The organism is Kosakonia sp. CFBP8986 (genome assembly GCF_034044935.1).
GTDB classification, from domain to species: Bacteria; Pseudomonadota; Gammaproteobacteria; order Enterobacterales; family Enterobacteriaceae; genus Kosakonia; species Kosakonia cowanii.
Genome location: NZ_JAXCXB010000002.1, coordinates 173,015 through 505,481 on the forward strand (window position 1 = coordinate 173,015; position 332,467 = coordinate 505,481).

Annotated in this window: 299 protein-coding genes, 8 tRNA genes, 1 other RNA gene, 2 pseudogenes and 2 riboswitches (1 of these 312 only partly in view); of the genes and pseudogenes, 183 read left to right on the plus strand and 127 right to left on the minus strand. The window is 56.8% G+C overall.

Features of this window, described 5'->3' with window-relative positions:
- Positions 1–107: the 3' portion of a DUF3820 family protein gene (locus SOM48_RS04475; protein WP_023478979.1), read on the plus strand. Its footprint begins 109 nt before the window's first position; only the last 107 of its 216 coding nucleotides appear in the window; its start codon lies beyond the left edge, outside the window; it ends in the stop codon at positions 105–107.
- On the opposite strand, the gene SOM48_RS04480 is transcribed toward SOM48_RS04475, so the two are convergent.
- The gene (locus SOM48_RS04480) at positions 104–1,093 is read right to left on the minus strand and encodes a bile acid:sodium symporter family protein (RefSeq protein ID WP_128482404.1); all 990 of its coding nucleotides are present in this window, start codon (positions 1,091–1,093) and stop codon (positions 104–106) included. The genes SOM48_RS04475 and SOM48_RS04480 overlap by 4 nt on opposite strands.
- A gap of 89 nt (positions 1,094–1,182) precedes the next feature.
- Here SOM48_RS04480 and SOM48_RS04485 point away from each other — a divergent pair, with 89 nt between their 5' ends.
- The gene (locus SOM48_RS04485; protein WP_288877421.1) at positions 1,183–2,112 is read left to right on the plus strand and encodes a LysR family transcriptional regulator; all 930 of its coding nucleotides are present in this window, start codon (positions 1,183–1,185) and stop codon (positions 2,110–2,112) included.
- Here SOM48_RS04485 and SOM48_RS04490 read toward each other — a convergent pair.
- The 6 genes from SOM48_RS04490 to SOM48_RS04515 all read right to left on the minus strand — a co-directional run bounded on the left by SOM48_RS04490 (position 2,103) and on the right by SOM48_RS04515 (position 3,341).
- Positions 2,103–2,462 (minus strand): FlxA-like family protein, encoded by a 360-nt coding sequence (locus SOM48_RS04490; RefSeq protein WP_054804575.1) that lies wholly within the window; start codon positions 2,460–2,462, stop codon positions 2,103–2,105. The genes SOM48_RS04485 and SOM48_RS04490 overlap by 10 nt on opposite strands.
- A 260-nt stretch (positions 2,463–2,722) precedes the next feature.
- Positions 2,723–2,858, minus strand: a non-coding RNA gene (locus SOM48_RS04495) — RtT sRNA.
- A 94-nt stretch (positions 2,859–2,952) separates the two neighbouring features.
- Positions 2,953–3,028: transfer RNA gene (locus tag SOM48_RS04500), tRNA-Lys, on the minus strand.
- A 4-nt stretch (positions 3,029–3,032) separates the two neighbouring features.
- Positions 3,033–3,108, minus strand: a tRNA-Val gene (locus SOM48_RS04505).
- A 40-nt stretch (positions 3,109–3,148) separates the two neighbouring features.
- Positions 3,149–3,224, minus strand: a tRNA-Val gene (locus SOM48_RS04510).
- Positions 3,225–3,265: 41 nt separating this feature from the next.
- Positions 3,266–3,341 (minus strand) — tRNA-Val (locus SOM48_RS04515).
- Positions 3,342–3,597: 256 nt separating this feature from the next.
- Here SOM48_RS04515 and gltX point away from each other — a divergent pair.
- Positions 3,598–5,013, plus strand: coding sequence for a glutamate--tRNA ligase (gene gltX / locus SOM48_RS04520; RefSeq protein ID WP_023479709.1), 1,416 nt, complete (start codon positions 3,598–3,600; stop codon positions 5,011–5,013).
- A 64-nt stretch (positions 5,014–5,077) separates the two neighbouring features.
- Here the strand turns inward: gltX and SOM48_RS04525 are convergent, their stop codons facing one another.
- The 4 genes from SOM48_RS04525 to SOM48_RS04540 all read right to left on the minus strand — a co-directional run bounded on the left by SOM48_RS04525 (position 5,078) and on the right by SOM48_RS04540 (position 9,448).
- Positions 5,078–5,677, minus strand: a complete 600-nt coding sequence (locus SOM48_RS04525) for a nitroreductase family protein (protein WP_076770240.1) — start codon at positions 5,675–5,677, stop codon at positions 5,078–5,080.
- A 208-nt stretch (positions 5,678–5,885) separates the two neighbouring features.
- Positions 5,886–6,128: a DUF1158 family protein gene (locus SOM48_RS04530; RefSeq protein WP_023479876.1), complete on the minus strand. Its 243-nt coding sequence runs from the start codon at positions 6,126–6,128 to the stop codon at positions 5,886–5,888.
- A gap of 73 nt (positions 6,129–6,201) precedes the next feature.
- Positions 6,202–8,109: a methyl-accepting chemotaxis protein gene (locus SOM48_RS04535; protein WP_054804574.1), complete on the minus strand. Its 1,908-nt coding sequence runs from the start codon at positions 8,107–8,109 to the stop codon at positions 6,202–6,204.
- A 220-nt stretch (positions 8,110–8,329) separates the two neighbouring features.
- On the minus strand, positions 8,330–9,448 hold the full coding sequence (locus SOM48_RS04540) for a YbdK family carboxylate-amine ligase (protein ID WP_139567698.1): 1,119 nt from the start codon (positions 9,446–9,448) through the stop codon (positions 8,330–8,332).
- Between the two features lie 518 nt (positions 9,449–9,966).
- Between SOM48_RS04540 and SOM48_RS04545 the strand changes: the two genes are divergently transcribed.
- From SOM48_RS04545 to pheP, 4 genes are all read left to right on the plus strand, one after another.
- Entirely contained in the window at positions 9,967–12,165 is a 2,199-nt protein-coding gene (locus tag SOM48_RS04545) for a TonB-dependent receptor (protein WP_414672787.1), read from the plus strand.
- A 131-nt stretch (positions 12,166–12,296) separates the two neighbouring features.
- Positions 12,297–12,557: a DUF2534 family protein gene (locus SOM48_RS04550; RefSeq protein ID WP_023479829.1), complete on the plus strand. Its 261-nt coding sequence runs from the start codon at positions 12,297–12,299 to the stop codon at positions 12,555–12,557.
- A gap of 299 nt (positions 12,558–12,856) precedes the next feature.
- On the plus strand, positions 12,857–14,797 hold the full coding sequence (locus tag SOM48_RS04555) for a methyl-accepting chemotaxis protein (protein ID WP_320511511.1): 1,941 nt from the start codon (positions 12,857–12,859) through the stop codon (positions 14,795–14,797).
- A gap of 114 nt (positions 14,798–14,911) precedes the next feature.
- Complete coding sequence (gene pheP / locus SOM48_RS04560; protein ID WP_094421445.1) at positions 14,912–16,309, plus strand: phenylalanine transporter; 1,398 nt, start codon at positions 14,912–14,914, stop codon at positions 16,307–16,309.
- 54 nt (positions 16,310–16,363) lie between these two features.
- On the opposite strand, the gene SOM48_RS04565 is transcribed toward pheP, so the two are convergent.
- Positions 16,364–17,788: an MFS transporter gene (locus tag SOM48_RS04565; RefSeq protein ID WP_312203671.1), complete on the minus strand. Its 1,425-nt coding sequence runs from the start codon at positions 17,786–17,788 to the stop codon at positions 16,364–16,366.
- A 107-nt stretch (positions 17,789–17,895) separates the two neighbouring features.
- Between SOM48_RS04565 and SOM48_RS04570 the strand changes: the two genes are divergently transcribed.
- Complete coding sequence (locus SOM48_RS04570; RefSeq protein WP_076770238.1) at positions 17,896–18,768, plus strand: helix-turn-helix transcriptional regulator; 873 nt, start codon at positions 17,896–17,898, stop codon at positions 18,766–18,768.
- Here the strand turns inward: SOM48_RS04570 and SOM48_RS04575 are convergent.
- Positions 18,765–19,130 (minus strand): MmcQ/YjbR family DNA-binding protein, encoded by a 366-nt coding sequence (locus SOM48_RS04575; RefSeq protein WP_054803859.1) that lies wholly within the window; start codon positions 19,128–19,130, stop codon positions 18,765–18,767. The genes SOM48_RS04570 and SOM48_RS04575 overlap by 4 nt on opposite strands.
- Positions 19,120–19,710 carry a TetR/AcrR family transcriptional regulator gene (locus SOM48_RS04580; protein WP_139965165.1) on the minus strand — a complete coding sequence of 197 codons (591 nt, stop codon included), beginning with the start codon at positions 19,708–19,710 and terminating at the stop codon, positions 19,120–19,122. Before SOM48_RS04580 ends, SOM48_RS04575 begins: the two co-directional genes overlap by 11 nt.
- Before the next feature lie 193 nt (positions 19,711–19,903).
- Between SOM48_RS04580 and SOM48_RS04585 the strand changes: the two genes are divergently transcribed.
- Together SOM48_RS04585 and SOM48_RS04590 are read left to right on the plus strand one after the other, a co-directional pair.
- Positions 19,904–21,004: an MBL fold metallo-hydrolase gene (locus SOM48_RS04585; protein ID WP_320511512.1), complete on the plus strand. Its 1,101-nt coding sequence runs from the start codon at positions 19,904–19,906 to the stop codon at positions 21,002–21,004.
- Between the two features lie 37 nt (positions 21,005–21,041).
- Positions 21,042–21,383, plus strand: coding sequence for a RamA family antibiotic efflux transcriptional regulator (locus SOM48_RS04590; RefSeq protein ID WP_054803857.1), 342 nt, complete (start codon positions 21,042–21,044; stop codon positions 21,381–21,383).
- A 28-nt stretch (positions 21,384–21,411) separates the two neighbouring features.
- Here the strand turns inward: SOM48_RS04590 and SOM48_RS04595 are convergent, their stop codons facing one another.
- Both SOM48_RS04595 and SOM48_RS04600 read right to left on the minus strand, forming a co-directional pair.
- Complete coding sequence (locus SOM48_RS04595; RefSeq protein ID WP_034812904.1) at positions 21,412–21,804, minus strand: YfeC-like transcriptional regulator; 393 nt, start codon at positions 21,802–21,804, stop codon at positions 21,412–21,414.
- Position 21,805: 1 nt separating this feature from the next.
- Positions 21,806–22,165, minus strand: coding sequence for a YfeC-like transcriptional regulator (locus tag SOM48_RS04600; RefSeq protein WP_054803856.1), 360 nt, complete (start codon positions 22,163–22,165; stop codon positions 21,806–21,808).
- Between the two features lie 220 nt (positions 22,166–22,385).
- Between SOM48_RS04600 and SOM48_RS04605 the strand changes: the two genes are divergently transcribed.
- The 3 genes from SOM48_RS04605 to SOM48_RS04615 all read left to right on the plus strand — a co-directional run bounded on the left by SOM48_RS04605 (position 22,386) and on the right by SOM48_RS04615 (position 24,927).
- A tRNA-Ala gene (locus SOM48_RS04605) sits at positions 22,386–22,461 on the plus strand.
- A 41-nt stretch (positions 22,462–22,502) separates the two neighbouring features.
- Positions 22,503–22,578 (plus strand) — tRNA-Ala (locus tag SOM48_RS04610).
- Between the two features lie 177 nt (positions 22,579–22,755).
- Positions 22,756–24,927 carry an EAL domain-containing protein gene (locus SOM48_RS04615; RefSeq protein WP_320511513.1) on the plus strand — a complete coding sequence of 724 codons (2,172 nt, stop codon included), beginning with the start codon at positions 22,756–22,758 and terminating at the stop codon, positions 24,925–24,927.
- Positions 24,928–24,970: 43 nt separating this feature from the next.
- On the opposite strand, the gene SOM48_RS04620 is transcribed toward SOM48_RS04615, so the two are convergent.
- A complete protein-coding gene (locus SOM48_RS04620) occupies positions 24,971–26,158 on the minus strand; it encodes a NupC/NupG family nucleoside CNT transporter (protein WP_023479798.1) in 1,188 nt (395 codons plus the stop codon).
- A gap of 353 nt (positions 26,159–26,511) precedes the next feature.
- Here SOM48_RS04620 and SOM48_RS04625 point away from each other — a divergent pair, with 353 nt between their 5' ends.
- Entirely contained in the window at positions 26,512–27,759 is a 1,248-nt protein-coding gene (locus tag SOM48_RS04625; RefSeq protein ID WP_320511514.1) for an Nramp family divalent metal transporter, read from the plus strand.
- A gap of 459 nt (positions 27,760–28,218) precedes the next feature.
- Here SOM48_RS04625 and SOM48_RS04630 read toward each other — a convergent pair whose 3' ends face one another.
- Both SOM48_RS04630 and mgrA read right to left on the minus strand, forming a co-directional pair.
- The gene (locus SOM48_RS04630; protein WP_023479767.1) at positions 28,219–28,566 is read right to left on the minus strand and encodes a DUF2502 domain-containing protein; all 348 of its coding nucleotides are present in this window, start codon (positions 28,564–28,566) and stop codon (positions 28,219–28,221) included.
- 124 nt (positions 28,567–28,690) lie between these two features.
- A complete protein-coding gene (gene mgrA / locus SOM48_RS04635; RefSeq protein WP_320511515.1) occupies positions 28,691–29,689 on the minus strand; it encodes an L-glyceraldehyde 3-phosphate reductase in 999 nt (332 codons plus the stop codon).
- A gap of 267 nt (positions 29,690–29,956) precedes the next feature.
- Between mgrA and glk the strand changes: the two genes are divergently transcribed.
- Positions 29,957–30,922: a glucokinase gene (glk, locus tag SOM48_RS04640; protein WP_023479899.1), complete on the plus strand. Its 966-nt coding sequence runs from the start codon at positions 29,957–29,959 to the stop codon at positions 30,920–30,922.
- On the opposite strand, the gene SOM48_RS04645 is transcribed toward glk, so the two are convergent.
- Both SOM48_RS04645 and SOM48_RS04650 read right to left on the minus strand, forming a co-directional pair.
- A complete protein-coding gene (locus SOM48_RS04645; RefSeq protein ID WP_023479711.1) occupies positions 30,919–31,647 on the minus strand; it encodes a LytR/AlgR family response regulator transcription factor in 729 nt (242 codons plus the stop codon). The genes glk and SOM48_RS04645 overlap by 4 nt on opposite strands.
- Positions 31,644–33,344: a sensor histidine kinase gene (locus SOM48_RS04650; RefSeq protein WP_128482417.1), complete on the minus strand. Its 1,701-nt coding sequence runs from the start codon at positions 33,342–33,344 to the stop codon at positions 31,644–31,646. The genes SOM48_RS04645 and SOM48_RS04650 overlap by 4 nt, the downstream gene beginning before the upstream one ends.
- A 386-nt stretch (positions 33,345–33,730) precedes the next feature.
- Between SOM48_RS04650 and alaC the strand changes: the two genes are divergently transcribed.
- Positions 33,731–34,972 (plus strand): alanine transaminase, encoded by a 1,242-nt coding sequence (gene alaC / locus SOM48_RS04655; RefSeq protein ID WP_128482418.1) that lies wholly within the window; start codon positions 33,731–33,733, stop codon positions 34,970–34,972.
- Positions 34,973–35,033: 61 nt separating this feature from the next.
- Here alaC and ypdK read toward each other — a convergent pair whose 3' ends face one another.
- Positions 35,034–35,105: a membrane protein YpdK gene (gene ypdK, locus SOM48_RS04660; RefSeq protein ID WP_099458783.1), complete on the minus strand. Its 72-nt coding sequence runs from the start codon at positions 35,103–35,105 to the stop codon at positions 35,034–35,036.
- Between the two features lie 462 nt (positions 35,106–35,567).
- Here ypdK and hutI point away from each other — a divergent pair, with 462 nt between their 5' ends.
- The 11 genes from hutI to SOM48_RS04715 all read left to right on the plus strand — a co-directional run bounded on the left by hutI (position 35,568) and on the right by SOM48_RS04715 (position 48,222).
- A complete protein-coding gene (hutI, locus tag SOM48_RS04665; protein WP_320511516.1) occupies positions 35,568–36,794 on the plus strand; it encodes an imidazolonepropionase in 1,227 nt (408 codons plus the stop codon).
- Positions 36,791–37,747, plus strand: a complete 957-nt coding sequence (hutG, locus tag SOM48_RS04670; RefSeq protein WP_320511517.1) for a formimidoylglutamase — start codon at positions 36,791–36,793, stop codon at positions 37,745–37,747. The genes hutI and hutG overlap by 4 nt, the downstream gene beginning before the upstream one ends.
- Positions 37,748–37,787: 40 nt before the next feature.
- Entirely contained in the window at positions 37,788–38,525 is a 738-nt protein-coding gene (locus SOM48_RS04675; protein WP_054803852.1) for a histidine utilization repressor, read from the plus strand.
- 139 nt (positions 38,526–38,664) lie between these two features.
- Positions 38,665–40,350: a urocanate hydratase gene (gene hutU, locus SOM48_RS04680; RefSeq protein ID WP_320511518.1), complete on the plus strand. Its 1,686-nt coding sequence runs from the start codon at positions 38,665–38,667 to the stop codon at positions 40,348–40,350.
- A complete protein-coding gene (gene hutH, locus SOM48_RS04685; protein ID WP_320511519.1) occupies positions 40,347–41,882 on the plus strand; it encodes a histidine ammonia-lyase in 1,536 nt (511 codons plus the stop codon). The genes hutU and hutH overlap by 4 nt, the downstream gene beginning before the upstream one ends.
- Positions 41,883–42,059: 177 nt before the next feature.
- Positions 42,060–42,605, plus strand: a complete 546-nt coding sequence (locus SOM48_RS04690; protein ID WP_225975656.1) for a type IV secretion protein Rhs — start codon at positions 42,060–42,062, stop codon at positions 42,603–42,605.
- A 3-nt stretch (positions 42,606–42,608) separates the two neighbouring features.
- Complete coding sequence (locus SOM48_RS04695; protein WP_341850043.1) at positions 42,609–42,965, plus strand: putative T6SS immunity periplasmic lipoprotein; 357 nt, start codon at positions 42,609–42,611, stop codon at positions 42,963–42,965.
- Positions 42,966–43,060: 95 nt separating this feature from the next.
- Entirely contained in the window at positions 43,061–43,693 is a 633-nt protein-coding gene (locus SOM48_RS04700; RefSeq protein WP_320511521.1) for an ECs1377 family protein, read from the plus strand.
- Between the two features lie 191 nt (positions 43,694–43,884).
- Positions 43,885–47,100 (plus strand): molybdopterin cofactor-binding domain-containing protein, encoded by a 3,216-nt coding sequence (locus tag SOM48_RS04705; protein WP_320511522.1) that lies wholly within the window; start codon positions 43,885–43,887, stop codon positions 47,098–47,100.
- 11 nt (positions 47,101–47,111) lie between these two features.
- Positions 47,112–47,576, plus strand: coding sequence for a (2Fe-2S)-binding protein (locus SOM48_RS04710; protein WP_128482425.1), 465 nt, complete (start codon positions 47,112–47,114; stop codon positions 47,574–47,576).
- 13 nt (positions 47,577–47,589) lie between these two features.
- On the plus strand, positions 47,590–48,222 hold the full coding sequence (locus SOM48_RS04715; RefSeq protein ID WP_320511523.1) for an NTP transferase domain-containing protein: 633 nt from the start codon (positions 47,590–47,592) through the stop codon (positions 48,220–48,222).
- 6 nt (positions 48,223–48,228) lie between these two features.
- Here SOM48_RS04715 and SOM48_RS04720 read toward each other — a convergent pair whose 3' ends face one another.
- Positions 48,229–49,104, minus strand: a complete 876-nt coding sequence (locus SOM48_RS04720) for a LysR family transcriptional regulator (RefSeq protein WP_320511524.1) — start codon at positions 49,102–49,104, stop codon at positions 48,229–48,231.
- Between the two features lie 115 nt (positions 49,105–49,219).
- On the opposite strand from SOM48_RS04720, the gene SOM48_RS04725 reads away from it, so the two are divergent.
- Positions 49,220–50,449 carry an alpha/beta fold hydrolase gene (locus SOM48_RS04725; RefSeq protein WP_320511525.1) on the plus strand — a complete coding sequence of 410 codons (1,230 nt, stop codon included), beginning with the start codon at positions 49,220–49,222 and terminating at the stop codon, positions 50,447–50,449.
- A 54-nt stretch (positions 50,450–50,503) separates the two neighbouring features.
- Here SOM48_RS04725 and SOM48_RS04730 read toward each other — a convergent pair whose 3' ends face one another.
- Positions 50,504–51,442 carry an omptin family outer membrane protease gene (locus SOM48_RS04730; protein ID WP_320511526.1) on the minus strand — a complete coding sequence of 313 codons (939 nt, stop codon included), beginning with the start codon at positions 51,440–51,442 and terminating at the stop codon, positions 50,504–50,506.
- Between the two features lie 268 nt (positions 51,443–51,710).
- Positions 51,711–52,964: a mechanosensitive ion channel family protein gene (locus tag SOM48_RS04735; RefSeq protein ID WP_076770229.1), complete on the minus strand. Its 1,254-nt coding sequence runs from the start codon at positions 52,962–52,964 to the stop codon at positions 51,711–51,713.
- Between the two features lie 214 nt (positions 52,965–53,178).
- Between SOM48_RS04735 and SOM48_RS04745 the strand changes: the two genes are divergently transcribed.
- Positions 53,179–54,192 (plus strand): zinc-dependent alcohol dehydrogenase family protein, encoded by a 1,014-nt coding sequence (locus tag SOM48_RS04745; RefSeq protein WP_289743568.1) that lies wholly within the window; start codon positions 53,179–53,181, stop codon positions 54,190–54,192.
- Between the two features lie 63 nt (positions 54,193–54,255).
- Here the strand turns inward: SOM48_RS04745 and SOM48_RS04750 are convergent, their stop codons facing one another.
- The 3 genes from SOM48_RS04750 to SOM48_RS04760 form a co-directional block, all read right to left on the minus strand.
- Positions 54,256–55,158, minus strand: coding sequence for a pyridoxal-phosphate dependent enzyme (locus SOM48_RS04750; RefSeq protein ID WP_139567679.1), 903 nt, complete (start codon positions 55,156–55,158; stop codon positions 54,256–54,258).
- Positions 55,159–55,244: 86 nt separating this feature from the next.
- A complete protein-coding gene (locus SOM48_RS04755) occupies positions 55,245–55,655 on the minus strand; it encodes a VOC family protein (protein WP_320511527.1) in 411 nt (136 codons plus the stop codon).
- Between the two features lie 44 nt (positions 55,656–55,699).
- Positions 55,700–56,188, minus strand: coding sequence for a DinB family protein (locus tag SOM48_RS04760; RefSeq protein WP_054803843.1), 489 nt, complete (start codon positions 56,186–56,188; stop codon positions 55,700–55,702).
- A gap of 517 nt (positions 56,189–56,705) precedes the next feature.
- On the opposite strand from SOM48_RS04760, the gene SOM48_RS04765 reads away from it, so the two are divergent.
- Complete coding sequence (locus SOM48_RS04765) at positions 56,706–56,921, plus strand: hypothetical protein (RefSeq protein ID WP_054803842.1); 216 nt, start codon at positions 56,706–56,708, stop codon at positions 56,919–56,921.
- 39 nt (positions 56,922–56,960) lie between these two features.
- Here the strand turns inward: SOM48_RS04765 and SOM48_RS04770 are convergent, their stop codons facing one another.
- Positions 56,961–57,836 (minus strand): LysR family transcriptional regulator, encoded by an 876-nt coding sequence (locus SOM48_RS04770; RefSeq protein WP_320511528.1) that lies wholly within the window; start codon positions 57,834–57,836, stop codon positions 56,961–56,963.
- Positions 57,837–57,944: 108 nt separating this feature from the next.
- On the opposite strand from SOM48_RS04770, the gene SOM48_RS04775 reads away from it, so the two are divergent.
- Positions 57,945–58,811 carry an SDR family oxidoreductase gene (locus SOM48_RS04775; protein WP_312201371.1) on the plus strand — a complete coding sequence of 289 codons (867 nt, stop codon included), beginning with the start codon at positions 57,945–57,947 and terminating at the stop codon, positions 58,809–58,811.
- Between the two features lie 45 nt (positions 58,812–58,856).
- On the opposite strand, the gene SOM48_RS04780 is transcribed toward SOM48_RS04775, so the two are convergent.
- Entirely contained in the window at positions 58,857–59,168 is a 312-nt protein-coding gene (locus tag SOM48_RS04780) for an EthD family reductase (protein ID WP_054803840.1), read from the minus strand.
- A gap of 115 nt (positions 59,169–59,283) precedes the next feature.
- Here SOM48_RS04780 and SOM48_RS04785 point away from each other — a divergent pair, with 115 nt between their 5' ends.
- Both SOM48_RS04785 and SOM48_RS04790 read left to right on the plus strand, forming a co-directional pair.
- Positions 59,284–59,727 carry an acetyltransferase gene (locus SOM48_RS04785; RefSeq protein ID WP_289743570.1) on the plus strand — a complete coding sequence of 148 codons (444 nt, stop codon included), beginning with the start codon at positions 59,284–59,286 and terminating at the stop codon, positions 59,725–59,727.
- Positions 59,728–59,880: 153 nt separating this feature from the next.
- Positions 59,881–60,654 carry a COG4705 family protein gene (locus tag SOM48_RS04790; RefSeq protein ID WP_139567674.1) on the plus strand — a complete coding sequence of 258 codons (774 nt, stop codon included), beginning with the start codon at positions 59,881–59,883 and terminating at the stop codon, positions 60,652–60,654.
- 59 nt (positions 60,655–60,713) lie between these two features.
- Here the strand turns inward: SOM48_RS04790 and SOM48_RS04795 are convergent, their stop codons facing one another.
- On the minus strand, positions 60,714–61,505 hold the full coding sequence (locus tag SOM48_RS04795) for an alpha/beta hydrolase (RefSeq protein ID WP_320511529.1): 792 nt from the start codon (positions 61,503–61,505) through the stop codon (positions 60,714–60,716).
- A gap of 318 nt (positions 61,506–61,823) precedes the next feature.
- Here SOM48_RS04795 and SOM48_RS04800 point away from each other — a divergent pair, with 318 nt between their 5' ends.
- Complete coding sequence (locus SOM48_RS04800; RefSeq protein WP_320511530.1) at positions 61,824–62,060, plus strand: hypothetical protein; 237 nt, start codon at positions 61,824–61,826, stop codon at positions 62,058–62,060.
- A gap of 16 nt (positions 62,061–62,076) precedes the next feature.
- On the opposite strand, the gene SOM48_RS04805 is transcribed toward SOM48_RS04800, so the two are convergent.
- Positions 62,077–62,481, minus strand: coding sequence for a helix-turn-helix domain-containing protein (locus SOM48_RS04805; protein ID WP_320511664.1), 405 nt, complete (start codon positions 62,479–62,481; stop codon positions 62,077–62,079).
- 72 nt (positions 62,482–62,553) lie between these two features.
- Between SOM48_RS04805 and SOM48_RS04810 the strand changes: the two genes are divergently transcribed.
- The gene (locus tag SOM48_RS04810) at positions 62,554–63,039 is read left to right on the plus strand and encodes a DUF2938 domain-containing protein (RefSeq protein WP_320511531.1); all 486 of its coding nucleotides are present in this window, start codon (positions 62,554–62,556) and stop codon (positions 63,037–63,039) included.
- A gap of 18 nt (positions 63,040–63,057) precedes the next feature.
- Here the strand turns inward: SOM48_RS04810 and SOM48_RS04815 are convergent, their stop codons facing one another.
- Both SOM48_RS04815 and hprR read right to left on the minus strand, forming a co-directional pair.
- Entirely contained in the window at positions 63,058–64,413 is a 1,356-nt protein-coding gene (locus SOM48_RS04815) for a heavy metal sensor histidine kinase (RefSeq protein ID WP_320511532.1), read from the minus strand.
- Entirely contained in the window at positions 64,406–65,086 is a 681-nt protein-coding gene (gene hprR, locus SOM48_RS04820) for a response regulator transcription factor HprR (protein WP_289743232.1), read from the minus strand. The genes SOM48_RS04815 and hprR overlap by 8 nt, the downstream gene beginning before the upstream one ends.
- A gap of 135 nt (positions 65,087–65,221) precedes the next feature.
- Between hprR and uraH the strand changes: the two genes are divergently transcribed.
- Positions 65,222–65,632 carry a hydroxyisourate hydrolase gene (gene uraH, locus SOM48_RS04825; protein WP_094421381.1) on the plus strand — a complete coding sequence of 137 codons (411 nt, stop codon included), beginning with the start codon at positions 65,222–65,224 and terminating at the stop codon, positions 65,630–65,632.
- A gap of 6 nt (positions 65,633–65,638) precedes the next feature.
- The gene (locus tag SOM48_RS04830; RefSeq protein WP_289743235.1) at positions 65,639–66,130 is read left to right on the plus strand and encodes a GlcG/HbpS family heme-binding protein; all 492 of its coding nucleotides are present in this window, start codon (positions 65,639–65,641) and stop codon (positions 66,128–66,130) included.
- A gap of 141 nt (positions 66,131–66,271) precedes the next feature.
- Here SOM48_RS04830 and SOM48_RS04835 read toward each other — a convergent pair whose 3' ends face one another.
- Positions 66,272–67,474, minus strand: coding sequence for a sugar efflux transporter (locus tag SOM48_RS04835; protein ID WP_320511533.1), 1,203 nt, complete (start codon positions 67,472–67,474; stop codon positions 66,272–66,274).
- Positions 67,475–67,705: 231 nt separating this feature from the next.
- Positions 67,706–68,089 (minus strand): winged helix-turn-helix transcriptional regulator, encoded by a 384-nt coding sequence (locus tag SOM48_RS04840; RefSeq protein ID WP_054803828.1) that lies wholly within the window; start codon positions 68,087–68,089, stop codon positions 67,706–67,708.
- 99 nt (positions 68,090–68,188) lie between these two features.
- Here SOM48_RS04840 and SOM48_RS04845 point away from each other — a divergent pair, with 99 nt between their 5' ends.
- Both SOM48_RS04845 and SOM48_RS04850 read left to right on the plus strand, forming a co-directional pair.
- The gene (locus SOM48_RS04845) at positions 68,189–68,917 is read left to right on the plus strand and encodes an SDR family NAD(P)-dependent oxidoreductase (protein ID WP_320511534.1); all 729 of its coding nucleotides are present in this window, start codon (positions 68,189–68,191) and stop codon (positions 68,915–68,917) included.
- Between the two features lie 255 nt (positions 68,918–69,172).
- Positions 69,173–69,412, plus strand: coding sequence for a biofilm development regulator YmgB/AriR family protein (locus SOM48_RS04850; RefSeq protein ID WP_076770223.1), 240 nt, complete (start codon positions 69,173–69,175; stop codon positions 69,410–69,412).
- 56 nt (positions 69,413–69,468) lie between these two features.
- Here the strand turns inward: SOM48_RS04850 and SOM48_RS04855 are convergent, their stop codons facing one another.
- Positions 69,469–70,371, minus strand: a complete 903-nt coding sequence (locus SOM48_RS04855) for a LysR family transcriptional regulator (protein ID WP_320511535.1) — start codon at positions 70,369–70,371, stop codon at positions 69,469–69,471.
- Positions 70,372–70,460: 89 nt separating this feature from the next.
- Between SOM48_RS04855 and SOM48_RS04860 the strand changes: the two genes are divergently transcribed.
- Complete coding sequence (locus SOM48_RS04860) at positions 70,461–71,477, plus strand: NADP-dependent oxidoreductase (RefSeq protein WP_320511536.1); 1,017 nt, start codon at positions 70,461–70,463, stop codon at positions 71,475–71,477.
- 114 nt (positions 71,478–71,591) lie between these two features.
- Positions 71,592–72,053 carry a GNAT family N-acetyltransferase gene (locus SOM48_RS04865; protein ID WP_124967700.1) on the plus strand — a complete coding sequence of 154 codons (462 nt, stop codon included), beginning with the start codon at positions 71,592–71,594 and terminating at the stop codon, positions 72,051–72,053.
- Positions 72,054–72,150: 97 nt separating this feature from the next.
- On the opposite strand, the gene SOM48_RS04870 is transcribed toward SOM48_RS04865, so the two are convergent.
- The 4 genes from SOM48_RS04870 to SOM48_RS04885 all read right to left on the minus strand — a co-directional run bounded on the left by SOM48_RS04870 (position 72,151) and on the right by SOM48_RS04885 (position 76,595).
- The gene (locus SOM48_RS04870; protein WP_312479531.1) at positions 72,151–74,391 is read right to left on the minus strand and encodes a hypothetical protein; all 2,241 of its coding nucleotides are present in this window, start codon (positions 74,389–74,391) and stop codon (positions 72,151–72,153) included.
- A gap of 498 nt (positions 74,392–74,889) precedes the next feature.
- Entirely contained in the window at positions 74,890–75,717 is an 828-nt protein-coding gene (locus SOM48_RS04875) for an MBL fold metallo-hydrolase (RefSeq protein ID WP_320511537.1), read from the minus strand.
- Positions 75,718–75,730: 13 nt separating this feature from the next.
- On the minus strand, positions 75,731–76,057 hold the full coding sequence (locus SOM48_RS04880) for a hypothetical protein (RefSeq protein ID WP_128482449.1): 327 nt from the start codon (positions 76,055–76,057) through the stop codon (positions 75,731–75,733).
- 4 nt (positions 76,058–76,061) lie between these two features.
- Entirely contained in the window at positions 76,062–76,595 is a 534-nt protein-coding gene (locus SOM48_RS04885) for a sugar ABC transporter (RefSeq protein WP_320511538.1), read from the minus strand.
- A gap of 153 nt (positions 76,596–76,748) precedes the next feature.
- On the opposite strand from SOM48_RS04885, the gene SOM48_RS04890 reads away from it, so the two are divergent.
- Positions 76,749–77,648, plus strand: a complete 900-nt coding sequence (locus tag SOM48_RS04890) for a LysR substrate-binding domain-containing protein (RefSeq protein ID WP_320511539.1) — start codon at positions 76,749–76,751, stop codon at positions 77,646–77,648.
- Positions 77,649–77,744: 96 nt separating this feature from the next.
- Positions 77,745–78,194 (plus strand): hypothetical protein, encoded by a 450-nt coding sequence (locus SOM48_RS04895; RefSeq protein WP_320511540.1) that lies wholly within the window; start codon positions 77,745–77,747, stop codon positions 78,192–78,194.
- A 63-nt stretch (positions 78,195–78,257) separates the two neighbouring features.
- On the opposite strand, the gene SOM48_RS04900 is transcribed toward SOM48_RS04895, so the two are convergent.
- Together SOM48_RS04900 and SOM48_RS04905 are read right to left on the minus strand one after the other, a co-directional pair.
- The gene (locus SOM48_RS04900) at positions 78,258–78,701 is read right to left on the minus strand and encodes an SRPBCC family protein (protein WP_320511541.1); all 444 of its coding nucleotides are present in this window, start codon (positions 78,699–78,701) and stop codon (positions 78,258–78,260) included.
- Positions 78,702–78,863: 162 nt separating this feature from the next.
- Complete coding sequence (locus tag SOM48_RS04905) at positions 78,864–79,340, minus strand: GNAT family N-acetyltransferase (RefSeq protein WP_320511542.1); 477 nt, start codon at positions 79,338–79,340, stop codon at positions 78,864–78,866.
- Positions 79,341–79,432: 92 nt separating this feature from the next.
- Here SOM48_RS04905 and SOM48_RS04910 point away from each other — a divergent pair, with 92 nt between their 5' ends.
- Positions 79,433–80,365 carry a LysR family transcriptional regulator gene (locus SOM48_RS04910; RefSeq protein WP_320511543.1) on the plus strand — a complete coding sequence of 311 codons (933 nt, stop codon included), beginning with the start codon at positions 79,433–79,435 and terminating at the stop codon, positions 80,363–80,365.
- 88 nt (positions 80,366–80,453) lie between these two features.
- Here SOM48_RS04910 and SOM48_RS04915 read toward each other — a convergent pair whose 3' ends face one another.
- From SOM48_RS04915 to SOM48_RS04925, 3 genes are all read right to left on the minus strand, one after another.
- Positions 80,454–82,385, minus strand: a complete 1,932-nt coding sequence (locus SOM48_RS04915; RefSeq protein ID WP_320511544.1) for a methyl-accepting chemotaxis protein — start codon at positions 82,383–82,385, stop codon at positions 80,454–80,456.
- A gap of 561 nt (positions 82,386–82,946) precedes the next feature.
- Positions 82,947–83,357 (minus strand): ASCH domain-containing protein, encoded by a 411-nt coding sequence (locus SOM48_RS04920; RefSeq protein ID WP_320511665.1) that lies wholly within the window; start codon positions 83,355–83,357, stop codon positions 82,947–82,949.
- Between the two features lie 148 nt (positions 83,358–83,505).
- Positions 83,506–84,519 carry a magnesium transporter gene (locus tag SOM48_RS04925; RefSeq protein ID WP_241658801.1) on the minus strand — a complete coding sequence of 338 codons (1,014 nt, stop codon included), beginning with the start codon at positions 84,517–84,519 and terminating at the stop codon, positions 83,506–83,508.
- A gap of 55 nt (positions 84,520–84,574) precedes the next feature.
- Positions 84,575–84,753: riboswitch (M-box (ykoK) riboswitch) on the minus strand.
- A 426-nt stretch (positions 84,754–85,179) separates the two neighbouring features.
- On the opposite strand from SOM48_RS04925, the gene cspE reads away from it, so the two are divergent.
- A complete protein-coding gene (gene cspE, locus SOM48_RS04930) occupies positions 85,180–85,392 on the plus strand; it encodes a transcription antiterminator/RNA stability regulator CspE (protein WP_042716246.1) in 213 nt (70 codons plus the stop codon).
- A gap of 125 nt (positions 85,393–85,517) precedes the next feature.
- Here cspE and yajD read toward each other — a convergent pair whose 3' ends face one another.
- The 3 genes from yajD to SOM48_RS04945 form a co-directional block, all read right to left on the minus strand.
- Positions 85,518–85,865, minus strand: coding sequence for an HNH nuclease YajD (gene yajD, locus SOM48_RS04935; protein WP_023479696.1), 348 nt, complete (start codon positions 85,863–85,865; stop codon positions 85,518–85,520).
- A 165-nt stretch (positions 85,866–86,030) separates the two neighbouring features.
- A complete protein-coding gene (locus SOM48_RS04940; RefSeq protein ID WP_289743262.1) occupies positions 86,031–87,209 on the minus strand; it encodes an alpha/beta hydrolase-fold protein in 1,179 nt (392 codons plus the stop codon).
- A 115-nt stretch (positions 87,210–87,324) separates the two neighbouring features.
- Positions 87,325–87,687 (minus strand): VOC family protein, encoded by a 363-nt coding sequence (locus tag SOM48_RS04945; protein ID WP_128482457.1) that lies wholly within the window; start codon positions 87,685–87,687, stop codon positions 87,325–87,327.
- Positions 87,688–87,747: 60 nt separating this feature from the next.
- On the opposite strand from SOM48_RS04945, the gene SOM48_RS04950 reads away from it, so the two are divergent.
- Positions 87,748–88,494, plus strand: a complete 747-nt coding sequence (locus SOM48_RS04950) for a helix-turn-helix transcriptional regulator (protein WP_312479499.1) — start codon at positions 87,748–87,750, stop codon at positions 88,492–88,494.
- Here the strand turns inward: SOM48_RS04950 and SOM48_RS04955 are convergent.
- Positions 88,451–89,188 (minus strand): type 1 glutamine amidotransferase, encoded by a 738-nt coding sequence (locus SOM48_RS04955; RefSeq protein ID WP_320511545.1) that lies wholly within the window; start codon positions 89,186–89,188, stop codon positions 88,451–88,453. The two genes, SOM48_RS04950 and SOM48_RS04955, sit on opposite strands and share 44 nt — an antisense overlap.
- A gap of 69 nt (positions 89,189–89,257) precedes the next feature.
- Here SOM48_RS04955 and SOM48_RS04960 point away from each other — a divergent pair, with 69 nt between their 5' ends.
- Positions 89,258–90,031 carry an AraC family transcriptional regulator gene (locus SOM48_RS04960; protein ID WP_128482459.1) on the plus strand — a complete coding sequence of 258 codons (774 nt, stop codon included), beginning with the start codon at positions 89,258–89,260 and terminating at the stop codon, positions 90,029–90,031.
- 18 nt (positions 90,032–90,049) lie between these two features.
- Here the strand turns inward: SOM48_RS04960 and SOM48_RS04965 are convergent, their stop codons facing one another.
- Complete coding sequence (locus tag SOM48_RS04965) at positions 90,050–90,844, minus strand: helix-turn-helix transcriptional regulator (protein WP_128482460.1); 795 nt, start codon at positions 90,842–90,844, stop codon at positions 90,050–90,052.
- A 103-nt stretch (positions 90,845–90,947) separates the two neighbouring features.
- On the opposite strand from SOM48_RS04965, the gene SOM48_RS04970 reads away from it, so the two are divergent.
- Complete coding sequence (locus SOM48_RS04970) at positions 90,948–92,399, plus strand: MFS transporter (RefSeq protein ID WP_320511546.1); 1,452 nt, start codon at positions 90,948–90,950, stop codon at positions 92,397–92,399.
- Positions 92,400–92,422: 23 nt separating this feature from the next.
- On the opposite strand, the gene SOM48_RS04975 is transcribed toward SOM48_RS04970, so the two are convergent.
- The 3 genes from SOM48_RS04975 to ygfK all read right to left on the minus strand — a co-directional run bounded on the left by SOM48_RS04975 (position 92,423) and on the right by ygfK (position 98,397).
- Positions 92,423–93,868: a nucleobase:cation symporter-2 family protein gene (locus tag SOM48_RS04975; protein ID WP_320511547.1), complete on the minus strand. Its 1,446-nt coding sequence runs from the start codon at positions 93,866–93,868 to the stop codon at positions 92,423–92,425.
- Between the two features lie 93 nt (positions 93,869–93,961).
- On the minus strand, positions 93,962–95,296 hold the full coding sequence (gene ssnA, locus SOM48_RS04980; protein WP_320511548.1) for a putative aminohydrolase SsnA: 1,335 nt from the start codon (positions 95,294–95,296) through the stop codon (positions 93,962–93,964).
- Complete coding sequence (gene ygfK / locus SOM48_RS04985; RefSeq protein WP_320511549.1) at positions 95,293–98,397, minus strand: putative selenate reductase subunit YgfK; 3,105 nt, start codon at positions 98,395–98,397, stop codon at positions 95,293–95,295. The genes ssnA and ygfK overlap by 4 nt, the downstream gene beginning before the upstream one ends.
- Before the next feature lie 422 nt (positions 98,398–98,819).
- Between ygfK and SOM48_RS04990 the strand changes: the two are divergent.
- Positions 98,820–99,596 (plus strand): annotated as a pseudogene (locus SOM48_RS04990) (XdhC family protein); the annotation flags it as partial.
- Between the two features lie 75 nt (positions 99,597–99,671).
- Here SOM48_RS04990 and arcC read toward each other — a convergent pair.
- The 5 genes from arcC to ygeW form a co-directional block, all read right to left on the minus strand.
- Entirely contained in the window at positions 99,672–100,604 is a 933-nt protein-coding gene (gene arcC / locus SOM48_RS04995) for a carbamate kinase (protein WP_320511550.1), read from the minus strand.
- Positions 100,601–102,022, minus strand: a complete 1,422-nt coding sequence (gene hydA, locus SOM48_RS05000; RefSeq protein ID WP_139568786.1) for a dihydropyrimidinase — start codon at positions 102,020–102,022, stop codon at positions 100,601–100,603. Before hydA ends, arcC begins: the two co-directional genes overlap by 4 nt.
- 51 nt (positions 102,023–102,073) lie before the next feature.
- A complete protein-coding gene (locus SOM48_RS05005) occupies positions 102,074–103,285 on the minus strand; it encodes a YgeY family selenium metabolism-linked hydrolase (protein WP_054804309.1) in 1,212 nt (403 codons plus the stop codon).
- 61 nt (positions 103,286–103,346) lie between these two features.
- Complete coding sequence (gene dpaL, locus SOM48_RS05010; protein WP_312479485.1) at positions 103,347–104,546, minus strand: diaminopropionate ammonia-lyase; 1,200 nt, start codon at positions 104,544–104,546, stop codon at positions 103,347–103,349.
- Between the two features lie 58 nt (positions 104,547–104,604).
- Entirely contained in the window at positions 104,605–105,792 is a 1,188-nt protein-coding gene (ygeW, locus tag SOM48_RS05015; RefSeq protein WP_312201453.1) for a knotted carbamoyltransferase YgeW, read from the minus strand.
- A 480-nt stretch (positions 105,793–106,272) separates the two neighbouring features.
- On the opposite strand from ygeW, the gene SOM48_RS05020 reads away from it, so the two are divergent.
- Complete coding sequence (locus SOM48_RS05020) at positions 106,273–108,048, plus strand: sigma-54-dependent Fis family transcriptional regulator (protein WP_320511551.1); 1,776 nt, start codon at positions 106,273–106,275, stop codon at positions 108,046–108,048.
- A gap of 34 nt (positions 108,049–108,082) precedes the next feature.
- Here SOM48_RS05020 and SOM48_RS05025 read toward each other — a convergent pair.
- The 6 genes from SOM48_RS05025 to SOM48_RS05050 all read right to left on the minus strand — a co-directional run bounded on the left by SOM48_RS05025 (position 108,083) and on the right by SOM48_RS05050 (position 113,396).
- A tRNA-Arg gene (locus SOM48_RS05025) sits at positions 108,083–108,154 on the minus strand.
- A gap of 136 nt (positions 108,155–108,290) precedes the next feature.
- The gene (locus SOM48_RS05030; protein ID WP_320511552.1) at positions 108,291–109,349 is read right to left on the minus strand and encodes an acyltransferase family protein; all 1,059 of its coding nucleotides are present in this window, start codon (positions 109,347–109,349) and stop codon (positions 108,291–108,293) included.
- Positions 109,350–109,493: 144 nt separating this feature from the next.
- Positions 109,494–111,032, minus strand: a complete 1,539-nt coding sequence (locus SOM48_RS05035; RefSeq protein WP_320511553.1) for a DUF6056 family protein — start codon at positions 111,030–111,032, stop codon at positions 109,494–109,496.
- 5 nt (positions 111,033–111,037) lie between these two features.
- A complete protein-coding gene (locus tag SOM48_RS05040; protein ID WP_313276195.1) occupies positions 111,038–111,970 on the minus strand; it encodes a glycosyltransferase family 2 protein in 933 nt (310 codons plus the stop codon).
- The gene (locus tag SOM48_RS05045) at positions 111,967–112,329 is read right to left on the minus strand and encodes a GtrA family protein (RefSeq protein ID WP_076770205.1); all 363 of its coding nucleotides are present in this window, start codon (positions 112,327–112,329) and stop codon (positions 111,967–111,969) included. The genes SOM48_RS05040 and SOM48_RS05045 overlap by 4 nt, the downstream gene beginning before the upstream one ends.
- A gap of 137 nt (positions 112,330–112,466) precedes the next feature.
- Positions 112,467–113,396 (minus strand): formate/nitrite transporter family protein, encoded by a 930-nt coding sequence (locus tag SOM48_RS05050; RefSeq protein WP_139568557.1) that lies wholly within the window; start codon positions 113,394–113,396, stop codon positions 112,467–112,469.
- Positions 113,397–113,669: 273 nt separating this feature from the next.
- Between SOM48_RS05050 and mlaA the strand changes: the two genes are divergently transcribed.
- Entirely contained in the window at positions 113,670–114,422 is a 753-nt protein-coding gene (gene mlaA, locus SOM48_RS05055) for a phospholipid-binding lipoprotein MlaA (protein WP_076770204.1), read from the plus strand.
- Positions 114,423–114,477: 55 nt separating this feature from the next.
- Here mlaA and fadL read toward each other — a convergent pair whose 3' ends face one another.
- Positions 114,478–115,800, minus strand: coding sequence for a long-chain fatty acid transporter FadL (gene fadL, locus SOM48_RS05060; protein WP_076770203.1), 1,323 nt, complete (start codon positions 115,798–115,800; stop codon positions 114,478–114,480).
- A 377-nt stretch (positions 115,801–116,177) separates the two neighbouring features.
- Here fadL and SOM48_RS05065 point away from each other — a divergent pair, with 377 nt between their 5' ends.
- The 4 genes from SOM48_RS05065 to sixA all read left to right on the plus strand — a co-directional run bounded on the left by SOM48_RS05065 (position 116,178) and on the right by sixA (position 120,776).
- Complete coding sequence (locus SOM48_RS05065) at positions 116,178–116,462, plus strand: YfcZ/YiiS family protein (protein WP_320511554.1); 285 nt, start codon at positions 116,178–116,180, stop codon at positions 116,460–116,462.
- Between the two features lie 164 nt (positions 116,463–116,626).
- Complete coding sequence (fadI, locus tag SOM48_RS05070) at positions 116,627–117,937, plus strand: acetyl-CoA C-acyltransferase FadI (RefSeq protein ID WP_076770202.1); 1,311 nt, start codon at positions 116,627–116,629, stop codon at positions 117,935–117,937.
- A complete protein-coding gene (fadJ, locus tag SOM48_RS05075) occupies positions 117,934–120,081 on the plus strand; it encodes a fatty acid oxidation complex subunit alpha FadJ (RefSeq protein WP_320511666.1) in 2,148 nt (715 codons plus the stop codon). The genes fadI and fadJ overlap by 4 nt, the downstream gene beginning before the upstream one ends.
- 209 nt (positions 120,082–120,290) lie before the next feature.
- Complete coding sequence (sixA, locus tag SOM48_RS05080; protein WP_054804315.1) at positions 120,291–120,776, plus strand: phosphohistidine phosphatase SixA; 486 nt, start codon at positions 120,291–120,293, stop codon at positions 120,774–120,776.
- 56 nt (positions 120,777–120,832) lie between these two features.
- On the opposite strand, the gene smrB is transcribed toward sixA, so the two are convergent.
- Positions 120,833–121,384 (minus strand): endonuclease SmrB, encoded by a 552-nt coding sequence (gene smrB, locus SOM48_RS05085; protein WP_023479810.1) that lies wholly within the window; start codon positions 121,382–121,384, stop codon positions 120,833–120,835.
- Between the two features lie 165 nt (positions 121,385–121,549).
- Here smrB and prmB point away from each other — a divergent pair, with 165 nt between their 5' ends.
- From prmB to SOM48_RS05115, 6 genes are read left to right on the plus strand one after another with little or no spacing between them, the layout of a single operon-like run.
- Complete coding sequence (prmB, locus tag SOM48_RS05090; protein WP_054804316.1) at positions 121,550–122,482, plus strand: 50S ribosomal protein L3 N(5)-glutamine methyltransferase; 933 nt, start codon at positions 121,550–121,552, stop codon at positions 122,480–122,482.
- A 36-nt stretch (positions 122,483–122,518) separates the two neighbouring features.
- Positions 122,519–123,604, plus strand: coding sequence for a chorismate synthase (aroC, locus tag SOM48_RS05095; RefSeq protein WP_076770200.1), 1,086 nt, complete (start codon positions 122,519–122,521; stop codon positions 123,602–123,604).
- Between the two features lie 3 nt (positions 123,605–123,607).
- A complete protein-coding gene (gene mepA, locus SOM48_RS05100; RefSeq protein ID WP_320511555.1) occupies positions 123,608–124,432 on the plus strand; it encodes a penicillin-insensitive murein endopeptidase in 825 nt (274 codons plus the stop codon).
- The gene (locus SOM48_RS05105) at positions 124,432–125,244 is read left to right on the plus strand and encodes a sulfite exporter TauE/SafE family protein (RefSeq protein ID WP_023479690.1); all 813 of its coding nucleotides are present in this window, start codon (positions 124,432–124,434) and stop codon (positions 125,242–125,244) included. Before mepA ends, SOM48_RS05105 begins: the two co-directional genes overlap by 1 nt.
- On the plus strand, positions 125,241–125,780 hold the full coding sequence (locus SOM48_RS05110) for an elongation factor P hydroxylase (RefSeq protein WP_320511556.1): 540 nt from the start codon (positions 125,241–125,243) through the stop codon (positions 125,778–125,780). The genes SOM48_RS05105 and SOM48_RS05110 overlap by 4 nt, the downstream gene beginning before the upstream one ends.
- A 27-nt stretch (positions 125,781–125,807) precedes the next feature.
- Entirely contained in the window at positions 125,808–126,086 is a 279-nt protein-coding gene (locus SOM48_RS05115; RefSeq protein ID WP_023479659.1) for a YfcL family protein, read from the plus strand.
- A gap of 316 nt (positions 126,087–126,402) precedes the next feature.
- Here the strand turns inward: SOM48_RS05115 and mnmC are convergent, their stop codons facing one another.
- Positions 126,403–128,403, minus strand: coding sequence for a bifunctional tRNA (5-methylaminomethyl-2-thiouridine)(34)-methyltransferase MnmC2/FAD-dependent 5-carboxymethylaminomethyl-2-thiouridine(34) oxidoreductase MnmC1 (gene mnmC, locus SOM48_RS05120; protein WP_320511557.1), 2,001 nt, complete (start codon positions 128,401–128,403; stop codon positions 126,403–126,405).
- Between the two features lie 155 nt (positions 128,404–128,558).
- Here mnmC and fabB point away from each other — a divergent pair, with 155 nt between their 5' ends.
- The 3 genes from fabB (at position 128,559) to SOM48_RS05135 (ending at position 132,754) form a co-directional block, all read left to right on the plus strand.
- Positions 128,559–129,773, plus strand: a complete 1,215-nt coding sequence (gene fabB / locus SOM48_RS05125; RefSeq protein WP_094421284.1) for a beta-ketoacyl-ACP synthase I — start codon at positions 128,559–128,561, stop codon at positions 129,771–129,773.
- 254 nt (positions 129,774–130,027) lie between these two features.
- Entirely contained in the window at positions 130,028–131,212 is a 1,185-nt protein-coding gene (locus SOM48_RS05130; RefSeq protein WP_320511558.1) for an MFS transporter, read from the plus strand.
- Between the two features lie 108 nt (positions 131,213–131,320).
- Positions 131,321–132,754, plus strand: coding sequence for a 6-phospho-beta-glucosidase (locus SOM48_RS05135; RefSeq protein WP_076770197.1), 1,434 nt, complete (start codon positions 131,321–131,323; stop codon positions 132,752–132,754).
- A 95-nt stretch (positions 132,755–132,849) separates the two neighbouring features.
- Here SOM48_RS05135 and flk read toward each other — a convergent pair whose 3' ends face one another.
- On the minus strand, positions 132,850–133,857 hold the full coding sequence (gene flk / locus SOM48_RS05140) for a flagella biosynthesis regulator Flk (protein ID WP_042718481.1): 1,008 nt from the start codon (positions 133,855–133,857) through the stop codon (positions 132,850–132,852).
- A gap of 113 nt (positions 133,858–133,970) precedes the next feature.
- On the opposite strand from flk, the gene pdxB reads away from it, so the two are divergent.
- The 15 genes from pdxB (at position 133,971) to hisP (ending at position 148,213) form a co-directional block, all read left to right on the plus strand.
- The gene (pdxB, locus tag SOM48_RS05145) at positions 133,971–135,107 is read left to right on the plus strand and encodes a 4-phosphoerythronate dehydrogenase PdxB (protein WP_312201484.1); all 1,137 of its coding nucleotides are present in this window, start codon (positions 133,971–133,973) and stop codon (positions 135,105–135,107) included.
- Between the two features lie 56 nt (positions 135,108–135,163).
- On the plus strand, positions 135,164–136,177 hold the full coding sequence (locus SOM48_RS05150) for an aspartate-semialdehyde dehydrogenase (protein WP_263754283.1): 1,014 nt from the start codon (positions 135,164–135,166) through the stop codon (positions 136,175–136,177).
- On the plus strand, positions 136,177–136,989 hold the full coding sequence (truA, locus tag SOM48_RS05155; protein WP_320511559.1) for a tRNA pseudouridine(38-40) synthase TruA: 813 nt from the start codon (positions 136,177–136,179) through the stop codon (positions 136,987–136,989). Before SOM48_RS05150 ends, truA begins: the two co-directional genes overlap by 1 nt.
- Before the next feature lie 25 nt (positions 136,990–137,014).
- Positions 137,015–137,674, plus strand: a complete 660-nt coding sequence (locus tag SOM48_RS05160; protein WP_054803330.1) for a DedA family protein — start codon at positions 137,015–137,017, stop codon at positions 137,672–137,674.
- Positions 137,675–137,777: 103 nt separating this feature from the next.
- The gene (gene accD, locus SOM48_RS05165; RefSeq protein WP_023479916.1) at positions 137,778–138,692 is read left to right on the plus strand and encodes an acetyl-CoA carboxylase, carboxyltransferase subunit beta; all 915 of its coding nucleotides are present in this window, start codon (positions 137,778–137,780) and stop codon (positions 138,690–138,692) included.
- Positions 138,693–138,884: 192 nt separating this feature from the next.
- Complete coding sequence (folC, locus tag SOM48_RS05170) at positions 138,885–140,153, plus strand: bifunctional tetrahydrofolate synthase/dihydrofolate synthase (RefSeq protein ID WP_320511560.1); 1,269 nt, start codon at positions 138,885–138,887, stop codon at positions 140,151–140,153.
- Entirely contained in the window at positions 140,143–140,832 is a 690-nt protein-coding gene (dedD, locus tag SOM48_RS05175) for a cell division protein DedD (protein WP_320511561.1), read from the plus strand. Before folC ends, dedD begins: the two co-directional genes overlap by 11 nt.
- Positions 140,833–141,051: 219 nt before the next feature.
- Positions 141,052–141,540, plus strand: coding sequence for a colicin V production protein (gene cvpA / locus SOM48_RS05180; RefSeq protein ID WP_042716765.1), 489 nt, complete (start codon positions 141,052–141,054; stop codon positions 141,538–141,540).
- 116 nt (positions 141,541–141,656) lie between these two features.
- Positions 141,657–143,174, plus strand: a complete 1,518-nt coding sequence (purF, locus tag SOM48_RS05185) for an amidophosphoribosyltransferase (RefSeq protein WP_320511562.1) — start codon at positions 141,657–141,659, stop codon at positions 143,172–143,174.
- Between the two features lie 94 nt (positions 143,175–143,268).
- Positions 143,269–143,850: a UbiX family flavin prenyltransferase gene (locus SOM48_RS05190; protein ID WP_023479639.1), complete on the plus strand. Its 582-nt coding sequence runs from the start codon at positions 143,269–143,271 to the stop codon at positions 143,848–143,850.
- 268 nt (positions 143,851–144,118) lie between these two features.
- Positions 144,119–144,901, plus strand: a complete 783-nt coding sequence (gene argT / locus SOM48_RS05195) for a lysine/arginine/ornithine ABC transporter substrate-binding protein ArgT (protein ID WP_128482489.1) — start codon at positions 144,119–144,121, stop codon at positions 144,899–144,901.
- Between the two features lie 265 nt (positions 144,902–145,166).
- Positions 145,167–145,949 carry a histidine ABC transporter substrate-binding protein HisJ gene (gene hisJ, locus SOM48_RS05200; protein ID WP_320511667.1) on the plus strand — a complete coding sequence of 261 codons (783 nt, stop codon included), beginning with the start codon at positions 145,167–145,169 and terminating at the stop codon, positions 145,947–145,949.
- Between the two features lie 83 nt (positions 145,950–146,032).
- Positions 146,033–146,719 carry a histidine ABC transporter permease HisQ gene (locus SOM48_RS05205; protein WP_023479875.1) on the plus strand — a complete coding sequence of 229 codons (687 nt, stop codon included), beginning with the start codon at positions 146,033–146,035 and terminating at the stop codon, positions 146,717–146,719.
- Positions 146,716–147,432: an ABC transporter permease gene (locus tag SOM48_RS05210; RefSeq protein ID WP_023479676.1), complete on the plus strand. Its 717-nt coding sequence runs from the start codon at positions 146,716–146,718 to the stop codon at positions 147,430–147,432. The genes SOM48_RS05205 and SOM48_RS05210 overlap by 4 nt, the downstream gene beginning before the upstream one ends.
- A 7-nt stretch (positions 147,433–147,439) precedes the next feature.
- A complete protein-coding gene (gene hisP, locus SOM48_RS05215; RefSeq protein ID WP_042712051.1) occupies positions 147,440–148,213 on the plus strand; it encodes a histidine ABC transporter ATP-binding protein HisP in 774 nt (257 codons plus the stop codon).
- 111 nt (positions 148,214–148,324) lie between these two features.
- On the opposite strand, the gene SOM48_RS05220 is transcribed toward hisP, so the two are convergent.
- The 5 genes from SOM48_RS05220 to yfcG all read right to left on the minus strand — a co-directional run bounded on the left by SOM48_RS05220 (position 148,325) and on the right by yfcG (position 151,662).
- A complete protein-coding gene (locus SOM48_RS05220) occupies positions 148,325–148,927 on the minus strand; it encodes a hypothetical protein (RefSeq protein WP_320511563.1) in 603 nt (200 codons plus the stop codon).
- Complete coding sequence (locus SOM48_RS05225) at positions 148,893–149,390, minus strand: GNAT family N-acetyltransferase (RefSeq protein ID WP_312479462.1); 498 nt, start codon at positions 149,388–149,390, stop codon at positions 148,893–148,895. The genes SOM48_RS05220 and SOM48_RS05225 overlap by 35 nt, the downstream gene beginning before the upstream one ends.
- 68 nt (positions 149,391–149,458) lie before the next feature.
- Positions 149,459–150,031 (minus strand): hypothetical protein, encoded by a 573-nt coding sequence (locus SOM48_RS05230; protein ID WP_128482491.1) that lies wholly within the window; start codon positions 150,029–150,031, stop codon positions 149,459–149,461.
- A 65-nt stretch (positions 150,032–150,096) separates the two neighbouring features.
- Complete coding sequence (locus tag SOM48_RS05235; protein ID WP_289743317.1) at positions 150,097–150,993, minus strand: TIGR01777 family oxidoreductase; 897 nt, start codon at positions 150,991–150,993, stop codon at positions 150,097–150,099.
- Positions 150,994–151,032: 39 nt separating this feature from the next.
- Positions 151,033–151,662 (minus strand): GSH-dependent disulfide bond oxidoreductase, encoded by a 630-nt coding sequence (gene yfcG, locus SOM48_RS05240; RefSeq protein ID WP_054803338.1) that lies wholly within the window; start codon positions 151,660–151,662, stop codon positions 151,033–151,035.
- 134 nt (positions 151,663–151,796) lie between these two features.
- Here yfcG and yfcF point away from each other — a divergent pair, with 134 nt between their 5' ends.
- Genes yfcF through yfcD form a run of 3 tightly spaced genes read left to right on the plus strand, consistent with a single transcriptional unit; the run spans position 151,797 to position 153,650 of the window.
- Entirely contained in the window at positions 151,797–152,441 is a 645-nt protein-coding gene (gene yfcF, locus SOM48_RS05245; RefSeq protein ID WP_320511564.1) for a glutathione transferase, read from the plus strand.
- A gap of 51 nt (positions 152,442–152,492) precedes the next feature.
- A complete protein-coding gene (gene yfcE, locus SOM48_RS05250; protein WP_320511565.1) occupies positions 152,493–153,047 on the plus strand; it encodes a phosphodiesterase in 555 nt (184 codons plus the stop codon).
- A gap of 54 nt (positions 153,048–153,101) precedes the next feature.
- The gene (gene yfcD / locus SOM48_RS05255; protein ID WP_023479717.1) at positions 153,102–153,650 is read left to right on the plus strand and encodes an NUDIX hydrolase YfcD; all 549 of its coding nucleotides are present in this window, start codon (positions 153,102–153,104) and stop codon (positions 153,648–153,650) included.
- A gap of 217 nt (positions 153,651–153,867) precedes the next feature.
- Here yfcD and pta read toward each other — a convergent pair whose 3' ends face one another.
- Positions 153,868–156,009: a phosphate acetyltransferase gene (gene pta, locus SOM48_RS05260; RefSeq protein WP_023479804.1), complete on the minus strand. Its 2,142-nt coding sequence runs from the start codon at positions 156,007–156,009 to the stop codon at positions 153,868–153,870.
- Positions 156,010–156,091: 82 nt separating this feature from the next.
- Entirely contained in the window at positions 156,092–157,294 is a 1,203-nt protein-coding gene (gene ackA / locus SOM48_RS05265) for an acetate kinase (protein WP_023479643.1), read from the minus strand.
- Between the two features lie 336 nt (positions 157,295–157,630).
- Here ackA and yfbV point away from each other — a divergent pair, with 336 nt between their 5' ends.
- From yfbV to SOM48_RS05285, 4 genes are all read left to right on the plus strand, one after another.
- A complete protein-coding gene (yfbV, locus tag SOM48_RS05270; RefSeq protein WP_023479712.1) occupies positions 157,631–158,086 on the plus strand; it encodes a terminus macrodomain insulation protein YfbV in 456 nt (151 codons plus the stop codon).
- Positions 158,087–158,241: 155 nt separating this feature from the next.
- Positions 158,242–158,736: a YfbU family protein gene (locus SOM48_RS05275; RefSeq protein ID WP_054803341.1), complete on the plus strand. Its 495-nt coding sequence runs from the start codon at positions 158,242–158,244 to the stop codon at positions 158,734–158,736.
- Positions 158,737–158,746: 10 nt separating this feature from the next.
- Positions 158,747–159,406, plus strand: a complete 660-nt coding sequence (locus SOM48_RS05280; RefSeq protein ID WP_076770192.1) for a sugar phosphatase — start codon at positions 158,747–158,749, stop codon at positions 159,404–159,406.
- Between the two features lie 76 nt (positions 159,407–159,482).
- Positions 159,483–161,315, plus strand: a complete 1,833-nt coding sequence (locus SOM48_RS05285) for an SLC13 family permease (protein ID WP_139965236.1) — start codon at positions 159,483–159,485, stop codon at positions 161,313–161,315.
- Between the two features lie 19 nt (positions 161,316–161,334).
- Here SOM48_RS05285 and yfbR read toward each other — a convergent pair whose 3' ends face one another.
- Together yfbR and SOM48_RS05295 are read right to left on the minus strand one after the other, a co-directional pair.
- Positions 161,335–161,934, minus strand: a complete 600-nt coding sequence (gene yfbR, locus SOM48_RS05290) for a 5'-deoxynucleotidase (protein WP_023479739.1) — start codon at positions 161,932–161,934, stop codon at positions 161,335–161,337.
- A gap of 79 nt (positions 161,935–162,013) precedes the next feature.
- The gene (locus tag SOM48_RS05295; RefSeq protein WP_054803343.1) at positions 162,014–163,228 is read right to left on the minus strand and encodes a pyridoxal phosphate-dependent aminotransferase; all 1,215 of its coding nucleotides are present in this window, start codon (positions 163,226–163,228) and stop codon (positions 162,014–162,016) included.
- Positions 163,229–164,169: 941 nt separating this feature from the next.
- On the opposite strand from SOM48_RS05295, the gene lrhA reads away from it, so the two are divergent.
- From lrhA to nuoN, 14 genes are all read left to right on the plus strand, one after another.
- On the plus strand, positions 164,170–165,105 hold the full coding sequence (gene lrhA / locus SOM48_RS05300) for a transcriptional regulator LrhA (protein WP_094421246.1): 936 nt from the start codon (positions 164,170–164,172) through the stop codon (positions 165,103–165,105).
- Between the two features lie 630 nt (positions 165,106–165,735).
- Entirely contained in the window at positions 165,736–166,179 is a 444-nt protein-coding gene (gene nuoA, locus SOM48_RS05305; RefSeq protein WP_034812950.1) for an NADH-quinone oxidoreductase subunit NuoA, read from the plus strand.
- A gap of 15 nt (positions 166,180–166,194) precedes the next feature.
- Positions 166,195–166,869, plus strand: coding sequence for an NADH-quinone oxidoreductase subunit NuoB (gene nuoB, locus SOM48_RS05310; RefSeq protein ID WP_023479723.1), 675 nt, complete (start codon positions 166,195–166,197; stop codon positions 166,867–166,869).
- A 90-nt stretch (positions 166,870–166,959) separates the two neighbouring features.
- Positions 166,960–168,762 (plus strand): NADH-quinone oxidoreductase subunit C/D, encoded by a 1,803-nt coding sequence (gene nuoC / locus SOM48_RS05315; protein ID WP_152526125.1) that lies wholly within the window; start codon positions 166,960–166,962, stop codon positions 168,760–168,762.
- Positions 168,763–168,764: 2 nt separating this feature from the next.
- The gene (gene nuoE, locus SOM48_RS05320; RefSeq protein WP_320511566.1) at positions 168,765–169,265 is read left to right on the plus strand and encodes an NADH-quinone oxidoreductase subunit NuoE; all 501 of its coding nucleotides are present in this window, start codon (positions 168,765–168,767) and stop codon (positions 169,263–169,265) included.
- Positions 169,265–170,602, plus strand: a complete 1,338-nt coding sequence (gene nuoF, locus SOM48_RS05325; RefSeq protein WP_023479635.1) for an NADH-quinone oxidoreductase subunit NuoF — start codon at positions 169,265–169,267, stop codon at positions 170,600–170,602. The genes nuoE and nuoF overlap by 1 nt, the downstream gene beginning before the upstream one ends.
- 89 nt (positions 170,603–170,691) lie before the next feature.
- Positions 170,692–173,418 (plus strand): NADH-quinone oxidoreductase subunit NuoG, encoded by a 2,727-nt coding sequence (nuoG, locus tag SOM48_RS05330; protein WP_139965238.1) that lies wholly within the window; start codon positions 170,692–170,694, stop codon positions 173,416–173,418.
- On the plus strand, positions 173,415–174,392 hold the full coding sequence (gene nuoH, locus SOM48_RS05335; protein WP_094421240.1) for an NADH-quinone oxidoreductase subunit NuoH: 978 nt from the start codon (positions 173,415–173,417) through the stop codon (positions 174,390–174,392). Before nuoG ends, nuoH begins: the two co-directional genes overlap by 4 nt.
- Positions 174,393–174,409: 17 nt before the next feature.
- Positions 174,410–174,952 carry an NADH-quinone oxidoreductase subunit NuoI gene (gene nuoI / locus SOM48_RS05340; RefSeq protein WP_023479728.1) on the plus strand — a complete coding sequence of 181 codons (543 nt, stop codon included), beginning with the start codon at positions 174,410–174,412 and terminating at the stop codon, positions 174,950–174,952.
- 11 nt (positions 174,953–174,963) lie between these two features.
- A complete protein-coding gene (gene nuoJ, locus SOM48_RS05345) occupies positions 174,964–175,518 on the plus strand; it encodes an NADH-quinone oxidoreductase subunit J (protein WP_023479675.1) in 555 nt (184 codons plus the stop codon).
- Positions 175,515–175,817, plus strand: a complete 303-nt coding sequence (gene nuoK, locus SOM48_RS05350; RefSeq protein ID WP_023479838.1) for an NADH-quinone oxidoreductase subunit NuoK — start codon at positions 175,515–175,517, stop codon at positions 175,815–175,817. Before nuoJ ends, nuoK begins: the two co-directional genes overlap by 4 nt.
- The gene (nuoL, locus tag SOM48_RS05355) at positions 175,814–177,655 is read left to right on the plus strand and encodes an NADH-quinone oxidoreductase subunit L (protein ID WP_023479646.1); all 1,842 of its coding nucleotides are present in this window, start codon (positions 175,814–175,816) and stop codon (positions 177,653–177,655) included. The genes nuoK and nuoL overlap by 4 nt, the downstream gene beginning before the upstream one ends.
- A gap of 162 nt (positions 177,656–177,817) precedes the next feature.
- The gene (gene nuoM, locus SOM48_RS05360; RefSeq protein ID WP_054803347.1) at positions 177,818–179,344 is read left to right on the plus strand and encodes an NADH-quinone oxidoreductase subunit M; all 1,527 of its coding nucleotides are present in this window, start codon (positions 177,818–177,820) and stop codon (positions 179,342–179,344) included.
- Between the two features lie 6 nt (positions 179,345–179,350).
- On the plus strand, positions 179,351–180,808 hold the full coding sequence (nuoN, locus tag SOM48_RS05365) for an NADH-quinone oxidoreductase subunit NuoN (RefSeq protein WP_023479817.1): 1,458 nt from the start codon (positions 179,351–179,353) through the stop codon (positions 180,806–180,808).
- Positions 180,809–181,464: 656 nt separating this feature from the next.
- Here nuoN and SOM48_RS05370 read toward each other — a convergent pair.
- Complete coding sequence (locus SOM48_RS05370; RefSeq protein WP_023479862.1) at positions 181,465–182,490, minus strand: chemotaxis protein; 1,026 nt, start codon at positions 182,488–182,490, stop codon at positions 181,465–181,467.
- Positions 182,491–182,568: 78 nt separating this feature from the next.
- Positions 182,569–183,486 (minus strand): ribonuclease Z, encoded by a 918-nt coding sequence (rnz, locus tag SOM48_RS05375; protein WP_320511568.1) that lies wholly within the window; start codon positions 183,484–183,486, stop codon positions 182,569–182,571.
- Between the two features lie 62 nt (positions 183,487–183,548).
- Here rnz and SOM48_RS05380 point away from each other — a divergent pair, with 62 nt between their 5' ends.
- The 11 genes from SOM48_RS05380 to SOM48_RS05430 all read left to right on the plus strand — a co-directional run bounded on the left by SOM48_RS05380 (position 183,549) and on the right by SOM48_RS05430 (position 193,741).
- Positions 183,549–184,010 carry a GNAT family N-acetyltransferase gene (locus SOM48_RS05380; protein ID WP_139567651.1) on the plus strand — a complete coding sequence of 154 codons (462 nt, stop codon included), beginning with the start codon at positions 183,549–183,551 and terminating at the stop codon, positions 184,008–184,010.
- A gap of 53 nt (positions 184,011–184,063) precedes the next feature.
- Positions 184,064–184,366, plus strand: a complete 303-nt coding sequence (gene elaB / locus SOM48_RS05385; RefSeq protein WP_023479917.1) for a stress response protein ElaB — start codon at positions 184,064–184,066, stop codon at positions 184,364–184,366.
- A gap of 101 nt (positions 184,367–184,467) precedes the next feature.
- Entirely contained in the window at positions 184,468–185,763 is a 1,296-nt protein-coding gene (gene menF, locus SOM48_RS05390) for an isochorismate synthase MenF (protein ID WP_320511569.1), read from the plus strand.
- Positions 185,764–185,834: 71 nt separating this feature from the next.
- Positions 185,835–187,505: a 2-succinyl-5-enolpyruvyl-6-hydroxy-3-cyclohexene-1-carboxylic-acid synthase gene (gene menD, locus SOM48_RS05395; protein ID WP_320511570.1), complete on the plus strand. Its 1,671-nt coding sequence runs from the start codon at positions 185,835–185,837 to the stop codon at positions 187,503–187,505.
- Positions 187,502–188,278, plus strand: coding sequence for a 2-succinyl-6-hydroxy-2,4-cyclohexadiene-1-carboxylate synthase (gene menH, locus SOM48_RS05400; RefSeq protein WP_320511571.1), 777 nt, complete (start codon positions 187,502–187,504; stop codon positions 188,276–188,278). The genes menD and menH overlap by 4 nt, the downstream gene beginning before the upstream one ends.
- On the plus strand, positions 188,275–189,132 hold the full coding sequence (gene menB / locus SOM48_RS05405; RefSeq protein ID WP_054803352.1) for a 1,4-dihydroxy-2-naphthoyl-CoA synthase: 858 nt from the start codon (positions 188,275–188,277) through the stop codon (positions 189,130–189,132). Before menH ends, menB begins: the two co-directional genes overlap by 4 nt.
- A complete protein-coding gene (menC, locus tag SOM48_RS05410) occupies positions 189,132–190,097 on the plus strand; it encodes an o-succinylbenzoate synthase (RefSeq protein ID WP_320511572.1) in 966 nt (321 codons plus the stop codon). Before menB ends, menC begins: the two co-directional genes overlap by 1 nt.
- Positions 190,094–191,458 carry an o-succinylbenzoate--CoA ligase gene (gene menE, locus SOM48_RS05415; protein WP_320511573.1) on the plus strand — a complete coding sequence of 455 codons (1,365 nt, stop codon included), beginning with the start codon at positions 190,094–190,096 and terminating at the stop codon, positions 191,456–191,458. Before menC ends, menE begins: the two co-directional genes overlap by 4 nt.
- A 120-nt stretch (positions 191,459–191,578) precedes the next feature.
- Positions 191,579–191,764 (plus strand): RpnC/YadD family protein, encoded by a 186-nt coding sequence (locus tag SOM48_RS05420; RefSeq protein WP_054803354.1) that lies wholly within the window; start codon positions 191,579–191,581, stop codon positions 191,762–191,764.
- Positions 191,765–191,909: 145 nt separating this feature from the next.
- Positions 191,910–192,452, plus strand: a complete 543-nt coding sequence (locus SOM48_RS05425; RefSeq protein WP_076770186.1) for a YfaZ family outer membrane protein — start codon at positions 191,910–191,912, stop codon at positions 192,450–192,452.
- An 89-nt stretch (positions 192,453–192,541) separates the two neighbouring features.
- Positions 192,542–193,741 carry a nicotinamide mononucleotide deamidase-related protein YfaY gene (locus tag SOM48_RS05430; RefSeq protein ID WP_313278263.1) on the plus strand — a complete coding sequence of 400 codons (1,200 nt, stop codon included), beginning with the start codon at positions 192,542–192,544 and terminating at the stop codon, positions 193,739–193,741.
- Positions 193,742–193,763: 22 nt separating this feature from the next.
- On the opposite strand, the gene glpC is transcribed toward SOM48_RS05430, so the two are convergent.
- From glpC to glpA, 3 genes are read right to left on the minus strand one after another with little or no spacing between them, the layout of a single operon-like run.
- Positions 193,764–194,954 carry an anaerobic glycerol-3-phosphate dehydrogenase subunit GlpC gene (glpC, locus tag SOM48_RS05435; protein ID WP_320511574.1) on the minus strand — a complete coding sequence of 397 codons (1,191 nt, stop codon included), beginning with the start codon at positions 194,952–194,954 and terminating at the stop codon, positions 193,764–193,766.
- On the minus strand, positions 194,954–196,198 hold the full coding sequence (gene glpB, locus SOM48_RS05440; RefSeq protein WP_320511668.1) for a glycerol-3-phosphate dehydrogenase subunit GlpB: 1,245 nt from the start codon (positions 196,196–196,198) through the stop codon (positions 194,954–194,956). Before glpB ends, glpC begins: the two co-directional genes overlap by 1 nt.
- Positions 196,188–197,810 carry an anaerobic glycerol-3-phosphate dehydrogenase subunit A gene (glpA, locus tag SOM48_RS05445; RefSeq protein ID WP_320511575.1) on the minus strand — a complete coding sequence of 541 codons (1,623 nt, stop codon included), beginning with the start codon at positions 197,808–197,810 and terminating at the stop codon, positions 196,188–196,190. The genes glpB and glpA overlap by 11 nt, the downstream gene beginning before the upstream one ends.
- Positions 197,811–198,087: 277 nt before the next feature.
- Here glpA and glpT point away from each other — a divergent pair, with 277 nt between their 5' ends.
- Both glpT and glpQ read left to right on the plus strand, forming a co-directional pair.
- Positions 198,088–199,440: a glycerol-3-phosphate transporter gene (gene glpT, locus SOM48_RS05450; RefSeq protein WP_023479895.1), complete on the plus strand. Its 1,353-nt coding sequence runs from the start codon at positions 198,088–198,090 to the stop codon at positions 199,438–199,440.
- An 11-nt stretch (positions 199,441–199,451) separates the two neighbouring features.
- Positions 199,452–200,516 carry a glycerophosphodiester phosphodiesterase gene (gene glpQ, locus SOM48_RS05455; protein ID WP_139567659.1) on the plus strand — a complete coding sequence of 355 codons (1,065 nt, stop codon included), beginning with the start codon at positions 199,452–199,454 and terminating at the stop codon, positions 200,514–200,516.
- Positions 200,517–200,775: 259 nt separating this feature from the next.
- Here glpQ and yfaE read toward each other — a convergent pair whose 3' ends face one another.
- The 4 genes from yfaE to ubiG all read right to left on the minus strand — a co-directional run bounded on the left by yfaE (position 200,776) and on the right by ubiG (position 205,569).
- Entirely contained in the window at positions 200,776–201,030 is a 255-nt protein-coding gene (yfaE, locus tag SOM48_RS05460) for a class I ribonucleotide reductase maintenance protein YfaE (RefSeq protein WP_042713436.1), read from the minus strand.
- The gene (gene nrdB, locus SOM48_RS05465) at positions 201,030–202,160 is read right to left on the minus strand and encodes a class Ia ribonucleoside-diphosphate reductase subunit beta (protein WP_023479667.1); all 1,131 of its coding nucleotides are present in this window, start codon (positions 202,158–202,160) and stop codon (positions 201,030–201,032) included. The genes yfaE and nrdB overlap by 1 nt, the downstream gene beginning before the upstream one ends.
- Positions 202,161–202,211: 51 nt before the next feature.
- Complete coding sequence (gene nrdA, locus SOM48_RS05470; RefSeq protein ID WP_054803357.1) at positions 202,212–204,497, minus strand: class 1a ribonucleoside-diphosphate reductase subunit alpha; 2,286 nt, start codon at positions 204,495–204,497, stop codon at positions 202,212–202,214.
- A 343-nt stretch (positions 204,498–204,840) separates the two neighbouring features.
- Positions 204,841–205,569, minus strand: coding sequence for a bifunctional 2-polyprenyl-6-hydroxyphenol methylase/3-demethylubiquinol 3-O-methyltransferase UbiG (ubiG, locus tag SOM48_RS05475; protein ID WP_076770182.1), 729 nt, complete (start codon positions 205,567–205,569; stop codon positions 204,841–204,843).
- 158 nt (positions 205,570–205,727) lie between these two features.
- Here ubiG and gyrA point away from each other — a divergent pair, with 158 nt between their 5' ends.
- Positions 205,728–208,367 carry a DNA topoisomerase (ATP-hydrolyzing) subunit A gene (gyrA, locus tag SOM48_RS05480; RefSeq protein ID WP_054803358.1) on the plus strand — a complete coding sequence of 880 codons (2,640 nt, stop codon included), beginning with the start codon at positions 205,728–205,730 and terminating at the stop codon, positions 208,365–208,367.
- 114 nt (positions 208,368–208,481) lie between these two features.
- Positions 208,482–211,328: a two-component system sensor histidine kinase RcsC gene (gene rcsC / locus SOM48_RS05485; RefSeq protein ID WP_076770181.1), complete on the plus strand. Its 2,847-nt coding sequence runs from the start codon at positions 208,482–208,484 to the stop codon at positions 211,326–211,328.
- Positions 211,329–211,371: 43 nt separating this feature from the next.
- On the opposite strand, the gene rcsB is transcribed toward rcsC, so the two are convergent.
- Positions 211,372–212,022, minus strand: a complete 651-nt coding sequence (gene rcsB / locus SOM48_RS05490; protein WP_007371125.1) for a response regulator transcription factor RcsB — start codon at positions 212,020–212,022, stop codon at positions 211,372–211,374.
- 16 nt (positions 212,023–212,038) lie between these two features.
- Positions 212,039–214,705: a phosphotransferase RcsD gene (gene rcsD / locus SOM48_RS05495; protein ID WP_320511576.1), complete on the minus strand. Its 2,667-nt coding sequence runs from the start codon at positions 214,703–214,705 to the stop codon at positions 212,039–212,041.
- Between the two features lie 838 nt (positions 214,706–215,543).
- Here rcsD and SOM48_RS05500 point away from each other — a divergent pair.
- The 6 genes from SOM48_RS05500 to mgtE all read left to right on the plus strand — a co-directional run bounded on the left by SOM48_RS05500 (position 215,544) and on the right by mgtE (position 222,906).
- Positions 215,544–216,683, plus strand: a complete 1,140-nt coding sequence (locus tag SOM48_RS05500) for a porin OmpC (protein WP_076770180.1) — start codon at positions 215,544–215,546, stop codon at positions 216,681–216,683.
- A 106-nt stretch (positions 216,684–216,789) separates the two neighbouring features.
- The gene (gene apbE / locus SOM48_RS05505) at positions 216,790–217,827 is read left to right on the plus strand and encodes an FAD:protein FMN transferase ApbE (RefSeq protein ID WP_320511577.1); all 1,038 of its coding nucleotides are present in this window, start codon (positions 216,790–216,792) and stop codon (positions 217,825–217,827) included.
- A gap of 72 nt (positions 217,828–217,899) precedes the next feature.
- Positions 217,900–218,961 carry a bifunctional DNA-binding transcriptional regulator/O6-methylguanine-DNA methyltransferase Ada gene (ada, locus tag SOM48_RS05510; protein ID WP_320511578.1) on the plus strand — a complete coding sequence of 354 codons (1,062 nt, stop codon included), beginning with the start codon at positions 217,900–217,902 and terminating at the stop codon, positions 218,959–218,961.
- Positions 218,961–219,617 (plus strand): DNA oxidative demethylase AlkB, encoded by a 657-nt coding sequence (gene alkB, locus SOM48_RS05515; RefSeq protein WP_320511579.1) that lies wholly within the window; start codon positions 218,961–218,963, stop codon positions 219,615–219,617. Before ada ends, alkB begins: the two co-directional genes overlap by 1 nt.
- 67 nt (positions 219,618–219,684) lie before the next feature.
- Positions 219,685–221,328 carry a multidrug ABC transporter permease/ATP-binding protein gene (locus tag SOM48_RS05520; RefSeq protein WP_320511580.1) on the plus strand — a complete coding sequence of 548 codons (1,644 nt, stop codon included), beginning with the start codon at positions 219,685–219,687 and terminating at the stop codon, positions 221,326–221,328.
- Positions 221,329–221,469: 141 nt separating this feature from the next.
- Complete coding sequence (gene mgtE / locus SOM48_RS05525) at positions 221,470–222,906, plus strand: magnesium transporter (RefSeq protein WP_023479683.1); 1,437 nt, start codon at positions 221,470–221,472, stop codon at positions 222,904–222,906.
- On the opposite strand, the gene SOM48_RS05530 is transcribed toward mgtE, so the two are convergent.
- The gene (locus SOM48_RS05530; protein ID WP_320511581.1) at positions 222,869–224,104 is read right to left on the minus strand and encodes a SulP family inorganic anion transporter; all 1,236 of its coding nucleotides are present in this window, start codon (positions 224,102–224,104) and stop codon (positions 222,869–222,871) included. The genes mgtE and SOM48_RS05530 overlap by 38 nt on opposite strands.
- 276 nt (positions 224,105–224,380) lie before the next feature.
- On the opposite strand from SOM48_RS05530, the gene mqo reads away from it, so the two are divergent.
- Positions 224,381–226,036: a malate dehydrogenase (quinone) gene (gene mqo, locus SOM48_RS05535; protein WP_076770176.1), complete on the plus strand. Its 1,656-nt coding sequence runs from the start codon at positions 224,381–224,383 to the stop codon at positions 226,034–226,036.
- A 39-nt stretch (positions 226,037–226,075) separates the two neighbouring features.
- Here the strand turns inward: mqo and SOM48_RS05540 are convergent, their stop codons facing one another.
- The 4 genes from SOM48_RS05540 to SOM48_RS05555 all read right to left on the minus strand — a co-directional run bounded on the left by SOM48_RS05540 (position 226,076) and on the right by SOM48_RS05555 (position 229,072).
- Complete coding sequence (locus tag SOM48_RS05540) at positions 226,076–226,732, minus strand: epoxyqueuosine reductase QueH (protein WP_094421191.1); 657 nt, start codon at positions 226,730–226,732, stop codon at positions 226,076–226,078.
- Between the two features lie 180 nt (positions 226,733–226,912).
- Positions 226,913–226,989: transfer RNA gene (locus tag SOM48_RS05545), tRNA-Pro, on the minus strand.
- A 76-nt stretch (positions 226,990–227,065) separates the two neighbouring features.
- A complete protein-coding gene (gene yejM / locus SOM48_RS05550) occupies positions 227,066–228,826 on the minus strand; it encodes an LPS biosynthesis-modulating metalloenzyme YejM (RefSeq protein ID WP_313161777.1) in 1,761 nt (586 codons plus the stop codon).
- Between the two features lie 18 nt (positions 228,827–228,844).
- Positions 228,845–229,072 carry a YejL family protein gene (locus SOM48_RS05555; protein WP_023479697.1) on the minus strand — a complete coding sequence of 76 codons (228 nt, stop codon included), beginning with the start codon at positions 229,070–229,072 and terminating at the stop codon, positions 228,845–228,847.
- A 133-nt stretch (positions 229,073–229,205) separates the two neighbouring features.
- On the opposite strand from SOM48_RS05555, the gene yejK reads away from it, so the two are divergent.
- Complete coding sequence (gene yejK, locus SOM48_RS05560; RefSeq protein ID WP_076770174.1) at positions 229,206–230,213, plus strand: nucleoid-associated protein YejK; 1,008 nt, start codon at positions 229,206–229,208, stop codon at positions 230,211–230,213.
- 51 nt (positions 230,214–230,264) lie between these two features.
- On the opposite strand, the gene rplY is transcribed toward yejK, so the two are convergent.
- On the minus strand, positions 230,265–230,549 hold the full coding sequence (gene rplY, locus SOM48_RS05565; protein WP_054803364.1) for a 50S ribosomal protein L25: 285 nt from the start codon (positions 230,547–230,549) through the stop codon (positions 230,265–230,267).
- Positions 230,550–230,673: 124 nt separating this feature from the next.
- Positions 230,674–232,434: a DNA repair helicase RadD gene (gene radD, locus SOM48_RS05570; RefSeq protein WP_312479612.1), complete on the minus strand. Its 1,761-nt coding sequence runs from the start codon at positions 232,432–232,434 to the stop codon at positions 230,674–230,676.
- Between the two features lie 147 nt (positions 232,435–232,581).
- On the opposite strand from radD, the gene rsuA reads away from it, so the two are divergent.
- The 3 genes from rsuA to SOM48_RS05585 all read left to right on the plus strand — a co-directional run bounded on the left by rsuA (position 232,582) and on the right by SOM48_RS05585 (position 235,183).
- A complete protein-coding gene (rsuA, locus tag SOM48_RS05575; protein WP_094421092.1) occupies positions 232,582–233,289 on the plus strand; it encodes a 16S rRNA pseudouridine(516) synthase RsuA in 708 nt (235 codons plus the stop codon).
- An 18-nt stretch (positions 233,290–233,307) separates the two neighbouring features.
- Positions 233,308–234,501, plus strand: coding sequence for a Bcr/CflA family multidrug efflux MFS transporter (locus SOM48_RS05580; protein WP_320511582.1), 1,194 nt, complete (start codon positions 233,308–233,310; stop codon positions 234,499–234,501).
- A gap of 337 nt (positions 234,502–234,838) precedes the next feature.
- Complete coding sequence (locus tag SOM48_RS05585) at positions 234,839–235,183, plus strand: YejG family protein (protein ID WP_023479706.1); 345 nt, start codon at positions 234,839–234,841, stop codon at positions 235,181–235,183.
- Positions 235,184–235,186: 3 nt separating this feature from the next.
- Here SOM48_RS05585 and yejF read toward each other — a convergent pair whose 3' ends face one another.
- The 9 genes from yejF to SOM48_RS05630 form a co-directional block, all read right to left on the minus strand.
- Positions 235,187–236,776, minus strand: coding sequence for a microcin C ABC transporter ATP-binding protein YejF (gene yejF, locus SOM48_RS05590; RefSeq protein ID WP_128482568.1), 1,590 nt, complete (start codon positions 236,774–236,776; stop codon positions 235,187–235,189).
- Positions 236,777–237,802 carry a microcin C ABC transporter permease gene (locus SOM48_RS05595; RefSeq protein ID WP_054803368.1) on the minus strand — a complete coding sequence of 342 codons (1,026 nt, stop codon included), beginning with the start codon at positions 237,800–237,802 and terminating at the stop codon, positions 236,777–236,779. It lies immediately after the preceding gene.
- On the minus strand, positions 237,802–238,902 hold the full coding sequence (yejB, locus tag SOM48_RS05600) for a microcin C ABC transporter permease YejB (protein WP_023479694.1): 1,101 nt from the start codon (positions 238,900–238,902) through the stop codon (positions 237,802–237,804). The genes SOM48_RS05595 and yejB overlap by 1 nt, the downstream gene beginning before the upstream one ends.
- Before the next feature lie 9 nt (positions 238,903–238,911).
- Entirely contained in the window at positions 238,912–240,720 is a 1,809-nt protein-coding gene (locus tag SOM48_RS05605) for an extracellular solute-binding protein (protein ID WP_320511584.1), read from the minus strand.
- A 92-nt stretch (positions 240,721–240,812) separates the two neighbouring features.
- A complete protein-coding gene (locus tag SOM48_RS05610) occupies positions 240,813–242,369 on the minus strand; it encodes a cyclic di-GMP phosphodiesterase (RefSeq protein WP_076770170.1) in 1,557 nt (518 codons plus the stop codon).
- Positions 242,370–242,538: 169 nt separating this feature from the next.
- Positions 242,539–243,102, minus strand: a complete 564-nt coding sequence (gene mepS, locus SOM48_RS05615) for a bifunctional murein DD-endopeptidase/murein LD-carboxypeptidase (RefSeq protein WP_023479708.1) — start codon at positions 243,100–243,102, stop codon at positions 242,539–242,541.
- 422 nt (positions 243,103–243,524) lie between these two features.
- Complete coding sequence (locus SOM48_RS05620) at positions 243,525–244,226, minus strand: phosphatase PAP2 family protein (protein ID WP_076770169.1); 702 nt, start codon at positions 244,224–244,226, stop codon at positions 243,525–243,527.
- Between the two features lie 43 nt (positions 244,227–244,269).
- The gene (locus tag SOM48_RS05625) at positions 244,270–245,247 is read right to left on the minus strand and encodes a CobW family GTP-binding protein (RefSeq protein ID WP_139965257.1); all 978 of its coding nucleotides are present in this window, start codon (positions 245,245–245,247) and stop codon (positions 244,270–244,272) included.
- A 114-nt stretch (positions 245,248–245,361) separates the two neighbouring features.
- Positions 245,362–246,828: a mannitol dehydrogenase family protein gene (locus tag SOM48_RS05630; RefSeq protein WP_320511585.1), complete on the minus strand. Its 1,467-nt coding sequence runs from the start codon at positions 246,826–246,828 to the stop codon at positions 245,362–245,364.
- A gap of 205 nt (positions 246,829–247,033) precedes the next feature.
- Between SOM48_RS05630 and uxuA the strand changes: the two genes are divergently transcribed.
- A complete protein-coding gene (gene uxuA / locus SOM48_RS05635; protein WP_054803370.1) occupies positions 247,034–248,224 on the plus strand; it encodes a mannonate dehydratase in 1,191 nt (396 codons plus the stop codon).
- 69 nt (positions 248,225–248,293) lie between these two features.
- Here uxuA and yeiP read toward each other — a convergent pair whose 3' ends face one another.
- The gene (gene yeiP / locus SOM48_RS05640) at positions 248,294–248,866 is read right to left on the minus strand and encodes an elongation factor P-like protein YeiP (protein WP_023479652.1); all 573 of its coding nucleotides are present in this window, start codon (positions 248,864–248,866) and stop codon (positions 248,294–248,296) included.
- Between the two features lie 167 nt (positions 248,867–249,033).
- Here yeiP and SOM48_RS05645 point away from each other — a divergent pair, with 167 nt between their 5' ends.
- The 4 genes from SOM48_RS05645 (at position 249,034) to fruA (ending at position 253,328) form a co-directional block, all read left to right on the plus strand.
- On the plus strand, positions 249,034–249,288 hold the full coding sequence (locus SOM48_RS05645; RefSeq protein WP_054803372.1) for a YkgJ family cysteine cluster protein: 255 nt from the start codon (positions 249,034–249,036) through the stop codon (positions 249,286–249,288).
- A 259-nt stretch (positions 249,289–249,547) separates the two neighbouring features.
- Positions 249,548–250,678 (plus strand): fused PTS fructose transporter subunit IIA/HPr protein, encoded by a 1,131-nt coding sequence (gene fruB, locus SOM48_RS05650; RefSeq protein WP_320511587.1) that lies wholly within the window; start codon positions 249,548–249,550, stop codon positions 250,676–250,678.
- Positions 250,679–251,617, plus strand: a complete 939-nt coding sequence (gene fruK, locus SOM48_RS05655; RefSeq protein ID WP_023479738.1) for a 1-phosphofructokinase — start codon at positions 250,679–250,681, stop codon at positions 251,615–251,617. It abuts the gene before it with no gap.
- Between the two features lie 16 nt (positions 251,618–251,633).
- Positions 251,634–253,328, plus strand: coding sequence for a PTS fructose transporter subunit IIBC (gene fruA / locus SOM48_RS05660; RefSeq protein WP_320511588.1), 1,695 nt, complete (start codon positions 251,634–251,636; stop codon positions 253,326–253,328).
- A gap of 539 nt (positions 253,329–253,867) precedes the next feature.
- Here fruA and nfo read toward each other — a convergent pair.
- Both nfo and SOM48_RS05670 read right to left on the minus strand, forming a co-directional pair.
- Positions 253,868–254,728, minus strand: a complete 861-nt coding sequence (nfo, locus tag SOM48_RS05665; RefSeq protein ID WP_313278193.1) for a deoxyribonuclease IV — start codon at positions 254,726–254,728, stop codon at positions 253,868–253,870.
- 72 nt (positions 254,729–254,800) lie between these two features.
- Positions 254,801–255,850, minus strand: coding sequence for a YeiH family putative sulfate export transporter (locus tag SOM48_RS05670; protein ID WP_320511589.1), 1,050 nt, complete (start codon positions 255,848–255,850; stop codon positions 254,801–254,803).
- 102 nt (positions 255,851–255,952) lie between these two features.
- Here SOM48_RS05670 and yieE point away from each other — a divergent pair, with 102 nt between their 5' ends.
- The 7 genes from yieE to cirA all read left to right on the plus strand — a co-directional run bounded on the left by yieE (position 255,953) and on the right by cirA (position 263,678).
- Positions 255,953–256,819 carry a DNA-binding transcriptional regulator YeiE gene (yieE, locus tag SOM48_RS05675; RefSeq protein WP_042712342.1) on the plus strand — a complete coding sequence of 289 codons (867 nt, stop codon included), beginning with the start codon at positions 255,953–255,955 and terminating at the stop codon, positions 256,817–256,819.
- Positions 256,820–256,973: 154 nt separating this feature from the next.
- A complete protein-coding gene (locus SOM48_RS05680) occupies positions 256,974–257,759 on the plus strand; it encodes a transporter substrate-binding domain-containing protein (protein WP_320511590.1) in 786 nt (261 codons plus the stop codon).
- Positions 257,760–257,762: 3 nt separating this feature from the next.
- Positions 257,763–258,428: an amino acid ABC transporter permease gene (locus SOM48_RS05685; protein WP_054804184.1), complete on the plus strand. Its 666-nt coding sequence runs from the start codon at positions 257,763–257,765 to the stop codon at positions 258,426–258,428.
- On the plus strand, positions 258,428–259,084 hold the full coding sequence (locus SOM48_RS05690; protein WP_320511591.1) for an amino acid ABC transporter permease: 657 nt from the start codon (positions 258,428–258,430) through the stop codon (positions 259,082–259,084). The genes SOM48_RS05685 and SOM48_RS05690 overlap by 1 nt, the downstream gene beginning before the upstream one ends.
- Positions 259,065–259,802 (plus strand): amino acid ABC transporter ATP-binding protein, encoded by a 738-nt coding sequence (locus SOM48_RS05695; protein WP_023479833.1) that lies wholly within the window; start codon positions 259,065–259,067, stop codon positions 259,800–259,802. Before SOM48_RS05690 ends, SOM48_RS05695 begins: the two co-directional genes overlap by 20 nt.
- A 156-nt stretch (positions 259,803–259,958) precedes the next feature.
- Complete coding sequence (locus SOM48_RS05700) at positions 259,959–261,428, plus strand: amino acid permease (protein WP_023479655.1); 1,470 nt, start codon at positions 259,959–259,961, stop codon at positions 261,426–261,428.
- 267 nt (positions 261,429–261,695) lie between these two features.
- Positions 261,696–263,678 carry a catecholate siderophore receptor CirA gene (gene cirA, locus SOM48_RS05705; protein ID WP_320511592.1) on the plus strand — a complete coding sequence of 661 codons (1,983 nt, stop codon included), beginning with the start codon at positions 261,696–261,698 and terminating at the stop codon, positions 263,676–263,678.
- A 35-nt stretch (positions 263,679–263,713) separates the two neighbouring features.
- Here cirA and fghA read toward each other — a convergent pair whose 3' ends face one another.
- Entirely contained in the window at positions 263,714–264,550 is an 837-nt protein-coding gene (gene fghA, locus SOM48_RS05710) for an S-formylglutathione hydrolase (RefSeq protein WP_054804182.1), read from the minus strand.
- Between the two features lie 149 nt (positions 264,551–264,699).
- Between fghA and SOM48_RS05715 the strand changes: the two are divergent.
- The 9 genes and pseudogenes from SOM48_RS05715 to SOM48_RS05755 all read left to right on the plus strand — a co-directional run bounded on the left by SOM48_RS05715 (position 264,700) and on the right by SOM48_RS05755 (position 273,916).
- A pseudogene (locus SOM48_RS05715) lies at positions 264,700–265,849 on the plus strand (YbfB/YjiJ family MFS transporter).
- Between the two features lie 103 nt (positions 265,850–265,952).
- Entirely contained in the window at positions 265,953–266,618 is a 666-nt protein-coding gene (gene folE, locus SOM48_RS05720; protein WP_023479844.1) for a GTP cyclohydrolase I FolE, read from the plus strand.
- A 17-nt stretch (positions 266,619–266,635) separates the two neighbouring features.
- Positions 266,636–267,796 carry a DUF418 domain-containing protein YeiB gene (gene yeiB / locus SOM48_RS05725; RefSeq protein WP_320511593.1) on the plus strand — a complete coding sequence of 387 codons (1,161 nt, stop codon included), beginning with the start codon at positions 266,636–266,638 and terminating at the stop codon, positions 267,794–267,796.
- 155 nt (positions 267,797–267,951) lie between these two features.
- Positions 267,952–268,977, plus strand: coding sequence for an HTH-type transcriptional regulator GalS (gene galS, locus SOM48_RS05730; RefSeq protein ID WP_054804180.1), 1,026 nt, complete (start codon positions 267,952–267,954; stop codon positions 268,975–268,977).
- A 295-nt stretch (positions 268,978–269,272) separates the two neighbouring features.
- Positions 269,273–270,271, plus strand: a complete 999-nt coding sequence (gene mglB / locus SOM48_RS05735) for a galactose/glucose ABC transporter substrate-binding protein MglB (RefSeq protein ID WP_023479914.1) — start codon at positions 269,273–269,275, stop codon at positions 270,269–270,271.
- An 84-nt stretch (positions 270,272–270,355) separates the two neighbouring features.
- Entirely contained in the window at positions 270,356–271,876 is a 1,521-nt protein-coding gene (mglA, locus tag SOM48_RS05740; RefSeq protein WP_320511594.1) for a galactose/methyl galactoside ABC transporter ATP-binding protein MglA, read from the plus strand.
- Positions 271,877–271,891: 15 nt separating this feature from the next.
- Entirely contained in the window at positions 271,892–272,902 is a 1,011-nt protein-coding gene (mglC, locus tag SOM48_RS05745; protein ID WP_023479719.1) for a galactose/methyl galactoside ABC transporter permease MglC, read from the plus strand.
- A gap of 140 nt (positions 272,903–273,042) precedes the next feature.
- Positions 273,043–273,279, plus strand: a complete 237-nt coding sequence (locus SOM48_RS05750; protein ID WP_023479777.1) for a bssS family protein — start codon at positions 273,043–273,045, stop codon at positions 273,277–273,279.
- 265 nt (positions 273,280–273,544) lie between these two features.
- Positions 273,545–273,916: a hypothetical protein gene (locus SOM48_RS05755; protein WP_232374396.1), complete on the plus strand. Its 372-nt coding sequence runs from the start codon at positions 273,545–273,547 to the stop codon at positions 273,914–273,916.
- A 9-nt stretch (positions 273,917–273,925) separates the two neighbouring features.
- Here SOM48_RS05755 and sanA read toward each other — a convergent pair whose 3' ends face one another.
- The 4 genes from sanA to SOM48_RS05775 all read right to left on the minus strand — a co-directional run bounded on the left by sanA (position 273,926) and on the right by SOM48_RS05775 (position 276,864).
- Positions 273,926–274,639: an outer membrane permeability protein SanA gene (sanA, locus tag SOM48_RS05760; RefSeq protein WP_320511595.1), complete on the minus strand. Its 714-nt coding sequence runs from the start codon at positions 274,637–274,639 to the stop codon at positions 273,926–273,928.
- A gap of 123 nt (positions 274,640–274,762) precedes the next feature.
- The gene (gene cdd, locus SOM48_RS05765) at positions 274,763–275,644 is read right to left on the minus strand and encodes a cytidine deaminase (RefSeq protein WP_320511596.1); all 882 of its coding nucleotides are present in this window, start codon (positions 275,642–275,644) and stop codon (positions 274,763–274,765) included.
- A 129-nt stretch (positions 275,645–275,773) separates the two neighbouring features.
- Positions 275,774–276,469 carry a CidB/LrgB family autolysis modulator gene (locus SOM48_RS05770; RefSeq protein ID WP_076770160.1) on the minus strand — a complete coding sequence of 232 codons (696 nt, stop codon included), beginning with the start codon at positions 276,467–276,469 and terminating at the stop codon, positions 275,774–275,776.
- Positions 276,466–276,864: a CidA/LrgA family protein gene (locus SOM48_RS05775; protein ID WP_288879473.1), complete on the minus strand. Its 399-nt coding sequence runs from the start codon at positions 276,862–276,864 to the stop codon at positions 276,466–276,468. Before SOM48_RS05775 ends, SOM48_RS05770 begins: the two co-directional genes overlap by 4 nt.
- Before the next feature lie 231 nt (positions 276,865–277,095).
- On the opposite strand from SOM48_RS05775, the gene dusC reads away from it, so the two are divergent.
- The 6 genes from dusC to SOM48_RS05805 all read left to right on the plus strand — a co-directional run bounded on the left by dusC (position 277,096) and on the right by SOM48_RS05805 (position 284,848).
- On the plus strand, positions 277,096–278,034 hold the full coding sequence (gene dusC, locus SOM48_RS05780; RefSeq protein ID WP_054804178.1) for a tRNA dihydrouridine(16) synthase DusC: 939 nt from the start codon (positions 277,096–277,098) through the stop codon (positions 278,032–278,034).
- A gap of 328 nt (positions 278,035–278,362) precedes the next feature.
- Positions 278,363–279,691, plus strand: coding sequence for an OprD family outer membrane porin (locus SOM48_RS05785; protein ID WP_312479376.1), 1,329 nt, complete (start codon positions 278,363–278,365; stop codon positions 279,689–279,691).
- 11 nt (positions 279,692–279,702) lie between these two features.
- Positions 279,703–280,575, plus strand: a complete 873-nt coding sequence (gene surE / locus SOM48_RS05790; RefSeq protein ID WP_320511597.1) for a 5'/3'-nucleotidase SurE — start codon at positions 279,703–279,705, stop codon at positions 280,573–280,575.
- A 56-nt stretch (positions 280,576–280,631) separates the two neighbouring features.
- Positions 280,632–281,465 carry a transcriptional antiterminator BglG gene (gene bglG, locus SOM48_RS05795; protein ID WP_076770346.1) on the plus strand — a complete coding sequence of 278 codons (834 nt, stop codon included), beginning with the start codon at positions 280,632–280,634 and terminating at the stop codon, positions 281,463–281,465.
- A 116-nt stretch (positions 281,466–281,581) separates the two neighbouring features.
- Positions 281,582–283,441 (plus strand): PTS beta-glucoside transporter subunit IIABC, encoded by a 1,860-nt coding sequence (bglF, locus tag SOM48_RS05800; RefSeq protein WP_076770159.1) that lies wholly within the window; start codon positions 281,582–281,584, stop codon positions 283,439–283,441.
- A 15-nt stretch (positions 283,442–283,456) separates the two neighbouring features.
- A complete protein-coding gene (locus SOM48_RS05805; RefSeq protein WP_076770158.1) occupies positions 283,457–284,848 on the plus strand; it encodes a glycoside hydrolase family 1 protein in 1,392 nt (463 codons plus the stop codon).
- Between the two features lie 16 nt (positions 284,849–284,864).
- On the opposite strand, the gene SOM48_RS05810 is transcribed toward SOM48_RS05805, so the two are convergent.
- A complete protein-coding gene (locus SOM48_RS05810) occupies positions 284,865–285,779 on the minus strand; it encodes a LysR family transcriptional regulator (protein WP_054804175.1) in 915 nt (304 codons plus the stop codon).
- A gap of 72 nt (positions 285,780–285,851) precedes the next feature.
- On the opposite strand from SOM48_RS05810, the gene SOM48_RS05815 reads away from it, so the two are divergent.
- The gene (locus tag SOM48_RS05815; protein ID WP_139965272.1) at positions 285,852–286,808 is read left to right on the plus strand and encodes an MBL fold metallo-hydrolase; all 957 of its coding nucleotides are present in this window, start codon (positions 285,852–285,854) and stop codon (positions 286,806–286,808) included.
- 318 nt (positions 286,809–287,126) lie between these two features.
- Here SOM48_RS05815 and yohP read toward each other — a convergent pair whose 3' ends face one another.
- Complete coding sequence (yohP, locus tag SOM48_RS05820) at positions 287,127–287,210, minus strand: small membrane protein YohP (RefSeq protein ID WP_071789508.1); 84 nt, start codon at positions 287,208–287,210, stop codon at positions 287,127–287,129.
- Positions 287,211–287,319: 109 nt separating this feature from the next.
- Here yohP and SOM48_RS05825 point away from each other — a divergent pair, with 109 nt between their 5' ends.
- On the plus strand, positions 287,320–288,093 hold the full coding sequence (locus SOM48_RS05825; RefSeq protein WP_139965273.1) for an SDR family oxidoreductase: 774 nt from the start codon (positions 287,320–287,322) through the stop codon (positions 288,091–288,093).
- Here the strand turns inward: SOM48_RS05825 and SOM48_RS05830 are convergent.
- Complete coding sequence (locus SOM48_RS05830) at positions 288,090–288,674, minus strand: DedA family protein (RefSeq protein WP_034813043.1); 585 nt, start codon at positions 288,672–288,674, stop codon at positions 288,090–288,092. The two genes, SOM48_RS05825 and SOM48_RS05830, sit on opposite strands and share 4 nt — an antisense overlap.
- A gap of 158 nt (positions 288,675–288,832) precedes the next feature.
- On the opposite strand from SOM48_RS05830, the gene SOM48_RS05835 reads away from it, so the two are divergent.
- Positions 288,833–289,420 (plus strand): Yip1 family protein, encoded by a 588-nt coding sequence (locus SOM48_RS05835; protein ID WP_023479716.1) that lies wholly within the window; start codon positions 288,833–288,835, stop codon positions 289,418–289,420.
- Positions 289,421–289,592: 172 nt separating this feature from the next.
- Positions 289,593–290,543 (plus strand): D-alanyl-D-alanine endopeptidase, encoded by a 951-nt coding sequence (gene pbpG, locus SOM48_RS05840; protein ID WP_054804173.1) that lies wholly within the window; start codon positions 289,593–289,595, stop codon positions 290,541–290,543.
- On the opposite strand, the gene SOM48_RS05845 is transcribed toward pbpG, so the two are convergent.
- Together SOM48_RS05845 and dld are read right to left on the minus strand one after the other, a co-directional pair.
- Positions 290,544–291,098, minus strand: coding sequence for a GNAT family N-acetyltransferase (locus SOM48_RS05845; RefSeq protein WP_054804172.1), 555 nt, complete (start codon positions 291,096–291,098; stop codon positions 290,544–290,546).
- Positions 291,099–291,197: 99 nt separating this feature from the next.
- Positions 291,198–292,958, minus strand: a complete 1,761-nt coding sequence (dld, locus tag SOM48_RS05850; RefSeq protein ID WP_128482590.1) for a D-lactate dehydrogenase — start codon at positions 292,956–292,958, stop codon at positions 291,198–291,200.
- Positions 292,959–293,177: 219 nt separating this feature from the next.
- Between dld and bglX the strand changes: the two genes are divergently transcribed.
- The 5 genes from bglX to SOM48_RS05875 all read left to right on the plus strand — a co-directional run bounded on the left by bglX (position 293,178) and on the right by SOM48_RS05875 (position 299,355).
- Complete coding sequence (gene bglX / locus SOM48_RS05855; protein WP_076770155.1) at positions 293,178–295,475, plus strand: beta-glucosidase BglX; 2,298 nt, start codon at positions 293,178–293,180, stop codon at positions 295,473–295,475.
- Between the two features lie 140 nt (positions 295,476–295,615).
- Positions 295,616–296,533, plus strand: a complete 918-nt coding sequence (gene osmF, locus SOM48_RS05860) for a glycine betaine ABC transporter substrate-binding protein OsmF (RefSeq protein ID WP_320511598.1) — start codon at positions 295,616–295,618, stop codon at positions 296,531–296,533.
- Between the two features lie 6 nt (positions 296,534–296,539).
- Positions 296,540–297,694, plus strand: a complete 1,155-nt coding sequence (locus SOM48_RS05865) for an ABC transporter permease (RefSeq protein WP_320511669.1) — start codon at positions 296,540–296,542, stop codon at positions 297,692–297,694.
- Complete coding sequence (locus SOM48_RS05870; RefSeq protein ID WP_320511599.1) at positions 297,687–298,634, plus strand: ABC transporter ATP-binding protein; 948 nt, start codon at positions 297,687–297,689, stop codon at positions 298,632–298,634. Before SOM48_RS05865 ends, SOM48_RS05870 begins: the two co-directional genes overlap by 8 nt.
- Entirely contained in the window at positions 298,618–299,355 is a 738-nt protein-coding gene (locus tag SOM48_RS05875; protein WP_128482593.1) for an ABC transporter permease, read from the plus strand. The genes SOM48_RS05870 and SOM48_RS05875 overlap by 17 nt, the downstream gene beginning before the upstream one ends.
- On the opposite strand, the gene SOM48_RS05880 is transcribed toward SOM48_RS05875, so the two are convergent.
- Positions 299,330–299,443: a protein YohO gene (locus SOM48_RS05880; RefSeq protein WP_023479821.1), complete on the minus strand. Its 114-nt coding sequence runs from the start codon at positions 299,441–299,443 to the stop codon at positions 299,330–299,332. The genes SOM48_RS05875 and SOM48_RS05880 overlap by 26 nt on opposite strands.
- 60 nt (positions 299,444–299,503) lie before the next feature.
- Positions 299,504–300,238, minus strand: a complete 735-nt coding sequence (locus SOM48_RS05885; protein ID WP_313353962.1) for a MerR family transcriptional regulator — start codon at positions 300,236–300,238, stop codon at positions 299,504–299,506.
- Positions 300,239–300,457: 219 nt separating this feature from the next.
- On the opposite strand from SOM48_RS05885, the gene SOM48_RS05890 reads away from it, so the two are divergent.
- Genes SOM48_RS05890 through SOM48_RS05900 form a run of 3 tightly spaced genes read left to right on the plus strand, consistent with a single transcriptional unit; the run spans position 300,458 to position 303,382 of the window.
- Positions 300,458–302,146 (plus strand): sensor histidine kinase, encoded by a 1,689-nt coding sequence (locus SOM48_RS05890; protein WP_042715944.1) that lies wholly within the window; start codon positions 300,458–300,460, stop codon positions 302,144–302,146.
- Entirely contained in the window at positions 302,140–302,859 is a 720-nt protein-coding gene (btsR, locus tag SOM48_RS05895; protein ID WP_128482595.1) for a two-component system response regulator BtsR, read from the plus strand. Before SOM48_RS05890 ends, btsR begins: the two co-directional genes overlap by 7 nt.
- Before the next feature lie 52 nt (positions 302,860–302,911).
- Positions 302,912–303,382 (plus strand): YehS family protein, encoded by a 471-nt coding sequence (locus SOM48_RS05900; RefSeq protein ID WP_023479843.1) that lies wholly within the window; start codon positions 302,912–302,914, stop codon positions 303,380–303,382.
- 92 nt (positions 303,383–303,474) lie between these two features.
- Here the strand turns inward: SOM48_RS05900 and SOM48_RS05905 are convergent, their stop codons facing one another.
- Together SOM48_RS05905 and metG are read right to left on the minus strand one after the other, a co-directional pair.
- A complete protein-coding gene (locus SOM48_RS05905) occupies positions 303,475–303,930 on the minus strand; it encodes a YehR family lipoprotein (protein ID WP_023479721.1) in 456 nt (151 codons plus the stop codon).
- 90 nt (positions 303,931–304,020) lie between these two features.
- Positions 304,021–306,051 carry a methionine--tRNA ligase gene (gene metG / locus SOM48_RS05910; RefSeq protein WP_076770344.1) on the minus strand — a complete coding sequence of 677 codons (2,031 nt, stop codon included), beginning with the start codon at positions 306,049–306,051 and terminating at the stop codon, positions 304,021–304,023.
- A 165-nt stretch (positions 306,052–306,216) separates the two neighbouring features.
- Here metG and apbC point away from each other — a divergent pair, with 165 nt between their 5' ends.
- Positions 306,217–307,326 carry an iron-sulfur cluster carrier protein ApbC gene (gene apbC, locus SOM48_RS05915; protein WP_139568217.1) on the plus strand — a complete coding sequence of 370 codons (1,110 nt, stop codon included), beginning with the start codon at positions 306,217–306,219 and terminating at the stop codon, positions 307,324–307,326.
- 704 nt (positions 307,327–308,030) lie between these two features.
- Here apbC and SOM48_RS05920 read toward each other — a convergent pair.
- The 4 genes from SOM48_RS05920 to SOM48_RS05935 form a co-directional block, all read right to left on the minus strand.
- Positions 308,031–308,456 carry a GNAT family N-acetyltransferase gene (locus SOM48_RS05920; RefSeq protein ID WP_139568216.1) on the minus strand — a complete coding sequence of 142 codons (426 nt, stop codon included), beginning with the start codon at positions 308,454–308,456 and terminating at the stop codon, positions 308,031–308,033.
- A gap of 12 nt (positions 308,457–308,468) precedes the next feature.
- Positions 308,469–308,804: an RcnB family protein gene (locus SOM48_RS05925; RefSeq protein ID WP_054804416.1), complete on the minus strand. Its 336-nt coding sequence runs from the start codon at positions 308,802–308,804 to the stop codon at positions 308,469–308,471.
- Between the two features lie 196 nt (positions 308,805–309,000).
- On the minus strand, positions 309,001–310,014 hold the full coding sequence (locus SOM48_RS05930; protein ID WP_320511600.1) for a zinc-binding alcohol dehydrogenase family protein: 1,014 nt from the start codon (positions 310,012–310,014) through the stop codon (positions 309,001–309,003).
- A 149-nt stretch (positions 310,015–310,163) separates the two neighbouring features.
- A complete protein-coding gene (locus tag SOM48_RS05935) occupies positions 310,164–311,276 on the minus strand; it encodes an ABC transporter ATP-binding protein (protein ID WP_034812046.1) in 1,113 nt (370 codons plus the stop codon).
- A 342-nt stretch (positions 311,277–311,618) separates the two neighbouring features.
- Here SOM48_RS05935 and SOM48_RS05940 point away from each other — a divergent pair, with 342 nt between their 5' ends.
- From SOM48_RS05940 to SOM48_RS05965, 6 genes are all read left to right on the plus strand, one after another.
- Complete coding sequence (locus SOM48_RS05940) at positions 311,619–312,854, plus strand: extracellular solute-binding protein (RefSeq protein WP_076770150.1); 1,236 nt, start codon at positions 311,619–311,621, stop codon at positions 312,852–312,854.
- Between the two features lie 57 nt (positions 312,855–312,911).
- On the plus strand, positions 312,912–314,219 hold the full coding sequence (locus tag SOM48_RS05945; protein ID WP_289743493.1) for a carbohydrate ABC transporter permease: 1,308 nt from the start codon (positions 312,912–312,914) through the stop codon (positions 314,217–314,219).
- 9 nt (positions 314,220–314,228) lie between these two features.
- Positions 314,229–315,080, plus strand: coding sequence for a sugar ABC transporter permease (locus SOM48_RS05950; RefSeq protein ID WP_042716650.1), 852 nt, complete (start codon positions 314,229–314,231; stop codon positions 315,078–315,080).
- A 4-nt stretch (positions 315,081–315,084) separates the two neighbouring features.
- The gene (locus tag SOM48_RS05955) at positions 315,085–316,272 is read left to right on the plus strand and encodes a glycoside hydrolase family 53 protein (protein WP_313161800.1); all 1,188 of its coding nucleotides are present in this window, start codon (positions 315,085–315,087) and stop codon (positions 316,270–316,272) included.
- A gap of 30 nt (positions 316,273–316,302) precedes the next feature.
- Positions 316,303–318,360, plus strand: coding sequence for a beta-galactosidase (locus SOM48_RS05960; RefSeq protein WP_320511601.1), 2,058 nt, complete (start codon positions 316,303–316,305; stop codon positions 318,358–318,360).
- Positions 318,361–318,425: 65 nt separating this feature from the next.
- Positions 318,426–318,737, plus strand: a complete 312-nt coding sequence (locus tag SOM48_RS05965; protein ID WP_139568212.1) for a PTS sugar transporter subunit IIB — start codon at positions 318,426–318,428, stop codon at positions 318,735–318,737.
- 142 nt (positions 318,738–318,879) lie between these two features.
- On the opposite strand, the gene SOM48_RS05970 is transcribed toward SOM48_RS05965, so the two are convergent.
- Complete coding sequence (locus tag SOM48_RS05970; protein ID WP_076770147.1) at positions 318,880–320,145, minus strand: maltoporin; 1,266 nt, start codon at positions 320,143–320,145, stop codon at positions 318,880–318,882.
- Between the two features lie 268 nt (positions 320,146–320,413).
- On the opposite strand from SOM48_RS05970, the gene SOM48_RS05975 reads away from it, so the two are divergent.
- The 11 genes from SOM48_RS05975 (at position 320,414) to SOM48_RS06025 (ending at position 332,211) form a co-directional block, all read left to right on the plus strand.
- The gene (locus SOM48_RS05975) at positions 320,414–321,487 is read left to right on the plus strand and encodes a LacI family DNA-binding transcriptional regulator (protein ID WP_023478571.1); all 1,074 of its coding nucleotides are present in this window, start codon (positions 320,414–320,416) and stop codon (positions 321,485–321,487) included.
- A 103-nt stretch (positions 321,488–321,590) separates the two neighbouring features.
- Positions 321,591–322,550, plus strand: a complete 960-nt coding sequence (locus tag SOM48_RS05980) for an Rpn family recombination-promoting nuclease/putative transposase (protein WP_320511670.1) — start codon at positions 321,591–321,593, stop codon at positions 322,548–322,550.
- A gap of 76 nt (positions 322,551–322,626) precedes the next feature.
- Positions 322,627–322,723, plus strand: a riboswitch (TPP riboswitch).
- A gap of 35 nt (positions 322,724–322,758) precedes the next feature.
- Positions 322,759–323,541, plus strand: a complete 783-nt coding sequence (gene thiM, locus SOM48_RS05985) for a hydroxyethylthiazole kinase (RefSeq protein WP_320511603.1) — start codon at positions 322,759–322,761, stop codon at positions 323,539–323,541.
- Positions 323,541–324,341 carry a bifunctional hydroxymethylpyrimidine kinase/phosphomethylpyrimidine kinase gene (gene thiD, locus SOM48_RS05990; protein WP_313276855.1) on the plus strand — a complete coding sequence of 267 codons (801 nt, stop codon included), beginning with the start codon at positions 323,541–323,543 and terminating at the stop codon, positions 324,339–324,341. Before thiM ends, thiD begins: the two co-directional genes overlap by 1 nt.
- Before the next feature lie 153 nt (positions 324,342–324,494).
- Positions 324,495–325,547, plus strand: coding sequence for a class I fructose-bisphosphate aldolase (gene fbaB, locus SOM48_RS05995; RefSeq protein WP_023478565.1), 1,053 nt, complete (start codon positions 324,495–324,497; stop codon positions 325,545–325,547).
- Between the two features lie 228 nt (positions 325,548–325,775).
- Positions 325,776–326,930, plus strand: a complete 1,155-nt coding sequence (locus SOM48_RS06000; protein WP_270221679.1) for a mandelate racemase family protein — start codon at positions 325,776–325,778, stop codon at positions 326,928–326,930.
- Positions 326,931–327,027: 97 nt separating this feature from the next.
- Positions 327,028–328,656, plus strand: coding sequence for an ABC transporter substrate-binding protein (locus SOM48_RS06005; protein ID WP_313161804.1), 1,629 nt, complete (start codon positions 327,028–327,030; stop codon positions 328,654–328,656).
- Positions 328,653–329,690: an ABC transporter permease gene (locus tag SOM48_RS06010; protein ID WP_023478569.1), complete on the plus strand. Its 1,038-nt coding sequence runs from the start codon at positions 328,653–328,655 to the stop codon at positions 329,688–329,690. The genes SOM48_RS06005 and SOM48_RS06010 overlap by 4 nt, the downstream gene beginning before the upstream one ends.
- Complete coding sequence (locus SOM48_RS06015) at positions 329,687–330,592, plus strand: ABC transporter permease (protein WP_023478552.1); 906 nt, start codon at positions 329,687–329,689, stop codon at positions 330,590–330,592. Before SOM48_RS06010 ends, SOM48_RS06015 begins: the two co-directional genes overlap by 4 nt.
- Positions 330,564–331,427, plus strand: a complete 864-nt coding sequence (locus tag SOM48_RS06020; RefSeq protein WP_023478564.1) for an ABC transporter ATP-binding protein — start codon at positions 330,564–330,566, stop codon at positions 331,425–331,427. The genes SOM48_RS06015 and SOM48_RS06020 overlap by 29 nt, the downstream gene beginning before the upstream one ends.
- Before the next feature lie 10 nt (positions 331,428–331,437).
- Positions 331,438–332,211: an ABC transporter ATP-binding protein gene (locus SOM48_RS06025; protein ID WP_320511604.1), complete on the plus strand. Its 774-nt coding sequence runs from the start codon at positions 331,438–331,440 to the stop codon at positions 332,209–332,211.
- The last annotated feature ends 256 nt before the right edge of the window (positions 332,212–332,467 follow it).

Below are 332,467 nucleotides of genomic sequence, written 5' to 3' on the forward strand. Positions count from 1 at the left end.
GTAAGGATCAATTTCCCGCCGGGCGGCTTGGTGAGTTAATGCAAATCACCTTAGTGATTAAAACCGAGGGGCTGAGCCATCTGGTTCAGCCCCTCAAGCGGCCTTAAGCTTTCGCCGCTTCCTGCGCGGCGTGCTGCTCCGCCTTACGTTTGTAACGGCGGGCCAGCACGGCGCACACCATCAGCTGGATCTGGTGGAAAATCATCAGCGGCAGCACCATCATGCCGATCACCGACGTCGGGAAGAGAATATTGGCCATCGGTATGCCGTTGGCGAGGCTCTTTTTCGAACCGCAGAAGACAATCGTAATCTCATCCGCTTTATTGAAGCCGCATTTGCGCGCCACCAGAATATTTATCGCAATCACAATCGCCAGCAGGACGATGCTCGCCGCCACGATAAACATCAGCGAGCCGAGGCCCACTTTGTGCCAGATGCCGTTCACCACCGCTTCACTAAAGGCGGAGTAAACCACCAGCAGAATCGAGGTCTGGTCGGTTTTGGAGATCCACTTTTTATGTTTGGTGACGAATCCCGCCGTCCACGGGCGTGACAGGTGACCGAGCACAAACGGCAGCAGCAGTTGCAGCATGATTTTGCCAACCTGCTCAAGGCTACCCTGCGCGCCATGGAGGTTCATCAGCAGGCCGACTAACAGCGGCGACAGGAAGATCCCCAGCAGGCTGGAGGCCGACGCCGAGCAGACCGCTGCCGCGACGTTACCGCCCGCCAGAGAGGTAAAGGCGATGGCCGACTGCACCGTGGCGGGCAGAATGCAGAGATAGAGGAAGCCGGTATAAAGCTCCTGGCTGATATTGACCGGCGACCACCAGACAAACAGCACGCCGAGCGCCGGGAAAAGCACGAAGGTGCTACACATCACCCACAGGTGTAAACGCCAGTGGCTGCCGCCAGCAATAATCGCCTCACGGGAAAGCTTCGCGCCATGCATAAAAAAGAGCAGCGCAATCGCGGCGGTGGTCAGCCATTCGAAAAAGGGGACAAAACTGCCACGCGCCGGGAAGAAAGAGGCCAGCAGAACGACGCACACCAGCGTCAGGGTAAAGGGATCAAGGATACGAAAAAGTTTCATGTGCACTCCTGAAAGTCGATGGCGCTATTGTGCTTTGTCTGCTTTGAGAAATAAAATTGATTTATTGCATCCATTCATGAATTTATCAGATGAATTATTCACTCCGTCAATTACGTGTCTTTGTCACCGTCGCGCAGGCGAAGAGTTTCAGCCGTGCCGGGGAGATGATCGGCCTCAGCCAGTCGGCGGTCAGCCACAGCGTAAAAGAGCTGGAGCGTCAGACCGGCGTCAAGCTGCTGGATCGCACTACCCGGGAAGTGGTGCTGACCGAAGCGGGCCAGCAGCTGGCCGGGCGGCTGGAACGGCTATTAGATGAGCTTAGCAGCACGCTGCGCGAAGCGGGGAGGGTAGGGCAGCAGTTAACCGGAACGGTGCGCGTCGCTGCCAGCCAGACTATCTCCGCGCATCTCATTCCGCACTGTATCGCCAGCAGCAACAAGCGCTACCCGGAGATCGATTTTGTGCTGCATGACCGCCCGCAGCAGTGGGTGCTGGAGAGTATTCGCCAGGGTGAAGTCGATTTTGGCATTGTGATCGATCCCGGCCCGGCAAGCGATCTGGAGATCGAGGAGATCCTCGCCGAGCCCTTTTTCCTGCTGTGCCGCAACGATCACTCCTGGGCGCCGCTTGATGCCGTGCCGTGGTCGGCGCTGGATGGTGCCCGGCTGGTGGTGCAGGATTACGCCTCCGGCAGCCGTCCACTGATCGATGCCGCGCTCCATCACTTTGCGGTGCGGGCGAAAATCGTGCAGGAGATTGGTCATCCGGCGACGCTTTTTCCGATGGTGGAAGCGGGGATTGGCATCAGCATTCTGCCCGCGCTGGCATTGCCACTCCCGCAGGGTAGTCAACTGATGGTGAAACGGCTGGTGCCGGATATGCAGCGCAAAATTATGCTGGTACGGCGCAAAAACCGATCGCTTTCCGGCGCGGCGCAGGCGTTATGGGATGTGGTGCGAGAAGAGGCCCGGTGTTTAAACCGGGCCCGGGAGAACGATCCGCTCTTTACTCAGATGTAGATATCAACCTGATGATCGACTGAAGGGTTATTCACGCCTTCAATTTTGCCCTGCGTCGGGGTGTTCGGATGGTTTTGCGTCTGCTTCTGCTCAGCTTCTTCAGCCTGCTTGCGCATTAACTGTTGTAGCTGTGCCTGCAGCAGCTGGATCTGTTGCTGAATCTGCTCTTGCTGTTTCTTTTTCTCTTCAGTCGTCCCTTCGCCATTAGGGATATCTTTTAACTGCTGGGTAAGTTTGGCGATCTGCTGCGTCACGCGGCTGATTTGAGATGCGGTGTCGCTACCGGCGGAAGATGAACCGCTGGTGCCGCCGCCCTGAACAGAGGGGGTTGCTGCCGAAATGGTAGTCATTGAAAACTCCTTTTTTGCCTTAAAAGAGTGTTATCGGCCCAATTGTGGCGGACTTAAATAAGAAGCGTGTGAGGATGTGTCAGTCGAAAGCGCTTACCCGGCAAACTGCCTGCTGGCGCTGCGCTTAGCAGGCCTACGAAAACCGGGTGCGGAGAGATATTGTAGGCCGGATAAGGCGCAGCCGCCATCCGGCAAGAAGAGGGCACAAATCTTTCAAATCGCAGATAGCAAAAAAGCGCCGCAAGCGCCATTTTTTACATTGGTGGGTCGTGCAGGATGACTCGCTTCGCTCGCCCTTCGGGCCGTCGCCGCAAGCGGCTCCGTTGTCTCACTACGTTCGACCCGAACCTGCCGCAGGTATATTCGTCTCATCCTGAGACTCACCCTACGGGCCAACGCTTCGCGTTGTTCAAAATTGTTCCCTACAATTTTGTCGAATCTTTGAAACCGGCAGATAGCAAAAAAGCGCCTTTAGGGCGCTTTTTTACATTGGTGGGTCGTGCAGGATTCGAACCTGCGACCAATTGATTAAAAGTCAACTGCTCTACCAACTGAGCTAACGACCCGAAGTGGTGGGTGATGACGGGATCGAACCGCCGACCCCCTCCTTGTAAGGGAGGTGCTCTCCCAGCTGAGCTAATCACCCACTTCGGTACTTCAATGATAAGAATTCGCTGGCGAGAAAGTGGTGGGTGATGACGGGATCGAACCGCCGACCCCCTCCTTGTAAGGGAGGTGCTCTCCCAGCTGAGCTAATCACCCACTTCTCATTCTTATCTACACTGCGGGAACCACAAAATTTGTGGTGGGTGATGACGGGATCGAACCGCCGACCCCCTCCTTGTAAGGGAGGTGCTCTCCCAGCTGAGCTAATCACCCCCGCTGTGTGGAGTCGCATTATAGGGAGAGTTGAAAATGAGTCAACGCATTTTCTAAAGAAATTGTTCGTTCGTCGTAAAATTAGACAAACCGCTGATGAATCGATCGCGAGCGCATGATTTATAAACAAAATAGCCCGTTTGCTGCGCCATTTCGGTAACAACATTGAGGAATCAGCCCACAGTGATAGAATATCGCCCACTTTTCTATTAGGTATTGCCGACGGTCGGCATCGCTATCAACGTAAGGCCAATTCATGAAAATCAAAACTCGCTTCGCGCCAAGCCCCACCGGCTATTTGCACGTTGGCGGCGCGCGCACTGCTCTCTACTCCTGGCTGTTTGCCCGCAATCAAGGCGGTGAGTTTGTGCTGCGCATCGAAGACACCGATCTCGAGCGTTCCACTCCGGAAGCAATCGAAGCCATTATGGATGGCATGAACTGGCTGAGCCTCGAGTGGGATGAAGGCCCGTACTTCCAGACCAAACGCTTCGACCGCTATAACGCGGTGATTGATGAAATGCTGGAAGCGGGCACCGCCTATAAATGCTACTGCTCCAAAGAGCGCCTCGAGCAGCTGCGCGAAACGCAGATGGCAAACAACGAAAAACCGCGTTACGACGGCCGCTGCCGCCATGACCATACTCACCATGCTGCTGATGAGCCGTGCGTGGTGCGTTTTGCCAACCCGCAGGATGGATCGGTAATTTTTGACGATCAGATCCGCGGTCCGATCGAGTTCAGCAACATGGAACTCGACGATCTGATTATTCGCCGTACCGATGGCTCCCCGACCTACAACTTCTGCGTTGTTGTCGATGACTGGGATATGGAGATCACCCACGTCATCCGCGGTGAAGACCACATCAACAACACCCCGCGCCAGATCAACATCCTGAAAGCGCTGAACGCGCCGGTGCCGGTTTACGCGCACGTTTCAATGATCAACGGCGACGACGGTAAAAAACTCTCCAAGCGCCATGGCGCAGTGAGCGTGATGCAGTATCGCGATGATGGTTACCTGCCGGAAGCGCTGCTTAACTACCTGGTGCGTCTGGGCTGGTCCAGCGGCGATCAGGAGATCTTTAGCCGCGAAGAGATGATCAAACTCTTCTCGCTGGGCGCGGTAAGCAAATCCGCCAGTGCGTTTAATACTGACAAACTGCTGTGGCTGAACCATCACTACATCAACACCCTGGCGCCGGAGTATGTTGCTACCCATCTGCAGTGGCACATTGAGCAGGAAAATATTGATACCCGCACCGGTCCGCAGCTGGCGGAGCTGGTCACGCTGCTGGGCGAGCGCTGCAAAACGCTGAAAGAGATGGCGGCAAGCTGCCGTTACTTCTATGAAGAGTTTGCGGAATTCGACGCTGATGCGGCGAAAAAGCACCTGCGTCCGGTTGCGCGTCAGCCGCTGGAAGTGGTCCGCGACAAACTCGCCGCCATTACCGACTGGAGTGCTGAAAACGTCCATCATGCCATTCAGGCCACCGCCGATGAGCTGGAAGTGGGCATGGGTAAAGTTGGCATGCCGCTGCGCGTAGCAGTAACCGGTGCCGGTCAGTCGCCGGGTCTGGATGTTACCGTTCACGCGATTGGTAAGACCCGTAGCATTGAGCGCATCAATAAAGCGCTGGGCTTTATCGCTGAGCGTGAAAGCCAGCAGTAAGCCAAAAAAAAGCCGCCTGAAAAGGCGGCTTTTTTAATTGTTCAGACATACGCCAGTGCGCAGCTTAACGCGCAACCACAAAGCGTTTATCGTCATCCATATACGTTTTTTCGCCTGCCGGAGCCATAATTGAACCGAAGTTCATATGAGCGCGCAGTTTCCAGCTCGCCGGAATATTCCAGGTGCGCTGCACATCTTCATCCACCAGCGGGTTGTAGTGCTGCAGGTTAGCGCCAATACCTTTCTCTGCCAGCGCAACCCAGACAGCATACTGGGCGATACCGGTACTGTGTTCAGACCACACCGGGAAGTTATCGGCATACGCGGCGAACTGCTCCTGTAAGCGGGTCACCACTTCCTGATCTTCAAAGAACAGCACCGAACCTGCTGCTGCCGCAAAACCATCTAATTTTTGCGAAGTACCGTGGAAATTCTCTTCCGGCACGATTTTCTTCAGCTGCGCGCGAGTCAGTTCCCAGAACTGCTCATGCTCTTTACCCAGCAGGATCAGCGCACGTGAACTTTGCGAGTTGAACGCCGACGGTGCCTGGCGAATCGCTTCTTTAATAAGGTCAATCACCTCATCTTCTGCCAACGGCAGGTTTTTGCCGAGAGCATAGATCGTTCTACGTTGTGTAGCTAAAGCGAGAAAATTATCTGACATGATTCCTCCTGAAGTTATCTGCACCTCCGCTGTGCTGTCATCAGCAAACGGCGGAAAAAGCGCCCGAAGCAAATTTATAACCGGTTGATCATTCATTGCATCAATATGCTGCCTCGAAAAAGCATAGGCCTGGGATGCAATAAAGAAAAGTCCAACAATTTGCCGTTAACATTCAAAAAATTAGAATGAGCCAGAGAGCCACGCGGCGTTACACCGCCAGCCAGCGCCGCCAGATAAAGCGTAAAACATAGAATTCGATGGTGCCGAGCAGCAAAAACCAGAGGCAGTAGAGCAGGGTATAAAACTGGTTTAAATCCAGCAGATGGAAGGTTTGCATCAGCGTTTGCGCCAGCTGCATGCCCAGCTGTGGCGCAGGTAGCAGCAGCACAGAGACAAAAGAGAGCAGCAGGATGCCCGCAAGCGTGACCATCGTTTCGAGGGGATGTTTCATAAGCGTTAATCATTGATGAAAAAACGCATTGTCGGGGAAAGCTGGCCTGAGCGCAACGTTCCCCGACCTTCACTCAGGCGACCACGAAGCGGCCGACCAGCTCTGACATGGTTTCAGACTGTTGATCCAGCAGCTGGCTGGCGCTGGCCGCACTCGCCACCAGACCGGCGTTTTGCTGCGTGACTTGCTCTAGCTGGTTGAGCGCTTCATGCACCTGCGAGACGCCGAGCGACTGTTCATTAGCCGCGTGGGCAATATCGCTGACAAACGACAGCATCTGGCCGGTATTCTCGCGAGCCGCATGCAGCGCGCGATCCGATGCCTGCGCCAACGCCACGCCTTGCTGGATCTGATCCATATTTTTACTCACCAGTTCGCGGATCTGCTGTGCCTCGTTGGCGCAGCGCTGTGACAGGTTACGCACCTCTGATGCCACCACCGCAAAGCCTTTGCCCAGCTCACCGGCGCGTGCCGCTTCCACCGCGGCATTCAGCGCCAGCAGGTTGGTCTGAAACGAGATCTCATCAATCGAGCTGACAATGTTGGAGATCTGTTCGCTGGAGTACCGGATAGCCGACATGCTGTTGCTGGTTTCACCCGCCACGCGGCTCGCTTCCTGTACCTGTTTCTCCATCTCCTGCGTCAGTCGTTTTGCTTCATTAGCATTGTCTGCCGTCATGTTTACCGCAGTCGCAATCTGCTCCATGCTGGCGGCAGTCTCGACCAGCGAGGCCGCCTGTTGATCGGTGCGGGAAGCCAGATCCTGGTTGCCGCTGGCGATCTCAGAGCTGGCGCCGCGCAGCACGCCTGCGCCATGTTTGATCTCGCTGACGATATGCTGAATATTCTCGATCGCCTGGTTATAGGCGCGGTTAAGCAGAGAGAGCTCGTCGCTGCCCGGCACATCCAGGCGCTGAGTGAGATCGCCATCCATCCCTTCAATAGTTGCCAGTGAGTGCTGCAACTGGCGGTGAATGCTGCTGGCGACCAGCACGGCAAAGAAGAGGGCGATAACCAGTGCAATCACGCTTATCACCGCGAACAGCGTCACTTCGCGCCAGGCTTCATCGGCCAGTTTCTGCGCGGTCATAAGCAGGTGATTAGACGCGGCATTTTCAACGGCTTTTAGCGTGTTAATGCGCGCGGTCTGGGCGTTAAACCAGTCGGCGGGGGCGACGCCAAAGCCACCGGTTGCGGCATGATCGATAGCGGTCTGGCGTAAAGAGAGGGCTTTAAGGGCTTCTGGAGAGTTAAGCTGCGCGTTCATTTTCGCATTCACCTCTGCGGAGCTAAACGCGTGGGTTGCCGCCAGCCATGAGGCCTGTTTACCCACCACTTCATTAAGCTGGCGGAATTGCGCCTCGGTAAAGCGGTCGGCGGAGAAGACGTTCGACAGCAGCGCACGCTCAATACCGCTCTGCTCTTTGGCATTCAGCACGCTGTAGTAGGCCGCCAGCTGGTTAACAATCTCGCCGTTATCCGTTAACTGGCTAATACCACCGACCACATTCAGCAGGTCATTAATGATGGTGCTGTACCACACCAGCGAATCGGATCCATTGACGCTTAATGCGCGCACCTGGTCGCGAAAACCATTAATACCCTGCTGATGCTGGCGAAATTGCGCCAGCGCCTGGCGAATATCGCTATTCGCGTCCTGTTCCGGGAATTGGTCGAGCAGCTCGGTTAATTGCGTCAGCGCTTTTGTCGAGACGGGATATTGCGTGGATAACTCATTATTGAATTGCTGGCCTTTACTGCCGATATAACCTGCACTTAAACCGCGCTCTTTTTGCAATTCATGAATAACGCTCCCGGCCTCTTTCGCCAGCGAGGTTAGTGAAATGATGGTATGCATCTGCTGGCCGGTCTCAACGCGTGACATGATACCGCTGGCGGCAAGCCAGATAAGCGCAAACAACAGAGGCAGCAGAGCTAATAGCAGTTTTGACTTCATCGAGATACGGTAAATCCACTTCATAAATAGGCCTCTTGTTCGCGTGTATATATTTGTTATCGGAGTGATTACGCGCGGCCTTTATTTTAATGCAGGGGTTGTTGATATTTATCAATTCTCAGGAAATATCGCTACTCCATAAGTATTACTTATTTAAGAAATATCTCTGTTAATCAATGAGAAAAGAGTTTGCCGCAGGTGAAATATCCCCACGGCAAAGAAATAACCCTAACTAATCTATGGATTATCCGGCGGCCCAAATTTCAGTGTGCTTTTTCATCAGGCCAATTAACGATCCGCCATCGGCAATAAATTCCCGCATCAACTGCGCTTCGCTTTTGCCGCGTTTAACGCTGACGGCAATTTCATCCAGCGCGCTGCTGGCATTAAGTTTGTCGGCCCACGGCGCGATCTTTTCCAGCAGATGCGATACATCATCCGCAATGGTGCGCTGTTCGCCGGTATGCACATCGGTTATCACCCCCTTCAGGCCAAAGCGGCAGGCCTGAAAACGGTTGAATTTATACAGCAGGTAGTCCCGCTCCTGGAATTTAAACGGACGCTCAGCCAGCAGCCAGTGCGACAGCGCCTGAATAAACCCCGCCAGGCTGACAGCGTGGGAAATAGTCAGCGGCGTATCCATTACCCGGACTTCGACGGTACCGAAACCGGGGCTCGGGCGAATATCCCAGTGCAGATCCTTAATGCTCTCAATCATCGAGGTATAGCTTAAGCGGCGAAACAGCCCTTCAAACTCCTGCCAGTTCGCCACCCACGGCATCGGGCCGTTATCCGGGAAGGAGGAGAAAATATTGAGGCGCGAGGAGGCAAACTGCGTATCGGTGCCCTGAATATAGGGCGAGCTGGCGCTCAGGGCGATAAAGTGCGGAACAAAGCGCGACAGGCCGTGCAGCAGATAGATCGCATCATCGCCATTGGTGCAGCCGACATGAACATGCTGACCAAACACCGTTGCTTGCTGCATCAGATAGCCGAACATCTCCAGCGTGCGGGCATAGCGCTCATCCGCGCAGATCTGTTGGCGCTGCCACTTCTGAAACGGGTGGGTGCCGCCGCCACAAATCTGCACGTGGTGCTCGCCTGCGGCCTGCAAAATGGCGTGGTGCATCGCCGAAAATTGATGCGCGACCTGGCGGATATCGCGACAGACGCCGGTGGCGATCTCCAGCATGCTTTCGGTGATGTCGTGCTTAACCTCACCGGCGCTGACGCGGTGCTGAAGGGTGTCGATCAGCCGGGATGAGTCCTGGCTTAAGTCATAGCCCGGTGGGTTAACCACCTGCAGCTCCAGCTCAACGCCGAGGGTAAAGGGCTCAGAGACATGAAAATCGGGCAAAGGCATAACCATTCCTTACGCAAATGTTTGTTTGAGTATGGAAGGGAATCGCTAATTATGCCCGGCGCAGCGGGAGGGAAGAGGGGCGAAAAAGAAGCAAAAAAAAGCCCGCACAAACGGCGGGCAAAAAATACTGGAAGCAATGTGAGCAATGTCGTACCGAATACCTGAGTTAGACACTCAACTATTCGGTAATGCGAAAGATAATCTTTATCATCTTCATGGTCAACCCTCTATTTTGTATGAGATTGCACTCTCTGTTATCAACGCGATCGATGCAGGTGAATAGAGTCAATTATGCTTGCCTCATTAAGGTTAATGAGTATAGTTCTCATTCTCTTTGGTGTTTGATGGCGTTGCCGCGGCGCAGTATGCCATCACAACCGGGATATCACCCGCCCGCGCACACACTCAATCAACGCGAAAAGGCAGGCGGGGAGAGGCAATGGCGACCAGCTTTCTGGCTGATGCCCTTAACCATCCGGCCTGAATGCGGGCCTTTTTCTCCACTTCGATATGAGTCGATGATGAATAACAGCAAACATACCTGGTCACCTTTGCGCAAGAGCTTGCTTGCGCTCGCGATTGGCGCGGCGACGCATGCCGTACAGGCAGCAACACCCGCCAGCGGAACGAAAGAGGAGACGCTGATTGTCCAGTCCACCAGTGGCAGCGATTTTAAACCCGGCGGCGACGCGCTGGTGCCGGCCTATCTTGATGGCCAGGTGGCCTACGGTGGGCGGCTTGGCATGCTGGGCGAACAGAAGGCGATGGATGTGCCGTTTAACGTGATCGGCTTTACCTCGAAGCTGGTGCAGGATCAGCAGGCGAAGACTATCGCCGATGTGGTGCGCAATGATGCCGGGGTGCAGGTCAGCCAGGGCTACGGCAATATGGCGGAAACCTACCGCATTCGTGGTTTTAAACTTGATGGCGACGATATGCTGATGGGCGGCCTGGCGGGCATTGTGCCGCGTCAGGTGGTCGATACGCAGATGCTCGATCGCATCGAGATCTTTAAAGGGGCGAATGCGTTAATGAACGGCGCGGCCACCTCTGGCGTCGGCGGCATGATTAATCTTGAGCCGAAACACGCTGAAGATACCCCGCTGACGCGCCTCGGCGTCGATTACTCCTCGAGCTCGCAGCTCGGCGGCTCGCTGGATGTCGGGCGGCGTTATGGCGATAACAACCAGGTCGGGGTGCGCGTTAACCTGCTGCACCGCGAGGGCGAAACCACGGTTGAAGATGATAAGCGCCGCACCACCGCTGCCTCCATTGGCCTCGATTATCGCGGTGAGCGCCTGCGCAGCTCCCTTGATGTTGGCTACCAGAAGAAGACCTTCCACGGCGGTTCGATGGGGGTCAATATCAGCAACATCGATTTCGTGCCCGCCGTGCCGGGTAACAGCAAAAACACCAGCCAGAAGTGGGCGTGGAGCGATATCGAAAACGAGTTTGGCCTCGCCCGCGCCGAGTATGATGTCACTGATATCTGGACGGCCTACGCCGCTTTTGGCGGCCAGCACTCTCATGAGCAAGGCGTCTATGGCGGGCCGAAAGTGATTAACGCTGCGGGCGATGCGACGATTGGCCGCCTCGACACGAATCGCATCAGCGATAGCTGGAGCGGCATGGTGGGCCTGCGCGGCAACTTCGATACCGGCCCGGTTTCGCACAAAGTCAACGTCGGTTACTCCGCCAGCATCAAGCAGGACAAAGTCGCCTGGCGCATGTCGTCGAAGAATCCGCTGGTCAATATCTACAACAACAGCGCGGTGCCGATGCCGGATTACAGCCTGACCGGCGGCAACTACAGCGATCCGTTAACCACCGGGCGCAACCGCACCCAGGGCTGGCTGCTGAGCGATACGCTGGGCGTACTTGACGATACGCTGCTGTTCACCGCAGGCGCGCGGTATCAGAAAGTGTGGGTTCACAGTTACAACAATGCCACCGGTGACGAGAACCGCAACGCGCGCTTTATTGAAGATCGCTGGATGCCGACCTACGGCGTGGTCTACAAACCGTGGGAAGTCGTTTCGCTCTATGCCAACCACACCGAAGCACTGCAACCGGGCAGCACCGCGCCAGAAGGGGCGGCGAACCAGTATCAAACCACCGGCATTGCCCACTCGAAGCAGAATGAAGTGGGGGTGAAAACGGACTTTGGCCGCATCGGCGGTACGCTGTCGCTGTTTGAAATTAAGAAACCGTCGGCGATCCAGAACAGCAGCACCAATATCTATGAACTGAGCGGCGAGCAGCGCAACCGCGGCGTTGAGCTGAGTGTATTTGGCGAGCCGACGCTCGGCCTGCGCCTGAACGGCAGCGCAACCTGGATCGATGCCGAGATGACCAAAACCCAGGATGGCATCAATCAGGGCAATAAACCGGTTGGCGTGGCGAGCTTCTACTCGGTGCTGGGCGCGGAGTATGACATCGCTGCGGTTGAGGGGCTGACGGCAACGGCGCGAGTCAATCACACCGGATCCCAGTACGCCAATGCGGCGAACAGCAAGAAGCTGGACAGTTACACCACCCTCGATCTCGGTGCGCGTTACCGCATGCGGTTGAATGCCGATCGCAACGAGATGGTATGGCGCGTCGGGCTGGATAACGTCACCAACAAGAGCTACTGGGCAAGCGTTGAAGATAACGGCACCTATATCTATCAGGGCGGCGGCCGTGAGCTGAAAGTGTCAATGAGCTACGATTTTTAACTTCAAATGGCAGCAGGCCGGAGCGCGCTCAGCTTATCCGGCATGCTGCCTTTTATTTGCTCAATCACAACATTTAAACAGCAGATCGGTTACACTCGCGGCACAGAAAATCCACATAAAAGGAGAGTGAGATGCTGGAAAAACTACGAACCCGCGACGGGAAAAAATTTCTCTGCGCGGTGCTGGTTGTCTTCCTGATTGCCGTAAGCGTGGTGTCAAAAGTGACCTTCGAAGGCGTTGAGGATCAATACAATCTGCCGATGTCCTCCTGGACCACCTCGATGTTTATCATGCAGGGCGCATGGGTGGCGATTTACAGCCTGATGTTCACCATCATCGGCTCGCTGCCGTTTGGCTTCTACTTCCTTGGCCCGAAAGACGATCGCGGCTGACCCTCTCGCCCCGGTTTCTCCGCCGGGGCAGTTTCCGTTATCACATTATGTAAATAAAGTTATTACCCCTCACCCAGTCGAAAACTCTGTTTTAAGTATCAGTGCCCGATAAGTTAACCACCGCTACATTAAGCGCCGCGCTAGCCTGCTGCCTTGCTGGCTGAAAGGGCGTGTTTCCCTCTCCCGTCTGCCCATTTTTAACAATTAAAGATCAAAAAATAATCGCCGATAGCATTGCTACAGGGAGTGCATGCTGCAAGGAACATTGATGACAGAAGGCTGACTCCAGGAGAGCCGTAATGGCCAGACAATTCGTGAATAAAAAAATGAGCACCCGCGCGCAAATGCTGCTGACGGGCGCCATCACCATCACCCTCGGTTTTGTGGTCACTATCGGGGTACTGAGCTGGCAGTCCAGCAATCAGCAAAAAGCCCTCGCCGAACAATATCTGCAAAAAATCGCCCGCAGTGAGGCGCTCAATATTCAGCAACAGCTTAACTATGCGCGCGATGTGGCGCATAACCTCGGCCACAGCCTGGCCGCGCTGCCGCAGGCCGGGATCACCGATCGTAACGTGGCGAATAAGTTAATTGAGTACGCGGTACGCGATAACCCGGACTACCTCTCCGTTTCGGTGATTTTTGAAGAGAACGCCTTCGATGGCCGCGACGCAGAGTTCGCCGGTAAACCGGATCAGGCTCCCAAAGGGCGCTACGCGGTGTTTGCCGATCGCGATCCCGCCGGGAAATACGCTATGCATCCGCTGCTCTCGATCTTGACGCCGGGGCAGGGCGACTACTACCTCGTGCCGCAACGCACGCAAAAAGATACGCTGATCGAACCCTACAGCTATGCCTATAACGGCGTCCCGACGCTGTTAACCTCGGTTGCCGCGCCAATCATTAATGACGGCAAACTCAACGCGGTGGTCACTTCCGATATTTCGCTGGCTTCACTGCAGCAGAAAGTGAATCAGATCAAACCGTGGGAAGGCGGCGGCTATGCAATGCTGCTCTCCACCTCGGGAAAAGTGATCTCCTACCCGGATAAGACACTGACCAGTAAACCCTACCCTGGTAATACCGAAGGCTTTACCACCAGTGTGGTGGAGCAGGATGATCCGATCCTGGGCGAGAAAGCGCTGGTGACCTGGCAGCCCATCACGATCGGTAACAGCACCGATAACTGGTATCTGGGCATCGTTGCGCCGGTGAGCCAGGTGATGGCTGCCGCTAACCGCCAGCTGCTCAACGCCGTGATCCTTGGCATTATCAGCATCCTGCTGGTCAGCGCGCTGCTGGGCGTGCTCTTTAGCCGTAAAGTGTTGAAGCCGATTGGCGGTGAGCCGCTGGAGGGGGCGAGCATTGCGCTGGCGGTCGCCGAAGGCAAACTCGATAACGTTATTGCGGTAAAAGCGGGCGATCGCAGTAGCCTCTTCTATGCGCTGCACACCATGCAGGAACAGCTGCGCCAGATGGTGGGGCAGATCCAGGAGGCGAGCAGTTCTGTGCGCCAGGGTGCTGGCGAGATTGTCAGCGGTAACATCAACCTCTCGTCTCGTACCGAGCAGCAGGCCGCCGCGCTGGAGCAGACCGCCGCCAGTATGGAGCAGTTTAGCGCCACGGTTAAACACAACGCCGACAATGCGCACCATGCTACCGCGTTGACCGCCAATGCCACGCAGATTGCCAGCCGCGGCGAAGCGCTGGTGGGCCAGGTGGTTCAAACAATGTCGCAGATTGACGATAGTGCGAAGAAGATCGGCGATATCACCGCCATTATCAACAGCATTGCCTTCCAGACCAATATTCTGGCGCTGAACGCCGCGGTGGAAGCGGCACGTGCCGGCGAGCAGGGGCGTGGCTTTGCCGTGGTTGCCTCGGAAGTGCGTAATCTGGCTAGCCGCAGCGCCGATGCGGTGAAAGAGATTGGCGCGCTGATTGAAGAGTCCGGCAAGCGGGTGGAAACCGGGGTGCAACTGGTGAACGATGCCGGTAAAACCATGCAGGAGATGACCCAGGCGGTGAACTCGGTGCAGTCCATCATCAATGAGATTGTCAGCGCCTCCGATGAGCAAGCCAAAGGCATCGGCCAGGTGACCATTGCGGTCAACGAAATGGATGGCGTGACGCAGCAGAACGCCTCGCTGGTGCAGGAGATGGCTGCCGCCGCAACGTCGCTGGAAGATCAGGCAGAGCAGCTGGCGCAGAGCGTACAGCAGTTCCGTCTGCAGGCCTGACTGGAGCGGGGAGTCGGTTAGTACAGGCTCCCCGTTGCCGGTACCATTTCTTGCCAGCCCCTGGCGGAGATGTTAAAAGGTGCCCCTTTAAATGAAACCACAAAGGGGAAGGACGTGAAAAACGCGTCACAGGTCGTGGGGAACATGACCGGGACCGCGTCGGAGGCAGCGCCGACGCTACAACGGGGATTAAAGAACCGTCATATTCAGCTTATTGCCCTTGGCGGCGCAATTGGCACCGGGCTGTTTCTCGGCATCGGTCCGGCAATTCAGATGGCCGGGCCTGCGGTGTTACTCGGCTACGCTATCGCCGGCATTATCGCCTTTTTGATTATGCGCCAGCTCGGTGAAATGGTGGTTGAAGAGCCGGTTTCCGGATCGTTTTCCCACTTCGCCTTTAAGTATTGGGGGCCGTTTGCGGGCTTCCTCTCCGGCTGGAACTACTGGGCGATGTTTGTGCTGGTCGGCATGGCGGAACTGACCGCCGCCGGGATCTATATGCAGTACTGGTTCCCCGATATTCCGACCTGGGTCTGGGCCGCCACCTTCTTCGTTATCATCAACGCCGTTAACCTCGTCAATGTGCGCCTGTATGGCGAAACCGAGTTCTGGTTTGCGCTGATCAAAGTGCTGGCAATTATCGGCATGATTGGCTTTGGCATCTGGATGCTGTTCACCGGCCACGGCGGCGAACGCGCCAGCATCAATAACCTCTGGCAGTACAACGGCTTTTTCGCCACCGGCTGGCATGGGCTGGTACTGTCGCTGGCAGTGATTATGTTCTCGTTCGGTGGCCTTGAGCTGATTGGTATCACCGCCGCGGAAGCGAGCGAGCCGCACACCACTATTCCAAAAGCCGTTAACCAGGTGGTTTACCGCATTTTGCTCTTCTACATCGGTTCGCTGGTGGTGCTGCTGGCGCTCTATCCGTGGATTGATGTGCAGGCCAACAGCAGCCCGTTTGTGATGATCTTCCATGAACTCGACAGCAATCTGGTCGCTTCGGCACTCAACTTCGTCATTCTGGTAGCTTCACTGTCGGTCTATAACAGCGGCGTTTACTCCAACAGCCGTATGCTGTTTGGCCTGTCGGTGCAGGGCAATGCGCCTGCGTTTTTAACACGCGTCAGCCGTCGCGGCGTACCGGTCAACTCGCTGATCCTCTCCGGCGCGATTACCTCGCTGGTGGTGCTGGTGAACTATCTGCTGCCGCAGAAAGCCTTTGCTATGCTGATGGCATTAGTGGTCGCCACTCTGCTGCTGAACTGGATCATGATCTCGCTGGCGCACCTGAAGTTCCGCGCCGCGATGCGCCGCAAAGGGCGCGATCCGCAGTTCAAAGCGCTGCTCTTCCCGGCGGGCAACTACCTCTGCATCGGTTTTATGCTGTTTATTCTCGGCCTGATGTACTCCATCGACGATATGCGCCTGTCGGCCATTTTGCTGCCGGTGTGGATTGTGTTCCTGTTTGCCGCCTTCAAACTGCTGCGGCGGACACCGAAGCGCGCATAAGCCTCAGTATCAGAAGAGAAAACGCCAGCCTCCATGCTGGCGTTTTTATTTGCCTCAGGCAGTGGTTGTGCAGCGGGGCGCTAACTGCCGACGGGCAAAGAGTGCCGCTGCGACAAGCGCCAGCATCATCACCACTTCTGTTGCCAGAAAACCGCTCAGCGCCGCGCTGTAGTCGCCGTGCGACTGGCCGACAAGGTGGAGAAAAATGCCGCCGAGCAGCGCAGGCCCCAGACCGAGCGCCGACTGTTGCAGCGTGCTGAGCAGTGCGCTGCCTGCGCCTGCGTCCTGGGCGGTGATGTCACGCATGCCGATACGGTAGAAGCTGTTAACGATCAGCGCCTGGCCGTAGCCAATCAACAGGGTTGCCGGGGCGAGTGCCAGCACGCCGACCACGCGGCCTGAGAGGTGCAGAGTAACCATCAGTGTCAGCAAACCGGCAATCTGAATGGTAAGCCCGGTCAACAAAATGGTGCGCATACTGTAGCGGCTAATCAGCTTCGGCGCATACCAGGCAGCGATAAAATAGGCGACGCCGAGGGCGATAAAACTGTTCCCGGACTGGTAAGGGGTCATACCCATTCCGGCCTGCAAGGTGAGCGCCATGCAGAACATAAACCCTGCCCAGGCGCTGAAAAAGAGCAGCGCAATCAGCAAACCAAAGCGGATACTCGGCAGCTTAAGCAGGCGTGGCGGCACCAGCGGCGTGATGCCGCGCTTCTCCTGCCGCACCGCGCTGCTGCGCATCCACAGCGCCAGCGGGAAGAGGGCCAGCAACGCCGCTTTGCTCTGCCACGGCCAGTGCATCTCCGGGCCTAATGCCAGCGGGAAAAGCAGGCAGCAGAGGATCAGCGCCAGCGCAGTCGTGCCCTGCCAGTCAATACGTGTGCGTTGTTCACTGCGGGTTTCCGGCACGTAGCGGCGGCTCAGCAGTAGCACCAGCAGGCAAATGGGCACATTGATAAAGAAGGCGTTGCGCCAGCCGAGCCCGGCGATATCTGCCGACACCAGCCAGCCGCCGCCCATCTGCCCGATGATAAACGCCACGCCGCCCACCCCGCCGTAGAGGCTGATGGCGCGGGCATGCGCAGTGCCTTTCAGTGTGACATGCAAAGTGGCGAGGATCTGCGGCACAATCAGCGCCGCGCCCATCCCCTGTAGCGTGCGCGCCGCCAGCAGGGCAGAGACCGAGTTCGCCAGCCCGCACAGCAGCGAGGCGATGCCGAACAGCGCAACGCCCCATAAAAAGATGCGGCGGCGGCCGAGGTTATCCCCCAGTTTGCTGCCCATCGCCAGACAGACGGCAAATGCCACGCCGTAGAGCGCGACAATCAGCGCCAGTTGGGTGGCTGAGGTGTGTAACGAGAGGGTGATGGAATCGAGTGCCACATTGGTGATTGAGGTGTCAATCAGCGGCAGCATCTGCCCGGTTAACAGCAAAAACAGGCCCGCCCGGCCCGGAGAAACAGCAGACGTATTCATGGTGACTCCATTGCGTCATTCATCAGATGGACGTAGCATCGCCGAATGATAAAACGGGTACCAGTTCTTGCCTATACGGGTACTGGCACTACCATGCTGGAGGGTTTATGACGTTGATGGTGGATAAACAGCCGCAGCTGGCGCTGCTTGAAGAGAGCCGCAAACAGCTGGGCGCGTTTCTGCGCGCGCGGCGCGAAAGCCTCGACCCGCAGCGCCTCGGCCTGCCGCGCAGCAGCCGGCGGCGCACGCCGGGCCTCAGGCGCGAAGAGGTGGCGCTGCTAGCCGATGTCGGTGTCACCTGGTACACCTGGCTGGAGCAGGGCCGCGAGGTGAACCCCTCTGCTAATGTTTTGCAGGCGATTGCCTCCGCATTGCAGTGCACGCCAACCGAGACGCGGCATCTCTTTCTGCTGGCTGGGCTAGCGCCGACCGAAGCGCTCAACTCCCCGCAGTGCGAAGGCATCAGCGACAGCACGCGCCGCCTGCTGGACAGCCTGCTGCCGAATCCTGCCAGTATTCAGAAACCCAATTTCGATATTGTCGCGTGGAATGCAGGTTTTGAGCGCCTGATGGGCATCAAGTTTGACGAAATCTCGGAAGATGACCGCAACTGCATCTATCTCTACTTAACCCATCCGCAGTGGCGCAGCCGCTTAGGGCTGGATGATCAGGTGCTTTCGACCTTCGTTGCCTATTTCCGGGCGGCCATGGCCGCGCATCGCGGTGATGCGATATGGGAAGCGAAGCTGGCGCGCTTTTGCGCGGCGTCGGCGGAGTTTGAAACGCTGTGGCGCAAGCACTATGAAGTGAGCGGCGTGGAGAATAAGGTCAAGGTCTTTGCGCACCCGCAACTCGGCACGATTACCCTGCAGCAGATGTACTGGTACTCCGCGCCGCGCAACGGATCGCGGTTACTGGTCTATATGCCGGTGGATGAGCAGGGCGAGCAGGCGCTGCAATGGCTGGCGCAGAACGCTTAAGGGCGCAGGCGCTTCTGATCTTTTCGCGGCAGGGTGTCGACCACGCGATCCCAGGAGTGCTGGATCAGTGATTCGAGCAGCGGGAGGTCAATCTCATCGCCTGCGTAGACCGAAATCCAGTGCTTCTTATTCATGTGATAGCCCGGTTCAATGCTGGGGTAGATCTGCTGGTTAAGCAGGGCAGTCTGCGGCTCCGATTTCATCGTTACCATCGGCCTGCCGTGGGCGGTGGTGGTCATCATAAAGATCTTGCCGCACACTTTGAAGACGTCATGTTCCGGGCCAAACGGCCAGCAGTGCTCGGTAAAGGGGAGCGACAGCGCGTAGCGATGAGCGCTCTCCTGCAAGGTTTTACTCTCCATCTTTTTCCTCATTCGCCAGCGCGCGCCACATCGCCTCAAAGCCGAGGCGCTTCAGCTCTTTGGTCCGCGAGGGATCGCGTCCCGCAAAGTTGATGGTTGTTTCCGCCATCGCCAGGAAAATGGCATCGCCAAAGGCGGCGTACTCATCCGAGAGGAAAACGGGGCGCACCGAGCGGTGGCACAGCTCATGCAGCTCCGGGAAGATATCGGCCACCTGCTGCTTGGTTTCGGCGGTCAGCTTTTCGCTGATGGCGATCTGGCGCACCGCATGGTGGCCGTTGGGGTGGAGAATACCCCAGTCGATATAGCTGTCCCAGATGGAGTGGGTGTGCACCTTCGAATCGCTGCTGGAGCGGTCGAGATTCGCCAGCATGGTGCCGCAAAGATCGGTTTTCAGATGCAGATAGAGCGCGTTCAACAGATCGTCTTTGGTGGCGAAGTAGCGAAACAGTGTCCCCTCCGCGACGCCTGCATTACGGGCGATAAGCGCGGTTGAGGCGGCAATCCCCGACTGGGCAATCGCCTTGGTTGCTGCTTTCAGTAATGCCAGTTTCTTATCTTCACTCTTCGGACGAGCCACGCCGCTTTTCTCCGCTTTTTACAAAAACCACGATTGAAACATGCCCTTTGAGAGGCTGCAACGTCGAATATCAAACAACGAAAAATCGTCTTGACGATTTAATGTTCGTTTCTATAATGAGTGCTTACTCACTCATAATCAAGTTCAATGAGTATCGTCTCAACGGATGGGATCGATTTAGCCGGGTCAGGATATGAAACGTCTCACTATCAGCGTGGTTGTCGTTATGCTCGTTGCGTCTGCTGCAAGCTTACCTTTTGTTCTGAATGCCGGTTTTGGCCAGCCACCGCAGGGTGAGGCGCTCAGCGCCGTGGAAAAATCGCCCCATTATCGCGATGGCGCATTTCACAATACATTGCCGACGCCGGGCTTTACCGGTGAGCAAAATAAGCTGGCATTGTGGTGGGATTTTCTCTTCGGTAAACGCGAAAACGCGCGCCCGCAGCAGCCGTTGCCGATGGTGGCAACCGATCTCGCGGCGCTGCCTCTACAGGAGGATACGCTGGTCTGGATGGGGCACTCCTCGTGGTATATGCAGCTGGCGGGCAAACGTATCCTGATCGACCCGGTGCTGAGCGACTACGCTGCGCCGTTCTCCTTTCTCAACAAAGCGTTTGCTGGTAACGGCGTCTGGACCGCAGAGAGTATGCCGGAGATCGATCTGCTGATTATCTCCCACGACCATTATGACCACCTCGATCACGCCACCATCAAGGCGCTGATGCCGAAGATCAAACGCGTTGTTACGCCACTCGGCGTCGGCTCCCATCTGCGTTACTGGGGGATGGACGCGGCGAAGATTGAGGAGGCGGACTGGCAGCAGAGCGTGCAGGTCAGCGATACGCTTAGCGTCAATATTCTGCCCGCGCGTCACTTCTCCGGCCGTGGGCTGAAGCGCAACCAGACGCTGTGGGCCAGCTTTCTGTTTGTCACGCCTGAACGCAAAGTCTACTACAGCGGCGACAGCGGTTATGGCCCGCACTTTAAGGCCATCGGCGACAGGTTTGGCCCCATCGATATTGCCATTATGGAGAATGGGCAGTACGACGAGGCGTGGAAACATATTCATATGATGCCGGAGCAGAGCGCGCAGGCGGCGCAGGATCTGCAGGCACGCGCAGTGCTGCCGGGCCATGCCGGGCGTTTTGTGTTGGCAAAACACAGCTGGGACGATCCGTACAAACGTTTAGCGGCTGCCAGCCGCGATAAAGAGTTTCGCTTACTGACACCGAAGCTGGGCGAGGTGGTGTTTGCGGCCGATACGGCGCAAACATTCAGCGCCTGGTGGGAATAAACCATTTAATTAATCGAAGTGCAGGGGGGATCGCAGCATGACTATTTCCGCTCAGGTTATCGACACTATCGTCGAGTGGATCGACGACAATCTTCATCAACCCTTGCGTATTGATGAGATTGCCGCGCACGCAGGCTACTCCAAGTGGCATCTGCAACGGCTCTTTTTGCAGTACAAAGGGGAGAGCCTCGGGCGCTATATCCGCGAGCGCAAACTCGCGCGCGCCGCGCAGGATTTACGCAACACCGATCAGAAGGTTTACGACATCTGCCTGAAATATGGCTTCGATTCGCAGCAAACTTTCACGCGGATCTTTACCCGCACCTTCAACCTGCCGCCGGGAGCCTACCGGCGTGAAAACCATCAGCACACCCATTAACAGTACAAACCGGCATCTGGCCGGTTTTTTACTCTTGTACCGTCTGCTTAATGCCTAAGCGGCTGCAAAAGGTGCTCAGCCCTTCCCGCGCCAGCAGCACTTCAAGCTGGTGCAGTTCGTCAGCGGTAAGCATCTGCAAGGAGTTGATGATATTTTGCATGGTGCCTGGCGCGGTGAGATAGGGCGTCGGCGGTTCGGCGAGCGAGCTGTTAAAACCGCTGTGGCGCATGGCGGGCAGCTCCATCACCAGGCTCAGCACTTTATCCGTGATCAATACGTAGCGGGCGCGGCCCCCTTTTACGCCGGGGAGACTCTCGGTTTTCCACTTGTGACGTTTGATCCAGCGGTTGATGGTCTGTCGTGTGACGCCGAGGCGGTTGGCTAACTCAGCGGTGGTCATTTTGCTTGGTAATGTGTTCATCTTATTTCTGGTCGCGGATCCCTAAACGTTGCAACAGGCCGGTGATGCCGTCGCGTAAAAGCATTGAAGAGAGCAGAGTGCGCTCGGCGTCGGTCATCTCTTTTGCCAGCCTGAGCAGAAGTGCTTCCAGCGAAGCGTCGCTGCTGGAGTTGTCGGTAGAAGGGGAGAGTTCATTGCGCTGCGCGCTGCGGATAAAGGCGCGAACCTGTTCATTAACGTGAACCAGGCGGGCTTTTCCTCCCTGAACGCCAGGTTTTGGCGAGGTGATCCACCCCTCTTTACGCACCCATTTATTGATGGTTTGCCGGCTGTACCCGGTAAGCGTAGCAAGCTCTTCCGGCGTCATTCGTTCCTTGAGCATATAATTTCCCGGTGAGTAGTAAGGGTAATTAGTGGTTTATGTTATAGCACCATTTTAGAAGAAAATGTGACAGGTTTAACTGCTGGCTGCGAGGCGCTTCGCAAGGGGATTCAATTGCATGCTTTTTCAGCGGTTGATAAAGGGGCGGTGATTTTGCCGTTGACACCTGACAAGGGAATTCATATCATGCCGCCCGTCAACACGACACGCTTTACGCGATGGGGCTATAGCTCAGCTGGGAGAGCGCTTGCATGGCATGCAAGAGGTCAGCGGTTCGATCCCGCTTAGCTCCACCAAATTCCGAACCCAACGGAACTGGTGCGTAAAGTAACATTGTGGGGCTATAGCTCAGCTGGGAGAGCGCTTGCATGGCATGCAAGAGGTCAGCGGTTCGATCCCGCTTAGCTCCACCAAAATTTGAACCCTCGCGTTTACGCGGGGGTTTTTTGTTTCGGGTTTTCTCTACGCTGTTGCCTGATAAAGATGCATCTCTGCCATTTTCTCGCCCATTTCCCTTGCTTGCTTCACCCTTTCAATAAACCTATTATTCATGGTAATTATTTTTTAACCACCAGAGCCGACATTATTTTATGAAATCCGGTTACGTGAAGCCGTTTCTGCTGGCGTTAATGATGTGCCTGGTGGCCATTCCCGTAGCCCGTTATATTTCGCCGAAAACGGTCGTTGATGGCGGCAATATTTATCTCGCCTGGTTACCTTTAAGCGTTACGCTGGCGCTGCTGCTGTTATTTGGTCGACACGCCATTGCGCCTCTCATTGTCGGCTCCGCCATCATTAATGAGATTGCCTTTCATCTGCCTTTCGGCGAAGCGGCAGTGCTGCTCTTCTGCCAGCTGTTTATTCTCTTTATGGTGTGCGGCATTGTCCGCTGGCAGCTTGGTTCGCGCTGGCGTTACGGTATTCCCAATAAAAATATGGGGGTACGCATTTTATGGCTGGGATTTATTGCGCCCGTCGGGATAAAAATAGCGATGTATCTTGCCGGGGAGTGGCTTAATTATCCGGTCTATCTCTCCAATTATTTCGGCAGCGGTTCGTTAATATTCTCAATAATCGATATTCAGAGTTTGATGTGTTCGGCGTTGATTTTCACCATGATTGTTTATTATCCGATGCGCATGATCCTCAATCCGCGCTTCGCAAAAGTGTGGTGGCGTCGTAGCGTTATTCCCTGTTTTAGCAAAAGAAAACGTTTATTTAGCCTGGGCTGGCTGGCGACATTAATCACCGTTGTGGCGCTTCTATGCGCGCCCTATAAATCAGATCTGATTGCCGGTTATCTGGTACCGGTTATCTTTATTATTTTCAACTTTGGCTGTAGCCGCCTGCCGGGCACGTTTCTGACGCTGAGCTGGTCCATATCGGCTTTCCTGTTACTGGCCTATAACAACAACTTTTTTCATGGCGTACGTGCGGATTACTCGCTGGCGTTTGTCATGTCAGTGTTGATCTGTTTCACCGTCTGCCTGCTCTATAACATCCGCGTTTTCAACCGCAGCCTGTGGCTAAAGCGGCGCTGGCAGGCGCAAGCGATGAGCGATCCCCTCACCGGGTTGCCCAATTTGCGTGCGCTGGAAAGAGAAATGGAGCGCCAGCCGGGCAGCATCGTCTGCTGCCTGCATATGAAAAATCTCGATTTCCTCAGCCGCCACTTTGGCATGATGATGCGCGTGCATGTGAAGCGCAGCGTCACCCGCACGCTGCAACCCTGGCTGCGTGAAGGAGAGCATTTTTTTCAGCTGCCCGGCAGTGAATTACTCCTGCTACTCAATGGGCCAGAAACCCTGGCGCGCCTGCACTCGATGCTGGATCGCCTTAACAGCCAGCGCATATGCTGGAATAAGAACCCGCTGGAGATTGAATTCGGTGCCTCGTGGGGCGAACTGCAGGGCAACCGGGAGGCGTTGCAGCAGACGCTCGGCCAACTGAGCTGGCTGTCAGAGCAGACGGACAGCGAAAATCGCGTGCTGGCGCTCACTAACAGCCTGGCGGAAGTGAATACCCAGACCACTGAGCGCGTGCTGCAACTGGAGAGGGTGAAACGGGCGCTGGAGGAGGGCGGCATTACGCTCTATGCCCAGCCCATCGTCGATGCCAGTGGCGAGGGCTATCACGAGATCCTCTCAAGGCTGGTCAGCGATGGCCATATCATCACGCCCGACCAGTTTATTCCGGTGATTGCCCAGTTCGATCTCGGTTCGCGCTTCGATATGCAGGTCGTCGAAACGCTGCTGAAATGGATGCAGGCGCATCCGCAGCCCGCTGCAAAGGCGCGTTTCTCCCTCAATCTGATGCCGCTGACCCTGATGCAGCAATCCTTCGCTACGCAGTTTCTTGCACTGTTTGCGCGCTACGGTATCGCCGCGCAGGCGGTGATTATCGAAATTACCGAGGAGCAGGCCTTCTCTCACTCGGAAGTGAGCATCCGTAATATCACGCGCTTACGCGAGGCGGGGTTTAAGATCGCTATTGATGACTTCGGCACCGGCTACGCCAACTTCGAACGTTTAAAGCGCATCAAGGCGGATATCATCAAAATCGACGGCTGTTTTGTGCGCGATATCCTCAATGATCCGCAGGATGCGATGATCGTGAAAGCGATATGCGATCTGGCAAAGGCCAAAGGTCTGACGGTGGTGGCCGAGTATGTGGAGAGCGAGGCGCAGCGCGAGCTGCTGCTGAATGCGGGCGTTGATTACCTGCAGGGCTATCTGCTCGGCAAGCCGCAGCCGCTGGCATAAAAAAACCGGGGCAGGCCCCGGTTTTTGTTAAAGCATGTTCGAATCAGATAACCAGCGCCGCGATCGCCGCAGAGAGCACGCTCACCAGCGTCGAACCGTAAACCAGCTTCAGACCAAAGCGGGAAACCACGTTGCCCTGCTCTTCGTTCAGTCCTTTGATCGCGCCTGCGATAATGCCGATAGAGGAGAAGTTAGCAAAGGAGACCAGGAAGACCGAGAGGATACCTTCCGAACGCGGAGAGAGGGTGGAGGCAATTTTCTGCAGATCCATCATCGCCACGAATTCGTTGGAGACCAGTTTGGTCGCCATGATACTCGCCACCTGCAACGCTTCATGAGCCGGGACGCCCAGCACCCAGGCAACCGGGTAGAAGATGTACCCCAGAATGCCCTGGAAGGAGATGCCCAGCACGGCAGCGAAGAGGGCGTTCAGGCCGGAAATCAGCGCGATAAAGCCAATCAGCATCGCCGCAACGATAATCGCCACTTTGAAACCTGCCAGAATGTATTCACCCAGCATCTCAAAGAAGCTCTGACCTTCGTGCAGTTTCGCCATCTGCAGGTTCTCTTCGCTCTCATCCACGCGGTACGGGTTGAGCAGCGAGAGCACGATAAAGGTACTGAACATGTTCAGCACCAGCGCCGCGACGACATATTTCGGCTGCAGCATGGTCATGTAGGCACCCACAATTGACATCGAAACTGTCGACATTGCGGTCGCAGCCATGGTGTACATGCGGTTGCGTGACATTTTGCCGAGGATATCTTTATAAGCAATAAAGTTCTCAGATTGACCCAGAATCAGGGAGCTGACCGCGTTAAACGATTCCAGTTTACCCATGCCGTTCACTTTCGACAGCACCGTACCGATGGCGCGAATCACAATCGGCAGGACGCGAATGTGCTGCAGAATACCAATCAGCGCAGAGATAAAGACGATCGGGCAGAGCACTTTCAGGAAGAAGAAGGCCAGGCCTTCGTCATTCATTTTGCCGAAGACGAAGTTGGTGCCTTCGTTGGCAAAGCCGAGCAGTTTTTCAAACATCTCGGAGAAGCCTTTTACGAAGCCGAGGCCAACATCAGAGTTGAGGAAGAACCAGGCCAGCACAACTTCAATCACCAGCAGTTGAATAACAAAGCGGATGCGGATCTTTTTGCGATCGCTGCTCACGAGCAAGGCAAGCAGCGCCACAACAGCAAGCGCCAGGACAAAGTGCAGAACGCGGGACATATTTGCTCCAAATATGAGACGGGTAGGAATTTCGTGCACATTCTATGTAACAAGACAAAAGAAAACGAGATCAAAGGCACACTATATTAATGTCCTGTGACCAGACTCAAAATTAGTGATCAAACATACAATTCAGGTATGTTAATAAAGGCCGTGAAAAGTTGCGTCACGCTGCTAGACTCATAACATAACGCTGCGGTAAATGTTGTCGCCGCCGTCACCATCCTTGGCATTCAACCCTTCTATTGTTTCAGGCTATCAGAGAAATCAAGTAAACCCATCTTAATGATCTTGATAATCATTCTCATTTTGGTAGCATCAAACATAGCAAAGGCTATATTTAGGGGCAATAAATGAGCAGTAGTCGCGTGGAGAGTACTAACGGAAGAGCAGCGCGCAAACTCAGGTTTGCGTTGATGGGACCTGCATTTATTGCGGCTATTGGTTACATCGATCCGGGTAACTTTGCCACCAATATTCAGGCGGGCGCGACCTTCGGCTACCAGCTTTTATGGGTGGTGGTGTGGGCGAACCTGATGGCGATGCTCATTCAGCTGCTTTCTGCCAAGCTCGGTATTGCGACCGGAAAAAACCTCGCGGAGCAGATCCGCGATCACTATCCGCGCCCGCTGGTCTGGTTTTACTGGGTGCAGGCGGAAATTATCGCCATGGCGACGGATCTCGCGGAGTTTATCGGTGCGGCGATTGGCTTCAAACTGATCCTCGGCGTGTCGCTGATGCAGGGCGCGGTGCTGACCGGGATCGCCACCTTCCTGATCCTGATGCTGCAAAAGCGCGGGCAGAAACCGCTGGAAAAAGTGATTGGCGGCCTGCTGCTGTTTGTCGCGGCGGCCTATATTGTCGAACTGATTTTTTCCCAGCCGAAGCTGGCGGCGCTGGCGAAAGGGATTGTTATTCCTACGCTTTCAGGCACTGATGCGGTGTTCCTTGCCGCCGGGGTACTGGGTGCGACCATTATGCCGCACGTCATCTATCTGCACTCCTCCTTAACGCAGAACCTGCATGATGGGACGCGCCGTGAGCGTTATTCCGCCACCAAATGGGATGTCGGGCTGGCAATGACCATTGCCGGGTTTGTTAACCTGGCGATGATGGCGACAGCAGCTGCGGCGTTTCACTTTAATGGACACACCGGGGTGGCCGATCTGGACCAGGCCTATTTAACGCTGGAGCCACTGTTAAGCCATGCCGCGGCGACTATTTTCGGCCTCAGTCTGGTGGCTGCGGGTCTCTCTTCGACCGTTGTCGGTACACTGGCCGGGCAGGTGGTGATGCAGGGGTTTGTCCGGTTCCATATTCCGCTGTGGGTACGCCGTACCATCACCATGATGCCGTCGTTTATTGTGATCTGGCTGGGGCTGGATCCGACGCGAATTCTGGTGATGAGCCAAGTGCTGCTGAGCTTTGGGATCGCGCTGGCGCTGGTGCCGCTGCTGATGTTTACCAGTAATGCAAAACTGATGGGCGAACTGGTGAATACCGCGCTGGTAAGACGCACTGGCTGGGTGATTGTCGCGCTGGTGGTGTGCCTGAATGGCTGGCTGCTGGTGGGAACGCTTGCCGAGTTGATGGGTAAATAACGCCCGGTGGCGATGGGTGTATCGGGTTTTCGTATCTTTTCTGCGGCTTGAATGCCCGATGGCGCTGCGCTTATCGGGCCTACGGTTTCTGCTACGGCGTGACGGTTTGATGCTGAATGCCCGATGGCGCTGCGCTTATCGGGCCTACGAATCTTGTGCGGTGTGACGGTTTGATGCTATATGCCCGATGGCGCTGCGCTTATCGGGCCTACGAGTCTTGTGCGATTTGAAGGTTCGGTGCTGAATGCCCGATGGCGCTGTGCTTATCGGGCCTACGAATCTTGTGCGGTTTGAAGGTTCGGTGTTGAATGCCCGATGGCGCTGCGCTTATCGGGCCTACAAAAATTTACCGGCGCACAAAAACTTTTCGGGGGCTTGATCGCGTAGGCCGGATAAGGCGTTAGCCGCCATCCGGCACTGTACGTTTCATCGGGTAATCAAACTACCTGCGAAACACAATTAATGGTGGTGTCCATGCCCGTGACCGCGACCCGGTCCACGGCGATCGTCACGATCGTTCCAGCCTTCGCGGTAGCCGCGCTCATAGGCGTCACGCTTGTCCCAACCACGTTTATCCCAGCCACGATGCCAGCCGCGGTCATGTTTATGCCAGCGGTGATCGCGCCACTCATAATTATTGTTCCAGTAATTGCGGTCGCGCCAGCGGCCACCGTCCCAGTAGTTACCATAATTATCGCGATCGCCGATCTGCAATTTAACCGACGGCAACAGGGTGATTTCTCCAGCATTGGCGGCCAGCGGCGCAAAAGCCAGTAATACTGCTGCCAGAATCAGTGACCTGAACATACTCTTCTCCTTCACGATCGGGCCGGGGAGGCCTGTGGCGGCAATATTACGGGGCGCGCAAACCCCGTATTAGTGGCGGAACTCCTAAATCACCGTTAATAGCACGTTTTGCTAAATTACTTGCTTACTGCGTGCCGGCGAGAATGGCATCAATCTCCTCGCACTCCTGTGCGCTAAACGTCCGGTTCGCCAGCATCCCCACCGCATCGTCTAGCTGGCTGGTCTTACTGGCACCAATCAGCACCGACGTCACTTTCCCGCCGCGCAGCACCCACGCCAGCGCCATCTGCGACAGCTTCTGCCCGCGTCGCTCGGCCACGGCATTTAGCGCCCGCACCGTCGCCAGCTTCTCTTCGGTGAGTTGATCCGGGTTGAGGAAGCGGCTGCCGCTCGCCGCGCGCGAATCCGCCGGGATCCCTTGCAGATAGCGGTCAGTCAACTGCCCACCTGCCAGCGGCGAAAATGCGATACTGCCAACCCCTTTCTCCTGCAACAGATCCAGCAGCTCGCTCTCGACCCAGCGTTCAAACAGCGAGTATTTCGGCTGATGGATCAGGCACGGCGTGCCGAGATCGTTAAGGATCTCGATTGCCTCCCGCGCCTGCGCCGCCGGGTAGTTCGACAGCCCGACATAGAGCGCCTTGCCCTGGCGCACCAGGTGATCGAGTGCGCGCATCGTCTCTTTCAGCGGCGTCTCAGGATCCGGGCGGTGATGATAGAAAATATCGACATACTCAATGCCCATGCGCCGCAGGCTCTGATCGAGGCTGGCAACCAGATATTTGCGCGATCCCCAGTCGCCATAAGGGCCTTCCCACATGGTGTAACCGGCTTTGCTGGAGATAATCAGCTCATCACGATAGGGGCGGAAATCCTCCTGCATGATGCGCCCAAAGTTGCTCTCGGCCGAGCCGGGCGGTGGCCCGTAGTTGTTCGCCAGATCGAAATGGGTGATACCGAGATCAAAGGCGTGGCGCAGCAGCTGTCGGCTGGTCTCAAGCAGCGTTGCATCGCCAAAGTTGTGCCACAGCCCGAGCGACACCAAAGGCAATTTAAGCCCGCTCTCGCCGCAGCGCTTATAGGCCATTTTTTCATAACGTGCGGGGTCCGCCAGGTAAACCATGCAAATACTCCTGATAAAAGGGGAAGCGATAAATTCCAGGCACGAAAGCGCGCCATGTTGCGCACTATTTCAGCGCACAAACGCACTCCAGGTATCTCCTTGTACCGTACTGCGGCAATAAGGCAGTAATCAGTCTGAAAGCTTAGGGCTAATCTGTGATGTAGATCGATAATAAAGGGGCACTCGTGATATGGTCGTTGTCGTTACAGCGCCTTGAATTTACAGTGTGCCAAAGATTTATTCTGACTTTAGCGGAGCCGTAGAAGAATGAAAAAATATGCTTTAGTGGGAGACGTGGGCGGCACCAACGCGCGCTTAGCGTTGTGTGATGTCGAGACCGGCGACATTTCCCGGGCGAAGACCTATTCAGGTCTTGATTACCCAAGCCTGGAAGCGGTCGTTCGCGTTTACCTCGAAGAGCACGAGGTGAGTGTGGAAGATGGCTGTATCGCCATCGCTTGCCCCATCACCGGCGACTGGGTGGCGATGACCAACCACACCTGGGCCTTCTCCATTGACGAAATGAGGCAAAACCTCGGCTTCGCGCATCTGGAGATCATCAACGATTTCACCGCCGTTTCGATGGCCATCCCGATGCTGAAAGCGGAACACCTGATTCAGTTTGGCGGCAATGCGCCGGTTGAAGGCAAACCGATTGCCGTTTATGGCGCTGGCACCGGTCTTGGCGTCGCGCATCTGGTGCATGTGGATAAGCGCTGGGTGAGCCTGCCGGGCGAAGGCGGCCACGTCGATTTCGCGCCGAACAGCGAAGAGGAGGGGATTATCCTTGAGGAGCTGCGGGCTGAAATTGGCCATGTCTCCGCCGAGCGCGTGCTCTCCGGCCCCGGGCTTATCAACCTCTACCGCGCGATTGTGAAATCAGACGGTCGCCTGCCGGAAAACCTGCAACCAAAAGATATTACCGAGCGTGCATTGTCGGACAGCTGCACCGACTGTCGCCGCGCGCTGTCGCTGTTTTGCGTGATTATGGGCCGTTTTGGCGGCAACCTGGCGCTCAATCTCGGTACGTTTGGCGGCGTTTACATCGCGGGCGGTATCGTGCCGCGCTTCCTTGATTTCTTCACCGCGTCCGGTTTTCGCGGCGGCTTCGAAGATAAAGGGCGCTTCAAAGCCTATGTGCAGGATATTCCGGTCTACCTGATTGTTCACGATAATCCAGGCCTGCTGGGCTCTGGCGCACATCTGCGCCAGACGCTGGGTTATGTCCTCTAAAGATTCATCAGTTGCCTGAATTCTTTTACCTTGCTGCGGCTGACGGGCACCTGAAAATCCAGGTCCCGCAGCCGCAGAATATAGGTGTTGTTAAACCAGGGTTCGATCTCGCGGATCTTGTCCAGATTAACGCAGTATGAGCGGTGGCAGCGGAAGAAGTGCGCCGTCGGCAGCTTGCTGCAAAACTCGGTAATATTCATCGGCATCACGTACGATTCCCGCTTGGTATAGACAAACGTCATCTTCTCGTGCGCTTCTGCGTAATAGATATCGTGAATACTGGTAACAATAATTCGCTCATCTTTCACCAGGTTAATGGTGGCGTTTTCCCGCGATTGCGGGCTGCTCGCGGTACCAGCCTGCTGCTGCCAGGCGCTCTCCAGCTTCTGCAACATATTGACGATGCGTGACTCCTGATAGGGTTTCAGGATGTAGTCGAACGCTTCAAGTTCAAACGCCTCCACCGCATGCTCTTTCCACGCGGTGATAAAGACAATAAAGGGCTTATGGGCGAACTGGCTGATATTCTGCGCCAGCAATACGCCATCCAGCGACGGGATGTTGATATCGAGAAAAATGGCGTCCACGCGGTTGTGCTGTAAGTACTTCAGCACGTCGAGACCATCATCGAACGTGCCGACAATCTCCATCTGGCTGTGCTCGCGAATAAGCCAGCTTAGCTCCTGCTGCGCCAGGAATTCATCTTCTACAATGATGACTTTCATCTTCTCTCCGGTGAGGGCAACAGCGTCGCGCGCGACGTCTGGCGGGGCACATAAAAGGCGATTTCGGTGCCCGGCGTCAGGCGGCGAATATGCAGCCCTTCGCCATACAGTAGTTTCACCCGCTGATGAACATTCAGCAGACCAATTTTATTCCCCGGCATTTCGTCTGCTTCGACGCGGGCGATCATTTCAGGGGCAATGCCGTTGCCGGTATCGCGCACCGCAATGCGCACCCGGTTGCCGCACTCTTCCACGCTAATGGTGACCACGCCTTTGCCTTTACAGGGCTGAATACCGTGGACAATCGCATTCTCTACCAGCGGCTGGATCAGCAGGCTCGGGATCACGCAGCTCACCTCTTCATCGATATCATAGATAACCGTCAGCTTATCGCCGAAGCGCGCCTGCTCAATGGCGATATAGTCTTTGATTTGGTAAAGCTCTTTTTTAATGTCGATCTGCTCATCATCTTTTAATTCAATGTTATAGCGCAGGTAGCGCGACAGATTGTAAATCAGCTGGCGCGCGGTATCGGGATTGAGGCGAATGGATGAGGAGATGGCATTCAGGGCGTTAAAGAGAAAGTGGGGGTTAATTTTACTTTGCAGTGCGCGCAGCTCCGCTTTATTGGCCATCTCGCGCAGCTGTTCGGCGCGGGAGACTTCTAACTGCGTTGAGATAATCTGCGATAAGCCGACCGCCATATCCTGCAACGCGGAGGTAATCTGATGCGCGTGGCAGTAGTAGATTTTTAGCGTGCCGGTGACGATGCCCTGTTCGCGCAGCGGGATCACCAGCATCGAGTGGATTTCCGGCGTGCGGTGCGCTTCATCATTGTTTTTAATGATAATTTCACCGGTGGTAATCGCCTGCTGGGTGGTCGGGCTAATAATATCATCGTTGTCGAGGTAGTTATTTTCGCCCACCCCGACATACGCCAGCACGTGATCAACGTTGGTGATCGCCACCGCATCGGCGTCAATATCGCGGCGAATGATGTCGCACACCTGGCGCAGCGACTCGCTGTTCACATTGCGAAATAGCGGCAGCGTTTTATTGGCAATATCGAGCGCCAGCCGCGCCTGCCGCCCGGCAATCGCCTCTTTTTCCCCCTCGACGCTCTGCACCAGCAGCACAATAAAGCCGATACAGACCGTGCCGAAGATCATCGGCGCGCCGATTTTCGCCACAATATCCAGCCCCAGCGCGGTAGAAGGCGCCCAGATCACCACCAGCAGCATGGTCAGGCTTTCGCAAATCATCCCGCCGATAATCCCGGCGCGCCAGTGCTGGGCTTTGGGAAACTTTCGGTTAATCAGCCCCGACATCACGCCCGCGATAATACTGGTGATAAAACAGGGCACGGCGGTCACGCCGCCGATATCAATCAGGTAGCGGTGCGTACCGGCGATAATGCCGGTAATAATGCCGACCCACGGGCCAAACAGGATGCCGCCGGACATCACGGCAATAATGCGCACGTTGACCAGCGATCCCTCTACCGGTACGCCGGACCAGGTGCTGAACAGCGCAAACAGAGAGAAGATCGCCGTTACGCCGAGCAGCTCCTTCGGTGAGTGAGCCGTTTTATGCAGCAGCTCGCGAAACAGGCGGATGCGGATCAGAAAGAAGAGGCAGATCAGCATCAACGCCGCGCGGTCAAAAACCGCCAGCAACATGTCGAATATTTCGTGCACGGGGGACTCATGTGATAGAGGTCAAAGGGCTATGATAAAAAACCCGGCGGCAGATCACCAGTTAACCATTGATTAGATGAATGGGGAAAAACCATTTTTTAAAAAGGGGATTAAAAGATATCCGACGCAGGGCTGGAGATACCTTAACCCGGCTGCATATAAGGTAATTTTCTTTTTATCATATTGTTAATAAAAAGCTGCTCTCATCCGCTTAAGCGGCAATCACTTTTCGGTGGCTCAAATTACGTTTCCTCTTTTGCGCTCCCGCACTATTTTTTCGTTTCCCTCTCGACAGGTGGAATTTAATCAGGCTATGTTCTGAACAGGCTGCACATGCAGCGACGTCGCTCGGACGGTCCGGGCGCTAACGTAACTTCGAGGAATCTATGGCTGACTCCAGTCCTGAACGCCGTTTCACGCGTATCGATCGTCTTCCCCCCTATGTGTTTAATATTACTGCTGAACTGAAAATGGCTGCGCGACGCCGCGGCGAGGACATTATCGATTTCAGTATGGGCAACCCGGATGGTGCCACCCCGCCGCATATTGTGGAAAAACTCTGCACCGTGGCGCAGCGCCCCGATACGCACGGGTACTCCACCTCGCGCGGTATTCCGCGTCTGCGCCGGGCAATTTCACGCTGGTATCAGGATCGTTACCAGGTGGACATTGACCCGGAAACGGAGGCGATTGTCACCATCGGTTCGAAAGAGGGGCTGGCGCACCTGATGCTGGCAACGCTGGATCACGGCGATACCGTGCTGGTGCCGAACCCGAGCTATCCGATCCATATCTACGGCGCGGTGATCGCCGGTGCGCAGGTGCGATCGGTGCCGTTGGTGGAAGGGGTCGACTTCTTTAACGAGCTGGAGCGGGCGATCCGCGAAAGTTACCCGAAGCCGAAAATGATGATTTTAGGCTTCCCGTCGAACCCGACCGCGCAGTGCGTGGAGCTGGAGTTCTTCGAGAAAGTGGTGGCGCTGGCGAAGCGTTACGATGTGCTGGTGGTGCACGATTTGGCCTACGCCGATATCGTCTTTGATGGCTGGAAAGCACCGTCCATTATGCAGGTGCCCGGCGCGCGCGATGTGGCCGTTGAGTTCTTCACCCTGTCGAAAAGTTACAATATGGCGGGCTGGCGCATTGGCTTTATGGTCGGCAACCCGACGCTGGTCAACGCGCTGGCGCGTATCAAAAGCTACCACGATTACGGCACCTTCACACCGCTGCAGGTTGCGGCAATTGCCGCGCTGGAAGGGGATCAGCAGTGCGTGCACGATATCGCCGCGCAGTATAAGCGCCGCCGCGATGTGCTGGTCAAAGGGCTGCATGAAGCGGGCTGGATGGTCGAGATGCCGAAAGCATCAATGTACGTCTGGGCAAAAATCCCGGAGCAGTATGCGGCGATGGGCTCGCTGGAGTTTGCGAAAAAGCTGCTGAAGGAGGCGAAAGTGTGCGTCTCGCCCGGCGTCGGCTTTGGTGATTATGGCGATACCCATGTGCGCTTTGCGCTCATTGAGAACCGCGATCGTATCCGCCAGGCGGTGCGCGGCATCAAAGCGATGTTCCGCGCCGATGGGCTGCTTCCCGTGACGCCAAAAGGGGCGGCGGAAGAGACCCAGCCATAACAATCAGCCATAAAAAAAGGAGCCGCATGGCTCCTTATTTTTTTCTGCGCTATGGCTCAGGCTAGATCATCAGGGCGAATGTACCGGCCCACACGATAACCATCACCGATATGCCCATAAAGAAATATTTCACGTTCATCGCTCCGCACACAAAGTATGCATTAATGATCTGTCAGGACTGAGTATAGAGAGGTGAAACTACGCCAAAACGAAAATGAGAATTTTCTCCCTTTCGGCCACAGCGCCATCTCAGAATTTCGGGTGAATTCATCACCAAACGGGGGCTAATGTACGCTTAATTTTTTGCCCTTACAAGAGCCTTTTTTCTATTTAATTTTAGCAACTTACACAGTGTCGGGCTTTGGCGACACAATACTTTCACTGCTAAATAAATTGCCCTTTAGCGACGATTTTTTTGCGCTGCTGAAACGGTTCATTTGCGGTTGAAATATAAGGCGAATTTTATGTGGTACGTCACAGTTTGCTGCTTGCAGCCATGTTATTGGCGGCACTGCCCGCAGCAAACGCGCCGCAGAGTTGACAAGCGAATCATTATGCAAATAAATGTCTATACAACACATGACAAGAGAACCATATGATTGAGCTGACCTCTGACGATCGTCTGTGGCGTAACGCAACGCTTGCGACCATGGATCCCACGCGAGCAGAACCCTATGGCCTGCTTGAGCACCATGCCATCGTGGTGCGCAACGGGCAGATCCGGGCAATCGTGCCGGAGAGTGAACTGCCCGCGCATGTGCCGCAGAGCACCGATCTGCAGGGCCGTCTGGTGACGCCCGGTTTAATCGACTGTCATACCCACCTTGTTTTTGCCGGTAACCGCGCCCAGGAGTGGGAGCAGCGGTTAAACGGTGTTTCGTATCAGCAGATTAGCGCCGAAGGCGGTGGGATCAGCTCAACCGTGCGGGCGACCCGGGAAAGCCACGAAGACGAACTGCTGAATCTCGCGCAGTCGCGGCTTGAACGGCTGATGCGCGAAGGCGTCAGCACGATTGAGATCAAATCGGGTTACGGGCTGGATGTCGCCAGCGAAGAGAAGATGCTGCGCGTCGCCGGTAAGCTTGCGCAAAACAACGCGGTGGAAGTGAGCCGCACGCTGCTCGCCGCGCACGCCGCGCCGCCGGAGTATAAAACGGACCCGCAGGCCTACATTGATCTGGTCTGCAACACCATTTTGCCTACCCTTGCGGACAAAGGTCTGTTTGAAGCGGTAGATGCGTTTTGTGAAAACGTCGGTTTTACTCCGTCGCAAACCGAGCAGGTGTTTCGCGCCGCGCAGGCGCTCGGCATTCCGGTGAAAGGCCATGTTGAGCAGCTCTCCTCGTTGGGCGGCGCGGAGCTGGTCAGCCGCTTTAAGGGCTTATCCGCCGATCATATTGAGTACCTGAGCGAATCGGGCGTGATGGCGATGCGCGCCAGCGGCACCGTTGCCGTTCTGCTGCCCGGTGCCTTCTATTTTCTTAATGAAACGCAAAAACCGCCGGTCGCCCTGCTGCGCCAGCAGGGGGTGCCGATGGCGGTAGCAACGGATTTCAACCCTGGCACCAGCCCGTTTGCCAGCCTGCATCTGGCGATGAATATGGCCTGCGTGAAGTTTGGCCTGACGCCGGAAGAGGCCTGGGCGGGTGTCACGCGTCATGCCGCGCAGGCGCTTGGTCGTAAGCAAACCCATGGTCAGTTGGCCGCCGGGTTTGTCGCCGATTTTGTCGTCTGGGACGCTAATCATCCGGTGGAGATGATCTACGAGCCGGGACGTAATCCGCTTTATCAACGCATTTTCCGTGGCGAGGTCACTGCATGAATCTATGGAAGCCGGTAGCGCCTGCGTGCTGGCAGGGCAGGGATGACAGCGGCGAAGCGGCAAATGCCCTGCGCCTGTTTCAGACCGTCACTCAGGCGGCGACATTTGCGCCCGAGCAGCACAGCGGCAAGACGGCGCTGCTCGGCTTTGCCTGTGATGAGGGGGTGAAGCGCAATCAGGGGCGCGCGGGGGCCGCGAAGGGGCCGTTTGCCCTGCGTACAGCACTGGCTAATATGGCCAGCCACGCCGGGCATCAACATCTTGTTGATTTGGGTAATATTGTCGCCCGGCCGGAGGCGCTGGAGCAGGCGCAGCAGGCGCTGCATGATGCGGTGCTCGCCTGCCAGCAGGCGCAGATGCGCACGCTGGTGTTTGGCGGCGGGCATGAAACGGCCTTTGGCCACGGCTCGGCAATCCTTGATGCTTTCCCCCATGAGCAGGTTGCGATTATCAATCTCGATGCGCACCTCGATTTACGCCACGCGGCGCGCGCCAGCTCCGGCACGCCGTTTCGCCAGCTGGCCCAGCAGTGCGACACTCAGCAGCGCGGCTTTCACTACACCTGTTTCGGTGCAAGCCTGGCTGCCAATACCCAGGCGCTGTGGGATGAAGCGACGCACCGCAACGTGACGGTAGTTGAGGATCTGGCGCTGTTAAACGCCTTTGAAACTGAAGCGCTACCGGAAATTAAACGCATCATTGAGCAGCACGACAGGATCTATCTGACCATCGATCTCGACGTGCTGCCCGCCTGGGAGATGCCCGCCGTCTCTGCGCCAGCGGCGCTGGGTGTGCCGATGCACCTGCTGCTGCGCATTATCGAACCGCTGTGTCGCAGCGGCAAAGTGCAGGCGGTGGATTTAGTGGAGTTTAATCCAACGTTTGATCACGCAGGGCAGGGCGCGAAAGCCGCTGCCCGGCTGGCCTGGCAAATCCTGCACTGGTGGCAGTGATATACTCACCTGACAAATAACAATAAGGAATTGCCGCGCTATGTATTCCCCCCGCCCCCGGGTGGCCCCGGCCACCGCGCCCGTGCCCTTTTACGAGAAGGTCAAGCAGGCTATCAGCGAGAAGATCGCCGCCGGTATCTGGCGTCCGCACGATCGCATCCCCTCTGAAGCGGAGCTGGTGGCGCAGTTTGGTTTTAGCCGCATGACCATTAACCGCGCGGTGCGCGCGCTGACCGATGAGGGGTTACTGGTACGCTTGCAAGGCGTCGGCACCTTTGTTGCCGAGCCGAAAGGGCAATCGGCGCTGTTCGAAGTGCGCAGCATTGCCGATGAGATTGCCGACCGTCATCATCAGCACCGCTGTGAAGTGCTGCTGCTGGAGGCGCGCGCCGCCGACGCAACCCAGGCCGCAGCGTTAAACGTGGCGGAAGGGACACGCATTTTTCACTCGCGCATGGTGCATTTTGAGAATGGCACCCCGGTGCAGATTGAGGAGCGCTGGGTCAATGCCGACGTGGTGCCGGAGTATCTGCAACAGGATTACACGCAGACTACCGCTCATGCTTATCTGTCGCTAATTGCACCGCTCACTGAAGGGGAGCACATTGTGGAAGCCGTGCATGCCTCGGCTGAAGAGTGCCGCTTGTTGCAGATCCAGGAGCACGATCCCTGCCTGTTGATCCGCCGCCGTACCTGGTCGACATCGCAGATTGTCTCCCACGCCAGCCTGCTTTACCCCGGCTCCCGCTACCGTTTACAGGGCCATTTCGGCTCCTGAGCGCTGTCAGCAGCAAAAGCGTGATTGTTAGCGCACTATCAGAAAAATGTATCTTAAGTGTTAAATCCTGCCTTGCGCGCAATTGTATAGACAAGTATATGTGTTTACATACTCATCGCGTGATTTCAGGAGAACAACGATGTCGCATACCCCCTCTCGCCCGCAGGCGATCCGCGCCCCGCGAGGCACGGCGCTGACGGCCAAAAACTGGCTGACCGAAGCGCCGCTGCGCATGTTAATGAACAACCTCGACCCGGAGGTGGCGGAAAACCCGCAGGCGCTGGTGGTGTATGGCGGTATCGGACGCGCGGCGCGTAACTGGGAGTGCTATGACGCCATCGTTCAGGCGCTGACGAATCTGGAAAACGATGAAACGCTGCTGGTGCAGTCCGGCAAGCCGGTCGGCGTGTTTAAAACCCATGAAAATGCACCGCGCGTACTGATTGCCAACTCTAACCTCGTGCCGCACTGGGCCACCTGGGAACACTTTAACGAGCTGGATGCGAAAGGGCTGGCGATGTATGGCCAGATGACTGCCGGAAGCTGGATCTATATCGGCAGCCAGGGGATCATCCAGGGCACCTATGAAACCTTTGTTGAAGCCGGGCGTCAGCACTACGGCGGTGATTTAACCGGGCGCTGGGTGTTAACCGCCGGGCTGGGCGGCATGGGCGGCGCACAGCCGCTGGCGGCGACGCTGGCCGGTGCCTGTTCGCTGGTGATTGAGTGCCAGCAGAGCCGCATCGATTTCCGCCTGCGCACCCGCTATATCGACGAGCAGGCCAGCTCCCTCGACGACGCGCTGGCGAGAATCAAACGCTACACCGCTGAGGGCAGGGCAGTTTCCGTGGCGCTCTGCGCCAACGCCGCCGAAGTGTTGCCCCAACTGGTGCAGCGCGGCGTGCGCCCGGACATGGTCACCGATCAAACCAGTGCCCACGACCCGCTACATGGCTACCTGCCAAAGGGCTGGACATGGGAAGAGTATCAACACAAAGCCGAATCCGATCCGCAACAGACCGTGCAGGCAGCAAAAGAGAGCATGGCGGAGCACGTCAACGCGATGCTGGCGTTTCAGAAGATGGGCGTGCCGACTTTTGATTACGGCAACAACATTCGTCAGATGGCGAAAGAGATGGGCGTCACCAACGCCTTTGATTTCCCCGGTTTTGTCCCGGCGTATATTCGCCCACTCTTCTGCCGCGGCATTGGCCCGTTCCGCTGGGTGGCGCTCTCCGGCGATGCAGAAGATATCTACAAAACCGATGCCAAAGTGAAAGCGATGATTGACGATCCGCACCTGCACCGCTGGCTTGATATGGCGCGCGAGCGCATCAGCTTCCAGGGCTTACCGGCGCGCATCTGCTGGGTGGGGCTGGAGTGGCGACAAAAACTGGGGCTGGCGTTTAACGAAATGGTGCGCAGCGGCGAAGTTTCAGCGCCGATTGTGATTGGCCGTGACCACCTCGACTCCGGCTCGGTTGCCAGCCCGAACCGCGAAACGGAAGCGATGCGCGACGGCTCCGATGCCGTCTCCGACTGGCCGCTGCTCAACGCGCTGCTTAACACCGCCAGCGGAGCCACCTGGGTTTCGCTGCACCACGGTGGCGGCGTCGGCATGGGCTTTTCACAGCATGCGGGGATGGTGATTGTCTGCGACGGCAGCGATGAAGCGGCGGCGCGGATTGCCCGCGTACTGCATAACGATCCGGCCACCGGCGTAATGCGCCACGCCGATGCCGGGTATGAGAGCGCCATTGAGTGCGCGGTTGAACAGGGGCTTAACTTACCGATGGTGGCCGCCACCCAGGGGAAACGTTCATGAACATCACGCTACACCTTATTCCCGGCCAGTTGACGCTGGCGCAGCTTCGCGACGCCTGGCGTCAGCCGTTACACGTCACTCTGGATGAAAGCGCTTTTGCTGATATTGCGCAAAGCGTCGCCTGCGTAAACGCCATTATGGCTGAGGGTCGCACGGCCTACGGTATCAACACCGGCTTTGGCCTGCTGGCGCAGACGCGTATCGCCACCCAAGACCTGGAAAACCTGCAACGCTCACTGGTGCTCTCCCATGCCGCGGGCGTTGGCGAGCCGCTGGATGAGGCGATGGTGCGCCTGATAATGCTGTTGAAAATCAACAGCCTCGCGCGCGGCTTCTCCGGCATCCGTTTGCGGGTGATCCAACTGCTTATAGATATGCTCAACGCTGGTGTTTATCCGTGGATCCCGGCGAAAGGCTCCGTGGGTGCCTCCGGCGATCTCGCGCCGCTGGCGCATCTCTCCCTGACGCTGCTTGGCGAAGGTAAAGCGCGCTTTCACGGCGAGTGGCTGCCCTCCAGCGAGGCGCTTAACCGCGCCGGTCTGGTGCCGCTGAAGCTGGCGGCAAAAGAGGGGCTGGCTCTGCTGAACGGTACGCAAACCTCCACCGCTTTTGCGCTGCGCGGGCTGTTTGAAGCTGAAGATCTCTTCGCTTCGGCGGTAGTATGTGGGGCGCTGACCACCGAAGCGGCGCTCGGCTCCCGTCGGCCTTTTGATGCGCGTATTCACGACGTGCGCGGTCAGCGCGGGCAGATTGACGCCGCCGCGCTCTACCGCCATCTGCTTACCGATGACAGCGCGATTGCGCAGTCCCATCACAACTGCAACAAGGTGCAGGATCCCTACTCATTACGCTGCCAGCCGCAGGTGATGGGCGCCTGTTTAACGCAACTGCGCTTTGCCGCCGAAGTGCTGTTAACCGAAGCAAACGCCGTTTCCGACAATCCGCTGGTCTTCGCTGCACAGAATGACGTTATCTCCGGCGGCAACTTCCATGCCGAGCCGGTAGCGATGGCGGCCGATAACCTCGCGCTGGCGATTGCCGAAATTGGCGCGCTGGCGGAGCGGCGTATCGCGCTGCTGATGGACAGCCATATGTCGCAGTTGCCCCCCTTCCTGGTGAAAAACGGCGGCGTCAACTCCGGGTTTATGATTGCCCAGGTGACGGCGGCGGCGCTGGCAAGCGAAAACAAAGCGCTGGCGCACCCGCACAGCGTCGACAGCCTGCCGACCTCCGCCAATCAGGAGGATCACGTCTCGATGGCACCCGCCGCCGGTCGCCGCCTGTGGGAGATGGCAGCCAATACCCGCGGCGTGATTGCCGTCGAGTGGCTGGCCGCCTGCCAGGGGCTGGATCTGCGCGAAGGTTTAACCACCAGCTCGCTGCTGGAGCAGGCCCGCAGCCTGCTGCGCGAGCAGGTCACGCACTATGCGCAGGACCGCTTCTTCGCCCCCGATATCGAGGCCGCGATGACGCTGCTCAGCGCAGGACATCTGCGGCAACTGCTGCCAGAAATACTTTCACCTGCAAACTAAACACCCAGCCCGGCACCTACGCCGGGCTTTTTATTGCATTGCTTAAGAGAGCTAATTTGAAGTGTGAGTGGAGGCTGGTTTTCTGATAAATAGGATTTTTTTTAATATTCACCGCTAGAGTGAAAACTCATCGCCCTTTAATGTGTCGGGTCAGTATTGTTAAAGGAGAACAGACGGATGCAAAGGAATGCGGGATACAAAGAGGGCACGTTACGGCTGATGACGTTGGGTGAAATTGCAATGGCGCGACGGATCTTTGGCGACAGCATCGTTTATAGCCGTGTATGGGTTCATTGCGACAGTTATTTCCCTTTTGGATTGCAGACACCTGGTACAGCAATGGCACCAAATGGCGAACTCTGGTTTCGTAAAGAGGACTATCACGCAGACTTCTCACGTGCAGATGTTTCGGTGGAAGACAAACACATTTTTATTCATGAGCTGGGGCATGTGTGGCAACACCAGCATGGACAATGGGTAAGAGTGCGGGGCCTGGTGAGCAAATTTGCGAATTACTATTATCAGCTCGATAGGGAAAAATTGACGGATTACCCTCTGGAACAGCAAGCATCCATTATCGCTGATTATTGGCTTCTTCTGGTGTATGGGTTAAATAAATGGATATCTTTTCTTTCTTCGGATAGCCAGGGTAAATACAGCGGGAAGGATCCTATAAGTGAAATTCCGCGCTTATATCGCAAAATTGTTACCGGGCGGGAATAAATGATGAATAAAACGCTGTTGTTAATCTCTCTATTTCTTCTCGCCGGTTGCCCGGGGCCAGGCGATCGTATGATTGAGAAAATACCGGCTGAGGTAACGACAAAAGAGAATCATGTCTGTATTACCTATGCGGTGAAGCCGGGCGATCGCATCACCTCCCTGCAAATTGGCAGTGAAAGCGGGGAGACATGGTATGAGGTGTTTAATGACAAGCCGGTGCTGCCGCGCAGCGGCGAATGTCTGCCGACCTGGAATTATCCTTTCGCTAAGAGTAAAACCTATACCCTCTTTTATGGCCTGAGCAATGACAGCCAGCCCTATAAACAGCTTATCCAGGCATCATTCACCTTCGCGCCATGACGGCTATCACGGCGCGGCGATAGCGGCTTCCGGTTATGTCACGGAGTTGGTAAATTGAGCCACGGAGAGTGACTTCATACAGAAGGGAAGGCCGGGTGAGTGGGAAAATTGATTATCAGATTGAGAAATATAGCTTTGCCGATGTCGCCGGTACGCCGCGTCTGGCGCAGCAGTGGCGTGATGTGCTGGATGAGTGCCGCCAGCTTAATGCCGGAGCCGAAGAGCGGCTGCGCATTGCGCTGCTCAATGTTGATTATGTCACCAGCTTTGAGCTTCCCTTCCGTTTACTCTTGACCCGCGCGCCGCAGCTGATTGCCGCGCTGCGCGACGAATTCAGTCTGGCGCAGAAAAATATCGTGTTTAATGGCAAGCGTTTTGGCTGCGTCTACAGCCTGAAAACTGATTTAAAAGACATTCCCGATACCTTCCAGTACCGTCTTGCGACGCGTATCCGGCGCATCGATCCGACCGGTACGACGGCCGCGCCCTACCAGCAGATCGCCAAAGAGATAAAAGCCCCGCGCGAGCGGCTGAAACAGGCGCTGGAGTCTGGTTTGCAGGTCACCGCGCTGGATGGGCTGTTCTGGTTTGGGCTACAACGCATAGCCGCAGATGTGCAGCGGCTGCGCAAAAGCGGGATGGCGATCGCCACCGCTGAAACCGAGGTGTTCGACGATCTTACCGGCACCACGCGGCTGATGCCGATTTACCGCCGCGCCGAAAAATAGCCGCCGTCGGCGGTAAATTTATCAAAGTGATACTCCTTTTCCCGGCTTGATAAGGGCCGGGCGCGCATCTGCCTGCTTTTTATCCGTTATTGCCGCTTTTCGCCCTGTTTCGTCTGTTTTTTACCCAAATTGAAAGTGGCATAGCCATTGCTTATAGCAATCATCCTTTTGCTAGTGGAGAGCGCATAACAATGGAGACGGTGCTGGTTGGCAGTGAAGTAGCCCGCGTAGACGGGCTGGCCAAAGTCAGGGGAACAGCGATTTATGGCGACGATATCCGGCTGAAAAACATGCTTTACGGCGTCTGTCGCTATGTCGATATCGCTGCGGGACGCGTTGATTCAGTCGATCTCAGTGAAGCGGAAAAAGTGCCTGGCGTGGTGCGTATCGCCACCTGGAAGGATATCCCCGGCCAGCGCAAGCTGGGGGTGATCATCCCCGATTACCCGCCGATTATCGACAATGAGGTGGCCTATCGCGGCGACGTGATTGCCGTTGTGGCCGCGGAGAGCTATCAGGCCGCCTGCCTGGCGGTAGACAAAATTAAGCTCACCTATTCGCCCTGCGAGCCGATCACCTCCCCGGAGGAGGCCCTGAAACCAGGCGCGCGGCTGATCCACAGTGCGCTTGAGAGCAATGTGATCAACCGCCATCACACGGTAAAAGGGGATATTGAGGCCGGGTTTGCCGCCTCGACGAAGATCATTGAGCGCGATTATGAGGTGGGGTTCCAGGAGCACGCCTATATCGAGCCGGAGTCGATCACCGCGTGGCTGGATGATGACCAGCAGATTATGACTCTGGCGGGATCGATTCAGAATGCGCACCGTATTCGCGGCATTGTCGCCAAATACCTCGATCTGCCGCAGAGCAAGGTGAATGTAAAACGCTCGGTGCTCGGCGGCTCGTTTGGCGGCAAAGATGACATTATTGATAACCTCGCCTGCCGCGCGGCGCTGCTGGTGCAGCTGACGGGACGTCCGGTCAAGATGACCTATAACCGCGAACAGTCGATGCGCGAGAGCTATAAGCGCCACCCCTATAAATTGCATTATCGCATTGGTCTTGATGATGATGCCCGCATTCAGGCGATGCAGATCAATATCATCGCAGACGGCGGCAGCTACGCCGGGCAGACTATGTTCGTCACCTGGCGCAGCTCGGTGCAGGCGGCGGGCCCCTATAACATTCCCAACGTGCGCGTCGATATCACCGGCGTCTACACCAACAATAACTACACTTCGGCTTATCGCGGTTACGGCGCGCCTCAAATCATCTTCGCCAATGAATCCCTGATGGATGAAGTGGCAGAGATAATGGGGCTCTCGCCGGTGGAGCTGCGGCTGCGCAATATTCTGCGCCAGGGCGATACCAGCATGGCAGGTCAGCGGATGTGCGATCACACCGTCTCGGCGCAGGAGGTGCTGGAAACATCAGTGCTGAAAGCCGAGTTCGAGGCGCGGCGGGCGCACTATCAGCAGCTGAATGCCGAGGGCGGCCCGGTGCGTTACGGCATCGGCCTGGCGCTAAGCCACCGCGGCTGCTCGCTCGGTGCGGAGGGGCTGGATGCGTCATCTGCGCTGATGCAGGTTAATGCCGACGGCAGTATCAATATCTCCACTTCGGTCTCGGAGAACGGGCAGGGGTTGCAGACCACCATGTCGCTGCTGGCGGCGGAAGCCTTCGGTATACCGCTTGCGCACGTCACCTTTAGCGAACCGGCGACGGCGATGATTGCCGATGGCGGCTCTACCGTCGCCTCGCGCGGCACGTTGATGGGCGGGCAGGCGATCCTCAGCGCCGCCAATACCATTAAAAATCGGATGGCCGCCGCTATCCTGGCAACCCTGCACGCCGGTGAGATAGCGGATCTGGTATGGCGCGACGGGCACGTCTTCAACCGCCATCAGCCGCAACGCCGTCTCACGTTTCAGCAGGTGGTCGATATGACCCGCGCCACCGGCGCGAACTTATCCGCCTACGGCTGGCATGTGGCCCCGCCCATTCACTGGGATGAGGAGAAGGGGAGCGGCAGCCCCTATTTCACCTGGGTCTACGGTTGCCAGATTGCCGATGTGGCGGTCGATCTGCGCACCGGCAAAGTGACGGTCAACAGCGTGGTTGCGACCCACGATGTCGGCAAGGTGATCAACCCGGTCGGCTTTAATGGCCAGGTTTACGGCGGCGTGCTGCAAGGGATGATTGGCTACGGCATGCTGGAGGATTTCAATACCGAACAGGGGGTGGTGAAGTCGGAGAATTTCGACACCTACCTGCTGCCGACCATCAAAGATATGCCGCCAATTATCATCAACGCCATCGAAAATGCCGATAAAGCGGGGCCGATGGGAGGAAAAGTGATCGGCGAGCCGGTGCTTGAACTTGGTGCTGCGGCGCTCAATAACGCGGTCAGTTTCGCCATCGGCCGCTTTAACCGCACGCTACCGCTGACCCTTGAGCAGGTCAGGCTCGGTTATAACCTGAAAAAACCGGCACGCCAGAGCGAGCGGCTGTTCGATTGCGGCCCTAAAAAAGAGGTGCACCGGCTTAATACGGTGTCGCTGAAAGTGGCGCACACCTTAAAAGAAGCGTTAACCCTGATGGCAGAAAACGCAGCGCAGCCAATTGCCGGCGGCACGGATGTGCTGGTACAGGCGCGCCTGCGCTGTGACGCGGTGCCGCTAGTCAATATTGCCGGGCTGGCTGAACTGAAAGAGATCTTCGATCTCGACGGCGGGCTGTCGATTGGTGCCGGGGTCTGCTTCAGCGATTTGATTAAACATCCGCTGGTACAGCAGCGTTACCCGCTGCTGATTACCGCCTGCAAAACCATCGGCTCGTTACAGCTTCGCAACCGCGCCACGCTCGGTGGCAATGTGGTCAATGCCGCGCCCTGCGCCGACTCCCTGCCGCCGCTGATTATCTATGACGCGCAGGTGGAGCTGCGCAGCCTGCGTGGTACCCGCCGTCTGCCGGTGAGCGAGTTTGTCACTGATGGCTATCGCACCGGCATCGCTGCCGATGAGCTGGTCACGCGCTTTATTCTGCCGGTGCCGATGACCCAGCCGCTGGTGGAGTGCTACCTGCAACTGGGGCGGCGCAATGCGCTCAACATCACGCGGCAAAGCCTGAGCGGACAATTTCATGTCGATAGCCGAGGCACCATCCGCATCTGTCGGCTGGTCGACGGCGCGCTGATGCGAAAACCGCAGCGGCTAAGCCCGGTAGAAGAGGCACTGGTCGGCCAGCCGCTGAACGCAGCCTCGATTGATAAAGCGGCGCAGGTGTTAAAAGGGCTGGTGGATGAGGCCATTGGCGGGCGCTGGTCTGCGCCGTACAAAATCCCGGTATTTGTCGATATGTTCCGCCTGATGATGCAGGACGTAATAACCGAGCAGAGCAACTAAGGAGCGCGAAGATGCACCCAATCGAACTGAAAGTGAATGGCATCCGTATTCGCCGCGACGTGGACGATAACCTGCGGCTTATCGATCTGCTGCGCGACGACTTACGCCTGACCGGCACCAAAGAGGGGTGTTCCGTGGGCGAGTGCGGTGCCTGTACCGTAATGCTTGATGGCAAGGCGGTCTGCTCATGCCTGCTGCTCGCCGCCCAGTGTCACGGTGCGGAGGTGACCACTATCGAAGCCCTGCATCACGACCCGGTGGGCAAACGTCTGCAAAATGCGTTTGTGCGCCACGGCGGCGTTCAGTGCGGCTTCTGCACGCCAGGGGTGTTAATGAGCACTAAAGCCCTGCTGGAACTGAACCCCGCGCCGGATGATGACGCACTGAAAGAGGCGCTGGAGGGGAATTTGTGCCGCTGTACCGGCTATCAGCCGATCATCACCTCCATCAAAGCAGTGCTGAAAGGCGAGGCGTGAAAAGGGGCGAGTAATGAGTGAAAAGGCGTTGATTGAGTGCGTCATGCTGGCGGCCGGGTTATCCAGCCGGATGGGCGACTGGAAAATGATGCTGCCCTGGGGGGCGGGCACGCTGCTCGACAGTGCGCTTCGCAGCGCCTTCTCGCTCTGCGACCGGGTGATCCTGGTTACCGGGCATCGTGGCGATGAGCTGGCGCGCTACTATCGCGGGCAGCCCGCTATTACGCTTGTCCACAACCCTGATTACGCTTCAGGGATGTTCTCATCAGTAAAGTGTGGTGCGGCAGCGGTCACCTCGCGACGTTTTTTTCTGGCGCTGGGCGATATGCCGGAGGTATCGCCCGCGGTTTACAGCGCGTTATGGCAGCATGCGGATCATGACCACTGCCTGGTGCCAGGTTATGAGCAGGGCTGCGGCCATCCGGTGCTGCTCCCGGCGCAGGCGCTTGCGCTTATCAGCAACGCGCCCGCCAACAGCAGCTTAAAGACGATTGTTCGCCAGATCGGCACCTGCACGGTTGCTGTCGATGAGCCGGGGATCCATTGCGATATCGACACGCCAGCGCAGTATCGCCAGCGAACCGAGCTTAACCGCTTGCTTGATACACTGACGCGGCGGCGCATAAACCCGCATGGCGGCAGGTAATGTTCGTCAGGCCATGTTTGCCCGATTGAGGATCGTCATTAAAAACTCCGCCACCGCTTTGATGCGTGCCGAGGCGATAAGATCGGCATGAGTCACCAGCCAGAGATCTTCGCTCAGCACTTGGCCGGGTGGGATCACTTCGATTAATTCCGGCTGCTGCGCGGCGATAAAGCAGGGCAGCACCGCCAGCCCAAGCCCGGCGTTGACGGCAGAGAGCTGGGTCATCAGGCTGGTGGTGGCAAGCGCAGAGGTTTTATCTTCAACCTGTTCATCAAACCAACGGGCCGCGGGAAGATGGCTGAACGAACTGTCCCAGGTAATAAAGCGCCGCCCGCTCAAGGGGGCATCTTCTGGCGCAGGGTGAGCGCGCAGATAGCGCTCTGCTGCGTAGACCGCCGAGGCCATCACCCCGGCTTTGCGGATCTTCAGCGTGTTTTGCTCGGGGCGCACCAGGCGCAGCGCGATATCGGCATCGTTTCGTACCACCGAGACGGTGTTGACCCCGGTAATCAGCTCGAGGCGGATCGCCGGGTAATCGGCCTGGAACTGCGGCAGAGCCGGGATAATCAGGTGGTTGGCCAGCGTCTCTGCCGTCGCCAGGCGCACGGTTCCCGCCGCTTCGCCATCGCCTCCGGCAAAGGCGTGCTCCAGCGCGCCGATTCGGCTCTCCACCTCTTCGGCATAACTCAGCAGCGCCTGCCCGGCATCGGTAAGAAAGTAGCCGGTCTGATGATGCAGAAACAGGCTGGTCCGCAGGCTGCTTTCCAGCGCGTTAATTCTGCGCGATACCGTCGACTGGCTCACTTTTAACGTGGCTGCCGTTTTTGTCAGGCTGCTGGTGCGCGCAACGGCCAAAAAGAAGCGTAAATCGTTCCAGTCCATCGTCTATGTTTTCTGTTTATGCAAAATGATTCGACTATTTTATCCGTAGTTTTCAAAATATGGAAAAAATAGACTTCTGTTACGGCATTACTATTCGAAAAACAGGAGTGAGCAGATGGAAGTCACAGCGAATCAGACCCCCACCAGTGCGGTCGTGGAAACCTATCTGGCAGCTTTTGCTGCGGGCAGAGTCGATGAGATTGTCAGCCTGCTGGCCGACGATGTGGTGTGGCATATCGACGGCGAACCAGGCGTCTCGACAGTTGGATTGTTGCAGGGGCCTGAGCAGGTTCGGCGCTGGTTGATAGCCTTCCCGCAGAATTTCAGGCCACGGGAATTTGTGATTAATGAGATTATCGCGCAGCACGATAGCGTGCTGGTACTGGGGCGTTTTCGCCATACGGTGGTCAGCACGCAGCACACCGTCGGCAGCGATATGATCATTCACTTTACGGTCACCAACGGTAAGATTCGCCGGTATCAAATCTTTGAAGATTCGGCGCTGCTGGCAAGGGCTTTTGACGCGGATGATGAGTGGTCGCTGCAGCAGGTACGCATCAATGGCACGCTCTACCGTTACCGCGATATCGGCGAAGGGCCAGTGCTGCTTTTTGCCCACGGGCTTTTCGCCAGCCATCACATTTTCGCCGCACAGGTTCAGGCCCTGAGCCACGCTTATCGCTGCATCGTTGTTGATATGCCGGGACACGGCCTGAGCGGTTACGATGCCACCGGCTGGACGCTTGACGATCTGAGCCGCGAGCTGGCGCTGATGATTGATGAACTGGCGCTCGGCAAGGTCACAATCGTTGGGCAGAGCCAGGGCGCGATGGTGGCGCTGCGGCTGGCGGCGAATTATCCGAAGCTGCTGGCAGGCCTTGTGCTGATTGGCACTAGCGCGCGTGCGGAATTGCCTGAACGGCTGGAGATGTGGCGCAGGCAGCGCGAAACCCTGCTGAAGGGTTCCGATGAGGCGCGGGAGGCGCTTTTTACCACCCTTCAGTCCTATGTAAACAGTGAAGAATGGCTGCAAAACCACCCCCATGAGGCCGCCGAAGAGCGCGCCATGATGCATGCTCACAACCGCGAAGGCTTAGCGCTGGCGCTGGATGCCGCCGTGTTTGACCGGGGCGATATCACCCACCTGTTGCCGATAATCACCGCGCCGACGCTGGTTATCGTCGGGGAAGAGGACAGGGCAACCCCGGTTGAATTAAGTAAGGAGATCGCCGCGCTTCTGCCCGATGCTCAACTGCTCACGCTGGCAAAAACCGGCCACCATCCGCCAACGGAAGCCGCCGATGCGGTGACGGCGGCGATTGCCGGGTTTATTGCAGCTAAATAGCGGAGATAAAAAAGCCCCGTCAGGGGCTTAATATGCGGTGGTCATATCGCGGGTTTAGAAGCGATATTGCAGACCGGCGGTGATGGTGTAGTTTTTGTTGGCAATACCCGCAGCATCGCCACCGATGAATTCCGATCCGCCGTTGGTAGTGTCAATAACCTGCGTCCCGCCTTTGCCCTCTTTATATTTGCTGTAAGTGAACTCCGCAAACACTTTCGCATGTGGCGTGACGTAGTAACCGGCATCAAGTGACGCGCCGTAATAGCGTGAGTTACTGGTTTTATCTCGGAAGGTGAGGTCGCGCATATAGTGCTCATCGTTATCATGGGCGCGCACCCAGTCGCTGAATTTCAGCAGCGCATTGAATTCGAAATTATCAATACGGTACTGGCCCGCCAGCCCAACATAGGGCATGGTGAAGCGCTGGCTGTAACCAATCCCGCGTTCGCCTGCCGGGAAGTTACCCACTGAGGCTCCATTATTATAATCGTAAGCGCCGCCGAGCGCCGTCCAGCTGAAGCGCGTCTCCTGATAGCCTGCCACCACGCCCGCTTTATAATTCGCGTCCTGGAAAATCCAGCCTTTCAGGTTGAGATCGAACTCATTGGCGTAATTGACATCCGAATCAGGATGGGTGGAGTGATGGGTCCAGCCTGACTGGCTTTCACTCAGCCAGTCGTAATCATCCATATGGCCTGCCCCGGAGGCGAGTGACGTCCAGCCGCGGGCGTTAAGGGTTAAAAAGGAGTAGGGGTTCCAGGAGAGATCGCCTTTCACAATGGCGACATTCTTTATCTTCCAGTTAAGCTGGCTGATTTTTCTCCCTGTTGTTTCGTCATAGACTAGCTCATTCGATTTACCGCTCAGCATCCCGGCAGAGGCGGAGGCGGAAAAGCTTTCGGGAGAAAAATCGGGGATTAACTGCTCTGAGTCTGCGTACGCGGTGCCGGAAATAGCGCTTATCATCATCACTACAATACGAGTTTTTTTCATTTTTCTTTGCTCATATCACAACGGTAATAATGATTCTTGCTACGGGTATAAACTTCTGCAATGAAGTGGGGTTTTTCTTTTTTATTTTTTGATAAAGATCCTAAGTCTGAGATATATCTTTTTTTGTTCTTCTTTTTTTGGTTTATCAATTACCGATATGCGTAGTGCCTCGGGAAAATATATTTTCCCGTCGTAACGTGGCGATGTTTATCTGAGGTAAGGCGCGGGAGGGGGATCCGACCCGCACTACTGTAAGCCTTTAAGCCTGTTACCCTTCCCCTGGCGGCGCGCTTTTCTCTATCGCGTGCTGCTGCGATAAACGCCAGAAATCATGGCCTGCGGGATATTGATATAAGCGCAGGGAGAATTGTCCTGCTACCGCAGTGATATATTCAAATATCGCCGATTGCGTATTCTCATAATCTGCCCACAGGGTCGACGAGGTGAAGCAGTAAATTTCCAGCGGAATACCGGCCGGTGACGGTTTTAGTGTCCTGACGACAATGTACATCTCTTTGACAATATCCTGCCGCTCGGCGAGATAAGCCATTAAGTAGTGGCGGAAAAGCGTCAAATTCGTCAGGCCATTATCAATAAACCAGCTGTCCGCCACGCCCATCGGATCGCGGCCATCAAGCAGTTTTGACAGCGGTTCACTCACGCCGCGTATTGCCAGCATGGGAGCCAGCATCTCCTGCGAGAGAAAGGTCACCGAGTGCTGATCGATATTGGTGCTGCGCATAATGCGGCGCGCGCCGGAGGAGAACATCGCCTGCCAGTTGGTATAGGTTTCGGTAAGAAAGTTTTTCGTCGGAATACGGGAGATGGTGTTATCCCAGTTCCGGATAGTAATGGTGTGCAGCGCGATATCGGTCACTTCACCGCTGAGGTTTTTATCGGGCATCTCAATCCAGTCCCCGAGTTGCAGGACATCATTTGAGGAGACCTGCACGTTGGCGACCAGCGAAAGCAGCGTGTGTTGAAACACTAACATCAGCACTGCCGCCACGGCACCGAGGCTGGAGATAATAATCGCCGGTGATTTGTTCGACATCACCGCGAGGATCATGATCGCGGCAATAACGTGAATTAAGATTTTACCTATCTGGATATAGCCCTTAATCGAGTGATTTTTACGCTTGGTCTTGCGCAAATAAGAGCTATTAACGATATCCAGCATCTCGTTAAAAAAGACCGACAGGAAAATAAAGAACAAAATACCGCACATGGTATTTATTGCCGTTACCAGCGAGGCTGGCATATTTTCCATAAACTGCAGCAGGTAATAGACCGTAAGAACTGGCACGAAATTGGATAATTTTTCAGCGATACGGCGATCTTTTTCCAGCGGCACATCTTTTTTATGGCTGGCAAAGAAGACTTTACGAACGACCTTAATCAGCAGGAATTTGCACATCAGATGCGCAAACATGCCAGAGACGATCAGCAGAATAATATTTAAAACAATGGCCAGCGCCGGCCTGCCTTCGATAAACGTCAATAAAGAATTCAAATACGCCATTACTTATCGCCTGAACGAGTATGCCATCTGTATAAGCCCTGGCTGGCGGGCATATATACAAAAATTTAACCAATTAGCATCATGGCATAACAAGGGGATATAAGTCCACGCCGGGGGCGGTGTGTGCCCGGTCACAAAAACGCTCGCCTTTAACAAAGTGATCCTATGATTTAGGCTGGTTAACGCAAATTTACGCTGTAACAGGAGAAGCATGATGAAAGCAGTCACACTTAACGCGCCGGGCGGCCTGGAAAACATTACCGTCTCAGATATCGCCGATCCGGGCAGACCCGGCAAGGGTGAAATTCGGGTTGCGATTAAAGCCAGCTCGCTGAACTTTCATGATTTGATTGTTGCCAGCGGCCAGTTCCCGACTGAGGATGGCCGTATTCTGCTGTCCGATGGCGCGGGCGTGGTCGAAGAGGTAGGCGAGGGCGTTGAGGAGTTTGCCGTCGGCGATAGCGTGGTTTCTACCTTTTTTCCCATCTGGCTGGCAGGTAAGCCAGGCCCCGAGGTGAGCGGCTTTGCTCATACCCCCGGTGACGGCATTGACGGCATGGCGAGCGAGTACGTTGTGCGTTCGCAAAATGCCTTTACCCATGCGCCGCAGGGATGGAGCCACAAAGAGGCCGCGACCATCACTACCTCAGCACTGACCGCCTGGCGGGCGCTGGTGGTGGATGGCAACCTGAAAGCGGGCGAGACGGTGCTGGTTCAGGGCACTGGCGGCGTCTCCATCGCGGCGCTGCAAATTGCGAAAGCGATGGGCGCGAAAGTTATCGCCACCTCCTCTTCCGATAAGAAGCTCGACGTTGTGCGCGAGCTGGGCGCGGATGAGACCATCAACTACAAAACCACGCCCGAATGGGGGGATAAAGTGCTTGAACTGACCCAGGGGTTCGGCGTCGATCACGTGGTGGAAGTGGGCGGTCCGGCTACCCTGAAAGAGTCGCTGAAAGCCGTTAAAGTCGGCGGGCATATCGCGCAGATTGGTATCTTGTCCGGCGATGAGGCCAGCGTATCGGTGCTTTCATTGCTGGCGAAACAGGTGCAGATCAAAGGGGTGATTGTGGCAAGCCGCCAGGATCAGATCGATTTTGTGAAAGCGCTGGAAGTGATGAAGCAAAAGCCGGTTATCGATCGCACCTTCAGCTATGAGGCGCTGAGCGAAGCCTTTGCACACCTGCAAAGCGGTTCCCACCTGGGGAAAATCTGCGTCGAGTGGTAGCAGGCACGGCGGTAGGGGCGTGCGCCCTTACCGCCACGTTTTCACGCGCTGTGGCGCTTTTCTTCAGCCGAGCAGGCTTTCCAGCGTCACCGATGCTCCGCCGCAGACAATCACCAGCACATTATCGCTGGGGGCAAAGCGAAGTTTGTTGTCATAGAGCAGCGAGAGCGACACGCCGCAGGCAGGCTCGGTCAGCACGCGATGATCGTCCAGCAACAGGCGGCAGGCGCGCACGGCCTCAGCGTCAGAAACAACCTGGCTTCTCACCTCAAAACGGCTGGCAACGTTAAACGCATTTTCACACACCTGGCTTGCGGCAAGGGTCGTTGCGATGCCGCTCACCTTCTCCAGACGCACCAGCTTACCGGCATTAACCGAGGCGTTAAGCGACGCGGTGCCCTCGGTTTCAACGGCATAGATCGGAATATGGCTCAACTGATGTTTTTCCAGCCCCTGAGCGATGCCTGAGAGCAGGCTGCCGCCGCCGACCGAGAGGACCACGGCATCCGGGATCACGCCTGCGGCAATCACCTCATCTACCAGCGTGCTGATGCCCGCCCACAGCAACGGGTTATCAAAGGGGTGAATATAAATGACCTCATCGGTGGCTAAAGAGAGGGCATAGTCGTTCGCCTCGCTCCAGACGTTGCCGTGCACCACAAGGGTGGCCCCTTCCTGCTCAATCAGCTCTCTCGCCCGTAGGGAGGTGGTTTCAGGCACTACGACGGTGACCGGCAGGCCGAGTTTGCGACAGCTGTGCGCCACCGCGATGCCCGCATTTCCGCCCGAGGAACTGATAAAGCCTTTTGCGCCCTGTTCTGCATAATAGCGGCAGGCATGGGCCGCGCTGCGAAGTTTGAACGAACCGGTGGGCTGGGCAGACTCCATTTTCAGCCACACATTGCATCCGCTGCGCTGGCTCAGCGGCAGTGAGTGCAGCAGTGGGGTCTGAATACTGATTTCCATGACATCGAATCCTTATGCATAAGCCCATACGAGAAAGGCCGTTCTGGAAAGGTTTTTAAGCCTGACCAGTAATAACACAAGAACTATCAGGCTGGGTTATCTATTTCCGGGTGCCACGGATGGCATACGCAGGCCAGTTTGTGCCCCTGCGGATCCCGCAGATAGGCAACATAGAAATCTGGCCCATAGGCTTCTCGGAGACCAGGCGCGCCCTCATCGCTGCCGCCATTTTCCAGCCCTGCGGCATGAAATTGCCTTACCTGCTCTGCGCTGCGTGCCCGGAAGGAGAACATCGTCCCGTTACCCGGCGTGGCCCTTTTTTTATCGAACGGCGGGCAGATGCAAAAACTGAACCCCTGGTCTGGCGGCTCGCCCCACATCGCCCAGGTTTCACTCCACGCAGGAGTGCGCGGCACGCCCAGCACTGCGAAAATCGCATCATAGAAACGCGTCATCGACGGTAAATCGTCGGTGCCTATGGTTGTGTACATCAGCATGGTTTGGCTCCTGGCTTCCTTTCTATAAAAAAGGGATGAAACCGTCAGTGATTATGGTCCCGCAGAAAAACCGTCAGCACATCCTTCGGCGCGACGCCGCCGCACTCTGAAATCATCCAGCCGACCGCGCCGCGGTGATAGGTACCATGAAACAACACATGGTTAAGCATATCGATGGCGCGCATCTCGCCGTGACCACCGTCGACAAAACGGAAGGTGATGACTTTTTCAAGATCGCTCGAAATGAGGGCGTCAACATGCTGGATATACCACGCGGCGCAGTCGGCCATCTTCACTTCAAGCTCTTCCAGGGTAGGCGTTTCCGGGGTATTTAGCGCAGTGTAGCCATGCTGCTGACCGGTGAGATTGGCTCTGAAAATCATGTCGACGACATAAATATGGTTCATCAGCCTTATCATCAGGTGGCGCTTTTGCGGGTGCGCCGATTCGTCGATCGCCTTGATGGCTTTCAGGGTTTCGCCATCCATCCAGCGCTTAAATTTCACCAGGCTAACCAGTGTGTCCTTATCCATCTTCTGCTCCACATGTGACTGAAGCGATATCATACCTCGCGGGGACTGTTTAGCTGAGTAGATCCTTAAGCAAAAACCAGGGGGGTGGCATCGGCATATTTCAGCGAGCGGCGCTGGTTAACATGTCGAAAAAGGCCGGGGCGTTAAGGTTTTTCTAAGCTTTCTTCGTCACACTGGGGGTATAAAGCGCACATGGTTTCGGTGCCATTGTCGGATTATAGTCGGCAGGAGATGATGTCCCCTGCCACTTTTTTAACTTTTTATTCGCCAGAAAGATTATTTCGTCACTCCTTTTTTATTTTCCATTGTCATAAAACCTTCAGCTGTATCAATATCTAACATCTTCTTTAAAACCGAAAAAATATTTAACTCACCTTCAGACAATCCTCATTAAATAGTGATGATTTTGCAGGTAAATTACTTTATAAATATATGGGACAACATCGCAGACCTTGCTCACGTAACTGCTCGGGCAGCGAGTAATTACGGGTGTGGCATCTACGCGGGAGGGAAGTGAATGGATATCATAAGTTCAGAACGTGTAAGTGAAGTCTATATGGTTATCGGGCACGCGGTATCCTCGTTAATTTCAGCGGGAAAACGCGTTGAAAAAGAGGGGATTCTCGAGCAGTTGCAAAAGGGAAAAGCGCAGGCGGTGGATGGGATGAACGACGTGTATGAATCCGCTATTCGCCTCGTTGCCAGCGAGGGCGTTGCCGTCAGCGAGCAGTGATTGGCACCGATGCAACTGTTATTACGCTTCCCGCTCGCCTCAGGTTGAGAACCAGCCAGCGGGATAGTATTCGCAGATAAACTCCACAAAGGCTTTCACTTTCGGGCTCTGCAGCCGACGCGATGTGTGCAGCACCCACAGCTCGGTAAGCGTTTCGGCCTCTCCCCAACTTATCAATTCACCTCTCGCAAGATAAGTGCTGACGATCGACTTCGGCACCATCGCCGCACCGGCTCCGGCCAGCACCGCATCGCGGACGGTCAGCAGTGAGGAGAGGCGCATTACCGGCTGCGGAGTAAAGCGGTGCTGCCCGTTCTCAACGATCCAGTCACTCCCTTCAATATGCGTTGACATCACTACGGCCGGGATCGTCGGCACGCTTTGCCTATCCGCAACGGGCAGGCTGATAGCAGGCGCGGCGACCAGCACCAGCTTGTCCCTGGCGAAGCATCGGCCAACCAGCGAGCTGTTTGCCTGCGGGTTTATGCGGATCGCCACATCAAACTGCTCCTCCACTAAATCGCTCATGCGGTTTTCCGAGACAACCTCAATATGGATATGCGGATAGCGCTGGCGAAATTCCGCCATCAGCCGCCCCAGCGCCAGCTGCGAAAAGAGCAGCGGGGCAGCAACGCGCAGCCATCCTGCTGGCGCGGCATTATCTTCCCGCGCCGATTCAACCGCTTCATCAATTTCACGGATGGCGCCCAGCGTGCGCGCCAATAGACGTTCGCCCGCCTCGGTGATTTTCAGCTTCTGGCCGCCGCGCTCCACCAGCCGCACGCCCAGCACCTCTTCGAGATCGGTCAGCCTGCGCGAAAGGGTGGCTTTAGGTTTACCGCTTGCGCGGCTGGCGGCGCCAATCCCGCCCGCTGCCGCGATAAGGTGAAACTCTTTTAAGGCGTTGATATCCATTAGCTGTCTCATTTTTGGAACAGAGTGTGCAAATAATAGCCTCTTCCGGGCAAAAATGGATCGGGATAGTCTCTGGTTACACCCACCAGACAGTACGGAGTAAACATCATGACTATTCTTGTTACCGGAGCGACCGGCCGTGTTGGCCGCCACGTTGTTGACCAGCTGCTTCGCCGCGGCGCTGATGTCCGCATATTGACCCGCGATCCCGTAAAAGCCGGTTTTGCTGACAATGTGGAGGTTGTTAAGGGCGATCTGCTGGATATCGATGCCCTGCGCGCCGCTTTTAGCGGCATCAGAACCCTGTTTTTACTCAATGCGGTTGCCGCCGATGAATTTACCCAGACGCTGATTACGCTCAATATCGCCCGGGAAGCTGGCGTCGAGCGCGTGGTTTATCTCTCGGTTTTTGGCGCGGATGCCGCCGTCAATGTGCCGCATTTCGCGGTTAAATACGGTGCCGAGCGCATGCTGACCGCGATGAACTTCAGCGCCACCATTCTGCGCCCCACTTACTTTATCGATAATGAGGCGATGATTAAGGAGGTGGTCGTTAACCACGGCGTTTACCCGATGCCGATTGGCAGCCGCGGGCTGGCGATGGTGGATACGCGTGATATCGCCGAGGTGGCGGCTATTGAGCTGCTTCGGCGCGACCAGGCGAGCGAGAAGCTACCCGTCGAGACCATTAATCTCGTTGGCCCCGATATGCTGACCGGTAATGATGCGGCGGCAATCTGGCGCGATGTGCTTGGGCGCGAGGTGATGTATGGCGGAGACAGCCCGGATGCCTTTGAGGCTGGCATGGCAGAATTTATGCCGAAATGGATGGCCTATGAAATGCGCCTGATGGCCGAGCGCTACGTCAGCCACGGCATGATCCCAAATGAGGGCGACCGGGAGCGGCTGGTGGCACTGCTTGGCCGCCCGCTGCACACCTACCGCGACTTTGTGGCGGCACTTGCCGCACAGTAAAAATGAGACGGCCGGTGGCTGCGCACCGGCCTTATTATTTCGCGCTTAAAGCGCAACGGCGCGCAACATGCTCGGCGTCAGATCGGTAAAGTGCGGCACATCGCCCGTCACTTCTGGCGCTTCTGGCGAGTTAAACGCCGCTTTCATCGCCTCCTCATCGCGGAAAACGCACTCGGCGATGGCGACGGTTCCCGTCTGCTCAACGGCCGGGAAGAGGGCGGCGGCGCTGAGCAGGCCATAGGGCTGGAACGCTTTGATCACCAGCGGAATATGACTGTTGACGTAGTAGTCCCGGTCAAAACGGCTCTGCGGATCGCCGTAATAGGTGACGTATAGCGTGAAGGTTGAAGTGCTCATTGTGTGACCTCTTTGATAACTGGTTTCCATTCGTTTAAGCCGCTGAAAGTGTAGCTGGCATTCGAGGCTGCTAATATGCATTCCGCGCTGTTAAGCCATTACAGAGAGGAAGATCATGATAACGATTGAAGCGGGCAGACCCGCTCACTACCCGACATTACTGGACATCTGGGAGTCATCGGTGCGTGCCAGCCACGATTTCTTACCGGAGGGGGATATTGAGGCGCTGCGCCCGCTGTTAGAAAATTGCTATTTCCCTGCCGTCACGCTGTCGATTGCCCGGCTGGTTGAAGATGGCTCCATCGTCGGCTTTGTTGGCGTCAGTGACAACAGGATTGAGATGCTGTTTGTCGATGCCGCCCAGCGCGGAAAAGGCACCGGCAAAGTGCTCCTGCAACACGCCATCGCCCAGGGTGCGGATGAGCTGGACGTCAATGAACAGAATCCGCAAGCGGTGGGCTTTTATCAACAGCAGGGTTTTGAGGTTGTCGGCCGCTCTGAGCATGATGGCCAGGGGCGGCCCTATCCGCTTTTGCATATGAAACTGCAGAAAACATGATGCTGCTCATTTTAATAGTTATGCCAGGTAGCGTGCCCCGGCTGTCGCGCAAAATTTCTGCAATTTATCGGTGTTACTTAATCCTCGCTTAAGAATACTCCGATAATGTAAGCGCTACGCTAGCCCATCCCGGGCTATTCCGGAGCCTCTCCTATGCAAAATAAGTTCGCAGAAGTCTCTACCGCCAGCAAAGTCCCCGCAGTGACGATGGCGTTCTGGTTAACCAAGATTGCTGCGACAACGCTGGGTGAGACCGGTGGTGATGCAGTGACCATGTCGATGAATCTGGGTTACCTCACCGGGACGCTGATTTTCGCCATCATCTTTTTAATCGCCGTGGTGGTGCAGATTGAGCGCCACAGTTTTAATAAGTGGATCTACTGGTTTACGGTGGTTGCCACCACCACCGTTGGCACTACGCTTGCGGACTTTGCCGATCGCTCACTTGGGATAGGTTATCTGGGCGGCACGCTGCTGCTGAGTTCGCTGCTGATGCTTTCACTGCTTATCTGGCGCCTGACCTGCGGCACCATCGCTGTCAGTTCGGTGAACAACGGCGTCACGGAGAGCTTTTACTGGGTCACCATTATGTTTTCACAGACTCTCGGCACCGCGTTGGGTGACTGGACCGCAGACAGCGAAGGGCTGGGCTATGATGGCGGCATCCTGCTGTTTGTCGGCGCACTGGCGATTATCTGGGCCGCCAGCCGCTTTACCTCGCTGTCGCGCACTGCACTCTTCTGGGCGGCGTTTATTCTGACTCGCCCATTGGGTGCGGTAGTCGGTGATTTCCTCGATAAACCTGTCGCCGCTGGCGGGCTTGCGCTGAGCCGCTATAGCGCCTCACTGACGCTGGCGTTGATTATTGTGGCGTTTCTCTGGCTACTGCCGCAGCGCCCGGCAATGAAAACCGCAGTGACGAATTAATAGAGTGCAGCGACAAAGGGGAGCAGGCCTGCTGTGGCTGCTCCCCCTCGCTACAGAGGTTATGCCCGCCCGGATGCTTGAGGATTGCGGACATAGTTGAGGATCGCACTGAGCGTGGCACTCTCGGGATGATTCACTTCACTCAGATGATCGCCTTTACCGGCGAAAAGCGGTATGGCATAGCGCGTGGCTAACGCCGCCATTGTGGCGTAATAGGGGTCATCAGCACCTGCCCAAAACCGCAGGGGAACAGGGCAGGGGAAAAACCCCTCCGCGTCCTGAGCATGTTTTCTCAGTTCATTGAAAAAATGCTCAGCCCCTTTTTCATCCTCAGAGGTGAGTGAGGCGGTGAGTTCCGGCGCGACTTGCCGGGCATAAGCGATAAACATCTCAAACGTCAGCTTGCCAACAGGCGTTTCAGGCAGGCCAGCTTCACAATCCCATCCTCCCAACACCACAGAGTGCAGGCGATCTGCGTGAGCATTTATCAGCTCCATTGCCAGCCAGGCACCGGCAGAGTAGCCGATGATATGCGCTTTTTCATACCCCAGTTCATCCATCAGATTGACGATGGCTAACGCCTGGCGCTGTTGGGTGTAGGCAGCCTGATTATCAGGTTTATCGCTTGCCCCGTGGCCGGGCAGATCCGGACACACCACCTGAAAATGAGGACTCAACGCAGAGATGAAGCCGTTATCCACCCAGCATCTGCTATCCATCAACAGACCATGAAGCATGATGACTAACGGACCTTCTCCCTGCGTGCGGTAAAAGAGGCGCGGCGTTGCTGATGTATATGGCATAGCGATTCCTGTAATGTGCGCGTGTATATTCATAAAGACTAACGCCATGTTCTAACATGGATAATCTTTTGAAAGGCAACAACAGGTGCGCAACCCCTAATATTGGCGAGGCCGTTGATCTGCAAACAGGGAGTAATGATGGCAAGGCGACGTGAGCTTAAAGGCATTGCTAACGCGCTCAATTCGAGCTTTGTGAGCCGCAATAATGATTTTCATGGCTACTGGTCTCTGGGGCTGCTAAAGCACTTTGCGCTCAGAGATGGGGGGACGTCTGTAGATCTTTCGTTTCCCTTACCTCAGCCTGAGGCTAGCGATAAGCTGATACATTTTCTGGTGCGCCATTACACGAATATGCTGACAAATTTGTTGAACAGACAGCGTATCCCGCATGAGTGGGTAAGCAACGTTAGCATCATTCTCGACTTCAGGCCGCAGATTAAAGACGCGGCGTTAATTGAAGGCGCCGCCTCCGTTGAGCCTTTTGCCTGCCGCTGCCAGATTACTGACGATCGCGGTCGCCACTACGCGTCAACCTTCTATGGCCGCTGCTGGATGCACTCGGCGAAGAAGGAGAGCCGCTCGACCCGCTATCATGATGAGTAATGCATTTGCGTTGACGTTATTTGCGCGCGATCAGCCGCAGCCCTCTGCCCACCAGTTTTTTGAACGACGCACACTCCGTATGCTCCGGCGCCGGGCAGCGGGCGGCATGCTTCAGCCCTTCGCTGAATAACTGCAGTTTGCAAATCGTCTCGTCAATTGCCTTCGCGCGCTGCTGAAGCTGCTCGCGGTTGATAGCGACCTTACCCTGCGGGTTTAACATTGCCGCCATCTCATCGAGCGAGAAGCCTGCCGCCTGGCCGAGCGCTATCAGCTGCAATTTACTCAGCACGCTTTGCGGATACTGCCTTCGCAGCCCGTTGCGGCCAATCGGTTTGATTAAGCCCCTCTTTTCGTAAAACCGCAGCGCGGAGGGCTTTATGCCGGAAAGCGCCGCCACTTCCCCAATATCCAGCTCTTTCACCGTTGACTTAAACCTCACTTCACGTTGCACACTCGCCGACACCTTAGCATCTCTTTATCAGGGGAAGGAAAATTGGATAGCGCTCTTGTGCTTCACATCATCGTCACTGGCATTGGCGCAACGCTGCTGATGGATGGCTGGTCAATGTGTCAGAAAAAGCTGCTCCGTGTGCCGCCGCTTAACTATGGGCTGGTGGGGCGCTGGTTGTTGTGGCTCGCGCGGGGAAAGAGGTGGCATAACACCATCCTCTCCACGCCTTCCATTAAAGGGGAAAGTTTTACCGGATGGGCATTCCATTACCTCACCGGCATGCTGTTTGCGGCGATCCCATTTTTGCTCCAGGGTTCGTCATGGCTGCGCGAGCCGCTTCTGCTGACGGGTGTGCTGACAGGCGTGCTTACGCTGCCTGCGCCCTGGCTGATTATGCAGCCAGCGCTGGGTTTTGGCATTGCGGCCTCGCGCACGCCCAGGCCGTGGTGGGCGCGGGTATTCAGCCTGCTGACGCATCTGGCCTATGGCCTCGGGCTGTATGGCGCGGCGCTGCTTTACACCTTTTAATGCTATTTGCGCGACGTGTCAGGTGGGCAAACGCAGGGCGAAAATGTTCTTGCCCTGCGCGTGGCGATAATAGGCGCTGCCGCCGTGTAGCGCGGCGATGGCGCTCACCAGCGATAACCCCAGCCCGCTGCCGGCGGTGTGACGGACATTATCTCCCCGCCAGAAGCGCTCGAAGGCTTTATCCGGCTCGGCAAGCGGCTCCCCGTCGTTCGCCACTTCAATTTCAACCGAGTCACCACCCTGAATTGTGCTGACGGCAATGGTGCCGTTTCCCGCCGCATAGCGAATGGCGTTGGTCAGCAGGTTGGTTATCGCCCGCTGAAACAACATTTTATCGGCGGTGAGGCTGCCCTGCGCATTCAGCTCGATCGCCATTTCACGCTCTTCCGCCAGCGGTTCGAGAAAATCGATCACCATCTCCAGCGCCTCACTGAGCGAGAAGGTTTCCTGATTGAGCCTGATATTGTGATGCGTGGCGCGCGCAAGGAAGAGGATGTTTTCCGTCAGCCGTGACAGCGCTTCCAGCTCCTCAATATTCCCTTCAAGCAGCGCCTGGTACTCGGCAACGGAACGCTGATGGCCCAGCGCCACCTGATTCTGGCCTAACATAACGTTGATCGGGGTGCGGATCTCATGGGCCAGATCGTCGGCAAACTGGGTGAGGCGGATAAAGTCTGTCGACAGGCTCTGACGCATGGCGTTGAGCGCCTTGCCAAGGGGGAGCAACTCCTGCGGGATCGCCTGCAACAGCACCGGCTGATTTAACCGGTCACTGGCGGTCTCGGCCACAATCTGGCTTAAGCGGCCAATGGCCCGCAGCCCACGGCGAATCAGCAATGGGCTAAGGGCGGCGCAGAGCAGAATGGCCGCCAGTGACACCATAATGCTTTGCTGGCGGTAGCGCTCAAGCATCATTGCCCGCTCACGCGCTACACGGGCAAGCGTGACGGTGACCGGCCCGTGCGGTGAGTTGGCCTGCAGGCTGAGCGCCGAGGCATCCATATCATCCGTGCTGCGCCAGCGGTGCAGCTGCTGCGCGCTGGGCGGGGTGTTAACCGGGGTTGGTGCGATATCCGGCAACGCGACGCCGGTATGGTTAATAGTGACGTTTTGCGCCTGCTGCGGGCGGATGCTGAGAATATCCTGGCGAATATCGACCATCCGGTTGAAGTAGAGCGGGAGCGACTCCGGCTGAGCGCCATCTTCCAGCAGCTGGCGCAGTTGCGCGGCGCGGTTGATCAGCGTCTGGTCGTCGCGCCACACCAGCTCACTGCGCAGGGCGTTATAGAGGATCAGGCTGATGCCGCCGCAGGCCAGCGCCATGATCAGCGTAAAAATCGCCGTCAACCTGAGGGTCAGGGAGGGGCTATACATCGCCTGGCTCCTGCACGGAGAGGCAGTAACCCATGCCCCGGACGGTGGTGATCAGCTTTTGCGCAAACGGGTCATCGACTTTGCGGCGCAGGCGGCGAATGGCGACATCAACAATGTTGGTTTCGCTGTCGAAATTGACACCCCAAATCTCACTTGCCAGCAGCGTGCGCGGCAGGATCTCGCCGTGCCGGCTGGCGAGCAGCCACAGCAGCATAAACTCTTTGCGTGTCAGCGCGATGGAAGTGCCATCTCGTGTCACCTGAAAACGCGCCGAATCCATCACCAGATCGGCGACGCGCAGCGTAGTGCTGTGCGGCTGGTGTTGACGAAGCTGATTCTTGACGCGCGCCAGCAGTTCCGCAAAGGAGAAGGGTTTGACCAGGTAATCGTTCGCACCCAGCTCCAGCCCTTTGACCCGATCCTCTACCGAGTCGCGGGCGGTAAGGCAGATCACCGGCATCTGGCTTGCGGTACGCAGGGTTTTCAGCACCTGCCAGCCATCCATGCCCGGCAGCATAATATCGAGGATCATCAGGCTATACGGGTGCGCCAGCGCCAGATGCAGGCCATCGCGCCCGTCCGCTGCGTAATCGACGATATAGCCCGCCTCTTCAAGCCCTTTGCGCACCCAGGCGCTGGCTTTCAGGTTGTCTTCAATCAGTAACAGTTTCACCGGCGCAGTGTGCCACGAAATTTTGAGCCGCCCCAGCCTTTCAGCGCCAGATGACAATATGGTCATCTTTCTGACAGGCAATTGCGGCAAGCGTGGAGGTATAAAAGCCGGGTCATCAACACAGGAGAATCCAACATGAAAAAGTCTATCGCTGCGTTAACCCTGGCTGCACTGCTTGCCGCGCCCGCTCTCACCTTCGCGGCCGATAAAAACCCGCTGAGCGTCCATGTGCTGAATCAGCAAACCGGGCTGCCGGCCGCCAATGTTACGGTGACGCTTGAGCAGAAGCAGGGGGATAACTGGACGGTGCTCAACACCGCCAGCACCAATCAGGACGGGCGCATCAGTGCTCTGTGGCCGGAAAAGCCGTTTGCTGCGGGCGACTATCGGGTGATCTTCAAAACCGGTAAATATTTTGCTGACCAGAAACAGCAGAGCTTCTTCCCGGAAATTCCGGTGGAGTTTCATATTGATAATACAACGTCCACCTATCACGTTCCGCTGCTGCTGAGCCAGTATGGCTACTCCACCTACCGCGGGAGCTAAGGGCAGATGAAACGTCTTATGCTCGCGCTGCTGCTGGCAGCAGGACCCGCGACGACGCTGGCTGCGACGCCCGCCACCGTTTATGAGATGACGCAGGCGCTCGCTACGCAGCTGGCAACCGAAGCGTTATCGGTTTGTCATGACATGCATCGTCAGGGCGTGGTGGCGGTGGTCGATCGTGGCGGTAATCTGGTGACGCTGGTGCGCGATGACAACATCGGGCCGCACAATACGCAGGCCGCCTGGCGCAAAGCGTTTACGGCGCTGTCGACCAAAACGCCGACCCGGCAGTTTGCGAAGCAAGCGCAGGCTTCGCCTGAGACCGCCAACCTCAATACGGTGCATGAGTTATTGCTGCTCGGCGGTGGCGTGCCGGTGAAATATCACGGTCAGTGGATCGGTGCTATCGGCATGGCGGGCACCGGCGGCGCGGAGTCCGACGAGCGTTGTGGGATGGAAGCGATCAATAAGGTTGTTGGTCAAAACGAGCAGAAGTAAGCACGATCGCAACGGGGAAGCGGCTTTTCCCCGTTTTTAGCCCCTATCGCCTTGTATGGTTGGTGTTTGTCCTTATGGCAGGGACGGCGGATAAATCCGGGGGCAGGACAATTGCTGCCTATTTTTATGAGAGCTGTCAGCCTATTGGTGAACTCTTTTTGTAGAGTGATTTCTGTTTATACAAAGCATTAGCAAAGCAGCACAACACACTGATAACAGTGGAACAAGCAGAGTCATTTTAAACCCTGCCAGTTCCGCCATCAGACCGGCAATCCCATTGCCAGCCATCATGCCTGTGCGCATGGCATTGGAGTGAAATGCTGATGCGAAACCGCTACGTTCTGGCAACGCTTCCTGAATAACAGAAATGCCCAGGCCGACAAAAATACCAAAGAATAATCCGTTAAAAAGTTGCAACACAACCAGTTCGGTCATATTAGTGGCCAGCTGAAGCAGGCTGTAATAGACGGCTGCAAAGAGAAATCCGACCATAATCAGTGGCTCTTTCCCGGTTTTCTCTGCCAGATGAGCAGCGGCAAGCATAACGGGAATTTCCATTATCGCGGTTGCGCCAAGCAGAAAGCCCGGAAACGAAGCGGGTAAATTAAGCTCGTGTACCAGGTACAGCGGCATAATGGTCAGGTACATGTTATTGGATAAATTTGCCAGCATCATTACTGCGCCCAGTGCCCAAATCATACCCGTGACAGGGGCTTTACTGGCTTGAGTTTTTTCTACTCTGCCTGTAGCGACACTGTTTTTATCCTTCGAAAGCAGCACCTGGCTGGCAAGTAAGGTGATGGCCGCAAGCAGGGCTGAGGCCAAAAAATTAAAGGTGAAGCCAAATCGGTCGGCGAAGACAAATGCCAGAGCCGGTCCGGCAATCCACACAATTGACACGCCCGAACGCATTTGCGTATTGAGCCGCGTAGCGTTAAGCCCTGCTGTCAGTGAATGCTTTCGGATCATCGACAGGAGTAAGGGGATAGACGCATTGCCTGGCCCCATCAAGAAAATACCGATGACCAGAGCCTCGATGGGTTGGCGGCAGAAACTGAAGGCTAAACCCGCCAGAAAAAGCGACGCAACAGAAATCATGAAAAGTTGCCGGACGGGATGTCCCTTATCTGCAAGCGATCCCATCAACTGGCTGAAAAATAATCCTGAGAGGGCAAACCCCAGGCTGTAGAAGGTGATAAAAATCGGGCTGGCATGTAATCCGTTTATCAAAAAAAGACTCATGACAGGCAAAATGAAGGCATATGAAATGGCGGTCATTACGTTTATAAGGAACAGCCGCCCAGTAATTCCGGAAAAAAAAGCCATAAAGAACAACATCTCCATGTAGGTTAATCTTATTTTTTAACATGGAAATGTCTTAAGAGAGCGCACTATTTCACTTCATATGAGATGTACTGGTTTTTGGGTTGTTAGAGCTTCGTCAGAAGATTTGTGTCCCGCTCCTTAGATATTCTGACTGAAGATCCGCTCTGCGCTCAAAGTGGATCTTCTTTGATTTGTCATCTGCTTTACTTCCCTTCCTTAAATCCTGCACCCGTTGTTTGTGCGGGAAATTTACACCTCTTCTTCCGTGGCACGCCGCGCGTCGTAAAGCTCTTGTGCCTGCTCAATCGCCACACCGTATTGCCTCGCCCAACTCACCAGTGCCACAAACGGGTCCTGTAGGGAGCGGCCCAGCGGCGTGATGGAGTATTCGACCGCCACCGGTGATGAGGCGATGACGCGGCGGTTAACCAGCCCGTTACGCTCAAGGCGGCGCAGCGCCTCTGTCAGGGCTTTATGGGTGATGGGATCGAGCCGGCGTTTAATGGCGTTAAAGCGCGAGGGTTCGCTGCACAAAACGGTCAGGATCAACACCGACCATTTGTTGGCAACCTGTTCAAGGATCGGGCGTGTGCTGTTGATTTCAGCCAGCAGGGCAGGGATATCGGTCGACATAAGGTTACCTTCTCTATATCTGGTGTATATCAGGTGCGTAATTGACGGTAAATATACGAAATGTATCATCAGGCGTCCATCCCACGTTCTGGAGTAGCCATGTTGAAACTTGAAGGTAAGACCGCCCTGGTGACCGGCGGTAACAGCGGTATTGGCCTTGCGATTGCTCAGCGATTTGCACAAGAGGGTGCCCATGTTTTCATCACCGGTCGACGCGAAGCGCAGCTGGCAGAAGCGGTAACGCGTATTGGCGGTAACGTTGAGGCGGTTGCGGGTGATATCACCAATACGCACGATCGTTCTCGCCTGTTTGACACCATTCATGCCAAAGCCGGAGGCCTCGACATCCTTGTCTATTCGTCAGGCGTTTCCGAACCGGCGAGTCTTGAGGAGAGCACGGAAGAGCATATCGACCGCGCTTTTGGCCTGAACGTGCGCGCGATGGTGCTCACGGTGCAGCAGGCCGTCACGCAGATGGGTGAGGGCGGCACTGTCGTGCTGCTCGGCTCGATTGCCGGCAGCATGGCGGTTTCCGGTTACGGCACTTATGCAGCCAGTAAAGCCGCGGTGCGATCCTATGCGCGAACCTGGACCAGCGAGCTGGCTCCGCGCGGCATCCGGGTCAACACCCTCAGCCCTGGGCCCACGGATACACCGATGTTCAGCCAGGCGAGTGATGACGTCAGGCAGACGCTGAGCGCGCAAATTCCGGCGAAGCGGCTGGGACATCCCGATGAAGTGGCGGCTGCGGCACTGTTCCTCGCCTCGCACGAAAGCAGTTATGTCAGCGGCGCCGAACTGGTGATTGATGGCGGCATGTCTGCATAAGCGGCGTTTTTAATATTACCCGGCGCTGGCAGTAGCGGCGGCCGGGTGCGTGCTTTACGCGTGTAACGAAAGAAAGGCGCCTCATAACAACTCATTGCGTGGTGAATTATTTCAGAAGTGACATTGCAGTTCTGAATGAGTGGCACTATAGTAGCAACTTGTACAAGTTTGCATGGGTAAGTTGTACAACTTACCTCGCTACCAGGCTGCCGGCCCAACCATGCGTAATCCGGGCCCATTTAATGAGTGATAAAAATGAATAATCCGACCGCAACACTCCCGCAGACCCTTCAGTCAGTTTTTTCGGTCTTTGAGGCGGAAAAAGAGATCATTGATGAAGTGACACGCGAGCTTCAGGCCGTGAAAGCGACGGTGGCGAATAAAGACATCATGCTGGCGCTGATCGCCCGCGTAGAGACTGAAACGGATGTGATCCGTAAAGATGTCCTGCGTAACGCCCTTGAACTGGTGGTGCTACGCACGCTGGACGTTTAATGTTTTACCCGCGCCTCTGCTCTGCCAGAGGCGCGGATGCTTCTCAAAAAACTGAGTTATAACTGCGCAAATAGCAGATCCAGAAAAGCACGCACGGCGGGATTCGCACGGCGGCTCTCGGGCCACAGCACCGTGAGGTTGTACTTTTCAACGGCAAAATCTGCCAGCACAGGGACAAGCGCACCGCGTTCAACCCATGACGCCGCCATAAAGCTTGCTGCCATTCCAATCCCTGCGCCTGCCGCTACGGTGGTCAGCACACCTTCGCTAGCATCAACGACGATTGCGGCGGGGAGCACTAACTCGATCTCCCGATCCCCTACGTTGAACGGCCAGCGAAACAGCTGCCCGCTGCTTTTATAACGCAGATTTACCGTCTCATGATCCACCAGTTCATCGGGATGCTGCGGCATGCCGTACTTGTCCAGGTAGTCAGGCGAGGCGTAACAACAGAGACGATAGGGCGAGAGGCGGCGCGACAACAACCGCGAATCGGGCAGATCGCCAATGCGCAGTGCGACATCAATTCCCTCATCTATTACATTTACCCGTTCGTCGCCAAGGCGCAGATCGATGCGTACCTCGGGCTGACGCTGGCGAAACTGCGCCAGCAGGGGCGCGAGCATATAGAGCCCGACCGGCAGCGAGGCGGCAACCCGCACGGTGCCGCTGGGTTCAGCGCGGGCTCTCTTCGCCGCCTGCTCAATCTCTTGTGCATCCTGTAACAGCCGCAGTACCCGCTCATGCAGATCGCGCCCTTCCGGCGTCAGTGCCAGCGAGCGCGTGGTGCGCGTGAAAAGCACCAGCCCGAGCTGCTGCTCCAGCCGCTGAATACTTTTACTGACTGCCGAAGGCGAAACCGACAGTGCCCGCGCGGCTGCGGTGTAGCTGCCAAGGGATCCGGCGCGCGCGAAAGCAATCAGCCCCGTCAGGCTTTCAAAACCGATTTGTTCTTTCATGACATAAGTAAAGCGAAAGGCAGGCCCATTATCAACCTGAAGTCGCTGTCATATTCTGCTGCTACTGAATACCAGGCAGAGGAAATAAGATGAGTGCAATGATGAAAGCCGTGCGACTGCACGCATTTGGCGGGCCGGAAATGTTGCGTTATGAAGAGGCACCCCGTCCAGTGCCGGGTGCTGGTGAGGTGCTGGTGCGGGTGCAGGCGGCGAGCATTAACCCGTCCGATCTCTATCTGCGCGATGGCTACCGCACGTTACCGCCGCAATGGCAGCCTGACTCCGTTTTCCCGCTTATTCCCGGAACCGATATCGCCGGTGTGGTGGAGGCTATTGGTGAGGGTGAGCAGGGTTTTCGCGCGGGCGATGAGGTTTTTTCCATGGTGAGATTTCCGCAGGATGTGATGAAAGGCAGCGGAGCCTATGCCGAGTACATCGCGGTGCCTGCCGACGAACTGGCGTTGATGCCGCAGGGCATTGATTATTTGCAGGCCGCCGCAGCCCCGATGTCACTGCTGACGGCCTGGCAGTTCCTGATCGATCCCGGTCATCATGAGCCTAACCCTTTCCAGCCTTTTCCACATATTCCTGTTTCGCTTAAGGGCAAAACGGTTCTGGTTAACGGCGCTGGCGGCGGCGTTGGGCACTTTGCTGTACAACTTGCCCGCTGGCGGGGCGCGCGGGTGATTGCCGTCGCTTCCGGTAAACATGAAGCGCTGCTGCGAGAACTGGGGGCGAGCGAGTTTATTGATTACACCCGGCACGCCGCAGAAACGGTCGCGCAGCCGGTTGATCTGGTGATGGATGCCGTGGGTGGTGTAAATATGGAGCGCTTTCTGCCGCTTATCAAACCCGGTGGAGCACTCTACCTGGTCAATCCGCTCGGCTTTGCCGGGCAACAAGAGGCTGCGCGCCGGGGGATCACGGTCTCTTCGACCCAGGTTCGCTCCAGCGGTCAGCAGCTTCAGCAAGCAGGCCAACTGCTGGCAAGCGGTGAAGTGCGCGTCGTGACGGACAGTATTTATCCTCTTCGTGACGCCGCCGCCGCGCACCAACGCGCTTCACAGGGCGGTATTCAGGGCAAGATCGTGCTTCGCATCAACTGAGGGGATTCACATTGCCTGGCGCTTTTATGCTGACAGCGTTCGCCGGGCGCTTTATTGTGAACGCCGATAACTCAGGGCGGCGATGCGCATCCCGCTTTAATAAAAGGAACACCGATGATTACATTGCGCCCCATGCGTGAGGATGAATACCCGGCTTATCTGGACTATTTCATTGCGGACTATGCGCAAGAGATTGCCGCAAACTATCGCCTTTCTGAGGCAGAGGCGCAGGCCAGAGCCACCCAGGAGATCGCTGACGATCTCCCGGAAGGTGTTAATACGCCGGGCCACGTTCTGCTCTGCCTGCTGGCGGAGGGCGAGAAGCATGTCGGCTATCTCTGGTATAAACCCGATGCTTCGATGCAAACCGTTTTTATTTATGATTTTCATATCTTCGACGCCTGCCAGGGGCAGGGCCTTGGCAAAGGTGCACTGCGGGCTTTTGAGGATGAGATGCGGGCGAAAGGCGTTGAGCAGATACGCCTTCGCGTGGCGGGTGATAACGCGCGGGCGCGCCATGTTTATGAAGCCATCGGCTTTGGCGTAACCGGCATCAATATGAGTAAGAATTTATAAGGCGAGCAGGAGCCGGTGAGTTAGCCGAAGGCAAAGAAAATCCACGCAAGTGCGTGGATTTTTAGAGAGTAGCTTTTCTTCTATTTAGTCAGGCGCATCAGGCCTTTACGGTGACTATTGACGTTTTAGTTGTCACCTGGTTGGTCGTCACGGAGGAGTCCGCCTTAGCCACTTGCCCTTTGATCACGCAGCGATACTGCCCCGCATCGCCCGAGGCGACGGCATCTTTAGTGTATGTCGCCTTGTTAGCACCGGAGATAGTGCTCCAGCTGGTGCCGTTGGTGGATTTCTGCCACTGATAACTGGCGGCATCATTGGCTTCCACGGTCAGGTTCAGCGTAGCGCCTGTGGCAACAGAAACGGTTGCCGCCGGCTGGGTCTTAATCTGCGGCGTAAAGGCGTAGTAAGGCATCGCATACTCAACGCCGTTGATATTTACCCGCATCCACTGATACGGCCTGGATTGCTCAACCGGTACGCTGGATGAGTCCTGCGCACGGGTGCTGATTGCCGCGACATCACTTTGCGCACCGAAGCCCGCTTTACCGTTGTGCATCGACGCGCGGGGTTCGGCGTCCACGCCGTTCGGTGCTTCAGCCTGCACCTGACCATCCGGCTTAAAGAGGGCCCATTCCCCTTTCTCCTGGCTGGTTTCACCGGTGCCGCGAACGTGCACCGCATACTCCCCAATGGTTGCCGGAAGTTTGATCCACAAGCCCGGCAGCAGCTTGTTGGAATCCTGAGCAATATACTTCACCTCGGTAATGCCCGGCGCACCTTCCATCCAGTAGGTTATGGCCGGAACGTCCGCAGCACCGCGCGCAACGTGAATATGCAGCGTTCCCGCAGAGCGATCGTTATTTACCGGCATCGGACCGCTTCCGCCCAGGCTGTAGTAAGTGCTGCGGCAATCGACTTCAATCTTCCAGTGGGTGCCCGTTTGCGGCATCTGGAACGAACCGATATTCAGCCACAGTTTTTTGCTGTCGATGGTGCCGCGCAGTATGCCGCTCAACCACTTAGCGCGTAGCGGATTGTCCAGATAAGTAATGTTATTTTGAAACAGCGACATGCCCATTTCATAGCCGGAAACCATCGCGGTGATCGCACTGCCGTCCGGGTTTTTCGGGTAGCTGAACCACTTATCGCTGCCAGGCGCGGTGGTGCGGTCATAATTGACGCCGGTCGGGTTTGACCATTGCGACATCACCACGCGTGAGTTAAAGAACACGGCGTCATAAGTGGATGACTCAATGCTCAGCGCCTCAATTAGCCACTGGCCGTTGTTGATATCCATCGGCACCGCGCTGTGCTCAATCCAGCCGTTGCGGATCAGACCCTGGCCGTGACGCGGGATCCAGATTGCCGGGGCATAGCAGTACTGGAAGTTGAATTCAGAAAGCTCAATCGCCGTAGAGTGATCCCAGGAGCCTACTTTGCGGTTACTCCAGCCCACTTTGATCACCGGCCCCGCCACCTTGCTGCAGTAGATCTGGGTAAATTTACTGTCGAGGCTGTCGAGATAGTAAATCGTCGCCTCGCCGGTATTGCTGGCCTTGAAGTAGGAGACATTAGCAAAGGTGCCGCCCACGCATTCGTTGGTCAGAAACGGCTGCTTGTTGGAGGCAGTATCGTTGAACACCCCAAGCGTAGCGCCAATCAGCAGGTTACTCTTTTTATCCTGCTCGACGGTTTGCTGCCCCTCCCACTCAATGCCATAAATGGAGAAATAACGGTGGTTCAGCGCCAGCACGGCTGAATTCGATTTATCGGAGACAATGCGGGTCGCAATCTGTTTGCCGAAACTGGTGGTCACACCGCGCAGGACAAAGTCGCCCGCGGCAAAGTAACCGCTTGGGTTATAACGCAATTCAGCGTCGTCGGCAGCGATCTTTTTGCCGTAACGGCGCATGTCGAGCGGCTTAATCAGATAGGTACCTGCACCGAAACGGACGCCAACTTTGCTGGAAAGATTGTTGGTTGCGCCACGCGCAAAGGTACCGTTCATAAATTCGTACATCGCTTTGACGGCAGGGGCACAGTCAACGGTGCCGCCCGGTACAGCACCGAAATCGTGAACGGTGAGTGCGTCAATATCCGTATCGCGTCGCCAGTGGTATGCCCCACCGTTGCTGGCGATAAAACCGCCATCGTCACTGCCCGCCACCAGGTTCCCGATAAACCATCCTTCGCCATAATTGATGGAGCGATCGGAGGCTGCCCGCGCATTCCATGAGGTCAGAAAAACACGTTCACCCTCGGTTGCAGGTTTACGTGCACGCAGTGCTGCAAAAGAGGCGACTTCCGTAATGGCGGTGCTGTTTTCATTAGTAGCCATGATATGTGATCTCCTTTAAGTGGTGCTTTATACTGTATTTATATACAGTGTTTTTACTGTACGCCGACACCTCAGGCTTTTCAATAGCGATTTTTACTTTTAAATCAGTTGCATTTTCGTAGTAGTTCGTACTAAGGAAATCGCGCTCCGCTCTTCAAAACATAAGAAAAATTAATCAATTTTTTGTTAAGGGAAAGAGGTAAACGAAGCGGGTGTTAACGCTGGAGAGAGGCAGAAACGCGCCAACGGAACCGTGCGCGCGACATAAAAACCGGCAATGTAAGCTCGCCGAAGTGACATTGATTTTGTCACTGAAAGAGCGGGCATTCATAAGGCTGTCTCGTGATAGCTTTTTGCGAAAAGGTCGAGACAGGGAGTGATAAAAAAGAGAATGGGTAGCGAATTTTTATCCCTCGTTAGCTTCAGAGGGTGAGGAAGGAGAAGATAAATGCCTGGCGCAGCGGCATAACGTCCCTGTCCGCCAGCCAGGCTATTCACTCATTTTTCAGCGTAATCAATACGGTATCTACTCCCATCCCGAAGAATGCGGGCAAATCCTGCCTGATTTAAATGCATGCCTGCAATGAGCAGTTTTTCGCTGGCCGCTTGTTCCATTATTTTTTTCCGGGTCTCCTCGGCCTGCGCGGGATCGACGTCGAAGAGAATAGAAACAGCCGGTTGTGCTGATTGAATATGTGGGTAATGGACAATATCGCCCCATATTAATAAGCGTTCACTCCCGGAATCGATGCGAAAACCGCTATGCCCGGGGGTATGGCCTGGTAGCCATACTGGAAGAATGTCCTCAGCTATCTTTTCGCCATTGAAAAAACGGACATTCGGGGCATAGGCATCTAAGGTTTGCCGCGCCAGCAAAAAATTACGCTGCCCGCGCTCATTCGCTATTTCGCGCTTTTTATCATCCCGCCAGTGCTGCGCTTCGAGAGGGTGCAGAATAATTTCAGCGCGTTTGAAAACCGGCTCTTTTTCAGCATTGAGCAGGCCGCCAATATGATCCGGATGGCAGTGCGTTAATAAAACGCTATCGACCTCGTCAGGGCGGACACCCGCTGCGGCAAGATTGGCGGTGAGCTGCCCCGGCGCGCCTGCGCCAGCGTCGACCAGAATAACCCGACCCCGTCCGCGAATAAGGTAACTGTTTATATGAATATCGCCGGGCTTATCGATGCCGGCACCGCACTGAATAGCCTCCGCATCAGCGGTTTCAATACCTGATAACAGTTCCAGACTGGCTGACATTGTGCCGTCACTCAGCGCGGTTATCTGGAAATCGCCAATCTGGCGGAACGGAAAAGGGTGGCTCATCACGACCTCGGGGTCAGTTGCGGGCAAAAAGGTGTTCTGCTTGCGATCCAAAGCAGCGAATACGGGCCGTCAGACCAGAGGCCTGTTGCGTGGCAAGATCCACTTCACGCATAAACTTCTCCATCATTTCGGGGGTTCGCAATGGAGTGAGACGGAAAAATAGCTCGGCATAGACCGGTTGCCCGCAGCCCGGCTTTACATTGATAAATATGATATGCACGTTTTTACGTTCTGCGCCGAGGATGTCACAGCAGAGCGCGTTGCATCTGTCGGTTAACGCATCAAGGTTTTGAAACTTGTCAGCGTGGTTTTCAGAAAGATAAAAAGTCAGATTAGGCATGACGTTATGGCGTTCCTTTTTCAGTGCTCTGCAACTGCGGTGTAAGAGCCTCGTAGAGCCAGACACCGGGCATGTCCGTAAAGGGCGAAGCAACTTCAGCAGGCAAAACATAGGCAACGCGCCGAGCCGGGGTTTTATCCAGCGCCACCGCAGCCATTTCCAGGCCTCGATACCCCAGTTCTGATTCTAAAAAGCCGATTGGCGTTGCGCTCAATAGCAAAATTTCATTGCAAGCGAGGGCTGGCGCAGGGCCTTTACCGGTATAGAGGTTACGGTGCCAGTCAGTAATGCAGGCCTGCCAACGGGAAAAATTACCGCCTCCTTTTAAACGATACTCCTCACTGCTGAGCACATCCGCATCATCGACAGTGTGAATGGCAAGATAAGCCGGGCAGCCAGATTGGAGAGCACGAAAGCGTTGAGAGGTAGTAAAGCCAGTAACAGATATTAATGCGGGTAGCTTTTGCTGGCTGTAAAACGCATTCCATTCAGCCTCGCTTTCAGCATCGGTATACGAGCACTCCACGGTATAGAACATCAGCCCATCTCCACATGAGTCATAAACGCAAGCAAACAGATTTGCTCAATGATTTTTCATCATGCTACAAGCTGGTTTAGCCGCTTAAAATCGATAATATGTCATGCATCAGTGACATTTAGTCATTGAAGGTGAGAGCAAGGAGCCTCTTCTATGCGCAGAAAAATACCCAGCAGTGCATCGCTGCAGGCTTTTGATGCCGCGGCACGGCACGGAAATTTTGCCCGGGCGGCAGAGGAGCTATCGTTAACGGAAGGGGCGATTAGCCGTCAGATTGCGCGCCTTGAAGCGCTACTGAACTGTAAACTCTTTGACCGCGTGGGAAGCCGGGTAAAGCTTAATCCGCTTGGCGCGCGCTACGCACATCACGTGCGTGAAACCCTCGATCGGCTGGAAAGAGATACGCAATACATAATGGGCATGCCGCAAGGCAGTAAAAGCCTGGATATCGCTGTCCTGCCGACCTTTTCCAGCCGCTGGCTGATTCCCCGCCTGAACAGCTTTAACGCGTTGTTTCCGGATATCACTTTAAATATCGCCGCCAGAACGGATCCTTTTATTTTGCCCGGCAGCGGTTTTGACGCCGTTATTCATTTTGAACATTCCGCGTGGGCAGGCATGCGGATGCAGTTTCTGTTTCAGGAAAATCTGCTGCCGGTTTGCCATCCTGCACTCTTGACTCATGATGACGTCAATCAGCAGTTAAACGCTCTTCCGCGCATTCACCGCCGACAGAATCCCGATGCATGGCATCGCTATGCGCAAGAGAGCGGAATAGACCTCGATAACCCGGCGCAGGGCGCACGCTACGATCTGCATGAAATGGCCATCGCGGCCGTGATGGCGGGGCAGGGCGTCGCGTTGGTTCCGCGTATGTATATCGAGAATGAGTTGCGCTGCGGCACGCTTGTTTCACCGTGGCCTGCATCAGAAAGCCTGAGCAAAAGATTTTGTTTAGTAAAACCGACGGAGACGGGAATCAATGAAGCCGCGCTGGAGAGTTTTGAAGGCTGGTTGCTGGCGGAAATGAATAGGCTCGGCAGCAGCGATTGAGAGTGAACTGTGGCGTTACGTTTGTTGTTTTATTGGTATTAAATGCACTTTATATGTTCTGAGAAGGTTTGTACCACCGAAGACCTGGAGAAGTATATGCAGCAAATTTTTGCTTTTTTTATGTTAATTGTTACCGTCGCTCTGTTTTGGAGGCTAATGAGATCCTTCTATAAATCATTACGTCATCCGAAAAAAATCATTACGGAGAGCAACGGGCTAAAGAAAGTTTCCACGCCACCGTCATTGTTCGGTTTATTCGCATCTCGCACGCTCTATTACTACGATGATGAGTTTTTTTATCAGATTAAGGAAACGGTGAAGCTTAAAGTTCCGCTTGCAAAAATAGTACGGGTGAAGCCGGGCTACATGAGGGTCAATAACAGACGAAACTGGGTGGTGACATGGCAGAGCGATGGCGCGGAAAAACAGGTCAGTTTTTATCACAACATTACCCTCTTCAACCATAATTTCGCTGATTTTTTACGCGCGGTTAAAGAAGCGAATCCGCAGGCAGAAGTGAAAGAAATCTCCTCTTCTTCTCTCTGAATAAATATCCGCTTTCTCTGTTCCTGGCGGGCATTACGCCCGCTTTGCTTGAGGCCCGACAGATTATTGCTTTGCAATGTTTGGTTCGGTTTCAGCCAGGTATTTCGCCAGCCCTGCCATTACCTCCGGGAAGTCGGCGCTAATTCCTTCGCCGAAAGCCTGCGCGTCCGGGCCTTCTGTGCTGATGGCATAGACAACCCGGCTCTGGTCGCTGCTTAAGGGTTCAATTCGGTGTTCCACAACGACGCGGGTTTGATCCACCCAGGTCTCATCAATAAAGTATTTTCCGTCGCAGACATCCACGAGCTGGCTGCGGATGCTGTCACCGTCCGGCAGTTCCATCGTGAACCAGCTTCCTGTTACAAATGGCCCCTCGGCGTGAATGGCTTTCACGCCAGCATTCCATCGTTTCCAGTTCGCTGTGTCGATAAATGCCTGCCATATCGCTTCAGGGCTGCAGTTGATGGTGAGCGTATAGGCGTGATGCCAGACGTTATCTGTGCGCATATTTTTCTCGTTAGATTCAGGAAATGAATAGTACCCGCTATACCTATAATCCAGCGCCGCTCACCAGGTCAAACCACCTGTCGCTGTTTGTTGCTGTTACGACAAAAATCACCGTAGCGGAGTGAGGCTTTATGCCCGTCACGCTGCTGCGGTGTGCGCCATTTATTCAGCAAACTTCAGCAGCGCATCGCCATCAAGGCGGTAGCGTACCCATTCAGATTGCGGCAGCGCGCCAATGCTCAGGTAAAAATCAATGGCCGGCTGGTTCCAGTCGAGCACGCTCCACTCAAGGCGGCCGCAGCGGCGCTGCACGGCATATTGCGCAATCTGCTTCAGCATCGCTCTGCCCGCACCCTGGCCGCGATAATCCGGGGAGATATAGAGATCTTCCATATAGATACCGTTGCGGCCAAGCCAGGTGGAGTAGCTGGTGAAGAAGACGGCATAACCGACGGTTTTACCCGCGATTTCACAGATTAACGCTTCGGTATTGCTGCCCGCGCCAAAAAGCGTCTGGCGGATCTCATCGGGGGTAGTGACCACCTCTTGCGGCGCTTTTTCATACACGGCCAGTTCATAAATCATATCGTAAATAGCGGATGCGTCTTCCGGGCAGGCCGGGCGAATAGTGAGGCTCATCGGTTTTCCTGTTCGTTCAGTCAAGAGGTGAGATTGCTGGCGCTAAGCATAAGGGGTATTGTCTGAAGAATTAAGTGCAATGAAATCACACAATGATGAATATTATGCATCCGGCGCTGCGGCGTCTTGATCTCAATCTGCTGCCGGTTTTTGATGCTGTATACCGTTACCGCTCGGTGCGCCTTGCGGCGGATGAACTGGCGATGAGCACCTCGGCGCTGAGCCATGCGCTCTCACGGCTGCGCACCGCGCTCAACGATCCGCTCTTTTACCGGGAAGGGCACCGCATGTGCCCCAGCGTCTATGCCACCCAGCTCGCGCCTTCGATCGCCTCGGCACTGAAATTCCTTAACCAAGAGCTGACGCCGCAGCCGGAGTTCTCACCCGCTACCACGACGGAGCGTTTGCAGATCGCCATCACCGATTTCACCGCTTTTTGCATCTTCCCCGCGCTGATGGAGAAACTGCAATACGACGCGCCCGGTCTCGGTTTTGATCTGGTTTACTTGCCGCACAGCCCGGCGCTCACTGAATTACTGGCCGGCGAGATCGATCTGGCGCTGGGCTTCAGCACGCCGGATGAAGCTCGCCATCCGGAACTGGATGAGATCGACTGGTTCAGGGATGAGTATGTCGTTATCAGCAACAAGAGCCGCTCCGCGCTGACGCTTGAGGATTATCTTGCTGCGCGGCATCTGGTGGTGACGCCGTGGAATGAGAAGCGGGGGGTGATTGATTTACAGCTTGAGCAGATGGGGTACAGGCGGCAGATAGCAATCAAAACGCCGTCGATGCTGAGCGCGCCATTTATCGTCGCCCAGAGCGACTTGCTGATGGCGATCCCGCGTTTTGCCGCCGAGAAAGTGATGCCCGCCGTGGATATCACGCTCTTTGCCCTACCTTTCGACATCGCGCCGTTTGAAGTGAAGATTTACTCCCATAAACGCAGCGGCAAGCGAGGCGCGACAAGCTGGTTGCAGGCGATGCTGCAAACGCTGGCGCAGGAGATAAAAAGCGGGCGGTGAAACAGGGGAGAGGAGAGGACGCCGCCTGGCGATGCGGGCGGCGTCGGAGTCGATTGCCCAGAACGGGTTCATTCTGAGCAGCAGCGGGTTACTGCGTTTTGAAGACGGCAACCAGCTGGCGCAGGCGCGCCGCGCGCTCGGCGAGATCGTCTGCCGAAGAGGCTGACTGCTGAACCAGCCCGGCGTTTTGCTGGGTCACCTGATCCATCTGGCTGACCGCGATATTAATCTGCGATACCCCGGAGCTCTGCTCGGCAGAAGAGGCGGAGACTTCGTTGATCAGCATTGAGGTCTGCTCGATTGCGCTGACGCTCTGCTTCACTTTGTCACCGGCGTTTTCCGCCATCTTAATGCCCGACTGCGCGTCGCTCACCGAGTTTTCAATCAGCTCTTTGATCTCTTTCGCTGCCACAGCCGAACGCTGCGCCAGGGCTCTCACCTCAGAGGCGACAACGGCAAATCCTTTACCGTGCTCGCCCGCACGGGCCGCTTCAACTGCGGCGTTCAGCGCCAGGATATTGGTCTGGAAGGCGATGCCATCAATCACCGCGATGATCTCTTCAATCTGACCGGCGCTGTTGCTGATCTTGTGCATCGAGGCCAGCACAGACTCCATCGCTTCACCGCCGAGCAGCGCGGCACTGGTTGCCGAGCCTGCCATCGACGCGGCATGGCGGGTATTGTCCGCATTCTGCTGAATAATTGAGGCGAGTTGCTCCATACTGGCGGCAGTCTGCGCCAGCGAAGCGGCCTGCTCCTCGGTGCGCGAGGAGAGATCGCTGTTGCCGCTGGCGATCTCTTCAGAGGAGGTCGCAATGGTCACGGCGTTGTTTTTAATATCATTCACCAGCGATGAGAGGTGTTCGCTCATCTTCATCAGGGACTGCAACAGCGCGCTCATCTCATTACTGCCGGTGACGGCAATACGGGAGGTGAGATCGCCAGTTGCCACTTCCTGCGCGATGCGCGCCGCTTCATTAACCGGGCCGGTAATCGAGCGAATGATAAATACCGTCAGGGTAATACCCAGCAGTGCGCTGAAGATCAGCACCGCCAGCAGGGTGATCTGTGCGCTACGCTGCGCCGAAATCTGTTTAGTTAACTGCTGCGAGAGCTCATCGCTCATGCCGTTACCCAGCACGGTGAAGTTGTTAATGGCTTCGGTAAAGATCGCCACATACTCCGTTGGTGCCATCGGCGGGCGCGAGTGGGTGATAAAGATCTCTCGGGCCGTAGAGAGCGCCTGCGTTGCGCCCTGAACAGCACCTTCCGTTTTACGACCAAACAGATTGCGGATCTCTTCGTTGCCGCCCAGGTATTTCTTCATACCGACGTCAAACAGCTGCAGCGCTTTTTCGCCGTTGCCGATCTGAAACTCCATGCGGGCATTGTCGGTCTCGCTGATGCCATCTTTCTTCGCCAGCAGGGAGGTGCCGCTGGCGCGGATTTGGCCCAGGGTCTCGGTCAGCTCAGGCAGGTGAAAGAGCGCCGCCGTAATCAGTTGCGAGGTATCTAAATCAGGATCCAGCGACAGGCCATAAAAATCCAGCACGTCGATATTAAAGTCCAGCAGGCTGCGGATAAGCGCAGCATGGGAGACCAGGCTTTCTGGCGCGGTCAGGCTGCGGCTGTCGATCTGGTTTTGCAGCGCCTGCCACTGCTGATTGACCTTATCGAGCTGCTGTAGAGGGTGTGCCTCCGGGCTTTCAGCGACGATATCTTTTCTGATCTCATCAGCCAGCACATTGATCTGGTCACGCAGCGCAATACGCGGCGGATAAGCAGGGTTCCCTTGCGTAACTGCAATAGCGGACTCGGCGCGGTGGCGCTGGATCAGGTTAAGCAGCTTTAACAGCTTTTTCTCAACCGGAATCGCCTTCAATTCAACCTGTTTGGCCTGCACTTTCTGGCTGCTTTCATTTACAAATAAAGCAGTCGGCAGTGCAAAGAGGAGAAGCGAAATGATACCCAGCACCATAAACTTCGTGGAGAGGTTAATTTTATTTAATAGGCTTTTCATTTTTACCCTGGTGATTGTAATGTTTTAAATAGCATCAATAAAATGGTTAATGCGCTCATGATAAAAATTACCCCCCTGTATTCAGGAGGTTTTAATTTAAAGAAAGCTGGCGACAAAGGAATTATAGATACGCATGGTGAATTGTCCATGAAGTAAATTGTTTAAATTTTCTAATTAAAAATAATGCTTAATTTAATTTATAATCAATGGCTTACGCGTGTGTAATGCTGGGGTTTTGCTGAAAGCATTCACTTGGCTTAACGGTTTGTTTTTATTTTATAAAAAGCATAAAGTTTTAATTTTTAGCGCCGATAACCACCCCTTTAATTTATTTTTTGTGGATTTGATAATTGAATAATAAGTCGGGTGGTGATTATATTTATGATAATGAGTCGCAATTAAAAAATAAGCTTACGCAAAGTAATGCTATTTAATAATAGTTACTAAATTAATTTCTATATTAGCCACAATGAATTATTGGCTCATTATTAATGTGGTTATAGGGTGTAGAGCAGGTTTTATAGAAGTAACTTAATTAAACGCCGCATGATGCGGCATTATTTAAACTCGCTCAACGACTTCAAACTCTTCTGCCACCAGCTCCATCTCTTCAGAGAAGATCCCGGCTGCGCTGAAAAAGCGCTGATGCTCTTTACGCCAGTATTCGAGGCTTAAGTCGCCTTCACCCTCTTTACGGGCAAACGCGTCGGTGACATCACAAAAGCGCGTCAGGCGCAGCGAGATGATGCGGATCACGCACACCGGCTCATCCCGGCCGTTAAGAATAATATTGTAACTGCCCAGTTTGGGCGCGGGATCTTCTGCCTGCCAGCAAGCGAATGAACCGCAGGAGGCGGTTTTGATGCCGCTGGCGACTAACGTTGCCAGTTCATCAGCCAGCGCCGGGCTGTCGCCGATCTGCCACGCCTGCGCGCCGGGGTACTTTGCTTTTAATTGTTCGAGCGTGCTCATCATAAAACCTTTTTTAACAGTCTGTTAACGGTTGACGATAGCACGTCTTGATGCGCAATGAATGCGCCGAAAATTGGGGGGAGGGGGCAGGGAAAGCGCCGACGGATTAAGCCAGCGCGTTCAGGAAAGAGAGAAGAGTGAAGTTATTTCAGCTCAGCCCAAGAAAATATTGCGCAATTTTGAAGTAGATAATCAGGCCGGTGCCGTCTATCAGCGTGGCAATAAACGGCGCGGAGACCACCGCCGGATCGATACCGACGCGTTTAATCACCATCGGGATCACGGAGGAGACTACCGCGCTCCAGAGCGTAATGCAGAGCAGCGTCAGGCTGACAATTAAGGTGATCTCCGGGCCGATGCCCATCATCCATGCGCGCAGGCACCCGGCAGCGGCAAGGGTGACGGCAATCATCAGCGCGGTAGTCATCTCTTTACGGATCACCCGGCCCATGTCGGCCATCCTCACTTCGCCCAGCGCCATCGCACGCACCAGCGTAGAGGTGATTTGCGTTCCGCTATTCCCCCCCGTACCGATCAGCAGCGGAATGAAGAACGCCAGCGCAATCGCCGATTCCAGCGCCTCTTCAAAGTGCTGGATCACGCTGCTGGTATAGGCTTCTGCGACAAACAGCAGTAACAGCCAGAGCGCGCGTTTTTTCCATAATCCGACCGGGCTTATCTCCAGATACGACTTTTCCAGCGGCAAGGTTGCGCCCTGGCGCTGGGCATCCTCCGTCGCTTCATCGGCAAGCAGGTGGGCAATCTCTTTCTCTGCCAGACAACCGACCAGCCTGCCGTGCTCGGTGACCGGAATCAGCGTCATTCCCCGGCTTTCGATCAGCCGGGCGGTTTCATGGCGCGTATCATCAGGCGCGGCGTGAACCAGATCGCTGGTCATTAAAGAGGTAATGGGCTTCGCGACATTCTCCTCCTGCAACAACGCTCTGATGGGCAGAGCGCCGCGCAGCATCGCACCGCATACGATAAAGACGTATGTCGGAAAAAAGTCATCGCTAATCTGTTGCAGAAATGTCGAGCGACCCTCTTCAACGGTCAGATCGTCAGAGAGTGCAATAAAGTCGGCAGACATATAGTGGGCAAGCTTATCGCCAGCCTGATGCGCCTCTGGATAGTGTGCGCCGTGAGTATAAATATGTGACATACAACGTTCCCTATAGAAAACTGCTTACAGGGCGAACAAAACAGGAAGATATAGAAGAAGATCCCTACGTCCCGGTTTTAGCACTGAGCAACGTATCCGCGATAAACACGCCGGAAGTTACCTTGGCAACACCTTGATTCGATGGATGCCTGTATTTCCCTGTGTGGTCTCTCTCGACACCATCAGGGCGGTAACTTGTTTTTGCTCAGGAGCCTCGCCATAACAAGATCGAACTGCGGGCGGGAGTATACCCCTATATTTAAGGGGGGATAATGTGAACGTGCAGATGATTGAGGGAGCGTTTAAGTTCGCAAAAACGTTCCTGAATGAGACGATAAATACAAAAAGTTTGCCGTTTGGCTTAAGCGGCTGAAGCCGCGCCACTCAAGCCTTCCGGCTTCTACAGGCAGCCGTCCAGGTGTGTAAGCGGTTAAAATAATTAAACTTAAACGTTGCCAAAAGAAATTTGCTGTGTCTTAATAGCGCCATCGGTTTGGAAGACAGACCTTATGAAAGCAGTTTTAGTAAAGCAGTCCTCAGTTCAAGAGTTATCCAAAGATACCCTTCTTCGTGAGCCTCCTCCTAAGTGCCAAATAAGATACTCTCTAATTACAGGCCATTATCGCCGCGCTAAGTGGCTCATCTATTAAGGAATTATCTATGTCTAATAAAATGACTGGTTTAGTAAAATGGTTCAACTCTGATAAAGGTTTTGGCTTTATCACTCCGGACGACGGCAGCAAAGATGTATTCGTACACTTCTCTGCAATCCAGAGCGACAACTACAAAACCCTGGATGAAGGTCAGAAAGTTTCCTTCACCATCGAAAACGGCGCTAAAGGCCCTGCAGCTGGCAACGTTACTGCCCTGTAAGCCGCGCTGATTATCAGCAAGCCTTACAACCGCGATGACGGCGATAGCCTGAGCAGTAAGCGCAACTGATAATGAAAAAAAACCCGCCACGAGCGGGTTTTTTATTGCCTGAATTTCACGCAACCTTACTTCTTCTTGCCCAGCATCGACTTTAAATCCGCAAACGGGTTGTAGGTCGCCGCGCCCACATCTTTTTGCGCATCCTCTCCCGCAATCACGTTAGTACCGTACTGATCCGCTTCGGTGTATTTCGAGTGCTCATGATCGTGGCAAAACAGACACAACAGCTCCCAGTTGCTGCCATCTTCCGGGTTATTGGTGTGATCGTGATCGATATGATGAACCGTCAATTCACGCAGGTTTGAGTAAACAAACTCCCGCGAGCAGCGCCCGCATACCCACGGATAGATTTTAAGTGCTTTTTCACGATAGCCGCTTTCCAGCCGCGCGTAGTTTTTAGGGATTAAAGCCATTACCGACATTACCTGTTTTTTAGAAGAGGGTATTTGTTGACGCAGGCTAGCCTGCCTGGCCTGCGAGTTCAACCTATTCTCTTCCCCGGCGCGCGATAGCAAAAATCTCAGGCAAGCAGCAGGGGCAGATTAGCGCCTTCCCGGGGGATGAGAAGGCGCTTGCCGTTACTTAAACACTTTCTGCACAAACTCGGCGTAGGCCGGGCGCCAGACATCCATCTCATGATTGAGGCCCGGGTACATTTTGTAGTCGAAATGGACGCCCTTGCTCTCCAGCTCCGTTTTCAGACCGGCGATATCCTTGCCGGTAACGGAGTCTTTTTCGCCAACCACCACGGTGAAGTTATGCAACTGCTTATTCACCGCCTGGGCATTATCGAGCTGGCGGGTAATTCCGCTATCCGGCACCGTTGCGGTGGTCACGCCGCTGAAGGTCGCCAGCCAGCCAAAGTGCTCAAGATGGTGCATACCGGAGTAGAGCGCCTGGAATCCGCCCTGCGATAAGCCCGCCAGCGCGCGCCCGTCGGCATCTTTGCGCACGTTAAAGCGGCTATCAATCAGCGGAATAATGTCCTGCATCAGTTCACGGTCAGCGGCCTGCGCATTCAGCGGATAGAACTCCTTACGCCGCTCTTTCGGCGGGAAGTTCTCCGGGATCGCCTCAGTAATATCCGTCTCCGTATCCGGCACCACCACCAGCATCGGTTTGATTTTTCCCTCCGCCAGCAGGTTATCCATGATTTGCGGCAGGCGGCCCTGGTCAATCGCCGACAGGCCGGTATCGCCAAAGCCATGATAGAAGTAGAGCACCGGCAGCGGCTCGCCTTTGCCGTCATAACCCGGCGGTGTCCAGACATACATCCGGCGCTCGGCGCCCAGCGCTTTCGCGTGGTAGGTAACCGTGCGCAGATCGCCATGCGCCACCGCGCGATCGTCAAGAATCGAGCCCGGCACCAGAATCAAACTGGTGTTCACCTGGCGCTGCGGTTTCTGAAAACGGCTGCCGGTATCGACCGAGCGGAAACCATCTACGTCGAAGTAATACTCATAGAGGTTGGGTGTCAGCACCTCGCTTTTCCACGACCAGACGCCGCGCTCATCTTTATCCATATCATGCGAGACGTAGCTGTCCGGGCTGGAGCCGGTTACCACCGAGACGCGCTTTGCGCCCGGAGCAAAAAGGCGAAAGGTGACGCTCTTATCGGCGTTGAGTTGCGTAATGTAGTGACTGACCGGCACCGATTGATCTGGCGTGACCGGAAGCGGCGCAGCCAACGCGGGTAGCGTCGAGGCGCCGAGCAGGGCGGAAATAGCGAGTGTCAGGCAGGCGAGGTTTCGTTGCATTGTTGATCCTTTTTATCGTTATAAGGCGCGTTCACCGGGCATCAAGCACTAAGCCCGGCGAACATCCGGTAAGGGATAAAAACAATACCATCTCCCGGGGCTGCGAACAGCCCGCTTAATCCGGAATGCAAACCCGGATGCGGTGACCGTCGGGATCGCGGGCGACAAAGGTCCGGCCGAAAACCGCCTGCGCGGGCGGCTGCTCCATCTCAACGCCCAGCGCCAGCCACTGCTGATAAAGCGCATCAACTGCCGCGCTATCCTGCACCATAAAACTCATCTCCATGCGGTTACCTTCGCCACCGGAGAGAAAATCCGCGGCGCGGGTGGACCATAATCCGAGGTTAAGCCCGTTGGCAAATGAGAACGCCGCCCAGGTGGGCAGCACCACATCGGGTGCTTGCTGAAACAGCGTCTGGTAAAAATCGCTGCTGCGTTGTGGGTCGGAAACATACAGGATGAATAAATTCGGTATCATTGGGCACTTCTCTCCTCAAGGTAATGGGGAGATGACTATCGCAGGGAGGAGTGACAAAACATGTCAGCATCAGGACCAGCGCGTGCCGCAAGATTGCTCGCGCTTTTGCAAATCCTTGCCCGCCACCGCTATCCGGTGAGCGGCGCAAGCCTGGCGGAGGAGCTGTCCATCAGCCTGCGCACGCTCTATCGCGATATCGCCTCGCTGCGCGCGCAGGGCGCGGATATTCAGGGCGAAGCAGGCACCGGTTATGTGCTTGCTCCGGGCTATCTTCTGCCGCCAATGATGTTTACCCCGGAGCAACTGGATGCGCTGGCGCTCGGCCTGCGCTGGGTGGCGACCTATGGCGATGCGGAGATTGGCAAGGCGGCCAACGAGGTGGCGGGCAAAGTGATGCAGAGCATCCCGCCGCCGATGCAATCGCTGTTTGAACACGCCACGCTGCTGGTAGGCAGGGCAGAAACGGCGGTGGAAAGCGAGCACGTTGCCGGGCTGCGCGCCGCCATCCGTCGACAGTTGAAAGTGAGCATTCGCTATACCGACCGCCAGGGAAACACCAGCGAGCGCGTGATCTGGCCTTTCGCCCTCGGCTACTTATCCCGCGATCTGTTGCTCGCCGCATGGTGCGAAACCCGCGGCGATTTTCGCCACTTTGCCGTGGCGCAGATTGAGAGCTTGCAGCAGCTTGCGTGCGCCGCTCCCCATTCGCGCCAGCGCCTGCTGCGTATGTGGCGCGAGGCAGGTCGCGATACGCTTGATGAGATCAGTGGCGCAGCGCCTGCGTTGCGTCTTGATAGTACGCCGTAAGCTTATCGAGAAACTGGCACAGAATATCGTTCATCTCGCGGTAATCATGGGCGCGCAGCGCTTCAGCCGTTTCGACAAAACGGAACTGCGCGGCGCGGCTCAGATCCGCTTCGGAGTGAGCGATAAGCTGCTCGACCACCTCTGGCGTTAACTCCATATGGCACTGGAAGCCGAACACGCGATCGCTGTAGGCGACAATCTGTCGCGGGCATCCTTCACTGAAGGCGAGCACCTGCGCGTCTGCCGTCAGGCCCGGCATATCGTTATGCCAGTGCCCGACCGCCAGCGTTTCAGGGAAATGGGCAAACAGCGGGTGATTTTTGCCGGCCGCGGTCAGCGTAATGGGGAATTTACCGATCTCCTTCTCGGGGCTGTGTGCGAAAGCAGCGCCCAGCGCCTCGCCAATTAATTGTGACCCCAGGCAGATGCCGATCACCGCTTTTCCGCCCGCGATCGCCGCAGCAATAAGCGCCTGCTCGGCGCGGGCATCAAAATGGGGACACTCTGCCTGCGTGGTATGCGGATCCTGAGGGCCGCCCATAATAATGAGCAGGTCAAAGCCGTCAGCCGTGGCCGGAAGCGCATCGCCCGCATAGACGCGGGAGTGGCTAACCTGGTAACCGCGCTGCTGCGCCCAGCTTTCATAGGCACCGGGCGCTTCAAAACTTTCATGAACGATAAAATGAACCCGCATTGATGTTTGCTCCAGATTGCGATGGGGTGATATAACCCGGCAATCATAAATGCAGGTTTTGAATCTCAAATGCCAAACAGCATAGATAAAGCGCCAAGACATGATGACGCCATTGGCTGGTCAAACCTTGCCAGAGGCTATCAGCGTGGAGAGATCGATCCGCCCCATTACCATCTGGAAGGGCAACTGCTGTTTGCCACCCGTGGCGTGTTGCTGGTAGAGACCGGCGAGCGCCGCTGGGTGATCCCGCCGCAGCGCGCGTTATGGCTGCCACCGTTACAGGAGCATAGCTATACGCTGCTCTCGCAGACCGACCTGCGCACCCTCTACTTCAGCCGCTCGCTGATCGCCGAATGCAGCAACTTCACCAAGAGCGAACTGGTGCATGTGATTGGCGCGACGCCACTGGTGAAAGAGCTGATTGCGGGGCTGTTCAGCCATGAGTACAAAGCGCCAAGCCAGCGGAGAATGGCGCTGCTGTTGCTGGAAATCCTCAGCGAAACAGAACACCTTGCCGCCGAACTTCCCCTGCCGCAGGACGAACGCCTCGCCCGCGCCGCCAATGAATTACTGATCGGTCAGCGCTGGGACGCGTCGCTGAGCGATCTGGCCCACATTGCAGCGATGTCGGAACGCACCTTTTCGCGCCAGTTTATCCGCGATACCGGTTTTAGCTTCAGAAGCTGGAAGCAGCGGGCACGCATCTGCGCCTCGCTGGATCTGCTCTCTAACGGCATTCCGGTGAAGCAGGTCGCTTACCAGCTCGGCTTTTCCTGTCCCGCCGCTTTCACCGCGGCCTTCCGGGCGATTCTTGGCGCAACGCCGCACGAGTTTTTGCCCTGACCTGCTTCCCGTTATTCGCTACCCGGCTTCTTGCTGTTGTTGGGCATAAACCACCAGCCGCAGGTGGCGATCTTCGTCGATAATCAGCGTGGTGTGCTCGAATGGCACGGAATGCTGATCAATCCACAAATGGCGCAGCCCGTTGCACGGAGCATGTACATCATGCTGCCGCCACCAGCCGCTGAACTCTGGCGACACGCGCTCCAGTTCATCTACCAGTTCGACAATATCGGTGCTCTGGCTGGCGCGGGCGAAGTCGCGGCGAAAGCTCGACAGCATCAGCGGAGCCTGCTCATGCCAGGCGACAAAACGCTCCTGCAGCAGCGGATCGGTGAACAGCAGCCAGAGCAGGTTACGCCGCTCGGGCGCGTGGCGACTGAAGCCGAAAAGCGCGTCTGCCGGGGCGTTAAAGCCCAGCACATCCCAGCGCAGGTTGAGCACAAAGGCGGGGTGGGGGAGATCGTGCATCAGGCGGCGCACCAGCGGCGGCAGTACGCACCAGGTTTTGCCCGGTTCGGCCGGTGGGCGCGCGTGGGTGAGCATAAAGAGATGACGGCGCTCGGCCGCATCGAGTTTCAGCACCCGCGCGAGGTTGTCGAGAAACTGCGCCGAGACGCCAATATCGCGCCCCTGTTCAAGCCAGGTGTACCAGGTTAAACCGACCCCGGCCAGCGCTGCCACCTCTTCGCGCCGCAGCCCCGGCGTGCGGCGTCGGTTGCCGCTCGGCAGGCCGACATCGGCGGGCGACAGGCGCTGGCGGTGCGCACGTAAAAAGGCCGCCAGATCGGGGCGGGTTCGTTCCAGAGTTCGCATCTCGGCTCTCGTTGCTAAAAGTAATAGTATAAATGGTTAAATTGTAACGGCTTAATGAAGCAGGGAGAATCGTCGCACACTCCGCTGATAATGGAAATGCGTTATGAAATCCTCATCTTGTGCTGCGATCCCCTGTGATCGCACTCCCGCCGCTGCGCCGCCGTGGGCTGGCTTAGCCGTGCTGCTGCTGGCAGGCTTTGTCACCATTTTCGATCTCTTTGTGGTGAACGTCGCCATCCCGAGTATGCAGAGCGGGCTGGGTGCCAGCTTTGCGCAAATCAGCTTTATCGTCGCAGGGTACGAGCTTGCCTTTGGCGTATTGCTGATCACCGGCGGGCGGCTTGGCGATCGCTTTGGTCGCCGTCGCCTCTTTGTCTTAGGTATGGCGGGCTTTACCCTCGCCTCGGCACTCTGTGGCCTGGCACCAGGCAGCGAGACGCTGATTGCCGCCCGCGTGTTGCAGGGGCTCGCAGCGGCGCTGCTCTTTCCGCAGGTCTACGCCTCGATTCGCGTTAACTTTGACGGTAACGACCGACGCCACGCGTTTGGCCTGCTCGGCATGACGCTGGGGCTGGCGGCGATTGCCGGGCAAGTGTTGGGCGGCGGGCTGATTCACGCCGATCTCTTTGGCCTGGGCTGGCGCACTATTTTTCTGATTAACATCCCGGTTGGCGTGATTGCCATCGTTGCGGCTCGCGCTATTCCCGAATCTTTCGCGCCGCAAAAACCGCTGCTCGATGGGCGCGGCGTGCTGCTAATTAGCACCGCGCTCGCACTGTTACTGGTGCCGTTGATCGAGGGGCCAACCCAGGGCTGGCCCGCGTGGACGCTCTGCTCACTGGGCGCGGCAGCGGCGATGTTAGTACTCTTTTATCGCCAGCAGGAGCAGCGTCGGATTGCAGGCTTATGGCCGCTGGTGGATATGCGCCTGCTGGCGCAACGCCATGTCGCGCTCGGCGTAATGCTGGTGTTGCTGGTCTACTCCACCTCCAGCTCCTTCTTTCTCTGCTTTGCCCTGCTGGTGCAAAACGGGTTTGGGCTGGACCCGTTACAGGCGGGGCTGATTTTTGCACCCTGTAGCGTCGGTTTTGTGCTGGCATCACTCGCCGCACCGAGGCTGGTGGCGCGCTGGGGGATCCGGGCGATTATCGGCGGGGCGCTGATCTACGCGCTGTTTATTGCCGCGCTGATTGCCCAGGTGGCGATGGCGGGGGCGCAGCTGAACCCCGTTACCCTGATCCCGGTGCTGGTGATTGTCGGCGCCGGGCAGGGGGCGATCATGACGCCGCTGCTCAATCTGGTGCTCGGCTACGTTGACGAAGCGCAATCCGGCATGGCGTCCGGCATCATCTCCACCGTCCAGCAAGTCGGTGCCGCGCTGGGCGTGGCGGTAGTGGCGATGCTGTTCAATGCCGCCCTGAGCGATGCCGGGTCAGTTGCGCAGGCGGGGCAGTACGCATCGGCGTTTGTCGCGGGCATGCTCTGTAATCTGGCCGTCTCGGTGGCGATCTGCCTGCTGTTACTGGCGCTGGGCACGCAGCGGCGGGCAGTGTAGGGCAGCCCGCCGGGGCGAGTGCATCACGCTTTCTCCTGCCGCTCTTTTTGCACTTTGCGCAGCAGCAGCCACATTCTCACCGTGCGCACCGCCACATTGCGCGCGGCGGCGCTGGGCGGCAGCGGATCGGGGGAGGGGGCGTTGTGGGAGAATTTAAACGGCGCGCTGCCGTTGAGGGTCAGGTTGGCGACAATCGCCGTCAGCGTGCCGATGGTGATGCCGCTGTGCATAAACAGCTGCACCGTTGGCGGAAACTGGGTAAACAGCGTCGGCACCAGCACCGGCATCATCCCCAGCCCGAGCGTCAGCGCCACCACCATACCGTTATTGTTGTTGCGATAATCGACTTGCCCGAGGGTGCGAATGCCCGAGACGGCAACCATGCCGAACATCACAATCCCCGCGCCGCCCAGCACCGGTTTGGGGATTAACACCACCAGCGCCGCCAGTTTGGCAAACAGCCCCATCAACATCAAAATCACGCCCGACATGGCAACCACAAAGCGGCTGCGCACGCCGGTGAGGCCGATAAGCCCGACGTTTTGCGCAAAGGCGGCATAGGGGAAGAGGTTAAACAGCCCGCAGATCATGGTTGCCAGCCCACAGGTGTTAAGGCCGTTACGCAGCATCCGCGCATCGACGTTTTTACCGACAATATCGCCGGTCGCCATCATCGACGACATGGTTTCCACCATCACCACCACCATTACCATCGACAGCAGGGCGACGGGCAGCAGGTGAAACTCCGGTTTCGCAAACGGCAACGCCTGCGGCAGATGCAGCCAGGGCGTCGCCTGCACCAGCTGAAAATCGAGCGGTTTAAACACGCTCCACAGTAGCGTGCCGACCACCAGTCCAATCAGCACCGAGGTGTTTTTAATCACCCCGGAGGCGAAGGTGTAGATATTGAGGATCACCACCAGTGTCACGGCGGCCATCAGGAGCGAAATCAGGTCGCCAAAGCCGTGCATATCGCTTGCGCCGCCGCCGACCCAGCCACCGGCGACGGGGAGAATCGACAGGCCGATAAGCGTGACGATACTGCCCATCACCACTCTGGGGAAAAAGCGGATCAGCTTACTGATCCACGGCGCGCAGCAGAGGATAAAGATCCCCGAGATAATCACCGCCCCGGAGATGCCGCCGAGGCCATACTCCTTACCAATCAGCACCATCGGGATCAGCGCGGCGAAGGTGCAGCCCTGGATCAACGGCAGCCGACAGCCAAGCCACTGCGTCACCCCCAGCGACTGCATCAGCGTTGCGCCGCCGCAAATAAACAGATCGGCGCTGATAAGCAAAATAATCTGTTCCGCAGGCAGCCCGACCGCGTTGCCCACCACTAGCGGCACCGCCACCGCACCGGCATACATCACCAACACATGTTGCAGGCCATAAAAGAACATCTGCGTAACGGGCAGAACCTCATCAACGGACGCGGCCGAAGCCGCCATAGCACTCTCTTTCATGAGTTCTCTCTCCTGTGCGGATCGGGCAAACCACTCAACCCTACCGTGTAGCGCCTGCCCGCCCGGCTTGCACCAACGGGCGGGCAGGCGGGGTCAGTTCAGGGCATCCATCCTTGCCCACAGCCGTTTCGCCACCGCCTGCGCCTCGGCAAACAGCGACGCGCAGTCGAGGGTAAAGCGGCGATCCTGGTAAATCATCCTGCCGTTCACCATCACGCTGTGCACGCTGTTGGAACTGAGGCCAAACGCCAGATGCCCGGCGACATTCGCATCAACCAGCGGTGTCGGCGGCAGATAATCGCAGATGGTCAAATCCGCTTTATACCCCGCCTCGATACGGCCAAAGCGGGCGTTAAAGTTGCGGTTCAGCACCTCGTTGCCGTTATGAAGCGCGCGGGCAAAGCTGTCGGGCCACAGCGCGCCGCCCGCATCGCGGTGCTTGAAGAAGGCGAACTTTAGCTCTTCAAACATATCGGAGCCGATGCCGTCAGTGCCGAGCGCAAAATGGCGAAACTGCGCCAGCCGGTGGTTATAGCCGACGTGGTTATTCATGTTTGAACGGGCGTTATGGATCAGAAAACCGTCGTGGGCATTGAGCAGCGAGATATCGATGTCGGAGAGATAGAGCCCGTGGGCGACAAGGGTTTTGTCATCAAGCAGGTCATACGCTGCCAGCCGCTCCAGCGGATCTTTTCCGTAGTGGTGATGGCTATGGGCGACATCATAGCGATCCTCGGCGACATGAATATGCAGCCCGCGCCCGGTCGCTTTTCGCGCCTCACTGAGCATCACCAGCCCTTCGTGCGGCACGGTGAAGGGCGCATGCGCGCCAATACAGGCCTCGACCAGATAAGGTTCCTGCTCTTTTTGCCGCGCGGCGTCGATCTCCTTAGCAAAGCGGATATTCTCCTCCACGCCTTTACACACCTCGCGCAGCCCCCCGTTACGGTCGGTGGTCTCAAAGCAGGTCATACCGCGCAGCCCGACGGTAAGAAAAGCGCGGCGCAGCTGGCTGAGCGAACCAGCGATATACCCCGGCGAAGCGTGATGATCGATAACCGTAGTGCAGCCGCTGCGCACCGCTTCCAGCGCGCAGATAAGCGCGCTGTAGTAGAGCGACTCGGCATCGATGGCGCGGTCGAGCCGCCACCAGAGGTTTTTCAGCGTCGAGATAAAATCGGGGCTGGGGGCGATTTTCGCCTGAATCCCGCGCGATAAACCGGAGTAGAAGTGGTTATGGGCGCAGACCAGGCCGGGCATCACCAGTCGACCCTGCATCTCAATCACCTTCGCGCCCATATAGCGCTGCTCCAGCCCGCTGTCGACCGCGAGAATCAGGTCATCTTTAATTGCGATATCGACCTGCTGCCACACTTTCGCCGGGAAGAGCTGCGCGGCGGTGGCATTTTTCAGGATGGTGAGACTCATTGTTCTACCTCGCTAAGCAGATAGTGATAGTGCTCATGGATGTGGCCGATAATGCGGCACATCGCCTCCAGCTGCGGCGGCACATGGCCGAAACGGCCATCCGCATCGATATCCAGCAGCCACCGCTGGTTATGCTGGCGGATATAGACGCGCTGGTTATCGATGAAAAAGCCGGGATTGTGGCTAGTGAGGAAATCCTCTTCGAGGCTGAAGAGGGTCACTTTGTCCTGATAGGGCTTGCCCTGCCACGGGCAGAACTGCGCGCAGTTGCCGCACTCGTTGCACCAGGCATCCAGATGCAGGGTCTGGAAACGGTTGTTGAAGCCGGGGATCGGCAGCGAGATATTCGCCCGGTTCGGGCAGACATCGACGCATTTACTGCAAATGTAGTTGCAGGCCAGGCAACGGCTCGCCTCCTGGGCGACAAAGCTCTCCCGATCCGCCTTATCCGCCTGCGCCAGGGCGATGTCGCCTTTGCGCTGGTAAATCTCCGCCGGATCGACATTGCTCCAGTATTTGCTCTGTTGATGGCTGGCGAGACTTTCGCGTGCGAGGATCGCCTCCGCTGCCTGCCGGGCATTGCCGATGGCAGCGACAATCGACGCCGGGCCATTTTGCACATCGCCAATTAAAAAGACGTTGGCGAGGCGCGTTTCACCCTCGGCATTGACCGCCACGCGGCCCTTTTCATCAACGGGCAGGCCGAATGCCGCCAGCGCCGCGTTATCCTGCTGCTCGCCGATGGCGGTAATGACACTATCGACCTGCATGGTGCGCGTTTTGTCGGTGGCCAGCGGCTGGCGTCGCCCTGCGGCATCGGCCTCGCCGAGCTGCATTACGCGCAGGGTCAACGTGCCGTCTGGCGCAAACTGCTCCGGGTTGCTCAGCCACGCAAACTCCACCCCTGCACGGCGCGCCTCTTCATACTCTTCGCGCCAGGCGGGCATCTCTTTGCGCGAGCGACGGTAAACCACGGTGGCACGCTCAACGCCCGGTATGCGCAGCGCCGCGCGGGCGCAATCCATCGCCGTGTTGCCCGCGCCGATAATCGCCACATGTTTACCGGGCTGCAAAGGCTCGCCGCGATGAAAGGCGCGCAAAAACGCCAGCGAGGCGTGAATATTCGGGTTATCGCCGCCCAGCGCCACCGCGTGGCTTTTATCCGCGCCGGTCGCCACCAGCACATAGTGAAAACCCTGCTTTTGTAACTGCCCGATGGTCAGGTGCGGATCGCAGCCATAGACGATCTTCACGCCGTGCTGCACCACGAAATCAATATCGTGCTCAATCAGCTCCGCCGGAATACGAAATGGCGGAATGATATTTTTCACCACGCCACCGGCGCTGGCTTCGCGCTCAAACAGCGTCACCGGATGCCCGGCACGGGCGAGAAAGTAGCCTGCCGCCAGCCCGGCAGGCCCGGCACCGATCACCGCTACCGGATGGCGCGAGCCGGAGCCTGCCGGTTTATGCCAGCGGCGTTGGTACGCTTCCCACCCCTTTTCCAGCGCGACCTTCTTCAGCTCACGAATATTCACCGCGCTCTCATAATCCAGCCGCGTGCAGTTGTACTGACACTGGTGATCGCAGATATGCCCCGTCATCGCCGGGAGCGCATTGCGCTGGTAAATCAACGCCAGCGCATCGGCGTAGCGGCCCTCGCCAAGCAGGCGAATATACTCCGGGATATCCTGTTTGATGGCGCAGGCGTTAACGCATGGCGCAACATAGCAGTCGGTGGCGGGCAGCGGGCTGGCGACCTCGATGCGATCGTCCGGCTTCCACCCTTTCTGCGTGTACTCCATGGTGATGGCGCGTTCGGCCAACGCATCGAGCCGCGCGACATCAATAGCGGTCATCTCCCAGCCCTGCGCCTGCTCCAGCTCGCGCAGGCAGGCGGTGAGGCGCAGATAGCCGCCCGGTTTCAGCAGATCCGTTGCCAGCGTGATCGGGCGAATGCCGGTCTCGAAGATATCGCGGATGGTGAGCTGGCTGGCACCGCCGGAGTAGGAGATCGGCAGCTTGCCATCAAAGGCGCGAGAGAGCCGGGCGGCAACATTAATGGCGAGCGGGAAGAGGGCGCGCCCGGACATATACATCTCGCCGCCCGGTAACACGCCGCGGGTATTGACTGTGCCGAGGGTGTTGGTCAGCTTGACGCCGAAGCCGCGCTGCTGTTCGACCGCCAGCGCCATCAGCCGCGTCAGCATCGCCACCGCCGGGGCAAACTGTAAGTCGTGGGCGAAGGACTCTTCATTAAGCACAATCTCCTCAAAGCCGCAGCGGTCGAGGATCTCGCGTACGCGCCCGTAGCCCAGCAGGGTCGGGTTGAGTTTGACGAAGGTGTTGAGCCGCTTCTCCACCAGCATATAGCGGCAGATGGCTTCAATCTCATCCGGCGGGCAGCCATGCATGGTGGAGAGCGTGACACCCTGCACCAGCGTGGCGGGAATGCGCTCCGAGAGCGATTGCAGCCTGGCCGAACGGGCATGATTTGGCAGGCGGGCGAGAAAGTCGGCGTTATTCAGGCAGTGATGCAGGGTGGTGCGATAGAGGTGAAATTTTGGCTCCGCCGAGGCATCCATCATGCGGGCGATAAAGGTCTGCATCGGCGGCTGCTTGATCCCCTCAAGGTTGTAGCCGACGCTCATATTGAAAATAAACGATTTCTCTTCTGTTCTCGGCGTCTGCGGGAACACCGCATCAAGCAAATGCAGCACAAACCAGGCTTTCAGGTACTCATCCCAGGCCTTTGCCAGGGTGAACTCCGTCGACCACTCGGTATTAAACCCGGCATCTGCGGCATCAATACAGGGCTTTTCAATCTCAAGGCGATCGAGGATCTGCACGGTTTTTAATTCGATAAAACGCCCGCCGGTCAGCCAGGCGGTAATAATATTTTGCGCCAGCTGTGTATGCGGTCCGGCGGCGGGGCCAAGCGGGGTAGCGCAGGTTTCGCCAAATACCGTGATGGGCCGCGAACGATCGGCTGAATAGAATTGCTGTTCAGGAATGCCAAATATTGACCGCTGGCTCTGATACTCCGCAAAAATACGCGTCAGCAGCGCCTCAAACGGCACGGGGCGCATAATATCTCCCATAACCCTCTCCTCTGGCTTATTCAGATAAACGACATTGCCGCACTATTTTTCATCGCAGCGGCGAGGGGAGAGAAAGCAACAATCACACCACTCCTGGTTTAAGTGGTTGAAAGAGCATGAAAGTGTGAGGTGTATCTAAAGTCCTGGCGGTTGGGTTTATTTCGAGGGTGAGTATCAGGCAATCCTCAGGTCAGCGTGATTTTTATTTTCTCAAAAAGCGCAGAGAAACTATCAGAGTGATAATTTCTCGCCCGCCGCTGCGTATTAGCGTGGTTATTACTGATTAATCTTCAGGCAAATATTAGGTTCGTTTACGACGCGGCTCACGCTTTAAAAAATAAAACGGCAGACGAGTATAAATATTGCATTACTCAAAGGTGAAAAAGCGTGCCACGCGCGGACTAAATAACCTTGAGGATGTTATGACGATTTTTGCAGAAGCAGCAAAACTTGAAGAGCAGAACCGGCCTTTCGCCCTGGCGCAGATTATTGACAGCCGTGGCTCAGCCCCCCGGCACACTGCGCAGATGTTGATTCGCGATGACGGCACGATCATCGGCACCATCGGCGGCGGCGTGATTGAGCACCACGTTATTAACGAGGCGCTGGAGGCGCTGCGGGAGAAAACCGCCCGCGTCTTTCATGGCCGTATGGCGCGCAGCGGGCAAAATGCGGTCGGCTCGGACTGCGGCGGCGCAATGACGGTCCATATCAGCGTGCATGGCCTGCGCCCCCGGCTGGTGCTGGTTGGCGCAGGCCACGTTAACCGCGCAATGGCGCACGCTGCGGTGCCGCTCGGGTTTGATATCGCCGTTGGCGACACCTATCTTCAGAGCCTTACCTCTGATGCTTTTCTCCCTTCCATTCGGCTGGTGTATGGGCAAACCTTCGTCGAGGTGATCGACAACCTCGCAATTCAGCCGCAGGACTACGTGCTGATCGCCACCCATAACCAGGATCGCGAGGCGCTGGAGCTGCTGATTGACCAGCCGGTGGCGTGGCTCGGGCTGCTGTCGAGCCGGCGTAAAGTGCAATCCTTTCTGCGCCAGCTGCGCGATACGGGCGTCAGCGACAGCGTGCTTGCCCGCCTGCGCGCGCCGGTGGGGTATGACATCGGTGCCGAGACGCCGCAGGAGATTGCCATCAGCGTGTTGGCGGAGATCCTGCAGGTGAAAAACCGCGCGGCGGGCGGGCTGCTCGGCCTCAATACGCCCGCGCAGCAACAGAGTGAAACGCCCATTGCGGTGAGCTGATCGGGCACGCCCGGCCGCCGGTTACTGGCTAATCAGCGTGCCGGTTTTCCCCTCAATGCCTGCTTTCGCCTGGCGTAGCTCGGTGATCAGCGCCTGGCGGCCAGGCCGCGAGCGGGCAAAGGCGACGGCGGCCTCCACCTTCGGCAGCATTGACCCCGCGGCGAAGTGGCCTTCGGCGATAAAACGCTCCGCATCCCTGACGGAGAGCGTATCGAGCAACTGCTGGTTGGCCTTGCCGAAGTGCAGCGCCACTTTCTCCACGGCGGTGAGAATGATCAACATATCGGCATCGATCATGGCGGCGAGGGTGGCGCTGGCCCAGTCTTTATCGATCACCGCGCTGACGCCGCGCAGATGCTGCCCCTCACGTACCACCGGAATACCGCCGCCGCCGCAGGTGATCACCACCTGACCCGCGGCCATCAGCGCTTTTACCGTCTCTTTTTCAATGATATCGACCGGTTTTGGCGAGGCGACAATCCGCCGGTAACCGCGCCCGGCATCCTCCTTCATGGTGTAACCCTGGCGGATAAGCGCCTGCGCTTCAGCTTCGGAAAAGAAGGAGCCAATCGGTTTGTCCGGCTGGCTAAAGGCGGCATCGCCCGCCGCCACTTCCACCTGGGTTATCACCGTGGCGACGGGAATATCGAGGTTACGGGCGAGCAGGGCTTCGCGCAGGGTGTTTTGCAGATCGTAGCCAATATAGCCCTGGCTCAGGGCGACGCAGACCGACATCGGCAGCATCGGCGTGTGTGCCTCGGTTCTGGCGGCGGCCTCGAAGGCGAGAGTGATCATGCCCACCTGCGGGCCGTTACCGTGGGTGATCACCACCTGGTGCCCCTGTGCGACCAGTTCCGCTATTGTTTGTGCAGTCTGCTGTAGCGCCTGCATCTGCCCGGCGAGATCGCACCCGAGCGCATTTCCGCCGAGGGCGAGAACAATCTTTTTCTTCATAGCACACTCTCTTGTAGCAACGGTTCCGCTGACGGCAGCGTAAGCGGCTGAAAGGGTTGGCGGCGTAAAAAGCGGCCCTGGCCAGCAACGCCGGTGAATACGCCGTTATCGAAGATCACCCGCCCGCGCGACAGGGTCTGGCGGATCGCCCCCTGACAGATAAACCCCTCCCACGGCGAGTAGTCCGCATTGTCATGCAGCCGGTCGTGGCGAATGGTGGTGGTGCGCTGCGGATCGATAATCACCACATCGCCATCCGCGCCGGGAGCCAATAGCCCTTTTTGCGGCCACATGCCGAACAATTTCGCCGGGTTGGCGCTGGTGAGCGCCACAAAGCGCTCGGGCGAAATACGCCCGGTCATCACCCCATAGGAGAAGAGCAGCAGCAGGCGGTTTTCCACCCCCGGCAGCCCGTTCGGGCAGCGGCTGAAATCGCCGCCGGAGAGGGTCTGGCGCTGAGTCAGCGAAAAAGCGCAGTGATCGGTAGCAACGGTATCAATCGTGCCATCGGCAATGCCGCTCCACAGCGCATCATTGTGGCGGGCGTTACGTAGCGGCGGGCTGAGCAGATACTTCAGCGCGTCCTGGCGTTCGTAGCAGCGCTCGTCGAGCAGCAGATACTGCGGGCAGGTCTCTACCCACACCGGCTGCTGTTGCGCGCGGGCCAGACGCAGGTACTCCAGCCCCAGCTGATTGGAGAGGTGCACGATATAGAGCGGCGCGTCGCCGGCAAGCCGCGCGAGATTAATCACTCTGGCGATCGCCTCCGCTTCGCACTCCGGCGGGCGGCTCAGGGCGTGGTAGCGCGGCGCGGTTTTCCCGGCATTAAGAAACGCCGCGCGGCGCTGGGCGATGGCGGCATCGTTCTCCGGGTGGACGGTGGTCAGCGCGCCTGCCAGATGCAGATGGCGCATCGCCTGCAAAATCTCATCATCGTTCAGCTTGTACTGATAAGTGAGATAGAGCTTGAAACTGCTGATGCCGCTCTCCACCATCATCGGGATCTCATCCAGAATGCCGTGATTCACATGCTGGATCACGCCGTGAAAGCTGTAGTCGATCACTGCTTTATAGGCGGCATAGTTATGGTAAACCCCGAGCTGGTGGCGCAGATGGCAGCCGGGCGGGCCAAAGCCCATATGATCGACCACCGTGGTAGTGCCGCCGCAGGCCGCCGCGCGGGTGCCGGTAAAGAAGTCGTCGCAGCTGCGGGCAAGCCCGGTATCAATATTGAAATGGGTGTGAACATCGATGCCGCCGGGCATCACATAACAGCCCGTGGCATCAATCACCTTGCAGGAGGCATCGGCCTCAATCGTGCTGGCAATTTGCTTAACCCGCCCGGCATCGATCAGCAGATCCGCGCAGGCTCTCTTGTCAGCATTGACGATAAGGCCATTTTTAATCAGTACGCGCATAGAGACTCCAGAACGCCCGCCGCGAAATCAAGCGGGCGTGACATCGACAAACTACGCCGTCGCCAGCCAGCTCAGCGGGATCGCGGCATACATCGCCGCGCAGGTGACCAGATGCGACTTCCAGGTCTTCTCATTCGGCGCATGGGCTTCCGGCTCTTTACCGGGGCCAAAACCGATAACCGGAATGCCGTGCCGCCCCATAATTGAGACGCCGTTGGTGGAGAAGGTCCACTTATCGACCACCGGCGCGCTGCCGAACAACCCCTCATAGGCATTGTAGAGCGCGCGCACCGTGAAGTGATCCTCCTCCACTTTCCACGTCGGGAAGTAGCACTCGGTAGGATAGATAAGCCCGGTCCACGACGGGCGGTCATAGCTGTACATCGACACTACCGCTTCGGCCTTTTTCACCGCCGGTAGCGCGCGGATCTCCTCCAGCGCGCCTTCCCAGCTTTCGCCCCAGGTGAGGCGGCGATCGATAGAGATGGCGCAGCTATCCGCCACCGCGCAGCGGCTTGGCGAGGTAAAGAAGATCTCGGAGACGGTGAGCGTGCCTTTGCCGAGAAAATCGTCATGTCCCAGACGTTGCGACAGCTTCTCCAGTTCGTTGAGAATCGGAGCCATTTTGAAGATGGCGTTATCACCGCGCTCCGGCGCGGAGCCATGACAGCTGACGCCATGCACATCGACGCGGATCTCCATGCGCCCGCGATGACCGCGATAGATCTGGCAATCGGTCGGTTCAGTGCTGACGACAAACTCCGGGCGAATGCCGGACTGCTCGATAATGTACTGCCAGCAAAGCCCGTCACAATCCTCCTCCTGCACGGTGCCGGTCACCAGCAGGGTGTACTCATCCTCAAGACCAAGATCTTTAATGATCTTCCCGGCGTAGACCATCGAGGCCATGCCGCCCTCCTGATCGGAGGCGCCGCGCCCGCCGATCAGCTCATCGGTTTCAATCCCGTGATAGGGATCAAAGCCCCAGTTTTTGATATTGCCGACGCCGACCGTATCAATATGCGCATCCATGGCGAGCAGCCGCGGGCCGTGGCCGATATAGCCGAGCACGTTGCCCATCGGGTCGATCTCCACTTTGTCGAAGCCAACGCGCTCCATCTCCTCTTTGATGCGGTGAACGACGCGCTTCTCATCACAGCTTTCGCTGGGGATGGCGATCATATCGCGCAGGAAGCGTGTCATCTCCGCTTCGTAGAGGTGTGCTTTTTCAACAATCTGTTTAAACGGGATAGCTTTAGCCATCGCTCTCTTCTCCTGTTATGACGCTTGCCGCCTGGCGGGAGCGGCGCTGACGCCGGGGAAATTATTCAGCCGCCGGATGCTTGCCTGCCCACACCACCTCGCGGTAGTGCTGCGCATCGGTATCGCCTTCGGTGCTGATCAGCAGCACCACCGAGTCGCGATTAAGCTGTAAGCTTTTTCTCAGCGACTCGCCCTGTGGGTGCAGCGGGATAGCGGCGAGCAGGCCCGCGCCAACGGCGCCGGATTCGCCGGAGATGATGCGCGGATCGTCGCCCAGCGGATGGCCAAGCACGCGCATGCCCAGCGCGGCGACGGCATCTTCACAGGCGATAAACTGGCTGGCGCAGTTGCGCAGGATCGTCCAGCCGAGCGGGTTGGGTTCGCCGCAGGCGAGGCCCGCCATGATGGTCTCCATCTCGCCGCTTACCTTGACGATCTCCCCCTTCACGGCGGAGCGGTAGAGGCAGTCGGCATGCTCCGGCTCAATAATCACGCTGTGCAGATGCCGGGCGTCGAAGATGTCGGCGAGGTAGTTCAGCACGCTGGCTGCCATTGCGCCGACGCCCGCTTGCAGGAAAACGTGAGTGGGGTGGGGTGAGCCCATCGTGGCCATCTGTTCGATCGCTTCATCAATCAGTGTGGCGTAGCCCTGCATAATCCAGGTGGGAACTTTGGTGTAGCCAGGCCACGCGGTATCCTGCACCACCTCCCAGCCATTTTTTTGCGCCCGTTGCAGGGTAAAGCGCACGGTATCGTCGTAATTCATATCGGTGACGATGCACTCGGCTCCGAGCCGCAGAATGGCATCGACCCGCGCCTGCGCAGAGCCTTTCGGCATATAGATAACGGCGTTCTGCCCAAGCTGCTGCGCCGCCCAGGCGACGCCGCGCCCGTGGTTACCATCGGTGCAGGTGGCGAAGGTGAGCTTCTCTTTGCTGCTTGCTTTGAAGTGCTCAAACGAGAAGGCGTTGATATCAAGATGATATTTCTCGCACAACAGCTGCGCGATGGCGTAAACGCCGCCGAGCATTTTGAAGGCGTTAAGGCCGAAGCGCTGCGACTCATCTTTCACCAGAATCGTATCGACACCGACGCACGCCGCCAGCGCGTTCAGAGCATAGAGCGGGGTGGGCTGATAGCCCGCCAGTTTTTGATGAAACTGGCGCGCCTGCTGCGCCTGCTGGCGAGTGAAGCGCGGCGAGGCTTCGCCGGTAAAGAAGTGGTTTTCTGCAATATTGATACGCAATGGAAGTGCGGACATGTTCTAACCTTCTCCATAATGTCAGAAACAGTAAGTGGCCGACCGGGCTGCCGGACGGTTACAAAATGCGTTTTTGCGCGTCGGTAAACAGCTGTTCCAGCAGCTGGCCCGGCTCGGCATATTTGCGACAGAGGATCATCGAGGCGATGATGTAGGGCTTCCAGCTCGCCTCTTTGTAGGTGGCAATGCGGTATTTTTCGAACACCTCAGCCGCGACTTCGCCTTCGTCGCAGGAGACGCCGCTGATATCCGCCGGCAGGCAGTGCATATAGAGCGCTTCGCCGTTGCGGGTGGTCGCCATCAGCGCCTCGGTACACTCCCACTCTTTATGGCGGGCGTTCTGCGCCAGGCAGTGCTGCTCCAGCGCTTTCAGCCCCTGATGATCGCTGGCGCGCAGCAGGTCCGTGCGCTGCTCCATTACGGTGTAGGGCGCCCAGGATTTCGGGTAGACGATATCGGCATCCTTAAACGCTTCTGCCATATCATTGACCTGGCGGAAGCTGCCGCCCGAAGCTGCGGCATTGCTTTTTGCCACTTCAATCACATCCGGGATCAGGTCGTACCCTTCGGGGTGCGCGAGGGTAACATCCATTCCAAAACGCGTCATCAGGCCGATGATCCCCTGCGGCACCGAGAGGGGTTTGCCATAGCTTGGCGAGTAGGCCCAGGTCATGGCGATTTTTTTGCCCTTCAATGCCTCCAGTGAGCCGAAGTGTTCGCGCAGCCAGGCGAGATCCGCCATCGACTGGGTCGGGTGGTCAATGTCGCACTGTAAGTTAATCAGCGCCGGACGCTGCGGCAGCACGCCCTGTTTATGGCCGTCATCCAGCGCTTCGCCCACTTCCCGCATATAGGCATTACCGGCACCGAGATACATGTCGTCACGAATGCCGATGGCGTCCGCGCAGAAGGCGATCATATTGGCGGTTTCGCGCACCGTTTCGCCGTGGGCAATCTGCGATTTTCCCTCATCAAGATCCTGCTGCGCGAGGCCGAGCAGATTCAGCGCCGAGGCATAGGAGAAGCGGGTGCGGGTGGAGTTATCGCGGAACACCGAAATGCCCAGCCCGCTGTTGAACACGCGGGTGGCAATATTCTCTGCACGCAGCGCCTTCAGTGCCGCGGCGACATCAAGCACCTGCTTCAGCTCATCCGGTGACTGCTCCCACGTCAGCAGAAAATCTTTCTCATGCAGATGCGAGTGAAGGGTGCGGATCTCCTTGATTAATTCATTAACAGTTTTCATTTTGCAATCCTGATTAAGAATGACGGGCTTACGCATGGCGGTGCGGTTGCAGGGGGAGTGAGACGCGCGACGGCCAGCGTGTAGTGGCACCCTAACAATAAGTGTGCCACTTCCCGCAGGCTGTGCTGGATGGCGGGTAAAGAGCCGGGATTATGCGAGCCATATCACGGATTTTTGCAAGATTGCGCAGAAAAGAAGCAATACGCTGAGGCGTGTGAACAGACGATGCGGTGGCAAGGTAAAGGCGAAAAGGGACGTGCGGGAAAAATAGCCGGGAAATAACCGCTAAATTGATAAACTGCGCCGCGCAATTATCATATTGATAGCGAAATGTGATAGCTATTACATATTTACCATTCGTCACAAAGCGGTTGGGTGTGGTTATTCCGTAATACGCGAAGGGGAGTGTTATCCTGCAACGACGGAAAGCAGAGCGGAAAGATGCTGTTAAAAGTTTGTGAGCAATAAATAAGGACGATTATGATTCCATCCACCACGCCCTCCATTTTGATGCAGATTCAACCTAAGATACAAAAATTCGCCGGAATGCTGGCGAGCGTTCTGCAACTGGAAGTGGAAATTGTTGATAATTCATTATGCAGGGTCGCCGGAACGGGAATTTTTGATACGCAAATTGGGCGTAAATTAAATACAAGTTCACAACTATTGCGCCACATTGTTGAGACAAAAAAGGAGAAAGTGGTTACCCACTCCCGCTTCGATCCCTTCTGTAATGGCTGCCACAGCAAAGCGAACTGCAAAGAGAAAGCCTTTATCGGCACCCCGGTTATCTATCATGGGCAGTGTGTTGGGGTGATTAGCCTGGTGGCATTAACCCATGAGCAGCAAGTTCGCATCAACGATAATATTCAGGCCTTCTCAGATTATGTTCGCCACGTCTCCTCGATATTTGTTTCACGTTTTCTTCAGGATCTCTCCAGCAACGATAATATTCAGAAAGTCTTTTTGACCATGATTGAATTTATGGATCAGGGCGTGCTGGTGGTCGGCCACGATCATAAAATTAAATTCGCTAACCCTTCGGCACTGAAAATTATCGGTGCGTCAGCGGGAAATATGATCGGCAAGAGTATACATTTTCGTCCTCTGAGCTTTGAGGACCATTTCCGCCACGGTCATATGCTGCACGTCGTTTCATTCGATGATAAGAAAGAGCTTATTATCGGTCAGCTGCATGCGGTTCAGGATCAGTGGTTATTTTTAATGGCCTTTCACCAGTCCCACTCATCAGCAGAATTAAGCGCTGCCCACGAGGAGCCCTTAATTGAGAGCCTGATCGGAGAGTGCCGCCCGATGCGGCAATTGAAAAAGCTGATTCACCGCGTCGCGCCCGTCCCCTCAAGCGTGATGATTGTTGGCGAGAGCGGTACTGGAAAAGAGGTGGTCGCCAGAGCGATCCATAAATTGAGCGACCGCAGCGTCAAACCGTTTGTCGCCATCAACTGCGCGGCGATCCCCGAGCATCTGCTGGAGAGCGAGCTGTTCGGCTACGTTAAAGGCGCGTTTACCGGCGCATCGGCTAATGGCAAAACGGGTCTTATTCAGGCGGCAAATCATGGCACCCTGTTTCTCGATGAGATTGGCGATATGCCATTAACCCTGCAGGTGAAGCTGCTGCGCGCTATTGAGTCGCGGGAAGTGCAGCCAGTGGGCGCCTGCCACCCGGTGCCGGTAGATATTCGTATTATCTCCGCGACCAATCAAAACCTCGCACAGGTTATCGCCGAGGGTAAATTCCGCGAAGATCTCTACTATCGCCTGAATGTGATCCCGCTGCGCTTACCGCCGCTGCGCGAGCGCCAGCAGGATATTGAACTGCTGATCCACTACTTTCTTCATCTGCATACGCACCGGCTGGATCTGGTCTATCCCGGCGTTGCGCCGGAGGTGGTGGCCTTTCTGCAACGCTATCGCTGGCCGGGCAATATCCGTGAGCTGAGCAATCTGATGGAGTATCTGGTCAACGTCGTCCCCTCCGGGGAGGTTATCGATATCTCGCTTTTGCCGCCCAATCTGTTGAGCAGCGACAACGTCAGTGTATCGCGCGAGCGCGTCAACTCCTCGGCTGCCGCAGGGCGGGCAGAGAGCGTCACGGCGCTGGAGGAGATGGAGCGGCAGATGATCTGTGACGCGCTTTCGCGCTACGGAAATAAAAAGCAGGCAGCCGATGTGCTGGGGATTGGTATCGCTACGCTTTATCGCAAAATTAAAAAGTATGCGCTGGAAGGAGTGTGAATAAAGGGGGATGGTCGGGGGCAGAATATCAGTATGTCCCCTGCAGGAATCGAACCTGCAACTAGCCCTTAGGAGGGGCTCGTTATATCCATTTAACTAAGGGGACGCAGAGCGGGGCCGTGAATTGGCGTGCGTATGCTACCGTAACTGTTTGCTGCGCTTCAAGGTTTTTGTTCTTTTGTTTTAGCGTGGGGCGATATGGTGTAGGGGAAGGATGCCATCCTGAGATGGCATCCTTCTGTTCAGGCTTTTTTTAATAAGTACTTTCTGAACAGCGAGCTGAGCTTTTTCTCTAACAAATAGTGAGAGATGATGGCAAAGATAAATGAGAGGATCACCGCGAGCACAAACAGCATCAAACCGCCCCAGGCAGATTGATTATGGTGCAGCGCTTTGCTGAGCAGTGATTTCGCACGGTAATGCACAAGGTAAAGAGAGAAAGAGATTTTCCCGGTATAGAGCACCGGCTTCGGTGCCCAAAAAGCGTACTGCGCTTCGTGATTGGTCAGGGAAAATACCAGTGCAAAAGCGGCGAGAATATAACCGAGGCCGCCAATCTTGCTGTAATGGGTTAACAGAATAAAGAGAAACAGCGCGAAGCTAAGCACGATTAAGGCAATGCTGACGCCTTTGCCGTAGGTGATCTTTTTATTCACTACCAGCCAGCCGATAAAGGTGCCGACAAGAAATTCGAGCATCAAACTATTGGTGAGGGTGGCGAGATAGCCCGGATAGTTATAGTGGTTTGAGGGTGAAATCGCCACGTTGTGCAGCCAGGCAGGGATGGCGACCGCCAGAGCCACAATCACAAACAGCACACTGTTTTTACGCGTTTTGAACAACATGCAGAGGGTGAACAGCGTGTAGAAAATAAATTCGTAATTGAGCGTCCAGCCAACAAACAGTTTAGCCACGCCAAACCAGGGCGCGATTTGCGTCGTGTCTAACGGAATAAACAGCAGTGAAGTGGCGGTTTGCATCCACGACTCAACGCTACTGCCAGCCACCAACAGCGTAATAGCGAAATAGGGTGGGAAGACACGGCAAAAACGCTTAATGAAAAAGATCTTTGCAGAAGCTAAACCGCCGTTATCGTCGCGGGTAATGTAGTAAATAATAAACCCGCTAATGACGAAAAAGAGATCGACACCGATATCACCGTTGAGAAAAAGTCGATCGCCCCAGCCTTGAAATGACTGATTAATAAAGCTTTTAAAATGAAAGCACATCACTATTACCGCAGCGAAGGCCCTCAATGCCTGTATTGAATAGAAATTTCTATCAGTCATCACATCATCCATATTTTATGAGTTTTTACTGCCACGTGTTTTTTATTGTGATGTCGCTAACACGCATTTTAAGAGTTATTAAGTCAATCTAAAACCAGGCTAAATGCCCGAAGAGAAGCAAACCTCCCCACCATTACCGCGTAGGGAGGCTAAAAATTACAATGAGACCTTTTCTACATGACCGTCAGGAATATGGCTGTAATACCAGTGCTCGCCATTGATTTCCGTTGATTTCAGTTTCTCTGCCGCGAGCGTACGGTGCGTGTGACCCACTTCAACGGTGACCGGCTGAGTAATTGGCTGCGGGCTGATGATAATTAAATCGCCCTGCGCGTTGCTGTAGGCGGTGATGTTGTCCGCAACCCGGATAACCTCGCCATTGGCGATAGCGGAGTAATCAAAGTCCACCGTTTCGCGGTAAACATTATCAACACCAAAATATTCGCCATAGACTTCAGGATCGTGGAACAGGCCAAACTGACCGCCGCTGTTCTGCATTTTAATAAAGTGGTAATCAGGAATGGTGATCTCTCTGTTTCCCTGCGCGGACTCTTTTTCGATAATGCTCATCCGCACTTGCTCTTGCAGCGCAATACGCGTGTAGCTTTTATGCATCAACGTCCATGACCAGGCAAAAGTGCCTGCGCACAGCAGTGTGACAATTGCCGTGCAGATAACGGCTTTTCTGACACCGCTCATTAAAATGCCGTAGGCGATAAAAGCGATGGTCAACAGGAAAAACATAAAGGTGCCGTTGACGACCCGGTCCGGATAGGAGGGCGAGGCGAACATAATCAGCACCGTGCCGGCGCCAAAAATCGCCGTCAGGATAGCGGGCAGCACCGTGCGGCGGGTAATTTTCGCTTTCACCTCTTTATTAAAGAGAATAACCAGCACCAACAGCAGCAGCACAACGTAGCTAATCCAGATTAGCGCCAGATGGTTGTGTACTCGTTCGGTTAAGTGAATGGTAATACGCTCCAGCAGCGGTTTGCCATACCAGTAGGTTTTACTGGCCGCACGCACAAAATTACCCGGCGAGAAGATCAGCGTACAGGAGCCCGCCAGCGCTGAAAGGGCATAGATAATTTTGTTTTTGGCCACCGATTTCGCTGTGACCATTTCATAAATAATGGCGACCAGCGCGAGAAGCACGACAAAAGGTGACACGCTCTCATTCGAGCAGCCCGCCATAAAAGCGAGCACCATCAGTAATGGATTAATGGTTTTAATATTATCGACGGTGATGCGGTAGAGATAAAAAATCCATGCGGCGACAAAAAGGTTTGTCCAGAGATAGTTGGCCGCACCGACCAACCAGAAGGTGGTCTGCCCTAAGTTGGGGTTGGCTATCCAGTAAGTGCAGAAGACCAGCGGCAGCAAAATATTATCGCTTTTTTGCCAGCGCAGGGTTTTGCCCGGCGTTTTGGCAATGAAATAACAGAAGGCCAAAGCTGCAAACGCGGTTGAAAAAGCGTAGACAAATTGCGACCGGGTAAAGAGGATCAGCGAGCTGGCATAATCTGCCACGATCCTGCCGCTCCAGGTCATGTAGTGGTGGTAATGGCTGGCAGGGGAGATACCCAACAGATAGTAGCGGTAATCGTCTGAGTGAATCGGCGTTAGCCACTCAATGGCGAACAGGCTCGCAAAAGCGAGCGCAATAAGCAGAGCTTTATAAGATTTCTCTAACATAGTAATTAACGTTCCAGGTTTCTTTTTCTGTTCTTAATAAGATAACGCGGTCTCTTTTTCACTTCGGTATAAACGCGTCCCATATATTCGCCAAGAATACCGATGCCGATAAGCTGAATACCGCCTAAAAAGAGGATCGCCGTCATCAAAGAGGGATAACCGGGTACCGGATTTCCCCATAACAACTTATCGAGCACCATCCAGATGGCGTAGAAAAAGGAGAGCAACGAGACGCTAAGACCGATATAGGTCCAGATACGCAGCGGGAAGGTGGAGAAACTGGTGATGCCATCAAGCGCAAGATTCCACAGCTTCCAGCCATTGAATTTTGACTTACCTGCCACGCGGTCAGCGCGAATATACTCAACAATATCGGTGTTACCGCCAACCCAAGAAAGGATGCCTTTCATAAACAGATTACGTTCGGAAAGCAGTTTGATATTTTCAACGACCTCCCGCGACATCAGGCGAAAATCACCGACGTTCTCTTCTATCTGCGGATAGCTGATTTTATTGTGCAGCTTATAAAACCACTCTGCTGATTTGCGCTTCATGCGGCCATCGGTTGAGCGATCGCTACGCTTCGCCAGCACCATATCGGCACCCGCCTGCCATTTAGTAATCAGATGGGGAATGACCTCAACTGGATCCTGCAAATCGACATCTATCGGGATAATGGCCTCTCCCGTTGCGTGCTCAAGCCCGGCAAATAACGCCGGCTCTTTGCCGAAATTACGCGTAAAAGATAACGGCACGACCAGCGGATCGGAGAGCGCGAGGGTATTAATAATGGTTTCAGTGGCATCTTTACTGCCATCATTAATAAAAACCAGTTCGACGGTATAGGGCTTTAACGCGTCAAAGCCCCGTACCGTTTTATAAAAGATGGGTATCGCCTCTTCTTCATTAAAGACGGGCACCACCAAAGAGATTTTCATTTTGCATCCCTGAAAACAATTAACTTTGACCAGGCGAAGCCGCATACCAGGCTGATAGCGGAAAAGAGAATCAGCGTCACGATGGGCGGCATGCCGGATTTGTCGGCAAGCCAGCCGACTGCCACGCTTAGCATGCCCATAAATCCGACATACATCAGGTAACGCCCGGTAGTGGTTGATGATTTGAAGGTGAATTTCGCATTAGCGAAAAAGCTGAAACTGACCGCAACAATAAAGCCGGCAAGATTCGCCAGCGCCTGGCGCGTGGAGAAACCATAAACGCACAGACAAAAAATAAGCCAGTGCAGCGCGGTATTTAATAAACCAATAGAGGCGTAGGTAGAAAATCGTTTAAACATAATTCTGAGCAATGAGTCGCTGATGCCGCGAGTGTAGCAGACAACCCCTGGAAGGTCATTAGAGGGTGCCAGTCCGCGATAATCAGCGCTCACTGCTCAATGTGATATATCACCGTAATTTATCAGTCGCTGACAAATTACGCCTCACCACGCGCCTGTTTCTCCTCTTTCGCTTTGGCTTTCGCCTCCGCTTTGCGGGCGGTGCTCATATCATTGCGGATCTGCGCATGGCTGAGCAGGGCGAAAATAAAGGTGCCGCCGCAAATATTCCCGGCGAGCGTCGGCAGGGCGAAGGGCCACAGGAATTCGCTCCAGTGCAGCGTACCGTTAAATACCAGGTAGAAGATCTCTACGGCACCGACCACGATATGGGTGGTGTCGCCGAGTGCTATCAGCCAGGTCATTAAAATAATCACCACCAGTTTTGACGCACCCGCTGCCGGGAACATCCAGACCATGGTGGCGATGATCCAGCCGGAGATAATCGCGTTGGAGAACATCTCCAGCGGCGTGTTTTTCATCACGTCCATGCCGATTTTGACAAAGGCGTCGCGGGTTGGCTCATCGAAGATCGGCATATACTCAAAGGCGAATGCGGCAACGGCGGTACCGACCAGGTTACCCAGCAGCACCACGCCCCATAGCCGCCCGAGCAGGCCCATATTTTTCCAGCTTGGGTTTTGCATTACTGGCAGAACGGCGGTGACGGTGTTCTCCGTAAAGAGCTGCTGACGCGCCATAATGACGATAATAAAGCCGAAGGTGTAACCGAGGTTCTCCAGCAAAAAACCGCCGGGAATGCCCTCCAGCTGGACATGAAAAATGCCCTTTGCCAGTAACGATGCGCCCATCGATAAGCCTGCGGCAATCGCTGACCAGAAGAGCGCCATTGCGTCGCGCTCCATCTCTTTTTCGCCATCCTGACGAATATGTTCATGGATCGCCATCGCCCGCGAGGGCAGATGCTCCTCATCAACCTCTATCTCCTCGCCGCGCTGCTTCTCTTCGCTTTCGACTTTCATATCATCGCTGTGCTGGTCGATCTTCTCTTCTTCTATTTTGTCCACGAAGGCCTCACTTCATTAATTTTTGTGCGTTAAGCGTAGCGGCTTTCTCCCTGTATTCAGGGCGGTATCCTCCGAAATTATAGTGAAGAGCAAAAAAGGCGATAGATTGCCTGGAAACAATGTATAAGATTATTAACACGCTGCACCGGCAACTGCGGCTATGCTGAAGTGAATCACACAGTCCACGACATAGACATCATAAGACGCGCTGTTACAATGCGTTGCATTTGATGAATGGCCTCGAAGAAGGCCGTATTCTGCAGGGAGAGAATGATGAAATACCGCCTGTCGGCGCTTGCGCTGGCCACCACTGTGCTGGTCGGCTGCGCCAGCTCGAACGAGACGCAAGGGCGCTCGGACCCGTTAGAAGGGTTTAACCGCACCATGTATAACTTCAACTTCAATGTGCTGGATCCCTATGTTGTCAGACCGGTTGCCGTTGCCTGGCGTGATTATGTGCCGCAGCCGGCGCGTAACGGGTTGAGCAACTTCACCAGTAACCTTGAAGAGCCGGCAGTGATGGCGAACTACTTCCTGCAGGGTAATCCTTATCAGGGGATGGTTCACTTCACCCGCTTCTTCCTTAATACCGTATTGGGGATGGGCGGTTTAATGGATGTGGCCGGAATGTCCAACCCGAAACTGCAGCGCGAAGAGCCGCACCGTTTTGGTAGCACGCTGGGCCACTACGGCATGGGTTACGGCCCGTATATGCAACTGCCGTTCTATGGCAGCTTCACCCTGCGTGAAGATGGCGGCGATATGGCGGATACGCTCTATCCGGTGCTCTCCTGGCTCACCTGGCCGCTCTCCGTCGGTAAATGGACGGTTGAAGGCATCGAATCGCGCGCCCAGCTGCTCGACTCCGACGGCCTGCTGCGCCAGTCCTCCGATCCCTATATCCTTGTGCGTGAAGCCTACTTCCAGCGCCATGACTTTATCGCCAACGGCGGTAAGCTGAAGCCGCAGGAGAACCCGAACGCACAGGCGATTGAGGGTGATTTAAAAGATATCGACTCGGAATAAAAGCCAATAAAAAAGGTGAGCCAGAAGCTCACCTTTTTTTATCGCTACGCGCTTATCAGAAGGCGTAGTTAAAGTTGGCACCGTACAGCCAGGCGCGACCTTCAGATTTGAAAGTGTACGGCCCTTCGGTGAACTTCACTTTCTGACCGTGCATATAGGAGACGCCGACATCCACTGATGCATCTTTATTAAATGCATAGGTTGCACCGGTGCTCAGCCACAGGCGATCCTGGTCCGGAATAGAGATAGAGCGTTTGTCAGCCGGAACCGGGCTGTCATCAAAGGCGATACCGCCGCGGAAGGTCCAGTTATCATCCATGTAATAGGTGGTACCGAGTGCGATACGGTAGGCGTCTTTAAAGCCCTCTTCTTTATAGAAGAGCTGCTGACCCTGGTTACCCGTCGCTTTCAGCTGCTGGAACTGGCTCCAGCTGGTGTAAGCGAGGCTGTAGTGGATTGCCCACTGCGGATCGACACGGTTATAACCCGATACTTCCCACATTTCCGGCAGGTTAAGCGTCAGTGAACCTGGAATCGTCGCGCCGCCTGTAGCAAAAGGCAGGCCGTTCAGACCGAGCGCGGGTGCCAGCGTATTCACTGCTGTCGGCAGGCTGCTCTTATAGTCGCCATCGAAATCAACTTTCACTTCCGAGCGATAAGTCAGACCCCAACGGTTATTTTTATCCAGCTCATACAGAATGCCGGCGTTCCAGCCAAAGCCCCACTCGTTGCCTTTCAGATGCGCAATCTGGGTATCTGGCGGAATCAGCCCGCTAAGGCCAAATGCACCGCCCGTCGCGGCGTCAACCTGCTGCGGCAGATCGCCCGCGTAGCGTTCAATTTTCGCGCGCGCATAGACAGCGTCGAAACCGAGGCCGAAGCTCCAGTTGTTATCAAGACGGTATGCGCCGCTGAGGTTCAGGTTCAGGGTTTCAAGGTCGGTTTTACCGCCCATTGAGCCAGCCGTGTAGTTGTTGTTGAACTCTGTCGCCAGACCGTAGTTGGAGGTGACGGATGCGCCCCAGCCAAACTGATCGTTAATCGGCGCAACAAAGTGCAGATTCGGCACCCATGCTGTCGGTGCAATATTATCCTGACTGGCGTTGTTGCCAATCGCAGAGCGTCCGGTTACATCTACGCCAGGATCGACAAACACCGCGCCGCCGGAGAAGGTCGGGCGATCAAACATAGTGATCAGTGCCGGGTTACGGCTGGCGTTGCCCGCATCATCAGCAATCGCGCCTTCACCAGAGTAAGCGCGACCGAGGCCGGAGGCGGAGAATTCGTTGAGTTGAAAGCCTGCGGACCAGGCCTGGGTAGAAACGAGTGCCACTGCGACTGCCAGAGCAGACTTGGTAAAACGGGTTTTCTGGCTCATGACCATAACCTCATTCGAAGCGAGTTATTTTTATACAAACTTTCTTACGCCTTGTTAAAGAAGCGCGAAGTGTAGGGTCTGAGCTACCGCAGAGAAATCAGACCAGTGGCGAGAGTATAGGTCTGACCAGAACTAATGTTGCAAGTATGTAATCAAGATTTTTCAATTGTGATCTCCGAAACGGGATCTGCGTGGCAAATTTGGCCGTAGCACGGATCCCCGTTTTCGGTAGTTTTTGTTTTAGATCATTTTTAATTGTGATTTCGGTCACTTAAGGCCGTTCCGGCGATTAACGACTGGAGCGACCCTGCGCGGCGGCGTAAAATATGTGCAATCTTGACCTGGCACCCAGGGTGCGAATTTAGAGGAAATCTTCTATGAGTAAATGCAGTGCTGATGAAACCCCGGTTTGCTGCTGTATGGATGTCGGAACCATTATGGATAACTCCGACTGCACCGCCTCTTACAGCCGCGTATTCGCTAACCGCGCCAACGCCGAAGAGACGCTGGCGGCACTGACCGCCAAAGCACGTAGCGTCGAGTCTGAACCGTGTGAAATCACTCCGACTTTCACCGAAGTGGCAGACGGCGTTAAACTTGATATCGATTTTGTTTTCGCCTGCGAAGCGGAAACCCTCATTTTCCAGCTCGGTCTGCGCTAAACCCCGCGCTCAACGCTCCCCCCTGCGGGAGCGTTTTTTTATCCGTTTATCTGTGCCTTAGCTCGCATTTTTTCCTCCCTGTCATTGGCTAAATGTAAAAGATTGGTTAAGACTGTTATCAGGTCAGACCACTTTATTGATTCCGTTGTTAACAGGGGAGTGTTATGAGTCAGGCGTTACCGCTTGTCACCCGTCAGGGCGACCGCATTGCCATTGTCTGCGGGTTACGAACCCCATTTGTCCGTCAGGCGACCGCCTTTCACGGCGTGCCGGCGATCGATCTCGGCAAAATGGTGGTGGGGGAGATGCTGGCGCGCAACGAAATTCCCCCCGAAGTGATTGAACAACTGGTCTTCGGTCAGGTGGTGCAGATGCCGGAAGCGCCGAATATCGCGCGTGAAATCGTGCTCGGCACCGGCATGAGTGTGCACACCGACGCCTATAGCGTCAGCCGCGCCTGCGCGACCAGTTTCCAGGCGGTGGCGAACGTAACGGAAAGCCTGCTGGCTGGCACCATCCGCGCGGGTATCGCCGGAGGGGCAGACTCCTCTTCTGTACTGCCTATTGGCGTCAGTAAAAAACTGGCGCGCGTGCTGGTGGATGCTAACAAAGCGCGCACCGTCGGGCAGAAACTCAAACTCTTCTCGCGCCTGCGTCTGCGCGATCTGCTGCCCGTCCCGCCTGCGGTTGCCGAGTATTCGACCGGCCTGCGCATGGGCGATACCGCCGAACAGATGGCGAAAACCTACGCCATTAGCCGTCAGGAGCAGGATGCGCTGGCGCACCGCTCTCACCAGTTCGCCGCTCAGGCCTGGGCCGAGGGCAAACTGGCTGAGGAGGTGATGACCGCCTACGCGCCACCGTTCCGCGATCCCATCGGGCAGGACAATAACGTGCGCGGCAACTCCAGCCTCGCCGATTACGCCAAACTGCGCCCGGCCTTTGACCGTAAACATGGCACCGTCACCGCAGCCAACAGCACGCCGCTTACCGATGGCGCAGCGGCGGTGATTTTAATGACCGAATCACGCGCCAGAGAGCTGGGCCTTGTGCCGCTGGGCTATCTGCGCAGCTACGCCTTTACGGCAATTGGCGTGCAGAAAGATATGCTGCTCGGCCCGGCCTGGGCGACGCCGCTGGCGCTGGATCGCGCCGGGTTAACCCTGGCCGATCTCACTCTGTTTGATATGCATGAAGCCTTTGCCGCCCAGACCTTAACCAACCTGAAACTGATGGCCAGTGATCGTTTCGCCCGCGAGGTGCTGGGGCGCTCGCAGGCCACCGGCGAGGTGGATGAGAGCAAATTTAACGTGCTTGGCGGCTCGATTGCCTATGGTCACCCCTTTGCCGCCACCGGCGCGCGGATGATCACGCAAACCCTGCATGAGCTGCGGCGTCGCGGCGGCGGTTTCGGTCTGGTCACCGCCTGCGCGGCGGGAGGATTAGGCGCGGCAATGGTTCTGGAGGCGGAATAATGACGGTTTCTGCATTTACCCTTAATGTGCGCCCCGACAATGTCGCGGTCGTTACCATCGATGTACCCAATGAAAAGATGAACACCCTGAAAGCGGAGTTCGGCGCACAGGTGCGCACCATCTTAAAAGCGATCCGTGATAACCGGGCTCTGCGCGGCGTGGTGTTTATTTCGGCGAAGGCGGACAACTTTATTGCTGGTGCCGATATCAATATGATTGGCCGCTGCCAGAGCGCGAAAGAGGCGGAAGAGCTGGCCCTGCAGGGGCAGAAGATCATGGCGGAGATCCATGCTCTTTCGATTCCGGTTGTTGCCGCCATCCACGGTGCCTGTCTTGGCGGCGGGCTGGAGCTGGCGCTGGCCTGTCATCGCCGCGTCTGCTCGGACGATGGCAAAACCATTCTTGGCCTGCCGGAAGTGCAGCTCGGCTTGCTGCCCGGCTCCGGCGGCACCCAGCGTTTGCCGCGGCTTGTCGGTGTCAGCATTGCGCTTGAGATGATCCTGACCGGCAAACAGCTTCGTGCGCGTCAGGCGCTGAAAGAGGGGCTGGTGGATGATGTGGTGCCGCACGATATTCTGCTGGAAACCGCAGTTGAACTGGCGCAGCAGGAGCGCCCGCTCAGCCGCCGTTTATCGGTACGCGAACGCATTTTCGCCGGGCCGCTTGGCCGCACGCTGCTGTTTAAGATGGCGGCGAAGCGCACCGAACAGAAAACCCACGGTAACTATCCTGCCGCACCACGCATTTTGTCGGTGATTGAGACCGGCCTGGCGCAGGGGCGCAGCAGCGGTTATGAGGCGGAAGCGCGCGCCTTTGGTCAGCTGGCGATGACGCCGCAGTCGCAGGCGCTGCGTAACATCTTCTTTGCCTCGACCGACATCAAAAAAGATCCCGGTAGCACCGTTGCCGCCGCGCCGCTGCACACCGTCGGCATTCTCGGCGGCGGGCTGATGGGCGGCGGCATCGCTTATGTTACTGCCAGCAAGGGCGGGTTGCCGGTTCGCATTAAAGATATTAATGCGAAAGGCATTAACCACGCGCTGAAGTACAGCTGGCAGGAGTTGGATAAAAAGGTGCGTCGCCGCTTTATCAAACCCGGCGAGCGCGACAGCCAGATGGCGAAGATCTCCGGCTCGCTTGATTACCGCGGCTTTGCGCATCGTGATGTGGTGATCGAAGCGGTATTTGAAGATCTCTCCCTCAAACAGAAGATGGTGAGTGAAGTGGAGGCGCACTGCGCGCCGCATACCATTTTTGCTTCTAATACCTCATCGCTGCCCATTGCGGATATTGCCGAAAACGCGGCGCGTCCGGGAAAGGTGATCGGATTACATTTTTTCAGCCCGGTGGAGAAGATGCCGCTGGTGGAAGTGATCCCGCACGCCGGTACCGATGAGCAGACTATCGCTACTACCGTCAAGCTGGCGAAGAAGCAGGGCAAAACGCCGATTGTGGTGGCCGATAAAGCGGGCTTTTACGTTAACCGCATTCTGGCACCCTATATCAGTGAAGCGATGCGCATGCTGAGTGAAGGCGAGCCGATTGAAGCCATCGACCGGGCGCTGGTGAAGTTTGGTTTCCCTGTCGGCCCCATCCAGTTACTTGATGAAGTGGGCATCGATACCGGCACGAAGATCATTCCGGTGCTTGAGGCCGCTTATGGCGAGCGTTTTAGCGCGCCTGCAACGCTTGTCTCCGCGATTTTGAATGACGATCGCAAAGGGAGAAAAAATGGTCGTGGTTTCTATCTTTACCCGACAAAAGGGCGTAAAAGCAAAAAACAGCCCGACCCCTCGATCTACCGTTTAATCGGCGTGTCGGCAAAAGGGCAGTCGTCGGCGCAGCAGATTGCCGAGCGCTGCGTCCTGCTGATGCTTAACGAAGCGGCGCGCTGTTTTGATGAACAGGTGATCCGTAGCGCGCGCGATGGCGATATCGGTGCCGTTTTCGGCATTGGCTTCCCACCTTTTTTAGGGGGGCCTTTCCACTATATGGATACGCTGGGCGCGGCAAGCGTCGTGGCGTCGCTGCAGCAGATGGAGGCGCGTTATGGGGCACGATTTGCACCGTGTGAAGCCCTGTTACGCATGGCTCAGGAGGGGAAACGCTTCTGGCCGACAGCGGAAAGTGAGCCTGTAAATTAAGGTCGAAAAAAGTAAATGTGTTATACCTCATGGCCTTTGCGGTTATTTCATAAACAGTGATTGACTATACTTGCGCCATTGAGGTAAAAAACAGCGTTTCATTCAACGAATGAATCAGGCAAAATGCCCGGCCATCCCGTTTTTTTGCCAGCGTGATCTCTTTTCACCGGCAAAAGCGCGATGCTTCTGGTTAACAAAAGCGGTGCAATATGCAAGTTTTTATCATGCGTCACGGCGATGCTGCCCTCGATGCAGCCAGTGACTCCGTTCGTCCGCTTACCCCTTGCGGCTGCGACGAATCGCGTCAAATGGCAACGTGGTTGAAAGGCCAAAAAGTGGATATCGATCGTGTTCTGGTTAGCCCGTTTTTACGCGCTGAGCAGACGCTGGAGAAGGTAGGGGAGTGCATGAACCTGCCTGACAACGTGGATGTCCTGCCGGAGTTGACACCCTGTGGCGATGTCGGCCTGGTAAGCGCTTATCTGCAGGCGCTGGCCAATGAAGGCACCGAAACGGCGCTGGTGATCTCGCACCTGCCGCTGGTAGGCTACCTGGTCGCCGAGCTCTGTCCCGGTGAAACGCCGCCCATGTTTACCACCTCGGCTATCGCCAGCGTTACGCTGGATAAAGAGGGCAAAGGGGTGTTCAACTGGCAAATGAGTCCCTGCAACCTGAAGATGCCGAAAGCCATCTGATTCATCGGACCGATGCAAAAAAAGAGCCGCACAGTGCGGCTCTTCTCATTTCTGCCTCACGGCAACTCCGGCGGCTGCCACTCTTCGACTTCAATCAGCACCAGCACTGCCGCATCGCCGCCGTACTCTTTTGGCGCCTGGTGAAACGCCATCACGTGCGGATGTTGTGCCAGCCAGAGCGGCGTTTGCTGCTTAAGAATGTGTTTGCCGTGGCCGTGCATCACGCAGGCGCAAAAGACATGCTCGCGCCGACAGGCGGCAATTAGCGCGCCAAGCTCCTGTTTGGCCTGCATCTGCGTTAAACCGTGCAGGTCGAGAAACAGCTCCGGGGAGTAATCGCCGCGGCGCAGTTTTTTCAACTCAAAGTGGCTGACATCGCTGCGAACATATTTCACCGGGCCATCGGTGTTGAGCAGCGGCTGAAACTCGTCGGAAAAGTAGTGGCTGTTATCCGCCTGCTCCTGCAACAGGCGCTTGACCGGCACTTCGGCGATCTTCTTGCGCGCCGGGCGATGAACAACGGTGTCCTGCTTCATCTGGCGCGTCCCGGTCATCAGCTGCCGGAACAGGGCCTGCTCCTCCTCGCTAAGCGATGGTTTCTTTTTCATTTGCGCATCCTGTTTTTTCTTTGCGCCAGTGTACCCGACTGCAGGCGGCTGCGGTGCAGCAAAATGCATTTTTACGCCGCGCAGATGCGCGTGGATGCTGATTTATCCCCATCTTCATGGCAAACTAGCCGCCGAATTTATTGCGAGCATGCCCTGGGGGATAGTATGGATAAAATTTTCGTCGACGAAGCAGTGAACGAGCTGCACACCATTCAGGACATGTTGCGCTGGTCGGTCAGCCGATTTAGCGCCGCCAACATCTGGTACGGCCACGGCACCGACAACCCCTGGGATGAAGCGGTGCAGCTGGTGCTGCCAACTCTCTATTTACCGCTGGATATTCCCGAAGAGATGCGTAACGCGCGCCTCACTTCCAGCGAGCGCCACCGCATCGTTGAGCGTGTGATCCGCCGCGTTAACGAGCGCATTCCGGTGGCCTATCTCACCAATAAAGCCTGGTTCTGCGGTCACGAATTTTACGTGGATGAGCGCGTGCTGGTGCCGCGTTCGCCGATTGGCGAGCTGATTAACAACCACTTCGCCGGGCTTATCGACCAGCAACCGCAGCACATTCTTGATATGTGCACCGGCAGCGGCTGTATCGCTATCGCCTGCGCGTACGCCTTCCCGGAAGCGGAAGTGGACGCGGTGGATATCTCTGCCGATGCGCTGGCGGTAACGGAACACAATATTGAAGAGCATGGCCTTATTCACCATGTCACGCCAATCCGCTCCGATCTTTTCCGCGATTTGCCGAAAGTGCAGTACGACCTGATTGTCACCAACCCGCCGTACGTTGATGAAGAGGATATGTCCGACCTGCCGTCGGAATACCGTCATGAACCGGAGCTGGGTCTTGCCTCCGGCAGCGATGGTCTGAAATTGACGCGCCGCATTCTCGCCTGCGCTCCGCAGTACCTCTCTGATAACGGCATCCTGATTTGTGAAGTCGGCAACAGCATGGTACATCTGATGGACCAGTACCCCGATGTGCCGTTCACCTGGCTGGAGTTCGACAACGGCGGGGACGGTGTCTTTATGCTGACCAAAGCGCAACTGATTGCGGCACAAGAACATTTCAGCATCTACAAAGACTGATCAACGCGCAAACACACAACGAATAACGGAGCCGTGATGGCAGGAAACACGATTGGACAACTCTTTCGCGTCACCACTTTCGGTGAATCGCACGGGCTGGCGCTGGGCTGTATTGTTGATGGCGTGCCGCCGGGCATTCCGCTGACGGAAGCGGATTTACAACACGATCTCGATCGCCGCCGTCCTGGCACCTCGCGCTACACCACCCAGCGCCGCGAGCCGGACCAGGTCAAAATCCTCTCCGGCGTGTTTGAGGGCGTGACTACCGGCACCAGCATCGGCCTGCTGATTGAAAATACCGATCAGCGCTCGCAGGACTACGGTGCGATCAAAGATCTCTTCCGTCCCGGTCATGCGGATTACACCTACGAACAGAAATATGGCGTGCGCGACTATCGCGGCGGCGGTCGCTCCTCCGCCCGTGAAACGGCGATGCGCGTCGCGGCTGGCGCCATTGCGAAAAAATACCTCGCACAGAAATTCGGCATCGTCATTCGCGGCTGTTTAAGCCAGATGGGCGACATTCCGCTGGAGATCAAAGCGTGGGATCAGGTTGAGCTTAACCCCTTCTTCTGTCCGGATCCGGACAAGATCGAGGCGTTGGACGAGCTGATGCGCGGCCTGAAGAAAGAGGGCGACTCTATCGGCGCGAAAGTGACAGTGGTTGCTGACAACGTTCCACCAGGCCTTGGTGAGCCGGTATTTGACCGTCTGGATGCCGATATTGCCCACGCCATGATGAGCATCAATGCGGTGAAAGGCGTTGAGATTGGCGACGGCTTTGAAGTGGTGAAACTGCGTGGCAGCCAGAACCGCGATGAACTGACCCGCGACGGCTTCCAGAGCAACCATGCTGGCGGCATTCTCGGCGGTATCAGCAGCGGTCAGCAGATCGTTGCCAATATCGCGCTCAAGCCCACCTCCAGCATCACCGTGCCGGGTAAAACCGTGACGCGTTCTGGCGATGAGGTAGAGATGATCACCAAAGGGCGTCACGATCCCTGCGTTGGCATTCGCGCGGTGCCGATCGCCGAAGCGATGCTGGCGATCGTCTTAATGGATCACTTCCTGCGTCAGCGCGGTCAAAACGCTGATGTCACTCCTTCACTTCCACGCTGGTAACCGATGAAAAACACGGCAATCGCGCTGTTTGCGCTGCTGCTGAGCGCCGCCGCTACGGCGGCGACACCGTGGCAAAAACTGACCCATCCGGTGCCCGGCAGCCCGCAGTCGATTGGCGCATTCTCGAATGGCTGCATCGTCGGCGCGCAGGAGCTGCCGCTGCAATCTGACACTTATCAGGTGATGCGCACCGATCAGCGCCGCTATTTTGGTCACCCGGATCTGGTGCTGTTTATTCAGCGCCTTAGCACCCAGGTGCATAACCTGGGTCTTGGCACCGTGCTGGTGGGCGATATGGGCATGCCGGCGGGCGGGCGCTTTAACAGCGGTCACGCCAGCCATCAGTCGGGGCTGGATGTGGATATCTTCCTGCAACTGCCGACTACGCGCTGGAGCGCGGCGCAGCTGCTAAAACCGCAGGCGCTGGATCTGGTCTCACAGGATGGAAAAAGCGTGGTGCAATCGCTGTGGAAGCCGGAAATCAGCAGCCTGATTAAGCTTGCCGCGCAGGATGACGAGGTGACGCGTATTTTCGTTAACCCGGCGATCAAACAGCAGCTCTGCCTCGATGCCGGCACGGATCGCGACTGGCTGCGCAAGGTGCGTCCGTGGTTCCAGCATCGCGCGCATATGCACGTGCGCCTGCGCTGCCCGGCCGACAGCCTTGAGTGTGTCGATCAGCCAGCGCCGCCGCCGGGCGACGGCTGCGGCGCGGAGCTGCAGAGCTGGTTTGAACCGGCGAAACCGGGCAGCAGCACGCCTGAGAAAAAGACGCCGCCACCGTTGCCGCCTTCCTGTCAGGCTCTACTGGATGAACACGCCCTCTGATGGAACTCTTTGATTCGCTGTTTATGATGACACCGCTGATGCTGGCGGTGCTCTTTTTGGTCGCGCTGCTGGCGGGCTTTATTGATGCGCTGGCGGGCGGCGGCGGGCTGTTAACCGTTCCGGCGCTATTGGCCGCCGGAATGACGCCTGCGCAGGCGCTGGCGACCAACAAATTGCAGGCCTGCGGTGGATCCCTCTCCTCCTCGCTCTACTTTATTCGCCGCAAAGTGGTCAATATCGCCGATCAGAAGCTCAATATTTTGATGACCTTTATCGGCTCTACCAGCGGTGCGCTGCTGGTGCAGTATGTGAAATCAGACGTGCTGCGCCAGATCCTGCCAATATTAGTTATTTGTATCGGTCTCTACTTTTTATTGATGCCGAAGCTTGGCGAAGAGGATCGGCAGCGTCGTCTGTATGGTCTGCCATTTGCGCTGGTAGCCGGCGGCTGCGTCGGCTTCTATGACGGCTTTTTCGGCCCCGGCGCCGGGTCGTTTTACGCGCTGGCGTTTGTCACCCTCTGCGGATTCAACCTCGCGAAATCGACCGCGCATGCCAAGGTGCTAAACGCCACCTCCAACGTCGGCGGGCTGCTGCTGTTTATCATCGGCGGCAAAGTCGTATGGGGCACCGGTTTTGTGATGCTTGTCGGCCAGTTTCTTGGCGCGCGCATGGGATCGCGGCTGGTGCTCAGTAAAGGGCAGAAGCTTATTCGTCCGATGATTGTGATTGTCTCGGCGGTGATGAGCGCAAAACTTCTCTATGACAGTCACGGCCAGGAGATCCTCCAGTTTCTGGGGGTGAATGTATGACGCACCACTATCAGCAATTAATTGATATTTTTGATGGCTGCTTTGCCAGCGATTTTAATACCCGTCTGATTAAAGGCGACGACGAACCGATCTATCTTCCCGCTGATGCCGACGCGCCTTACAACCGTGTGGTGTTTGCCCACGGCTTTTACGCCAGCGCCCTGCATGAGATTTCACACTGGTGCATCGCCGGGGCAGAGCGGCGCAAGCTGGTTGATTTCGGCTACTGGTACTGCCCGGACGGGCGCGATGCCGCCACCCAGGGGCAGTTTGAAGATGTCGAAGTGAAGCCGCAGGCGCTGGAGTGGCTCTTCTGCGCGGCAGCGGGCTTCCCGTTTAATGTCAGTTGCGACAACCTTGAAGGCGATGTCGAGCCGGATCGCGTGGCGTTTCAGCGCCGCGTATACGCCCAGGTGATGGTGTGGCTGGAGCAGGGGATCCCGGCGCGTCCGGCGCGCTTTATCAAAGCATTACAGGATTATTACCAGACGCCGCCATTAGCGGCAGCACAGTTTCCGTGGCCGGAAGATCTGTAGGGCCACGTTTTTACGAGAGGAAGAGAGATGATCGCGGAGTTTGAATCACGCATTCTGGCGTTAATTGACAATATGGTGGATCACGCCAGTGATGATGAACTGTTTGCTGGCGGTTATCTGCGCGGGCACCTGACGCTGGCGGTGGCCGATCTGGAGAGCGGCGACGACCACTCGCCGGAAGCGGTATCCGCACGCGTGACCACCAGTGTGGAGCACGCCATTCAGGCTGGTGAGCTGTCGCCGCGTGACCAGGCGCTGGTGCTCAGCATGTGGGAAAATCTTTACCAGCAGGCGAAGGCGCACTAAGCCTGCTTTAACCTGTGGCGGAGTTGCCGGATGGCGGCTCCGCCTTATCCGGCCTACGGGTCGGGGCTGCGGAAACCGCGTGGTCGGGTATGCACGGATTGCCGGATGGCGGCTTCGCCTTATCCGGCCTACGACTCGGGGCTGCTGAAACCGTGTGGTTGGGTATGCACGGATTGCCGGATGGCGGCTCCGCCTTATCCGGCCTACGGGTGGGGGATGCGGAAACGTGTATGGAGCGGCTGAAACGGCGTAGGCCGGATAAGCGTTTACGCGCCATCCGGCAATCGGTCTACGGCGATCTACCTGCCGCCACCCCTTATTTCACCGCTTTTCCCTTCAACAACTTACGTATCCATAACCGATTCGGATTCATCGCCGCCAGCGTTTCGCCATCCAGCGGAATAGGCTCGTTGCTCATCTGCGCGGCAAGGATTTCCGCCGCCAGCGGTGCGCTGCACAAGCCGCGCGAACCGAGCGCACCGATCATAAATAATCCCTCATGCACCGGCGCACTGACCGCCGTCTGCGGATGTTCTGCAAGCTTTGCATAGGCTGACAACGTGGCATCGTAATCCGCCACGTTACCAACCATCGGCAGGTGATCGCGCGTGGCGCAGCGTACGCCGCAACGCGCCTCTCCGGCGCTGACATCCACCGTTTGCGCCCACTCAGCCTGCGGGAAGCAGTCAATCAGGCGCTGGCGGTTCTGCTGCTGATCCGCTTCGCTGTAGGTCGCTTCCTGCTGGCCGCGATGATAACTGGCGCCGATACAGTGCTGCTGATTATGCGGGTTGTGCGGCGTCAGATAGCCGTCATAACAGAGCACCTGGCGCAGACGGGCCAGCGGCTCAGTGGTGGGAATATGGCTTACCTGACCGGCGACCGGGTAAACCGGCAACTTCTCCGTTTGGGAAAAGTGCTGAATGCGGTGACCGTTGGCCAGCACCACGCTCTCATGCTGGCGCTCGCTGCCATCGGCAAAACGCAGCTGCCAGCCATCGCTATGGCGAACAAGTGCTTCAACCTCATGACGATAGTGCACCTGCAAACCCTGTTCGATTCCCAGTGCAATAGCGCCCGCAGTTAATTGCGCCGGGCACAACCAGCCGCCGGCAGGGTAGGTGATGCCGCCGCAGCCAGTCTCCACGCCGCTCTGTGCCAGCACCTCCTGCGCATTGATGCGGTGTGCCAGCTCGTGAGGCAGTTCCAGCGTCAGCATCTGTTCGATTTTATGCTTGCTTTTCTCGTCCCAGCCAAGCTGCGTGACGCCGCACCACTGGTGATCAAATGCCACCGGTAGCCCATCATACAGCCTGCGGGCAAAGGTAAACGCGGCGCTGAAAAAGCGTGCCAGCGCCGGATCATGCGCGCTAAGCAGCGGGTAGAGTGCACCCTGGCGATTACCGGATGCGCCCTCTGCCGGGGCGTCATCCGCGCAGTAGAGCGTGACCTGCCAGCCACGGCGCAGCAGCGCAAGGGCAAGCAGCGCGCTCGCCACGCCGCCGCCGACCAGCGCGACCTCCCGCGTCTCTGTTCCGCTGCGGGCAAACCACGGCGCGCGCGGCGCGCAGATAACACCATTCTCCATCACACCGCTCAGCATCTCCCGCTTACGGCCAAAGCCCTTGCGCTTTTGCATGGTAAAGCCCGCTTCCTGCAAACCGCGGCGCACAAACCCGGCGGAGGTAAAGGTCGCCAGCGTCCCGCCTGCGCGGGTGAGGCGCGCCATCGCCTGAAAAAGCGCTGGGGTCCACATATCGGGGTTTTTCGACGGTGCGAAGCCATCAAGGAACCAGGCATCGACTTGCTGGTTCAGGCTCTCATCAAGGGTGTCGGTCAGCTGGTTGATATCGCCGAACCAGAGATCGAGCGTCACACGCCCCTCATCCAGTAACAGCCGATGACACCCGGCAAACGCCTGCGGCCACTGCGCCTGCAACTGCCCGGCAAAGGAGGCCAGTTCCGGCCAGTGGGCGTGGGCTTTTCGCAGGTCATCACGGGTAAGCGGAAATTTTTCGAAACTGATGAAATGTAATCTTTCCAGGGTAGCGTCAGGATGTTCGGCGCGAAAAGCGGCGAAAGCCTGCCACAGCGTCAGGAAGTTGAGGCCGGTACCAAAGCCGCTTTCCGCAACAATGAATAGCTTCCTTGAATGTTCTGGAAAACGCGTCTGGAGGCCATTACCGCCGAGAAAAACATAGCGGGTCTCTTCAAGCCCGTTATCATTAGAGAAGTAGACATCGTCAAAATCTCGGGAAACAGGTGTACCCTCAGCGTTGAATTCGAGGTTAGCGGTCTGTATAGCGGTGTGTTTCACGTAAGTTACTCGTCCGGCAAGCAGTGCGTCGATCTTAACGAGGGTCAAAGAAAGGCGCAAATTTCTCTGTGAAATGTCTGATCGGACTTGTTCGGCGTACAAGTGTACGCTATCTTGCGACACGAAACTTAATTAGTGCGACTTAGGGGTATTGAATGAAGCGTGCAGTAATTACTGGCCTGGGCATCGTTTCCAGCATTGGTAGTAACCAGCAGGAAGTCCTGGCATCTCTGCGTGAAGGACGCTCAGGGATCACATTTTCTCAGGAGTTCAAAGATTCCGGCATGCGCAGCCACGTCTGGGGTAACGTTAAACTGGACACTACGGGTTTGATCGACCGTAAAGTGGTTCGTTTCATGAACGATGCCTCTATCTATTCCTACCTCTCCATGCAGCAGGCCATCGAAGATGCCGGCCTGAAAGAAGAGGTTTATCAGAACAACCCGCGCGTGGGCCTGATTGCAGGTTCCGGTGGTTCGTCTAAAGCGCAGGTTTTCGGCGCGGATGCGATGCGCACCCCGCGCGGCCTGAAAGCCGTTGGTCCTTATGTGGTGACCAAAGCGATGGCATCTGCGGTTTCCGCCTGCCTCGCCACGCCGTTCAAAATTCACGGCGTTAACTACTCCATCAGCTCCGCGTGTGCCACTTCCGCACACTGTATCGGTAATGCGGTAGAACAGATTCAACTGGGCAAACAGGACATCGTTTTTGCCGGCGGCGGCGAAGAGCTGTGCTGGGAAATGGCCTGTGAGTTCGACGCCATGGGCGCGCTCTCCACCAAATACAACGAGACGCCGGACAAAGCTTCCCGTACCTACGATAAAGAGCGTGATGGCTTTGTTATCGCTGGCGGCGGCGGCATGGTAGTGGTTGAAGAGCTGGAGCACGCGCTGGCGCGCGGTGCGCACATCTACGCAGAGATCGTCGGCTACGGCGCAACCTCCGATGGCGCCGACATGGTTGCACCATCAGGCGAAGGCGCAGTGCGCTGCATGAAGATGGCAATGCACGGCGTTGATACGCCGATCGACTACCTCAACTCCCACGGTACCTCCACGCCGGTTGGCGACGTGAAAGAGCTGGGTGCGATTCGTGAAGTGTTTGGCGACAACACGCCTGCCATCTCCGCCACCAAAGCGATGACTGGCCACTCACTGGGTGCGGCTGGCGTGCAGGAAGCGATCTACTCTCTGCTGATGCTGGAGCACGGCTTTATCGCGCCGAGCATCAACATTGACGATCTGGACGATCAGGCGGCGGGCATGAATATCGTGACCAAACCGACCGAGCAGACGCTGAACACGGTAATGTCCAACAGCTTCGGCTTTGGCGGCACCAACGCCACGCTGGTGATGCGCAAGCTGAAATAAGTGAGCGATTTCATTCATCTGATGCCACGGCATGACATGAATGATTGAGCAGCTGTATTAAAAAAGGGAGCCCTCGGCTCCCTTTTTTTGGTATTGACAAGCCGTTGTTACGGCAGGCAAACTTCAGCCCAACATTATCGTTTTGATAATGCGTAAGCGTTCAACGTCAACCAACGCACCCTAATCCTGACTGTCAGGCGGAGGGGGCGTGGTCAAAATCTCTTCCCGCCTTGCTCTGCCCTATGGAGTAATGCATGTCCGTTCAAGCAGACGCTGTTCATTCCCCTTCAGCCACGCACTCGCTGTTTCGCATCGCCTTCGCGGTGTTCCTGACCTATATGACGGTTGGCCTGTCGCTGCCGGTCATTCCACTGTTTGTTCATCATCAGCTGGGCTATGGCAACACCATGGTCGGTATTGCCGTCGGCGCACAGTTTCTCGCCACGGTCTTAACGCGCAGCTACGCCGGTCGGCTGGCCGATCAATATGGCGCAAAACGCTCGGCGTTACAGGGCCTGTTTGCCTGCTCGCTGGCGGGTGTCGCCTTGCTGCTGGCGGCACTCTTGCCGGTTGACGTATGGGCCAGGTGTGCGCTGTTGATCGTCGGTCGATTGATCCTCGGTTTCGGTGAAAGCCAGCTGCTGACCGGCACGCTCACCTGGGGTGTTGGCCTGGTTGGCCCGGCACGTTCAGGCAAAGTGATGTCATGGGTCGGTATGGCAATTTATGGCGCACTGGCCGCCGGGGCACCGCTCGGGCTGCTTATCAATAGCCATTTTGGCTTCACAGCGCTGGGGGCGATCTCTCTTCTCTTACCGCTGCTCGCCTGCCTGTTTAACGGCGGCGTGCGTAAAGTTCCGGCCCATGCCGGTGAGCGCCCGTCGCTCTGGAGCGTGGTCGGCCTTATCTGGCAGCCGGGCCTGGGGCTGGCACTGCAGGGCGTCGGTTTTGCGGTGATTGGCACCTTTATTTCCCTCTATTTCGCCAGCGAAGGCTGGTCGATGGCTGGCTTTACGCTCACCGCGTTTGGCGGCGCATTCGTTCTGATGCGCATCCTGTTTGGCTGGACGCCGGACCGTTTTGGCGGCGTGCGGGTAGCGCTCGTTTCTCTGCTGGTGGAAATCGCCGGGCTGTTATTGCTGTGGCAGGCCAGCGGGGCGTGGATGGCGCTATTCGGCGCGGCGTTAACCGGCTGTGGCTGCTCGCTAATCTTCCCGGCGTTAGGGGTGGAAGTGGTGAAACGCGTACCGCCGCAGGTTCGCGGGACGGCACTGGGCGGCTATGCGGCGTTTCAGGATATTGCCTATGCCGCCAGCGGCCCGCTGACCGGCTTTCTGGCTACCTCGCTCGGTTACGCTTCCGTCTTTCTTGCAGGGGCAATCTCAGCGGCGATCGGGATTGTCGTAACGCTGATCGCGTTTCGCCCGCGCAATAAATAGAAGCAAATACTCTCTTTGCAACCGGTTTCACAAAACGCGACCGCGGTGATGTCATCTCTGCGCGGTCGCGTTTATGCTTTTCGCACTGATGAGCGAAAGGAGAGAGATATGTCCGGTTTTAAAGCGGATTTTCTGTGGGGCGGAGCGGTTGCTGCGCATCAACTGGAAGGCGGCTGGCAGGAGGGCGGTAAAGGCGTCAGCGTAGCGGATGTGATGACCGCAGGCGCGCACGGCGTACCGCGTGAGATCACCGATGGCGTACTGCCGGGAAAAAACTACCCTAACCACGATGCCATCGATTTCTATCACCGCTACAAAGAGGACATCAAACTGTTTGCCGAGATGGGCTTCAAATGTTTTCGCACCTCGATCGCCTGGACGCGTATCTTCCCTAATGGGGATGAGCTGGAGCCAAACGAAGCCGGTTTGCAGTTCTACGACGATCTGTTCGACGAGTGCCTGAAGTACAACATTGAGCCGGTAATCACGCTCTCCCATTTCGAAATGCCTTATCACCTCGTCAAAAAGTATGGCGGCTGGCGTAACCGTGAAGTGATCGCCTTCTTTGTGCGCTTTGCCAACGCCGTCTTCACCCGTTATCGCAGCAAGGTCAAATACTGGATGACCTTCAACGAAATTAACAACCAGGCCAACTACAACGAAGATTTCGCGCCGTTTACCAACTCCGGCGTGAAGTATCAGCCGGGCGAAGATCGTGAAGTGATCATGTACCAGGCCGCGCACTATGAGCTGGTAGCCAGCGCGCTGGCGGTGGAAGCGGGTCATAAAATTAACCCCGATTTCAAGATTGGCTGCATGATCGCCATGTGCCCGATCTACCCGCTCACCTGTGATCCAAACGACATGATGATGTCGGTAGTAGCGATGCATCGCCGCTACTGGTTCACCGATGTACATGTGCGCGGTTACTACCCGCAGCATCTGCTCAACTACTTTGCCCGCCGGGATTTCAAGCTTGATATCACCGACGAAGACTTGCAGATCCTGACCCGCGGTTGCGTCGACTACATCGGCTTTAGCTACTACATGTCTTTTGCCACCAAAGCGACGGAAGATAACCCGCAGCTTGATTACGACGAAACCAAAAGCCTGGTGAAAAACCCGTATGTCAAGGCATCGGACTGGGGCTGGCAGATTGACCCGGTTGGCCTGCGCTACTCGCTGAACTACTTCTACGACCACTACCAACTGCCGTTGTTTATTGTTGAAAACGGCTTCGGCGCTATCGATCAGTTGGGAAGCGACGGCGTGGTCGACGATCAATACCGCATTGAGTACCTGCACAACCACATCCGCGAAATGAAAAAAGCGGTGGTGGAAGATGGGGTCGATTTGATGGGGTATACGCCGTGGGGCTGTATCGATCTGGTTTCTGCCGGCACCGGCGAGATGAAAAAACGCTACGGCTTTATCTACGTCGATAAGGACAACGAAGGGAACGGTACGCTGGCGCGCAGCCGTAAGAAATCTTTCTGGTGGTACCAGGATGTGATCAAACAGAACGGCGATAACATCAAGTAAGAGGGTGATCCGTAGGTCACTAAAGCGCCATCAGGTCTTTGCCTGATGGCGCTTCGCTTATCAGGCCTACGGTTTTTTCACAGGCTTACAGAAAGCTAGATCACCAGCCACAGTACAAACATCACCACCAGCAGGGCAATAAAAAAGAGGCCCGGACGCATCGACATCGCTTTTACCGTATCGACTATCGGCGCGACGAAGGGGCTGTAAATCGGCTGCACATCACGCACTTCGATCATTCCCGACGCGCGCTCGGTGCGTCGTAAAAAGACCTGGTTGAGAATATCCTGCACCTGTGCATTGGTCAGCACCGTCTGCGGCGTCACCTGGAACGTCTGCTGCGCATAGTCGCTGATGCCGCGCCACTCTGCGCTGTCCAGCGGCTGTTTCAGCGTGGCCTGCACCGTTTGCAGAGTCGGTGCCGTATGCGTCGCCAGCGTCTGGCGCGCCTGCAGCCAGGTCATCAGCGGCGTAAAATGTTTCGCCGGGATCAGCTCGCCGCTCTTCACGCCGGAGAGCTCCAGCATCGATTGCCAGATAAGCTTGCTCGACTCGCCGGTTGCCGCCGCCAGTTTCGTCACCGCCTGGTTGAGGGAGTTGTGCTCCGCCGCCACCAGAGGACGCTCGGTTGCCGGGCGCTGCTGCGGCTGCGGGATCGCAATCTGGTTGTTCTGCAACATCGTCAGCACAGTCTTTAGCTGCTGCGGCGTAAGCTGGCTGAGCGCCGTCTGGCCGAACTCCTGACGAATAAAATCGCTCACTGCCTGGCGATTGTTCCCCTTGCCGAGCAGCTCGGTCAACTGGGTCACCATCTGGCGCGTGGTGTGATTCTGCGTGGCCGTCTCCATACGCTGAGTCAGATTCTGCTCAGCCGCAGGGAAGTGGCGCGAGAGCAGGGGCGCATCGTTTTTCAGCCCCAGGTCATGCTTTACGCCTGCCCAGACCTCAGCGCTCTGCTGTTGGGTCAGGGCGATCAAACGCGTCACCAGCCGCTCCAGCACCGTACGCTGCTGGGTGGATAATGGCTGCTCGCCGACAGGGTTAGCGGCTTGCGGTGGCTCTTGCCCGGGAGGACGCGCGGGTGCGCCCGGAATGGGTTGAATCATGGGTTTCCTCTTACTCTCGCATGGCGGTGGCCGGCATTGCGGGTATGCCTGGCGGCGAGATTATGGCACACTTGCGCGCTCAACTCCCGCTCTCAAACAGGTACTGTAGTGTGAAAATCCTTGTTGATGAAAATATGCCTTACGCCCGCGATCTTTTTAGCCGACTGGGCGAGGTTAAGGCCGTGCCCGGACGCCCGATTCCGCTGGCGGAACTGGCTGATGCAGAAGCATTAATGGTGCGATCCGTCACGAAGGTGAATAACGATTTACTGCAAGGGACCGGGATCAAATTTGTCGGTACTGCCACGGCGGGTACCGACCATGTTGATGAGGCTTTTCTGAAACAGGCGGGCATCGCGTTCTCCGCAGCACCAGGGTGTAACGCTATCGCCGTGGTGGAGTATGTTTTCTCTGCATTGCTGATGCTGGCGGAGCGCGATGGTTTTGCACTCACCGATCGCACCGTGGGGATTGTCGGTGTCGGCAATGTCGGCCGCCGCTTACAGGCGCGGCTGGAAGCGCTGGGCATTCGCACACTGTTGTGCGATCCGCCGCGCGCCGATCGCGGTGATGCGGGCGACTTCCGCTCGCTGGATGAGCTGGTAAGTGAAGCGGATATCCTCACCTTCCATACCCCGCTGTTTAAAGAGGGGCCTTATAAAACCCTGCATCTGGTCGATGACGCGCTGCTCAGCCGCCTCAAAGCTGGCACTATTCTGATTAATGCCTGTCGCGGGCCGGTCGTGGATAACGTCGCGCTGTTGCAGCACCTGCAGGCCGGGCAGGATCTTAGTGTCGTGCTGGATGTCTGGGAGCCGGAGCCGGATCTCAACGTTGAGCTGCTGGCGAAGGTCGATATCGGCACGGCGCATATCGCGGGCTACACGCTGGAGGGGAAAGCGCGCGGCACCACGCAGGTGTTTGAAGCTTATAGTGAATTCCTCGGCCAGCCGCAGCAGGTGGCGCTGAATACGCTGCTTCCTGCGCCAGAGTGCAGCCGCATCTCCCTTCATGGTCCGGTTGGACAGGCAATGTTAAAAAGGTTGGTGCATTTGGTGTATGATGTGCGCCGCGACGATGCCCTGCTGCGAAAAGCGGCGGGCACACCGGGTGAGTTCGATAAGCTGCGTAAGCACTATCTTGAGCGCCGTGAATGGTCGTCACTCACCGTTGAGTGCGACGACGCGGACGCCTCGGCGTTGCTGCAAAAACTGGGCTTCGACGCCGTTTATCACCCGGTACGTTAATTCATCTTTATGCTCCCCGTCGCCGACGGGGACGCTTTTTTCTGGAGTGAATCACCATGTCTGAAGGCTGGAATATTGCCGTTCTCGGCGCCACCGGCGCGGTCGGAGAAGCCTTGCTCGAAACGCTGGCAGAGCGCCAGTTCCCGGTTGGCGAACTCTATGCGCTGGCAAGGAGCGAAAGCGCCGGAGAAAACCTGCGTTATGCCGGTAAAACCGTACGCGTAGAAGATGCTGCCGAATTCGACTGGACGCAGGCGCAGCTGGCATTTTTTGTGGCCGGTGCGCAAGCCACTGCCACCTATATTGAAGAAGCGACCAACGCCGGTTGCCTGGTGATCGACACCAGCGGTCTGTTTGCCCTTGAGCCGGACGTGCCGCTGGTGATGCCGGACGTCAACCCGTTCGTGCTGGCGGACTACCGCAACCGCAACGTTATCGCTATTCCGGACAGCCTCACCAGCCAGCTGCTGGCAGGCCTCAAGCCGCTGATTGACGAAGGCGGTCTGTCGCGTATTGCTGTAACCAGTCTGCTCTCTGTTTCCCGCAGCGGTAAACAGGCGGTGGATGCGCTGGCAGGGCAGAGCGCCAAACTGCTGAACGGTATTCCCATTGATGATGATGACTACTTTGGTCGCCAGCTGGCATTCAACATGCTGCCGCTGCTGCCGGACAGTGAAGGCAGCGTGCGCGAAGAGCGCATCATTATCGATCAGATGCGTAAAATCCTGCAGGACGACGGGCTGATGATCTCCGCTAACTGCGTGCAGTCGCCGGTCTTCTACGGTCACGCGCAGATGGTGAATTTCGAAGCGTTACGCCCGCTGGCAGCGGAAGAGGCGCGCGATGCGTTTGCCCGCTTTGAGGATATTGCGCTCTCTGAAGCGAATGCGTTTCCGACCCAGGTAGCAGATGCGTCCGGCCAGGCGCATCTCTCCGTCGGCTGCATACGCAACGACTACGGCATGCCGGAGCAGATCCAGTTCTGGTCAGTCGCTGATAACGTCCGCTTTGGCGGCGCGCTGATGGCAGTGAAAACCGCCGAGAAATTGGTGCAGGAGTATCTGTACTGATGCAGGAAGAAACCACCGCGCCGCGCTACAAAATCGCGCTGGGAATTGAGTATGACGGCAGCCACTACTATGGCTGGCAGCGTCAGCAGGAAGTGCGCAGCGTGCAGGAAAAGCTGGAAAAGGCGCTCTCACAGGTGGCCAATGAGCCGATCTCGGTCTTCTGCGCCGGGCGCACCGATGCTGGCGTGCATGCGACAGGACAGGTGGTCCATTTTGAGACGACTGCGCTGCGCAAAGACGCCGCGTGGACGCTGGGCGTAAATGCGAATTTGCCTAAAGACATCGCGGTGCGTTGGGTCAAAGATGTGCCCGATGATTTTCATGCGCGTTTTAGCGCGACGGCGCGCCGTTACCGCTACGTCATCTACAATCATCGCTTGCGTCCGGCTGTGCTCGGTCATGGTGTTACGCACTATCATCAGCCGCTGGATGCCGAACGCATGCACCGCGCGGCGCAGTGCCTGATTGGCGAAAACGACTTTACCTCGTTTCGCGCCGTGCAGTGCCAGTCGCGTACGCCCTGGCGCAACCTGATGCACATCAACGTCAGCCGCTACGGCACTTATATTGTGGTCGATATCAAAGCCAATGCCTTTGTACATCATATGGTCAGGAATATTGTCGGCAGCCTGATGGAAGTAGGCGCCCACAACCAGCCGGAGAGCTGGATAGCAGAGCTGCTGGTGGCAAAGGACAGAACGCTGGCGGCAGCAACGGCGAAAGCGGAGGGGCTCTATCTGGTGTCGGTGGATTATCCATCCCACTTTGCGCTACCCGCTGCGCCAATGGGCCCGCTGTTCCTGGCGGACTAGTCGCACATTAATAAGGCATAAGTAGATGGACTTAATACGCTTCCTGATTGACTTCATTCTTCACATTGACGTTCACCTCGCTGAGCTGGTGGCGCAGTATGGCGTCTGGGTCTATGCGATCCTGTTTATTATTCTCTTTTGCGAAACGGGTCTGGTGGTGACGCCGTTCCTGCCGGGCGACTCGCTGCTGTTTGTCGCGGGCGCGCTGGCGTCGCTTGAGACCAACGATCTCAATGTGCATATGATGGTGCTGCTGATGCTGATCGCCGCCATTGCGGGCGATGCGGTGAACTACACCATCGGACGGCTGTTCGGTGAGCGGTTATTCAGTAACCCCAACTCAAAGATTTTCCGTCGCAGCCATCTTGATAAAACGCATCAGTTTTATGAGAAACATGGCGGGAAAACTATTATCCTTGCGCGTTTTGTGCCGATAGTGCGTACTTTTGCACCTTTCGTCGCTGGCATGGGCCATATGTCCTATCGCCATTTTGCTCTCTATAATGTCGTGGGCGCGCTGCTGTGGGTGTTACTTTTCACCTACGCCGGATACTTCTTTGGCACCATCCCGATGATTCAGGACAATCTCAAGCTGATGATTGTCGGAATTATCGTAGTGTCTATACTTCCCGGGGTCTTTGAGATTATCCGCCATCGCCGCGCCGCGTCCCGGCAGACAAAATAATCACCTGTTGGCGGTTCGACCACTTTTTTATCCCAAGTTGCGAACCGTTATGTTTTAATGTGCCCCAGTCAAGGGCTACCAGGTTCATGTAGAAAGGTTATCAATGAGCTGGATTGAAAGAATTAAAAGCAACATCACCCCCACCCGTAAGGCGAGCATCCCTGAGGGCGTGTGGACAAAATGCGATAGCTGTGGTCAGGTGCTTTACCGCGCCGAACTGGAGCGTAACCTTGAAGTCTGCCCGAAATGTGATCACCACATGCGGATGTCAGCGCGTAATCGCCTGCATAGCCTGCTGGATGAAGGATCGCTGGTTGAACTGGGCAGCGAACTTGAGCCGAAAGATGTGCTGAAGTTCCGCGACTCGAAGAAGTATAAAGACCGTCTGGCGACAGCTCAGAAAGAGACCGGCGAGAAAGACGCGCTGGTAGTGATGAAGGGCACGCTGCATGGCATGCCGGTTGTCGCAGCGGCCTTTGAGTTCGCGTTCATGGGCGGTTCAATGGGTTCCGTAGTTGGCGCGCGCTTTGTGCGTGCGGTTGAGCAGGCACTGGAAGATAACTGCCCAATGATCTGCTTCTCCGCTTCCGGCGGTGCGCGTATGCAGGAAGCGCTGATGTCGCTGATGCAGATGGCGAAAACCTCTGCGGCGCTGGCGAAAATGCAGGAGCGCGGTCTGCCGTATATCTCCGTGCTGACCGACCCGACCATGGGCGGCGTCTCTGCCAGCTTCGCGATGCTGGGCGATCTCAACATCGCTGAGCCGAAAGCGCTGATCGGCTTTGCCGGCCCGCGCGTTATCGAGCAGACCGTGCGCGAGAAACTGCCTGCCGGTTTCCAGCGCAGTGAGTTCCTGATCGAAAAAGGCGCTATCGATATGATTATTCGCCGCCCGGAGCTGCGCTTTAAGCTGGCGCGTATTCTGGCGAAGATGATGAATCTGCCGGCGCCGGATGCGGACGATACGCATATTGGCACGGTGGTAACGCCAGAGCCGGATCAGGAAGGCGAAGCCTGATAATACACGTCACGCTTTCTGCTGCAGGTGCGTTGATGCGCCTTGCTTAGCTCGCTCTTTCTCCACACAGGAAAGCGGGATGGCTATGTGACCACGCGCCAGCAGCGAAAACGAGCATGTGTATACTCATGAGGGCAGGGCCAAAAGGCACTGCCCTTTTGCTTTTCAAACCGCACACTATCAACGGGCATCATGGACACTCTCTCTACTCCGCAAGCCACGTCGCCCCTGGCCGCATGGCTCTCTTATCTGGAACAGCTGCACAGTAAACCTATCGATTTAGGGCTCGATCGCGTAAGCCAGGTGGCGGCGCGGCTTGATGTGCTGCGTCCTGCACCTTTTGTCTTCACCGTCGCCGGAACCAACGGCAAAGGCACCACCTGCCGTACGCTGGAGTCGATCCTGCTGGCGGCCGGTTATCGCGTTGGCGTTTATAGCTCGCCGCATCTGGTGCGCTACACCGAACGCGTGCGCGTACAGGGCGAGGAGCTGGCAGAAAGCGCGCATACCGCTTCCTTCGCGGAGATCGAAGCCGTGCGCGGCGATATCTCTTTAAGCTATTTTGAATTTGGCACCCTGTCAGCGCTGTGGCTGTTTAAGCAGGCGCAGCTGGACGTGGTGATCCTCGAAGTGGGCCTCGGCGGACGTCTTGACGCCACCAATATGGTCGATGCCGATGTCGCGGTGGTCACCAGCATTGCGCTCGATCATACCGACTGGCTCGGGCCGGATCGCGAAAGCATCGGCCGTGAAAAAGCGGGCATCTTCCGTGCCGGTAAACCCGCGGTGGTTGGCGAGCCGGATATGCCGCACACCATCGCTGATGTCGCGCAGGAGAAAGGCGCGCAGCTGTTACAGCGCGATGTGGCGTGGCACTACGAGGTTGGCGCGCAGAGCTGGCGTTTTCGGGATGCGCAGGGTGAGCTGAGCGATCTGCCGCTGCCGCAGGTGCCGCAGCCGAACGCGGCTACCGCGCTGGCCGCGCTGCGCGCCAGTAAACTGGCAGTAAGCGAGCAGGCGATCCGCGACGGCATAGAACGGGCGATTTTACCCGGTCGTTTTCAGATTGTGAGCGAATCACCACGTCTGATCCTTGATGTCGCGCATAATCCTCATGCCGCAGGCTATCTTGCCGGGCGGCTGGCGGCGCTGCCAAAAAGTGGCCGCGTGCTGGCGGTGGTTGGCATGCTGCATGATAAAGACATTAGCGGAACGCTTGCCTGTCTGGAGCCGGTGGTCGATAGCTGGTATTGTGCCCCTCTGGAGGGGCCGCGCGGCGCGACGGCGGAGCAACTGCTGGCGCACCTGACGTCGGGGCAAGCATTCCCGGACGTGACCCAGGCCTGGCAGGCGGCAATGGCGGAGGCCGACGCCTGCGATACCGTGCTGGTGTGTGGCTCGTTCCACACCGTGGCGCATGTCATGGAAGCGATGGAAGCGGGGAGAACCGGTGGCAAGTAAGTTTCAGAACCGTTTAATGGGCACCGTTATACTGGTCGCGCTCGGGGTGATTATTCTGCCCGGGCTGCTCGACGGGCAGAAAAAGCATTATCAGGATGAGTTCGCAGCGATCCCGCTGGTGCCTAAGCCGGGCGATCGTGACGAGCCGGATATGATGCCGGCGGCAACCCAGGCGCTGCCCGCGCAGCCGCCGGAAGGCGCTGCCGAAGAGGTGCGTGCTGGCGATGCCGCGGCACCGTCCCTTGATGCCTCAAGGCTTGCGGCAAACAGCAATCCCGATCCGGAAGTGACCACCACGCCGGTGACGCCAAAGCCAAAACCTGTTGAAAAGCCGCAGCCTAAACCGCAGCCGCAGCCGCAGCAGCCTGCGCGCGAGCAGCAGACGGCGGCGAACGCGGCACCGGCTAAAGCGCAGGAGGAGAAACCTGCTCCGACCGGCAAAGCCTATGTGGTCCAGCTGGGCGCGCTGAAAAACGCCGATAAAGTGAATGAAGTGGTGAGTAAACTGCGCGCGGCGGGCTATCGCGCTTACACATCGCCGACGACGCCGGTTCAGGGTAAAATCACCCGCATTCTGGTCGGCCCTGATGCTTCGCGCGATAAACTCAAAGCGTCGCTGGGTGAGCTGAACCAGCTGTCAGGCCTCAATGGCGTGGTGATGAACTACAGCGCCAATTAACCGCGCAACCCTGCGCTATTTTGCTGGCAACGGCCCGTAAACGGGGCAGGGAAGCCAGATAAATGCGCGGTCATTAAGGCCAATGTTCTGCTGGCGTTGAATATTTTTTCAGCGCCATTTTTATTTCCGCGCGGGAAGGAAATCCCTACGCAAACGTTTTCTTTTTCTGTTAGAATGCGCCCCGAACTGGATGACAGGGCGTAAAATCGTGGGACACATATGGTCTGGATTGATTACGCCATCATCGCGGTGATTGGTTTTTCCTGTCTGGTAAGCCTGATCCGCGGCTTTGTTCGTGAAGCGTTATCGCTGGTGACATGGGGTTGTGCTTTCTTTGTCGCCAGCCATTACTACACTTACCTGTCAGTCTGGTTCACGGGCTTTGAAGAGGAACTGGTACGTAATGGAATTGCCATCGCGGTGCTGTTTATCGCGACGTTGATTGTGGGCGCTATCGTTAACTACGTTATCGGTACGCTGGTGGAGAAAACCGGCCTGTCGGGTACAGACAGGGTGTTGGGGATCTGCTTTGGTGCGCTTCGTGGCGTACTGATCGTCGCCGCCATTCTGTTCTTTCTGGATACCTTTACAGGCCTGTCGAAAAGCGAAGACTGGCAAAAGTCGCAGCTTATCCCGCAATTCAGCTTCATCATCAGGTGGTTCTTTGACTATCTGCAAAGCTCGTCGAGTTTCTTGCCCAGGGCTTAAGCCCTGAGATGTGGCTTAGAGTTTGGTTTAACAGGCGGTTTTCGCGCGCGGTCCCTCTTCAAGAGGTCTTTGACGATTACGCCTGGTAAACCAAGCTCTTAACGAGGAAAAGACGTATGTGCGGTATTGTCGGTATCGCCGGTTTCATGCCGGTAAACCAGTCGATTTATGACGCGTTGTCGGTGCTGCAGCACCGTGGGCAGGATGCAGCGGGCATCATCACCATTGATGCCAATAACTGTTTCCGTCTGCGTAAAGCGAACGGCATGGTGAATGATGTATTCGAAGCCCGCCATATGCAGCGTCTGCAGGGCAATATGGGGATTGGCCACGTTCGTTACCCTACCGCGGGCAGCTCCAGCGCTTCAGAAGCGCAACCCTTCTACGTTAACTCCCCGTACGGCATTACGCTTGCGCACAACGGCAACCTGACCAACGCGCACGAACTGCGTAAAAAGCTGTTCGAAGAGAAGCGTCGCCACATTAACACCACCTCAGATTCTGAAATCCTGCTCAATATTTTCGCCAGCGAGCTGGATAACTTCCGTCATTACCCGCTTGAAGCGGATAACGTTTTCGCCGCGATTGCCGCGACCAACCGCCAGATCCGCGGTGCCTACGCCTGCGTGGCGATGATTATTGGTCACGGCATGGTCGCCTTCCGCGACCCGAACGGCATTCGCCCGCTGGTGCTGGGCAAGCGCGAACTAGGCGATGGCCGCACCGAATATATGGTGGCATCGGAGAGCGTTGCGCTTGATACGCTGGGCTTTGAGTTCCTGCGTGATGTCGCACCGGGTGAAGCGGTTTATATCACCGAGAAAGGGCAGCTTTACAGCCGCCAGTGCGCGGAAAACCCGGTCAGCAACCCGTGCCTGTTCGAATATGTCTACTTTGCGCGCCCGGACTCCTTTATCGACAAAATCTCCGTCTACAGCGCCCGCGTCAATATGGGCATGAAGCTCGGCGCGAAGATCGCCCGCGAGTGGGAAGATCTTGATATCGACGTGGTGATCCCGATCCCGGAAACCTCCTGCGATATCGCGCTGGAGATCGCCCGCATTCTGGACAAGCCTTACCGCCAGGGTTTTGTGAAAAACCGCTACGTTGGCCGCACCTTTATCATGCCGGGCCAGCAGCTGCGCCGTAAATCGGTGCGCCGCAAGCTGAACGCCAACCGCGCCGAGTTCCGCGACAAGAACGTGCTGCTGGTGGATGACTCCATCGTGCGCGGCACCACCTCGGAGCAGATTATCGAGATGGCGCGCGAAGCCGGGGCGAAGAAGGTTTACCTCGCTTCCGCGGCACCGGAAATTCGCTTCCCGAATGTCTACGGCATTGATATGCCGACCGCCAATGAGCTGATTGCTCACGGTCGTGAAGTGGATGAAATCCGCCAGATCATCGGCGCCGACGGGCTGATTTTCCAGGATCTCAACGATCTGATTGATGCCGTACGCGCAGAGAACCCGGACATTCAGCAGTTCGAGTGCTCAGTGTTTAACGGTATTTACGTCACCAAAGATGTCGATCAGCAGTATCTTGATTACCTCGACTCCCTGCGTAATGACGATGCCAAAGCGGTACAGTTGCAGAACGAAGTTGAAAGCTTAGAGATGCACAACGAAGGCTGATCCCGCCGCGCCCCTCGCATGAGGGGCGCAACTTGTTGCAACACCCTCTATAATCAGGCAAAGTTTGCGCTTATGTTAGCGGGTGGATAAGCAGATGAAACGACTGATTGTGGGCATTTCCGGCGCCAGCGGCGCAATTTATGGCGTTCGCCTGTTACAGGTGCTGCGCGATGTCGCTGAAGTAGAGACCCACCTGGTGATGAGCCAGGCCGCCCGGCAAACTCTCTCCCTTGAAACCGACTACTCCCTGCGCGATGTGCAGGCGCTGGCAAACGTGGTGCATGACGCCCGCGATATCGCCGCCAATATCTCCTCTGGCTCGTTCAAGACCGCAGGCATGGTGATCCTTCCCTGTTCCATTAAAACTCTCTCCGGCATTGTTCACAGCTACACCGACGGGCTGCTGACCCGTGCGGCAGACGTGGTGCTGAAAGAGCGTCGCCCGCTGGTGCTCTGCGTGCGTGAAACCCCACTGCATCTTGGCCACTTGCGTCTGATGACCCAGGCGGCAGAACTTGGTGCGGTGATCATGCCGCCGGTGCCTGCGTTTTACCATCGTCCGCAGAGCGTGATGGATATTGTCGATCAGACCGTCAACCGCGTCGTGGATCAGTTTGATATCGAACTGCCGGAAGATCTTTTTGCCCGCTGGCAGGGTGGCGATGCTGCAAAATAGTGCAACGTATCGCCGGATGCGCTTTTTTAGGGCAATTTTGTAAGCGCGATCATATCCTCAACATTTAATCCTCTTTTCCCCCGCTTACTGCTGCGGTTCGTTCCGCAGACCTGCTATCTTTCATCACAACGGTCAATCTGCAACGTTTTGTTAACAATTCCCGCGCCGCGTTATTTCATCATCGGGAAAGTGGCATAAGACGTGCAAGGCTACTGGCTGCAACACAACACACGACACAATAAAAAAACAGCACACTTGAGGGTAATGTATGAAGAAGACGGTCCTCGCTCTGTCTTTACTGCTGGGGCTCTCCGCCACCGCCAGCGTTTATGCAGCGCTTCCCCAGACAGTCCGTATCGGCACCGATGCCACTTATGCACCTTTCTCCTCGAAAGATGCCAAAGGGGATTTTGTGGGCTTTGATATCGATCTTGGTAATGAGATGTGCAAACGCATGCAGGTGAAATGCACCTGGGTCGGCAGCGATTTCGATGCCCTCATCCCCTCGCTGAAAGCGAAGAAGATTGACGCCATTATCTCGTCGCTCTCCATTACCGAAAAACGCCAGCAGGAGATCGCCTTCTCCGAGAAGCTCTACGCGGCGGATTCGCGCCTGATTGCCGCCAAAGGCTCGCCTATCAAGCCGACGCTGGAGTCGCTGAAAGGTAAACATGTCGGCGTGCTGCAAGGCTCAACGCAGGAAGGTTACGCCAACGATAACTGGCGCAGTAAAGGTATCGACGTGGTGGCCTACCAGAACCAGGATCAGATCTACTCTGACCTGGCTGCCGGTCGTCTCGATGCGGCATTCCAGGATGAAGTTGCCGCCAGCGAAGGCTTCCTGAAACAGCCTGCGGGCAAAGAGTTTGCTTTTGCTGGCCCGTCGGTGAAAGACAAAAAGTACTTTGGCGATGGCACCGGGATTGGCCTGCGTAAAGATGATACCGAGCTGAAAGCGGCATTCGACAAAGCCTTTACCGAGCTGCGTAAAGATGGAACCTACGACAAACTTGCCAAAAAGTATTTCGACTTTAACGTCTACGGCGAGTAAGGCTGTACGGCCTGCGCCAGCGGGCCGTGAGGGAAAACGGTGCGCCATGCGCCTTTCGCGGCATGGTGCAGCAAACGGTGTCTGTTCCAGCGTGGTGCAGTGGCTGCATCACAATAGTGCAGGGCTGCATAGCTACGCACTCAGATTGCAAAAAAAGTTATCCTGCCGCGTTTATCTTTTGCCTTGCCGGGGGAGATGATGGCACGATAACGCACCGTTAAGTTGTGAGAATTCCCTTAGGAAAGACAGTCTGTTGAGGATAATGATGAAAAAATTGGTGCTCTCCCTTTCTCTGGTGCTCGCTGTTTCCAGCGTCTCTACTGTATTTGCTGCAATCCCGCAAAAATTACGTATCGGTACCGATCCCACTTACGCCCCGTTTGAATCAAAAAATGCGCAGGGTGAGTTGGTCGGTTTTGATATCGATCTGGCAAAAGAGCTCTGTAAGCGCATTAATACGCAGTGTGTGTTCGTTGAGAACCCGCTGGACGCGCTGATCCCTTCGTTAAAAGCGAAGAAAATCGACGCGATTATGTCCTCGCTGTCGATCACCGAAAAGCGCCAGCAGGAGATTGACTTCACCGACAAGCTCTACGCGGCAGATTCCCGTCTGGTAGTGGCAAAAGATTCTGACATTCAGCCGGAGCTGGACAAACTGAAAGGCAAGCGTATCGGCGTATTGCAGGGCACCACCCAGGAGACCTACGGTAATGTTCACTGGGCACCGAAAGGAGTCGAAATCGTCTCCTATCAGGGCCAGGACAATATCTATGCCGACCTGACCGCAGGTCGTATCGACGCGGCGTTCCAGGATGAAGTGGCTGCCAGCGAAGGTTTCCTGAAAACCGCGATGGGCAAAGCCTACAAATTTGGCGGGCCGTCGATTAAAGATGAGAAGCTGTTTGGCGTTGGCACCGGCATGGGCGTGCGTAAAGGCGATAGCGAACTGCGTGACGCGCTGAATAGAGCCTTCGCCGAGATGCGCGCTGACGGCACCTACGACAAGCTGGCGAAAAAGTATTTCGATTTTAATGTTTACGGTGGTTAATCCCACACCCTATTAACGTGCGACCCCTCCCGCAAGGGAGGGGAAGAGACACGGCAAACACCACACACGACAGGACAGGCTGCATGCTGCACGGGTTTTCTCAAGTGATATTCCAGGGCGCGCTGGTGACCCTCGAGCTGGCGCTCAGCTCCGTGGTGCTGGCGGTGCTGATTGGCCTGGCGGGCGCGGGCGCGAAGCTGTCGAAAAGCCGCGCGCTGGCGCTGATTTTTGAGGGTTACACCACCCTTATTCGCGGCGTGCCCGATCTGGTGCTGATGCTGCTTATCTTCTACGGCCTGCAAATTGCCCTTAACGCCATTACCGACGCGCTCGGCATGGCGCAGCTGGATATCGATCCGATGGTGGCCGGTATCATTACCCTCGGCTTTATTTACGGCGCTTACTTTACCGAAACCTTTCGCGGCGCTTTTATGGCGGTGCCGAAAGGGCAGATTGAAGCGGCGACGGCGTTTGGCTTTACCGGCCGCCAGGTGTTCCGCCGTATTCTGTTTCCGGCGATGATGCGTTTTGCGCTGCCGGGCATCGGCAACAACTGGCAGGTGATCCTGAAAGCGACGGCGCTGGTCTCCTTACTGGGGCTGGAAGATGTGGTGAAAGCGACGCAGCTCGCCGGCAAAAGCACCTGGGAGCCGTTCTACTTCGCCATTGTCTGCGGCGCGATCTATCTCATTTTTACCACGGCCTCCAACGGTGTCCTGCTGCTGCTTGAACGCCGCTACTCGGTGGGTGTGAAGAGGGCCGACCTGTGATTGAGATTATTCAGGAGTACTGGCAATCCCTGCTCTGGAGCGATGGCTACCGCATTACCGGCGTGGCGATTACGTTATGGCTGCTGATCGCTTCCGTGGTGATGGGCGGCATACTGGCGCTGTTTCTCGCGATTGGGCGCGTCTCCAGCAACAAATTTATCTGTTTCCCGATCTGGTTATTCACCTATATCTTTCGCGGCACACCGCTCTATGTGCAGCTGCTGGTCTTCTACTCCGGCATGTACACGCTGGAGATCGTGAAAGGGACTGAGTTGCTAAATGCCTTTTTCCGCAGCGGCCTCAACTGTACGGTGCTGGCGCTGACGCTCAACACCTGCGCCTATACCACCGAGATTTTCGCCGGGGCGATCCGCTCGGTGCCGCACGGTGAAATTGAAGCGGCGCGGGCATATGGCTTCTCATCCTTTAAAATGTACCGCTGCATTATTCTGCCTTCGGCGCTGCGTATCGCGCTGCCGGCCTACAGCAACGAGGTGATCCTGATGCTGCACTCCACGGCGCTGGCCTTTACCGCGACGGTGCCGGATCTGCTGAAAATTGCCCGTGATATTAACTCCGCCACCTACCAGCCCTTTACGGCGTTTGGTATCGCGGCGGTGCTCTATCTCATTATTTCGTATGTCCTGATTAGCCTCTTCCGCCGGGCGGAAAAGCGCTTTTTACAGCATATGAAGCCCTCTTCGACGCACTGAGAGCATGATGTCTGAGAATAAATTAAACGTTACCGATCTGCATAAGCGCTACGGCGAGCATGAAGTTCTGAAAGGCGTGTCGTTGCGGGCTAACGCCGGGGATGTGATCAGCATCATCGGCTCCTCCGGCTCCGGCAAAAGCACCTTCCTGCGCTGCATCAACTTCCTTGAGAAACCGAGCGAAGGCACCATTGTGGTGAGCGGGCAGAATATCAATCTGGTGCGCGACAAAGATGGCCAGCTGAAAGTCGCCGATAAGAATCAGCTGCGTCTGCTGCGCACGCGCCTGACGATGGTGTTCCAGCACTTCAATTTGTGGAGCCACATGACGGTGCTGGAGAACGTGATGGAAGCGCCGATTCAGGTGCTGGGGTTGAGCAAGCAGGAGGCGCGCGAGCGGGCGGTAAAATACCTGGCGAAAGTGGGCATCGATGCGATGCAGCAGATCAAGTATCCGGTGCATCTCTCCGGCGGCCAGCAGCAGCGCGTGTCGATTGCCCGCGCGCTGGCGATGGAGCCGGAAGTGCTGCTGTTCGATGAACCAACCTCAGCCCTCGACCCGGAACTGGTGGGTGAAGTGTTGCGCATTATGCAGAAGTTGGCAGAAGAGGGGAAAACCATGGTGGTGGTTACCCACGAAATGGGCTTCGCCCGCGATGTCTCCAGCCATGTGATCTTCCTCCATCAGGGAAAAATTGAAGAAGAGGGGACGCCGGATGAGCTGTTCGGCAACCCGAAAAGCCTGCGCTTGCAGCAGTTCCTCAAGGGATCGCTGAAGTAAGCCATGATTGCCTGATAGCGCTGCGCTTATCAGGCCTACGGGAAGTGCTGTTGCGGCTGTTGTAGGCCGGATAAGGCGAACGCCGCAATCCGGCACTGCACCGTCGCACTGTCACTTATCCGGGCGATTAACCTGCCACCAGCCTTGCGGAATGCCCGAGGCGGAAATAAAACGGTAATGGGTAAATATCGCACCGCGTGCGGAGACCCGCTTCTCAAGCTGAACCGTTCGCGCGCCGGGCGGCACAAGCGCGTCGCGGGTGCAGAGTTCAATCGGGCGGTTTAACCACGCATCGTAAAAGCGCAGCCCCGCCGGGCAACGGTTGGTGCGGGTGATGGGCGGGCCTGGGTGACCAATAGTAAAGGTCACCTCGCTATGTACTATTTCGCTTGCGGTAAACTTTACCCATGCTTCCGGCACGTTCCACAGGGTTGCGAGGCTAAGCAAACACAGGGCAACAAAACAAAGCAGCTTATTGCGCAGTGTCGTAAAGGGGCCGCGCCAGGCCGCCAATAATCCCACCAGCACGGCAACGATCAGGATAATCCAGGGATCCGGCTCACCGTTTTTCAGATAGACCTTGTGGCTAAAACCGCTGGAGAAAAGCAGCCATATCACCCACAAAAAGAAGATCACAATTCCGAGAGTGGCTTTCGCTTTGGCTGATTTGAACATCCTCTTAGTGCTTTTCACGGCGATAGATCCAGTCATCATAATATTTCCCGCGCAGCAAATAGGCCTGCTCCAGCACCTGTACGCGCGTGAAACCGCTCTTCTCCAGCACCCGCACCGAGCCGAGGTTGTCCGACAGCACCCACGCGTTAAGGGCGTGAATATCGCGCTCGCGAAAAGCGAAGTCGCAGAGTACCGCCAGCACTTCTGACGCCACGCCCTGGCCCTGCGCTTCAGGCAGGATTGAGTAGCCGACATCCGCTTCCTGCACAAGATGTGGACTCGGACGCAGGCCGACATCGCCAATTGCATGACCCTGCTCATCGCGGATCACAAAGGCATTCGGATCGTTAAGCCGATCTTCAAACAGGGTGCGGATCTGGCTTTCAGAGGCGATCTCAGCCATATAGCGCATCACGCTTTTATCCTGACGTATCTGCAAAAAGAAGGGCCAGTCAGACGCCTGAAATGGCGTCAGAGTAAAACGGGGGGTCTGCAACGTCATGACGCATCCTTGTGAGAATCAAACGAAGAAGCTTAGCACTGCAAAGGCGCGCGCGAGTGCCACAAAAATTAGGGGGTAGCAGGCTGCCAGGCGTAGGTTTTGCCATTCTCAGCGATAAAACGGTAGCGGGTAAACCAGGCGCCGCGTGCGGCGAGGCGTTTTTCGACCTGCACCGAGCTGGCATCGCGCGGCACGCTCTCTGTGTGGGTGCACAACGTCACCAACCGCCCGAGCCACGCATCGTCAATGCGTAGGCCCGCTTCGCAGTGGCTTTTACGCCCGAGCGAAGGGCCGGGGTAGGTGAGGCGAAAGGTTACCTCGCTCCTTATCGTTTCGCCTGCTGTCAGACGCACCCAGCCTTCCGGCACATTAAGCAGCGTGACGCCAATAAAGGCCGCAACGCAGAGGAAAAGCGGCCACGGGGCTAGCGCCTTAAACGCGCTCGCCTCACCGCGTACGGCTCTGCGCCAGCCACACCAGAGTCCAGTCAGCAGGCCAACCGCCAGCAGCACTGGCGTATCGGGCGCATCGTCACGCATAAAAACCGTGACGCCCAGTCGGGTGCTCTCCCACATCCACAGCGCCCATATCAGAAGCAGCAGACAGAGTGCGAAGAGACGGATTTTTTGCGACCTGGTCAATGGCAGCCCTTTTGCTTTAAAAGGCGTAGCTTACCACCATCATCCCAGGCTCAAGGCGACAAAATTTATGTGTTTACCACATCCGTCAGCGCCTCTTCGAGATCGTGCCAGCGAAAGGCAAACCCGGCCTCTTGCAGGCGTTTAGGCAGCGCGCGCTGGCCGCCTAGCACCAGCACCGACGATTCCCCCATCATCAGACGTACAGCCGTGGCGGGCGCGCGCATAAACGCCGGGCGATGCAGGGCATGACCAAGCGCATGAGCGAACTGCTCGTTACGCACCGGGTAGGGCGCGACCATATTAAACGGCCCGCGCAGATCGTTATCCAGCAGCCAGAGGATAGCGTTGACCATATCGTCGATATGGATCCAGGCCATATATTGCCGACCCGTGCCAATCGGCCCGCCGAGACCGAGGCGGAAGAGCGGCAGCAGCTTGCCGAGAATGCCGCCTTTCGGCGTCAACACCACGCCGGTGCGCAGCAGGCAGACGCGGGTGCGGTCGCTTTGCGCTTCGCAGGCGATCTGCTCCCAGCGCGCGCAGAGCTTATGGGTAAACTCGTTATGCGGCGGCTCCTCTTCTGTTACCACCACTTCGCCGAGATCGCCGTAGTAGCCGCAGGCGGAACCGGAGATCAGCACCTGCGGCGGGTTATCGCTGGCTTTGATCAAATCTGCCAGTTGCTGCGTAATCTGCCAGCGGCTGTTGCACAAGCGCTGTTTCTGCTCCTCGGTCCAGCGCTTATCAGCAATCGGCTCGCCCGCAAGATTGATCACCGCATCAAAGGTGTTGAGATCCGTAAGATCGTTAAGCCCCTTCAGCAGGCTGACGCGGGCATCAAGCTTTTGCTGCGCTTTGGCCGGATTTCGCGTGACCACCGTTACGCTGTGGTGCAGCTCCAGCAGACGGGGGATCAGATGGTGGCCAATCAGGCCAGTACCGCCAGTAACGAGTATCTTCATGCTTCCCTCCGAAGCGTGATTATCCTTAAAACGCGCAGCTTATGGCAGCTGCGCTTTCTGCAACGCACTCTCGGTGGCCGGGCGCGTGCGAATGCGCTCAAACCAGTTAAAGACCGCCGGGTAATCCTCAAGCGTAATACGCTGGCGCGCATGGGAGTTGATCCAGGGCCAGGCAGCGATATCCGCAATGCTGTAGTGCTGGCCCGCCAGCCACGGCACCTGCTCAAGACGTTTATTCATCACCTGGTAGAGCCGCTGCGTTTCCACCTGGTAGCGCTCAATGGCATAGGGCACCGGCTGTGGCGCGAAGTGGTTAAAGTGATGATTCTGCCCGAGCATCGGCCCAAGCCCCGCCACCTGCCAGAATAGCCACTGCAAAGTGACATGACGCTCGCGCAGTTCACCGCTCAGGAGCTGGCCGGATTTTTCTGCCAGATAGAGCAGGATCTCGCCCGATTCGAACAGGCTGAGCGGCGCGCCGCCGTCGGCGGGTTCATGATCGACAATCGCCGGGATCTTATTATTCGGTGAGATATCTAAAAATTCCGGGCGAAACTGCTCGCCTTTACTAATATCTACGCGGATCAGACGATACGGCAGCCCGGCCTCTTCGAGAAACAGCGTGATCTTATGGCCGTTCGGTGTCGGGGCGAAATAGAGGTCTATCATCGAAACTCCTGTGAGCGGAATGGGCGTCGCCCGTTAAGTATAGGTGTTCCCGGTAATGACAGCGTTTTCCGCGAGTGACAGAAGGCAGAAGAGGCTATATTTTGGACAAAACCTACCCGCTAAACGAGGATGTTATGAGCGAACCGGCAATCACGTTGTGGTCTGACAATGAGTACTTCTCCCCGTATGTGCTGTCGGCGTACGTTGCCCTGCATGAAAAGGCGCTGCCCTTCACGCTGAAAACCGTCGATCTGGCGAGCGGCGCGCAGCATAGCGCGGGCTGGCCCGGCTTTCGTCTGACGCAGCGCGTTCCTTCCTTAGAGATTGATGGCTTTGTGCTGAGCGAGTCCTCGGCGATTGCCGAATATCTCGACGAGCGTTTTGCGCCGCCGGAGTGGGAGCGTCTCTATCCCCATGACCGCGAGAACCGCGCCCGCGCGCGGCAGGTGCAGGCCTGGCTGCGCAGCGATCTGCTGCCGATCCGTGAAGCGCGCTCAACGGACGTGGTTTTTGCCGGGGCGAAAAAAGCGCCGCTCAGCGAAGCAGGCCAGGCGAGCGCCGATAAGCTATTCGCCATTGCGGGGGAATTGCTGGCACACGGTAAGCCGAACCTGTTTGGCGAATGGTGCATTGCCGATGTCGATCTCGCTCTGATGCTTAACCGGCTGGTGATGCACGGTGACCCGGTGCCGGAGCGCTTAGCGGAGTACGCCACCTTCCAGTGGCAGCGCTCCTCGGTTCAGCGCTATGTTGCACTTTCCGCTAAGCGCGCGGGCTGATAAGCGGTTCGCGTTCCGGTATCATAAGGGCGTTTTTTTCAAAGAGGTGCAGTGATGAAACTGATGTTTGCATCGGATATTCACGGGTCGTTGCCCGCGACGGAACGCATACTGGAACGGTTCGCGCAAAGCGGCGCCCGCTGGCTGGTTCTGCTTGGCGATGTGCTCAATCATGGCCCGCGTAACGCGCTGCCGGAGGGGTACAATCCGGCGCAGGTGGCAGAAAAGCTCAATACGCAGGCCAGCCGGATTATCGCCGTACGCGGCAACTGCGACAGCGAAGTGGATCAGATGCTGCTGCGCTTTCCCATTACCGCGCCCTGGCAGCAGGTTTTATTACCCGCGTGCCGCCTGTTTTTGACCCACGGCCATCTCTTCGGTGCGGAGAATATTCCGCCGCTGGAAGCAGGTGATGTGCTGGTGTATGGGCATACCCATATTCCGGTTGCCGAGAAGCGTGGTGAGATTGTGCACTTCAACCCCGGTTCGGTCTCTATCCCGAAAGGTGGGTTTGCCGCCAGCTACGGCATGCTGGAAGAGAATATGTTACGTGTTATCGCACTTAATGATCAGCGGGTTATTGCGCAGGTTGCGATTAATCCGTAATTTACCCGTCAACCGAAACGCGCCGTAAGAGCGCCATAAAGAGAAGATGTCCCGATGGTGGAACAGAGTCATTTTGCAGGCATGGAATGGGTAGATATTGTCAACGAAGACAATGAGGTGATTGCTCAGGCCAGCCGGGAGCAAATGCGCGCGCAGTGCCTGCGTCATCGCGCAACCTATATTGTTGTGCATGACGGGATGGGCAATATTCTGGTGCAGCGTCGTACCGAGCTAAAAGACTTTATGCCCGGTAAGCTGGACGCCACCGCGGGCGGCGTGGTGCAGGCGGGTGAAAACCTGCTGGAGTCCGCGCGCCGTGAAGCGGAAGAGGAGCTGGGCATTGCCGGCGTACCGTTTGCCGAGCATGGTCAGTTCTACTTTGAAGATGAGCATTGTCGGGTGTGGGGCGGGCTGTTCAGCTGCGTCTCCCACGGGCCGTTTGCCCTGCAGGAAGAGGAGGTGAGCGAGGTCTTCTGGATGACGCCGGAAGAGATCACCGCCCGCTGCGACGAGTTTACCGATGATTCGCTGAAAGCGCTGGCGCTGTGGATGAGCCGTAACGCCAGCAATGATGTGGAAAAGCGCGAGCAGGAGACGGAGTAACCTCTTTTGCTTTGCAGAAAAAAGCGACCTTGAGGGTCGCTTTTTTATTGCCGGTTTGCGGCTGTGGAGGGTGTGTTTTTTGCCGGATGGCGCTGCGCTTATCCGGCCTACACTCCTCAATATAAAAAAGGCGACCCGAAGGTCGCCTTTTTTTGTCTGGTGGCGGAGAAGCTTATCAAACCTTAGGTCGGATAAGGCGCAGCCGCCATCCGACACCTTACTGCTGCTGGGACGCCTGAATCGCGGTCAGTGCGATGGTGTAGACGATATCGTCTACCAGCGCGCCACGAGAAAGGTCGTTCACCGGCTTGCGCATACCCTGCAGCATCGGCCCGATAGAGATCAGGTCGGCAGAGCGCTGTACCGCTTTGTAGGTGGTGTTACCGGTGTTCAGATCCGGGAAGATGAACACGGTAGCGCGACCGGCAACCGGCGAGTTCGGCGCTTTAGATTTCGCCACATCCGCCATGACCGCGGCGTCATACTGCAGCGGACCGTCGATAACCAGGTCAGGACGTTTTTCCTGCGCCAGGCGAGTCGCTTCACGCACTTTCTCAACGTCGCTACCCGCGCCGGAGTTGCCGGTGGAGTAGGAGAGCATCGCCACGCGCGGCTCGATGCCGAACGCGGTCGCGGAGTCAGCGGACTGAATCGCGATCTCGGCCAGCTGCTCAGCGGTCGGATCCGGGTTGATTGCACAGTCACCGTAAACATAAACCTGTTCCGGCAGCAGCATAAAGAACACGGAGGAGACCAGCGAGCTGCCCGGCGCAGTTTTAATCAGCTGCAGCGGCGGGCGAATGGTGTTCGCAGTGGTGTGAACCGCACCGGAAACCAGGCCGTCAACTTCATCCTGCTCCAGCATCAGCGTGCCGAGCACCACGTTGTCTTCCAGCTGTTCGCGCGCTACGGCTTCGGTCATGCCTTTGCTCTTACGCAGCTCAACCAGGCGAGCGACGTAGCTTTCACGCACCACGTCCGGATCGACGATTTCGATACCGGCGCCCAGCTCAACACCCTGTGCTGCCGCAACGCGATTGATCTCATCCGGGTTGCCCAGCAGGATACAGGTCGCGATACCGCGTTCGGCACAGATAGCGGCCGCTTTCACGGTACGCGGCTCGTCGCCTTCCGGCAGTACGACGCGTTTGCCCGCTTTACGCGCCAGCTCGGTCAGCTGGTAACGGAAGGCTGGCGGCGAGAGGCGACGGCTGCGCTCGGAGGTGGCGGTCAGGGAGTCGATCCACTGCGCGTTGATGTAACGGGCAACGTACTCCTGCACGTTTTCAATACGCTCGTTATCGTCAACCGGCACTTCCAGGTTGAAGCTCTGCAGGCTCAGGGAGGTCTGCCAGGTGTTGGTGTTCACCATAAATACCGGCAGGCCGGTGGCAAACGCGCGTTCGCACAGCTTGCGCACGCTCTCTTCCATCTCGTAGCCGCCGGTCAGCAGCACGGCACCAATCTCAACGCCGTTCATCGCCGCCAGGCAGGCAGCAACCAGCACGTCAGGACGATCGGCAGAGGTCACCAGCAGCGAGCCCGGACGGAAGTGTTCCAGCATGTGCGGAATGCTGCGCGCACAGAAGGTGACGGACTTCACGCGGCGGGTTTTGATGTCGCCTTCGTTGATGATGGTCGCATTCAGGTGGCGCGCCATATCGATCGCACGGGTGGCGATCAGATCGAAGCTCCACGGCACCGCGCCCAGCACGGGCAGAGAGCTGGTCTCTTGCAGCTGCGCCGGATCGATATGCACCACTTTTGCTTTTGAGGAGTCATCAAAGATCTCAGAGAGATCCGGGCGCGTACGGCCCTGCTCATCAACCGGGGCGTTCAGTTTGTTGACGATAACGCCGGTGATGTTGCTGTTTTTCACGCCGCCGAAGCTGTTGCGCGTCAGCTCGATGCGCTCTTTAAGCTGCTCCTGCGTGTCAGTGCCCTGAGACATAACGAAGACGATTTCCGCATTCAGCGTTTTCGCGATTTCGAAGTTCAGGGACTGGGCGAACTGGTGTTTACGGGTCGGGACCAGGCCTTCAACCAGCACCACTTCAGCGTCTTTGCTGCTTTCGTGGTAGCGGGCGATGATCTCTTCCATCAGCACATCTTTCTGATTACTGGAGAGCAGCGACTCGACGTGGCTCATTTTCAGCGGTTCAGCCGCCGGCAGCCCGGAGTTGGCGCGCACGATAGTGGTGGTCTGGTCAGGCGCATCGCCGCCCGCACGTGGCTGGGCGATCGGTTTAAAGACGCTCAGACGAACGCCTTTGCGTTCCATAGCACGGATCACGCCAAGGCTGACGCTGGTCAGGCCGACGCTGGTTCCGGTAGGGATCAGCATAATAATACGGGACACGGTTAATCCTCTTTCGTTACCGTCGAAGCGGACGGGTTACAAAACAGCACCGCCAGCGTTGGCTGGCGGTGTGGGTAAGCTATCAGGCAGTCAGGCGGCTTGCGTCTTGCGCAATCACCAGCTCTTCGTTAGTCGGGATAACGATCGCCGGGCGGGTGCCTTCTTTGTTGATAAAACCAGACTTGCCGAAACGGGCAGCCAGGTTGCGTTCGTGGTCAACTTCGAAGCCGAGCACGCCCAGTTTGCCCAGGGAGAGCTCGCGTACCATCGCTGCGTTTTCACCGATACCGCCGGTGAAGATCACCGCGTCCAGACGACCATCCATCAGCGCCGTGTAAGAGCCGATGTATTTCGCCAGGCGATGGCAGTAAACGTCCATCGCACGCTTCGCGTCTTCTTTGGTTTCGTAGTTATCTTCTACATAACGGCAGTCGCTGGTGACTTCGGTCAGGCCCAGCAGGCCGGACTCTTTGGTCAGCATTTTGTTGATCGCTTCAACGCTCATGCCCAGGGTGTCATGCAGATGGAAAATGATCGCCGGGTCGATATCACCAGAACGGGTACCCATTACCAGGCCTTCCAGCGGGGTCAGACCCATGGAGGTATCGACGCACTCGCCGTTACGGATAGCGGAAACAGAACCGCCGTTGCCGAGGTGGCAGGTGATGATGTTCAGTTCAGAAACCGGTTTGTTCAGCACTTTTGCCGCTTCCTGGGTTACATAGAAGTGGCTGGTGCCGTGCGCGCCGTAGCGACGAACGCCGTGCTCTTTGTACAGTTTGTACGGCAGGGCGTAGAGGTAGGACTCTTCCGGCATGGTGGTGTGGAACGCGGTGTCAAACACGGCAACGTTCTTCTCTTTCAGGCTCGGGAAGGATTTCAGCGCTTCGGCGATACCGATCAGGTGAGCCGGGTTGTGCAGCGGGGCGAAAGAGGCCGCATCTTTAATACCCTGGATCACAGACTCATCGATCACCACGGAACGGGTGTATTTTTCACCGCCGTGGACGATACGGTGACCGATTGCGGTCAGCTGAGCAGACAGTTCTGGTTTTTGTGCCAGAATAGTGTTAACGATAAAGTTAAGCGCTTCGCTGTGAGCGGCACCTGCACCTAAAGCCGCTTCTTGTTTACCGCCATCCATTTTCCACTTGATGCGTGCTTCAGGAAGGTGGAAACATTCGGCTAAACCAGAGAGGTACTCTTCACCGTTAACAGCATCGATAATTGCGAATTTCAGTGAGGAGCTACCGCAGTTCAGAACCAGTACTAACTTACTCGACATGGAAGTACCTATTTATGATACGTGGCTAAAAAAGGTCAGTGAGTCGCACAGCGTAGCGCAGGTTGACGCTGACATTTATGATTAACATCATGTCGAGAGAACTTTCTGACACGATGAAAGAATAGTTAAAATTTTAAGCTATTTTGCGCAATTTTCAGACAGTGGCATAATGAGCTTATTATTTGACGACTCAAACCTATTCGTCTAAGGCCTGGTAAAGGCCGCCACAGAATACCCGATAGCAGGTGGGATTGACAAAAAATTTTAACGTTGTCATTCACAGTTGTTGTTTTGCATAAAATTTTTAATTTTTATACGTGAAGTTGAGGTAAAGCCATGTCAAATCCTGAGATTCGACCCGTCAGTTTCTTCAGTTTATTTCGCCGGGGTCAGCACTATGCGAAGACCTGGCCTATGGAAAAACGCCTCGCTCCCATGTTTGTAGAGAACCGTACCATTCGCGCGACACGCTATGCGATTCGCTTTATGCCGCCGCTGGCAATCTTCACGCTCTGCTGGCAAATCGCCCTCGGCGGGCAGCTCGGCCCGGCTGTTGCCACCGCGCTGTTTGCCCTGAGCCTGCCGATGCAGGGGTTATGGTGGCTGGGCAAGCGCTCGGTCACGCCGCTGCCGCCCTCGATTCTGAACTGGTTCTATGAAGTGCGCGGTAAGTTGCAGGAGGCGGGCCAGGCGCTGGCACCGGTTGAAGGCAAGCCGGACTACCAGGCGCTGGCCGATACCCTTAAGCGCGCCTTTAAGCAGCTGGATAAAACCTTTCTTGATGAGCTGTAAAGTTGTGCGTGATTGATAAGAAGAGAGCATCCCCGGATGCTTTCTTTTTTGGTAGATACGCGCAACACCCCCGGCAAATCAAGAAAGCACCTTTTACTCACAGGTAGACTGAGGCCAACTTATTTTACTGCGCCGAAGTGCCACAGGAGTCGAAGATGGAAATGACCAATGCCCAACGTCTGATCTTATCCAATCAATACAAGATGATGACCATGATGGACCCGGCTAATGCGGAGCGTTATCGCCGTTTGCAAACCATTGTCGAACGGGGATATGGTTTGCAGATGCGCGAGCTGGATCGCGAATTCGGCGAGCTGAAAGAGGAAACGTGCCGCAACATCATCGATATCATGGAGATGTATCACGCACTCCACGTCTCCTGGACCAACATGAAAGATAACGCCACCATTGACGAGCGTCGCGTCACTTTCCTCGGCTTCGACGCCGCGACCGAAGCGCGCTACCTCGGGTATGTTCGCTTTATGGTTAATATTGAAGGGCGCTATACCCATTTCGATGCCGGTACCCACGGCTTTAATGCCCAAACGCCGATGTGGGATAAATACCAGCGTATGCTGAGCGTGTGGCACGCCTGCCCGCGCCAGTACCACTTGAGCAGTAACGAAATTAATCAAATTCTCAACGCCTGAGGAGGTGAACGTGCAGTGCAAAGGCTTTCTGTTTGATCTGGATGGAACCCTGGTGAATTCACTCCCCGCCGTTGAGCGAGCCTGGTGCAGCTGGGCCGATCGCTTTGGCATCAGCCATGACGAGGTGCTGAATTTTATTCACGGCAAACAGGCCATCACCTCACTGCGTCACTTTATGGCGGGTGCCTCAGAAGCGGAGATTGCGGCTGAATTTACCCGCCTTGAGGAGATAGAAGCGTCAGACACTAACGGTATTACGCCGCTGCCGGGCGCGATTGAACTGCTTCAGCATCTGGATGCCTCCGCGATTCCGTGGGCCATTGTCACCTCCGGCTCGGTGCCGGTTGCCCATGCCCGCCATCGCGCGACCGGTTTGCCGATGCCGAAAGTCTTTGTCACCGCCGAACAGGTGAAGCATGGCAAGCCTGAACCGGATGCCTACCTGCTCGGTGCTGAGCTGTTAGGGCTGGCACCGGAAACCTGTGTGGTAGTCGAGGATGCAGCTGCGGGCGTGCTCTCCGGCCTCGCCGCCGGGTGTCACGTGATTGCGGTCAATGTGCCGCCGGGTTCACCGGGGCTTGAGAAGGTCGACTTCTCGCTGACCAGCCTCGAGGCGATAAGCGTCACAAAACAGCATGACGGCATCGTCAGCGTCGATCTAAAAGCCTGATTCAATGATGTAACCCCACCCCGGTGGGGTTTTTTTATGGCACTCTTTTACCACTCTCAACAAACAAGGACAGGTTGTGAACGGTGAATTGATTTGGGTTCTCTCTCTGCTGGGTATTGCCGTGGTGCTCTTTGCGACGAGCAAAGTGCGCATGGACGCAGTGGCCCTGTTTGTCATTGTCGCTTTTGTGCTGAGCGGCACCCTGACCCTTCCCGAAGCACTCTCCGGTTTTAGCGATCCAAACGTTATTTTGATTGCCGCGCTGTTTATTATCGGCGACGGGCTGGTGCGCACCGGCGTGGCAACCAATATGGGCGCCTGGCTGGTGACGATGGCGGGCAGCAGCGAAACCAAAATGCTGGTACTGCTGATGATCACTGTCGCCGGGCTGGGTGCCTTTATGAGTTCGACCGGCGTAGTGGCGATTTTCATCCCGGTGGTGTTGAGCGTCTCGCTGCGCATGCAGGTCTCGCCGTCGCGGTTAATGATGCCGCTCAGCTTCGCCGGGCTGATTAGCGGCATGATGACGCTGGTGGCGACGCCGCCAAACCTGGTGGTGAACAGCGAACTGCTGCGCGAAGGGCTGGAGGGGTTTGGCTTTTTCAGCGTCACGCCGCTTGGCCTGGTTATCCTGCTGCTCGGCATCGTCTATATGCTGTTGATGCGCTTTACGCTGAAGGCGGAGGGGAGCGACGCCCAGCGCGAGAGCTGGAAGCGGCGCTCGTTTCGCGATCTGATCCGCGAGTATCACCTGGCGGGCCGTGCGCGGCGGTTAGCTATTCGCCCCGGCTCGCCGATGATTGGTCAGCGCCTCGACGATCTGCAACTGCGTGAGCGCTATGGTGCCAACGTTATCGGCGTTGAGCGCTGGCGGCGTTTTCGGCGGGTGATTGTTAACGTCAATGGCGTCTCGGAGTTTCGCGCCCGTGATGTGCTACTGATTGATATGTCCTCCGCGGATGTCGACCTGCGCCAGTTCTGCGTCGAGCAGCAGCTGGAGCCAATGATCCTGCGCGGGGAGTACTTCTCCGACCAGGCGCTGGATGTCGGCATGGCGGAAGTCTCGCTGATCCCCGATTCCGAACTGCTGGGCAAAACGGTGCGCGAAATCGGTTTTCGTACCCGCTACGGTCTGAACGTGGTGGGCCTGAAGCGCAACGGCGTGGCGCTGGAAGGGGCGGTGACTGATGAACCTCTGCAACTCGGCGACATTTTCCTTGTGGTCGGTAACTGGAAGTTAATCAGCCAGCTTGCCGGACACGCCCGCGACTTTGTGGTGCTGAACCTGCCCGTTGAAGAGAGCGCGGCTTCGCCAGCGCACAGCCAGGCACCGCATGCGATTTTCTGCCTGGTATTGATGGTTGCGCTGATGCTGACCGACGATATTCCCAATCCGATTGCCGCCATTATCGCCTGCATGCTAATGGGGAAATTCCGCTGCATCGACGCCGAGAGCGCCTATAAAGCGATCCACTGGCCGAGCATCATTCTGATTGTTGGCATGATGCCTTTTGCACTGGCGCTGCAAAAAACCGGCGGCGTCGATCTGGTAGTGAAAGGGCTGATGGAGCTGGGCGGGGGTTATGGCCCGCATCTGATGCTGATCTGTCTGTTTGTGATGTGCGCGGCGATAGGGCTGTTTATCTCCAATACCGCCACGGCTGTCTTAATGGCACCCATTGCGCTGGCGGCGGCGAAATCGATGGGCGTCTCGCCTTATCCCTTCGCCATGATGGTGGCGATGGCCGCCTCTGCCGCCTTTATGACGCCGGTCTCATCGCCGGTGAACACGCTGGTATTAGGGCCGGGCAACTACCGGTTCAGTGACTTTATCAAACTCGGTGTGCCCTTTACGCTGCTGGTGATGATGGTGTGCGTGGTGATGATCCCGATGCTGTTTCCCTTTTAACCGGGCGTGTTCGCCCTTGTTATAAGGGCGAATCCTGGCTGATCTCATCCAGCGACAGCTGGAAGCTCGGCACAAACACCTGCATAAAGTAGTCCATCTCCGGGCTGCGCCGGGCCTCGAGGGTTTTCTCCAGCCGCGATTTGGCCAGCAGAAACTCATTGTTGCCGGCGGAAAGCTCTTCGAGGCACTTCAGGTAGGCGCAGAGCGCATCGGCCTGTTTAACAATTAATCGCTCCTCTTCGCTGTAGTGATGCTCATCAATCAGCGGAGCGAAAATATCCTGCAACTCTTCGGGTACCATTTCCACCAGCTTCTGCTGGGCGATCTTCTCAATCGCTTTGTACTCCTGGGCAATCTGCGAGTTGAAGTACTTTACCGGCGTCGGAAGATCGCCGGTGATCACTTCAGAGGCATCGTGATAAATCGCCAGCAGCGCAATGCGCTCTGCGTTAAGCGCACCGCCGAATTTGCGGTTTTTGATCGCTGCCAGCGCGTGCGCGACCATCGCCACTTGCAGGCTATGCTCGGAGACATTCTCGGTGCGCACGTTGCGCATCAGCGGCCAGCGGTTGATCAGTTTCAGGCGGGAGAGGTGGGCGAAGAAGTGACTCTGACTCATAGTTAACCTTGTCTTGAATGCGACTGGAACCATTGTGCGCAGAGAGTGGGGGAAGATGCAAACCTTCCCCCAGGGTCAATTATTGATGATAGCCGGAGAGGAAACGCCCGAAGCGGGTGATCGCCATTTCCAGATCGTCCTCGCGCGGCAGGGTGACGATGCGCACGTGATCCGGCCACGGCCAGTTGAAGGCGGTGCCCTGAACCAGCAGCACCTTCTCCTGCAGCAGGAAGTCGAGCACCATCTTCTGGTCATCCAGAATATTGAAACGTTTCGCGTCGATTTTCGGGAACATATAGAGCGCGCCGCTCGGTTTTACGCAGGAGACGCCGGGAATGTCGTTAATCAACTCCCACGCGCGGTTGCGCTGCTCATAGAGACGCCCGCCGGGCACGATAAATTCGCTGATGCTCTGATAGCCGCCGAGCGCGGTCTGGATCGCATGCTGCGCCGGCACGTTGGCGCACAGGCGCATTGAGGCGAGCATCTCCAGCCCTTCGATATAACCTTTGGCGTGCTTTTTCGGCCCACTCAGCACCATCCAGCCCTGGCGGAAACCAGCCACGCGGTAGGTTTTCGACAGCCCGTTAAAGGTGATGGTGAAGAGATCCGGTGCCAGCGCAGCGATAGAGTGGTGCTGCGCTTCGTCGTAGAGGATCTTGTCGTAGATCTCATCGGCGAAAATAATCAGGTTGTGCTGGCGTGCCAGCTCGACAATCTCCAGCAGCAGCTCTTTTGAGTAGACTGCGCCGGTCGGGTTGTTCGGGTTAATGATCACAATGCCGCGCGTGCGCGGGGTGATTTTGGCGCGGATGTCGTCCAGATCCGGGAACCAGCCGGCGGATTCATCACAAAGGTAGTGCACCGCTTTGCCGCCGGAGAGCGACACTGCCGCGGTCCACAGCGGATAGTCCGGCGCCGGGACCAGCATCTCATCGCCGCTGTTCAACAGCGCCTGCATCGACTGCACGATCAGCTCAGAGACGCCGTTGCCGATATAGATATCTTCAACAGTGACTTCACGCATGCCGCGCGCCTGATAGTGCTGCATGATCGCTTTACGGGCAGAGTAGAGCCCCTTTGAATCGCAGTAGCCCTGGGCGCCAGGGAGGTTGCGGATCACATCGACCAGAATCTCATCCGGGGCTTCGAAGCCGAACGGGGCAGGGTTACCGATGTTGAGTTTGAGAACTTTGTTGCCTTCTTCTTCCAGACGCTTTGCTTCTTTAAGAACCGGGCCACGGATGTCATAACAGACGTTATCTAACTTGCTGGATTTTTCGATGGAGGACATGAACCTTTGCCTTTTTACTGGAATCGCCACTCCCTGCCGTGGAAGTGAATACGGAACAATGTACTCCCACGCCCGCCTGTTTTGAAGGGTTAACAGGAGAAGATTTTGCCAGGCCGGGCAGTTGCCTTTAACGATCTTTTAACTATTAAATGTTCGCTTTTGCTCTTTTCCATGCTAACTAATCGCAAACTGATAGTAATAAGTGTCAGTTAAATATCTGTTAATGATATTTTCCACCGCATAGAACCCTTCCCGCAGTGCGGGATTTAATTTTTTGCTACCTTCGGCAGGACAATAGAGATGAGATCGAGTGTATAAAGAGGAGATATAAAGTAACGGTTAGCATCCCGCTTTGTTGCTGTGAAGATAATGTTAATTTCTATTAAAGAGATCCATTTCCAGAACCGTTCGCTATTTAATATTGAGAATAGTAACTATGACCATCACTAATATTTATATGTCTCATTTTTTCGTACTGACATTTTAAGAATTTAAGATAATTCGTATTAACGCTTATAAATAAAAAGGTTTTGGGGTAAACTCAGACAGCCTGAAAGGGCGCTCAGGGGCAAAGCCCTGAGTTCAGTAAGGTTGAATTCTTAATTTTACTTAATTGCTATTACTCTTTTTTTACTTCAGAGCCTCTGTTGGGTTCACCTTTATCTGCGACGCGCGATGTTAAATCGGTATTCGCCGCGAAAGACGCGTTTTAAATGCATCAACACCATTTGGCTGGTTTATATATCCCCGAGCGGGATGTTTGCCAAATAAAAGACGTTGAGTTCTGCTTGCATCAGGTGGCGAACAAAAACATCACACACATTGCCTGGCTTCATCGGCAATGGCAGTGCAGGATGCGCTTTTTAAATGGACTTACTTAATCTTATGAACACAGCATAAACCCGGGGCACGCAACGCGAGCAACCCGTAAGTGAAAAATGATGATAAATGCAAATCGTCCGATACTGAATCTCGACCTCGATCTGCTGAGAACCTTTGTTGCAGTCGCGGATTTAAACACCTTTGCAGCCGCCGCTGCTGCGGTTTGCCGTACGCAATCCGCTGTAAGCCAGCAAATGCAGCGCCTTGAACAGCTAGTGGGAAAAGAGCTGTTCGCCCGTCATGGCCGCAATAAATTGCTGACTGAGCACGGTATTCAGCTTTTAGGCTATGCGAGAAAGATCCTGCGCTTTAATGACGAAGCCTGCACCTCGTTAATGTTCAGCAATTTGCAGGGCGTATTAACTATTGGTGCGTCAGACGAGTCCGCCGATACGATCCTGCCGTTCCTGCTTAATCGTATTAGCTCGGTCTATCCAAAGCTGGCGCTGGATGTGCGGGTAAAACGCAATCCGATGAGCAGCGATCAGCTTCAGGAGGATGAAGTTGATCTGGTGGTGACCACGCATCGTGTCCAGCCGTTTGACTATTTAACGCTGCGCACCTCACCGACGCTCTGGTATTGCGCGGCCGAGTATGTGCTGCAAAAAGGGGAGGCGGTGCCGCTGGTCCTGCTGGATGAGCCGAGCCCGTTCCGCGATATGGTGCTTAACGCGCTTAATGAGGCCGAGATTCCATGGCGCATGGCCTATGTGGCCTCAACGCTCTCGGCGGTGAAAGCAGCCGTTAAAGCAGGCCTTGGCGTCACGGCACGACCGGTCGAGATGATGAGTCCTGACCTGCGGGTACTAAGTCACGCTGAAGGCTTCCCGGCCTTGCCGGAAACGGAATATCTGCTCTCGCGCAACCCGAACAGCGGGAACGAGTTGGCGCAGGTGATTTTCGATGCCATGGAGCACTATCGCGATCCCTGGCACTACAAAGGATCTACTCCGGAAGGGGGAGATGAACAACTGCTGGTTGATGGCGATTTCTAGCTAACATTTCGCCGCAAACTGGTAACAATTTGTAAGTGTAAAAATGGCCCACTGATGAGAGAAACCATCACAGTGGGTCATTTTTTGCACAAATAATAAGCATCTGAATTATTCCCGCTCTAAATCATTATTTCTTTCAATCTGTTAATCCACCTCACAGCACAATCCCCCTTTATCATCTATAGTCTTTCATGCTCTCTGCTCATGTTAAAAATCAAGCAAGATTGTTGCCGAATCATTGTATGAATTAACAAAAGCGTGTCTCAGATCAAAAAAATACCTCCGCAGAGGGGGAGGAATCCTGGGTAAATCCTGTCAAAATAGGAGGGTAATTTTTGTAATCCTCCACAACGGACTCGATTCAACACCGGATTTTGCCGCAGGAAAAGTTGTTGCTGGTCAATAAAACGGCACTAAATGTTAATGGATTGCTGCCGATGTAAACTAATGTGAGGAAACTTTTGTTAAAGTTGACAAAAGGTTATAGAAAGGAGTAAAAACCCACATCATTTAGCTGTTTTTCAGCTTTTTGCACAGTAAGTATGTGGTTTTTTATTCCTCCCCGTGAATCGATGTGGCGTCATCTGCCAGCAAGAGCAGAGGTTTTAACGCTACCTTTTGAGTTAAGCAATGCGTATGTCAACATCCACTGAAATCATCGCTCATCACTGGGCATTCGCTGTCTTTCTTATTGTCGCCATCGGCCTCTGTTGCCTGATGCTGGTCGGCGGTCGGTTTTTGGGCGGACGCGCGCGCGCAAGGCACAAAAACGTACCTTTCGAATCTGGTATCGACTCCGTCGGTTCCGCTCGCTTACGTCTCTCCGCCAAGTTCTATCTGGTCGCCATGTTCTTCGTCATCTTCGATGTCGAAGCGCTCTATCTCTACGCATGGTCTACGTCCATTCGTGAGAGTGGCTGGGTGGGATTTGCCGAAGCCGCAATTTTTATCTTAGTGCTGCTGGCTGGTCTGGTTTATCTGGTGCGTATTGGCGCGCTCGATTGGACGCCGGTGCGTTCGCGCCGCGCGCAGGTTAACCCTGAGACCAACAGCTACACTGACAGTCAACGCTAACCGCGAGGCAATAAGATGGATTATACGCTCACCCGCATAGATCCTAACGGTGAGAACGACCGTTACCCCCTGCAAAAACAGGAGATCGTAACTGACCCCCTGGAACAAGAGATCAACCGTAGCGTCTACATGGGCAAGCTCGAAAATGTCCTGCACGATATGGTTAACTGGGGTCGTAAGAACTCTATTTGGCCGTACAACTTCGGCCTTTCCTGCTGCTACGTCGAGATGGTGACCTCGTTTACCGCCGTGCACGACGTGGCGCGTTTTGGTGCAGAAGTACTGCGTGCCTCGCCGCGTCAGGCTGACCTGATGGTCGTTGCCGGTACGCCGTTCACCAAGATGGCACCGGTTATCCAGCGCCTCTATGACCAGATGCTGGAGCCGAAATGGGTTATCTCCATGGGTGCCTGCGCAAACTCTGGCGGTATGTACGACATCTACTCCGTTGTGCAGGGCGTCGACAAATTTATCCCGGTGGATGTTTACATCCCAGGCTGCCCGCCGCGTCCTGAAGCCTATATGCAGGCGCTGATGCTGCTGCAGGAGTCGATTGGCAAGGAGCGTCGTCCGCTCTCCTGGGTGGTTGGCGATCAGGGCGTGTATCGCGCCAATATGCAGTCAGAGCGTGAACGTAAACGCGGTGAACGTATTGCCGTCACCAACCTGCGTTCGCCGGACGAGATTTAATTTGCGCCTGTGGGCAAGGGTAAAAAGCGTCGCATTTCAATAATCCAATAACGCGACGCACTGCCCCACAGTCACCACGGACCCTTTGCAATGGTGAAAAATATGACCGATTTAACTGCGCAAGAAGCCCCATGGCAGACCCGGGATCATCTGGATGATCCGGTCATTGGCGAATTGCGCAACCGTTTTGGGCCGGATGCCTTTTCCGTTCAGGCGACCCGCACCGGGGTACCCGTCGTTTGGGTGAAGCGTGAGCAGTTACTGGAAGTGGTCGATTTCTTAAAGAAATTACCGAAGCCTTACGTCATGCTGTTCGATCTTCACGGCATGGACGAGCGTCTACGCACACACCGCGCCGGTCTGCCCGCCGCGGATTTTTCCGTTTTCTACCACTTCCTGTCGATCGATCGTAACAGCGACATCATGCTGAAAGTGGCCCTCGCAGAAAACGATTTGCATGTGCCGACCATCACTAAACTCTTCCCGAACGCCAACTGGTATGAGCGTGAAACCTGGGAGATGTTTGGTGTTACTTTTGATGGCCACCCGCATCTGACGCGCATCATGATGCCGCAGACCTGGACCGGCCACCCGCTGCGTAAAGACTACCCGGCGCGCGCCACCGAATTCGATCCGTTTGAGCTGACCAAAGCCAAGCAGGATCTGGAGATGGAAGCGCTGACCTTTAAGCCGGAAGATTGGGGCATGAAGCGCGGCACCGATAACGAGGACTTTATGTTCCTCAACCTCGGTCCAAACCACCCCTCTGCGCACGGTGCGTTCCGCATCATTCTGCAGCTTGATGGCGAAGAGATCGTCGACTGCGTGCCGGATATCGGTTATCACCACCGCGGCGCGGAGAAGATGGGCGAACGCCAGTCATGGCACAGCTACATTCCTTATACCGACCGCGTTGAGTACCTCGGCGGCTGCGTCAATGAGATGCCGTACGTACTGGCGGTCGAGAAACTGGCAGGCATTACCGTGCCGGAACGCGTGGAAGTGATCCGCGTGATGCTCTCTGAGCTGTTCCGCATCAACAGCCACCTGCTCTATATCTCTACCTTTATTCAGGACGTCGGCGCGATGACGCCGGTCTTCTTCGCCTTTACCGATCGTCAAAAAATCTACGATCTGGTGGAAGCGATCACCGGTTTCCGTATGCACCCGGCATGGTTCCGCATCGGCGGCGTCGCGCACGATCTGCCGCGCGGCTGGGATCGCCTGCTGCGCGAGTTCCTCGACTGGATGCCGAAACGTCTGGCTTCCTATGAGAAAGCCGCACTGCGTAACTCCATTCTGAAAGGCCGTGCTCAGGGCGTTGCCGCTTACGGCGCGAAAGAGGCGCTGGAGTGGGGCACCACCGGCGCAGGCCTGCGTGCTACCGGCATCAACTTTGACGTGCGTAAAGCGCGCCCGTACTCCGGCTATCAGAACTTCGACTTCGAAATCCCGGTCGGCGGTGGCGTCAGCGACTGCTACACCCGCGTGATGCTGAAAGTGGAAGAGCTGCGCCAGAGCCTGCGCATTCTTGAGCAGTGCCTCAACAATATGCCGGAAGGGCCGTTCAAAGCGGATCACCCGCTGACCACGCCGCCGCCGAAAGAGCGCACGCTGCAACATATCGAAACCCTGATTACTCACTTCCTGCAGGTATCGTGGGGCCCGGTGATGCCGGCCAACGAATCCTTCCAGATGATTGAAGCAACCAAGGGTATCAACAGTTACTACCTGACCAGTGACGGCAGCACCATGAGCTACCGTACCCGTATTCGTACGCCGAGTTTCCCGCATCTGCAGCAAATTCCGGCGGCAATCCGCGGCAGCCTGGTCTCAGACTTGATTGTCTACCTGGGTAGTATCGATTTTGTTATGTCAGATGTGGACCGCTAATTATGCACGAGAATCAACAACCAGAAACCGGGGCTTTTGAGCTGAGTGCGGCAGAGCGTGAGGCAATTGAGCACGAGAAGCACCACTACGAAGACCCGCGTGCGGCGTCCATTGAAGCGCTGAAGATCGTTCAGAAACAGCGTGGCTGGGTGCCGGACGGCGCAATTTACGCTATCGCCGACGTGCTGGGCATTCCGGCGAGCGATGTCGAAGGCGTGGCAACGTTCTACAGCCAGATCTTCCGCCAGCCGGTCGGCCGCCATGTGATCCGCTACTGCGACAGCGTGGTGTGTCACATCACTGGCTATCAGGGGATCCAGTCGGCGATTGAGAGCCACCTGAAGATCAAGCCGGGCCAGACCACGTTTGATGGCCGCTTTACGCTGCTGCCAACCTGCTGTCTCGGCAACTGCGACAAAGGGCCGACCATGATGATCGATGAGGACACCCACAGTTCTCTGAAGCCGGAAACGATCCCTGACTTGCTGGAGCGGTATAAATAATGAAGACCATTATCCGTACTCCCGAAACCCATCCGCTGACCTGGCGTCTGCGCGATGACAAACAGCCGGTCTGGCTTGAAGAGTATCAGAGCAAGAACGGCTATGCCGGTGCGCGTAAAGCCCTGACCGGGCTGGCACCGGACGAAATCGTCAACCAGGTAAAAGACGCTGGCCTGAAAGGGCGCGGCGGCGCGGGCTTCTCCACCGGTCTTAAGTGGAGCCTGATGCCGAAAGACGAATCGATGAACATCCGTTACCTGCTGTGTAACGCCGATGAGATGGAGCCGGGCACCTATAAAGACCGCCTGCTGATGGAGCAGCTGCCGCACCTGCTGGTGGAAGGCATGCTGATCTCCGCCTTTGCGCTGAAGGCCTATCGTGGCTACATCTTCCTGCGCGGAGAGTACATCGAAGCGGCGGTGCATCTGCGCCGCGCCATTGCTGAAGCCACCGAAGCGGGCTTCCTTGGCAAAAATATTCTCGGCAGCGGGTTCGATTTCGAACTTATCGTCCATACCGGCGCAGGTCGTTACATCTGCGGCGAAGAGACGGCGCTGATCAACTCGCTGGAAGGGCGTCGCGCGAACCCGCGCTCAAAACCGCCTTTCCCGGCAAGCTCCGGCGTATGGGGTAAACCGACTTGCGTTAACAACGTCGAAACCCTGTGTAACGTCCCGGCAATCCTTGCCAACGGCGTGGAGTGGTATCAGAACCTGTCGACCAGCAAAGATGCCGGTACCAAACTGATGGGGTTCTCCGGGCGCGTGAAAAACCCGGGCGTCTGGGAGCTGCCGTTTGGCACTACCGCACGTGAAATCCTTGAAGAGTACGCGGGCGGCATGCGCGACGGGCTTAAATTCAAAGCCTGGCAGCCGGGCGGCGCGGGAACCGACTTCCTTACCGAAGCGCACCTCGATCTGCCGATGGAGTTCGAAAGCATCGGTAAAGCGGGCAGCCGTTTAGGTACCGCGCTGGCGATGGCTGTTGACCATGAAATTGGTATGGTGCCGCTGGTGCGTAACCTGGAAGAGTTCTTCGCCCGCGAGTCCTGCGGCTGGTGTACGCCGTGCCGCGATGGTCTGCCGTGGAGCGTCAAAATCCTGCGTGCGCTGGAGCGTGGCGAAGGCCAGCCTGGCGATATCGAAACCCTGGAGCAACTCTGCCGCCAGCTGGGGCCGGGTAAAACCTTCTGCGCACACGCGCCGGGTGCGGTTGAACCGTTACAGAGCGCAATTAAGTATTTCCGCGAAGAGTTCGAAGCGGGGATCAAGCAGCAATTCAGCAATACCCATGCGATTGGCGGTATCCAGCCAAACCTGCTGAAAGCGCGCTGGTAATGGTTCCCCCTCATCGTGAGCAGGTGAGGGGACGCGGAACGAATTTTGATTAATTCTCAGCTCCGGCTGAGACAACTGGAAGCATGCTAATGGCTACTATTCACGTAGACGGCAAAGAATACGAGGTAAACGGCGCAGACAACCTGTTAGAGGCTTGTCTCTCGTTGGGCCTTGATATTCCTTATTTTTGCTGGCATCCGGCGCTGGGGAGCGTGGGTGCGTGCCGCCAGTGTGCGGTGAAGCAATATCAAAACGCGGAAGACACGCGTGGCCGCCTGGTTATGTCCTGTATGACACCGGCATCCGACGGCACATTTATCTCTATTGACGATCACGAAGCGAAAGAGTTCCGTGAGAGCGTGGTGGAGTGGTTGATGACCAACCACCCGCATGACTGTCCGGTCTGCGAAGAGGGCGGCAACTGCCACCTGCAGGATATGACCGTTATGACCGGTCACAGCTTCCGTCGCTACCGTTTCACCAAACGTACGCACCGTAACCAGGACCTCGGCCCGTTCATTTCTCACGAGATGAACCGCTGTATCGCCTGCTACCGCTGTGTGCGCTACTACAAAGATTATGCCGACGGTACCGACCTGGGCGTCTATGGCGCACATGACAACGTCTACTTCGGCCGCCCGGAAGAGGGCACGCTGGAGAGCGAGTTCTCCGGTAACCTGGTTGAAATCTGCCCGACCGGCGTTTTCACCGATAAAACCCACTCCGAGCGCTATAACCGTAAATGGGATATGCAGTTCGCACCGAGTATCTGCCAGCAGTGCTCGATCGGCTGTAACACCAGCCCGGGCGAGCGTTACGGCGAACTGCGTCGTATCGAGAACCGCTATAACGGCACGGTTAACCACTACTTCCTCTGCGACCGCGGTCGTTTCGGCTATGGCTACGTCAATCTGAAAGATCGTCCGCGCCAGCCGGTACAGCGTCGCGGCGACGATCTCATCACCCTCAACGCCGAACAGGCGATGCAGGGCGCGGCGGATATTCTGCGCCAGTCGAAGAAAGTGATCGGCATCGGTTCTCCGCGCGCAAGCGTTGAGAGCAACTTCGCGCTGCGCGAACTGGTCGGTGCGGAGAACTTCTATACCGGTATCGCGAAAGGCGAGCAGGAGCGACTGACGCTGGCACTGAAAGTGCTGCGCGAAGGTGGCATCCGTACCCCGGCGCTGCGTGAAATCGAATCTTACGACGCGGTGCTGATCCTCGGCGAAGATGTGACCCAGACCGGCGCGCGCGTCGCGCTGGCGGTACGTCAGGCGGTGAAAGGCAAAGCCCGCGAAATGGCGGCGGCGCAGAAAGTCGCCGACTGGCAGATTGCGGCGATCATGAATATCGGTCAGCGCGCTAAACATCCGCTGTTTGTCACCAACGTCGACAGCACCCGTCTGGACGACATCGCTGCGTGGACCTACCGCGCGCCGGTGGAAGATCAGGCACGTTTAGGCTTTGCCATCGCCCATGCGCTGGATAACTCCGCACCGGCGGTTGACGGCCTGAGCAGCGATCTGCAGGGCAAAGTGGATGTCATTGTCCAGGCACTGGCCGGGGCGAAGAAGCCGCTGATTATCTCCGGCACCAACGCCGGTAGCACCGACGTGATCCACGCGGCGGCAAACGTGGCGAAAGCGCTGAAAGGGCGCGGTGCCGATGTCGGCATCACCATGATTGCCCGCTCCGTTAACAGCATGGGCCTCGGCCTTATTGGCGGCGGCAGCCTCGATGATGCACTCTCCGAACTGGAGAGCGGCAGCGCCGACGCGGTCGTGGTGCTGGAAAACGATCTGCACCGTCACGCTTCTGCTGCGCGCGTAGATGCTGCGCTGGCGAAAGCGCCGCTGGTGCTGGTGGTCGATCATCAGCGCACGGCGATTATGGATAACGCCCATCTGGTGCTCTCTGCGGCAAGCTTCGCGGAAAGCGATGGCACGGTCATCAACAACGAAGGCCGCGCTCAGCGCTTCTTCCAGGTTTATGACCCGAGCTACTACGACAACAAAGCGCTGATGCTGGAAAGCTGGCGCTGGCTGCACTCGCTGCACAGCACCGTGCTGAACCGCGAAGTGGACTGGACGCAGCTCGATCATGTGATCGACGCCGCCGTCGCCGCGCTGCCGCAGCTGGCGGGCATTAAAAATGCCGCACCGGATGCCAGCTTCCGCATTCGCGGGCAGAAACTGGCGCGTGAGCCGCACCGCTACAGCGGTCGTACCGCGATGCGCGCCAATATTAGCGTCCACGAACCGCGTCAGCCGCAGGATAAAGACACCATGTTCGCCTTCTCAATGGAAGGGAACAACCAGCCTTCAGCTCCGCGCTCGCAAATTCCGTTTGCCTGGGCACCGGGCTGGAACTCCCCGCAGGCCTGGAACAAATTCCAGGACGAAGTGGGCGGGCACCTGCGTCACGGCGATCCGGGCGTACGCCTGATTGAAGCGACGGAGAGCGGGCTGGATTACTTCACCGTCGTTCCGGGCGCTTTCAGCGCACAGGATGGCGAGTGGCGTATCGCGCCTTACTATCACCTGTTCGGCAGTGATGAGCTGTCGCAGCGTTCGCCGGTGTTCCAGAGCCGTATGCCGCAGCCTTACATCACGCTTAACCCGGCTGATGCCGCGAAGCTTGGCGTAAACGCAGGCGCACACGTCTCCTTCACCTACGAAGGGCAGACCCTCAGCCTGCCGCTGCAGGTATCGGAAGGTCTGACGGCGGGGCAGGTCGGTTTGCCGATGGGCATGCCGGGTATTGCACCGGTGCTGGCCGGGGCACGTCTTGAAAATCTGCGGGAGGCGCAAGCATGAGCTGGTTAACACCGGATGTTATCGACATTCTGTTAAGCATTCTGAAAGCGGTGGTCATCCTGCTGGTGGTTGTCACCTGCGGCGCCTTCATGAGCTTTGGCGAACGTCGCCTGCTCGGCCTGTTCCAGAACCGTTATGGGCCGAACCGTGTGGGCTGGGGGGGTTCACTCCAGCTGGTCGCGGACATGATCAAGATGTTCTTTAAAGAGGACTGGATCCCGCGCTTCTCAGATCGCGTGATCTTCACCCTCGCGCCGGTGATCGCCTTCACCTCGCTGCTGTTAGCCTTCGCCATTGTGCCGGTCAGCCCCACCTGGGTGGTGGCCGACCTCAATATCGGGATCCTCTTCTTCCTGATGATGGCGGGTCTGGCAGTCTACGCGGTGCTGTTCGCTGGCTGGTCCAGTAACAACAAATACTCCCTGCTCGGCGCGATGCGTGCCTCTGCGCAAACCCTGAGCTACGAAGTGTTCCTCGGGCTGTCGCTGATGGGCGTGGTGGCGCAGGCCGGTTCATTCAATATGACCGACATCGTCAACAACCAGGCGGGTTTGTGGAACGTCATTCCGCAATTCTTTGGCTTCGTTACCTTCGCTATCGCGGGTGTTGCGGTGTGTCACCGTCACCCGTTTGACCAGCCGGAAGCGGAGCAGGAGCTGGCGGATGGTTACCATATTGAATACTCCGGCATGAAGTTCGGTCTCTTCTTCGTCGGCGAGTATATCGGTATCGTCACCATCTCTGCGCTGATGGTCACCCTCTTCTTTGGTGGCTGGCAGGGTCCGCTGTTACCGCCGTTTATCTGGTTCGCGCTGAAAACCGCGTTCTTTATGATGATGTTCATTTTGATTCGCGCCGCACTGCCGCGTCCTCGCTACGATCAGGTGATGTCTTTCGGCTGGAAAATCTGTCTGCCGCTGACACTGCTTAACCTGTTGGGCACGGCGGCAGTCATTCTTTGGCAGGCGCCGTAATAAGGGGTGATGAGACCATGACGTTAAAAGAGTTATTCGTGGGCTTTGGCACCCAGGTTCGCAGTATCTGGATGATCGGCCTGCATGCGTTTGCCAAACGCGAAACGCGTATGTACCCGGAAGAGCCGGTTTACCTGGCCCCGCGCTACCGTGGCCGTATCGTGCTGACGCGCGATCCGGACGGCGCAGAGCGCTGCGTGGCCTGTAACCTGTGTGCGGTTGCCTGTCCTGTTGGCTGTATCTCGCTGCAGAAAGCGGAAACCGTTGATGGCCGCTGGTATCCGGAGTTTTTCCGTATCAACTTCTCGCGCTGCATCTTCTGCGGCATGTGCGAAGAGGCGTGCCCGACTACAGCGATTCAGCTGACGCCGGACTTCGAACTCGGTGAGTTCAAGCGCCAGGATCTGGTGTATGAAAAAGAGGATCTGCTGATCTCCGGTCCGGGCAAATACCCGGAATATAACTTCTACCGGATGGCAGGTATGGCAATCGACGGCAAAGATAAGGGCGAAGCGGAAAACGAAGCCAAGCCTATCGACGTCAAAGGCCTGTTACCGTAAGGAGAGGGGCAATGGAGTTCGCTTTTTATATCTGTGGCCTGATCGCCATCCTGACGACGGTACGCGTTATTACGCATACCAATCCGGTGCATGCGCTGCTGTACTTGATCATCTCTCTGCTGGCGATTGCCGGGGTTTTCTTCTCCCTCGGCGCGTACTTCGCCGGGGCGCTGGAGATCATCGTCTACGCCGGGGCCATCATGGTGCTGTTCGTCTTCGTGGTGATGATGCTCAACATGGGCAATTCGGTGGTCGAGCAGGAGCGTAACTGGCTCACGCCGCAAATCTGGATTGGTCCTGCGGTGCTCTCTGCGGTGCTGCTGGGCGTCATGATCTACGCCATTATGGGCGTTAACGATCAGGGCATCGAGGGCACGGCGATTGGCGCGAAAGCGGTCGGTATCACGCTGTTTGGTCCTTACGTTCTGGCGGTTGAGCTGGCCTCAATGCTGCTGCTGGCAGGTCTGGTTGTCGCGTTCCACCTTGGACGTGAAGAGAGACCTGGCGAATTGCTGAGCAATCGCACGGATGACCGCGCGAAAAGAAAAACGGAGGAGCACGCATGATCCCGTTACAACATGGATTGATCCTCGCGGCGATTTTGTTTGTGCTGGGTCTGACTGGTCTGGTTATTCGCCGCAATCTGCTGTTTATGCTGATTGGGCTTGAGATCATGATCAACGCCGCCGCGCTGGCCTTTGTGGTCGCCGGCAGCTACTGGGGCCAGACCGACGGTCAGGTAATGTATATTCTCGCCATTAGCCTTGCCGCTGCGGAAGCGAGCATTGGCCTGGCGCTGCTGCTGCAACTTCATCGTCGCCGCCAGAGTCTGAATATCGATTCAGTAAGTGAGATGCGTGGATGAACATGCTCGCCTTAACCATTATTTTTCCTCTTATTGGCTTTGTGTTACTGGCTTTCTCCCGTGGTCGCTGGTCGGAGAATCTCTCCGCCGCCGTTGGCATGGGCTCCATTGGTCTCTCGGCGCTGGTCACGGCGCTGGTTGGCGTTGAGTTCTTCAATAACGGCCAGCAGGCGTTTGTTCAGCCGTTGTGGACGTGGATGGCGGTCGGTGATTTCAATATCGGTTTCAACCTTGTGCTGGACGGCCTGTCGCTGACCATGCTCTCGGTAGTAACCGGCGTTGGCTTCCTGATCCATATGTTCGCCTCCTGGTATATGCGTGGGGAGGAGGGCTACTCCCGCTTCTTCGCCTACACCAACCTCTTTATCGCCAGCATGGTGATTCTGGTGCTGGGCGATAACCTGCTGCTGATGTACCTCGGCTGGGAAGGCGTGGGTCTCTGCTCCTATCTGCTGATCGGTTTCTACTACACCGATCCGAAGAATGGCGCAGCAGCGATGAAAGCGTTTGTCGTCACCCGCGTTGGTGACGTCTTCCTCGCGTTCGCACTGTTCATCCTCTACAACGAGCTGGGCACGCTGAACTTCCGCGAGATGGTCGAGCTGGCACCGCAGCACTTCGCTAACGGCAACCATATGCTGATGTGGGCAACCCTGATGCTGCTGGGCGGCGCGGTCGGTAAATCGGCACAGCTGCCGTTGCAGACCTGGCTTGCAGACGCGATGGCTGGCCCGACGCCGGTCTCTGCGCTGATCCACGCCGCAACGATGGTTACCGCAGGTGTCTACCTGATTGCCCGTACCCACGGCCTGTTCTTGATGACGCCGGAAGTGCTGCATCTGGTCGGTATCGTTGGTGCGGTCACGCTGCTGATGGCTGGTTTCGCCGCGCTGGTGCAGACCGATATCAAACGCGTACTCGCCTACTCGACGATGAGCCAGATTGGTTACATGTTCCTGGCGCTTGGCGTACAGGCATGGGACGCGGCGATTTTCCACCTGATGACGCACGCCTTCTTTAAAGCGCTGCTGTTCCTCTCCTCCGGTTCGGTGATCCTCGCCTGCCACCACGAGCAGAACATCTTCAAGATGGGCGGCCTGCGTAAGTCGATTCCGCTGGTGTATGCCTGCTTCCTGGTCGGTGGCGCGGCGCTCTCTGCACTGCCGCTGATTACCGCGGGCTTCTTCAGTAAGGATGAGATCCTCGCAGGAGCGGTAGCGAACGGTCACGTTAACCTGATGATTGCGGGTCTGGTCGGGGCGTTTATGACCTCGCTCTACACCTTCCGTCTGATTTTCATTGTCTTCCACGGCAAAGAGCAGATTCACGCCCACGCAGGGAAGGGGATTACCCATCACCTGCCGCTGATTGTGCTGCTGATCCTCTCCACCTTTGTTGGCGCGATGATTGTGCCACCGCTGCGCGGCGTCCTGCCGGAAACGGCTGAGCTGGCGCACAGCAGCGTGGTGATGCTGGAAGTAGCCTCTGGCGCAGTGGCGGTGATCGGCATTCTGCTGGCCGCCTGGCTGTGGCTGGGTAAACGCACGCTGGTGACATCGATTGCCAACAGCGCGGCGGGCCGCTTCTTCGGCACCTGGTGGTTTAATGCCTGGGGCTTCGACTGGCTCTACGATCGCATCTTCGTGAAACCGTATCTGGGCGTGGCCTGGCTGCTGAAGAGCGATCCGCTGAATGCGCTGATGAACATTCCGGCGATCCTCTCCCGCTTTGCCGGAAAAGGACTGCTGTTCAGCGAGAACGGTTATCTGCGCTGGTATGTTGCCTCCATGAGTATCGGTGCCGTTGTGGTGCTCGGTCTGCTGATGGTGTTGCGCTGAGTTCCTGGGCCGGGGAGCAGAGGTGTTCTCCGGCCTAAGAGCAGAATCTGAATTTTGTGAAAATTCGTTGAAAATCAGGTCCGAAAGGACAGGCAGTAACGGTGAAGTCAGATGACGAGCCAGAAAGCCTGAGCTGGACTTAAACAAGGAATATGAATCGCCATGTTATTACCCTGGCTAATATTGATTCCCTTTATCGGTGGTTTCCTGTGTTGGCAAACCGAGCGCTTCGGCGTGAAGGTGCCGCGCTGGATCGCCCTGATCACCATGGGACTGACGCTGGCGCTCTCTCTGCAACTCTGGTTGCAGGGTGGCTACTCTTTATCGCAGGCTGCCGATTTCCCGACGTGGCAGGAGAGCTTTAAACACGACTGGATCCCGCGCTTCGGCATCACTGTCCATCTGGCGATGGACGGTCTGTCGCTGCTGATGGTCGTACTGACCGGCTTCCTTGGCGTGCTGGCGGTTCTCTGCTCCTGGCGTGAAATCGAGAAATATCAGGGCTTCTTCCACCTGAACCTGATGTGGATCCTCGGCGGCGTTATCGGCGTGTTCCTTGCCATCGACATGTTCCTGTTCTTCTTCTTCTGGGAAATGATGCTGGTGCCGATGTACTTCCTGATTGCGCTGTGGGGCCATAAAGCCTCCGACGGGAAGACGCGTATCACCGCGGCAACGAAATTCTTCATCTATACCCAGGCAAGCGGCCTGGTGATGTTGATTGCCATCCTCGGCCTGGTGTTTGTGCACTACAACGCCACCGGCGTGTGGACCTTCAACTATGAAGAACTGCTGAAAACGCCGATGTCCCACAACGTTGAATACCTGCTGATGCTCGGCTTCTTTATCGCCTTTGCGGTGAAAATGCCGGTGGTGCCGCTGCACGGCTGGCTGCCGGATGCGCACTCGCAGGCACCGACCGCGGGTTCCGTTGACCTCGCGGGGATCCTGCTGAAAACCGCCGCTTACGGTCTGCTGCGCTTCTCGCTGCCGCTCTTCCCGAACGCCTCGGCAGAGTTCGCACCGATTGCCATGTGGCTGGGCGTAATTGGTATCTTCTACGGCGCGTGGATGGCCTTCACGCAGACCGATATCAAACGTCTTATCGCCTACACTTCCGTTTCCCACATGGGCTTCGTACTGATTGCCATCTACACCGGCAGCCAGCTGGCCTACCAGGGCGCAGTGATTCAGATGATTGCCCACGGTCTTTCGGCGGCAGGTCTGTTTATTCTCTGTGGTCAGCTTTACGAACGTCTGCATACCCGCGATATGCGCATGATGGGCGGTCTGTGGAGCAAGATTAAGTGGCTACCGGCGCTGTCGATGTTCTTCGCTGTGGCGACGCTGGGGATGCCGGGTACCGGTAACTTCGTCGGTGAGTTCATGATCCTGTTCGGTAGCTACCAGGTTGTACCGATGATTACCGTGATCTCCACCTTCGGTCTGGTCTTCGCCTCCGTTTACTCGCTGGCGATGCTGCATCGCGCTTACTTCGGTAAAGCGAAGAGCGAAATCGCGAACCAGACGCTGCCGGGTCTGTCACTGCGCGAGCTGTTTATGATCCTTATCCTGGTCGTGCTTCTGGTACTGCTTGGCTTCTATCCGCAGCCGATTCTGGATACCTCGCACGCTGCGATGGGCAATATCCAGCAGTGGTTTGTTAACTCCATTACTACAAGGCCGTAATTCGCCATGACAATAACTCCACAACACCTGATTGCGCTGCTGCCGCTGCTAATCGTCGGATTGACGGTGGTGGTTGTGATGCTCTCCATTGCGTGGCGACGCAACCATTTCTTCAATGCCACGCTGTCGGTCGTTGGTCTGAACGTTGCACTGCTCTCGCTGTGGTTCGTTGGCCACGCCGGGGCAATGGATGTGACGCCGCTGATGCGCGTCGACGGCTACGCCATGCTCTACACCGGGCTGGTGCTGCTGGCGAGCCTCGCCACCTGCACCTTTGCCTATCCGTGGCTTGAAGGTTATAGCGACAACAAGGAAGAGTTCTACCTGCTGGTGCTGATTGCCGCGCTGGGTGGCATTCTGCTGGCTAACGCCAATCACATGGCGTCGCTGTTCCTCGGTATTGAGCTGATCTCTCTGCCGCTGTTCGGGCTGGTGGGCTACGCCTTCCGCCAGAAACGCTCGCTGGAAGCCAGCATCAAATACACCATTCTGTCGGCGGCCGCCTCCTCATTCCTGTTGTTCGGGATTGCGCTGGTCTACGCTCAGAGCGGCGATCTGTCGTTTGTCGCGATTGGTAAAAACCTCGGTGAAGGCGTGCTGCACGAGCCGCTGCTGCTGGCGGGTCTCGGTCTGATGATTGTCGGCCTCGGCTTTAAACTATCGCTGGTGCCGTTCCATCTCTGGACGCCGGACGTTTACCAGGGCGCGCCTGCGCCGGTCTCCACCTTCCTGGCGACCGCCAGCAAAATCGCCATCTTCGGCGTGCTGATGCGTCTGTTCCTCTATGCGCCGGTAGGTAACAGCGAAGCCGTACGTGTGGTGCTGGGCGTTATCGCCTTTGTCTCCATTATCTTCGGTAACCTGATGGCGCTGAGCCAGACTAATATCAAACGTCTGCTCGGCTACTCCTCCATCGCTCACCTCGGGTATCTGATGGTGGCGCTGATTGCCCTGCGCGGCGGCCAGATGTCAATGGAGAGCGTTGGCGTTTACCTGGCCGGCTATCTCTTCAGCAGCCTGGGTGCCTTTGGCGTAGTCAGCCTGATGTCCAGCCCGTATCGCGGTCCGGACGCCGAGTCACTCTACTCCTATCGCGGCCTCTTCTGGCACCGTCCGATTCTCTCGGCGGTAATGACGGTGATGATGTTGTCGCTGGCGGGTATCCCGATGACGCTGGGCTTTATCGGTAAGTTCTACATTCTGGCTGTCGGTGTGCAGGCCAACCTGTGGTGGCTGACCGGTGCGGTGGTGGTCGGTTCTGCAATCGGTCTCTACTACTACCTGCGCGTCGCGGTGAGCCTCTATCTCAACGCGCCGCAGCAGCTGAACCGCGATGCGCCGTCCAACTGGGCCTACAGCGCGGGCGGTATTGTAGTACTCATCTCCGCTCTGCTGGTGCTGGTGCTCGGTATCTATCCGCAGCCGCTGATTAGCATCGTCCAGCTGGCGCTGCCGATGATGTAATCGCGCCCTGCGCAAATGAAAAAACCGCCGGGTTTGCAGCCTGGCGGTTTTTTTTGCGCATAAAAAACCCCAGCGGTGAAGCTGGGGTTTTAACGGTATAGCGCAAACTGGTGAGGGATGCGCCACGCCGTTGTTTACGTTTCCGGCCCGTCAGGGGGTAAGAGCGTATGCAATACTCAACGCGTTGAAGCTTCCGATATATGCTGTTTTATTTCAAGCGCAAACAGTTGGGTTATCGGATGTTTAAGAAAAACGCCCGAAAACAGGTCGTTTTACCTGATGTTTTTTAATTATATTTCAGTCGCTTAGGCGAGGTGTAGAATCAAATTCGTTGGGGTTACTGCATCTAACTTTCGGGCCGGGCAAAGGATTTCCCCCGCTGTAACACGTGGTGGTGACAGGGTTCAGGCCTGGAAGGGGCGTAAGTAATACTCAACATCTGCTCGCCCTGATTCGGGGGAGTTTGAGGACCAGTCCGGGCGGCTCCTTCCTCGGTTGAGGAAAACGGATGATGGATAACCGTGAATTCGCGAAACGCGTAATCACGATCATCATTGCTGTGTTACAGCTGATCTTGTCGTTCTTGTAATGACCTGAAACGTACTTAAGGCGCTACCGTTTGACCGACGGTAGCGCCTTTAATCGTTGTGCCGGCGTTACTTCGCCAGCAGCGGGGTCGGGGCCATCTGGCGGTGGCTGATCAGCGGGCCGCGAACGTTGTTCGCTGCGCGATCGAGCACCTCCTGGATCACCGCTGAAAGTTCGTTAATTTCGAACTTCGCGACATAGCCATCGGCCTGCACTTTGCGAACGTGATCTTCGTTAGCGCTGCCGGAGAGGGAAGAGTGGATCACCACCGGGATATTTTTCAGGCGCGGATCGGTTTTGATCAGGCGTGTCAGAGTAAAGCCATCCATCTCCGGCATCTCCAGATCGGTCAGCACCATTGAGATCTTATCGCTTACCGGCACACCCTCTTTTTCCGCCTGCTGGGCAATGAGCTGGATTTTCTCCCACGCATCTTTGCCGGTGATGTGCATCATGCTCGGGATCTCCATGGCGTTCAGGCCTTTTTCCAGCATGGCGCGCGCCACTTTGGAGTCTTCAGCCACAATCGCGATGGAACCCGGTTTCAGGTTGAATTTCTTATCCGGCACATGATCACCGTGAACGTCATGATCCGCCGGAACGATGTCATAGAGGATCTGTTCAACGTCCAGCACCATCGCCAGGTTGTTGGTGTCCTTATCATCATCGAGGCAGGCAATACTGGTGATATAGCGGCCATTGATCGCTTTCTCCGCCGTGTGCACCTGTTTCCAGTCCAGGCGCGTGATGTTCTCGACGGACTCGACGGCAAAAGCCTGCACGCTACGGGCATACTCAGTGATCAGCAGAATGTTTAAGCCGGTCTCCGGTTTGCACCCGGCGACGGCGGAGAGATCAATCACCGGGATCACCTGATCGCGGATATTGACCATCCCCATCAATGGCGGCTTCATTCCCGCAGGGCGAGTAAATGTGGGCATCGGTACGATTTCGCGCAACTTAAACACATTGATGCCAAACAGCTCAGATTTCGTCGCATCTAATGATGTGCCAAGGCGAAACAGCAACAGCTCAAACCGGTTCGACAGAGTAAGATTCGCCCTGTCATCGATGTCTTTCTGGAAATTATCCATCATGCCCTCAAAGAAGAAATGCCTGCGTATAACTTATTATCGGCATGACGGCGAAAAAATAGAGTGCCTAAATTAAAATCAAATGCGAACTACGTCAAAATCTGCTGCTAAGGTCGTCTCCGGGAAGATTTCACGACACTCTTTTAGCAGCGCCTGGCTCCCCTCAGCATCATAACGCGAACTGATATGGGTAATCACCAGACGTGAAGCGCCAGCCTGCTGAGCCAGTTGCGCCGCCTGCCGCGCTGAGCTGTGCCCGCGGCTGTTCGCCTTCTCTTCCATGGCACTCTCAAGCGTTGCTTCATGCACCACGACATCAACATCTTTCGCTAACTCCAGCGCTGCGGGGCAGGGTGAGGTATCGCCGAAGATTGCCACCCGCTTACCCGGCTCGGAGGGTGCCAGGTAATCTTTACCCTCAATAACGCGCCCGTCATCCAGCGTCACCGTACCGCCCGCCTTTAATGTCTGGAACAGCGGCCCGGCGGGAACGCCTGCGGCGACAAGCGCAGCGGCATTCAGCGCACCTGGTTTATCGTGCTCTTCTACGCGATAGCCGTAACACTCCACCGGATGGGCCAGCGGGAAGGCCGTCACTTTGTGCAGCCCATCATCCATCACCAGCCCCGGCTTGACCTCTTCAATGGTCAGCGGATAGTCGGTCCACGAGCCGCTCAGGCGCAGCGCGGTCTCAACAAACTCCTTGATGCCATGCGGGCCATAAATGTGCAGTGGCTGCGTATTGCCCGCCATCGACCGGCTGCAGAGCAGGCCCGGCAGGCCAAAAATATGGTCGCCATGCAGATGGGTAATAAAAATTTTGTCCAGCTTGCCCGGATTAAACGCGGTGTGCAGCAGTTGATGCTGCGTACCTTCACCACAGTCGAAAAGCCACAGCCCGGCGCTCGTCGGGTGCTGAAGATTGAGCAGAATGGCGGTGACGTTGCGCGCCCGCGTCGGGACGCCTGCTGAAGTACCTAAGAAGATCAGTTCCACATGCTTTGCCTGAAATGAAAAGAATCTAGTATAACCACATGAGTCTATTTGAGGAGATAACGATGATTCGCTGGCAAGACCTGCACCATTCCGAACTGACCGTGCCTGCGCTCTATGCGCTGTTGAAACTGCGCTGCGAAGTATTTGTGGTCGAACAGACCTGCCCTTATCTCGATATTGATGGCGACGACCTGGTAGGAGAGAACCGCCACCTGCTCGGCTGGCAGGGTGATGAGCTGGTGGCGTATGCGAGGATTCTGAAAAGTAACGATGATTTCTCGCCTGTTGCCATCGGCAGAGTGATTGTCAGCGCCAGCGTACGCGGGGAAAAACTGGGTTATCAACTGATGTCGCGCGCGGTGGCCTCCTGCCTGCAATACTGGCCGCAGCACGCGCTATACCTGAGTGCACAGGCGCATCTGCAACCCTTTTATCAACAGTTCGGTTTCCAGCCAGTCACCGATATCTATGATGAGGATGGCATTCCCCATATCGGCATGGCGCGCGAGGTCGGCCAGGCGTAAACGCCAGCCATTGTCTATAGTTAGCGTACAGGTGCATAACATGGAGAAAAGAGATGACTAATCAATTCGATTCACATATTGACGACGACCTGACCCTGCTGAGCGAAACGCTGGAAGAAGTTCTCCGCTCATCGGGCGATCCCGCTGACCAGAAGTATATTGAACTGAAAGCACGTGCCGAACAGGCGCTGCATGATGTGAAAAACCGCGTCAGCAGCGCGTCTGATACCTACTACTATCGTGCGAAAAAAGCGGTTTACCGTGCCGATGACTATGTGCACGAAAAACCGTGGCAGGGCGTTGGTGCTGGTGCTGCTGTAGGTCTGGTGCTGGGTCTGCTGTTAGCCCGTCGCTAATCTTTATCTCCCCTCCCTGGAAGGGGGTACTGCTATTCATCGTAGTACCCCGTATACTGTGTGGTTTTTAAAACCGTGCCGTTTTTCCGGGAGGGGTTCGCATGTTTTCTCTGTCCTCTGCGCTTGGCGATCTACATCAGCGTCTTGCCGACACGTTTCCTGATACCCCTGGTTTTACCCTCTTTGACGTTCCCTTCCCCCTAAACAATGCATTCGACCCGCTGACATGGCTTTCGGCTCAGCGTGTTTTCCCACAATTTTACTGGCAGCAGCGCAGCGGTGATGACGAAGCGGCCGCCTTTGGCGCGTTACGCACGTTTACTTCACTTGCTGAGGCGCAACAGCAATTGCAGGTGTATCCCGACGATGTGCGCGTCTGGGGGCTTAACGCCTTTGAGCCAAGCGAGAGCGCGCTCTTTTTGCCCCGCCTCGAATGGCGGCGCGAGGGGGGCAAAGCGATGCTGCGTCTCTATCTCTATAGCGCCACCTCGCTGCGTGATGATGCGCAATGTGCTGCCGATTTTCTTAATGCGCTTTCCCCTGCTACTCCACTGGCGATGAGCCCAGCGGGCTGTGTTGAACAGCACCACTTCCCGACGCGTGAGGGGTGGGAAACGCTGATAAGCCAGGCGCTTGAGACCTTGCAGCGCGGCGAACTGGATAAAGTCGTGCTCGCCCGCGCCACCGATTACCGCTTCGATACGCCCATTAATGCTGGCGCGTTGATGGCCGCCAGCCGCCGCCTCAACCTACACTGCTTCCACTTTCTCTATCGCTTCAACGCCCAGACTGCCTTTCTCGGATCGACACCCGAACGGCTGTGGCGGCGGCGCGGCATGGCGCTGCGCACCGAAGCGCTGGCCGGGACGGTGGCTAATCATGATGACGACGCACAGGCACAGCAGCGGGCGGCATGGTTAATGAGTGACGATAAAAACCAGCGTGAAAATATGCTGGTGGTGGAGGATATCTGCCAGCGTTTGCAGCAGCAAACCGGCGCGCTGGATGTGCTGCCACCGCAGGTGGTGCGGCTGCGCAAAGTGCAGCATTTGCGCCGCTGTATCTGGAGTGACCTGCGGGTGGCGGACGATGCCCTCTGTTTAGATCTGCTCCAGCCGACCGCGGCGGTGGCGGGGTTACCGCGCCCTGAGGCACGGCGCTTTATCGCCCGCCACGAACCCTTTGCTCGCGAGTGGTACGCCGGGTCGGCAGGTTACCTGTCGCGTAAGCAGAGTGAGTTTTGCGTGACGCTGCGCTCGGCGAAGGTGAGCGGCGAGACGGTGCGGCTCTATGCCGGAGCAGGCATTGTGCCCGGTTCCAACGCCGGGCTGGAGTGGCAGGAGATCGATAATAAAGCCGCCGGTCTGCGATCGTTGTTGCTACAGACGCACCCATAGACGACCTATATCAAAAACTCATCATTTCAGAAAATTTATACTTAGTCCCAATATTGATACCGGACAAATTCATGTCGATAAGCTCATTCAACCGACGCTGGGCCGCGGTGATTCTGGAAGCCTTAATGCGCCACGGCGTCAGGCATATCTGCATTGCGCCAGGCTCCCGTTCGACGCCGCTGACGCTCGCCGCCGCCGAAAACCGCGCATTTATTCATCACACCCATTTTGATGAACGCGGGCTGGGCCATCTTGCGCTCGGGCTGGCGAAAGCGAGCCATGAACCGGTGGCGGTGATCGTCACCTCCGGTACCGCCGTGGCGAACCTCTACCCGGCGCTGATTGAAGCGGGGCTGACCGGCGAAAAACTGGTGCTGCTGACGGCAGATCGCCCGCCGGAGCTGATTGATTGCGGCGCCAACCAGGCGATTCGCCAGCCCGGCATTTTTGCTTCCCATCCGACAGAGGCCATCGCCTTACCGCGCCCGTCACAGGATATCCCGGCGCGCTGGCTGGTCTCGACGATTGATAATGTGTTAGGCACATTGCAGGGCGGGGCGGTGCACATTAACTGCCCGTTCGCCGAGCCGCTGTATGGCGAGATGGATGAGACCGGGCTTGGCTGGCAGCAGGCGTTAGGCGACTGGTGGCAGGATGATAAGCCCTGGTTACAGGCCAGCGCGTCCTGTGGCGTTGATACCCAGCGGGACTGGTTCTCCTGGCGGCAGAAACGTGGCGTGGTGATTGCCGGGCGTATGAGCGCTGCCGAAGGACGCAAGCTGGCGGAGTGGTCGAAAACCCTCGGCTGGCCGCTGATTGGCGATGTGTTATCGCAAACCGGGCAGCCGCTGCCCTGTGCCGATCTCTGGCTTGCTAATAGCCAGGCCGTTGAGGCGCTCAGCGAGGCGCAGATTGTGCTGCAATTTGGCAGCAGCCTGACCGGAAAACGTCTTTTACAGTGGCAGGCGACCTGCGCGCCGCAAGAGTACTGGCTGATTGATAACCTTCCCGGCAGGCTCGATCCGGCGCATCATCACGGCCGTCGTTTAGTGGCGGATGTGGCTGGCTGGCTGGCGCTGCATCCTGCTGAACCCCGCGCGCCGTGGTGCGAAACGCTGACCTCGCTCGCAGCGCTTGCCTGGGAGCGCGTGCGTCTACAGCGTGAGGAGTTCGGCGAAGCGCAGCTCGCACATCGTATTAGTGACTACTTACCAAACCAGGGACAGCTTTTTCTCGGCAACAGCCTGGTGGTGCGGCTGGTGGACGCGCTGGCGCAACTGCCGGCAGGTTATCCGGTCTACAGTAACCGCGGCGCGAGCGGCATTGATGGCCTGCTCTCGACCGCGGCCGGGGTGCAGCGGGCCACCGCGCGCCCGACGCTGGCTATCGTCGGCGATCTCTCTGCGCTCTACGATCTTAACGCCCTCGCACTGCTGCGCCAGGCCTCCGCGCCTTTTGTGCTGCTGGTGGTCAATAACAACGGCGGCCAGATCTTCTCCCTGTTACCGACGCCGCCCGCCGAGCGCGAGCGCTTCTATCTGATGCCGCAGAATGTCCATTTCGATCATGCCGCCGCGATGTTCGATCTTCCTTACCATCGCCCGGAGAGTTGGGCGCAGCTGGAGCAGGCGCTGAGCGAGGCCTGGCAGAAGCCGGGCGCGACGGTGATTGAGGTGGTGGTAAACGAGACGGATGGCGCGCAGACCCTGCAAAACCTTGTCGCGCAGGTCAGCCAGCTATGAGTTTGCATGCAGAGATCCATGCCGGTCAACAGCCGCTACCATGGCTGGTTTTTCTGCACGGTTTTTCCGGTGATGGCCGCGAATGGCAGCCCGTCGGCGCAGCGCTGGCGGATTTCCCGCGTCTCTATCTCGACCTGCCCGGTCACGGCGCATCCGCCACAACCTGTGTCGACTCCTTTACCGGGATGGATGCGCTGCTGCGATCGACGCTCAGTCGTTACAACATACTAAATTACTGGCTAGTGGGGTACTCCCTGGGCGGCCGCATTGCGATGTTTCACGCTTGCCAGCAACCAATGGGGCTGCAGGGCATTATTATCGAAGGCGGCCACCCAGGCCTTGCCGATGAGCAGGCGCGTGTTGCGCGGCTTGAAGCTGATGCGCAGTGGTGTCAGCGCCTGCGTCACCAGCCGCTCAGCGAGGTGTTTGACGCCTGGTATCGCCAGCCGGTATTTGCCGCACTGACAGAGACAGAACGTGCGGCGCTGGTTGCGCTTCGTAGCCATAACGATGGCAATGCTCTGGCGCATATGCTGGCGGCGACGTCGCTGGGCCGCCAGCCCGATCTGCGCGCTGCGCTGCGGGGCGCCGCTTTTCCCGTTCACTATTTCTTTGGCGAACATGACCGTAAGTTTCGGGCGCTGGCGAGCGAAGCCGCGCGCCACTGTTACGCCATTCCTGCCGCCGGGCACAACGCGCACCGGGAGAATCCCACGGCCGTTGCTGCCCTGCTGGCGCGAATTCTGCCTCTTGAGATTAAGGACCGACCATGATCTACCCTGATGAAAAAGAACTCTACGCCGCCGTTGAGTGGCATGACTGCTCCGAAGGCTTTAGCGATATCCGCTATCAAAAATCCGCTGACGGCATCGCCAAAATCACTATCAACCGCCCGGAAGTGCGCAACGCGTTTCGTCCTGTCACGGTAAAAGAGATGATCCAGGCGCTGGCCGATGCGCGCTACGACGACAATATCGGGGTGATTATCCTGACCGGTGAAGGTGATAAAGCCTTCTGTGCCGGCGGCGATCAGAAGGTGCGCGGCGATTACGGCGGCTACCAGGATGACTCCGGTGTGCACCACCTCAACGTCCTCGATTTTCAGCGCCAGATCCGCACCTGCCCGAAACCGGTGGTGGCGATGGTGGCGGGCTACTCCATCGGTGGCGGCCATGTGCTGCATATGATGTGCGATCTCACCATCGCGGCGGAAAACGCGGTTTTCGGCCAGACCGGCCCGAAAGTCGGCTCCTTCGACGGCGGCTGGGGTGCGTCCTACATGGCGCGCATTGTCGGCCAGAAGAAAGCGCGCGAAATCTGGTTCCTCTGCCGCCAGTACGACGCGCAGCAGGCACTGGATATGGGTCTGGTCAACACCGTGGTGCCGTTAGCGGATCTGGAAAAAGAGACCGTGCGCTGGTGTCGTGAAATGTTGCAAAACAGCCCGATGGCGCTGCGCTGCCTGAAAGCAGCGCTGAACGCAGACTGCGACGGCCAGGCCGGGCTGCAGGAGCTGGCGGGCAACGCCACCATGCTCTTCTATATGACCGAAGAGGGTCAGGAGGGCCGCAACGCCTTCAACCAGAAGCGCCAGCCTGACTTCAGCAAATTTAAACGGAACCCGTAATGCGCCAGGCGCAGATCTACCGCTGGCAGATCCCGCTGGATGCAGGCGTGGTGCTGCGCGAGCGTCGGCTGAAAAGCCGTGACGGGCTCTTTATCCAGCTGCAGGAAAACGGCGGCGAAGGGTGGGGTGAGATTACCCCACTGCCTGGGTTCAGCGTTGAGATGCTCGATGAGGTGCAGCCTGCGGTGATAGCGTGGGTGCAAGCCTGGCGTGACGGCGCATCACCCGCGCTGCCATCGCAACCGAGCGCGGCGTTTGGCCTGAGCTGTGCGCTGGCTGAACTGGCAGGGGAGTTGCCGCAGCCTGCCGATTACCGTGCGGCGATGCTCTGCACCGGCGATCCCGATGAGCTGTTTGTCGCACTTGGCGCACTGCCCGGCGAGAAGCTGGCAAAAGTGAAGGTTGGTCTGTACGAAGCGGTGCGCGACGGCATGGTAGTTAATCTGCTACTGGAGTCGATCCCCGATCTGCGCCTGCGTCTGGATGCCAACCGCGCCTGGACGCCGCTCAAAGCCCGCCAGTTCGCTAAATATGTTGCACCTGCCAACCGCTCACGCATCACTTTTCTGGAAGAGCCATGTCAGAGCCGCGAAGCGTCGCTGGCCTTTGCGAAGGAGACCGGCATCGCCATCGCCTGGGATGAGAGCCTGCGCGAGGCGGATTTCACCTTTACGCCACAGCCAGGCGTCAGCGCGGTGGTGATCAAGCCAACCCTCACCGGCAGCCTGCAAAACGTGGCGCAGCAGGTCGCGGCAGCACATGCGCTCGGCTTGACGGCGGTGATCAGCTCCTCTCTGGAATCGAGCCTCGGGCTAACGCAACTGGCGCGGATTGCCGCCTGGCTGACGCCCGGTACAGTGCCCGGTCTTGATACTTTACAGTTGATGTCCGCGCAGCTGATTCGCCGCTGGCCCGGCAGCGAACTGCCCTGCATCGCGGCGGCGGAACTGGACGCGTTACTATGAATTTTCCCGACTGGCCGTGGCGATACTGGCGCGAGCAGCGCGGCGACCAGCCTGCGCTGCGCTCAGGCCAGCACACCCTCACCTGGCAGCAGCTTTGTGACGAGGTGGATGCGCTGGCAAGCGGCTTTGCTCGCCAGGGCGTCGGCGCGGGGGATGGCGTGATGCTGCGCGCGCGCAACCAGCCGCAGACGGTGCTCGCCTGGCTGGCGCTATTGCAGTGCGGCGCACGAGTGTTACCCATCAACCCGCAGCTTCCCGCCGCCTTGCTGGATGCGCTGCTGCCCGCCATGACCCTGCGCTTCGCCCTCGATCTGACCCCCGCGCCGCTGGCGCACGAATTTATCCCTCTGCGCTGCGCGCAAGCGCCGGGTGAGCACGCCGTTGAATGGCAGCCGCAGCGGCTGGCGTCAATGACGCTCACTTCCGGCTCGACCGGTTTGCCGAAAGCGGCGGTACACACCTTTGCCGCCCATCTGGCCAGCGCGCAGGGCGTACTGGCGCTTATTCCCTTTAATGCGGAAGATGACTGGCTGCTCTCACTGCCGCTCTTTCATGTCTCCGGGCAGGGCATTTTATGGCGCTGGCTGTTGGCGGGTGCGCGCATGACGGTGCACGACAAGCTGCCGCTGGATCAGGCGCTGCGCGGCTGCAGCCATGCGTCGCTGGTGCCGACGCAGCTTTGGCGCCTGCTCAATGAGAATACCCCGCTGTCGCTGAAAGCGGTGCTGCTCGGCGGCGCGGCCATTCCGGTCGAACTGACCGAACAGGCACGTGAGCGCGGCATCCGCTGTTGGTGCGGGTATGGTTTGACGGAGTTTGCCTCAACGGTGTGTGCAAAAGAGGCCGACGGCGCGCCGGATGTCGGTTATGCGTTGCCGGGGCGTGAGGTGAAGATTGTCGGCGAAGAGGTGTGGCTGCGTGCAGAGAGCCTCGCCGCAGGCTACTGGCGCAACGGCGCGTTGCTGCCCCTGCTTAACGATGCCGGCTGGTTTGCTACCCGCGATCGCGGCACGCTGCATGATGGACGGCTTACTTTGCATGGCCGGCTGGATAACCTCTTTTTCAGCGGTGGCGAAGGCATTCAGCCTGAAGAGGTAGAGCGCGCCATCGTCCGTCATCCGCAGGTACAGCAGGTGTTTGTGGTGCCGGTTGATGATGTGGAGTTTGGGCAGCGCCCTGTCGCGGTAATTGAGTGCGAAAGCGAGGTCAATGCCGCGGACCTCAGCTACTGGGCGGCGGATAAGCTGGCGCGTTTTCAACAGCCGGTGCGCTGGCTGCCTCTGCCAGAGGAGCTTAAAAACGGCGGCATCAAAATCTCCCGCCGCGCCCTGCAAACATGGGTGAACCAGCAGCAGTGCTAATGCTGCAACTCTTTTTGCGAGCTGCCTCGACAGAGCGAAAGCCTGGGGCTGATATGTACTCAGAGTGTGGTAATTTGCGCTAAGGATGCAAAAGCCGAGCAGCAGCAAAAGGAGACGTTAATGAACATTGCACAATATCTTCGTGAGGAGGGGCTGGTTAAAGGTCTGGCTCAGGGGCGAGCCGAGGGCGTTCAGCAGGAAGCGATGCGCATCGCGAAAGTGATGCTGGAAAAGGGGATGGAGCCTGACGTTGTGGCCTCCCTGACCGGTATCCCGGTTGAGATGGTAGAGAAAGCCCGCCACTGACACGCTCCGGTGCAACGCTTTTCGTCCTCAGGCCGAAAGCGTATTTGCCTCAGGCCGTGCATGCTATTAGGCGTTCTGCTGTCGGGAAAATAAGCGTACAATCAGACGCTTTGGGGCGCTGCCCCGTTTCGTGCGGAACGTGAAAATGAAAAAGTTAGCTCTATTAGGATGTGCTGGCATGTTGCTGGCCTCCGCCGGTGCGCAGGCGATTAGCCTGAATGGACAGATTGGTAAAGATTACAGCAGCCTCGGTTTCGGTCTGGGAACCGAAACCAGCGGTATCGCGGTCAGCGGTAACTGGGCGCATAGCGAAGATGATGGTGACACCGCAAGCCTTGGGCTCGGTTACAACCTGCCGCTCGGGCCGTTCCTGGCAACCGTGGGTGGTAAAGGCATCTATCTGAACCCGGATGAGGGCAGCGAAGGTTACGCCATCGCTGTCGGCGGCGGTTTGCAGTGGGAGATCGCCCGCAGCTTCAACATTTTCGGCGAGTATTACTACTCTCCGGACTCGCTCTCAAGCGGCGTCAAAGAGTACCAGGAAGCCAAGGCCGGTGCGCGTTATACCATTATGCGCCCGTTCACCGTCGAAGCCGGTTATCGCTACATTGAGATGGCAGGCAAAGATGGCCGCCGCGACAGCATCGTTGCGGATGGTCCTTATCTCGGCGCCAGCGCCAGCTTCTGATCCCCCGGCGCGGCAGCCGCCGCGCCCGTTTCCCCTCTTTAGTCTGCGCATGCGCTATAGTTTTTCAACCCCGATTGCAGGAGCGAACGATGTTAAATGTGGAGATGTTATCGACCGGCGATGAAGTGCTGCATGGCCAGATTGTCGATACCAATGCGGCCTGGCTGGCCGACGTATTTTTTAACCAGGGGTTGCCGTTAACGCGCCGCCATACCGTTGGCGATAACCTCGACGACTTGATTGCGATTTTGCGCGAGCGTAGCGAGCAGGCCGATGTGCTGATCGTCAACGGCGGCCTTGGGCCAACCAGCGACGATTTGAGCGCGCTGGCAGCAGCCACCGCCAAAGGCGAAACGCTGGTGCTGCACGACGCGTGGCTTAAGCAGATGGAGCGCTTTTTTACCGATCGCGGCCGCGTCATGGCCCCCAGCAACCGCAAGCAGGCGGAGATCCCCGCCAGCGCCGAGCTGGTCGATAACCCGGTCGGCACCGCCTGCGGGTTTGCATTGCAGTTCAACCGCTGCCTGATGTTCTTTACCCCCGGCGTCCCCTCTGAATTTAAAGTGATGGTCGAGCAGGAGATCCTGCCGCGTCTGCGTGAGCGTTTCACTCTGCCGCAGCCGCCGGTCTGCCTGCGTTTGACCACCTTTGGTCGCTCCGAGAGCGATCTGGCAGAAAAACTCCAGCATCTCGATCTGCCGCCCGGCGTGGTGATGGGTTACCGCTCATCAATGCCGATTATCGAACTGAAACTGACCGGTCCGGCGGAGCAGCGTACGGCGATGGAAGCGCTGTGGCCGGAAGTGAAAAAAGTGGCGGGGGAAAGCCTGATTTTTGAAGGCACCGAGGGTTTACCGGCTGCGATTGCCACCGCACTGCGCGAGCGTCAGCTGAGCCTGACTCTGAGCGAGCAGTTCACCAGCGGGCTTATCGCCTTGCAACTCTCCCGCGCCGGTGCGCCGCTGCTCGCCAGTGAAGTGCTGCCGTCGCAGGCAGAAGCGCTGGCACAAACCGCGCGCTGGACAACCGAGTCACGCAACCGGCATCTCGCCGGGCTGGCGTTGACCGTTACCGGGCTGGAAGAGGATCATCTCAACTTTGCGCTGGCGACGCCGGAAGGTACCCGCGCCCTGCGGGTGAAGTTCAACAGCAGCCGCCACAGCCTGGCGGTGCGCCAGGAGGTCTGCGCGATGATGGCGCTTAATATCCTGCGCCGCTGGCTGGCGGGCAAAGATATCGCCAGCGATCACGGCTGGATTGCGGTGGTTGAAACCCTCGCTGTGGAATAAATCAACAGGAGAGGTGCTGGCGTTAGCCTAGTGCCCGCGCCAGCAGCGTAATGGGATGTTCGCAAGGTTTGCCGGTGGACATCTCAATCTGCCACTTGCAGGTCTCACAATCCGTTACCACCAGATCTGCACCGCTGGCCTCGATTTGCGCAAACAGCGGTGCGCCAATGGCCTGCGAGGTGGCGTAGTTCTCCCGCTTAAAGCCATAGGTGCCCGCGATGCCGCAGCAGGCAGAATCGAGCACCGTCAACTCTAAACCCGGAATGCGCCGCAACAGATCCAGCGTGTAGTGCGTCCAGCCCATCTTCTCCATATGACACGGCGTGTGATAGACCACTTTCAGCGGCATCTCTCTGAGCCGCAGAGTGTGCCCCTCATCGAGCTGTCGCCAGATCCAGCGGGTGGCTAAATCAATATGTGTGCGCAGGTGGCTGTTATCGACCTCCAGCAGATGTGGATACTCGTCGCGCAGGGTGAAGGCGCAGGTGGAGGAGGTGGCGAGCACCTGCATTCCATCCATGCCAATCGCCTGCTCTAATGCATTGAGGTTGAACTGCGCCTGCTTTTTCGCCTTTGCGAAGTAGCCGTTGGCAATCAGCGGGACGCCGCAACACTTCTCACGCTGCAATAACTGCACGCCAATGCCCATCTGGTTCAGCACGCGGATCAGGTCTTTCCCTAGCTGCGGATGGTTGTAATTGACATAACAGCCGTGGAAAAACGCCACCTGCTCGCCATAGGCACGCTGCTGCGGCGCCACGCTGCGATACCAGTGACGAAACGTGCCGCCGCTGGCATATTTCGGCAGCGTGCGGTGATGATCGATTTTTAATGCTTTATCCAGCAACTGGCGCACCGGCCTCAGGGATGTCGCGGCGTTGACCAGCGGCGCGAGAGGCGTCGACAGGGTACCCATCAAATCCGTATGGCTGAGAATCGCATTACGTACCGACAGCGGTTTTGCCCCATGCTGCGCGCGGGCGCGCTGGATCAGATCGCCAATTTTCACCCCGGATGGGCATGCGGTTTCGCAGCGCTTGCAGTTGGTGCAATATTTCAGCGCATCGTCATACAGCGCGGCATCTTTCAGCCGCAGCCGCTCGCCATCCGGCCCCGCCTGTTTTGGCCCGGGGTAGGCGGGGTTAACCCGGCTTACCGGGCAGGCGGTGGTGCAGGCGGTACATTTGATACAGCTTTCGAAAGAGTTGTGCATTAGGGCTTTCCTCCCTGATCGAGGATCTGCTGCGCGGCATGCAGCGCCGTCACGGCGCAAACACCGCCGCCGCAGCCCTGGGCGATGGCGTCATAGCCGCCAAGTAGCGAGCCGATTGCATAGAGATTCTCAAGCGCTTGCCCGTCGCGCAGACCACGAAGCTGTTCATCGGTGTGCACGCCAAACTGGTGCCACGGCTGCGGGGCAAAGAGATCGTCGCCATACCACTCCCGGCGCGAGGCGCTTTGCAGAACGTCGAGATTGAATACCGCTTCGCGCACGCGATCGCGCCCGGCGACCAGCCCGTTACTGAAAAACCTGCCGCTGGCCAGCACGATATGGCGCGCGCGCAGCGGCAGATCGTCATGCTTGCGTGTCCAGAGCTGCGTTACCTGGCCGTGATTGATATCGGCGCGCAGTACCTCATCGCCGGGCATCCAGCTGCCGCCGCTGCGCGTAAACCGCTGCTGTAAGGCGTGCTGTAAGCGCATGCCCATTACTGAAGGTGGCAGCGTGGCGACCAGCCGCAGTGGGCAGGCCAGATCTTCGTTTAACTGCGTAAACACTTTACTCTCCGTCAGACCAAAACAGGCGGGGAGCCACAGCATCTCGTAACGCGCACTCAGCGGGCGCAGGGCGGCGCAGAGATCGGCGTAATGTTCAGGACGATCGAGCTGGCGCGCGATGGTCACGGCGCGAAACTCGCTGGGGTTATCGCGAAGCGTGTCGAGAAGCGGGAGCGCAATCTCTTCAGCCCCGGCAGCAACACCGCGCTGGCGCAGCGCTTCCACCGCCAGTTCGGGCTGAAAGTCGAGAAAACCGCTGATGCCAATAACACCGACGCGCAACCCCTGCTGTGGTTTCAACGCAATCTCTTGCGGGCTGAGCCACGCCCGGCGATAAGTGCCCAGCGGTGTGACGCGCAGGTGCGGCGTATCGGCATCGCCCTGCATATTTAGCCCGCAATCGGCGAGCAGGGTTTGGGTTTGCTGCGCATAGTGGCGCACGCGCTCAACGCCAAGCCGCGCATAGGGGTGCTCGGGGTGATGATGTTGCAGGTGCGCAATGGCCTCTGTCAGCGTGCCGGCCGGCAGGCGGGAGAGCAGATCGAGAGAGCCGGAAGAGAAGCTCAGCGCACTCTGGCCGCGGCTGACAATCGCGCAGCGCTGGCCGCTCTCGCTCAGACGAATGCCGCACAGCAATCCCGCCAGCCCGCCGCCGATAATTACCGTATCAAATCTCATCATCCTGCTCCTTCTCCAGCCCGCACAGCCCCTGGTAAACCCAGCGGGTAAACTCGCTCTCACGCAGCGCATCGCCCCAGGCGATGGGTTTGATGCCTTTCCAGCGTTCGTTCAGAAACTCCGCCAGCTGCCTGCGCGCTTCGTTATCTCGTGTGACATGCAGCCGGTTAAGCTGCCCGGCGGCGCGGCAGGCGCAGAGCTCGCCCTGGCAGGTGCCCATACCGACGCGGGTGCGGCGGCGCAGATCGAGCAGCGAGGTGACATTGAGGTTTTCCACCGCGTACTGCACTTCGCCAGCGGTGACGGCTTCGCACTCACACACCAGGCTGCGGTTGTGCCGGTCACTGGCGAGCCACGCCGGGGCACGATCGCCGTGACGGTAGACCGCTGAACCGCGCAGCGGCGTCGGCAGTGAGATGATCTTCTTCAGTGCCTCGTCTGGTGAACCCAGCGATCCCGGCAGCGCTTTTGTCGCGGTGGTGCAGGCTACGTTATGGTTGAGCTTGCGGCAGACGGCATCCGTTGCCCACTCAGCCATCAGGCGGTAGGTCATTAGCTTGCCGCCGGTAATGGTGATAAACCCCTCCAGCCCGTCGCGCGTAGCGTGGTCGAGCAGCACAATGCCGCGGCTGACGTTGCGCCCGCTGGGATCGTCATCGCTTGCCACCAGCGGACGCACGCCAGCATAGGCGCGTAGGATGCGCGTTTGCCCCATTACCGGGGCCAGTTTCTCCCCTTCGCGCAGCAGAATGTCCACCTCATCCGCCGTGACGCGCACATTATCGATATCGGCATAATCAATCTGCGTTGAAGTGGTACCAATCAGTGAAATGGTGTCGCCGGGCACAAGAATATCGGCGTCGGCAGGCTTGCGGCAGCGGTTGATGACATGCTGGTTAATGCGGTGATCGAGGATCAGCAGCGCGCCTTTGGCCGGGAACATGCGAATGCGCAAATCGGCATACTCCGCGATGCGCTGGCCCCAAATCCCGGCGGCATTGACCACTACCGGGGCATGCAGGTCGCGGATTTCACCGCTGGCGAGATGGCGCAGGCGCACGCCATACACCGTGTCGCCCGTGCGCAGCAGGCCGCAAACTTCGTGGCCGGTAAGGATTTTTGCACCGTGCTCGCGGGCATCAAGCATATTGCTGGCGGTCAGGCGGAAGGGGTCGACAGTGCCGTCCGGCACGCGCACCGCGCCGATAAGTTGCGGATTGACGCTCGGCTCCATGCGCCTGGCTTCCTGTGGGCTAATGGCCTGCGCGGCAATCCCGGCGCGGGTGCAGGCATCAATAAAGTGTGCCTGGTAGCTCAGATCGTCTTCCGGCAGGGTGATAAATAGCCCGTCGGTCGCTTCAATACAGTGGCGGGCAATACGTTTGAGGATCTGGTTTTCGGCGATGCATTCACGCGCTGATTCGTTGTCGGTCACCGCATAACGCGCGCCGCTGTGCAGCAAACCGTGGTTGCGGCCGGTGGCACCGGTGGCAATGTCGTGGCGTTCGAGCAGAGCAGCGCGCAGGCCGCGCAGGGCGCAATCACGGGCGATACCGGCACCCGTTGCGCCGCCGCCAATAATGATCACATCGTAGTCGTTTGAGTAGGGCACGGTCGTCTCCTGGCTGGTCGACGTTCTTTACCGACCATTTAGCCATACCCTTACTGTGGTTTGTTTGATATCGCGCATATACGAACAAGAAACGAAAGTGAAATGCACTTTTCCGCACGAAGTTAGAGCTTTGTCATATTTCTGTAACATTATATGTGGCATTTCGTTCTTTCTCGTCAAAACTTTCTCTACAATCCGCCGCGAACAACTCAAGCGATTTTCGTTTTCACTCATGACGCCTGATGTCATGACTTTTACCGTGCCACGGAGGCAGTTTATGTTGAGCATTTTCAAACCCGCCCCCCACCAGTCTCGCGTGCCCGACGCGCAGGTTGATCCTCTGTACCGCCGCTTACGCTGGCAAATCTTTCTGGGCATCTTCTTTGGCTACGCTGCCTACTACCTGGTGCGTAAGAACTTTGCGCTGGCGATGCCCTATCTGGTGGAGCAGGGCTTCTCGCGCGGCGATCTGGGCTTTGCGCTGTCGGGGATCTCAATTGCCTACGGCTTCTCAAAATTCATTATGGGCTCGGTGTCGGATCGCTCGAATCCGCGCGTCTTCCTGCCCGCTGGTCTGATCCTCGCAGCGGCAGTAATGCTGTTTATGGGCTTTGTGCCGTGGGCCACCTCCAGCATTGCGGTGATGTTTGTGCTGCTGTTCCTCTGCGGCTGGTTCCAGGGGATGGGCTGGCCGCCGTGCGGACGCACGATGGTGCACTGGTGGTCGCAGAAGGAGCGCGGCAGCATTGTGTCGGTGTGGAACTGCGCCCATAACGTCGGCGGCGGTCTGCCTCCGCTGCTGTTCCTGCTGGGGATGGCGTGGTTTAACGACTGGCACGCGGCGCTCTATATGCCAGCCTTTGGTGCCATTCTGGTAGCGATTATCGCTTTCGCACTGATGCGCGATACGCCGCAATCCTGCGGTTTGCCGCCGATTGAAGAGTACAAAAACGACTACCCGGATGATTACAGCGACAAGCATGAAGAGGAGCTGACGGCGAAGCAGATCTTTATGCAGTATGTGCTGCCGAACAAGCTGCTGTGGTATATCGCCATCGCTAACGTTTTTGTCTATCTGCTGCGCTACGGCATCCTCGACTGGTCGCCAACCTACCTGAAAGAGGTGAAGCACTTCGCGCTGGATAAATCCTCCTGGGCCTACTTCCTTTATGAGTACGCGGGCATTCCCGGCACGCTGATCTGCGGCTGGATGTCGGACAAAGTCTTTAAGGGTAACCGCGGCGCGACCGGCGTCTTCTTTATGACGCTGGTGACCATCGCCACTATTGTTTACTGGCTCAACCCGGCGGGCAACCCGGGCGTGGATATGGCCTGCATGATCGTCATTGGCTTCCTGATTTATGGCCCGGTAATGCTGATTGGTCTGCACGCGCTGGAGCTGGCGCCGAAGAAGGCGGCCGGTACCGCGGCGGGCTTTACCGGCCTGTTTGGCTACCTCGGTGGCTCGGTGGCGGCGAGCGCCATTGTTGGCTATACCGTCGATTTCTTCGGCTGGGATGGCGGTTTCATGGTGATGATTGGTGGCAGCGTGTTAGCGGTTCTGCTGCTGATCGTGGTGATGATTGGCGAAAAACGCCATCACGCTGACGTGCTTGCGCGTCGTCAATAACAGGAGATGTTATGAAATTGTCCTTTAGCCGCATTACGGCAGGCCTGTTGCTGGCGGGTCTGATGGCAGGCCAGGCACTGGCCGCGGAGAAGCTGGTGATCGCCCATCGCGGCGCCAGCGGTTATCTGCCGGAGCATACGCTGCCTGCCAAAGCGATGGCCTATGCCCAAGGCGCGGATTATCTGGAGCAGGATCTGGTGATGACCAAAGACGATCGTCTGGTGGTGCTGCATGACCACTATCTCGATCGCGTCACCGATGTTGCTGAGCGTTTTCCCGACCGCGCCCGCAAAGATGGCCGCTATTACGCTATCGATTTCACGCTGGATGAGATCCGCTCGCTGAAATTCACCGAAGGGTTTGAGTTAAAGAACGGCAAGAAAGAGCAGGTTTTCCCGGGCCGTTTCCCGATGGGCAAATCCGATTTCCGTATTCATACCTTTGAAGAGGAGATTGAGTTTGTGCAAGGGCTGAACCACTCGACCGGCAAAGATATCGGGATCTACCCGGAGATCAAAGCCCCGTGGTTCCACCATCAGGAAGGGAAGGATATTGCGAAGGCGACCCTTGAGGTGCTGAAGAAGTATGGTTACAGCAGCAAGAAGGATAAGGTCTATCTGCAGTGTTTCGACGCTGATGAGCTTAAGCGCATCAAAAATGAGCTTGAGCCGAAGATGGGGATGGATCTCAATCTGGTGCAGCTGATTGCTTATACCAAATGGAATGAGACCCAGCAGAAGCAGCCGGACGGTAAGTGGGTCAATTACGATTATGACTGGATGCTGAAACCCGGCGCGATGAAGCAGATTGCGCAGTACGCAGATGGTATCGGCCCCGATTACCATATGCTGGTGGCGGATGGTTCGAAGCCGGGCCACGTGCAGCTAACCGCAATGGTGAAAGAGGCGCATGCCAGCCATTTGCAGGTGCACCCGTTTACGGTGCGCGCCGATCAGCTGCCGCCGTATGCCACCGATGTGAATCAGCTTTATGAAGTGTTGTACCACCAGGCCGGGGTCGACGGGTTGTTTACCGATTTCCCCGATAAAGCGGTGCAGTTTTTAAAGCGTAAATAAGAGTGGAACCCGATAAGCGAAGTTGCCTGATGGCGCTTCGCTTATCAGGCCTACGAAAAGATGAGCACGCAATCAATATGGATATTTTGCCTGATGGCGCTTCGCTTATCAGGCCTACGAAAAGATGAGCATGCAATCAATATGGGTATTTTGCCTGATGGCGCTTCGCTTATCAGGCCTACAAAGGATATCAGGCCTACGGAAAGGATGGGTGTGCTGAAACTGTAGGCCGGGTAAACGCAGTGCCACCCGGCATTTTTTACATCTCGATCTCGATATCGCCTTTCGCCCGGCAGCAGCAGGGCAAAATTTCCCCTTCGTTGATAAAGGCCAGCGGCTCGCTAATCCAGTCCACCTGGCCTGCTACCAGCCGACAGCGGCAGGAGCCGCAATAGCCTTCACGGCACTGGTATTCAACTTCCACCTGCTGGGACTCCAGCGCCACCAGCAGGGAAGGGTGCTCTTCCTGGCAATGCACCTGCGTGCCGGAAAGGCGGAGCGTAACCCGGCTCATCACAGCTGGAAGTTGCTCAGATCGTCGGTATCGACCTGTGAGTCGATCTGCCCGACGAGGTAGGAACTCACTTCCACTTCCTGCGGCGCCACCTGCACGTTATCGGACACCAGCCAGGTGTTGATCCACGGAATCGGGTTGGAGCGGGTCTGGAATGGCAGATCAAGACCCACCGCCTGCATACGGATGTTGGTGATGTACTCAACATACTGGCAGAGGATATCTTTGTTCAGACCAATCATTGAGCCGCCGGAGAAGAGATACTCCGCCCACTCTTTCTCCTGCTGCGCCGCCTGCACAAACAGGTCGTAGCACTCTTTTTTGCACTCTTCGGCAATCTCCGCCATCTCCGGATCGTCAACCCCGGAGCGCAGCAGGTTCAGCATATGCTGGGTGCCGGTCAGGTGCAGGGCTTCATCGCGGGCAATCAGGCGGATGATTTTAGCGTTGCCTTCCATCAGTTCGCGCTCGGCGAAAGCGAAGGAGCAGGCGAAGCTGACATAGAAGCGAATCGCTTCAAGCGCGTTCACGCTCATCAGGCAGAGATAGAGCTTCTTCTTCAGCTCGCGCAGGCTGATGGTGACGGTTTTGCCGTTCACGCTATGGGTGCCTTCGCCCAGCAGATGCCAGTAGTTGGTCATCTCAATCAGCTCGTCATAGAAGGAGGAGATCCCTTCCGCGCGCTTGAGGATCTGCTCGTTGGTGACGATATCGTCAAATACCACCGCCGGATCGTTAACGATATTGCGGATGATATGGGTGTAGGAGCGCGAGTGAATGGTTTCTGAAAACGCCCAGGTTTCCACCCAGGTTTCCAGCTCCGGAATGGAGATCAGCGGCAGCAACGCGACGTTCGGGCTACGACCCTGAATCGAGTCCAGCAGCGTCTGGTACTTCAGGTTGCTGATAAAGATATGCTTTTCATGTTCCGGCAGTGCCTGGAAGTCGATGCGATCGCGGGAAACATCAACTTCTTCCGGACGCCAGAAGAAGGAGAGTTGCTTTTCGATCAGCTTTTCGAATATGTCATATTTTTGCTGGTCGTAGCGCGCCACGTTCACCGGCTGGCCAAAGAACATCGGCTCGAGCAGCTGATCGTTTTTCTTCTGAGAAAAGGTGGTGTATGCCATGAATGTGAGTCCTGTCTTGCGAAAAAAAGGGCGGGTTTCCCCGCCCCTTAGTTAGATCTTACATGCGCCGCTTTCGCAGCCATCGTCCTGGATAGAAGGGACCAGGTCATCCTGCGCATCTTCCGCGCCGTCGCGGGTGTTTTGATAGTAGAGCGTCTTCACACCAAATTTGTAGGCGGTCAGCAGGTCTTTCAGCAACTGCTGCATCGGCACCTTGCCCGACGGGAAGCGGGTCGGATCGTAGTTGGTGTTTGCTGAAATCGACTGGTCGATAAACTTCTGCATAATGCCGACCAGTTGCAGGTAGCCGTCGTTGTTCGGCATTTCCCACAGCAGCTCGTAGGCATCTTTCAACTCTTCATAATCCGGCACCACCTGGCGCAGGATGCCATCTTTCGACGCTTTGATGCTCACGTGGCCGCGCGGCGGCTCAATGCCGTTGGTGGCGTTGGAGATCTGCGACGAGGTTTCAGACGGCATCAGGGCAGAGAGCGTCGAGTTACGCAGGCCGTGCGTGGTGATATCGTCACGCAGCGCTTCCCAGTTGTAGTGCAGCGGCTCGCTGGTAATGCCATCAAGATCCTTTTTATAGGTATCGATCGGCAGAATGCCTTTAGCGTAGGTGGTTTCGTTGAACCACGGGCAGGCGCCTTGCTCTTTCGCCAGCTCGTTGGAGGCTTTCAGCAGCCAGTACTGAATCGCTTCGAAGGTCTGGTGCGTCAGGTTGTTGGCGCTGCCGTCGGAGTAGCGCTTGCCGTTTTTCGCCAGCCAGTACGCGAAGTTGATCACGCCGATACCGAGGGTACGACGACCCATCGCGCCACGTTTTGCGGCCGGGATCGGGTAGTCCTGGTAATCAAGCAGGGCGTCGAGGGCGCGCACCGCAAGCGTTGCCAGCTCTTCCAGCTCGTCGAGATTCTTAATCGCACCAAGGTTAAAGGCAGAGAGCGTGCAGAGCGCGATCTCGCCATTTTCATCGTTAACGTCTTCCAGCGGCTTGGTCGGCAGAGCGATCTCAAGGCACAGGTTGGACTGACGCACCGGCGCAACAGCCGGATCGAACGGGCTGTGGGTGTTGCAGTGGTCGACGTTCTGGATGTAGATACGGCCGGTCGAGGCGCGTTCCTGCATCATCAGCGAGAAGAGCTCGACCGCTTTAATACGCTGCTTGCGGATGGAGTCATCTTTTTCGTACTGCGTGTACAGACGCTCGAACTCATCCTGATCGGCGAAGAAGGCGTCATAGAGACCCGGCACGTCGGACGGGCTGAACAGGGTGATATCTTCACCTTTCAGCAGACGGGTATACATCAGTTTGTTGATCTGTACACCGTAGTCCATGTGACGCACGCGGTTGCCTTCGACGCCGCGGTTGTTTTTCAGCACCAGCAGGCTTTCCACTTCCAGATGCCACATCGGGTAGAAGAGGGTTGCCGCGCCGCCGCGAACGCCGCCCTGCGAGCAGGATTTCACTGCGGTCTGGAAGTGTTTGTAGAACGGCACACAGCCGGTGTGGAACGCTTCACCGCCGCGGATCGGGCTGCCCAGCGCACGGATGCGACCGGCGTTGATGCCGATACCGGCGCGCTGGGAAACGTACTTCACAATCGCGCTGGAGGTGGCGTTGATGGAGTCCAGGCTGTCGCCGCACTCGATCAGTACGCAGGAGCTGAACTGGCGCGTCGGCGTACGCACGCCGGACATGATCGGCGTCGGCAGCGAAATTTTAAAGGTCGAGACAGCGTCATAGAAACGCTTCACGTAGTCCAGACGGGTTTCGCGCGGGTAGTTAGAGAAGAGGCAGGCAGCAACCAGAATGTAGAGGAACTGCGCGCTCTCGTAGATCGCACCGGTGACGCGGTTCTGCACCAGGTACTTCCCTTCCAGCTGCTTAACGGCCGCGTAGGAGAAGTTCATATCACGCCAGTGATCAATAAAGCCGTCCATCTGCTGGAACTCTTCTTCGCTGTAGTCTTCCAGCAGATGATGATCGTATTTACCCAGCGCAACCATGTTCTTCACGTGGTCGAACAGCGCAGGCGGTTCAAACTGGCCGTAAGCTTTTTTACGCAGGTGGAAAATCGCCAGGCGCGCGGCAAGGTACTGATAGTCCGGCGCATCGCGGGAGATAAGATCCGCAGCGGCTTTAATAATGGTCTCGTGGATATCGGAGGTTTTGATACCGTCGTAAAACTGAATATGTGAACGCAGCTCCACCTGAGAGATGGAAACGTTGCTCAACCCTTCTGCGGCCCAATCCAGTACTCGATGAATTTTGTCGAGATTGATGCGCTCAGTGCCACCATCACGCTTTGTCACCAGCAGACTCTGATTCATTTGCTTACCTGTCCGTGAAATAAAAGTATCCCCCGTATTATCCACAAATCAGCACTGTGACTAACTCTGTGGATAAATACTATATATAGGGGGTTTGCGATAAGAGAAACGCTATATGGTGAGTATTCTAGTAAGGATTCTTTTGAGTACAAGAGTTGATTTTGACGTTAACTTGAGGTTGCGAAAGCGTAATAAACGCTAAGTCCTCGTCGCATAAGGCTTGCAGAGGTTGTCAATAATCTGAAAAAAAAAATGAAATTTTGATCGAGTGCTGATTTCTTCGACGGCAGGGAAGATTGCGCGATTTGCGGCTGCGCAATCTTCATAACATTAACGCATGACGTTAGCGATTTTTCGCCGTTGTATGCAACATATAGTTAACATCAACGCCCGGTCCGAGGGTGAACTTATTCAGCAGCGGGTTAAAGTGTAACCCGGTGATGTGACGCTCCTGTAACACCGTATCGTCGATCCAGGTTAACAGTTCGGCAGGTTTGATGAACTTCTTCGCGTCGTGGGTGCCTTTCGGCACCATGCGCAGCACATACTCTGCGCCAACCACTGCCATCAGCCACGCTTTCCCGTTACGGTTGATGGTCGAAAAGAAGACGTGACCGCCGGGTTTCACAAGCTTTGCGCAGGCTCTGACCACCGATTGCGGGTCCGGCACGTGCTCCAGCATCTCCATACAGGTGACAACGTCGTAGCCCTGCGCCTGTTTTTCGGCATGCTCTTCGACCGTCTCCTGCACGTAGTCGACCTGCACGCCCGACTCCAGCGCGTGCAGACGCGCAACCTGCAACGGCTCCGCGCCCATATCCAACCCGGTCACCTGCGCACCCTCTTTGGCCATGCTCTCGGCGAGAATACCGCCGCCGCAGCCGACATCCAGCACGCGCTTGCCAAACAGGCCGCCAGCATGTTCGGCGATATAGCCGAGGCGCAGCGGGTTAATACGGTGTAAAGGTTTAAATTCGCCTTCTGTGTCCCACCAGCGTGAAGCGACGGCTTCAAACTTGGCGATTTCTGCATGATCAACGTTCTGAGTAACCGACGGTTTTTCGGCATTCATGGGCGCATTTACTCCTCTCTCAATAAGACCTGTGAGTATATCAGGCCAACGGCATGAATAAACCTTTGCCGGGGTGTTATAGGTTTACCTGTATCAAACCGGTTGTGTTATAATTTGCGACCTTTGAATCCGGGATACAGTAGAGGGATAGCGGTTAGATGAGCGACCTTGCGAGAGAAATTACACCGGTTAACATCGAGGAAGAGCTGAAGAGCTCCTATCTGGACTATGCGATGTCGGTCATTGTTGGCCGTGCGCTTCCGGATGTCCGAGATGGCCTGAAACCGGTTCACCGTCGCGTACTTTACGCCATGAACGTATTGGGCAATGACTGGAATAAAGCCTACAAAAAATCTGCCCGTGTCGTTGGTGACGTAATCGGTAAGTACCATCCCCATGGTGATTCCGCGGTGTATGACACCATTGTTCGTATGGCACAGCCGTTTTCGCTGCGTTATATGCTGGTCGACGGCCAGGGGAACTTCGGTTCCATCGATGGCGACTCCGCCGCGGCAATGCGTTATACGGAAATCCGCCTGGCGAAAATCGCCCATGAGCTGATGGCCGATCTGGAAAAAGAGACCGTTGATTACGTTGATAACTACGACGGCACTGAGCGAATCCCAGATGTGATGCCAACCAAGATCCCGAACCTGCTGGTTAACGGCGCTTCCGGGATCGCTGTCGGTATGGCGACCAACATTCCGCCGCACAACCTGACGGAAGTGATCAACGGCTGCCTGGCCTATATCGATAATGAAGAGATCAGCATTGAAGAGCTGATGACCCATATTCCGGGGCCGGACTTCCCGACCGCCGCGATCATCAATGGTCGCCGTGGGATCGAAGAAGCCTACCGCACCGGTCGCGGCAAAATCTATATTCGCGCCCGCGCGGAAGTGGAAACCGACGCGAAAAACGGCCGCGAAACGATCATCGTGCATGAGATTCCCTACCAGGTGAACAAAGCGCGCCTGATTGAGAAGATTGCCGAGCTGGTCAAAGAGAAACGCGTTGAAGGTATCAGCGCGCTGCGCGACGAGTCTGATAAAGACGGTATGCGCATCGTGATTGAAGTGAAGCGCGATGCCGTCGGTGAAGTAGTGCTGAATAACCTCTACTCCCAGACGCAGCTGCAGGTCTCCTTCGGTATCAACATGGTTGCGCTGCACCATGGCCAGCCGAAGATCATGCCGCTGAAAGATATCCTGGCCGCGTTTGTGCGCCACCGCCGTGAAGTGGTGACGCGCCGTACTATTTTCGAACTGCGTAAAGCCCGTGACCGTGCGCACATCCTTGAAGCGCTTGCTGTTGCGCTGGCGAACATCGACCCGATCATTGAACTGATCCGTCGTGCGCCGACGCCGGCCGAAGCGAAAGCGGGCCTGATCGCGCAGCCGTGGGCTCTGGGCAACGTCTCTGCGATGCTGGAGCGTGCCGGTGATGACGCCGCGCGTCCTGAGTGGCTGGAGCCGGAGTTCGGTATTCGTGATGGTCAATACTACCTGACCGAACAGCAGGCACAGGCGATTCTGGATCTGCGTCTGCAGAAACTGACCGGCCTTGAGCATGAAAAACTGCTCGAAGAGTACAAAGAGCTGCTGGAGCAGATCGCTGAATTGCTGCACATCCTCGGTAGCGCTGAGCGCCTGATGGAAGTTATCCGCGAGGAGCTTGAGCTGGTTCGCGAGCAGTTTGGCGACGAGCGCCGCACCGAAATTACCGCTAACACCGCAGATATCAACATTGAAGACCTGATCAACCAGGAAGATGTTGTGGTGACGCTGTCGCATCAGGGCTACGTGAAGTATCAGCCGCTGACCGATTACGAAGCGCAGCGTCGCGGTGGGAAAGGGAAATCTGCCGCGCGCATTAAAGAAGAGGACTTCATCGACCGTCTGCTGGTGGCCAACACCCACGACACGATCCTCTGCTTCTCCAGCCGTGGCCGTCTCTACTGGATGAAGGTCTACCAGCTGCCGGAAGCGAGCCGTGGCGCGCGCGGTCGTCCGATCGTCAACCTGCTGCCGCTGGAGCCGAACGAGCGTATTACCGCCATTCTGCCGGTACGTGAATATGAAGAGGGCGTGAACGTCTTTATGGCGACCGCCAGCGGTACCGTGAAGAAAACCGCGCTCACCGAGTTCAGCCGTCCGCGCTCTGCCGGTATTATCGCCGTCAATCTGAACGAAGGCGATGAGCTGATTGGCGTAAACCTGACCGACGGCAGCGACGACGTGATGCTCTTCTCCGCCGCCGGTAAAGTGGTGCGCTTTAAAGAGAGCGCCGTGCGTGCGATGGGTCGTACCGCGACCGGCGTGCGCGGTATTCGCCTGGCGGAAAAAGACAGCGTAGTTTCGCTGATCGTGCCGCGCGGCGAAGGCGCAATCCTGACGGTGACGCAGAACGGTTACGGTAAACGTACTGCGGAAGCGGAGTACCCGACCAAATCCCGTGGTACGCAGGGCGTTATCTCTATCAAGGTGACCGAGCGTAACGGTTCCGTGGTCGGCGCGGTCCAGGTCGATGATTGCGATCAGATCATGATGATCACCGATGCCGGTACGCTGGTGCGTACTCGCGTGTCGGAGATCAGCGTGGTGGGTCGTAACACCCAGGGCGTGATCCTGATCCGCACCGCGGAAGATGAAAACGTGGTGGGTCTGCAGCGTGTCGCTGAGCCGGTGGATGATGAAGAGCTTGACTCCATCGACGGCAGCGTTGCGGAAGGCGATGAGGACATCGCGCCGGAAGTCGATACTGACGACGACGCGGCGGACGACGAAGACGCCGAGTAATGCGTTATAAAGGGCCGGGTTTCCGGCCCTTTTTCATTGCCTTGCGGCATCTGCGATTTATCGCTACTTTAAGCACACTCTTTTTTAACTTCCTTGTGGCGGAGTTTCCCCAGGTTGAAATACCTCGTCTCTTTTCGCAGTACCCTGAAAGTCTCCCGCTATCTGTTCAGGGCGCTGGCGCTATTACTCTGGCTGTTAATTGCCTTTTTTTCCGTCTTTTACATCGTTAATGCCCTGCATGACAAAGAGTCGGAGATCCGCCAGGAGTTCAACCTCAGTTCCGATCAGGCGCAGCGCTATATTCAGCGCACCTCTGATGTGATGAAGGAGCTGAAGTATATTGCTGAAAATCGCCTGACGGCGGACAACGGCATCCTGACGTCGCGCTCCCGCGGCGATAAAACCGACGTGCCGGCCTTCTTGCCGCTCTTTCCTGATTCCGACTGCTCGGCGATGGGCAGCGCCTGGCGCGGCTCGCTGGAGTCGCTGGCGTGGTTTATGCGCTACTGGCGCGATAATTTCTCCGCGGCGTACGATCTGAACCGCGTCTTTTTGATTGGTAGCGACAACCTCTGTATGGCCGATTTCGGCCTGCGCGATATGCCGGTCGAGCGCGATGACACGCTGAAGAGCCTGCATGAGCGGATCGTCAAATACCGTAATGCGCCGCAGGATGAGCGCAGCAACAACGTCTACTGGATGAGCCAGGGGCCGCGCCCGGGCATCGGCTATTTCTACGCGCTGACGCCGGTCTATCTCGGCAACCGCCTGCAGGCGCTGCTTGGCACCGAGCAGTCGATCCGGATGGAGAACTTCTTCACGCCGGGTACGCTGCCGATGGGTGTCACCATCCTTGATGAGAATGGTCATACCTTGCTTTCGCTGACCGGGCAGGAGAATGGCATTACCGCCGATCCGCGCTGGCTGCAGGAGCGCTCCTGGTTTGGGTACACCTCCGGTTTCCGTGAGCTGATCCTCAAGAAGACGCTGCCGCCATCCTCCCTGAGCGTGGTCTACTCCGTGCCGGTGGATGTGGTGCTGGAGCGCATCCGCATGCTGATCCTCAACGCGGTGCTGCTTAATGTGCTGGTCGGGGTAGCGCTGTTTACCCTGGCGCGCCTCTATGAGCGGCGCATATTTATTCCGGCGGAGAACGATGCGCAGCGGCTTGAAGAGCATGAGCAGTTCAACCGTAAGATTGTCGCCTCCGCGCCGGTGGGGATCTGTATCCTGCGTACCCAGGATGGCACCAACATACTGAGTAACGAGCTGGCGCATAACTATCTCAATATGCTGACCCATGAGGATCGGCAAAGGCTGACGCAAATTATCTGCGGGCAGCAGGTTAACTTTGTCGATGTGTTAACCAGCAACAACACCAACCTGCAAATCAGCTTTGTGCATTCGCGCTATCGCAATGAGAACGTGGCGATCTGCGTGCTGGTGGATGTCTCCGCCCGCGTCAAAATGGAGGAGTCGCTGCAGGAGATGGCGCAGGCGGCGGAGCAGGCGAGCCAGTCGAAGTCGATGTTCCTCGCGACGGTCAGCCATGAGCTGCGCACACCGCTGTACGGCATTATCGGTAACCTCGATCTGTTGCAGACCAAAGAGCTGCCGAAAGGGGTCGACCGACTGGTTACCGCGATGAACAACTCCTCGAGCCTGCTGCTGAAGATCATCAGCGACATTCTCGACTTCTCGAAAATTGAGTCCGAACAGCTGAAGATTGAGCCGCGCGAGTTCTCGCCGCGCGAAGTGATGAGCCATATCACCGCCAACTATCTGCCGCTGGTGGTGCGCAAACAGCTCGGGCTTTACTGCTTTATCGAGCCGGATGTGCCGCTGGCGATTAATGGCGATCCGATGCGCCTGCAACAGGTGATTTCCAACCTGTTAAGTAATGCGATTAAGTTCACCGATATGGGCTGCATCGTGCTGCATGTGCAGTGTGATATGGAGTATCTCAGCATTCGCGTGCGTGACACCGGGGTCGGTATTCCGGGCAAAGAGGTGGTGCGCTTATTCGATCCCTTCTTCCAGGTCGGCACCGGCGTACAGCGTAACTTCCAGGGCACCGGGCTGGGGCTGGCAATCTGTGAAAAGCTGGTCAACATGATGGATGGCGATATCGCCGTCGATACGGAGCCGGGCATGGGCAGCCAGTTCACCATCCGCATTCCCCTCTATAGCGCGGTGCCAACGGCGCAGGCCGACGTGGATGGGCTGGCGGAAACCTGCTGCTGGCTGGCGGTGCGCAACGCCTGGCTGTCGGAGTATCTGCATAACCTGCTGGAGTGGAATGGTATTCAGGTTAAACAGTATGACGGCCATGAGTTGGGCAATCAGGATACGCTGATCACCGACGATGAGCTGCCGCAGCCCTGGACCGGGCGCGCGGCGATCATCTTCTCCCGCCGACATATTGGTATTCCGCTTGAGCGCGCGCCGGGCGAGTGGCTGCACAGCGTCGCCTCGCCGCACGATCTGCTGGCGCTGCTGGGCCGTATCTATCGCGTTCAGGTGATTGAGCCACAGGCAGCTAACGCCTTAACATCGGATTCCGGTGAGATGGAGAATAACGAGGATATGATGATCCTCGTGGTGGACGATCATCCTATCAACCGCCGTCTGCTGGCCGATCAGCTGGGATCGCTTGGCTATCAGTGTAAAACCGCCAATGACGGTGTCGATGCGCTCAATGTGTTGAGTAAGAACCCGATCGATATTGTGCTCAGTGACGTGAACATGCCGAATATGGATGGTTACCGTCTGACGCAGCGCATTCGTCAGCTTGGGCTGACGTTGCCGGTGATTGGCGTAACGGCGAACGCTCTGGCGGAAGAGAAGCAGCGCTGTCTGGAGTCGGGTATGGATAGCTGTCTGTCGAAGCCGGTAACGCTGGATGTGCTGAAGCAGACGCTGGCTGCATACGCCGCGCGGGTGAGAAAAAGCAGGAAGTAGGGCTAAGAAAAACGAACCCCGGCGAGTGCCGGGGTTACGGGGATTACTCTTTTTCCGTCTGGGTGAGCGTCACGGAAGAGAGGTAGTTCAGCAGGGCGATATCGTTATCGACACCCAGTTTCATCATCGCTGATTTCTTCTGGCTGCTGATGGTCTTAATGCTGCGGTTCAGCTTCTTGGCAATCTCCGTCACCAGGAAACCTTCTGCAAACAGGCGCAGCACTTCACTCTCTTTCGGCGACAGGCGTTTATCGCCATAACCACCGGCGCTGATCTTCTCCAGCAGACGGGAGACACTCTCCGGGGTGAACTTCTTACCCTTTTGCAGTGCCGCCAGCGCTTTCGGCAGATCGGTCGGCGCGCCCTGTTTCAGCACGATACCTTCGATATCGAGATCCAGAACGGCGCTGAGGATTGCCGGGTTATTATTCATGGTAAGCACAATAATCGACAGCGCCGGGAAATGGCGCTTGATGTATTTGATCAGCGTAATGCCATCGCCGTATTTGTCGCCCGGCATTGACAGATCGGTGATCAATACATTGGCCTCAAGTTTCGGCAGGTTGTTGATAAGCGCTGTAGAGTCTTCAAATTCACCGACTACATTTACCCATTCGATCTGTTCAAGTGACTTGCGAATACCGAACAGTACAATCGGATGGTCATCGGCAATAATTACGTTCATATTGTTCATGTATTAGGCTACCTTGCTACAGCAAGCTTTTGACGTAAGCGTCAATGTCGCTGATGTAATTTTCTATGCCTGGAGCATCACTCTCGCGAATTAATTGCTCCAGCGTTTCACACAACTGCTTACCAGGTACCAGATTAAGCATGGCAAACACCCCCTTAAGGCGGTGGGCCGTCTGTGCCAGCGCAGCGAAATCGCGCGAAGCCGATTCAGTATACAACCTCTTAACATCATCGGGAACTGTGTCGACAAACAGCGCGTAATAGCCGCTGGCATGGAGTTCGGCATTCTCATCGCCGCCTAAAGGCGACTCCGTGACTTCCTCCTGCGCCAGCTGCTCCTCAATGAGCTGCAATATTGCTCCCTGCATTGCGTTGCTCATATTAAAATTGACGCGCAACTGGCCTGGACCAATTTTCCGCACGCCGACCTCATCATCGCTTAAAAGCAATCCTGAAGCTGTAAGATTTGACGGATTATCTGTTAAAAAGAGATCGTATTCTTGATTTGATAATCGTTCATCGGGCGAAATGCAGCTCGCCCCCCAATTCTCAAGCTGACGCACCACAATATTACGAATTTCGTTCGACGTAATATCAATCATCGCCACCACATCATCGAGCAATTTCTCTTCGCTCTCGCCCTGCTGCGCGCGTACGGCCATTTTCACATGCAGAGAGTAGCGGGTGCCGAGATCTTCACGCGCTTTAATATTGAGATGTCCGCCCAGTTTACGGGCCAACTGATCGCAAAGCCAGAAGGTGAGGGCATTTGCCTTGCCAAACTGATCGCCCTGCGTTTCGTTAAGGAACGGGAAGTGCAGATTATCAATCTCGCTGGCGTTAACGCCGACGCCGGTATCAAGGATACGGAAGGTCAGCCGGTCATCTGCGGATTCGTCCATGCTCACTTCGAGGGTGATTTTGCCCATCTGCGTGGTGGTCACCGCATACTGAATCAGCAGCAGCATGATGCGACGCAGCGCATCGCGATCGCCATGACGCTCCTCATTCGCCGGAAGATGGTTGTTGATAAGCAACTGCAACCCTTTGCGCTTGATCACCGGCAGCACTTCCGGCACCACTTCATCAATCAGATCCTGAATGGAGAAGAGGGAAGAGGAGCCTTTCCAGGTATCATTCTCCAGCATGTTTGCCAGCTGGAGTTCATCCACCAGCTGCACCAGTCGGTCGGCGTGATCGGCAAGGCGGTTAGCTTCGTTGCTCTCAATCGCCGCTGCGTCACCGGCCAGTGCTTTCACCGGCTGTTTGAGCGCCTCGGCGAGATTATTCATAAACGCCGCGCGACCCTGCTGGTTCTTCTCATACAGCCGTTGCGCCTGCTTGAGCTTCTTGTTGACCAGCACTTCGCGATCCTGGTCGCGAATAATAAAGATCTGCGTACGCGACGCCACCTGGCTGCGGAACTGGCGGATCTCATAGAGCTCGTTGTTGATGGTCGCCTGGATCACGCCCTGGTGCTGATCCGCCATTGCGGTAATGTTCTGCAAATTGAGGTGCGGCAGCAGGTGGTCGGCAATTTTATTACTCAGCACCGTGCGGTTGGCTTCCTGATCGTGAACCAGCAGACCCAGCGGCAGCAGAGAGACAATCTCTTCATTAAAGGCGCGCAGCACGCGCAGCTCATTATTCGCGCCCGGTGTCGCGAGCGTATCGCTCTTGCGCCCCGGCATCTGGCGAAAGGTGGTGTAACCAAACAGCGCCAGCGCCAGCAGACCAATATTCAGCAGCAGCGGCAGCAGAACGTTTTGCAGGGTATCAAGCAGCAGTGTGCCGAACGGCACTTGCCACACCAGGCGTAAACCGGTGCCGTTTAGCGCAGAGGAGATCTCAATGCGCGAGCTGTTGAAGTTTACTGAGACGCTGTCGGTGTTCTCTTTATCCTGCGCGCGTGCGCTGCCCGGCGCGGTATCGGGATCGAGGCGGAAGCTGTCCAGCGTCATGCCGGGCGGAATCAAATCATTGATTGGCAGATCGAAGGCGACAACGGTCGCCAGATGGCCTGGCTGGTTAAAGGTGGTGCGCAGCGTAAAGTAGTGGCCATTCTGCCAGGCAAGACGGCGCAGCGAGGAGAAGCTTTCGCGCTCATCAAGGGCGTTCGCCTGCTGGAGCATCTCCGCGCGGCGGGTATCGACGATATTGCTGATCATCGAATCTTTAAAACCGGAGGTAAGATCCTTAAGCGGCAGCGTCGAGATAAGGATCATGCTGTTATCCTGGCCGTTAAGGTAGTACATCGACCACGGCACGGTTTCCGCGCCCCACAGCGTATCAAGATAGGTCGAAATACGCTGGGTCATCTCCAGCGTCGAACTGTCATGGGAGCCGAAAATCAGCGCTTCTGTCTTGCGGCGCGGTTTTTCGAGGTAGTAGACGTCCTGCTTTAAACGCGTCTCCTGCAGCCCTTCACCGGAGGAGGCGGGGGCGGCAGCGATATTGTCGTAAATCTGCCAGGTCGCATAGCGCCAGATATCGATGCGCTTATGAATGGCATGGGTGGTATCAACAATTTGATAACTTTTGTCCTTCAGCCACGCGTTGACCGCGCTCTGGATCATCACGCCCATGGTGACCAGCAGGACAATAATCAATAAAAGGAAGTAACGGGTAATGTTGCCCGGTATCAGGGAAAATTTGCCAGGAATCATTGTGTCCGATTGACTCATTCGTGTGTGTAACCCGTTATGACAACACGGCTGATAACTTTCAGCCTGCGCTGAGACAATGTTGCTGCCATGCCGTTAGCGTCGCGTTTGGGGGGCCGCGGGCGTAAAGGTAGTGTGCTGCAGAGTAATGTTCAGCAGGCAGTATATCGGTAAATGGGTGAATTTCCAGACTCTCTTTTCAGGAAATGCCTGGAGAGTGCATGAATATGCACTCTTTACCTGAAGCGCAGGAAAAATGTACAGATGCGCAGCGCTGCAGGCCTATTTACCGTCTCGTCAGTAAAATATCGCACGAAATAACAAGATATTAACTTTCTAAATATGTTTAAGGATCAACTCTGGTACGATAATTGATTAATTAATAGTCATTACAAATGGCGACTATATAAATCTTAAGTATCAACTGATGTAAAGAAAGGTAAAAAAAAACCGAATGCAGGGCATTCGGTTTGAAGAGGGGTAAACAGACATTCAGATTCGAATGACGGTAATAAATAAAGTTAATGATGATAGCGTCGATTATTTTAGACACCAATTCTGCTTTCGGTTTGGCATTCAGTGCTCTCATTTTAAATTTTAGTAAGTTGCTGTTTTTATAAGTAAAGAACTGTATTCCATCCGCTGTTTTTCTTATTTATTGGCTTTTAGTGCTTTCAAAAAGTTCCCGCAAAATTACAAATGGAAACATTTAGCTTTAGATATGAAACATCTTCAAAGTTTTCGTATCATATTCCTGTTGGATTATTTTTGATTTTTGCGCACAATGAATCGCCAGCTGATTTGAGGGTTAATCAGCATGCAGTGGCAATAAAAATGCATATAACAGAGGGTTAATAAAATGAAAGTTAAAGTTCTGTCCCTCCTGGTACCGGCTCTGCTGGTAGCGGGCGCAGCAAATGCGGCTGAAGTTTATAATAAAGACGGCAACAAATTAGATCTCTACGGTAAAGTAGACGGCCTGCACTATTTTTCTGACGACAACGGCTCCGATGGCGATAAGAGCTATGTACGTTTTGGCTTCAAGGGCGAAACCCAGGTTAACGACCAGGTAACCGGCTACGGTCAGTGGGAATACAACGTTCAGGCGAACAGCTCAGAAAATGAGAGCGATCAGGCATGGACCCGTCTGGCCTTCGCAGGTATCCGCGTAGCTAACACCGGTTCGTTCGACTACGGTCGTAACTACGGCATCATCTATGACGTGACCTCCTGGACCGACGTCCTGCCGGAGTTCGGCGGCGACACCTATGGCGCAGATAACTTCATGCAGTCTCGTGCCAACGGTGTAGCAACTTACCGTAACACCGACTTCTTCGGTCTGGTTGATGGCCTGAACTTTGCTCTGCAGTACCAGGGTAAAAATGGCAGCGTCAGCGGTGAAAACACCAATGGCCGTAGCCTGCTGGACCAGAACGGTGACGGTTACGGCGCGTCTCTGACCTACGATCTGGGCGAAGGCTTCAGCGTTGGTGGCGCAATGTCCTCCTCTAAACGTACTGCCGATCAGAACAGCATCAATGCGAACCTGTACGGTGACGGCGACCGTGCTGAAGTTTACAGCGGCGGCCTGAAATACGATGCCAACAACGTTTACCTGGCAGCACAGTACTCTCAGACTTACAACGCGACCCGTTTCGGTACCTCTAACGGCCGTACCCCAAGCTCTGCTTTCGGCTTTGCCAACAAAGCGCAGAACTTCGAAGTGGTTGCACAGTACCAGTTCGACTTCGGTCTGCGTCCGTCCATCGCTTACCTGCAGTCCAAAGGTAAGGACATCACCAACAACACCGGTACTGCTAACTTCGGCGACCAGGATCTGGTGAAATATGTTGATGTTGGCGCGACTTACTACTTCAACAAAAACATGTCCACCTATGTTGATTACAAAATCAACCTGCTGGACGACAACACCTTTACCCGCGCGGCCGGTATTGCTACCGACGACATCGTTGGCCTGGGCCTGGTTTACCAGTTCTAAGTCTGCAACAACGCGTATTGTAGGGGCCGCAAGGCCCCTTTTTTATTGCCTGTTTCGGGCAAATCCCTTTTTCGTGTACGCTTGCGCCAGCAAGGAGATAACAACTATGGCGATCGCTTCTCTTCGTGCCGCGCTGATGGCGGCACTTTTTCTGTTAGCCGGCTGCGACACGGCAAGCCAGGCCACACCGACGGTGCTTGAAGGTAAAACCATGGGCACCTCCTGGCGCGTCAGCGTGGTAGATATCACGCCGCAGCAGGCGGCAGCACTACAAAAGAAAATCCAGGCGCAGCTTGATGGCGACGACTGGCTGATGTCGACATGGAAAAAAGATTCAGCGCTGATGCGCTTTAACCGCAGCAGCAGCACCGCGCCGTGGCCGGTCAGCGAAGCGATGGCGGATATTGTCACCACCTCGCTGCGCGTCGGGGAAAAAACCGATGGCGTGATGGATATTACCGTTGGACCGCTGGTGAATTTATGGGGTTTTGGCCCCGATCAGCAGCCGGTCAAGACGCCAACGCAGGCGCAGATCGACGCGGCGAAAGCGCGTACCGGGCTGCAACATCTCACGGTAATCAATCGCGCCGGTGAACAGTTCCTGCAAAAAGATCTGCCCGATCTCTATGTCGATCTCTCGACGGTTGGCGAAGGTTACGCCGCCGATCATCTGTCGCACTTAATGGAACGAGAGGGGATTGGCCGCTATCTGGTCTCCGTCGGCGGCGCCCTGGTCAGCCGCGGGATGAATGGTAAAGGGCTGCCGTGGCGTGTGGCGGTACAGAAGCCAACGGATCGCGAAAACGCCGTCGAGGCGGTGGTCGATATTAATGGTCACGGCATCAGCACCTCCGGCAGCTATCGCAACTACTATGAGCTGGACGGTAAACGCATCTCTCACGTCATCGATCCGCGCAGCGGGCGACCAATCGATCACAAACTGGTGTCGGTGACGGTGATCTCGCCGACCGCGCTGGAAGCGGATGCCTGGGATACGGGCCTGATGGTGCTCGGCACCGAGCGGGCGAAAGAGGTAGTGAGGCGCGAAGGGCTGGCGGTGATGATGATCATGAAGGAGGGGGATGGCTTCACGACCTGGATGTCGCCGCAGTTCTCCGCCTTCCTGGTGAAGGATAAAAATTAAAGCGCAAGATTGCGGGTGTTTGCGCGCGCGCTAACCGCCACAGTAAGGCTAAGCTTAGATAAGGAGCCTGCGATGAACAATGCGATGTTAACCGATGATCAATGCTGGCAGGCGGTGCTGGCGCGCGACCCAAACGCCGACGGTCAGTTTGTCTTTGCCGTGCTGACCACGGCGATTTTTTGCCGCCCCTCCTGCACAGCGCGGCGCGCCCTGCGCCAGAATGTGCGCTTCTATAAAGATGTCGCCAGTGCGCTGGAGGCGGGTTTTCGTCCCTGCAAACGCTGCCAGCCGGATAAAACACATCCGCAGCAGCAGCGGCTGGAGAAGGTCGCCGCCGCGTGCCGTTTGCTGGAGCAGGATCAACCCGTGACGCTGGCAGAACTTGCCGCGGCGGTTGCCATGAGCCCTTATCATTTCCACCGTCTGTTTAAAGCGGTGACCGGCGTGACGCCAAAAGCGTGGCAGCAGGCGTTTCGCGCCCGGCGCTTACGCGAAACACTGGCGAACAGCGAGACCATTACCGATGCGGTGCTGGCAGCCGGATTCCCGGACAGCAGCAGCTACTATCGAAACGCGGATGCGGCGCTTGGCATGACCGCGCGCGCCTTTCGCCGCGGCGGCTCGTACTGCCCGGTCTGGTTTACCCTGACAAACTGTACGCTGGGCCGCTGCCTGGTGGCGGAGAGCGAACGCGGGATCTGCGCCGTGCTCTTGGCCCAGAGTGATGACGCATTACTGGCGCAACTCAGCAACCTGTTTCCGCATGCCCGCCAGGCAGAAGATGATCCACAATTTACTGCGCGCGTGCAGCAGGTGATTGCGCATGTAGAGAGACCCGATTCGCCCTTTACCCTGCCGCTCGATTTACGCGGCACCGCGTTTCAGCTGCAGGTGTGGCAAGCGCTGCGCCAGATCCCGGCAGGGGAGAGGGTCAGCTACCAGGCACTGGCGCAGAGTATTGGCAAGCCCGGCGCGGTCAGAGCCGTCGCCAGCGCCTGTGGGGCGAATAAGCTGGCGGTTATTGTTCCCTGCCATCGCGTGGTGCGCCAGAGCGGGGCACTCTCCGGCTACCGCTGGGGAGCCGAGCGCAAAGCGCAGTTACTGGCGCGCGAAGCTAATCAACAGGAGACCTGATGCTCGATCTGTTTGCCGATGAACAACCGTGGCAGGAGCCGCTGGCGCCGGGCGCCGTGGTACTGCGCCGCTTTGCCCTTGCGCACAGCGAGGCGCTGATGCGCGGTATCGCCGATGTGGTCAGCGTTGCACCGCTGCGCCATATGGTGACGCCCGGCGGTTACACCATGTCCGTTGCCATGACCAACTGTGGGCAGCTTGGCTGGACGACGGACAAGCGCGGCTATCTTTACGATGCCGCCGATCCGCAGACGCAGCGCCCATGGCCCGCCATGCCGCAGGCCTTTGTGACGCTCTACAACGCGGCAAGCGCCGCTGCCGGCTACCACGACTTCCGCCCGGATGCCTGCCTTATCAACCGTTATGCGCCGGGAGCCAAACTTTCGCTGCATCAGGATAAGGACGAGCCGGATCTGCGTGCGCCGATTGTCTCTGTTTCGCTCGGTCTGCCGGCAGTCTTCCAGTTCGGCGGGCTGAAACGCAGCGATCCGTTGCAGCGGCTGCTGCTGGAGCATGGCGATGTGGTGGTGTGGGGCGGGGAGTCGCGCCTCTTTTATCACGGCATTGCGCCACTGAAGCCGGGCTACCATCCCCTGACCGGCGAGTGTCGCTATAACCTCACTTTTCGCCAGGCAGGCAATAGCGAACAAAAATAAGAATTATTCTTGATGAAAACAGGTAGCCGTTTAAACTGCTGGCTGTTTTTATTGACCGGATACGCTTATGGAACTTCTCCTTCTTGTCTGGCGGCAGTATCGCTGGCCGTTTGTGGCAGTACTGGCGCTGTCGCTTGCCAGCGCGGCAATGGGCATCGGCCTTATTGCCTTTATTAACCAGCGCCTGATTGAATCTGTCGATCTCTCTGTTGCCGTGCTGCCGGAGTTCCTTGGCCTGCTGTTGTTGTTAATGGCCGTCACTCTCGGCTCGCAGCTGGCGCTGACAACACTGGGTCACCACTTTGTCTACCGCCTGCGTAGCGAATTTATCAAGCGTCTTCTGGATACGCCGATCGAGCGCATCGAACAGCTGGGCAGCGCCTCGCTGCTGGCCGGGCTGACCAGCGATGTGCGTAATATCACCATCGCCTTTGTGCGCCTGCCGGAACTGGTGCAGGGGATTATCCTCACCGTCGGCTCCTGCCTCTATCTCGCCATGCTTTCCGGCAAGATGTTGCTGATCACCGTTATCTGGATGGCGCTGACCATCTGGGGCGGGTTTATGCTGGTGTCGCGTGTCTATAGACATATGGCGACCCTGCGCGAGACGGAAGATAAGCTGTATGCCGATTTCCAGACGGTGCTTGAAGGGCGCAAAGAGCTTACGCTCAACCGCGAGCGCGCCGAGCATGTGTTTGAAAAGATGTACCTGCCGGATGCGCGCGAATACCGCCACCATATTATCCGCGCCGATACCTTCCATCTGAGCGCGGTGAACTGGTCGAACATCATGATGCTGGGCGCGATTGGCCTGGTGTTCTGGATGGCGAACGGGCTGGGCTGGGCGAATACCAATGTCGCGGCGACCTACTCGTTGACGCTGCTTTTTTTGCGCACGCCGCTACTCTCCGCCGTGGGCGCGCTGCCAACGCTGCTCACCGCCCAGGTGGCGTTTCGCAAACTCAAGCAGTTCGCGCTGGCACCATACCGCCCGGAGTTTCCGCGCCCGCAGGCCTTCCCCGGCTGGCAAACCCTTGAGCTGCGCAATGTCACCTTTAAATATCAGGATAATGACTTTGCCATCGGGCCAATCAATATGACCCTCACGCGCGGCGAACTGGTGTTTCTGATTGGCGGTAACGGCAGCGGGAAATCGACGCTGGCGATGCTGCTGACCGGCCTCTATCAGCCGCTCTCCGGCGAGATCCTGCTCGATGGCAAACCGATGGCGCAGGATAAACCGGAAGATTACCGCAAGCTCTTCTCGGCGGTGTTTACCGATGTCTGGCTGTTTGACGAACTGCTTGGCCCCGAAGGGCAGCAGGCCGATCCGGCGCTGGTGGCGAAGTGGCTGGAGCAGTTAAAGATGTCGCACAAGCTGGAACTGGAAAACGGCAAAATCCTCAACCTGAAGCTGTCGAAGGGGCAGAAGAAGCGCGTCGCGCTGCTGCTGGCGCTGGCGGAAGAGCGCGATATCCTGCTGCTGGATGAGTGGGCGGCAGATCAGGATCCGCACTTCAGGCGCGACTTCTACCAGGTGCTGTTGCCGCTGATGCAGCAGATGGGTAAAACCATCTTCGCCATCAGCCATGACGATCACTACTTTGTTCACGCCGATCGCCTGCTGGAGATGCGCAATGGCCACTTAAGCGAGCTGGAAGGTGAAGAGCGTCAGCTCGCCTCTCGCGACGCCGTTTCCCGCACTGCGTAACAACAACGCTCCCTGCTGAACCGGGGAGCGTTGCCGTTTTTTTATCCAAACAACCGCACCGTTGAGCCTTTTTTTAGCACCTGGCGCTATGCTTAAGGCTATTCCGCCCGGATGAGAGGGCGCTTTCGATTCAGGATTGTCATGCCGGTTATTAAAAAGAACAGTGTCAAACTGCGCGAAGAAGAGCGCGCGCGCCTTATCTGGTTGCTCACCACTCATAAAGCCCTGACCGCCACGCTGTTGGGCGAAATCACGCTGGTAGAGCAGGTGAACAGTGAAGTGCTCGATCAGCACCTGCTCGAAGTCCGCGCCCTCGCCGCACACCTGCCGCCGCCGGATCTGGCCGATACCCTCGAAGCGCTGCCGGTGGTTGAACGCCATGCGCTGTGGCGGGTGATTGAAGATGACAAGCGCGGCAAAGTGCTGCTCGAAGCCTCGGAAAATGTCTGGGACGATCTGATTGATGAGATGAGCGACCGCGCGCTGCTGGATGCGCTGGAAACCCTCAATATCGATGAGCAGATCTACCTGGTGCAGCACCTGCCGCGCAACCTGACCGGGCGCATGATGGCGACGCTGCCGCCGAAAGAGCGCGCGCGGGTGCGCCAGGTGATGCGCTATGGCAAAAACTGCGTCGGCGCGATCATGGAGTTTGAGGTGATCACCATCCGCGCCGAGGTGACGCTGGCCGCCGTTCAACGCTATTTACGCCGTCTGGGAAAGATGCCGGAAAACACCGACAAGCTGTTTGTGGTCGATCGCGATAACCGCCTTGTTGGCGAGCTGACGCTGCAAACTCTGCTGCTTAATGCCACCAGTCGTGAAGTGGGCGAGGTGATGGAGAGCGATCCCGTCACCTTCCTGCCGGAAGAGGAGGCGGAGCGTGTCGCGCGCACCTTTGAGCGTGACAACCTGCTCAGCGCAGCTGTGGTGGACGAGAACGGCATTCTGATGGGGCGGCTGACCGTCGATGAGATCCTCGACGTGGTCTATGAAGAGACCGATAACGATATGCGCCAGATGGGCGGCCTGAGTACCGAAGAGGATGTGTTTGCCCCCGTCACCAAAGCGGTAAAGTCACGCTGGGCGTGGCTGGCGCTTAACCTCTGCACCGCCTTTATTGCCTCGCGGGTGATTGACGGTTTTGAACACACCATCTCGCAGCTGGTGGCGCTGGCCTCGTTGATGCCGATTGTCGCCGGTATTGGCGGTAACACCGGTAATCAGACCATCACCATGATTGTGCGTGCGCTGGCGCTGCAAAACATTCAGCCGGGCAACTTCTCGTTTCTTATTCTGCGCGAAATGGGCGTGGCATTAATCAATGGCGTGGTGTGGGGCGGCTTAATGGGCTGCATCACCTGGTGGCTGTATGGCGACCCGGCGCTGGGCGGCGTGATGATGTTGGCGATGGTGCTTAACCTGCTGATGGCGGCATTAATGGGTGTGCTGATCCCGATGCTGATGATCCGGCTGGGGCGCGACCCGGCGGTCGGCTCCAGCGTGATGATCACCGCCATTACCGACACCGGCGGCTTCTTTATTTTTCTTGGTCTGGCGACGCTGTTTTTGCTGTAAACAGCGACTTTTCCCGCCACTTCGCCGGCGTTATCGTCAGCGTCACCACTCCGGCAACCACGCCAATCGCCAGGTTGCCGGTGCTGACGGTGGCAATCACCGTTATCACCATCACCACGCTCTCGATGAAAGGCGCCTGCTTCAGGGTGCCAGGCTTGAGGCTTCCCCAGTTAAAGGTCTTGAAGGCGACAATCGCCATAATCCCGGCCAGCACCACCATCGGGATTTTCGCCATCACCTCGCTTAACGCCGTAACCAGCAGCAACAACACCAGCGCGGCGGCAACGGTTGAGAGGCGCGTGCGGCCTTTGCCCATCTCAACGTTAACGATGGTTTGACCAATCATCGCGCAGCCAGCAATGCCGCCGTAGAAACCGGCAAGGATATTGGCGATGCCAAGCCCGGTACTTTCGCGCCCTTTATTCGACGGCGTATGGGTTAAGTCATCAACCAGTTTGGCGGTCAGCAGCGACTCCATCAGCCCGACAAAGGCGATGCTCAGCGCGCAGGGCCAGATAATACTCAGCGTATGCAAATCAAACGGCACCAGCCATTCGGTCAACCCCGGCAGGCCGCCCTGCATCGGGCCTTCATCGCCGACGGTCGGTAATAGCTGACCGCTGAAGATGGTATAGGCGGTAAGCACGACAATCGCCACCAGCGGCGCGGGAACGCTTTTCAGCCAGCGCGGCAGCCACAGCACAATCAGCAGCGTCAGGGCGAAGAGCGCCAGAATAAGCGGATTTTTGCTCCAGAAGTGGGGCACCTGGGCAAAGAAGATCAGAATACCGAGGGCGTTAACAAACCCGGTCATCACCGCATGGGGAATAAAGCGCATCAGGCGCGCCATACCGGTCAGGCCAAAGATTATCTGGATCACGCCCGCCAGTAATACCGCAGGCAAAATGTATTCCACACCGTTCTGGTTGACCATTGGACCGATAACCAGCGCGACTGACCCGGCAGCTGCCGTTACCATCGCCGGGCGACCGCCGAGAATGGACATCGCGAAGCAGAGCACCACTGAGGCGATCAGGCTCACTTTCGGGTCAACACCAGCAATCACCGAGAAGGAGATCACTTCCGGGATCAGCGCCAGCGCAGTGATCACACCGGCTAAAATTTCACGTGTAAACAGCTTCGGCGAGCGCAGTACGGCGCTTACCTGAGAAGAGGAGGGGGTAGTGTTGTCGGTCATAACATTCCGCAAGTGGAGAGTGCCATAGAAGCAGAGGCAAACGGCATCCATGCGTTTGGCAAAGCGCAGGATAATAGCAGATTTACGCGTCAGGCGGGCAACAATTATTGTTAAAACTAATGCATAAAAGCAACTTATTAGTAACATTTATATAATTATTATTTAATGTTTAAACATTATTTAAATCTCGACTTTTAAGTGCTACGTTAGACGAGCTAACGACTTAACCCTCTATAAATGCGAATAAAGCAGCACTAAAAGTAAGGCAATATCATCATGAAAAGAATGACTGCCAGGCTGTTTTCGATGGCTGTCGGGCTTAATGCTGTCTCAAAAGCAGCAGATGCGTCCGCATCGAAAGAGCAGGAAACAGATGTGCTTTTAATCGGTGGTGGGATCATGAGTGCCACGTTGGGAACCTGGCTTTCGGATCTTGAACCGGACTGGTCAATTACGATGGTGGAGCGTCTCGACGCCCTGGCGCAAGAGAGTTCAAACGGCTGGAACAACGCCGGTACCGGGCATGCTGCCCTGATGGAACTCAACTACACCCCCCGCAGCGCGGACGGCTCTGTCAGCATTAAAAAAGCGATTGAGATCAACGAAGCGTTTCGCATCTCTCGCCAGTTCTGGGCGCACCAGGTAAAAAGCGGTGTGCTGCGCGACCCGCGCTCCTTTATCAATACCGTGCCGCATATGAGCCTCGTCTGGGGCGACGACAACGTCAACTTCCTGCGCGCGCGCTATAAAGCGTTGCAGCAGTGCTCCCTGTTTCGCGGCATGCGCTACTCCGAAGACCCTGAGCAGATCAAACAGTGGGCACCGCTGGTGATGGAAGGGCGCGATGCCACGCAAAAAATTGCCGCTACCCGCACAGAGATTGGCACTGATGTTAACTTTGGCGAGCTGACGCGCCAGATGATTGGCTCGCTGCAGAAGAAGGCGAACTTCGCCCTGCAACTGGCGACCGAAGTGCGCGGCTTAAAGCGTAATGCTGACCAGAGCTGGAGCGTGACGCTGCATAACCTGAACAGCGGCGCTGAGCAGGTGATCAAAGCGAAATTTATCTTTATCGGTGCCGGTGGCGCAGCGCTGAAGCTGTTACAGCAATCCGGCATTCCGGAAGCGGCCGATTACGCTGGCTTCCCGGTAGGCGGCCAGTTCCTGGTGGCGGAAGACCCGGCGGTGGTGAATCACCATCTGGCAAAAGTCTACGGTCAGGCGACCGTTGGCGCGCCGCCAATGTCGGTGCCGCATATCGATACGCGCATAATTGATGGCAAACGCGTGCTGCTCTTCGGGCCATTCGCCACCTTCTCGACGCGTTTTTTGAAAAACGGATCGCTGTGGGATCTGCTGCGCTCAACCAACTCATCCAATATTTTGCCGATGCTGACGGTCGGAATGACCAACTTCAGCCTGGTGAAATACCTGGTAAACCAGGTGCTGCAAAACGAGGATGACCGCTTTGATGCGCTGCGTGAATACTATCCGCTGGCGCAAAAAGAGGACTGGCGCTTGTGGCAGGCAGGGCAGCGGGTGCAGATTATCAAACGCGAAGCCGGGAAAGGCGGCGTGCTGCGTCTGGGCACCGAAGTGGTCAGCGACAAAGAGGGCACCATTGCCGCGCTGCTTGGCGCGTCGCCGGGTGCCTCAACCGCAGCACCGATCATGCTCGAGCTGATGGAGAAAGTGTTTACCGAGCGCTTCGCTTCAGAGGCCTGGCAAACTAAGCTGCGGGAGATTATTCCCTCGTTCGGTACCGAACTGAATGGCAATATCGAAGCCGCCGACGCCGAGCTGCGCTACACCAGCGAAATCCTCGGTCTGAAGTGCGACGAATCGATGGTGGCGGACATTACCCCGCCGGTGCAGAAGCCGGTGACGCAACCGCATCACGACGATGAGCAGGTTGCGGATATCGCGCTGTAATGCAAACAATCCCGGTCAGATGGCCGGGATTGTTCATCTCTATTCCTGCTCATCACCGTAATAGAGCTTACCGATTTTAATCAGCGGTCGGCCCTGGGATTTACGGTGCAGGTTGCTGTCGCGCAGGGAGTAGACGCAGCCGCAGTACTCCTGCTGGTAGAAGCGCTCCCGTTTGCTGATCTCAATCATCCTTGCCGAGCCGCCCTGTTTGCGCCAGTTGTAATCCCAGTAAACCATCTCCGGGTAGTGCCCCGCCGCGCGCTGGCCGCAGTCATTGATTTGCTGCATATTTTTCCAGCGAGAGATGCCCAGCGAACTGCTGATGGCTTTGAAGCCGTGCTCATGGGCATAGAGCGCCGTGCGCTCAAAGCGCATATCAAAACACATTGTGCAGCGCACGCCGCGCTCAGGCTCCCACTCCATCCCTTTCGCCCGCTCGAACCAGTTGTCGGTATCGTAATCCGCATCGACAAAGGGCACGCCGTGCTTCTCAGCAAAGCGGATATTCTCCTCTTTGCGCAGTTCATACTCTTTTTGCGGATGAATGTTCGGGTTATAGAAGAAGATGGTGTAGTCGATACCGGAAGCCTGGATCGCTTCCATCACTTCACCCGAGCAGGGCGCGCAGCAGGAGTGGAGCAGCAGTTTATCGGCACCGTTGGGCAGCTGGAGTTGTGGACGGTTTAAGTCGGACATAGGTTTCACTCATCATAACAGGCATGAATTTGTCTCTATGTTAACATCCTGATTACGAATTGCTTACCCGTTTACCGGAATAGAAGGGGTTTTGGCGGGCAAAAAAAAACAGCAAGTTAAAATAACTTGCTGTTTTTTCTCGTCTTGCCGGAATGAAGCAGGCAAGGCGGTGGGGAATTTTGGTCGGCACGAGAGGATTTGAACCTCCGACCCCTGACACCCCATGACAGTGCGCTACCAGGCTGCGCTACGTGCCGACATGTGGCGCTAATACTACCCGTTTCTTGCCTGATTGCAAGTACAGGGCAGGCTGAGTGATTCATAAATAATCAATCAGTTAGCGATAAACCGTTTTTCATCGGTCAGCACCTGCAGCAGTAAACTGAGCTGCGGTTTCTGATCGCGGATCTTCTCGCCCTGCGCATCCCAGGACTTATAGTTGCCGTTCTGATCGAGCACCAGCGTCATCTGCGGCGTGGTAATCGCCAGCGTATTGCTGTTAGCGGCGGTCACCCAGTTGTGGCGGCGCGTGGCGGTAAAGAGATCCTGACCCTGCGAATACTCATTAGCCGGCGTGCTGACATGCAGCAGACGCTGCATCAGAGTGGTCATCACATCCTGATGATCCGTCAGCCTGGTAATACGCTGCGCCGGCGTGCCCGGCCAGTGTACGACCAGCGGCACATGCAGGCGGCTGCGCGACCAGTCGAAGGTCGTGTCCTGCTGATCGGCCGGGATGCCGCGACCAGCGGTGATCACCACTACCGTGTTGTCCATTTTGCCGGAGGCGCGCAGCGCATCCAGCACGCGGGCAATCTGCGCATCGACATCGGCGGCAGCGCGGGTGTACTTACGTGCAAAGCCCGGTGTGTCGATGTCAAACGTCGCGGTACCGTTAAAGGAGACCCATGAGAACCAGCGGGTATCGTCCTGCGCATCATGGGACAGCCATTTGATCCACTGATCGGCCGTCTGCGCATCACTCTGGCTTTTCGCCGGCGGCAGCGAGAAATCTGACAGCAGCGCCTGGCGATTGAGCGGGCTGCTGAAGCCATCTGACGAGAAGAGACCCAGCTGATAACCCTGATGATTCAGTGCGGTGATCAGCGCGGGCGGAATGCGTGACGACATTACGCCATCCATATAGCTTGGCGAAATACCGTAGAAGAGGCCGAAGTAGCCATTATCCGCGTTATTCCCGGCGCTCATATGCTGGGTAAATTTAACGTTCTGCCCGGCAAAGCTCGCCAATTGCGGCATCTGTTTTTCATAACGGGCGTAGTTCAGCCCATCGACGGTAATCAGCAGCACATTCTGCCCGGAGCCCATATCGAGATAGCGCAGATCGCTTAACGGATACTGCACCGATACCGCTTCCGGATTGCCTTGCTCCACCAGGCGACGCTGGTAATCCTGCGCATCCAGCAGACCATGTTTTTCAAGGAAGCGGCGCGCGGTCATCGGGTAAGAGAGCGGCAGGTTGGCGCGCTGCATGGTGATCGGGCGATAGAAATTGGCGTCCGCCCAGATATACATCACGTGGGTGGCAATAAAGGAGACAAAAAAGAGGGCGGCCACCGGTTTGGCGAAGTGGCGGCGGCGCGTGAGGCTGCGCAGCTTCTGCCAGCTCCACGTCGCAAACAGCATCTCAATCAGCAAAATGACCGGCACGCTGATAAACATCAGCTGCCAGTCGCGGGCCATCTCGTTCTGATCGGGATTAATGACCAGTTCCCAGACCACCGGATTGAGGTGCAGGTGAAAACGGGTAAAGACTTCGCTGTCGATAAGCAGCAGCGTCATGCCTGCGGTGGCGAGGATCGCCGAGAGCACGCGCATCAGCCGCTGCGACATCACAATAAAGGTCAGCGGGAAGAGGATCAGCAGATAGGTGGCAAACACCACAAAGCTGAAGTGGCCCACCAGGCTCAGCCAGGAGTAAATACGCCCGGAAAGCGTGGTCGGCCAGTCGGCAACAAACAGGTAACGGCTACCGAGCACGATGGACAACAAAATGTTGAACAGCGCAAACCAGTGCCCCCAGCTCACCATCTGGGAGACTTTTTCACGGTAGCGTTGACGATTAGTCACCATAAACTGTTGTGATTTCCCTTAGTGCGCTTTGTCGTCGCCAATGGACGATTGCAGTGCCTTTGCGAAAGATGTCGCGATGGCCTGACGCTGCGCGGGGGCGACGCTGCTGTTAATCAGGTTGGTCACCATATTGCCCAGCACCATCAAAGAGAGGTCGGCCGGTGCTTTGTGTTTTTCCAGTACGTTGGCCAGCTCACTGAGCAGTTGTTCAACGTGTTCATCACTGTAGCGGGAGATTTGTGGCATAAATCGAAATCAGTCTGTTCATGAAAGGGCAACATCTTACCGTAGGAAGAGCTTTTTTTCTGCTTTTTTATCAGCAGTTGCACCGCGGCGTTGGTGGTGGTTGAATACCGCCGGTCAAAAAGGAGAGTTTATCATGAGTCTGGACATCAACCAGATTGCCCTGCACCAGCTTATCAAGCGCGATGAGCAAACCCTTGAGCTGGTGCTGCGCGATTCTTTGCTCGAACCCACCCCGCCCGTCGAAGAGATGGTGGCGGAACTGCACCGGGTCTATAGCGCAAAAAATAAAGCCTATGGCCTGTTTAATGAAGAGAGCGAGCTGGCACAGGCGCTGCGTCTGCAACGTCAGGGCGAAGAGGAGTTTCTCGCCTTCAGCCGCGCGGCGACCGGGCGCTTACGTGATGAACTGGCGAAATACCCCTTTGCCGACGGCGGTATTGTGCTGTTTTGCCACTACCGTTATCTGGCGGTGGAGTATCTGTTAGTGGCGGTGCTGAACAACTTAAGCAGCATGCGCGTCAATGAAAACCTCGATATCAGCTCGACGCATTATCTTGATATCAATCACGCCGATATCGTTGCGCGCGTCGACTTAACCGAGTGGGAAACTAACCCGGAGTCAACGCGTTACCTCACCTTCCTGAAAGGGCGGGTAGGGCGCAAGGTCGCGGATTTCTTTATGGATTTCCTTGGCGCCAGCGAAGGGCTGAATGCGAAAGCGCAGAACCGTGGGCTGCTGCAGGCAGTCGATGATTTTACTGCCCAGGCAGAGCTTGATAAATCCGAGCGTCAAACTGTTCGTCAGCAGGTCTACACCTACTGTAACGAGCAGTTGCAGGCGGGCGAGGAGATTGAGCTGGCGTCGCTCTCAAAAGAGCTGGCGGGCGTAAGCGAAGTGAGCTTTGAAGAGTTCACCGCAGGCCAGGGCTACGAGCTGGAAGAGAGCTTCCCGGCGGATCGCAGCACCCTGCGGCAGTTGACCAAATATGCCGGTAGCGGCGGCGGGTTGACCATCAATTTTGATGCGCTGCTGCTTGGCGAGCGTATCTTCTGGGATCCGGCTACAGACACGCTGACCATCAAAGGTACGCCGCCGAACCTGCGCGATCAGCTGCAGCGTCGGCTGAGCGGCGGAAAATAGGCCATAAAAAAACCCCGCCGGAGCGGGGTTTTTTCTTCAACTTGTCAGCGATTACGCGCGAACGAAGTCGATGTGAGTCAGTTTCGGCTTGAACGGGTGACGCTGAACAGCCTGAATCTTAACTTTAACTTCTTTGCCATCGAGAGCCAGGGTCAGAACGTCGCTGTAGAAACCAGGCTTAGTCTGCATGTTCCACACTTTGTCGTGATCCAGTTCGATAGCAACCGGCGCTTCAGTTCCACCGTAGACGATAGCCGGGAACTTGTTCGCGGTGCGCAGGCGGCGGCTCGCACCCTTACCCTGCTCATTACGTACTTCTGCGTTAATAGTAAACATTTGAATCTCTCTTAAATAAATCCTGTTACAGGCGACCCAGCAACAGGCAGATGATCGGCTTTGCGGATGCAAAAGCGGGCGGTATTCTATCCCCTAATGATTGATACAGCAATCAAAAGTGCGCTTAGCCGCGCAATTCATGCGCCCGGCGAAAGCGACCTTCGTAATCAAACACTTTTTCCCGCACCTGCCAGTACTGCCCTTTCATACGTGCGACGACAAAATCGGGGTGACGCAGCAGCGCCTGCTGGGCGACGATATCCGCCGCCGCAATCCAGCGTAACGGCACGCCGGGCGTGCGGGTATGCGGGCGCATAAAGAGCTGCTCAAAGGCGGTGCGCTGCGCCGGGGTCTGCAGGCGAAAGCGCTCGCTGACATCGGCGCCATCTTCATCGTAATAGGTGATTTTAAGCCATTCGCCTTTCTCATCCGCGCCGTGCTGCAATGTCATGCCACTACAGCGCAGCACCAGCGCATCTTTCAACTTCAGCGCGGCTTTCAGCATATCGTCCGGGTCGACGAGAATCGCATCGCAGCTGCGGCAGCGGCGCGCGGCGATATCATTCTCCGCATTGCAGTGCGGGCAGTTTTTGAAGCGGAAACGGTAATCGCACTGCTCGCGATGCCCTTCATCATCTTCAAACCAGCCCTGGCAGCGGCGGCCAAAGTGCTCAATCAGCGTGCCGTCAGCGGTTGTTTTACCCCAGAAAGTATTAGCGAAGCCGCAGCCCGGGCAGAAGACCTGCACCGGCACGTTATCGCTTTTGCCTTTCGGCGCGCCAATCTCCGGGGCGTAGAGGTCGTGCGGGTTACCGGCGTAATCCAGAATCAGGCAGTCGGTTTTCCCCGGAGCCAGGCGCAGGCCGCGACCGACAATTTGCTGATAGAGGCTGACGGATTCCGTCGGGCGCAAAATGGCAATCAGATCGACATGCGGTGCATCAAAGCCGGTGGTCAGCACTGCGACGTTGACCAGAAAGCGGAACTGCTGCTGTTTGAAAGCCTCAATTAAGGCATCACGCTGCGGGCCGGGCGTTTCGCCGGTGATCAGCGCTGCGTCGTCCGCGGGCAGCAGGCCGGTGATTTCGCGGGCGTGCTCCACCGTGGCGGCAAAAATCATCGCCCCTTTGCGCGTCTGCGCAAACTCAACAATCTGGCTGACAATGTGCGGCGTAATGCGCTTCTGCTTCTTCAGTTCGCGGTTCAGCTCCGCTTCGCTGAACAGGCCGTTACTCTGCGTCTGTAAGCGGCTGAAATCGTACTGCACCACCGGCATATCCAGCCGCTCCGGCGGCGTCAGATAACCGTGTTTAATCATATAGCGCAGCGGCAGTTCATAAATACAGTCGCGGAACAGCGCTTTTTCATCGCCGCGTACCATGCCGTGATAGTGAAAGCGGTAAATCCACCCTTTACCAAGACGGAAGGGGGTTGCCGTCAGGCCGAGCAGGCGAATGCGCGGATTCACCTCCTTCAGATGGGAAAGAATTTGCTGATACTGGCTGTCGTCGTCATCGCTGATGCGATGGCACTCATCCACCACCAGCAGGGAGAACTCACCCTGGAACTGATCAAGGTTGCGCGCCACCGACTGCACGCTGCCAAACACCACTTTGCCGTGGCTCTGCTTGCGCTTCAGCCCGGCGGCAAAAATATCTGCATCCAGCCCAAGGGCGATATATTTGGCGTGGTTCTGCGCAACCAGCTCTTTCACATGTGCCAGCACCAGCACGCGACCACGTGCCAGCCGCGCCAGCTCGGCAATCACCAGGCTTTTCCCGGCGCCGGTTGGCAGCACAATCACTGCGGGTTCAGCGTGTTGACGAAAATGGGCGAGGGTGGCATCCACCGCTTCGCGTTGGTAGGGGCGTAGCGTAAAAGTCATTGTCTCAACGGCGTTACAGATTGACGGCAGACAGTATGCCACGAAACTTTGCTTTAAGCGGTTTATGATGCTCGTTATACTTCAGGCTGTTCATCTCTTTTGTGGGCGCATTGCCCCCATTCAGCACCATACAGGCTAGAAAATTTCATGCGACTTGATAAGTTTATCGCTCAGCAGCTTGGCGTCAGCCGCGCCATTTCCGGGCGCGAAATCCGCGGCAGCCGTGTTACGGTCAATGGCGAGATCGTTCGCGATGCCGCCTTTAAACTGCAACCGGAACACGAGGTTGAGTATAACGGCAATACCCTCGTTCAGCAGACCGGCCCGCGCTACTTTATGTTGCATAAACCGGAAGGGTACGTCTGTTCTACCGAAGATCCCGATCACCCGACGGTGCTCTACTTCCTCGACGAACCGGTCGCGCACAAGCTTCACGCCGCCGGGCGTCTCGATATCGACACCACCGGTCTGGTGCTGATGACCGATGATGGCCAGTGGTCGCACCGCATTACCTCGCCGCGCCATCACTGCGAAAAGACTTATCTGGTGACGCTGGAGTCGCCGGTTGCAGAGGATACCGCCGAGCAGTTCGCTCACGGCGTCCAGCTGCATAATGAAAAAGATCTCACCAAACCCGCCGTGCTGGAGGTGATTACGCCGACGCAGGTGCGCCTGACGATCAGCGAAGGGCGCTATCATCAGGTGAAGCGCATGTTTGCCGCCGTGGGCAACCACGTGGTCGGCCTGCATCGCGAACGCATTGGTGGCATCCGTCTGGATGACGACCTGGCGCCGGGTGAGTACCGCGCACTTACCGAGGATGAAATTGCCAGCGTTGGCATGCTCACCCGCTAACTTCAGGAGATTGCTGCCGTGACCAGCAGGCCACACTCATCACTGAGTATTGTCTTTATCCTTGGCCTGTTGGCCATGCTGATGCCGTTGTCGATTGATATGTATCTTCCCGCCTTGCCGGTGATTGCCGGGCAGTTCGGCGTACCGGCCGGCAGCGCGCAGATGACCCTGAGCAGCTATATTCTCGGCTTTGCCATCGGCCAGCTCTTCTATGGACCGATGGCAGACAGCATCGGGCGCAAGCCGGTGATCCTTGGCGGCACGCTGGTGTTCGCCGTGGCGGCGGTGGCCTGCGCGCTAGCGCAGAGTATCGAGCAGCTTATCTTTATGCGCTTTTTGCACGGCCTCGCCGCCGCGGCAGCCAGCGTGGTGATTAACGCCCTGATGCGTGATATCTACCCGCGCGAAGAGTTCTCACGCATGATGTCCTTTGTCATGCTGGTGACCACCATTGCGCCGCTGCTGGCACCGATGATTGGCGGCGCGGTGCTGATATGGTTCAACTGGCACGCCATCTTCTGGATCCTCGCGCTGGCGGCGCTGCTGGCATCAGGCATGATCGCCTTTTTCATCCGCGAAACGCTGCCGGTAGAGAAGCGGCATAAGTTCCATTTCCGCACCACCCTTGGCAACTTTGCCTCGCTGTTTCGCCACAAACGCGTGCTCAGCTATATGCTCGCCAGCGGCTTCAGCTTTGCCGGGATGTTCTCCTTCCTCAGCGCCGGGCCGTTTGTCTATATCGAAATTAACCACGTCTCGCCGCAGGATTTTGGCTACTACTTTGCACTCAATATTGTCTTCCTGTTCATTCTGACCATTATCAACGGCCGCTTTGTGCGCCGGGTTGGCGCGCTGAATATGTTCCGCAGCGGGTTGTGGATCCAGTTTGTGATGGCGTTATGGATGGTGGTGACCGCGCTGCTGGATGTTGGCTTCTGGGCGCTGGTGGTGGGTGTGGCGGCGTTTGTCGGCTGCGTCACGCTGGTGGCGTCGAACGCGATGGCGGTGATCCTCGACGAATTCCCGCATATGGCTGGCACCGCCTCATCGCTGGCGGGCACCTTCCGTTTTGGTATCGGGGCGATAGTTGGCGCGCTGCTGTCGCTGGCCACCTTCAACACCGCCTGGCCAATGATCTGGTCGATGACCTTCTGCGCCACCTGCTCGGTTCTCTTCTATCTCTATGCCAGCCGCACCAAAAAAGCGGCATAACCCCTCTCAACAGGGAGCGTAACCCGCTCCCTGCGTTGATGCATATCAAGCAAAAGCCGTTCTCTTTTTGGGCTTTTTGTTTCTTTTATGTAAAATCCTGTCGTGTAAAAAGTCACATCTTTGTAGTGAAAAAGGTTGAGTTAGATCTCATAAACGGGTACATATAGCCGAAAAGTTGGCCTGCCGACGCGTTCATAACATGCTGATAAAAGCGCGGCAAACCCACACACTACGCGGGGTGCAACCTTTTCTCTGCCACTGGCAGGATGAAATGTGAATAGTGTGTTAATCTAGATGTGAAATATTTGTGAAGTGAAAGTACTTCTGGGGAAAGAAAGTGAATACATTACAGCTCTCAATCATCCACCGTTTGCCCCAGTGCTATCGCTGGCGAGAGGGTTTTGCAGGTGCCAAAGTTGAACCGATTCCGCAAAATGGACATGCGGCGGATGACGCGCTGGTGGCATTAAAATTGCTCAGCCCGGACGGCGATAACGCCTGGCCGGTGATGCATAAACTCAGCCAGGCGCTCAGCGATATCGAAGTCGACTGCTCGGTGGTTGAGTGCGAAGGCGAGCCATGCCTTTTCGTTCACAGCCAGGATGAGTTTGCCGCGACCTGCCGCCTGAAAAACTTCGGCGTCGCTATCGCGGAACCTTTCTCCAATTACAATCCGTTCTGAACCTCAGCTCAGCGACAGCAGCTGGCGTGTATACGCCTGCTGAGGTTCGTCAAACACCCGCCGACACTCGCCCTGTTCCACCACTTCACCCTGTTTGAGCACAATCACCTGGTGGCAGAGGGTGCGCACCAGATGCAGATCGTGACTGATAAAGATATAGGCCAGCCGGTGCGTCTGCTGAAGCGACTTCAGGAGCGCGAGGATCTGCGCCTGCACGGTGCGGTCCAGCGATGAGGTTGGTTCATCCAGAATAATCAGCTCCGGCTTCATAATCAGCGCACGGGCAATGGCGATACGCTGGCGCTGGCCGCCGGAAAACTCCGCCGGATAACGCTGGCGTGTCTGCGCATCCAGCCCTACCTCCTGCATCACCTCGATCACCCGCTGCTCGCGGGCTTCGCGCGACAGCTCAGGCTGATGCACGCGTAGCCCCTCTTCGATAATCTGCTGCACATTGAGACGCGGATTCAGCGCCGAATTGGGATCCTGAAACACCACCTGAATCCGGTGGCGCACCGGCAGCATCTGCTTGCGGCTCCACTTATGCAGCGGTTTGCCGTCGAACAGAATCGTGCCCTCGGCGTTGACCAGCCGCAGCAGCGCAAGGCCGGTGGTGCTTTTCCCGGAGCCGGATTCACCCACCAGCCCCAGCGTTTCACCCGCTCGCAGGGTAAAGGAGATCCCTTTCACCACCGCGTTTTGCGCGACAACGCGGCGGAAAATGCCTTTACGCACCGGGAAGCTGACGCCGAGTTTCTCCACCTGCAACAGCGGCTGATCGACGGGCGGGAGCGGCACCGGCTCACCGTGCGGCTCGCTGTTGATCAGCTTTTGCGTATAGGGATGATTCGGCGCGCTGAACAGGGCTTGCGCACGGTTCTGCTCCACGCAGCGGCCGTTTTGCATCACCGCCACGTTATCCGCCAGCTTGCGCACAATGTTCAGGTTATGGGTGATAAACAGCAGCCCCATATTAAGCTCGTCGCGCAGCTCCCGCAGCAGGGTGAGGATCTGCGCCTGCACGGAGACGTCCAGCGCGGTGGTCGGTTCATCGGCAATCAACAGCTCGGGGCGCGTCAACAGCGCCATGGCGATCATCACACGCTGGCGCTCGCCGCCGGAGAGCTGATGAGGGAAGTCGCCGAGGCGGCTGCGCGCATTACGGATGCCGACGCGATCGAGGCAGTCGAGCATCTCGGCCCGCGCCGCTTCCCGGCGCATTCCCCGGTGCAGGGAGAGCACTTCATAAAGCTGCTTTTCCAGCGTATGCAGCGGATTGAGTGAGACCATCGGCTCCTGAAAGATCATGGCGATCTTATTGCCGCGCACGCCGCGCAGGGTGCGCTCGCTGGCATGCAGCAGGGATTCGCCATGAAACAGAATATCGCCTGAGGGATAGATCACCGGCGGCGAGGGGAGCAGGCGCAGGATCGATAGCGCGCTGACGCTCTTGCCGGAGCCGGACTCGCCCACCAGCGCCAGCGTTTCGCCCGCGTCAATGCGCAGGGAGAGATCCTCCACCACCGTGCGGGTCGTCGCCTGCTGGCGAAAGGCGATGGTTAACGCGTCAATAGTCAGTAACGGGGAAGCCATTTACACCGCCTTATTAGGATCAAACGCGTCGCGCACCGCTTCGCCGATAAAGATCAGCACCGACAGCAGCAGCGCCGTTGAGACGAACGCCGCGATGCCCAGCCACGGAGCCTGCAAATTATTTTTGCCCTGCAGCAGCAGCTCGCCGAGAGACGGGGAGCCGAGCGGCAGCCCGAAACCGAGAAAATCGAGGGAGGTGAGGGTGCTGACCGAGCCGCTGAGAATAAAGGGGAAGAAGGTCAGCGTCGCCACCATCGCATTGGGCAGCATATGGCGCAGCATAATCGCGCCATCGCTGACGCCCATCGCCTGCGCGGCGCGGATATAGTCGAAATTACGCGTGCGCAGAAACTCGGCGCGCACCACGCTCACCAGCGTCATCCAGCCGAACAGCACGGTAATGCCGAGCAGCCACCAGAAACCGGGCTGGATGACGCTTGAGAGCAAAATAATCAGGAACAGCGTTGGCAGCCCGGACCACACCTCAATAAAGCGCTGGCCGAAGAGATCGATCTTACCGCCGTAATAGCCCTGCACGGCACCGACCACGATGCCGATGACGCTGGAGCAAAGCGTCAGCAGCAGGCCGAACAGCAAAGAGATGCGCGTGCCATAGAGAATGCGCGCCAGCACATCGCCGCCGTTGGCGTCGGTGCCGAGCCAGTTTTGCGCCGATGGCGGAGAGGGGAAGGGCTGCGTGGTGGCGTAGTTAATGCTGCGTGCGCCGAAACGCACCGGCGCCCACAGCGCCCAGCCATGCTCGTTAAGCTGTTTTTGCAGCCACGGATCCTGGTAATCCGCCGGTGTGGCAAACGGGCCGCCAAAGTCGCTCTCGCTGTAGTTTTTCACCAGCGGCACAAACCACTCGCCATGATAGCGCACCAGCAGCGGCTTATCATTGGCGATCAGCTCCGAGCAGAGGCTTAAGACAAAAATCACGACAAAGATCCATAACGACCAGTATCCACGGCGGTTATGGCGAAAACGCGCCCAGCGCGCCTGGTTAACATAACTGAGTCTGAACATCAGCGCCCCTCGAAATCAATACGCGGATCGACCAGCGTATAGGTGATATCGCTGACAATATTCAGCAGCAGGCCGATAAGGGAGAAGATATAGAGCGTGCCGAACATCACCGGGTAATCCCGCGAGACGGTCGCTTCATAGCCCAGCAAGCCGAGACCGTTGAGGGAGAAGATCACCTCGATCATCAGCGAACCGGTAAAGAACATGCTGACAAAAGTCGCCGGGAAGCCGGCAATCACCAGCAGCATGGCGTTGCGAAAGACATGTTTACGCATGATATTGCGCTCGCTCACCCCTTTGGCGCGCGCCGTCACCACGTACTGCTTGCGGATCTCATCGAGAAAGGAGTTTTTGGTGAGCATCGTCAGCGCGGCAAAGCCGCCAATCACCGTCGCCAGCACCGGCAGGGTAATGTGCCAGAGATAGTCGGCGGCCTGCTTATACCAGGGCAGCGTGGCGAAATCCGTCGACACCAGACCGCGCAGCGGGAAGAAGTCATAATAGCTGCCACCAGCGAAGAAGATGATTAGCAAAATGGCGAACAGAAACGGCGGAATCGCGTAGCCGACAATAATCAGCGCGCTGCTCCAGATATCAAACCGGCTGCCGCTGTAGACCGCTTTACGTATCCCAAGCGGAATCGACACCAGATAGATAATCAGCGTGCCCCACAGGCCAAGGGTGATGGAGACCGGCAGGCTCTCTTTGATCAGTTGCAGCACCGAGGCGCTGCGAAACAGGCTGTCGCCGAAATCGAAGCGTGCATAATCCCATAGCATTTTGAAGTAGCGCTCGGAGAGGGGTTTATCGAAGCCGTAGCGCTTTTTGATCTCCTCAATCACCTGCGGGTCGAGGCCGCGCCCACCGCGATAGTGGCTATCGTTAGTCAGCGCATCGCCGACGCCGGTGCGCGCATGGCCTGCACCCATACCGCCATCACCCGTGCCGGGCAGCCGCCCCTGATCGCCAAACTCAATGGCGGCAATCGCCTGATCGACCGGGCCGCCAGGCGCAATCTGCACGATAAAAAAGTTGATGGTAATAATCGCCCACAGGGTGGGGATCAGCAGTAGTAAGCGGCGAATGAGATAAGCACCCATCCCGTCTCCTTAACGTCTGGCGGCGGGTAGTTTCGCCGCCTTGTTTACGTCATACCACCAGGTATCAAACCCAATTGAGTAGACGGGGCGAATGCCGGGCATGGAGAACTTGTCCCAGTACGCAAGGCGATCGGCCGCCATATACCACATCGGCAGCATGTAATAGTTCCACGTCAGCACGCGATCCAGCGCGCGTCCGAGCGGCAACAGCTTCTCTTTATTCCCCTGCCAGCGGGCAATCTGTGCGAGCAGGGTGTCGATAGCCGGGTTTTTTACCCCCGGCGCATTGTAGGAGGAGTCGATATAAGCGGAACCCCAGGAGATTTGCAGGTCGCCGCTCGGCCACGGCTGCGCGCGCCACAGACGCGGCATCATGTCGTAATCGCGGCTGCGCATGCGGTTGGTCGCCTGTGAGTTATCCACCTGGCGCAACTCCATGGTGATGCCGAGGCGAGCGAGATTGTGCTGGAAGGGCAGCACCCACTGCACATTGCCGCCGGAGGGGAGCAGCAGTTCAAAAACAAAGGGCTTGCCGGTTTTGGCATTCACCCGCTGCTGATTTTTCAGCACCCAGCCCGCATCGTTCAGCAGCTTATCGGCTTTCAGCAGGTTCTGGCGATCGTAGCCGTCGCCGCTTGAGGTGGGCGGGGAGTAGATCTGCGTAAAGACTTCAGGCGGGATCTGATCTTTTAGCGGTGCCAGCAGCGTTAGCTCGTCGGCATCCGGGTAGTTACGCGCGGCATATTCTGTGTTGATAAAGTAGCTGTCCGCCCGGCTGTAAGCACCATAAAACAGGGCTTTGTTCATCCACTCGAAGTCGAAGGCCAGCGAGACCGCTTCACGTACCCGCCGGTCAGCGAACACCGGGCGCTGGATATTAAACGCCAGCCAGCGCGCATCCTGCGCCGAGTGGTTGGTCTGTTCATCCTTAACAATATAGCCGCGCGCGAAATTGGTGCCGATATAGCGCGTGGCCCAGTTTTTCGGGCTATCTTCGCTGCGCAGATCGTAAGACCCGGCTTTAAAGGCTTCAAAGGCGACGTTGTCGTCGAGATAGTAGTCATAGCGAATATTGTTGAAGTTCCAGCGGCCGCGGTTGACCGGCAGGTCGGCAGCCCAGTAATCGCGCACGCGGGTATAGGCAATATACTGCCCCATACGCCAGCTGCTGATGCGATAAGGCCCGCTGCTCAACGGCGGGCGGGCAAGCGGCTCGCTAAGATTATGATCTTTCCAGAACTTCTCCGGCATTACCGGCAGCGTCAGCAGGCTGAGCATATCCTCTTTGCCCGGCTTCGCCAGCTCAATGCGCACGGTTAAGGGCGAAATGGCTTTTACCGTCGTGCCTTTATAGACAATGCGAAACTGCGGCACCCCCTGAGTCATAAACTTCTGGAAGGTGAAGGCGACATCGCTGGCGCGGATCGGCGAGCCGTCATGGAAGCGGGCGCGGGGATTGAGTGAGATCTCCATCCACGAGAAGTCATCAGCATAGCGTGTGGTTTCGGCAATCAGCGGATAGTAGCTGCCAGGCTCATCGTCGGAGGTGGTAAACAGGGCGTCGTACAGCGCATCGGTGCGCACCGCCGGGTTGCCGCGCAGGGCGAAACGGTTGAAGTTATCAAAGGTGCCGATATTGGCGAGCGTCACGTTACCGCCTTTCGGCGCAGCGGGGTTCACATAATCAAAATGGGAAAAATTAACGGCGTATTTCGGTTCGCCGATAATCGCAAAGCTGTCACTCTCTTTAATGGTCTGCGCCTGGCAGGCGAGGGCGATAAACGCCAGTAACAGAGCAACAATGCGCACACACTTCATTTGCTGGATCCCTTTTACCGCAATGCGACGGAGGCGTGAATTTTTCTGTTTGAATAATAGGGGAGGGATCGGCGGTTGTGAACTCTTTCCGCCTACAGCCGGGCAGTAAATGTCGGCGGTCGCCAGTCGATAAACTGCTGCAGCGTCATCGGGCGGCTGAAAAAGTAGCCCTGCAGGTAGTGCACGCCGCGATCGCGCAGCCAGCGCACCTGCTCCGGCGTCTCCACCCCTTCCGCCACGGTGCGCATATTGAGCCGTTTCGCAAGCGTCAGCACGGCGTCAAGCACCGGTGAGGTGACGGTCTCCGTGCCGATGGCGTTAACAAAACCGCGATCGATCTTCAGGAAATCGAGGGTGAAGCGCTCAAGGTAGATCAGCGCGCTATGACCGGTGCCGAAATCATCAATGGCGATCTCAAACCCTTCATCATGCAGCCACTGGAAGATCTTATTGACCTCATCATGGTTGAGCATATCGCGCTCGGTGATCTCCAGCACCACGCTGAAGTGGTGAGGGGGAAGCGAGAGGGCAAACTGCTGCATATCTTCTTTAAAGCTCGGCGCATGCAGATGACCGGGCGCAATATTGATGCCCATTTTGACCCCTTCCGGTAGCAGCGTTTTTAAAACCGGCGCATCGCGGGCGATAAGCTTAAACAGGTGCAGGGTCAGGGGCACAATTAACTGCTGCGCTTCGGCAAAATGAATAAAAGCATCGGGCGGGATTTCGCCGGCGGTCGGGTGCTTCCAGCGCATTAATACTTCAAAACCGGTCACTTTTAACTCCGCGCCGCTCACCACCGGCTGGTAAACAACGTAAAACTGGTCGCGCTTAATTGCCGTGAGGATCTCCCGGCCGGGGCGCAGATGTATCGCGAGCATTGCAGCGCTCAGCAAACCGGCAAGCATACCAACAGTGGCACCCAGCAGCAGCGCGAACTGCAGATCTTCCACTCGCCATTTATCGGCGTAGAGGTAGAGCCTGACCGGCGAGCCTTCAACCTGCACGCTCAGGTAGGGCGTTTGATGCAGAGTACTTAACAGCAGTGGTCTGCCTGAAAAGGTGGTCAGCGCGCGATCGCCGATACCGAGCGCAAGGCCGTTAAGATCGGGCATCTGCGTGGTGTAAAGCATATAGGGTGCGAGGTTGATATTGAGCGTGGCGAGCACGCCACGGTTATCGAGCAGCGGGCTGCGAAACCAGAGCGCAATCACCGGTTGCGTCGGCATCATCGGCGTACCGGGTAAAATCACCATATCGGTAGTTTTATTAATATCGATACCTGGAATCAGCCGTTTCATCGGCTCATCCATATCGCCGGTAGCCGATGAACAGTAGGCGTGCTGATCTTTTACCAACAGAAAGGCGCGCACATTCTGGCTGAAGGCGGCTTTCGAGGTAAGTTCGCTGGCAGCCTCTTCGCAGCTGTTGAGCGTAAGCGGGTGCAGCGATTCTGCCGCGGTGCGGATAGTGCTGAAGTAACTGGCATAAGAGGCCTGAATGCTGCTCAGCAGGGTATCGTAGCGCGCTTCACGCTTTTGCTGCTCCAGCCAGAACTGAATACCGCCGACCAGCAGGGCGACGAGCGCGCCGGTCAGCAGGCTGATAAGCACAACGCGTCGATTAACGGTGACGTTACGGGTAAGCATGATGCTGAGCCTATGTTAGCGGTTCATCATATTTCGCCTATAAAGCGGGGGATATAAGCGAAATAAAACCCGGAAAGTTTCGTATAGCATATTGCAGGCACAAAAAAACACCGCCGAAGCAGTGTTTTTTATAACTTTACGCCAGCCAAGGGTAACTGGCATAAAGCGATTAGCTGCGTGTCAGGATCCGTCGCGCTTCGTTATAGCGCTTCTTCCAGTATGGCTCATCGAGGTTGGAAATCATCACACCACTGCTGGTGGAGGCATGAACGAATTGGTTATTACCAATATAAATGCCGACATGACGTCCGGTAGAGCCTGCGCGGAAGAGAACCAGATCGCCGGTGCGCAGACTGGTGCGCGAAATAGACTTACCGGTTTCCTGCTGTTCCCATGTGGAACGCGGCAGCTCTAAACCAAACTGTTCGCGGAAGGTGCGCTGCACAAAGCCAGAACAGTCGATGCCTTTCTTGGTGTCGCCGCCGAGACGGTAGCGAACGCCTTTCCAACTTGCATACTGATCCATAAGCCGGTTTTTAACATCCAGATTACGTACCAGGTTTTCAAATTCATCCTGAGAGGCTTGCAGTGAAGAGCTATCTTCGGGCACAGCATGCGTCTCAGGATGCATATTCTTGGCGGTATTTGTTGAACAAGCTGAAAGCAGAACCGCTACTGCGATCGCGGGTATCGCCCGCACGATATATCTCAAGATCGGCTGAGACTTGACCATGTTGCTTATTTTCCCTTGAAGTCCTTAACGATAATATCGTTATGAAAAATGCTAAACGCAGCGAGATTAATTATCTGAATGTTTCAAGACAAATACTCGAGCCAGAATTTGTGGCGAGACGCACAAATTACCGCGCAGAGAGTAAAAGAGCACTCTTTGCGACAAGACGGACCGAGGTTACCTGAACATCTAATGCAAGGCGAGTGCTTTTCATCACTTTTTTATAAGAAATTGTGATACAGAAAGTGAATTCATGCGTTTGGTCAATAAATGGACAAATAAAGAGAAATAGCAGGCAAAATGCTCTTTTTAAAGGCGATTGAGTTGGTTAAAAAGTGACACAATCAGGCATCCGCCGGGAATTTACATTAAGGACGCTAATGATCGCCTCTTCCCGGCGGCGCTAAATGTTACTTAAGTGTTTAAATTTTGTTTTTCCCAGGCAAATAGCGATCAAATAACGCCACGATCTTATCGCTCAGTGGCGTCATCAGACACCAGGGCAGGCCAATCAACACCGCAGAGAGTGAACCGACGGCAATATCCGTAAACCAGTGCGCGCCAATCATTACCCGGGGGAAAGCAAATATGACAAATATAAGGATCCCGATGGCGAATGCTTTTTTACCGAAATAACGCAGCATCACCGAGGCAAAAATCAGCAGCATCATTCCGTGGTCGCCCGGGAAGCTATCTTTCGAGGCATCTTTGGTCGGGAAGTTGAGCAGATCGCTCACCCGATAGGTGTCGGTAAAGGAGATCGACGGGCTGGCGCGCTTCACCGGCATCATATGCTGCGCAAGCTGGTTGATCACCAGAGCCAGCAGCAGCATGGTCAGGCCAATCATCACCACACGCCGACGTCCGGCCGGATCTGCCGGCAGCCAGAAAGAGAGCATCAGACAGCCCATTGCCACCAGCGAACAGGCATCAAACGCGCGGTTGTTAGTGAGCGCCACAAACCATAAGTAGGCGCGATTCTCCGCCAGCCCATGGTTGAAAAAGTGAAAAATCGCTGAATCCAGCGGGAACCAGAAACCATGATTCACCGGCAGATACCAGGAGAAAAACAGCGCGAGGCCAGCAGCATTCAGCAGCACGATGAGAGGCAGTCGGGTTTTCATTTTGCAGGCTCTTTTAGGTTTAAGGGACGCCACGGTAGTCCGGCTAACTTAAACGAAGCTTCAACAGCGCTGATTGAAGCGTGTTCCAGTCAGCCTCGCTGTCGGTGATTAACTCTATCCGGCTATCGGGCGGCGCAACGTTTTGCGTCTCAATATGCAAATCCTGACCCTGACGGTTTACGCGCAGCAACCCTTCGGGAATACGCATTACCCCTTTTACCCGCGACACTGGCGCAAGCCGCGCCCACTCCAGCAGGCCAATGGTGTCGAAAACCGTATCGGCATCGAAAATCCAGCCGCAGGCATGGTGCCCCTGGCCGCTATTCAAATTGCGACGCCAGCGCTGATGCGCCGGTAAACTCAGTGCCGCCAGCCCCTTTTTCTCACCGTGCGCGTGATCGTGCGCGGCGCTCTCTGGCAGGGCGCGCAGATTACGGCGCGGTTGGTCGAGCAGGCTGCCATCAATCGCTCCCTGCGTAGCGTTCACCCGCAGGCGATCGCCGCCAAACTCAGCCCACCATGCGTCAAATGCCTGCTGGCTCTCGGCGCTGGCGCGATCCTCTTTATTCGCAACGATAATATCCGCTGCCGCTAACTGGTCGCGGAAGTTCTCATTGTTCAGCGCTTTCTCATCGAGCAGCTGGCGCGGGTCGAGCAGGCAGAGCGTAGCGCGCAGATCGATCCACGGCTCGTAGACCGGGGCGGTGAGCATATCGAGGATCTGCTTCGGGTGGCCCAGCCCGGTCGGCTCAATCAGCAGGCGATCGGGTTTGCCCTGACGCAGCAGGGTATTGAGGCCGACCTGCATCGGCAGGCCGTTGACGCAGCACATGCAGCCGCCGGGGATCTCTTTAAGCAGCGCGCCGCTGTCGCTGAGCAGGGCGCCATCAATGCCGACTTCGCCAAACTCATTCACCAGCACCGCCCACTTCTCCTGCGGATCTTTATGGGCCAGCAAATGCAGAATGGAGGTGGTTTTGCCGCTTCCGAGAAAGCCGGTAATCAGATTGGTCTTCGTCACAGGAACTCCGCATCATCAAAAAGCACAAGCGGACAATCCTGGCGAAAAAAAGCCAAAAAGAGAAGAGCGCGGACGGTGCATCGCACTATCCGTCCGCGTTGAGGGCAAAAAATGTTAAGGGTTGACCGCCTGCTGCACCGCGCCGTGTGCGCCGAGGGTCTCAATAGCGTGCCAGGCCTGGCTGACGGCATCGACAAACACCGGGTTATGCGGCAGATCGTTACCGAAGATCTCTTTTAGCGTCAGCAGCGCCGTCACGCGCTCGTCGCTGCTGCTGGTCTCAACGATGGCACGGATTTTATCCGCCAGCGGATCGCGAATATCAATGGTCTCGCCCGCATCATCGACGCCGCTGACATAGCGCATCCAGCCCGCGACGCCGAGCGCCAGCAGCGGCCAGTCGCTCTGGCGCTGAAGATGAATACGGATCCCGTCCAGCAGGCGCTGCGGCAACTTTTGGCTGCCATCCATCGCAATCTGCCAGGTGCGGTGTTTCAGCGCCGGGTTAGCAAAGCGCTCAAGCAGGCTGTCGGCATAGGCATTGAGATTGACGTCTTTGATGCGCAGCGTCGGCGCTTGCTCATTGAGCATTAGCTGGCGCGCTGCCTCCCGGAAGGCCGCGTCCTGCATACACTCATTAATATGGGCAAACCCGGCGAGATAACCTAAATAGGCGAGGAAGGAGTGGCTGCCGTTAAGCATGCGCAGCTTCATCTGCTCCCACGGCTGCACATCTTCCACCAGCTGCACGCCCGCCGTTTCCCACGCCGGACGCCCGGCGACAAAGTTATCTTCTATTACCCACTGAATAAATGGCTCGCAGCTGATGGCGCACGGGTCAAAAACGCCGATTACGTCGGCAATCTCCGTCAGCGACTCGTCGGTCGCCGCCGGGACAATGCGATCGACCATGGTGGCCGGGAAGCTGACATGCTCCGCTATCCACTGCGCCAGCTCCGGCGAGCGGGTTTGCGCCATCCCGAGCACGGCGTTTTTCACCACGTGGCCGTTGTCAGGAATGTTGTCACAGGAGAGCACGGTAAAGGGCGGCAGCCCGCGTTCGCGGCGGCGGTGCAGGGCTTCTACCAGAATGCCCGGTGCGGAGTGCGGCTCGTGCGGGTATTTCAGATCGTGCTCAATACGCGGCTGGGTGAGATCAAGTTCACCGCTGGCCGGATCGATGCAGTAACCCTTTTCGGTGATGGTCAGGGAGACAATCGCCACCTGCGGCTCGCAGAACTTCTCAATAATCGCCGCCAGCGTGTCGAGTTTGGCATTCAGGCACTCGTTGACCGCGCCAATAATGATCGGCTTATTTCCGTCGGCGCCTTTCTCCAGCACCGTATAAAGATGTTCCTGCTCGCGCAGCTGCGACATTAAAACATCGCCGCTAAACAAGCTGATTTCGCAAATGCCCCAGTCGCCGCCTTGCGCATTCAGCACCCGGTCGGTTAATAACGCCTGATGGGCGCGGTGAAAGGCACCAAAACCGAAGTGAACGATGCGCGAACGGAGCTGGCTGCGATCGTACTGAGGCTGTTGCACCAAAGCGGGCAGCGTGGCGGAGGCAATTGTTTTCATCTCTATACACCTGATTAACCAATAATTAACAATAGCAGTGTAAAGTTATATGACAGCAAAAAGAATTGGTATGCCTTAAATATCCGGGGAATGTGAGCTGGATCAATCATTGCTGTGGCAGGATTTGACCGCTGTCCATAAGCATGTATGGTAGTCGTCATGTTTCACGCGGTATTGGTATAACAACTTTTTTGAGGGGAAGACGATGGAACAAACCTGGCGTTGGTATGGACCGAACGATCCGGTTTCTCTTGATGATGTTCGTCAGGCAGGCGCGACCGGCGTGGTCACCGCTCTGCACCACATTCCGAACGGCCAGGTGTGGCCGGTGGAAGAGATCAAAGCCCGCCAGGCCCTGCTGGCTGAAAAGGGGCTTTACTGGTCCGTTGTCGAAAGTATCCCGGTACATGAAGAGATCAAAACCCATTCTGGCGACTGCGACAAATGGATTGCCAACTATCAGCAGAGCATTCGTAACCTCGCCGCCTGCGGGATTGATACCGTCTGCTACAACTTTATGCCAATCCTCGACTGGACGCGCACCGACCTGGAATACCAGTTGCCGGATGGTTCACGCGCGCTGCGCTTCGACCAGATAGCCTTTGCCGCGTTTGAGCTGCATATCCTTAAACGCGAAGGGGCGCAGGCCGATTACAGCGAAGAGGAGCAGCGCCAGGCGCAGGCCTATTTCAATGCGATGAGCGATGCGGAAGTGGAAAAGCTGACGCGCAATATCATTGCCGGTCTGCCGGGGGCGGAAGAGGGCTATACGCTGGATCAGTTCCGCGCGCGTCTGGCGGAGTATGACGGCATCGACAAAGCACAGCTGCGCGAAAATATGGCCTGTTTCCTGCGCGCCATTGTGCCGGTGGCGCAGGAAGTGGGCGTGCGGCTGGCGGTTCACCCGGACGATCCGCCGCGCCCGATCCTCGGCCTGCCGCGCATTGTCTCCACCATTGAAGATATGCAGTGGCTGAAAGAGGCGGTGGACAGCATCAACAACGGCTTTACCATGTGCACCGGCTCCTACGGCGTGCGGGCGGATAACGATCTGGTGCGGATGATCGAGACCTTCGGCGATCGCATTCACTTCACCCATCTGCGCGCAACCTGCCGCGAAGAGAACCCGAAAACCTTCCACGAAGCGGCGCACCTGCAGGGCGATGTGGATATGGTGTCAGTGGTGGCGGCAATCCTTAGCGAAGAGCAGCGTCGTAAGAAAGCAGGCGATCTGCGCCCGATCCCGTTCCGCCCGGATCACGGTCACCAGATGCTTGACGATCTGCACAAGAAAACCAACCCTGGTTACTCGGCGATTGGCCGCCTGAAAGGGATGGCGGAAGTGCGCGGCGTTGAGCTGGCGCTGAAGAAGACGCTGTTCCGCGACCTGCTGTAATAGCCGCGGGTAAATGCTCTGCTCGCTTTTGCGGGCGAAAAAAAAGCCTCCATGCGGAGGCTTTTTTATTTAATCAGCGCGGCCCATATAGCGGCGCTCTTCAATATGAATGCGGATCTTCTCGCCGGTGGTCAGGTACTCCGGCACCTGCACCACAAGGCCAGTGTTCAGCGTGGCAGGCTTGGTACGGGAGCTGGCAGATGCGCCTTTGATGCCCGGTGCGGTTTCAACGATTTCGAGATCCACAGTCTGCGGCAGCTCAAGCGCCAGCAGCTGGCCATCCCACAGCAGCACCTGCATATCCGGCATGCCACCTTCCGGAATAAACAGCAGCTCATCTTCAATCTGATCTTTGGTAAAGGTATAGGGCGTGTAATCTTCTTTATCCATGAAGACATATTCGTTGCCGTCTACATAGGAGAAGTCAACGAAACGGCGGTTCAGGGAGACGGTATCAACAATGTCGTCGCCTTTAAAACGCTCTTCAACTTTCAGGCCGGTGCGGACATCAGCAAAGCGCATTTTATACAGCGTTGCTGCGCCACGGGCGCTCGGTGACTGAATATCAATGTCTTTTACAATCAGCAGCTTGCCGTTGTAGTTCAGCACCATACCTTTTTTGATTTCGTTCGCTCTTGGCATTGCCAGGTTCCTGTAAAAAAGAAATTCACCAAAATATCGCGACAAACTACTCGCGAGGACCTTTTCAGGCAAGGGGAATTGCTGAGTTTTGCGTTGCATGGGTAAAAGATGATAGCGTGCCCGGCAGCGTGCTATTTCAGCGCGCCGACGCAAATAAGAGAGCCGCTATGCACTGCCGCCCGGACTGCGGAGCCTGCTGTACCGCCCCGTCCATTACCAGCCCGATCCCCGGCATGCCCAACGGTAAACCGGCCAACACGCCCTGCGTTCAGCTTGATGAACATCAGCGCTGTAAGCTTTTTGGCTCACCGTTGCGGCCAAAAGTGTGCGCCGGCCTGCAGCCAGGCCTTGAGATGTGCGGTTCAACGCGCGAACAGGCGATGATCTACCTCCTCGATCTCGAACAGCAAACCGCGCCGTAATTCCTTTCAAAGCTGAACAGGCTGAAGGCGATAAGCTGACGGCCAAATCTGCGTCAGCTAATTTCCCTTAACGGACTGTAAAATGTGCAGTGCCTCAAAATTCTTAAATGCCAAATGAGAGATTTCTTGATCGTCGGGCAAAAAAGGTCAAGACTCCTTGAAACGTTTCAGCGTCATCGCATTGTCTCTGAACCACGGCGGTGACGTAACCTTTCTTATGTAAGCTGAAACGATTCAATTTCAGCGGGAGACGAGTCACATGTTCCAGTTATCCGTTCAGGACATCCATCCAGGCCAGCAGGCCGGTAATAAAGAAGAGGCCATCCGCCAGATCGCGGCGGCACTGACCGAAGCCGGCAACGTGGCTGAAGGCTACGTCAATGGCATGCTCGCACGCGAGCAGCAAACCTCCACTTTTCTTGGCAACGGCATCGCCATTCCGCACGGCACCACCGACACGCGCGACCAGGTGCTGAAAACCGGCGTCAAAGTGTTCCAGTTCCCGCAGGGCATTCTGTGGAGCGAAGGGCAGGTGGCTTACGTTGCTATCGGTATCGCCGCCAGCTCCGATGAGCACCTCGGCCTGCTGCGTCAGCTGACGCACGTGCTGAGTGATGACGCCGTCGCCGCGCAGCTGCAATCCGCGACCACCGCTCAAGAGCTGCGTGCGTTGCTGATGGGCGAAAAGCAGAGCAGCGCGCTGAAGCTGGATAACGAAACCCTGTCGCTGGACGTTAACGCCAGCTCGCTGATGACGCTGCAGGCGCTGAACGCCGCGCGTCTGAAAGAGGCGGGCGCGGTAGACAGCGTCTACGTCACCCGTGCTATTAACGAACAGCCGCTGAACCTCGGCCAGGGCATCTGGCTGAACGACAGCGCCGAGGGCAACCTGCTGAGTGCTGTTGCCGTCAGCCGTGCCGCCACGCCGTTTGAAGTAGAGGGTGAAAACGCCGCCGTGCTGGTGAGCGTCGCGATGGCGGATGAGCAACCCGTTGCTGTGCTGAAGCGCCTGAGCGATCTGCTGCTGGCAAATAAAGCTGACCGTCTGCTGAATGCCGATGCCGCCACGCTGCTGGCGCTGCTGACCAGCGACGACGCGGTCACGGACGATCTGCTCAGCGAAGAGTTTGTCATTCGTAACGAGCACGGCCTGCATGCCCGTCCGGGCACCATGCTGGTTAACACTATTAAACAGTTCAATAGCGAAATCACTGTCACCAACCTCGATGGGTCAGGCAAACCGGCAAATGGCCGCAGCCTGATGAAAGTGGTTGCGCTGGGCGTGAAGAAAGGACACCGCCTGCGCTTTACCGCACAGGGCGAAGATGCTGAACAGGCGCTGAAAGCGATTGGCGACGCCATCGCAGCGGGCTTGGGAGAGGGAGCGTAAATGAGCAGAAGAGTCGCAACAATTACTTTAAACCCGGCCTACGATCTGGTGGGTTTCACCCCGGAAGTCGAGCGTGGCGAAGTCAACCTGGTGCGCACCACCGGGCTGCACGCCGCCGGTAAAGGGATCAACGTCGCCAAGGTGCTGAAAGATCTGGGCATCGATGTCACCGTGGGCGGTTTCCTCGGTAAAGATAACCAGGACGGTTTTCAGCAGCTGTTCAGCGAGCTGGGCATTGCCAACCGTTTCCAGGTGGTGCAGGGGCGTACGCGTATCAACGTTAAGCTGACCGAGAAAGATGGTGAAGTGACCGACTTTAACTTCTCCGGTTTCGAAGTCACCCCGGCCGACTGGGAGCGTTTCGTCGCCGACTCGCTCACCTGGCTTGGTCAGTTTGATATGGTCTGCGTCAGCGGCAGCCTGCCGTCCGGCGTCAGCCCGGAAGCCTTTACCGACTGGATGACGCGCCTGCGAAGCCAGTGCCCGTGCATCATCTTCGACAGCAGCCGTGACGCGCTGGTCGCCGGGCTGAAAGCCGCACCGTGGTTAGTAAAACCTAACCGCCGCGAGCTGGAGATCTGGGCCGGTCGTAAACTGCCGGAATTGCAGGACGTTATTGAAGCCGCTCACGCGCTTCGCGAGCAGGGGATCGCCCACGTGGTGATTTCGCTGGGCGCAGAAGGGGCGCTGTGGGTCAACGCTTCGGGTGAATGGATCGCCAAACCGCCGTCAATGGAAGTGGTAAGCACCGTTGGCGCAGGGGATTCGATGGTTGGCGGCCTGATTTACGGCCTGCTGATGCGTGAGTCCAGTGAGCACACTTTACGCCTGGCCACCGCTGTCGCTGCACTGGCGGTCAGTCAGAGTAACGTAGGGATTACCGATCGTACCCAGTTAGCCGCGATGATGGCGCGCGTTGACTTAAAACCCTTTAACTAACAGCAGGAGAGGCATAATGAAAACGCTGCTGATCATCGACGCTGAACTCGGACAGGCCCGTGCCTATATGGCAAAAACCCTGCTGGGCGCGGCGGCGCAAAAAGCGAATCTGCAATTTGTTGATAACCCAGGCGACGCGGAACTGGCGATCGTATTGGGAAGCCAGCTGCCAAACGACGCGGCGCTGAGCGGGAAAAAAGTCTGGCTGGGCGATATCAATCGCGCGGTCGCGCACCCGGAGCTGTTCCTGAGCGAAGCGAAGAACCACGCCACGCCTTACAGCGCACCGGCTGCTGCACCTGCGGCGGCGGCTCCGGCCGCAGGGCCGAAACGTATTGTTGCTGTGACCGCCTGTCCGACCGGCGTCGCGCACACCTTTATGGCGGCAGAAGCTATTGAAACCGAAGCGAAAAAACGCGGCTGGTGGGTGAAGGTTGAAACGCGCGGCTCCGTGGGTGCAGGCAATGCCATCACCCCGGAAGAGGTTGCGCAGGCGGATCTGGTTATCGTTGCGGCGGATATCGAAGTGGACCTGGCGAAGTTTGCCGGCAAACCGATGTACCGTACCTCGACGGGTCTGGCACTGAAGAAAACGGCGCAGGAGCTGGATAAAGCGGTAGCGGAAGCGAAGCCGTACCAGCCATCCAGCAAAGGGCAGTCTGAATCTTCAGAAGGCAAAAAAGAGAGTGCGGGCGCCTATCGTCACCTGCTGACCGGCGTCTCTTACATGCTGCCGATGGTGGTGGCGGGCGGTCTGCTGATTGCACTCTCCTTCGCCTTTGGTATTACCGCGTTTAAAGAAGAGGGCACACTGGCGGCGGCGCTGATGAAGATCGGCGGCGGTACGGCGTTTGCGCTGATGGTGCCGGTACTGGCGGGCTTTATCGCCTTCTCGATTGCTGACCGTCCGGGTCTGACGCCGGGTCTGATCGGCGGTATGCTGGCGGTGAGCACCGGGTCTGGCTTTATCGGCGGTATCATTGCCGGCTTCCTTGCCGGTTACATCGCGAAAGCGATCAGCAAAGGCTTTAAGCTGCCGCCAAGTATGGAAGCGCTGAAACCGATTCTGATTATTCCGCTCTTCTCCAGCCTGATTGTTGGCCTGGCGATGATCTACCTTATCGGTACGCCGGTAGCGAAAATCCTGGCGGGTCTCACCTCCTGGTTGCAAACCATGGGCACGGCGAACGCCGTTCTGCTTGGCGCGATCCTCGGTGGCATGATGTGTACCGATATGGGCGGTCCGGTGAACAAAGCGGCCTATGCCTTTGGTGTCGGGCTGCTGAGTACGCAAACCTACGCGCCGATGGCGGCGATTATGGCGGCCGGTATGGTGCCACCGCTGGCGATGGGTCTGGCGACGCTGGTTGCACGCAACAAGTTCGACAAAGGTCAGCGTGAAGGGGGCAAAGCGGCGCTGGTGCTGGGTCTGTGCTTTATCTCTGAAGGCGCGATTCCGTTTGCGGCGCGCGATCCGATGCGTGTTATTCCGTGCTGTATCGCCGGTGGCGCGCTGACGGGTGCCATTTCGATGGCGATTGGCGCCAAACTGATGGCACCGCACGGTGGTCTGTTTGTGCTGCTGATCCCAGGTGCTATCACCCCGGTGCTCGGTTACCTGCTGGCGATCGTTGCCGGTACGCTGCTGTCGGGCCTGCTTTATGCCCTGCTGAAACGTCCGGAAACGGAGATGGCCGCGAAAGTTGCCTAAGCCGTAGAAACAGAAAAAAGGCCGCTCAGCGGCCTTTTTTTATGCCCGCAAGAGGGCTGGTTTTTGTAGGCCTGATAAGCGAAGCGCCATCAGGCATAACGGCATTGCCGGATGGCGGCGGATGTCTTATCCGGCCTACGGTTCGCAGAGGATTTTGCTTTTGTAGGCCTGATAAGCGAAGCGCCATCAGGCATAACGGCATTGCCGGATGGCGGCGAACGCCTTAACCGGCCTACGACTCGCAGAGTATTTGGCTTTTGTAGGCCTGATAAGCGCAGCGCCATCAGGCATTGCGCCCTTGCCGGATGGTGGCTGACGCCTTATCCGGCCTACGGCTCGCAGGTGATTTTGCTTTTGTAGGCCTGATAAGCGCAGCGCCATCAGGCATAACGGCATTGCCGGATGGCGGCGAACGCCTTATCCGGCCTACGGGTGGGGGGTGGTTTGGTGTTGTAGGCCTGATAAGCGCAGCGCCATCAGGCACTGCGCCATTGCCGGATGGCGGCTGACGCCTTATCCGGCCTACGGTTCGCAGGGGATTATCCGGCGGTGGTTTCCGCGTACTGCTGCGCTTTAAGCCAGGCAATCTCTTCCACCCAGATATCCGGGTTAACGGTCTCGAGGATCAGCGGAATGCCGTCGAAGCGCGTGTCGCGCATAATCCAGCGAAACGCATCGTGGCCGATGTTGCCTTCGCCGAGGCTGTGATGGCGGTCAACCCGGCTGGCAAAACCACTTTTTGCATCATTCAGGTGCATCCCGCGCAGGTATTTAAAGCCCACCACGCGGTCAAACTCGGCAAAGGTGGCGGCGGTCGCCTCTTCGCTACGCAGATCGTAACCGGCGGCAAACGCGTGACAGGTATCAATGCAGACGCCAACGCGGGTTTTATCTTCAACCCCATCGATGATCGCCGCTAAATGCTCAAACCGGAAGCCGAGGTTGCTGCCCTGACCCGCGGTGTTTTCAATCACGGCGGTCACGCCTTCGGTCTGCGCCAGCGCAATGTTGATGGATTCGGCAATGCGCGCGAGACACTTCTCTTCCGGGATCTGTTGCAGGTGGCTGCCGGGGTGGAAATTGAGCAGCGTCAGCCCAAGCTGCTGACAGCGGGAAAGCTCATCAATAAACGCCTCGCGTGATTTTTCCAGCGCCTCTTCCACCGGATGACCGAGGTTAATCAGATAGCTGTCGTGGGGCAGGATTTGCGCCGGGGAGTAGTTGTGCGCTTCGCACGCGGCTTTGAACGCATCAATTGTTTCCGTGGTTAACGGCGCGGCGCGCCATTGACGCTGATTTTTGGTAAACAGCGCGAACGCCGTTGCGTCCAGCTCGGCGGCGCGGATGGCCGCATTTGCGACGCCGCCTGAGGCGCTAACATGCGCACCAATGAATTTCATAAACACTCCTGTTGAGACCCGCCGGGGGAAAACCGACATCATAGCGGGTCTGCAGGGCAGAGATGTAGTGCTTTATGCCATCACCGTGTGAACCAGCAGATTGATTGCGCCGCCGCCGACAATCAGCCAGATAAAGAGCAGCAGCCCCATCACCAGCGGTTTCGCCCCGGCATTTTTCAGCGCGCTGACGTGGGTGGTCACGCCCAGCGCTGCCATCGCCATCGCCAGCAACAGCGTATCCAGCGTGTTGAGCATATTCACCGCTGCGGGCGGCAACAGGTGAAAGGAGTTAAATACCGCCACCGCCACAAAGCCTAAGGCAAACCACGGGATCGTCACCTTACTTTTCTCGTTGCCCTCTTGCGGGCTGAGCTGTTTCACTCGCGCAGCCAGCAGCAGTAAAAAGGGAGCCAGCATCATCACGCGCAGCATTTTCGCAATGACTGCCGCGTTCTCTGCCTCCGGGCTGACGGCATGACCAGCGGCGACCACTTGCGCCACTTCATGCACTGTCGAGCCAATCCAGATGCCATAGGTTTGTGGGCTGAACCACGGCGCAAGCAGCGGCCATAGCGCCGGGTAGATAAAGATCGCCAGCGTGCCGAAAATCACCACCGTGGCGATGGCGACGGTCACTTTGCTTGCCTCCGCTTTTACTACCGGCTCCGTTGCCAGCACCGCCGCCGCGCCGCAGATACTGCTGCCCGCGCCAATCAGCCAACTGGTTTTCTTATCCAGCCCGAAAACTTTTTGCCCCAGAAAACAGGCCAGCATAAAGGTGCTGGAGAGGGTCAGCACATCAATCAGCACGCCGCTGACGCCCACGTCAGCAATCTGCGAAAAGGTCAAACGAAAGCCATAAAGAATAATGCCGAGCCGGAGCAGATGCTGTTTGGCAAACAGTACGCCGCTGTCGCAGTGGCGATGCAGCGCCGGGTAGAGCGTGTTGCCCAGCACCATGCCGAGCAGGATCGCCAGCGTTAACGCGCTCAGGCCGATGCCGGCAACGGCGGGCAGGGAGCCCAGCCACAGCGCCGCCGCAGTAATCGCGCCGCTCAGCAGCAGGCCGGGCATCACGCGCCAGACGCGCGAGTGATGAGAGTGTAATGTGATGTCGGTCATAGCCTTCTCCTCTTGTTGCTGAAAAGGGTACGGCGCGCTGGCTTAAAGGTAAAATTGATTATATATTTATAATTAATCTTTATAAGTGGTAAGCGACTCCCTATGCACATAACCCTGCGCCAGCTTGAAGTGTTTGCTGAAGTGCTGAAAAGCGGCTCCACCACCCAGGCCTCCCAGCGTCTGGCGCTGTCGCAATCTGCGGTGAGCGCCGCATTGACGGATCTGGAAGGCCAGCTTGGCGTGCAGCTGTTTGATCGCGTCGGCAAACGGCTGGTGGTGAATGAACACGGGCGGCTGCTCTACCCGCGCGCGCTGGCGGCGCTTGAGCAGGCCAGCGAAATCGAACAGCTGTTTCGCGAAGCCAATGGCGCTATCCGCGTCTTCGCCAGCAGCACCATCGGTAACTACATTCTGCCGGAGGTCATCGCCCATTACCGGCGTGATTTTCCCGAGCTGCCGCTGGAGTTAAGCGTCGGCAATAGCCAGGATGTGATCACCGCCGTGGCCGATTTTCGCGTTGATATTGGGCTTATCGAAGGGCCGTGCCATGCAGCGGAGATCATTGCTGAACCCTGGCTGGAAGATGAACTGGTGGTGTTTGCGCCGCCTTCCTCGCCGCTGTTGCAGCGGGAGGTGACGCTGGAAGCCCTTGCCGCTGCGCCGTGGATCCTGCGCGAGCGCGGCTCCGGTACCCGCGAAATCGTCGACTATCTACTGCTCTCACACCTGCCGCAGTTTCAGCTAGGCATGGAGCTTGGCAATTCAGAAGCGATTAAACATGCGGTGCGCCACGGGCTTGGCATCAGCTGCCTGTCGCGCCGTGTGATTGCCGAACAGCTGGAAACAGGCACGCTGGTGGAAGTCCCGCTGCCGTTACCTCGCCTGGTACGCACCCTGTGGCGCATTCATCACCGCCAGAAACATCTCTCCAGCGCGTTGACCCGTTTTATTCGCTACTGCGATATCTGATTGCACCATCAGCAGGCACCTGCACCGTTTTAGGGGTGCAGGCCTCCTCCCGTTTACCCGCACTCCCGCTGAATCAGGCACTGGCTTCGTTGGCACATTAGTTGCAAAAAGTGATTCAAAGAATCTTTTGTTTCATGGGCGATGAGGTGTTGAGATGAAAAAGTGGAAGATGGCGACGGCCAGTGCAGCAGTAATGATGATCTGTTCCGCCCAGGCGCTGGCGGATCAGTTGCAGGATATTCAGCAGCGCGGCGTGCTGCGCGTGGCCGTCCCGCAGGATTTCCCGCCGTTTGGCTCGGTAGGCACCGATTTGCAGCCGCAGGGCTACGATATCGACATGGCCAACTACCTGGCGAAAGGGATGAAGGTGAAGCTGCAACTGGTGCCGGTCACCAGCGCAAACCGTGTGCCCTACCTGCAAACCAACAAAGTCGATTTGGTGATCTCAAGCCTCGGTAAAAACGCCGAGCGCGAGCGGGTGATCGATTTTAGCCGCGCCTATGCGCCGTTCTTCCTCGGCGTTTTTGGTCCGAAAGACGCAACCCTTGCCGATGCGAAAGCCCTGAGCGGCAAAACCATCGGCGTCACGCGCGGCGCGGTGGAGGATATGGTGCTGAGTGATATCGCGCCAAAAGATGCCCAGGTGAAGCGCTATGAAGATAACAACACCACGCTCTCGGCCTATCTTTCCGGCCAGGTTGCCTTCCTTGCCACGGGCAACGTGGTAGTGGCGGCAATTGCCCGCCAGAACCCGCAACACGCGCCGGTAAGCAAATTTATGCTTAAAGATTCGCCCTGCTTTATCGGGCTGATGAAAAACCAGCCGGCGCTGAAGGCCGAGGTCGATAAGCTGGTCGATCAGGCGCAGAAAGAGGGCACGCTGAACAGCTTCTCGCAGAAGTGGATGCAGGCACCGCTGCCCGCAAACTTTGGCGCATAAGCGATGACGGTGACGCTTGATTTCGCCGCGCTCTGGCCCTTCTGGCCGGAACTGCTGGCCGGATTGTGGACAACCATCACCCTGACGCTGCTGGCAACGGTAGGCGGCGTCGCGCTTGGCATCCTCGGCGCGGCGCTGCGCAGCGGCAAACCGGGCGTGCTGCGCACGTTGTGGGGGATCTATGTTGAGGTGATCCGCAATACGCCGTTTGTTGTGCAGCTCTTCTTTATTGTTTTTGGTTTGCCGGGGCTGGGGCTGAAACTTACCGCCGGGCAGGCGGCGCTGCTCGCCATGCTGATTAACCTCGGCGCCTACAGCACGGAGATTATCCGCGCGGGCATTCAGGTGACGCCAAAAGGGCAGTGGGAAGCGGCGCGCGTACTTGGCCTGACAAAGGTTCAGACCTTCCTGCGCGTGGTGCTGCCGCCCGCGCTGGCGCGGATCTACCCGGCGCTGGTCAGCCAGTGCGTGATGGTAATGCTCGGCTCGTCGGTGGTGTCGCAGGTCTCTTATGAGGAGCTGACCTTTATGGCGAACCTTATTCAGTCGCGCACCTTTTTAAGTTTTGAAGTCTATTTCGTCACCACGCTGCTCTACCTCGCGCTCTCGCTGCTGATGCGCCAGGCGCTGCTGGCGATTGGGCGCAAATGGTTAGGGAGCGGAGCATAATGAGTACTTTTACCGACTGGGATATTGTGCGCAACCTGCTGCTGGCCGCCCGCTGGACGGTGCTGCTCTCGCTGATTGCCTTTTTCTGCGGCACGCTGGTCACCCTACCGATGCTGATGGTACGCCTTGGTCGCTGGCGCTGGCCGCAGCGTTTTGTCAGCGCCTACGCCGCGCTGTTTCAGGGCACGCCGCTGCTGATGCAGCTGTTCCTCGCCTTTTTTGGCCTTGGGCTATTCGGCATTGATGTCAGCGCCTGGACTGCCGCCACGCTTGCTTTAACGCTCTTCACCAGCGCCTTTCTGCTCGATATCTGGTACGGGTCGATTCGCGCCCTGCCAAAAGGGCAGTGGGAAGCCAGCCGCTGTCTCGGGCTGAGCTTTGGTCAGACACTGTTTCGCGTTATCGCCCCGCAGGCAATCCGCATTGCCATTGCGCCGACGGTGGGTTTTTCCGTGCAGGTGGTGAAGGGCACGGCGCTGGCGTCCATCATCGGTTTTGTCGAGCTGACTAAGGCGGGCACCATGCTGAATAACGTCACCTTTGCGCCGTTTAAGGTCTTCGGCCTCGTCGCCGCGGGCTACTTCCTGCTGTGTTATCCGCTGTCGCGCTACAGCCGCTATCTGGAGAAAAAGTTCCATGCCGCTCATCACCATTAATGATGTTCAGAAATATTATGGCGACAACCATGTGCTGAAGGGCGTAAGCCTGGATATTGAGATGGGCGAAGTGGTGTCGATTATCGGGCGCAGCGGCTCGGGCAAAAGCACCCTGTTGCGCTGCATGAATGGGCTGGAGGGCTACCAGGATGGCAGCATCAAACTCGGCGGCATGACGGTGACCGACCGTGAATCGCAGGCGCGGGAGATCAGCCGATCCGTCGGGATGGTGTTTCAGAGCTTTAACCTCTTTCCGCACATGACGGCGCTGGAAAATGTGATGCTGGCGCCGCGCCGGGTGCTGAAAATGCCGGCTGAAGCCTGCCGCGAGCTGGCGGTGGAGATGCTGGAGAAAGTCGGGCTGGGCGATCGCATCGATTACGCGCCGTCCAGCCTCTCCGGTGGTCAGCAGCAGCGCGTCGCCATTGCCCGCGCGCTGGCGATGAAGCCGAAAGTATTGCTCTGCGATGAGATCACCTCCGCGCTCGATCCCGAGCTGGTCGGTGAAGTGCTGCGCGTGCTCGAAAAGCTTGCCGCAGAAGGGATGACGCTGATTCTGGTCACCCATGAGATGAATTTCGCCCGTGAAGTGGGCGATCGGGTGGTGTTTATGCATCAGGGCAAAGTGTGGGAGCAGGGGGCGAGTAAAACCTTCTTCAACCAGCCACGCACGCCTGAGTTACAGCAGTTTATCGCTTCGGTACGCGGTCTCGCCTGACCGCGCGTTTTCGCCTCGCAACATCCTCCATTCACTGCTTTACTTATAATTCGCGGCCAATTATGAAGGTCTCTAATAAGAGACCTTTTCCACCGGAAGGGCCGCGTTTCGTCTGCTACAATCGCGCCTCATTTTTTGGATGGATAGCTTTTTCTTATGGTTTCCGAAACAAAAACCACAGAAGCGACCACGCTTCGTCGTGCACTGAAAGCGCGTCATCTGACGATGATCGCAATTGGCGGCTCCATCGGGACCGGTCTGTTCGTCGCCTCCGGGGCGACCATCTCCTCAGCGGGGCCGGGCGGCGCGCTGCTCTCCTATATGCTGATTGGCCTGATGGTCTATTTCCTGATGACCAGCCTTGGCGAACTTGCCGCCTTTATGCCGGTTTCCGGCTCCTTTTCGACCTACGGGCAGAAATATGTGGAAGAGGGCTTCGGCTTCGCCCTCGGCTGGAACTACTGGTACAACTGGGCGGTAACCATCGCCGTTGACCTTGTCGCTTCCCAACTGGTGATGACCTGGTGGTTCCCGGATACGCCGGGCTGGATCTGGAGTGCGCTCTTCCTGGTCGTGATCTTCCTGCTTAACTACATCTCGGTGAAAGGCTTTGGCGAAGCGGAATACTGGTTTTCGCTGATCAAAGTGACCACTGTGATCATCTTTATCATCGTCGGTGTGATGATGATTGTCGGCATTTTCCAGGGGGAAAAACCGGCGGGCTGGAGCAACTGGAGTATCGGCGATGCGCCGTTTGCCGGCGGTTTCTCGGCGATGATTGGCGTGGCGATGATTGTTGGCTTCTCCTTCCAGGGCACCGAGCTTATCGGTATCGCGGCTGGTGAATCGGAAGATCCGGAGAAGAACATTCCGCGCGCGGTGCGTCAGGTCTTCTGGCGAATCCTGCTTTTTTACGTCTTCGCGATTTTGATTATCAGCCTGATCATTCCCTATACCGATCCAAGCCTGCTGCGTAACGACGTGAAAGATATCAGCGTCAGTCCGTTCACGCTGGTGTTTCAACATGCTGGCCTGCTTTCGGCGGCGGCGGTGATGAATGCGGTGATCCTGACGGCGGTACTCTCGGCGGGCAACTCGGGGATGTATGCATCGACCCGTATGCTCTACACGCTGGCCTGCGACGGTAAAGCACCGCGCATCTTCTCTAAACTGTCGAAAGGCGGCGTGCCGCGCAACGCGCTGTATGCCACCACGGTGATTGCCGGTCTCTGCTTCCTGACCTCGATGTTTGGCAACCAGACGGTCTACCTGTGGCTGCTTAACACCTCCGGTATGACGGGCTTTATCGCCTGGCTGGGCATTGCCATCAGCCACTACCGTTTCCGCCGCGGCTACGTTGCGCAGGGCCACTCGCTGGATAACCTGCCGTACCGCTCCGGTTTCTTCCCGATTGGGCCGATCTTCGCCTTTGTGCTCTGCCTGATTATTACCCTTGGGCAGAACTACCAGGCCTTCCTCGAAGACTCTATCGACTGGGGTGCGGTAACGGCGACCTATATCGGCATTCCGCTCTTCCTGGTGATCTGGCTGGGCTACAAGTTCAGCAAAGGAACGCGCTTTGTGCGCTACAGCGAGATGGAATTCCCGGAACGCTTTACCAAATAACGCCTGCTTGACGCCCTCTGCTCAGAGGGCGTTTTTTTATCCCTCTCTTCCACTTTCCCCTTCCACTCTTTACATAACTTTAAGTTCTCGAAATTGATAATCATTCTCGTTTACATTAAGGTAAGCGACTGAAAAGAAAGGGAACCCGGCGGGATTCACGCGCCTGATGTTTCCGCAATCAATAACGCTGCCGTCAATGTAACGGGCGCGGTTTTGCAATACGTGAGCAAATTTTTCAATCTTTTTCAGACCTCATGGAGTTACGGAATGTTTACCTTGAATCCCATTATGCGGGGAGGCCTCTGTGCGTCCGCGTTAACGCTGGCGCTGCCGGTGATGGCCGCCGCAGGGGAGGGTGAAACGCTGGTGGTGACCGCTTCGGCCAGCGAGCAGAACCTGAAAGATGCGCCCGCCAGCATCAGTGTCATCACGCAGCAGGATTTACAGCGCAGGCCGGTGCAAAACCTGAAAGATGTGCTGAAAGAGGTGCCCGGCGTGCAGCTCACCAATGAAGGGGATAACCGCAAAGGCGTCAGCCTGCGCGGGCTGAACAGCAGTTACACCCTGATCCTGATTGATGGCAAGCGCGTCAACTCGCGCAATGCCGTCTTCCGCCACAACGATTTTGACCTCAACTGGATCCCGGTAGAAGCGATTGAGCGCATTGAAGTGGTGCGCGGCCCAATGTCGTCGCTGTATGGCTCCGACGCCCTCGGCGGTGTGGTGAATATCATCACCAAAAAAATCGGCCAGCGCTGGAGCGGCTCAATTACCGCGGATACCACCATTCAGGCGCACCGCGATCGCGGCGATACGCAAAATGGCCAGTTCTATACCAGCGGGCCACTGATTGACGGCGTGCTCGGGCTGAAGGCCTTTGGCGGCGTGGCGAAGCGCGAAAAAGATAGTCAGCAAGTGTCGCAAACCGCCGCCAGCGGTGAGTCACCGCGCATCGAGGGCTTTACCAGCCGCGATGGCAATGTTGAACTGGCCTGGACGCCAACCAAAGATCACGACTTTACCGCTGGTTACGGTTATGACCGCCAGGATCGCAACTCTGATTCACTGAACAAAAACCGCCTCGACCGCCAGAACTACTCGCTGGCGCACAACGGGCGCTGGGGCAGCGCCAATAGCGAGCTGCGTTTTTACGGTGAGAAGATCGATAACAAAAACCCCGGCAACGCCAGCGCCATCCGTTCAGAAAGTAATACCGTGGATGGCAAAGTGGTGCTCCCGCTGGGCGAGATTAATCAGTTAGTGACGCTGGGCGGCGAGTGGCGTCATGACAAGCTCAACGATCCGATCAACCTGACCGGCGGCAACAGCAGTAAAACTTCCTCCAGCCAGTACGCACTGTTTATCGAAGATGAGTGGCGCATTGCCGAGCCGCTGGCGCTGACCACCGGCATTCGCATGGATGACCATGAAACCTATGGCGATCACTGGAGTCCGCGCGCCTATCTGGTGTGGAGCGCCACCGATACCATCACGGTGAAAGGGGGCTGGGCTACGGCCTTTAAAGCGCCGTCGCTGTTGCAGCTAAGCCCCGACTGGGCGACCAACTCCTGTCGCGGCGGTTGCCGGATTGTCGGCAGCCCGGAGTTGAAACCGGAAACCAGCGAAAGCTTCGAACTGGGGCTTTACTACAGCGGCGAAGAGGGCTGGCTGGAGGGCGTTCAAGGCAGCGTTACCGCCTTCCAGAACAATATTGAGGATATGATCAATATCAGCCGCACCCGCAGCCTGACCGAGGCGCCGGGCTACCCTAACTTTGTCGGCTTTGAGCGTAACGCCCAGGGCGTGCGGGTGCCGGTATTCCGCTATTACAACGTTGATAAAGCACGTATTCAGGGCGTGGAGACGGAGGTGAAAATCCCGTTCGATGAAGCGTGGAAGCTGACCCTGAATTACACCTACAACGACGGGCGCAATCTGAGCGGCGGCGGCAATAAACCGTTGCAGGATCTGCCATTCCACACCGCTAACGGCACGCTGGACTGGCAAGCTAACGACGCGTGGTCGTTCTATGTTTCGGCGAACTACAGTGGCGAAAAACGTTCGGTGTCACAGGGCGCAACGCCGGGCGGGTATGTTATCTGGAATGCGGGCGGCGCATGGCAGGCGACGAAAAACGTCAAACTGCGCGCGGGCGTGCTCAACCTCGGCGATAAAGATCTTAGCCGGGATGACTACAGCTTTAACGAAGATGGACGTCGCTACTTTGCGGCGATTGATTACCGCTTCTGATGAGAGACCCCGGCGCGAAAACGCCGGGGTGACGCTTAGCGGAAGAGGTGCTGCGCATGGAAGCGCAGATGATCTTCAATAAACGAAGCGATAAAGAAGTAGCTGTGATCGTACCCCGGCTGAATGCGCAGGGTCAGCGGCCAGCTTTTCTGCCGCGCCACTTCTGCCAGCCGCGCCGGCTGCAATTGATCGGCGAGGAACTGATCGCTGTCCCCCTGATCGATAAGGGTCGGAATGGCGTCACCGTCGCCGCTTTCCAGCATCAGCGCGCAGCTATCCCACTCGCGCCACTGGCTGGCATCCTCACCTAAATAGGCAGTAAAGGCTTTCTGCCCCCACGGCACCTGTAACGGGTTCACAATCGGCGCAAAGGCCGAGACGCTGGTGTAACGGCCCGGGTTTTTCAGTGCCATAATCAGCGCGCCGTGGCCGCCCATGGAGTGACCGCTGATCGCCGCCTGGGTGCTGACGTTAAACTCGCTCTGGATAAGGGCCGGGAGTTCGTCGCGCAGATAATCAAACATCCGGTAGTGCGTGGCCCACGGCTGCTGCGTGGCGTTAAGATAGAAGCCGGCCCCTTTACCCAGATCGTAGCTGTCGGCATCAGCCACCTCATCGCCGCGCGGGCTGGTGTCCGGCATCACCAGCACAATGCCCAGCTCAGAGGCGACGCGCTGCGCACCTGCTTTGGTGGTGAAATTCTCATCATTGCAGGTCAGGCCGGAGAGCCAGTAAAGCACCGGCGGGCGCGCATCGCTACGCTGCGGCGGTAAAAAGATGCTGAACGTCATGGCGCAGTTCAGGACGCTGGAGTCGTGACGCCAGCGCTGCTGCCAGCCTTCAAAACAGCGGTGCTCTTCGAGCAATTCCATGCGGGGCTCCTCAGGTTTCACAGAGATAAACAGAGTGATAACCCTGCATAATACAGATAATTCACGCCGCTGTGAGTAACTTTCACTTCCGCACTTGCGCAACATACTGCATCATAAACATAACTTTACATTAACATTTGGAGGCGGAGATGGCGTTACGCGTCGCGCTTTGCGGTTTTATCGTACTGGTGGTGGTGATGGGTATTGGCCGCTTTGCCTTTACCCCGCAGGTGCCGTTGATGATCCGCGACGGTCAGCTCACCCTCACCAGCGCCGGGCTGGTGGCAGCCATTAACTACCTGGGTTATCTGCTTGGTGCCTGGGATGCGATGCGCGCGAAGCGGCATATCGAAGTGCGCCTGTGGCTTGGCATTGGCGGCGCGGTGCTGCTCACTTTCCTCTCTGCGCTGGCAGACAACGCGCTGCTGCATGGCGCGATTCGGCTTATTATCGGCGCGATGAGCGGCTGGGGAATGGTGTTGATTGCCGCGTGGACCAATGAGCGGCTGGCCCATGCCGGAAAGCCGGGCCTCAGTGCGGCGGTGTTTGCCGGGCCGGGCGCGGGCATCGCGTTAAGCGGATTGCTGGCGGTAGCGATTCAGGCCAAAGGCTTAAGCGCTGCGTCAGCCTGGCAAGTTTATGGCGTGCTGGCGCTGCTGCTGGTGGCGCTGATTGCCCGCTACTTACCGAAGCCCGGTGAGTGGCACCGCCCGGAGGTGAAGACGCAGCCTCTGCACCTGACCACCGATCTGAAACGGCTGGTCTGGAGCTACAGCCTGGCCGGGTTTGGCTATATTCTGCCCGCTACCTTTTTGTCGCAGATGGCAGCGCTGCGCTTTCCCGGCAGCCTGTTTGCCCAGTTTGTCTGGCCGGTTTTCGGCCTCGCGGCAGTGATCGGCATTGGTCTCAGTATTCTGCTGCGCCACTGCGGGCAGAGCCATCAGCGGCTGGCGATAGTCCTCTGGTTGCAGGGCGCGGGCGTGCTGGCAGCCTGGCTTCTGCCGGGGTTGAGCGGGCTGGTGTGCGGCGCGGTGCTGGTCGGCGGCGGTTTTCTCTGCGCAGTGCAGCTTTCACTGCTCTATGGTCGCGAGCTGGCACCCTATCACGCGCGTTATATGGCGGGCCTGCTCACCACCGGCTATGCCGTCGGGCAACTGGTCGGCCCGATGACCTCTGCGCTCTCGACCTGGCTTACCGGACGCCTTGAACCGGCGCTCGGCATTGCGGCGGTTGCGCTGGTAATTGGCGGTGTTCTGGTGTGGAAACGTCGCGCCTGAAAGGCAGCGGCAATTTCAATAATTATCCCCGGCGGGCTGGATTATGTGCGCGACCTCACGCACAATGTTGCCTCACTTCGCCGCAACACGCGAAGCACGCCATACCTGCAGGAGAAGAAGAAAATATGTCATCACTCAGTAAAGAAGCGGCGCTGGTGCACGAGGCGCTGGTTGCCCGTGGTCTGGAAACCCCGCTGCGCCCCCCGGTGCAAATGGATAATGAAACCCGTAAACGCCTTATCGCCGGCCATATGACCGAGATCATGCAGCTGCTCAATCTCGATCTGAATGATGACAGCCTGATGGAAACGCCGCATCGCATCGCCAAAATGTATGTCGATGAGATCTTCTCCGGCCTCGATTACGCCAATTTCCCGAAAATCACCGTCATTGAAAATAAGATGAAGGTCGATGAGATGGTGACCGTGCGCGACATTACGCTCACCAGCACCTGCGAACACCACTTTGTCACTATCGACGGCAAAGCGACGGTGGCTTACATCCCGAAAGAGTCGGTGATTGGCCTGTCGAAAATCAACCGCATTGTGCAGTTCTTCGCCCAGCGCCCACAGGTTCAGGAACGCCTGACCCAGCAGATCCTCACCGCGCTGCAAACCCTGCTTGGCACCAATAATGTCGCGGTATCGATTGATGCGGTCCATTATTGTGTGAAAGCGCGCGGCATTCGTGATGCCACCAGTGCGACCACTACCACCTCGCTCGGTGGCCTGTTTAAGTCGAGCCAGAACACCCGCCAGGAGTTCCTGCGCGCCGTTCGCCACACTAACTGATTGCAGGAGCCGCCGACATGGGAAGGAGCGTCACGCTCGATTTTATCCGTGGCCTCGCCATCCTTGGCATTCTGCTGCTCAATATCACCGCCTTTGGTCTGCCGAAGGCGGCCTATCTCAATCCCGCCTGGTATGGCGACATCACCCTGCATGATGCCTGGACCTGGGCGCTGCTCGACCTTTTTGCGCAGGTAAAATTTCTCTCGCTGTTCGCCATTCTCTTTGGTGCCGGGTTGCAGATGCTGCTACCACGGGGCAAGCGCTGGATCCAGTCGCGCCTGACGCTGCTGGTGCTGCTCGGTTTCATTCACGCACTCTTCTTCTGGGAAGGCGATATTCTGCTGGCTTATGGCCTGGTAGGGCTTATCGGCTGGCGAATGATTCGCGATGCGCAGAGCGTGAAAGCGATGTTTCATACCGGCGTGGTGCTCTATCTCATCGGCATTGTCGTCTTGCTGCTGCTGGGCGCCATCTCCGGTACCACGCCGAACAACTTCTGGCTGCCTGACGCCGCTAACGTGCAGTATGAAGCCTGGTGGCGCACCAGCGGCATGCTGATGGAGGGGCTGAGCAACCGCAGCGATCTCTTGTCAAACGCCTTACTGGCGCTTGGCGTGCAGTATGGCTGGCAGCTGGCCGGGCTGATGTTGATTGGTGCTGCGCTGATGCGCAGCGGCTGGATGAGAGGGCAGTTCCCGCTGCGCCACTACCGGCGCGTCGGCGCACTGCTGGTGGTGACGGGAATGGCGGTAAATATTCCCGCCATTGTCGCCCAGTGGCAACTGGGCTGGTCGTACCGCTGGTGCGCCTTTTTTTTGCAGGCCCCGCGCGAGCTGAGCGCACCGGTGCAGGCCATCGGCTATGCGTCACTGGCGTGGGGCTTCTGGCCGCAAATCTGCGCCAACAAACTGGTGAGCGCAATCGCCTGCGTCGGGCGCATGGCGCTCACTAACTATCTGTTGCAGACCCTGATCTGCACCACGCTGTTTAACCACTTCGGTCTGTTTATGCGCTTTGACCGCCTGCAACTGCTGGCGATCGTCCCCGCCGTCTGGGCGGTTAATATCCTCTTCTCCGTGCTGTGGCTAAGGCGTTTCCGCCAGGGGCCCGTCGAATGGCTGTGGCGACAACTGACCGCCCGTGCGGCGGGCAGCGCATTACCGCCTACAAGCAGATAACGATCTGGATCACAATCGTTAACAAATGCGATGTAACCGTTTCCATTGATGTGATGCCTCTCACGTAGCAAAGCCACCGCGACTGCCAGAATAGCCTCCTTACTTTACCCAGGGGGTGCCTGTGACGTGCCGCCATTCAGACAAGGTGGGAAAAAATGATCACCATTCGTGACGTTGCCCGTCATGCGAACGTCTCCGTCGCGACGGTTTCCCGCGTACTCAACAACAGCGCCCTGGTCAGCCAGGAGACGCGCGAAACCGTGATGCAGGCGGTTGCCCAGCTGGGTTATCGCCCGAACGCCAACGCCCAGGCGCTGGCGACGCAGGTGAGCGACACCATCGGCGTGATCGTAATGGATGTCTCCGACGCCTTCTTCGGTGCGCTGGTCAAAGCGGTAGATACCGTCGCGCAGGAACATCAAAAGTATGTGCTGATTGGCAACAGCTACCATGAGGCGGAAAAAGAGCGCCACGCCATTGAGGTGCTGATACGTCAGCGCTGTAACGCCCTGATTGTGCACTCAAAAGCGCTCAGCGATGAAGAGTTGACGGGCTTTATGGAGCAGATCCCCGGCATGGTGCTGATCAACCGCGTGGTGCCCGGTTACGCCCACCGCTGCGTCTGCCTTGACAACGTCAGCGGGGCGGTGATGGCGACGCGCATGCTGCTGAATAATGGCCATCAACGCATCGGCTACCTCGCCTCCAGCCATCAAATAGAAGATAACGATTCACGCCGCGAGGGCTGGTTCCGCGCACTGGAAGAGCAGGGCATTGCCGCGCCGGACAGCTGGGTTGGCACCGGTTCGCCGGATATGCAGGGCGGGGAGGCGGCGATGGTAGAGCTGCTGGGTCGCAATCTGCAATTGACCGCCGTTTTCGCTTACAACGACAGCATGGCAGCGGGTGCGCTGACGGCGCTGAAAGATAATGGCATTGCGGTGCCGCAGCATCTGTCGCTGATTGGTTTCGATGATATCCCCATTGCCCGTTACACCGATCCGCAATTAACCACCGTGCGCTACCCGGTGGCGTCAATGGCACGGCTGGCGACGGAGCTGGCGCTACAGGGGGCGGCGGGCAAGCTCGATCCGCAGGCCGCACACTGCTTTATGCCCACACTGGTACGTCGTCATTCTGTGGCGTTGCGACAAAGTGTGGCGCCGATCACTAACTCGTAATGCGTCGCGATGTAACCGTTTTCAATCTGTGAGTAAATTCACAGTATCTTAACAAGGCGCTGACTATGATGTCAGCGTTTTGGAAGCTGAAACACGATGTAACGGTGAGTATTCATTTTTAATGAAACGTTCACGTAAAAGCATCGGATAAAGCGATCTTCTGGAGCGTTACCGAACACGGACGATTGAATTTTTTTAGCGTGGACGTCGGGTGTCAGTAACCTCTTCTTAACATACTGACCCGCCGAGCACTATTCACAAGCACTACCCTGCATATAATAAAACCGGAGATACCATGAATAAGAAGGTGTTGACTCTGTCTGCTGTCATGGCAAGCATGCTGTTTGGCGCAGCCGCACACGCAGCGGATACCCGTATTGGTGTGACCATCTATAAATATGACGACAACTTCATGTCCGTTGTGCGTAAGGCGATTGAGAAAGACGGTAAAGCAGCCCCGGATGTTCAGCTGCTGATGAACGACTCCCAGAACGACCAATCCAAACAGAATGATCAGATCGACGTCCTGCTGGCAAAAGGGGTTAAAGCCCTTGCCATCAACCTGGTTGACCCGGCTGCGGCGGGCACGGTGATCGAGAAAGCGCGCGGCCAGAATGTGCCTATCGTCTTCTTCAACAAAGAGCCTTCCCGCAAAGCGCTGGATAGCTATGACAAAGCTTACTACGTCGGCACCGACTCCAAAGAGTCCGGCGTGATTCAGGGCGACCTGATTGCCAAACACTGGGCGGCTAACCCGGGCTGGGATCTGAACAAAGATGGTCAGATTCAGTTCGTGCTGCTGAAAGGCGAGCCGGGCCACCCGGATGCTGAAGCGCGTACCACCTACGTGATTAAAGAGCTGAACGATAAAGGCATCAAAACCCAGCAGCTGGCATTAGATACTGCAATGTGGGACACCGCCCAGGCGAAAGACAAAATGGACGCGTGGCTCTCTGGCCCGAACGCTAACAAAATCGAAGTGGTGATTGCCAACAACGATGCGATGGCAATGGGTGCGGTTGAAGCGCTGAAAGCCCACAACAAATCCGCGATTCCGGTATTTGGCGTCGATGCACTGCCAGAAGCGCTGGCGCTGGTGAAATCGGGCGCGATGGCCGGTACCGTGCTGAACGATGCCAACAACCAGGCGAAAGCGACCTTCGATCTGGCGAAAAACCTTGCTGATGGCAAAGGTGCGGCAGATGGCACCACCTGGAAAATTGAGAACAAGATTGTCCGTATTCCTTACGTCGGCGTTGATAAAGACAACCTGGCGCAAATTACCGGTAAATAAGATTTAGTTCGACCGTTCTCACTGGGCGTATTGTTTAATACGCCCTTTTATAAAAATGATATGCCAGGCCAACAAGGTAGAATTATGGTCAGCAATAATACTCAGTCGTCAGGTGAATTCTTGTTGGAAATGAGCAATATCAACAAGTCCTTTCCCGGCGTAAAGGCGCTCGATAATGTCAATTTAAAAGTCCGTCCTCACTCTATTCATGCATTGATGGGTGAAAACGGTGCGGGTAAATCGACATTATTAAAATGCCTTTTTGGGATCTACCAAAAAGATTCCGGCAGCATTCTATTTCAGGGTAAAGAGATCGATTTCCACTCCGCTAAAGAGGCGCTGGAAAACGGTATTTCGATGGTGCACCAGGAGTTGAACCTGGTATTACAGCGTTCGGTGATGGATAACATGTGGCTCGGGCGTTACCCGACCAAAGGCGTGTTTGTCGATCAGGATAAGATGTACCACGACACGAAAGCTATCTTTGATGAGCTGGATATTTATATTGATCCCCGTGCGCGTGTCGGGACATTATCCGTTTCCCAGATGCAGATGATCGAAATTGCGAAAGCATTCTCCTATGACGCCAAAATCGTCATTATGGATGAGCCGACCTCATCGCTGACCGAAAAAGAGGTCAACCATCTGTTTAAAATTATCCGCAAGCTGAAAGAGCGTGGCTGCGGTATTGTTTATATCTCGCACAAAATGGAAGAGATATTCCAGCTGTGCGATGAAATTACCGTTCTGCGCGACGGGCAGTGGATTGCTACCCAGCCGCTGGAAGGGCTGGATATGGATAAGATCATCGCCATGATGGTCGGCCGCTCCCTGAACCAGCGCTTCCCGGACAAGCACAACACGCCTGGCGAGACCATTCTGGAGGTGCGTAATCTTACCTCCCTGCGTCAGCCGTCGATCCGTGATGTGAGCTTTGATCTGCGCAAGGGCGAAATTCTCGGTATCGCCGGGCTGGTGGGCGCGAAACGTACCGATATCGTGGAGACGCTGTTTGGTATCCGTGAAAAATCGGGCGGCACCATTAAGCTGCACGGTAAGGCGATTAATAACCATACCGCCAACGAAGCCATTAATAACGGCTTTGCCCTGGTCACCGAAGAGCGCCGCTCAACGGGTATTTATGCCTATTTAGATATTGGATTTAACTCATTAATCTCTAATATCCAGAATTACCGTAACAAAGTGGGCTTGCTTGATAACAGTCGCATGAAGAGCGATACCCAGTGGGTTATTGACTCGATGCGGGTAAAAACGCCTGGCCACCGCACGCAGATTGGTTCCCTTTCCGGCGGTAATCAGCAGAAAGTGATTATTGGACGCTGGTTGTTAACCCAGCCGGAAATTTTAATGCTTGATGAACCGACGCGCGGTATTGACGTGGGTGCGAAGTTTGAAATTTATCAGCTGATTGCTGAGCTGGCGAAAAGAGAGAAGGGGATCATTATTATCTCCTCTGAAATGCCTGAGTTGTTAGGCATCACTGACCGTATTCTGGTAATGAGCAATGGCCTCGTCGCTGGAATTGTTGATACTAAAACGACAACGCAAAACGAAATTCTCCGTCTTGCGTCTTTGCACCTTTAAGATCAGGGGCTCCTCATGAGTGCGTTAAATAAAAAGACTTTTCTCACTTATCTGAAAGATGGCGGTATTTACGTCGTTCTTTTAGTGTTGCTGGCCATTATTATTTTCCAGGACCCTACGTTCTTAAGCCTGCTGAACTTAAGTAATATTCTGACCCAGTCTTCGGTGCGTATTATTATCGCGCTCGGCGTCGCGGGCCTGATTGTTACCCAGGGCACCGACCTCTCTGCCGGACGTCAGGTCGGTCTGGCGGCGGTAGTGGCGGCTACGCTGCTGCAATCGATGGAGAACGCCAACAAGGTGTTCCCGGAGATGGCAACAATGCCGATTATCGTGGTGGTGCTGATCGTCTGCGTTATCGGCGCGATTATCGGCTTAATCAACGGTATTATCATCGCTTACCTCAATGTGACGCCGTTTATTACCACGTTGGGTACGATGATTATCGTGTACGGTATCAACTCCCTGTACTACGACTTTGTCGGCGCATCGCCGATCTCGGGCTTCGACAGCGGCTTCTCCACCTTTACCCAGGGCTTTATTGCGCTCGGTAGCTTCCGTCTCTCTTACATCACCTTCTACGCGCTGATTGCCGTGGCGTTTGTCTGGGTGCTGTGGAACAAAACCCGCTTCGGTAAGAATATTTTCGCTATCGGCGGCAACCCGGAAGCGGCAAAAGTTTCCGGTGTGAACGTCGCGCTGAACCTGCTGATGATCTATGCCCTCTCCGGCGTCTTCTACGCTTTCGGCGGGCTGCTGGAAGCGGGCCGTATTGGCTCGGCGACCAACAACCTCGGCTTTATGTATGAGCTGGATGCGATTGCCGCGTGCGTGGTGGGCGGCGTCTCCTTCAGCGGCGGTGTTGGTACCGTGCTGGGCGTGGTGACCGGTGTGATCATCTTCACCGTTATCAACTACGGCCTGACCTATATCGGCATTAACCCTTACTGGCAGTACATCATCAAGGGCGGGATCATTATCTTTGCCGTGGCGCTGGACTCCCTGAAATACGCGCGCAAGAAGTAATCCTTCTGCGCTGCTCTCAAGCCCGCCTTGTGCGGGCTTTTTTATTGTTCTGCTATTAGAAAACTTCATCTATTCGGCATGGAGAAATCCGGCGTCGCTGCTACGCTTTATGTAGTCCCAACGTTTATAAGGAGATTAGGATGAAGAATGAATTCGCTTTTCCGGCATTCCCCGTCACTGGATGGCAAGTTGGCGCGGTAGACAAGCAGCAAAGCATCGTTGTGAAATTTGGTTACAGCACTTCGCCTTATGGCCCGGGTGCATCGACTTTCGACTCGCAGTTTTTCAGCTTAACCCCCGATATGGTGCGCAGCCTGATCTACGATTTGCAGCGCAGCCTGACGGAGCATGAAATCGAGCACGAAAAAGTCGCCTGATTTACCCCCCTTTTACCTCTGCAAAGGCACGGGTCATGCAGCTTACGCTGTGTTGTCGTGTGCCTTGTTATGACCTGTAAACCCCCGTGCTGCGCGCATCCTATTGAAGAACCGATCAAATTTAAGGGGATTCTGAAGGTCTTCATCGCAGCGGCTACATACGCTTAAAGGACAATCTTTGAGAGTTGTGATGGCAGCTCAAGGGGCGCTTATGAATTTTGTTTTTTTTAGAATTGACCACGCACCGCATGAAAAAACCAGTCAGGTGAATTTCGTCTTAAAAAATGTTGAACTGCTTCGTGATGGCGAAGTGATTGCCGTACCCGGCGATCTCACCGTCACGTCGTTGCCTTTTTTCTACTTCTGCTCGGTGCAAACCGGGTTTCGCAAGATCGAGTACAGAATGGCCAACAACCCGCCGGCACGGATCACCTGCAGCGCAGGCTATCTGAAAACGGGAGACTATCTGGTTGAGACACCGGAAGGGGAGAAGGTGATGCAGTTTAACGCGCTTAACGGCACATGGACGCTGGATAAGAACACCTCTGCTGTTATCGACCACCAGGCCTTTATCGCCCGTGACTTTATGCTTCTGCGTCCGGTGAAAAGCAGTGGCCGTACGGTGCCATTCACGTAATCCGCTCTGCTACCTCTTTTTTTGCATATCAATTAACTGCTCGGCCGTGACTGCCGGGTAGCCCTGAGCATCTTCGGGCACTTCATGCATCGCAGGGATCGGCACTAAAGGCCCAAGGAAACGGGGTTCACGTTTAAACAGATAGAGATCCGCAATTGTCCCGAGCCGGGCGCCAAATTCGCGCGCCCGCACGCTCCACATATCTTTAGGCGACGGCACGGCGTAGCACTGCGCCTGAATGCCTAAGTGGCGGGCAATAAACAGCGCGCGTTCACAATGGAAGCGCTGGGTGATGATAATGAAGTCATTGGTGTCGAACACCTTGCGGGTGCGCACAATTGAGTCCAGCGTGCGGAAACCGGCGTAATCGAGCACGATATCCGCAGGGTCAACGCCGCCGGCGATCAGATCCTTACGCATCGTCACCGGCTCGTTATAGCTCTGCTGTGCATTATCACCGCTCAACAGCAGGTAGTTCACCTTGCCGCTGTTATAGGCGTTAAGGGCGCCCTGAATGCGGTAGCGGTAATACTGGTTGATGACACCCGTACGGTAATATTTTGCGGTACCAAGCACCACGCCGACCTGGCGCCAGGGGAGATCCTGCAGGTCGTCGTAGATATAGGGGGCGGTTTTCCAGCTCATCCAGCGATCGAAACCCAGCGCGGTTAACACCAGCAGACCAATCAGGACTATCAGGCTGTAAAAAACACGCTTTAACATGAAGCTGGCTCGGTAAGGGATTGAAATTGCACTCAGGCTACTTTACCCACACCGCAAGCGCAAGAAACGGCAGCTCAATCGCGCTGTTTTTCATCACTGCGGCCTTAACCGCAGTGATGCGCGTCAGAGCGTTACGCGCTCAACCGCGTCGCAACCTAACGCACGCAGCGTTGCCGTTGTTGCATCCCACTGCGTTAACGGCGCGTCAGCGCGTTCCGCCAGCACGGCGCGCGTAATGTCCGGGTAGTCGAAACCGCTCAGGCTGAGCAGATTAAGCGCGCCCTGCAACGGTGGCAGGGTCGGGTTAAACGCCGCGTTCTCCGCATAACGTCCGCTGAAGATCTGCCCATCGCGGCAGAGCAGGGCAACGCCGGAAGGGGAGTGGGTATAAGGGGAGTGGCTCTGGCTGGCTGCGGTAATCGCCGCCTGAGTCAGCGCATCACCACGCGGGGCGAAGCCGTGATCCTGGGCGTCCATCAGCAGGGTTTTAATCTCAAGATCTTTCGGCCCGAACGCATCCGGCAGGTAATCACCGAGCGTATGCGGCGCACGGCCTGGCAGATTAATGCGCAGCGAAAGCCCGCTGTTGAGCTCATTCATAAACTGTCGGCAGTGGCCGCACGGCGTGTAGTTGACGGTGACCGATTCCAGTGCGGTCTCACCGCGCAACCAGGCGTGGCTGATGGCGCTCTGCTCGGCGTGCACCGTCTGCTGTATGGTGGCACCGATAAACTCCATATTGGCGCCGAAATACCAGGTGCCGCTGACGCCGCGGGCAATCGCGCCGACATTGAAATGGGAGAGATCCGTGCGCGCGCAGGCAGCAGCGAGGGGCAGCAGCGCGAAGGCCAGCGCATCGGCATCGAGCTGTGTCGCGCTTTGCAACGTTGCCACCTGCTCCGCGCTCAGCATAGCGGGGAAGTGTTCATCCGCCAGCAGAGGCGCCAGCGCGGTCTGAAGTTCACCCGGCAGGCCGGAAAAAGCAGTGTGAAAACGGGAATGCATAGCAGTGCCTCATAGCAGTGTATTGGAGAGACAGTGTACGGGCCTGCTTTGCTTTTATATGTGATTCAAATCACACTATTTATGCAACTAATGAAACGCATTGAAGAATTGCGCGACACATCGCAAATTTTAACCCCACAGCGCAATCAGCAGCGGAAAGAGGAACGGCGCGATAAGCGAGGTGATAATCCCGCAGATCACCAGCGCCAGCGAGCTGAAGGCGCCCTCCTGGTAATCCAGTTCCGCGCTGCGCGCGGTGCCCAGCGCGTGCGAGGCGGTACCCATTGCCAGCCCGCGTGCCGATTTGGTCTTAATGCGCATCAGGTTCAGTAAGGTGTGCCCGAAGACCGCGCCAAGCACACCGACAAAAATCACACACACTGCGCTGATGGCCGGAATGCCGCCAATGCTGCCACCCACCGCCATGGCAATCGGCGTGGTGACGGACTTCGGTAATATCGAAGCAGCAATCTCCGGCGTGGCCCCCATCAGCAGCGCGATAAGCGTTCCGCTGATCATCGCCACCAGGCTGCCGATAAAGCAGATGGTAATAATCGATTTCCAGCGTGCACGAATCTGATGCAGCTGTTCATAAAGAGGAAACGCCAGCGCCACGACTGCGGGTTGCAGCAGATCGTTGAGCACTTTACTGCCCTGGAAGTAGTGATCGTAGGGCGTACCGGTCAGCAACAGCAGCGGTATGATCACCACCATCGCGATCAGTAAAGGGTTAAGCAGCGCCAATTTAAAGCGCGCGGCCAGTTTGCGGGCGGCGAAAAAGACCGCCAGCGTTAACGGCAGGGACCACCAGATATAGGCCATCACTCTTTTGTTTCCTCACGACCGGCTACTTTACGCTCGCCGTGTACCAGATGGGTACTCCAGCTCACCACCAAAAAGACCACCAGCGTGCTCACCGCGCAGGAGACCACAATCGGGCCGAACTGCGCGCGCAGCACGTCGTAATACTGCATGACGCCGACGCCGATAGGGACAAAAAGCAGCGCCATGTAGCGAATAAGCAGAAAACAGCCGGGATTGACCCACTTCGCCGGCAGGATCTGCAGCGCCAGCAGGACAAACATAATCAGCATGCCAATAATGCTGCCTGGAATGGCGATCGGCAGCAGTGAGGCGACAAAAATACCCACATATAAGCAGGCATAGATGAGTGCGAAGGCTCGCAGGTACTGCCAGATGATTATCAGTGATTTATTCATGGTGGAAATCCTTGCTGAAACGCATTCATCATACAATTAAAGCTAAAAACGTGCTACCGATCACATCATGAATTTTGAGCATACCAGACATTCCATTTGGTTAAATTATGTGTTCAAACCAGCCAGAATGTGAAAAAAAGGGACGCTAAGCCTTCAGCGCTCGATGATAATGGCACTTTCCTCGCTACCGGAGAGCGGCTACTATGTCGCCTCATTTTTTCGGGGTGATTTATGCGTGTATTACTGGCTCCAATGGAGGGCGTGCTCGATTCTCTGGTGCGCGAGCTGCTGACTGACGTCAATGATTATGATCTCTGCATCACCGAGTTTCTGCGCGTGGTCGATCAGCTGCTGCCGGTAAAATCCTTCCATAAAATCTGCCCGGAATTGCAGCGCCAGAGCCGCACCTCCTCCGGCACATTAGTGCGCGTTCAGCTGTTGGGTCAATATCCGCAGTGGCTGGCGGAAAATGCCGCCCGCGCGGTTGAACTCGGCTCGTGGGGGGTTGATCTGAACTGCGGTTGCCCGTCGAAACTGGTCAACGGCAGCGGCGGCGGGGCGACATTACTCAAAGATCCGGAGCTGATTTATCGCGGCGCGAAGGCGATGCGCGAAGCGGTGCCGTCGCATCTGCCGGTGACGGTGAAAATTCGTCTTGGCTGGGAGAACTCCGCCCGCCAGTTTGAAATTGCCGATGCGGTACAGCAGGCGGGTGCCAGCGAACTGACGGTGCATGGCCGCACGAAAGAGGATGGCTATAAAGCCGAGCGCATCAACTGGCAGGCGATCGGTGAGATCCGCCAGCGCCTGTCGATCCCGGTTATCGCCAACGGTGAAATCTGGGACTGGCAGAGCGCGCAGGCCTGCATGGCGGCGACCGGCTGCGATGCGGTGATGATTGGCCGCGGCGCGCTCAATGTGCCAAACCTCAGCCGGGTGGTGAAATATAACGAGCCGCGTATGCCCTGGCCTGAAGTGGTTGCGCTGCTGGCGAAATACAGCCGGCTTGAGAAGCAGGGTGATACCGGTTTGTATCATGTTGCCCGCATCAAGCAGTGGCTGGGCTATCTGCGCAAAGAGTACGCTGAAGCTGGTGAGCTATTTGCGGAAATTCGCACCTACAAAACCTCTCAGGATATTGCGGCAGCCATTGCGCGCGCCGAAATATAGGATCATGCAACGCTACGATGTAATTGCCTCAATTCGTAGCGTTATCTGAGTCACACTTTTACGCTCTTACCTAAATTGCTCGTAGATTATTTCCATGTGGGATGGTATTTATTTACCCACACCATCGCAGGGTTGTTACTGTTAAACAGGCAAAACCTAAACCATCAAATTCACCACTTGTGAATTTCGGGTTTGGGTTTTTTTGTTTTGATGGTGTGCATAAATAAAAGCTGTAAAGCAAATAACTATAAGGAATTGTCTGAGCCTTACGCGTTAGCACTATTTTTAACGCGGCAGTTGCGGCCAGCAATATAAAAATGGAATAGAAATGGCACATATTAAATTCGCCTTACCTTTGGCGTTCCTGTCAGGTATTAGTGGCACTTGCGCTTTTGCCAATAGTGAACTGCCCAACACTCAGGGTTTTATTGAAAATAGTCGGTTCGATGTCACGTTAAAAAATGTCTGGATGATTAATACTAATAACCAGCTCTCAGAAGCCGGTATTGGTGACCAGAAAGCGTGGGCGCAGGGCGCGCTGCTTGATTATCAAAGCGGCTGGTACCGGGATGCCATCGGTATCGATGCCTCATGGTATAGCGTGGTCAAGCTCTACGCGAACAAAGACTTTGCCGGGCGCGATCTGCTGCGCGATAACAACGGTCATGCGGAAGGGTTCAACAAAATTGGTCAGCTTTACGCCAAGCTCAAATGGGAGGATGAGCATGCGTACGCCAGGCTCTATGCGGGCTGGAAGCAGCTTTATAAGTTCGGTACGCTCAGCGTCACGCGCAGCCGGGCCGCACCAAGTTCATGGCAGGGGGTAAGTCTCGAGAGCGGCCTGGGCGATCTCTCTGCCCGCGCCGCCTGGGTCACCCGTTTTTCAGAACGTGATGAACCGGAAAAGCGCCGCTTTTATACTTTAAAAACTAATAAGCCCATCGATCACATTGTTACCGGTGATATAAGCTGGAGTCCTGATAAAAATACCCGCGTAAGCTGGCTGGCAGGCGAAAGTGATAATTATCTTTTCCGTCAGGGAATAGAGGCGCAATTCACATTGCCACTGGCTGAAAAAGAGTCGCTGTTATTACGCAGTGCCTGGTATTACAATCGCGGGCTGGCAGAGTGGGAAGGTGCGCGCGGATTTACCCATAGCGCGCAGCATATTTTTGCGCTGATGGGCTACCAATATTACGCAATGGAGTCAGGTGTCGCCTGGTCAAAAACAAAAGCGCCGTTGGATAATGGCCTCGGGCACTTTTATTGGCATATGGGTAAAAACACCCGTGGCGCATTTAATAGCCCGGCGGATGGCGAAGGCAATGATTACGTCAATGATAATGAGCAGATGATTTATTGGTACGGTAAATATGTTCTCTCGCCGGAATTGACCACAGGTATTTTCGCTAATTATGGTTTTGGGGCGAAATATCAGGGCGTCAAATTAAATCAGTGGGAGTATGGCGGTTTTATTGCGTGGACGCCGAAAGCTGTCTCTGGCTTATCGCTGTTTGCCGGCTTTGGCCCAAGCTACAGCTGGAAGCTGGTAAAAGGCAAACCCTGGCTGACGGACGATAAGCGCGATTTCCATCGTTCCCATGGCCTCGGCGGCGGCATCACCATGGAATACAAATTTGGTCTGCATAATCAATAAGGAGATTCACCGTGAATAAAACGTTACTGGCACTTTTGCTCACCGCATTTGCCTCTACCGGCGTACAGTCGGCTGAACGCGCAACGCGCATTTTACTGGTCAACGACGACGGCTGCGACTCCATCGGCACGATCTCCTTACAGGAAAAACTGGCCGCCAAAGGCTTTGATGTCTGGATGGTGGCACCCGCCACCAATCAGAGCGGGATCGGCTCGGCAATTACCTTCAAACCCAACAAAATCTTCGATGTGAAGAAAGTGGCGGAAAAACGCTACTGCTTCCCCGGCACGCCTGCGGATGCCATCGATTTTGGCCTGCTCGGCATTCTGAAAGAGAACCCGCCGGACCTTGTCATTTCCGGTGTCAACGATGGCCCGAACACCGGCGTCACGCAGCTTAACTCCGGCACCGTGGGCGCAGCGGTGCGCGCCGTGCGCTACGGCTACCCGGCGATTGCCGCCAGCATCGGTTACCTGTTCACGGCAGAGGAGCAAAAAGCGGGCTGGCCAAGCACGCATAAATACTGGCCGGACTCGGTCGATTATGTGGTCTCGCTGGTCGATAAGCTTCAGGCAAAACGCCAGCCCGGACAGCCGCTGCTGCCAGCCGGCTCCGGCCTGAGCATCAACTACCCTCCGCTGGCGAAAAGCGCGGTGAAGGGCGAGAAATTTATTGGTAATGAATCCTTCCCCGAAGCGCAGCACAGCTATGTGCTGCTGGAAGACGGCCGTGCACAGCAGGTGATCAATGAAAAGATGCTGACGCCGAACGAGTCGGACACGGATACCGGCTGGCTCAACAAAGGCTATATCACCCTGACGGTGTTCGATGGCCAGTGGAATGCGCCGCAGTATGAAGCCCAGTATCAGGCCCTGTTCCGCTGATGGTGTCACACATCGGCGAGGCAGGTTTCTCTTCCGGTCTGGTTCCGGCGGGCGGCATGCGTATCGCCAAAATATTAAACAATAACGTCGCCGTGGTGCTGGACGAGCAGCAGCGCGAGCAGGTAGTGATGGGGCGCGGTATTGCATTTCAGAAGCGTCCCGGCGATCGGCTCGACGAGGGGGCGATTGAAAAGGTCTTCGCACTGCAAAGCGACGATCTGGTGCGCCGCCTGGGTGAGCTGCTCAATCAGATCCCACTGGAGGTGATGACCACCTGCGATCGCATTATTGCGCTGGCCAGCGAACGGTTGGGGAAGTTGCAGGAGAGCCTCTATATCACGCTCACCGATCACTGTTACTTCGCCATCGAACGGCAGAAAAAAGGGCTGCTTATCCGCAACGGGCTGCTGTGGGAGATCAAGCGTCTCTACCCGAAGGAGTTCGCGCTGGGCCATGAAGCGCGCGCGATTATCGCCAGGCGGCTCGGTGTGACGCTGCCGGAAGATGAAGCGGGATTTATTGCGCTGCATCTGGTGACGGCACAGTTAAACAGCGCGATGCCGGAGGTGATGCATATCACCCGCGCGATGCAGGAGATCCTGCATATCGTGCAGTATCAGCTAAAGCTGGAGTATGACGAAGAGGGGCTGAGCTATCAGCGCTTTGTAACCCATCTGAAGTTCTTCTCCCAGCGCATGCTGAACAGCACGGTGGTTGACGACGACGATCTCAGCCTCCACCAGGCGGTGAAAGATAACTACCCGCTGGCGTGGAAGTGCGCCGAGAAAGTGGCGCTTCACCTGGCCAGCACCTATCAGCGGCGGCTGACCAACGAAGAGACAATGTTTCTCGCGCTCCATATTGAGCGCGTGAGGAAAGAGCAGCGCTAACTGCACCTATGGGTTGTTACTGCATTAACGTGTGCAGGCAAAACCTGAGTCCGTCGCCGCAAGGTGACGTGGCTCAGGTTTTTTTTTACTCAGACACAAGAGGTAAGGACACAAGCATGGATTATCAAACGCTGGCGAACGTCATTCTCAGCCACGTTGGCGGCAAGGAGAACATCAGCAGCGTGGTGCATTGCGCTACGCGGTTACGCTTTAAACTCAAAGAGATGAAAAAGGCCGATGCCGACGGGCTAAAAAAAGAGCCCGGGGTCATCATGGTCGTGGAGAGCGGCGGACAGTTTCAGGTGGTGATCGGCAACCACGTGCACGACGTCTGGCTGGCGGTATGCGACGCGGCCGGGCTAAAGGAGGATGCGCCGGTCGTCGCAAGCGATGAAAAAAGTTCGCTCTTTAGCCGCCTGATAGACATTATTTCGGGCATTTTCACCCCCTTTATTGGCATCCTGGCCGCGTCCGGGATCCTGAAAGGCATTCTGGCGCTGGCGGTGGTCTGCAACTGGCTGACGCCAGAGAGCGGCACTTATAAAATCTGGTTCGCCGCCAGCGATGCGCTCTTCTTCTTCTTCCCGCTGGTGCTGGGTTATACCGCCGGGAAAAAATTTGGCGGCAACCCCTTTATCACCATGGCAATTGGCGGAGCGTTAACCCATCCGCTGATGATCGCCGCCTTTGACGCTGCGCAGATGACCGGGGCGGTAAGCGAAACCTTCCTCGGCATTCCGGTCACCTTTCTCAACTACAGCGGCTCGGTGATCCCGATTATTCTCGCCTCATGGGTCAGCTGCTGGCTGGAAAAGCAGGGCAACCGCTTTTTGCACTCTGCCGTGAAGAACTTCTTCTCGCCGGTGCTCTGCATTGCCGTCACCGTCCCGCTCACCTTTTTGATTATCGGCCCGGTTGCCACGTGGCTGAGTCAGGGGCTGGCGAACGGTTATCAGGCCATCTACACCCTCTCTCCCTGGCTGGCGGGTGGCGCGATGGGCGCACTGTGGCAGGTGTGCGTGATATTTGGCCTGCACTGGGGATTAGTGCCGCTGATGATCAACAACATGGCCGTCTTTGGTCAGGACTCAATGCTGCCGATCCTGCTGCCTGCGGTGCTTGGACAGGTGGGCGCCACGCTGGGTATTTTTCTGCGCAGCCGTGACAAACAGCAAAAAACGCTGGCGGGTTCAGCCGTGGCGGCGGGCATTTTCGGCATCACTGAACCGGCGGTCTATGGCTTAACCCTGCCGCTGCGCCGTCCGTTTATTTTTGGTTGCCTGGGCGGCTCGCTGGGCGGAGCGATTGTCGGCTTTAGCGGCACGCACACCTACTCCTTCGGCATGGCGAACGTTTTCTCTTTTGCTCAGATGATCCCGCCAGGCGGCATCGACGCCACCCTGTGGGGCGGTATTGTCGGCAGCGCGGCGTCGTTTATGCTGGCATTACTGCTGACCTGCATTGCCGGGCTGCCGAAAGCACCGGCAGCCGTTGCGGCCCCTGCGCAAAAACCAGAGGCTGATGGGATGACGCTGCTGGCACCGATGAGCGGCAGCGTGCTGGCGCTGGATCAGGTGACGGATGCTACCTTCGCCAGCGGTGTGCTGGGGGATGGCGTGGCGATTATTCCGGTGGACTGCCGGGTCGTCGCACCGTTTGCCGGGGAGGTTGCCTCACTGTTTGAAACCAAACATGCGATTGGCCTGCTTAGCGATAGCGGGGTAGAGATGTTGATCCATGTCGGTATCGATACCGTCAAGCTGGACGGGAAACCCTTCACCGCGCATGTCAGCGTCGGCGACAGAGTAGAGCCAGGCGATCTGCTGCTTGAATTCGATCGCGCCGCGATCCTTGAAGCCGGCTTCGATCTCGCCACGCCCATTATCATCAGTAATAGCGAAAACTTTGCCAGCGTAAATAACGTGGCACCCACCTCTGTTCAGGCCGGGAAACCGCTTCTGGCGGTAGCCGTGTAATCAAAGGAGAAGAGAATGAAAGCATTTCCAGCAGGGTTTTTATGGGGCGGTGCCATTGCCGCCAATCAGGTTGAAGGCGCATGGCAGGAGGATGGCAAAGGCCCTTCGACATCCGATATGCAGCCGAACGGCGTATTTGGGGAGCTTGTTGAGCGCAAAGAGGGCGACAGTGCGCTGAAAGATGTGGCGATCGACTTCTACCACCGCTACCCGGAAGATGTCGCCCTGTTTGCCGAAATGGGCTTTAACTGCCTGCGTATCTCCATCGCCTGGACGCGTATTTTCCCTAACGGCGATGAGAGTACGCCCAATGAAGCGGGGCTGGCATTTTACGACGACCTGTTTGATGAGCTGGCGGAGCACGGCATCACGCCGCTGGTGACGCTGTCGCACTACGAAATGCCGTGGGGATTAGTAAAAGAGTACGGCGGCTGGGGCAGCCGCGAGACGATCCGCTGCTTTGAACACTATGCCCGCACGGTGTTTAGCCGCTATCAAAACAAAGTGAAGCTGTGGCTCACCTTCAATGAGATCAATATGTCGCTCCATGCGCCGATGACCGGCGTCGGGTTGCCAAACAGCAGCAGCAAAGCGGAAGTCTACCAGGCGATTCACCACCAGCTGGTGGCGAGCGCACTGGCGGTTAAAGCGTGCCATGAGATTATCCCGGACGCCAAAATCGGCAATATGCTGCTCGGCGGGTTGATGTATCCACTCAGCTGCAAGCCGGAAGATGTGTTTGAGACGCTGCAGCAGAACCGTAGCTGGGCCTTCTTTGGCGACGTACAGTGCCGCGGGGCCTATCCCGGCTATATGCTGCGCTACTTCCGTGATAACGGCATTGAGATTGAGATCACCGACGCGGATCGCGAAGCGCTGCGCACCACGGTCGATTTCATCTCCTTCAGCTACTACATGAGCGGCTGCGTCACCGCCGATGAAGCGCTTAACGAGCAGCTGCGCGGCAATATTCTCAGCATGGTGCCGAATCCGCATCTGCCCAGTTCCGAATGGGGCTGGCAGATCGATCCGCTTGGCCTGCGCACGCTGCTGAATATGATGTGGGATCGCTGGCAGAAGCCGCTGTTTATTGTTGAGAACGGGTTGGGTGCGAAGGATCATGTGGAGGCGGACGGCAGCATTCATGATGATTACCGCATCGCCTACATGAACGACCATCTGCTTCAGGTGCGTGAAGCGATTGAGGATGGCGTCGAGATGCTGGGCTACACCAGTTGGGGGCCTATCGATCTGGTGAGCGCCTCGAAAGCGGAAATCTCCAAGCGCTACGGTTTTATCTACGTTGACCGCGAAGATGATGGCAGCGGCACGCTGGCGCGCAGCCGCAAGAAGAGCTTCTTCTGGTATCGCGATGTGATCGCCAGCAACGGCGCTAACCTGGAGTAAACGCTCTGGCAGAGCGTCAGACGATAAGCGCAGCGATAAAGGTTTTGAGCCACATCACCGCCGGATCGCTGCTGTGGCGCTGATGCCAGAGCATGGCGACTTCAATTGGCTCCGCGTCGAGCGGTAACGGGCTGCGCATCAATCCACGGGTGCGCTGCCACTCATCCGCCAGCCCGGCGGGCACCGTTGCCAGCGCGGGCATCGTCTCCAGCAAACCAGGCAGCGCGGCGAAGTGCGGCGTGGTGTAGTGGATCTGCCGCTGATAGCCGCTTTTTGCCAGCAGAGTATCAAAATGGCTGCTGCTCGCTTCGCGATAGCTGACCATCAAATGTCGCTGCGCGGCAAAGGTCTGCACATCCAGCGGGGCGCTGAGCGTTAACTGCTGCGGATGCCAGAGGGTGGCAAACGGCATGGTGGTTAACACTTCGCGCTCCAGCCAGCGCGGCCCGCCAACCGCGACGCTGACCGCCATATCCATTTCTCCGCCCTCAAGCCGTGTGGCATCGCTGAAGGGATCGCTTGCCACCACGTTCAGGCGGATGCCGGGCGCATGCTGCATCAGCGCCGGAATTAGCTTTGGCATCAGCCATATCTCGACCCAGTCCGCCATGCCCAGCGTCAGCGTCGCCTTTGCGGTTTGCGCATCGAACGCCGCCTGTTGAAACAGCGCGCTCTGCAACTGCTCCAGCAGCGGCAGGAGTTCACTGTGCAGTTCGCTGGCGCGGGCGGTGGGCTGCATTTTATGGCCGCTGCGAATAAACAGCGGATCGTCAAACAGCGTACGCAGACGCGACAGCACGCCGCTCACCGCCGGCTGGCCCAGATGCAATTTATCCGCTGCCGCAGAGACGCTCTGCTCGCGGTACAGTACGGCAAAGGCGATCAGCAGGTTCAGATCGATCTTGCGGAAATCATTCTCTTTGATAGTCATTATTGCTCCAATCAATTGGAGTGATAGTAGCGGGCGAAGCATACTGGCGCAATGCAAAACAGGAGAGAAACAATGAAATATTATCCGCTACTGCTGGCGCTTACTGCCGCCGGGCTGACTATGCAACACGCCATCGCCACGCCGCTTTCCACTCAGCAGGCACAGGCACCGGGCTACTACCGGATGGCGCTGGGCGACTGGCAACTCACCGCCGTCTCGGATGGGACGGTTAAGGTGCCGCTGGACAAGCTGCTGATCAATATTACGCCGCAACAGTTACAGACGCAGATGGCGCAGGCCAATATGGCGGTGCAGGCCGAAACTTCCATCAACGCCTTTGTCATTAACACCGGTAAAGAGCTGATTCTGGTCGATACGGGTGCCGGGGCGCTGATGGGCGACGCGGGCGGTCATCTGCCGGAGAATCTGCGCGCTGCGGGGATCGATCCGGCCGCCATTGATCTGGTGCTGCTGACCCATATTCATGGCGACCACTCCGGTGGCGTGCAGCGTGACGGCAAACCGGCGTTCCCGAATGCCACCGTGCGCGTCGACCAGCGCGATGTCGATCTGTGGCTTAATCCGAAGCGGGCGTCGGAGGTGGAGGAGGGGCAGCGCCACACCTTCGCCGAATCGGAACGCTCGCTTCGCCCGGTGATCGATGCCGGTAAGCTAAGCACGTTCCATGCACCAACAACGATCCTCCCCGGCATTGAGGCGATCCCGGCAGCAGGACATACGCCGGGCAGCGTGATTTATCGCGTTACGCACGGCGGAAAAACCGTGATGCTGTGGGGCGACATTATTCATGCTCAGCCAGTGCAACTGCCCGACCCAAAAGTGGCGATTCATTTTGATGTCGATAGTAAGCAGGCGGTAGCAACGCGCGAGAAGGTGCTGGCGCAGGTGGCGCGTGAAGGGGATTGGGTAGCGGCGGCACATATCGCCTTCCCGGGGATTGGCAAAGTGATAAAAGCCGGGAACGGTTATCGCTGGGTGCCGATCAATTACAGCGCGAAGGGCGAGTAACGTTTGCAAAAGGCCCGGTGGCATTAACGCGCACCTGGCCTGGATTTCCCAGGCCGGATAAGGCTTCGCCGCCATCCGGCAATGTCGCAATGCCTGATGGCGCTTCGCTTATCAGGCCTACAACACCCGCATCATGCGTTTTATTCGGCAAAAGGCCCGGTGGCATCAACGCGCACCGGGCCTCAATTTATGGCTGTGTCTTGTAGGCCGGATAAGGCTTCGCCGCCATCCGGCAATGGAGTAATGCCTGATGGCGCTTCGCTTATCAGGCCTACAACACCCGAGTCATTCCGCTGAAGCCGCCATCCGGCAGGGCTCTTAGAAAATCATCTTAAAGACGCCGGTCACCACCAGCAGGCCAATCAGGAAAATAATCAGGATCGCCCAAAGTAAAAATTTCATCATTTTCGTCTTCCTTCTCATGTGTTAGTTACAGCAAGCCTAGTCAATCTCTCAACATTGCGCCTTTTTTCTATACTTAACTGCTTATTAAATAATCGGAGAGAAGCGCATGTCGGCAAATAAAGTAGCAATCGTCACCGCCGCAGACTCGGGCATCGGCAAGCAGAGCGCGCTGATGCTGGCTGAGCGGGGATTTGATATTGGCATTACCTGGCACTCGGATGAGCGCGGCGCGCAGGAGACAGCGCAAAAAGTAGAAGCTTTTGGCCGCCGGGCTGAGACCATCCAGCTCGATCTCAGCCATCTGCCGGAAGGCGCGCAGGCGATTGAAACGCTCATTGCCCGCTTCGGGCGTATCGACGCGCTGGTCAATAACGCCGGTGCGATGAGCAAAGCCCCGTTTCTCGATCTCACCTTTGAAGACTGGCGCAGCATCTTCACCGTCGATGTCGATGGCGCGTTTCTCTGCTCGCAGATTGCCGCGCGACATATGGTGCAGCAGGGGCAGGGCGGGCGCATCGTCAATATCACTTCCGTTCACGAGCACACGCCGCTGCCGGAAGCGAGCGCCTATACCGCAGCAAAACATGCGCTTGGTGGCCTGACCAAATCGATGGCGCTGGAGCTGGTGCCGCACAACATTCTGGTTAATGCCGTTGCGCCCGGTGCCATCGCCACGCCGATGAACAACATGAGCGATGACGATGCCAAACCCGGCTCGATGCCGAACATCCCGCTGGCGCGACCGGGCACAACGCGGGAGATCGCCAGCATGGTCGCCTGGCTCTGCGCCGATGATGCCAGCTACACCACCGGCCAGTCGTTTATCATCGATGGCGGCTTTATGCTGGCGAACCCGCAGTTCAAACCGCAAAAAGCTTAGTTATCGCCCGGATTCTCTTCACGCTTTTTCCTGCGGTGGCGAAACCACCACCGCAGGCAGAAGACCAGCGCAATGGCGATAACCACCCAGATCCAGCGCTTCGCATGCTGATCGAAGGACTCCAGCCACGGCGTAATCACCTCTCCGCCAACATAGCCCAGCGTGGTGAAGATCAGCGCCCAGATAAACGCGCCTAAGATATTCAGTGGCAGAAAGATTTTCGGTTTTAAATGGCTGGTACCAATCAATATCGGCCCGATAATACGAAAGCCATACATAAAGCGTGTACCAATCACGAACAGATAGGGGTGACGGCGAATAAGCGCCTGCGCCTGATGGATCTTGCCGCGGTAGCGTGTGAAGCGGCGCAAAATTTTAACGCCATAGCGGCGGCCAACAAAGTAGAGCAACTGATCGCCAATAATGCCCCCCAGGGCAACCGCGAGCACCACCAGCGGAAAGCGCAGCAGCCCCTGATGCACCGCCACACCGCCAAGCAGGGTGATGGTTTCGCCCTCGGCGAGGCTGCCGACCAGCAGCGCGGCGTAGCCATACTGGCTAATAAGCTGATTGATATCCAGTGTCATTACATCCTCCTGTAAAACGTCTTTAAGCATATACCTGCATCCGGCTTTGCGCTGCGTTCAATCATTTCGGCTTTTTTCTGTTGTACAAAAAATAATCATAAAAGTGACGTATACTTACAGTTCGATGTTCGGGCTTTCAGTGAGGGGGCGTTATGAACCATGTCTGGGGACTCCTGTCCCATCCCGATCGTGAAATGCAGGTGATCAAACGCGAAAACGAGACCGTTTCGCACCACTACACCCACCATGTGCTCATCATGGCGGCCATTCCCGTAATCTGTGCATTTATCGGTACCACGCAGTTTGGCTGGAGCTTCGGCGAGAACGTCGTCGTGCCTCTGTCGTTATCTACCGGTTTTTACCTGGCAATTCTCTTTTATGGCCTGATGCTGGCGGGCGTCGCGGTGATGGGGCGTGTCATCTGGTGGATGGCGCGTAACTATCCGCAGCGTCCGTCGCTGGCGCGCTGCATGGTGTTTGCCGGTTATATCGCAACTCCGCTGTTTCTCAGCGGCATTGTCGCGCTCTATCCGCTAGTGTGGCTCTGCGCGCTGGTCGGCACCGTCGCGCTCTTTTACACCGGTTATCTGCTCTATGTTGGCATCCCGACCTTCCTTAATATCAACAAGGAAGAGGGGCTCAACTTCTCCAGCTCAACGCTTGCCATCGGCGTGCTGCTGCTGGAGATCCTGCTGGCGCTGACGGTGATCCTCTGGGGTTACGGCTACCGCCTGTTTTAACTCTCCCGGCGTTGCTGGCACACCATGCTGGCAACGCAATTTCTCGCAACGATTCTTCTCTGGCGGCAACCCTGCGCGGCGGCTATTATGCCAGAGCCAGCCCTGTTATAACTCTCATGAACAGAAGCGGTGTGCGTTATAACGCGCGTGAATAATTTTCAGAAGCCTCACCATGCAGAAATTTCGAGTCTCTCTTTTAAGCCTGGCCCTTGCACTGAGTGCGCCCTTCGCGCCGATGGCGCAGGCAAAAACAGCCGTCACGGTTGCCGCAGCACAGCCGGAAATCGCCTCCGGCAGCGCGATGATTGTCGATCTGCAAACCAATAAGGTGATCTACTCAAGCCACCCCGATCTGGTGCGCCCGATTGCGTCTATTACCAAGTTGATGACCGCGATGGTGGTGCTGGATGCGCGCCTGCCGCTAGATGAAAAATTAAAAGTCGATATCAGCCAGACGCCAGAGATGAAAGGGATCTACTCCCGCGTGCGGCTGAACAGTGAGATCAGCCGCAAAGATATGCTGCTGCTGGCGCTGATGTCGTCGGAGAACCGCGCGGCCGCAAGCCTCGCGCACCACTATCCCGGCGGCTATAAAGCCTTTATCGCCGCGATGAACGCCAAAGCCCGCGCGCTGGGCATGACCCATACGCGCTACGTCGAGCCGACCGGCTTGTCGATCCAGAACGTCTCCACCGCCCGCGATTTAAGCAAGCTGCTGATCGCCACCAAACAGTACCCGCTGATTGGCCAGCTGAGCACTACGCGTGAAGAGATGGCGACCTTTGCTAATCCGGCCTATACGCTGCCGTTTCGCAACACCAACCATCTGGTCTACCGCGATAACTGGAATATTCAGCTGACGAAAACCGGCTTTACCAATGCTGCGGGCCACTGCCTGGTAATGCGCACGCTGATTGGCAACAAACCGGTGGCGCTGGTGGTGATGGATGCCTTTGGCAAATATACCCACTTTGCCGATGCCAGCCGCCTGCGTACCTGGATTGAGACCGGCAAAGTGCAGCCGGTGCCCGCTGCCGCGTTAAGCTATAAGCGGCAGAAAGCGGCGCAGATGGCACAAACGCCGCCAGGCTCGGCGGGCGAATTGACCGCGCAGAACGATTAATTACTCCGGCAGCGTCCAGTCACCGTCGTTGAGTGGACGCTGCATAATCAACGTATCCCGCCAGTCTCCCTGCTTATAGCCGACGCTGCGCAGCTGTCCGGCCACTTCAAATCCATGTTTTTTATGCACTCTTAGCGAACCGGCATTGTTATGCCCGTCGCCAATCACCGCGACCAGCTGCCGCCACGGCCCCTCTTCACAGCGGGCGATCAGCGCGCCAAGCAACGTCGAGCCGATGCCGCGCCCGGTCATGCTGGCATCGACATAAATCGACTCTTCAAGGGTGTAGCGATAAGCCGGACGCGGGCGATAAAAACCGGCGTAGCAGTAGCCGACGATCACGCCGTGAAAGAGCGCCACCAGCCACGGCAACCCGTCGGCGGCGAGCTTGCTCATGCGGCTGCGCATCTCATCGATAGTGGGGGGCACTTCTTCAAACGAGGCGCGGCCATTCAGCACGTGCCAGGCGTAGAGGGAGGCAATGGCGTGTACATCATCTGGGCGGGCGTCACGCACCTCGACCGCAGGACCAGAGAGAATATCAACAGCTGACATCGGACGCGCTCCTTTCAACGCAACGCGCCAGAGAGAGGATTCTCTGGCGCTGTCGCTACTCTATTACGAAAGGCGCGCGCAGCACAAAACGGCGAGGGGCTACTTTATCGCCGGATCGGCGGGATGCTCTGCCTTAGCGGTCTCCTGCCAGAATTTGCGCTTACTGGTCTTGCCAATACCGGGGTTCATGCTGTTAGTCGGATCATTTTCCCGATAAAAACGTTTCAGCGTATCAGGCGCTTCATAGAGATGGCCGACGTTATGCTCAGCGGGATATTGCGCGCCGCGCTGCGCCAGTAGAGCCAGCATCTGCTCCTTCAGGGCATGCACATCGACGCCTTTTTTAACGATGTAATCCTGATGGAAAACGTGGCACATAAAGTGACCGTAATAGAGCTTGTGCACCAGCTGGCTGTCAATCTCTGGCGGCAGGTGCTCAAACCACTCGGTGTCGTTGCGGCGCAGGGCGATGTCGAGCGCCAGAATATCCTCCACCTCGTCGGCATGCACCGCCTGATAGCGGATAGCGGCTCCGGCGGCAGCAAAACGGTGCAGAAACGCTTTGCTCCCTTCCTCCGGCGTACAGACAAAGAACTCCCCTTCGGCGTCAGCGAAAAAGGCCTTCAGCCAGTTCTGCGCCTCATCAATGCCGCCGCCGGACATCTTCAGCAACAGATGGTGCTCATACTTATCGCGCCACTCCTTCATGCGCGAGGGGAGGTGCGAAGGGAAGAGACCACTGATTTTTTGCAATGAACGATCGATAAAGTGCGGTTTAAACACCGTCGCTTTATCGAGCAGCGCATCGGTGCGCCCTTTAATGTTGAAAAAGAGCGGCATCTTATCGGTGCCAAGCTTGTCGATCATCAGGAAGGTGTCTTTACCGTAGCGCTCGGCGATATCGTAAATATCGCGGTGCATATACTCCCCGGCCACCGGCAGATGGTCGAAATTGGCCAGAATATGGCGGCGGATCTCCGTTAACACCGCAGTCTGGTTGGTGCCGATATAGAACACCTGCTGGCGCGCTTCTGCCGGGAAGGTGTCGAGACGCACGGCAAATACCGCCAGCTTGCCCGCGCAGCCGGAGGATTCGAACAGGCGATCGGGGTCGGCGTTATAGCGCGCCGGGGTTTCGGCTTCAACATCGCGCACGCGGTTGATGTAATCATGATCGTGGCCGTGGCGCTGGTCGTGAAGCACATCGCCAGGTTGTATACGATCGTCATCCAGCTTGCCGAGGATCTGCTCCGGCGTTTCGCCAAGCTTGATGCCGAGGTGATTAACCAGTTGCAAGCGGCCCTGATCGTCAATGCGCGCAAACAGCGACATCTCGGTGTAGGCCGGGCCGCGCTGCACCAGCGATCCGCCGGAGTTATTGCAGATGCCGCCAATCACCGACGCGCCAATACAGGAGGAGCCAATCACCGAGTGCGGCTCGCGTCCCAGGGGTTTCAGCGCTTTTTCCAGCGAGTAGAGCGTGGTGCCAGGGTAGGCCAGCACCTGCTCGCCGTTATCCAGCAGGTGCAGTTTGTCGAGGCGCAAGGTGCTGATAATGACGATATCGCGGTCGTAATCATTGCCGTTCGGCGTCGAGCCTTCTGTCAGGCCGGTATTTGCCGCCTGCATCAGAATAATTTTGTCGGCAATCACGCAAGCGTTGAGAACGCGCCATAATTCAACCAGCGTGCCGGGAAAGACCACCGCCAGCGCATCGCCCTGGCCGGAGCGGAAACCTTTACGGTAGCGGGCGGTTTTGGCCGGATCGGTAAGCAGGTGAGAAGCACCTACTAATCGTTTGAGTTCGTTAATGAAAGTGTTATTTGACTGGGTCACGATCCACTCCTTGTGGCGAAGCATGAATAAAAAGGATGCTCTGCTTCACGCCGGTTGCAGGCTGCGTGAATGATGTTGTGAATATTTCGTTACTAATGTTAGCTCCAGAGGATGCCCGAAGGGGAGCGAATTAACATAAAAATCAGAGCCTGGCGCTGCAAGACGTGCCAGGATTATGGCACACTGCGTTTTTCCGCGGCCCGTTACCGCGGTTTTTGCTGAAAATACAAGAGAGTAAACGACATGAAATGGCTATGTTCTGTAGGTGTCGCTGTGAGCCTTGCGCTGCAACCCGCGCTGGCCGAAGAGATGATTGCTAACCATCCTTTGACGCCGCAAGCCAGGGACGCCTTTGTCACTGACCTGCTTAAAAAGATGACCGTGGATGAGAAAATAGGCCAGCTGCGCCTGATAAGCGTCGGGCCGGATAACCCGAAAGAGGCGATCCGCGAGATGATTAAAGCCAGCCAGGTCGGGGCTATTTTCAACACCGTCACCCGCCAGGACATTCGTGCCATGCAGGACCAGGCGATGCAGCTTAGCCGCCTGAAAATCCCTCTCTTCTTTGCCTACGATGTGGTACACGGGCAGCGCACCGTTTTCCCTATCAGCCTTGGCCTCGCCTCCAGCTTTAACCTCGACGCGGTGAAAACCGTCGGGCGCGTCTCCGCTTATGAAGCCGCCGATGATGGCCTGAATATGACCTGGGCACCAATGGTCGACGTCTCGCGCGATCCGCGCTGGGGACGCGGCTCGGAAGGCTTCGGGGAAGATACTTTCCTGACCTCTGAAATGGGCCGCACCATGGTGGAAGCGATGCAGGGCAAAAGCCCGGCGGATCGCTACTCGGTGATGACCAGCGTCAAACACTTCGCCGCTTATGGCGCGGTAGAGGGCGGTAAAGAGTACAACACCGTCGACATGAGCCCGCAGCGGCTGTTCAACGACTATATGCCGCCCTACAAAGCGGCGCTCGACGCTGGCAGCGGCGGGGTGATGGTGGCGCTTAACTCTTTGAACGGCACGCCGGCCTCCTCCGATTCGTGGCTGCTTAAAGATCTGCTGCGCGATGAGTGGGGCTTTAAAGGCATCACTATTTCCGATCACGGCGCGATTAAGGAGCTGATTAAACACGGCACCGCCGCCGATCCGGAAGATGCCGTGCGCGTGGCGCTGAAGTCCGGCATCAATATGAGCATGAGCGACGAGTACTACAGCAAATACCTGCCGGGGCTGATCAAATCCGGCAAGGTGACGATGGCGGAGCTGGATGACGCCACGCGCCATGTGCTGAACGTCAAATATGATATGGGGCTGTTTAACGATCCCTACAGCCACTTAGGGCCGAAAGAGAGCGACCCGCAGGATACCAACGCCGAAAGCCGTCTGCACCGTAAAGAGGCGCGGGAAGTGGCGCGCGAAAGTATGGTGCTGCTGAAAAACCGTCTGGAAACGCTGCCGCTGAAAAAATCGGGCACCGTGGCGGTGATTGGGCCGCTGGCGGACAGCAAGCGCGACTCGATGGGCAGCTGGTCTGCCGCTGGTGTTGCCGATCAGTCTGTCACCGTGCTGACCGGTATTCGTGACGCGATGAAGGACAAAGGCGAGGTGATCTACGCCAAAGGGGCGAATATCACCAATGATAAAGGCATTGTTGATTTCCTTAACCTCTACGAACCGGCGGTGGTGGTTGATCCTCGCTCTCCGCAGGCGATGATCGATGAAGCGGTAGCCGCAGCGAAGAAATCTGACGTCGTGGTGGCGGTAGTCGGTGAAGCGCAGGGGATGGCGCATGAAGCCTCCAGCCGCACCGATATCACCATTCCGCAGAGCCAGCGCGATCTGATTACCGCCCTGAAAGCGACCGGCAAACCGCTGGTGCTGGTGCTGATGAACGGGCGTCCGCTGGCGCTGGTGAAAGAGGATCAGCAGGCTGACGCCATCCTCGAGACCTGGTTTGCAGGAACCGAAGGCGGCAACGCCATCGCCGATGTGCTGTTTGGTGATTACAACCCTTCCGGGAAATTGCCGATGTCCTTCCCGCGCTCGGTGGGTCAGATCCCGGTCTACTACAGCCACCTGAATACCGGTCGCCCTTATAATGCCGATAACCCGAACAAGTACACCTCCCGCTACTTTGATGAAGCCAACGGCCCGCTCTATCCCTTCGGCTATGGTCTGAGTTACACCACCTTTAAAGTGTCGGATGTGAAGATGTCTGCGCCAACGCTGACCCGCGGCGGCAGCGTGGATGCAAGCGTCGAGGTGACCAACACCGGCAAGCGCGAAGGGGCGACGGTGATCCAGATGTACGTGCAGGATGTTACGGCGTCGATGAGCCGCCCGGTGAAACAGCTGCGCGGCTTTAAGAAGGTCAACCTGAAACCGGGTGAGACGCAGACCGTCAGCTTCCCGATCGATGTCGACGCGCTCAAGTTCTGGAACCAGCGCATGAAGTACGACGCCGAGCCGGGCAAGTTCAACGTCTTTATCGGCGTCGACTCCGCCCGCGTCAACCAGGGCGAATTTGAATTAAAGTAACCACACATCAGGCCGGGCAACCGGCCTTTTTTATTACCCGCTTTACCGTTTCGCACCGCTTCACCTTCGCGTCGCTATTTTTCAGCTACGCTTTTTTCTCAAGCTGCTGATAAAGGCAGTAAAAAAATGAGGGATAAATTATGACACTCAGCCGAAAACTTGCCTGCTCAGTGGCGCTAATGGCCGCCGTAAGCTTACCGTTGCAGGCCGCAGAACCGATCAAAGTGGGATCGAAAATCGATACCGAAGGGGCGCTGCTGGGCAATATCATTTTGCAGGTGCTGGAGAGCCACGGCGTAAAAACCGTCAATAAAGTGCAACTCGGCACCACGCCGGTAGTGCGCGGCGCCATCACTTCTGGCGAGCTGGATATCTACCCGGAGTACACCGGCAACGGCGCATTCTTCTTTAAAGAGGAGAACGATCCGGCGTGGAAAAACGCGCAGCAGGGCTACGAGAAGGTGAAAAAACTCGATGCTGAGAAGAACAAGCTTATCTGGCTGACGCCTGCACTGGCCAATAACACCTGGACCATCGCCGTGCGTCAGGATCTGGCGCAGAAGAACAAACTCACCTCCCTCGATGATCTCAGCCGTTACCTGAAAAACGGTGGCGAGTTCAAACTGGCCGCCTCGGCGGAGTTTATTGAGCGTGCCGATGCGCTGCCTGCCTTTGAAAAAGCCTACGGCTTCGATCTGAAGCAGGATCAGCTGCTGTCGCTGGCCGGTGGTGATACCGCAGTGACTATCAAAGCAGCGGCGCAGCAAACATCCGGCGTTAACGCTGCGATGGCTTACGGCACCGACGGCCCGGTGGCGGCGCTCGGCTTACAGACATTAAGCGATCCGAAAGGCGTACAGCCGATCTATGCCCCGACGCCAGTAGTGCGTGAAGCGGTGCTGAAAGCCTACCCCGAGCTGGATAGCTGGCTGAAGCCGGTCTTTGCCAGCCTCGATGAGAAGACCCTGCAAAAGCTGAATGCCAGCATTGCGGTGGAAGGGCTGGATGCGAAGAAAGTCGCGGCAGATTACCTGAAAGAAAAAGGCCTGGTGAAATAAGGCGTGATGGAGGGATCGAAACGCTGCCACAACCGCGTGCTGTTGCTGCTGGTTGTGCTGGGAGGGCTGGCGGCGTGGCTGCCGTTTATCAACTATGCGCCAAACCGGCTGGTTTCCGGCGAAGGGCGCGCGCTGTGGCAGCTGTTTAGCGGCCTGTGGTTGCTTGCGCCCGCGCTTCTGCTGACCCTCTGTTTTATACCGGGGCGCAGTGCACAGGCGGCAACGCTGGTTCTGGCTGAACTCCTCTTCTGCCTGCTGGTGTGGAGCGCAGGCCGCGCGGCGACGGATCTGGCGCAGAGCGGCAGCGCGCTGGCGCGTACCTCGCCCGGCAGCGGCTTATGGTTATGGCTGGCGCTCAGCCTGCTCGCCTGTAGCGATGCCATTCGCCGCCTTGTTGCTCACCCGGTGTGGCGCTGGCTGCTGCATATGCAGATTTGGCTGCTGCCGCTCTGGCTGCTGCTTAGCGGCGAGCTGGATAACCTCTCGCTGCTGCATGAGTACCGCAACCGCCAGGAGGTGTTTGATGACGCGCTGGCGCAGCACTTAACCTTGCTGTTCGGCACGCTGCTTCCGGCATTAGCCATCGGTTTTGCGCTCGGGCTGTGGTGTTATCGCCATCCGGCGCGGCAGGGGCCAGTCTTTACCGCGCTCAACATTATCCAGACTATTCCTTCCGTTGCGCTGTTTGGCCTGCTGATTGCACCGCTGGCCGGGCTGGCACAGCACTTCCCGTGGCTCGCATCGATAGGCATTGCCGGTACCGGCATCACCCCGGCGCTGATTGCGCTGATTCTCTACGCGCTGCTACCGCTGGTGCGCGGCGTGGTTGCCGGGCTGAACGAGGTCTCTGCCGATGTGCTGGAGAGCGCGCAGGCGATGGGCATGAGCGCTGCGCAGCGCTTCTGGCAGGTGCGGATTCCGCTGGCGCTGCCGCTCTTGCTGCGCAGCCTGCGGGTAGTGGCGGTTCAGACGGTTGGCATGGCGGTGATCGCTGCGTTAATTGGCGCAGGCGGCTTTGGCGCGCTGGTCTTCCAGGGGCTGCTCAGCAGCGCGTTGGATTTGGTGCTGCTCGGGGTGATCCCGGTTATCGGCCTGGCGGTGGTGATTGATGCCCTGTTTGATCTTGCCCTCGCGCTGTTGAAGGTAAAACACCATGATTGAATTTCACAACGTTTCCAAAACCTTTGCCGGGCAGCGGGCGGTTAATCAGCTCAATTTGCAGATGAAAACCGGCGCGTTTTCGGTGCTGATTGGCACCTCCGGCTCGGGAAAATCGACCACCCTGAAGATGATTAACCGCCTTGTCGAACACGACGAGGGAACGATCACGTTCGCCGGGGAGGAGATCCGCAGCCTGCCGGTGCTCGAACTGCGCCGCCGCATGGGCTACGCCATTCAGTCGATTGGGCTTTTCCCCCACTGGACGGTGGCACAGAACATCGCCACCGTGCTGCAACTGCAAAAGTGGTCGCGCAGCAAATGCGACGCGCGGGTAGATGAACTGATGGCGCTGCTCGGGCTGGAGCCGGGGCTGCGCGATCGCTTTCCGCACCAGCTTTCCGGCGGGCAGCAGCAGCGTGTTGGTGTTGCCCGCGCGCTGGCCGCCAACCCGGAAGTGCTGTTGATGGATGAACCCTTCGGCGCGCTCGACCCGGTCACCCGCAGCGCTCTACAACAGGAGATGGTGCGCATACACCGCCTGCTCGGGCGCACCATTGTGCTGGTGACCCACGATATTGATGAAGCGCTGCAATTAGCCGATCACCTGGTTTTGATGGATGGCGGCAATGTGGTGCAGCAGGGGACGCCGCTGGAGATGCTGACCGCGCCGCAGAATAACTTTGTGCGCGAGTTTTTTGGCCGCAGCGAGCTGGGCGTGCGCCTGCTCTCCCTGCGCCAGGTGAGCGACTATCTGCGTGACGAACCGATCGGCCACGGCGAGCCTTTGCAGGCACAGATGAGCCTGCGCGAGGCACTCTCCGCTTTTGTCGCCCAGCGCTGCGAGGTGTTGCCAGTGCAGGATGCCAATGGGCAGCCCTGCGGCAGCCTCCATTTTCGCGATCTGTTACGCGGGGAGGCGGGGCGTGAAAATATTGCGTGATCCGCTGCTCTGGCTGCTGGCGCTGTTTATCGCACTGCTGTTGTGGTTGCCCCACAGCGCACCGCTGTTTAGCGCACTCTTTCCGCAGCTGCCGCGCCCGGTCTATCTGCAGGAGAGCTTTGTCGCGCTGACCCTTGCCCACTTCTCTTTGGTAGCGCTCTCAAGCGTTATTGCGGTAGCGATTGGCATGGGCGTCGGCATTGCCGTAACGCGACCCGGTGGGGGAGAGTTTCGCCCGCTGGCAGAGACCATTGCTGCCGTCGGGCAGACCTTTCCGCCGGTGGCGGTGCTGGCGATTGCGGTGCCGGTGATGGGGTTTGGTAAAGCGCCCGCCATTATTGCGCTGGTGCTCTATGGCGTACTGCCGATTTTACAGGGGACGCTGGCGGGGATCGCTGCGGTTCCGGCAAGCGTACAGAGCGTGGCGCAGGGGATGGGCATGAGCGGCTGGCAACGGTTGCGCAAAGTGGAGTTACCGCTGGCCGCACCGTTGATTGTCGCCGGGGTTCGCACATCGGTGATTATCAATATCGGTACGGCAACCATTGCTTCTACGGTCGGGGCAAGCACGCTGGGAACGCCGATTATCATCGGCCTGAGCGGGTTTAATACGGCCTATATTGTGCAGGGGGCAGTGCTGGTGGCGCTGGCGGCAATCATTGTCGATCGGGGCTTTGAACGGCTGGCGCTGCGGCTCAACCGGCACCGCCGCGCACGATAAACGAATAACCAGCCAGCATTACGCCGCCGATCCCGCCGATGGCCATCAGCAGAAAGATCGCGATGACAAGAATTTTACCAGGCTTCATCTCAGGCTCCTTTTAAGTGAGGCCGGCATTATAAAGGCATTGTGAGTTGTTAATGAAACATTAAATGCCGAGAAGCCACACCTGATGCCCCGTCTCCTGCCAGGCCTGCAATTGCTGCTGCTGCGCGGGGGAGGGGGAGTCGCCGCACCACACCAGCAGCATCTTGCCTTTGAACATCTCCGGATGAAACTGGGTGAAGGGGTGCGCAAGAATGCCGACCTGCCACTCCTGCTGGCTGGCGATCCAGCCTTCAATCCACAACCGCGTGCTGTCCTGTACACCCCAGCCGACCACCAGCGCCGGACGGCCATGTGCCTGCTGCTGCGACGCCGATAAGTTGCCGGCAATCAGGCTAATCAGAATGCCATCCAGCAGGCTAAGCTTTGCCTGGTAAGCGGGACGCGTGCCCTGCAAGCGTGCGCGTAAGGGGTTAATCAACTGCTGTGCCAGCGTTTTTGCCGGGTGGTCGCGCATTAGCTCACTCAGCCACTGCTGGAGGGTATGACCATCTCGCTGTTGCAGCAGATGCATCGCCCGCTCCTGATGGCTCTGCCAGACGTGGTGACGCTTGTCGCTGCTGTTAGCCAGCAGCGCCTGAACTTTACTCACCTGCACGCCCGATTCAACCCAGTGCTGGATCTCTCGAATACGATCGATGTCCGCCTCGCTGAAGAGCCGGTGGCCGCCATCCGTGCGTTGCGGGGTTAACAAACCGTAGCGGCGTTGCCACGCACGCAGTGTGACGGGGTTGATATCGCATAACAGAGCGACTTCACCAATAGTGTAAAGCGCCATGATCTCTCCTTTGCTTCCCGAATGCCGGTGTAACTGTAGACCTTTCTTAGGGGTGAAGACAACAACAGTAACGTTTTGTTTACTCTTTATTCATAACTGCGCATACCCAGGCACAATATGTGACTCAGAGCACGAATTTCTCTTTTTTTAACGTCTGTCGAAGAAACCGCTGCCGACTCGCTGTATGTTACGCGCTTTATCTGATGCGGTGTGGCGGGTATGTACGAGTTCAATCTGGTGTTGCTGCTGCTTCAGCAGATGTGTGTGTTTCTGGTGATCGCCTGGCTGATGAGCAAAACGCGCCTCTTTATTCCGCTGATCCAGGTCACCGTGCGCCTGCCGCACAAGCTGCTCTGTTATGTCACCTTCTCCATTTTCTGCATTCTCGGCACCTATTTCGGCCTGCATATTGAAGACTCCATCGCCAATACTCGTGCGATTGGCGCGGTGATGGGCGGCCTGCTTGGCGGCCCGCTGGTCGGCGGGCTGGTGGGGCTGACCGGCGGATTGCACCGCTACTCAATGGGCGGCATGACCGCATTGAGCTGCATGTTCTCGACCTTTATCGAAGGGCTGCTTGGCGGGCTGGTGCACAGTTTTCTTATCAAGCGCGGGCGTACCGACCGCGTGTTTAACCCCTTTACCGCCGGTGCGGTCACCTGCGTGGCGGAGCTGTTACAGATGGTAATCATCCTGCTGATTGCCCGCCCCTTCGAAAGCGCGCTGCATTTAGTGCAGAGCATCGCCGCGCCGATGATGGTGACCAATACCGTTGGCGCGGCGCTGTTTATGCGCATCCTGCTCGACAAGCGCGCCATGTTTGAGAAATACACCTCGGCTTTTTCCGCCACGGCGCTGAAAGTGGCGGCCTCCACCGAAGGGATTCTGCGCCAGGGCTTTAATGAAGAGAACAGCATGAGGGTGGCGCAGGTGCTCTATCAGGAGCTGGATATCGGCGCGGTGGCGATCACCGATCGCGAACGGCTATTAGCCTTTACCGGCGCGGGGGACGATCACCATCTGCCGGGGCGGCCTATCTCCTCCGTCTGGACGCAGCGGGCGATTGAGACCGGCGAAGTGGTCTATGCCGACGGAAATGAGGTGCCGTATCGCTGTTCGCTGCACCCGCAGTGCAAGCTCGGCTCGACGCTGGTGATCCCGCTGCGCGGTGAAAACCAGCGCGTGGTCGGCACCATCAAGCTTTACGAGGCGAAAAACCGCCTCTTTAGCTCCATCAACCGCACGCTGGGGGAGGGGATTGCACAGCTGCTCTCGGCGCAGATCCTTGCCGGGCAGTATGAGCGGCAAAAAGCGCTGTTGACCCAGTCGGAGATTAAACTCCTGCACGCGCAGGTTAACCCGCACTTCCTGTTTAACGCGCTCAACACCATTAAAGCGGTGATCCGCCGTGATAGCGATGAGGCCGGGCTGCTGGTGCAGTATCTGTCGACCTTTTTTCGTAAGAACTTGAAACGCCCCGCAGAAATCGTCACCCTTGCGGATGAGATTGAGCATGTGAATGCCTATCTGCAGATCGAAAAAGCGCGCTTTCAGGCGCGGTTGCAGGTACGGCTCGAGGTGCCGGAAGCGCTGGCGCACTTACACTTGCCCGCTTTCACGCTGCAACCCATTGTCGAAAACGCGATTAAACACGGCACGTCTCAGCTGCTGGGCGTGGGCGAGATCACTCTGCGTGCCAGCCAGCAGGCGCAGCATCTGGTGCTGGATATTGAGGATAACGCCGGGCTTTATCAGCCGAAAAACGATGCCGGTGGCTTAGGGATGAGCCTGGTGGATAAGCGGCTGCGCGCCCGTTTTGGCGACGAGTGCGGTATCAGCATCGCCTGCGAGCCGGATCTTTTTACCCGCATTACCTTGCGACTCCCTCTGGAGGAAGAGGCATGTTAAGAGTGCTGATTGTTGATGATGAACCGCTGGCGCGGGAAATGTTACGCAGTCTGCTGCAGGAAGAGCGCGATATCGAGGTGGTGGGCGAGTGTGGTAACGCCATTGAAGGGATTAGCGCGGTGCATAAACTGCGCCCCGACGTGCTGTTTCTTGATATCCAGATGCCGCGCATCAGCGGGCTGGAGATGGTCGGCATGCTCGATCCCGGTAACCGGCCCTACGTCGTGTTTCTCACCGCTTTTGATGAGTACGCGGTGCAGGCCTTTGAAGAGCACGCCTTCGACTACCTGCTTAAACCGATTGAAACGCAACGGCTGACCAAAACGCTTAACCGCTTGCGTCAGGATCGCGGCGTGCAGGATGTATCGCTGCTGGCGGAAAATCAGCAGCCGCTGAAGTTTATCCCCTGCACTGGCCACAGCCGCATCTGGTTACTGCAGATGGAGGAGGTGGCGTTTGTCAGCAGCCGGATGAGCGGCGTCTATGTCACCAGCCACGAAGGCAAAGAGGGCTTTACCGAGCTGACGCTGCGCACGCTGGAGAGCCGCACGCCGCTGGTGCGCTGCCACCGGCAATATCTTGTCAATATGGCTTTTCTTAAGGAGATCCGCCTTGAGGATAATGGCCAGGCTGAGCTGCTGCTGCGCGACGGGCTGACGGTGCCGGTAAGTCGACGCTATCTGAAAAATTTAAAAGAGGCGTTGGGGTTGTAAATTCCTGCGCGATGCCTACACTGCGCGCTGGTTCATCATTTCGGAAAGAGACATGCTAAATAACGATATCCTGCGCAGCCTGCGTTACACCCTGCAGGTCGACAACACCGCGCTGGTGCGCATTCTGGCGCTGGCGGACACTGAAGTCACGGCTGAACAGCTGGTTCCGTGGCTGCGTAAAGAGGATGAGGAGGGGTATAAACCCTGCCCGGATATTGTGCTGTCGGCGTTTCTTAATGGGCTGATTTATGAGAAGCGCGGCAAAGATGAGAGCGCACCGCCGCTCGCCATGGAGCGCAAGCTCAATAACAATATCGTGCTGAAGAAGCTGCGCATCGCCTTCTCATTAAAGACCGACGATATTCTGGCGATCCTCACCGAGCAGCAGTTCCGCGTCTCAATGCCGGAAATTACCGCGATGATGCGCTCCCCGGAGCATAAGAATTTCCGCGAATGCGGCGACCAGTTTTTGCGCTACTTCCTGCGCGGGCTGGCGGCACGTGGGCAGAAGCCGAAGAGCTGACACGCTTTTTCGCCCATAAAAAAACCGCATACACGCGAGGTGATGCGGTTTAATTAGCCCGGCAGACAATGTGCTGCCGGGCAGTAAACGACTTATTTCACTTCTTTAAAGCCGCGCGCTTTCAGCAACTCTTCTGACTGCTTCATGCTGATTTTACCGTTAACCGTACCGGTAAATTCAGAACCCTGCAGGCTGTTCAGCTGAGCGAAGTCCACTTCGTTGTAATCGACTTCCAGCGTCTCCTGAGCATAGGTCTCTTCATACGCTACGCTCTCTTTCACGCCTTTCACGCTCTGGTATTTTTTGCTAATCGGATCCAGAACTTTCATCGCTTCTTCTTTGGTTTTCGCGCCAATAGAGGAGTATTCGATTTTGTTCTTCGCGGTCTGACGTTCTACTTCATCACCCTTGTAGTAGTAAGTCAGCGTCACTTCCGTACCGCCCGTCGCCCAGGTAAAGGTCTTGCTCTCTTCTTTATCACCACAGCCGGTCAGGCCAACAACTAAAGCGACAGAAAAGAGTGCTGCAATGATTTTGCTGAATTTCACGATAATCCCCTATTTTCCATGTGAGGTAATGTTTTGTAAGACTGCGTATAACAGTATAGAAAAAGGCGCTGAATTCAGCGCCTTATTTTTTTATTTAACTTGCTGGCCCGCTTTTGCACCGCTATCCGGGCTGAGCAGGAAGATATCGCTGCCGCCAGGACCCGCTGCCATCACCATCCCTTCGGAGATGCCAAAGCGCATTTTGCGCGGCGCGAGGTTAGCCACCATCACCGTCAGGCGGCCAATCAGCGCGCTCGGATCCGGGTAGGCGGAACGAATGCCGGAGAAGACATTGCGCTTCTCACCGTCGAGATCGAGCGTCAGGCGCAGCAGCTTATCTGAGCCTTCGACAAACTCGGCGTTCTCAATCAGCGCCACGCGCATATCGACTTTGGCGAAATCGTCAAAAGTGATGGTCTCCTGAATCGGGTTGTCAGCCAGCTCGCCCGTTACCGGTGCAGCAGCGGCTTTGACTTCCTCTTTCGACGCTTCAACCAGCGCTTCCACCTGTTTCATCTCGATGCGGTTATAGAGCGCTTTAAACGGATTCACTTTATGACCGAGCAGCGGTTCGTTAATCGCATCCCACGTCAGGGTGGTGTTGAGGAACGCTTCGGTGCGCGCGGCCAGCGACGGCAGAACCGGTTTCAGCCAGGTCATCAGCACGCGGAACAGGTTAATGCCCATCGAGCAGATGGCCTGCAAATCGGCATCGCGGCCTTCCTGTTTCGCGACAACCCACGGCGCTTGCTCATCAACATAGCGGTTCGCTACGTCGGCCAGCGCCATGATTTCACGCACCGCTTTACCAAACTCGCGACTCTCCCACGCGCTGCCAATTGCGGCGGCGGCGTCGGTAAAGGTTTTATACAGCGCCGGATCGGCCAGCTCTGACGCCAGCACACCGTCGAAGCGTTTGGCGATAAAGCCCGCGTTACGCGAGGCCAGGTTCACCACTTTGTTAACGATATCGGCGTTCACGCGCTGGACGAAATCCTCCAGGTTGAGGTCGATATCATCAATGCGCGATGAAAGCTTGGCAGTGTAGTAGTAGCGCAGGCTGTCGGCATCGAAATGGTTCAGCCAGGTGCTGGCTTTAATAAAGGTACCGCGCGATTTGGACATCTTCGCGCCGTTAACCGTTACATAGCCGTGCACGAACAGGTTGGTCGGCTTGCGGAAACCGCTGCCTTCCAGCATCGCCGGCCAGAAGAGGCTGTGGAAATAGACGATATCTTTGCCGATAAAGTGATAGAGCTCGGCGTCGGAATCTTTTTTCCACCAGTCATCAAAGTTGAGATCGTCGCGTTTGTCGCAGAGGTTTTTGAACGAACCCATGTAGCCAATCGGCGCATCCAGCCAGACGTAGAAATATTTGCCCGGTGCGCCCGGAATTTCAAAGCCGAAGTAGGGCGCATCGCGGGAGATATCCCACTGTTGCAGACCGGATTCGAACCACTCCTGCATTTTGTTCGCCACCTGCTCCTGCAGCGCGCCGCTGCGGGTCCACGCTTGCAGCATTTCGCTGAACGACGGCAGATCGAAGAAGAAGTGCTCGGAATCACGCATCACCGGCGTCGCGCCGGAGACCACCGACTTCGGCTCAATCAGCTCGGTTGGGCTGTAGGTCGCGCCGCACACTTCGCAGTTATCGCCATACTGATCCGCCGCTTTACATTTCGGGCAGGTGCCTTTTACAAAGCGGTCCGGCAGGAACATGCCTTTTTCCGGATCGTAGAGCTGGGAGATGGTGCGGTTTTTGATAAACCCGTTCTCTTTCAGACGGGTGTAGATAAGCTCGGCCAACTCGCGGTTCTCATCGCTGTGCGTTGAGTGGTAGTTGTCGTAGCTGATGTCGAAGCCAGCAAAATCGGTCTGATGCTCCTGACTCATTTCGCCAATCATCTGCTCCGGGGTGATCCCCAACTGCTGTGCTTTCAGCATAATCGGCGTGCCGTGGGCATCGTCCGCACAGATGAAGTTGACCTGGTGGCCGCGCATTCGCTGGTAACGGACCCAGACATCAGCCTGGATGTGCTCCAGCATATGGCCGAGGTGGATGGAGCCGTTGGCGTACGGCAGCGCGCACGTTACCAGAATTTTCTTCGCGACTTGAGTCATAGTTGGCATTACATCTTCTTGAGAAAAAGGGTTTTCGATATTACCAAAAGGGTAACAATCGCGCCAAGCGATAAGGGCATTAATCCATAAATGGATAATTATTCCCTTTGGGGTAAACTTGAGCGCTACAAATGTCGTTTTCAGAACAACTACAAAGGAGTCGGGATGAGTTCGCAATCCCAGGCCAAATCCCCGGAAGCCTTACGGGCAATTGTCACCGGGACGCTGGCCGATTTTCAGCACCCCACCCTCAAACATAACCTGACAGCGCTGAAAGCCGTCCACCATGTTGCATGGCTGGATGAGACCCTGCATGTCGAATTGCTGATGCCGTTCGTCTGGACCAGCGCTTTCGAAGAGCTGAAAGCCCAGTGCAGCGCCGAACTACTGCGTCTGACCGGCGCGAGCGCTATCGACTGGAAGCTGTCGCACAATATCGCCACCCTGAAGCGGGTGAAAAACCAGCCGGGCGTTAACGGCGTGAAGAATATTATCGCCGTCAGCTCCGGCAAGGGCGGGGTAGGGAAATCCTCTACCGCCGTTAACCTTGCGCTGGCGCTGGCTGCGGAAGGGGCGAAAGTCGGTATTCTCGATGCCGATATCTATGGCCCGTCAATCCCGATGATGCTGGGCGCGGAAAATGAGCGTCCGACATCACCAGACGGCACGCATATGGCGCCGATCATTGCCCATGGCCTGGCGACCAACTCAATTGGTTACCTGGTGACGGACGATAATGCAATGGTGTGGCGCGGGCCGATGGCCAGCAAAGCGCTGCTGCAGATGTTGCAGGAGTCCATGTGGCCGGATCTCGACTACCTGGTGCTCGATATGCCGCCAGGCACCGGCGATATCCAGCTGACGCTGGCGCAAAACATTCCAGTGACCGGGGCGCTGGTCGTGACCACGCCGCAGGATATCGCGCTGATTGATGCTAAAAAAGGCATTGTCATGTTCGAGAAAGTGGAGGTGCCGGTGCTCGGCATCGTGGAGAACATGAGCATGCATGTGTGCAGCAATTGTGGTCACCATGAGCCGATTTTCGGCACCGGCGGCGCAGAGAAGCTGGCGGAGCAGTATCACACGCAACTGCTAGGCCAGATGCCGCTGCATATCTCGCTGCGTGAAGATCTCGACAAGGGTACACCGACAGTTGTCAGCCGCCCGGACAGCGAGTTCACTGCTATCTACCGCAACCTTGCCGGTCGCGTAGCTGCCCAGCTTTACTGGCAGGGCGAGATCATCCCCGGTGAGATCGCGTTCCGCGCAGTGTGATTGACGATGCCGGGTGGATGTGTGCCATCCGGCATTCTTACCGCGCCACAATTGCCGGATGGCGGCTCCGCCTTATCCGGCCTACGGTAACGAATCCGCTGAAACGGCGTAGGCCGGATAAGCGTGTAACGCGCCATCCGGCATTATCTCCGCGGCACCAATTGCCGGATGGCGGCTTCGCCTTATCCGGCCTACGGTAACGAATCCGCTGGAACCGTGTAGGCCGGATAAGCGTTTTACGCGCCATCCGGCAATGGGGTTGGATTGGTGGAATGGTTCCGTTCACCATGCGTGCGGCGGGATTTGTTTATCACCGGTGCGGTGAACGGGACAAGGGGGGGACCGCTCCCCCCTTGTCAATCCCCGCGGCCCCGCGAGGAAATCGGTGCTGCGCACTGCGCTCACCTCCCGCGTGCCTGACTGCGGCCGGCTCGACTCGACCTGCTCGCCCGTTCCGGGACTCGCTCCCTGTCTCGGTTCGCCTCTGTCCGCCATCCATGGCGTCCAGACCTTGTCATTCCCGCTTCGGTTCGCCGATTTCAGCGGGGACACAACCCCTCGCTGTAAGATGGGCGTCAAATGAAAAAAAGTTGCTGCTGAAACCGCGTAGGCCGGATAAGCGTTTACGCGCCATTCGGCATTGTATCGCGGCACCGGTTGCCTGATGGCGGCTTCGCCTTATCAGGCCTACGAAATGACAAAATCTACTTCAACACATAGTGCATCAGCACATAATCCCCCTGCGGGGAGACGCCTTTGGCCTCAACGCGCCAGCCGTGACGCTGATAAAAGTCAAGCGCAGTTTTATTGCGCAGCAAACACTTCAGCGCGCCGGTGCTGGTAAAGGTGCTCTGCACATGCTCAAGCAGCGCGCTGCCCACGCCTTTTCCCTGAAACGCAGGGTCGATAAACAAGTTATGCAGGAAGTTATCGTTCTCCAGGACCGATGCGAACCCCATCCGGTGCCCGTCCTCTTCCGCCACCCAAATCACCTCGCCAAGCGTCGCAGAGTCAAAATCTTCCAGCGACCAGTCGCGGCTATCCAGCCAGGTCCAGGCTTCTTTACGAGCATGCAGATACAGGGTACGCAGAAACGGCCTGTCACTCTCCTCCCATCGGCGGATAATCACAGGCGCTCCCGGTTAACGATGATAGAAAATGTCGCCATTGTAGGCTTTGAGGATTTTACCGTCGGCATCGGTGATCAACACGTAGTTGCCGCCCATGTAGGTCCAGTGGCTACCGGCATCCGGCGCGGGAAGGTTACGCAACTTCCACTGCTTAATGTTGTAATCGTCGCTGCGGTACATCTCCGGCACCGTGTCGCCAATGGTGAATTTGGTAAAGTCGGCAACAAACTCTTTCACTTCAAACGACTGTGTGCCGCCTGCAGGCGGTGTCGCGGGCGGTGTTTCAGCATAGGTTGCCGAAGCTGTCGCCAGCAGTGCACCCAGAAGCATCATTTTTGTTTTACGCATACTCTCTCCAGGTTGTTCTTATACATTTCACGTAGTTGCATAAATAGCACGACATCATTGCCGTTTACAGACAGCGGAGCAACCAGCAAAAAATAACGCTTTGGTAAAAAGTGTAAGCAAACCCAGGAAAAAGCAGTGCGGGCGGAGAACGAATTTCGCCCTCCGCCCGCTACGTTTGGGAGTAATCCTGGCAGGATCAGCCCGCAAACCCCTCCAGCACGATTTTGCCCACCGCGCGCTGGCTCTCAAGCAGCGCATGGGCTTTACGCAGGTTAGCCGCGGTGATCGCACCGCCATGCTCGCCCAGCGTGGTTTTCAGCACGCCGCTGTCGATCAACTCCGCGACCCGCGACAGCATCTGGTGCTGGGCAATCATATCGTCGGTGGTGAACATCGAGCGGGTAAACATAAACTCCCAGTGCAGCGATAGGCTCTTCGCTTTCAGCGGCATTGCATCCAGGCTGTCGGGATCGTCAATCAACGCCAGCTTGCCCTGCGGTTTCAGTGCGTTAATCAGCTGCTGATAGTGATCCTGCGTGTTGGTCAGGCTGGCAACATGCGTCACCTCTTTGATGCCGATCCGCGCCAGCTCTTCGGTCAGCGGCTTGCTGTGGTCAATCACATGGTGCGCGCCGCGCTCTTTCACCCACTGCTGGCTGGCAGGGCGCGACGCGGTGCCGATCACCGTCATACGGGTCAGCTGGCGCGCCAGCTGCGTCAGAATCGAACCGACACCGCCCGCAGCGCCGACAATCAGCAGCACATCGCCGTCGTTGCCATTTTCTTTTACGCCGAGGCGGTCAAACAGCAGCTCCCAGGCGGTAATGGCCGTCAGGGGCAGGGCGGCGGCAGAGGCGTTATTAAGGGACGCGGGTTTACGCGCCACAATGCGTTCATCAACCAACTGATATTCGCTGTTGCTCCCCGGACGGGTTAATGCCCCGGCGTACCACACTTCATCGCCTGGCTGAAACAGGGTGACCGACTCGCCGACCTCTTTCACCACGCCCACGGCGTCCCAGCCGAGCACGCGCGGCGTATCGGCATTAAAACCGGCACGCACTTTGGTATCTACCGGGTTAACGGAGATGGCTTTCACTTCCACCAGCAGATCGTGACCGCTGGCTTGCGGTTGCGGCAGGTCGATATCGGTGAGGGCATCAAGATTGCTGCCGCCAGCGGCGGCGCGGGTAATGGCGATGGCTTTCATAACAGGCTCCGTTTTGTTGGGTTTTCATCACTACCGCTAAGGGTAGACAACGCAGCTTTGATGAAAAACCAGCAAAATGGAGCAGCACTTATCGTTCTCGAGTGAAAATGCAGTGCCGGATGGCGGTTACGCCTTCTCCGGCCTGCAAGTTACAAATCGTGGTTGGGCACCGGGATATCGGCGCTGACGCGCTGATCCTGCTCGTCAAAGATCATGCAGTGGCGGCTGTCGAAGGCGAGGGCGATCTTCTGCCACGGGCGGAAATGCACATCGCCCGGTAGCAGGATTTTAATATTGTCGTGACCGTAACATTGACCAAACAGATAGGTGTTGTTGCCCAGCCGCTCTACCACTTCGCACTGGAACTCAAGGGGCACGCCGCCCGTCATCTCTGTTGCGAGGTGCTCCGGTCGAATGCCGAGCGTAATGGCCGCGCCCACCTCCAGCGGTGAAGTGGTGATGCCGAGCGTCAGCTGGTGGCCCTGAGCAAGGGTAATAGTGACTTCACCAGGCTGCCACTGGCTTACCGTGGCGGGGAGGAAGTTCATCTTTGGCGAGCCGATAAAGCCGGCGACGAACTTGTTTTTTGGGTTGTAGTAGAGCGACATCGGTGAACCCATCTGCTCAACGTTGCCGTAATTCATCACTACGATCTTGTCCGCCAGCGTCATCGCTTCCACCTGGTCATGGGTAACATAGACCATGGTGGTTTTCAGCTCCTGGTGCAGGCGGGCTATGTGCAGCCGCATCTCGACGCGCAGCTCGGCATCGAGGTTAGAGAGGGGTTCATCGAACATAAAGACGCGCGGGTTACGCACAATCGCGCGGCCGATGGCGACGCGCTGGCGCTGGCCACCGGAGAGCTGCTTCGGTTTGCGATCCAGCAGGTGGCTTAATTGCAGGGTTTTCGCCACCATCTCCACCTGGCGGCGGATCTCCTCTTTCGGCACTTTGTTCACTTTCAGCCCGTAGCCCATGTTCTCCGCCACGGTCATATGGGGGTAGAGCGCATAGGACTGGAACACCATCGAGACACCGCGATGGGCGGGCGCAACATCGTTCATCACTTCGTCGCCAATCAGCACTTCGCCTTCGCTCACCTCTTCCAGCCCGGCAATCATGCGCAGCATGGTGGATTTCCCGCAGCCGGAGGGGCCGACAAACACCGCAAACTCGCCGTCATCAATCGACAGATTGACATTGTTCAGCGTCACCGTGTCGCCAAACCGTTTGGTGACATTTCTCAGTCGTATATTGGACATCAACGTTCCCCGAATGTAATAGCCGTTACTGGCCGTTTGTCAGCTGTTTTGTTTTACGTATAACAATCAGGAGACAGTGCTGCTCAACGGCGAAAAATCATGGCCTGACTATAACTTCCACGGATTTAGCACCCTATACTCAATTTTCATTTCTGTAACATTGGTCACATAACGCAACGTTTATTCTCGTTTTATCAGCACTTAAAGCGTAGCGTATAACAAATCCGATAAGGCGAGTGAATACGTCTTAAGCCCTGCAATATCAGGTGGTTTGCCAGAGCATTGACCTGATGATGCGCCATAAAAACCATGAAATTGTTATACCTTGACATGAGGTTGATAATGAAAAAGAAGACCCTTACCGCACTGATTTTGACAACGCTTGCTGCCGGGCAGCTTGTCGGCTTGCAGGCGCATGCCGCCGCACAGCAACTCAATGTCTGGGAAGACATCAAAAAATCGGCGGGCATCCAGGATGCGGTGCGCGATTTTGAGCAGAAATATAACGTCAAAGTTAACGTGCAGGAGATGCCCTACGCCCAGCAACTGGAGAAACTCCGTCTCGATGGCCCGGCGGGCATCGGCCCGGATGTGCTGGTGATCCCCAATGATCAGTTGGGCGGTGCGGTTGTGCAAGGGCTGCTGACCCCCCTGAATCTGGACAAAGAAAAGGTTGACGCCTTTACGCCTGCCTCCATCAACGCCTTCCGCCTCGACAACACCCTGTATGGCGTGCCGAAAGCGGTAGAGACGCTGGTGCTGATCTACAACAAAGATCTTATCGACAAGCCGCTGCAAAGCCTGCCGGAGTGGCTCGACTACTCGAAAAAACAGCGCGCGCAGAACAAATATGGCCTGCTGGCGAAGTTCGATCAGATTTACTACAGCTGGGGCGCGATCGGCCCGATGGGCGGCTATCTGTTCGGTAAAAACGACAAAGGCGGCTATAACCCGCAGGATATCGGCCTGAATAAACCCGGCGCGGTGGAAGCCGTTACCTTCCTGAAAAACTTCTATGCCGAGGGGGTATTCCCGTCGGGGATCCTCGGCGATAACGGGCTTAACGCCATCGATTCGCTGTTTACCGAGAAAAAAGCGGCGGCGGTGATTAACGGCCCGTGGGCGTTCCAGCCCTATGAAGCTGCCGGCATTAACTACGGCGTCGCGCCGCTGCCGAACCTGCCGGATGGCAAACCGATGAGCTCTTTCCTCGGCGTAAAAGGCTATGTCGTCTCTACCTGGAGTAAAGACAAAGCGCTGGCGCAGCAATTTATCGAATTTATCAACCAGCCGCAGTATGTGAAGACGCGCTATATCGCCACGCGCGAAATCCCGGCGCAGAAAGCGATGATTGACGATCCGGTGATCAAAAACGACGAGAAGGCGAGCGCTGTAGCGGTGCAGGCCGCGCGCGCAACCGCGATGCCGGGCATTCCGGAGATGGGTGAAGTGTGGGGCCCGGCAAACGCCGCGCTGGAGCTGAGCCTGACCGGCAAACAGGCTCCGCAGGCGGCGCTGGATGCCGCTGCTAAGCAGATCCAGATGCAGGTCGAAGCAATGCAGGCCAGTAACCAGTAACCGCGTGTTGGTACAGAGACGGGAGGGGGACCTCCCGTTGTCGAAAAGGAGTCGTACGTGATTATCAGTCCCAGCGAACATTTTGCCAAAGCGCCCGGCGCAGGGCGTCACGCGTGGTGCGGGCTGCTGTTGGCCATCGTGCCGGGCTTTGGCCAGTTCTACCATCGCCAGTGGCTGAAAGGGCTTATCTTTCTTGTGCTGCTGGCGAGTTTTACCGGCATCTTCGCTGATTTTTTGCGCGAAGGGCTGTGGGGGTTATACACCCTTGGTGAAGAGGTGCCGCGCGATAACTCCATCTTCCTGCTGGCAGAGGGGATCATCAGCGTGCTGATTATCGCCTTTGGCCTGATGGTATGGGGGCTCTCAATGCGCGACGCGTGGCTGAATGGCAAAAAACGCGACGCCGGTAAGCCCCTTAACAGCGTGCGCAAGCAGTACCAGATGCTGCTCAGCGACGGCTTTCCCTACCTGATGATCAGCCCGGGCTTTATCCTGCTGGTATTCGTGGTGATTTTCCCGATCCTCTTCGGCTTCGCCATCGCCTTTACCAACTACAACCTCTACCACACGCCGCCCGCTAAACTGGTCGACTGGGTCGGGTTAAAGAACTTCATCAATATTTTTACCCTGTCGATCTGGCGCTCAACCTTCTTTGATGTGCTGCAATGGACTGTGGTGTGGACGCTGCTGGCGACCACCTTGCAGTGCAGCGTCGGCGTGCTGCTGGCGATCCTGGTGAACCAGAAAGATCTGCGCTTTAAGCCGCTGATACGCACCATTTTCATCCTGCCGTGGGCGGTGCCGGGCTTTGTCACTATTCTGGTCTTCGCCGGGATGTTCAACGACTCCTTTGGCGTCATCAACAACGCGATCCTCGCCTTCTTCGGTATCGACCCGAAACCATGGTTGACGGATCCCTTCTGGACCAAAACCGCGCTGATCATGATGCAGACCTGGCTCGGTTTCCCGTTTGTCTTTGCCATGACCACCGGCGTATTGCAGGCGATTCCCGACGATTTGTATGAAGCGGCGAAGATGGATGGCGCGGGCACCTTTACCCGGCTGCGCACCATTACGCTGCCGCTGGTGCTCTACTCGATTGCGCCGATCATCATCACGCAATACACCTTCAACTTTAACAACTTCAACATCATCTACCTGTTTAACAACGGCGGCCCGGCGGTGGCTGGCGCGAACGCGGGCGGCACCGACATTCTGGTGTCGTGGATCTATAAACTGACGATGTCCTCATCGCAGTACGCCATCGCGGCCACCATCACCATCCTGCTGTCGATTTTTGTTGTCGGCCTGGCGTTGTGGCAGTTCCGCGCCACCAAATCGTTCAAAAACGACGACATGGCATAAGGGAAGAAAATGGCTCAATCACAAAGTATTCGCCGCGAGAAGGTTATTCGCCTGACGCTCTCCTGGCTGGTGATAGCAGCGGTGTCGCTGACGATTATCTACCCCCTGGTGTGGACGATTGGCGCGTCGCTGAATGCTGGCAACAGCCTGCTCAGCACCTCGATCATCCCGGAAAATCTCTCGTTCCAGCACTATGCCGATCTCTTTAACGGCCAGGTGAACTACCTCACCTGGTACTGGAACTCGATGAAGATCAGCCTGCTGACGATGATCCTGACCTTAATCAGCGTCAGTTTTACCGCCTACGCCTTTTCGCGCTTTCGCTTTAAAGGCCGCCAGAACGGGCTGATGCTCTTTCTGCTGTTGCAGATGATCCCGCAGTTCTCGGCGCTGATTGCGATTTTCGTTCTCTCGCAGTTGCTCGGGCTTATCAACAGCCATATGGCGCTGGTGCTGATCTACGTTGCCGGGATGATCCCGATGAACACCTATCTGATGAAGGGCTACCTGGATGCCATTCCGCGCGATCTTGATGAGTCCGCGCGCATGGATGGTGCCAGCAACTTTCGCATCTTTATTGAGATCATCCTGCCGCTGTCGAAACCGATTATCGCGGTGGTGGCGCTCTTCTCCTTCACCGGCCCGCTGGGGGATTTCATCCTCTCAAGCACCATTTTGCGCACGCCGGATAAATACACGCTGCCGATTGGGCTCTATAACCTGGTGGCGCAAAAAATGGGTGCCAGCTACACCACTTACGCCGCGGGTGCGGTGCTGATTGCGGTGCCGGTGGCGATCCTCTACCTGGCGTTACAAAAATACTTCGTCTCCGGCCTCACCTCCGGCAGTACAAAAGGATAAGCATATGAAAAGACTGACTCCCGCTCTGCTGGCGGTATGCCTCGCTGCCAGTTTTTCTGTCAGCGCGGTGACCACGCGCCCGTTTACCCAAATGCCCGCCGACTTTATTAAAGGGGCGGATATCTCCACGCTGCTCGATGCGGAAAAGCACGGGGCGAAATTCTATAACGACAAAAACCAGCCGCAGGATGCGCTGGCTATCCTGAAAGCCAACGGCGTCAACTATGTGCGCCTGCGGCTGTGGGTCGACCCGAAAGATGCGCAGGGCAATGCCTACGGCGGCGGCGATAACGATCTTGCCACCACCCTTGCGCTGGCAAAGCGGGCAAAAGCGCAGGGCATGAAGCTGCTGCTCGATCTGCACTACAGCGATTTCTGGACCGATCCGGGCAAGCAGTTCAAACCGAAAGCCTGGGAGAAGCTCGATTATCCGCAGCTAAAAAGCCGGGTGCATGACTACACCCGCGACACGATTGCGCAGTTTAAGCAGGCGGGCGTGTTGCCGGACATGGTGCAGATCGGTAATGAGATCAACGGCGGCATGCTCTGGCCGGAGGGCAAAAGCTGGGGGCAGGGCGGCGGCGAGTTTGACCGGTTAGCCGGGTTGCTCACGGCCGGAATCGATGGCGTTAAAGAGAACCTGAATAACGGCGAGCAGGTGAAGATCATGCTGCACCTCGCCGAAGGGACCAAAAATGACACCTTCCGCTGGTGGTTTGATGAAATAACCAAACGCAACGTGCCTTTCGATGTGATTGGCCTGTCGATGTATACCTACTGGAACGGGCCAATCAGCGCCCTGCAAGCCAACATGGATGACATCAGCAAGCGCTACAACAAAGATGTCATCGTCGTCGAGGCGGCCTACGCCTATACGCTGGCGAACTGCGATAACGCCGAGAACAGCTTCCAGGCGAAAGAGGAGAAGGCGGGCGGCTACCCGGCGACGGTGCAGGGGCAATATGACTATGTGCACGATTTAATGCAGTCGGTCATCAATGTGCAGGGCCAGCGCGGCAAGGGCATTTTTTACTGGGAACCGACCTGGATTGCCGTCCCAGGCAATGGCTGGGCCACGCCCGCCGGCATGAAATATATCAATGACCACTGGAAAGAGGGCAATGCGCGTGAAAACCAGGCGCTGTTTGATTGCCAGGGAAAAGTGCTGCCGTCGGTGAAAGTCTTTAATTAATTATCGTGTTGTAAATTTCAGGAATGAATAATGAATAAATTTGCGCCTTTAAGCCCGAAGGTCGTCTCGCTATTGCATGGCGCGGACTATAACCCGGAGCAGTGGGAAAACTATCCCGGTATTATCGATAGCGATATTGCCATGATGCAGCAGGCAAAATGTAATGTGATGTCGGTCGGAATATTTAGCTGGTCGAAACTCGAACCGCAGGAGGGCGTATTTAATTTCGCCTGGCTCGATGAGGTGATTGAGAAATTATATGCCGCCGGTATCCATATATTTCTCGCCACGCCGAGCGGTGCGCGTCCGGCGTGGATGTCGCAAAAATACCCGCAAGTGCTGCGCGTCGGGCGCGATCGCGTGCCCGCGCTGCATGGCGGTCGCCACAACCACTGCATAAGTTCACCGGTCTACCGTGAAAAGACGCTGAAGATCAACACACTGCTGGCGGAGCGTTATGGGCAGCATCCAGCGGTGCTCGGCTGGCACATCTCCAACGAGTATGGCGGCGAGTGCCACTGTGATTTATGCCAGCAGAAGTTCCGCGACTGGCTGAAGGCGCGCTATCAGACGCTGGAGGCGCTGAACCACGCCTGGTGGAGCGACTTCTGGAGCCACACCTACAGCGACTGGTCGCAAATTGAGTCCCCTGCGCCGCAGGGCGAAGTCTCCATTCATGGCCTTAATCTCGACTGGCGACGCTTTAACACCGCCCAGGTAACCGATTTCTGCCGCCACGAAGTTGCCCCGCTGAAGGCCGCCAACGCGTCGCTGCCGGTGACCACCAACTTTATGGAGTACTTCTACGACTACGACTACTGGCAGCTTGCGGAGGCGATCGACTTTATCTCCTGGGACAGCTACCCGATGTGGCACCGCGATAAAGATGAAACCCAGCTCGCCTGCTACACCGCCATGTATCACGACATGATGCGCACGCTGAAAGGCGGCAAGCCCTTCGTGCTGATGGAGTCGACGCCAAGCGTCACCAACTGGCAGCCAACCAGCAAGCTGAAAAAGCCGGGCATGCATATTCTCTCCTCTTTGCAGGCGGTGGCGCACGGCGCCGATTCGGTGCAGTACTTCCAGTGGCGCAAAAGCCGTGGATCAGTGGAGAAGTTCCATGGTGCGGTGATTGATCACGTCGGCCATCTTAATACCCGCGTTGGCCGTGAAGTCTCCGCCCTCGGCGAGATGCTCAGCAAGCTGACGCCGGTCATGGGCTGTCGCACCAAGGCGCGGGTGGCGATTATCTTCGACCAGCAGAACCGCTGGGCGCTGGATGATGCGCAGGGGCCGCGCAACAAGGGCATGGAGTATGAGAAGACGGTTAACGAACACTACCGACCCTTCTGGGAGAAGGGCGTGGCGGTGGATGTGATTAATGCCGATGCCGATCTCAGCCGCTACCATTTAGTTATCGCCCCGATGCTCTATATGGTGCGCGACGGCTTCGCTGAACGCGCCGAGAGCTTTGTCGCCAGCGGCGGCCATCTGGTGACCTCTTACTGGAGCGGCGTGGTCAATGAGAGCGATCTCTGCCACCTGGGCGGTTTCCCCGGTCCGCTGCGCAACCTGCTCGGCATCTGGGCGGAGGAGATTGACTGCCTCGACGACCATGAACGAAACCTGGTGCAGGGGCTGGCGGGCAACGAAGCGGGCTTACAGGGGCCGTATCAAGTGCGCCATCTTTGCGAGCTGATTCAACTTGAGGGCGCGCAGCCGCTGGCAACCTACCGGGATGATTTCTATGCCGGTCGCCCGGCGGTCACGGTCAACGCCTTCGGCAAAGGCAAAGCCTGGCATATCGCCTCGCGTAACGATCTCGCCTTCCAGCGGGACTTCTTCGCCAACCTTATCGACACGCTATCGCTGCCGCGTGCGCTTAACGTTGAGCTACCGCCGGGCGTGGTGGCGACCGCGCGGGAAGATGGTGAGCAGGCGTTTGTCTTTATTCAGAACTTTACCGCGCAGCAGCAGAGCATCACGCTGCCGCCGGGTTATCACGACTACCTGAGCGACGCCGCCGTCAGCGGTGCGCTGGTGCTCAAACCTTGGGATTGCCGCGTCGTTCGCCGCGACGCGTAAGCCCACTCTGCGCGCCTGCCCACCCGGGCAGGCGTTTTTTTATCTGCTGATTACGGAGACCTGCAATGGTAAGCCTTAAATCCTTCCTGCATTACTTCTCTGAGGCCAAACCGGCCACCCCGCTCAGCGACGCTGAGGTGTTGAAAATTGAGCGACTGGCCGCGGCGTTTGGCGGTGAGGCAAATATTGAACAGGTTGATGCCTGTCTGACACGCCTGCGCGTCACGGTAAAAGAGTTAACCCGGGTCGATTCGCAGGCGCTACAGGATGAGGGGGCGCTGGGCGTCATTATCCTCGGCCAACAGGTACATGCTATTTTTGGCAAGCAATCTGACGCACTGCGTAAATTACTCGATGAGCGTTTCTCTGCTCGTTAGTAATAAAAAAGGGATACCCGAAAGGGTATCCCAAATAAACAATAACGAACGCAGTGGCAATATAAACCTGCAAGGCTCAGAGATAAATAACGATTTTACTAACAGAGTGGGTTAATAAAGGCGAAAAAAATATCGCACTTATTTACCACCAGGCTTCCACCTGCACACCAAAGTTCCAGGTGTTATTTTTGGTGCCATCTTCAAATGCTTTGCCATCTTCAGAGTCATTTAAATAAGAGGCGAAGAGGCGCAGCTCCGGACGCGACATAAAATCGGCACCGTCAGCAAGACCCAGCGCGATGGTGTACTTCTCGCCGCTCTGCTTATAGTTGGTGCCGTTTTTGTAGTTATCTTTCTGGTAAAAGCCGCCCACTTCACCAATCAGACGCACATATTCGGTGAACTGATACTGCGCACGACCAACCAGCGACACCAGACGGGATTTGTCGGTAAACGCAGTGGTATCTTCGGCCGCGCCGTAGGTCAACACATGGTTAAAGGAGAAGCGGTCGGTGATCGGGATAAGCCCGGTGTTGATGACGCGATAGCCGGTAGCATCGTTGACATAGTTCCACATGTCATACCAGCCGCCGCCCTGCGACACCATATTCTGCGCCAGCCCTTTGTTGGCGTACTGCAACACCAGCTTGTTATAGCCGCCGAGCATATCCTGGCTGATTTCACCGGTCAGCATCACGCCATCATCCGCGTCGTACAGCCCGCCGTAAGCCTTCTGCTTTTTGGTTGGGTTCGGCATGGCGTAATCAATGCCAAACTCCGTCCACGCGCCCGCCCACGGTTTCCAGCCGGCATAGCGCAGGTCCAGATAGTTAATATTGACGTCATTGTCGTTATCAACGCGGTAATCCACGTCATTGGCATCGCCGCGGATCCACGCAAAAGAGACGGCGCCCGGCCCGAAGGTGTAGTTTTCGATCCCCGCACCAGAGCCGGAGATGTTCCAGTATTTGGTATCGATAATATGTAGATCGTGGCGCTGATAGTAGCGTTTACCGCCCCAGATCACCGCGTTGGGATCGTTGGGGATCAGCCCTTTGATCTGCAGGTTCAGCTGGCGTAAGCCGAACTGCGCATCGTCGCCGATGGTGGTTTCGTTATCGTTGGAGCCATCGGATACCATGCTGACCATGCTGTCGAGGTAAAAGCTGACGTCATCTTTTTTGTAGACTTCCGAGCCCAGCTCAAGCTCGCCGTAGGTGTCAGATTCATTGCCCAGACGCCCGATCTTGTTTTTCTGCCACTCCACCTGGCCGCCATCGCCCGACACGCCCACGCCGCCGCGCAGGTAGCCATGAAAATCGATGGGTACCGAGGTGGCCGCCATCAGCGAGGTTGAGGTCAGCGCAGCGGCTAACGCAAGAGAGAGTGTGCGTAGTGGAGTCTTCATCGTGTTCCTCTTATTGTTTTGTATTACGTTCACATAATCGCAGTCATAAAATGCTTAATTGTAAAAACAGGCAAACTGAGGATCTAAAATGTGTGATTAACTGCAAATAAATCAGCGATTTTTGTTACAGGTGGAGAATTCGTTCACATTTATGCGTATTGTGAGCGTGATACTTATTGGCGGCTAAAGCGGCGAGGAAATGAGCGGTGAGCGTTTTTTTTGATCTGCCCTGTTACAATTGGCGCATAACAACATAAGGAACCGGACCATGAAGTCTAAAAGCGCGACGTTGGAAGACGTTGCCCGCCATGCGGGTGTCTCCTATCAGACCGTGTCCAGGGTACTCAATAAATCTGCCAATGTATCCGAAGCCACGCGTCTCAAGGTTGAGAAAGCGATAGAGTTGCTGCGTTATGTGCCGAACCGGCTGGCGCAACAGCTGGTCGGTAAGCAGAGTCAGACCCTTGGACTCGTCACCACCTCGCTGGCGCTGCATGCCCCTTCACAGGTGGCGGCGGCGGTAAAACGCTATGCCAATCTTGACGGCTACCAGGTGCTGATCTCAATGATTGATGAGAACGTCAATCATGATATCCAGTCGGCGATCAACGAACTGAAGTCGCAGCTGGTTGATAAGGTGATCATTAACGTGCCGCTGGAGACCGATGAAGCCCAGCGTATAGCGGCTGACAATGATGATATTGTTTGCCTGTTCCTCGACGTTGACCCTTACAGCTCGGTGTTTAACGTCTCATTTAATCCGGCGGACGGCACCCGTGCGAGCGTCAAACATCTCTATGATTTAGGCCACCGCGATATCGCGCTGCTGGCGGGGCCTGAAAGCTCCGTCTCGGCAAAGCTGCGGCTGAAAAGCTGGGTGGATACGCTTGATAGCTACGGCCTGAAACCGGTGAAGGTGTTCCATGGCAATTGGGATGCGCAGAGCGGTTACGCAGGCGCACTGCAGATGCTGCGCGAAACGCCCAACTTTACCGCCGTACTGGTCGGTAATGATCAGATGGCGCTCGGCGTGCTGAGCGCGTTTCATCAACATCAGATCGCCATCCCCGGCGAGAAATCGGTGATCGGTTACGATGACACCTATGAAAGCTCCTTCTTCCATCCGTCGTTAACCACCGTTTCTCTGGATCTCGATTTGCAGGGTAAAGAGGCGGTGCGTCGCCTGCTCGACAGCGGCCACGGCGACGCCGCCCGGAGTTCATCCGTGCTTCCTGCGCGGCTGATTGTGCGTCACTCTACCGGCGCATTGCAGGAGCAGAGCGCTAACCTGCAGGAGATCGCCCAACAACTGCAGGTTATTGCGCATAAATTGATGAAATAAAAGGAAAAGTTAATTGATTTTTTCAGAAAAAGCACAGCTAGGCGTGGTCAGATTTTAGTGATATTTAGAGGGAAATAACGTAAGCCAGGGAGGCAAACCCTTGATATCCGATACGACCACGCAACGCAAAACAAAGAGCACCCCTACGCCGCACGATGCGGCATTCAAACAGTTTCTGACCAACCCGACGACGGCCAGGGATTTTATCGAACTGCATCTGCCCGCGCATTTACTGGCACTTTGCGATTTACGTACGCTCAGGCTGGAGTCGGGCAGTTTCGTCGAAGAGAACCTGCGGGCTTATTACAGCGACGTGCTCTACAGCCTGAAAACACGCGCAGGGGAGGGGTATATCCATGTGCTGATTGAGCATCAATCCACCCCCGATCGCCATATGGCGTTTCGGTTAATGCGTTACGCGATTGCCGCGATGCAAAGGCACCTTGATGCCGGGCATAAATCGCTACCGTTAGTTATTCCCTTGCTTTTTTATACTGGAAAGCGCACCCCTTATCCGTGGTCAACGAACTGGTTAGAGTTGTTTGTCAGTCCAACTACCGCACAAGAGCTATACAGCAGCAGTTTTCCACTCGTTGATGTCTCGGTGATCCCGGATAACGTAATAATGAATCACCGCAGCATGGCGGCGCTGACGCTGTTACAAAAACATATTCATCAGCGCGACTTAAGCGAAATTCTTGACCGGCTCGCAACGCTTTTGGTGAACGAACACATCACACGACAGCAATTAGCTTCGCTGATAAACTACCTGGTGTACGCTGGCGAGACAGCAGATGCGCACGCCTTTGTACGTGAACTGGCGCTAAAGGCACCACAGCATGAGGACCAATTGATGACAATTGCACAGCAGCTTGAACAAAGGGGTAGGGAGCAAGGAATTGAACAAGGCATTCAGCTTGGCGAGCAGCGCGGCATTGAGAAGGGGCGCAAAGAAGAGGCGTTCCGCATCGCACGGACGATGCTGCAAAACGGCCTCGATCGCAGCACGGTGATGAGCATGACCGGGCTTACCGAAGCGGAGCTGGCGCAGATTCGCCACTGAATGCACGGGCAAATGCGCATTTACACATGACGCTGCCGGCATTAAGCTACTGAACGGTTTCACCACAATTTATTGAATTTATGACTCGGGGTGCCCTTCTGCGTGAAGGCTGAGAAATACCCGTACCACCTGATCTGGATAATGCCAGCGTAGGGAAGTCAGATGCCTGCCCGGCATCCCTTCTTCACGCCGGGCAGGAGCAAAAAAGATGCAACCTGACCTGCTTGATCCTGTGCACTCTGCACACGCGTTACAGCAACTCCGTACACATTCCCCGCTTGTTCACTGTATGACGAATGACGTCGTGCAAACCTTTACCGCCAATGTGCTGCTCTCGCTCGGCGCCTCACCGGCGATGGTAATCGATCGTGAAGAGGCGCAGCAGTTCAGCGCCATCGCTGATGCCTTGCTTATCAATGTCGGCACGCTGACGCGCGAACGCGCTGAGGCAATGCTCGCCGCAATTGAGAGCGCCAACCGCGCGCAAACCCCCTGGACGCTCGACCCGGTTGCCGTTGGCGCACTCGCCTTTCGCTCCGGTTTCTGCCAACAACTCCTCTCTCTTCGACCGGCCGCCATCCGCGGCAACGCTTCTGAAATCCTCTCCCTGGCCGGTATGCCAGGCGGCGGGCGCGGCGTCGACACCACCGACAGCGCGCTGGCGGCCCTGCCTGCTGCGCAGCAGCTGGCGCAACAGACCGGCGCGGTGGTCGCAGTCACCGGTGAGATTGATTACATCACCGATGGTGTACAAACCCTGAGCGTCAGCGGCGGCGATCCGCTGATGACGCGCGTGGTCGGTACCGGCTGCGCGCTCTCGGCGGTGGTGGCTGCCTGTTGCGCCTTGCCCGGCGAGCGACGGCTCAATGTTGCGTCAGCCTGCCGGATAATGAAGCTGGCGGGCAGCCGCGCGGTGAAGCAGAGCGCTGGCCCTGGCAGTTTCGTCCCCGCTTTTCTTGATGCGCTGGCGGCAAACGGGGAGGGGGAGTAATGAAACGGATTAATGCCTTAACCATTGCCGGCACTGACCCGAGCGGTGGCGCGGGGATCCAGGCGGATTTGAAAACCTTTTCGGCGCTGGGCGCTTATGGCTGTTCGGTGATCACCGCGCTGGTGGCGCAAAACACCCGCGGCGTACAGTCGGTATACCGAATCGAGCCTGATTTCGTTGCCGCCCAGCTGGACTCGGTGCTGAGCGATGTGCGCATCGACACCACTAAAATCGGCATGCTGGCGGAAACCGACATTGTCGAAGCGGTGGCAGAGCGTCTGCGCCATTACCAGGTGCGCAATGTGGTGCTGGATACGGTAATGCTGGCGAAAAGCGGCGATCCGCTGTTATCGCCTGCGGCGGTCGCCGCCCTGCGCCAGCATTTACTGCCGCAGGTTTCCCTTATCACGCCCAATCTGCCGGAAGCGGCGGCGCTGTTAGATGCGCCCCATGCGCGCAGCGAGCGCGAGATGCATGAGCAGGGCGAAGCTCTGTTAGCGCTCGGTTGTGAGGCGGTATTGATGAAGGGCGGTCATCTGGATGACGCCGAAAGCCCCGACTGGCTCTTTACTCGCGATGGCGCACAGCGCTTTACCACCGTGCGCATTGCAACAAAAAACACCCATGGTACAGGCTGCACACTTTCGGCGGCGCTGGCGGCCCTGCGACCGCGCCACCCGGGCTGGGCTGAAACGGTTGCAGAGGCGAAAAAGTGGCTTACCGCTGCGCTGGCACAGGCCGATACGCTTGAAGTGGGAGAGGGTATCGGCCCGGTTCACCACTTCCATCAGTGGTGGTAAATCAGAAACCGAAACGTGCCAGCAGAATAAGCTGAAAAAATGCCCGGCGGTGGACATTCTGACGCCAGAGTACCAGGCTTAGTTTGCCCATCGCCAGGCAAGGTGGGTAAGGACAATCCAATTCGCGAAGCGCAAGCTTACGGGAGCATTGTAATGACTGATATTGTGCAGTTACTTGGCAAAGACGCCGACAGCCTTCTGCAACACCGTTGCATGACCATTCCTGCCGACCAGCTCTATCTGCCCGGACACGACTACGTCGACCGCGTGATGATCGACAACAACCGCCCGCCTGCGGTGTTGCGAAACATGCAGACGCTCTACAACCACGGGCGGCTGGCAGGCACGGGATATCTCTCTATTTTGCCGGTCGATCAGGGTATTGAGCACTCGGCAGGCGCATCGTTTGCCGCCAACCCGCTCTACTTTGACCCGAAAAATATCGTTGAGCTGGCGATTGAAGCGGGCTGTAACTGTGTGGCATCAACTTACGGCGTGCTGGCCTCGGTCTCCCGCCGTTATGCCCACCGCATTCCGTTCCTCGTTAAACTCAACCATAACGAAACCCTCAGCTACCCGACCACTTATGATCAGACCTACTACGCCAGCGTCGAGCAGGCATTCAATATGGGTGCGGTAGCAGTCGGCGCGACCATCTACTTCGGATCGCCGGAATCCCGCCGCCAGATTGAAGAGATCTCCACCGCTTTTGAGCGTGCTCACGAACTGGGCATGGTGACGGTGCTGTGGGCCTATCTGCGCAACTCTGCGTTTAAGAAAGATGGTGTCGATTACCATGTTTCAGCGGATCTCACCGGCCAGGCGAACCACATTGCCGCCACCATTGGCGCGGATATCGTGAAGCAGAAGATGGCGGAGAATAACGGCGGCTATAACGCGGTGAAATTCGGCTATACCGATGAGCGCGTCTACAGCAAGCTCACCAGCGACAACCCGATCGATCTGGTGCGCTACCAGTTAGCCAACTGCTATATGGGTCGTGCCGGGCTTATCAACTCCGGTGGTGCCTCCGGCGGCGAGGCGGATCTCACCGAGGCGGTACGCACGGCGGTGATCAACAAACGTGCCGGCGGCATGGGGCTGATCCTCGGGCGTAAAGCGTTCAAGAAAACAATGGCCGACGGCGTGAAGCTGATTAATGCCGTACAGGATGTCTATCTCGACGAGAAGATCACTATCGCCTGATCTCCGTTGTTGCCCCTTTCCGCCAGGAAGGGGGCTTTCTCTCTCTGCCCCGCGTCTTCCCCCACGGACTCCGATCACATTTCCGTAACCTTTTGTGAAAAGTATCACGCATCCTTGTGCGCATGCCCAAAAAATGGTCGCCGCTTAGCGCTATTTGTCCGAGGATGTGACCAGGTTTTGTGCATATATTTTGTTCTGAAACAGCTTTTCAAAACTCAAGGATACGGAATGAAAATTGAATCTGTAAACGTCACCGTCTTTCAGCACCCCACGCGACGGGTCTCTGACAGCGCCGGGCACTCCCATCCGGGGCCGGAGACGCAGGCGAAGATGGCGATGTTAACCATCACCGCAGACGACGGCAGCACCGGTTACTCATTCGCGCCGCCAGAAGTGGTGCGCCCGTTCGTACTCACCGCATTCTTCCGCAAAGTGATGGTCGGCCAGGATCCCTTTAACCGTGAGCGTATCTGGCAGGATCTGGTGCACTGGCAGCGCGGCAGCGCGCATCAACTGACCGAACGCGCGCTCTCGTTTGTTGAGCAGGCGCTGTGGGATTTGATTGGCCGCAAGCTCAATATGCCGGTCTATAAACTGCTCGGTGGCTACCGCGATAAAGTACCGGCTTACGGCAGCACCATGTGCGGCGACGATCTCGAAGGCGGTCTCTCCACGCCGGAAGAGTACGCCGCCTTTGCCGAAACGCTGGTGGCGCGCGGTTATAAGGCTATCAAGCTGCACACCTGGATGCCGCCGGTGAAGTTCGCGCCGAACCCGAAAATGGATATCAAAGCCTGCGCCGCGGTGCGTGAAGCGGTCGGGCCGGATATCGATCTGATGATTGATGGCTACCACTGGTACAGCCGCACCGAAGCGCTGTGGATTGGCAAAGAGCTGGAGAAGCTCAACTTTGCCTGGTTTGAAGAGCCGATGGAGGAGGAGAGCATGTCCTCTTACGCCTGGCTGGCGGAGAATTTATCGATCCCGATTATCGGCCCGGAGAGTCTTGGCGGGAAACACCACAGCCGCGCTGACTGGGTTAAAGCGGGTGCCTGCGACATCCTGCGCGCTGGCGCTAACGGTGTGGGCGGCATTTCGCCGACGCTAAAAGTGGCGAACCTCGCCGAATCCTTCGGCATGGATTGCGAAGTGCACGGCAACGGCGCGGCAAGCCTTGCGGTCATCGGTGCGATCCGCAACTGCCGCTGGTATGAGCGCGGCCTGCTGCACCCGTTCCTCGACTACGACCAGCCCGCCGCTTATCTCAATAGCATCGTCGACCCGATGGATGACGAGGGCTTTGTGCATCTGCCGCAGCGTCCGGGACTCGGGGAAGATATCAACTTTGCCTTTATCGAAGCCAACACCGTCAGCCACGACTGAACAATAAAAATACCCGGGAGCACTGACTTTCGGGACGCGTGGGCCGGTTTGTGTGCTTGTCACCACCGGCAAAACGTACCCTACAGGCGACAGATAGATGAAAAAAAACTCCCTCGCGGGCGCGTGCGTACTCGCGCTCTCGTTGATGGTGGGCAGCGGCGCGGCAGAGGCAAAAACGCCGCCCGATCAGCTCATCATCGGCATGAACATGAATAACCTGCTGACCCTCGATCCGGCGGCGATGACCGGCAATGAAGTGGTTGGTATCGTCGTCAATCTCTATGACTCGCTGGTGGAGCTGGACCCAAACGAGCTGACCAACGTAAAACCGGCGCTGGCGAAAAGCTGGACTATCGACCCGGACGGCAAAAGCCTGACCTTTCATCTGCGCGACGACGTGAAATTTCACTCCGGCAACCCCTTAACCGCAGAGGATGTGGTCTGGTCGATGCGCAGGCTTTTGCACCTTAACCTTGCGCAGGCCTCGGTGTGGAAATCCTACGGTTTCAGTAAAAAGAATATCGACCAGCAGATCAGCGCCCCGGATGCCTACACGGTAAAAATCACCCTGCCAAAAGCCAACGATCCGCAACTGGTGCTCTACTCGCTTGGCGCGCTGGGCAACCTCGGCGTGCTCGACAGCAAAACCGTGCAGAAGCATGCGGTAAATAACGACTGGGGCAACCGCTGGCTGACTACCAACGAAGCCGGCTCCGGGCCGTTTATGCTGGAGACCTGGCAGGCGAAGGATGTGTTGCGCATGAAGCGTAACCCGCACTACTGGCGCGAAGAGCCGAAGCTGAGCCGCGTGGTGCTGCGCCATTTTCAGGAGTCGCAAACCCTGCGCCTGATGCTGGCAAAAGGGGATCTCGATATTGCCAACAACATGGCGGTATCGGATATCAATGCGCTGCGAAAAGACCCGAATGTTACCGTCGAAGCGGTGCAGAAGGGCACGGTCTACTACGTGGCGATGAGCATGAAAGAGCCGCACTTCGCCAATGCAAAAGTGCGCGAAGCGGTGCGCTATCTGATTGATTACCAGGGCATCAATAACGCGCTGATGCCGGGTTACGGTGTGCTGCACCAGCGTCCGATTAAAGCGGGAATGCCGTCGACGCTGCCGGACCCCGGCTACCGGCTCGATATTCCGCGCGCCAAAAAGCTGCTGGCGGAAGCGGGCTACCCGCAAGGCTTTGACACCACGCTGCGTGTGCTGGCCGATCAGCCGTTTCTCAATATCGCCATTGCCGTGCAGTCGACGCTGATGCAGGCCGGCATCAACGCCAAAATTATTACCGGCACCGGCAACCAAATTTACGGCGCGATGCGCGAGCGCAAGTTCGACATGCTGGTCGGGCGCGGCGGCAGTGGCGTCGAGCCGCACCCACACTCCAGCCTGCGTGCGCTGGTCTATAACCCCGACAACAGCGATGAAGCCCGGCTGACCAACTTCCAGGGCTGGCGCACCAGTTTCTACGATAAACAGCTTAACGAGATGATCGACCAGGCCCTGCTGGAGCGCGATCCGAACAAACAGAAGGCGGATTATCAGCAAATTCAGGTGCGTTATGACCAGCTGATCCCGGCGCTGATCCCGCTGTCGCAAATGGTCGATTCGGTAGTGGTGCGCAATGAGGTGAAAAACTTCCAGTCGCATCCGTCGGCAACCACCTTTCTGCGTGAAGTCTACAAACGCGACGGCGCTGAAGGAGAGAAACCATGAGTATGCTACTGCTTGCCCCCGGCTCGCGGGCCAGGCGGGTATCGACGCGACTGACCCAGGTGGCGATCACCCTGTTCGGATTGCTGCTGCTGACCTTCTTTATTGGCCGCGTGATGCCGGTCGATCCGGTACTGGCGATTGTCGGTCCCGATGCCGATCACAGCACTTATCAGCAGGTTTACCACCAGCTTGGCTTTGATCAGTCCCTGATGACGCAGTTTGGCATCTACCTTAACAACCTGCTGCACGGCAATCTGGGCAATGCGCTGCTGACCGGCAAACCGGTGCTGGACGATATTCTGCGCGTATTCCCGGCAACGCTGGAGCTGGCGACGTTCGCCATTATCGTCGGTGCTGGCCTGGGCATTCCTCTTGGCGTGCTGGCGGCAGCACGGCGCAACAGCGTGGCCGATTACGTGGTGCGCATCATCAGCCTTGCCGGTTACTCAACGCCGATTTTCTGGGTCGGCATGATGGGGCTGCTGCTGTTTTACGCCTGGCTCGGCTGGGTTGGCGGCGCCGGGCGGCTCGATCTCGGGCTGGATGGCCTGGTGCCGCGTCGCACTGGCTTGATTACCGTCGATGCGCTGCTGGCGGGTAACGGACAGGTGTTCTGGAATGCGCTCAATCACCTGGTGCTGCCCGCTTCGCTGCTCGGCTTTCACTCGCTGGCTTACATTAGCCGTATGACGCGCAGCTTTATGCTGGCGCAGCTCTCGCAGGAGTTCATCATCACCGCGCGGGTGAAAGGGCTGACCGAGCGGCAGGTGATCTGGAATCACGCCTTCCGCAATATTCTTGTTCAGCTGTTAACTGTGGTGGCGCTGGCCTACGGATCGCTGCTGGAAGGGGCGGTGTTGATCGAAACGGTCTTCTCCTGGCCCGGTTTTGGCTCCTATCTCACCGGCAGCCTGCTGCTCGGCGATATGAATGCGGTGATGGGCTGTGTGCTGCTGGTAGGGGTGATCTTCGTGCTGCTGAACCTGCTCTCCGACATGCTCTATCAACTCTTTGATCCGAGGACGAAATCATGACGGTCTCATTTGATTCGCCTGTTTCAGCCGCCCGCCGCGAACGCAGCCAGCGCATCAAGCGTGGCTTTGGCCGCACGGCGGGGTTTATTGGCAAAATGGCGCGCAACCCCCTCACCGCTATTGGCGGCAGCATTATCCTGCTGCTGCTGATTGTGGCGATCTTCGCGCCGCTGATTGCCCCTTACCACCCGCTGGTGATGGATCTCAACAATGCCCTGAGCGCGCCGAGTGCCGCCCACTGGTTCGGCACCGATGAGTTCGGGCGCGATATCTTCAGCCGTCTGGTCTATGGCTCGCGCATTACGCTCTATATCGTGCTGCTGGTCTCCGTCACCGTCGGGCCGCTCGGCCTGCTGCTCGGTGTTACCGCCGGTTACTTTGGCGGCAAAGTCGATATGGTGCTGATGCGCGTCACCGATATCTTTATCTCCTTTCCGAGCCTGGTGCTGGCGCTGGCGTTTGTCGCCGCCCTCGGTCCTGGCCTTGAGCATGTGGTGATTGCCATTACGCTGACCGCCTGGCCGCCAATTGCGCGGCTGGCGCGGGCGGAAACCCTGTCACTGCGGCAGGCCGATTTTATCTCGGCGGTGCGTTTGCAGGGCGCGTCGCCGGTGCGGGTGCTGTGGCGGCACATTGTGCCGCTCTGCCTGCCGTCGGTGATTATCCGTATCACCATGAACATGGCGGGCATCATTCTGACCGCCGCCGGGCTTGGGTTTCTCGGCCTCGGCGCGCAGCCGCCCGATCCGGAGTGGGGCGCGATGATCTCCAGCGGGCGCACCTACATGATGGAGTGCTGGTGGGTAGTGACCATTCCGGGGCTGGCGATTTTGATTAACAGCCTGGCGTTCAACTTCTTAGGAGACGGCTTACGTGACATCCTCGATCCCCGCAGCGAATAACTCGCCGCTTCTCGATGTGCGCAACCTGCATGTCGATTTCGTCAACGCAGGCGCGATCACCCACGCGGTGCGCGGCGTCTCTTTTACCCTCGGCCAGGAGAAGCTGGCGATTGTCGGCGAGTCCGGCTCCGGTAAATCCACCGTCGGGCGTGCGCTGCTGCGCCTGCATCCGGCGAAAGCGCGGATCACCGCCGAGCGTATGCAGTTTGGCGATATCGATCTGCAACAGGTCACCGAGGCGCAGATGCGCCAGGTGCGCGGCAAACGTATCTCGATGATTATGCAGGACCCGAAGTACTCCCTGAACCCGGTGGTGTGCGTTGGCGACCAGATTGCCGAAGCCTGGCTGACTCACCATCCGGGGCAGAAAAAGGCGGCGAAAGCCAAAGTGCTGGAGATGCTCGATGTGGTGCGTATTCGCCAGCCGGAGCGGGTCTATCACCTCTATCCTCACGAAATTTCCGGTGGGCAGGGGCAGCGCATCATGATCGCCATGATGCTGATCACCGACCCGGAGCTGGTGATTGCCGATGAACCGACCTCTGCACTGGATGTTTCGGTGCGTTTGCAGGTGCTGGGGCTGCTGGACGATCTGGTTAAATCGCGCGGGCTGGGGCTGATTTTTATCAGCCACGATATCAATCTGGTGCGTAGCTTCTGCGATCGCGTGCTGGTGATGTACGCCGGGCGCGTGGTGGAGTCTATTGCCGCCAAAGATCTCGATAACGCGCAGCACCCCTATACGCAGGGGTTAATCCACGCCCTGCCAGAGATTCACAACCGTCGACCGGTGCTGCCGGTGTTGCAGCGTCAGGCCAGCTGGCTGGGCGAGTGAGGAGAGCCATATGATTACTGTGAACCACCTGAACCTGGCGTTTGGCGACGGGGAGAAGCGCAACCAGGTGCTGAGTGATGTGACCTTTGCCGTGCAGCCGGGGGAGATTTATGGCCTGGTGGGCGAGTCGGGTTCGGGCAAAACCACGGTGCTGAAGTGCCTGGCGGGGCTGTTTACCCACTGGCAGGGCGAGCTGGCGATTAACGATCAGCGGCTGGAGAAGCGCCTCAGTCGGCCGCGCTGCCGACTGGTGCAGATGGTGTTTCAGGATCCCTACGGTTCGCTGCATCCTCGCCATACCATCGGCGATATCCTCGAAGAGCCGCTGCAAATCCACGGCATTAACGATCGCGATCGGCGCATCAACACGCTGCTGGATAAAGTCGGCTTAAGCCGCGCCTTTCGCGAGCGCTATCCGCATCAGCTCTCCGGTGGACAGCGTCAGCGCGTGGCGATTGCCCGGGCGCTGATTCTGGAGCCGCGCGTGCTGCTGCTTGATGAGCCGACCTCGGCGCTGGATGTCTCGGTGCAAGCGGAGATCCTCAACCTGCTGGCGGCGCTGCATCAGGAGTCGCAGTTAACCTATTTGATGGTGACGCACGATTTGGGGGTGATTGCCCATCTCTGCCAGAAGGTGGCGGTGATGCAGCATGGAAAAATCCTTGAAACCTTAACGGTGGATTCGCTGGTCAGCGGCGCGGCGCAAACGGATTATACGCGTATGCTAGTGAATGCAAGCCAGCAATATAGCCGCGAGATGGCACGCGAGGTAGCGGCGTATTGATCACCGGTATATAGCCGCTGAAACCGCGTAGGCCGGATAAGCGGTACGCGCCATCCGGCATTATCGCCGCGGCACAATTGCCGGATGGCGGCTTCGCCTTATCCGGCCTACAAAAACGTGCATTCAGCGACACCGAAAGTGCTTTTACTTCAGGTCTCACAGCAATGGGGTTGTGTCCCCGCTGAAATCGGCGAACCGAAGCGTGAATGACAAGGTCTGGACGCCATGGATGGCGGACAGAGGCGAACCGAGACAG

What these genes read in the sequence shown, in the direction of transcription:
- SOM48_RS05220 (WP_320511563.1), bottom strand. Translation starts at nt 148,927, where the DNA reads ATGATGACTGGATCTATCGCCGTGAAAAGCACTAAGAGGATGTTCAAA.
- fadL (WP_076770203.1), bottom strand. Translation starts at nt 115,800, where the DNA reads ATGAGCCAGAAAACCCGTTTTACCAAGTCTGCTCTGGCAGTCGCAGTG.
- fruA (WP_320511588.1), top strand. Translation starts at nt 251,634, where the DNA reads ATGAAAACGCTGCTGATCATCGACGCTGAACTCGGACAGGCCCGTGCC.
- SOM48_RS04675 (WP_054803852.1), top strand. Translation starts at nt 37,788, where the DNA reads ATGTATTCCCCCCGCCCCCGGGTGGCCCCGGCCACCGCGCCCGTGCCC.
- SOM48_RS04720 (WP_320511524.1), bottom strand. Translation starts at nt 49,104, where the DNA reads ATGGACTGGAACGATTTACGCTTCTTTTTGGCCGTTGCGCGCACCAGC.
- SOM48_RS05555 (WP_023479697.1), bottom strand. Translation starts at nt 229,072, where the DNA reads ATGCCACAAATCTCCCGCTACAGTGATGAACACGTTGAACAACTGCTC.
- SOM48_RS04575 (WP_054803859.1), bottom strand. Translation starts at nt 19,130, where the DNA reads ATGGAGAGTAAAACCTTGCAGGAGAGCGCTCATCGCTACGCGCTGTCG.
- SOM48_RS04785 (WP_289743570.1), top strand. Translation starts at nt 59,284, where the DNA reads ATGATAACGATTGAAGCGGGCAGACCCGCTCACTACCCGACATTACTG.
- SOM48_RS05420 (WP_054803354.1), top strand. Translation starts at nt 191,579, where the DNA reads ATGAACATTGCACAATATCTTCGTGAGGAGGGGCTGGTTAAAGGTCTG.
- yejK (WP_076770174.1), top strand. Translation starts at nt 229,206, where the DNA reads ATGAGTCTGGACATCAACCAGATTGCCCTGCACCAGCTTATCAAGCGC.
- SOM48_RS05295 (WP_054803343.1), bottom strand. Translation starts at nt 163,228, where the DNA reads ATGTCCTCCATCGAAAAATCCAGCAAGTTAGATAACGTCTGTTATGAC.
- SOM48_RS05695 (WP_023479833.1), top strand. Translation starts at nt 259,065, where the DNA reads ATGCCGCTCATCACCATTAATGATGTTCAGAAATATTATGGCGACAAC.
- SOM48_RS05150 (WP_263754283.1), top strand. Translation starts at nt 135,164, where the DNA reads ATGTCTGAAGGCTGGAATATTGCCGTTCTCGGCGCCACCGGCGCGGTC.
- metG (WP_076770344.1), bottom strand. Translation starts at nt 306,051, where the DNA reads ATGACTCAAGTCGCGAAGAAAATTCTGGTAACGTGCGCGCTGCCGTAC.
- mglB (WP_023479914.1), top strand. Translation starts at nt 269,273, where the DNA reads ATGAATAAGAAGGTGTTGACTCTGTCTGCTGTCATGGCAAGCATGCTG.
- ygeW (WP_312201453.1), bottom strand. Translation starts at nt 105,792, where the DNA reads ATGAAAACTGTTAATGAATTAATCAAGGAGATCCGCACCCTTCACTCG.
- galS (WP_054804180.1), top strand. Translation starts at nt 267,952, where the DNA reads ATGATCACCATTCGTGACGTTGCCCGTCATGCGAACGTCTCCGTCGCG.
- SOM48_RS05160 (WP_054803330.1), top strand. Translation starts at nt 137,015, where the DNA reads ATGGACTTAATACGCTTCCTGATTGACTTCATTCTTCACATTGACGTT.
- nuoM (WP_054803347.1), top strand. Translation starts at nt 177,818, where the DNA reads ATGTTATTACCCTGGCTAATATTGATTCCCTTTATCGGTGGTTTCCTG.
- mgrA (WP_320511515.1), bottom strand. Translation starts at nt 29,689, where the DNA reads ATGGTTTACCTGGCGGACCCCGCACGTTATGAAAAAATGGCCTATAAG.
- SOM48_RS04765 (WP_054803842.1), top strand. Translation starts at nt 56,706, where the DNA reads ATGGATATCATAAGTTCAGAACGTGTAAGTGAAGTCTATATGGTTATC.
- SOM48_RS06000 (WP_270221679.1), top strand. Translation starts at nt 325,776, where the DNA reads ATGAAAATTGAATCTGTAAACGTCACCGTCTTTCAGCACCCCACGCGA.
- yeiP (WP_023479652.1), bottom strand. Translation starts at nt 248,866, where the DNA reads ATGCCAAGAGCGAACGAAATCAAAAAAGGTATGGTGCTGAACTACAAC.
- SOM48_RS04645 (WP_023479711.1), bottom strand. Translation starts at nt 31,647, where the DNA reads ATGAAAGTCATCATTGTAGAAGATGAATTCCTGGCGCAGCAGGAGCTA.
- rcsD (WP_320511576.1), bottom strand. Translation starts at nt 214,705, where the DNA reads ATGAGTCAATCGGACACAATGATTCCTGGCAAATTTTCCCTGATACCG.
- rsuA (WP_094421092.1), top strand. Translation starts at nt 232,582, where the DNA reads ATGCGACTTGATAAGTTTATCGCTCAGCAGCTTGGCGTCAGCCGCGCC.
- bglF (WP_076770159.1), top strand. Translation starts at nt 281,582, where the DNA reads ATGGATTATCAAACGCTGGCGAACGTCATTCTCAGCCACGTTGGCGGC.
- SOM48_RS05040 (WP_313276195.1), bottom strand. Translation starts at nt 111,970, where the DNA reads ATGAAAATCTCTTTGGTGGTGCCCGTCTTTAATGAAGAAGAGGCGATA.
- SOM48_RS04885 (WP_320511538.1), bottom strand. Translation starts at nt 76,595, where the DNA reads ATGTTCTATACCGTGGAGTGCTCGTATACCGATGCTGAAAGCGAGGCT.
- SOM48_RS04850 (WP_076770223.1), top strand. Translation starts at nt 69,173, where the DNA reads ATGAATAATCCGACCGCAACACTCCCGCAGACCCTTCAGTCAGTTTTT.
- SOM48_RS04600 (WP_054803856.1), bottom strand. Translation starts at nt 22,165, where the DNA reads ATGCTCAAGGAACGAATGACGCCGGAAGAGCTTGCTACGCTTACCGGG.
- fruK (WP_023479738.1), top strand. Translation starts at nt 250,679, where the DNA reads ATGAGCAGAAGAGTCGCAACAATTACTTTAAACCCGGCCTACGATCTG.
- SOM48_RS05975 (WP_023478571.1), top strand. Translation starts at nt 320,414, where the DNA reads ATGAAGTCTAAAAGCGCGACGTTGGAAGACGTTGCCCGCCATGCGGGT.
- SOM48_RS04620 (WP_023479798.1), bottom strand. Translation starts at nt 26,158, where the DNA reads ATGTCCCGCGTTCTGCACTTTGTCCTGGCGCTTGCTGTTGTGGCGCTG.
- purF (WP_320511562.1), top strand. Translation starts at nt 141,657, where the DNA reads ATGTGCGGTATTGTCGGTATCGCCGGTTTCATGCCGGTAAACCAGTCG.
- thiD (WP_313276855.1), top strand. Translation starts at nt 323,541, where the DNA reads ATGAAACGGATTAATGCCTTAACCATTGCCGGCACTGACCCGAGCGGT.
- SOM48_RS05645 (WP_054803372.1), top strand. Translation starts at nt 249,034, where the DNA reads ATGCACTGCCGCCCGGACTGCGGAGCCTGCTGTACCGCCCCGTCCATT.
- SOM48_RS05900 (WP_023479843.1), top strand. Translation starts at nt 302,912, where the DNA reads ATGCTAAATAACGATATCCTGCGCAGCCTGCGTTACACCCTGCAGGTC.
- yejM (WP_313161777.1), bottom strand. Translation starts at nt 228,826, where the DNA reads ATGGTGACTAATCGTCAACGCTACCGTGAAAAAGTCTCCCAGATGGTG.
- aroC (WP_076770200.1), top strand. Translation starts at nt 122,519, where the DNA reads ATGGCAGGAAACACGATTGGACAACTCTTTCGCGTCACCACTTTCGGT.
- dld (WP_128482590.1), bottom strand. Translation starts at nt 292,958, where the DNA reads ATGCTTCGCCACAAGGAGTGGATCGTGACCCAGTCAAATAACACTTTC.
- ubiG (WP_076770182.1), bottom strand. Translation starts at nt 205,569, where the DNA reads ATGAATGCCGAAAAACCGTCGGTTACTCAGAACGTTGATCATGCAGAA.
- hutH (WP_320511519.1), top strand. Translation starts at nt 40,347, where the DNA reads ATGAACATCACGCTACACCTTATTCCCGGCCAGTTGACGCTGGCGCAG.
- SOM48_RS05775 (WP_288879473.1), bottom strand. Translation starts at nt 276,864, where the DNA reads ATGAATAAATCACTGATAATCATCTGGCAGTACCTGCGAGCCTTCGCA.
- SOM48_RS05105 (WP_023479690.1), top strand. Translation starts at nt 124,432, where the DNA reads ATGGAACTCTTTGATTCGCTGTTTATGATGACACCGCTGATGCTGGCG.
- fbaB (WP_023478565.1), top strand. Translation starts at nt 324,495, where the DNA reads ATGACTGATATTGTGCAGTTACTTGGCAAAGACGCCGACAGCCTTCTG.
- SOM48_RS04690 (WP_225975656.1), top strand. Translation starts at nt 42,060, where the DNA reads ATGCAAAGGAATGCGGGATACAAAGAGGGCACGTTACGGCTGATGACG.
- yfcF (WP_320511564.1), top strand. Translation starts at nt 151,797, where the DNA reads ATGAGCGAACCGGCAATCACGTTGTGGTCTGACAATGAGTACTTCTCC.
- SOM48_RS04590 (WP_054803857.1), top strand. Translation starts at nt 21,042, where the DNA reads ATGACTATTTCCGCTCAGGTTATCGACACTATCGTCGAGTGGATCGAC.
- SOM48_RS04965 (WP_128482460.1), bottom strand. Translation starts at nt 90,844, where the DNA reads ATGCGAACTCTGGAACGAACCCGCCCCGATCTGGCGGCCTTTTTACGT.
- fghA (WP_054804182.1), bottom strand. Translation starts at nt 264,550, where the DNA reads ATGGAATTGCTCGAAGAGCACCGCTGTTTTGAAGGCTGGCAGCAGCGC.
- SOM48_RS05955 (WP_313161800.1), top strand. Translation starts at nt 315,085, where the DNA reads ATGAAAAGACTGACTCCCGCTCTGCTGGCGGTATGCCTCGCTGCCAGT.
- yfaE (WP_042713436.1), bottom strand. Translation starts at nt 201,030, where the DNA reads ATGAGCCGGGTTACGCTCCGCCTTTCCGGCACGCAGGTGCATTGCCAG.
- mqo (WP_076770176.1), top strand. Translation starts at nt 224,381, where the DNA reads ATGAAAAGAATGACTGCCAGGCTGTTTTCGATGGCTGTCGGGCTTAAT.
- nuoA (WP_034812950.1), top strand. Translation starts at nt 165,736, where the DNA reads ATGCGTATGTCAACATCCACTGAAATCATCGCTCATCACTGGGCATTC.
- SOM48_RS04530 (WP_023479876.1), bottom strand. Translation starts at nt 6,128, where the DNA reads ATGAAACATCCCCTCGAAACGATGGTCACGCTTGCGGGCATCCTGCTG.
- accD (WP_023479916.1), top strand. Translation starts at nt 137,778, where the DNA reads ATGAGCTGGATTGAAAGAATTAAAAGCAACATCACCCCCACCCGTAAG.
- SOM48_RS05935 (WP_034812046.1), bottom strand. Translation starts at nt 311,276, where the DNA reads ATGTCCAATATACGACTGAGAAATGTCACCAAACGGTTTGGCGACACG.
- SOM48_RS04955 (WP_320511545.1), bottom strand. Translation starts at nt 89,188, where the DNA reads ATGCGGGTTCATTTTATCGTTCATGAAAGTTTTGAAGCGCCCGGTGCC.
- prmB (WP_054804316.1), top strand. Translation starts at nt 121,550, where the DNA reads ATGGATAAAATTTTCGTCGACGAAGCAGTGAACGAGCTGCACACCATT.
- pbpG (WP_054804173.1), top strand. Translation starts at nt 289,593, where the DNA reads ATGCAGAAATTTCGAGTCTCTCTTTTAAGCCTGGCCCTTGCACTGAGT.
- SOM48_RS05810 (WP_054804175.1), bottom strand. Translation starts at nt 285,779, where the DNA reads ATGACTATCAAAGAGAATGATTTCCGCAAGATCGATCTGAACCTGCTG.
- SOM48_RS05380 (WP_139567651.1), top strand. Translation starts at nt 183,549, where the DNA reads ATGATTCGCTGGCAAGACCTGCACCATTCCGAACTGACCGTGCCTGCG.
- argT (WP_128482489.1), top strand. Translation starts at nt 144,119, where the DNA reads ATGAAGAAGACGGTCCTCGCTCTGTCTTTACTGCTGGGGCTCTCCGCC.
- sixA (WP_054804315.1), top strand. Translation starts at nt 120,291, where the DNA reads ATGCAAGTTTTTATCATGCGTCACGGCGATGCTGCCCTCGATGCAGCC.
- SOM48_RS04550 (WP_023479829.1), top strand. Translation starts at nt 12,297, where the DNA reads ATGCTGGAAAAACTACGAACCCGCGACGGGAAAAAATTTCTCTGCGCG.
- cvpA (WP_042716765.1), top strand. Translation starts at nt 141,052, where the DNA reads ATGGTCTGGATTGATTACGCCATCATCGCGGTGATTGGTTTTTCCTGT.
- yejF (WP_128482568.1), bottom strand. Translation starts at nt 236,776, where the DNA reads ATGGCTTCCCCGTTACTGACTATTGACGCGTTAACCATCGCCTTTCGC.
- nuoN (WP_023479817.1), top strand. Translation starts at nt 179,351, where the DNA reads ATGACAATAACTCCACAACACCTGATTGCGCTGCTGCCGCTGCTAATC.
- SOM48_RS05370 (WP_023479862.1), bottom strand. Translation starts at nt 182,490, where the DNA reads ATGGATAATTTCCAGAAAGACATCGATGACAGGGCGAATCTTACTCTG.
- SOM48_RS06015 (WP_023478552.1), top strand. Translation starts at nt 329,687, where the DNA reads ATGACGGTCTCATTTGATTCGCCTGTTTCAGCCGCCCGCCGCGAACGC.
- hutU (WP_320511518.1), top strand. Translation starts at nt 38,665, where the DNA reads ATGTCGCATACCCCCTCTCGCCCGCAGGCGATCCGCGCCCCGCGAGGC.
- SOM48_RS05520 (WP_320511580.1), top strand. Translation starts at nt 219,685, where the DNA reads ATGGAACTTCTCCTTCTTGTCTGGCGGCAGTATCGCTGGCCGTTTGTG.
- SOM48_RS04860 (WP_320511536.1), top strand. Translation starts at nt 70,461, where the DNA reads ATGAGTGCAATGATGAAAGCCGTGCGACTGCACGCATTTGGCGGGCCG.
- SOM48_RS05275 (WP_054803341.1), top strand. Translation starts at nt 158,242, where the DNA reads ATGGAAATGACCAATGCCCAACGTCTGATCTTATCCAATCAATACAAG.
- SOM48_RS05685 (WP_054804184.1), top strand. Translation starts at nt 257,763, where the DNA reads ATGACGGTGACGCTTGATTTCGCCGCGCTCTGGCCCTTCTGGCCGGAA.
- folE (WP_023479844.1), top strand. Translation starts at nt 265,953, where the DNA reads ATGTCATCACTCAGTAAAGAAGCGGCGCTGGTGCACGAGGCGCTGGTT.
- SOM48_RS05890 (WP_042715944.1), top strand. Translation starts at nt 300,458, where the DNA reads ATGTACGAGTTCAATCTGGTGTTGCTGCTGCTTCAGCAGATGTGTGTG.
- menD (WP_320511570.1), top strand. Translation starts at nt 185,835, where the DNA reads ATGTCGATAAGCTCATTCAACCGACGCTGGGCCGCGGTGATTCTGGAA.
- SOM48_RS04760 (WP_054803843.1), bottom strand. Translation starts at nt 56,188, where the DNA reads ATGGATAAGGACACACTGGTTAGCCTGGTGAAATTTAAGCGCTGGATG.
- yeiB (WP_320511593.1), top strand. Translation starts at nt 266,636, where the DNA reads ATGGGAAGGAGCGTCACGCTCGATTTTATCCGTGGCCTCGCCATCCTT.
- glpC (WP_320511574.1), bottom strand. Translation starts at nt 194,954, where the DNA reads ATGCACAACTCTTTCGAAAGCTGTATCAAATGTACCGCCTGCACCACC.
- yfbR (WP_023479739.1), bottom strand. Translation starts at nt 161,934, where the DNA reads ATGAGTCAGAGTCACTTCTTCGCCCACCTCTCCCGCCTGAAACTGATC.
- SOM48_RS05885 (WP_313353962.1), bottom strand. Translation starts at nt 300,238, where the DNA reads ATGGCGCTTTACACTATTGGTGAAGTCGCTCTGTTATGCGATATCAAC.
- nuoB (WP_023479723.1), top strand. Translation starts at nt 166,195, where the DNA reads ATGGATTATACGCTCACCCGCATAGATCCTAACGGTGAGAACGACCGT.
- SOM48_RS04950 (WP_312479499.1), top strand. Translation starts at nt 87,748, where the DNA reads ATGTCAGCATCAGGACCAGCGCGTGCCGCAAGATTGCTCGCGCTTTTG.
- thiM (WP_320511603.1), top strand. Translation starts at nt 322,759, where the DNA reads ATGCAACCTGACCTGCTTGATCCTGTGCACTCTGCACACGCGTTACAG.
- smrB (WP_023479810.1), bottom strand. Translation starts at nt 121,384, where the DNA reads ATGAAAAAGAAACCATCGCTTAGCGAGGAGGAGCAGGCCCTGTTCCGG.
- mgtE (WP_023479683.1), top strand. Translation starts at nt 221,470, where the DNA reads ATGCCGGTTATTAAAAAGAACAGTGTCAAACTGCGCGAAGAAGAGCGC.
- SOM48_RS05925 (WP_054804416.1), bottom strand. Translation starts at nt 308,804, where the DNA reads ATGCGTAAAACAAAAATGATGCTTCTGGGTGCACTGCTGGCGACAGCT.
- SOM48_RS06010 (WP_023478569.1), top strand. Translation starts at nt 328,653, where the DNA reads ATGAGTATGCTACTGCTTGCCCCCGGCTCGCGGGCCAGGCGGGTATCG.
- SOM48_RS04535 (WP_054804574.1), bottom strand. Translation starts at nt 8,109, where the DNA reads ATGAAGTGGATTTACCGTATCTCGATGAAGTCAAAACTGCTATTAGCT.
- elaB (WP_023479917.1), top strand. Translation starts at nt 184,064, where the DNA reads ATGACTAATCAATTCGATTCACATATTGACGACGACCTGACCCTGCTG.
- nrdB (WP_023479667.1), bottom strand. Translation starts at nt 202,160, where the DNA reads ATGGCATACACCACCTTTTCTCAGAAGAAAAACGATCAGCTGCTCGAG.
- arcC (WP_320511550.1), bottom strand. Translation starts at nt 100,604, where the DNA reads ATGAAGAAAAAGATTGTTCTCGCCCTCGGCGGAAATGCGCTCGGGTGC.
- SOM48_RS04920 (WP_320511665.1), bottom strand. Translation starts at nt 83,357, where the DNA reads ATGAGCACGCTCGAACAATTAAAAGCAAAGTACCCCGGCGCGCAGGCG.
- SOM48_RS04770 (WP_320511528.1), bottom strand. Translation starts at nt 57,836, where the DNA reads ATGGATATCAACGCCTTAAAAGAGTTTCACCTTATCGCGGCAGCGGGC.
- SOM48_RS05670 (WP_320511589.1), bottom strand. Translation starts at nt 255,850, where the DNA reads ATGACCGACATCACATTACACTCTCATCACTCGCGCGTCTGGCGCGTG.
- SOM48_RS04845 (WP_320511534.1), top strand. Translation starts at nt 68,189, where the DNA reads ATGTTGAAACTTGAAGGTAAGACCGCCCTGGTGACCGGCGGTAACAGC.
- SOM48_RS04480 (WP_128482404.1), bottom strand. Translation starts at nt 1,093, where the DNA reads ATGAAACTTTTTCGTATCCTTGATCCCTTTACCCTGACGCTGGTGTGC.
- SOM48_RS04780 (WP_054803840.1), bottom strand. Translation starts at nt 59,168, where the DNA reads ATGAGCACTTCAACCTTCACGCTATACGTCACCTATTACGGCGATCCG.
- cirA (WP_320511592.1), top strand. Translation starts at nt 261,696, where the DNA reads ATGTTTACCTTGAATCCCATTATGCGGGGAGGCCTCTGTGCGTCCGCG.
- mepA (WP_320511555.1), top strand. Translation starts at nt 123,608, where the DNA reads ATGAAAAACACGGCAATCGCGCTGTTTGCGCTGCTGCTGAGCGCCGCC.
- cspE (WP_042716246.1), top strand. Translation starts at nt 85,180, where the DNA reads ATGTCTAATAAAATGACTGGTTTAGTAAAATGGTTCAACTCTGATAAA.
- SOM48_RS04975 (WP_320511547.1), bottom strand. Translation starts at nt 93,868, where the DNA reads ATGAAAGAGAGTGCTATGGCGGCTTCGGCCGCGTCCGTTGATGAGGTT.
- SOM48_RS05805 (WP_076770158.1), top strand. Translation starts at nt 283,457, where the DNA reads ATGAAAGCATTTCCAGCAGGGTTTTTATGGGGCGGTGCCATTGCCGCC.
- SOM48_RS05065 (WP_320511554.1), top strand. Translation starts at nt 116,178, where the DNA reads ATGAGTAAATGCAGTGCTGATGAAACCCCGGTTTGCTGCTGTATGGAT.
- SOM48_RS04630 (WP_023479767.1), bottom strand. Translation starts at nt 28,566, where the DNA reads ATGTTCAGGTCACTGATTCTGGCAGCAGTATTACTGGCTTTTGCGCCG.
- SOM48_RS04565 (WP_312203671.1), bottom strand. Translation starts at nt 17,788, where the DNA reads ATGAATACGTCTGCTGTTTCTCCGGGCCGGGCGGGCCTGTTTTTGCTG.
- SOM48_RS04755 (WP_320511527.1), bottom strand. Translation starts at nt 55,655, where the DNA reads ATGCTGATGTACACAACCATAGGCACCGACGATTTACCGTCGATGACG.
- SOM48_RS05005 (WP_054804309.1), bottom strand. Translation starts at nt 103,285, where the DNA reads ATGGCTAAAGCTATCCCGTTTAAACAGATTGTTGAAAAAGCACACCTC.
- folC (WP_320511560.1), top strand. Translation starts at nt 138,885, where the DNA reads ATGGACACTCTCTCTACTCCGCAAGCCACGTCGCCCCTGGCCGCATGG.
- gyrA (WP_054803358.1), top strand. Translation starts at nt 205,728, where the DNA reads ATGAGCGACCTTGCGAGAGAAATTACACCGGTTAACATCGAGGAAGAG.
- SOM48_RS05690 (WP_320511591.1), top strand. Translation starts at nt 258,428, where the DNA reads ATGAGTACTTTTACCGACTGGGATATTGTGCGCAACCTGCTGCTGGCC.
- SOM48_RS04555 (WP_320511511.1), top strand. Translation starts at nt 12,857, where the DNA reads ATGGCCAGACAATTCGTGAATAAAAAAATGAGCACCCGCGCGCAAATG.
- hisP (WP_042712051.1), top strand. Translation starts at nt 147,440, where the DNA reads ATGTCTGAGAATAAATTAAACGTTACCGATCTGCATAAGCGCTACGGC.
- SOM48_RS05630 (WP_320511585.1), bottom strand. Translation starts at nt 246,828, where the DNA reads ATGAAAACAATTGCCTCCGCCACGCTGCCCGCTTTGGTGCAACAGCCT.
- fadI (WP_076770202.1), top strand. Translation starts at nt 116,627, where the DNA reads ATGAGTCAGGCGTTACCGCTTGTCACCCGTCAGGGCGACCGCATTGCC.
- yejB (WP_023479694.1), bottom strand. Translation starts at nt 238,902, where the DNA reads ATGGGTGCTTATCTCATTCGCCGCTTACTACTGCTGATCCCCACCCTG.
- SOM48_RS05835 (WP_023479716.1), top strand. Translation starts at nt 288,833, where the DNA reads ATGAACCATGTCTGGGGACTCCTGTCCCATCCCGATCGTGAAATGCAG.
- SOM48_RS04570 (WP_076770238.1), top strand. Translation starts at nt 17,896, where the DNA reads ATGACGTTGATGGTGGATAAACAGCCGCAGCTGGCGCTGCTTGAAGAG.
- SOM48_RS04960 (WP_128482459.1), top strand. Translation starts at nt 89,258, where the DNA reads ATGCCAAACAGCATAGATAAAGCGCCAAGACATGATGACGCCATTGGC.
- yohP (WP_071789508.1), bottom strand. Translation starts at nt 287,210, where the DNA reads ATGAAATTTTTACTTTGGGCGATCCTGATTATTTTCCTGATTGGCCTG.
- bglG (WP_076770346.1), top strand. Translation starts at nt 280,632, where the DNA reads ATGCGTATCGCCAAAATATTAAACAATAACGTCGCCGTGGTGCTGGAC.
- SOM48_RS05950 (WP_042716650.1), top strand. Translation starts at nt 314,229, where the DNA reads ATGGCTCAATCACAAAGTATTCGCCGCGAGAAGGTTATTCGCCTGACG.
- uraH (WP_094421381.1), top strand. Translation starts at nt 65,222, where the DNA reads ATGAAAAAGTCTATCGCTGCGTTAACCCTGGCTGCACTGCTTGCCGCG.
- fruB (WP_320511587.1), top strand. Translation starts at nt 249,548, where the DNA reads ATGTTCCAGTTATCCGTTCAGGACATCCATCCAGGCCAGCAGGCCGGT.
- SOM48_RS05880 (WP_023479821.1), bottom strand. Translation starts at nt 299,443, where the DNA reads ATGAAGCCTGGTAAAATTCTTGTCATCGCGATCTTTCTGCTGATGGCC.
- mglA (WP_320511594.1), top strand. Translation starts at nt 270,356, where the DNA reads ATGGTCAGCAATAATACTCAGTCGTCAGGTGAATTCTTGTTGGAAATG.
- SOM48_RS04490 (WP_054804575.1), bottom strand. Translation starts at nt 2,462, where the DNA reads ATGACTACCATTTCGGCAGCAACCCCCTCTGTTCAGGGCGGCGGCACC.
- hutI (WP_320511516.1), top strand. Translation starts at nt 35,568, where the DNA reads ATGATTGAGCTGACCTCTGACGATCGTCTGTGGCGTAACGCAACGCTT.
- mglC (WP_023479719.1), top strand. Translation starts at nt 271,892, where the DNA reads ATGAGTGCGTTAAATAAAAAGACTTTTCTCACTTATCTGAAAGATGGC.
- ssnA (WP_320511548.1), bottom strand. Translation starts at nt 95,296, where the DNA reads ATGAGTCTCACCATCCTGAAAAATGCCACCGCCGCGCAGCTCTTCCCG.
- hutG (WP_320511517.1), top strand. Translation starts at nt 36,791, where the DNA reads ATGAATCTATGGAAGCCGGTAGCGCCTGCGTGCTGGCAGGGCAGGGAT.
- SOM48_RS04870 (WP_312479531.1), bottom strand. Translation starts at nt 74,391, where the DNA reads ATGGCTACTAATGAAAACAGCACCGCCATTACGGAAGTCGCCTCTTTT.
- sanA (WP_320511595.1), bottom strand. Translation starts at nt 274,639, where the DNA reads ATGTTAAAGCGTGTTTTTTACAGCCTGATAGTCCTGATTGGTCTGCTG.
- nrdA (WP_054803357.1), bottom strand. Translation starts at nt 204,497, where the DNA reads ATGAATCAGAGTCTGCTGGTGACAAAGCGTGATGGTGGCACTGAGCGC.
- SOM48_RS04790 (WP_139567674.1), top strand. Translation starts at nt 59,881, where the DNA reads ATGCAAAATAAGTTCGCAGAAGTCTCTACCGCCAGCAAAGTCCCCGCA.
- SOM48_RS05680 (WP_320511590.1), top strand. Translation starts at nt 256,974, where the DNA reads ATGAAAAAGTGGAAGATGGCGACGGCCAGTGCAGCAGTAATGATGATC.
- SOM48_RS05135 (WP_076770197.1), top strand. Translation starts at nt 131,321, where the DNA reads ATGTCCGGTTTTAAAGCGGATTTTCTGTGGGGCGGAGCGGTTGCTGCG.
- SOM48_RS04815 (WP_320511532.1), bottom strand. Translation starts at nt 64,413, where the DNA reads ATGTATAGCCCCTCCCTGACCCTCAGGTTGACGGCGATTTTTACGCTG.
- mlaA (WP_076770204.1), top strand. Translation starts at nt 113,670, where the DNA reads ATGAAATACCGCCTGTCGGCGCTTGCGCTGGCCACCACTGTGCTGGTC.
- SOM48_RS04910 (WP_320511543.1), top strand. Translation starts at nt 79,433, where the DNA reads ATGATGAATATTATGCATCCGGCGCTGCGGCGTCTTGATCTCAATCTG.
- gltX (WP_023479709.1), top strand. Translation starts at nt 3,598, where the DNA reads ATGAAAATCAAAACTCGCTTCGCGCCAAGCCCCACCGGCTATTTGCAC.
- nuoE (WP_320511566.1), top strand. Translation starts at nt 168,765, where the DNA reads ATGCACGAGAATCAACAACCAGAAACCGGGGCTTTTGAGCTGAGTGCG.
- SOM48_RS04615 (WP_320511513.1), top strand. Translation starts at nt 22,756, where the DNA reads ATGAAATCCGGTTACGTGAAGCCGTTTCTGCTGGCGTTAATGATGTGC.
- SOM48_RS06025 (WP_320511604.1), top strand. Translation starts at nt 331,438, where the DNA reads ATGATTACTGTGAACCACCTGAACCTGGCGTTTGGCGACGGGGAGAAG.
- SOM48_RS05940 (WP_076770150.1), top strand. Translation starts at nt 311,619, where the DNA reads ATGAAAAAGAAGACCCTTACCGCACTGATTTTGACAACGCTTGCTGCC.
- SOM48_RS04595 (WP_034812904.1), bottom strand. Translation starts at nt 21,804, where the DNA reads ATGAACACATTACCAAGCAAAATGACCACCGCTGAGTTAGCCAACCGC.
- menF (WP_320511569.1), top strand. Translation starts at nt 184,468, where the DNA reads ATGTTTTCTCTGTCCTCTGCGCTTGGCGATCTACATCAGCGTCTTGCC.
- hisJ (WP_320511667.1), top strand. Translation starts at nt 145,167, where the DNA reads ATGAAAAAATTGGTGCTCTCCCTTTCTCTGGTGCTCGCTGTTTCCAGC.
- SOM48_RS05225 (WP_312479462.1), bottom strand. Translation starts at nt 149,390, where the DNA reads ATGACGTTGCAGACCCCCCGTTTTACTCTGACGCCATTTCAGGCGTCT.
- yfbV (WP_023479712.1), top strand. Translation starts at nt 157,631, where the DNA reads ATGTCAAATCCTGAGATTCGACCCGTCAGTTTCTTCAGTTTATTTCGC.
- apbE (WP_320511577.1), top strand. Translation starts at nt 216,790, where the DNA reads ATGGCGATCGCTTCTCTTCGTGCCGCGCTGATGGCGGCACTTTTTCTG.
- yieE (WP_042712342.1), top strand. Translation starts at nt 255,953, where the DNA reads ATGCACATAACCCTGCGCCAGCTTGAAGTGTTTGCTGAAGTGCTGAAA.
- SOM48_RS04545 (WP_414672787.1), top strand. Translation starts at nt 9,967, where the DNA reads ATGATGAATAACAGCAAACATACCTGGTCACCTTTGCGCAAGAGCTTG.
- fabB (WP_094421284.1), top strand. Translation starts at nt 128,559, where the DNA reads ATGAAGCGTGCAGTAATTACTGGCCTGGGCATCGTTTCCAGCATTGGT.
- SOM48_RS04625 (WP_320511514.1), top strand. Translation starts at nt 26,512, where the DNA reads ATGAGCAGTAGTCGCGTGGAGAGTACTAACGGAAGAGCAGCGCGCAAA.
- SOM48_RS06005 (WP_313161804.1), top strand. Translation starts at nt 327,028, where the DNA reads ATGAAAAAAAACTCCCTCGCGGGCGCGTGCGTACTCGCGCTCTCGTTG.
- glpB (WP_320511668.1), bottom strand. Translation starts at nt 196,198, where the DNA reads ATGAGATTTGATACGGTAATTATCGGCGGCGGGCTGGCGGGATTGCTG.
- SOM48_RS04925 (WP_241658801.1), bottom strand. Translation starts at nt 84,519, where the DNA reads ATGTCACATATTTATACTCACGGCGCACACTATCCAGAGGCGCATCAG.
- menC (WP_320511572.1), top strand. Translation starts at nt 189,132, where the DNA reads ATGCGCCAGGCGCAGATCTACCGCTGGCAGATCCCGCTGGATGCAGGC.
- SOM48_RS05595 (WP_054803368.1), bottom strand. Translation starts at nt 237,802, where the DNA reads ATGTTCAGACTCAGTTATGTTAACCAGGCGCGCTGGGCGCGTTTTCGC.
- SOM48_RS05045 (WP_076770205.1), bottom strand. Translation starts at nt 112,329, where the DNA reads ATGTTTAAACGATTTTCTACCTACGCCTCTATTGGTTTATTAAATACC.
- SOM48_RS05815 (WP_139965272.1), top strand. Translation starts at nt 285,852, where the DNA reads ATGAAATATTATCCGCTACTGCTGGCGCTTACTGCCGCCGGGCTGACT.
- glk (WP_023479899.1), top strand. Translation starts at nt 29,957, where the DNA reads ATGAAAAAATATGCTTTAGTGGGAGACGTGGGCGGCACCAACGCGCGC.
- nfo (WP_313278193.1), bottom strand. Translation starts at nt 254,728, where the DNA reads ATGAAATTCATTGGTGCGCATGTTAGCGCCTCAGGCGGCGTCGCAAAT.
- radD (WP_312479612.1), bottom strand. Translation starts at nt 232,434, where the DNA reads ATGACTTTTACGCTACGCCCCTACCAACGCGAAGCGGTGGATGCCACC.
- nuoF (WP_023479635.1), top strand. Translation starts at nt 169,265, where the DNA reads ATGAAGACCATTATCCGTACTCCCGAAACCCATCCGCTGACCTGGCGT.
- SOM48_RS05530 (WP_320511581.1), bottom strand. Translation starts at nt 224,104, where the DNA reads ATGACCGACAACACTACCCCCTCCTCTTCTCAGGTAAGCGCCGTACTG.
- SOM48_RS05865 (WP_320511669.1), top strand. Translation starts at nt 296,540, where the DNA reads ATGGAGGGATCGAAACGCTGCCACAACCGCGTGCTGTTGCTGCTGGTT.
- SOM48_RS05205 (WP_023479875.1), top strand. Translation starts at nt 146,033, where the DNA reads ATGCTGCACGGGTTTTCTCAAGTGATATTCCAGGGCGCGCTGGTGACC.
- hydA (WP_139568786.1), bottom strand. Translation starts at nt 102,022, where the DNA reads ATGCGCGTACTGATTAAAAATGGCCTTATCGTCAATGCTGACAAGAGA.
- rcsB (WP_007371125.1), bottom strand. Translation starts at nt 212,022, where the DNA reads ATGAACAATATGAACGTAATTATTGCCGATGACCATCCGATTGTACTG.
- SOM48_RS04735 (WP_076770229.1), bottom strand. Translation starts at nt 52,964, where the DNA reads ATGGCGTATTTGAATTCTTTATTGACGTTTATCGAAGGCAGGCCGGCG.
- mepS (WP_023479708.1), bottom strand. Translation starts at nt 243,102, where the DNA reads ATGGTCAAGTCTCAGCCGATCTTGAGATATATCGTGCGGGCGATACCC.
- bglX (WP_076770155.1), top strand. Translation starts at nt 293,178, where the DNA reads ATGAAATGGCTATGTTCTGTAGGTGTCGCTGTGAGCCTTGCGCTGCAA.
- uxuA (WP_054803370.1), top strand. Translation starts at nt 247,034, where the DNA reads ATGGAACAAACCTGGCGTTGGTATGGACCGAACGATCCGGTTTCTCTT.
- SOM48_RS04875 (WP_320511537.1), bottom strand. Translation starts at nt 75,717, where the DNA reads ATGAGCCACCCTTTTCCGTTCCGCCAGATTGGCGATTTCCAGATAACC.
- SOM48_RS05020 (WP_320511551.1), top strand. Translation starts at nt 106,273, where the DNA reads ATGATTCCATCCACCACGCCCTCCATTTTGATGCAGATTCAACCTAAG.
- ada (WP_320511578.1), top strand. Translation starts at nt 217,900, where the DNA reads ATGAACAATGCGATGTTAACCGATGATCAATGCTGGCAGGCGGTGCTG.
- SOM48_RS04750 (WP_139567679.1), bottom strand. Translation starts at nt 55,158, where the DNA reads ATGGAAATCAGTATTCAGACCCCACTGCTGCACTCACTGCCGCTGAGC.
- SOM48_RS05620 (WP_076770169.1), bottom strand. Translation starts at nt 244,226, where the DNA reads ATGAAAACCCGACTGCCTCTCATCGTGCTGCTGAATGCTGCTGGCCTC.
- SOM48_RS04585 (WP_320511512.1), top strand. Translation starts at nt 19,904, where the DNA reads ATGAAACGTCTCACTATCAGCGTGGTTGTCGTTATGCTCGTTGCGTCT.
- SOM48_RS04775 (WP_312201371.1), top strand. Translation starts at nt 57,945, where the DNA reads ATGACTATTCTTGTTACCGGAGCGACCGGCCGTGTTGGCCGCCACGTT.
- SOM48_RS04725 (WP_320511525.1), top strand. Translation starts at nt 49,220, where the DNA reads ATGGAAGTCACAGCGAATCAGACCCCCACCAGTGCGGTCGTGGAAACC.
- SOM48_RS04865 (WP_124967700.1), top strand. Translation starts at nt 71,592, where the DNA reads ATGATTACATTGCGCCCCATGCGTGAGGATGAATACCCGGCTTATCTG.
- SOM48_RS04745 (WP_289743568.1), top strand. Translation starts at nt 53,179, where the DNA reads ATGAAAGCAGTCACACTTAACGCGCCGGGCGGCCTGGAAAACATTACC.
- dpaL (WP_312479485.1), bottom strand. Translation starts at nt 104,546, where the DNA reads ATGTCCGCACTTCCATTGCGTATCAATATTGCAGAAAACCACTTCTTT.
- SOM48_RS04940 (WP_289743262.1), bottom strand. Translation starts at nt 87,209, where the DNA reads ATGCAACGAAACCTCGCCTGCCTGACACTCGCTATTTCCGCCCTGCTC.
- SOM48_RS05115 (WP_023479659.1), top strand. Translation starts at nt 125,808, where the DNA reads ATGATCGCGGAGTTTGAATCACGCATTCTGGCGTTAATTGACAATATG.
- SOM48_RS05870 (WP_320511599.1), top strand. Translation starts at nt 297,687, where the DNA reads ATGATTGAATTTCACAACGTTTCCAAAACCTTTGCCGGGCAGCGGGCG.
- SOM48_RS04730 (WP_320511526.1), bottom strand. Translation starts at nt 51,442, where the DNA reads ATGAAAAAAACTCGTATTGTAGTGATGATGATAAGCGCTATTTCCGGC.
- SOM48_RS04525 (WP_076770240.1), bottom strand. Translation starts at nt 5,677, where the DNA reads ATGTCAGATAATTTTCTCGCTTTAGCTACACAACGTAGAACGATCTAT.
- SOM48_RS05960 (WP_320511601.1), top strand. Translation starts at nt 316,303, where the DNA reads ATGAATAAATTTGCGCCTTTAAGCCCGAAGGTCGTCTCGCTATTGCAT.
- SOM48_RS04540 (WP_139567698.1), bottom strand. Translation starts at nt 9,448, where the DNA reads ATGCCTTTGCCCGATTTTCATGTCTCTGAGCCCTTTACCCTCGGCGTT.
- SOM48_RS05130 (WP_320511558.1), top strand. Translation starts at nt 130,028, where the DNA reads ATGTCCGTTCAAGCAGACGCTGTTCATTCCCCTTCAGCCACGCACTCG.
- SOM48_RS05540 (WP_094421191.1), bottom strand. Translation starts at nt 226,732, where the DNA reads ATGTCCGACTTAAACCGTCCACAACTCCAGCTGCCCAACGGTGCCGAT.
- SOM48_RS05190 (WP_023479639.1), top strand. Translation starts at nt 143,269, where the DNA reads ATGAAACGACTGATTGTGGGCATTTCCGGCGCCAGCGGCGCAATTTAT.
- SOM48_RS04835 (WP_320511533.1), bottom strand. Translation starts at nt 67,474, where the DNA reads ATGGAGATGTTGTTCTTTATGGCTTTTTTTTCCGGAATTACTGGGCGG.
- rplY (WP_054803364.1), bottom strand. Translation starts at nt 230,549, where the DNA reads ATGTTTACTATTAACGCAGAAGTACGTAATGAGCAGGGTAAGGGTGCG.
- alkB (WP_320511579.1), top strand. Translation starts at nt 218,961, where the DNA reads ATGCTCGATCTGTTTGCCGATGAACAACCGTGGCAGGAGCCGCTGGCG.
- glpT (WP_023479895.1), top strand. Translation starts at nt 198,088, where the DNA reads ATGTTGAGCATTTTCAAACCCGCCCCCCACCAGTCTCGCGTGCCCGAC.
- SOM48_RS04945 (WP_128482457.1), bottom strand. Translation starts at nt 87,687, where the DNA reads ATGATACCGAATTTATTCATCCTGTATGTTTCCGACCCACAACGCAGC.
- SOM48_RS05030 (WP_320511552.1), bottom strand. Translation starts at nt 109,349, where the DNA reads ATGGATGATGTGATGACTGATAGAAATTTCTATTCAATACAGGCATTG.
- SOM48_RS05965 (WP_139568212.1), top strand. Translation starts at nt 318,426, where the DNA reads ATGGTAAGCCTTAAATCCTTCCTGCATTACTTCTCTGAGGCCAAACCG.
- SOM48_RS04970 (WP_320511546.1), top strand. Translation starts at nt 90,948, where the DNA reads ATGAAATCCTCATCTTGTGCTGCGATCCCCTGTGATCGCACTCCCGCC.
- SOM48_RS04895 (WP_320511540.1), top strand. Translation starts at nt 77,745, where the DNA reads ATGCAGCAAATTTTTGCTTTTTTTATGTTAATTGTTACCGTCGCTCTG.
- SOM48_RS04485 (WP_288877421.1), top strand. Translation starts at nt 1,183, where the DNA reads ATGAATTATTCACTCCGTCAATTACGTGTCTTTGTCACCGTCGCGCAG.
- SOM48_RS05700 (WP_023479655.1), top strand. Translation starts at nt 259,959, where the DNA reads ATGGTTTCCGAAACAAAAACCACAGAAGCGACCACGCTTCGTCGTGCA.
- SOM48_RS05845 (WP_054804172.1), bottom strand. Translation starts at nt 291,098, where the DNA reads ATGTCAGCTGTTGATATTCTCTCTGGTCCTGCGGTCGAGGTGCGTGAC.
- SOM48_RS05500 (WP_076770180.1), top strand. Translation starts at nt 215,544, where the DNA reads ATGAAAGTTAAAGTTCTGTCCCTCCTGGTACCGGCTCTGCTGGTAGCG.
- SOM48_RS05610 (WP_076770170.1), bottom strand. Translation starts at nt 242,369, where the DNA reads ATGCTTACCCGTAACGTCACCGTTAATCGACGCGTTGTGCTTATCAGC.
- alaC (WP_128482418.1), top strand. Translation starts at nt 33,731, where the DNA reads ATGGCTGACTCCAGTCCTGAACGCCGTTTCACGCGTATCGATCGTCTT.
- SOM48_RS04695 (WP_341850043.1), top strand. Translation starts at nt 42,609, where the DNA reads ATGAATAAAACGCTGTTGTTAATCTCTCTATTTCTTCTCGCCGGTTGC.
- SOM48_RS05035 (WP_320511553.1), bottom strand. Translation starts at nt 111,032, where the DNA reads ATGTTAGAGAAATCTTATAAAGCTCTGCTTATTGCGCTCGCTTTTGCG.
- nuoH (WP_094421240.1), top strand. Translation starts at nt 173,415, where the DNA reads ATGAGCTGGTTAACACCGGATGTTATCGACATTCTGTTAAGCATTCTG.
- SOM48_RS04890 (WP_320511539.1), top strand. Translation starts at nt 76,749, where the DNA reads ATGCGCAGAAAAATACCCAGCAGTGCATCGCTGCAGGCTTTTGATGCC.
- menE (WP_320511573.1), top strand. Translation starts at nt 190,094, where the DNA reads ATGAATTTTCCCGACTGGCCGTGGCGATACTGGCGCGAGCAGCGCGGC.
- dusC (WP_054804178.1), top strand. Translation starts at nt 277,096, where the DNA reads ATGCGTGTATTACTGGCTCCAATGGAGGGCGTGCTCGATTCTCTGGTG.
- SOM48_RS05930 (WP_320511600.1), bottom strand. Translation starts at nt 310,014, where the DNA reads ATGAAAGCCATCGCCATTACCCGCGCCGCCGCTGGCGGCAGCAATCTT.
- SOM48_RS04830 (WP_289743235.1), top strand. Translation starts at nt 65,639, where the DNA reads ATGAAACGTCTTATGCTCGCGCTGCTGCTGGCAGCAGGACCCGCGACG.
- lrhA (WP_094421246.1), top strand. Translation starts at nt 164,170, where the DNA reads ATGATAAATGCAAATCGTCCGATACTGAATCTCGACCTCGATCTGCTG.
- menB (WP_054803352.1), top strand. Translation starts at nt 188,275, where the DNA reads ATGATCTACCCTGATGAAAAAGAACTCTACGCCGCCGTTGAGTGGCAT.
- SOM48_RS05110 (WP_320511556.1), top strand. Translation starts at nt 125,241, where the DNA reads ATGACGCACCACTATCAGCAATTAATTGATATTTTTGATGGCTGCTTT.
- truA (WP_320511559.1), top strand. Translation starts at nt 136,177, where the DNA reads ATGCAGGAAGAAACCACCGCGCCGCGCTACAAAATCGCGCTGGGAATT.
- yajD (WP_023479696.1), bottom strand. Translation starts at nt 85,865, where the DNA reads ATGGCTTTAATCCCTAAAAACTACGCGCGGCTGGAAAGCGGCTATCGT.
- SOM48_RS05825 (WP_139965273.1), top strand. Translation starts at nt 287,320, where the DNA reads ATGTCGGCAAATAAAGTAGCAATCGTCACCGCCGCAGACTCGGGCATC.
- SOM48_RS04710 (WP_128482425.1), top strand. Translation starts at nt 47,112, where the DNA reads ATGCACCCAATCGAACTGAAAGTGAATGGCATCCGTATTCGCCGCGAC.
- SOM48_RS04705 (WP_320511522.1), top strand. Translation starts at nt 43,885, where the DNA reads ATGGAGACGGTGCTGGTTGGCAGTGAAGTAGCCCGCGTAGACGGGCTG.
- SOM48_RS05605 (WP_320511584.1), bottom strand. Translation starts at nt 240,720, where the DNA reads ATGAAGTGTGTGCGCATTGTTGCTCTGTTACTGGCGTTTATCGCCCTC.
- yfcG (WP_054803338.1), bottom strand. Translation starts at nt 151,662, where the DNA reads ATGATAGACCTCTATTTCGCCCCGACACCGAACGGCCATAAGATCACG.
- SOM48_RS04915 (WP_320511544.1), bottom strand. Translation starts at nt 82,385, where the DNA reads ATGAAAAGCCTATTAAATAAAATTAACCTCTCCACGAAGTTTATGGTG.
- SOM48_RS04795 (WP_320511529.1), bottom strand. Translation starts at nt 61,505, where the DNA reads ATGGCGTTAGTCTTTATGAATATACACGCGCACATTACAGGAATCGCT.
- nuoL (WP_023479646.1), top strand. Translation starts at nt 175,814, where the DNA reads ATGAACATGCTCGCCTTAACCATTATTTTTCCTCTTATTGGCTTTGTG.
- apbC (WP_139568217.1), top strand. Translation starts at nt 306,217, where the DNA reads ATGAGTTCGCAATCCCAGGCCAAATCCCCGGAAGCCTTACGGGCAATT.
- SOM48_RS04840 (WP_054803828.1), bottom strand. Translation starts at nt 68,089, where the DNA reads ATGTCGACCGATATCCCTGCCCTGCTGGCTGAAATCAACAGCACACGC.
- SOM48_RS05785 (WP_312479376.1), top strand. Translation starts at nt 278,363, where the DNA reads ATGGCACATATTAAATTCGCCTTACCTTTGGCGTTCCTGTCAGGTATT.
- SOM48_RS05235 (WP_289743317.1), bottom strand. Translation starts at nt 150,993, where the DNA reads ATGAAGATACTCGTTACTGGCGGTACTGGCCTGATTGGCCACCATCTG.
- glpQ (WP_139567659.1), top strand. Translation starts at nt 199,452, where the DNA reads ATGAAATTGTCCTTTAGCCGCATTACGGCAGGCCTGTTGCTGGCGGGT.
- SOM48_RS05750 (WP_023479777.1), top strand. Translation starts at nt 273,043, where the DNA reads ATGAAGAATGAATTCGCTTTTCCGGCATTCCCCGTCACTGGATGGCAA.
- osmF (WP_320511598.1), top strand. Translation starts at nt 295,616, where the DNA reads ATGACACTCAGCCGAAAACTTGCCTGCTCAGTGGCGCTAATGGCCGCC.
- SOM48_RS04855 (WP_320511535.1), bottom strand. Translation starts at nt 70,371, where the DNA reads ATGAAAGAACAAATCGGTTTTGAAAGCCTGACGGGGCTGATTGCTTTC.
- nuoI (WP_023479728.1), top strand. Translation starts at nt 174,410, where the DNA reads ATGACGTTAAAAGAGTTATTCGTGGGCTTTGGCACCCAGGTTCGCAGT.
- nuoJ (WP_023479675.1), top strand. Translation starts at nt 174,964, where the DNA reads ATGGAGTTCGCTTTTTATATCTGTGGCCTGATCGCCATCCTGACGACG.
- SOM48_RS05970 (WP_076770147.1), bottom strand. Translation starts at nt 320,145, where the DNA reads ATGAAGACTCCACTACGCACACTCTCTCTTGCGTTAGCCGCTGCGCTG.
- yfcD (WP_023479717.1), top strand. Translation starts at nt 153,102, where the DNA reads ATGGTGGAACAGAGTCATTTTGCAGGCATGGAATGGGTAGATATTGTC.
- cdd (WP_320511596.1), bottom strand. Translation starts at nt 275,644, where the DNA reads ATGCATTCCCGTTTTCACACTGCTTTTTCCGGCCTGCCGGGTGAACTT.
- menH (WP_320511571.1), top strand. Translation starts at nt 187,502, where the DNA reads ATGAGTTTGCATGCAGAGATCCATGCCGGTCAACAGCCGCTACCATGG.
- SOM48_RS04715 (WP_320511523.1), top strand. Translation starts at nt 47,590, where the DNA reads ATGAGTGAAAAGGCGTTGATTGAGTGCGTCATGCTGGCGGCCGGGTTA.
- SOM48_RS04880 (WP_128482449.1), bottom strand. Translation starts at nt 76,057, where the DNA reads ATGCCTAATCTGACTTTTTATCTTTCTGAAAACCACGCTGACAAGTTT.
- nuoK (WP_023479838.1), top strand. Translation starts at nt 175,515, where the DNA reads ATGATCCCGTTACAACATGGATTGATCCTCGCGGCGATTTTGTTTGTG.
- SOM48_RS04900 (WP_320511541.1), bottom strand. Translation starts at nt 78,701, where the DNA reads ATGCGCACAGATAACGTCTGGCATCACGCCTATACGCTCACCATCAAC.
- nuoC (WP_152526125.1), top strand. Translation starts at nt 166,960, where the DNA reads ATGGTGAAAAATATGACCGATTTAACTGCGCAAGAAGCCCCATGGCAG.
- SOM48_RS05430 (WP_313278263.1), top strand. Translation starts at nt 192,542, where the DNA reads ATGTTAAATGTGGAGATGTTATCGACCGGCGATGAAGTGCTGCATGGC.
- ackA (WP_023479643.1), bottom strand. Translation starts at nt 157,294, where the DNA reads ATGTCGAGTAAGTTAGTACTGGTTCTGAACTGCGGTAGCTCCTCACTG.
- nuoG (WP_139965238.1), top strand. Translation starts at nt 170,692, where the DNA reads ATGGCTACTATTCACGTAGACGGCAAAGAATACGAGGTAAACGGCGCA.
- SOM48_RS05425 (WP_076770186.1), top strand. Translation starts at nt 191,910, where the DNA reads ATGAAAAAGTTAGCTCTATTAGGATGTGCTGGCATGTTGCTGGCCTCC.
- ygfK (WP_320511549.1), bottom strand. Translation starts at nt 98,397, where the DNA reads ATGGGAGATATTATGCGCCCCGTGCCGTTTGAGGCGCTGCTGACGCGT.
- SOM48_RS04905 (WP_320511542.1), bottom strand. Translation starts at nt 79,340, where the DNA reads ATGAGCCTCACTATTCGCCCGGCCTGCCCGGAAGACGCATCCGCTATT.
- btsR (WP_128482595.1), top strand. Translation starts at nt 302,140, where the DNA reads ATGTTAAGAGTGCTGATTGTTGATGATGAACCGCTGGCGCGGGAAATG.